Source organism: Streptomyces venezuelae, assembly GCF_008642335.1.
GTDB classification, from domain to species: Bacteria; Actinomycetota; Actinomycetes; order Streptomycetales; family Streptomycetaceae; genus Streptomyces; species Streptomyces venezuelae_F.
Window position 1 is genome coordinate 3,236,794 of sequence record NZ_CP029191.1, and the last position, 451,801, is coordinate 3,688,594.

400 protein-coding genes, 5 tRNA genes, 2 pseudogenes and 2 riboswitches (2 of these 409 running past the window's edge) are annotated in these 451,801 nt (G+C 71.6%); of the genes and pseudogenes, 193 read left to right on the top strand and 214 right to left on the bottom strand.

Features of this window, described 5'->3' with window-relative positions; all coding sequences use genetic code 11:
- Together DEJ49_RS14440 and DEJ49_RS14445 are read right to left on the bottom strand one after the other, a co-directional pair.
- Positions 1–91 carry the 5' portion of a Bax inhibitor-1/YccA family membrane protein gene (locus DEJ49_RS14440; RefSeq protein ID WP_150184492.1) on the bottom strand. It extends 842 nt beyond the left edge of the window, so the window shows 91 of its 933 coding nt (coding positions 1–91); its start codon is at positions 89–91; its stop codon lies off the left edge, out of view.
- A 215-nt stretch (positions 92–306) separates the two neighbouring features.
- Positions 307–389 (bottom strand) — tRNA-Leu (locus tag DEJ49_RS14445).
- Positions 390–823: 434 nt separating this feature from the next.
- On the opposite strand from DEJ49_RS14445, the gene DEJ49_RS14450 reads away from it, so the two are divergent.
- Together DEJ49_RS14450 and DEJ49_RS14455 are read left to right on the top strand one after the other, a co-directional pair.
- Positions 824–1,594 carry an ABC transporter ATP-binding protein gene (locus DEJ49_RS14450; protein ID WP_150184493.1) on the top strand — a complete coding sequence of 257 codons (771 nt, stop codon included), beginning with the start codon at positions 824–826 and terminating at the stop codon, positions 1,592–1,594.
- Positions 1,595–1,753: 159 nt separating this feature from the next.
- Positions 1,754–4,273, top strand: coding sequence for an ABC transporter permease (locus DEJ49_RS14455; protein ID WP_150184494.1), 2,520 nt, complete (start codon positions 1,754–1,756; stop codon positions 4,271–4,273).
- Positions 4,274–4,433: 160 nt separating this feature from the next.
- Here DEJ49_RS14455 and DEJ49_RS14460 read toward each other — a convergent pair whose 3' ends face one another.
- The 14 genes from DEJ49_RS14460 to DEJ49_RS14525 form a co-directional block, all read right to left on the bottom strand.
- On the bottom strand, positions 4,434–5,729 hold the full coding sequence (locus DEJ49_RS14460; RefSeq protein ID WP_150184495.1) for an SAM-dependent methyltransferase: 1,296 nt from the start codon (positions 5,727–5,729) through the stop codon (positions 4,434–4,436).
- Positions 5,730–5,919: 190 nt separating this feature from the next.
- Positions 5,920–7,323 (bottom strand): NAD(P)/FAD-dependent oxidoreductase, encoded by a 1,404-nt coding sequence (locus DEJ49_RS14465; RefSeq protein WP_150184496.1) that lies wholly within the window; start codon positions 7,321–7,323, stop codon positions 5,920–5,922.
- 397 nt (positions 7,324–7,720) lie between these two features.
- Positions 7,721–8,662, bottom strand: coding sequence for a Ppx/GppA phosphatase family protein (locus DEJ49_RS14470; RefSeq protein WP_150184497.1), 942 nt, complete (start codon positions 8,660–8,662; stop codon positions 7,721–7,723).
- Complete coding sequence (locus DEJ49_RS14475) at positions 8,659–9,192, bottom strand: DUF501 domain-containing protein (protein ID WP_150184498.1); 534 nt, start codon at positions 9,190–9,192, stop codon at positions 8,659–8,661. Before DEJ49_RS14475 ends, DEJ49_RS14470 begins: the two co-directional genes overlap by 4 nt.
- A gap of 22 nt (positions 9,193–9,214) precedes the next feature.
- Positions 9,215–9,694: an FtsB family cell division protein gene (locus DEJ49_RS14480; protein ID WP_150184499.1), complete on the bottom strand. Its 480-nt coding sequence runs from the start codon at positions 9,692–9,694 to the stop codon at positions 9,215–9,217.
- 104 nt (positions 9,695–9,798) lie between these two features.
- A complete protein-coding gene (gene eno, locus DEJ49_RS14485) occupies positions 9,799–11,079 on the bottom strand; it encodes a phosphopyruvate hydratase (RefSeq protein WP_150184500.1) in 1,281 nt (426 codons plus the stop codon).
- 332 nt (positions 11,080–11,411) lie between these two features.
- Entirely contained in the window at positions 11,412–12,128 is a 717-nt protein-coding gene (locus DEJ49_RS14490) for a transglycosylase family protein (RefSeq protein WP_150184501.1), read from the bottom strand.
- 4 nt (positions 12,129–12,132) lie between these two features.
- Positions 12,133–12,283: riboswitch (cyclic di-AMP (ydaO/yuaA leader) on the bottom strand.
- Between the two features lie 194 nt (positions 12,284–12,477).
- Entirely contained in the window at positions 12,478–13,518 is a 1,041-nt protein-coding gene (locus DEJ49_RS14495; RefSeq protein ID WP_150184502.1) for a transglycosylase family protein, read from the bottom strand.
- A gap of 138 nt (positions 13,519–13,656) precedes the next feature.
- Entirely contained in the window at positions 13,657–14,940 is a 1,284-nt protein-coding gene (locus DEJ49_RS14500) for a cytochrome P450 family protein (RefSeq protein ID WP_150184503.1), read from the bottom strand.
- A 267-nt stretch (positions 14,941–15,207) separates the two neighbouring features.
- Positions 15,208–16,206, bottom strand: a complete 999-nt coding sequence (locus DEJ49_RS14505; RefSeq protein ID WP_150184504.1) for a nucleoside triphosphate pyrophosphohydrolase — start codon at positions 16,204–16,206, stop codon at positions 15,208–15,210.
- A 33-nt stretch (positions 16,207–16,239) separates the two neighbouring features.
- Positions 16,240–16,914: a SurA N-terminal domain-containing protein gene (locus tag DEJ49_RS14510; RefSeq protein WP_150184505.1), complete on the bottom strand. Its 675-nt coding sequence runs from the start codon at positions 16,912–16,914 to the stop codon at positions 16,240–16,242.
- A gap of 160 nt (positions 16,915–17,074) precedes the next feature.
- Positions 17,075–18,595 (bottom strand): protein kinase domain-containing protein, encoded by a 1,521-nt coding sequence (locus DEJ49_RS14515; RefSeq protein WP_411757161.1) that lies wholly within the window; start codon positions 18,593–18,595, stop codon positions 17,075–17,077.
- Positions 18,596–18,597: 2 nt separating this feature from the next.
- Positions 18,598–19,158 carry a hypothetical protein gene (locus DEJ49_RS14520; protein ID WP_223833182.1) on the bottom strand — a complete coding sequence of 187 codons (561 nt, stop codon included), beginning with the start codon at positions 19,156–19,158 and terminating at the stop codon, positions 18,598–18,600.
- A 157-nt stretch (positions 19,159–19,315) separates the two neighbouring features.
- Positions 19,316–21,433, bottom strand: coding sequence for an N-6 DNA methylase (locus tag DEJ49_RS14525; protein WP_150184507.1), 2,118 nt, complete (start codon positions 21,431–21,433; stop codon positions 19,316–19,318).
- 186 nt (positions 21,434–21,619) lie between these two features.
- Here DEJ49_RS14525 and DEJ49_RS14530 point away from each other — a divergent pair, with 186 nt between their 5' ends.
- Positions 21,620–22,462, top strand: a complete 843-nt coding sequence (locus DEJ49_RS14530) for a hypothetical protein (RefSeq protein WP_223832834.1) — start codon at positions 21,620–21,622, stop codon at positions 22,460–22,462.
- An 11-nt stretch (positions 22,463–22,473) separates the two neighbouring features.
- On the opposite strand, the gene DEJ49_RS14535 is transcribed toward DEJ49_RS14530, so the two are convergent.
- The 3 genes from DEJ49_RS14535 to DEJ49_RS14545 all read right to left on the bottom strand — a co-directional run bounded on the left by DEJ49_RS14535 (position 22,474) and on the right by DEJ49_RS14545 (position 24,796).
- The gene (locus DEJ49_RS14535; protein ID WP_150184508.1) at positions 22,474–23,223 is read right to left on the bottom strand and encodes an N-acetyltransferase; all 750 of its coding nucleotides are present in this window, start codon (positions 23,221–23,223) and stop codon (positions 22,474–22,476) included.
- Between the two features lie 128 nt (positions 23,224–23,351).
- Entirely contained in the window at positions 23,352–24,092 is a 741-nt protein-coding gene (locus DEJ49_RS14540) for an HNH endonuclease family protein (protein ID WP_150184509.1), read from the bottom strand.
- Positions 24,089–24,796 (bottom strand): MOSC domain-containing protein, encoded by a 708-nt coding sequence (locus tag DEJ49_RS14545; protein ID WP_150184510.1) that lies wholly within the window; start codon positions 24,794–24,796, stop codon positions 24,089–24,091. Before DEJ49_RS14545 ends, DEJ49_RS14540 begins: the two co-directional genes overlap by 4 nt.
- 62 nt (positions 24,797–24,858) lie before the next feature.
- Between DEJ49_RS14545 and DEJ49_RS14550 the strand changes: the two genes are divergently transcribed.
- Positions 24,859–25,290, top strand: a complete 432-nt coding sequence (locus tag DEJ49_RS14550; RefSeq protein WP_150184511.1) for a hypothetical protein — start codon at positions 24,859–24,861, stop codon at positions 25,288–25,290.
- A 93-nt stretch (positions 25,291–25,383) separates the two neighbouring features.
- Positions 25,384–25,806, top strand: a complete 423-nt coding sequence (locus DEJ49_RS14555) for a nuclear transport factor 2 family protein (protein ID WP_150184512.1) — start codon at positions 25,384–25,386, stop codon at positions 25,804–25,806.
- A 3-nt stretch (positions 25,807–25,809) separates the two neighbouring features.
- Here the strand turns inward: DEJ49_RS14555 and mfd are convergent, their stop codons facing one another.
- Complete coding sequence (gene mfd / locus DEJ49_RS14560; RefSeq protein ID WP_150184513.1) at positions 25,810–29,340, bottom strand: transcription-repair coupling factor; 3,531 nt, start codon at positions 29,338–29,340, stop codon at positions 25,810–25,812.
- A gap of 302 nt (positions 29,341–29,642) precedes the next feature.
- Here mfd and DEJ49_RS14565 point away from each other — a divergent pair, with 302 nt between their 5' ends.
- The 3 genes from DEJ49_RS14565 (at position 29,643) to DEJ49_RS14575 (ending at position 32,138) form a co-directional block, all read left to right on the top strand.
- Positions 29,643–30,170, top strand: a complete 528-nt coding sequence (locus tag DEJ49_RS14565; RefSeq protein WP_150184514.1) for a SigE family RNA polymerase sigma factor — start codon at positions 29,643–29,645, stop codon at positions 30,168–30,170.
- Positions 30,167–30,583, top strand: a complete 417-nt coding sequence (locus tag DEJ49_RS14570) for a hypothetical protein (protein ID WP_150184515.1) — start codon at positions 30,167–30,169, stop codon at positions 30,581–30,583. The genes DEJ49_RS14565 and DEJ49_RS14570 overlap by 4 nt, the downstream gene beginning before the upstream one ends.
- Positions 30,584–30,680: 97 nt before the next feature.
- Positions 30,681–32,138: a DUF2079 domain-containing protein gene (locus DEJ49_RS14575; RefSeq protein WP_190329353.1), complete on the top strand. Its 1,458-nt coding sequence runs from the start codon at positions 30,681–30,683 to the stop codon at positions 32,136–32,138.
- A gap of 105 nt (positions 32,139–32,243) precedes the next feature.
- Here DEJ49_RS14575 and DEJ49_RS14580 read toward each other — a convergent pair whose 3' ends face one another.
- Positions 32,244–34,832, bottom strand: coding sequence for an ABC transporter permease (locus tag DEJ49_RS14580; RefSeq protein WP_150184516.1), 2,589 nt, complete (start codon positions 34,830–34,832; stop codon positions 32,244–32,246).
- Complete coding sequence (locus tag DEJ49_RS14585) at positions 34,829–35,617, bottom strand: ABC transporter ATP-binding protein (protein ID WP_150184517.1); 789 nt, start codon at positions 35,615–35,617, stop codon at positions 34,829–34,831. Before DEJ49_RS14585 ends, DEJ49_RS14580 begins: the two co-directional genes overlap by 4 nt.
- A gap of 419 nt (positions 35,618–36,036) precedes the next feature.
- Here DEJ49_RS14585 and DEJ49_RS14590 point away from each other — a divergent pair, with 419 nt between their 5' ends.
- From DEJ49_RS14590 to DEJ49_RS14610, 5 genes are all read left to right on the top strand, one after another.
- On the top strand, positions 36,037–37,599 hold the full coding sequence (locus DEJ49_RS14590) for an MFS transporter (protein ID WP_150188240.1): 1,563 nt from the start codon (positions 36,037–36,039) through the stop codon (positions 37,597–37,599).
- A 111-nt stretch (positions 37,600–37,710) separates the two neighbouring features.
- Positions 37,711–38,214, top strand: a complete 504-nt coding sequence (locus tag DEJ49_RS14595) for a DUF485 domain-containing protein (RefSeq protein ID WP_150184518.1) — start codon at positions 37,711–37,713, stop codon at positions 38,212–38,214.
- Positions 38,215–38,231: 17 nt separating this feature from the next.
- Positions 38,232–39,812: a cation acetate symporter gene (locus DEJ49_RS14600; RefSeq protein ID WP_150188241.1), complete on the top strand. Its 1,581-nt coding sequence runs from the start codon at positions 38,232–38,234 to the stop codon at positions 39,810–39,812.
- Positions 39,813–39,958: 146 nt separating this feature from the next.
- A complete protein-coding gene (locus DEJ49_RS14605; protein ID WP_150184519.1) occupies positions 39,959–41,893 on the top strand; it encodes a pre-toxin TG domain-containing protein in 1,935 nt (644 codons plus the stop codon).
- The gene (locus DEJ49_RS14610; RefSeq protein WP_150184520.1) at positions 41,883–42,218 is read left to right on the top strand and encodes a hypothetical protein; all 336 of its coding nucleotides are present in this window, start codon (positions 41,883–41,885) and stop codon (positions 42,216–42,218) included. Before DEJ49_RS14605 ends, DEJ49_RS14610 begins: the two co-directional genes overlap by 11 nt.
- Positions 42,219–42,374: 156 nt before the next feature.
- Here DEJ49_RS14610 and DEJ49_RS14615 read toward each other — a convergent pair whose 3' ends face one another.
- The 3 genes from DEJ49_RS14615 to DEJ49_RS14625 all read right to left on the bottom strand — a co-directional run bounded on the left by DEJ49_RS14615 (position 42,375) and on the right by DEJ49_RS14625 (position 47,549).
- On the bottom strand, positions 42,375–43,277 hold the full coding sequence (locus DEJ49_RS14615; RefSeq protein WP_150184521.1) for a cellulose-binding protein: 903 nt from the start codon (positions 43,275–43,277) through the stop codon (positions 42,375–42,377).
- Between the two features lie 236 nt (positions 43,278–43,513).
- A complete protein-coding gene (locus DEJ49_RS14620; protein ID WP_150184522.1) occupies positions 43,514–46,546 on the bottom strand; it encodes an SUKH-4 family immunity protein in 3,033 nt (1,010 codons plus the stop codon).
- A gap of 7 nt (positions 46,547–46,553) precedes the next feature.
- Positions 46,554–47,549 carry an SMI1/KNR4 family protein gene (locus DEJ49_RS14625; RefSeq protein WP_150184523.1) on the bottom strand — a complete coding sequence of 332 codons (996 nt, stop codon included), beginning with the start codon at positions 47,547–47,549 and terminating at the stop codon, positions 46,554–46,556.
- Positions 47,550–47,845: 296 nt separating this feature from the next.
- Between DEJ49_RS14625 and DEJ49_RS14630 the strand changes: the two genes are divergently transcribed.
- Positions 47,846–48,505 carry a YwqJ-related putative deaminase gene (locus DEJ49_RS14630; RefSeq protein WP_223832835.1) on the top strand — a complete coding sequence of 220 codons (660 nt, stop codon included), beginning with the start codon at positions 47,846–47,848 and terminating at the stop codon, positions 48,503–48,505.
- Positions 48,506–48,555: 50 nt separating this feature from the next.
- Positions 48,556–49,086: an SUKH-3 domain-containing protein gene (locus DEJ49_RS14635; RefSeq protein WP_150184524.1), complete on the top strand. Its 531-nt coding sequence runs from the start codon at positions 48,556–48,558 to the stop codon at positions 49,084–49,086.
- Between the two features lie 15 nt (positions 49,087–49,101).
- On the opposite strand, the gene DEJ49_RS14640 is transcribed toward DEJ49_RS14635, so the two are convergent.
- Positions 49,102–50,415 (bottom strand): sensor histidine kinase, encoded by a 1,314-nt coding sequence (locus DEJ49_RS14640; RefSeq protein WP_150184525.1) that lies wholly within the window; start codon positions 50,413–50,415, stop codon positions 49,102–49,104.
- Positions 50,416–50,598: 183 nt separating this feature from the next.
- Here DEJ49_RS14640 and DEJ49_RS14645 point away from each other — a divergent pair.
- The 5 genes from DEJ49_RS14645 to pth all read left to right on the top strand — a co-directional run bounded on the left by DEJ49_RS14645 (position 50,599) and on the right by pth (position 54,826).
- Positions 50,599–50,671 (top strand) — tRNA-Gln (locus tag DEJ49_RS14645).
- A 133-nt stretch (positions 50,672–50,804) separates the two neighbouring features.
- Positions 50,805–52,253: a bifunctional UDP-N-acetylglucosamine diphosphorylase/glucosamine-1-phosphate N-acetyltransferase GlmU gene (gene glmU / locus DEJ49_RS14650; protein ID WP_150184526.1), complete on the top strand. Its 1,449-nt coding sequence runs from the start codon at positions 50,805–50,807 to the stop codon at positions 52,251–52,253.
- Positions 52,254–52,366: 113 nt separating this feature from the next.
- Complete coding sequence (locus DEJ49_RS14655; protein WP_150168841.1) at positions 52,367–53,341, top strand: ribose-phosphate diphosphokinase; 975 nt, start codon at positions 52,367–52,369, stop codon at positions 53,339–53,341.
- A 180-nt stretch (positions 53,342–53,521) separates the two neighbouring features.
- Positions 53,522–54,112 (top strand): 50S ribosomal protein L25/general stress protein Ctc, encoded by a 591-nt coding sequence (locus DEJ49_RS14660; RefSeq protein WP_150184527.1) that lies wholly within the window; start codon positions 53,522–53,524, stop codon positions 54,110–54,112.
- A gap of 111 nt (positions 54,113–54,223) precedes the next feature.
- On the top strand, positions 54,224–54,826 hold the full coding sequence (gene pth / locus DEJ49_RS14665) for an aminoacyl-tRNA hydrolase (RefSeq protein ID WP_150184528.1): 603 nt from the start codon (positions 54,224–54,226) through the stop codon (positions 54,824–54,826).
- Between the two features lie 81 nt (positions 54,827–54,907).
- Here pth and ppc read toward each other — a convergent pair whose 3' ends face one another.
- Entirely contained in the window at positions 54,908–57,652 is a 2,745-nt protein-coding gene (ppc, locus tag DEJ49_RS14670; RefSeq protein WP_150184529.1) for a phosphoenolpyruvate carboxylase, read from the bottom strand.
- 282 nt (positions 57,653–57,934) lie between these two features.
- Here ppc and DEJ49_RS14675 point away from each other — a divergent pair, with 282 nt between their 5' ends.
- On the top strand, positions 57,935–59,011 hold the full coding sequence (locus tag DEJ49_RS14675) for an acyl-CoA desaturase (RefSeq protein ID WP_150184530.1): 1,077 nt from the start codon (positions 57,935–57,937) through the stop codon (positions 59,009–59,011).
- Entirely contained in the window at positions 59,008–59,694 is a 687-nt protein-coding gene (locus DEJ49_RS14680) for a TetR/AcrR family transcriptional regulator (protein WP_150184531.1), read from the top strand. Before DEJ49_RS14675 ends, DEJ49_RS14680 begins: the two co-directional genes overlap by 4 nt.
- A gap of 109 nt (positions 59,695–59,803) precedes the next feature.
- Here DEJ49_RS14680 and DEJ49_RS14685 read toward each other — a convergent pair whose 3' ends face one another.
- Together DEJ49_RS14685 and DEJ49_RS14690 are read right to left on the bottom strand one after the other, a co-directional pair.
- Entirely contained in the window at positions 59,804–60,049 is a 246-nt protein-coding gene (locus DEJ49_RS14685; RefSeq protein ID WP_150184532.1) for a hypothetical protein, read from the bottom strand.
- On the bottom strand, positions 60,049–60,873 hold the full coding sequence (locus DEJ49_RS14690; RefSeq protein ID WP_150184533.1) for a trans-aconitate 2-methyltransferase: 825 nt from the start codon (positions 60,871–60,873) through the stop codon (positions 60,049–60,051). The genes DEJ49_RS14685 and DEJ49_RS14690 overlap by 1 nt, the downstream gene beginning before the upstream one ends.
- A 138-nt stretch (positions 60,874–61,011) precedes the next feature.
- Here DEJ49_RS14690 and tamR point away from each other — a divergent pair, with 138 nt between their 5' ends.
- Positions 61,012–61,509, top strand: a complete 498-nt coding sequence (gene tamR, locus DEJ49_RS14695) for a MarR family transcriptional regulator TamR (RefSeq protein WP_150168851.1) — start codon at positions 61,012–61,014, stop codon at positions 61,507–61,509.
- Here the strand turns inward: tamR and DEJ49_RS14700 are convergent.
- The gene (locus DEJ49_RS14700) at positions 61,468–62,244 is read right to left on the bottom strand and encodes a LuxR C-terminal-related transcriptional regulator (RefSeq protein ID WP_150184534.1); all 777 of its coding nucleotides are present in this window, start codon (positions 62,242–62,244) and stop codon (positions 61,468–61,470) included. The two genes, tamR and DEJ49_RS14700, sit on opposite strands and share 42 nt — an antisense overlap.
- A gap of 265 nt (positions 62,245–62,509) precedes the next feature.
- Here DEJ49_RS14700 and DEJ49_RS14705 point away from each other — a divergent pair, with 265 nt between their 5' ends.
- Positions 62,510–62,965: a GNAT family N-acetyltransferase gene (locus tag DEJ49_RS14705; RefSeq protein WP_150175665.1), complete on the top strand. Its 456-nt coding sequence runs from the start codon at positions 62,510–62,512 to the stop codon at positions 62,963–62,965.
- A 21-nt stretch (positions 62,966–62,986) separates the two neighbouring features.
- Here DEJ49_RS14705 and DEJ49_RS14710 read toward each other — a convergent pair whose 3' ends face one another.
- From DEJ49_RS14710 to galT, 4 genes are all read right to left on the bottom strand, one after another.
- Positions 62,987–63,334, bottom strand: coding sequence for a DoxX family protein (locus DEJ49_RS14710; RefSeq protein WP_150184535.1), 348 nt, complete (start codon positions 63,332–63,334; stop codon positions 62,987–62,989).
- Positions 63,335–63,463: 129 nt separating this feature from the next.
- Complete coding sequence (galK, locus tag DEJ49_RS14715; protein ID WP_150184536.1) at positions 63,464–64,618, bottom strand: galactokinase; 1,155 nt, start codon at positions 64,616–64,618, stop codon at positions 63,464–63,466.
- A 30-nt stretch (positions 64,619–64,648) separates the two neighbouring features.
- Positions 64,649–65,602 carry a UDP-glucose 4-epimerase GalE gene (galE, locus tag DEJ49_RS14720; RefSeq protein ID WP_150184537.1) on the bottom strand — a complete coding sequence of 318 codons (954 nt, stop codon included), beginning with the start codon at positions 65,600–65,602 and terminating at the stop codon, positions 64,649–64,651.
- Positions 65,599–66,660, bottom strand: a complete 1,062-nt coding sequence (gene galT / locus DEJ49_RS14725) for a galactose-1-phosphate uridylyltransferase (RefSeq protein ID WP_150184538.1) — start codon at positions 66,658–66,660, stop codon at positions 65,599–65,601. The genes galE and galT overlap by 4 nt, the downstream gene beginning before the upstream one ends.
- 169 nt (positions 66,661–66,829) lie before the next feature.
- Between galT and DEJ49_RS14730 the strand changes: the two genes are divergently transcribed.
- Together DEJ49_RS14730 and DEJ49_RS14735 are read left to right on the top strand one after the other, a co-directional pair.
- Positions 66,830–68,518: a sodium:solute symporter family protein gene (locus tag DEJ49_RS14730; RefSeq protein ID WP_150184539.1), complete on the top strand. Its 1,689-nt coding sequence runs from the start codon at positions 66,830–66,832 to the stop codon at positions 68,516–68,518.
- A 22-nt stretch (positions 68,519–68,540) separates the two neighbouring features.
- Positions 68,541–68,837, top strand: a complete 297-nt coding sequence (locus DEJ49_RS14735) for a hypothetical protein (RefSeq protein WP_150184540.1) — start codon at positions 68,541–68,543, stop codon at positions 68,835–68,837.
- A gap of 51 nt (positions 68,838–68,888) precedes the next feature.
- On the opposite strand, the gene DEJ49_RS14740 is transcribed toward DEJ49_RS14735, so the two are convergent.
- From DEJ49_RS14740 to rsmI, 11 genes are all read right to left on the bottom strand, one after another.
- Entirely contained in the window at positions 68,889–69,629 is a 741-nt protein-coding gene (locus DEJ49_RS14740) for a helix-turn-helix transcriptional regulator (RefSeq protein ID WP_223832836.1), read from the bottom strand.
- 245 nt (positions 69,630–69,874) lie between these two features.
- Positions 69,875–71,785 (bottom strand): PQQ-binding-like beta-propeller repeat protein, encoded by a 1,911-nt coding sequence (locus tag DEJ49_RS14745; RefSeq protein ID WP_150184541.1) that lies wholly within the window; start codon positions 71,783–71,785, stop codon positions 69,875–69,877.
- 57 nt (positions 71,786–71,842) lie between these two features.
- Complete coding sequence (locus tag DEJ49_RS14750; RefSeq protein WP_150184542.1) at positions 71,843–73,597, bottom strand: PQQ-binding-like beta-propeller repeat protein; 1,755 nt, start codon at positions 73,595–73,597, stop codon at positions 71,843–71,845.
- 157 nt (positions 73,598–73,754) lie between these two features.
- A complete protein-coding gene (locus DEJ49_RS14755; RefSeq protein ID WP_150184543.1) occupies positions 73,755–75,575 on the bottom strand; it encodes an ABC-F family ATP-binding cassette domain-containing protein in 1,821 nt (606 codons plus the stop codon).
- Positions 75,576–75,650: 75 nt separating this feature from the next.
- Positions 75,651–76,520 (bottom strand): DUF4328 domain-containing protein, encoded by an 870-nt coding sequence (locus DEJ49_RS14760; protein WP_190329354.1) that lies wholly within the window; start codon positions 76,518–76,520, stop codon positions 75,651–75,653.
- 132 nt (positions 76,521–76,652) lie between these two features.
- Positions 76,653–77,540, bottom strand: coding sequence for a 4-(cytidine 5'-diphospho)-2-C-methyl-D-erythritol kinase (locus DEJ49_RS14765; protein ID WP_150184545.1), 888 nt, complete (start codon positions 77,538–77,540; stop codon positions 76,653–76,655).
- On the bottom strand, positions 77,537–78,403 hold the full coding sequence (rsmA, locus tag DEJ49_RS14770; RefSeq protein ID WP_150184546.1) for a 16S rRNA (adenine(1518)-N(6)/adenine(1519)-N(6))-dimethyltransferase RsmA: 867 nt from the start codon (positions 78,401–78,403) through the stop codon (positions 77,537–77,539). The genes DEJ49_RS14765 and rsmA overlap by 4 nt, the downstream gene beginning before the upstream one ends.
- 56 nt (positions 78,404–78,459) lie before the next feature.
- On the bottom strand, positions 78,460–79,878 hold the full coding sequence (locus tag DEJ49_RS14775) for a resuscitation-promoting factor (RefSeq protein ID WP_150184547.1): 1,419 nt from the start codon (positions 79,876–79,878) through the stop codon (positions 78,460–78,462).
- Positions 79,879–80,012: 134 nt separating this feature from the next.
- Positions 80,013–80,888: a TatD family hydrolase gene (locus DEJ49_RS14780; RefSeq protein WP_150184548.1), complete on the bottom strand. Its 876-nt coding sequence runs from the start codon at positions 80,886–80,888 to the stop codon at positions 80,013–80,015.
- A 77-nt stretch (positions 80,889–80,965) separates the two neighbouring features.
- Positions 80,966–81,403, bottom strand: a complete 438-nt coding sequence (locus DEJ49_RS14785) for a hypothetical protein (protein WP_150184549.1) — start codon at positions 81,401–81,403, stop codon at positions 80,966–80,968.
- 207 nt (positions 81,404–81,610) lie between these two features.
- Complete coding sequence (rsmI, locus tag DEJ49_RS14790; protein WP_263398801.1) at positions 81,611–82,474, bottom strand: 16S rRNA (cytidine(1402)-2'-O)-methyltransferase; 864 nt, start codon at positions 82,472–82,474, stop codon at positions 81,611–81,613.
- A gap of 95 nt (positions 82,475–82,569) precedes the next feature.
- On the opposite strand from rsmI, the gene DEJ49_RS14795 reads away from it, so the two are divergent.
- From DEJ49_RS14795 to DEJ49_RS14825, 7 genes are all read left to right on the top strand, one after another.
- The gene (locus tag DEJ49_RS14795; RefSeq protein ID WP_150184551.1) at positions 82,570–84,309 is read left to right on the top strand and encodes a dolichyl-phosphate-mannose--protein mannosyltransferase; all 1,740 of its coding nucleotides are present in this window, start codon (positions 82,570–82,572) and stop codon (positions 84,307–84,309) included.
- A gap of 81 nt (positions 84,310–84,390) precedes the next feature.
- Positions 84,391–84,846: a nuclear transport factor 2 family protein gene (locus tag DEJ49_RS14800; RefSeq protein ID WP_150184552.1), complete on the top strand. Its 456-nt coding sequence runs from the start codon at positions 84,391–84,393 to the stop codon at positions 84,844–84,846.
- A 130-nt stretch (positions 84,847–84,976) separates the two neighbouring features.
- Positions 84,977–86,605, top strand: a complete 1,629-nt coding sequence (locus tag DEJ49_RS14805; RefSeq protein WP_150184553.1) for a penicillin-binding transpeptidase domain-containing protein — start codon at positions 84,977–84,979, stop codon at positions 86,603–86,605.
- Positions 86,606–86,724: 119 nt separating this feature from the next.
- On the top strand, positions 86,725–88,449 hold the full coding sequence (locus DEJ49_RS14810) for a penicillin-binding transpeptidase domain-containing protein (RefSeq protein ID WP_411757162.1): 1,725 nt from the start codon (positions 86,725–86,727) through the stop codon (positions 88,447–88,449).
- A 123-nt stretch (positions 88,450–88,572) separates the two neighbouring features.
- Positions 88,573–89,079 carry a YbaK/EbsC family protein gene (locus DEJ49_RS14815; RefSeq protein WP_150184554.1) on the top strand — a complete coding sequence of 169 codons (507 nt, stop codon included), beginning with the start codon at positions 88,573–88,575 and terminating at the stop codon, positions 89,077–89,079.
- Complete coding sequence (locus tag DEJ49_RS14820; RefSeq protein ID WP_150184555.1) at positions 89,076–89,927, top strand: DMT family transporter; 852 nt, start codon at positions 89,076–89,078, stop codon at positions 89,925–89,927. Before DEJ49_RS14815 ends, DEJ49_RS14820 begins: the two co-directional genes overlap by 4 nt.
- A 67-nt stretch (positions 89,928–89,994) precedes the next feature.
- Positions 89,995–90,195: a DUF397 domain-containing protein gene (locus DEJ49_RS14825; RefSeq protein WP_150184556.1), complete on the top strand. Its 201-nt coding sequence runs from the start codon at positions 89,995–89,997 to the stop codon at positions 90,193–90,195.
- Between the two features lie 7 nt (positions 90,196–90,202).
- Here the strand turns inward: DEJ49_RS14825 and DEJ49_RS14830 are convergent, their stop codons facing one another.
- Together DEJ49_RS14830 and DEJ49_RS14835 are read right to left on the bottom strand one after the other, a co-directional pair.
- Positions 90,203–90,841 carry a permease prefix domain 1-containing protein gene (locus DEJ49_RS14830; protein ID WP_150184557.1) on the bottom strand — a complete coding sequence of 213 codons (639 nt, stop codon included), beginning with the start codon at positions 90,839–90,841 and terminating at the stop codon, positions 90,203–90,205.
- On the bottom strand, positions 90,838–91,200 hold the full coding sequence (locus DEJ49_RS14835) for a PadR family transcriptional regulator (RefSeq protein WP_150184558.1): 363 nt from the start codon (positions 91,198–91,200) through the stop codon (positions 90,838–90,840). Before DEJ49_RS14835 ends, DEJ49_RS14830 begins: the two co-directional genes overlap by 4 nt.
- A 109-nt stretch (positions 91,201–91,309) precedes the next feature.
- Here DEJ49_RS14835 and DEJ49_RS14840 point away from each other — a divergent pair, with 109 nt between their 5' ends.
- On the top strand, positions 91,310–91,822 hold the full coding sequence (locus DEJ49_RS14840) for a hypothetical protein (protein WP_150184559.1): 513 nt from the start codon (positions 91,310–91,312) through the stop codon (positions 91,820–91,822).
- 5 nt (positions 91,823–91,827) lie between these two features.
- Positions 91,828–92,097, top strand: coding sequence for a hypothetical protein (locus tag DEJ49_RS14845; RefSeq protein WP_150188244.1), 270 nt, complete (start codon positions 91,828–91,830; stop codon positions 92,095–92,097).
- 532 nt (positions 92,098–92,629) lie between these two features.
- Here the strand turns inward: DEJ49_RS14845 and DEJ49_RS14855 are convergent.
- Genes DEJ49_RS14855 through DEJ49_RS14870 form a run of 4 tightly spaced genes read right to left on the bottom strand, consistent with a single transcriptional unit; the run spans position 92,630 to position 96,501 of the window.
- Entirely contained in the window at positions 92,630–93,835 is a 1,206-nt protein-coding gene (locus DEJ49_RS14855) for a serine hydrolase domain-containing protein (protein ID WP_190329355.1), read from the bottom strand.
- A gap of 50 nt (positions 93,836–93,885) precedes the next feature.
- Positions 93,886–94,677, bottom strand: a complete 792-nt coding sequence (locus DEJ49_RS14860; RefSeq protein WP_150184560.1) for an energy-coupling factor ABC transporter ATP-binding protein — start codon at positions 94,675–94,677, stop codon at positions 93,886–93,888.
- Complete coding sequence (cbiQ, locus tag DEJ49_RS14865; RefSeq protein ID WP_150184561.1) at positions 94,665–95,426, bottom strand: cobalt ECF transporter T component CbiQ; 762 nt, start codon at positions 95,424–95,426, stop codon at positions 94,665–94,667. Before cbiQ ends, DEJ49_RS14860 begins: the two co-directional genes overlap by 13 nt.
- Position 95,427: 1 nt before the next feature.
- A complete protein-coding gene (locus DEJ49_RS14870; protein WP_150184562.1) occupies positions 95,428–96,501 on the bottom strand; it encodes an energy-coupling factor ABC transporter permease in 1,074 nt (357 codons plus the stop codon).
- 194 nt (positions 96,502–96,695) lie between these two features.
- Between DEJ49_RS14870 and DEJ49_RS14875 the strand changes: the two genes are divergently transcribed.
- Positions 96,696–97,040 carry an SsgA family sporulation/cell division regulator gene (locus DEJ49_RS14875; protein ID WP_150184563.1) on the top strand — a complete coding sequence of 115 codons (345 nt, stop codon included), beginning with the start codon at positions 96,696–96,698 and terminating at the stop codon, positions 97,038–97,040.
- Between the two features lie 30 nt (positions 97,041–97,070).
- On the opposite strand, the gene DEJ49_RS14880 is transcribed toward DEJ49_RS14875, so the two are convergent.
- Positions 97,071–99,311 (bottom strand): MMPL family transporter, encoded by a 2,241-nt coding sequence (locus DEJ49_RS14880; protein ID WP_150184564.1) that lies wholly within the window; start codon positions 99,309–99,311, stop codon positions 97,071–97,073.
- Positions 99,312–99,410: 99 nt separating this feature from the next.
- Positions 99,411–100,004: a TetR/AcrR family transcriptional regulator gene (locus DEJ49_RS14885; protein WP_223832838.1), complete on the bottom strand. Its 594-nt coding sequence runs from the start codon at positions 100,002–100,004 to the stop codon at positions 99,411–99,413.
- A gap of 202 nt (positions 100,005–100,206) precedes the next feature.
- Between DEJ49_RS14885 and DEJ49_RS14890 the strand changes: the two genes are divergently transcribed.
- Both DEJ49_RS14890 and DEJ49_RS14895 read left to right on the top strand, forming a co-directional pair.
- Positions 100,207–103,494 carry a S41 family peptidase gene (locus tag DEJ49_RS14890; protein WP_223832839.1) on the top strand — a complete coding sequence of 1,096 codons (3,288 nt, stop codon included), beginning with the start codon at positions 100,207–100,209 and terminating at the stop codon, positions 103,492–103,494.
- Positions 103,495–103,596: 102 nt separating this feature from the next.
- Positions 103,597–103,803, top strand: coding sequence for a hypothetical protein (locus tag DEJ49_RS14895; protein WP_150184566.1), 207 nt, complete (start codon positions 103,597–103,599; stop codon positions 103,801–103,803).
- A gap of 70 nt (positions 103,804–103,873) precedes the next feature.
- On the opposite strand, the gene DEJ49_RS14900 is transcribed toward DEJ49_RS14895, so the two are convergent.
- Genes DEJ49_RS14900 through DEJ49_RS14910 form a run of 3 tightly spaced genes read right to left on the bottom strand, consistent with a single transcriptional unit; the run spans position 103,874 to position 107,204 of the window.
- On the bottom strand, positions 103,874–104,752 hold the full coding sequence (locus DEJ49_RS14900; protein ID WP_150184567.1) for an SDR family oxidoreductase: 879 nt from the start codon (positions 104,750–104,752) through the stop codon (positions 103,874–103,876).
- Positions 104,749–105,678, bottom strand: coding sequence for an alpha/beta fold hydrolase (locus DEJ49_RS14905; protein WP_150184568.1), 930 nt, complete (start codon positions 105,676–105,678; stop codon positions 104,749–104,751). Before DEJ49_RS14905 ends, DEJ49_RS14900 begins: the two co-directional genes overlap by 4 nt.
- The gene (locus DEJ49_RS14910) at positions 105,675–107,204 is read right to left on the bottom strand and encodes a flavin-containing monooxygenase (RefSeq protein ID WP_150184569.1); all 1,530 of its coding nucleotides are present in this window, start codon (positions 107,202–107,204) and stop codon (positions 105,675–105,677) included. Before DEJ49_RS14910 ends, DEJ49_RS14905 begins: the two co-directional genes overlap by 4 nt.
- A 236-nt stretch (positions 107,205–107,440) precedes the next feature.
- Here DEJ49_RS14910 and DEJ49_RS14915 point away from each other — a divergent pair, with 236 nt between their 5' ends.
- Positions 107,441–108,067 (top strand): MerR family transcriptional regulator, encoded by a 627-nt coding sequence (locus DEJ49_RS14915; protein ID WP_150188247.1) that lies wholly within the window; start codon positions 107,441–107,443, stop codon positions 108,065–108,067.
- A gap of 11 nt (positions 108,068–108,078) precedes the next feature.
- Here DEJ49_RS14915 and DEJ49_RS14920 read toward each other — a convergent pair whose 3' ends face one another.
- Both DEJ49_RS14920 and DEJ49_RS14925 read right to left on the bottom strand, forming a co-directional pair.
- Positions 108,079–109,077 carry a DUF6528 family protein gene (locus DEJ49_RS14920; RefSeq protein ID WP_223832840.1) on the bottom strand — a complete coding sequence of 333 codons (999 nt, stop codon included), beginning with the start codon at positions 109,075–109,077 and terminating at the stop codon, positions 108,079–108,081.
- A 189-nt stretch (positions 109,078–109,266) separates the two neighbouring features.
- Entirely contained in the window at positions 109,267–110,058 is a 792-nt protein-coding gene (locus DEJ49_RS14925) for an exodeoxyribonuclease III (RefSeq protein WP_150184571.1), read from the bottom strand.
- 101 nt (positions 110,059–110,159) lie between these two features.
- On the opposite strand from DEJ49_RS14925, the gene DEJ49_RS14930 reads away from it, so the two are divergent.
- The gene (locus DEJ49_RS14930) at positions 110,160–110,693 is read left to right on the top strand and encodes a GNAT family N-acetyltransferase (protein WP_150184572.1); all 534 of its coding nucleotides are present in this window, start codon (positions 110,160–110,162) and stop codon (positions 110,691–110,693) included.
- 13 nt (positions 110,694–110,706) lie between these two features.
- On the opposite strand, the gene DEJ49_RS14935 is transcribed toward DEJ49_RS14930, so the two are convergent.
- The 9 genes from DEJ49_RS14935 to galU all read right to left on the bottom strand — a co-directional run bounded on the left by DEJ49_RS14935 (position 110,707) and on the right by galU (position 118,176).
- Entirely contained in the window at positions 110,707–111,918 is a 1,212-nt protein-coding gene (locus tag DEJ49_RS14935) for a sensor histidine kinase (RefSeq protein ID WP_150184573.1), read from the bottom strand.
- Between the two features lie 22 nt (positions 111,919–111,940).
- Complete coding sequence (locus DEJ49_RS14940) at positions 111,941–112,393, bottom strand: hypothetical protein (RefSeq protein ID WP_150184574.1); 453 nt, start codon at positions 112,391–112,393, stop codon at positions 111,941–111,943.
- A gap of 127 nt (positions 112,394–112,520) precedes the next feature.
- Positions 112,521–112,594: transfer RNA gene (locus DEJ49_RS14945), tRNA-Ala, on the bottom strand.
- 86 nt (positions 112,595–112,680) lie between these two features.
- Positions 112,681–113,886, bottom strand: a complete 1,206-nt coding sequence (gene glpR / locus DEJ49_RS14950; RefSeq protein WP_150184575.1) for a gephyrin-like molybdotransferase receptor GlpR — start codon at positions 113,884–113,886, stop codon at positions 112,681–112,683.
- A 247-nt stretch (positions 113,887–114,133) separates the two neighbouring features.
- Complete coding sequence (locus DEJ49_RS14955) at positions 114,134–114,694, bottom strand: GNAT family N-acetyltransferase (RefSeq protein ID WP_150184576.1); 561 nt, start codon at positions 114,692–114,694, stop codon at positions 114,134–114,136.
- Positions 114,695–114,753: 59 nt separating this feature from the next.
- Positions 114,754–115,296, bottom strand: a complete 543-nt coding sequence (locus DEJ49_RS14960) for a molybdenum cofactor biosynthesis protein B (protein WP_150184577.1) — start codon at positions 115,294–115,296, stop codon at positions 114,754–114,756.
- Positions 115,293–115,829 carry a cyclic pyranopterin monophosphate synthase MoaC gene (gene moaC / locus DEJ49_RS14965; RefSeq protein ID WP_150184578.1) on the bottom strand — a complete coding sequence of 179 codons (537 nt, stop codon included), beginning with the start codon at positions 115,827–115,829 and terminating at the stop codon, positions 115,293–115,295. The genes DEJ49_RS14960 and moaC overlap by 4 nt, the downstream gene beginning before the upstream one ends.
- Before the next feature lie 84 nt (positions 115,830–115,913).
- Positions 115,914–117,248 carry a gephyrin-like molybdotransferase Glp gene (glp, locus tag DEJ49_RS14970; RefSeq protein ID WP_150188248.1) on the bottom strand — a complete coding sequence of 445 codons (1,335 nt, stop codon included), beginning with the start codon at positions 117,246–117,248 and terminating at the stop codon, positions 115,914–115,916.
- Positions 117,249–117,264: 16 nt separating this feature from the next.
- On the bottom strand, positions 117,265–118,176 hold the full coding sequence (gene galU, locus DEJ49_RS14975; RefSeq protein WP_150184579.1) for a UTP--glucose-1-phosphate uridylyltransferase GalU: 912 nt from the start codon (positions 118,174–118,176) through the stop codon (positions 117,265–117,267).
- Between the two features lie 93 nt (positions 118,177–118,269).
- On the opposite strand from galU, the gene DEJ49_RS14980 reads away from it, so the two are divergent.
- The gene (locus DEJ49_RS14980) at positions 118,270–118,893 is read left to right on the top strand and encodes a 5-formyltetrahydrofolate cyclo-ligase (RefSeq protein WP_150184580.1); all 624 of its coding nucleotides are present in this window, start codon (positions 118,270–118,272) and stop codon (positions 118,891–118,893) included.
- Positions 118,894–118,964: 71 nt separating this feature from the next.
- Here DEJ49_RS14980 and DEJ49_RS14985 read toward each other — a convergent pair whose 3' ends face one another.
- The gene (locus DEJ49_RS14985; protein ID WP_150184581.1) at positions 118,965–121,829 is read right to left on the bottom strand and encodes a penicillin acylase family protein; all 2,865 of its coding nucleotides are present in this window, start codon (positions 121,827–121,829) and stop codon (positions 118,965–118,967) included.
- 268 nt (positions 121,830–122,097) lie between these two features.
- Between DEJ49_RS14985 and DEJ49_RS14990 the strand changes: the two genes are divergently transcribed.
- The 6 genes from DEJ49_RS14990 (at position 122,098) to mscL (ending at position 127,818) form a co-directional block, all read left to right on the top strand.
- Positions 122,098–123,597 (top strand): potassium/proton antiporter, encoded by a 1,500-nt coding sequence (locus DEJ49_RS14990; protein ID WP_150184582.1) that lies wholly within the window; start codon positions 122,098–122,100, stop codon positions 123,595–123,597.
- A 229-nt stretch (positions 123,598–123,826) separates the two neighbouring features.
- On the top strand, positions 123,827–125,098 hold the full coding sequence (locus DEJ49_RS14995) for an MFS transporter (protein ID WP_150184583.1): 1,272 nt from the start codon (positions 123,827–123,829) through the stop codon (positions 125,096–125,098).
- A 67-nt stretch (positions 125,099–125,165) separates the two neighbouring features.
- Positions 125,166–125,504 (top strand): FmdB family zinc ribbon protein, encoded by a 339-nt coding sequence (locus DEJ49_RS15000; protein WP_150184584.1) that lies wholly within the window; start codon positions 125,166–125,168, stop codon positions 125,502–125,504.
- Positions 125,505–125,622: 118 nt separating this feature from the next.
- Positions 125,623–126,480, top strand: a complete 858-nt coding sequence (locus tag DEJ49_RS15005; RefSeq protein ID WP_150184585.1) for an S-methyl-5'-thioadenosine phosphorylase — start codon at positions 125,623–125,625, stop codon at positions 126,478–126,480.
- Positions 126,481–126,729: 249 nt separating this feature from the next.
- Complete coding sequence (locus DEJ49_RS15010; RefSeq protein WP_223832841.1) at positions 126,730–127,194, top strand: RcpC/CpaB family pilus assembly protein; 465 nt, start codon at positions 126,730–126,732, stop codon at positions 127,192–127,194.
- Positions 127,195–127,329: 135 nt separating this feature from the next.
- Positions 127,330–127,818, top strand: a complete 489-nt coding sequence (mscL, locus tag DEJ49_RS15015; protein WP_150184587.1) for a large conductance mechanosensitive channel protein MscL — start codon at positions 127,330–127,332, stop codon at positions 127,816–127,818.
- A 22-nt stretch (positions 127,819–127,840) separates the two neighbouring features.
- On the opposite strand, the gene DEJ49_RS15020 is transcribed toward mscL, so the two are convergent.
- From DEJ49_RS15020 to nirB, 5 genes are all read right to left on the bottom strand, one after another.
- On the bottom strand, positions 127,841–128,056 hold the full coding sequence (locus DEJ49_RS15020; RefSeq protein WP_150184588.1) for a hypothetical protein: 216 nt from the start codon (positions 128,054–128,056) through the stop codon (positions 127,841–127,843).
- Positions 128,057–128,093: 37 nt separating this feature from the next.
- On the bottom strand, positions 128,094–128,915 hold the full coding sequence (pflA, locus tag DEJ49_RS15025) for a pyruvate formate-lyase-activating protein (RefSeq protein WP_150184589.1): 822 nt from the start codon (positions 128,913–128,915) through the stop codon (positions 128,094–128,096).
- Between the two features lie 132 nt (positions 128,916–129,047).
- On the bottom strand, positions 129,048–131,318 hold the full coding sequence (gene pflB, locus DEJ49_RS15030; protein ID WP_150184590.1) for a formate C-acetyltransferase: 2,271 nt from the start codon (positions 131,316–131,318) through the stop codon (positions 129,048–129,050).
- 252 nt (positions 131,319–131,570) lie between these two features.
- Positions 131,571–133,004: a NarK family nitrate/nitrite MFS transporter gene (locus DEJ49_RS15035; RefSeq protein WP_150184591.1), complete on the bottom strand. Its 1,434-nt coding sequence runs from the start codon at positions 133,002–133,004 to the stop codon at positions 131,571–131,573.
- A gap of 135 nt (positions 133,005–133,139) precedes the next feature.
- On the bottom strand, positions 133,140–135,920 hold the full coding sequence (gene nirB / locus DEJ49_RS15040; protein ID WP_150184592.1) for a nitrite reductase large subunit NirB: 2,781 nt from the start codon (positions 135,918–135,920) through the stop codon (positions 133,140–133,142).
- A 380-nt stretch (positions 135,921–136,300) separates the two neighbouring features.
- On the opposite strand from nirB, the gene DEJ49_RS15045 reads away from it, so the two are divergent.
- From DEJ49_RS15045 to DEJ49_RS15065, 5 genes are all read left to right on the top strand, one after another.
- Entirely contained in the window at positions 136,301–137,014 is a 714-nt protein-coding gene (locus DEJ49_RS15045) for a sirohydrochlorin chelatase (protein ID WP_190329356.1), read from the top strand.
- 32 nt (positions 137,015–137,046) lie between these two features.
- A complete protein-coding gene (locus tag DEJ49_RS15050; protein ID WP_150184594.1) occupies positions 137,047–138,291 on the top strand; it encodes a low temperature requirement protein A in 1,245 nt (414 codons plus the stop codon).
- Between the two features lie 25 nt (positions 138,292–138,316).
- Positions 138,317–139,390 carry a P1 family peptidase gene (locus DEJ49_RS15055; protein WP_150184595.1) on the top strand — a complete coding sequence of 358 codons (1,074 nt, stop codon included), beginning with the start codon at positions 138,317–138,319 and terminating at the stop codon, positions 139,388–139,390.
- A gap of 146 nt (positions 139,391–139,536) precedes the next feature.
- A complete protein-coding gene (locus DEJ49_RS15060) occupies positions 139,537–140,769 on the top strand; it encodes an Ig-like domain-containing protein (RefSeq protein WP_190329357.1) in 1,233 nt (410 codons plus the stop codon).
- Positions 140,770–140,954: 185 nt separating this feature from the next.
- Positions 140,955–141,731: a DUF6227 family protein gene (locus DEJ49_RS15065; protein WP_150184596.1), complete on the top strand. Its 777-nt coding sequence runs from the start codon at positions 140,955–140,957 to the stop codon at positions 141,729–141,731.
- Positions 141,732–141,748: 17 nt separating this feature from the next.
- On the opposite strand, the gene DEJ49_RS15070 is transcribed toward DEJ49_RS15065, so the two are convergent.
- The 5 genes from DEJ49_RS15070 to DEJ49_RS15090 all read right to left on the bottom strand — a co-directional run bounded on the left by DEJ49_RS15070 (position 141,749) and on the right by DEJ49_RS15090 (position 146,824).
- Entirely contained in the window at positions 141,749–142,039 is a 291-nt protein-coding gene (locus DEJ49_RS15070) for a hypothetical protein (RefSeq protein WP_150184597.1), read from the bottom strand.
- Between the two features lie 109 nt (positions 142,040–142,148).
- On the bottom strand, positions 142,149–144,197 hold the full coding sequence (locus tag DEJ49_RS15075) for a fructose-specific PTS transporter subunit EIIC (RefSeq protein WP_150184598.1): 2,049 nt from the start codon (positions 144,195–144,197) through the stop codon (positions 142,149–142,151).
- Between the two features lie 67 nt (positions 144,198–144,264).
- On the bottom strand, positions 144,265–145,212 hold the full coding sequence (gene pfkB / locus DEJ49_RS15080; protein WP_150188250.1) for a 1-phosphofructokinase: 948 nt from the start codon (positions 145,210–145,212) through the stop codon (positions 144,265–144,267).
- Positions 145,213–145,262: 50 nt separating this feature from the next.
- Complete coding sequence (locus DEJ49_RS15085; protein WP_150184599.1) at positions 145,263–146,024, bottom strand: DeoR/GlpR family DNA-binding transcription regulator; 762 nt, start codon at positions 146,022–146,024, stop codon at positions 145,263–145,265.
- A 170-nt stretch (positions 146,025–146,194) separates the two neighbouring features.
- Complete coding sequence (locus tag DEJ49_RS15090) at positions 146,195–146,824, bottom strand: TetR/AcrR family transcriptional regulator (RefSeq protein ID WP_150184600.1); 630 nt, start codon at positions 146,822–146,824, stop codon at positions 146,195–146,197.
- 145 nt (positions 146,825–146,969) lie between these two features.
- Here DEJ49_RS15090 and DEJ49_RS15095 point away from each other — a divergent pair, with 145 nt between their 5' ends.
- A complete protein-coding gene (locus DEJ49_RS15095) occupies positions 146,970–148,223 on the top strand; it encodes an extracellular solute-binding protein (RefSeq protein ID WP_223832844.1) in 1,254 nt (417 codons plus the stop codon).
- A 130-nt stretch (positions 148,224–148,353) separates the two neighbouring features.
- On the opposite strand, the gene DEJ49_RS15100 is transcribed toward DEJ49_RS15095, so the two are convergent.
- The gene (locus DEJ49_RS15100; protein ID WP_150184602.1) at positions 148,354–149,889 is read right to left on the bottom strand and encodes an MFS transporter; all 1,536 of its coding nucleotides are present in this window, start codon (positions 149,887–149,889) and stop codon (positions 148,354–148,356) included.
- A gap of 62 nt (positions 149,890–149,951) precedes the next feature.
- Here DEJ49_RS15100 and DEJ49_RS15105 point away from each other — a divergent pair, with 62 nt between their 5' ends.
- Positions 149,952–150,983 carry a helix-turn-helix transcriptional regulator gene (locus DEJ49_RS15105; RefSeq protein ID WP_150184603.1) on the top strand — a complete coding sequence of 344 codons (1,032 nt, stop codon included), beginning with the start codon at positions 149,952–149,954 and terminating at the stop codon, positions 150,981–150,983.
- Between the two features lie 129 nt (positions 150,984–151,112).
- Here the strand turns inward: DEJ49_RS15105 and DEJ49_RS15110 are convergent, their stop codons facing one another.
- The gene (locus DEJ49_RS15110) at positions 151,113–152,111 is read right to left on the bottom strand and encodes an RNA polymerase sigma factor RpoD/SigA (protein ID WP_150184604.1); all 999 of its coding nucleotides are present in this window, start codon (positions 152,109–152,111) and stop codon (positions 151,113–151,115) included.
- Between the two features lie 465 nt (positions 152,112–152,576).
- Here DEJ49_RS15110 and DEJ49_RS15115 point away from each other — a divergent pair, with 465 nt between their 5' ends.
- On the top strand, positions 152,577–153,608 hold the full coding sequence (locus tag DEJ49_RS15115) for a questin oxidase family protein (RefSeq protein WP_150184605.1): 1,032 nt from the start codon (positions 152,577–152,579) through the stop codon (positions 153,606–153,608).
- A 146-nt stretch (positions 153,609–153,754) separates the two neighbouring features.
- On the opposite strand, the gene DEJ49_RS15120 is transcribed toward DEJ49_RS15115, so the two are convergent.
- A complete protein-coding gene (locus DEJ49_RS15120; protein ID WP_190329358.1) occupies positions 153,755–154,525 on the bottom strand; it encodes a dioxygenase in 771 nt (256 codons plus the stop codon).
- Positions 154,526–154,663: 138 nt separating this feature from the next.
- Between DEJ49_RS15120 and DEJ49_RS15125 the strand changes: the two genes are divergently transcribed.
- Positions 154,664–155,179: a MarR family winged helix-turn-helix transcriptional regulator gene (locus DEJ49_RS15125; protein ID WP_150184606.1), complete on the top strand. Its 516-nt coding sequence runs from the start codon at positions 154,664–154,666 to the stop codon at positions 155,177–155,179.
- A gap of 28 nt (positions 155,180–155,207) precedes the next feature.
- Here the strand turns inward: DEJ49_RS15125 and DEJ49_RS15130 are convergent, their stop codons facing one another.
- A complete protein-coding gene (locus tag DEJ49_RS15130; protein WP_150184607.1) occupies positions 155,208–156,731 on the bottom strand; it encodes an MFS transporter in 1,524 nt (507 codons plus the stop codon).
- Between the two features lie 77 nt (positions 156,732–156,808).
- Positions 156,809–157,465 (bottom strand): TetR/AcrR family transcriptional regulator, encoded by a 657-nt coding sequence (locus DEJ49_RS15135; RefSeq protein WP_150184608.1) that lies wholly within the window; start codon positions 157,463–157,465, stop codon positions 156,809–156,811.
- 267 nt (positions 157,466–157,732) lie between these two features.
- Between DEJ49_RS15135 and DEJ49_RS15140 the strand changes: the two genes are divergently transcribed.
- Complete coding sequence (locus tag DEJ49_RS15140) at positions 157,733–159,016, top strand: M6 family metalloprotease domain-containing protein (protein WP_150184609.1); 1,284 nt, start codon at positions 157,733–157,735, stop codon at positions 159,014–159,016.
- 2 nt (positions 159,017–159,018) lie between these two features.
- Here the strand turns inward: DEJ49_RS15140 and rho are convergent, their stop codons facing one another.
- A complete protein-coding gene (gene rho, locus DEJ49_RS15145; protein WP_150184610.1) occupies positions 159,019–160,197 on the bottom strand; it encodes a transcription termination factor Rho in 1,179 nt (392 codons plus the stop codon).
- A 352-nt stretch (positions 160,198–160,549) separates the two neighbouring features.
- Here rho and DEJ49_RS15150 point away from each other — a divergent pair, with 352 nt between their 5' ends.
- The 4 genes from DEJ49_RS15150 to DEJ49_RS15165 all read left to right on the top strand — a co-directional run bounded on the left by DEJ49_RS15150 (position 160,550) and on the right by DEJ49_RS15165 (position 165,141).
- On the top strand, positions 160,550–161,353 hold the full coding sequence (locus tag DEJ49_RS15150; RefSeq protein ID WP_150184611.1) for a 2,3-dihydro-2,3-dihydroxybenzoate dehydrogenase: 804 nt from the start codon (positions 160,550–160,552) through the stop codon (positions 161,351–161,353).
- A gap of 186 nt (positions 161,354–161,539) precedes the next feature.
- Complete coding sequence (dhbC, locus tag DEJ49_RS15155) at positions 161,540–162,730, top strand: isochorismate synthase DhbC (protein WP_150188252.1); 1,191 nt, start codon at positions 161,540–161,542, stop codon at positions 162,728–162,730.
- Positions 162,727–164,439, top strand: coding sequence for a (2,3-dihydroxybenzoyl)adenylate synthase (locus DEJ49_RS15160; RefSeq protein ID WP_150184612.1), 1,713 nt, complete (start codon positions 162,727–162,729; stop codon positions 164,437–164,439). The genes dhbC and DEJ49_RS15160 overlap by 4 nt, the downstream gene beginning before the upstream one ends.
- Before the next feature lie 63 nt (positions 164,440–164,502).
- A complete protein-coding gene (locus DEJ49_RS15165; RefSeq protein ID WP_150184613.1) occupies positions 164,503–165,141 on the top strand; it encodes an isochorismatase family protein in 639 nt (212 codons plus the stop codon).
- On the opposite strand, the gene DEJ49_RS15170 is transcribed toward DEJ49_RS15165, so the two are convergent.
- Positions 165,138–165,605 (bottom strand): MarR family winged helix-turn-helix transcriptional regulator, encoded by a 468-nt coding sequence (locus DEJ49_RS15170; protein ID WP_150184614.1) that lies wholly within the window; start codon positions 165,603–165,605, stop codon positions 165,138–165,140. The two genes, DEJ49_RS15165 and DEJ49_RS15170, sit on opposite strands and share 4 nt — an antisense overlap.
- 116 nt (positions 165,606–165,721) lie before the next feature.
- On the opposite strand from DEJ49_RS15170, the gene DEJ49_RS15175 reads away from it, so the two are divergent.
- The 3 genes from DEJ49_RS15175 to DEJ49_RS15185 all read left to right on the top strand — a co-directional run bounded on the left by DEJ49_RS15175 (position 165,722) and on the right by DEJ49_RS15185 (position 166,967).
- Positions 165,722–166,138, top strand: a complete 417-nt coding sequence (locus DEJ49_RS15175) for an organic hydroperoxide resistance protein (RefSeq protein ID WP_150188253.1) — start codon at positions 165,722–165,724, stop codon at positions 166,136–166,138.
- 110 nt (positions 166,139–166,248) lie between these two features.
- On the top strand, positions 166,249–166,785 hold the full coding sequence (locus tag DEJ49_RS15180; protein WP_150184615.1) for a cupin domain-containing protein: 537 nt from the start codon (positions 166,249–166,251) through the stop codon (positions 166,783–166,785).
- A 109-nt stretch (positions 166,786–166,894) separates the two neighbouring features.
- Positions 166,895–166,967 (top strand) — tRNA-Arg (locus tag DEJ49_RS15185).
- Between the two features lie 847 nt (positions 166,968–167,814).
- Here DEJ49_RS15185 and DEJ49_RS15190 read toward each other — a convergent pair.
- The 4 genes from DEJ49_RS15190 to DEJ49_RS15205 form a co-directional block, all read right to left on the bottom strand.
- Positions 167,815–168,291, bottom strand: a complete 477-nt coding sequence (locus DEJ49_RS15190) for a hypothetical protein (RefSeq protein ID WP_150184616.1) — start codon at positions 168,289–168,291, stop codon at positions 167,815–167,817.
- Between the two features lie 286 nt (positions 168,292–168,577).
- On the bottom strand, positions 168,578–169,753 hold the full coding sequence (locus DEJ49_RS15195; protein WP_150184617.1) for a helix-turn-helix domain-containing protein: 1,176 nt from the start codon (positions 169,751–169,753) through the stop codon (positions 168,578–168,580).
- A 106-nt stretch (positions 169,754–169,859) separates the two neighbouring features.
- A complete protein-coding gene (locus DEJ49_RS15200) occupies positions 169,860–170,501 on the bottom strand; it encodes an HAD family hydrolase (RefSeq protein ID WP_150184618.1) in 642 nt (213 codons plus the stop codon).
- A gap of 651 nt (positions 170,502–171,152) precedes the next feature.
- Positions 171,153–172,367 carry a helix-turn-helix domain-containing protein gene (locus DEJ49_RS15205; RefSeq protein WP_150184619.1) on the bottom strand — a complete coding sequence of 405 codons (1,215 nt, stop codon included), beginning with the start codon at positions 172,365–172,367 and terminating at the stop codon, positions 171,153–171,155.
- Between the two features lie 206 nt (positions 172,368–172,573).
- Between DEJ49_RS15205 and DEJ49_RS15210 the strand changes: the two genes are divergently transcribed.
- From DEJ49_RS15210 to DEJ49_RS15220, 3 genes are read left to right on the top strand one after another with little or no spacing between them, the layout of a single operon-like run.
- Positions 172,574–173,266, top strand: coding sequence for a dual OB domain-containing protein (locus tag DEJ49_RS15210; protein WP_150184620.1), 693 nt, complete (start codon positions 172,574–172,576; stop codon positions 173,264–173,266).
- Positions 173,263–173,883, top strand: coding sequence for a DUF488 family protein (locus DEJ49_RS15215; protein WP_150184621.1), 621 nt, complete (start codon positions 173,263–173,265; stop codon positions 173,881–173,883). The genes DEJ49_RS15210 and DEJ49_RS15215 overlap by 4 nt, the downstream gene beginning before the upstream one ends.
- On the top strand, positions 173,880–174,317 hold the full coding sequence (locus DEJ49_RS15220; RefSeq protein WP_150184622.1) for a DUF488 family protein: 438 nt from the start codon (positions 173,880–173,882) through the stop codon (positions 174,315–174,317). Before DEJ49_RS15215 ends, DEJ49_RS15220 begins: the two co-directional genes overlap by 4 nt.
- 23 nt (positions 174,318–174,340) lie before the next feature.
- Here DEJ49_RS15220 and DEJ49_RS15225 read toward each other — a convergent pair whose 3' ends face one another.
- From DEJ49_RS15225 to DEJ49_RS15235, 3 genes are all read right to left on the bottom strand, one after another.
- Positions 174,341–174,958 (bottom strand): DUF4232 domain-containing protein, encoded by a 618-nt coding sequence (locus DEJ49_RS15225; protein WP_150184623.1) that lies wholly within the window; start codon positions 174,956–174,958, stop codon positions 174,341–174,343.
- 214 nt (positions 174,959–175,172) lie between these two features.
- Positions 175,173–175,658, bottom strand: coding sequence for a two-component system response regulator (locus DEJ49_RS15230; protein ID WP_150184624.1), 486 nt, complete (start codon positions 175,656–175,658; stop codon positions 175,173–175,175).
- 152 nt (positions 175,659–175,810) lie between these two features.
- Positions 175,811–176,527 (bottom strand): hypothetical protein, encoded by a 717-nt coding sequence (locus tag DEJ49_RS15235; RefSeq protein WP_150184625.1) that lies wholly within the window; start codon positions 176,525–176,527, stop codon positions 175,811–175,813.
- 339 nt (positions 176,528–176,866) lie between these two features.
- On the opposite strand from DEJ49_RS15235, the gene DEJ49_RS15240 reads away from it, so the two are divergent.
- Complete coding sequence (locus tag DEJ49_RS15240; protein WP_150184626.1) at positions 176,867–178,204, top strand: cytochrome P450; 1,338 nt, start codon at positions 176,867–176,869, stop codon at positions 178,202–178,204.
- A 16-nt stretch (positions 178,205–178,220) separates the two neighbouring features.
- Here the strand turns inward: DEJ49_RS15240 and DEJ49_RS15245 are convergent, their stop codons facing one another.
- Positions 178,221–178,667: a PPOX class F420-dependent oxidoreductase gene (locus DEJ49_RS15245; RefSeq protein WP_223832845.1), complete on the bottom strand. Its 447-nt coding sequence runs from the start codon at positions 178,665–178,667 to the stop codon at positions 178,221–178,223.
- 170 nt (positions 178,668–178,837) lie between these two features.
- Between DEJ49_RS15245 and DEJ49_RS15250 the strand changes: the two genes are divergently transcribed.
- The 8 genes from DEJ49_RS15250 (at position 178,838) to DEJ49_RS15285 (ending at position 191,234) form a co-directional block, all read left to right on the top strand.
- The gene (locus tag DEJ49_RS15250) at positions 178,838–180,145 is read left to right on the top strand and encodes an MFS transporter (protein WP_150184628.1); all 1,308 of its coding nucleotides are present in this window, start codon (positions 178,838–178,840) and stop codon (positions 180,143–180,145) included.
- A 157-nt stretch (positions 180,146–180,302) separates the two neighbouring features.
- The gene (gene snpA / locus DEJ49_RS15255) at positions 180,303–180,983 is read left to right on the top strand and encodes a snapalysin (RefSeq protein WP_150184629.1); all 681 of its coding nucleotides are present in this window, start codon (positions 180,303–180,305) and stop codon (positions 180,981–180,983) included.
- A gap of 108 nt (positions 180,984–181,091) precedes the next feature.
- The gene (locus tag DEJ49_RS15260; protein ID WP_150184630.1) at positions 181,092–182,978 is read left to right on the top strand and encodes a transglycosylase domain-containing protein; all 1,887 of its coding nucleotides are present in this window, start codon (positions 181,092–181,094) and stop codon (positions 182,976–182,978) included.
- A gap of 181 nt (positions 182,979–183,159) precedes the next feature.
- A complete protein-coding gene (locus DEJ49_RS15265; protein WP_190329360.1) occupies positions 183,160–184,917 on the top strand; it encodes a trypsin-like serine peptidase in 1,758 nt (585 codons plus the stop codon).
- A gap of 41 nt (positions 184,918–184,958) precedes the next feature.
- Entirely contained in the window at positions 184,959–187,358 is a 2,400-nt protein-coding gene (locus DEJ49_RS15270) for a tetratricopeptide repeat protein (protein WP_223832846.1), read from the top strand.
- The gene (locus tag DEJ49_RS15275; RefSeq protein ID WP_150184632.1) at positions 187,307–188,788 is read left to right on the top strand and encodes a VWA domain-containing protein; all 1,482 of its coding nucleotides are present in this window, start codon (positions 187,307–187,309) and stop codon (positions 188,786–188,788) included. Before DEJ49_RS15270 ends, DEJ49_RS15275 begins: the two co-directional genes overlap by 52 nt.
- Positions 188,785–189,963, top strand: a complete 1,179-nt coding sequence (locus DEJ49_RS15280; protein ID WP_223832847.1) for a hypothetical protein — start codon at positions 188,785–188,787, stop codon at positions 189,961–189,963. Before DEJ49_RS15275 ends, DEJ49_RS15280 begins: the two co-directional genes overlap by 4 nt.
- The gene (locus tag DEJ49_RS15285) at positions 189,960–191,234 is read left to right on the top strand and encodes an alpha-glucoside ABC transporter substrate-binding protein (RefSeq protein WP_150184633.1); all 1,275 of its coding nucleotides are present in this window, start codon (positions 189,960–189,962) and stop codon (positions 191,232–191,234) included. Before DEJ49_RS15280 ends, DEJ49_RS15285 begins: the two co-directional genes overlap by 4 nt.
- Positions 191,235–191,257: 23 nt before the next feature.
- Here DEJ49_RS15285 and DEJ49_RS15290 read toward each other — a convergent pair whose 3' ends face one another.
- Both DEJ49_RS15290 and DEJ49_RS36385 read right to left on the bottom strand, forming a co-directional pair.
- Positions 191,258–193,108 carry a DMT family transporter gene (locus DEJ49_RS15290; protein WP_150184634.1) on the bottom strand — a complete coding sequence of 617 codons (1,851 nt, stop codon included), beginning with the start codon at positions 193,106–193,108 and terminating at the stop codon, positions 191,258–191,260.
- 123 nt (positions 193,109–193,231) lie between these two features.
- Complete coding sequence (locus DEJ49_RS36385; RefSeq protein ID WP_223832848.1) at positions 193,232–194,800, bottom strand: D-alanyl-D-alanine carboxypeptidase; 1,569 nt, start codon at positions 194,798–194,800, stop codon at positions 193,232–193,234.
- Positions 194,801–195,086: 286 nt separating this feature from the next.
- Between DEJ49_RS36385 and DEJ49_RS36390 the strand changes: the two genes are divergently transcribed.
- The 4 genes from DEJ49_RS36390 (at position 195,087) to DEJ49_RS15310 (ending at position 199,043) form a co-directional block, all read left to right on the top strand.
- Positions 195,087–196,508 carry a hypothetical protein gene (locus tag DEJ49_RS36390; RefSeq protein ID WP_223832849.1) on the top strand — a complete coding sequence of 474 codons (1,422 nt, stop codon included), beginning with the start codon at positions 195,087–195,089 and terminating at the stop codon, positions 196,506–196,508.
- A 117-nt stretch (positions 196,509–196,625) separates the two neighbouring features.
- The gene (locus DEJ49_RS15300; protein WP_150169050.1) at positions 196,626–197,390 is read left to right on the top strand and encodes a GOLPH3/VPS74 family protein; all 765 of its coding nucleotides are present in this window, start codon (positions 196,626–196,628) and stop codon (positions 197,388–197,390) included.
- 395 nt (positions 197,391–197,785) lie between these two features.
- Positions 197,786–198,643 carry a helix-turn-helix domain-containing protein gene (locus DEJ49_RS15305; RefSeq protein ID WP_150169052.1) on the top strand — a complete coding sequence of 286 codons (858 nt, stop codon included), beginning with the start codon at positions 197,786–197,788 and terminating at the stop codon, positions 198,641–198,643.
- Positions 198,644–198,833: 190 nt separating this feature from the next.
- On the top strand, positions 198,834–199,043 hold the full coding sequence (locus tag DEJ49_RS15310; protein WP_150169054.1) for a DUF397 domain-containing protein: 210 nt from the start codon (positions 198,834–198,836) through the stop codon (positions 199,041–199,043).
- A 129-nt stretch (positions 199,044–199,172) separates the two neighbouring features.
- Here DEJ49_RS15310 and DEJ49_RS15315 read toward each other — a convergent pair whose 3' ends face one another.
- Complete coding sequence (locus tag DEJ49_RS15315; RefSeq protein ID WP_150184636.1) at positions 199,173–200,018, bottom strand: hypothetical protein; 846 nt, start codon at positions 200,016–200,018, stop codon at positions 199,173–199,175.
- A gap of 80 nt (positions 200,019–200,098) precedes the next feature.
- On the opposite strand from DEJ49_RS15315, the gene DEJ49_RS15320 reads away from it, so the two are divergent.
- Entirely contained in the window at positions 200,099–200,893 is a 795-nt protein-coding gene (locus DEJ49_RS15320) for an SDR family oxidoreductase (protein WP_150184637.1), read from the top strand.
- A gap of 244 nt (positions 200,894–201,137) precedes the next feature.
- Entirely contained in the window at positions 201,138–202,697 is a 1,560-nt protein-coding gene (locus DEJ49_RS15325; protein WP_150184638.1) for a sodium:solute symporter family protein, read from the top strand.
- Positions 202,698–202,981: 284 nt separating this feature from the next.
- On the opposite strand, the gene DEJ49_RS15330 is transcribed toward DEJ49_RS15325, so the two are convergent.
- Entirely contained in the window at positions 202,982–204,463 is a 1,482-nt protein-coding gene (locus DEJ49_RS15330) for an MFS transporter (protein WP_150184639.1), read from the bottom strand.
- Between the two features lie 139 nt (positions 204,464–204,602).
- Between DEJ49_RS15330 and DEJ49_RS15335 the strand changes: the two genes are divergently transcribed.
- Positions 204,603–205,061, top strand: a complete 459-nt coding sequence (locus DEJ49_RS15335) for a MarR family winged helix-turn-helix transcriptional regulator (RefSeq protein ID WP_223832850.1) — start codon at positions 204,603–204,605, stop codon at positions 205,059–205,061.
- A 27-nt stretch (positions 205,062–205,088) separates the two neighbouring features.
- Here the strand turns inward: DEJ49_RS15335 and DEJ49_RS15340 are convergent, their stop codons facing one another.
- Positions 205,089–206,207 carry an ADP-ribosylglycohydrolase family protein gene (locus tag DEJ49_RS15340; protein WP_150184640.1) on the bottom strand — a complete coding sequence of 373 codons (1,119 nt, stop codon included), beginning with the start codon at positions 206,205–206,207 and terminating at the stop codon, positions 205,089–205,091.
- A 259-nt stretch (positions 206,208–206,466) separates the two neighbouring features.
- Positions 206,467–208,995 carry a tetratricopeptide repeat protein gene (locus tag DEJ49_RS15345; protein WP_150184641.1) on the bottom strand — a complete coding sequence of 843 codons (2,529 nt, stop codon included), beginning with the start codon at positions 208,993–208,995 and terminating at the stop codon, positions 206,467–206,469.
- Positions 208,996–209,185: 190 nt separating this feature from the next.
- On the opposite strand from DEJ49_RS15345, the gene DEJ49_RS15350 reads away from it, so the two are divergent.
- Positions 209,186–210,595, top strand: coding sequence for an FG-GAP-like repeat-containing protein (locus tag DEJ49_RS15350; RefSeq protein ID WP_150184642.1), 1,410 nt, complete (start codon positions 209,186–209,188; stop codon positions 210,593–210,595).
- Positions 210,596–210,687: 92 nt separating this feature from the next.
- On the opposite strand, the gene DEJ49_RS15355 is transcribed toward DEJ49_RS15350, so the two are convergent.
- A complete protein-coding gene (locus tag DEJ49_RS15355) occupies positions 210,688–213,297 on the bottom strand; it encodes a bifunctional FO biosynthesis protein CofGH (RefSeq protein WP_150184643.1) in 2,610 nt (869 codons plus the stop codon).
- An 82-nt stretch (positions 213,298–213,379) separates the two neighbouring features.
- Positions 213,380–214,243 carry a TIGR03619 family F420-dependent LLM class oxidoreductase gene (locus DEJ49_RS15360; RefSeq protein ID WP_150184644.1) on the bottom strand — a complete coding sequence of 288 codons (864 nt, stop codon included), beginning with the start codon at positions 214,241–214,243 and terminating at the stop codon, positions 213,380–213,382.
- 103 nt (positions 214,244–214,346) lie between these two features.
- Here DEJ49_RS15360 and DEJ49_RS15365 point away from each other — a divergent pair, with 103 nt between their 5' ends.
- Together DEJ49_RS15365 and DEJ49_RS15370 are read left to right on the top strand one after the other, a co-directional pair.
- Positions 214,347–214,796 (top strand): ankyrin repeat domain-containing protein, encoded by a 450-nt coding sequence (locus DEJ49_RS15365; RefSeq protein ID WP_150184645.1) that lies wholly within the window; start codon positions 214,347–214,349, stop codon positions 214,794–214,796.
- 102 nt (positions 214,797–214,898) lie between these two features.
- Positions 214,899–216,440 (top strand): CehA/McbA family metallohydrolase, encoded by a 1,542-nt coding sequence (locus DEJ49_RS15370; protein WP_150184646.1) that lies wholly within the window; start codon positions 214,899–214,901, stop codon positions 216,438–216,440.
- Between the two features lie 45 nt (positions 216,441–216,485).
- On the opposite strand, the gene DEJ49_RS15375 is transcribed toward DEJ49_RS15370, so the two are convergent.
- From DEJ49_RS15375 to DEJ49_RS15400, 6 genes are all read right to left on the bottom strand, one after another.
- Positions 216,486–217,964: an aldehyde dehydrogenase family protein gene (locus DEJ49_RS15375; protein WP_150184647.1), complete on the bottom strand. Its 1,479-nt coding sequence runs from the start codon at positions 217,962–217,964 to the stop codon at positions 216,486–216,488.
- The gene (locus tag DEJ49_RS15380; protein ID WP_150184648.1) at positions 217,961–219,700 is read right to left on the bottom strand and encodes an N-acyl-D-amino-acid deacylase family protein; all 1,740 of its coding nucleotides are present in this window, start codon (positions 219,698–219,700) and stop codon (positions 217,961–217,963) included. The genes DEJ49_RS15375 and DEJ49_RS15380 overlap by 4 nt, the downstream gene beginning before the upstream one ends.
- A 243-nt stretch (positions 219,701–219,943) precedes the next feature.
- Entirely contained in the window at positions 219,944–221,071 is a 1,128-nt protein-coding gene (locus DEJ49_RS15385) for an LLM class flavin-dependent oxidoreductase (RefSeq protein WP_150184649.1), read from the bottom strand.
- 140 nt (positions 221,072–221,211) lie between these two features.
- Positions 221,212–221,997 (bottom strand): SDR family NAD(P)-dependent oxidoreductase, encoded by a 786-nt coding sequence (locus tag DEJ49_RS15390; protein WP_150184650.1) that lies wholly within the window; start codon positions 221,995–221,997, stop codon positions 221,212–221,214.
- An 8-nt stretch (positions 221,998–222,005) separates the two neighbouring features.
- On the bottom strand, positions 222,006–222,917 hold the full coding sequence (locus tag DEJ49_RS15395) for a TIGR03619 family F420-dependent LLM class oxidoreductase (RefSeq protein ID WP_150184651.1): 912 nt from the start codon (positions 222,915–222,917) through the stop codon (positions 222,006–222,008).
- Between the two features lie 776 nt (positions 222,918–223,693).
- A complete protein-coding gene (locus DEJ49_RS15400; RefSeq protein ID WP_150188257.1) occupies positions 223,694–224,923 on the bottom strand; it encodes an amidohydrolase family protein in 1,230 nt (409 codons plus the stop codon).
- Positions 224,924–225,224: 301 nt separating this feature from the next.
- Here DEJ49_RS15400 and DEJ49_RS15405 point away from each other — a divergent pair, with 301 nt between their 5' ends.
- The 3 genes and pseudogenes from DEJ49_RS15405 to DEJ49_RS15415 form a co-directional block, all read left to right on the top strand.
- A complete protein-coding gene (locus tag DEJ49_RS15405) occupies positions 225,225–228,203 on the top strand; it encodes an AfsR/SARP family transcriptional regulator (protein WP_150184652.1) in 2,979 nt (992 codons plus the stop codon).
- Positions 228,204–228,448: 245 nt separating this feature from the next.
- Positions 228,449–228,631 (top strand): sigma-like protein, encoded by a 183-nt coding sequence (locus DEJ49_RS15410; protein WP_150184653.1) that lies wholly within the window; start codon positions 228,449–228,451, stop codon positions 228,629–228,631.
- A gap of 822 nt (positions 228,632–229,453) precedes the next feature.
- Positions 229,454–229,828: pseudogene (locus tag DEJ49_RS15415) on the top strand (VOC family protein); the annotation flags it as partial.
- 36 nt (positions 229,829–229,864) lie between these two features.
- Here DEJ49_RS15415 and DEJ49_RS15420 read toward each other — a convergent pair.
- A complete protein-coding gene (locus DEJ49_RS15420) occupies positions 229,865–231,463 on the bottom strand; it encodes a FadD3 family acyl-CoA ligase (protein WP_150184655.1) in 1,599 nt (532 codons plus the stop codon).
- Positions 231,464–231,567: 104 nt separating this feature from the next.
- On the opposite strand from DEJ49_RS15420, the gene DEJ49_RS15425 reads away from it, so the two are divergent.
- The 3 genes from DEJ49_RS15425 to DEJ49_RS15435 all read left to right on the top strand — a co-directional run bounded on the left by DEJ49_RS15425 (position 231,568) and on the right by DEJ49_RS15435 (position 234,041).
- A complete protein-coding gene (locus tag DEJ49_RS15425) occupies positions 231,568–232,719 on the top strand; it encodes a lipid-transfer protein (RefSeq protein ID WP_150184656.1) in 1,152 nt (383 codons plus the stop codon).
- A 69-nt stretch (positions 232,720–232,788) separates the two neighbouring features.
- On the top strand, positions 232,789–233,244 hold the full coding sequence (locus DEJ49_RS15430) for a Zn-ribbon domain-containing OB-fold protein (RefSeq protein ID WP_150184657.1): 456 nt from the start codon (positions 232,789–232,791) through the stop codon (positions 233,242–233,244).
- Entirely contained in the window at positions 233,241–234,041 is an 801-nt protein-coding gene (locus tag DEJ49_RS15435) for an enoyl-CoA hydratase/isomerase family protein (RefSeq protein WP_150184658.1), read from the top strand. The genes DEJ49_RS15430 and DEJ49_RS15435 overlap by 4 nt, the downstream gene beginning before the upstream one ends.
- A gap of 18 nt (positions 234,042–234,059) precedes the next feature.
- Here DEJ49_RS15435 and DEJ49_RS15440 read toward each other — a convergent pair whose 3' ends face one another.
- A complete protein-coding gene (locus tag DEJ49_RS15440) occupies positions 234,060–236,459 on the bottom strand; it encodes a PQQ-binding-like beta-propeller repeat protein (RefSeq protein ID WP_150184659.1) in 2,400 nt (799 codons plus the stop codon).
- Between the two features lie 182 nt (positions 236,460–236,641).
- Positions 236,642–237,469, bottom strand: coding sequence for a VOC family protein (locus tag DEJ49_RS15445; RefSeq protein WP_150184660.1), 828 nt, complete (start codon positions 237,467–237,469; stop codon positions 236,642–236,644).
- A gap of 150 nt (positions 237,470–237,619) precedes the next feature.
- On the opposite strand from DEJ49_RS15445, the gene DEJ49_RS15450 reads away from it, so the two are divergent.
- Positions 237,620–238,267 carry a TetR family transcriptional regulator gene (locus DEJ49_RS15450; RefSeq protein ID WP_150184661.1) on the top strand — a complete coding sequence of 216 codons (648 nt, stop codon included), beginning with the start codon at positions 237,620–237,622 and terminating at the stop codon, positions 238,265–238,267.
- A gap of 91 nt (positions 238,268–238,358) precedes the next feature.
- Here the strand turns inward: DEJ49_RS15450 and DEJ49_RS15455 are convergent, their stop codons facing one another.
- Positions 238,359–238,838: a nitroreductase/quinone reductase family protein gene (locus tag DEJ49_RS15455; RefSeq protein ID WP_150184662.1), complete on the bottom strand. Its 480-nt coding sequence runs from the start codon at positions 238,836–238,838 to the stop codon at positions 238,359–238,361.
- Positions 238,838–240,073 (bottom strand): acyl-CoA dehydrogenase family protein, encoded by a 1,236-nt coding sequence (locus DEJ49_RS15460; RefSeq protein ID WP_150184663.1) that lies wholly within the window; start codon positions 240,071–240,073, stop codon positions 238,838–238,840. Before DEJ49_RS15460 ends, DEJ49_RS15455 begins: the two co-directional genes overlap by 1 nt.
- 152 nt (positions 240,074–240,225) lie before the next feature.
- Here DEJ49_RS15460 and DEJ49_RS15465 point away from each other — a divergent pair, with 152 nt between their 5' ends.
- Positions 240,226–241,431, top strand: coding sequence for a thiolase C-terminal domain-containing protein (locus DEJ49_RS15465; RefSeq protein WP_150184664.1), 1,206 nt, complete (start codon positions 240,226–240,228; stop codon positions 241,429–241,431).
- Here the strand turns inward: DEJ49_RS15465 and DEJ49_RS15470 are convergent.
- Together DEJ49_RS15470 and DEJ49_RS15475 are read right to left on the bottom strand one after the other, a co-directional pair.
- Positions 241,405–241,662, bottom strand: coding sequence for a DUF397 domain-containing protein (locus DEJ49_RS15470; RefSeq protein ID WP_150184665.1), 258 nt, complete (start codon positions 241,660–241,662; stop codon positions 241,405–241,407). The two genes, DEJ49_RS15465 and DEJ49_RS15470, sit on opposite strands and share 27 nt — an antisense overlap.
- On the bottom strand, positions 241,659–242,498 hold the full coding sequence (locus DEJ49_RS15475; RefSeq protein ID WP_223832851.1) for a helix-turn-helix transcriptional regulator: 840 nt from the start codon (positions 242,496–242,498) through the stop codon (positions 241,659–241,661). Before DEJ49_RS15475 ends, DEJ49_RS15470 begins: the two co-directional genes overlap by 4 nt.
- 89 nt (positions 242,499–242,587) lie before the next feature.
- Here DEJ49_RS15475 and DEJ49_RS15480 point away from each other — a divergent pair, with 89 nt between their 5' ends.
- Entirely contained in the window at positions 242,588–242,995 is a 408-nt protein-coding gene (locus tag DEJ49_RS15480; RefSeq protein WP_150184666.1) for a hypothetical protein, read from the top strand.
- A 52-nt stretch (positions 242,996–243,047) separates the two neighbouring features.
- Complete coding sequence (locus DEJ49_RS15485) at positions 243,048–243,734, top strand: pyridoxal 5'-phosphate synthase (RefSeq protein WP_150184667.1); 687 nt, start codon at positions 243,048–243,050, stop codon at positions 243,732–243,734.
- Here the strand turns inward: DEJ49_RS15485 and DEJ49_RS15490 are convergent.
- Both DEJ49_RS15490 and DEJ49_RS15495 read right to left on the bottom strand, forming a co-directional pair.
- Positions 243,712–244,632 (bottom strand): GNAT family N-acetyltransferase, encoded by a 921-nt coding sequence (locus DEJ49_RS15490; RefSeq protein WP_150184668.1) that lies wholly within the window; start codon positions 244,630–244,632, stop codon positions 243,712–243,714. The genes DEJ49_RS15485 and DEJ49_RS15490 overlap by 23 nt on opposite strands.
- A gap of 549 nt (positions 244,633–245,181) precedes the next feature.
- Positions 245,182–245,613 carry a Zn-ribbon domain-containing OB-fold protein gene (locus DEJ49_RS15495; protein ID WP_150184669.1) on the bottom strand — a complete coding sequence of 144 codons (432 nt, stop codon included), beginning with the start codon at positions 245,611–245,613 and terminating at the stop codon, positions 245,182–245,184.
- A gap of 241 nt (positions 245,614–245,854) precedes the next feature.
- Between DEJ49_RS15495 and DEJ49_RS15500 the strand changes: the two genes are divergently transcribed.
- From DEJ49_RS15500 to DEJ49_RS15515, 4 genes are all read left to right on the top strand, one after another.
- Positions 245,855–247,042, top strand: coding sequence for a flavin-containing monooxygenase (locus DEJ49_RS15500; RefSeq protein ID WP_150184670.1), 1,188 nt, complete (start codon positions 245,855–245,857; stop codon positions 247,040–247,042).
- 333 nt (positions 247,043–247,375) lie between these two features.
- On the top strand, positions 247,376–249,601 hold the full coding sequence (locus DEJ49_RS15505) for an acetate--CoA ligase family protein (protein ID WP_150184671.1): 2,226 nt from the start codon (positions 247,376–247,378) through the stop codon (positions 249,599–249,601).
- A 295-nt stretch (positions 249,602–249,896) separates the two neighbouring features.
- Positions 249,897–250,757, top strand: coding sequence for an enoyl-CoA hydratase/isomerase family protein (locus tag DEJ49_RS15510; RefSeq protein ID WP_150184672.1), 861 nt, complete (start codon positions 249,897–249,899; stop codon positions 250,755–250,757).
- Between the two features lie 77 nt (positions 250,758–250,834).
- Positions 250,835–251,446 (top strand): flavin reductase family protein, encoded by a 612-nt coding sequence (locus DEJ49_RS15515; RefSeq protein WP_223832852.1) that lies wholly within the window; start codon positions 250,835–250,837, stop codon positions 251,444–251,446.
- Here DEJ49_RS15515 and DEJ49_RS15520 read toward each other — a convergent pair.
- Positions 251,436–252,773 (bottom strand): MFS transporter, encoded by a 1,338-nt coding sequence (locus DEJ49_RS15520; RefSeq protein ID WP_411757163.1) that lies wholly within the window; start codon positions 252,771–252,773, stop codon positions 251,436–251,438. The two genes, DEJ49_RS15515 and DEJ49_RS15520, sit on opposite strands and share 11 nt — an antisense overlap.
- A gap of 82 nt (positions 252,774–252,855) precedes the next feature.
- On the opposite strand from DEJ49_RS15520, the gene DEJ49_RS15525 reads away from it, so the two are divergent.
- Positions 252,856–253,872, top strand: a complete 1,017-nt coding sequence (locus DEJ49_RS15525; RefSeq protein ID WP_150184673.1) for a GlxA family transcriptional regulator — start codon at positions 252,856–252,858, stop codon at positions 253,870–253,872.
- Here DEJ49_RS15525 and DEJ49_RS15530 read toward each other — a convergent pair.
- The 4 genes from DEJ49_RS15530 to DEJ49_RS15545 form a co-directional block, all read right to left on the bottom strand.
- On the bottom strand, positions 253,816–255,051 hold the full coding sequence (locus DEJ49_RS15530) for an MFS transporter (RefSeq protein WP_150184674.1): 1,236 nt from the start codon (positions 255,049–255,051) through the stop codon (positions 253,816–253,818). The genes DEJ49_RS15525 and DEJ49_RS15530 overlap by 57 nt on opposite strands.
- Before the next feature lie 84 nt (positions 255,052–255,135).
- On the bottom strand, positions 255,136–256,185 hold the full coding sequence (locus tag DEJ49_RS15535; RefSeq protein WP_150184675.1) for an alcohol dehydrogenase catalytic domain-containing protein: 1,050 nt from the start codon (positions 256,183–256,185) through the stop codon (positions 255,136–255,138).
- 10 nt (positions 256,186–256,195) lie between these two features.
- Complete coding sequence (locus tag DEJ49_RS15540; protein WP_150184676.1) at positions 256,196–257,521, bottom strand: acyl-CoA dehydrogenase family protein; 1,326 nt, start codon at positions 257,519–257,521, stop codon at positions 256,196–256,198.
- Positions 257,522–257,565: 44 nt separating this feature from the next.
- A complete protein-coding gene (locus DEJ49_RS15545; protein WP_150184677.1) occupies positions 257,566–258,477 on the bottom strand; it encodes an SDR family NAD(P)-dependent oxidoreductase in 912 nt (303 codons plus the stop codon).
- Positions 258,478–258,566: 89 nt separating this feature from the next.
- On the opposite strand from DEJ49_RS15545, the gene DEJ49_RS15550 reads away from it, so the two are divergent.
- Positions 258,567–259,523, top strand: a complete 957-nt coding sequence (locus tag DEJ49_RS15550) for a cyclase family protein (protein ID WP_150184678.1) — start codon at positions 258,567–258,569, stop codon at positions 259,521–259,523.
- 332 nt (positions 259,524–259,855) lie between these two features.
- Here DEJ49_RS15550 and DEJ49_RS36395 read toward each other — a convergent pair whose 3' ends face one another.
- The 3 genes from DEJ49_RS36395 to DEJ49_RS15570 all read right to left on the bottom strand — a co-directional run bounded on the left by DEJ49_RS36395 (position 259,856) and on the right by DEJ49_RS15570 (position 262,926).
- Entirely contained in the window at positions 259,856–260,482 is a 627-nt protein-coding gene (locus DEJ49_RS36395) for an ATP-binding protein (protein WP_223832853.1), read from the bottom strand.
- A 441-nt stretch (positions 260,483–260,923) separates the two neighbouring features.
- Positions 260,924–261,775 carry an acyl-CoA dehydrogenase family protein gene (locus DEJ49_RS15565; protein WP_150184679.1) on the bottom strand — a complete coding sequence of 284 codons (852 nt, stop codon included), beginning with the start codon at positions 261,773–261,775 and terminating at the stop codon, positions 260,924–260,926.
- Between the two features lie 8 nt (positions 261,776–261,783).
- Positions 261,784–262,926 carry an acyl-CoA dehydrogenase family protein gene (locus DEJ49_RS15570; RefSeq protein WP_150184680.1) on the bottom strand — a complete coding sequence of 381 codons (1,143 nt, stop codon included), beginning with the start codon at positions 262,924–262,926 and terminating at the stop codon, positions 261,784–261,786.
- Positions 262,927–263,104: 178 nt separating this feature from the next.
- On the opposite strand from DEJ49_RS15570, the gene DEJ49_RS15575 reads away from it, so the two are divergent.
- Entirely contained in the window at positions 263,105–264,685 is a 1,581-nt protein-coding gene (locus DEJ49_RS15575; RefSeq protein ID WP_150188262.1) for a class I adenylate-forming enzyme family protein, read from the top strand.
- On the opposite strand, the gene DEJ49_RS15580 is transcribed toward DEJ49_RS15575, so the two are convergent.
- Positions 264,669–265,181, bottom strand: coding sequence for an EF-hand domain-containing protein (locus DEJ49_RS15580; RefSeq protein WP_150184681.1), 513 nt, complete (start codon positions 265,179–265,181; stop codon positions 264,669–264,671). The two genes, DEJ49_RS15575 and DEJ49_RS15580, sit on opposite strands and share 17 nt — an antisense overlap.
- Before the next feature lie 95 nt (positions 265,182–265,276).
- Positions 265,277–265,651, bottom strand: a complete 375-nt coding sequence (locus DEJ49_RS15585; protein WP_150169152.1) for an STAS domain-containing protein — start codon at positions 265,649–265,651, stop codon at positions 265,277–265,279.
- 316 nt (positions 265,652–265,967) lie between these two features.
- Between DEJ49_RS15585 and DEJ49_RS15590 the strand changes: the two genes are divergently transcribed.
- Together DEJ49_RS15590 and DEJ49_RS15595 are read left to right on the top strand one after the other, a co-directional pair.
- Positions 265,968–266,567: a sigma-70 family RNA polymerase sigma factor gene (locus DEJ49_RS15590; protein ID WP_150184682.1), complete on the top strand. Its 600-nt coding sequence runs from the start codon at positions 265,968–265,970 to the stop codon at positions 266,565–266,567.
- Positions 266,564–267,850, top strand: coding sequence for a zf-HC2 domain-containing protein (locus DEJ49_RS15595; RefSeq protein ID WP_150184683.1), 1,287 nt, complete (start codon positions 266,564–266,566; stop codon positions 267,848–267,850). The genes DEJ49_RS15590 and DEJ49_RS15595 overlap by 4 nt, the downstream gene beginning before the upstream one ends.
- Positions 267,851–267,873: 23 nt before the next feature.
- Here the strand turns inward: DEJ49_RS15595 and purU are convergent, their stop codons facing one another.
- Positions 267,874–268,755, bottom strand: coding sequence for a formyltetrahydrofolate deformylase (purU, locus tag DEJ49_RS15600; protein ID WP_150184684.1), 882 nt, complete (start codon positions 268,753–268,755; stop codon positions 267,874–267,876).
- Positions 268,756–268,850: 95 nt separating this feature from the next.
- The gene (locus DEJ49_RS15605; RefSeq protein WP_150184685.1) at positions 268,851–269,351 is read right to left on the bottom strand and encodes an SCO4402 family protein; all 501 of its coding nucleotides are present in this window, start codon (positions 269,349–269,351) and stop codon (positions 268,851–268,853) included.
- A gap of 118 nt (positions 269,352–269,469) precedes the next feature.
- Here DEJ49_RS15605 and DEJ49_RS15610 point away from each other — a divergent pair, with 118 nt between their 5' ends.
- Complete coding sequence (locus DEJ49_RS15610; RefSeq protein ID WP_150184686.1) at positions 269,470–270,744, top strand: ABC transporter substrate-binding protein; 1,275 nt, start codon at positions 269,470–269,472, stop codon at positions 270,742–270,744.
- 12 nt (positions 270,745–270,756) lie between these two features.
- Here the strand turns inward: DEJ49_RS15610 and DEJ49_RS35950 are convergent, their stop codons facing one another.
- The gene (locus DEJ49_RS35950; RefSeq protein WP_190329362.1) at positions 270,757–273,438 is read right to left on the bottom strand and encodes a hypothetical protein; all 2,682 of its coding nucleotides are present in this window, start codon (positions 273,436–273,438) and stop codon (positions 270,757–270,759) included.
- Between the two features lie 139 nt (positions 273,439–273,577).
- The gene (locus DEJ49_RS15620; protein ID WP_150184687.1) at positions 273,578–274,966 is read right to left on the bottom strand and encodes a transcriptional regulator; all 1,389 of its coding nucleotides are present in this window, start codon (positions 274,964–274,966) and stop codon (positions 273,578–273,580) included.
- Positions 274,967–275,303: 337 nt separating this feature from the next.
- On the opposite strand from DEJ49_RS15620, the gene DEJ49_RS15625 reads away from it, so the two are divergent.
- The 4 genes from DEJ49_RS15625 to DEJ49_RS15640 all read left to right on the top strand — a co-directional run bounded on the left by DEJ49_RS15625 (position 275,304) and on the right by DEJ49_RS15640 (position 280,269).
- A complete protein-coding gene (locus tag DEJ49_RS15625; RefSeq protein ID WP_150184688.1) occupies positions 275,304–275,963 on the top strand; it encodes a bifunctional DNA primase/polymerase in 660 nt (219 codons plus the stop codon).
- 105 nt (positions 275,964–276,068) lie between these two features.
- Positions 276,069–276,869 carry an ABC transporter ATP-binding protein gene (locus DEJ49_RS15630; RefSeq protein ID WP_150184689.1) on the top strand — a complete coding sequence of 267 codons (801 nt, stop codon included), beginning with the start codon at positions 276,069–276,071 and terminating at the stop codon, positions 276,867–276,869.
- Positions 276,866–278,485 (top strand): transporter, encoded by a 1,620-nt coding sequence (locus DEJ49_RS15635; protein ID WP_150184690.1) that lies wholly within the window; start codon positions 276,866–276,868, stop codon positions 278,483–278,485. Before DEJ49_RS15630 ends, DEJ49_RS15635 begins: the two co-directional genes overlap by 4 nt.
- A 404-nt stretch (positions 278,486–278,889) precedes the next feature.
- On the top strand, positions 278,890–280,269 hold the full coding sequence (locus tag DEJ49_RS15640; protein WP_150184691.1) for a PAS domain-containing protein: 1,380 nt from the start codon (positions 278,890–278,892) through the stop codon (positions 280,267–280,269).
- A 73-nt stretch (positions 280,270–280,342) separates the two neighbouring features.
- On the opposite strand, the gene DEJ49_RS15645 is transcribed toward DEJ49_RS15640, so the two are convergent.
- From DEJ49_RS15645 to DEJ49_RS15660, 4 genes are read right to left on the bottom strand one after another with little or no spacing between them, the layout of a single operon-like run.
- The gene (locus tag DEJ49_RS15645) at positions 280,343–281,587 is read right to left on the bottom strand and encodes an ABC transporter permease (protein ID WP_411757164.1); all 1,245 of its coding nucleotides are present in this window, start codon (positions 281,585–281,587) and stop codon (positions 280,343–280,345) included.
- Positions 281,584–282,303, bottom strand: coding sequence for an ABC transporter ATP-binding protein (locus tag DEJ49_RS15650; protein ID WP_150184692.1), 720 nt, complete (start codon positions 282,301–282,303; stop codon positions 281,584–281,586). The genes DEJ49_RS15645 and DEJ49_RS15650 overlap by 4 nt, the downstream gene beginning before the upstream one ends.
- Positions 282,300–283,370 carry a peptidoglycan-binding protein gene (locus DEJ49_RS15655; RefSeq protein ID WP_223832854.1) on the bottom strand — a complete coding sequence of 357 codons (1,071 nt, stop codon included), beginning with the start codon at positions 283,368–283,370 and terminating at the stop codon, positions 282,300–282,302. The genes DEJ49_RS15650 and DEJ49_RS15655 overlap by 4 nt, the downstream gene beginning before the upstream one ends.
- The gene (locus DEJ49_RS15660; RefSeq protein ID WP_150184694.1) at positions 283,367–283,894 is read right to left on the bottom strand and encodes a hypothetical protein; all 528 of its coding nucleotides are present in this window, start codon (positions 283,892–283,894) and stop codon (positions 283,367–283,369) included. The genes DEJ49_RS15655 and DEJ49_RS15660 overlap by 4 nt, the downstream gene beginning before the upstream one ends.
- A gap of 137 nt (positions 283,895–284,031) precedes the next feature.
- Between DEJ49_RS15660 and DEJ49_RS15665 the strand changes: the two genes are divergently transcribed.
- The gene (locus DEJ49_RS15665; protein ID WP_150184695.1) at positions 284,032–284,697 is read left to right on the top strand and encodes a response regulator transcription factor; all 666 of its coding nucleotides are present in this window, start codon (positions 284,032–284,034) and stop codon (positions 284,695–284,697) included.
- Complete coding sequence (locus DEJ49_RS15670; RefSeq protein ID WP_150184696.1) at positions 284,694–285,911, top strand: sensor histidine kinase; 1,218 nt, start codon at positions 284,694–284,696, stop codon at positions 285,909–285,911. The genes DEJ49_RS15665 and DEJ49_RS15670 overlap by 4 nt, the downstream gene beginning before the upstream one ends.
- Here the strand turns inward: DEJ49_RS15670 and DEJ49_RS15675 are convergent.
- Positions 285,899–286,672, bottom strand: coding sequence for an SIS domain-containing protein (locus DEJ49_RS15675; RefSeq protein WP_150184697.1), 774 nt, complete (start codon positions 286,670–286,672; stop codon positions 285,899–285,901). The genes DEJ49_RS15670 and DEJ49_RS15675 overlap by 13 nt on opposite strands.
- Before the next feature lie 150 nt (positions 286,673–286,822).
- Between DEJ49_RS15675 and DEJ49_RS15680 the strand changes: the two genes are divergently transcribed.
- Together DEJ49_RS15680 and DEJ49_RS15685 are read left to right on the top strand one after the other, a co-directional pair.
- A complete protein-coding gene (locus DEJ49_RS15680; RefSeq protein ID WP_150169187.1) occupies positions 286,823–287,515 on the top strand; it encodes a metal-dependent transcriptional regulator in 693 nt (230 codons plus the stop codon).
- A gap of 490 nt (positions 287,516–288,005) precedes the next feature.
- Entirely contained in the window at positions 288,006–288,869 is an 864-nt protein-coding gene (locus DEJ49_RS15685) for an alpha/beta fold hydrolase (RefSeq protein WP_150184698.1), read from the top strand.
- Between the two features lie 111 nt (positions 288,870–288,980).
- Here the strand turns inward: DEJ49_RS15685 and pdxH are convergent, their stop codons facing one another.
- A complete protein-coding gene (gene pdxH, locus DEJ49_RS15690; RefSeq protein ID WP_223833186.1) occupies positions 288,981–289,616 on the bottom strand; it encodes a pyridoxamine 5'-phosphate oxidase in 636 nt (211 codons plus the stop codon).
- A 388-nt stretch (positions 289,617–290,004) separates the two neighbouring features.
- Between pdxH and DEJ49_RS15695 the strand changes: the two genes are divergently transcribed.
- Positions 290,005–291,111, top strand: a complete 1,107-nt coding sequence (locus DEJ49_RS15695) for a citrate synthase 2 (RefSeq protein WP_150184700.1) — start codon at positions 290,005–290,007, stop codon at positions 291,109–291,111.
- 186 nt (positions 291,112–291,297) lie between these two features.
- Here the strand turns inward: DEJ49_RS15695 and DEJ49_RS15700 are convergent, their stop codons facing one another.
- The 8 genes from DEJ49_RS15700 to DEJ49_RS15735 all read right to left on the bottom strand — a co-directional run bounded on the left by DEJ49_RS15700 (position 291,298) and on the right by DEJ49_RS15735 (position 301,354).
- Entirely contained in the window at positions 291,298–291,891 is a 594-nt protein-coding gene (locus DEJ49_RS15700) for a TetR/AcrR family transcriptional regulator (RefSeq protein ID WP_150184701.1), read from the bottom strand.
- Entirely contained in the window at positions 291,879–292,613 is a 735-nt protein-coding gene (locus DEJ49_RS15705) for an enoyl-CoA hydratase family protein (protein ID WP_150184702.1), read from the bottom strand. Before DEJ49_RS15705 ends, DEJ49_RS15700 begins: the two co-directional genes overlap by 13 nt.
- A gap of 24 nt (positions 292,614–292,637) precedes the next feature.
- Positions 292,638–293,819 carry an acyl-CoA dehydrogenase family protein gene (locus DEJ49_RS15710; protein ID WP_150184703.1) on the bottom strand — a complete coding sequence of 394 codons (1,182 nt, stop codon included), beginning with the start codon at positions 293,817–293,819 and terminating at the stop codon, positions 292,638–292,640.
- Positions 293,816–295,684, bottom strand: a complete 1,869-nt coding sequence (locus DEJ49_RS15715) for a biotin carboxylase N-terminal domain-containing protein (protein WP_150184704.1) — start codon at positions 295,682–295,684, stop codon at positions 293,816–293,818. The genes DEJ49_RS15710 and DEJ49_RS15715 overlap by 4 nt, the downstream gene beginning before the upstream one ends.
- Positions 295,685–295,697: 13 nt before the next feature.
- Positions 295,698–297,302 carry an acyl-CoA carboxylase subunit beta gene (locus DEJ49_RS15720; protein WP_150184705.1) on the bottom strand — a complete coding sequence of 535 codons (1,605 nt, stop codon included), beginning with the start codon at positions 297,300–297,302 and terminating at the stop codon, positions 295,698–295,700.
- A 37-nt stretch (positions 297,303–297,339) separates the two neighbouring features.
- Positions 297,340–299,022, bottom strand: a complete 1,683-nt coding sequence (locus DEJ49_RS15725) for an acyclic terpene utilization AtuA family protein (RefSeq protein WP_150184706.1) — start codon at positions 299,020–299,022, stop codon at positions 297,340–297,342.
- 367 nt (positions 299,023–299,389) lie between these two features.
- Positions 299,390–300,199: a TIGR03084 family metal-binding protein gene (locus tag DEJ49_RS15730; RefSeq protein ID WP_150184707.1), complete on the bottom strand. Its 810-nt coding sequence runs from the start codon at positions 300,197–300,199 to the stop codon at positions 299,390–299,392.
- Positions 300,200–300,277: 78 nt separating this feature from the next.
- Positions 300,278–301,354, bottom strand: coding sequence for an EamA family transporter (locus DEJ49_RS15735; protein WP_150184708.1), 1,077 nt, complete (start codon positions 301,352–301,354; stop codon positions 300,278–300,280).
- A gap of 224 nt (positions 301,355–301,578) precedes the next feature.
- On the opposite strand from DEJ49_RS15735, the gene DEJ49_RS15740 reads away from it, so the two are divergent.
- Positions 301,579–302,484 carry a LysR family transcriptional regulator gene (locus DEJ49_RS15740; RefSeq protein ID WP_150184709.1) on the top strand — a complete coding sequence of 302 codons (906 nt, stop codon included), beginning with the start codon at positions 301,579–301,581 and terminating at the stop codon, positions 302,482–302,484.
- A 17-nt stretch (positions 302,485–302,501) separates the two neighbouring features.
- Here the strand turns inward: DEJ49_RS15740 and DEJ49_RS15745 are convergent, their stop codons facing one another.
- The 3 genes from DEJ49_RS15745 to DEJ49_RS15755 form a co-directional block, all read right to left on the bottom strand.
- Positions 302,502–303,434: a C40 family peptidase gene (locus DEJ49_RS15745; RefSeq protein ID WP_150184710.1), complete on the bottom strand. Its 933-nt coding sequence runs from the start codon at positions 303,432–303,434 to the stop codon at positions 302,502–302,504.
- 44 nt (positions 303,435–303,478) lie between these two features.
- Positions 303,479–304,624, bottom strand: a complete 1,146-nt coding sequence (locus tag DEJ49_RS15750; protein WP_223832856.1) for an SPFH domain-containing protein — start codon at positions 304,622–304,624, stop codon at positions 303,479–303,481.
- A 108-nt stretch (positions 304,625–304,732) separates the two neighbouring features.
- On the bottom strand, positions 304,733–307,516 hold the full coding sequence (locus DEJ49_RS15755) for an FAD-binding and (Fe-S)-binding domain-containing protein (RefSeq protein ID WP_223833187.1): 2,784 nt from the start codon (positions 307,514–307,516) through the stop codon (positions 304,733–304,735).
- 473 nt (positions 307,517–307,989) lie between these two features.
- Here DEJ49_RS15755 and DEJ49_RS15760 point away from each other — a divergent pair, with 473 nt between their 5' ends.
- From DEJ49_RS15760 to serC, 7 genes are all read left to right on the top strand, one after another.
- Positions 307,990–309,570, top strand: a complete 1,581-nt coding sequence (locus DEJ49_RS15760; protein WP_150184712.1) for an ATP-binding protein — start codon at positions 307,990–307,992, stop codon at positions 309,568–309,570.
- A complete protein-coding gene (locus DEJ49_RS15765) occupies positions 309,567–310,064 on the top strand; it encodes a roadblock/LC7 domain-containing protein (protein ID WP_190329364.1) in 498 nt (165 codons plus the stop codon). The genes DEJ49_RS15760 and DEJ49_RS15765 overlap by 4 nt, the downstream gene beginning before the upstream one ends.
- Positions 310,061–310,417, top strand: a complete 357-nt coding sequence (locus DEJ49_RS15770; protein ID WP_150184713.1) for a DUF742 domain-containing protein — start codon at positions 310,061–310,063, stop codon at positions 310,415–310,417. The genes DEJ49_RS15765 and DEJ49_RS15770 overlap by 4 nt, the downstream gene beginning before the upstream one ends.
- Complete coding sequence (locus DEJ49_RS15775; RefSeq protein ID WP_150184714.1) at positions 310,398–311,057, top strand: GTP-binding protein; 660 nt, start codon at positions 310,398–310,400, stop codon at positions 311,055–311,057. Before DEJ49_RS15770 ends, DEJ49_RS15775 begins: the two co-directional genes overlap by 20 nt.
- A complete protein-coding gene (locus DEJ49_RS15780; RefSeq protein WP_223832857.1) occupies positions 311,054–312,322 on the top strand; it encodes a cytochrome P450 in 1,269 nt (422 codons plus the stop codon). Before DEJ49_RS15775 ends, DEJ49_RS15780 begins: the two co-directional genes overlap by 4 nt.
- On the top strand, positions 312,319–313,533 hold the full coding sequence (locus DEJ49_RS15785; RefSeq protein ID WP_150184715.1) for a cytochrome P450 family protein: 1,215 nt from the start codon (positions 312,319–312,321) through the stop codon (positions 313,531–313,533). Before DEJ49_RS15780 ends, DEJ49_RS15785 begins: the two co-directional genes overlap by 4 nt.
- 147 nt (positions 313,534–313,680) lie before the next feature.
- Complete coding sequence (serC, locus tag DEJ49_RS15790; RefSeq protein ID WP_150184716.1) at positions 313,681–314,799, top strand: phosphoserine transaminase; 1,119 nt, start codon at positions 313,681–313,683, stop codon at positions 314,797–314,799.
- 93 nt (positions 314,800–314,892) lie between these two features.
- On the opposite strand, the gene DEJ49_RS15795 is transcribed toward serC, so the two are convergent.
- Positions 314,893–315,729, bottom strand: coding sequence for an ABC transporter permease (locus DEJ49_RS15795; RefSeq protein ID WP_150184717.1), 837 nt, complete (start codon positions 315,727–315,729; stop codon positions 314,893–314,895).
- A complete protein-coding gene (locus tag DEJ49_RS15800) occupies positions 315,726–316,724 on the bottom strand; it encodes an ATP-binding cassette domain-containing protein (protein ID WP_150184718.1) in 999 nt (332 codons plus the stop codon). The genes DEJ49_RS15795 and DEJ49_RS15800 overlap by 4 nt, the downstream gene beginning before the upstream one ends.
- A 114-nt stretch (positions 316,725–316,838) precedes the next feature.
- Here DEJ49_RS15800 and DEJ49_RS15805 point away from each other — a divergent pair, with 114 nt between their 5' ends.
- Positions 316,839–317,606: a TetR/AcrR family transcriptional regulator gene (locus tag DEJ49_RS15805; RefSeq protein WP_150184719.1), complete on the top strand. Its 768-nt coding sequence runs from the start codon at positions 316,839–316,841 to the stop codon at positions 317,604–317,606.
- A gap of 20 nt (positions 317,607–317,626) precedes the next feature.
- Here DEJ49_RS15805 and DEJ49_RS15810 read toward each other — a convergent pair whose 3' ends face one another.
- Positions 317,627–318,640: a WD40 repeat domain-containing protein gene (locus tag DEJ49_RS15810; RefSeq protein WP_150184720.1), complete on the bottom strand. Its 1,014-nt coding sequence runs from the start codon at positions 318,638–318,640 to the stop codon at positions 317,627–317,629.
- Positions 318,641–318,741: 101 nt separating this feature from the next.
- Between DEJ49_RS15810 and DEJ49_RS15815 the strand changes: the two genes are divergently transcribed.
- A complete protein-coding gene (locus tag DEJ49_RS15815) occupies positions 318,742–319,473 on the top strand; it encodes an SGNH/GDSL hydrolase family protein (protein ID WP_150184721.1) in 732 nt (243 codons plus the stop codon).
- On the opposite strand, the gene DEJ49_RS15820 is transcribed toward DEJ49_RS15815, so the two are convergent.
- Together DEJ49_RS15820 and DEJ49_RS15825 are read right to left on the bottom strand one after the other, a co-directional pair.
- Positions 319,427–320,524, bottom strand: coding sequence for a hypothetical protein (locus tag DEJ49_RS15820; protein WP_150184722.1), 1,098 nt, complete (start codon positions 320,522–320,524; stop codon positions 319,427–319,429). The two genes, DEJ49_RS15815 and DEJ49_RS15820, sit on opposite strands and share 47 nt — an antisense overlap.
- A 62-nt stretch (positions 320,525–320,586) precedes the next feature.
- The gene (locus DEJ49_RS15825; RefSeq protein WP_150184723.1) at positions 320,587–321,096 is read right to left on the bottom strand and encodes a carboxymuconolactone decarboxylase family protein; all 510 of its coding nucleotides are present in this window, start codon (positions 321,094–321,096) and stop codon (positions 320,587–320,589) included.
- Between the two features lie 26 nt (positions 321,097–321,122).
- Here DEJ49_RS15825 and DEJ49_RS15830 point away from each other — a divergent pair, with 26 nt between their 5' ends.
- From DEJ49_RS15830 to DEJ49_RS15840, 3 genes are all read left to right on the top strand, one after another.
- Entirely contained in the window at positions 321,123–321,620 is a 498-nt protein-coding gene (locus DEJ49_RS15830) for a MarR family winged helix-turn-helix transcriptional regulator (RefSeq protein WP_150184724.1), read from the top strand.
- A gap of 79 nt (positions 321,621–321,699) precedes the next feature.
- Entirely contained in the window at positions 321,700–322,287 is a 588-nt protein-coding gene (locus DEJ49_RS15835; protein ID WP_150184725.1) for a Uma2 family endonuclease, read from the top strand.
- Between the two features lie 65 nt (positions 322,288–322,352).
- Entirely contained in the window at positions 322,353–323,345 is a 993-nt protein-coding gene (locus tag DEJ49_RS15840) for an aldo/keto reductase (RefSeq protein WP_150184726.1), read from the top strand.
- A gap of 221 nt (positions 323,346–323,566) precedes the next feature.
- Here the strand turns inward: DEJ49_RS15840 and thpR are convergent, their stop codons facing one another.
- Positions 323,567–324,157: an RNA 2',3'-cyclic phosphodiesterase gene (gene thpR / locus DEJ49_RS15845; RefSeq protein ID WP_150184727.1), complete on the bottom strand. Its 591-nt coding sequence runs from the start codon at positions 324,155–324,157 to the stop codon at positions 323,567–323,569.
- A gap of 22 nt (positions 324,158–324,179) precedes the next feature.
- Here thpR and DEJ49_RS15850 point away from each other — a divergent pair, with 22 nt between their 5' ends.
- A complete protein-coding gene (locus DEJ49_RS15850) occupies positions 324,180–324,704 on the top strand; it encodes a GNAT family N-acetyltransferase (protein WP_150184728.1) in 525 nt (174 codons plus the stop codon).
- Between the two features lie 30 nt (positions 324,705–324,734).
- Here DEJ49_RS15850 and DEJ49_RS15855 read toward each other — a convergent pair whose 3' ends face one another.
- Both DEJ49_RS15855 and DEJ49_RS15860 read right to left on the bottom strand, forming a co-directional pair.
- On the bottom strand, positions 324,735–326,081 hold the full coding sequence (locus DEJ49_RS15855; RefSeq protein ID WP_190329365.1) for an MFS transporter: 1,347 nt from the start codon (positions 326,079–326,081) through the stop codon (positions 324,735–324,737).
- An 85-nt stretch (positions 326,082–326,166) separates the two neighbouring features.
- Entirely contained in the window at positions 326,167–326,604 is a 438-nt protein-coding gene (locus tag DEJ49_RS15860; RefSeq protein ID WP_150184729.1) for a MarR family winged helix-turn-helix transcriptional regulator, read from the bottom strand.
- A gap of 143 nt (positions 326,605–326,747) precedes the next feature.
- Between DEJ49_RS15860 and DEJ49_RS15865 the strand changes: the two genes are divergently transcribed.
- Positions 326,748–326,930, top strand: coding sequence for a ribbon-helix-helix protein, CopG family (locus tag DEJ49_RS15865; RefSeq protein WP_079075028.1), 183 nt, complete (start codon positions 326,748–326,750; stop codon positions 326,928–326,930).
- Positions 326,931–326,969: 39 nt separating this feature from the next.
- On the opposite strand, the gene DEJ49_RS15870 is transcribed toward DEJ49_RS15865, so the two are convergent.
- Positions 326,970–328,424, bottom strand: a complete 1,455-nt coding sequence (locus DEJ49_RS15870) for an NCS2 family permease (protein WP_150184730.1) — start codon at positions 328,422–328,424, stop codon at positions 326,970–326,972.
- Between the two features lie 199 nt (positions 328,425–328,623).
- Here DEJ49_RS15870 and DEJ49_RS15875 point away from each other — a divergent pair, with 199 nt between their 5' ends.
- The gene (locus DEJ49_RS15875) at positions 328,624–328,881 is read left to right on the top strand and encodes a DUF2530 domain-containing protein (RefSeq protein ID WP_055568429.1); all 258 of its coding nucleotides are present in this window, start codon (positions 328,624–328,626) and stop codon (positions 328,879–328,881) included.
- Between the two features lie 95 nt (positions 328,882–328,976).
- A complete protein-coding gene (locus tag DEJ49_RS15880) occupies positions 328,977–331,379 on the top strand; it encodes a cation-translocating P-type ATPase (RefSeq protein ID WP_150184731.1) in 2,403 nt (800 codons plus the stop codon).
- Between the two features lie 18 nt (positions 331,380–331,397).
- Here DEJ49_RS15880 and DEJ49_RS15885 read toward each other — a convergent pair whose 3' ends face one another.
- From DEJ49_RS15885 to DEJ49_RS15895, 3 genes are all read right to left on the bottom strand, one after another.
- Complete coding sequence (locus DEJ49_RS15885; RefSeq protein WP_150184732.1) at positions 331,398–332,243, bottom strand: calcium-binding protein; 846 nt, start codon at positions 332,241–332,243, stop codon at positions 331,398–331,400.
- Between the two features lie 508 nt (positions 332,244–332,751).
- A complete protein-coding gene (locus DEJ49_RS15890) occupies positions 332,752–333,570 on the bottom strand; it encodes a hypothetical protein (protein WP_150184733.1) in 819 nt (272 codons plus the stop codon).
- 412 nt (positions 333,571–333,982) lie between these two features.
- Positions 333,983–337,189, bottom strand: coding sequence for a sacsin N-terminal ATP-binding-like domain-containing protein (locus DEJ49_RS15895; protein ID WP_150184734.1), 3,207 nt, complete (start codon positions 337,187–337,189; stop codon positions 333,983–333,985).
- Between the two features lie 161 nt (positions 337,190–337,350).
- Here DEJ49_RS15895 and DEJ49_RS15900 point away from each other — a divergent pair, with 161 nt between their 5' ends.
- Positions 337,351–337,827: a hypothetical protein gene (locus DEJ49_RS15900; protein WP_150184735.1), complete on the top strand. Its 477-nt coding sequence runs from the start codon at positions 337,351–337,353 to the stop codon at positions 337,825–337,827.
- A 23-nt stretch (positions 337,828–337,850) separates the two neighbouring features.
- Here DEJ49_RS15900 and DEJ49_RS15905 read toward each other — a convergent pair whose 3' ends face one another.
- Positions 337,851–338,789 carry a DUF3027 domain-containing protein gene (locus DEJ49_RS15905; RefSeq protein WP_150184736.1) on the bottom strand — a complete coding sequence of 313 codons (939 nt, stop codon included), beginning with the start codon at positions 338,787–338,789 and terminating at the stop codon, positions 337,851–337,853.
- 695 nt (positions 338,790–339,484) lie between these two features.
- Here DEJ49_RS15905 and DEJ49_RS15915 point away from each other — a divergent pair.
- The 4 genes from DEJ49_RS15915 to DEJ49_RS15930 all read left to right on the top strand — a co-directional run bounded on the left by DEJ49_RS15915 (position 339,485) and on the right by DEJ49_RS15930 (position 343,054).
- The gene (locus DEJ49_RS15915) at positions 339,485–340,882 is read left to right on the top strand and encodes an MFS transporter (protein WP_150188268.1); all 1,398 of its coding nucleotides are present in this window, start codon (positions 339,485–339,487) and stop codon (positions 340,880–340,882) included.
- Positions 340,883–340,958: 76 nt separating this feature from the next.
- The gene (locus tag DEJ49_RS15920) at positions 340,959–341,468 is read left to right on the top strand and encodes a DUF2771 domain-containing protein (RefSeq protein ID WP_150184737.1); all 510 of its coding nucleotides are present in this window, start codon (positions 340,959–340,961) and stop codon (positions 341,466–341,468) included.
- A gap of 37 nt (positions 341,469–341,505) precedes the next feature.
- Complete coding sequence (locus tag DEJ49_RS15925; protein WP_150184738.1) at positions 341,506–342,165, top strand: futalosine hydrolase; 660 nt, start codon at positions 341,506–341,508, stop codon at positions 342,163–342,165.
- On the top strand, positions 342,155–343,054 hold the full coding sequence (locus DEJ49_RS15930) for a 1,4-dihydroxy-6-naphthoate synthase (protein ID WP_150184739.1): 900 nt from the start codon (positions 342,155–342,157) through the stop codon (positions 343,052–343,054). The genes DEJ49_RS15925 and DEJ49_RS15930 overlap by 11 nt, the downstream gene beginning before the upstream one ends.
- 43 nt (positions 343,055–343,097) lie before the next feature.
- On the opposite strand, the gene DEJ49_RS36870 is transcribed toward DEJ49_RS15930, so the two are convergent.
- Positions 343,098–343,481, bottom strand: a complete 384-nt coding sequence (locus DEJ49_RS36870; protein WP_076685560.1) for a cold-shock protein — start codon at positions 343,479–343,481, stop codon at positions 343,098–343,100.
- Between the two features lie 194 nt (positions 343,482–343,675).
- Here DEJ49_RS36870 and DEJ49_RS15940 point away from each other — a divergent pair, with 194 nt between their 5' ends.
- A complete protein-coding gene (locus tag DEJ49_RS15940; protein WP_150184740.1) occupies positions 343,676–343,927 on the top strand; it encodes a hypothetical protein in 252 nt (83 codons plus the stop codon).
- Between the two features lie 27 nt (positions 343,928–343,954).
- Here the strand turns inward: DEJ49_RS15940 and DEJ49_RS15945 are convergent, their stop codons facing one another.
- On the bottom strand, positions 343,955–344,584 hold the full coding sequence (locus DEJ49_RS15945) for an HAD family hydrolase (protein ID WP_150184741.1): 630 nt from the start codon (positions 344,582–344,584) through the stop codon (positions 343,955–343,957).
- Positions 344,585–344,667: 83 nt separating this feature from the next.
- Here DEJ49_RS15945 and DEJ49_RS15950 point away from each other — a divergent pair, with 83 nt between their 5' ends.
- From DEJ49_RS15950 to DEJ49_RS15965, 4 genes are read left to right on the top strand one after another with little or no spacing between them, the layout of a single operon-like run.
- Entirely contained in the window at positions 344,668–345,702 is a 1,035-nt protein-coding gene (locus DEJ49_RS15950) for a FecCD family ABC transporter permease (protein WP_150184742.1), read from the top strand.
- Positions 345,699–346,769, top strand: a complete 1,071-nt coding sequence (locus DEJ49_RS15955; RefSeq protein ID WP_150184743.1) for a FecCD family ABC transporter permease — start codon at positions 345,699–345,701, stop codon at positions 346,767–346,769. The genes DEJ49_RS15950 and DEJ49_RS15955 overlap by 4 nt, the downstream gene beginning before the upstream one ends.
- Entirely contained in the window at positions 346,766–347,587 is an 822-nt protein-coding gene (locus DEJ49_RS15960) for an ABC transporter ATP-binding protein (RefSeq protein ID WP_150184744.1), read from the top strand. Before DEJ49_RS15955 ends, DEJ49_RS15960 begins: the two co-directional genes overlap by 4 nt.
- Before the next feature lie 36 nt (positions 347,588–347,623).
- Positions 347,624–348,604: an ABC transporter substrate-binding protein gene (locus tag DEJ49_RS15965; RefSeq protein WP_150184745.1), complete on the top strand. Its 981-nt coding sequence runs from the start codon at positions 347,624–347,626 to the stop codon at positions 348,602–348,604.
- 12 nt (positions 348,605–348,616) lie between these two features.
- Here DEJ49_RS15965 and DEJ49_RS15970 read toward each other — a convergent pair whose 3' ends face one another.
- Complete coding sequence (locus DEJ49_RS15970) at positions 348,617–349,696, bottom strand: HAAS signaling domain-containing protein (protein WP_150184746.1); 1,080 nt, start codon at positions 349,694–349,696, stop codon at positions 348,617–348,619.
- Positions 349,697–349,895: 199 nt separating this feature from the next.
- On the opposite strand from DEJ49_RS15970, the gene DEJ49_RS15975 reads away from it, so the two are divergent.
- Together DEJ49_RS15975 and DEJ49_RS15980 are read left to right on the top strand one after the other, a co-directional pair.
- Positions 349,896–350,084 (top strand): hypothetical protein, encoded by a 189-nt coding sequence (locus tag DEJ49_RS15975; protein ID WP_150184747.1) that lies wholly within the window; start codon positions 349,896–349,898, stop codon positions 350,082–350,084.
- A 118-nt stretch (positions 350,085–350,202) separates the two neighbouring features.
- Complete coding sequence (locus tag DEJ49_RS15980; RefSeq protein WP_223833188.1) at positions 350,203–351,351, top strand: glycosyltransferase 87 family protein; 1,149 nt, start codon at positions 350,203–350,205, stop codon at positions 351,349–351,351.
- Here the strand turns inward: DEJ49_RS15980 and DEJ49_RS15985 are convergent.
- Entirely contained in the window at positions 351,279–352,922 is a 1,644-nt protein-coding gene (locus DEJ49_RS15985; protein ID WP_150184748.1) for a DNA repair helicase XPB, read from the bottom strand. The genes DEJ49_RS15980 and DEJ49_RS15985 overlap by 73 nt on opposite strands.
- Positions 352,923–353,053: 131 nt before the next feature.
- On the opposite strand from DEJ49_RS15985, the gene DEJ49_RS15990 reads away from it, so the two are divergent.
- From DEJ49_RS15990 to DEJ49_RS16000, 3 genes are all read left to right on the top strand, one after another.
- Positions 353,054–353,809 carry a metallophosphoesterase family protein gene (locus DEJ49_RS15990; protein ID WP_150184749.1) on the top strand — a complete coding sequence of 252 codons (756 nt, stop codon included), beginning with the start codon at positions 353,054–353,056 and terminating at the stop codon, positions 353,807–353,809.
- 86 nt (positions 353,810–353,895) lie between these two features.
- Complete coding sequence (locus DEJ49_RS15995; RefSeq protein WP_150184750.1) at positions 353,896–356,616, top strand: helicase-associated domain-containing protein; 2,721 nt, start codon at positions 353,896–353,898, stop codon at positions 356,614–356,616.
- A 377-nt stretch (positions 356,617–356,993) separates the two neighbouring features.
- The gene (locus tag DEJ49_RS16000; RefSeq protein WP_223832858.1) at positions 356,994–359,090 is read left to right on the top strand and encodes a HelD family protein; all 2,097 of its coding nucleotides are present in this window, start codon (positions 356,994–356,996) and stop codon (positions 359,088–359,090) included.
- Between the two features lie 39 nt (positions 359,091–359,129).
- Here the strand turns inward: DEJ49_RS16000 and DEJ49_RS16005 are convergent, their stop codons facing one another.
- The 3 genes from DEJ49_RS16005 to DEJ49_RS16015 form a co-directional block, all read right to left on the bottom strand.
- Positions 359,130–359,702, bottom strand: a complete 573-nt coding sequence (locus DEJ49_RS16005) for a DUF2165 domain-containing protein (RefSeq protein WP_150184751.1) — start codon at positions 359,700–359,702, stop codon at positions 359,130–359,132.
- Between the two features lie 87 nt (positions 359,703–359,789).
- Positions 359,790–360,488, bottom strand: coding sequence for a copper homeostasis protein CutC (locus DEJ49_RS16010; protein ID WP_150184752.1), 699 nt, complete (start codon positions 360,486–360,488; stop codon positions 359,790–359,792).
- Between the two features lie 91 nt (positions 360,489–360,579).
- Positions 360,580–362,862, bottom strand: coding sequence for a heavy metal translocating P-type ATPase (locus DEJ49_RS16015; RefSeq protein WP_150184753.1), 2,283 nt, complete (start codon positions 362,860–362,862; stop codon positions 360,580–360,582).
- Between the two features lie 172 nt (positions 362,863–363,034).
- Between DEJ49_RS16015 and DEJ49_RS16020 the strand changes: the two genes are divergently transcribed.
- Complete coding sequence (locus DEJ49_RS16020) at positions 363,035–363,982, top strand: hypothetical protein (RefSeq protein WP_150184754.1); 948 nt, start codon at positions 363,035–363,037, stop codon at positions 363,980–363,982.
- 39 nt (positions 363,983–364,021) lie between these two features.
- Here the strand turns inward: DEJ49_RS16020 and DEJ49_RS16025 are convergent, their stop codons facing one another.
- Positions 364,022–364,699, bottom strand: a complete 678-nt coding sequence (locus DEJ49_RS16025; RefSeq protein ID WP_150184755.1) for a maleylpyruvate isomerase family mycothiol-dependent enzyme — start codon at positions 364,697–364,699, stop codon at positions 364,022–364,024.
- Positions 364,700–364,789: 90 nt separating this feature from the next.
- On the opposite strand from DEJ49_RS16025, the gene DEJ49_RS16030 reads away from it, so the two are divergent.
- The 4 genes from DEJ49_RS16030 to DEJ49_RS16045 are packed head-to-tail and all read left to right on the top strand — an operon-like array spanning position 364,790 to position 371,800.
- Positions 364,790–365,434 (top strand): hypothetical protein, encoded by a 645-nt coding sequence (locus DEJ49_RS16030; RefSeq protein WP_150184756.1) that lies wholly within the window; start codon positions 364,790–364,792, stop codon positions 365,432–365,434.
- A gap of 26 nt (positions 365,435–365,460) precedes the next feature.
- Complete coding sequence (locus tag DEJ49_RS16035; protein WP_223832859.1) at positions 365,461–366,618, top strand: GNAT family N-acetyltransferase; 1,158 nt, start codon at positions 365,461–365,463, stop codon at positions 366,616–366,618.
- Positions 366,619–366,678: 60 nt separating this feature from the next.
- Entirely contained in the window at positions 366,679–367,059 is a 381-nt protein-coding gene (locus DEJ49_RS16040; RefSeq protein ID WP_150184757.1) for a hypothetical protein, read from the top strand.
- Between the two features lie 10 nt (positions 367,060–367,069).
- Positions 367,070–371,800: a caspase family protein gene (locus DEJ49_RS16045; RefSeq protein WP_150184758.1), complete on the top strand. Its 4,731-nt coding sequence runs from the start codon at positions 367,070–367,072 to the stop codon at positions 371,798–371,800.
- Here the strand turns inward: DEJ49_RS16045 and DEJ49_RS16050 are convergent.
- Entirely contained in the window at positions 371,797–372,063 is a 267-nt protein-coding gene (locus DEJ49_RS16050; protein WP_150184759.1) for a DUF4031 domain-containing protein, read from the bottom strand. The two genes, DEJ49_RS16045 and DEJ49_RS16050, sit on opposite strands and share 4 nt — an antisense overlap.
- A 25-nt stretch (positions 372,064–372,088) precedes the next feature.
- Complete coding sequence (locus DEJ49_RS16055; protein ID WP_150169295.1) at positions 372,089–372,445, bottom strand: hypothetical protein; 357 nt, start codon at positions 372,443–372,445, stop codon at positions 372,089–372,091.
- Positions 372,446–372,556: 111 nt separating this feature from the next.
- On the opposite strand from DEJ49_RS16055, the gene DEJ49_RS16060 reads away from it, so the two are divergent.
- The 5 genes from DEJ49_RS16060 (at position 372,557) to DEJ49_RS16080 (ending at position 376,956) form a co-directional block, all read left to right on the top strand.
- Positions 372,557–373,483 (top strand): MurR/RpiR family transcriptional regulator, encoded by a 927-nt coding sequence (locus DEJ49_RS16060; RefSeq protein ID WP_150184760.1) that lies wholly within the window; start codon positions 372,557–372,559, stop codon positions 373,481–373,483.
- Between the two features lie 52 nt (positions 373,484–373,535).
- The gene (gene murQ, locus DEJ49_RS16065) at positions 373,536–374,507 is read left to right on the top strand and encodes an N-acetylmuramic acid 6-phosphate etherase (RefSeq protein ID WP_150184761.1); all 972 of its coding nucleotides are present in this window, start codon (positions 373,536–373,538) and stop codon (positions 374,505–374,507) included.
- Between the two features lie 54 nt (positions 374,508–374,561).
- The gene (locus DEJ49_RS16070) at positions 374,562–376,145 is read left to right on the top strand and encodes a PTS transporter subunit EIIC (RefSeq protein ID WP_150184762.1); all 1,584 of its coding nucleotides are present in this window, start codon (positions 374,562–374,564) and stop codon (positions 376,143–376,145) included.
- A gap of 101 nt (positions 376,146–376,246) precedes the next feature.
- Positions 376,247–376,624, top strand: coding sequence for a type II toxin-antitoxin system RelE/ParE family toxin (locus tag DEJ49_RS16075; protein WP_150184763.1), 378 nt, complete (start codon positions 376,247–376,249; stop codon positions 376,622–376,624).
- Entirely contained in the window at positions 376,621–376,956 is a 336-nt protein-coding gene (locus tag DEJ49_RS16080) for a helix-turn-helix domain-containing protein (RefSeq protein ID WP_150184764.1), read from the top strand. Before DEJ49_RS16075 ends, DEJ49_RS16080 begins: the two co-directional genes overlap by 4 nt.
- A gap of 45 nt (positions 376,957–377,001) precedes the next feature.
- On the opposite strand, the gene DEJ49_RS16085 is transcribed toward DEJ49_RS16080, so the two are convergent.
- Entirely contained in the window at positions 377,002–377,250 is a 249-nt protein-coding gene (locus DEJ49_RS16085) for a hypothetical protein (protein WP_150184765.1), read from the bottom strand.
- On the bottom strand, positions 377,250–377,462 hold the full coding sequence (locus tag DEJ49_RS16090) for a hypothetical protein (protein ID WP_150188272.1): 213 nt from the start codon (positions 377,460–377,462) through the stop codon (positions 377,250–377,252). The genes DEJ49_RS16085 and DEJ49_RS16090 overlap by 1 nt, the downstream gene beginning before the upstream one ends.
- A gap of 421 nt (positions 377,463–377,883) precedes the next feature.
- Between DEJ49_RS16090 and DEJ49_RS16095 the strand changes: the two genes are divergently transcribed.
- A complete protein-coding gene (locus DEJ49_RS16095) occupies positions 377,884–379,164 on the top strand; it encodes an esterase/lipase family protein (protein ID WP_150184766.1) in 1,281 nt (426 codons plus the stop codon).
- 94 nt (positions 379,165–379,258) lie between these two features.
- Here DEJ49_RS16095 and groL read toward each other — a convergent pair whose 3' ends face one another.
- The 4 genes from groL to thrC all read right to left on the bottom strand — a co-directional run bounded on the left by groL (position 379,259) and on the right by thrC (position 383,573).
- Positions 379,259–380,884, bottom strand: coding sequence for a chaperonin GroEL (gene groL / locus DEJ49_RS16100; RefSeq protein ID WP_150169309.1), 1,626 nt, complete (start codon positions 380,882–380,884; stop codon positions 379,259–379,261).
- A gap of 344 nt (positions 380,885–381,228) precedes the next feature.
- The gene (locus tag DEJ49_RS16105; RefSeq protein ID WP_005315736.1) at positions 381,229–381,432 is read right to left on the bottom strand and encodes a cold-shock protein; all 204 of its coding nucleotides are present in this window, start codon (positions 381,430–381,432) and stop codon (positions 381,229–381,231) included.
- Between the two features lie 419 nt (positions 381,433–381,851).
- The gene (locus tag DEJ49_RS16110) at positions 381,852–382,127 is read right to left on the bottom strand and encodes a MoaD/ThiS family protein (protein ID WP_150184767.1); all 276 of its coding nucleotides are present in this window, start codon (positions 382,125–382,127) and stop codon (positions 381,852–381,854) included.
- Positions 382,128–382,232: 105 nt separating this feature from the next.
- Complete coding sequence (gene thrC, locus DEJ49_RS16115) at positions 382,233–383,573, bottom strand: threonine synthase (protein WP_150184768.1); 1,341 nt, start codon at positions 383,571–383,573, stop codon at positions 382,233–382,235.
- A riboswitch (SAM riboswitch) is annotated at positions 383,567–383,714 on the bottom strand. Its footprint overlaps the gene before it by 7 nt.
- A 156-nt stretch (positions 383,715–383,870) precedes the next feature.
- Here thrC and DEJ49_RS16120 point away from each other — a divergent pair.
- From DEJ49_RS16120 to DEJ49_RS16130, 3 genes are all read left to right on the top strand, one after another.
- Entirely contained in the window at positions 383,871–384,815 is a 945-nt protein-coding gene (locus DEJ49_RS16120; RefSeq protein ID WP_150184769.1) for a glucosyl-3-phosphoglycerate synthase, read from the top strand.
- Positions 384,816–384,893: 78 nt separating this feature from the next.
- Positions 384,894–385,148, top strand: coding sequence for a hypothetical protein (locus DEJ49_RS16125; RefSeq protein WP_150184770.1), 255 nt, complete (start codon positions 384,894–384,896; stop codon positions 385,146–385,148).
- Positions 385,149–385,198: 50 nt separating this feature from the next.
- On the top strand, positions 385,199–386,605 hold the full coding sequence (locus tag DEJ49_RS16130; protein ID WP_150184771.1) for a trehalose-6-phosphate synthase: 1,407 nt from the start codon (positions 385,199–385,201) through the stop codon (positions 386,603–386,605).
- Between the two features lie 192 nt (positions 386,606–386,797).
- Here the strand turns inward: DEJ49_RS16130 and otsB are convergent, their stop codons facing one another.
- Genes otsB through DEJ49_RS16145 form a run of 3 tightly spaced genes read right to left on the bottom strand, consistent with a single transcriptional unit; the run spans position 386,798 to position 389,243 of the window.
- The gene (gene otsB / locus DEJ49_RS16135; RefSeq protein ID WP_150184772.1) at positions 386,798–387,688 is read right to left on the bottom strand and encodes a trehalose-phosphatase; all 891 of its coding nucleotides are present in this window, start codon (positions 387,686–387,688) and stop codon (positions 386,798–386,800) included.
- Between the two features lie 19 nt (positions 387,689–387,707).
- Complete coding sequence (locus DEJ49_RS16140) at positions 387,708–388,016, bottom strand: DUF3263 domain-containing protein (protein WP_150184773.1); 309 nt, start codon at positions 388,014–388,016, stop codon at positions 387,708–387,710.
- A gap of 9 nt (positions 388,017–388,025) precedes the next feature.
- A complete protein-coding gene (locus DEJ49_RS16145; RefSeq protein ID WP_150188273.1) occupies positions 388,026–389,243 on the bottom strand; it encodes an ABC transporter substrate-binding protein in 1,218 nt (405 codons plus the stop codon).
- 315 nt (positions 389,244–389,558) lie between these two features.
- Here DEJ49_RS16145 and DEJ49_RS16150 point away from each other — a divergent pair, with 315 nt between their 5' ends.
- From DEJ49_RS16150 to DEJ49_RS16170, 5 genes are all read left to right on the top strand, one after another.
- A complete protein-coding gene (locus DEJ49_RS16150) occupies positions 389,559–390,452 on the top strand; it encodes an SIS domain-containing protein (RefSeq protein WP_150184774.1) in 894 nt (297 codons plus the stop codon).
- A 148-nt stretch (positions 390,453–390,600) separates the two neighbouring features.
- A complete protein-coding gene (locus DEJ49_RS16155) occupies positions 390,601–391,599 on the top strand; it encodes an ROK family protein (protein ID WP_150184775.1) in 999 nt (332 codons plus the stop codon).
- A complete protein-coding gene (nagA, locus tag DEJ49_RS16160; protein WP_150184776.1) occupies positions 391,599–392,738 on the top strand; it encodes an N-acetylglucosamine-6-phosphate deacetylase in 1,140 nt (379 codons plus the stop codon). The genes DEJ49_RS16155 and nagA overlap by 1 nt, the downstream gene beginning before the upstream one ends.
- 130 nt (positions 392,739–392,868) lie before the next feature.
- Positions 392,869–393,804, top strand: a complete 936-nt coding sequence (locus DEJ49_RS16165; protein ID WP_150184777.1) for a 1-phosphofructokinase family hexose kinase — start codon at positions 392,869–392,871, stop codon at positions 393,802–393,804.
- Positions 393,805–393,838: 34 nt separating this feature from the next.
- Positions 393,839–394,687, top strand: coding sequence for a ketose-bisphosphate aldolase (locus tag DEJ49_RS16170; protein WP_150184778.1), 849 nt, complete (start codon positions 393,839–393,841; stop codon positions 394,685–394,687).
- A gap of 18 nt (positions 394,688–394,705) precedes the next feature.
- Here the strand turns inward: DEJ49_RS16170 and DEJ49_RS16175 are convergent, their stop codons facing one another.
- Together DEJ49_RS16175 and cdgB are read right to left on the bottom strand one after the other, a co-directional pair.
- On the bottom strand, positions 394,706–395,713 hold the full coding sequence (locus tag DEJ49_RS16175) for a carbohydrate-binding protein (RefSeq protein ID WP_150184779.1): 1,008 nt from the start codon (positions 395,711–395,713) through the stop codon (positions 394,706–394,708).
- Positions 395,714–395,800: 87 nt separating this feature from the next.
- The gene (gene cdgB / locus DEJ49_RS16180; RefSeq protein ID WP_150184780.1) at positions 395,801–397,441 is read right to left on the bottom strand and encodes a diguanylate cyclase CdgB; all 1,641 of its coding nucleotides are present in this window, start codon (positions 397,439–397,441) and stop codon (positions 395,801–395,803) included.
- Positions 397,442–397,920: 479 nt separating this feature from the next.
- On the opposite strand from cdgB, the gene DEJ49_RS16185 reads away from it, so the two are divergent.
- The gene (locus DEJ49_RS16185; RefSeq protein ID WP_399539122.1) at positions 397,921–398,439 is read left to right on the top strand and encodes a flavin reductase family protein; all 519 of its coding nucleotides are present in this window, start codon (positions 397,921–397,923) and stop codon (positions 398,437–398,439) included.
- A 170-nt stretch (positions 398,440–398,609) separates the two neighbouring features.
- Here DEJ49_RS16185 and arfB read toward each other — a convergent pair whose 3' ends face one another.
- On the bottom strand, positions 398,610–399,038 hold the full coding sequence (gene arfB, locus DEJ49_RS16190) for an alternative ribosome rescue aminoacyl-tRNA hydrolase ArfB (RefSeq protein ID WP_150184781.1): 429 nt from the start codon (positions 399,036–399,038) through the stop codon (positions 398,610–398,612).
- Positions 399,039–399,227: 189 nt separating this feature from the next.
- Here arfB and DEJ49_RS16195 point away from each other — a divergent pair, with 189 nt between their 5' ends.
- Positions 399,228–399,803: a TerD family protein gene (locus DEJ49_RS16195; RefSeq protein ID WP_125513572.1), complete on the top strand. Its 576-nt coding sequence runs from the start codon at positions 399,228–399,230 to the stop codon at positions 399,801–399,803.
- Between the two features lie 114 nt (positions 399,804–399,917).
- On the opposite strand, the gene DEJ49_RS16200 is transcribed toward DEJ49_RS16195, so the two are convergent.
- The 4 genes from DEJ49_RS16200 to DEJ49_RS16215 form a co-directional block, all read right to left on the bottom strand.
- Positions 399,918–401,075, bottom strand: a complete 1,158-nt coding sequence (locus DEJ49_RS16200; protein ID WP_150184782.1) for a methyltransferase domain-containing protein — start codon at positions 401,073–401,075, stop codon at positions 399,918–399,920.
- Between the two features lie 82 nt (positions 401,076–401,157).
- Positions 401,158–401,373 carry a DUF397 domain-containing protein gene (locus DEJ49_RS16205; protein ID WP_150184783.1) on the bottom strand — a complete coding sequence of 72 codons (216 nt, stop codon included), beginning with the start codon at positions 401,371–401,373 and terminating at the stop codon, positions 401,158–401,160.
- Positions 401,374–401,454: 81 nt separating this feature from the next.
- A complete protein-coding gene (locus DEJ49_RS16210; RefSeq protein WP_317850451.1) occupies positions 401,455–401,664 on the bottom strand; it encodes a DUF397 domain-containing protein in 210 nt (69 codons plus the stop codon).
- Entirely contained in the window at positions 401,661–402,515 is an 855-nt protein-coding gene (locus DEJ49_RS16215; protein WP_150184785.1) for a helix-turn-helix domain-containing protein, read from the bottom strand. Before DEJ49_RS16215 ends, DEJ49_RS16210 begins: the two co-directional genes overlap by 4 nt.
- Positions 402,516–402,737: 222 nt before the next feature.
- On the opposite strand from DEJ49_RS16215, the gene DEJ49_RS16220 reads away from it, so the two are divergent.
- The 4 genes from DEJ49_RS16220 to DEJ49_RS16235 all read left to right on the top strand — a co-directional run bounded on the left by DEJ49_RS16220 (position 402,738) and on the right by DEJ49_RS16235 (position 405,242).
- Positions 402,738–403,151 (top strand): ATP-binding protein, encoded by a 414-nt coding sequence (locus DEJ49_RS16220; protein WP_150184786.1) that lies wholly within the window; start codon positions 402,738–402,740, stop codon positions 403,149–403,151.
- 139 nt (positions 403,152–403,290) lie between these two features.
- Positions 403,291–403,665: a PadR family transcriptional regulator gene (locus DEJ49_RS16225; protein ID WP_150184787.1), complete on the top strand. Its 375-nt coding sequence runs from the start codon at positions 403,291–403,293 to the stop codon at positions 403,663–403,665.
- Positions 403,643–404,722, top strand: coding sequence for a hypothetical protein (locus tag DEJ49_RS16230; RefSeq protein WP_150184788.1), 1,080 nt, complete (start codon positions 403,643–403,645; stop codon positions 404,720–404,722). Before DEJ49_RS16225 ends, DEJ49_RS16230 begins: the two co-directional genes overlap by 23 nt.
- 10 nt (positions 404,723–404,732) lie before the next feature.
- Positions 404,733–405,242, top strand: a complete 510-nt coding sequence (locus tag DEJ49_RS16235) for a GNAT family N-acetyltransferase (RefSeq protein ID WP_150184789.1) — start codon at positions 404,733–404,735, stop codon at positions 405,240–405,242.
- Positions 405,243–405,259: 17 nt separating this feature from the next.
- Here DEJ49_RS16235 and DEJ49_RS16240 read toward each other — a convergent pair whose 3' ends face one another.
- From DEJ49_RS16240 to DEJ49_RS16255, 4 genes are all read right to left on the bottom strand, one after another.
- The gene (locus DEJ49_RS16240; protein ID WP_411757165.1) at positions 405,260–406,708 is read right to left on the bottom strand and encodes a M1 family metallopeptidase; all 1,449 of its coding nucleotides are present in this window, start codon (positions 406,706–406,708) and stop codon (positions 405,260–405,262) included.
- A gap of 62 nt (positions 406,709–406,770) precedes the next feature.
- Positions 406,771–407,937, bottom strand: coding sequence for a YncE family protein (locus DEJ49_RS16245; protein WP_150184790.1), 1,167 nt, complete (start codon positions 407,935–407,937; stop codon positions 406,771–406,773).
- Positions 407,934–408,536, bottom strand: a complete 603-nt coding sequence (locus tag DEJ49_RS16250; protein ID WP_150184791.1) for an ankyrin repeat domain-containing protein — start codon at positions 408,534–408,536, stop codon at positions 407,934–407,936. The genes DEJ49_RS16245 and DEJ49_RS16250 overlap by 4 nt, the downstream gene beginning before the upstream one ends.
- Positions 408,537–408,610: 74 nt before the next feature.
- Entirely contained in the window at positions 408,611–409,168 is a 558-nt protein-coding gene (locus tag DEJ49_RS16255; protein WP_150184792.1) for a GlcG/HbpS family heme-binding protein, read from the bottom strand.
- 266 nt (positions 409,169–409,434) lie between these two features.
- On the opposite strand from DEJ49_RS16255, the gene DEJ49_RS16260 reads away from it, so the two are divergent.
- Together DEJ49_RS16260 and DEJ49_RS16265 are read left to right on the top strand one after the other, a co-directional pair.
- Positions 409,435–410,649, top strand: coding sequence for a sensor histidine kinase (locus DEJ49_RS16260; protein WP_223832860.1), 1,215 nt, complete (start codon positions 409,435–409,437; stop codon positions 410,647–410,649).
- The gene (locus DEJ49_RS16265; protein WP_150184794.1) at positions 410,646–411,284 is read left to right on the top strand and encodes a response regulator; all 639 of its coding nucleotides are present in this window, start codon (positions 410,646–410,648) and stop codon (positions 411,282–411,284) included. Before DEJ49_RS16260 ends, DEJ49_RS16265 begins: the two co-directional genes overlap by 4 nt.
- Before the next feature lie 27 nt (positions 411,285–411,311).
- Here the strand turns inward: DEJ49_RS16265 and DEJ49_RS16270 are convergent, their stop codons facing one another.
- Positions 411,312–411,935 carry a Uma2 family endonuclease gene (locus DEJ49_RS16270; protein ID WP_411757166.1) on the bottom strand — a complete coding sequence of 208 codons (624 nt, stop codon included), beginning with the start codon at positions 411,933–411,935 and terminating at the stop codon, positions 411,312–411,314.
- Between the two features lie 154 nt (positions 411,936–412,089).
- On the opposite strand from DEJ49_RS16270, the gene DEJ49_RS16275 reads away from it, so the two are divergent.
- The gene (locus tag DEJ49_RS16275; protein WP_150184795.1) at positions 412,090–412,590 is read left to right on the top strand and encodes a hypothetical protein; all 501 of its coding nucleotides are present in this window, start codon (positions 412,090–412,092) and stop codon (positions 412,588–412,590) included.
- 42 nt (positions 412,591–412,632) lie between these two features.
- On the opposite strand, the gene DEJ49_RS16280 is transcribed toward DEJ49_RS16275, so the two are convergent.
- Positions 412,633–413,319 (bottom strand): pentapeptide repeat-containing protein, encoded by a 687-nt coding sequence (locus DEJ49_RS16280; RefSeq protein WP_150184796.1) that lies wholly within the window; start codon positions 413,317–413,319, stop codon positions 412,633–412,635.
- A gap of 139 nt (positions 413,320–413,458) precedes the next feature.
- Here DEJ49_RS16280 and DEJ49_RS16285 point away from each other — a divergent pair, with 139 nt between their 5' ends.
- The 3 genes from DEJ49_RS16285 (at position 413,459) to DEJ49_RS16295 (ending at position 417,047) form a co-directional block, all read left to right on the top strand.
- Positions 413,459–414,670, top strand: coding sequence for an NAD(P)-binding protein (locus DEJ49_RS16285; protein ID WP_150184797.1), 1,212 nt, complete (start codon positions 413,459–413,461; stop codon positions 414,668–414,670).
- A gap of 58 nt (positions 414,671–414,728) precedes the next feature.
- Entirely contained in the window at positions 414,729–415,745 is a 1,017-nt protein-coding gene (locus DEJ49_RS16290) for a zinc-binding dehydrogenase (RefSeq protein WP_150184798.1), read from the top strand.
- A 78-nt stretch (positions 415,746–415,823) separates the two neighbouring features.
- The gene (locus DEJ49_RS16295; protein ID WP_150188277.1) at positions 415,824–417,047 is read left to right on the top strand and encodes a GNAT family N-acetyltransferase; all 1,224 of its coding nucleotides are present in this window, start codon (positions 415,824–415,826) and stop codon (positions 417,045–417,047) included.
- Between the two features lie 7 nt (positions 417,048–417,054).
- On the opposite strand, the gene DEJ49_RS16300 is transcribed toward DEJ49_RS16295, so the two are convergent.
- The 3 genes from DEJ49_RS16300 to DEJ49_RS16310 all read right to left on the bottom strand — a co-directional run bounded on the left by DEJ49_RS16300 (position 417,055) and on the right by DEJ49_RS16310 (position 419,377).
- Positions 417,055–417,531: a GNAT family N-acetyltransferase gene (locus DEJ49_RS16300; protein ID WP_150184799.1), complete on the bottom strand. Its 477-nt coding sequence runs from the start codon at positions 417,529–417,531 to the stop codon at positions 417,055–417,057.
- Between the two features lie 93 nt (positions 417,532–417,624).
- Positions 417,625–418,512 (bottom strand): aminoglycoside phosphotransferase family protein, encoded by an 888-nt coding sequence (locus DEJ49_RS16305; RefSeq protein ID WP_150184800.1) that lies wholly within the window; start codon positions 418,510–418,512, stop codon positions 417,625–417,627.
- Between the two features lie 79 nt (positions 418,513–418,591).
- A complete protein-coding gene (locus DEJ49_RS16310) occupies positions 418,592–419,377 on the bottom strand; it encodes a DsbA family protein (protein WP_150184801.1) in 786 nt (261 codons plus the stop codon).
- A 195-nt stretch (positions 419,378–419,572) separates the two neighbouring features.
- Here DEJ49_RS16310 and DEJ49_RS16315 point away from each other — a divergent pair, with 195 nt between their 5' ends.
- Entirely contained in the window at positions 419,573–420,994 is a 1,422-nt protein-coding gene (locus DEJ49_RS16315; protein ID WP_150184802.1) for an NAD(P)/FAD-dependent oxidoreductase, read from the top strand.
- Between the two features lie 324 nt (positions 420,995–421,318).
- Here DEJ49_RS16315 and DEJ49_RS16320 read toward each other — a convergent pair whose 3' ends face one another.
- On the bottom strand, positions 421,319–421,507 hold the full coding sequence (locus DEJ49_RS16320) for a hypothetical protein (protein WP_150184803.1): 189 nt from the start codon (positions 421,505–421,507) through the stop codon (positions 421,319–421,321).
- Between the two features lie 75 nt (positions 421,508–421,582).
- Here DEJ49_RS16320 and DEJ49_RS36405 point away from each other — a divergent pair.
- A pseudogene (locus tag DEJ49_RS36405) lies at positions 421,583–421,751 on the top strand (DNA primase); the annotation flags it as partial.
- Positions 421,752–421,780: 29 nt separating this feature from the next.
- Here DEJ49_RS36405 and DEJ49_RS16330 read toward each other — a convergent pair.
- Positions 421,781–421,854 (bottom strand) — tRNA-Thr (locus DEJ49_RS16330).
- Positions 421,855–422,070: 216 nt separating this feature from the next.
- Here DEJ49_RS16330 and DEJ49_RS16335 point away from each other — a divergent pair.
- From DEJ49_RS16335 to DEJ49_RS16345, 3 genes are all read left to right on the top strand, one after another.
- On the top strand, positions 422,071–423,207 hold the full coding sequence (locus DEJ49_RS16335; RefSeq protein ID WP_150184804.1) for an ABC transporter ATP-binding protein: 1,137 nt from the start codon (positions 422,071–422,073) through the stop codon (positions 423,205–423,207).
- 248 nt (positions 423,208–423,455) lie between these two features.
- Complete coding sequence (locus DEJ49_RS16340) at positions 423,456–423,917, top strand: hypothetical protein (protein ID WP_150184805.1); 462 nt, start codon at positions 423,456–423,458, stop codon at positions 423,915–423,917.
- 36 nt (positions 423,918–423,953) lie between these two features.
- A complete protein-coding gene (locus DEJ49_RS16345; protein ID WP_150184806.1) occupies positions 423,954–424,673 on the top strand; it encodes an NDP-sugar synthase in 720 nt (239 codons plus the stop codon).
- A gap of 83 nt (positions 424,674–424,756) precedes the next feature.
- On the opposite strand, the gene DEJ49_RS16350 is transcribed toward DEJ49_RS16345, so the two are convergent.
- The 7 genes from DEJ49_RS16350 to DEJ49_RS16380 all read right to left on the bottom strand — a co-directional run bounded on the left by DEJ49_RS16350 (position 424,757) and on the right by DEJ49_RS16380 (position 431,622).
- Positions 424,757–426,433, bottom strand: coding sequence for a DoxX family membrane protein (locus tag DEJ49_RS16350; RefSeq protein WP_223832861.1), 1,677 nt, complete (start codon positions 426,431–426,433; stop codon positions 424,757–424,759).
- Between the two features lie 96 nt (positions 426,434–426,529).
- Complete coding sequence (rlmB, locus tag DEJ49_RS16355; RefSeq protein WP_150184807.1) at positions 426,530–427,480, bottom strand: 23S rRNA (guanosine(2251)-2'-O)-methyltransferase RlmB; 951 nt, start codon at positions 427,478–427,480, stop codon at positions 426,530–426,532.
- Between the two features lie 119 nt (positions 427,481–427,599).
- Positions 427,600–429,003: a cysteine--tRNA ligase gene (gene cysS, locus DEJ49_RS16360; RefSeq protein ID WP_150184808.1), complete on the bottom strand. Its 1,404-nt coding sequence runs from the start codon at positions 429,001–429,003 to the stop codon at positions 427,600–427,602.
- Positions 429,004–429,095: 92 nt separating this feature from the next.
- Positions 429,096–429,500, bottom strand: coding sequence for a PPOX class F420-dependent oxidoreductase (locus tag DEJ49_RS16365; RefSeq protein ID WP_150184809.1), 405 nt, complete (start codon positions 429,498–429,500; stop codon positions 429,096–429,098).
- 73 nt (positions 429,501–429,573) lie between these two features.
- Positions 429,574–430,086: a 2-C-methyl-D-erythritol 2,4-cyclodiphosphate synthase gene (ispF, locus tag DEJ49_RS16370; protein WP_150184810.1), complete on the bottom strand. Its 513-nt coding sequence runs from the start codon at positions 430,084–430,086 to the stop codon at positions 429,574–429,576.
- Positions 430,076–430,807: a 2-C-methyl-D-erythritol 4-phosphate cytidylyltransferase gene (gene ispD / locus DEJ49_RS16375; RefSeq protein WP_150184811.1), complete on the bottom strand. Its 732-nt coding sequence runs from the start codon at positions 430,805–430,807 to the stop codon at positions 430,076–430,078. Before ispD ends, ispF begins: the two co-directional genes overlap by 11 nt.
- Positions 430,808–431,139: 332 nt before the next feature.
- Positions 431,140–431,622, bottom strand: coding sequence for a CarD family transcriptional regulator (locus tag DEJ49_RS16380; RefSeq protein WP_003953493.1), 483 nt, complete (start codon positions 431,620–431,622; stop codon positions 431,140–431,142).
- Positions 431,623–432,308: 686 nt separating this feature from the next.
- On the opposite strand from DEJ49_RS16380, the gene DEJ49_RS16390 reads away from it, so the two are divergent.
- On the top strand, positions 432,309–433,055 hold the full coding sequence (locus DEJ49_RS16390; protein ID WP_150184812.1) for a copper chaperone PCu(A)C: 747 nt from the start codon (positions 432,309–432,311) through the stop codon (positions 433,053–433,055).
- 76 nt (positions 433,056–433,131) lie between these two features.
- Here DEJ49_RS16390 and DEJ49_RS16395 read toward each other — a convergent pair whose 3' ends face one another.
- Positions 433,132–433,812, bottom strand: a complete 681-nt coding sequence (locus DEJ49_RS16395) for a response regulator transcription factor (protein ID WP_030682312.1) — start codon at positions 433,810–433,812, stop codon at positions 433,132–433,134.
- Complete coding sequence (locus DEJ49_RS16400; protein WP_150184813.1) at positions 433,809–435,071, bottom strand: sensor histidine kinase; 1,263 nt, start codon at positions 435,069–435,071, stop codon at positions 433,809–433,811. The genes DEJ49_RS16395 and DEJ49_RS16400 overlap by 4 nt, the downstream gene beginning before the upstream one ends.
- 273 nt (positions 435,072–435,344) lie before the next feature.
- Here DEJ49_RS16400 and phoU point away from each other — a divergent pair, with 273 nt between their 5' ends.
- Positions 435,345–436,028: a phosphate signaling complex protein PhoU gene (gene phoU, locus DEJ49_RS16405; RefSeq protein WP_150169429.1), complete on the top strand. Its 684-nt coding sequence runs from the start codon at positions 435,345–435,347 to the stop codon at positions 436,026–436,028.
- An 87-nt stretch (positions 436,029–436,115) separates the two neighbouring features.
- Here phoU and DEJ49_RS16410 read toward each other — a convergent pair whose 3' ends face one another.
- Complete coding sequence (locus tag DEJ49_RS16410; RefSeq protein WP_150184814.1) at positions 436,116–436,295, bottom strand: hypothetical protein; 180 nt, start codon at positions 436,293–436,295, stop codon at positions 436,116–436,118.
- Between the two features lie 126 nt (positions 436,296–436,421).
- On the opposite strand from DEJ49_RS16410, the gene DEJ49_RS36410 reads away from it, so the two are divergent.
- Positions 436,422–437,486, top strand: coding sequence for a hypothetical protein (locus tag DEJ49_RS36410; protein ID WP_223832862.1), 1,065 nt, complete (start codon positions 436,422–436,424; stop codon positions 437,484–437,486).
- 195 nt (positions 437,487–437,681) lie between these two features.
- Positions 437,682–437,897 carry a hypothetical protein gene (locus DEJ49_RS16420; protein WP_150169433.1) on the top strand — a complete coding sequence of 72 codons (216 nt, stop codon included), beginning with the start codon at positions 437,682–437,684 and terminating at the stop codon, positions 437,895–437,897.
- Positions 437,898–437,918: 21 nt separating this feature from the next.
- On the opposite strand, the gene DEJ49_RS16425 is transcribed toward DEJ49_RS16420, so the two are convergent.
- A complete protein-coding gene (locus DEJ49_RS16425; RefSeq protein ID WP_150184815.1) occupies positions 437,919–438,677 on the bottom strand; it encodes a GntR family transcriptional regulator in 759 nt (252 codons plus the stop codon).
- 196 nt (positions 438,678–438,873) lie between these two features.
- Between DEJ49_RS16425 and DEJ49_RS16430 the strand changes: the two genes are divergently transcribed.
- Positions 438,874–439,311, top strand: coding sequence for an ATP-binding protein (locus DEJ49_RS16430; protein WP_150184816.1), 438 nt, complete (start codon positions 438,874–438,876; stop codon positions 439,309–439,311).
- A 102-nt stretch (positions 439,312–439,413) separates the two neighbouring features.
- Here the strand turns inward: DEJ49_RS16430 and DEJ49_RS16435 are convergent, their stop codons facing one another.
- Complete coding sequence (locus tag DEJ49_RS16435) at positions 439,414–440,175, bottom strand: phosphoglyceromutase (RefSeq protein WP_150184817.1); 762 nt, start codon at positions 440,173–440,175, stop codon at positions 439,414–439,416.
- A gap of 211 nt (positions 440,176–440,386) precedes the next feature.
- On the opposite strand from DEJ49_RS16435, the gene DEJ49_RS16440 reads away from it, so the two are divergent.
- Positions 440,387–441,730, top strand: a complete 1,344-nt coding sequence (locus DEJ49_RS16440) for an MDR family MFS transporter (RefSeq protein ID WP_150184818.1) — start codon at positions 440,387–440,389, stop codon at positions 441,728–441,730.
- Here DEJ49_RS16440 and DEJ49_RS16445 read toward each other — a convergent pair.
- Positions 441,669–443,366, bottom strand: coding sequence for a glycosyl hydrolase family 28-related protein (locus DEJ49_RS16445; RefSeq protein ID WP_150184819.1), 1,698 nt, complete (start codon positions 443,364–443,366; stop codon positions 441,669–441,671). The genes DEJ49_RS16440 and DEJ49_RS16445 overlap by 62 nt on opposite strands.
- A gap of 143 nt (positions 443,367–443,509) precedes the next feature.
- Positions 443,510–444,994 (bottom strand): erythromycin esterase family protein, encoded by a 1,485-nt coding sequence (locus tag DEJ49_RS16450; protein WP_190329366.1) that lies wholly within the window; start codon positions 444,992–444,994, stop codon positions 443,510–443,512.
- A 132-nt stretch (positions 444,995–445,126) separates the two neighbouring features.
- Between DEJ49_RS16450 and DEJ49_RS16455 the strand changes: the two genes are divergently transcribed.
- On the top strand, positions 445,127–445,714 hold the full coding sequence (locus tag DEJ49_RS16455; RefSeq protein WP_150184820.1) for a TetR/AcrR family transcriptional regulator: 588 nt from the start codon (positions 445,127–445,129) through the stop codon (positions 445,712–445,714).
- A 35-nt stretch (positions 445,715–445,749) separates the two neighbouring features.
- Here DEJ49_RS16455 and DEJ49_RS16460 read toward each other — a convergent pair whose 3' ends face one another.
- Both DEJ49_RS16460 and mshA read right to left on the bottom strand, forming a co-directional pair.
- Complete coding sequence (locus tag DEJ49_RS16460; RefSeq protein WP_150184821.1) at positions 445,750–446,280, bottom strand: YbjN domain-containing protein; 531 nt, start codon at positions 446,278–446,280, stop codon at positions 445,750–445,752.
- Positions 446,273–447,628: a D-inositol-3-phosphate glycosyltransferase gene (gene mshA / locus DEJ49_RS16465; RefSeq protein ID WP_150184822.1), complete on the bottom strand. Its 1,356-nt coding sequence runs from the start codon at positions 447,626–447,628 to the stop codon at positions 446,273–446,275. The genes DEJ49_RS16460 and mshA overlap by 8 nt, the downstream gene beginning before the upstream one ends.
- Before the next feature lie 181 nt (positions 447,629–447,809).
- On the opposite strand from mshA, the gene DEJ49_RS16470 reads away from it, so the two are divergent.
- The 3 genes from DEJ49_RS16470 to DEJ49_RS16480 all read left to right on the top strand — a co-directional run bounded on the left by DEJ49_RS16470 (position 447,810) and on the right by DEJ49_RS16480 (position 451,609).
- Positions 447,810–448,631 carry a class I SAM-dependent methyltransferase gene (locus DEJ49_RS16470; RefSeq protein WP_150184823.1) on the top strand — a complete coding sequence of 274 codons (822 nt, stop codon included), beginning with the start codon at positions 447,810–447,812 and terminating at the stop codon, positions 448,629–448,631.
- Positions 448,632–448,909: 278 nt separating this feature from the next.
- Positions 448,910–449,962, top strand: coding sequence for a C40 family peptidase (locus DEJ49_RS16475; RefSeq protein WP_150184824.1), 1,053 nt, complete (start codon positions 448,910–448,912; stop codon positions 449,960–449,962).
- Between the two features lie 276 nt (positions 449,963–450,238).
- Positions 450,239–451,609, top strand: coding sequence for a PP2C family protein-serine/threonine phosphatase (locus DEJ49_RS16480; RefSeq protein WP_150184825.1), 1,371 nt, complete (start codon positions 450,239–450,241; stop codon positions 451,607–451,609).
- Positions 451,610–451,655: 46 nt separating this feature from the next.
- On the opposite strand, the gene DEJ49_RS16485 is transcribed toward DEJ49_RS16480, so the two are convergent.
- On the bottom strand, positions 451,656–451,801 hold the 3' portion of the coding sequence (locus tag DEJ49_RS16485) for a DUF2516 family protein (RefSeq protein WP_190329367.1). 184 nt of this gene lie beyond the right edge of the window; the window shows 146 of its 330 coding nt (coding positions 185–330); its start codon lies off the right edge, out of view; it ends in the stop codon at positions 451,656–451,658.

Here is a 451,801-nt window from a genome sequence, read left to right on the forward strand (position 1 = left end):
GTCCCCCGGCCTGCGGCTGCTGGCCGAAGCCGGCGAAGCCGTTGTCGCGGCTGAACCCCCGTCGCGAGAAGACCGGGTTACTGCTCCTCATTTCACTCCTCCATGGCCACCGTGTGTGGCTTTGCCTCAAGAGTAATGCGTAGGCAAAGGGATGAGCCTAGTGCTTGGGGAGGATCTTTCCCTCACTGTGATGGAGAACGCGCACGAAGGGGCCACTGTTCCCGGATCGTGGCCGTTGCGCCGCGCGGGTGACCCCGGAGAGCGACGAGAGGTCGACGGTGAGGCACGGCGGGTGTGCGGCGGATGTGCCCGGAGCCGGACTCGAACCGGCACGCCCCCGAGGGGCAGCGAGGTTTAAGCTCGCCGTGTCTGCATTCCACCATCCGGGCAGGCCATGGGCTCCGCGTCGAGGCTTCGACCCTATCGGGAGGCATCCCCCGAACAGCGGAAGGGCAGCCCGATGTTGTCTTATTTTATTGACGTCTGAGGGTGCATCAGGACCTGACACGGTCCGTTGGTACATGCCGGAGGCCTTGTCGCGGGCCCGGCCGGTCCCGCGGCGCTGTGCACGGAATGACGGAATTTAGCCGCCCGGACGGTCCCGGTCCCGCTTTCACCCCGCTTCTCCGCCTTCTCCGCCTTCTCCCTCTCGCTCGCCTCCTCCCGGACTCAGGGATACGTGTCATCCCCAGGTATGACAGGCCGACCTCAAGTCCGACTGGAGAGGGCCCCGGGAACCGGAACAGCGGCTGACTACATGACGGTGATCGGACAGGACGATGGAATACGTCCCCACTCGTCGTCCCGACAGGAGCACCGTCCCGTGACCACCACCCCCTTCGCCACCCGCGCCACCGCTGTGGCAGCGCGCGCCACGGACCTGTCCAAGGTGTACGGACAGGGCGAGACCCAGGTGGTCGCCCTGGACCACGTCTCCGTCGACTTCGGGCAGGGCGAGTTCACCGCGATCATGGGTCCCTCGGGCTCCGGCAAGTCGACGCTGATGCACTGCGTCGCGGGCCTGGACAGCTTCAGCTCCGGCTCCGTGCGCATCGGCGAAACGGAACTGTCCACGCTCAAGGACAAGCAGCTCACCAAGCTCCGCCGGGACAAGATCGGCTTCATCTTCCAGGCGTTCAACCTGCTGCCGACGCTGACGGCGCTGGAGAACATCACGCTGCCGATGGACATCGCGGGCCGCAAGCCGGACAAGCGGTGGCTGGAGCAGGTCATCGAGATGGTCGGCCTCTCCGGGCGGCTCAGCCACCGGCCCACCGAGCTCTCCGGCGGCCAGCAGCAGCGCGTGGCCGTGGCCCGTGCGCTGGCCTCCCAGCCGGAGATCATCTTCGGTGACGAGCCGACCGGAAACCTCGACTCGCGCTCCGGCGCGGAGGTCCTCGGCTTCCTCCGCAACTCCGTGCGGGACCTCGGGCAGACGGTCGTGATGGTCACGCACGACCCGGTGGCGGCGTCGTACGCGGACCGCGTGATCTTCCTGGCGGACGGGCGGGTCGTCGACGAGATGCACCGGCCGACGGCGGACGGCGTCCTCGACCGGATGAAGCACTTCGACGCGAAGGGCCGAACGAGCTAGTGGCCGCTCGGCCTCGGGCGGTTCCTCCCTACCGCCGTCGGGGCCGGGCATGTCTCGGGGCCGCGGGCCCGCTGTGGCTTGTCGCGCAGTTCCCCGCGCCCCTGATCAGGCCCCTTCGGGGCTCTTCTCCCGCCTTCACCTCACCCAGGACTCACACCCATGTTCCGTACCGCACTGCGCAACGTGCTGGCGCACAAAGCGCGGCTGTTGATGACCGTGCTCGCCGTCATGCTCGGCGTCGCGTTCGTCTCCGGCACCCTCGTCTTCACCGACACCTTCGGCAACGCCTACAAGAACAAGTCAGCGAAGAGCTTCGACCACGTCTCCGTCGCCATCCAGCCCGACGGCGGCTCCTCCTCCGAGGACGGCGAGTCCAAGGGGCCCGCGCGCCTCACCGACGGCCTCCTGAGGAAGGCCGCGGCGCTGCCCGGCGCCGAGTCCGCGATCGGCTCGGTCAACGGCTTCACCGCGCTCGCCGACAAGGACGGCAAGCTGGTGGGCGGCGAGTGGGGCACCACCGGCTCCAACTTCTACCCGGGCAAGGACGGCAAGGACCCCCGGTACGCGTTCACGAAGGGCGCCGCCCCGAAGTCCGCCGCCGACATCGCCCTGGACTCCCGCACCGCGGAGCGCACCGGCTTCAAGGTCGGCGACACCGTCCGCTACTCCACCGACGGCCCCGTCCGCACCGCGAAGGTCTCCGGCATCTTCAACACCGACGACGGCAGCGTCGTCGCGGGCGGCAGCCTCGTCGTCCTCGACAACAAGACCGCGCTGAAGGCGCTGAACAAGTCCGAGTACGACGAGATCGACGTCAAGGCCGCCGCGGGCACCTCCGAGTCGGCGCTCAAGAGCTCCGTCGAGAAGATCCTGCCGAAGGACACGGACGCCGTCACCGGCGGTCAGCTCTCGGACGACCAGGAGCGGATGATCGAGCGGCAGACCAGCTCCATGAGCCAGGTCCTGCTGATCTTCGCCGGCATCGCGCTGTTCGTCGGCATCTTCATCATCGCCAACACCTTCACCATGCTGGTCGCCCAGCGCACCAAGGAGCTCGCGCTGATGCGCGCCGTCGGCGCCTCGCGCCGCCAGGTGACGCGGTCCGTCCTCGTCGAGGCGTTCCTCGTCGGCCTGGTCGCCGCCGTGGCCGGGTTCGGGCTGGGTCTCGGTGTCTCCGTGGGCCTGGAGGCCCTGATGAACTCCGGCGGCGCCTCGCTGCCCGACGGTCCCCTCGTCATCGCCCCGACGACCATCGTCGTGGCGCTCCTGATCGGCGTGGTCGTGACCATGCTGGCCGCCTGGCTGCCGGGCCGCCGCGCCGCGAAGATCCCGCCGGTCGCCGCGATGAACAGCGTCCACGCGACGCCCACGACGCGCGGTCTGGTCGTCCGCAACACCATCGGCTCGCTCATCGTGGCGTTCGGCATGGTCCTGCTGTTCATGGACGACAACTACGTGATGGCGGGCGGCGCGGGCATCATCCTCGTCGGCGTCATCGTCCTCACCCCGCTGCTGTCCCGGCCGTTCATCGCCGCCTCCGCGCCGCTCCTGAAGCCGTTCGGCGTCACCGGCAAGCTGTCGCGGCTCAACTCGGTGCGCAACCCGCGCCGTACGGCGTCCACCGCCTCGGCCCTGATGATCGGCCTCACCCTCATCACCGGCATGACGGTCATCGCGGTGTCCATGGGCAGCGCCATCAACAAGATGGCCGCGGGCTCCATGAAGGCCGACTACAGCGTCTCCATGGCGAACTTCCAGGAGCTCACCCCCGAGGTCCGCGAGAAGATCGACAAGCTCCCCGAGGTCGAGGCGAGCTCCCCGCTGCGCACCGCGTACGGCGAGGCGGACGGCAGCTACTCGGTCATCAACGGCGTCGACCCGAAGGCGTTCGGCAAGCTGGTCGGCCTCGACTTCACCAGCGGCTCGGTGGCCGACCTGAAGGCGGGCACCGCGCTGGTCGACACGGACACGGCGAAGGACAAGGGCCTCAAGGCCGGCGACACGTTCCCGCTGAAGTTCGACGAGGACGGCAAGACGGTCCGGCTGAAGGTCGCGGGTGTCTACGAGGGCAACGAGATGCTCAACGGCCTCTTCGCCCCGACCTCCGTCGTCGACCCGCACCTGACCAAGCTCGTCGACAAGCAGGTCCTGGTGAAGATGAAGGGCGGCGCCTCGGACCGCGCCGAGAACGCCATCGTCGACGCGCTGGGCGACAACCCGGCCATCACCGTCCAGGACAAGGAAGACGTCAGCAACGCGGTCGCGGGCAGCATCAACATGATCCTGAACATGCTGTACGGCCTCCTCGCGATGGCCGTCCTGATCGCGGTGCTCGGCGTCATCAACACGCTGGCCATGTCGGTGTTCGAGCGCAAGCACGAGATCGGCATGCTGCGGGCCATCGGCCTGGACCGCGCGAAGGTCAAGCAGATGGTGCGCCTGGAGTCGGTCGTGATCTCGCTGTTCGGCGCGGTGCTCGGCATCGGCCTCGGCCTCTTCATGGGCTGGGCCGTGGGCGGCAGCATCGCCGAGAAGGTCACCACGTACTCGATGGAGATCCCGGTCGGCCGGATCGCGATCTTCCTGGCGATCGCCGCGGTGGTCGGCGTGATGGCGGCGGTGTGGCCGGCGCGGAGCGCGGCGCGTCTGAACCCGCTGATGGCCATCAAGAGCGAGTAGCTGCGCGGGCTTGAGCGGTTACGTGAGTGGGCCCTGGACGTCGACGCGTCCAGGGCCCACTCACATGCCGTCCCGGGGGCTCCGCCCCCGCATCGCCGCTGCGCGGCTCGTCCTCAAGCGCCGGACGGGCTGGTGCTCACCCGGCGGGCTGGATCTCGGCTTACCGCCAGTCCCTCGCCCTCAACGGCATCCCCGATGCCCCGTTCTCCGGCGTCTTCACCGCCAGGACCTGGTTCACGCCGATGCGGTTGCGTTCGAAGGCGAGGGCGGAGGCCGCCATGTAGAGCCGCCAGATGCGGGCCCGGCCGGGTGAGGTGAGGCGCTGGCCCTCCGCCCAGTGCGCCTCCAGGTTCGCGACCCAGCGGCGCAGCGTGAGGGCGTAGTGCTCGCGGATGGCCTCGACGTCGCGGACCTCGAACCCGGCCCGCTCCAGGAGGCCGACCGTGGTACCCAGGGGCGCGAGCTCCCCGTCCGGGAAGACGTACGCGTCGATGAACTCGTCGACGGAGTAGGCCGATTCGTCGGCCTGCGGGCGCCGCGCGATCTGATGGTTCAGGAGCCGTCCGCCGGGCCGCAGGAGGGCGTGGAGGTCGTGCGCGTACTCCAAGTAGCGTTCGGCGCCGACGTGTTCGGCCATGCCGATGGAGCTGATGGCGTCATACGGTCCGTCACGTACGTCGCGGTAGTCCTGGACGCGGATCTCGATCCGGTCCGTCAGGCCCTCCTCGGCGATCCGCTTCCTGGCGTAGGCGGCCTGCTCCTGGGAGAGGGTGACGCCGACGACGCTCACGCCGTGCTCGCGCGCCGCGTGGACCGCCATGGAGCCCCAGCCGCAGCCGACGTCGAGCAGGCGCATGCCGGGCTTGAGGGCGAGCTTGCGGGAGATGAGTTCGAGCTTGTCGCGCTGGGCGTCCTCCAGGGTGCCGTCGGGCGACTCCCAGTAGGCGCACGAGTAGACCATCGACGGGCCGAGGACCAGCTCGTAGAAGTCGTTGCCGACGTCGTAGTGGTGGCTGATGGCGCGGCGGTCGCTGCCCTTGGTGTGGAGGTGGAGGCGGCCGGGTCTGCGCATCTCCTCCGGGGGCGGCGCGGGCGGCAGGAAGGGCGCGGAGAGAGCGACGAGGGAACGGGCCGCGGCGCGGAACTCCGGGTCGCGCAGGGACTGCCGCAGGCTCGCGGAGCTGTCGGCGCGCTCCCAGATGAACTCCGCCATGGCGTCGAGCGCTTCGTAGAGGTCCCCGTCGACGTCCAGGTCACCGGCCACCCAGGCGCGCGCGAGGCCCAGCTCCCCCGGCTTCCACAGGAGGTGGCGCAGGGCGCGGCGGCGGCGCACGACGAGGGCGGGGGTGTTCGGCGGGCCTGCCTCCGACCCGTCCCAGGCGCGGATACGGACCGGTAGCGGGGCTCCCATGAGCTGCTCGGCGAGGGTCTTGAGCCGCTGTGCGGCGTCCTGCATGGCGCACACCTCCGTGGATGGGTCCAACACCCACGTAAACACCAAAGGGGGCCGTGCGCAGTCCCGTTGCCGCGTCATGGAACGGCAAAATAGATGGAGATGACATCTATATCGTGCGGGTACGCCGAAGGGGGCCGCCCGCACCACGGATGGCAGGCGGCCCCCTTCGGGGTGGATCAGCGACGCGAGGTCAGGAGGCCTTCGCCCGCTCCTCGGTCTTCGCCGCGGGAGCCGGCTCGGCGGCGGCGGCCGGCTTCGGAGCCGGCTTGGCAGCCTCGTAGAACTCCTCGCGCGGCGTCTCCATGGCACCGAGCGAGACGACCTCGCGCTTGAGGAACATGCCCAGCGTCCAGTCCGCGAAGACGCGGATCTTGCGGTTGAACGTCGGCATCGCCATGCCGTGGTACGCGCGGTGCATGTACCAGGCGAGACGGCCCTTGAGCTTGATCTTCATCTTGCCCATGACGATCATCGCGACGCCCTTGTGCAGGCCGAGACCGGCGACCGCACCCTTGTTGGCGTGGCTGTACTCCTTCTGCGGGAAGCCCCGCATGCCGGAGATGACGTTGTCGCCGAGGACCTTGGCCTGACGCAGCGCGTGCTGGGCGTTCGGCGGGCACCAGGCGTTCTCGTTGCCGGCCTTGCGGCCGACGACGTCCGGGACCTGGGCGTTGTCGCCCGCGGCCCAGATGTAGTCGGTGCCCTGGACCTGGAGGGTCGTCTGGGTGTCGACGTGGCCGCGCGGGCCGAGGGGCAGACCGAAGCGGGACAGCGCCGGGTTCGGCTTGACGCCCGCGGTCCACACGATCGTGTTCGAGTCGACCTCGAGCCCGTTGTTCAGGACGACGTGGCCGTCCACGCAGGAGTCCATGCCGGTCTTGAGGTAGACCTCGACACCGCGGCCCTCGAGGTGCTCCTTGCCGTACTGGCCGAGCTTCGGGCCGACCTCGGGGAGGATCTTGTCGGCGACGTCGACCAGCACGAAGCGCATGTCCTCGCGCTTCACGTTGTTGTAGTACTTGGCCGCGTCGCGGGCCATGTCCTCGACCTCGCCGATGGTCTCCGCGCCCGCGAAGCCACCGCCGACGAAGACGAAGGTCAGCGCCTTGCGGCGGACCTCCTCGTCCGTCGTGGAGTCAGCCTTGTCGAGCTGCTCGAGGACGTGGTTGCGCAGGCCGATGGCCTCCTCGATGCCCTTCATGCCGATGCCCTGCTCGGCGAGGCCGGGGATCGGGAAGGTGCGGGAGACCGCGCCCATCGCGATGACGAGGTAGTCGAAAGGCAGCTCGTAGGCCTCGCCGACGAGCGGCGCGACCGTGGCGACCTTGCGGTCCTGGTCGATGGTGGTGACCCGGCCGGTGAGGACTTCCGCCCTCGGCAGTACGCGTCGCAGCGGCACGACGACGTGCCGCGGCGAGATGCTGCCTGCGGCGGCTTCGGGGAGGAAGGGCTGGTAGGTCATGTACGAACGGGGGTCGACGACCGTGACGGTCGCCTCTCCGAAGCGCATCTTCTTGAGAATGCGCCGAGCTGCGTACAGGCCTACGTACCCACCGCCTACTACGAGGATCCTGGGACGCTCCGTGGTGCTCATGCCATCGAGTATCCACCTGCCGGACGGGGGTCGCTCGTGCGCCCCTTCACAAGCATGCCAAGGGCCTCTGCTACACTTCGCCGCCCACGTGACCCAGGTCATGGTGTCCGTGGGGAACCACAGTGTCACGCGAGTCGTTGTGCACCCCTTGTGAGCTGCGCTCCGAGGCCGCGGTCCGGACGAACCAGGCCCTCGCGAAACACTCCCGTCACCTGCGTGAAGCGCCCCCGTCACGGGCTCAGGCCTTCGAAAAGCCCCCTTTAGGCGGTCCGCCACCGACGAACCTCGCCCATCAGGGCCGAATTCCTTGTGAAGAACTTCACGAACTTTCCCGACGGAGTGTCGTCGGGGAGCCTTCCGACCCCCCTCCCGACCGCTCAGACGCTACAGGACGCGCTCAGGCGATGGACCAGCCGATGCCGTCCAGGATGTCGTGCTCGCTCACCACGACCTCGCGGGCGCCCACCCTGTCCATGATCGCCAGCAGGACCAGGGCGCCCGACGCGATGACGTCGGCGCGGCCCGGGTGCATCACCGGGATCGCGGCGCGCTCGGCGTGCGTGGCGCGGGTCAGGCGGTCGACGATGGCGCTGACCTGCTGGTACGGGATGCGGGCGTGGTGGATCGCCTGCGAGTCGTAGGCGTCGAGGTCCAGGGCGATCGCGGCGACCGTGGTGACCGAGCCCGCGAGGCCCACCAGCGTGCGGGCCTCCTTCAGCGGGACCGTGCGTTCGGCGAGGTCCAGGGCGGCCTCGATGTCGGCGCGGATCGCGTCGAGCTGCTCGGGCGCGGGAGGGTCGGTGACCACGCCGTCGCGTACGAGGTGGCGCTCGGTCATGCGGACGCAGCCGACGTCGACCGAGCGGGCCGCCTCCACCCGGTCCGTGCCGACCACGAACTCCGTGGAGCCGCCGCCGATGTCCACCACCAGGTACGGCTTCGCGAGGTCGTCACGGCCCGTCAGTTCCTTGGTGGCGCCGGTGAAGGAGAACTCCGCCTCCTGGTCGCCGCTGATGACCTCCGGCTCGACGCCCAGGATGTCCAGGACGCCGCGCACGAATTCGTCGCGGTTCTCCGCGTCGCGGGACGCGGACGTGGCGACGAAGCGGATGCGCTCGGCGCCGTGCTCCTTGATGACCGCCGCGTACTCGCGGCAGGCCGCGAAGGTGCGGTCCAGGGCCTCCTGCGCGAGGCGGCCCGTCCTGTCCACGCCCTGGCCGAGCCGGACGATCGTCATCCGCCGGTCCAGGTCGACCAGTTCACCCGTGGCCGGGTCGGCGTCCGCCACCAGGAGGCGGATCGAGTTCGTGCCGCAGTCGATGGCGGCGACCCGGGTCACTCGGCGTCCTCGGCGGCGCACGGCGTGACGCAGGGGCCCTTGGCCCACCACTCGGGGAGCATCTCGATGGCCTCGTCGCCCAGCGGGTTCACGCCGGGGCCCGCGGCCAGGGAGTGGCCGACCAGGACGTGCAGGCACTTCACGCGGTCCGGCATGCCGCCCGCGCTCGGGAAGCCCTCCAGGACCTCGATGGCGTCACGGCGCGCGATGTAGTCCTCGTGCGCGGCGCGGTACTGCTTCGCCAGCTCCTCGTCCGTCTTCAGCCGCTCCGACATCTCCTTCATCACGCCGTTGGCCTCAAGCGTGCCGATCGCGGAGGCGGCCCGCGGGCACGTCAGGTAGTACGTCGTGGGGAACGGCGTCCCGTCCGGGAGGCGCGGCGCCGTCTCGACGACGTCCGGCTGTCCGCAGGGGCAGCGGTGCGCGATGGCCCGCAGGCCGCGCGGCGGGCGGCCGAGCTGCTGCTTGAAGGCCTCGACGTCGGCGTCGGTGGGCTCGGTGCGCTCAGTGGTCGGCGGGGGCGTTTCCATGCCTGTCTTTCGTGTCCTTGGGTCAGTTGTCGGGGCGGTCGGCCTTGTCGACGCCGTCCCAGACGTTCGAGTACCAGGGGCGCGTCGCCGCCCCCTGGTCCGTGCGGCGGCTCTTGCTCGCCTCGGGGTCGATCACCGTGAAACCGGTCTCGCCGGGCAGCACGTAGTGCAGGCGGTCCCGGACGCGCTGCTCCGCGTACGCGTCGTCCTGCCAGCGGGCCTTCTCGTCGCGCAGCTCCTCGACGTCGGCCCGGTGCTCGGCCTGCTGCCGGCGCAGGTCGTCGATCTCGGCGCGCTGCGACACGTACTGCCGCATCGGATACGCGAGGGCGACGACCAGGGAGCAGAGCACGAGCGCGAGGAGCGCGGCGCGGCCGGTGAGCCGGGAGCGGCGCGCCTGGCGCTTGGTCTGGGAGCGGTAGACGCGCTCGGCGGTCTGCTCGCCGAGCAGCCGCAGGCGGGTCGCGGTGGAGAACCGGTCCTTGGTCCCGGCCTTGGCCATGGTTCCGCCTCCCCAGAGCTGAGCAGCGCTTACACGTACGTACGTCCCCGCACACGGTACGGGACCGGATGCGGGGACGTACGTAACTACGTGGCGGCGAGAACTCAGCCCTTGAAACGCGGGAACGCGCTGCGGCCCGCGTAGACCGCCGCGTCGTCCAGGATCTCCTCGATGCGCAGGAGCTGGTTGTACTTGGCGACGCGCTCGGAGCGGGCCGGGGCGCCGGTCTTGATCTGGCCGCAGTTGGTGGCGACGGCGAGGTCGGCGATGGTGACGTCCTCGGTCTCGCCGGAGCGGTGCGACATCATGCACTTGAAGCCGCTGCGCTGGGCCATCTCGACGGCGTCCAGGGTCTCGGTCAGCGAACCGATCTGGTTGACCTTGACGAGCAGGGCGTTGGCCGAGTTCTCCTCGATGCCGCGGGCCAGGCGCTCGGGGTTGGTGACGAACAGGTCGTCGCCGACGAGCTGCACCTTGTCGCCGAGCTTCTCGGTGATGACGTTCCAGCCGGCCCAGTCGTCCTCGAACAGCGGGTCCTCGATGGAGACGAGCGGGTACGAGGCGACGAGCTCCTCGTAGTACTCGGTCATCTCGGCGGCCGAGCGGTCCTTGCCCTCGAAGGAGTACGTGCCGTCCTTGTAGAACTCGGACGCGGCGACGTCGAGGGCGAGCGCGATCTGCTCACCGGGGACGTAGCCGGCCTGCTTGATGGCCTCGAGGATGAGGTCGAGCGCGGCGCGGTTGGAGTCCAGGTTCGGGGCGAAGCCGCCCTCGTCGCCGAGGCCGGTCGACAGACCCTTGTCCTTCAGGACCTTCTTGAGGGTGTGGTAGACCTCGGTGCCCCAGCGCAGCGCCTCGGAGAAGGACTCCGCGCCGATCGGGGCGATCATGAATTCCTGGATGTCGACGTTCGAGTCGGCGTGCGACCCGCCGTTCAGGATGTTCATCATCGGGACGGGCAGCAGGTGCGCGTTCGGGCCGCCCAGGTAGCGGAACAGCGGCAGGTCGCTGGCCTCGGAGGCGGCGTGCGCGACGGCGAGGGAGACGCCGAGGATGGCGTTGGCGCCGAGCGAGCCCTTGTTGTCGGTGGCGTCCAGGTCGAACATGGCCTGGTCGATCAGGCGCTGCTCGGTGGCGTCGTAGCCGACGAGCTCCGGGCCGATCTGCTCGATGACGGCGAGGACGGCCTTCTCGACACCCTTGCCCATGTAACGGTTGGGGTCACCGTCGCGGAGTTCGATGGCCTCGAAGGCACCGGTGGAGGCACCGGACGGAACGGCGGCACGACCGGTGCTGCCGTCGTCGAGGCCGACCTCGACCTCGACCGTGGGGTTGCCTCGGGAGTCCAGGATTTCCCGGGCTACGACGACGTCGATGGACGGCACGAGCATCTCCTTCTGGGAGTGTGACGCGAATACGCGAGTGGACAGACCGCTTCGGCCCTGCGTCTCCTGAGCCTAACCGGCTCCGGGCCTTCGGCCAGCCGACCGCCCGTCCCCTGGGACGACACAAAGGCCGTATGGCGCGGAAACAGGGCGAAAGGCCATGTTCTCTACTCGCTAGTAGCGAACAAGGGGGGCCGGGAGCGGCGGACGGAACGGGTGCGGACATGGCCCCGCCCCGGTGCGTACGGGGGATACGCGCACCGGGGCGGGGAGCCCGTGGGGACGGGGGGTACGGCCGTGCGTCCGCCGAGGCACGGCCGTGACCGTTCGGGTCAGCTCAGGTGGAGCTGCTGGCCCGGGTAGATCATGTCGGCGTTGTCGATGATGTCGCCGTTGAGCTTGTAGACCTTCTGCCAGCCGCCCTTGACGTGCTTCGCCTCGGCGATCTTCGACAGGGTGTCGCCCGTCTTGACCTTGTACTCGCCGTCGCCCTTCTTGACCGTCTTGCCGGTCGGGGTCTCGACGGTCTTCTTCGACTCGGTCTGCGGCTGCGGCTTGGGCTGCGGCTTCGGCGCGGCCTGCTGATGCTGCGGGGCGGCCTGCTGCTGCGTCTGCTGCGGCTGCGGCTTGGTCTGCTGCTGCGGAGCCTGCTCCTGCGAGCCGCCGCTGCTCGGCGACGCGCCCGAGAGGCCGACGCCGCAGCTCGGCCAGGCGCCCTTGCCCTGGCCCGCGAGGACCTTCTCGGCGATCTCGATCTGCTGGGCCTTGGAGGCCTTGTCGGCGGTCGGCGCGTACTTCGTGCCGCCGTACGCGGACCACGTGGAGGCGGAGAACTGCACACCGCCGTAGTAGCCGTTGCCAGTGTTGATGGACCAGTTGCCACCGGACTCGCACTGCGCGACGGCGTCCCACTCGGAGGTGGTGGCGGCCGAGGCCGAACCGGCGGCCATCAGCGGGGCGGCCACGGCGGCACCGGTGACACCGGCGAGCGTGACGACACGAGTGGCCTTGGACGGACGACGGTGCTTGCCCTTGCTGGAAAACAGCATGCGTAGATCCCCTCACCGACGCCTGCGAGGTGAGCTGTCGGGTTCGGGCCGATGTGGTTGCCCGGCCGCACTCTCCCGAGTGCGGCTTCACCCCTAGCCGCGTGACGCGGCGCTTACCTTGGGTCCCCCGCTCCTGCCTACGGCGCTCAAAGCGACGACTGTTCCCGTCCGGCCGTTGGCAGGATTCGGCGTACCGACCGGCGGGGCCCACCAGTGGCGAGCGGTGACGACGGTAATCACGCGATCGCCGGAATTTCAAAGACGATCAGGGCTTCTGAGACCCATCTCTCACTCGCGCCAAACCAGACATACGGCGCGAAGCCCCCACCCGACTCTTCGTCAACTTCCGTTACTTTTCGCCCAGATCGAGGCTCTGACCGGGGAGGATGAGGTCCGGGTCCTTGCCGACGGTCTTCTTGTTCTCGGTGTAGAGCTCGTGCCATCCGCCGTCGACGCCGAGGTCGTCCGCGATGACCGAGAGGTTGTCCCCGGAGCGCACGGTGTACGTCCCGTCGGCGACTCCCCCGGAGCGCTTCTCGCCGCGCGAGGCGTGCCGTCCTGACCCGCCGTCCGCCCGGTCGCTCTCGTCCGCGCTGTCGCCGCGGTGGCGGCCCGACGCGGGATCGGCCGACTCATCGGGCGTGGGCGAAGTGGCGCCCTCGTCGCCGGACTTGCCGGAGTCACCCTTTTCGTCGGACTCGTCGTGATTCTTCTCTCGGGAGTCCTTGCCGGAGCCGGGCGTGTCGCTCGCGTCGTCGGAGGGCTCCTCCGGGTCGGCGGACGGATCCGCCGACCGGTCGGCGGAGTCGGAGGCGTCCTCGGACGGCTCGTCCGTGCCCTCACCCTTCTCCTGGCCCTTGTCCTCCCCCTTGCCCTTGTCCTTGCCCGCCCCCTTGCCCGCGGAGCCCTTGCCGTCCTTGTCCCCGCCGTCGGAGTCCTTGGAGTCCGACGGCTCGGTGGACCCGGTGGGCTTCGGCGTGATCGGGGCGCCCGGGTCCACGTCGGCCGCGGCGCCGTCCTGGGTGAGGCCGGCGATCGGGGCGCAGCTCGGCCACGCGGCGGTGCCCTTGGCGTCGAGGACCTGCTCGGCGACGGCGATCTGCTGGGAGCGGCTGGCCTGGTCGGCGCTCGGCGCGTAGTCGAGGCCGCCGTACGCCTCCCAGGTGTCCTGGGAGAGCTGGAGGCCGCCGTAGTAGCCGTTGCCCGGGTTGGCGCTCCACTCGCCGCCGCTCTCGCACTCGGCGAGCTTCTCCCACGTCGTGGTCTCGGCGGCGTTCGCGCTCGTGGCGCCGAGGAGTGGAATGGCGATGGCTGATCCGGTGACTCCTGCCGCGACGATGAGGGCCGGGGCTTGGCGGGGGCGTCGGTGACGACCATGGCCGGAGAGCATGCGGGTGCCTTTCACGAGACTGCAGCGACGGCTTGTGCGCGTGGGGCGCTCAAGTCGTCGTGAACGTAGCCGCAGTCGAACGCTTGTCACAAGTCGATGCAGCGGAGATCACGCGAACATCACAGTCGTGACGAGGCGTCAGCCGGCCGCCGTTGTCTGTGCGGTCGTGAACTTCACCGGCAGCGTGCGCAGTCCCCGCATGATCAGTCCGCCACGCCACCGCAAATCATCCGGTTCCGCCGCGAGTTGCAGGTCGGGGAGGCGCCGGAGCAGTGTCGCGAGGGCGGTCTGACCCTCCAGGCGGGCCAGCGGGGCGCCGAGGCAGTAGTGGATTCCGTGCCCGTATCCGAGGTGTTGGTTGTCGCGACGGGAAAGATCGAGCGTGTCGGGTTCCTCGAACCGGGCGGGGTCGCGGTCGGCGGCGGCGAGCACGACGAGGACGGGGTCGCCGGCGGCGATGTCCTGCCCGCCGATGGTCAGCGGCTCGGTCGCGAAGCGCCAGGTGGCGAGTTCGACGGGCCCGTCGAAGCGGAGGAGTTCCTCGACGCCGGTCTCCAGGAGCCCGGTGTCGCCCTCCGCCAGCGCCTTCTGGAGGCGGGCGCGCTGCTCGGGGTGGGTGAGGAGGGCGTACATGCCGTTGCCGATGAGGTTCACCGTGGTCTCGAACCCGGCGAAGAGAAGGATGAACGCCATGGCGGCGGCCTCGTTCTCGGTGAGGTGCTCGCCGTGGTCGGAGGCCTTGATGAGGCCGGAGATGAGGTCGTCGCCGGGTTCGAGGCGCTTGCGGTGGATGAGTTCGGCGAGGTAGCCGCGCATCTTCTTGACGGACCGGGCGACGCCGCCCCGCGGGCCGCCGCCGTGCCGGATCATCATGCCCGCCCAGTCGCGGAAGTCGTCCTGGTCCTCGCGCGGGACGCCGAGGAGGTCGCAGATGGCGTAAATGGGGAGGGGGAAGGCGAACTCGTGGATGAGGTCGGCGGAGCCTTCGTCAATGAACTTGTCGATGAGCTGGTCCGTCAGCTCCTGCACGCGCGGTGCGAATTCGGCTACGCGGCGGGGGGTGAAGGCCTTCGAGACGAGGCGGCGGAGGCGGGTGTGGTCCGGCGGGTCGATGTTGAGCAGGTGCGTCATGAGATTGGCGCTGCGTTCGCCCGGGATGCCGGTCTTGCGTTTTGCGTGCGCGGGCTCGTCGTGGTGGGCCGGGTTCTTGCTGAGACGTTGGTCCGCGAGGGCTTGGCGGGCGTCTGCGTAGCGGGTGACCAGCCAGGCGTCCACGCCGCTCGGGAGGCGCTGCTTGCGCACGGGGGCGTGCTCGCGCAGCCAGGCGTACGCGGGGTACGGGTCGGCGGCGAACTCCCACGTGAAGAGTTCCGGCTCCGGCGGTGGGGTGCCCCCGGGCGGGGCGGGCTGTTCGGCTTGCATGGGTTGACCGTATCCGGGTGCGGGCCGGTGGGGGCTTGTCGCGCAGTTCCCCGCGCCCCTGGGAAGCCTCCGCCGCCGGGACCGCATCCCTAGGGAACCTCCGCCATCCGCACCGCATCCCTAGGACTCCCCCGACCCAGACCGCGTCCCTTGGCCCAGCGATGCGGTCCCGGCGGCGGAGGTGCCCTAGGGGCGCGGGGAACTGCGCGAGCAACCGCGGCGGACCGGCAGCCGAGACGCGACCGGACCCCGCCCCGACCACGCCCGCTAGCGTGCCTCCGCCGTCAGGATCGCGTCCCTGTACGCCCGCGCCGCCGCCCTCAGGGCTGCCTCCGGGTCCGCGCCCTCCGACTCCGCGCGCAGCGCCAGGGTCAGGAGTTCGTAGCCGATGCCCTCTCCCGTGGGGAGCGGGACCTCCAAGGACGCCGTTCGTACGCGCGAGGCGAGCTTCGCCGCCAGGGCCAGGGACGGCTGGCCCAGGGGGATGCCCTCCGTCAGGGACGTGCGGCGCTTCTCCTCCGCCTTCGTGCGGAGCCAGTGCGCGCGTACCTCTTCAGGAGTCTGCGCCGAGTCGTCGCCGAACACGTGCGGGTGGCGGTGGATCAGTTTGTCCACGATGCCGGCCGCCACGTCGTCGATGGAGAAGGGGGTCTCCGGGTCCTCCTCGGCGATGCGTGCGTGGAAGACGACCTGGAGCAGGACGTCGCCGAGCTCCTCGCGGAGTTCCGCCCTGTCGCCCTCCTCGATCGCCTCGACGAGTTCGTACGCCTCCTCGATCGCGTACTTGGCGAGACCCTTGTGGGTCTGCCGGGAGGACCACGGGCATTCCTCGCGGATGCGGTCCATGACCTGGACCAGGTCCAGCAGGCGCGCGCCCGGCAGGTCGTACGAGGCAGGGAGGAGTTCCAGGTCCGGCATGGCGACCCGGCCCGTGCCCGCGAGCCGCGCCAGGCCGTCCGTCAGCGCCCTGTCCCCCTCGGCCGTGGCGACGACCAGCACCGTGCGCCCGCCCGCACACGCCTCGACCAGCTCCTGCGCGGTGGGCGCGGCCTGCTCCACCCGGATGCCCGCCTCCCGCAGGTACGGCAGCTGCGGGTGCGTCGCATCGGCGCACAGCACCTCGTCGGCGGCGTGCAGTGCCTGCCAGGCGGGCCAGGAGAGCAGACCGGGCGCCACCCGGTGGCTGGTGGTGAGCAGGATGACGCGGCCCACGGTCGCGTCACCGTCAGCGGAGTCGGCCGGGGGTGGGGTCTCGGTCTGGTTCACCCGAGGAACGTAACCCAGCGGGGGCGCGCGTTCTTACGCAGGCTGCTCCGGCGTACCCGAACCCGCCCCCGCCTGCGTGACCTGCCGCACCCACGGCGTCTTCGCGTCGGTGCGCTTGTTCTTGTCGACGTCCCACGTGCCGTACCGCGGGTTCAGGTCGATGTCGAGCTTCTTCGACGCGGCCGACAGCGCCTTCCAGAAGACCGCCTGGCCCTCCGGCGAGTTCATGTCCGCGCCCAGCTTCGCCGAGAGCTTCTGCGCCTCGATCTCCGTGCGCAGACTGTCGTCGAGGCGGGCCGGGGCGACGTTGTACTGCTGCAGCCAGCCCTCCTCCAGCGCCTTCCTGCCGCCCGACTGCTCTTCCATGCCGCTGCGCATGGACTGGATGTCGCGGCGCGTGACGGTCACCCCGGCGTCGGTGGCCGCCCGGTGCAGGACCTTGTCCAGGACCATCGTGTGCAGCGTGGCGCGGGTGAGGCCGCCGGACTTGGCGATGGCCTGCGCGTACTGCGCGTCGTCGGGGATGGCCGAACGCTGCGCGTCCCGCACCTCGTTCACCCGGCCCTCCAGCTGCGCGACAGTGATGCGGTCGCCGCCGACGACGGCCGCGGCGCCTGGGTGCGCGTCGCTGCCGCAGGCGGTCAGCAGAGGAGCCGCGGCGATCGCGGCCGCGGAGAGGATGAGCGCTGTGCGACGACGGCGGTGCAAGGAAGCCTCCCGAGGAGATTGTGCGGCGGTGCACAAAGTCTTGCGGTGATCGATGGTAGGGAGTGACCGGCTTATCGGCCAGCCATTCGACACCTATTCGACCAACGATTTCCCGGGAGTTGGGGCACCCTTCCACGGGGTCCACCCAGCCGTACGGGCGTCAGCCGCGCACTTGTCCGAGCCACTGCAGGGTCCGCATGATCTCCGCGGGGAACGGGTGCCCGGGACCGTGCAGCAGCTCCGCGTCGTGCAGCAGCCGCGCCAGCGTGTCGTGGGCGGCGGTCCGGTCGCCGAGGGCGAGGAGCAGATGGCCGATGCGGCGGCGGATCTCCAGGGACTGGCGGCGGTCGTCCGTCGCGTACTGGTTCTCGTAGTAAGGGAGCAGCGAGCGGTACTCGGCGAGCGCGGCCGCCGGTTCCCCGAGCTGTTCCAGGCACTGCGCGGCCTCGTACCGGAACTGGAGCGAGTGGGGGTCCGCCTGCCCGGACTCGGCGGCGCGCTCGTCGGCGAGGCGCCGCAGCTCGGGCAGGGCGCGGCGGTACTGGCCGTCGTCCATGAGCGTCGCCGCGTACTGCTTGCGCAGGGTGCGCACGACGGGTGAGTGCTCGCCGTGCTTGGCGGCGGCGGCCGGGAGGATCGCGCCGAGGATGTCGACGGCCTGGGTGATGCGGCCCTCGCCGAGGAGCCGCTTGACGTCGTCGACCGCGCGGGCGACGTCCTGCTGGGGCGCGGCGCCCGGCGGCTGCGCGGGCATGTCGGGTGCGGCCGCCGGCGTCGCGGCCCGGTCCGGCCACGGCGCGTGCGGGCGCAGGAAGGGGCGTGTGGGGTCGAGGGGGCGGCCGGAGGGGATGCCGCGGGCGGGAAGCAGCGGCGCCAGTTCCTCGTAGACCTCCTGGGCGCTGCCGTGGCGGTGCTGGGGGTCCTTGGCGAGCAGCCGCAGGACGAGGGCCTCCAGGGCTTCGGGCACTTCGGGGCGCAGGCGGCGCACCGGCAGCGGTGGTTCGTAGAGGTGGCGGTGGAGGACGCCGAGCGCGGTGGAGCCGGAGAACGGGACGTCGCCGCTGAGGAGTTCGTGCAGGAGCACGCCGAGCGCGTACAGGTCGGTGTACGGGCCGACGGCGCCGCCCATCGCCTGCTCCGGCGCCATATAGGCGGGGCTGCCGATCGGGGAGCCGGTGTGGGTGAGGCGGGTGGTGTCCGTGTCCAGCACGGAGGCGATGCCGAGGTCGAGGATGCTGACGGTGCCGTCCTGCTTGACCATGACGTTCCGCGGCTTGAGGTCGCGGTGCACGATCGGCACGGCGTGGACGGCGGAGAGCACGGCGCACAGCTGGGCGGCGACCGCGACGGCCCACTGCCAGGGGTAGGGGTCGTGCTCGGCGAGGTGGTCGCCGAGGTCCGCGCCGTCGACGTACTGCATGACGAGGTAGAGGTCCTCGCCCTCGCTGCCCGCGTCGTGCACGGTGACGAGGCCCGGGTGGTCGACCTGCGCGGTGACGCGGCACTCGCGCACGAACCGGCGGCGCAGCTCCTCGGCCTCGGCGCCCGCGACCCGGTCGGGCCGGAGCAGCTTCACGGCGACGCGGCGGTCGAGGCGCTGGTCGTACGCCGTCCAGACCTGGCCCATGCCGCCCTGGCCGATGAGGGTGGAGAGTTCGTAGCGCCCCGCGACGACACGCACGGTCAGCTGCCGCCTTCCTGCTTGCGCAGGTAGTCGCTCAGCTCGTCGAGCTCGGCACGGACCTGGTCGATGCGGACGGGCGCGGGGCGCGCGGGCGGGGGCGTGTGCGCGTGCGGCGGCGGGGTGGGGCCGAGCTGGGTGGGCTGGAGGTGGGCGGGGCCGGGCGGGCCCGGCGCGGGTGCGGGGGCCGGGGCCGTCTGCTGCGGGTAGCCGTACGAGGCCTGCGGCTGCTGCGGTACGTACCCCGTCGTGTACTGCTGCGGCTGGGGCTGCTGCCGGTACGGGCTGAAGTGCCGGATGTCCCCGTACAGGTAATAGGCGACGGCGGCCACCATCGTGCAGAGCATGACCACCATGCCCGCGCTGCCGGGCCCCTGGAACTCCTCCTCCCCCGGGTCGACGCCGACGAGGGCGAGGGCCAGGACGTCGAGCGCCGTCACGAGGCCGAAGAGGGCCCAGTTGTGGGCCTTGCGCGTCACGAGGGCGAGCCGCAGCATCGCGGCCCACGCCAACAGGCCGCACGTGAGCACCGTGAGCACCACGAACAGCACGCGCAGCGTCACATGCGTCCCCCTGGAAGGGGGGTGCGGATGCTGCGGCGCATAGCCCTGGCCGTGCATGGCTGCTCCTGTTGCCTGTTGAACGAACGGACGAGGGTTCGAGCGTATAGGCCGACCGCGACGACGGGTCCCGGGTTGTACCGAACCGTTGTCGTACTGGTCACGCGGCCCCGGGCGGAAGGGTTCCCTCCGTCAGTCCGTCGTGCATGCCGCGCACCAGCCGGTCGCCGAGCAGGGCCGCGCGGCGCACCGCGTCCTCGAACTCCGCGAGGCGGCGGAAGCGCTCGCTGTACGCGTGCTGACCGGCGAGCGGAAGCCGGGGCAGCTGGAGGCGGCGGACGTCGAGGCGGGCGGACGTCGACGCGTAACTGCTGGCCTGGCGGTGATTGGCGGTGCCGCGCAGGAACCCGGCGAGGAACCACGGGTCGAGCGCGGCGGGGTCCGGTCGCAGCAGGGCCAGGCCGCGGCCGAGGGCGGCGCCCGCGGTGGCCTCGTCGATCACGCGGGCGGCCGTGCCGCCGCCGAGGACGGGGACGACGACATCGCCCGGGGCGGTGCGCACGGGTTCGGCGTCGTCCGAAGTGCCGGTGTGGGCGGTGCCTTCATAGGTGTTGCCCGAGGGCGCGGCGCCCGTCAGTACGTCGTGGTCGGTGAGGACGGGCGTGCCGCCGGGTCCTTCGCCGGTGCCGGTGTACAGGGTGAGGGCGCCGGCGCGGGCCAGCTCGCCGACGGTGGTGAGCGGCGGCCTGGGGATGTCTTCGGTGTCGGCCGGGGTGAGGTCGTCCGGCGGGGGCGCGAGGTCGGCGGCCCGGCGCAGGGCCTCGCCCAGACCGTGCCGGACGGTCAGGAGCTCCGTGCCGTCCCCGGCCGCGGCGGGCGGCGGCAGATGGCGCGCGGGGGCGAGGTCGACCTCGTCGTCGAGGAGTTCGAGCACCGGGACGCTGCGGGCGGTGCCGGGCCGCTCGTCGAGCGTGCCGTGCCGTTCGACGTGCTCCCAGGCGTCGAGCACGGCGTCCTGCACGGCGGGCCACAGCTGCTTGTCGCGCCCGTCGGCGGCCACGACACCGGCCGTCTCCACGAGCAGCAGCTCGGGCGCGGGCCGCGCCGCCGGGCCCGGCTTGCGCAGCACCCAGATGTGCAGGGGCAGGTTGTACGGGGGCGCCGTGCCGGCGGGCAGCGCGATGACGGCACGCAAGGCACCGCGGCGCAGCAGGTCGGCGCGGATGCGGCGGCCGGAGCGGCGGGACGCGGCGGCGGGCGGCATGAGGAGGACGGCGGTGCCGCCGTCGACGAGCCGGGCCAACGCGTGCTGCACCCAGGCGAGTTCGGACTCGGAGCGGGCCGGGAAGCCGTACTCCCAGCGCGGGTCGTAGGCCAGTTCGTCGTGGCCCCAGTTGCGTTCGTTGAACGGCGGGTGGCAGAGCACGGCCTCCGCCTTGCGGTCGTCGTACGCGTCGGCGCGCAGGGTGTCGGCGGCCATGGTGCGCACGGTCGCGTCGGAGTGCAGGGCCAGGCGCAGCGCGGTGAGGGCGGCGAGCTCCGGGTTGCTGTCCTGGCCGTACAGGTACTGGTCGGGTCGCGGCGGTACGGCGCGCAGCAGGGCGCCGGTGCCGCAGGCGGGGTCGAGGACGGTGCGGGCGGGGATGCCGCTCCCGGCACCCCCGGCGGCGCTCCCGGCGATCCGCGCCATCAGCTCGGCGGGCCCCGACGGGGTGAGCGTGTACTGGCGGGGGTTGGCGTCGGTCTGCCGGCCGAGCAGGAACTCGTACGTCTGCCTGGCGCCCAGCTCGGACGCCAGCTCGGCGGCGCCGCGCAGCAGCGGGACGGACGGCAGGAGTTCGGCGGCCGCCGGAACCCGGACGGCACGCCGTCGCCGTACGCCGAACCGCATCGCGACCGTCTCGTCGAGCGCGTCCGGCAGGAGCTGCGCCATCCGCTCGTCGGAGACGGCGCTCACCGCGAGCCAGTCGGTGGGCCGGTCGCGGAGCAGGAGCAGGGCGCATCCGGTGTGCAGGAGGCCGGTCATGGGACCCGCGGGATGGCCCGCGAGCTGCTGCCAGAGGCGTTCGCGGAGGGGGACCTCGACGAGTTTTCCCTGGGCGCGCAGCCAGTGTTCGACCTGGGAGAGCGCGAAGGAGGGGCTGGTCTCGGTGCCGCCGACCGGTTTGGGGAAGTCGTCGTGCCTGCGGCGCCAGTTGCTGACGGCAGCGCGGCCGACTCCCGCGAGGCGGGCGATCCCTGCGGCGGTGACCTCGGTCGCGTCGTTCCGCGGCGTCATCTGGTGGCTCCCCTCGAACGCGCGGGGTCAGTCGCGCGGCGTCGAGCATACCCAGGGATCACGCGGGCGCGACCGCACGGACCGTTTCACGACCGTTAACTCAACTTCAACATACTCCCGTGTTGACTCGGTTCACAGGCACCTGGTCTCATGTTGCCCACCGAACGAGCTCCCTGGGGGATTTCCATGCGTCACCGTCATCACCGTCGTCACCAGCTGCGCCGCACCGCCGCCGTCGCGGCCGTCCTCGTCGCCGCGACCGTCGGCCTCACGGCCTGCGGCTCGGAGTCGGGCAAGGCGTCCGGGACCGGCAAGGCCTCCGAGGCCGGGAAGACGAAGAAGGACGAGCCGAAGGAGCCCTTCGCGGGCATGAGCGGCACCGAGATCGTGAACAAGGCGGTCAAGGCGACGAAGGGCGCCACGTCGCTCCGGCTCGTGGGCGACATCGACGACGACGAGACCGGCCGGATGAAGATGGACCTGGCCCTGGACACGTCGGGCAAGTGCGCGGGCACCATGTCGATGGCCGACGAGGGCTCGTTCGACCTGATCGTCCCCGGCACCGGCACGGTCTACATGAAGTACGACGAGAAGTTCCTGCGCTCGCAGAGCAAGGGCGAGCCCGCGGACCAGACGGCGGCGGCGGTCGAGATGCTCGCCGACCGCTGGTCGAAGACGAAGGCGTCGGGCGCGGACGCGAAGGACATCGCGGGGATGTGCGACCTCGACGACCTGCTCAAGGAGTTCGAGGGCGAGATCAACTCGAACGCCCGCAGGGGTGCGACGACGGAGCTCGACGGCACCCCCGCGATCAAGATCGACGCGCACGACGCCGAGGAGAAGTACACGATCTACGTCGCCACCGAGGGCAAGCCGTACCTGCTGAAGATCATCGACGCGGAGACATCGAAGGCGGCGGGGGCGAAGAAGGCCGGGCCCGAACACATCACGTTCAGCGAGTACGACAAGCCGGTGAAGACGACGCCGCCGGCGGGCAAGGTCATCGACCTGGACAAGCTGGGGGCGTGAGCGTACGGGAGTTACAGCGTGTGCCGCACCCACACGTTCGGCTCGACGTACACCCCGTACCCCCGATCCAGTTCACAGTGCACGGGCACCAGCGCCCCCGGCACCTCGACCGGCCCCTGCGTGTCGAACGGCAGTCCGGTCCACTCGCGCCACTGCGCGGTCGACCCGGACACGGTCATGGACGCGTGCGCGATCTTCTCGATCGTGCCGCCCGCCCGCACGTGCACGCGCAGCCACGGGTCGTGCGGCAGGCCGTCCTCGCGGGTGCGGTACGCGTACTCGTCGATCCGCGCCGCCGGTTCGAGGTGCTTGGCGTTGGGCCGCACGGGGGCGACGACCTCGGCGAAACCGTGGGCGCGGGCGTTGTCCCGCATGGCGTCGAGCATGATCCCGGAGAGCCCCTTGCCCCGAGCCGTCTCGTCGACGGTTATCTCGATGGCGCTCACGGTGTCGGCCCGCTTGCCGTGACGGAGGTCGGAGAAGGCCCACAGCAGGACCTGGTCCCAGCCGCCGTCGGGCAGTTCACCGGCGCCGCGGTCGCGGAGCGCGAACGGCACGCTGAAGGCACGGGCGACGACCTTGCCGGGGGCGTCCTCGTCGGTGGCGACCAGGACGTACTCCGGGAGTTCCTTCACGATCCGCCCGATCAGCGACCACCCGACGGGGTCGTGGAGGATGAACTCCGGCCAGTCCTCCGCCATGTTCCAGAGCGGGTCCGTGAGCTCGGGGCGCTCGGCGAGGGTCGTGATCTTGAGGTTCATGGGTCCGTACGGTACGGGGCTCGCTCGGCGGGGGGGTAGCGGGTTTTTCTCCGCGGGCCCGGTGGGGGCTGGGCGCGCCCCCGCGGCGGAGCCGCAGATCGATACAGCCCAGCGCCCCTGAGAACCCGTCAGCGGGCGTGGAAGCGGGAGGGGGCCTCCGTCGGGGCGTTACCGGCCGGGAGCTTTTCGTCCGGGCACGTGCTCAGCACCTTCTTCATCGCGTCGCGTTCCGCGCCCGTCACCCATACCCCGTACTTCTTCTTCACCGCGACCTGACCGGCCACGTACGTGCAGCGGTAGGACTTGTTCGGCGGGAGCCATGTCGCCGTGTCGCCGTCGCCCTTGCCGCGGTTGGGGCCCGCGTCGACGGCGAGGAGGTTCAGCGGGTCGTTGGCGAACGCTATGCGCTTGGCGGGCTCCCACCGGAACGCGCCCTTCTGCCAGGCGTCGGAGAGCGCCACGAGGTGGTCGATGTCGACCTGGCTGCGGCCGCGCCGGAACGTCACTTCCTTGCCGGTGTACGGGTCGGGCGCGAGCTTTCCGGACGCCACCCGGCAGTCCCCGCCCTGGTACGTCACGTCCTTGAGGTCCCGCTTCAGGATGTCGTCCCGGGTCGGGCAGCGGTTGGAGTCGGTGTCGGCCCACGCGGTGCCGAAGCGGCTCCGCTCGTAACCGGTCTTGGGCGCGCGGCCCTTGACGGTGAGCGTGTCGACGGCGGCGAGCGCGGACCCGGCCTTGACGTCTCCGGGTCCCGCGGCGCCGCCGTCCGCCCTGTCCTTGGTGCCGGTCTCGCAGCCGGTGAGGAGCGCGGGCACGGCGAGGAGGGCGAGCAGGGCCGAAGCGGTGCGTCGGGGCGTGCGGCGGGTCATCGGACCACCACCGTGTCGCCGAGAGCCAGCGGCGCGGGCGTCACCATGTCCGTGTGGATGCCGATGCACATGCCGCGGGCGGTGGTGAGCGTCTTCAGGACGCGGTTGTCCGCGGGGAGGCCGGGCTGGGCCTGGGTGACCATGACGCACCGTTTCACGCGCTTCCTGACGCGCAGGACCAAGGGTTCACGGCCCTCGCCGCCGCCGAGCGCGACCTCACGGCCCACCCAGTCCTCCTCGATCCACGGTTCGTCGGTCTCCACGACGATGTTCTTGCGCAGGCGTCGTACGTCGACGGGGTCGGAGTCGCCGAGGAGATCGCCGAGCGCGCGCAGGGAGGCGGTTCCGACGATCGAGACGGCGGAGACGTCCTTGTGGAGGTTGGGCCCCTCCTCGCGGACCAACTCGGCGCCCTCGCCGAAACGTTCCGGGATGCGCGGGTCGCCGGGGCGCAGCTCGGCGCCGTCCGGTGCGAGGACGACGGGGGTGCCGTCGGCGTCGTAGACCGCGCGGTGTTCGAGCATCCCGGGCGTGCGCCGGAACCGCTCGTGGTTCTTTCCGCTGGCCAGCTTGCCGTCGGGATACCGCAGGGCCCACCGCCGGTCGCCGATGACGCCGGCCGCGCCGAACTCCAGTCGGTCGTGCACATCGCCGAGCATCGACTTCACCGGGAACCGGTGCAGACCCACGACTTCGAACGTCACTGCGCTCTCCCCTCCCAGAAGATCATGAGAATATCTCCTGTTCCTTCCTGATCAGGAGATTCATGCTCAAGCGTCTGCCGCGGCTCACCCTGCCGCTGCTCACCGTCCTCGTCCTCGGTACCACGGGGTGCGGTACGTCCGACACCGACGCGTCCGACGCGTCACGCGCTCCGTCCGCGGGCACGACCGCCACGCCCTCCACGCCACCCTCCACGCCACCTTCCGCTCCGCCGAAGGGACGCGGGCTGAAGGGGCCGGCGGCCGAGTTCTTCCTCAAGACCCTGCGGGACAACTACCCGGACCTCGACCACATCGACGACGACGCGCTCGTCGCCGAGGGGGACGCGCTGTGCACGGTCCGGGGCGCGGCCATCGGCGAGCAGTTCAAGAAGTCGACGCGCCGTCTCGGCACGACGAAGGTGCAGACGTCCCGCATCATGGGCGCCGCCCACGGCCTGTGCCGCGACAAGGACGACCAGCTGTTCGACGACTGACGGTCACACGATTACCTCAGCGGTAATCGACCGTCCCCCTCTCCCCCGGCAGGATCGGACACATCAACCGAGAGCCGCCCCGAGGGGGACCCCATGACCGCCGAGACCGTCGCCACCCACACCCGCTCCGTCGTCCAGGACTTCCTGCGGGCCCGGCTCGCCGGGAACACCGAGCGGATGGTGGAGCTGTTCGCCGACGACGTGGACTGGCTGCTCGCCGAGAACCCCGTCGTCCCGTGGATCCGCCCCCGCTCCACCGGCGCCGAGTGCGCGGCCCAGTCCGCGGAACTGGCCGAGCACACGGTCGCCGAGGACGCCGCCGCCACGCTCGACACGTTCCTGGTGGACGGCACCGACGCCGTCCTCTTCGGCCACCTCAAGGGCACGGTGCGCGCCACCGGCAAGTCCTTCGAGGGCCCCTTCGCCCTCCGCCTCACGGTGGAGAACGGCCGGATCACCCGCCACCACCTCTACGAGAACAGCCTGTCGGTCGCGGCGGCGTGCACGCCGGCCTAGGGCCTAGGACCCCAGGATCGACGTGAGGAACTCCCCGACCCAGCCGAGCAGTTCCCGGCCGACCAGCGGCTTGCCGCCCACCTTTGCCGTCTTGGGGCGCGGGACCAGGATCTGGTTCGCGGTCGGCTTGATGACCGTTCCGGGGTAGAGGCGCTTCAGGCGGAGTTCCTGGGATTCGCGGAGGTCCACCGGGGCGAAGCGGATGTTGTTGCCCTGGAGGACGATCTCGCCCACCTCGCAGGCTCGGGCGAGCATGCGGAGGCCTGCGACCAGGAGCAGGTTCTCCACCGGCTCCGGGAGCTTGCCGTAGCGGTCGGTGAGTTCTTCGCGTACCGCCTTGATGTCCTCCTCCGTGTTCGCGGAGGCGATGGCACGATAGGCCTGGAGGCGCAGGCGCTCGCCGGGGGCGTAGTCATGGGGGACGTGCGCGTCGACCGGGAGCTCGATCTTGACCTCCAGGGGCGGCTCCTCCTCCACACCGCCCTCCAGGGACGCGCGGTAGTCGGCGACCGCCTCGCCGACCATGCGGACGTACAGGTCGAAGCCGACGCCGGCGATGTGGCCCGACTGCTCGCCGCCGAGCAGGTTGCCCGCGCCGCGGATCTCCAGGTCCTTCATCGCCACGTACATGCCCGCGCCCATCTCCGTGTGCTGGGCGATCGTGGCGAGGCGTTCGTGGGCCGTTTCGGTCAACGGCTTCTCCGGGGGGTACAAGAAGTACGCGTAGCCCCGTTCGCGGCCTCGGCCCACTCGGCCGCGCAGCTGGTGGAGCTGGGACAGGCCGAAGTTGTCCCCGCGCTCCACGATCAGCGTGTTCGCGTTGGAGATGTCGATGCCCGACTCGACGATCGTCGTCGAGACCAGCACGTCGAACTTCTTCTCCCAGAAGTCGACGACGACCTGCTCCAGTGCCTGTTCCGACATCTGGCCGTGGGCCGTCGCGATGCGTGCCTCGGGGACGATCTCGCGGAGCCTCGCCGCCGCGCGGTCGATCGATTCCACACGGTTGTGGATGTAGAAGACCTGGCCCTCGCGGAGCAGTTCGCGGCGGACCGCCGCGCCGATCTGCTTCTCCTCGTACGGGCCGACGAACGTCAGGACCGGGTGGCGCTCCTCGGGCGGCGTCGTGATCGTCGACATCTCGCGGATGCCGGTGACGGCCATTTCGAGCGTACGGGGGATCGGGGTCGCCGACATCGTCAGGACGTCGACGTTCGCGCGGAGCTTCTTCAGCTGCTCCTTGTGCTCGACGCCGAAGCGCTGCTCCTCGTCGACGATGACCAGGCCCAGGTCCTTGAACTTGGTCTCGGAGGAGAACAGGCGGTGCGTGCCGATGACGATGTCGACCGAGCCCTCGCGCAGCCCCTCCAGGGTCGCCTTCGACTCCGTCTCCGTCTGGAAGCGGCTCAGCGCCTTCACGCTGACCGGGAACTGCGAGTAGCGCTCGGAGAACGTGCCGAAGTGCTGCTGGACGAGGAGGGTCGTGGGGACCAGGACCGCCACCTGCTTGCCGTCCTGGACCGCCTTGAACGCCGCGCGGACCGCGATCTCCGTCTTTCCATAGCCGACGTCGCCGCAGATCAGGCGGTCCATCGGGACCGTCTTCTCCATGTCCTCCTTGACCTCGGCGATCGTCGTCAGCTGGTCGGGCGTCTCCGCGTACGGGAACGCGTCCTCCAGCTCGCGCTGCCAGGGCGTGTCGGGCGCGAAGGAGTGGCCGGGCGCCGCCATGCGCGCGGAGTACAGCTTGATGAGGTCCGCGGCGATCTCCTTGACCGCCTTCTTCGCCCGCGCCTTCGTCTTCGTCCAGTCGGCGCCGCCCAGGCGGTGGAGGGTCGGCGCCTCGCCGCCCACGTACTTGGTGATCTGCTCCAGCTGGTCCGTGGGGATGTAGAGGCGGTCGCCGGGCTGGCCGCGCTTGGCGGGCGCGTACTCCACCACGAGGTACTCGCGGGTCGCGCCCTGGACCGTGCGCTGCACCATCTCGATGTAGCGGCCCACGCCGTGCTGCTCGTGGACGATGTAGTCGCCGGACTCCAGCGTCAGCGGGTCGATCGTCTTGCGGCGGCGGGCCGGCATGCGCTGGCCGTCCTTGCCGGCCGCCTTCTGCCCGGACAGGTCGGTCTCGGTGAGGACCGCGAGCCGGAGGGCCGGGTCCACGAAGCCGTAGTCGATCGAGCCGCACGACACGTGCACCAGCGACGGCGTGAGCTCGCCCAGGTCGCCGTCGAGGCGGGCCGCGATGCCCTCGCCGCCGAGCACCTCGACGGTACGGGCCGCGGGGCCGTGGCCCTCGGTCACGTAGACGACGCGCCAGCCGTCCGCGAGCCAGCCCTTCGTATCCGCGAGGGCCTTCGCCGTGTCGCCCCGGTACGTCTCCGGGGCGTGCATGCCGAGCTTCAGCGTGTCATCGTCGAGCTCCTCGTCCGCGGCGAACGGGCTCACCGACCACCACATCATGTCGAGCTCGCGGGCGTGGTCCCGGACGTCCGCGATGCCCCACAGGGACGCCGCGCCCACGTCGATCGGCGCCTCGCCGCCGCCCGCCGTCGCCGCCCAGCTCGCCTGCAGGAACTCCTGCGACGTCGCCACCAGGTCCGCCGCGCGCGTCCGCACCCGCTCCGGGTCGCAGACCACGGCCATCGAGCCCTTCGGCAGGACGTCGACGAGCAGCTCCATGTCGTCCACGAGGACCGGCGCGAGGGACTCCATGCCCTCCACCGCGATGCCCTCGGCGATCTTCCCGAGCAGCTCGCCGAGCTCCGGGTGCTCCTCGGCGAGGACGGCCGCCTTCTCGCGCACCTCGTCCGTGAGCAGCAGCTCACGGCAGGGCGGCGCCCACAGACCGTGCTCGGCGACCTCCAGGGAACGCTGGTCGGCGACCTTGAAGTAGCGGATCTCCTCGACGTCGTCGCCCCAGAACTCCACGCGCAGCGGGTGCTCCTCGGTGGGCGGGAAGACATCGAGGATGCCGCCTCGTACGGCGAACTCGCCGCGCTTCTCCACCAGCTCCACGCGCGAGTACGCGGCCGCCGCGAGGGCCTCCACCGTCTCGTTCAGGTCCGTGGTCTGGCCACTGCGCAGCGCCACGGGCTCCAGGTCGCCGAGGCCCTTGACCTGCGGCTGGAGGACGGAGCGGACCGGCGCGACGACCACCGAGACCGGGCCGGTCTCCGGGTCGTCCGCGCTGGGGTGCGCGAGACGGCGCAGGACCGCGAGGCGGCGGCCTACGGTGTCGGAGCGCGGGGAGAGGCGCTCGTGCGGCAGCGTCTCCCACGACGGGTACTCCGCGACGCCGTCCGGCGGCAGGATCGTCCGCAGCGCCGCGGCGAGGTCCTCGGCCTCACGGCCGGTGGCCGTCACGGCCAGGACGGTGCGGCCGGACTCGCGGGCGAGCGCCGCCACGGCGAAGGGCCGGGCCGCGGGCGGGCCGACCAGGTCGACGTGCATGCGGTGGCCGTCGGTCGCGGCCTTGGCCGCTTCGGCGAGTGCCGAGTCCTTGACGACAGCGTCGAGCAGACCGTGCAGGCTCATTGAAGGCTTTCCGTCCAGTCCGGCGGTCCAGGTGACCGGAGCGCCGGAGTGAGTGGGCAACGCGAACCGCCCGGCACGTCGTACGGGCCGGGGGTCTCCAGCGTACGACTCCGCGCTGCTCGGCGCGGCCCGGTCGGGGCGGGCCGGGGTGTGGGCCGGGCGGGTGCGGGGGGCCGGGTGCCCGGTGGTCTCCCGCACAATGTCCGGAAACCGGCGCCCGAAAATTCCTTCCCCGCGGTGTAAACCGGCCGCGCCTCCCAGGCGTACTGCCATCGAGAACACCGCACGCACCAGGAGACCACTTGACCGACGAGGAGTTCGAGGCGTTCTACGCGCACTCCGTGAGACCACTGGTCGGACAGGTCTATCTGATGACGGGGGACCTCCACGAGGCACAGGACGTGGTCCAGGAGGCCTTCGTCCGCGCGTGGGCGCGCCGCGCCCGTCTGGAGCGGGACGCCGGGCCCGAGGCGTGGGTCAGGACCGTCGCCTGGCGGCTCGCCGTCAGCCGGTGGCGGCGGCGCGGGCGGGCCGCGGAGGCCTGGCGGCGCCACCACGGGGAACGGGCGGGCACGGCGCCCGCCCCGGAGCCGGGGACCGTCGCGCTCGTCGCCGCGCTGCGGCGGCTGTCCGAGCGGCAGCGGCGTGTGGCCGTTCTGCACTACGTGTGCGACCTGTCCGTGCAGCAGGTCGCGGCGGAGACCGGGATCGCGGCGGGGACCGTGAAGTCCCACCTGTCCCGGGCGAGGGCCGCGCTCGCGCCGCACCTCGACGACGCCGCGTTCGACGACGCGCCCACCTCGGGCCTCGACCTCGGAGGAGCACCGTGACCGAGCCCATGCCCCCGACGGGCGACGGCGAGCGCGACGGCCTCGCCGCCGCGCTGAAGCGGGCCGCCGCGGCGGGCGGGCGGGCCGCCTCGCCGGTCCCGGCCCACCAGGTGTCCGCGCGCGGGGCGCGGCGCCGGCGTCGGACGTACGCGGCGGGGGCGGCGCTCGCCGTGTGCCTCGTCTCGGGCGGGGCGGGGCTTGCCGCGGTGCAGCTGGGCCGTGGGGGTGAGCCGGTGGGGCCGGCGGTGCCGCCGAGTCCCACGAAGTCGGCGTCTCTCCCGGAGTCGTCCCTCGCCGAACGGTCGGCGTCGCCCTCGCGGACGCCGACGCGGGCACCGTCGACGGTGACGCCGTCGACCTCACTGCCGCCGCCCGGCTCGGCGACGGCGACGGCAACTCCTTCGGGGGGCTGAGTATCTTCGAACGCGCCGCCGCGACACGGGGCTCCGCCCCCATACCTCTCAGGAACCACGCCCCGTCCCACCCCGCTCTCCACCAGAAAGCCACCCCATGCCCGGAGCAAAAACCGATCTCCCCGTTCAGGAGCGTGCCGACGAGCTCATACCGGGGCGGGACCGGAGCCTCTCCGAGCCCGTCGTCGACGGGAAGAGACGGCTCTGGGACCGCGCCCCGTATCTGCTCGCCGCGGGACTGTTCCTCGCGTATGCCGTCGTGTCCGTGTGCCGGTACCGTCGGCTGGAGAGCCGCTCGTGGGATCTCGGGATCTTCGAGCAGGCCGTGCGCGCGTACGCGCACCTCAGCGTGCCGGTGGCCGACCTCAAGGGACCCGGCGCCAACATCCTCGGTGATCACTTCAGCCCCGTCACCGCCCTCCTCGCGCCCGCCTACCGGCTCTTCCCCTCGCCCCTCACGCTGCTCGTCGCGCAGGCGCTGCTCATCGCCGTCTCCGTCGTGCCCGTCACCCGGGCGGCGACCCGGATCCTGGGGCGCGGGTCGGGGCTCGCGGTCGGGGTCGCGTACGGGCTGTCGTGGGGGATCCAGCGCGCCGTCGACTTCGACTTCCACGAGATCTGCTTCGCGGTGCCGCTGATCGCCTTCTCCCTCGAAGCGCTGCTCCGGCAGCGGTGGCGGGCCTCGCTGGTCTGGGCGCTGCCGCTGGTCCTCGTCAAGGAGGACCTGGGGGTGACCCTCGCCGCGCTCGCCGTGGTCGTGGCGATCCGGTGCCGGCGTACGGACCCGAAGGCCCTGCGCTGGGCCCTCGGGGTCGCCGCGTTCGGCGCGGTCGCCACCCTCGTCACGCTCACGCTGGTCATTCCGGCCTTCAACTCGGTCGGCGGGTACGACTACTGGGACAAGGTGGAGGACGGGGGCGGCGCAGCCGGGGTCTTCGACGGATTCGGTACGAAGCTGCGTACCCTCGCCTGGCTGCTGATCCCCACCTCCGGGCTCCTCGCGCTGCGTTCGCCGCTGCTCCTGGTCGCGGTGCCGACGCTCGGCTGGCGGTTCGTCTCCGCCGACGACCATTACTGGGGCACGGACTGGCATTACAGCGCCGTCCTGATGCCGGTCGTCCTGCTCGCCCTCGTCGACGCCGTCGCCACCGCGCGCCGCAGCGAGAAGCCATGGCTGCGCCGGTACGCGGACCTGCTTCCCGCGTGCGTCGCCGCTGCCGCGCTCGCCCTCACCACGTCCCTGCCGCTGGGGGGCCTCACCGAAGGGGCGACGTACGAGAAGAGCGAGCAGGTCGTCGCCATCGAGAAGATGCTCGACCGTGTCCCGGACGGCGCCACCGTCGAGGCGAACATCGGGCCGATCACCCGGCTCACCTCCCGAACCCGCGTCTTCTGGACCGGCGACGCCGATCCCGTCGTGCCCCGGTACGTCGCGCTCGACGTGCGGTCCGGCTGGACGAAGGACCCGGTCGCGTACGCCAACGGCCTGCACCCGGGCGCCCGTTACGTGGCCGAGGACACCGCGTACGGGTACGTACTGCTGCGCCGGGAGTAAGAGCCTGTGTCATAACCCCGGACGGCGGCCGGCCCCGGCGGGCGTGTGTGACACGCGCCCGCCGGGGCCGGCTCCCCCGTTCCCCCGACTCCCCCGTCGGTGTGGCTATTCGGTGGCGATGGCGTTGAGGACGTTCATCCGGCCCGCCCGGAAGGCGGGGACCAGTGCCGCGAACAGGCCCACGAACGCCGACCCGATGAAGACCGCGATGATCGTCGGCCACGGGATCTCAAGCACCTTCAGGCCTTCGAGGGCCAGGAGCTTCTGGGCCGTCGCGCCCCAGCCCATGCCGAGCCCGAGGCCGAGCAGGGCGCCGAAGAGGGCGATGACCACGGACTCCATGCGGATCATGCGGCGCAGCTGGCGGCGCGAGAGGCCGATGGCCCGCATGAGGCCGATCTCGCGGGTGCGCTCCACCACCGAGAGGGCCAGGGTGTTCACGACACCGAGGATCGCGACGATGATCGCGAGGCCGAGCAGGCCGTAGACCATGTTCAGGAGCTGTCCGACCTGGTCCTTCAGGGTCTGCTTGAAGTCGGTCTGGTCCATCACCTTGTACTGCGGGTAGGCGTCGAGGGACTTCTTCAGGGAGGCGTACGCGGCCTCCTCCTGGCCCTTGGTGGCCGAGGCGAACATGATGTCGTTCTGCGGGACGCGGTCCGCGGGGACGTACTTCTCCATCGTCGTGATGTTGAGGTACATCGAGCCGCGGTCGACCGTCGTGTCGTCGTTCGTGATGGCCGCGAGCTTCAGCTTCGCCGTCCTGCCGTGCTCGAAGGCGATCTTCAGCTCGTCGCCGACCTTCAGGCCGTGCTTCTTGGCGAAGTCGTCGCCGACCGACATGGCGTCCTTGCCGTAGGCGGCGGAGAGTTTGCCCGCGGTGGTCTCGCGCCGCAGGTCCGTGGCGTAGGAGGGGTCGGCGGCGCTGAGGCCGACGCCGTCCACGGTCTTGCCCGACGGCGTGGTCATGTCCGCGTTGATCTGCTTGTAGCGGGTGATGTGGGCGATGTGGTCGGCCGTGCCGAGGGCCTGCGCGGCCTTCTCCGTGATGGAGATGCCGGGCTGCGTGGGCTGGACGATGAAGTCCGCGCCGACCGACTTGTCGAGCTCGTCGGTGGCCGAGGCGACCATCGAGGAGCCGACGACGGAGAGGCAGGCGACCAGCGCGAGGCCGATCATCAGGGCCGCGCCGGTGGCGCCGGTGCGGCGCGGGTTGCGCAGCGCGTTGCGCTCGGCCATCCGGCCGACGGGGCCGAACATCCGGAGCAGGACCGCGCTGATGACGCGGACCACGCCGGAGGCGAGCACGGGGCCGATGACGACGAAGCCGATGAGGGTGAGGACGACGCCGCCGCCGAGGAACAGCGAGCCGTCCTTGGCCTTGTCGGCCTGCGAGGCGGCCCACAGGGCGTAGCCGCCGGCGCCGGTGAGGACGAGGCCGATGACGGCGCGCAGCGCGCTCGCCCTGCCGTCGGCCGGGGTGCCCGCGTCGCGCAGGGCGGCCATCGGCGAGACCTTGCCGGCCCGTCGCGCGGGGAGGTAGGCGGCGAGAACGGTGACGACGATGCCGAGGACCAGGCCGACGACGGGGGTCGTCCAGTTGACGGTGAGGTCGCCGGTGGAGAGTTCCATGCCCATGCCGGACATGAGCTTCATGAGGCCGACGGCGAGTCCGATGCCCGCGCCGACGCCGAGGACCGAGCCGAACACGCCGAGCAGGAGGGCCTCGACGAGGACGGAGCGGTTGACCTGCTTGCGGCTGGAGCCGATGGCGCGCATCAGGCCGATCTCGCGGGTGCGCTGGGCGACCAGCATCGAGAAGGTGTTGATGATGAGGAAGATGCCGACGAGGAAGGCGATTCCGGCGAAGCCGAGCATCGCGTACTTCATGACGTCGAGGAAGCTGCCGACGGACTCGCGGTTGTCGTCCGCGGTCTCCTTCTGCGTCTTGATGTCGTACGCGGAGGTCTTGCCGTCGAAGACCGCGGCGACGTTCTTCTTCAGCTGGGTGTCGCTGACGCCCGCGGCGGCGGTGAGGTTGACGTGCGTGAACCTGCCCGTGGCGCCGAGGAGTTGACGCTGAGAGGTCTCTGTGTCGAAGTAGACGATCGCGGCGCCGGGGTTGGTGACCTTGAAGGTGGCGATGCCGGAGATCTTCGCGGTGAGGTCGCCGGTGGCGGCGATGGTGCGCAGTTCGTCGCCGAGCTTCAGGTCGTGCTTGTCGGCGGTGTCGGCGTCGATCATCATCTCGGTGGGGCCGCGCGGGGCGTGTCCTGAGGTGATGTCCATGGAACGCAGGTCGTTGTGCGTCCAGTTGCCGGCGATGGTCGGGCCGCCGTTGGTGGGGCCCATGTTCTTGTTCTTCGCGTTGACGACGGTCACGCTCTGGCTGCTGACCGCGCCCTCGGCCGCCTGCACGCCCTTGGCCCGCTTCGCCTGCTGGACGACGGAGGCGGGCATCGACTCGGGCTTGCCGCTGCGCGGGGTGTCGCCCGCGTCCTCGGCGGACTTGGGGGTGACGGTGACGTCGGCGGAGGTCGCCGCGAAGAGCTTGTCGAAGGTGGTGCTCATGGTGTCGGAGAAGACGAGCGTGCCGCACACGAACGCCACCGACAGGATCACGGCCACGGCGGAGAGCGCCATGCGGCCCTTGTGCGCGAAGAAGTTGCGCATCGAGGTCTTGAGGACGGTCATGACGTGCGGCCCCGCGCGTCGAAGGACTTCATGCGGTCGAGGACCTGGTCGGCCGTCGGGTGGTGCATCTCGTCGACGATCCGGCCGTCGGCGAGGTACAGGACGCGGTCCGCGTACGAGGCGGCCACCGGGTCGTGCGTCACCATCACGATGGTCTGCCCGAGGTCGGTCACCGAGCGGCGCAGGAAGCCGAGCACCTCCGCGCCTGCCCGGGAGTCGAGGTTTCCGGTCGGCTCGTCGCCGAAGATGATCTCGGGGCGCGAGGCGAGGGCGCGGGCCACGGCGACGCGCTGCTGCTGGCCGCCGGAGAGCTCGGTCGGGCGGTGCTTGAGGCGCCCCGCCAGGCCCACGGTCTCCACGACCTGGTCGAGCCAGGCACGGTCGGGCCTGCGGCCCGCGATGTCCATGGGGAGCGTGATGTTCTCGATGGCGTTCAGGGTCGGGAGCAGGTTGAACGCCTGGAAGATGAAGCCGATCCGGTCCCGGCGCAGCTTCGTCAGCTTCTTGTCCTTGAGGCCGGTGATCTCGGTCTCGTCGAGGTAGATCTGCCCGCTGCTGACGGTGTCGAGGCCCGCGAGGCAGTGCATCAGGGTGGACTTTCCGGAGCCCGACGGACCCATGATCGCGGTGAACTGACCGCGGGCGATGTCGACGTCGATGTGGTCGAGCGCGACGACGCGGGTCTCCCCGGAGCCGTACGCCTTCACGACCTGGCGCGCCCGTGCCGCCACGGCCGTACGCCCTCCAGTGCCCCCGTGCCTGGGTGTCGTTATAGCCGTTGTCACGGTAAGTCTCCTATGTCGGTGCTGCGACGAGCCGGGCGGATACACGGCGCGCTCTCGCGCTTCAGTCTGGTGTCACGACGGGCCCCGGCGCGCTGGTGCTCAGCGCAGTCTTTTCCGGGGGAAAACCCCACCCTCGCCGGTGCGGTCAGCCCTTCCGGCAGGACGGGCCGCGCCTTCCGGCGGGGTGGGTTTCACGAGCCGGCCCCGTGCCCGGCTCGTAAAGCAAATCTAAGGACCGCCGGGGTCCGCCTCATCCTCCGGCGGGACGAACGCTCCCCAGTCCGTTGTACGGAGGTACCCCTAGGGGATCTCCACCCGCCGGTGGAGTCCTTCTCAGGGTTCCTCCACCCGGTCGTCCACCCGGCCGTGCGCCCTGCCCCCGGGCTCCCCCGAGTGAGAAGGTGACCCGCAGCAACCGGATGCAGGGGGAAGGAAGTTCTGTGGGCACCCAGGACGCGATACGCACCCAGGATGCGGTACGCGGCCGGGGCGCGGTCGTCGCCGCGCTCATGCTGGCCATGGCGCTGGCCGCCGTCGACTCCACCATCGTGTCGACCGCCGTCCCGCAGATCGTGGGCGCGCTCGGCGGCTTCTCGATCTTCTCCTGGCTCTTCTCCGGCTACCTCCTCGCGGCCACCGTCACCCTGCCCGTCTACGGCAAGCTCTCCGACACCTTCGGCCGCAAGCCCGTCCTCATCGCGGGCTGCGTGCTGTTCCTCCTCGGTTCCGGACTCTGCGCCCTCGCCTGGAACATGGAGTCGCTGATCGCCTTCCGCGTCGTCCAGGGACTCGGCGGCGGCGCCGTCCAGGGCACCGTGCAGACCCTCGCCGCCGACCTCTACCCGCTCAAGGAACGCCCCAAGATCCAGGCCAAGTTGTCGACGGTGTGGGCCACTTCGGCGGTTGCCGGGCCCGCGCTCGGCGGGGCCATCACCTCGTACGCGGACTGGCGCTGGATCTTCCTCATCAACCTGCCCATAGGGGCCGTCGCCCTCTGGCTGATCGTGCGCCACCTGCACGAACCCGCGCGCGAGCCCGTCCCGCGCGGCCGCATCGACTGGCCCGGCGCGCTCGCCGTCTTCGCCTGCGGCGGCACCCTCCTGACCGCGCTCGTACAGGGCGGGGTCGCCTGGGACTGGGTGTCGGCGCCGTCGCTCGCGCTCTTCGGCGCCGGGCTCGCCCTCATCGGCGTCGTCGTCCTCGTCGAGCGCAGGGCCGAGGAGCCGATCATCCCCGGCTGGGTCTGGCGGCGGCGCACCATCGCCGCGGTGAACCTCGCCCTCGGCGCGCTCGGACTCCTGATGGTGGCGCCGACCGTCTTCCTGCCCACGTACGCGCAGTCCGTCCTCGGACTCGCCCCGGTGGCCGCCGGGTTCGTGCTCTCCGTGATGACGCTGAGCTGGCCGGTCTCCGCCGCGCTCAGCCAGCACGTGTACCGCAGGATCGGCTTCCGCAACACCGCGATCACCGGCATCTCCGGTGCCGCGCTGATCCTCTTCACGTTCCCGTTCCTGCCCTACCCCGGCACGGCGTGGCAGCCCGCGCTGCTCATGCTGCTGCTCGGCGCGGCCCTCGGGCTCTTCCAGCTGCCGCTCATCGTCGGCGTCCAGTCCAGCGTCGGCTGGGCCGAGCGCGGCACGGCGACCGCGTCCGTCCTGTTCTGCCGGCAGATCGGCCAGACACTGGGCGCCGCCCTCTTCGGCGCGGTCGCCAACGGAGTGCTCGCCGAGCGGCTCGACGGGGCCGGGTCGCTCGACTCGGTGGCCCGCATCCTGGACGACCCGCAGTCCGTGGCCGACCCCGAACCGCTGCGGCGCGCGGTCGACGCGGCGGTCGACTCGGTGTACCTGGGCGCGGGGTGTGCCGCGGTCGCCGCCCTGGCCGTCCTGCTCCTCCTGGCGCCCCGGCGCTTCCCCGTTCTCGACGAGAGGCAACTGAGCTCCCAGAAGGACCAGTTGTCACCCACACAACAGAGCGACTGACGAGTTCCACGAAAACCCCGCACACCGGCCCTACTTACGAGTAACGTCTCGGCTCCCCTCGCTCCCTGCGGTCCGCACCACCGGACCGGAAGCCGCGCAAGGAGAACCGGGATGACCCACGTTCCGTACGACGCGTACGACGCTCCCTTCCCTCACGAGCCGTACGCCCCGCAGGAGCCGTACACCCCGCACGCCCCGCAGACCCCACCGGCCCAACGCTTCGAGCAGCAGTCCCACCTCACCTACCCCTGGCAGCCCCCGCCACCCAAGGCGCCCCCGGCCCCCCGCCTCCCCCGCCACCCCGCTCCCGGCCGCCACAGCGACCTGCGCAAGCTGCGCGGCGCCTACCGGATCCAGCGCCGCGTCGCCACCCTCACCGCACTCGGCTACTTCACACTCTTCCTCGTCCTGTCCGCCCTCACGCCGTCCTTCATGACCGGCACCGTCTCCGGCGGCCTCACCACGGGGCTGCTCCTCGGCCTGTGCCAGCTCCCCGTCACCTGTCTCGCCCTCGTCCTGTTCGAGCGCACGGCCCGCCGCCGCCTCGACCCGCTCTCCGCACGCCTGCGCAGACAGCGCACATCGACCACCACGCACGACGGGGAGGCCCCGTGAGCGCGGAGGCGCAGACCATGTCCCTGGTGGCCTTCACCGTCGTGGCCACCCTCACCCTGCTGCTGTGCGTCATGACCGGACCCGACCGGGACGACCTCGACGAGTTCTACACCGGGTACGGCGCGCTCTCCCCGCTCCGCAACGGCCTCGCGATCGCGGGCGACTACATCTCGGCGGCCACCGTCCTCGGCACCGGCGGCGTGATCGCCCTGCTCGGATACGACGGCGTGGTCCTCGCCCTGAGCACGGCGCTCTCCCTGACGCTGCTGATGTTCCTGCTGGCCGAACCCCTGCGCAACGCGGGCCGGTTCACCATGGGCGACGTCGTGGCGCGCCGCATGCCGGGCCGTGCCGTCCGCATCGCCGCGTGCACGGCCACGATCGCGGCGCTGCTCCCGCTGATGGTGGTCCAGCTGGCGGGCGCCGGCGACCTGCTCGCCTTCATCCTCGGCTTCTCGAACGACGGCCTGAAGACCGGCTGCGTCGTCGCGCTCGGCGCCCTGATGATCAGCTACGCGGCGATCGGCGGGATGAAGGGCACCGCCCTCATCCAGATCCTGAAGATCGTGATGCTGCTCGGCTCCGGCGCGGTCGTCGCCGTCCTGATACTGCAGCGCTTCGACTGGAACCCGGGCGCCCTGCTCGCCGCCGCGCGCGACGGCAGCGGGGCGGGACCGGCGTACCTCCGCTCCGGGCTCCAGTTCGCGGACAGCCCCCACCCGCGCCTCGACATGATCAGTTCGGAGCTGACCGTGGTCCTCGGCGGCGCGGCGCTCCCGCACGTCACGATGCGGATGTACACGGCCCGCGACGCCCGCGAGATACGGCGCTCCATGTCCTGGGCCGTCTCGTCGGTCGCCCTCTTCGTCCTCGTCATCACCGTCGTGGGGTTCGGCGCGACGGCGCTGCTCGGCCGGGCGGCGATCGCGGCGGACGACCCACAGGGCAACACCGCCTATCTCCTCGGCTCCCGCGCGGCGTTCGGCGCCCACACCTCGGCCGCCGAGACGCTGCTCTTCACGACGGTCACCACGGCCCTGTTCCTGACGCTGCTCGCCTCGGTCGCCGGCATGATCCTCGCCTGCGCCAACTCCCTGGCGCACGACGTCTTCGCGCAGGGCCGCCGCGCCCCGTCACCGCGCCGCGAGATGACACTGGCCCGCGCGTCCGCCCTGGCCACAGGGGTCCCGGCGATCCTCCTCGCGGTCCTGGTCAAGGACCACAACCTCCAGCCCCTGGCCACCCTCTCGTTCTGCCTGGGCGCGTCCACCCTGGCGCCCGCCCTGGTCCACAGCCTCTTCTGGCGCCGCTACACACGGACGGGCCTGCTCTGGACGCTGCTCGGCGGCACGCTCGGCTCGCTGGCCCTGATGACCGGCACGAACCTGGTCTCCGGAAGCCCCGGCGCCCTGTTCCCGCACCATGACTTCACCTGGTTCCCGTTCACGACGACGGGCCTCGCCTCGATCCCGCTCGGCTTCCTCCTCGGCTGGCTCGGCAGCCGCTTCTCCGGGCGCGCGGAGGCGGAGGAACACCGCAGGCGGTACGAGGCGGTGGAGGGCTGGATCCTGGCGGGGGCTGCGCGGCGGGGGAAGTAGGGATTTGATGACGGAAAGTCAGACATTCCAGGATGTCGTGGTGCTACCGTACTCGCTGGTAACTATTTCTGGCGGGTACCCGTCAGAAATACAGCTCCGGGGGGTCACATCGTCATGGGCGTAGTGCCCCCATGACCTAGGAACGCATGCACCACAGAACCACCACCAGGCTCGTCACGACGGTGGCCGCCCTCTCCCTCTCGTTCACGTCGGCCGTCGCGGCGGGCGGCCCGGCGGCCGCCGCCGAGAAGAAGCCCGCGAGCCTCCTGGAGATCGCCGAACGCGTCTCCCACTACGCGCACTGCGACGATCTCGGACTCGTCGAGAAGGCCGGCTGTCTGAAGGAGTTCGGCCGCAAGGCGCTGATCGCGGGCGCGGGCACCGCCCTGTTCCTCTACGGAACGCAGTCGCTCATGAAGGACCACGGCGCCCGCTTCAAGACGCTCGACACGGAGCTGGAGGCGCTGGGCAAGCTGAAGCTCGCCGAGCTGAAGGACCCCTCGTCGACGTCCGACCCGAAGGAGCAGGAGGAGATCCTGACCCAGGCGGTCAAGACCGCCAAGGCCGCCGGGCCGCACCTGGTCAACCTCGCGAAGAACGTCGCCAAGGCCGACGAGATGATGGGCACGGCGAGCGACTCGCTCTACGCCCTCAGCATCCTCACCGTCGTCGTCGGCGACTACGGCTTCCCGCCGCCGCGGAAGGTCGAGCCCATCAAGGACACCACCGACTGGGGCAAGGAGCTCAGGGAGCTCAACGCGGCGTTCGACCAGATGAACAAGGGCTTCGCCCAGATGAACCGCGGCCTCAAGACGATGAACGAGGGCGTCGACGAGGTCAACAAGGGCCTCGCGAAGGCCAACAAGGGGATCTCCAAGGCCAACAAGGGCATGAAGGAGATGAACGACGGCATCGCCCAGGCCAACCGCGGCATGAAGACCGCGAACAAGCACGTCCCCGGCATCAAGAAGGGCGCCGAGCGGCTCAGCGAACTCCCCGACATCGACTTCGACTTCTCCCACGTCGGCGACTCCTGGGGCTCCGGCTCCTCCGGCCTCGACGAAGCCGAGCAGCAGCGCCGCATGTCCCTCTTCCTCGACCTGGTACCGGGCATCGGCGACGGCAAGGGCATCGTCGAGGCGCTGACCGGCAAGGACCTGGCCACCGGCAAGGAGCTCAGCGGAGCGGAGCGGGCGGCGGGCTCCCTCGCGGTCCTGCGCTGGCTGAAGGTCGGCGCGAAGGTGGGCGCCAAGGCGCTGACCGCCGACGACGTCCGCAAGGCCCGCAAGGGCGGGTCGACCGCCGTCGCGTGCGCGAGCAACAGCTTCCTGCCGGGCACGCCGGTGCTCATGGCCGACGGTTCCGCCGTCCCCATCGAGCAGGTACAAGAAGGCGACCAGGTCCTGGCCACCGAGCCCGGCACCGGCACGACCCAGGGTCAGCCCGTCACCGACCTCATCGTCGGCGACGGCGAGAAGAACCTCGTCAAGGTCGACGTGGACATCGACGGCGACAGCGGCAACCGCACGGCCTCGCTCACGGCGACGGACCTGCACCCCTTCTGGACCGGCGGCGACCTGGACCAGTGGACCAACGCGGCGGACCTCGCGCCCGGCATGACGCTGCGCACCGACGCGGGCGCGCCCGCCCGGGTCGACGCGGTCACGTCCTGGACGACGCCCTCCCAGGAGGTCCGCAACCTCACCGTCGCGGGCACGCACACGTACTACGTCCTCGCGGGCGACACCCCCGTCCTCGTCCACAACGCGGCCCCGTGCAAGATCATCACGTCGGCTATCGGCAAGGACTCCCAGCTGTCGAAGGCCGCCCAGCAGGCGGGCAGGAACCAGGCCGTCCAGCGCGACCTCGATGGCCTCTTCGAGCAGCTCTCCCGTGGAAACATGAACCCCGGGCTCGGCAGCAAGGCGCTGGCGGGCACCGACATCACGTACGCCCGCGGCCGGAACGGCGGACGCCTGTTCTTCCGGAACGTGGAGGGCGGCATCGAGATCGTCGGCAAGTCCGACAAGGGCAACGAGTCCAAGGTGATTGCGAGGCTGAAGCAGCTCTATGGAAAGTGACCCGCACCTGCTGGTCGAGGACGACCGGTTCACCGCCCTCTTCCTGCTGGGCGCGGACGACCGCGCCGAGGACGTCGAGAACGTCGACGCGGAACTCCGGCTGCCCGACGGCACGCGGTGGAGCGCCACGTTCATGACGCTCCGCGAGATCGCCGCGGTCATGGACCGCTGGCAGCGGACGGGCGAGGCGGCGGGCGGCGCGTTCTTCCAGTGCCCGGACCTGGTCGTGGTGCCGACGGGCGGGGTCGCCGCGATGATGACGGCGTTCCGCGCGATCGTGGCCGAGGGCGGCCCGGAGGGGATCCTGCCCCGACTGGAGGACTAGGACGGCCAGGCTGCTGCGTACGTGCCCCTTAAGGGGCGCGGGGAACTGCGCGACCAGCCACGGAAAAGCCGCAGACGCGTCTGCCGGGACCCCGGCACATGCGTCTGCGGCTCTTTGCTGGTCGCTCGCGCAGTTCCCCGCGCCCCTTATAGGGCCCTACGGGGTTTCCTCCGCGGGGGCCCGGCCCGTCAGCGTCGCCAGGCTGCTGCGTACGTGGTCCATGTGGGCCCGGACCTCGTCCCAGCGTTCGCCGTGTTCGCGGAGGATCCGTTCCGTCTCGCGGGTCACCCGCTCCTCGCAGAGGACCGCCTCCGCGACGATCTCCGCGGCCCGCGCCTCCGCGTCCTCCTGCCCGTGCCGCGCCGACTCCTCCGCCTGCGCGAAGGCCCGCTTGGCCTCGGAGAGTCTCGCCTCCGCCGCGGCCACCCGCTCCGCGTCCCGTGCGTCCGACGCCGCCTCGCGCTCGGCGGCCTCGCGCTCGGCCGCCTCCCACCGCTCGGCCTGCTCCTTCTCCTGCTCGGCGAGCAGCCCCTCGCACCGCTGCCGCATCTCACGCAGCGCCGCGAGCGCCTCGCCCCGCCACGCCTTCACGTCCTGCCGGGCGGAGATCCGGATCTCGTCGGCCGTCGCCCGGTCCGCCTGGAGCCGTCGCGCGGCCCGATCCTCCGCGTCGGCGCCGATCCGCTCGGCGTAGGCGCGCGCGGACTCCCGTACCTCCCGGGCCCACGCCTCCGCGTCCTCCGTGACCGCCTGCGCCTCGGCCGCCGCGCTCTCCCGTACCGCGGCGGCCTCCGCCTCGGCGAGGGCCAGGATCTGCCGGGCCCGCTCGCCGAGCGTCTCGTACGTCTGGGGCGCGAGCCGCGAGACCACGTCACGCAGGTGCTCCGCCTCCACCTCCATGTCCTTCGCGAGGACAGTGAGCCGGGCCGCGCGCTCCCACGCGCCGTCCCGCTCCTGGGAGAGGCCGGCGGCGTACGCCTCGACCTGCTCGGGACGGTAGCCGCGCCCCCGCACGGTGACGAAGCCGTAGGGCGACGACGATGCACCGCTGCTGCTCATCCTTGGATCCCCTCTCCGACGTACCGCACGCGTACAGCGCGATTGGCGCACATCTTGATGGATCAAGCGGAAGCGCTCATAACGCGACACTCCGCCCACTCCACCCGGTCAAGGATGCGTCAATTGGCGCCGGAAGTCGGAATCGGGGCGTCATTCCCGCCGCTCGCGCCCCGAATGGGCGAGGCGCCCGCCCCGTCGCCGGACCGGGCGCCTCGCCGTCGCGTGCGGGCCGCGCGCTACAGCAGCCCGTCCCACATCTGCTCGAGAAGCACCGACCACCAGCTCTCCGGCGACGCGAGCGCCGCGGGATCGAGCGCGGCCAGCTGGTTCTGGAAGTCGACGGTCCAGCGGCCCGCCTGCTCCTGGTTGAGCCCGAACCGCAGCCGCCACATCCGGCCGAGCAGCGCCATGCAGCGCGCGAACTCGGGCAGGCCCGTGTTCACGAACTGCGGCGGCACGGGGGCGCCGCCGGGTCCTGCCTCGACCGGCACCGCCACTATGTTCGCCGTGCCGTACTGCACGCATAGCGCGCGCCCGAAGTCGCTGCCCATCACCAGGTACGACCCCGCGTCCGACGCGGGCTGCACGCCCCGCTCCTGCGCGAGCTCGGCCAGTGTCGGCACGGGGCGGCCCGGCTGGGCCTGCGCCCAGAAGAACGGCCCGAAGTCGACGGGCAGGCCCGCCACGACGAGGGTGTGCGCCACGATGTCGGGCACGCCCTGGCGCGACACGGCGCGCTGGTCGAACCGGAAGATGCCGGGTCCGAAGGCCGCGGCCAGCTCCTGGGCGACGCCCTCCGGCGGGATCGGCGGGGCGGGCGGCATCTGCTGCAGCGGGGCACGCACGGGGGCGGGCCTCGCGGGGCCGTCCGCGACCTGGTGCAGCTCGCCCTGGTGGGCGAGGAGCTGCTGCATGCCCTGCCTGCGGGACGCGTGGTCCCTGCCGTACGGGGCGATCGACGTGATCCGCGCCTGCGGCCAGGTCTCGCGGATCATCCGCGCGCAGTACGCGCCGGGCAGCTCGCAGGACTCCAGCTCGGTGTGGAGCTCGAGCACCTGCTGCGGCGGCACGTTCATGCCGCGCAGCTCGTGCAGGATCTGCCACTCCGGGTGCGGCGTACCGGGCGCCGAGCGCCGGATGAGCTGCTGCTCGGACCCGTCGGCGGCGCGGTAGCGCAGCACGGCCTGGTAGCCGGGGCCGACAGTGGGCTGACCGGTGGGCTGCTGCGGATAGCCGTACGGCTGACCGCCGGGGGCACCGGGCATGCCGGGGGGTACGCCGGGTCCGGGTACGTGCTGGCCCGGGGCCGGGGGCGGAGGCATCCCGGGTGCGCCGGGACCCGGCATGCCGGGTGCGCCGGGGCCACCGACCGCGGGTCCGGCCAGCATGGTCGCGGCGTGGTGAACGCCGCCGCCGGGCGGGGCGGGGGGCTGGGGGGCGCCGGGGGCACCGGGCGGGCCGGGAGGCTGAGGCGCGCCGGGAGCACCGGGCGGACCAGGAGGCTGAGGGGCGCCGGGAGCACCGGGCGGACCAGGAGGCTGAGGCGCGCCGGGGGCGGCCGGGGCGCCGGGCGGCTTGATGCCGCCGCCCATGCTCGGGTCGGCCAGCATCGTGGCCGCGTGGTGGACCCCGCCGGGGGGCGTACCGGGGGCGCCGGGCGGGCCGGGCGGCTGGGGCGCGCCCGGAGGCGTACCCGGAGCGCCGGGTGCACCCGGCGGCTTGATGCCGCCGCCCATGCTGGGGTCGGCCAGCATCGTCGCGGCGTGGTGGACCCCGCCGGGAGGCGTACCCGGAGCCGCGGGGGGCGCGGGCGGCTTGGGTCCGTCAGGACCCAACGAGGAGACGAGCTGCGTCGGTACGTAGCCACCGGCAGGCGTACCGGGAGCGCCGGGCCCGGAGGGCGGCGGCGTGCTCGGCCCCGCCTTGTGGGTGGCGGCATCCGCGATGTCCCCGGCCGCGGGCGCGGCGGGCGGCTGCGGGTATCCGTACGCGGAGGCGTCGGGGGCGGGGGCACCCGGGGAGCCCTGAGCACCGGGCGCCGACGACCCGGCCGGCGGCTGCGACGCGTTGGACGACTGCGCGGCGGGCGCACCCGACGGCGCCTGCGGGGCGTTAGACGGCTGCACGCCAGACGCACCCGAGGGCGGCGGCAGAGGCACCGACGAACCCACCGGCGGCTGCGAGGCGGGCGCACCCGAGGGCGCCTGCGGGGCGTTCGGGGGCTGCACGCCAGGCGCACCCGACGGCGGCGGCAGCGGCGCCGGTGAACCGGCCGGGGGCTGCGGCGCGTCGGACGACTGCGCGCCAGGCGCGCCCACCGGCGGCTGCGGCGCGTTCGAGGGCTGCACGCCAGGCGCACCCGACGGCGGCGGCAGAGGCACCGACGAGCCGGACGGCGGCGGACCGGCGGGCGCACCCGAAGAAGCGGGGCCGCCCGGTGCCGGGTCGTCCAGCGCGGGCGCGATCGCCGTCGCCGGCAGCCCACTGCCCCCGTGCATCAGCGCGGTCTTGGCCTCCGGCGTGGTGGCCGGCGGCGGCGTCTCGGCGTCGTCCAGACCGGTCAGCGGCGGCGCGAACACCGTGGCGGGCAGCGGCACAGAATGGTCCTCGCCCGCATCGGCGTTGGTGTCCGTACCGGCCCACGGAGTCGCGTCCGCGGGCACGCCCGCCGACGTCGCGGGCAGACTGTCGTCGAACTCGGCCACGGGCTCGGGCATGCGCTCCGGCACGGCATCCTCGACCGGCCCCTCGGCCGCCGCGGGCCACGGCGTACCGCCCTCGGGCGCACCCGGAGCCTCGGACGCGGCAGCCGTTACGGGTGCCGCAGGCACGGAAGGGGCAGCCGGAGCCGCCGGAGCCTCTGGAGCAGCCGACTCCCCCCGCCGATCCGGAATGCCCAGCTTGTCCGCTGCTTCCTGGAGCCACTCCGGCGGCGTCAGCAGGAATGACGTCTGGTTGAGGTCGACCCGCTCGGGCGGGGCAACCACCGCGTCCTGCGGGGTCATGTCCGGCAGGCCGTACTCCTCCTCGTAGCGGCGGATCACCTCGCCCACCGCGAGGCTCGGCCAGAGCGTCGCCTCGCCACTGTCCCGTGCGATGACGAGCCGCTGCGAACCGCCGTCGGACACCGGACCGTTCTCCCGGTCCTCGGCCCACACCACGAATCCGAGTTCGAACTCCCGGACCCGCACCTCACGGTGCTGGTAGCCCGGCACGTCGCCGTTGATCCATTCCTCGGCGCGCTCCTGCGCCTGTGCGAAGGTCACCATCGTTACGTCACTCCCCAGCCGAGGACACGGGGACGGCGTGCGCGAAGCCGCCGTCCACCATCAGGTTCGCCACGGTCTCCAGCTCCGGCGGGTTGCCCGCGAGCCGGGACAGGAACGCGTCGAAGTCGTCGCCGCACGGCAGCAGCAGCTGCCGCACCCGCTCGGCGGGGGGCCACCCGGCCGCCTCCGAGACATCGCGCGCGTCGTCGTACGCGCAGAACCACACCGAGCCGATCCGGTCGCCCTTCACCTTCACGGCGAGCAGACCGCCCTGCACGAAAGCGACCCCCAGGTAGTCCTTGGTGAGGTGGTCGCGCAGGCATTTGTTCACGTACACCAGGTCGTTGACCGCGGCCTCGTCCCGCACCGTGAAGAACGGCTGGTCCACGAGGAGTCCGAGCTCCGCGTCGAGCGCGGCGCCGACCGGCGCGCAGCCGCCCGCGGCCTTCAGGAAGGAGCGGTAGGCGCCGGGCAGCCGGTAGCCGAGGTCCTCCTCGACGTTCTGGACCTGCTGTTCCGTCACCGCGACCGCGGACTTCGGCAGACCGAAGTGGGCGGGACGCGTCTCCTGGAGAGGTCGCGTGCCCCTCTTGTTCTGGTCCACCGTCGTCGTCGCGACGCCGCCGTGGTGCCGCAGCAGCGCCTTCACCTCGACGGGGACGAGCTCCAGGCGGCGGCTGTTCGGCACGTGGTGCCAGGTCCAGCCGTGCGGCGTCGCCACCGCCGGGATCGTGTCCCACAGGTCGTGGTCCGCCGCCGCCATCGCCGCGTTCGCCGACACGTAGTCCGTCAGGCGCAGTTCGTCGACGCCGAAGCCCTCCGGGGGCTCGGCGATCTCGGCGGCCGCGCGGGCGTACGCCGAGAAGTCCGGGTAACCGTGCTCGTCCACCCGCACGCCTCTGGGATGGCGAGCGGCACGGACCGGGTCCGGGAAGTGCACGACCTGCCCGGCGTAGGCCGCGTTCGGCGGCGCTGACTGCTGCCCCAGCCGACCTGTCGTCATGGCGGTTGCCCCCTGCGGCACTGTGGAAGGTTCTGGTTCTGTCTGCACGCGGCTGTGCGGTTTCTGGTCCGCGATGTCGATACAGCCTATGCGCAAGGACGGCACCGGTCACCGGGCCTCCGGTTCCATGACCACCAGCCACCGGACGGTCACGGTGTGACGAATCCCGGCGGAAAGCCAGGCGTGTCGCAGTGCCCCAGCTTCCGCACCACCCGCCCCATTTGGCAGGCTGTCCCCGCGACGCGGGGGCGTTGTACACGCGGTGACGGCCGCGAGCAGGGGGAGGGAAGAGCACGATGCAGACCGCACAGAGCAGCATGTCCGGCCGGACGCCGGCGACGACGACGGGCGCCACGACCGGCGACGGCACGGCCCCGGGCACCGTCCCGACAGCCACACAGGCCGCCCAGGCCGCGCACGCCGCGCAGGCCACTCACACCGCGCACGCCACTCACGCCGCGGCCGACCCACGCGTCGCCGGAGACCCGCGCGTCGGCTGGAGCGCCACCGCCGCCCACGCACCCATCCTGCGTCAGCGCCGCGACGGCATCCTGCCCACCGTCGCCGCCGCTCTCTCCGTACGCGGCCAGACCACCCTCACCTGCACCGCGGGCCGCGGCGAGGAGCCCCCCGCGCTCCACCCGCTCGTCCAGGACTTCCTCGACGCCCTCACCAGCGGGCAGCGCGAGCGCTTCACCGGCCGCTGCGCCGAGGCCATCCTCATCTCCCGGCACCTCACGGCGGCCGACGCGAGCCGCTCCAAGCGTGCCTCGCGCAAGCCCATGACCAACGGCGAGGCCCGCAAGGCGCTGAAACACGCCAAACTCACCACCCGCCGCATCCGTGAGGACGGCGACCCCCTGCACGGGCACTTCGCCCAGCCCTGCCGTTCCTGTACCGCGCTCACCGCCCACTTCGGTGTCCGCGTCGTCGACCCCACGGCCACCGAAGCCTGATCCGCCGCCCGGCCGACCGTTCCCACCACCCGAACGAGGGTTACCACCCCATGCACCCCGACCACCCCGCCACCGCCGCCGCACCCGGCACCGGCGGCAGCACCCGCTTCCCCGTCCCCGTCGACGCCGCCCTGCGCGCCGCCGGCTGGCGCCCCGGACACTGGGACATAAAGCAGGCAGAGATCTGGGCCGACGCCCTGCGCCGCCACACCTCGCCGGCCGGCCACCGGCACACCGTGTTCCCCGCGGCCGTCGAGGCGTGGGCCGAATTCGGCGGCCTGCACATCACCCCGCAGGGGCCCGGCCGTCAGATAGCGCCCGCCACCGTGCACCTCGACCCGATGTACGGCCTCCACCTGGCCCGCACCCTGGGCGATCTGGGCCGCGCGCTCGGCACGGAGGTCTGCCCCATCGGCGAGGAGCCGGACACGCAGGCGCTGCTCGCCATCGACACCGAGGGCCGCGTCTACAGCCTCGACCACAGCGGCGACTGGTTCCTCGGCGCCCACATCGACCAGGCCCTGGCCACGCTCATCACCGGTGCCCAGCCCACCCGCCTGTCGGCGGGCTCGGGGATATAGGACGACCGGACCCGGTCACGCCGCCGCGGGAAGGACCGCCGACACCCGGAAGCCGCCGCCGTCCGTCGGCCCCGAGACGAACACCCCGCCCAGGCCCATCACGCGCTCGCGCATGCCGACGAGGCCGTTGCCGCCGCTCGGCAGCCGCGCGTCGGACGAGGCGTCGGCCTCCGGCGGGGGTTCGTTCTCCACCTGCATCGCGATCTCCGCGCTGCGGTACGCCAGCCGTACGTGCGTCTTCGCGCCCGCCGCGTGCTTGTGGACGTTGGTCAGCGCCTCCTGCACCACGCGGTACGCCGTCTGCTCCACCTCCGCGGAGCAGTCGCGCGCCTCGCCCTCCACCGACAGGTCCACCGCCATGCCGGTGGCCCGTGACTGGCCCACCAGCTCTTCGAGCTCCGCGAGGCACGGGCCGTCCTCGTCGACCGCGCGGGAAGCCGCCGCGGCGGCCGCGAAGGCCACGGCGGCCAGCGGCGGCTCGGCGGGCCTCTCCGCCTTCGCCTTCGTGCCGTCGCCCGTGCGCAGCACCCCGAGCATCTCGCGGAGCTCGGTCAGCGCCTGGCGTCCCATGTCGCCGACGAGCGCGGCGTTCTTGACCGCCTTCTCGGGGTCCTTGCGCGCCACCGCCTGGAGGGCCGCGGCGTGCACGACCATCAGGCTGACGCGGTGCGCCACCACGTCGTGCATCTCGCGGGCGATCCGCGTCCGCTCCTCGTTCCTGGCCCACTCCGCGCGCTCCTCGGCGCGCTCGGCGAGGAGTTGCAGCTCCCGCTCCAGGCTGTCGGCGCGCTCGCGCATGCCCTCGACGAGGCGGCGGCGCGCTCCCACGTAGAGCCCGAGGAGGACCGGGGGCGCGGTCACGCCGATCGCGGCGGTCACGGCGAAGAAGGGGATGAACTCGCTGCCGATGGAGGGGCTGCCCTCGGCCATGTCCTGGTTGGCGCGCACCAGCGCGACGATGAGGGTGCCCGCCATCGACATGCCGGCCAGGGCGCCGATGATGCGGCGCGGCAGTTCCGAGGCGGCCAGGGTGTAGAGGCCGACGACGGTCAGCAGGACCCCCATCTGGGCGGGCGTGATGGCGATCGATATCAGGACGACCGCGATGGGCCAGCGCCGCCGGATCAGGAGCGCGGCCCCCGCCAGTACGCCGAAGCCGACACCCACCGGAACGGGCAGCCCCGCGTCCCGCGCGAAGGCCACTCCCTCCGCCCCGCACTCCGCCGCGGACAGCGCGGCGAGCCCCGCGTCCAGCGCGGCACCGCGCCACCGCTCCCACCACCACGGCCCGGTCATGGCCGTGGTGCGGTCGTCCCCCGTCGTGGTCATGTCCTCCAGCGTACGGGCGTTCCGCCCCGTTTTTCCGGTGAGTTTTCGGCACGGTGATCCAGCACACGGACGCGGCGAGGGCCGGTTGGAGATCTCCACCGTCGCGTCGGAGGGGGTCGGTACGGCATAGTGTTGCGTGCCGACTCGGCAACCTGACGCAATGTCCGGTTCGTTCGGCTTTGATCCCCCATGGTGTAATCAGGCAGCACTGCGGTTTTTGGTACCGTCTGTTCAGGTTCGAATCCTGATGGGGGAGCTGCACTCTTTCTCCGGGTCCTGACCGCCGAGGTCGGGACCCGCCCTCATTTCCACCGCACAACGCCCCGGTATCCTGCGGATGTCCTCCCACAGAGGAACCCCAACCCATCCGAAGCCGAAGGGCATCCCCCGTGAGCGCAACCTGCCCGGCAGCCGTCGTCGTCCTCGCAGCGGGTGAGGGCACCCGTATGAAGTCGGACCGGCCGAAGGTCCTGCACGACATCTGTGGACGTTCCCTCATCGGACACGTGCTCCACGCCGCCTCCGCGCTCTCGCCCGAGCAGCTCGTCACCGTCGTCGGTTTCCAGAGCGACCAGGTCCGCGAGCACCTCGGGGTCATCGCCCCGCAGGTCCGCACCGCCTACCAGGCCGAGCAGAACGGCACGGGGCACGCGGTCCGCATCGGCCTGGAGGAGCTCGGCGGCACGGTCGACGGCACCGTCGTGGTGGTCTGCGGCGACACTCCCCTGCTGACCGGCGCGACGCTGCAGAAGCTCGCCGCCGTGCACAGCGACGACGGCAACGCCGTGACCGTGCTGACCGCCGAGGTGCCGGACGCGACCGGCTACGGCCGCATCGTGCGTGACGGCGCCGACGGCTCCGTCACGGCGATCGTCGAGCACAAGGACGCCACCGAGGCGCAGCACGCGATCCGCGAGATCAACTCCGGGGTCTTCGCCTTCGACGGCCGGCTCCTGACCGAGGCGCTCGGCAAGGTCCGCACGGACAACAGCCAGGGCGAGGAGTACCTGACCGACGTACTCGGCATCCTGCGCGAGGCCGGGCACCGCGTCGGCGCCGCCGTGGCGGACGACCACGAGGAGATCGCGGGCATCAACAACCGCGTCCAACTGGCACAGGCCCGGCGCACGTTGAACGACCGGCTGCTGACCGAGGCGATGCTGGCCGGCGTGACGGTCGTGGACCCGGCGTCGACGTGGGTGGACGCGACGGTGACGTTCGAGCGCGACGCGATCATCCAGCCGGGCACGCAGCTGCACGGCGCCACGCATCTCGGCAAGGGCTGCGAGGTCGGCCCGAACACCCGCCTGAAGGACACCTCGGTGGGCGCGGGGGCGCGCGTCGACAACACCGTCGCGGACACCGCGGAGATCGGCGAGCAGGCGCTCGTCGGCCCGTTCGCGTATCTGCGCCCCGGCACCCGGCTTGGAGTCAAGTCAAAGGCGGGTACGTATGTGGAGATGAAGAACGCGACGATCGGCGACGGCTCCAAGGTGCCGCACCTGTCGTACGTGGGCGACGCGACGATCGGCGAGCACTCCAACATCGGCGCCGCGAGCGTCTTCGTGAACTACGACGGCCAGGCCAAGCACCACACCACGGTGGGGTCGCACGTCCGCACCGGCTCGGACAACATGTTTGTGGCTCCTGTCACGGTCGGGGACGGTGCGTACACCGCCGCGGGGTCCGTGATCACGAAGGACGTGCCGGCGGGTTCGCTGGCCGTCGCCCGGGGCCAGCAGCGGAATATCGAGGGCTGGGTGGCCCGAAAGCGTCCGGGGAGCGCGGCCGCGAAGGCGGCCGAGGCGGCGTCCCGGGAGCCGGCCGGCGAAAGCTGACCGGAAACAGGTGCGCCTGACACGGCGTACCGTGATAGTGCACATTCGGCCGACTCGACGCACCGGGACGCGTGAGTACGGCAGCGGGAAGAACTCTCTGAGGAGACAGTGCTGTGACCGGGATCAAGACGACCGGCGAGAAGAAGCTGATGCTCTTCTCCGGCCGCGCCCACCCCGAGTTGGCCGAGGAGGTCGCACACAAGCTGGGTGTCGGCATCGTGCCGACGAAGGCCTTCGATTTCGCCAACGGCGAGATCTACGTCCGCTACCAGGAGTCGGCGCGCGGCGCCGACTGCTTCCTGATCCAGAGCCACACCGCTCCGATCAACAAGTGGATCATGGAGCAGCTGATCATGATCGACGCGCTGAAGCGCGCGTCGGCCCGCTCCATCACCGTCATCGTGCCGTTCTACGGTTACGCGCGCCAGGACAAGAAGCACCGCGGGCGTGAACCGATCTCGGCGCGTCTGATCGCGGACCTCATGAAGACCGCGGGTGCCGACCGCATCCTCACGGTCGACCTGCACACCGACCAGATCCAGGGCTTCTTCGACGGCCCGGTCGACCACCTCTTCGCCCTGCCGATCCTCGCGGACTACGTGGGCGCGAAGGTCGACCGCTCGAAGCTGACCGTGGTCTCCCCCGACGCCGGCCGCGTGCGCGTCGCCGACCGCTGGTGCGACCGCCTCGGCGCGCCGCTCGCGATCGTGCACAAGCGCCGCGACAAGGACGTCGCGAACCAGGTCACCGTGCACGAGGTCGTCGGTGAGGTGAAGGGCCGCGTCTGCGTCCTGGTCGACGACATGATCGACACGGGCGGCACGATCTGCGCCGCCGCCGACGCCCTGTTCGCGCACGGCGCGGAGGACGTCATCGTCACGGCCACGCACGGCGTCCTCTCGGGCCCGGCCGCGGACCGCCTGAAGAACTCGAAGGTCAGCGAGTTCGTCTTCACGGACACGCTGCCCACGCCGAGCGAGCTGGAGCTCGACAAGATCACGGTGCTCTCCATCGCGCCGACGATCGCGAACGCGGTGCGCGAGGTCTTCGAGGACGGTTCGGTGACGAGCCTCTTCGACGAGCAGTAGAACGACCGCTAGAAGATCCTTTTGGTGCGGCCTCCGTCGCCGAGTAGACTGCTGAAGTTGCTCGGCGAGGGAGGCCGCACTTTTCTGTGTGGCTGTCCGTTATCGACGCGCTCTTCGTAGCAGGCCGTTCGTGGCCGGGTGACCGATTCTTTTCCGTCACTGCATATACGAGGAGTGCACATGTCCGAGGTGAAGATCACCGCCGAGACCCGTACCGAGTTCGGCAAGGGTGCGGCCCGCCGTCTGCGTCGCGCCGACAAGCTGCCCGCCGTCGTCTACGGCCACGGCTCGGAGCCGGTCCACATCGCCCTTCCGCACCACGACACCCTCATGGCGCTGAAGACCTCGAACGTCCTGATCAACCTGGACATCGACGGCCGCAGCGAGCTCGTCATCCCGAAGGCCGTCCAGCGCGACGCCCTCCGCATCGGCATCCTCGAGCACGTCGACCTGCTCATCGTGAAGCGCGGCGAGAAGGTCACCGTCGAGATCCCCGTCCACACCGAGGGCGACCTGGCGCCGGGCAACAACCTGCTCGAGCACGTCCTGAACACCCTCCCGGTCGAGGCCGAGGCCACCCACATCCCGGAGTCGGTCACCGTCTCCGTGGCGGGCCTGGACGCCGGCGCGTCGGTCCTCGCCAAGGACATCCCGCTGCCCTCCGGCACCACGCTGGCCGTCGAGGACGACACCGTCGTCCTCCAGGTCCTGGCCGCGCAGGCCGAGGAGGCCCCGGCCGAGTCCGAGGGCGACGAGGCCGCCGAGGCCTGAGCCTCCGCGACACACGTTCCACACGGCAGCCGCCGCTCCTCCACGGGGGGCGGCGGCTGCCGCGCGTGAGCCCACGAGGCTCCGAGCCAGTGATGCGCGTATGAAGGAGACATGCACGTGACGACCGACGCCAGCGCCCCCTGGCTGATCGCGGGCCTCGGCAATCCGGGCCCCGAGTACGCCATGAACCGGCACAACGTGGGCTTCATGGTGGCCGACCTGCTCGCGCAGCGCATCGGCGGCAAGTTCAAGCGGGCCGGCAAGGCGCAGGCGCAGGTGGTCGAGGGCCGGATCGGGGCGCCGGGCCCCGCGAACCGCCGCGTCATCCTGGTCAAGCCCATGTCGTACATGAACGTCTCGGGCGGCCCCGTCACCGCGCTCCGCGACTTCTACAAGGTCCCCACGGCGAACATCGTCGCGGTCCACGACGAGCTGGACATCGACTACGGCACGCTGCGCCTGAAGCTGGGCGGCGGCGACAACGGCCACAACGGCCTGAAGTCGATGACCAAGGCGATGGGCCCCGACTACCACCGCGTCCGCTTCGGCATCGGCCGCCCGCCGGGCCGCATGCAGGTCGCGGACTTCGTCCTCAAGGACTTCTCCTCGACGGAACGCAAGGAACTCGACTACTTCGTGGACCGCGCGGCCGACGCGGTGGAGTCCCTGATCACGGACGGCCTGGAACGCGCGCAGAGCACGTACAACTCCTGAGGCGCTCCGGAGCCCCTCGTACGCGGACGGCCCCACCCGAGCCTGTGCTCGGACGGGGCCGTCGGCGTCTGCAGGGGCAGGTCAGCCGGTGTTGCGGAGGCCCGCCGCCACGCCGTTCACCGTGAGCAGCAGGGCCCGGCCCAGGAGCGGGTCCGGGTCGGTGCCCGCGGCGGCCTCGTCGCGCTGGCGCTTGAGCAGGGCCACCTGGAGGTAGGAGATCGGGTCCAGGTAGGCGTCGCGGATCGCGAAGGTCTGCTGGAGCGCCGGGTGGGAGTCGAGGAGTTCGTTCCCGCCCGTGATGCGCAGGACCTCGCGGACGGTCAGCTCGTGCTCCTCCTCGATCATGTCGAAGACGTGCTTGAGCTCATCGGGCACGAGCGTGTCCACGTAGTGCCTGGCGATCCGCAGGTCCGTCTTAGCGAGGGTCATCTCGACGTTGGAGATGAAGTTGCGGAAGAAGTGCCAGTGCTCGTGCATCTCGTCGAGGACCGTGTCCAGGCCCGCCTCGCGCAGCGCCTTGAGGCCCGAGCCGACACCGAACCAGCCGGGCACGATCTGCCGGGACTGGGTCCAGCCGAAGACCCACGGGATGGCGCGCAGGCCGTCGAGCGAGACGCCCGAGCCGGGGCGTCGCGAGGGCCGGGAGCCGAGGTGCAGGTCGGCGAGCTGGTCGACGGGGGTCGACGCGAGGAAGTAGTTCGGCAGGTCCGGGTCCTCGACCAGCTTGCGGTACGCGGAGTGCGCGGCGTCCGAGACGACGTCCATCGCGGCGTCCCAGCGGGCGAGAGCCTCGTCGGACTGGCGCGGGGCGGTGTGCAGGGCGGAGGCCTGCAGCGTCGCCGCGACGGTCAGTTCGAGGTTCTCGCGGGCCAGTGACGGCACGAGGTACTTGTCGGAGATGACCTCGCCCTGCTCGGTCACCTTGATCTCGCCCTCCAGCGTGCCCCACGGCTGCGCGAGGATCGCGTCGTGCGAGGGGCCGCCGCCGCGGCCGACGGTGCCGCCGCGGCCGTGGAAGAGGCGCAGGCGCACGCCGTAGCGGTGGGCGACGTCACGGAGCCTGCGCTGGGCGCGGTGGATCTCCCACTGGGACGTGGTGATGCCGCCGAACTTGGAGGAGTCCGAGTAGCCGAGCATGACCTCCTGGACGTCGCCGCGCAGGGCGACCAGGCGGCGGTACGACGGGTCGGCGAGCATCTCGTCGAGGATCACGTCGGCGGCGCGCAGCTCGTCGGTCGTCTCCAGGAGCGGCACGATGCCGATCTTCGCCCAGCCCGCGTGCAGGTCGATGAGGCCCGCCTCGCGCGCGAGGACCGCCGCGGCGAACACGTCGTCCGCGCCCTGGCACATCGAGATGATGTACGACTCGATGACCTCCGGGCCGAAGACCTCCAGGGCCTTCTTGACGGTGAGGAAGACACCGAGGGTCTTCTCGCCCGCCGCGTCGACCGGCGCCGGGGACGGGCCGAGGGGACGCCGGGACCTGAGCTCCTTGGCGAGCAGCTTCTGGCGGTACTCGCGCGGCATGTCCGCGTACCGCCAGGACTCCTCGCCGAGCCGGTCGAAGAGCTGGCCGAGCGCGTGGTGGTGGGCGTCCGCGTGCTCGCGTACGTCCATCGTGGCGAGCTGGAGACCGAAGGCAGCGAGGGTGCGGATGGTGCGGTTCATCCGGCCGTCGGCGAACAGGGCGCCCTTGTGCTCGCGCAGCGAGGTCTGGATGAGCGTGAGGTCGTGCAGGAGCTCGGCGGTGCCGAGGTAGTCGCGGCCCTCCTCGTGCGCGGTGCCCCTGGCCAGGCGCTGCTTGGTGTTCTCCAGCTTCTGCCGGATGCAGGTGGCCTTGAGGCGGTAGGGCTCCTCCGCGTTGAGGCGCTTGTAGCGGGGGCTGATCTCGGGCAGCCGCTCCAGGTCGCTCTGGAGGGAGGTCTTCAGCTCCTCGGTCGCTCCCGTGTAGCGGATGGAGTTGGAGAGGAAGCCGCGCAGCTCGTCGATCATGTCGAGCGCGTCGTTGATCCCGTGCTCGTGCTGGAGGATCAGGACGTCCCAGGTGACGGCGGGCGTCACGTTCGGGTTGCCGTCGCGGTCGCCGCCGATCCAGGTGCCGAAGCTGAGGGGGCGGGTGCCCTCGGGCAGCTCGACGCCGACGCGCTCCAGCTCGGCGGTGAGGTCCTCCAGGACGTCGCCGACGGCGCCCGCGTGCAGCTCGTCGAGGTAGTAGATGGCGTTGCGGGCCTCGTCGGCGGGCTCGGGGCGCACCACGCGGAGCTCGTCGGTCTGCCACACCAGGTCGATGTTCTCGGCGAGCCGCACGTCGTGGCGGCGCCGGTCGGACTCGATGACCGGCGTCTCCAGGAGCTCGGCGACACGGCGGAGCTTGTTGAGCACGGAGCGGCGGGCCGCCTCTGTGGGGTGCGCGGTGAAGACGGGGCGCACGTTGAGGTGCTGCACCGTCTGGCGCAGGTGCTCCGGGTCGGCGTCCTTGAGCCGGTCCGCGGTGCGCGCGAGGAGCCCGCCCTCGGCGGCACGCTTGGCGCGCAGCTCGCGCCCGCGGTGGACCTGCTCGGTCACGTTCGCCAGATGGAAGTACGTGGAGAAGGCGCGGACCAGCTTGGCCGCGGTCTCCAGTTCCGTACCACCGAGGAGGGTGGCGGCGGCCTCGCCGTCCTCGCGCGTCAGGCGGCGGACCTTTTCGACCAGGTCGAGGAGCTCGGGGCCCTCCTGGCGTACGAGGGTCTCGCCGAGCAGGTCGCCGAGGCGGCGGATGTCGGCGCGCAGCTCGGTGCTGGCGGTGCTGGTGGCCTGCTGGCCCTGGTCGTCGGCACTGCTCACAGGTGCGGCTCCTTGCAGTGTTGAAGCGCTTCAAGACTGGGAGAGGTCCCCGATGGGGATACCGGGGGGAGATACAGAGCGGACCGCGCTGTCCGACCGTCTCCAAGGATAGGTGTCACATCGGGCACAGAGCTCGCGGCCTCTTGCCGCGAGGCTCCGCACTGCCATACTTACGTCGCCGTAGGTTACGGAACCGTAGGAAACGCGGTATCGCAGCCGTTGCGGGAACCGTGCCCGCGCACCGCTCCCACCCCGACCCTCGACCCCACAGGGGACGTGCCCATGACGACAACCTCCGATGCGTACTCCGAGGCCGATGTGATCGACGACGCTCCAGACGCTCCACGGGCGGACGCGAGCTCCCCCAACTCCACCGCCACTGCCACGGCCACCGCCGTCGCGACGCCGTCGGCGACGCTGGGCGGCGAGCAGAAGCGCTCGCTCGAACAGATCGCGCTGCTGCTCTTCATCACCGTCCCCTTCCTCGCCCTGGTCGCGGCGGTGCCGCTGGCCTGGGGCTGGGGCGTGAGCTGGCTGGACCTCGGCCTGCTCGTCCTCATGTACTACCTGGGGTGCCACGGCATCACCATCGGCTTCCACCGCTACTTCACGCACGGCTCCTTCAAGGCCAAGCGGCCGCTGCGCATCGCGCTGGCCGTCGCGGGCTCCATGGCGGTCGAGGGACCCCTCGTCCGCTGGGTGGCCGACCACCGCAAGCACCACAAGTTCTCCGACGCGGAGGGCGACCCGCACTCCCCGTGGCGCTTCGGCGAGACGGTTCCCGCGCTGATGAAGGGCCTGTGGTGGGCGCACATCGGATGGATGTTCGACGAGGAGCAGACGTCGCAGGAGAAGTACGCGCCGGACCTGATCAAGGACCCGGCGATCCGCCGGATCTCGCGCCAGTTCCTGTTCTGGACGATCGTCTCCCTCGCCATCCCGCCGGTGGTCGGGGGCCTGGTCACGATGTCGTGGTGGGGCGCGTTCACGGCGTTCTTCTGGGGTTCGCTGGTCCGCGTCGCGCTGCTGCACCACGTCACGTGGTCCATCAACTCGATCTGCCACGCGGTGGGCAAGCGCCCCTTCAAGTCCCGTGACCGCTCGGGCAACGTGTGGTGGCTCGCGGTGCTGTCCTGCGGCGAGTCCTGGCACAACCTCCACCACGCCGACCCGACGTCGGCGCGGCACGGGGTGATGCGGGGCCAGGTCGACTCGTCGGCACGGATCATCCGCTGGTGCGAGCAGCTCGGCTGGGCGTACGACGTGCGGTGGCCGTCGCAGTCGCGCATCGACTCGCGCCGCAAGCCGGAGGGTGCGGTCGAGTCCCGGCGCGGGGCCGCCGCGTCCGACGCGGCATGATTGACGACGTGGCGACCGACTCCAGCAATTCCATCCCTGCCGGCAAAGAGAAGCAGCCCCGGCGTACCCGCCGGACCCGTATGACGGGTGCCGAGCGGCGGGAACAGCTGCTGGACATCGGCCGCACCCTGTTCGCCGCCAAGGGCTTCGAGGGCACGTCCGTGGAGGAGATCGCCGCGAAGGCGGGGGTCTCCAAGCCGGTCGTGTACGAGCACTTCGGCGGCAAGGAGGGGCTGTACGCGGTCGTGGTGGACCGCGAGATGCGGCAGCTCCTGGACATGGTGACGGGCGCGCTCACCGCGGGACACCCGCGGGAACTCCTCGAACAGGCCGCGTTCGCCCTGCTGGACTACATCGAGACGTACACGGACGGCTTCCGCATCCTGGTCCGCGACTCCCCGGTGGCCCAGTCCACCGGCACCTTCGCCTCCCTCATCTCCGACATCGCCACGCAGGTCGAGGACATCCTCGGCCAGGAGTTCAAGGGCCGCGGCTTCGACCAGAAACTCGCTCCGCTGTACGCGCAGGCGCTGGTCGGCATGGTCGCGCTGACGGGGCAGTGGTGGCTGGACGCGCGCAAGCCGAAGAAGGCCGAGGTGGCGGCGCACCTGGTCAATCTGGCGTGGCACGGGTTGGACGGCCTGGAGCCCAAGCCGCGCCTGATAGGCCACCGCAAGAGCTGACCTCCGGGGCCGGCGTCCGTCCGGGCGCCCCACACCGCACCCTGCCCCGCCGCTCCGCGGCGGCCTCTCCCACCCACCCACCCGTTCACCTCGCACCGCCAAGTGCCCGTCAGCCGAGCTCGCACTCCAGGAACTCCAGCCGGTTCCCCACCGGGTCCTCCGAGTAGAAGCGGTCCGGCTCGATGCCCAGGTGGAGGCGGACGTCGCCCGTCTCGAACCAGCAGCCGCCGCGTGCCGCCGGAACCGGCGGCTTCGGGACCTCCGTCATGCCGAGCACGTCGACGTAGTACGCGCGCAGCGCCGGCTCGCTGCCCGGCGGGGCCGCCAGCTGGACGTGGTCGATCGCCGCGAGCATCAGCGGTCCCCCCTCCGCGCCACCGCGAACACCCTGCGGAACGGGAACACCGTGCCGTGAGGTGTGGGTGGGTAGGCCTCGCGGAGGAGGGTGCCGTACTCCTTCAGGAACTTCTCCGTCGCCGCCGCGTCGTCCGACAGGGCCGTCAGGACCGGGCGCAGGCCCGTGCCCTTCACCCAGTCCAGGACCGGGTCCTCGCCCGCGAGGAGGTGCTGGTACGTCGTCTCCCACGCGTCGACCTCGCAGCCGAGGTCCGCGAGCCGTGCCAGGTACGCGCCCGGCGAGAGCACCGCGTCCGCGTGGCGCAGGACGTCGCCGAGGCGGTCGCGCCAGCGGGGGGACGCGGCGAGGTCGCGCATCAGGACGTGGCTCGGCGCGTCGAAGTTGCCCGGCACCTGGAAGGCGAACGTTCCGCCGGGTGTGAGCGCCTCGATCCACGCCGGGAAGGAGGCGGTGTGGCCCGGCACCCATTGCAGGGTCGCGTTGGAGAGGATCAGGTCGTATGTGCCGGGGGCCGGGGTCCAGGCTGCGGCGTCCGTCCACTCGAAGTCCAGGCGGCCGCCGCCCTCCGTGGGGCCCGCCAGTTCCGCCGCCCTCGCCAGCATCGCCGCCGAGTTGTCGAAGCCCGTGACGTGCGCGGTGGGCCAGCGGGCCGTGAGGAGCCGGGTGACGTTGCCGGGGCCGCAGCCGAGGTCGGCGATGCGGGGCGGGCGCCCGGACGCGGGGAGTTCCGGGACGCGGGCCAGCAGGTCGGCGAAGGGGCGGGAGCGGTGGTCGGCGTGGCGGAGGTACTGGTGGGGGTCCCAGGTGGCGGCGGCAGACATGGGGGGCTCGGTAGGCATGGGGGGCTCGGCAGGCATGGGCGTGGGCCTCCTCGGTTACGGGGGTCTGGCCTCATCCTGAACCCGAGGTATCTTGACGTCAAGAGACTTCACGTCGACAGACCCCCTACACTGATCGTCATGGAGGACGAGGTCGATCGGCTGGTCGCAGCGTGGCGCCGGGAGCGCCCTGACCTCGACGTGGAACCACTCGAGGTGCTCAGCCGCGTGAGCAGGCTCGCGCGGCACCTGGACCGCGCCCGCAGGCTCGCCTTCTCGGAGCACAACCTGGAGCCGTGGGAGTTCGACGTCCTGACGTCGCTGCGGCGCGCGGGCGCGCCCTACCAGCTCTCCCCCGGGCAGCTGCTCACCCAGACCCTGGTGACCTCGGGCACCATGACGAACCGCATCGACCGCCTCGCGAAGAAGGGCCTCGTCGAGCGTCTGCCCGATCCGAGCGACCGGCGCGGCGTCCTCGTACGCCTGACCGCCGAGGGCCGGGACCGCGCGGACCAGGCCCTAGCCGGACTGCTCGAACAGGAGCGGGCGATCCTCGCGGAGCTCTCCCGCGCCCAGCGCGCCGAACTGGCCGCGCTGCTACGCCAGCTGACCGCCCCGTTCGACAACATCCCCGGCTAGGTCGGCGGGTCCCACGCCCGCGCGCCGGGCGAGCGCCACGGCGGCGAGGGTGGAGTGGACGCCCAGCTTCCCCAGCACGTTCTGCATGTGCGTCCGCACCGTGTGCGGGGAGAGGAAGAGCCGCTCGGCGACCGCCTTGCGGCCGAGCCCCGCCACCATGCAGCGCAGCACCTCCCGCTCACGCGGGGTCAGCGACTCCACGAGCCGCTCGGACTCGGTGCGGTGCTTGCGGGCCGCGGTCAGCTCGCGCAGGACGCCGGTGAGCAGGGCGGGCGGCAGGTGGGTCTCGTCGCGGAGCACGCCGCGTATGACCGTCAGGAGACGGGACAGCGAGCAGTCCTTGGCGACCCAGCCCGACGCGCCCGCCTGGAGGGCGAGCGCCGCGCGGCGCGGGTCGTCCTTCTCGGCGAGCACGACCGTGCGCACGGCGGGCTGGCCCGAACGGACACCCGCGACCAACGAGATGCCGTCGACGAGCCCGTCGGCGTTGCCGTCCTGCACGGAGACCGCGGGCCGCGTGCCCTGAAGTGCGCTCGCGGTGCTGCCGAGGTCGGCGTCGACGAGCAGCACGTCGTATCTGCGGCCTTCGGTGACCGCGCGCTCCAGGCAGCGCAGCGCGGCGGGGCCGCTGCCGGCCGCGGACACGTCGACGTCCGGTTCGGCCGCGAGCGCCGCGGCCAGCGACTCGGCGAAGATGCGGTGGTCGTCGACGACCAGGACTCGAATGCGAACCACAGAAACCCCCTTCCCCACGCTCCCTGCCGGAAGCGGGGGATACCCCATCATCGGAGAACGCCTGGTGCGGGTACGGCGCACGGAGCGGAGGCTTGACGCGGTCGCACGGCCGCCGCCGCGCTGTCACCGCCACCCCCACGCCGGGCGCCGTACCCGACTGTCTCGCCCCCTGATCAGTGCCGGCCCCCACCGGCACTGCCCTTCAGAGTAGGGCCGGACGCCGGGAGCGGAAGGTGATTTGCAGAACTGGTTGGCCAGCGCGTTTATGGTGAGCCTTATGTTTCGTATTGAGACGGGAGTCGACAAGGAGCGGCTCGGTCTGCTTCGCTCGCGGCTGAGCGAGACGAACACGGCGGCGTCACCGGAGCTCAGAGCCCTGCGCGGGACGCGTGAGGACCAGGAAGTCCCGCTGGCCGTATGGGCGTTGGACGGGCGGGGCGGCCTCGCGGCGGGCCTCGCAGCGCACACGTGGGCGCGCTGGCTGCACGTGAACCACCTCTGGGTCGACGACCGGCACCGCGGGGCGGGGCTCGGTTCGCGCCTTCTGGCCGAGGCGGAGCGGGTGGCCCGCGAGGAGCGCGGGTGCGTCAACTCCCGTGTGGAGACCTGGGACTTCCAGGCTCCCGGCTTCTACCGGAACCAGGGGTACGAGCTGGTGAGCGTGATCCCCGACTACCCCGAGGGCGTCAAGGAGTTCACGCTCACCAAGCGGCTCGGCTGAGAGCACCGGTGACGACGGGTCTCAGGCCGCGAGGCCCAGGGCCAGGGCGCCGATCACCGGCGCCGCGTACATCAGCGGGAACGGGATGTGCGTGTACCAGCGCGCCCGCACCACGGTGACGACGGCACCGGCGAAGTACAGCACCAGGGCGATGCCCGCGACGGCCCCGACGACGGGCACGAACAGGCCCGCGACCAGGCCCAGCGCGCCCGCGGCCTTGGCGGTGCCGAGCCAGGGCAGCCACGCCATGGGGATGCCGTAGTCGGCGATGGGCTTCACGACCCACTCGGCGCGCAGGAAGACGGAGACGGCGGAGAAGGCCACCATCGCGGCGGCGACCAGCGTGACGACTGCACAGGTTGTGGACATGGCGGGTGCTCCTCATCGGGCGGTGGCTTTTTCACTGCCCTGACGGAACCGGCCACGGGAGTGTGACCGGTCCACGGCACCTGTTCCGAAAAACTTTTCCGGCGGCTCCCTCGGCGCCCTTTCGCCCGCTCAGGCCTCCCGCCGCGCCCCCGCCGACGCCTCCGCGGGGAACACGCGCGGCGCCGTGAAGCCCGCCGTGGCGAAGGCCTCCAGGACCGACTTCGTCACCGTGTCCTCGTCCGCCGACTCCACCAGGACGACCGCGGAGCCGCCGAAGCCGCCGCCGGTCATCCGGGCGCCGAGCGCGCCCGCAGCGTTCGCGGAGGTGACGACCAGGTCCAGCTCGGGGCAGGAGATGCGCAGGTCGTCGCGGAGCGAGGCGTGCCCTTCGGTGAGGACGGGGCCGGTCGCGCGGACGTCGCCGGAGTCGAGGAGGCCGATGACCCGCTCGACGCGGTGGTTGTCCGAGACGATGTGGCGGACATAGCGGCGGATCCTGTCGTCCGTCAACTGGGCCAGCGCCGCCGGGAGTTCGTCGTACGCGATGTCCCGCAGGTGCGGGACGCCGAGGACGCGCGCGCCCTCCTCGCAGCCGGCCCGCCGCTCCGCGTACGCCCCGTCGCCCAGCTCGTGCTTGACGCGGGTGTCGACGACGAGCAGCCGCAGGCCGTGCGCGGCGAGGTCGAAGGGGACCTGCCGTATCGCCAGGTCGCGGCAGTCCAGGTGCAGGGCGTGGCCCTCCGTGGCGCACGCGGACGCCATCTGGTCCATGACGCCGCACGGCACGCCGACGAAGGCGTTCTCGGCGCGCTGGGCGAGGACCGCGAGGCGCGGCCGGTCCAGGCCGAGTCCGTAGAGGTCGTTCATGGCGAGTGCCGTGACGACCTCCAGGGCGGCCGACGAAGAGAGGCCCGCCCCGGTCGGCACGGTCGAGGCGAGGTGGATGTCGGCGCCGCCGGAGACGTCGTGTCCCGCGTCCCGCAGCGCCCACACGACACCGGCGGGGTAGGCGGCCCAGCCGCCCTGCCCGTACTTCGAGAGGGGTTCGAGGGCGTCGACGCGGAGTTCGGCGACGGGGGCGTCGATGTCCGCGGAGTGCAGCCGCAGCACGCCGTCGGTGCGGCGCGCCACCGCCGCCACCGCGGTGTGCGGCAGCGCGAGCGGCATGACGAAGCCCTCGTTGAAGTCCGTGTACTCGCCGATCAGGTTGACCCGGCCGGGCGCCGACCAGACGCCCTCCGGCTCGTACCCGTACAGCTCGGCGAACTTCCCCGCTACGTCCATCAGTTACCCCTCGATCCCGGTCAGGTCAGGTCAGCGCTGGGCGAACGCCCAGGCGTCGGCGACGATGCCCGCGAGGTCCGCGCGGGACGGATTCCAGCCGAGCCGCTCGCGCGCGGTGGCCGCGGACGCGACGAGGACCGCCGGGTCGCCGCCCCGGCGCGGGGCCACGACCTCGGGGATCGGGTGCCCGGTCACCTTGCGGACGGTCTCGATGACCTCGCGCACGGAGAAGCCGTTGCCGTTGCCGAGGTTGCAGATGAGGTGCTCGCCGTGGGTGGCGGCCGCGACGGCGAGGAGGTGGGCCTCGGCGAGGTCGGCGACGTGGATGTAGTCGCGGACGCAGGTCCCGTCGGGGGTCGGGTAGTCGTCGCCGAAGACGCTGATCGCCTCGCGCCTGCCCTGCGCGACCTGGAGGACGAGCGGGATGAGGTGCGACTCCGGGTCGTGGCGCTCACCACAGTCGCCGTACGCGCCCGCGACGTTGAAGTAGCGCAGCGAGACGGCGGCCAGGCCGTGCGCGGCCGCCTCCCCGGTGATCATGTGGTCGACGGCGAGCTTCGAGGCGCCGTAGGGCGAGGTGGGGGCGGTGGGGTCGGTCTCCGTGATGGGGGTGTTCACGGGCTCGCCGTACGTCGCGGCCGTGGAGGAGAAGACGAGCCTGCGCACGTCGGCGTCGCGCATGGCGGCGAGCAGGGCCATGGTGCCGCCGACGTTGTTGTCCCAGTACTTCTCGGGCTTCACGACGGACTCGCCGACCTGCGAGAAGGCGGCGAAGTGGAGTACGGCGTCGTAGGAGGAGTCCAGCCACTTGGCGGCATCGCGGATGTCGCCCTCGATGAACGAGGCACCGGCGGGGACGCCTTCGCGGAAGCCGGTCGAGAGGTTGTCGAGGACGGTCACCTCGTGCCCGGCCTCGAGCAGATGCTGGGCCACCACGCTCCCGACATAGCCCGCGCCACCGGTGACCAGGTACTTACCGCTCATGAACTCGCTACCTCTCGCAGTCGCTGGGCCGCGGCTTCCGGCGGCACGTCGTTGATGAACACGCTCATACCGGATTCGGAACCCGCGAGGAACTTCAGCTTGCCCGAAGTGCGGCGAATCGTGAAAAGTTCGAGATGGAGGGCGAAGTCGTCCCGGTTGATCCCGTCATGTCCCTCCAGCGCCCCGAAGGGCGCCTGGTGCCAGGCGGCGATGTAGGGGGTGGGGTTCTCGTCCGCGCCGAAGATCCGGTCGAAGCGCCTCAGGAGTTCCAGATAGACCTGTGGGAACTCCGCGCGCGCCGCCTCGTCGAGCGCGAGCAGGTCGGGCACCCGGCGCTTGGGGTAGAGGTGGACCTCGTAGGGCCAGTGCGCCGCGTACGGCACGAACGCGATCCAGTGTTCGCCCTCCAGGACGACCCGCTCCCCCTTGCTCTCCCTGGCGACGACGTCGTCGAAGAGGTTGCCGCCGCCCGTCGACTCCTTGAACGCGGCGAGCGAGCGCAGCATCAGGTTCGTGCGCGGGGTGACGAAGGGGTACGCGTAGATCTGCCCGTGCGGATGGCCGAGGGTCACGCCGATCTCGGCGCCGCGGTTCTCGAAGCAGAACACCTGCTCGACGGAGGGCAGGTGGGAGAGCTCGGCGGTCCGGTCGGTCCACGCCTCCAGGACGAGCGCGGCCTGCCCGGGGGCGAGGTCCGCGAAGGACGCGTCGTGGTCGGAGGTGAAGCAGACGACCTCGCAGCGGCCCGCGTCGCCCGCGAGCGAGGGGAAGCGGTTCTCGAAGACCACGACGTCGTACGCCGCGTCGGGGATCTCGCTGAGCCGGTCCCCGGCGGACGGGCACAGGGGGCACTCGTCGGCGGGCGGGTGGTAGGTGCGCCCCTGTCGGTGCGAGGCGATGGCCACGGAGTCGCCGAGCAGAGGGTCCTCGCGGACCTCCGACGTGGTGGCGACGGGCGCGAGCGGGCGCCGGTCGACGGCGTCGCGCACGGTGTCGTCGCGCACGTCGTAGTAGATGAGCTCACGACCGTCGGCGAGACGGGTCGAGGTCTTCTTCACGTCCGGGGCTCCTCATCACCCACCCAACAGAACCGAACATAACAAACCACAAGCCAACAGCAACGTCAACGATCACAATCAAACAAAGAACACCAACAGAACTGTTCAGTTATTGAAGCGGGAGGCGTAGGTTCCCGTCTGATCCGTTCGCGCAACGAAGCGAGTTCACATGCAGTCCCCCACCACGACAACCCTGGCCGAGGGGCTTCGGCTGCCCACCAACGGCCTCGACTACGCGATCCTGGCGATCTACTTCGCCGTGGTCCTCGGCATCGGCTTCGCCGCCCGGCGCTCCGTGAAGACCAGTCTCGACTTCTTCCTCTCGGGCCGCTCCCTGCCCGCGTGGGTCACCGGTCTCGCCTTCGTCGCCGCGAACCTGGGCGCCACCGAGATCCTGGGCATGGCCGCCACCGGCGCGCAGTACGGCGTCGCGGTCGTCCACTGGTACTGGATCGGCGCCATCCCGGCCATGGTCTTCCTCGGCCTGGTCATGATGCCGTTCTACTACCGCAGCAAGGTCCGCTCCGTCCCCGAGTTCCTGCTCCAGCGTTTCGACAAGTCGGCGCACCTGCTCAGCTCGGCGCTCTTCGCCTTCGCGGCGATCCTCATCGCGGGCGTGAACCTCTACGCCCTCTCGATCGTCGTCGAGGCGCTCCTCGGCTGGCCGCAGTGGGTGGCGATCGTCGTCGCGGGACTCTTCGTCCTCGCGTACATCACGATCGGCGGCCTCTCCTCGGCCATCTACAACGAAGTCCTGCAGTTCTTCGTGATCCTCGCCGCGCTGATCCCGATCTGCGTCATCGGCCTGAAGAAGGTCGGCGGCTGGGACGGTCTCACCGGATCCATCGAGAAGCAGCACGGCGAGAACTTCATGACCGCCTGGGGCGGCACCGGCATCGGTGACGCCAACCCGCTCGGCGCCAACTGGCTGACGATCATCCTCGGCCTCGGCTTCGTGCTCTCCTTCGGCTACTGGACGACCAACTTCGCCGAGGTCCAGCGCGCCCTCTCCGCGAAGAACCTCAGCGCCGCCCAGCGCACCCCGCTGATCGCCGCCTTCCCGAAGATCTTCATCGTCTTCCTGGTGATGATCCCGGGTCTGGTCGCCGCCGTCCTCGTCCCGAAGATCGGCACGGCCGGCTCCGACCTGACGTACAACGACGCGATCCCCTATCTGATGCAGGAGCTGCTGCCCAACGGCGTCCTCGGCATCGCGGTCACCGGTCTGCTCGCCGCGTTCATGGCGGGTATGGCGGCGAACGTCTCGTCCTTCAACACCGTGTTCACGTACGACATCTGGGCGAAGTACGTGATCAAGGACCGCGAGGACGGCTACTACCTCAAGTTCGGGCGGCTCATCACCGCGATCGGCGTGCTCGCCTCGATCGGCACGGCGTTCATCGCCTCGTCGTTCTCGAACATCATGGGGTACCTGCAGACCCTCTTCTCCTTCTTCAACGTCCCGATGTTCGTCGTCTTCATCATCGGCATGTTCTGGAAGCGGGCCTCGATGAAGTCCGGCGTGTGGGGCCTCGTCGCGGGCACCGGCGCCGCGATGGTCAACTACTTCTGGATCTACAAGCAGGGCGTCATCGACATCCCGACCGACCAGGGCGCGAATTTCGTCTCGGCGATCGTCGGCTTCGTCGCCGGTGCCGTCGTGATGGTCGTGGTCACGCTCTTCACCGCGCCCAAGCCGGAGGCCGAGCTGGCGGGCCTGGTCTACGGAACGGCCTCGCCGGGCCTGGAGGACGAGGGCACGGAGGAGGGCGACGACGCCTGGTACCGCAAGCCCGCGCTGCTCGGCTGGGGCGCCATCGTGCTCGCCGCGGCCTGCTACCTGCCGTACTCGCTCTAGACCGATCGGAGGACCGAACACCATGTCCGAGCCGCACAACTCCGCGCTGCACGACGAAGTCTCCGAGCTGGAGCGCAAGTCCGCGACGGCCGCACGCCTCTTCGACATCCGGCGCATCATCGGCGGCCTGTTCGTCGTCTACGGAATCATCGTGACGATCGCCGGGATCACCGCGTCCGACGCCGACCTGAAGAAGGCCGAGGACATCAACATCAACCTGTGGACGGGCCTCGGGATGCTCGCCCTCGGGCTCTTCTTCCTGGGCTGGCTCTGGCTGCGCCCGACGGCCGCGCCCGCCGGCGAACCGGCGGACGACTGACGTTCTGCCGACTGCCCGTACGACGAGTTCATACAGCGACGGGGCCCGAGTTCACCGCGGTGGCTCGGGCCCCGTCGTCATGTCCGCGCCCTCCGCGGCGCCGGCATGGTGCGCGTACGCCGACGCGGGACGCTCGGCGCGCTCCAGCAGACCCGTGCGCGCCGCGAGCGCGGCGGCCTCCAGACGCGACCCGACACCCAGCTTCATCAGGACCCGCTGCACATGGGTGCGCGCGGTGCTCGGGGCTATCCCCATGCCCGCGGCGATCAGCCGGGTGTCCTCGCCGTCGGCGACCCGCACCAGGACCTCGACCTCGCGGGGCGTGAGCATCTGCAGCAGCCGCTGACCCTCGTCGTCGGGCTGCGCGGCCGGATTGAGCAGTTCGCTGAACGCGCCCTGCAACAGCTGGGGCGCGACGGCGGCCTCCCCGGCGCGCGCCTTCATGATGGCGCGCTCCACCCCTTCGATGCGCTCGTCATGGCGTACGTAACCGGAGGCGCCGGAGGCGAAGGCCGCGGCGATCCCGCGCGGGCTCGGCACCGGGCCGAGCACCACCACCGCGACCTGCGGACGGTCCCGCTTGATCTTCACGACCGGGTCGAACATGCCCGGTTCGGCCGGTGTGGCCGTCCCCAGGAGGCAGACCTCCGGGGCCCTGCTGATGACCAGTTCCGCGGCGCCCGCGGCGGGCGCGGCGGCGGCGAGCACGCGGTGCCCGCGCAGTTTCAGTGCCGAGGCGAGGGCCTCGGCGAGCAGTCGGTGATCGTCGACCACCATGAGCCGCACACCCATAGCAACCCCCCAGTTCCCCGCGGGCCCCCCGACCCTTCATCCCCCGGAAGCTACACGCTTGTTCGACGTTACGCGCCCCCTACCGGCCAGAAGCGGCCCGGAATGCCGAAATCCGTGCCATTCGGGGGGCGTTGGCGAGACGCGGATGGTACGCGAACGGCGGCGGGCGCCCCCCGTGGTGCGTGGGGGCGCCCGCCGCCGTCGGTGGCGCCGTCGCTGTTCGACTGCTTCGCGCCGAAGCGGCCTTACTTGGCCACGAAGCCGAGTGCCACGTACTCCTTGTCGTCCTTCGAGTAGGGCTTGCTCAGCAGCTTCTTGCCGAGGAACAAGTGCCCGTTCGCGTAGAGGAGTTCGTTGGACTTCGGGACCATGCCGCTGATCGCCTCGGTGACCGCCTCGGAGTTCGGGGTCTCCAGGAGCTTGGTCTCCTTCATCGTCTTGCCGTCGAGGGAGACGACCTGGGCGCCCTGCTTGTAGCCGTGCGCCTTGTACGCGAGGACGTTGCCGCCGTCCATGCGGATCGGGAAGATCTCGCCGTTGTCGCCGGCGACCGCACGGTCACTGGTGGGCTTGCCGGTGGCCAGCGAGAAGGACACGATCTCGTTGGTGCGGTTGTAGCTCTCGCCACTGCCGTCGTGCTGGCGCGTCGGGACGTACAGCCGGTCGTTGCCGACCGCGATCGCCTTGCAGTCGTTGACCATGTTCACGCCGCAGTCGTGCTCGTACTTCCCGTCCGGCAGCGAGATCTTCGCGCGCAGCTTGCCGTTGCTGCCCAGCGAGAAGACGTCCGTGACACCGGAGGCCGTGATCTTCGTGGTGTCCTGGCCGAAGACGACCGGGTTCGTCGAGATGATCTTGGCGTTGTCGATGCCGGGGGCGATCGGGTACGTCCACTTGTCGTCGCCGGTCTTCGGGTCGAGGAGCTGGACCTTCAGCGTCTCGTCGCCGTACGTGCCGCACTCGCGGATCGCGACGAGCTGGTCACCGCCCGCGTACCCGACGTCCTTGCACTTGCCGACCTTCGGCTTCCACAGGGAGGTGCCCTTGACGTCCCAGGCGGCGCCGCCGCTGGAGGTGCCCGAGCCCGCGGCGATCGTGGTGCCCGAGATGGTGACTTCCTTGAACGTCGCCTTCACGCCGTTGCTCTCGGCGCTCTCGGTCCAGAGCTTCTTACCGGACTTCAGGTCGACCGCGGAGACGTTGGTGCACTGCTGGTAGTCGCCCTTCTTGTTCCGCTTGGCCTCTTCGGTGACGACCGCGGCGATGCCGTCGTCGGTGACCTCGGGCGACATCGCGCACATCATGCCGGAGAGCGGGATCGACCACTTCTCCTTGCCGGTGTCCGGGTCGTAGCCGTTCAGCTCGTTGACGCCCGCCTTGACGTAGGTGTCGTCGGTGAGGACGGATCCGGTGGCGTTCCAGATCTGGTCCTTCGGGATCTCGGGCTGCGGGAGCTGCATGGCCACCTTGGCCGCGGGGTCGCCCGGGGCCTTCTCCTTGGCCGGGCCCTGATCGGGCAGCGCGCCGCCGCCCTCCTTGCCCTTCTCGCCCTTGCCGCCCTTGCCGTCCTTGCCGCCCGACTCCTGCGCGGTGCTCTTGGAGTCGTCGTCCTTCGTCGAGGCGTAGAAGACGCCGCCGCCGACGATCAGCGCGATCGCGGCGACCGCCGCGATGATGATCGTCGTCTGGCCGCTGATCTTCTTGCCGCCGCCGGAGCCGGAGCCGCCGGGCTGCGGCTGCATCGGCATGGTGGGCGGCTGCTGGTAGCCGTGCTGGTACTGCGGCTGCGCGGGCTGCGTCGGATAGCCGTAGCCCTGCGGGACCTGGGGCTGCGCGGGCTGCGTCGGGTAGGCGTAGCTCTGCGGGGCCTGGGGCGGCTGCGGTGCCTGCGGCGCCTGGGGGTACCCGTAGGTGGGCTGGCCCGCCGGGGGTGCGGGAGGGGCCGGGGGCGCCGCCGGGGGCGCCGCGGGCGGCGGGGTCTGCGGCGGCTGGCCGGGGGGCGCGGGCGGGGCCGCGGGCGGCGGGGTCTGCGGGTAGCCGTACGACGGCTCGGGGGCCTTGCCGAAGCCTCCGGGCGGAGGGTCCTGCGGGGCGCCGAAGCCGCCCTGCGGGGGCTCGTTCGGGGGCTGCTGGGGTGGCTGGGGCGGCTGGGTCATGACGGGTCTATTCCTTGGGGACGAGAGCGGTCGAGCGGATGACTGGGTGGGGGCGCGTCACTTGCCGTAGGCGAGCATGAGCTTCGCCTGGCCGGACGTGCGCATGATGTTGGTCGTCGAGATGTAGAAGCGACCGTCCACGTAGTCGACGTCCTTCGAGTAGAAGCCGCTCTCGATCTGCGAGGTGCCCTTCGGGTGCCGCAGAAGGGTCTTGGGCGTGTGCGAGCCCGACGTCGCGATGGAGACGACACGGCCACCGGAGTCGTACGACGGTTTGACGTACGCGATCAGTGAGCCGTCCTCGACCTTCAGCGGCAGCATCGTTTCGTCCAGCGGCGACTTGACGCGCCAGGCCTCCTTGCCGGTGGCCAGGCTGAACGCGACGACCTGGTTGGCGCCGCTCTTCTCATCGGACGGCAGGTACAGGTACGTGTCGTCCGTCGTCACGCCCAGGCAGCCGTCCAGCTTGCGGTTGAGGATCGCCGTGTCGCACTCGGGCGCGAAGTTGTCGTCGGTGACGACCTCGGAACGCGTCTCGTCGCTGTTCTCCTTCAGCACCGAGATGTTCCACTTCTTCTTGTCCTCATTGGTGAGGTACACGACCGTGGGACTGCCCGAGTAGACCTTGCCGATGCGCCAGCCCTTGGGGAACTTCTTGGTCCACAGCGCACGCCCGGTCTTCGGGTCGAGCTGCTGGAGCTCGTCGTGCTCGGTGGGCGTGCTCGCGCCGCAGGACAGAGCCATGAGGAGCTTCTCGCCGCCGGCGAAGCCGTTGGGGAAGCAGGTGCCCTCGTCCTTCTTCTTCGCGACGTAGAGCTTCTTGCCGTCGCTCATCCGCAGCGCCGTGCCGGACTGGTCGCGGCCGACCATCAGCACGTCGCCGACGAGGACCAGGTTGCTGGAGAGGGCCGAGTCGAACAGGCCCTCCTTCTTGACCGGGTGGCCCCAGCCCTTGTCCCCGGTCTTCAGGTCGATGACCTGGATCTGGTTGCACTCGGCACCGCTCTGCGAGCCGTCCTTGTACGCGACGACGATCTTGCCGTCGTCGGTGGCCGTCTCGGTCGCGGCGCAGAGCTTCTCCGGGAAGGTGATGGCCTTCCAGGCGGTCCTGCCGGTCTTCACGTTGTACGCGAGGAGCTGCTTGTACGCGGCCTTGACCACGGTGTCGCCCTGGATCCACATGCCCGGGGCGTCGCCGCCGGAGCCGGGCACCTTGGGCGCCTCCTTGTACCAGAGGACCTTCGCCTCGCCGGCCTGGCGGCCCTCGTTGAGGTCTTCCTTGCCCTCGTGGCCGTCACCGCTGCCGTTGCCCGGGTTGGCCGGCGCGGACGCGGTGGGCTTCGGGTCCTTGTTCTTCGCCTCGGGCTTCTTCTCGCCGCCGTCGTCACCGCTGACGACGGCGTAGGTGACACCGCCGGCGACGAGCAGCGCGGCCACCGCGGCGGCGACGATCACGACGAGCTTGTTGCGCTTGCCCTTGCCGTCGCCGGGCGGGGTGCCGGGCGCGCCGGGTCCCGCGAACTGCGGCTGCGTCGGCAGCTGCGCGTACCCGTACTGTGGCTGATTTCCATACGGTCCCGGCTGCTGCGGCTGACCGTATGGGCCGGGCTGCTGCGGCTGGCCGTACGGCCCCGGCTGCGTCGGCTGGTTGTACGGGCCCGGCTGCTGCGGGTAGCCGTAACCCGGCTGCGGCGGCTGTCCCGGTACCTGGCCCGGCGGCTGCGGCGGCTGGTTGGGCGGCTGTTGCGGCTGGCCAGGCGGCTGCGGAGCTCCGAAGCCGCCGGACGGCGGCTGGTTGGGCGGCTGAGTCATCAGCGCTCCCCCCTTCACTGATTTTTCGGCACGCCAAATGGTGCTGAGGGCAGCCTTTCTATCACCCTGCCCCCGTACCACACGGGTCCGGTCCTGTCCCTGTTCCCAAGGGAGGACCGGCCTGTAATGCACCCGTTATGCGAGCTGCACGAGAGCTCTACGCGTCCTCCGCAAGCTCCAACCAGCGCATTTCCAACTCGTCCCGCTCATCGATCAGTTCACGGAGCTCGGCGTCCAGTTTCGCCACCTTTTCGAAGTCCGTGGCGTTATCGGCGATTTGAGCGTGGAGCTTGGCCTCCTTCTGGGAGACCTTGTCCAGCTGCCGCTCGATCTTCTGGAGCTCCTTCTTGGCGGCACGGGCCTCCGCGGAGGAGACGGTCTTCGTCCCGGCGTCCTGCGCCGCGGCGGGCGCGGCCGCGGGGGCCGACGGCGTCGCGGCCGCCGCCATCCGCTGCCTGCGCTCCAGGTACTCGTCGATGCCGCGCGGCAGCATCCGCATCGTGGCGTCACCGAGGAGCGCGAACACCTTGTCCGTCGTCCGCTCGACGAAGAACCGGTCGTGGGAGATCACGACCATGGAGCCCGGCCAGCCGTCGAGCACGTCCTCCAGCTGCGTCAGGGTCTCGATGTCGAGGTCGTTGGTCGGCTCGTCGAGGAAGAGGACGTTCGGCTCGTCCATGAGGAGGCGCAGCAGCTGCAGCCTGCGCCGCTCACCGCCGGAGAGGTCGCCGACCGGCGTCCACTGCTTCTCCTTGTTGAACCCGAACGTCTCGCAGAGCTGCCCCGCGGTCATCTCGCGGCCCTTGCCGAGGTCGACGCGCTCGCGCACCTGCTGCACGGCTTCGAGGACCCGCAGCGTCGGCTTCAGCTCGGCGACCTCCTGCGAGAGGTAGGCCAGCTTCACCGTCCTGCCGACGACGATCTTCCCGTCCGCGGGCTGCACGTCGCCTTCGCTGCGGGCGGCGTCGGCCATGGCGCGCAGCAGCGATGTCTTGCCCGCGCCGTTCACCCCGACCAGGCCGATGCGGTCGCCGGGGCCGAGCTGCCAGGTGAGGTGCTTGAGCAGCAGCTTGGGTCCGGCCTGGACGGACACGTCCTCCAGGTCGAACACGGTCTTGCCGAGCCGCGTCGTCGCGAACTTCATCAGCTCGCTGGTGTCGCGCGGCGGCGGCACGTCCGCGATCAGTTCGTTCGCCGCCTCGATGCGGAACTTCGGCTTGCTGGTGCGGGCCGGGGCGCCGCGCCGCAGCCACGCCAGCTCCTTGCGCATCAGGTTCTGCCGCTTGGTCTCCTCGGTGGCGGCGATGCGCTCACGCTCGGCGCGCGCGAACACGTAGTCCGAGTACCCGCCCTCGTACTCGAAGACGGAGCCCTTCTGCACGTCCCACATGCGGGTGCACACCTGGTCCAGGAACCAGCGGTCGTGCGTCACGCACACGAGCGCCGAGCGCCGCGTCCGCAGATGCTGGGCCAGCCACGAGATGCCCTCGACGTCGAGGTGGTTGGTCGGCTCGTCGAGCACGATCAGGTCCTGCTCGGCGATGAGCAGCTTCGCCAGCGCGATGCGTCGCCGCTCGCCGCCGGAGAGCGGCCCGATGACGGTGTCGAGCCCCTGCGGGAACCCGGGCAGGTCGAGCCCGCCGAACAGCCCGGTCAGCACGTCCCTGATCTTGGCGCTGCCCGCCCACTCGTGGTCGGCGAGGTCACCGATGACCTCGTGCCGGACGGTGGCGGCCGGGTCGAGGGAGTCGTGCTGCGTCAGCACGCCGAGGCGCAGCCCGCCGTTGTGCGTGACGCGGCCGGTGTCCGCCTCCTCCAGCTTGGCGAGCATCCGGATCAGGGTGGTCTTCCCGTCGCCGTTGCGCCCCACGACGCCGATCCTGTCCCCCTCGGACACGCCGAGTGAGACGCCGTCGAGCAGGGCACGGGTGCCGTACACCTTGCTGACTGCCTCGACATTGACCAGATTGACGGCCATTTCACTCCTGACAGGGGGGACGATCGACTTATCAGCGTAGTCGCCCGCGCGGGTGGTCCTTCGCCCGCGAACCGCTCACCAGTGCCGGGGGCCCGTGGGCGGCGGTGGCGGCATCCGCATTCCCGGGTAGGCGAAGCCGAGGCGGAGGTCCTGCATGGTGGTGATCGTCCGGATCATCACGATGCCGCAGATGCCGGCGGCTATCAGCGCGGCGTCCGAGAGCATGAACATCAGCACGGCCGTGCGGCCCTGCCCCCTGTCGCCGTCGTCGGCGGCGATGAGCAGCAGCCAGCCGAGCGCGCTCAGCGCGCTGGACGCGACCCAGGTCGCCCACCACGCGGTGACGGCGCCCTGCCCGGGACGGGCGTAGGGCGCGGGGTGGCCGTACGCCGTGTACGCCGTCGGCCGCGCGCCGCCCGAGGGGTCGCTGACCGCGATGATGTCGTCGGTGATCTGCTTCGGTATCCACCAGTTGGCGAACGGTATGAACCACGCGCCGATGGCCATGCCCGGCGACTGGCGGTGCCGTCCCGGGGCGAAGACCTCCGCGTTGGTCCGCACGCGGTTGAACCACGTCAGGAAGACGGGGATCGCCGCGAGGAATCCGATGCCGAGCAGCGCCATGGCGAAGCCCCAGAAGTCCCCGATGTCGTCGTCCCGGTAGAACCCGTACCAGGAGCGCCCCAGAGCGTCGTACAGATCGAAGTCCGCGACCAGCCGCAGCAGCGCGAGCGTCGAGACACCGCCGAGCAGCACCATGGCCGCCGTACCGATCCCGGCGACCGGGGCGGGCCGGGGCGGGATCGGGACGTAGTAGCGGGGATAGGGGACGGGGGGCGGCCCGGGTGGCCCGGACGGGAAAGCTGGCGGTGCGCCCATGCCCGGCGGAGGCGGCGGCGGGGGCGGGCCCGAAGGCTTCGGCGTATCCGATGGCGTGTGTGACATGGCTCCCCCGATTCGTTCCGCCCGCCCGTCCCCAGGGCGTCGAGAAATCAGGTTACGGCGATCACTCGGCCCGTGCCCGACCCTGTGGACAACTCAGCGGAGACCCGCGTACCAAGCGCGGAGACAGGCGTTCTAAAGCAGCGTCGCGCCCGGCGCCGGCGACTGCGCGACCCGTGCCGTCCTGCACGTACCCGACGCCACCAGCGCGTCCGCCACCCGCACCGCGGACTCATGGTCCCGTGCGAGGAACGCCGTCGTCGGCCCCGACCCGGAGACCAGCGCGGCGAGCGCGCCCGCCGCCGTGCCCGCGGCGAGGGTGTCGCGCAGCGAGGGGAAGAGGGAGAGGGCGGCGGGCTGCAGGTCGTTGGTGACCGTCGCGGCGAGCGCGTCGACGTCGCCGTCGCGCAGGGCGGCGAGCAGGGCGGGCGAGGCCTCGGGGGCGGGCGCGTCCGGGGTGAGCCGGTCGAACTCGCGGTACACGGAGGGCGTGGAGAGGCCTCCGTCGGCGACGGCGAAGACCCAGAAGAAGGTGCCTCCGACGTCCAGGAGTTCCAGCTTCTCGCCGCGCCCGGTGCCGAGCGCGGCGCCGCCGACCAGGCTGAACGGCACGTCGCTGCCCAACTCGGCGCAGATGTCGTTGAGTTCGCCGTAGGTCGCCTCGGTCCCCCACAGCGCGTCGCACGCCACGAGCGCGCCCGCGGCGTCCGCGCTGCCGCCCGCCATGCCGCCGGCGACGGGGATGTCCTTGGCGATGTGCAGGTGCACGTCGGGCGCGATGCCGTGCCGCGCGGCGAGGAGTTCCGCGGCGCGGGCGGCCAGGTTCGTGCGGTCCAGGGGGACCTGGTCCGCGCCGGGGCCCTCGCAGGTCACCCGCAGCTCGTCGGCGGGGGTGACGGTGACCTCGTCGTAGAGGCCGACGGCGAGGAAGACGTTGGCGAGGTCGTGGAAGCCGTCGGGGCGTGCGGCGCCGACCGCCAGCTGGACGTTGACCTTCGCGGGGACCCGTACCGTCACGCTCACGCGCCGGCCTCCTTGTGCTCGGCGATCCGCGCGAACTCCTCGACGGTCAGGGCCTCGCCGCGCGCCTGCGGCGAGACTCCGGCGGCGACCAGCGCGGCCTCCGCGGCGGCGGCGGAGCCGGCCCATCCGGCGAGGGCGGCCCGCAACGTCTTCCTGCGCTGCGCGAACGCGGCGTCGACGACGGCGAAGACCTCGCGCTTGGAGGCACTGGTCTTGATCGGTTCGGCGCGGCGCACCAGCGACACGAGTCCGGAGTCGACGTTGGGCGCGGGCCAGAAGACGTTGCGGCCGATGGACCCGGCGCGCTTCACCTCCGCGTACCAGTTGGCCTTCACGGACGGCACGCCGTAGACGCGCGAGCCCGGCCCTGCGGCGAGCCGGTCGGCGACCTCGGCCTGCACCATCACGAGGGTGCGCTCGATGGTCGGGAAGGTGTCGAGCATGTGGAGCAGGACGGGCACGGCCACGTTGTACGGGAGGTTCGCGACGAGCGCGGTGGGCGCGGGGCCCGGCAGCTCGCTGACGAGCATCGCGTCGCTGTGCACGAGCCCGAAGGACGCGATCTTCTCCGGGAGGCGGGCCTGCACGGTGGCGGGCAGCGCCTCGGCGAGCACGTCGTCGATCTCCACGGCGGTGACGTGGGCGGCGGTCTCCAGGAGCGCGAGGGTCAGCGACCCGAGGCCGGGCCCGACCTCGACGACGACGTCGTCCGGGCGGACCTCCGCGGTGCGGACGATGCGCCGTACGGTGTTGGCGTCGATGACGAAGTTCTGGCCGCGCTGCTTGGTCGGGCGTACGCCCAGGGCAGCGGCCAGCTCGCGGATGTCGGCGGGGCCGAGGAGGGCGCCTTGCTCAGTGCTCACCGCACCAGGTTAAGGGGCCCCGGCCCCCTGCCCGGCCCGCGGCCGCCGCGCCCGCCCTACAGCCTGCTGCCGCAGTGGGGCCAGGGGCTCGCGCCTCGCTGTACGTAGAGCTTCTTCGCCCGGAACGTCTGTTCCGCCGCGGGGGCGTCCTGGGGGCGGCCCGAGCCGCCGAGGCCCTGCCAGGTCCGCGTGTCGAACTGGTACAGGCCGCCGTACGTCCCCGACGGGTCCACCGCGCCGGGCCGTCCGCCCGACTCGCAGTGCGCGAGCCCGCCCCAGTTGAGGTCGTCCGCCCCGGCCACCGACATCGGCATCTGCTTCGTGCCGACCTTGATCACCCGCTTCCGCGGCTCCCGCACCACCTCGGAAGCGACCCGCTTCGGCTTCTGCTTGACGCCGTTGACCGTGCGCACCGTGTACGTGACCCGTCTGACACCCGTCTGCCCCGCGTGCGCCACGACCTCCGTGCCCCGGAAGAGCGTCGGGTCCTCGGTCCGCTCCACGTCGAACGGGATCTGCTCCTCCCGGACCTCCCGCGTGCCCGTGATCCGCATGACCGTCACCGTCTGGCCGTCGCGCGGGAAGCTGTCGGGATCGACCGACGTCGTGTCCTGGCCGCGCAGGGTCACCCCGGACTCGGCGACCGCTTCCCGTACCGTCGCCGCGTTCGTGCGGATCGTCCGCTCCCGGCCGTCCGCCATGATCGTGACGGTGCGTTCCGTGCGGACGTCGAGGGCGAGGCCGTCGCGCCCGATGCGGCTGCTGCGCGACGCCGACAGGTGCGCGCCCTCCGCGCGCACCCCGAGCTGCCGCAGCGCCCCGTCCACCGTGCGCGCCGTGGTCCACACCCGGCGGCGCTCCCCGTCGAGGGTGAGGTGGACGGGCCGGCCGTAGCGGACGGCGATCTCGTCGCCGCTGGCCAGGGCCGTGGTCGACGCGGGCGCGACGATGTCGTGGTCGCCGACGTCCACGCCCTCGTCGGCGAGGAGTTCACCGACGTCGTCCGCGAAGGTGTGCAGGGTGCGGGGCTTGCCGTCGACGATGAGCTGCACGGCCTTGTCGTTGGCGACGAACGCGGACGTGCCGCCGGCGAGGAACGCGACGACGAGAGCCTGCGGGACGAGCCGCCGCATCGCATCGGGCCCGGCCCCGATACCGGCTACGGCTCCGGTGCGTTCAGGAGCTCGCGAGGTCCGTTCAGGAGCTCGCGCGGACTTCCTGCCCCGCCCGCCCCGCCGCATCGCGGCCCGCCCGGGAGCGGGCACCACGGGCTGGGGCGCCACGGTCTCGGGCGCCACGGGCTCGGGCTCGTACGTGCGTTCCGGTGCGAGCGGCGCGCCGTCCAGCGTCTCCTCGTACGCCACCTGGTAGGAGTACGACGTCTCCTGCCACACCTCGTAGGCGGGCTCGTACGACGGCGGGCCGTACTGCGGCGCGTACGTCGTCTCGTACGTCTCGTACTGCGAGTTGCTCACGATGACGCTCCAGGGGTCCGTACCGGGGCGGACAGAACCTAGCGGAGCTCTCGTCACTCTCCAAAGCAGGGCCGCTACGCTGTGTCGCCGCGTTGACCTGAGCTGCCCCTGCCGGAGGCGCGGACCGTTATCGGTCAGTAAGCAAACGCGCGTGCCGTGTTCGCCGAGACCGCCGTGGCCATGGCGTCCTCGTCGATACCGCGGATTTCGGCCATGGCGCGCACCGTGACCGGAATGAGATACGGGGCGTTGGGCCGTCCGCGGTACGGGGCGGGCGTCAGGAACGGCGCGTCGGTCTCCACGAGGACCAGGTCGAGCGGGGCGACGGCCAGCGCGTCGCGCAGCCCCTGCGCGTTCTTGAAGGTGACGTTGCCCGCGAAGGACATGAAGTAGCCGTGCTCGGCGCAGATACGGGCCATGTCGGCGTCGCCGGAGTAGCAGTGGAAGACGGTGCGCTCGGGGGCGCCCTCCTCCTTCAGAACGCGTAGCACGTCCTCGTGGGCCTCGCGATCGTGGATGACCAGCGCCTTGCCGTGCCGCTTGGCGATCTCGATGTGCGCGCGGAACGAACGCTCCTGGGCCGCCATGCCCTCGGGGCCCGTGCGGAAGTAGTCGAGGCCGGTCTCGCCGACGCCGAGCACGTGCGGCAGGGCGGCGAGCCGGTCGATCTCGGCGAGCGCCTCGTCGAGTGCGCTGTCACCGCCGGGTTCGCGGGCGCCCTGCCGGGACCAGCCGTCGGGGTCGCCGAGGACGATGCGGGGCGCTTCGTTCGGGTGGAGGGCGACGGTGGCGTGCACGCTGTCGTGCGCGGCGGCGGTCTCGGCCGCCCACCGCGAACCACGTACGTCGCAGCCCACCTGGACCACCGTCGTCACGCCGACCGACGCGGCCTTGGCGAGACCCTCCTCCACGGTGCCCGACTGCATGTCGAGGTGGGTGTGGGAGTCGGCGACCGCCACCCGGAGCGGTTCGGGCAGGGGCGGCGGTACGTCGGCGTTCTTCGAAGGCATGCCTCGATCCTACGAAGAAGAGCAGCCGGCCGGATGGGCCCCTTCTTACAGAAGAGCCACGCCGGTCCGGACCGGGCCTACTGCGCCCTACGGTGCTGGAAAGGGTGCAGCAGGTCGGACAGGTGCCAGTGGTGGCGTTCCGCGCCGTCACCCTCGCCGGCCCCGGCGGCGCCCGGCTCGACCGCGTCCACAGGACCCGCCGGCTTCCCAACACCCTTGGCCGTCCCCGCGTGCTGCCGCCGCATCATGTCGAGCACGGAGGACACCTGGCCGGCACGCATGATCCGCACGACGTGGCCGCCGCAGTTCAGGCACGTGGGCCGGGTCAGCGGCGACGGCACGCGCGCGCCCTCCGCCTTGTACAGCACGAACTCCTGCCCCTTGGCGTCCACGTGGTGCTCTATCTCGTAGGACTGCTCCCAGCCGTGCCCGCACCGCATGCAGGCGAAGGCGTACGACTCGTGAACGACATTCAGCGCCGTGGTGGGGTGGCCGGTGTCTGCGATCTCACTCATGCCAGCTGCTCCTCTTGCCCGAGGGACAAGCACTCCCGGCGTCGGGGAAGGCCCCGGCCGGAAGCGTGGGGACGGGTGCGTCCCTTCAACCAGTGGACGCCTTTCCGGGAGCGAGCGCATCAGACCTGTCGAGCATTGGAGCCGTTTTGGCCATTCCTTAGGAAAGGGGCCCGAAAAGAGCCTGGTGCGCGGCCCGCGCTTTGCTTTTCACGATAGTCCTTTGCCAGCCGATGGGCTGCCGCGATCCGCATTCTTTGCCGCGACGACGGCATCGAACACCTCGCGTTTGGGAAGGCCCGCTTCAGCGGCCACCGCGGCGATCGCCTCCTTGCGTCGCTCCCCCGCCTCCTCGCGCACCCGCACCCTGCGCACCAGCTCGTCCGGACCGAGTTCCGCCGCGCTCTTCTCGGGCGCGCCTTCGACGACGACGGTGATCTCGCCCCGTACGCCGTCGGCCGCCCACTCGGCGAGTTCCTTCAGCGAACCGCGCTTGACCTCTTCGTACGTCTTGGTCAGCTCGCGGCAGACCGCGGCCCTGCGCTCCTCGCCGAACGCCTCGGCCATCGCGGCGAGCGTGTCGTCGATGCGGTGCGGCGCCTCGAAGTACACGAGCGTCCTGCGGTCCTCCGCGACCTCCTTGAGGCGCGAGAGCCGCTCGCCGGCCTTGCGCGGCAGGAAGCCCTCGAAGCAGAAGCGGTCCACGGGCAGCCCGGAGAGGGCGAGTGCGGTGAGCACGGCCGACGGGCCGGGCACGGCGGTGACCCGCACGTCCCGCTCGACGGCGGCCGCGACCAGGCGGTAGCCGGGGTCGGAGACGGACGGCATGCCCGCGTCCGTCACGAGCAGCACGCGCGCGCCGCCCACCAGCGCCTCGACCAGCTCGGGCGTGCGCGCGGTCTCGTTGCCCTCGAAGTACGAGACGACCCGCCCGCCGACCTGCACGCCGAGCGCCTGGGTGAGCCTGCGCAGGCGCCGCGTGTCCTCGGCGGCGACGACATCGGCCGACTCCAGTTCGGCGGCGAGCCGCGGCGGCGCGTCGGCGACGTCGCCGATGGGCGTGCCTGCCAACACAAGGGTTCCGGGGGAATCAGCGCTTCCTGTCACTCTTCCATCCTCGCAGGGCCCACGGACGGGACTCGCACAGTCTGGTTCCCTACGATGGCGCGGTGACCAGTACCGCGTCTTCCCCGGACACCCGCGAGGGCCAGGCGGCCGAGGAGCAGCAGCCTCCGTGGCAGCGGCGGCTGCGCCGATTCGGCCATGTGGAGCGGCCGAGGCAGGACGTGAGGGCGCGTCTCGTACCCGCGTACACCCGGCCGAGTCCCCGCCTGTGGATGACGCTCGGCCTGTCGAAGAGGGCCGCGGACCTGGTGGGGCGGTGGTCCGGCTGGGTCGGTCCGCTGCTGATCACGCTCGTCGCCGGGGTGGCCCGCTTCTGGAACCTGGGCAATCCGAAGGCCGTGATATTCGACGAGACGTACTACGCGAAGGACGCGTGGGCGCTCATCCACCGCGGCTTCGAGGTCAACTGGCCCGAGAAGGTCAACGGCGACGTCCTGAAGCAGGGCGGCGACATCGCGATCCCGCACGACGCGTCGTACGTGGTGCATCCGCCCGTCGGCAAGTACGTGATCGGCGTCGGCGAATGGATGTTCGGCTTCGACCCGTTCGGCTGGCGCTTCATGACGGCGGTGCTCGGCACGCTGTCGGTGCTGATGCTGTGCCGGATCGGACGGCGGCTCTTCCGCTCGACGTTCCTCGGGTGTCTCGCGGGCGCGCTGCTCGCGGCGGACGGCCTGCACTTCGTGATGAGCCGCACGGCGCTGCTCGACCAGGTCCTGATGTTCTTCGTGCTCGCCGCGTTCGGGTGCTTCCTGATCGACAGGGACAAGGCGCGGGCGCGGCTCGCGGCCGCCCTGCCGGTGGACGAGGACGGGCGGGTGCGCCCCGACGCGCACGTCGCGCAGACGCTGCGGCTGGGGTGGCGGCCGTGGCGGTGGGCGGCCGGGCTCTGCCTGGGGCTCGCGTTCGGCACGAAGTGGAACGGCCTGTACGTCATGGTCTTCTTCTGCCTGATGACCGTCTTCTGGGACGTGGGCGCGCGCCGGGTGGCCGGTGCGCGCCGGCCCCACCTCGCGGTGCTGCGGCGGGACGTGCTCCCGGCGTTCGTGTCGACGGTGCCGGTGGCGCTCGCCACGTACGTGATCTCGTGGCTCGGCTGGATCCTGTCGCCGACGGACGGCACCGGCGGCTACTACCGCAACTGGGCGGCGACGGCGGGCAAGGGCGGCCACTGGACGTGGCTGCCGGACTGGGTGCGCAGCCTCTGGCACTACGAGCACGCGGTGTACGAGTTCCACGTGGGCCTCTCCTCGCCGCACACCTACCAGTCCAACCCGTGGAGCTGGATCGTCGACGGCAGGCCCGTCTCGTACTTCTACGAGTCGCCGCTGCCCGGCAAGGACGGCTGCCCGCCGGACACCACGGAGAAGTGCGCCCGCGAGGTCCTCGCGCTCGGCACACCGCTGCTGTGGTGGGCGGCGGCCTTCGCGCTCCTCTACGTCCTGTGGCGGTGGGCGTTCCGCCGCGACTGGCGGGCGGGCGCGATCCTGTGCGGCGTCGTGGCGGGCTATCTGCCCTGGTTCTTCTACCAGGAGCGGACGATCTTCTACTTCTACGCGGTCGTCTTCGTGCCGTTCCTGTGCCTCGCGGTGGCGATGACGATCGGCGCGATCCTCGGCCCGCCGGGGTCCAGTGAGCGCCGCCGGGTCGTGGGCGCCGCGGCCTCGGGCGTCCTCGTCCTGCTCATCCTCTGGAACTTCATCTACTTCTGGCCGATCTACACGGGCACGGCGATCCCGATCGATTCGTGGCGATCGAGGATGTGGCTCGACACGTGGGTCTAGCGGCGTGATCCTCGGGCGGGCCGAGGGTCATGTCGGAAAACGGCCAGCTCCCGTGAAGTCGCGCCGCCTAAGGTCGCGGGCATGTCGGAGCAGAGCCGCTCGGTACAGAGCCGCACCCTCGTCAAGAACGCCTGGAAGGCCTTCGCCGGCCACGACGCCGAGCGCATCGCGGCCGTCTTCACCGAGGACGCGGAGTGGCTCGCACCCCCGGAGAACGCCACCGCCGTCGCGCTGGAGGGGCCAGGTCATCTGGTCGGCAGGGACGCGATCGTGCGGTTTCTGGCCGTCGACTTCCCTCGCTTCTTCGTGCGCGACGTCGCCGTCACCTTCCACGGGTTCTACGCCGACGGCGACCGGGTGACCGTCGAGGAGACCATGACGGCGACCCTGGCCAACGGCAACCATTACGCCAACGACTACTGCTTCGTCTTCGAGCTCCAGGATGGGCTGATTCACCGGGTGCGCGAATACATGGACACGGCCCGCGCGCACCGCATGGTTTTCGGCGGAGCTCCGAACACCCGCGATCAGGTGTAGTACGCACCTAGGACACCTTCGGATAACGACAGCCCCGTACCTCACTCCCGCCCCCACGGGCCCCTTAGTGTTCAGGGCGAATGACCTTCCCGGATATGTCCGGGAAGGCTCCTGGGGAGGGGGGCGCATCGTGCGCAGAGGTGCAAAGGCCGCGTTGGTCGGTGGGGTCTTCGCCGTCATGGTGGGGGGCGCCGGGTACGGCGCGTACAACTTGGTGAGCGACGTGAACGGGGACGACGGTTCGCCGCGGTCGGAGGCGGCCGAGGTGAAGACGGGGCCGCCGTCGGACGGCGAGGTCCGTGAGACGGCCCGCAAGTTCCTGGAGGCGTGGGCCAAGGGCGACGCCAGGCAGGCCGCGGCGTACACGAACAACTTCGCGGCGGCCGAGGAGTCGCTGACCGGCTTCCGCGAGGACGCGCACCTGACGAAGGCGAAGCTCGTCCCGAAGCAGGCGTCCGGCGCCCGCGTGCCGTTCTCCGTCTCGACAACGGTGTCGTACAAGGGAAAGAGCAAGCCCTTCGCGTACGACTCGCAGCTCACCGTCGTCCGCGGCAAGACCACCGGGCGCGCGCTCGTCGACTGGTCGGAAGCCGTCATCCACCCTTCCCTGGAGAAGGGCGACACCCTCGTGACGGGCGAGTCGGCCACCCCGCCCATCCAGGCCGTGGACCGCGCGGGCACCGTCCTGCGCAAGAAGGACTACCCCTCGCTCGGCCCGATCCTGGACAAGCTGCGCGACACGTACGGCGAAAGCGCGGGCGGAAAGCCCGGCGTGGAGCTGTACGTCCAGCACGCGGACGACGACGCGGGCGCCCGTTCCCTGGTCAGCCTCGCGCCCGGCAAACCCGGCAAGCTGCACACGACGCTCAGCGCGGGCGTCCAGAAGGCCGCGGAGCAGGCGGTGCTGCGCAGCGACGACTCGTCCGTGGTCGCGCTGAAGCCGAGCACCGGTGAGGTCCTCGCGGTCGCCAACAACCGCAAGGACGGGTTCAACGCGGCGTTCCTCGGCAAGGTCCCGCCCGGCTCGACGATGAAGATCGTCTCGGCGGCGATGCTCATCGACAAGGGCGTGACGAAGGCGAGCGGCCCCGCGCCCTGCCCGGCCTCCGCGACCTGGCAGAGCCAGACGTTCAACAACCTCAAGGGCATGACGCCCAACGAGTCCGCGACGTTCTCGGAGGACTTCGCGCGCTCCTGCAACACGGCGTTCGTGAAGCTCATCGACGAGGACGGCATATCGGACGCGTCCCTCACCGAGGAGGCACGGAACAACTTCGGCCTGGGCCAGGACTGGAAGGTCGGCGTCCCGTCGTTCGACGGCTCCGTCCCCGAGTCCCCCGGGCCCAACCGCGCGTCCAACGCCATCGGCCAGGGCGAGGTCACGATGAACCCGCTGAACATGGCCTCGGTCACGGCGACGGCGATGACGGGCACCTTCCGGCAGCCCGTGATCGTGCCGGCCTCGCTCGACGACCGCCAACTGGCCACTGCTCAGGGCCTGCGCGCGTCCACCGTCCAGCAGCTGCGCCAGATGATGAACCGCACGGCGGTCAGCGGCACCGGCGCACGCGCCATGGCCGGGCTCGGCACCGACATCGGCGCGAAGACCGGCTCGGCCGAGATCGGCGGCCAGGAGGTGTCGGACAGCTGGTTCACGGGGTACCGGGGCGATGTCGCGGCGGCCGCGCTCGCACAGCGGGGCGGGCACGGCGGCGACTCGGCGGGGCCGATCGTGGCGGCGGTGCTGGGCGCAGGGTAATCGGTGCGCGGGTCCGTCGCCCGGCCGGGCGGCGAACTGGTCAAGGGCTTCTCCGTACGCCTCTAAGGTGGCCTTCAGGCTCTGGGGAGCCGGGGGTTCCGGGGAACTGCGGAGGGTTTGTGGGCAAGCGAAGGCGCGCCACCGGGCGCAAGAACGTCGGCGGCGGTGGCCGTGTCGGGAACAGGAGAGCGCACCCGGGTGTGCTCGGCGGGGCCGCGGCCGTGGTCGTGTGCGGCGTGGGGGCCGCCGCGTTCGCGCTGTCCGGCGGCTCGGGTTCCGGGGACGGCTCGACCGTCGACGAGAAGCCGGTGGCGTCGGGCCCGCCGAAGCCGGCCGAAGTCCGGTCCACCGCACAGGCGTTCCTCACCGCGTGGGCGAAGGGCGACGCGACCCGGGCGGCAGCACTGACGGACGACCCCTCGGCGGCGAAGAAGGCCCTGACGTCCTACCGCAAGGACGCCCACCTCACGAAGCCCCGCCTGACGCCGGGCAAGCGCGCGGGCACCGACGTACCGTTCAAGGCCGCGGCCACGGTCTCGTACGAGGGAAAGACCAAGGCCCTCTCGTACGAGTCCGAACTCACGGTCGTCCGCCGGAAGAGCGACGGCGAGACGCTGGTCGGCTGGGAGCCCTCGGTGGTCCACCCGGACCTGAAGGAGGGCGACCGGCTGGTCACGGGTGAGGCGGGCGACCCGCCGATCAAGGCGGTGGACCGGGACGGCGCGGAGCTGACGGCGGCGAAGTACCCGTCGCTGGGCACGGTCGTCGACGGGCTGCGCGAGAAGTACGGGAAGAAGGCGGGCGGCAAGGCGGGCGTCGAACTGCGGGTGATCCGCGCGGAGAAGGCGGAGGCGAAGCAGGGCGGGGCCGGTGAGGACGACTCCAAGGCAACGCCCGACAAGACGCTCCTCACGCTCTCCCCCGGCACGCCGGGAACGCTGAAGACGACGTTCAGTGGCTCGCTCCAGTCGGCCGCCGAACGCGAGACGGCGAAGCGGAAGCGCGCCTCCGTCGTGGTCGTCAAGCCCAGCACCGGCGAGATCCTGGCCGCGGCCAACTCCGAACCGGCGGGCTTCAACACGGCGTTCCAGGGCTCGATCGCGCCCGGCTCCACGATGAAGGTCATCAGCTCGTCGCTGCTCCTGGAGAAAAAGCTCGCCGGAGTCGACAAGAAGCACCCCTGCCCCAAGTACGAGACGTACGGCGGCTGGAAGTTCCAGAACGACGACAAGTTCCAGATCAAGGGCGGTACGTTCCGGGCGAGCTTCGCGCGGTCCTGCAACACGGCTTTCATCAGCCAGGCCAAGAAGCTGGAGAACGACTCCCTCACCAAGCAGGCCCAGGAAGTCTTCGGACTCGGCCGCGACAACTGGTCGATCGGCGTCTCGTCCTTCGACGGCGCGGTACCGGTCCAGAGCGACGCGCAGATGGCGGCCTCGCTCATCGGGCAGGGTGGGGTGCGGATGAATCCGTTGAACATGGCGTCGGTGGCGGCAACGGTGAAATCGGGCGAGTTCAAGCAGCCCTACCTGGTCTCGCCCGACGTGGACGACCGCGAGCTGGCGACGGCGCCGCGCAAGATGTCGGGCTCGACGGCCGCGGCGCTGCGGGACCTGATGCACTACACCGCGGTCGCGGGCACGGCGGTCAAGCCCATGTCGGGCCTCGGCTCCGACATGGGCGCGAAGACGGGTTCGGCGGAGGTCGACGGCCAGAAGAAGCCCAACGGCTGGTTCACGGCGTACCGGGGCGACCTGGCGTCGGCGGCGGTCGTGCAGGAGGGCGGGCATGGCGGGGACTCGGCGGGGCCGGTGGTTCGGGCGATGCTGCGGGCGGGGGGCTGAGGGGGGCGGGACGAGGGCCGGGACGGGGACTGGGGCGACTCGGGGTGCGCAGGTAGTGACGGCCTGTCCGCTATGCGGATACGTGGTCGCGTGCCCCGTACACAGACCGCTAGCGTGCCGGGCATGAGCGCTACACCACCCGAAGCATCCGAAGCCCACCCCCGTTTCGCCGAGGCCCTCCGTCAGCTGGGCCTCGGCGATCTGCTTCCCCGGGTCCGCCGCTTCCCGGAGCAGACGCGCACCGCGCAGGAGGCCGCCGCGGCCATCGGCTGCGACCTGAGCCAGATCTGCAAGTCGCTGATCTTCGCGGCGGACGGGGTCCCCGTGCTGGTCCTCATGGACGGCGCGTCGCGGGTGGACCTGGACCTCGTACGACGCGAACTCGGCGCGGAGAAGGTGACCCGGGCGAAGGCGGACGTGGTGCGCGAGACGACCGGTTACGCGATCGGGGGCGTACCGCCCTTCGGCCACGTCACACGGACCCGCGTCCTCGCCGACCGGTCCCTCCTCGCCCACGACGAGGTGTGGGCGGCGGCCGGCACGCCCTACGCGGTCTTCCCGATGGCACCCGAGACGCTGATCGCCCACGCGGGCGGCACGCTGGTGGACGTGCGCGAGACCGCCGCGTGACCCCGCTGGTCGCGGCGGCCGTCCTGCTCGCCGCCGTCACGCACGCGTGCTGGAACGCGATAGCCCACCACATCACCGACAAGCTGGTCGGCTTCACGCTCATATCGGGGGGCGGCACGCTGATCGGCCTGCTCCTCGCCCCCTTCGTCCCGATCCCGGACGCGGAGGCGTGGCCCTATCTGGTCCTCTCCGCGGCGATCCACGTCGGCTACTACGCCCTGCTGATGAAGTCGTTCAAGCTCGGCGACTTCGGCCAGGCGTATCCGATCGCGCGCGGCACGGCGCCGCTGGTCGTCACCGTCCTCGCGGCGGTCTTCGCGGGCGAGATCCCGGACGGCTGGCAGGCGGCGGGCGTCGCGGTCTCGTGCGCGGGCCTGACGGGCCTCGCCCTGTGGGGCATCCGGGGCTCGGGCCGCCGCCCCGACTGGGCGGCGATCGGCGCGGCGCTCGCGACGGGCGTCTCGATCGCGGCGTACACGGTGGTGGACGGCCTGGGCGTACGCGCCTCCGGCTCCTCCATGGGCTACATCGCGTGGCTGATGATCCTGGAGGGCATCGCGGTCCCGCTCTACGCGGCGTACCGCTGGCGCGGCGAGTTCGTCCCGCGCCTGCGCCCGTTCGCCCTGGTCGGCCTCGCGGGCGCGGCCCTCTCCGTCTCGGCATACGGCCTGGTCCTGTGGGCCCAGACGCGAGCGGACCTGGCCCCGATCTCCGCGCTGCGCGAGTCCTCGATCATCGTGGGCGCGGCGATAGGCGCGCTCTTCTTCAAGGAACGGTTCGGGGCGCCAAGGTTGGTGGCGGCGGGGTTGATGGTGGCGGGGATCGGGTTGATGTTGCATGCGGGGTAGCGGCGGCTCGTACGAGACATGCGCTCGCATCGGATGGCCACCCTCGGCCGGAGGTGGGTGAGGCACCATGCGCCACCCCGATGTCATCACCGGGTTCCGAAAGTCGTCGCACTCGGACCAGCTGGGCGATTGCCTGGAGATCGCGCGCACCGGGTCCGGAGGCCATGCCGTACGTGACAGCAAGAACTCCGCGGGGCCTTCCCTTACCGTCGGTGGTGCGGCGTGGAGCTGCTTCGTCGACGAGATCAAAGGCGCCTACGCCAGGTAGCTCTGGGTCAGCCGACTGCCGGTTGTGCTGAGTTCAGGCCCGCACAGCGGCGGCATGCCCTCACCGATGTCGCCACTACCGCGTGTGACGCCGCCGCCAGGGCGCCTGCCGCTGTCAGCAGGGGCCAGTTCGTGGCGAGGGCCGCCGCGACGGTCAGGGAGAGGGTCGCCACCGCCATGGCCGCGCTGGCCGTCGTGCCAAACCACGCGACAGTCAGCGGCAGGCGGTGAGGGGTGGGCAGGCGGCGGGCAAGGGTGCCCGTGACCGCCAGCGTCGCCGCCGCCAGTAGGGCCGCCAGCGTGGCGATCAGGGTCAGGTGTGCTGCCAGTTGCTGCCAGAGCAGTTCGCCCCGCGCCAGGTACCAGCACGCCAGCAGCAACGGGGCCGTCAGCGTGATCGTCCGGGCCGTGTGTCGCGCCTGGGCGATGGTCAGTTCGTGCTGGCAGGCGGGGGCGAGGTCCGCGACGGTCCCGAACTCCCGTACCGCCAGGCGGGCGGCTTCCGACTCGTCCGCTCCCGCGTCGGCGTACGCGGCCGCCGTGTCCATGAGCCCGTCGTGCATCTCCTCGATGAGGCGGGACTTGGCGCGCTCAGGACCGCGCAGGGCCGCCGTCAGCGCGGCGACGTGGTCGTCGATGGCGCTCATGTGGCGAGACCGGGCTGTGCGCCGCCGGCGGTCTGGGGGCCGGGGTTCAGGACCGCGCCGATCGCCGCGGTGAACTCACTCCACGCAGCCCGCTCCCCGGCGAGCGTCGCGCGTCCGGCGTCGGTCAGCTCGTATGCCCTGCGGCGCCGCTCACCGCCCGCCGCCTCCCAGCTACTGCTGAGCAGACCGAGGCGCTCCAGGCGGTTCAGCGCCGGGTAGATCGTTCCCGTACGCAGCTCCAGCGCGCCGCCGCTGCGACGCTGCACCGCGGTGATGATCGCGTACCCGTGCAACGGGCCCGGCTCCAGCACGGCAAGGAGCAATCCGTCGAGGTGCCCGCGCACCGCATCCGCCTTCATGGGTAGGCAGCCTACACAAGGGGTGTGTTGGCGGTGTATGTATTGGCAGCCAACATGTTTGCGTTGGCTGCCAACACATTCGTGCCGTTCCGATCCTCGGGGGTCCGTCATGACCAAGTTCCTGCTGTCCGTGCACGTCCTCGCCGCGATCCTCGCGGTGGGGTCCATCACGGTCGCCGCGTCGATGTTCCCGCGCTATGCGTTGCGGGCCCTGGGCTGTGACGGGGACGGTGGCGGTCGTGGTGACGGTGACGGGGAGCGGACAGATGATCGGGCCCCCGGCATCGCCGCGCTCCTGCACCGCGTCTGCCGCGCCTACGCCGTCGCAGGTCTCGCCGTCCCCGTCTTCGGCATCGCCACGGCCGTCCAGCTCGACGTCCTCACCGACGCCTGGCTGATCGCCTCACTCATCCTGACGACGATCGCGGCGGGGTTGCTCGCGCTGGTGATCCTGCCGAGGCAGCGGGCTCTGCTGGACAGGGCGACGGATCTGTCCGACCCGGCCGACGGGGCGCGGCGCGCGGCGGCCCGCCTCGCCATGCTGACCGGCATCTTCAACGTCCTCTGGGCCACGGTCACCGTCCTGATGATCGTCCGCCCCGGCTCCACGACGGGGGCGTGATCGCCATGCGTACGCTCCGCATCGCGGCGGTGGTCGAGGCCGCGTCCCTGGCGCTCCTCCTGGCCAACCTGCTCACGATCCACGCCCGCCCACTGTCGGGCCTGCTGGGCCCACTGCACGGCACGGCGTACCTGGTCGTCATAGCGTCCACGTGGATGCTGCCGTCCGCGTCGACTGCGGGTGCGCGATGGCGGGCGCTCGTCCCGGGTGTCGGGGGGCTGCTGGTCCTACGCGGGGTCGAGGTGCGGACGGATTCCTCCGATCACGCCTCGTGATGCGCCGACGAGCGACGAGGGTGAAGGCCAACCATGCCAACGGCGCGACGACGCCGGACGCGAGATGGGTGGCGGGGGTGGTGGGCGGGGTGGGGCGGCTGCTCGGTGGTGCCGGGGGATGGGGGGGGCTACGCCCGGCCGGTCCGCTGACCGGGGGCGGGGTGGTCGGGCGGGGCGTCGGCGGCTGGGCCGTGGGGCCTGGGCGGTGATCTGGCCCGGGGCTATTCCGGGCCGCCGTTGAGGGCGGGCGGGTGGGGAGCTGGCCCGGACGCGCCAGGGGGGCGGGGCGCAGGTGCGGGTGCGGCCCCTGCGCGCAGCGGGGCGTTAGGGCCGACCGTGGCAGTCTCACAGGGCGAAGGCGGGTGCCGGCGCAGGTGTCGGGGCGGGTGGGTGGGGAGCTGGCGGGGACGCGCTAGGGGGGCGGGGCGCAGGTGCGGGTGCGGCCCCCGCGCGCAGCGGGGCATCAGGGCAGACCGTGGCAGCAAGGCCCGGCGCGCGAACATCGACGCCCGCAGGACGGCGTGCCGGACGGTTACAGAGACTCCCGCAGCGCCCGCACCAACGCCTGCGCCCGCGGGTCCGCCGTAACCCCCTTGTTCATGCCGTTCGTGACGTAGCCGAACGCCACGCCCGACTCCGGGTCGGCGAAGCCAAGGGCGCCGCCGCGCCCCGGGTGGCCGAAGGACCCGGCGCCGAGGAGCGGCGACGCCGCCCCGTGGAGCATGTAGCCGAGGCCGAAGCGCGTGTTGACGACCAGGACCCGGTCGGGGCCCGCCGACGCCTCCCCCCGCGCCAGCTCGACCGTGGCGGGAGTGAACAAGCGCCCGCCGCCGCCCTCCACCTCTCCGACCAGCCCCGCGTAAAAGCGCGCCAGCCCGTCCGCCGTCGCGACACCGTTGGACGCGGGCAGCGCCGCCGCCCGGTACCCGGAGTCGTTCTCGTCCGGCGAGGGGTCGATCGCCCCGAACGCCCGCCGCGTCAGCGACTCCGCGTCCGCATACGCCTCCGCCACGTTCCGCTTCGGCCGCATCCGGAGCCCGCCCGGCCCCGCCGGAGCCTCGATACGGCCAAGGCGACCGGCCCGCCCCGCCTCCGCTTCCGACGCCGGCAGCCCGAGCCACAGGTCGAGCCCCAGCGGCCCCGCGATCTCGTCCGCGATCCACTCCCCCACAGGGCGGCCCGTCACGCGCCGCACCAGCTCGCCCACGAGCCAGCTGTACGTCTGCGCGTGGTAGCCGTGGTCCTCGCCGGGCTCCCAGAAGGGGGCCTGCGCCGCGACCACCGCGGCGCCGAGGTCCGGGTCGAGCGCCTCGGCGGGCGTCAGCGGACGGTCCAGGGCGGGGACACCGGCGCGGTGCGCGAGAACGTGACGTACGAGAACATGCTCCTTGCCGCGCGCCTTGAACTCCGGCCAGTACGAGCCGACCGGCGCGTCCAGGTCCAGTTCCCCCCGCTGGTGCAGGAGGAGCGGCACGGCCGCCGCCACGCCCTTCGTCGCCGAGCGCACGATCTGAGCCGTACCCCGCTCCCAGGGCGCGCCCCCGGCCCCGGCGTCCCCATCGACGTCCTTCATGCCGCCCCACAGGTCCACCACCCGGCGCCCGTCCCGGTACACGGTCACCGCCGCGCCCCGCTCCCCGCGCTCGGCGAAGTTGCGTACGAACGCGTCCCGCACCGGCTCGTACCCGGCGGCCACGGTGCCGTGCACCCCACCCATCACATCCACAACGCCATCCATGACAAGGCCATCCATGACAAGGCCAACAGCAACCAACCACCGTCGATTCCCTAGCCCCCGACCCTCACCGTCTTAGGATCGAAGCCAAAAGGCAGCTCCAAGCGATGGGCGCCCATCAGGTCCGCGTCGGAGAGCAGCTCGCCCGTCGGGCCGTCCGCCGCGATGACGCCGTCACTGAGGATCAGGGCGCGCGGGCACAGCTCCAAGGCGTACGGCAGGTCGTGCGTGACCATCAGGACCGTCACGTCCAGCGACCGCAGGATGTCCGCGAGCTCGCGGCGCGAGGCCGGGTCGAGGTTGGAGGACGGCTCGTCCAGGACGAGGATCTCCGGCTCCATCGCGAGCACCGTCGCCACCGCGACCCTGCGCCGCTGCCCGAAGGAGAGGTGGTGCGGCGGGCGGTCCGCGAACTCCGCCATGCCCACCTGCCCCAGCGCCTTGTGCACCCGCGCCTCCAGCTCGGGCCCCCGCAGGCCCGCCGCCGCGGGCCCGAACGCCACGTCCTCCCGCACGGTCGGCATGAACAGCTGGTCGTCCGGGTCCTGGAAGACGATGCCGACGCGGCGCCTGATCTCCGCCATGTGCTTCTTGCCGACGGGCAGCCCGGCGACCGTCACCGTGCCCGCGCCGCCGGTCAGGATGCCGTTGAGGTGCAGGACGAGCGTCGTCTTGCCCGCGCCGTTCGGCCCGAGCAGCGCGACGCGCTCGCCGCGCCCCACGGTGAAGTCGACGCCGAAGAGGGCCTGGTGCCCGTCCGGATAGGCGAAGGCGAGGCCCGAGACCTCAAGAGACGCGGGGACCTTCGAAGAGGCCGCACCAGGCACATCAGTCACAGGATCCATCCCAACAGGCATACGACAAGAGCGGTCAGGGGAAGGGTCAGCGCGTACGTCCACTGGGCGCGGGACGCCGTGATGTCGTCGATGACCGGCATCGACCCGGCGTAGCCACGGCTGACCATGGCCAGATGTACCCGCTCCCCCCTCTCGTACGAGCGGATGAAGAGCGCGCCCGCCGACTTGGCGAGGACGCCCCACTGCCGTACGCCCCGCGCCGCGAACCCGCGCGACTCGCGGGCGATCTTCATGCGGCGCATCTCGTCCGTGATCACGTCGCCGTACCGGATCATGAACGAGGCGATCTGGACGAGCAGCGGCGGCAGCTTCAGCCGCTGGAGTCCGAGCAGCAGCTCGCGCAGCTCCGTCGTCGCGGCGAGCAGCACCGACGCGGCGACGCCCAGCGTTCCCTTGGCCAGGACGTTCCAGGCGCCCCAGAGTCCGTTGACGCTCAGGGAGAGGCCGAGGACGTCGACGCGTTCGCCCTGCGCGACGAACGGGAGCAGCACCGCGAACGCCACGAACGGGATCTCGATGAGGAGCCGCTTCAGCAGGAAGCCCGCGGGGACACGGGCGACGTACGCGACCACGCCGAGCAGCACCGCGTACAGCCCGAAGGCCCACATCGCCTCGCGGGGCGTGGAGACCACGACGATCACGAAGCAGAGGACCGCCGCGAGCTTGGTGTGCGGAGGCAGCGCGTGCACCGGTGAGCGGCCCTGCCGGTAGAGCCGGTGGGCGTGGCCCGCACCCATGTCAGACCTTCTCGGAGGTGACGTCCTCCGGCACGGCGGCCGGCGATGTGTCGTTCGTACGGCGGCGGCGCAGGCCCCAGAAGACCGCCGAGCCCGCGACGACCGTGACGCCCACGCCGATCACGCCCGCGAGGCCGCCGGAGAGGCGGGCGTCGGTGACGTCCTTGACGCCGTAGTCGGCGAGCGGGGAGTCCGCGGAGGCGTGCTCCTCGGTCTTCTTGTCGATGCCCTTGTCGTGGGCGACCTTCTCCAGGCCGTCCGGGTCGGCCGACGCGTAGAAGCTGACGAAGCCCGCGAGGACGAGGGAGGCGACGATGCCCGCGATCCAGACCGGGCGGGTGGACCGGGGGGAGCGGGCGGCGACGGGCGCGGGCTCGGCGGCCGGCGCGTCCACCAGCTCTCCGGCGACGCGCAGTTTCAGCCGCTGGGTGAGGCCCCGCGCTCCGTACACCAGGTCCGGCCGCACGGCGATGACCGCGCCGACCGTGAGCGCGGTGATGGCGGCCTCGCCGATGCCGATGAGGACGTGGACGCCGACCATCGCGGTGGCGACCTTGCCGATGGAGACGTCGGTCGTGCCGCCGAGGGCGTAGATGAGGGTGAAGGCGACCGCGGCGGCGGGCACGGAGAGCAGAGCGGCCACGAAGGAGGCCGCCGTGATCGAGCGGCGGCCGCGGGGCAGCACCTTCACCAGGCCGCGGAAGACGAGGTAGGCGACGACGGTCGTGACGATCGCCATGTCGGAGATGTTCACGCCGAGCGCGGTCAGACCGCCGTCCGCGAAGAGCACGCCCTGCATGAGCAGGACGACGGAGACGCAGAGCACCCCGGTGAAGGGTCCGACGAGGATCGCCGCGAGCGCACCGCCGAGGAGGTGGCCGCTGGTGCCCGCCGCGACGGGGAAGTTCAGCATCTGCACGGCGAAGATGAAGGCGGCGACGAGACCGGCGAGCGGCGCGGTGCGCTCGTCGAGCTCGCGGCGGGCGCCCTTGAGGCTGACGGCGACGGCGCCTGCCGCGACGACCCCGGCGGCCGCCGAGACCGGGACGTTGATGAACCCGTCGGGGACATGCATGCGCGCGCTCCTGGGCAGGGGCCCTGGGCAGGGCGGACGGCTCGTGAACCGTTCAATGATAGTGCTCTGTTGCAAACGGCTTGCAAGAGCGCGTCGGTCCCGATTCGACTACGCCGACCGCCGGTCCCACCTGCGGCGAATTGTCGTACATATGGGACATTGGTGGGGAAGTGCCAAGGATGAGGAGTTCAGCGATGTCCGCAGTCGAGCAGTACGCACGCGCCCACCTCGTCACGGACTCCTCCGAGGGCCACCGCGCCGTCCCCGTCATCCTCCACTACGACGCGGAGGCCGACCCGCAGGCGGTGCGGATCGGCCTCCCCGGCTCCCCTCATCGGGTCTTCTCCCGGCAGCTCCTGGAGCGGGGCCTCCGGGCGCCCGTGACCTCGGGCAACGTTCACGTATGGCCGTGCGGGCGGGTCCAGACGGTCGTGGAGTTCCACGAGGCGGACGGGGTGACGGTCGTGCAGTTCGACGCGTCGGCGCTGATCCGCTTCCTGCGCCGCACCCACGCGGCCGTCACCCCGATCACCCACTAGGACGTACGCGGGCCCCACGACCCACGCGGGTCAGACGCGCGCCGGCTCCCTGTCGGCCGCCGCGTCCGCGTCCCTCTCGGCCGCCGTGCGCAGGCCCTCTCCCTCGACGTCGACGTTCGGCAGCGCGCGGTCCAGCCACTTGGGCAGCCACCACGCCTTCTTGCCGAGCAGCGCGAGGACCGCGGGCACCAGCGCCATACGGACCACGAAGGCGTCGAAGAAGACGGCGATGGCCAGGCCGAAGCCGATCATCTTCACCATCTGCTCGGACGAGCCGATGAAGCCCGCGAAGACCGCGATCATGATGACGGCCGCCGCCGAGACCACCCGCGCGCCGTGCCGGAATCCGGTCACGATCGCCTGTCCCGGCCGCTCGCCGTGGACGTACGCCTCCCGCATGCGGGTCACGAGGAAGACCTCGTAGTCCATCGCGAGGCCGAAGACCACGCCCACCATGAAGATCGGCATCATCGACATGATCGGGCCGGTCTGCTCGACGCCGAAGAGCGAGCCGAGCCAGCCCCACTGGAAGACCGCGACGACCGCGCCGAGGGCCGCGAGGACCGAGAGCAGGAAGCCGAGGGCCGCCTTGAGCGGGACCAGGATCGAGCGGAAGACGACGATCAGGAGCAGGAACGCGAGGCCCACGACCAGCGCCAGGTAGGGCAGCAGGGCGTCGTTCAGCTTCTGCGAGACGTCGATGTTCATGGCCGTGGTGCCGGTGACCATGATCTCGGCGCCCGAGTCCGACTTGATCTGCGCACCGGTGTCACGGATCGAGTGGACGAGGTCCTCGGTCTCCAGGCCACTGGGCTTGGAGGACGGGACGACGCTGATGATCGCGGTGTTCTTCTCCTTGTTGAACATCGGCGGGGCGACGGTCAGGACGTCGTCGAGCTTGGAGATCGTCCTGGTGATCTCACCGGCCGCCGCCTTCGGGTCGTCGGCGCCCTCCAGGTCGCCGACCACCATCAGGGGCCCGTTGAAGCCGGGGCCGAAGCCCTCCGAGACCAGGTCGTACGCCTTGCGCTGGGTCGTGGACGTCGGCTGCGCGCCGTCGTCCGGCAGGCCGAGCTCCAGCTTCGAGACCGGGATGGCCGCGGCGCCGAGGCCCACGATGCCGACGAGCAGCACGGCGATGGGGCGGCGGACCACGAAGCGGGCCCAGCGGGTGCCCATGTTCTGCTTCGGCTCACCGGCCTCGGCGGACTCACGGCCCTTACGGGCCTTGCCGCCCCCGAACAGCTTGCTCTTCTCGCCCGCGGGCAGCACCCGCCTGCCCGCGTACCCGAGCAGCGCCGGGATGAGGGTGAGCGCGATGAGGACGGCGATGACGACCGTGCCGGCCGCGGCGAAGCCCATCTTGGTGAGCATCGGGATGTTGACGACGGCGAGGCCGACCAGCGCGATGACGACGGTGAGTCCGGCGAAGACGACCGCGGAGCCCGCGGTGCCGACGGCCCGTCCCGCCGCTTCCTCGCGGTCCCGCCCCTCGGCGAGTTCGCCGCGGTAGCGCGAGACGATGAAGAGCGCGTAGTCGATGCCGACCGCGAGGCCGATCATCATGGCGAGCGTCGACGTGGTGGTGCCGAGGTCGAGCGCGTCGGCGAGCGCGGTGATCGACGAGACGCCGATGCCCACACCGATCAGCGCGGTGATCAGCGGCAGTCCGGCCGCGATGAGCGAGCCGAAGGTGATGACGAGGACGACCGCCGCGACCGCGATGCCGATGATCTCGGTGGAGCCGGTCTCGGGCATGGCCTGCAGCGCGTCGCCGCCGACCTCGACCGTGAGCCCCGACTCTCGCGCCTTGTCGGTGGTCTTCTCCAGCGCGTCGCGGTCGTCGTCGGTCAGCTCCATCGAGGTGACCTTGTACGAGACGGAGGCGTACGCCGTGGAGCCGTCCTTGCTGACCGTCTTGGTCGCGAAGGGGCTGTCCGCGCGGGCCACCTGGTCCGAGCCCGCCTTGACGGCGGCGACGGTCTTCTCGATCTCGGCCTTGTTGGCCTTGTCGGTGACCTTCTCGCCGTCCGGCGCCTTGAAGACGACGCGGGCGCTGGCTCCGTCGGCGCTGGCCTCGGGGGCCCTCTTCTCCAGCAGGTCGAAGGCCTTCTGGGCCTCCGTGCCGGGTATGGAGAAGCTGCTGGAGGCGGCGGTGGGCGCGGACGCCGCGCCGACCCCGGCGAGCGTCAGGAGCGCCACCCATATGAGGGCGACGAAATGGCGTCGCCTGAAGGCGAGTTTGCCGAGTTTGTAGAGGAAAGTGGCCACGGGGGCGTACTCCCGGTCAGGTCGTGTGGTCCGGATTGGGCAGGGGAGAGCAGCCCGACGACGTGAGCGGTGCGCGTCAGGAACAGGGGGTGTTGCGGGTCAGATGCCGAGGGCGGGGAGGATCACGGCATCGATGTACGACGCGAGGAACTCGCGGTCGACCGGGCGGTCCTCGATGAGGTCCCGGGCGACGAAACCGCCGACCATCATGTGGACGACGTACTCCAGCGCCGGATTGTCCGCGGCGACCTCGCCGCGCTCCACGGCCCTGCGCAGCAGGTCGTTCAGGCCCGTCAGCTCCGGCTCGATGAGCAGGTTCCGCAGCGCCTGGTGGAGTTCGGGGTTGTCGTGGATGGCATGGAAGAGGCCCCGCATCAGCGCGGCGTCCTTCTCCATCTGGCAGTCGTCCGAGCGGGACACCATCTCGTACAGGTCGCCGCGCAGCGACCCGGTGTCGATGTCCGCGAGGGACGCCGGCTTGTTGTGCCGCAGCGCCTTGGCGATCAGCTCCGGCTTGCTCCCCCACTGGCGGTAGAGGGTCGCCTTGCTGGACCGGGTGCGGGCGGCCACGGCGTCCATGGTGAGGGCGTCGTAACCGACCTCGCGGAGCAGGTCGAGCACGGCCTCGTACAGCTCGGTCTCGCGCTCGGGCGTGATCCTGGTGCGCCGCGTCGGTGTCACGGTCTCCGCCACGATCCTCACCTCCTGCTCGCCACTCGGTACTCGTCACACGGAACGAAACGGTTTCGTACGCCATGACTGTACGCCTCACGCCGAGCGAAACGAAACCGTTTCGTACGTGTGCTGCGTCACCTCGCCGAGTACCCGGGGCACGCACCGCCATTCACCCCCGGCACAAGTTGCCGCCGCCCTCCGAGCGGAAAAGCATGGTGAGGTGACCGACGAGCGCGACGACCTCCAGGACGACCACGCCTACCTGCGTTTTCCGCACCTCAGCGGCGATCGCCTCTGCTTCGCGGCCGAGGACGACCTGTGGGTGGCGCCCCTCTCCTCCGCGGGCTCACCCGCCGACCGGGCCTGGCGGCTCACCGTCGACCGTACGAAGGTGGGCCACCCCCGGTTCTCGCCGGACGGCCGCCACATCGCGTACACGACCTGGCGCAGCCTCGACCCGGAGATCCACCTCGCACCCGTGGACGGCGGACCCGCGCGGCGCCTCACGTACTGGGGCAGCACCGACACCCGGGTCTGCGGCTGGTCCCCCGACGGCGACATCCTCGCCGTCTCCTCGCACGGCCAGCCCTTCTCGTACTTCTGCTGGGCCTACAGCGTGCCCACCGACGGCTCCCCCGGCGGCAAGCTGCCCTGGGGCCCGGTCTGGGACATCGCGATCACCGACTCGCTCGCCGACGGCGACAGCGAGCGCAAGACCCTCCTCCTGACGGGCAAACCGCCGCACGAACCCGCGGCCTGGAAGCGGTACCGGGGCGGCGCGACCGGCCGCCTGTGGGTGCACGGCGAGCAGATCCTCGCCGACCTCGACGGGCACCTCGACTCCCCCATGTTCGTCGCGGGCCGCATCGCGTTCCTCTCCGACCACGAGGGCGTCGGCAACCTCTACTCCTGCCTGCCCGACGGCTCCGACTTGCGCCGCCACACCGACCACGACACGTTCTACGCCCGCCACGCGTCCAGTGACGGCACCCGCGTCGTCTACCAGTGCGCGGGCGACGTCTGGCTGGTCGACGGCCTCGCGGCGGACTCCGTGCCCCGCAGGCTCGACGTGCGGCTCGGCGGGCCGCGCGCCGGGCGGCGGATCTACCAGGTGCCGGCCGCCCAGCACGTCGACGCGCTCTCCGTGGACACGACGGGCCGGGCCAGTGCCGTCGTCGTCCGCGGCTCCCTCTACTGGCTCACCCACCGCGACGGCCCGGCCCGCACCATCCACGACACCCCCGGCGTGCGCGTCCGGCTGCCCGAGATGCTCGGCAAGGGCGGCCAGGTCGCCTACGTCACCGACGCCGACGGCGAGGACGCCGTCGAGATCGCCTACCTGCCCCGGGCCAGCGGCGCCCGCGACCCGCGCAGGCTGGCGAGCGGGCAGCTCGGCCGCGTCCAGGAAATGGTGGCCGACCGCGACGGCGAGCGCCTGGCCATCGCCTCCAACGACGGCCGCCTGCTCCTCATCGACGTCACGGAGGAGTCCGACGGCGAGGTCACCGAGCTGATCCGCTCCATCAACGGACCCGTCCGCGACCTGGCCTTCTCCCCCGACGGCTGCTGGCTGACCTGGTCGCACCCCGGCATCGGCCGCTCCCTGCGCCAGATCAAACTGGCCCGTATCGCGGGCCCCGGCATGCGCGCGATCGTCGACGTGACCAACGGCCGCTTCGAGGACGAGAACCCCGTCTTCACCCGCGACGGCCGCTACCTCGCCTTCCTCTCCTGGCGCGGCTTCGACCCGGTCTACGACGTGCACACCGGCGACCTGTCCTTCCCGCTCGGCTGCCGCCCCTATCTCGTACCGCTGTCGTCGGCGACCCCGTCCCCGTTCGCCCTGCTGCCCGACGGGCGGCCCGCCGCGGGCGGCCTCGACCCGGCCGAGGGCAGCGGGGGCGACGGCACCACCATCGTGGAGATCGAGGGCCTGGAGTCACGGGTCACGCCGTTCCCCGTCTCCGCGTCGAAGTACTCGGCGCTGCATCCCGTCAGCGGCGGTGGCCTGGTCTGGCTGCGCTGGCCGATCTCGGGCGCGCTCGGCGAGACCTTCGTGAACCCCGCCGACATGTCAGGACGCCCCACCCTCGAGTACTTCAACATCACCAAGGCCAAGAAGTCCCAGCTCGTCGACCACCTCGACTGGTTCGCGCCCAGCGGCGACGGGTCGCGGCTCGTGGTCGTCGACGAGGGCGACCTGAGCGCCGTGCCCTCCACCGAGGTCGGCGACGTCGACACGACCGTCTGGATCGACCTGCGCCGCATCCTGCACGAGGTCGACCCGGCCGCCGAGTGGCGCCAGGCCTACGAGGAGGCGGGCCGGATCATCCGCGCCTACTTCTGGGACCCCGGGATGTCCGGCATCGACTGGGACGGCGTGCTCGCGCAGTACCGGCCGCTGGTCGAACGGGTCGCGTCCCCGGACGAGTTCGCCGACCTGCTCCGCGAGGTCCTCGGCGAACTGGGCACCTCCCACGCGTACGTCTCCCCCGCCCGCCGCAACGAGGGCCCGCCCCACTACCAGCGCGCCATGGGCCTCCTCGGCGCCAACCTCGTGCGCAGGGACGACGGCTGGATGGTCAAGCGGATCCTGCCCGGCGACTCCTCCGACTCCAAGGCGCGCTCCCCGCTCGCCGGCGCGGGCATCCGGGAGGGCGCGGTCCTCACCCACATCGACGGCCGCCCGGTCGACCCGGTCACCGGCCCCTACCCCCTGCTCTCGGCGGCGGGCGGCACCACGGTCGAGCTGACCTTCGAACCCGAGGGCGAGGGGCGGGCCCGCCGGGTCGCGATCGTCCCCCTCATCAACGAACGCCCCCTGCGCTACCAGGACTGGGTCGCCAAACGCCGCGACGTCGTACGGGAGTTGAGCGGCGGCAAGTGCGGCTACCTGCACATCCCCGACATGGGCGGCTCGGGCTGGGCGCAGTTCAACCGGGACCTGCGCCTGGAGGTGTCGCGGCCCGCGCTCATCGTGGACGTGCGCGGCAACGCGGGCGGCCACATCAGCGAGCTCGTCATCGAGAAGCTGACGCGCAGGATCCTCGGCTGGGACCTGACACGCAACGCCCAGCCGGTGTCGTACGCCTCGAACTCGCCCCGGGGGCCCGTGGTCGCGCTCGCCGACGAAGCCACCTCCTCCGACGGCGACATGATCACGGCGGCCTTCAAGCTGCTCGGGCTCGGGCCCGTCGTGGGGCAGCGCACATGGGGCGGTGTGGTCGGCATGACCGGGCGGCACACGCTCGGCGACGGCACGGTGATCACGGTGCCGATGAACGCGGGCTGGTTCGACGCGTACGGCTGGGGCGTGGAGAACCACGGCGTCAGCCCCGACCTCGACATCCTGCGCACCCCGCTGGACTGGGCGGAGGGGCGGCACGCGCAGCTCGACGACGCGGTGCAGCTCGCGCTGGACCTCCTGGAGCAGAACCCGGCGGCCTCGCCCCCGGACCACTCGGACGTGCCCGACCGACGCCGTCCGCCGCTGCCGCCCCGGCCGTGAAGCCCCGTACGCAGGGCCCCACATGATCGAAATGCGTGAAATGTCCGGTCGTGTAAATCTGGTCGAGGCCCCATCCCCCTCACCCAGAAACGGGAGAATCGCATGGGCATCAAGGACCAGTTCCAGGACAAGGCTCAGGACCTCGCCAACAAGGCCAAGGGCTCCATGGGCGAGAAGGGCGACCAGGCGCGCGACCGCGCCTCGCAGGCCCGTGACGAGGCGAGTGAGCGGTCCTCGCAGGCTCCGGACCAGGCCCGGGAGGCCGCGCAGGAGCAGCAGGACAAGTTCGACCGGGACTACGACGCCTGACGTGTAGCTCGTGCGAAGGAGGCCCCCGGGACGCCGGGGGCCTCTGCCGTTCCCGCTGCCGCCCGCCGGATCAACTCACCGCGCGCGCCTGCTCGTCCGCCGAACCGCCCGCCCCGACGAGCCCCGTCGACACGCTGCCGAGCCGCGGCTCGAACCGCTTCATCTCGCGCTGGCCGACCGACCCGATCACCGCGGGCAGATAGCCGCGGATGCCCTGCATGCCCCGCAGCCACCACTGCGCGTACACATGGCTGGAGCGGCGCTCGATGCCCGCCGCGATCCGGTCCACGGCGGGACCCAGCGGATACGTCTTGTTGGACGGCCACGGCAGCCGCTGCCGCAACTCCCGCATCACGTCGTCCTGGTCGGCGCCCCGCACCATGTCCGTGTCGGTCCAGGACAGATAGCCGACGCCGACCTTCACGCCCTTGTAGCCGACCTCGGCCCGCAGCGCGTGCGCGTACGCCTCCACGCCCGACTTCGACGCGCAGTACGCCGTCATCATCGGGGCCGGAGTGATCGCGGCGAGCGACGCGATCTGCAGCAGATAGCCGCGGCTCTCCATCAGGACGGGCAGGAAGGCCCGTCCCGTCACCGCGCTGCCGATGAGGTTGACCTCGATGACGCGGCGCCACGCGTCCGGGTCGGACTCCACGAACGGGCCGCCGCTGGCCACGCCCGCGTTGGCGACGACGATGTCGACCTTGCCGAAGTGCTGCTTGACCTCCTGCGCGACCTGCGCCATCGCCGTGTGGTCGGTGACGTCGGCGTGCCAGTGCGCGGACTCGGTGTGCAGCCGCTCCGACACTTTCTTCAGCTCGTCCGGCTCCAGGCCGACGAGGGCGACCTTCGCGCCGCGCGCCGACAGCTTGCGCGCGAGCAGTTCACCGACTCCGCGCGCCGCTCCCGTGACGACCGCGACCTGTCCTTCGAGGCTGACCCTGCTCATGCGCCCTCCTTGACCTGTACGTACGTTCCGACGATCTCCCTGATCCGTCCGGTGACGGCCTCGGGCGCCTCGATGGGTGTCATGTGTCCGATCCCGGGGAGCTCGGTGAGCCCCAGGCACTCCGGCAGGGCGGCGGCGATGCGCCGCGCGTGCACGACGGGAGTGAGGCGGTCGGACGTCCCGGCGATCACGGCCGTAGGCGTCTGCAACGCGCCGACCTCGACGTCCAGTTGCAGCGCGTCGAGGACGCTCGACCAGCCGTGGCGCACGTCCCGGGGGCAGGCGTGCACGATCCGCGCGCAGGCCTCGACCTTCTCGGGCCCGGCGCCGGGGCCCATCGTCGCGTACTTGAGGATCCGCTTGGCCACGGGCGTGACGGGCCCGAGCGGAGCACGCGAGCCGAGCACGGAGCGCGTGATCCGGGTCCGCGCCCGCCCGGCCCGCAGCAGCGGCACGACCAGCGACTCGGCGACCAGCGCCGAACTCCCCGTGCTGCACAGCAGGACGGCCGCGGCGTGCTCCCGCACCCCGGCGCGGCCGCCCGCGGCCATGATCGTCATGCCACCCATGGAGTGCCCCACGAGCACGGCCTTCTCGCCCGGCGCGAGCGTCGCCGCGAGCACCGCTTCGAGGTCGTCGGCGAGGGCCCGCGTGCTGTACCCGTCGGCGGCCGAGGGAGCCACGCTGCGCCCGTGCCCCCGCTGGTCGTACGCGATGACGCGGTGGTCGGTACAGAGGTCACGTATCTGCGCGGCCCAGAACGCCGTCGAGCAGGTCCACCCGTGGGCGAGCACCACGGCGGGTGCTCCTTCGGGGCCGTGCACCTCGACGTGGACGCGGGCGCCGTCCGCGGAGACGGCGGTGACCTCGCGGGCGGCGACGGGCGGGGCGTAGGGGCCGCTCGTCACGTGGGTCAGTCGGCTCATGCCCCGGCCTCGACCTTCTTGGCCTTGCGGGAGCCCGGTGCCGCGGGCTGCGGCTTCGGGGGCCGCACCACCTCGTACTCGGAGAGGTCGACGCGCCGCGTCGCCGCCCTGAACTCGGTGGTCGTACCGGGCCAGACGGTCGTGTTGACACCGTTCTCGTCGAGGTACCAGCTGTTGCAGCCGCCGGTGTTCCACACGGTCCGCTTCATCCGCTCCTGGACGCGGTGGTTCCAGGCGCTGACGGAGTCGGGCCGCGCGGCGAGGGCGGCGCGGCCCCCGAGGACGTCGAGCTGGCGCAGGTAGTCGGCCATGTAGTTCAGCTGCGACTCGATCATCAGGATCATGGAGGAGTTCCCGAGCCCGGTGTTCGGGCCGATGATCGTCATCCAGTTGGGGAAGCCGGCCGCGGTCGCGCCGCGCAGCGCGTTCATGCCGCCCTTCCAGCTCTCCATGAGGGTCTGGCCCTCGTCGCCCACCACGCGCTCGGCGATCGGCATGTCCGTGACGTGGAAGCCGGTGCCGAAGATGATCGCGTCGACCTCGGTCTCCGTGCCGTCCGCGGCGACGACGGTGTTGCCGCGGACCTCGCTCAAACCGCTGGCGACGACGTCGACATTGGGCTGCGCGAGCGCCGGGTAGTACGTGTTGGAGAGCAGGATGCGCTTGCAGCCGATGCGGTACGTCGGCGTCAGCTTGGCCCGCAGCGCCGGGTCCTTGATGGCCCGGTGCATGTTCCGCTTGGCGATCTGCTCGACCATGCCGAGCTCGTTGGGCCGCTTGGTGAACGCCTGGACCTGCAGCTCGCGGATGCCCCACAGGAGGCCGCGCCTGGCCTGCGTGGTGAACGGGAGCTGCTTGTGCAGCCAGCGCTCGGCGCCGGTGATGGCGCGGTCGGCGCGCGGCATCACCCACGGGGGCGTGCGCTGGAAGAGGGTGAGCTTGCCGACCTTCTGCTGGATCTCGGGCACGATCTGGATGGCGGAGGCGCCGGTTCCGATCATGGCGACGCGCTTGCCGCCGAGGTCGTAGTCGTGGTCCCAGCGGGCCGAGTGGAAGACCTTGCCGGGGAACGTGTCGAGGCCGGGAATGTCCGGGGTCTTGGGGTCGGAGAGCGGCCCGGTGGCGGAGACGACGACGTCGGCGCTGTAGGTGCCGTTGCTGGTCTCGATCACCCAGTGCAGCTGCTCGGCGTCCCAGGTCATCAGCTTCACCTCGGTGTCGAGGCGCAGATGGGGGCGGAGCCGGAAGGTGTCGGCGACGTGCTCCAGGTACGCGCGGATGTGCTCCTGGCCGGAGAAGGTGCGGGGCCAGTCCGGGTTGGGCGCGAAGGAGAACGAGTACAGGTGCGAGGGCACGTCGCAGGCGCAGCCCGGGTAGCTGTTGTCGCGCCAGGTGCCGCCCACGGCGCCGGCGCGCTCCAGTACGACGAAGTCGGTGATGCCCTCGCGGCGCAGCCGCACGGCGGCACCGAGGCCGCCGAAGCCGGATCCGATCACCGCCACCCGTACGTGCTCGTGCTCTGTCATTCCGCCGCCTCCCGGAAGTACCTGAACCCTGCCAGTGTCTACTGGCGCAATTGGGAGAGTAGGGCAGTCGCGTACTCATGGGTAGGGGTTCGGCGGGGGAAAGTTACCGGCGGTATCGCCGTCAGGCGCCCGGATAGGCTTCCCGTGTGGCAGACGAACGAGAAGTCGGAGCCGGGCACACGGCCCCCGGCGGCGCGGGCGGGGGCACGCCGGACGGCGGCGTACGCGAGTTCCGTATGGAGGCGCTGGCCGAGGAGGCCGGCATCACCGTGCGCACCGTGCGCTTCTACCGCGAGCGCGGCCTGATCCCGCCGCCCCGCCGCGAGGGCCGCATCGCCTGGTACGACGAGCACCACCTGGCCAGACTCCGCACGATCGCCGCCCTCCTGGAGCGCGGCCACACCCTGAACGGCATCGCCGAGCTCGCCGACGCCTTCGACAAGGGCCGCGACGTCGGCGAGCTCCTCGGCCTCGGCGAGCCGACCGAGGAGCAGCCGGTCCGCCTCACGCCCGAGGAGCTCGCCGACCACTTCGCGGGCGAGGTCACCCCCGAGAACCTCGTCGCGGCCCTGGACCTCGGCTACCTCGGCACGGACGGCGACGAGCTCGTCCACATCAGCCGCCGCCTGCTCGACGCGTCATCCACCCTCGTGCGCAAGGGGGTTCCGCTGGCCGCCGTCCTGGAGGCGGGCCAGCGCGTACGCGAACACGCCGACGCGCTCGCGGAGTTGTTCATCACCGTCATGCGCACCCACACGCCCGACACGGCGGACGTCGACATCGACCAGCTGCGTCCGCTCGCCAAGAGCGTGGTGGAGGCGGAGCTGTCGATGGCGCTGGACCGCCGCCTCAAGGAATCCTGACCTGACCGGACTCAGGCAGGCAGCCACCAACGCGCCTTGTAGATGCCGCCGTCGACCAGCTTGTAGGCGGACTCCGGGCGGTGCACGCTCACCGTCGTGGTCCACCAGGTCTCCCCGAGACCGGGCTCCGGGACGGTGGTCAGGACCTGCCCGGTCCGCGGATCGTCGCCGACGGCCTTCACGGACTTCCGGGAGATCTCCGCGGCCCCGGCGAAGTCCCGTACGAAGGTTCGGGACTTGATCTCGTACTGAAAGACGGCCGCGTTGGTCGTCACCCACAGCCGCCCCGGCCGCCCGGCGACGGGGGACAGGTCGTGCCCCCCGGGGGTCTTCCCCGGCGTGCCGACCGGCAGCCCGACCGCGTACGTCCGCTCCAGCGTCGGCCGCGCGGCCGTCCCGCCCACCTCGTACGTCACCAGCTCGTCGTCACCGAGCGCCCAGAGCACGCCCCGCACCCCGTCCCAGTGCAGCCCGTGCGCCCCCTTCAGCTCAGCCTCCGCGTACCGCGTGGCCCGCGGCCCCTGCGACGCCGCGTACAGCCGCACCCGCGCGCCCGTGCTGCACGCGACGGCCACGTTCCCGTCGGGCAGGATCTCGGCGCTGTGCGGGTTGAACAGGTCGTCGCCGGGCCCGATGGCCGTGCCCCAATACCGCCTCCCGGTCGGATGGTGGACGACGGCCACGAATCCGAACGACGCCGTCGTCAGGACGTACGTGTGCCGCCGGTGCAGCCGCGCCTTCGCCTCGCACGGGTAGACCCAGCTCACGTCGGGCAGCAGGTCCTTGTAGCGGGGGTCGCCGACGGGCGAGAACTCCCAGCGGACGACGGACGGGTCGGCGGCCGGGTCCCAGACGCGGCGCCGCGGGTCGAGCACGAGGAGCCGCTTGGACGCCTGCTCCGTCAGCAGTACGGGCGGCGTACCGACGGGAACCCCGCCGTCGCCGCCCGCCGCGTACGCGCGCGTGGCGGGCAGCACCGCCGCGATCCCGGCGCCGGCCGCACCCAGCACGACGGCACGTCTGGAAGGCCTCTCAGGTCTGGGCACGGTCGGCATGAAGTCCCCCTGACAGCTCGGCAGTTGGTCATGTACGCGACGCATGTACGCGACCGAAATCTGCCATGCCGCCCGGCCCCGGGACAGCCTTCTACCGGACTTTGTGACCGTGTCCCGGCGTCAGACACCCACCTGGCGTAGCCCCTACAGGTCGTAGACCACCGTGACGGGCGCGTGGTCGCTCCACCGCTCCCCGTGGCTCGCGGCGCGCTCCACGTACGCCTTCAGCGCGCGCTCGGCGAGCCCCGCCGTCGCGACCTGGTAGTCGATGCGCCAGCCCGTGTCGTTGTCGAAGGCGCGCCCGCGGTAGGACCACCACGAGTAGGGGCCCTCGACGTTCGGGTGCTGCGCCCGCACGACGTCCTCGTACTCCGCGAAGACCTCGTCCATCCAGGCGCGCTCCTCCGGCAGGAACCCGGAGTTCTTCTTGTTGCCCTTCCAGTTCTTGAGGTCGGCCTCTTTGTGGGCGATGTTCCAGTCGCCGCAGACGACGACGTGGCGCCCGTCGGCGGCGGCGCGCACCTTGAGCTCCTTCAGATAGGCGAGGAACTCGTCCATGAAGCGGACCTTCTCGTCCTGCCGCTCGGTGCCGACCTCGCCCGAGGGCAGGTACAGGCTGGCCACGGTGACGCCCGGCAGATCCGCCTCGACGTACCGGCCGCTGCCGTCGAACTCCTGCGACCCGAAGCCGACCCGCACCCGGTCCGGCTCACGGCGCGTGTACAGCGAGACACCGGCGCGCCCCTTGGCGGCGGCGGGCGCGTGCACGACGTGCCAGCCCTCGGGGGCCCGCACCTCGTCGGGCAGCTGGTGCTCCTCGGCGCGCACCTCCTGGAGGCACACCACATCGGCCGAGGTGTCGGCGAGCCACTCGACGAAGCCCTTCTTGGCGGCGGCGCGCAGCCCGTTCACATTCACGCTGGTCACAGTGAGCATCCCGGCACGATACCGGCCCTTACCGGCACACTGGTCCGGCACCGCCGTCACCACACCCACCACACCCACCACCGGGAACGCATAGAAGTACGATGGAGCGCATGACTATCCAGACGAACCCCGCCGCCACCGTCACCCCCGCCGGGATACACCTGCGCACCGTCACGTTCGCGCACCCCGACGCGGTCCGGCTCAACGACCTCGTCCAGCTCGAGTACGCGGAGCGCTACGGCGACGAGGGGGACGTCACACCCCTCGACCCGACCATGTTCGAGCCGCCACGCGGCCGCTACTTCATCGCGTACGACGAGCAGGGCACCGCACTGGCGACGGGCGGCTGGCGCGGCATGGACGGGACCACCGGGCGCGACGAGAACTACCGGGACGGCGACGCCGAACTGAAGCGGATGTTCGTCACCGCGGAGGCCCGCGGGCTCGGCCTCGCCCGCCGGATACTCGCGGCCCTTGAGGCCGACGCGAAGGCGGCGGGCCGGGTCCGCATGGTCCTGGAGACGGGCACGAAGCAGCCCGAGGCGATAGCCCTCTACACCTCCAGCGGCTACACCCCCGCCGCGGAGAAGTTCGGCCTCTACCGCTTCGACGACCTGAGCCGCTGCTACGAGAAGTTCCTGTAACCCGGCCCCGGCGCTACGCCCTCACGGCCGACCGCAGATCGAGCACGGCCTCGGCCCCGCCCCCCGCCGGATTGCCGAACCGCAGCCCCGCCCCGAGGACCTGCGCCTGCCCCTGCGCGATGGTCAGCCCGAGCCCGAGGCCCACGCCCTTCTCCCCGCACCCGCTCCGGAACCGCTGCGGCCCACCGGACAGCAGGGACTCCGGAAAGCCGCCCCCGGAGTCCCGCACCCGCACCACCCCGCCGTCGACCTCGACCGTCACCGGCGCCGCCCCGTGCCGCAGCGCATTACTGACGAGGTTGGCGACGATCCGCTCCACGCGCCGCGGATCCGTCACGACGCGCACGTCCCGCACGACGGAGACGGTCACACCGTCCGCACCCGCGGCCCCGGCGGCCGCCGACCTGCGCACGAGCGCTCCGAGCTCGCCGGGTTCGGCCGCGACCCGCTCCCCCGCCCCGTCGAGCCGCGCCACCTCGATGACGTCGTCGACGAGCTCCCGCAGCCGCCCCGCGGACTCCTGGACGAGTTCGGAGGGGCGCCCCGGCGGCAGCAGCCCGGCCGCCGTCACCATGCCGGCCACCGGGGTGCGCAGCTCGTGCGCGATGTTCGCCGTCACCTCGCGCTCGGCCTGCAGCCGGGCCGCGAGCGCGTCGGCCATGGTGTTCACGGCGGACGCCAACTGAGTGATCTCGTCCTTGCCGCGCAGCGGCAGCCGCGCCGTCAGATCGCCCTCCGCGATGCGCTGCGCCGCCCCGGCCTTGGTCCTGAGCCGCCGTCCGAGCCTGGTGGCGACGAGCAGCCCGGCGGCACAGGCGAGCGCGGTCCCGAACCCGCCCGAGATCCACAGCACCCGGTCCAGGTCCCGTACGGTCTCCGCCTCCCTGTCGTAGGGCCGCTTCAGCGCGATGACCTCCTTGCCGTACTTGGTGGCCGCCCACAGCTGCGGAATGCGCCCGGTCCGGTCCAGATAGACGCCCCACCGCCCGTTCGCCACGGCCCCGGCGAGCGGCCCCGGCAGGTCGACGGGGTCGATGAGCGTACGGTCCCCGTCGACCCCGGCCGCGTGGTCCTGCACGGCGGTCTGCAGCCGGTCCCCGATCTGGCTGCGCGCACCCGCGTACTGCGCCTCGACGGTGCGGTGGTGGACGAGCAGCCCCATCACGACGGACACCAGCGCGGCGGTGCCCGCGATGGCGATACCGATCTTGGTACGAAGTCCCATGCCGTTCCCGTTCCCCGCACCCTCAGACGTCCGGGATCGACAGCCGGATCCCCTGGAACTGCACGTTCACCGCCGCCGCGGGAAGGCTCTCCGGCTTCTTCGGTTCGACGGTCGCCCGCCGGTAGTACGCCATCCGCTCCTGCTGTTCGAGCCCGCTGAGCGTCAGCGTCGCGTCGTACGGATCGTCGGAGCACCTGGACCTGCACCAGGGCCCGCCGAGCTTCCCGGTGGCCCGCGCGGTCGGCCCGCCCCAGTCCCGCCAGCTCAACTGCGAGACCACGACGTACTCGGTGAGCTGAGCCGACGTCGGCTGCTGCAACGCGACACCGGCCGCGTCCGCGATGTAGACGGGCCCCGCCACCCGCGAAGGCTGCAACGCGGGCCCCTCCACATACAGCCCCCGAGGCTCGGCGACACACCCGCCAAGGGCCAGCACGGCAGCGAACGCGACGGAAACCCGCAAAGGGGACAGCATGGATCAAATGTATCCAGCGAGACGCACATCACACGTGGAGAGCAACCACACGTGGTGAACCGGGGGCGGTGGCGGCAACGCAAAGATCCCGCCCAGTTCGATGAACTGGACGGGATCTCATGTGCAGTGGACCTGTGGGGATTTGAACCCCAGACCCCCTCGATGCGAACGAGGTGCGCTACCAGACTGCGCCACAGGCCCTTGCAACGAGTGAAACTCTAGCATCCCGATCGGGGTGCTTGGAAATCCGTTCCTGGCTGGTCAGCCCAGGGGGACCCCTCGATCCCTCACTCGTTCGCCGCGCGCGGCCGGTCGCCGTCCTCGTACTGGTCGAAGAGCGGCGTGCGGCCGCGCTCGCGGGCCCGCCGCGCGGACGCCGCCCGGCGCTTGTCGCTGCGGCCGCCGGCGGCGTCGGAGCCGTCGGCCGCGTCGATGTCGCCGCGACCCGCCTCGCGTTCGGCCGCGGGCTCGGCGGTCGGTTCCGCCGTGCTGGAGCGGGCCGCGCTCCACGCGTCGGGCGCGCCCAGGTCGACGCTGCCGGTGGCGCGCGGGGCGACGGGCGCGGTCACGTACGTCGGCAGCGGGACCGGGACCGGGTCCCAGCTGTCGCCGCGCCCGGGGCCGCGCTGCCGCTCGCGCTGCTGGTCGACCCACTCGGCGTGGTCGGTCTGCTCGACGAGGGCGCGGCGGTCCGCGGCGAGCGCCGAGAGACCGGTCTCCGTCTCGGACGCCGGGCCCTCCTCCGCCGTCTCGTCGGCCGTCGGCTCCGCCGGCCTGCGCCGGGGCTGCCGCTCGCGGAGCCGCTGCGCCGCGACCTCGGCCCTGCGCCGGTCCATCGTGTACGTGAAGCGGCGCCGTTCCTGGCCGCGCAGATAGACGATGTACGCGCTCAGGAGCACGGCGGGCACGGCGGGCGCCCACAGGAAGGCGAGCCCGCCGACCGCGGCGACGATCGTGCCGATGGTGAAGGCGAGGAAGAGGAGGACCGTCGTACGGCGGCGGCGGGCGAGCACCTTGGTGCGCCGGGCACGCGCGGCGGCCTCGGCCGACGCGGCGCGCTGCGCGGGTGTCTCGCGGGACGGCGCGCCGGTCGCGGGCGCGGGTTCACGCCTCCGCTGCCGTACGGGCTCCCGCTCGCGCACGGGTGCGCGCTCACGTTCGGGTTCTCGCGCGGGTTCTCGCTCCCGCTCCCGTCCGGGATCCCGTTCGAGCCCGCGCTCGGTCAGGGGCGCGACGAAGGACCGGACGTCCACCGAGCCGGTGATGCCGTCCGGATCGTCGTGCGACTCCCCTTCCTCGGGCGAGCGCGCTTGCAGGTCCTTGGCGTATCGGCGCTCCATCCCCGCCCGTCCGGACAGCAGCCGGATGGCGGTGCTGAAGCGTTCCGTCGGACGGGCTTCGTTCAGCTCGTCCTGCCTACGGAGCCACATCGGCACCAAGTAGGCGGCCCAGGCCCCGACGATGACTGCGTAGATGAGGCCGCTGCTGCTCACGCTCACACGGTAGAGGGGTTTGTGTGAGGCCATCTGCCAATTGCGCCGGTGTGTCGCACGATCTGGCTGATATCTCGAACTTTTTTTGTGACTGGTGCGATCAACCGGCCGCCGAGAGCGGGAAATTAATGCCTGAGACAAGTCTCATACGCGCCTCAGACGGTCGTTCGGAGTTCAATTTCGAACACTTATTTCATTTCCCGGGGTCGAGAACCGGCCGAGGCGGTGCACAGGTCCGGACCAGCCCCTACGCCGTCCTGCGAGGTCGCGCCTCGTGCCAGCGGCGCACCAGACCCTCCGGCACCTCTTCGGCCGTGAGTGCGAAGACGAGGTGATCGCGCCACGCTCCGTCAATGTGCAGATACCGCGGGCGAAGACCCTCCTCGCGGAATCCGAGTTTCTCCACGACCCGTCGGCTCGGTGTGTTCTCGGGGCGAATACAGACCTCGATACGGTGCAGCCCGACCGAACGGAAGCAGTGGTCCACGGCGAGCGCGACGGCGGTCGGCATGACCCCGCGACCCGCGACGGACCGGTCGACCCAGTAGCCGACGTGGCCCGAGCACATCGAGCCCCAGGTGATCCCGGCGACCGTCAGCTGTCCGACGAGGCGGCCCTGGTACTCGACGACGAAGGGCAGCATCCGGCCCGCGTTGGCCTCGGCGCGCAGATGGCGGACCATCTGCCGGTAGGTGGGGCGGTGCACGATCGGGCCGCTCGGGGTGGGCGGCGGAATCGTGGCCTCCCAGGGGCGCAGCCAGTCCCGGTTGCGCCGGTTGACCTCGCGCCAGGCCCGCTGGTCGCGCATCTTTATGGGACGGAGGGCGATGTCGCCGTCCGTCAGCTCGACGGGCCAGGAGGAGCCGTTCAGCTCGCACCCCCCGGCGGGCCGGGATGGTCGCCGCCGCGCAGCTGGTCGACGGCGTGCTTCAGAAGCGGCTCCAGGACGGCGAGACCGTCGCGTACGCCTCCGGTGGAGCCCGGCAGGTTCACGATGAGCGTTCCGCGCGCGACCCCGGCCAGTCCCCGCGAGAGGACGGCCGTGGGGACCTTCTCCCTGCCGTACGCCCGGATCGCCTCGCCGATGCCCGGCACCTCGTGGTCGATGACGCGGCGGGTGGCCTCGGGGGTGCGGTCGGTGGGCGAGATGCCGGTGCCGCCGGTGGTCAGGATGACGTCGTAGCCGGCCTCGGCGCCCGCGCGCAGGGCCTCTTCGACGGGGTCGCCGTCGGGGACGACCTGCGGTCCGTCGACGGCGAAGCCGAGCGCGGTCAGGCCCTCGGCGAGGATCGGGCCGCCCTTGTCGGCGTAGACCCCGGCGGCGGCACGGTTGGAGGCGGTCACGACGAGCGCGCTGTACGGCGCGGGCAGCGCGCCGCCGGCCGACGTGTCGAGATCCTGACCGCTCATGCCTGCTCCCCGGACGGCTCGTCGTCGCGCTGCCAGTGCCCGGACTTGCCGCCGGTCTTCTCCTCGACCCGTACGTCCGTGATGACCGCGCCCTTGTCGACGGCCTTGACCATGTCGACGACGGTGAGGGCGGCGACGCTCACCGCGGTGAGGGCCTCCATCTCGACGCCCGTACGGTCGGTCGTCTTCACGGTGGCGAGGATCTCCACGGCGTCGTCCGCCACGGAGAGGTCGAGCTTCACTCCGGAGACGGCCAGCGGGTGGCAGAGCGGGATCAGGTCCGGGGTGCGCTTGGCCCCCATGATCCCCGCGATCCGCGCGGTCGCCAGGGCGTCTCCCTTGGGCACGCCCTCGCCGCGCAGCAGCTCGATCACGCGCGGGGAGACCAGGACGCGGCCGCTGGCGCGGGCGGTGCGCGCCGTGACGTCCTTGGCGGACACGTCGACCATGCGGGCGGCGCCCGCTTCGTCGATGTGGGTCAGTCGCTGCTGCTCAGGGGCTCCGGGGGTGTTCCCCCGGGAAATCGCGGTCATGTGCTTGGCGCTCCCGGTCCGGGCCCCGCGCGGTGCGGCGCGCGGGCCTGTTGTGCGCGACACGGTACCGCGCGGGCGGCCTTCTCAGCCGAGCAGGACCACCTCGACGTCCGCTGCGGGCTCGACGGAAGTGGTGTCCTCAGGGATGACGATCAGCGCGTCCGCGTGCGCGAGGGCGGCGATCAGATGCGATCCCGAGCCCCCGACGGGTGTCACGCGGCCCGCCTCGGCGTCGTACTTCCCGCGGAGGAACTGCCGGCGTCCCTCGGGGGAGGACAGGGGCTTGTCCGAGAGGAGCTGCGCGCGCGTGGTGGTCCTGTGCACCTCGGGCAGGCCCATGAGGGTGCGGATCGCGGGGCGCACGAAGAGCTCGAAGGAGACGTACGAGGAGACCGGGTTGCCCGGCAGCGCGAGCAGCGGTGTGTGGTCGGGGCCGATGGAGCCGAAGCCCTGGGGCTTGCCGGGCTGCATGGCGATCTTCCGGAACTCGACGCCGCTGCCCGCCCCGATGCCGTCCTCGGCGTCGGGGTCTCCGATGGCGGACAGGGCTTCCTTCACGACGTCGTACGCCCCCACGCTGACGCCGCCCGTGGTGACGATGAGGTCGGCGCGGATCAGCTGGTCCTCGATGGTGGAGCGCAGCGTCTCGGCGTCGTCGGCGACGGCACCCACGCGGTAGGCGATGGCTCCGGCGTCGCGGGCCGCGGCGGTGAGGGCGAAGCTGTTGGAGTCGTAGATCTGGCCGTCCACCAACTGTTCGCCCGGCTGGATCAGTTCGCTGCCGGTGGACATGACGACCACGCGCGGGCGGGGGCGCACCTTCACCGTGCCGCGGCCGATCGCGGCCAGCAGGGCGATCTGCGGGGGGCCGAGGACGGCGCCCGCGGCCAGCGCGCGGTCGCCCGCCTGGACGTCGCTGCCGCGTGCCCGCACATGCGCGCGTGCCGCGGCGGGTCGGTGCACGCGGACCTCGCCCGACGCGCCCTCAGGGGCGGCGCTGTGGGCGCGCATTCCGGAGACGGGGCCCTCGCCGAGGCCTCCGTCGGTCCACTCCACGGGGACGACGGCCTCGGCGCCCGGCGGCAGCGGGGCGCCGGTCATGATGCGGGCGGCCTCGCCGGGGCCGACGGTGGGCTGTGCGCCCGCGCCCGCGGCCACGTCGCCGACGACCGTGAGGACGGCGGGGAACTCCTCGCTCGCGCCCGCGACGTCGGCGACCCGTACCGCGTACCCGTCCATGGAGCTGTTGTCGAAGGGCGGCAGCGAGACGGGCACCGTCACGTCCTCGACCAGGACGCAGCCCTGCGCGTCCAGGAGTTGGAGCTCGATGGGTTCGAGCGGGCGGACGGCTTCGAGGATGTCGTCCAGATGCTCCTCCACCGACCAGAACGTGTTCTGGCCGGTGGGCGGTGTCGTCATGCTGCTGCTCAAAGTGCTACATCTCCTCGGTGACGTAACTGCGAAGCCAGGACTGGAAGTCCGGTCCCAGATCTTCACGTTCGCACGCGAGTCTGACAATGGCACGCAGATAGTCGCCGCGGTCGCCGGTGTCATAGCGGCGGCCCGTGAAGACGACGCCGTGCACCGGGCCGCCGACCTTCTCGTCCGCCGCGAGCTGCTGCAGGGCGTCGGTGAGCTGGATCTCGCCGCCGCGGCCCGGCTCGGTCTTGCGCAGTATGCCGAAGACGGCGGGGTCGAGTACGTAGCGCCCGATGATCGCGTAGTTCGACGGGGCGTCGGCGACGTCGGGCTTCTCGACCAGGTCGGTGACCTTGACGACGTCGCCGTCCTCGGTGGCGTCGACGGCGGCGCAGCCGTAGAGGTGGATCTGCTCGGGGGCGACCTCCATGAGGGCGATGACGCTGCCGCCGTGCCTCTCCTGGATCTCGACCATGCGGGCGAGCAGGGGGTCGCGCGGATCGATCAGGTCGTCGCCGAGGAGCACGGCGAACGGCTCGTTGCCGACATGCGGAGCGGCGCACAGGACGGCGTGACCGAGCCCCCTGGGGTCGCCCTGGCGGACGTAGTGCATCGTCGCGAGGTCGCTGGACTCCTGGACCTTGGCGAGGCGTGCTTCGTCGCCCTTCTTCAGGAGGGCCGACTCCAGTTCGTAGTTGCGGTCGAAGTGGTCCTCCAGCGGGCGCTTGTTGCGGCCCGTGATCATGAGGACGTCGTCGAGACCCGCGGAGACGGCCTCCTCGACCACGTACTGGATCGCCGGCTTGTCGACGACCGGCAGCATCTCCTTCGGCGTGGCCTTGGTGGCCGGCAGGAAGCGCGTGCCGAGACCTGCGGCAGGGATGACCGCCTTGGTGATCCGGCCGTGGGGGGGGTGAGACTCAGTCATGCCGTCACCATATCCGGTGCGTATGTGTGGAATCTGTGGGTCCGGCTTATTCGTCGGCATATGCGCCGACCAGGAAGGAATTGTGAGATCCCCATGAACGGAACCAGCGGTACCGAGGCCGACGGACAGCCAACCAAGCGCTCGTTGCGACGAGGCTTCCTCACGGTGAGAAGCGGGTTGACTGAGGATGACGCGCGGAAGGCGGCCGCGGTTCTCGCCGACCGCGCGCTCGACCTGCCGGAGCTCGCCGACGCGCGGACCGTCGCCGCGTACGTGTCCGTGGGCGGCGAACCCGGCACCGGTCCCCTGCTCGACGCCCTCCACGCGCGCGGGACCCGCGTCCTGCTGCCGGTACTGCTCCCGGACAACGACCTGGACTGGGGCGCGTACGACGGGGCCCGCTCCCTGACCCGCGTACAACATCCCGGGAAGATGGCCCTCTTGGAGCCGTCAGGGCCGCGCCTCGGGCCGGACGCCGTCCTGGAGGCGGACGCCGTGCTGCTCCCCGGCCTCGCCGTGGACGCGCGCGGGATGCGGCTCGGGCGGGGCGGCGGATCGTACGACCGCGTCCTCACGCGGCTGGAGCGCGCGGCCGCCGATCCCGCGCTCGTGGTGCTCCTGTACGACTCCGAAGTCGTCGCGCACCTCCCCGACGAGGAGCACGACCGGCCGGTGCACGCCGTCGTGTCGCCGTCGGGGGCACGACGGTTCTGCTGAGCACCGGTATTGCCGAAAGGGCCCTCCACGCGTGCGTGGAGGGCCCTTTCAGGATGTGCCGTACCCGGTCCTCAGGGGCGCAGGACCAGCTTGTCGCTCGTGCTGCCCTCGACCGCCTTGTCCGAGAACGCCCACGGCAGCAGCTCGCCCTTGGTCCACTTCTCCGTCTGGTCGGTGTAGTGGTCGTTGTAGGCGTGTCCCGACGCGCCGGTGAGGTTGATCCACTTGGACTTGTCGAGGTCCTTCAGGTTCACCACCATGCGCATGGAGGGCACCCAGAGCACTCCGTAGCCGCCCGCCGCGTTCCAGCCGGTCGCGTTGACCGCCGCCTCGCCGCCGCCGAGGTTCCACGGGCCGCGGTTCAGGACCCACTGCAGCCAGCCGGGACCCTCGGTTCCGAGCGTCTGGTTCTTCAGCTCGAGCCGGTGCAGACGGCCCCAGCTCCAGCTGTCGACGTCCTTGCCGAGCTTGGCCGTCAGGTCCCAGCGCGCGTCCTCCAGGGCCCGCGCGAACAGCTGGTCGCGGGTCTTGGTCTCCTCGTCGGTGCGGGTCGCCGGCGACTTCCACCAGGCGTTGGTCTCGTCGTCGATGATCTTGCGGATCACCTCGTAGTAGCGGTCGCCGCCGTCCGGCTGGGCCGAGTCGGCGTCGCGCTCACCGCACTCACGGACCTTCTTGCCCTCGTCGGCCGGGCCGGTGTTGCCGGCCGGCTCGACGGTCAGGCACTGGCCCTTGACGCGCAGCTCCTTGGGGAGCTTGTTGCCGATGGCCAGCTTGAGGATGTTGCGCCAGACCGAGTTGAAGTACGCGGCGGCCGCGGAGTCGGCGTCCTGGGTGTAGTCCCAGCCCTCCAGGAGCTTCTGCGCCTCGCGGACGTACTTGTCCTTGACGTCGATCTTCAGCAGCCTCGGCACGAGCAGCTTGGCGATCTCGCTGCTGTTGTCCATCTGCATGAGGCGCATGTCCTCGGTGGAGACCTTGCCGCCGTTCTTGATCTTCGACTGGATGAGGTCGTCGATCCGCTGGCTGCGCGCTCCGTAGCCCCAGTCCGAGGTGAGCTTGTACGGGTAGTCGGCCTTGTCGCGGTCGTCGATCACGGCCTGGTTGGCGGTGACGATGTAGCCGCGCTTCGGGTTGTACTCGTAGGGCAGCGCGTCCTGCGGGATGTAGCCGGTCCAGCGGTACGCACGGTCCCAGCCCGGCGCGGGGAGCGAACCGTCGCCCTTGCCGCGCTTGGGGATCCGGCCGGGCGCCTGGTAGCCGATGTTGCCGTCGGTGTCGGCGTAGATCAGGTTCTGGGACGGCACTTCAAAAGAAGCGGCCGCCTTGCGGAACTCCGTGAAGTTCTTGGCCTTGTTCAGCTCGAAGACGGCGTCCATGGACTTGCCCGGGTTCAGCGCGGTCCAGCGCAGCGCCACTCCGTAGCCGTCGCCCCGGTCGGGGGCCGCGGTGTCCACGCCGGCCTTCTTGCCGACCTTCACCAGCTCGTCGTCGCGGTCGGAGATCAGCGGTCCGTTGTTGGTCTCGCGGACCGTGATCTTCTTGTCCTTGCCGCCGGCGACCTTGATGGTCTCCTCGCGGGAGACGAAGGGCTTCACCTTGCCGTCGTACTGGTAGCCGTCCCCGGTGAACTTCTCCAGGTACAGGTCCGTGACGTCGGCGCCGAGGTTCGTCATGCCCCAGGCGATGTCCTTGTTGTGGCCGATGACCACGCCCGGCATGCCGGAGAACGTGTAGCCCGAGACGTCGTACTGGCATTTCTCGGAGACCGACCGGCAGTGCAGGCCCATCTGGTACCAGACGGAGGGCAGCTGCGGCGCCAGGTGCGGGTCGTTCGCGAGGAGCGGCTTGCCGGTGATGGTGTGCTTGCCGGAGACGACCCAGGAGTTCGAGCCGATGCCGTTGCCGTTCGGGCCCAGGATGTCCGGGACCTCTTCCAGGGCGCCGGAGACGCCGTTGAGCTGCGACTGCAGCGTGTTGGGGGCCTGGGTGCCGCCCGCGAGGCCCGTACCGGCCGCGCCGCCGGTGCTCGTGCCTGTGCCTGTGCCGGTCCCGGTGCCACCGGTGCCTGTGCCGCCGGTTCCGGTGCCGCCGGTTCCGGTGCCGGTTCCGGACGTACCCGTGCCGGTGCCCGAGCCCGTGCCCGTGGGCTCGGCGTCGGGGTCGTACTTCCCGGTGACGCTGCTGTAGGCGCCCTCCCGCACGACGGGCTTGTTCCGCTTGTACGGGTATTCGGGGTACAGGTCCTTGATCTGCGACGGACCGAGGCGGCTCGTCATCAGCGAGCGGTCGATCTCGTCCTGCATGTTGCCGCGCAGGTCCCAGGCCATGGCCTTGAGCCACGCCACGGAGTCGACGGGGGTCCACTCCTGCGGCTTGTAGTCGTTCTCGAAGCCGAGCGCCGCGTACTCGACGGAGATGTCCTTGCCGTCCTTGCCGGCGAGGTAGGCGTTGACTCCCTTGGCGTACGCCTGGAGGTACTTCTTCGTCTCCGGCGAGAGCTTGGAGTCGTACTCCTTCTTCGCCACCCGGTGCCAGCCGAGCGTGCGCAGGAACTCATCGGTCTTGACCTGGCTCTTCCCGAACATCTCGGAGAGCCGCCCGGAGGTCATATGACGGCGGACGTCCATCTCCCAGAAGCGGTCCTGTGCCTGGACGAAGCCCTGGGCCATGAAGAGATCCGCGTCCGACTCGGCGTAGATCTGCGGGATTCCGTTCCCGTCGCGCTTCACGTCGACGGGCCCCGCGAGCCCGTCGAGCTTGATCGTTCCCTTGGTCTGTGGGAAGGAGGCGCGCACGGTGCTGACGCTCCAGTACGCGCCGAAGCCGATGCCTCCGACGATGGCCAGGACCAGGACGATCACGACGAGTCGGGCTCGGCGCCCCTTCTTCTTGCCGGACTTATGACCGGAAGAGGCGTTGGTGTTGGAGGGCATCGCTGTCCTTGCTGTCCTTACGCGAGCGGCAGGGCGGGCTGTGCTGTCGACTTGGGCGGCTCTGGGAGCGCAGGAGCAACCATAGGCGCAGGGCGTTGGCGCTCCGGACGCGGAGTCAGGAACCAGGCCCCTATGAGATCGAATAGTCATTCGACGGCGTCAAGAAAGCGTTAACAATTAGGTAAGGTAACGAAGTACTCCTACGTAGTACTCGACTGCACAGAGGACTCCTACGTAGTACGCGGTTTCACGGAGGAAGGAACGGCCCCTGACTGTCCACCACCTCAACCAGCTCCTGCTCGTCTGCTCGCTCGTTCTGCTCGTCGCCGTCGCGGCGGTCCGCATCTCGTCGCGCAGCGGGCTCCCCAGCCTCCTGCTCTACCTGGGCATCGGCATCGCCATGGGCCAGGACGGCATCGGCGACGTCCACTTCGACAACGCCGAACTGACGCAGGTCATCGGCTATGCCGCCCTGGTCGTGATCCTCGCGGAGGGCGGCCTCGGGACGAAGTGGAAAGAGATCAAACCCGCGTTGCCCGCGGCGGCCGTGCTGTCGACCGTCGGCGTCGCGGTGAGCGTCGGCATCACCGCGGCGGGCGCCCACTACCTCGTGGGTCTGGAGTGGCGGCAGGCGCTGATCATCGGCGCGGTGGTCTCGTCCACGGACGCGGCCGCGGTCTTCTCGGTGCTGCGCAAGGTGCCGCTTCCCTCGCGCGTGACGGGTGTCCTGGAAGCGGAGTCGGGGTTCAACGACGCCCCTGTGGTGATCCTCGTCGTGGCGTTCTCCACGGCGGGGCCGGTGGACGACTGGTACGTACTGCTCGGCGAGATCGCCCTGGAGCTGGCGATCGGCGCCGCGATAGGCCTCGCCGTCGGCTGGCTCGGCGCCTACGGCCTGCGGCACGTGGCGCTGCCCGCGTCCGGCCTGTACCCCATCGCCGTCATGGCCATCGCCGTCGCCGCGTACGCCGCGGGCGCCATGGCACACGGCAGCGGATTCCTCGCGGTCTACCTCGCCTCGATGGTGCTCGGCAACGCCAGGCTGCCGCACTGGCCGGCCACCCGCGGCTTCGCCGAAGGCCTCGGCTGGCTCGCCCAGATCGGCATGTTCGTCCTGCTCGGCCTGCTGGTCACCCCGCACGACCTGCTCGACGACACCTGGCCCGCGATCGTCATCGGCCTGGTCCTGACGGTGGTCGCACGCCCCCTGGAAGTCATCCTCAGCCTGCTGCCGTTCCGCGTGCCCTGGCCGGAGAAGGCCCTGCTGTCCTGGGCCGGACTGCGCGGCGCCGTGCCCATCATCCTGGCGACGATCCCCATGGTGAACGGCGTCGAGGACAGCCAGCGCATCTTCAACATCGTCTTCGTCCTGGTCGTCGTCTACACCCTCATCCAGGGCCCCACGCTGCCCTGGCTGGCCAGGAAACTGCGTCTGGGCGACTCCTCGGAGGCCGCCGACCTCGGCATCGAGTCGGCGCCCCTTGAGCGGCTCCAGGGCCATCTGCTGTCGGTGGCCATCCCCGGCGAATCGCGCATGCACGGCGTCGAGGTGGCCGAGCTGCGGCTGCCCACGGGGTCCGCGGTCACGCTCGTCGTCCGCGACGGCGAATCGTTCGTGCCGCTGCCGACGACGGTCCTGCGGCGCGGCGACGAGCTCCTGGTGGTGGCGACCGACCCGGTGCGGGACGCCGCCGAGAAGCGGCTGCGCGCGGTCGGCCACGGCGGAAAGCTGGCCAGCTGGCTGGGAACCGACGGAGAAAAGCACTAATCGTAGGTGGCGGGGGTCTCATCGGCTGTAATCACAGGTGCCAATGGGACTCCCCCCTGTACGATAAAGGCACCTGATCGAACCAACTCTGCCTGAAGCAGAGCTGGCGCGACCGTATGGCGGTCGAGGCGCCCTCGCAGTGGCGCCCGGCATCTACCGCAGTTCCGCGCAAGAGGACAGCTCTCGGCGCCCCCGCACGGGCGCTACCAGGCGGCAGAAAGGCACGGCCGTGGCATCCACGGTCACCGAATCCCGCCCGGGCTACGGACAGCTCCTGCGCACCCCTCGCGCCTGGACGTTCCTGCTCCCCGGCTTCGCGGCGCGACAGCCGTTCGCGATGCTGACGATCTCCATCGTCCTGCTGGTGCAGCACACCACCGGCTCGTACGGTGCCGCGGGCGCCGTCTCGGCCGCCACCGGCGTCTCCATGGCGCTGTTCGCCCCCTTCAGCGGCAAGCTCGCCGACCGGTTCGGCCAGCGCGCCGTGCTGCTGCCCGGCGTCCTGGTCCACTCCGCCTCCGTCGTCGCCCTGACGGTGCTCGCGCTCTCCGACGCGCCCCTGTGGACGCTGTTCGTGGCCGCCGTGCCCGCGGGCGCCTCCACGCCGCAGATCGGCCCCATGGTGCGCGCCCGCTGGGGCGTCATGCTCCAGGACACCCCCCTGGCCACCACGGCGGCCGCCTTCGAGTCGGTCACCGACGAGCTGACCTTCGTCCTCGGCCCGCTCCTCGCGACCGCGCTGTGCACCACCATCGACCCCTCCGCCGGACTCCTCACCGAGGCCGGACTCACACTGGTCGGTGGCCTCCTGTTCGCCGCGCAGAAGAGCACCCAGCCCCAGCCCTCCTCGCTGAACGACGAGCACGCACGCGTGGAGCATGTCTCCGCGCTGCGCGTCCCCGGAGTGCGGGTCCTCATCGTCACGTTCCTCGGCATCGGCGCCGTCTTCGGCGGCATGCAGGTCTCGCTGGCCGCGTTCACCGAGTCGATCGGCGAGCCCGGTCTGAACGGTGTCCTGTACGGCACCTTCGCGGCGGGCAACATGCTCTCCGGCGTCGTCTGCGGCGCCATCGCCTGGAAGGTCTCCCCGCAGCGGCGCCTCCTGGTCGGCTACACGGCGCTGACCCTGATGGCCTCCGGCCTGTGGGCGGCGCACTCCGTGCTGCTTCTCGCCGGGCTCGGCCTGCTGGTCGGCATCTGCATCGCGCCCGCCCTGATCACCGGCTACACCCTGGTCGACAAGCTGGTCGCGCCGACCGGCCGCACGGAGGCCTTCACCTGGCTGACCGGCGCGGTCGCGCTCGGCCAGGCGGCCGCCGTGACGGTCGCGGGACAGCTGGAGGACCGCTTCTGGGACGGGGCCGGATTCCTGGTCCCGCTGGGCGGCACGGCACTGGCTCTCGCGGTCCTCGTGACCCTTCGCTCGCGGCTCGTCCCCAAGGCCCCGGGGCGCACGGTGGCGCGTGGCGTCGGTCACCGCGTGCCGGTGACGGTGGACTGATCCCGCGGAATACGTCACTATGGACCGTCGTTAGCACTCATCGAGTGAGAGTGCCAGGAGGAAGCAAGTGCCGACGTACCAGTACCAGTGCACCGAGTGCGGCGAGGGCCTCGAGGCGGTGCAGAAGTTCACCGATGACGCCCTGACGGTATGCCCCAACTGCGACGGACGCCTCAAGAAGGTGTTCTCGGCGGTCGGCATCGTCTTCAAGGGCTCCGGGTTCTACCGCAACGACAGCCGCGGCTCGTCGTCGAGCAGCACGCCGGCGAATGCCTCGTCGAAGTCGGGTTCCGGCTCGTCGTCCTCCTCGTCCACGTCGGACTCGAAGGCCGCTTCGTCCTCCTCGTCCTCGGACTCGAAGTCGTCCGGCTCCTCGGCGTCCACGTCGTCGAGCTCGGCCGCGTAGGACCTCCCACAGACCGTTCCGCCCGACCCCGCCGTCCACGTGACGGTGGGGTCGTCGGCGTGTGCGGGAGCGGCTCTCAGGCATGGGCCGCGCCGAGCAGTCCGGCTACTGTCGGGCCATGGTGAACACGGCGAACGCCGAGCGGGCCCAGATCGGCGTCATAGGCGGCTCCGGCTTCTACTCCTTCCTCGACGACGTGACCGAGGTCCAGGTCGACACCCCCTACGGAGCCCCGAGCGACTCCCTCTTCCTCGGTGAGATCGCGGGACGCCGGGTCGCCTTCCTGCCCCGGCACGGCCGCGGCCACCATCTGCCGCCGCACCGCATCAACTACCGCGCCAACCTCTGGGCGCTGCGCTCCGTGGGCGTGCGCCAGGTTCTCGGACCGTGCGCGGTCGGCGGCCTGCGGGCGGAGTACGGACCGGGCACGCTGCTCGTCCCCGACCAGCTCGTGGACCGCACGCAGACGCGCGCCCAGACGTACTTCGACGGGGTCCCGCTCCCCGACGGCAGCGTGCCGAACGTCGTCCACGTCTCGCTCGCCGACCCCTACTGCCCGGTGGGCCGCGACACGGCCGTGCGGGCCGCCCGCGCCCGTGGCTGGGAGCCGGTCGACGGCGGGACGCTCGTCGTGGTCGAGGGGCCGCGCTTCTCGACCCGGGCGGAGTCGCGCTGGTACGCGGCGCAGGGCTGGTCGGTGGTGGGCATGACCGGCCATCCCGAGGCGGCGCTCGCCCGCGAACTGGAGCTCTGCTACACGTCCTTGGCGCTGGTCACGGATCTGGACGCGGGCGCCGAGACCGGCGAGGGCGTCTCGCACGACGAGGTCCTGCGGGTCTTCGCCGCCAACGTGGACCGGATGCGGGGCGTGCTGTTCGACGCGGTGGCGGGGCTGCCGGAGGGGGACGGGAGCGGCCGTGGGTGTCTCTGCGCGGGAGCGTTGGGCGGGGCGGACACGGGGATCCGGCTGCCGTGAACAGGCGCGTGAACAGGCGCGTGAACCGGCGGAAGTCCACGTTCGCGTGAGGGAGTTGTCCACAACCGGCGGGTAGTCCACCGGGCTCAGCGAGGATCGGCGCGGACCTGCATCGTGAGAGCGGAAGCCGAGCTCTTCGCATCGCAGGCGGTGGTTGTCGTGACGCACGTCCCTCCTCAGACCCGACCGGAACATCACACGCAAGATCACGCACGTCCCGAGGGCCGCCGGGTCCCTCCCTTCCCGCCCGTGCGGGTGCGCGGCGGATGGCCGCGGCTCGACCGGCTGCTGCGGCACAGACGGCGGGTGCTGGCCGTGGGTCTCGCGATGACCGCGGCGGCCCTCGCGGGCACGGTCCCGCGTGCGGCGGCTCCGGGGGAGACTCCCGCGCCGCACCGGGTCGCGGCCGCTCCCGCGCCCGCGGCCGATCGTTCCGCGGCCAAGGTGACCGCTCCCGTGCGCATCGCGGACGCGGACACCGTGCGCCTGCTGCGTCCCGGCGACCGGGTCGACGTGATCGCCGCAGGCGGATCGCCCTCGGCCGGAGCCGAGCCGCGCACGGTGGCGTCGGGAGCGCGGGTGACCGCCGTGCCCGAACCCGGGGAAGGCCCCGCCGAGGCCGGCGCGTTGGTGGTGCTGTCCGTCCCGAGGGACGCGGCGGCACGGCTGGCCGGGGCCGGTGCGAGCGGGCCGCTGGCGGTGGCCTTCCGATGAACCGGAACGTTCACGATCGCACTGGATGCCGGTCAAGTCGCTGGTTCGTGCGTCTCAATTGGACAGGTCGGCCCGGGGCTCACGTAGGTTGCGAAGTTGTTTGTCCAGCAACCCGCACATGCAACGAAAGGCCTCGTGGTGAGCGAGAAGAAGGAACCGGGCATCTGGGAGGGCTTCAAGGCCTTCCTGATGCGCGGCAATGTCGTCGACCTGGCGGTCGCGGTGGTCATCGGAGCCGCCTTCACGAACATCGTGAACTCGGTGGTGAAGGGCGTCATCAACCCGCTCGTCGGCGCCTTCGGCACGAAGGACCTCGATCACTACCGCTCGTGCCTGAAGGCTCCCTGCGAGACGAACGCGGCGGGCGAGGTCGTCAAGGGCATCCCGATCATGTGGGGCCCCGTGCTCAGCGCGGTCCTCAGCTTCGTGATCACCGCGGCCGTCGTGTACTTCCTGATGGTGCTGCCCATGGCCAAGTACCTGGCGCGGGTGGCGGCCAAGAGGGCCGAGCGGGAGGGCACGAAGGAGGTCATCGAGGTCTCCGAGCTGGAGGTGCTCAAGGAGATCCGCGACGAGCTGGTGGCGCAGCGCGGCTCGCGCGGCTCGGGGCCGCGCAAGGAGTAGCCGCGCACGCGGCGGCCGGGCTTCAGATGTGGTGGGGCGGCTTCTCGTCGAGGAAGCGCGCGAGGTCGGCCGCGCTGTCGCCGCGGGTGTCGGCCCGCTCGCCCCACCCACGGTCCGTGTCGTCCGATGACTGCTGCGCCAGCGGGTCGTCGAAGACCAGCGCGTTCTTCGCCTTGGCCGTCGGCTGGGGGGCCGGCTCGTCCGGATCTCGCGGTTCGGGGGCGGGGGCGGTACTCATGCCTCCAGGGTACGTCGCGCCGGGCCGCCCCCTCGATTCATACGGCCTTGAGGCCCTGAGCCGCGAAGATCTCCTTGGCTGCGGCCACCTGCTCCGGGGTGGGCGAGGGGGTGCCGCGCAGGGTGAAGTCCTTGCCGAGCGCGTCCCACTTCGCCTCCCCCAGCTTGTGGAAGGGCAGCACGTCGACGCGCGAGATGTTGCCGAGCGCGGCGGCGAAGCGGGCGACGCCCTCGATGTTCGCCGGGTCGTCGGTGAGGCCGGGGACGAGGACGAAGCGCACCCAGGTCTCCTGGCCGAGGTCGGCGAGGCGGCGGGCGAAGTCCAGGGTGGGCTGCAGGGGGCGGCCGGTGACCTCACGGTATGTCCCGGGGTCCCAGGACTTGATGTCGAGCAGGACCAGGTCGACGTCGCGGAGCAGGGCGTCGGTGGCGCGTGCGCCGAGGAAACCGGACGTGTCGAGCGCGGTGTGCAGGCCCAGCTCGTGCTTGAGGCGGTGGAGCAGCTCGCCGGTGAAGACGGGCTGCAGCAGGGGCTCGCCGCCGCTGACGGTGGCCCCGCCCCCGGCCGCGGATATGAACTTCGTGTACTTGGCGGCTTCCGCGATCACGGCGTCCGCGGTGGTGCGCCTGCCGTCCCGCATCCGCCAGGTGTCGGGGTTGTGGCAGTACAGACAGCTGAGGGGGCAGCCTGCGAGGAACGTGACGAAGCGCGACCCCGGTCCGTCGACGCCGGTGGACAGGTCCCAGGAGTGGATCGAGCCGGTGACGGGGCGGTGGGTGGCGGCCGCGGCGGGGGTGACCGCGTCGTCGTCGGTGGTGCGGGGGCGTACGGGGATGTCGGTTCCGAGCAGGACAGCCATGGCGTGACTCCTGGGCTACTGGCAGGAAGCGGAGTGCGCGGCGCCCGGGGCCGGGGTGAGGGCCGGGCCCCGGGGCCGCGGTTCGGGGGCGGCTCCTCGGAGGGAGCCGTTGGCTCGGGGAGAGCCGGTGGCTCAGAGGGAGCCGTGGAAGGTGCGGTTGATGACGTCGAGCTGCTGGTCGCGGGTGAGCCGGATGAAGTTGACCGCGTATCCGGAGACCCGGATGGTCAGCTGCGGGTAGTTCTCCGGGTGCTCCATGGCGTCCTCCAGGGTCGCCTTGTTCAGCACGTTGACGTTCATGTGGAAGCCGTCGCTCGCCATGAAGCCGTCCAGGACTCCGGCCAGGTTCGCGACCCGCTCCTCGGGGGTGCGGCCGAGCGCGTCCGGGGTGATGGTGTTGGTCAGCGAGATGCCGTCCTCGGCGTCGTCGTAGGGCAGCTTGGCGACCGACATCGCCGAGGCGATGTAGCCGTGCTCGTCGCGGCCGTTCATCGGGTTGGCGCCCGGGGCGAACGGCTCGCCGGCGCGGCGGCCGTCGGGGGTGTTGCCGGTCTTCTTGCCGTAGACGACGTTCGAGGTGATGGTCAGCACCGACTGGGTGTGCACCGCGCCGCGGTAGGTGGGGTGCTTGCGGACCTTCTGCATGAAGTCGTGCACGATGCGCCGCGCGATGTCGTCGGCACGGTCGTCGTTGTTGCCGTAGGCCGGGTAGTCGCCCTCGATCTCGTAGTCGACGGCGAGGCCCGTCTCGTCGCGGACCACCTTGACCTTGGCGTGCTTGATCGCCGAGAGCGAGTCGGCGGCCACCGAGAGGCCCGCGATGCCGCACGCCATGGTGCGCAGGATCTCCTGGTCGTGCAGCGCCATCTCGATGCGCTCGTAGGCGTACTTGTCGTGCATGTAGTGGATGACGTTGAGCGCGTGGACGTACGTCTTGGCCAGCCAGTCGAGCATGGCGTCGTACTGCTTCACGACGGTCGCGTAGTCCAGGTACTCGCCCTCGATGGGCGTGAACCCCTGCACGACGGTCTTGCCGGACTTCTCGTCGCGGCCGCCGTTGATCGCGTAGAGGAGCGCCTTGGCGACGTTGACGCGGGCGCCGAAGAACTGCATCTGCTTGCCGACGGCCATCGCGGAGACGCAGCAGGCGATCGCGGTGTCGTCGCCGTACTTGGGGCGCATCAGCTCGTCGGACTCGAACTGGATGGCCGAGGTGTCGATGGCGACCCGGGAGGCGAACTCCTTGAAGCCCTGGGGCAGTCGCTGCGACCAGAAGACCGTGAGGTTCGGCTCGGGGGCGGGGCCGAGGTTGTAGAGGGTCTGCAGGGCGCGGAAGGTGGTGCGCGAGACGAGCGGGCGGCCGTCCTCGCCGATGCCGGCCATCGACCAGGTGACCCAGGTGGGGTCGCCGGAGAAGCCCTCGTTGTACTCGGGGGTGCGCAGGAAGCGGACGATGCGGAGCTTGATGACGAAGTCGTCGATGAGCTCCTGTGCCTCTTCCTCGGTGATGCGGCCCGCTTCGATGTCGCGCTGCAGGTAGATGTCGAGGAAGTTGTCGATGCGGCCGATCGACATGGCCGCGCCGTTCTGCTCCTTCACGGCGGCGAGGTAGGCGAAGTACAGCCACTGGACGGCCTCGCGGCCGGTGGTGGCGGGCTTCGCGATGTCGTGGCCGTACGACATCGCCATGGCCTTGAGTTCGTTGAGCGCCTTGATCTGCTCGGAGACCTCCTCGCGGCCGCGGATGACGTCCTCGGTCGCCCACTCCTCGCCGAGTGCGGCCTTGTCGGCCTCCTTGGCGGCGATGAGGTGGTCGACTCCGTAGAGGGCGACGCGGCGGTAGTCGCCGATGATGCGGCCGCGGCCGTAGGCGTCGGGCAGTCCGGTGATGATGCCGGACGAGCGACAGGCGCGGATCTCGGGCGTGTAGGCGTCGAAGACGCCTTCGTTGTGGGTCTTGCGCAGGTGCGTGTAAATGTCCCGGACCTCGGGGTCGGCCTCGTAGCCGTAGGCGTTGAGGGCGCCCTCGACCATGCGCCAGCCGCCGTTGGGCATGATCGCGCGGCGGAGCGGTGCGTCGGTCTGCAGGCCGACGATCAAATCCTTGTGGTCGGCGGCGGTGCCGTCGACGTAGCCCGGGCCGAAGGCGTCGATGCGGGAGGGGGTCTTCACGTCGACGTCGTAGATGCCGCGCTCGATCTCCGTGGGGAATATCGAGAGGAGCTTCTGCCAGACCCCGGTGGTGCGTTCGGTCGGACCGGCCAGGAAGGATCCGTCGCCTTCGTACGGGGTGTAGTTCTGCTGCACGAAGTCGCGGACGTCGATGGCGTCCCGCCACAGCCCGCCCTTGAAGCCGTCCCAGGCCCCGCCGTTCACAGTCGTTTCCGCAGGAGTGGCAGTCATGACCCGCACCTTCCGTGTCGCTTCTTCGGTACACCTCCATTCCACTCCTGTGCGATCGATCAAAGGGTCGGCAATGGTCCTCGATCAGGGACCGATGGTCCCCGTTTCCGCCGAGCGGAAGCCCGCACACCGCCCCTGACCTGCGGCTTCCGGTGGGACTTTGGACCCAAGTTCGCTTGTGAATGCATTCACAAGAAATTCCCGGCCGCTCCGTGGTACGGAATGACCGGGAAAAGGGGGTGGAGGGAGGCGTCAGCTCGGCGACTCGGCGCCCTTGCGGGCGTAGAACCACCAGGCGACCGCGATGCAGCTGACGTAGAAGGCCACGAAGCCCCACATCGCGCTGGTGACCGCGAAGTTGGCGAACATCGCCGGGATGAAGAAGAACCCGTACGCCGCGATGGCGGACGTGAAGCCGGTGACGGCGCCCGCCTCCATCTCCGCCTGCTTCAGCGCCTTCGCGTACTCGGGCGTGCCCTCGGACAGGCCTTTCAGGTGCTGGTTGCGGAAGATCACCGGGATCTGCCGGAACGTGGAACCGTTGCCGATGCCCGAGAAGAAGAACGCGATCAGGAAGCAGGCGAAGAAGCCCCAGAAGTTGCCGTCGTCGCCGCCGGAGGGCAGGAAGTTGATGACGCCGATGATCGAGAGCGCCATGCCGACGAACGAGATGATCGTGACCCTCGCGCCACCGATCTTGTCGGCGATCCAGCCGCCGGCCCAGCGGGCGAGCGCACCCACGGCCGGGCCCATCCAGGCGTACGTGGCCGCGGAGTAGGCCGCGTCGATCGGGGTGAACGTGGTCTTGATGAGCATCGGCAGGGCGGCGGCGAAGCCGATGAAGGAACCGAACGTACCGACGTAGAGCCAGGTCATCAGCCAGTTGTGCTTGCGCTTGAAGATGATCTTCTGCTGGCTGAAGGGGGTCGACGCGACCTTGAGGTCGTTCTGGCCGAACCAGGCGACGACGGCCAGGATCACCAGGACGGGCACCCACAGGAACGCCGCGTTCTGCAGCCAGACCGCCGTGCCGTCGGCCTTGTGCTGGGCCGAGCCGACCGCGACGACCGAGCTGGTGATGACGATCGGGGTGAGCAGCTGGACGACGGAGACACCGAGGTTGCCGAGGCCGCCGTTGATGCCGGTCGCGTTGCCCTTGTCCTTCTTCGGGAAGAAGAAGCCGATGTTGGCGAGCGACGAGGCGAAGTTGGCGCCGCCGATTCCGCAGAGGGCCGCGATGGCGATCATCACGCCGTACGAGGTGTCGGGGTTCTGGACCGCGATGCCGAGCCAGATCAGCGGGACGACCAGGACGACGGTGGACAGTGCGGTGAAGCGGCGCTGGCCGATCATCGGGCCGAGGAAGGTGTAGAAGATCCGGGCCGTGCCGCCCGTCAGGCCCGGGACCGCCGTCAGCCAGAACAGCTGGGAGGTGGAGAAACCGAAGCCGACATCCTTGAGGTTGGTCGCCGTCACCGACCACACCTGCCAGACCACGAACGCCACCAGCAGGGCGGGGACCGCGATCCACAGGTTGCGGGCGGCGACCTTCTTGCCGGTGGACTTCCAGAAGAGTTCGTTCTCCGGCTCCCAGTCGGTGATGGTCTTGCCGGGCCGGTACTGGCCGGGGTCGTACGACGTGGCCGTGGGCGCGGTGGGCGCTTTTTGGGCGGCAGGCGATCTCATGTTGGTTTCCAGTTCGCTCAGGGTCCCGACCTTGCTTCGGGGCCTGACGTATCCACCTTCTGGCGCGCGGACGGTCGGGAGCAGAGGCGGAGGACACCTACCGACCGGGCCGAAGTCCGGGAAAGCGGGGGGCCTTCAGACCTCGTGGACCGGCAGCTCGTGAACCGGCAGCTCGTGGACAGGCAGCCGGACCGACGGGTCGTCCAGGCACTCCCCGGTCCGCAGGTCGAACTCCTGCTTGTACATCGGGGATGCCACGACGGTGCGGCCGCCGCGGGTGCCGAGGATGCCGTGGGCGATGACGTCGGCCCCGGAGAACGGGTCGCGGTTGCCGACGGCGTACACCCGTCCTTCGCCGTCCTTGAACAGCGCGGCCTCGGTGCCGTCGGGCAGCACCGCCGCCCGGCCGCGGCCCGGCTCCAGGAACTCGGGCGACGGCTGCGCGAGGTGCTGCTCGAAGCGGGCAAGCGCCTGCGGATCCCCGAGGACCGCCTGCCACTCGTCGCGGTAGGCCGCCGCGTGGCGGTCCATCTGGGCCTCGAGGTCGCCGCAGATGCCGAGCGAGTCGTCGATCAGGACGGCCTTCAGGTGGTCGAGGCCGCCGATGCGCTCGAACCACGGGGCTGTGCGCTCCAGGCGCTCGGCGGTGCGCAGGTAGTACATGAGGAAGCGGTCGACGATGCGCAGGAGTTCGGTGGTCGACAGGTCGGCGGCGAGGAGGTCGGCGTGGCGCGGCCGGGCGCCGCCGTTGCCGCCGACGTAGAGGTTCCAGCCGTTGGCCGTGGCGATGACGCCGATGTCCTTGCCGCGGGCCTCGGCGCACTCGCGCAGGCAGCCGGAGACGCCACCCTTGATCTTGTGCGGGGTGCGCAGGCCGCGGTAGCGCAGCTCCAGGTCGATCGCGAGCCGCACGGAGTCGCCCTGCCCGAACCGGCAGAACTTGGCGCCGACGCAGGACTTCACCGTGCGCAGGGACTTGCCGTAGGCGTGGCCGGACTCCAGGCCGACGGCGACGAGACGGCGCCAGATGGCCGGGAGCTGGTCGGCGCGTGCGCCGAAGAGGTCGATGCGCTGACCTCCGGTGATCTTCGTGTAGAGGTCGTAGTCGCGGGCGACCTCGCCGATCGCGATGAGCTGGGCGGAGGTGATCTCGCCGCCGGGGATGCGCGGGACGACGGAGTAGGTGCCGTCCTTCTGGAGGTTGGCGAGGAAGACGTCGTTGGAGTCCTGGAGTGCGGCCTGCTCGCCGTCCAGGACGTGGCCGAGACCCAGTTCGGGGGCGAGGGTGCCGAGGACGTTCCCGACGACGGGCTTGCAGACGGCACAGCCCTCGCCGCCCAGGCCGTGCTTGCGCAGCAACTCGCCGAAGGACCGGATGCGTTCGGTGCGGACCGTCTCGTAGATCTCGGCGCGGGTCAGCGCGAAGTGTTCGCACAGCCCTTTCGTCCGCTCGACCCCGGAGGCGGCGAGCTCCGCGTCGAGCACGGACTGCAGGGTGGAGAGGCAGCCGCCGCAACCGGTGCCGGCCTTGGTGCACCGCTTGATGCCGCCGATGTCGGTGAGGGAGTTCTCGGCGACGGCGGTGCGGACGGCTCCCTTGGTGACGTTGTGGCAGCTGCAGACGACGGCGTCGTCGGGCAGGGTGTCGGCGCCGGGAGGTTCGACGCCGGTGGCGGGCAGGACGTACGCCTCGGGAGGTGCGGGCAGGGCGCGGCCCGCGTGTGGCACCAGGGTGCCGTAGGCCTCGGCGTCGCCGACGAGGATGCCGCCGAGCAGCTGTCCCTCCGGCCCGAGCAGCAGCTTCTTGTAGACGCCCTCGCGGGTGTCGGAGAAGACGACGGAGACGGCGCCGCCCTCCGCTCCCTCGGGGGCGAACGGGTCGCCGAAGGAGGCGACGTCGGCGCCCATCAGCTTCAGCTTGGTGGAGGTGTCGGCTCCGGTGAAGACGGCGGTGCCGTCCCCCGCGAGGGCGTCGGCCGCCGCCTCGGCCATCTGGTAACCGGGGGCGACCAGGCCGTAGACGCGGCCGTCGGCGCCCTGGGCGCACTCGCCGATCGCGTAGACGCGGGGGTCGGTGGTGCGGCAGTGCTCGTCGACGACAATGCCGCCCCGGTCCCCCACGACGAGACCCGCCTCACGGGCGAGGCGGTCCCGGGGACGTACGCCGGCGGAGAAGACGACGACATCGGCGTCGAGGGTGCGGCCGTCACTCAGGCAGAGCGCGCGCGCGGCTCCTGCCTCGTCGATGTCGACCCGGCTCGCCCCGACGCCGGTGTGCACGGCCACGCCCATCGACTCGATGGTGGCCCGCAGGGCCGCGGCGCCTCCGTCGTCGACCTGGAGCGGCATGAGGCGGGGTGCGAACTCGACGACGTGGGTGCGGAGTCCGAGCGTGCGCAGGGCACCCGCGGCCTCCAGGCCGAGGAGTCCGCCGCCGATGACGACGCCGGTGGTCCGGTTCTCCGCGGAGGCGTACGCGGTGAGGGCCTCGACGTCGTACAGGGTGCGGTAGGTGAAGCAGCCGGTCGCGTCGGCGCCCTGGATGGGCGGCACGAAGGGATAGGAGCCGGTGGCGATGACCAGGACGTCGTAGGGGACGGTGGCGCCGGAGGTCGTGGTGACCGTGCGGGCCGCGGTGTCGATGTGCTCGGCGGGATCGCCGAGCCGCAGGTCGATGCCGTGGCGGGCGAGGAACCCGGTGTCGCACAGGGCGAGATCCGCGTCCGTGGCGCCGGTGAAGGCGGACGAGAGGTGGACCCGGTCGTACGCGGGCCTGTCCTCCTCGGCGAGCACGGTCACCCGCCAGCCGGGGCCGTCCGGGATCGCGGGGTCGGCGAGGGCGCCACGCTCCGCGAGTGTCTCCAGGAAACGGTGCCCCACCATTCCGTGGCCGATGAGCACCAGGTTCTGGGTCATGGGAGTCACACTCCGTCGCGCAGAGGGAATCCCCTGCCGGACGGGCCCGGGGAGGGGATCTTCCCTCCGACGGTAGGCCGGGGACGGGACGGCTCCGTACCGCCAAGGTCCCGACCGGTTGGGCCCAACGACCCCTGTGGAAGGGGCTTTTGGCGGCCCCGGCCCGACGGGTGCGGGCATAGCGTCGTGGGCGACGGGCTGCCTCCCGACCACCACCGCAGCCCGGCGCGATGCGGTTTCCGGGGCGGGAGTGCGGCGACACCACTGTCCCGCCCCGGGCCTGCTCGCCGTGGTCCTGAGTTCTCCGGCTCCGGGTGGGGTGGACAGTGCGACCCGAGACAGAGCGGTACGGGACGGTTCGGCCTCGCACCGCGCCCCAAGTGGCACGACCGCTGGTGCTCGCCGTGCACGGCAGTTCCGTGCCCGGTGCCGCGTCCACCCTGGAGCGGCTCCGCGACCGGGTGGAGGAGCTCGGCGGGGTGCGGCCCGCCCTCGGGCACCTCGACCACCAGACCCCGTCCCTCGCCGAAGCGCTGCGGGACGGCGCCGTCGTCGTGCCCCTCCTCCTCGGCGACGGATACCACCGCACGGTCGACATCCCCGCCGTCGTCCGCGGGCACGAAGGGCGCTGCGTGCTCACCGACGGGCTCAGCGGCGAGGGTGCCGTCGCGCTCGCGCTGCGCGACCGGCTGTACGAGGCGGAGCGGCGCGCCGGCGTGCGGGCCGACGCCGTGGTCCTCGCGGCCGCGGGCTCGTCGCGGCCCGGGGGCAACGGTGGGGCGCGGGTCGCCGTCCGGCAGCTGCGTCAGCTGTTGTGCGGGGTGCCGGTGTGCGGGGCGTACTGCTCGTCGGCCGGGCCCACCGTTCCGGAGGCGGTGGGGCGGCTGCGGGGCGCGGGGTACCGGACGGTGGCGGTGGCCGCGCATCTGCTGGCGCCGGGGCGGTTCGCGACGGCGCTCGCCGGGGCCGGGGCCGACGCGGTGGCCGATCCGGTCGCCGATCATCCCGAGATCGCGAGGCTGGTCCTGCGCCGGTACGCGAGCGCCTTGCATCGCCCGGGTGGCCCTGTCGTGCGGTACGGCGCCGCAGCCTGATTCGGCGTACGCCCTCTGTTGTCCTGGAGGGCATGACAAGCACACCCGCCTCACCTGCCGCACCAGAACCATCCGGACCAGCTTCCTCAGCCACTTCCCCCTCATCCGGCTCCCCCTTCCCCGAGCCATTGCGACCGCTCCTGGCCCGGGGGCGCGACGAGGAGCATCGCGCCGCGACTCCGCTGGAGCTCTTCTTCGACCTGTGCTTCGTCGTGGCGGTCGCCCAGGCCGGTGCCGAGCTGGTGCATGCCGTCGCCGAGGGGCACGCGGGCGAGGGCGTCCTCAACTACGCGATGGTCTTCTTCGCGATGTTCTGGGCGTGGGTGAACTTCTCCTGGTTCGCTTCGGCGTACGACAACGACGACGCGCTGTACCGCGTGGTGACGCTGATCCAGATCGCCGGTGTGCTGGTCTTCGCCGCCGGGGTGTCGCGGGCCTTCGAGGAGCACGACTTCCTCCTCGTCTGGCTCGGCTACCTGATCATGCGGATCGCCCTCACCTCGCAGTGGCTGCGGGTCGCGCGTGCGGCGACGGGCGCCGAGCGCGGGACGGCCCTGCGGTACGCGGCGGGCGTGCTGATCTGTCAGGTCGGCTGGTCGGGGCTGCTGTTCCTGCCGGAAGGCGGCAGGCCCTGGCTGTTCCTGGTGATGGCGGTCGCGGAGATGTGCGTGCCGGTGATCGCGGAGCGCGCGTACACGACGGCCTGGCACCCGCATCACATCTCGGAGCGGTACGGCCTGTTCACCATCATCGTGCTCGGCGAGACCATCGCGGCGGCGACCGTCGCGGTGAAGTCGGGCATCGAGGAGAACGACGCGCTGGACGAGTTGCTGCCGATCGCGGCGGGCGGCCTCCTCATCGTGTTCGCCGCGTGGTGGATCTACTTCGTCGTGCCCATCCACGGCCGTCTGCGGAGCAACCGTCAGGCGTTCCTGTGGGGATACGGCCACTACGTGATCCTGGGCGCGGCCGCGGCGATCGGGGCCGGGATCGAGGTGGCGGTCGAACAGGCCGTCGGCAAGGCGCACATCTCGACGGTGGCGGCGTCCGCCGCGGTGACCGTGCCGACGGCGCTCTATCTGATCACGGTGTGGGCGCTGCACTCCCGTTACTACAAGGTGGGGTTGGCGCAGCAACTGGTGCTGCCGGTCAGTGCGTTGGCGGTGCTCGCGAGTACGTTCGCGGGCCGCTGGGCGGTGCTGGTGGCGGGGCTCGTCACCGCGGCGACCGTCGCGACAGGCGTGACGCTCACCACCCGGATGGCGCGGCGCTCGTGAGGACGGGGCGTGGTACGCCTGCTTCATGACATCTGCTTCCGCCGGCCCGGCCGGAGCCGCGTTCCGGCCGCTGTCCGACTCCCTCACCGATGTCGCCGGCCTGCGGGTCGGCCACGCCACGCGGACCGGCGGCGGCCGGCTCACCGGCACCACCGTGGTCCTCGCCCCCGAGGGCGGGGCCGTCGCCGCCGTGGACGTGCGCGGCGGCGGACCCGGTACGCGCGAGACGGACGCCCTCGACCCGCGCAATCTGGTGCAGCGCGTCGAGGCGGTCGTCCTGACGGGCGGCAGTGCGTACGGGCTCGACTCCGCGTCCGGTGTCGTGGCGTGGCTGGAGGAGCGGGGGCGGGGTGTGAGGGTGGGCCCCGACCCGGCCCATGTCGTGCCGGTCGTCCCGGCCGCGTGCGTCTTCGACCTGGGCCGGGGCGGCGACTTCGGGGCCCGCCCCGACGCGGCGACGGGCCGGGCCGCCGTCGAGGACGCCGCGCGCACGGAGCCGTTCACTCCGGTCGTGGAGGGCAACGTCGGGGCGGGCACAGGTGCGCTGGTCGGCAGGGTCAAGGGCGGTGTCGGCAGCGCGAGCGTGCGTCTGGACTCGGGGATCACGGTCGCCGCGCTGGCCGTGGCGAACGCGGCGGGGTCGGCGGTGGATCCGGGGACGGGAGTGTTGTACGGGCAGTACTTCAGGGGGCGGCGGGTCGGCTACCCCGCGCCCGAGGTGCACGAGGAGGCGACGCGGCGGCTCGCCGAGACCGCCGTCCACAACGGGCCGCCGCCGCTGAACACGACCCTCGCCGTGGTCGCCACGGACGCCGGACTCACCAAGGCGCAGGCGCAGAAGCTGGCGGGCACGTCGCACGACGGCATGGCGCGCGCGGTGCGGCCCGTCCACCTCCTCAACGACGGCGACACGGTGTTCGCCCTCGCGACCGGGGACCGGGCCCTGGCCGCCGGCAACCCGCTCGCCCTCAACGAGATCCTGGCGGCGGGCGCGGACCTGGTGACGGAGGCGATCACACGGGCGATGCTGGCGGCGGACTCGGTGAAGACGCCGGGCGGGACCTTCCCCTCGTACGTCGACCTGTACGGCAAGCAGTAGGACTGCGGAACAATAGGTGCAAGCTGCCCAAATAGCCGCATTGGGCGGCGCGTTGGGCTCTTCGAATGTGCTCACACTCACACCGTCGGTTCGCAACCGTTCCGGGCACAGGCCGCTCTTAACTCGTACTGAGTCAGAACACGTACTTGGAGCAGCCCGTGACAAGGTCGGTCATAGTCAACCCCCGGCGCCGTGCCCTGCTGGCCGCCACCGCGCTCGCCGCCGTGGGCGCGCTGACCCTCACGGCCTGCGGTGGCGACGCCGATGCCAACGACGACAAGAAGGGCGGCAACTCGGCTGCCGCCAAGGGCGCCGACATCACCATCTCGTCCAAGGACGGCGCCACCGACGCCTCGATCAACGCCACCGGCGTCAAGGTCAAGAACGGCAAGCTGACCGACGTGAAGATGACGTCGGTGACGTCCGGCGCGGCGGTCGAGGGCACCATCTCCGGCGACGGCACCTCGTGGAAGCCGAAGGCGCAGCTGGAGCGCGGCACGAAGTACAAGGTGACGGCGAACGCCAAGGACGCCAAGGGCAACGCGGCGACCGAGAACGCCACGTTCACCACGGTCTCCTCCGCCAACAGCTTCATCGGCACCTACGCGCCCGACGGTGGCGCCAAGGTCGGCGTCGGCATGCCGGTCTCCTTCAACTTCGACAAGGCGATCACGGAGAAGAAGGACGTCCAGTCGCACATCACGGTGACGTCCGACAGCGGCCAGAAGGTCGTCGGCCACTGGTTCGGCAACCAGCGCCTGGACTTCCGTCCCGAGGACTACTGGAAGGCCGGCTCCAAGGTCACCATGAAGATCAACCTGGACGGCGTGAAGGGCGCGGACGGCGTCACCGGCGTACAGAACAAGACGGTCACCTTCACCGTCGGCCGCGCGCAGGTCTCCACGGTCGACGTGCAGGCCAAGAAGATGACGGTCGAGCGGGACGGCAAGGTCATCAAGACCGTCCCGATCTCCGCGGGCAGCCCGTCGAACCCGACGTACAACGGGAAGATGGTCATCTCGGAGAAGTTCACCCAGACCCGGATGAACGGTGACACGGTCGGCTTCGGTGGCGAGTACGACATCAAGGACGTGCCGCACGCCATGCGGCTGTCCACGTCGGGCACCTTCATCCACGGCAACTACTGGGGCTCGCCCTCGATCTTCGGCAGCGCCAACACCAGCCACGGCTGCGTCGGTCTCCAGGACGCGCGCGGCGCGGGTGACCCCAACACGCAGGGTGCCTGGTTCTTCAACAACTCCATGATCGGCGACATCGTGACGGTCAAGGGCTCCCCCGACAAGACCATCGCCCCGGACAACGGCCTCAACGGCTGGAACATGTCCTGGAGCGAGTGGACCGCGGGCAGCGCGAGCTGACGCACGGGCAGCGTCGACCGACGCGCCAACTGAGCGAGCCACGCGGGAACTTCCCGCGTGGCTCGCGCGTTTTCCGATTCCCGGGCTTTGTGCTCACGCGTTTTCCGGTTCCCGGGCATGATGTCCGACCCAGGGGCTACGGTATGCACTCACCAGGTGACATGTAGCAACGCCGGGAGAAAGCCTTGAGCGTTCCGTACGACACCGCGTACGAGCCACCCGAGTCGCCCGAGCCCCACTCTCCGGAGGAGCATCTCGAGCGACTCCTCGGCCGCGCAATGAACTCCTTCGACCTGCCGGACGAGGTGCTCGTCCGGCTCGGCACCGCGCTCGCCCACGACAGCGCGCTGCACTCCGCGCACCACAGCTCAGGGCTGCACCGCGAGACGTTCAGACACACCTGGCTGCTCGCCGACGCGTCCGTGCTCACGCTCTGGGAGCTCGTCCACAACACGGAGCCGGGAAGCGCCCCGACGCACGAGCTCTACGCCGACGAGGAGGAGGCGGGCGTCGCCACGTCGCGCCTGCCGCTGCCGCCCGACCCGCCCTCGTGCGGCCGGCCCGTGCTCGTCGAGCTCCCGCCCGACCCCGAGCCCCGGCACGTGTATGTTCCCGACGACTCCGCGGACCACGCGCGCCGGCTCCTGCGCCGCGCGGAGAACCCGGACGGCGACCGGCCCGGCAAGAGCGTCGCGCGGCTGCTCCGTGCCGCGTTCGCGCACCAGATCACCCAGGCGTTCGGGCGTCCGCAGCTCGCCGGTGAGGTGCGCATGTGCTTCTCGCTCTACGAGCACGCGTTCCTGCTCTTCGACGGCGGCGAGACCAGCCTCTGGGAGGTCGAGCACACGCTCACACCCGACGGGCGGCACATGTGCGAGGTGTACGACACCGAGGAGGCCGCCCGCGCCGCGATGGAGCGCAGGGCCCGCGCATGGGCCCGGGAACGCCGAGCACGCAGCTAGGCGCCCGGAGCCGGGAGTTACGAACGACTCTCGCCGAACTGGCGTACGAGAACGGCGAACGCGGCGCGCTCGTCCGCCGTGAGCTCCACGGTCTCCGTGCGCGGCGGGCCCTGCTGGGCGGGCAGCGCGCGGAGCGCCGGTGCCTGGCCCCATGCCTCGGCTTCGAAGGGCCCCTCGAAGCGGCCGGCGAAACGGTCCTCGAATCGGTCCCTGCGCATCATCCGCACCAGGCCCACGGCCCAGACGACGGTCGCCACGGCGAGAACGGCCACGCCTATCTGCTGAACGATCGAGACATCCTGGAGCATGCGGCCCAGTAGACAACAGGGGTGGGGCCTTACGACAGGGGGTAATAGGACTTAGGTCCCGAAGTGACGCAAGTCGCACACTCCGGGACCCGTTGCCCCGCACGGACGCTCAGACCGTCGCCGGTGTCCGCTTCTCCGCCGGCACCGTCTCATCGGCCGCCGGGCCCGAAGGCGTCGTCTTCCGTGCCCCCTTGAGCAGGATGACCACGGCCGTCGACACACCGACACCCGCGGCGATCGCCACCAGGTAGAGGAAGGGCTGGCCGATCAGCGGGACCACGAAGACACCGCCGTGCGGGGCGCGCAGCGTGCAGCCGAACGCCATCGACAGGGCGCCGGTGACCGCGCCGCCCGCCATCGACGCGGGGATGACGCGCAGCGGGTCTGCGGCGGCGAACGGGATCGCGCCCTCCGTGATGAAGGAGGCGCCGAGGAACCACGCCGCCTTGCCGTTCTCGCGCTCGGTCTTGGTGAAGAGACGGCCGCGGACCGTCGTGGCGAGCGCCATCGCGAGCGGCGGGACCATGCCGGCCGCCATCGCCGCGGCCATGACCTTGAGGCTGCCGTCGGTCGGGTGGGCGAGGCCGCCGACCGCGAAGGCGTAGGCCACCTTGTTCAGCGGGCCGCCGAGGTCGAAGCACATCATCAGGCCGAGGATGACGCCCAGGATGACCGCGTTGGCCCCGGACAGGCCCTCCAGCCAGTCGGTCAGCGCGCTCTGCAGCGAGGCGATGGGCTTGCCGACGACCAGGAACATCAGGAAGCCGACCACCGCCGACGAGATCAGCGGGATCACCACGACCGGCATGATGCCGCGCAGCACGGCGGGGATGCGGACCCGTTGGATGCCCATGACGACGGCGCCCGCGAGCAGACCCGCGGCGAGACCGCCGAGGAAGCCGGCGTCGATGGTGACGGCCACCGAACCGCCGACGAAGCCGGGGACCAGGCCCGGGCGGTCGGCCATGCCGTACGCGATGTAGCCCGCGAGGACCGGGACGAGGAAGGCGAAGGCGAGCCCGCCGATCTGGAAGAGCAGCGCGGCCCAGCTGGTGTGGTCCGTCCAGATGAAGTGCTCGGCGACCGACGGCGCCTTGTCGATCTTCCAGCCGCCGATGGCGAACCCGAGGGCGATGAGCAGGCCGCCCGCGGCGACGAACGGCACCATGTAACTGACGCCGGACATGAGCCACTTGCGGAGCTTGGTGCCGTAGCCGTCGCCGCTGTCACCGGCGTTGTCGACGGGCGTGGGGCCCGCCGGGGCGGTCGTCTCGCCGCGCTCGGCCTTCTCCCGTACCTCGGCGAGGAGTTCCGCGGGACGGTTGATGCCCGCCTTCACGCCCACGTCGACGGTGGGCTTCCCGGCGAACCGGTCCTTGTCGCGTACGGGGACGTCGTGCGCGAACACGACGCCGTCCGCGGCGGCGATCACCGCGGGGTCGAGCCGGGTGAAGCCCGCCGAGCCCTGCGTCTCGACGGCGATCTCCACGCCCGCCTCGCGCGCGGCGTTCTCCAGCGACTCGGCGGCCATGTAGGTGTGGGCGATGCCGGTGGGGCAGGAGGTGACGGCGACGATGCGGAAGGGCTCGTCGGAGCCGCTGCCGGAACCGTTGCCCACGGGTGCGGCGGGGGCTTCGGGGGCGGCGACGGCTTCGGGGCCGGAGGCGGCTCCGGGAGCGGCGGGGGCTTCGGGAGCGACGGGGGCTTCGGCGTCCTCGCCGCTGATCAGCGCCGCCGCCTCCGCCGCCGTCGGCGCCGACCGCAGCGCTCCCGTGAACTCCGCGTCCATCAGCTGCCGGGCCAGCGACGACAGGATCGTCAGGTGGGCGTCGTCCGCGCCCGCCGGGGCCGCGATCAGGAAGATCAGGTCGGCGGGGCCGTCCGGCGCGCCGAAGTCGATGCCGCGTGCCGAGCGGCCGAACGCGAGGGTCGGCTCGGTGACGTGGGCGCTGCGGCAGTGCGGGATGCCGATGCCGCCGTCCAGGCCGGTCGGCATCTGTGCCTCGCGGGCCGCCACGTCGGCCAGGAACCCGTCGAGGTCGGTCACCCGGCCGAGGGCCACCATCCGTTCGGCGAGCGCGCGGGACGCCGCTTCCTTGGTGTCGGCGGACCGGTCGAGATCGAGGTCGACCAGATCCGCGGTGATCATCTCGCTCATCGCGGGCTCCTTTGCACGCGTATCGCCCGGTGGGCGGGGGCTGTTGAGGGGACGGCGGCAGGAGGGTTCATGCGGCGGGCTCCGTCAGTACGCGGGTCAGCGGGATCTCCGCCGTCACCGCGACGGCGTCCGGCGCCAGGTCCGCCGGGGTCGGCATCGCGCTGCCGGGGAGCTGGACCGCGGCCGCGCCGTGGGCGACGGCGGAGGCCAGGGCGCGGGGTCCCGAGCCGCCGGCGATGAGGAAGCCGGCGAGGGAGGAGTCGCCGGCCCCGACGTTGCTGCGTACGGCGGCGACGGGGGCGCTCGCGAAGTACGAGCCGGACGCGTCGACGAGAAGCTGGCCGTCGGCGCCGAGGCTGGCGAGGACCGCGCGGGCGCCCGCCTTCCGCAGCTCTTCGGCGGCCTCGACCGCGTCACCGACCGTGGTGAGGGGGCGACCGACCGCTTCGGCGAGCTCCTCGACGTTGGGCTTGACGACGTCGGGGCGTTCGGCGAGCGCGGCGAGCAGCGCGGGTCCCGACGTGTCCAGGGCGATCCGGGCGCCGGCCGCGTGCGCGCGGGCCACGAGCTCCGCGTACCAGGACGGCTTCAGGCCGCGCGGCAGGCTTCCGCAGCAGGCGATCCAGTCGGCGCCCCGCGACCGCTCGCCGACAGTGGTGAGCAGCAGTTCCCGTTCCGTGTCGGAGAGTTCGGGGCCGGGCGCGTTGATCTTCGTGAGCGTGCCGTCGGGTTCCGCGACCGCGATGTTGGACCGCGTCTGCCCGGCCACCGGTACGGGGGCGGCCTCGATGCCCTGCTCGTCGAGTAGTTGGGCGACGAGTGCGCCGGGCGCGCCGCCGAGCGGCAGTACGGCGACGGTCCGCACGCCCGCCGCCGCGACGGCCCGCGACACGTTGACGCCCTTGCCTCCCGGGTCCACGCGCTCGCCGGTGGCGCGGACGACCTCGCCGCGGTCGAGCGCCGGCACTTCGTAGGTGCGGTCGAGGGAGGGGTTGGGGGTGACGGTGAGGATCATGCGCGTACCGGCTGCTTCCTTGCTCGTGCGCGGAGCGACTGCTTCCTTGCTCATGCGCGTACTACTTCCGTGCCGCCGCGTTCGATCGCTGCGGCGTCGTCGTCGGTCAGGCCGGTGTCGGTGATCAGCAGGTCCACGTCGGCCAGGTCCCCGAAGCGCGCGAAGTGCTCCTGGCCGTGCTTGGCGGAGTCCGCGAGCAGCACGACCCGGCGGGCCGCCGCGATGGCCGCCCGCTTCACGGCCGCCTCGGCGAGGTCGGGGGTGGTGAGCCCGGCCTCGGCGGAGTAGCCGTTGGCGGCGAGGAAGAGGACGTCGGCGCGGATCTCGCCGTACGCCCGCAGGGCCCACGCGTCGACGGCCGCGCGCGTACGCTGCCGGACCCTGCCGCCGATGAGGTGGAGCTGGATGCCGGGGTGGTCGGCGAGGCGGGCGGCCGTGGGCAGACCGTGGGTGACGACGGTGAGCGTCGACTCCAGCGGGAGCGCCGCCGCGAGCCGCGCGACGGTCGACCCGGCGTCGAGGACGACGCTGCCCTCGGCGGGCAGTTCGGCGAGGGCGGCGCGGGCGATGCGGTCCTTCTCGTCGGCGGCGGTGCCCTCGCGCTCGGCGAGGTCCGGCTCGAAGTCGAGGCGCCCCGCCGGTATGGCACCGCCGTGCACGCGGCGCACGAGTCCTGCGCGGTCGAGGGCCTTCAGGTCTCGTCGGATGGTCTCCGCGGTGACCTGGAACTCCTCGGCGAGGGACAGCACGTCGACGCGGCCGCCGTCGCGCGCGAGCCGCAGGATCTCCTGCTGTCGCTCCGGTGCGTACATGTCCGTTTGCCTCCGCCGCATGCCCGAGCCTGTGGTTTCACCACGAGAGTACGGCCGGGTTTCCGGAAAGTAAACAGAGTCGGGCGCGACCCGGACACAAACGGACTTCGGTCACCGCGCGAGGTTGCTTTGGGCCCGCGCCGCCACGGGCCTACGACCCCGCCACAGACCTACGGCCAGGGAAACGCGTCCAGCGCGGCGAGGCAGCGCTCGGCGAGCGCGGCCGGACCGTCGCTTCCCGAGGAGTCCCCCGCCCAGGTCTCCACCCCCACCCGGACCGCCGCGCTCGCGACCGCCGCCGCGAGCCGCAGATCGAGGGAGTGCGCGGCGTCCGCCCGCTCCCCCAGCCCCGCCCGCTCCCCCAGCACCGCCAGCAGCGTCTGCTCCGACGCGTGGCACGCGTCCGCCCACACCGCCCGCAGCGCCGCGCTCTCCACCGCCATGCGCAGCAACGACCGCACCCAGTCCAGGGACTCCATGGCCCCCGCGGTCTCCGCCCCGAGCGCCTCCCTGACCGCGTGCCGCAGCGCGTCCGGAACGGACAGCTCCGCCGGTGCCGCACGCACCGCCTCCGCCCACTGCTGCGCGCCCGCCGTGAAGAGCGGTGCGACGGACTCCTCCTTGGTCGGGAAGTAGCGGTAGAACGTGCGCGGCGCGACGCCCGCCGCCCGCGCGATGTCCTCGGCGCGGGTGGCCCGCAGCCCGTCCGCCACGAAGAGCGCCGCCGCGGTACGGGCGATGTCCAGGCGGGTCTCGTTCTTGCGTCGCTCCGTGAGCGAAACGGGAGGCATGTCAGGCATGCCAGGCAGGTTATGCCAGCACCCCGACACGGGCTCATCGGCACTTACTGCCCGTATGGCAGAATCTGCCACCGCCAGAGGCGCATCGACGAGGCTGCTCGCCGTCGTCGGATGCGCGCGGACAAGCAGAAGGTGGCAATCAGCGGTGCGTCGTCGGCAGTTCCTTCTCCACACGGCCGGTCTCACCGGCGCCACCGCGCTCGGCGCCGCCGGCCTCAGCGCCTGTTCCGCGGAGACCGACACCCCGCTCAAGCTCCTCGTCGCCAGCTACGACAAGAGCGTGGGCTCCTCCATCGGCGACCAGTGGGGCAGCCTCATCGGCGCCTTCAAGAAGGCCCATCCCGGCATCGGCGTCGACCTCGAACGCGTCCCCTTCGCCAAGCTCGACCAGACCCTGGCCCGGCGCGTGAAGGACGGCGACGCCCCCGACATCGCCCAGTCCAACCTCTTCGCGCCCTACGCCGAGGACGGCAAGCTGTACGGCGCGTCCGACCTGTTCGACGTGCGCACCGAGGGCGACTTCATCCGCTCGTACGCGGAGGCGGGTATGGTCGACCGCGTCCAGTACGGCCTGCCGTTCCTGGCCAGCACCCCGCGGCTCTTCTACAACAAGGCGCTGTTCAAGCAGGCCCGTGTCAAAGCGCCTCGCTCCTGGGCCGAACTGCGCGACGCGGCCGTGGCGTTGAAGGCGATCGGCGTGCCCACGCCGTACGGCCTGCAGCTCGGCCCCGAGGCCGCCGAGGACGAGATCCTGGCCTGGCTCCTCGCGGACGGCGGCGGCTACGCGGGCCTCACCGGCTACGACTTCGCCAACCCCAGCAACATCGACACCCTCACCTGGCTGCGCGACAACCTCGTCACGCGCGGGCTCGCGGGCGCCGACCCGAAGTCGCTGACGAGGACGGACGCGTATGCCCAGTTCCTGCGCGGGAAGATCGGCATGCTCATCGCCCACCCGGTCCTGATGGGCGCGGCGGACCAGGCCAAGTTCCCCTACGGGCACGCCCCGTTCCCCCGGAAGCTGGGCGGCGCCGCGCCGCCCGTCGGGCTCAACGACTGGCTGATGGCGTTCAAGCAGAACGGGCGGCGGGAGCAGTGCGGGACGTTCCTGAGCTACCTGTACGGGCGCAAGTCCGCCCTCGCGTACGGCGGGAGTCAGTCCGCTCTGCCCGTGACGAGCTCCGCGTCGGACGCGCTGCGGAAGGATCCGAAGCAGCGGCCGATGTGGGACTTCATCGATCAGATGCCGGAGGCGCAGTTCCAGCCTACGAATCTCGGGTCTTGGCCCGAGGTTCGTGGCGCGGTGCGTCGCCGGATCGGCGAGGGAGTGGTCAAGGGCGGTAGCCCCAAGGAGGTCCTGGAAGGCCTTGACGCGGTGGCGGCGCAGGCGGAGCTTTAGCGCTCCGCTGGTCGGTCGGTTCTTCACTGCGGGCCGGTTGTGGCTGGGCGCGCCCCGCGGCGGAGCCGCAGATCGTCACGGCCCCGCGCCCCTGGAGCTACCCGGCGCGGGGAAACCGTACGACCACCCCTCACTGCGTCAGCACGGGCTCCTTCCCCAAAGCGTCCACGGTCACCGCACCGTCGTCCCCGCCGCCGCCCTCGACATGCTGCTTCGGCTTTGCCGGGAGGGCGAACATCACCAGGAAGATGACGGCGAGCACGGCCGCCACCCACCACAGCGCGTTCTGGAAGCCGTCCACGAACTCCGCCGGAATCCGGTCGGGCCCGACGTGTTCGTCGATGACTCCGAAGAAGACCACCGACACGAGGCCGAGGCCGAGCGCCGTGCCCATCTGCTGCACGGTGTTGATGAGTCCGGAGGCCGAACCCGCGTGCTCCTGCGGGACGTCCGAGAGGACCGCGTCCGTGAGCGGGGCCACGATCAGGCCCATGCCGACGCCCATCACGACCAGCGGGAGCGCCATCTGCCAGGGCGCGATGTCCGTCCCGTACCGGCCGGCCTCCCAGATGTAGATCAGGACGCCCGCGGCCATCGCCACGGCGCCGGTCTGCAGCACCTTGCGGCCGAAGCGGGGCACGAGCTTCTGCACGGAGATACCGGCCGCCGCCGAGACGGCGATCGAGAACGGCACGCCCGTCAGACCGGCGCGCAGCGCGCTCCAGCCGAGGCCGATCTGCATGTAGAGCGTCCAGACGAGGAAGAAGATGCCCAGTGTGATGCCGAAGACCGTCTGCACCGCGATGCCCGCGGCGAAGCTCTTCACCTTGAACAGGGACAGCTCGACGAGCGGCGAACCGTCCTTCGCGGCCTTCCTCTTCTCGTACGCGACGAGTGCGCCGAAGACGGCGAGGGACCCGGCCATCATCACGTAGCCCCAGGTGGGCCAGCCGAGCTCGCGGCCGCGGGTGAGCGGATAGAGCAGCATCAGCAGACCGGCGGTGACCAGGACGACGCCGACGAGGTCCAGCTTGAGGGCGCGCGGCGCCTTGGACTCGCTGATGAACTTCCGGCCGAGGATGACGCCCGCGATGCCGACCGGCAGGTTGATGAGGAAGATCGGCCGCCACTCGAGGCCGAAGATGTTCCACTCGGTGAGCAGCGCGCCGAGCAGCGGTCCGGAGACCGCGCCGAGCCCGACGATCATGCCGAAGAGGCCGAAGACCTTGCCGCGCTCGTGGGCCGGGAAGGTCGCGTGCACGATCGACAGCACCTGCGGCACCATCAGCGCGGCCATGCCGCCCTGGAGGATGCGCGACGCGACCAGCATCTCCGGGTTCGCCGCGAAGCCGCAGAGCGCGGAGGCGACGGTGAACCCGGTGATGCCTATGAGGAAGATCCGCTTGCGGCCGTGGATGTCGCCGAGCCGCCCGCCGGTGACGAGGCCGGCGGCGAAGGCGAGCGAGTAGCCCGCGGTGATCCACTGGATCTGGCTGAACGAGGCGCCCGCGTCACGCTGGATCGACGGGATGGCGATGTTGACGATCGTGACGTCGACGAGGTCCATGAAGGCGGCCGTCATCACGATGGCCAGGGCGAACCAACGCCGCCGGTCGCCGGCGGCCGCCGGTGTCCCGGGAGCGGAAGTGGTGCTGGGTGAAGTCATGCGGCAAGGCTAGAGGCCATATAGGTCAGGTCGTGTCCTAGTTCTCCGGCATCCTGGTCGGTATGACGACGGATGCGGCGGACGACGGTACGAGGACGGCGAAACTGGGCGCGGCTTCCGGTGTCGGTACCGGCACCGACACTCCAGCCCGGCTCTTTCAACTGCTCTCCCTTCTGCAGACGCCCCGTGAGTGGCCCGGTGCCGAGCTCTCCGAGCGGCTCGGCGTCAGTCGGCGCACGGTGCGGCGGGACATCGACCGGCTGCGCGACCTCGGCTATCCGGTGCGGGCGAGCCAGGGCGCGGCCGGCGGCTACCGTCTGGTCGCGGGCAAAGCCATGCCGCCGCTGGTCCTGGACGACGAGGAGGCGGTGGCCATCGCGGTCGGGCTGCGGGCCGGGGCGGGGCATGCGGTGGAGGGCGTGGAGGAGGCGTCGGTGCGGGCGCTCACCAAACTGGAGCAGGTGCTTCCGGGGCGGCTGCGGCACCGGGTCTCCGCGCTGCAGATCGCGACGACGCCGCTGACCAGCGGGGACGGGGCGAGCATCGCGCCGGAGACGCTGACGGTGATGGCGTCGGCCGCGGCAGGGCACGAGCGGCTGCGGTTCGCCTACCGCGCCGGGGACGGCACGGAGTCCCGGCGGCTCACCGAGCCGTACCGGCTGGTGTCGACTGGGCGCCGCTGGTACCTCGTGGCGTACGACATCGACCGCGAGGACTGGCGGACCTTCCGCGTCGACCGGGTCTCCGAGCCGTTCGCGACGGGCGCGCGGTTCGTGCCGCGGGAGCTGCCGCGGGGGGACGCGGCGACGTTCATCCGCGAGTCGATGTGGCGCGGACGTCAGCGCACGTACGAAGTGGACGTCGCCTTCGCGGCGCCCGCCGACTTCGTCACCGCACGGCTGCCCTCGGCACTGGGCCCCGTCCAGCCGGTGGACGAGCACAGCTGCCGCCTGCGCTGCGAGGCCTCGGACTCCGTGGAGTGGCTGGCGGTCCGGCTGGCGGTCATGGACTGCGACTTCAGCGTGCGGGGCCCGCGGGAACTGGTGGAGTGCGTGAGAGAGATGGGCGCACGCCTGACCCGATCAGCAAGCTGACCCGATCCACGATGTGCCCCGGCCCGTGACCCGCTCGCACGGGATCGCAAGGGCGGGTGGGTGGGGAAAACGCGCGAAGCGCGACGGCCCGAGCCCACGGCGCCGAGTGATCCCCCAAAGGCCGGCCGCCTAGGCCGCCGCGTCGAACCCCGTGTCCCGCGCCAGCTTCTTCAGTTCGAGCAGCGCGTGCTTCTCGATCTGGCGGATCCGCTCACGCGTGAGCCCGTGCTCCTTGCCGACCTCCGTCAGCGTGCGCTCACGGCCGTCGTCGATGCCGTACCGCATCTTGATGATGGACGCCGTGCGCTGGTCCAGGCGGCCGATGAGGCCGTCGAGCTCCTCGCTGCGGAGCAGCGAGAGGACGGACTGCTCGGGCGAGACGGCGGACGTGTCCTCCAGGAGGTCGCCGAACTGCGTGTCGCCCTCGTCGTCCACGCCCATGTTCAGCGAGACGGGGTCGCGCGCCCAGTCCAGGACGTCCGTGACGCGCTCGGGCGTCGAGGACAGCTCCGCGGCGATCTCCGCGGGCTCCGGGTCGCGGCCGTTCTCACGGTTGAACTCGCGCTGCACACGGCGGATCCGGCCCAGCTCCTCCACCAGGTGGACGGGGAGGCGGATGGTGCGGGACTGGTCGGCTATGGAGCGGGTGATGGCCTGGCGGATCCACCACGTGGCGTACGTGGAGAACTTGAAGCCCTTGGCGTAGTCGAACTTCTCGACCGCGCGGACCAGGCCCGCGTTGCCCTCCTGGATCAGGTCGAGGAGGGGGAGGCCGCTGCGCGGATAGCGGCGGGCGACCGCGACGACCAGGCGGAGGTTCGAGCGGATGAAGACGTCCTTGGCGCGCTCACCGTCGGCGACGAGGGCTTCGAGCTCCTCGCGGTCCGCGGTGACCTTGCTGTCCTCGACCTCTCCGTCCAGGATCTTCTGGGCATAGACGCCCGCCTCGATGACCTGGGAGAGCTCCACTTCCTTGGCGGCGTCCAGCAGCGGCGTACGCGCGATCTCGTCGAGGTACATGCCGACCAGGTCGCGGTCGGCGATCTCCCCGCCTACGGCGCGAACACTGCGTGCCGCGTCGGTCTCGCCGGAGGCGGACTTACGACGGGCGACGGCACGGGTTGCCATGCGTGCTCCCTTGCGATGGTTGTCCTGGTCGGCCCACTCGTGGGGCCTCTGTGGTGGATGGCACACCCTCGGGTGCCCTGCATCCGATGGAAACAACGACTGGAATCCGGACAGAATTCCCAAGCCGCGCATCTTTTTTCTTGACGGTGCAGTACCCTGTGGCGCCGCACGGGCGCCCTGGTGCCTCGGAGGGCTCGGAGATGCAGGTCAGGCCGGGCTTCGAGGGCCGGTTCCTGCCGGAAGAGCGCGGCGCCATTGGCTGCTCTTCCCTCGTGAAGACGGTCCGCGCACCCTGTTGGTTGCTCAGGGCGCTCGAGTCCGGTCCTCCGCTCTCCGCCCTGATCGTGTGCTCCGTTACGCGCCGAGTACTCATGTCCAGTCGAACCGAGTCGTCATGTCCTCGGCCCCGGGACCTAGGGCCCGAGACCGTTACCCGACGCCGGGGCGGCGGCCTACCGTCCCCCCATGGATCACAGGAGCGACACCTCAGGCGTCCTCGACGAGGCCCTGGAGCGGCTGCACGCCACCGGGCCCGAACGGCTCGGCCGGCTCACCAACCACGCCCCGATGGCCGTCGAGGCGCTCGCCGCGCGCGGGCAGGCCGCCGCCGTCCACCGGTGGCTCGATCTCTACGCCCCGAAACTGGAGGAGTTTCCCGCCCCCGTGGAGCCGGTCACCGAGGTGAACTGGGCCGCGGCACTGGGTGACCCGCGCCGCGCCGCCGACTGGATCGCGTACTTCGAGCGGCAGATCGCGGAGCGGCCCTGGCGCGATGTGCTCGCGCAGTGGTGGCCCCGGCTGCTGCCCGGTCTGTACGGCGGCTCGACGCACCCCGTGATCCGGGTGGGCCATGCCGTGCGCACGCTGGAGGAGGGCGGCACGGACGCGGGGCCCCGCCTCGCGGAGCTCGCCCACGGCCTCGGCTACTGGGCTGCCCGCCACCGCCCTCTCGTCGGCGTGGCCGTACTGCCCGGCGTCCACGGCACCGCCGCCGACGGCCTGGACGCGGTGCCGCCCATCGCGGACCGCGCGGACGGCGGTTTCCCCGCGCGGCTCGCCCGGGTCGAGGGGATCCCGGCGTGGGCGGCCGCCGTGGACGACCCGGAGGAGGCCCGGCGCAGGCTGGCCGAGCTCGTGCGGGCGGCCACGCACCGGTACGCGACGCACGGCCACGGCGAGGAGACGATGCTGGTGCACGCGGCGACCGCGCCCAACGCCGTGCTGCGCGCGCTGCCCGCGCTCCCCCGCGCCCTGTGGGTGCCGAGCCTGCGGGCGGCGTGGACGGCGTCGGCCGCCGTCACCGCGATGTACGCGCCGGATGAGCCGGTGGCGTACGAGCCGGTCGGGGACCTCGATGCCGAGGAGGTCTTTGCGCGGGCGCTCGCGCATGGGGACGAACACGTGATCAAGTTCGCGGACACGGCGTTGGACGTCGGTGATCAGCGGGCGCTGGGGGCGGTTCTGCGGGCGGTTGAGCTGAGCGTGCCGCTCGGCTGAGACGGGCTTCGTCCGCGGGCCCGCCGTGGCTGGTCGCGCAGTTCCCCGCGCCCCTGGCTGCGACACCGGGCCGTAGTCCAGAAGTACCGTCGCAGGGGCCCGCGCCCCTGGAGAACGCCCCTTCGGGGCTACTGCCCCCTCCCCCCTCAGCCGAACTGCACCGACCTCTTCGCCAGTCCCATCCAGAAGCCGTCGATCACGCTCCGCTGTCCCCTCAGATCGCCCGTCGCGTCCGCCGCGCCCAGCGTCACGAACAGCGGCGCGAAGTGCTCCGTGCGCGGGTGGGCGAGCTGTCCCGCCGGGGACTTGTGCCCGAAGTCGAGCAGCGCGTCCACGTCGCCCGCCTCCAGCGCCTCGTGCCCCCACGCGTCGAACTCCGCCGACCAGGACGGGACGCCGCCCTGCCGCAGCGCGGCGAGGTTGTGCGTGAAGAAGCCGCTGCCGACGATCAGGACACCCTCGTCGCGCAGCGGCGCCAGCTTGCGGCCGATGTCCATGAGGCGGCGCGGGTCGAGGGTCGGCAGGGAGATCTGAAGCACGGGGATGTCGGCGTCCGGGTACATCTCCACGAGCGGGACGTACGCGCCGTGGTCGAGCCCGCGGTCCGGCACGTCCTGGACGGGCGTGCCGGAGGCGTGCAGCAGTTTCCGTACGGAGGCGGCGAGTTCGGGGGCGCCGGGCGCGGCGTACGTCACCTGGTAGTAGTGCTCGGGGAAGCCCCAGAAGTCGTACACGAGGGGCAGTGTCTCGGTGGCGGACAGGGCGAGCGGGGCCTCCTCCCAGTGCGCGGAGACCATGAGGATCACCTTCGGGCGCGGCAGCCCCGCGGACCAGGCGGCGAGCTCGCCGGGCCAGACGGGGTCGTCGGCGAGCGGCGGTGCGCCGTGGCTGAGATACAGGGCGGGCATGCGGGACATCGCGCACCTCCGGCGAGCGGACCGAACAGTCACTTGATTACTTGAAACCTATGGTTACTTGAAACCTCAAGCTTTACGGTCGACATCGTACGACTGGTTTGTTCAAAATTCAAGGAACAACCTCGTACAGTGGGGTACATGGATACGGCAGCGACCCCTCCCCCGGCCGGCGAGCCGCGCTGGCTGGACGGCGAAGAGCAGCGCGTCTGGCGGGCCTACCTTCAGGCGACGACCCTTCTCGACGATTTCCTCGACCGTCAGTTGCAGCGCGACGCGGGCATGCCCCACATGTACTACGGCCTATTGGTCCAGTTGTCCGACGCCCCGCGGCGGCGGCTCCGGATGACCGAGCTGGCCAAGAAGATGAAGATCACCCGGTCCCGTCTCTCGCACGCCATAGCGCGCCTGGAGAAGAGCGGCTGGGTGCGCCGCGAGGACTGTCCGTCCGACAAGCGCGGGCAGCTGGCGATCCTGACCGACGACGGGTTCGAGGTGCTCCGCAGAACCGCTCCCGGCCATGTCACCGCCGTCCGCCAGGCCCTCTTCGACCGGCTCACCCCGGAACAGCAGAAGGCCCTCGGCGAGATCATGCAGATCGTCGCCGAGGGACTTCAGCCCGAGGAGGCCGGGGCGGACCTCCCCTGGCTCCGCTAGGTGCCGTCGGTGCCGCGTCGGGCCCGGGTCAGTGGGCCATCACCGGGATCTTGACCTCGTCCTCGGCACCGTCCGACGAGTCGGCGGAAGCCGACGTGCCGCCCTGGTGGCCGGTGGTGATGAACGTGGCCGCGATCAGCGCGGAGGCCACCAGGATCCCGACCGCCCACCAGATGGCGCTGGTGTACCCCTCGACCATGGCCTGCGCCTGGAGGAGCTTCGGGTTGGTGGCGCCCGCCGCGTGGTCCGTGAGGTACGCGGTGGTCGCCGAGGCGGCGATGGTGTTCAGGAGGGCCGTGCCGATGGCGCCGCCCACCTGCTGCGAGGTGTTGACCATCGCGGAGGCGACACCGGCGTCACGGGCCTCGACGCCGTGCGTGGCCAGGGACATGGCGGGCATGAACGCCGTACCCATGCCGAGGCCCAGCATCAGCTGCGCGGGCAGGATCAGACCGGCGTACGAGGTGCCGATCTCCAGCTGCGTCAGGAGCAGCATGCCGACCGCCGCGAGCAGGAAGCCCGGGGCCATGAGCAGCCGCGGCGGGACGCGGGTCATCAGGCGGGCACCGATCTGCGTGGAGCCCGTGATCATGCCGACGATCATCGGCAGGAAGGCGAAGCCGGTCTTGACCGGCGAGTAGCCCTTCACGATCTGCAGGTAGTACGTGAGGAACAGGAACAGGCCGAACATCGCGATGACCGCGAGGCCGAGCGACAGGTAGACACCGCCGCGGTTGCGCTCGGTCAGGACGCGCAGCGGCAGCAGCGGCGACTTGACCTTGGCCTCGGTGAGGACGAACGCGGCGAGCAGCACGACGGAGGCGACGAACATCGTCACGGTCACGGCGTCGGACCAGCCGTCGGACTCGGCGCGGGTGAAGCCGTAGACGAGCGCGACCAGACCGAGGGTGGACAGGACCACGCCGGGGATGTCGAGCGGCGAGCGGTTGCGGCCGCCGGCCGGCTCACGGATGACGAAGTACGCGCCGAGGGCGGCGATCACCGCGAACGGGATGTTCACGAAGAAGGTCCAGCGCCAGTTCAGGTACTCAGTGAGGAAGCCGCCGAGGATCAGGCCGACGGCGCCGCCGCCACCGGCGATCGCGCCGTAGATGCCGAAGGCCTTGGCGCGCTCCTTGGCGTCGGTGAACATCACCGCGAGCAGCGAGAGGGCGGCGGGCGCGAGCAGCGCGCCGAACACACCCTGGAGGGCGCGGGCGCCCAGCATCATGGCCTCACCCGTCGCGGCGCCGCCGAGCGCGGAGGCCGCGGCGAAGCCGACCAGGCCGGTCACGAAGGTGCGCTTGCGGCCCCACAGGTCGGCGATGCGGCCGCCGAAGAGCAGCAGACCGCCGAAGGCGAGCGCGTAGGCCGTGATGACCCACTGGCGGTTGCCGTCGGATATGCCGAGGTCCTGCTGCGCGGAGGGCAGCGCGATGTTCACGATGGTCGCGTCGAGGACGACCATCAGCTGGGCGAGCGCGATGAAGACGAGCGCCTTCCAGCGGTTGGCGTCGGGCCCGGTGTCGGGCCTGAGGGCTGTTTGAGACATGGGAGTAGCCACCTAGCGGTACGGAGTGGTGAAAAAGGTACGAAAAGTAATGGGCGAAAAGCGCGGGGCGGTGCGGGTCAGTGCTGCCGGAGGTCCTCCAGCGTCGCCGCCGCCCCCGGAAGCTCGGACCGGGCGGGCGCCATCAGGCCGTCCAGGAACAGCTGCAGATGGCGGTGGATGAAGCGGTCCATGTTCGGGCAGGCCGTGCCCGGCAGCGGCCGGGTGAGCTGGGAGAGGGCGACCATCAGGTCACCGACGGCGATGTCGGTGCGCAGCTGGCCGGCCTCGCGGGCCCGCTCCATGAGGCCTTCGATGGACTGCTCCAACCGCTCGCGCGAGTCGAGCAGGTCGGGGTGGAAGGGGTCGAAGTCGGCCGACAGCATCGGGCACATGGCCCCGATGCGCTCCTCGGCCGCGGCATGCACGAAGGTGCGCAGCGCGGCGAACGAGGCGCTCGCGTCGGCGTTCGCCACGGCGATGCCCTGCTCGGCGTGGGCCGCGACGCGGTCCGTCACATAGAGGACGACCTGCCGCACGAGCTCGGCGCGGTCGGCGAAGTGACGGTAGACCGTGGCGTTGCCGACACCGGCCCTGCGCGCGACCTCGTCGAGGGGTACGTCCGGTCCGTACTCCACGAACATCTCGCGTGCGGCGGCGACGATCCGCTCCCGGTTGCGCAGGGCGTCGGCCCGCGGCCGCGGGACTCGGCGCTGCGGGGCGGTGGCGGTGTCCACGGCTGCTCCTCGTGTGTCGGTCGGGGAAGATGGTGCGCGATGTGGGGAGTGACTCCCCGTTTCACGCGGACACAGTGCTAAACGGGGAGGGAGTCCCCGGATATTTCCCGCACCCCGACTTAATCCATGTGAGCCGGGTCACACCTGTCTCGGGCAGGAATCCCACGATCGGTCGCACCCAACGAGCGTCCTCGCACCCTCCGGCGGAGGGTGATCGAACAGGGTGCAGCCATGACCGGCGGCTGCCGCGGAGCGGAAGGCCCATGCATGCAGCAGCCGACCTGGCGCCGGATACGCCCCGCCCGCCGGGGCGTCGCCCTCGGATCCGTCGCCGCGCTCGCCCTCGCGGTCACCACGTCGGCGAGCACCGGACGCCTGATGGAGGGCGCGCGGAGCGCGGCGGGGCCGGTGGCCCTGGCCCGCGGCACCACCCTCGGCCCCTGCATGATCAGCGGCACGATGGGCGTACAGATGACGGAGGGCGTGCCCACACCGCCCGGCTACTCCCGCTCCACCGGCACCGTCCGGGCCCTGAACCTGATGGTCGACTTCTCGGACGCGCCCGGCCAGGGCAGCGCGATGGACCGTCTCGCGGAGTTCTTCCCGCAGACCTCGGAGTGGTTCCGCACCAGTTCGTACGGTCGCCTCGACTACCGCCCCGAGTCCCCCCTGCCGGACTGGCTGCGGATGCCGAAGTCGTTCAAGGAGTACGGGATAGAGCGCGGCGCCCCCTTCGATCCCGGCTACCGCACGCTGGTCGAGGACATCGTGGCGGCCGCCGACCCCGACGTGGACTTCCGTGCGTACGACCTCGTGAACATCCTGATCACCCCGAACGCGGGCCCCTCGGCCCTCGACACCGTCCTGTCGGTGACTTTCGCGGGCAACCACGAGGCGCCGGTCGCGGACGGCGTCCCCGTCTCCAACGCGTCCTTCGTCTACAGCCGCCAGGACGACGGCTCGGGCAGCTACCGGGAGACGGGCTACCGCGTCCTGCCGCACGAGAACGGCCACGTCTTCGGCCTGCCCGACCTGTACACGCAGGACGGCGGCGGGGCGGTCGGCCACTGGGACATCATGAGCGAGGACTGGGGCGCCAACAACGACCTGCTGGCCTGGCACAAGTGGAAGCTGGGCTGGCTCGACGACGACCAGGTGGGTTGCGCGGCGGGCTCCGGCACGACCGAGCACACCCTGTCCCCGCTGGCCCACCCGGGCGGCACGAAACTGGCGTTCGCCCCGCTCGGCGAGAAGACGGGGTACGCGATCGAGGCCCGCGCCCCCGGCGGCAACGACGAGGCGGTCTGCAAGCCGGGCGTCCTGGTCTACCGCGTGGACGCGGAGGTCGACACCGGCCACGGCCCGGTCACGGTCTCCGACGCGACCCCCGACAGCGGCGGCTGCACGCGCCGCCCCAACGTCCACGCGGAGCTCTCCGACGCGACGTACGGCGTCGGCGAGACCTTCACCGACCGCAAGACGGGGGTGCGGGTCACGGTGGCCGGGGTGACGGACGACGGCGACTACCGCGTGCACGTCACGCGGCCGTAGCGTCACGCGGCCGTGGCGGTGTCGTCGCGGGGCAGGGACCCGGGCACGGTCTGCCGCACCTGCCGCAGGAAGGCGGCGTTGCTGGGCGTCTTGCGGATCCGGTCGAGCAGCGCCTCGAAGGAGTTCTGCCCGTGCAGGGCGCGCCGGAGCCCGCGTACGGCAGTCAACTCGGCGTCACCGACGAGCAGTTCCTCTCTCCGCGTGCCGGAAGGGGTGATGTCGATGGCGGGGAAGACGCGCCGGTCGGAGAGGGTGCGGTCGAGGCGGAGCTCCATGTTGCCGGTGCTCTTGAGCTCCTCGAAGTAGTAGTCGTCGGCGCGCGACCCGGTGTCCACGAGCACGGTGGCCAGCATCGTCAGGGAGCCGCCTTCCTCGGCGAGGCGCGCGGCGCCGAAGAGCCGCTTCGGCCCGTGCACGGCCGCCGCGTCGACACCGCCGCTGAGGGTGCGGCCGCTGCCGGTCGCCGCGTTGTTGTACGCGCGGCACAGCCGCGTCAGCGAGTCGAAGAGCATGACGACGTCCCGCCCGTCCTCGACCATGCGCTTGGCGCGCTCGACGGCGAGTTCGGCGAGGGCGATGTGTTCCTTGGCGGGCCGGTCGAAGGTCGAGGCGAGCACCTCGCCGCGGACCGAGCGCCGCATGTCGGTGACCTCCTCGGGCCGCTCGTCGAGCAGGACGACCATGAGGTGGCACTCGGGATGGTTGCGGGCGACCGCCGCGGCGATCTGCTGCAGCAGCACGGTCTTGCCGGTCTTCGGCGGGGCGACGATCAGTCCGCGCTGCCCCTTGCCGACGGGCGCGACGAGGTCGACGAGCCGTCCGGCGACGGGCCCGCCCTCGGTCTCCAGGCGGAGCCGTTCGCGCGGGTGCAGCGGCGTGAGCTCCCGGAACCGCGGCCTGCCGCGCAGGGCCTCGGTGACGCGTCCGTTGACGCGCTCGACGCCAGCGAGCACGCGGGGCTTCCCGCAGACGCCCTCGACGAAGTCGCCGGAGCGCAAGCCGAGTCGGCGGACGAGCGCGGCGGGCACCTGCACGTCGCCGTCGCCCGGCAGGCAGCCGGCGCCCCGGAGGAACCCGCGCCCTTCTCGGACGATGTCGAGAACTCCCGCGCAGGAGTGGTCAGTTGCGGATACAGCCGCAGTGACGGTGAGGGGAGGCTGTTCGATGGTTGTGGCAGTCATGATGAGGGTCCTTTCGCGACATGCGAAGAAGAGGGCCCGGCGGGACGGCAGTGGTCACGTCGCGCACGTCGGGCGGAGAGAAAGCTGCCGAGCGAGAGTCCGGTCGGCAGTACGGAGAAAGAAGCGGGTCGCGCAGAGAAGGCGACCTGAGACGGTACGGGCGCCCAGGACGGGGCGTACACACGTACCTCTCGGAAGGTAGCACAGGGACGACCGGCCGGGACAGGCCCTGAGTCGACACACGATTCGGCACGATCCGACACCCGAGGCGACTTCCGACCCTGTAAACCTCCCCCCAGGGGTTTTACGTTAGGTTAGCCTTACCTAACGAGTTGGGGGAGGTCTCTCACACATGCGCTCACACATGCCCGAGGGCGAGTTCGCCGGGCGTACCGCTCTGGTGACCGGCGCGGGCCAGGGCATCGGCGCCGCGGTGGCCGCCGCGCTCGCCGCCCGCGGCGCGCACGTCGTCGCCACGGACCGCGACGCGCACGGCGTCGACGAACTGGCGGCCGCCTCGCGAGGCCTCTCCGGCACGGTCACGCCCCGCGTCATGGACGTCACCGACGTCGCCGCGGTGACGTCGGTCATCGACGGCATCGTCCGCGACCACGGCGCACTCGACCTCCTCGTGAACGTCGCGGGCATCCTGCGCGGCTCCGCCGTCGCCGAACTGACCGACGCCGACTGGGCCGACACCTTCGCCGTGAACGCCACCGGCGTCTTCCACACGTCCCGCGCCGCCGCCTCCCACATGACGGCGCGGGGCTCCGGCTGCATCGTCACGGTCGGCTCCAACGCGGCCGGTATCCCGCGTACCGGCATGGCCGCGTACGCCGCGTCGAAGGCGGCGGCCGCCGCGTTCACCAAGTGCCTCGGCCTGGAGATCGCCCGCAGCGGCGTGCGCTGCAACGTCGTGGCGCCCGGCACCACGGACACGGCCATGCAGCGCGCGCTCTGGCCCGACGGCACGGCGGCACAGGCGCCGGCGGGGGTGCTCGACGGCAACCTGGAGACGTACCGCACCGGCATCCCCCTCGGCCGTATCGCCACGCCCCACGACATCGCCGACGCGGTGGTCTTCCTCGCCTCGGACCGCGCCCGCCACATCACGCTGCAGGAGCTGTACGTGGACGGCGGCGCGACGCTGCGCTGATCACCGCGCTGCGCGAGAACCCCACCGCGAGGCTGCGCTGATCACGCCGCTGCGCCAGAGCCCAGCCCCACCCCCGCGCACACACCACCCGAGCCCCGCCCGAGAATTGGAGCCACTGTGTCGACGGCACCCGAGGTCGCCACGCACGACGAGCACGCCCCGCACTCCACCCCCGCCCCGCACGCCATCCCCGCCCCGCTCGTCACGACCGCCGAGCAGGCCAACCCCGTCGTCGGAGCGGCGACTTCGCTCCTGGCCGCCTACACCCGGGGCGACCGGTTCCTCGCGACGCCCACCCGCACCCTGCTCGCCGAGGGTGTGCACGCGCATGTCCCGCACGACGACCGGCCGTTGCCGCAGCGCGTCGCCGCCACCCTGGCCGACGCCCGAGGCACCGGGACCGGTGAGCCGTACGTCGTCGGCGCCGTCCCCTTCGACCCCACCGCGCCCGCCGCACTCGCCGTCCCCGCGGCCCTGCGCACCGCGCCCCCGCTGGCCGCGGACCCGCTGATCGCGCTGCCCGTAGAGACGGCGGACGCCACCGGCTGGCGCATCCGTCCGGTGCCCTCCCCCGAGGAGTACGGCGCGGGCGTCGCCGCCGCCGTCGACCGCATGTGGCGCGGCGACTTCAGCAAGGTCGTCCTCGCCCGCACCCTCGAACTCACCGCGCCCGCCCCGCTGGACCTCCCCGCGATGCTCCAGCGCCTCGCCCGCCGCGACCCCTCCGGCTACACCTTCGCGCTGCCGACGGCGCCGGGCCGCACCCTCATCGGCGCGAGCCCCGAGCTGCTCGTCTCGCGCCACGGCAACCAGGTCGTGGCGAACCCCCTCGCCGGCTCGACGCCGCGCAGCGACGACCTCGCCGAGGACGTACGCCGCGCCGCCGCACTCCTGGAATCGGCCAAGGACCTGCACGAGCACTCCGTCGTGGTGGACGGCGTGCACCAGGCGCTGGCCTCCTTCTGCACGGACCTGACCGTCCCGGCCCGCCCCACCCTCGTCCGCACCGCGACCATGTGGCATCTGTCCACGACGGTGACCGGCACCCTCACCTCCTCCGACACCTCGGCCCTCGAACTGGCCTGCGCCCTGCACCCCACCCCCGCGGTGTGCGGCACGCCCACGGCGACCGCGCGGGAGGCGATCCGCGAGACGGAACCGTTCGACCGCGGATTCTTCACCGGCGTGGTCGGCTGGGGCGACGCGAACGGCGACGGCGAGTGGGTCGTGACGATCCGCTGCGCCGAGGCGGAGGAGCGCAGCCTGCGGCTCTACGCGGGCGCGGGCGTCGTCGCCGCGTCGGACCCGGCGGCGGAGACCGCGGAGACGGGCGCGAAGTTCCGTACGTTCCTGGACGCGGTGGGGGCGGAGCTGTGAGCCTTTCACTCGGGTCACTCGGGTCACTCGGGGAGGACGCGCCCACCTGGCCGCGGGAGTTCGCGGAGCGCTACCGCGCGGCGGGTTGGTGGCGGGGCGAGACGTTCGGCGGGATGCTGCGCGAGAGAGCCGCCGCGCACCCGGACCGCGTGGCGATCGTGGACCCGGGCGGCGCCGGTGCGGCGGCGCGCCGCTGGACGTACGGGGAACTGGACCGCAGGGCCGACCGCCTGGCCGCGGGCCTGCTGGCGCGCGGGATCGGCAAGGGCGACAAGGTGGTCGTCCAGCTCCCCAACATCGCCGAGTTCTTCGAGACGATCTTCGCGCTGTTCCGCATCGGCGCGCTCCCGGTCTTCGCGCTGCCCGCGCACCGCGAGACGGAGATCCGCTACTTCTGCGAGTTCACCGAGGCCGCCGCGTACGTCATCCCGCAGCAGGTCGGCGGCTTCGACTACCGCGGACTCGCGGCGAAGCTGGTCGACGAGATCCCGACGCTGCGGCACGTGTTCGTGGCGGAGGGCGACGCGGGCCCGTTCGAGGCGCTGTCGGACGTGGCGACGGACGTGGCCCCGGACATGGCGACGGAGCCGACTACGCAGCTACCGGCTGCACCCGCCCCCTCCGACCTGGCGTTCCTCCAGCTCTCCGGCGGCAGTACGGGCGTGCCGAAACTGATCCCGCGCACCCACGACGACTACATCTACTCCCTGCGCGGCTCGAACGAGCTGTGCGCGGTGGACGAGGACAGCGTCTACCTGGTCGCCCTCCCCGCGGCCCACAACTTCCCGCTCTCCTCCCCCGGTTCGCTGGGCGCGCTGTACGCGGGCGCGCGCGTCGTCCTGTGCCCGCAGCCCAGTCCGGAGGCCGCCTTCCCCCTCATCGAGTCCGAGGGCGTCACCATCACGGGCCTCGTCCCGCCGCTCGCCCTGCTCTGGACGGAGGCGGCGCCGGCCACCGCGTACGACCTGAGCAGCCTGGACGTACTCCTGGTCGGCGGCGCGAAATTCAGCGAGGAGGCGGCGCGCCGGGTGAAGCCGGCGCTCGGCTGCACGTTGCAGCAGGTCTTCGGCATGGCAGAGGGGCTGGTCAACTACACACGCCTGGACGACGACCCGGAGACGATCGTCACGACCCAGGGCCGCCCGATCTCCCCGGACGACGAGATCCGCGTCGTCGACGACGAGGACAACGACCTGCCGTTCGGCGAGACGGGCCACCTGCTGACGCGCGGCCCGTACACGATCCGCGGCTACTGGCGGGCCCCCGAGCACAACGCCCGCTCCTTCACCGCCGACGGCTTCTACCGCACGGGCGACGTGGTGCGCCTGACCGCGACCGGCCACCTCGTCGTGGAGGGCAGGGCGAAGGACCAGATCAACCGGGGCGGCGAGAAGGTCGCGGCCGAGGAGGTCGAGAACCACATCCTCGCCCACCCGTCCGTGCACGACGCGAACGTGGTCGCCGAGCCGGACGCGTACCTGGGCGAGCGGACCTGCGCGTACGTGATCCTGCGCGCGGACGCGGAGCCGATGCGCCCGGCCGCGATCAGGAAGTTCGTACGGGAGAGGGGACTCGCCTCGTACAAGGTGCCCGACCGCGTCGAGTTCGTGGAGGTCTTCCCGCAGACGGGCGTAGGAAAGATCTCGAAGAAGGCGCTGCGGGAAACGGCGCAGCGGGAAACGGCGCTGAGGGAACCGGCGTCGTCCTGACAGTCCCGCCCCATGCCCCGCACCTAGCACCCCAACCCCACCCCTGAACGGAACGTCCGCACCATGGCCCTCCCCGCCATCACCCCCTACCCGATGCCGACACCCGACGAGCTGCCCGCGAACCGCGTCGACTGGCAGGTCGACCCGTCCCGCGCCGTGCTGCTCGTCCACGACCTGCAGAACTACTTCCTCTCGGCGTACGACCGCACGGCACCCCCCGTCCCGGAACTCCTGTCACACGTAACCGAGTTGAAGAGACGGGCCGCCCGTTTCGCCATCCCGGTGGTGCACACCGCACAGCCGGGCGGCCAGTCCCCCGCCGAGCGCGGCCTCCAGCAGGACTTCTGGGGCCCGGGTCTGCCCGACGACGCGGAGGCGGCGGCGATCGCGCCGGAGATCGGCCCGGCACCGGCCGAGACGGTCCTCACCAAGTGGAAGTACAGCGCTTTCGTCCGCACGGACCTCCTGGAGCGCCTACGCGAACAGGGCCGCGACCAACTGATCATCACCGGCATCTACGCCCACATCGGCGTCCTGATGACGGCGTGCGACGCGTGGATGCAGGACATCCAGGCGTTCGTGGTGGCCGACGCGGTGGCGGACTTCTCGGCGGACGACCACGCGATGGCGCTGCGGTGGGCGGCGGGGAAGTGCGCGGTGGTGACGACGACGGAGGAGGTGTTCGCCGCCGACGTCCACTAGGACGCCGTCTTCTTGGCACCCTGGCCCGAATGGGCGTCGAGGGCGGCCGTGAGCTGATCGAGCCGCGTGCGCAGGTCCCGGACATCATCGAGGGAGAGCTCGGTGGAGTCGGCGAGGGCGCGGGGCACGGCGACGGCCTTCTCGCGCAGCGCACGCCCCGCCTCCGTGAGCCGCACCGTGACGGAGCGCTCGTCCTCGGCGCTCCGCCGCCGCTCGACGTGCCCGGCCGCTTCGAGCCGCTTGAGCAGCGGCGAGAGGGTGCCCGAGTCGAGCCGCAGCCGCTCACCGATCTTCTTGACGGCCAGCTCGTCGTGCTCCCACAGGACGAGCATGACCAGGTACTGCGGGTAGGTCAGGCCGAGGTCCTTGAGCAGGGTCCGGTAGACCGCGTTGAAGGCGCGGGCGGCGGCGTGCAGCGAGAAGCAGATCTGCTGATCGAGCCGGAGAAGGTCCTCGTCGTCCATGACGCAAGGCTACAGCGCACCACCACTTGGACAATTAAGTTGTGCACAACTAAATAGCGTGCAACACTCACCCTCGTAGGCCAGCCAGCCACAACGATGAGAACGGGATGATCCCCATGGACGCGCTGTACACCGCAGTAGCCACCGCCAACGGCCGCGAGGGCCGGGCCGTCAGCTCCGACGGCAAGCTCGACCTGCCGCTCGGCTTCCCGAAGGCGCTGGGCGGCAACGACCAGGGCACGAACCCGGAGCAGCTCTTCGCGGCCGGGTATGCCGCGTGCTTCGCGAGCGCGATGGGCAGCATCGCGCGCCAGGAGAAGATCGACGTGTCGGACGTGTCGGTGACGGCGGAGGTCAGCATCGGCAAGGACGAGACGGACGGCGGCTTCGGCCTCTCGGTGGTCATGCGGGCGGAACTCCCGGACCACCTGCAGGGCGCGCCGGGCGAGGAGCTGCTGCGCAAGACGCACGCGTTCTGCCCGTACTCGAAGGCGACGCGAGGCAACATCCAGGTGGACCTGGTGATCGAGTAGCGCGCGCTTGCGGCGGACCCGAGCAAGCCTTGAGGTAAGGGTCATACCCTGACTGCGATCACTACATTTCCGCACTGCTCGCGCACACTGCCACGCAAGGAGTCGATCGCATGAGTGACCTCATCCGCCTGCCGGGCGAGGGCCGCAAGCTGGTCACGAAAGCGCAGGAAGTGACCTTCAAGGCCACCGGGGCACAGGGCTCGTCGTCGTCGATCTTCGAGGTGGTGGTCCCGCCCGGTTTCGACACGGGCGGCCACTACCACGAGGAGGCGGAGGAATTCTTCTACATCCTGGAGGGCGAGCTGGAACTCCTCGCCTTCGAGCCGGCGGAACGTACGGACGACTGGCTGGACTGGGAGTCCGCCGACGGCGACAGGGTGGTCCGCGCCCCGGCGGGCAGCAGCATGTTCGTCCCGCCCAACACGCCCCACGCGTTCCGCAACGCCACGGACAGCCCGGTCCGGATGCTGTTCCAGAGCAACCCTTCGCCGGAGCACGAGGCGTACTTCGAGGAGATAGCGGAGATCTGGTCGGCGGGCGGCGACTCGGTGGACCCGGAGGCGGTACGCCGCATGCGCACCCGCTACGACGTCAAACAGATCACCCCGATGCGCTTCGCCCCACCGCCGACGACCCCCGTCGCCTGACGCCACACGAAGGCCGTCGCCCCCCACGAGCAACCCCGGGGGGCCGACGGCCGCACCCTCATCCGCTACCCTGTCCAGGGACCGCTCCCAGCGGTCCACGCAGGACCCCGCCTTCGTAGCTCAGGGGATAGAGCACCGCTCTCCTAAAGCGGGTGTCGCAGGTTCGAATCCTGCCGGGGGCACGGTTTTGGTCAGGGCAAAGGCCCCGGTATCCGCAGGTCAAGCGGTTGCCGGGGCCTTTCTCATGCCCTCCGCGTGCACTTTGACTTCGGTCTCGCGCACTCTGACTACAGTCTTGCTACGCGAGCGCGGCCCCTAAATGGCCCCTAAACGATCACCGCGTTTGCGCAGGTCGCGCGGGCCGTGAACGTAGACCGCCCCCCATGTGCGGCATGGGGGGCGGCCGCCAGCAGTAGGCGACCCCGGCCAGGGCATGCACCTCCCGACCTGGTACCGCCCGCCCCCAGGGCCCGGGGATGGGGACGGGCGGCCGGCGGCGTGGGGCCGTCCATAGACCCGCCGCCGTCACCCGTACCGCCGTCCTCCAAGAGCGGCACGGGAGCCTGGTGACCACCCGCTAGGTCGGGCTGGTCCTCTGCCGGGCCTCGGCCCGAGCCGCCTGCAGCGCGGGACTCTCCGGCTGCACCGGGCAGCGGCACGGGCAGTCCTGCACGGCGCCGATGACCAGATCGCCGCCCCCGCGGATGCTGACCCACGTCGTGAGCTCGCAAGCGTGGGGCCACTCGGGGCGTACCCGCCAGCAGGCGCAGCAGGCACGGCGTGCACGGCACCGGCACAGGCTTGATCGGGTTCGTCGGGGTGTCGGTCACCGGCGCGCCTCCTCGCCGGGCGTGGGAGGCTCTGGCCCCTGCAGCACGGTGTGCACCGCGCGTAGAGCCCGACGCATCCGTTCCCCGTCTTCGCACTCCTCAGTGCGGCAGGCGAAGCAACCGAGCTGGTGCTTCCGGAGCATCCCGTCCACGATCTGCGAGGCCGCCTCCGGGCTGAAGACCCAGACGGTTGGCACACTCACCGGGCACCCGCCCGTCGCGGGTCGCGGGCCATGTGGATGAGCGCGGCGACGGACGGAACGGCACACAGGTCGCCGACGATGCGGGGCCGCACAGCCCAGTACAGGCCAGTCGGACCGGTGAGGTCGGCGGCCGGGACGGACAGGAACTGCCCGGTGCCCAGCATCGGAGCCTCGCGGTATTCCTGCATCCACGTATGTGTGTTGCTGGGCTCGACCAGCGCGTAGTACTGGTTCTGCGGCCGGTTGTGGATGACCGGTCCGTCGAGCAGTTCGGCGAACATCCTGGTCACGACATCCTGGTCGTCAGTCCCGGCTGCGACATGGACGAGGTGCCCGGGCAGGTACACCGAGTTGAACCGCTTCCCCAGCGGTAACAGAGCGATGCCCGTTTCCGCCCACTCCTTGTGCGCCTGCTCCGGCGCTGCCTGAGCGCGCGCCAGCCAGTCGAAGGCACCGAGGCCGTCTCTCGTCATCAGGACGCCCCCACGCAGCCGCATGTCCTTTTAGTCCACACCTGGCCGGTCTCGTCGCGCACCGTCCCGCTGGGCACGAGGACGCGTGAGGCTGCCCCGCAATCCCAGCACGCCGGCCCGTGCAGGCGAGCGATGCTCACCTCGGCCACGGAGACGTCGGTCTCCTCGATCGTGTCACTCATCTGGTAGCCCCTGCTCTGTCAGGTCGATGCACAGATCATGGGCGCCCGGGGGCGGGGCCAGGGATACAGGCTGTATCCCCTCGGATTCGCTCAACCGGGTTGCGTCAGACGGCGCCGACCCAGACGGCGAACTGGTGGAGAGACTCCTCGTCAGTACGCTTCAGCCGCTCCAGCGTCGCCACGGTCTCTCGTGCCCACGGGTGCTCGCGCGTGTGCTGAGGAGCGATTGAGCGCGCCACCTTCAGCGACTCGAACGCGTCATCCATCCGACCGCCCCACATCTGTGCACGAGCCAGCTCGATCCAGAAGCCTGACCGCCGCTCAGCCGGAATGTTCGCGGACGGCGTCCACTTCCGGGCCACCGCGAACGCTTGGCCGACGTGGTCCTGGCCCAGGCCCACGGCGACGGATAGCTCGTGAATACGCACAGACTCCGGGCCAAACGCCGTGCCCCGGTAGATGCCCTCCCGGATGCTGGCGCTAAGGCGGCGGGCCTCGGCGAGGTGGGTCTCCGCGGTGGCGGCGTCGCCGTCCCGTCCGGCGATGACGGCGGCGCGCATGTGCAGCGCGCCGCTGGCGGCCGCCGTGCTCTCGTCAGTGACGGCCGGGGCCCCGTCAATGGCGGTCTCCAGTGCGCGCGTACCTGCGGTGTGAGCGCGGGCTGTGAAGAACGTTTCGGTCCGGACGTAGGCAACGGACGTGCCGACGAGCGGGTCCTCCGTGTACGGGGCGGCCCACCGCATCAACTCGATCAGCCGAGCCGACAGGTCGCGGGCACCGTACTTGTAGGCGACAGCGTCCGCCGAGCGGGCCGTCGCCACCAGCAGGCCGGCGGCTTCCCGTTGGTCGCTCGCGGCGTGGAAGACGGCGAGCGCGTCGGCGAGGAGGCCGGCGGCGTGCTGCGCGATCCGGCCGTACTGAGCTGCGAGGCGCCAGTTCACGGCTTCGCTGACGGCCACATGCAGCTCGGCGGCAGTTCGCTGGGCCGGGATGATCGACACGTCGTAGGTGGCCAGCGCCGCGGAGATGCGGGGCAGTGCCGCGTGCACGCGGGTCTCTGTGCCGGTGAACGTCGACAGCAGCCGGGTCGGGTCGACGCCGAGTGCGACCGCGATCGATTCGAGCGCGGCGTCGCTGGGCTGCCGCTTGCCCTGCTCGATGGCCTTGATCATGGGCAGGGACAGATAGGACTCACGCGCGAGCTGAGACTGGAACATGCGTTTCGTCTTGCGCAGGACAGCGATCCGCTTACCCAGCCCGCTTTCATCAAGTGCGGGCATGCTGCCTCCAGTTCGAGGTGTTCTCTTCGAACCGTACCCGCGTGATCACGCTTAGGTACGCGAACGGCCGCCTTCCATCAGGAGGAGGGGCCGTTTCGTCCGCCGTTCAGGCGCTGAGAGCGGCGACAAGGTCCGTAAGCGAGTCGATCCGGTAGTCCGCGGTCGCCGCGACCTGCGGATCGTCAGCCCACAGGTAGCCCCATGGGCCACGGCGTAGATGCGCGGCGCGCAGACCAGCGCGAGCGGCTGGCAGCGTGTCGTTCTGCGGATGGTCGCCGACGTACAGAACCTCTTCAGCGGGGACGCCCGCCTCGGTGACGAGCCGCTCGAAGAACTCCGGGGCGGGCTTGGCCACGCCCCACTCTCCTGAGGTCGCGATCAGGTCCGCAGGCAGGTCGAGAGCCCGTAGCAGGCCGGCGGCCTTCGTGGTCTGGTTGCCCGCGATGATGACGCGAAACCCCGCCTGCCGGAGCGCGGCGAGTGCAGGCCTGACGTCCTCGTACACGTCTCTCTCGTCGAGCTGCTCACCGCAGCCTGCCGCCTCACGGGCCTGGTACTCGGCAGTCAGGTCAGCGTGGGGCCGGATGAGGCGCAGTGCCTCGGCATTGTCCTTTCCCTGCGCGACGACGGCGCCGACCAGCGCTGAGACGGTGTGGCGTGGGATGCCAAGCCAGTCGGCCCACGAGGTCCAGTAGCGGTCGTCACGGACGAGGGTCTCGCCTACGTCGAATGCGATGGTGCGGATCATCCGGCGACCCTAGTGCGTTCTGCTTGAACGGACCTTGACTGGTGCGTCACCGCGGTGTGCATGTGAGCCGATGATGCCTGCGACGACGCCCCATGTGCCGGCCATCTGCCACGCTCCCGTCGCGCAGGGTGGGGGATGGAGTGCTCCGGCAGGGTCGCCTAGGAGAGGATCAACCTCACGTGGCTGATGGCGTACCAGGCGGCGATGACCAGGCCCCGCGGGTACTCGCCGGTGAGGCCACCTCACAGGAATGCCGCACACCCGGATCACCTGGTCGATACGCCCGGTCCTCTTCCTGCCCCTCGCCCACAGGAAAGCCTCCGAACTCCCAGCCTGTACATACGACTTCAAGCCTCAGTGGCCAGACTGAGTTACAACTTTCTCTACTGGTTCAAGGTGGCTCGCTCCGCTCCCCGCGCGCGTCCTGACTCCCCGGGCCGCCGCTCCTGTCTCCGCCCCGGTCCACCTAGCCGCGCGACAAGAGCTGGCGGCCAACTGACCTCAGAGGACGGGTACATCGCGGCTGGGGCGGTCGGTTCCATGGCTCCAGGCAGCCACTTCGGGGCGAGCCTCTAGGAATCGGGTCGCTACGCAACGTGACAGGGATGTGGCGTCCTACTTTTGCGACGCCGATCGGCGACCAGGCGGCGTCTATGCGGCCACACCCAGGAACTCGGCCAACGGGCTTAGCCCCGCCGGGTGGTTGGGGAGTGACCACAGGTCACGCACGATGGCTACGGCCAGCGTGTGGTGTTGCATCCAGGTCGGAGCCACCCGGCGCAGCGATTCCAGGGACTTCACGGCCTCTGCCGCGTTCCCGAGATCCGTATGGGCTCGGGCGACATCCAGGAGCAGCCACGTCCGCCAGGACGGAGGCGTGTCCTTGCTCAGCCGCATCCCCGCGGCCAGCCCCAGGGCTTCCTCGGGACGGCCGTACTGAACGGCCAGCCGGACGCGCTCAATACGCACGGACGACGGGCTGAACACGCTGACCATGCGGCTGTCGCCGCCCTCCGGCAGCTTGGCCACGCGCGCGGTTTCGTTCTCGGCCTGTGCCATCAACGCTGCCGCCCGCTCATAGTCGTTGCTGCGCGCGGCCGACGTGGCGGCGGACATGGTGAGCGCACCCCAGACCTTCAAGCCGTCGGCAGTGCCCGTGTGCCGACTCTCCTTGATGTCGTCCGCCGCGTGCAGGGCAATGCTCAGGGCGTCTCCGAGACGACCCTGCCGCTGGTAGGTCCACGCAACGGAGTTGACGATCATGGGGCGCAGCAAGGCGTCGGACGATCGCCCCGCGGCGTCTATGGCGCGCTCCAGGCTGATGAGCGCGAGGTCCGTCTTCCCCATGCGTACGGCGACGTGCCCGGCGAGTTGGAGGGCCTTGCCCAGTGCCGCGTAACCGGCGTCACGGTCGTCGTCGTTGCTCGACGCCGCGGCCGTCCGCGCATCCGCGATCAGGTCCGGCAGTGCCTTCATCACCGTGTCGAACTCGGCAGAGTGGTACTGGGTCCATCCTTCCGCGATCCGCTCGCGCAGAGCGTGCAGCGAGAAGCCGGGCTCCGGCGGCTTCGGCTCCGGGCCCCACAACGCCGGCATGATGGCGCGGCGCACCGCCACGAAGCGCGGCCCGTCGTTCTCTCCTGTCGCGGAGACGGCTGGAGGATCCCCGAGGAGCGTCGTCAGTTCCACGCCGAGGCCGTTCGCCAGGGCGTGCAGAGTCGGCAGGCGCGCCGAGTGCTTACGCCGTTGCTCGAGCTGCCGGATCACATCGACGGATACGTCGGAGCGCTCGGCCAGGTCCTCTTGGGTCAGGGAGGCCAGGCGGCGCAGACGTCGCAGAGTTCGCCCAAGGTCGTCGTTTGCCACGCCGTCACGGTACGCCGAACCTACGGTCGAGGATGGCTTGGCCATGCCCTCGGCCCCTGCCCCTCATACGGCCAAGTCACCGCCTCCGCAGTGCTGATGAAGCCTGTACCGGACTGGATCAGTAGCTGCGATACTGACCCGGCGCTGGACCGAGCCCGGAAGGGCCGTCGTGTTGTCGGGCATGGTCACAATTCCCAGGGGGGCAAGTGGCGGTTGTCAAAGAGTTGATCTGCTTGGCTAATTCTCGGAAACACCTTGGGCGGTGTATCGCCGGAATAGACGTCGAGTCGAACGCTTGGGTGCGGCCTGTCAGCAGTCGACAGACTCACGAGGTCTCGGCCGCGGAAAGGCAGTACCGGGACGGCACGGAGCCGCAGATACTCGACGTCGTGTCCTTGCGGCTTCTCAGGCCGAAAAGGTTCGGGTTCCAGACCGAGAACTGGATCCTCGACCCCAGTAGCCAGTGGGTGAAGAAGGGGCGGATCGGGTGGGGCGCGCTGTGCCGTCTGGAGCAGAAGACCAAGCGCTTATGGATAAACAGCGAGGACAGCAGCAGAAAGGGGAAGAACGACCGGGTCGCGGTGGAGCAAGAGTTCGTGCTGGTGAACTCGCTCAAGTTGATTCGGGTCGGCTCCGTCACCATTGAGGTGGATCGACCCTATGACGTGAACAAGGAACTTGAAGTGCGGGCCAAGTTCCGCCATGAGGGATCCACGTACATTCTCAAGGTGACCGACGCCGTGTACGAGGAGCGGTTTCGGGCACTGGGCGTGGGAAGTTACGAGTTGTCCGAGTCTTTCCTGACCGTGAGCCTGGGCGAAGAGTTTAAGGGCCACTTCTATAAGATGGTGGCGGCCATAATCGAGCGTCGCACGACAGAACCGGGCAGCGACAGATGAGCTCCGACATGCTGATGACCATCGGGCACTCCAACCACGATCTCGACACGTTGGTCGGTTTGCTGCGGCAGAACGGCGTCACCGCCGTCGCGGACGTCCGGTCCGTCCCCGCCAGCCAGTTCGCTCCGCATTTCAACCGGAAGTCCCTTGAGCCCGCGCTGCAGGCGACAGGCATCAAGTACGTCTTCCTCGGCGAGGAGCTCGGCGCGCGCACGGACGACATGAGCTGTTATGTGGACGGGCGGGTGCAGTACGGGCGACTCGCTCAGACCCGCAAGTTCCGGGAAGGCATCGAGCGCCTGGCCAAGGGCGCGGTGACCGAGCGGATCGCCATCATGTGCACCGAGGGCGAACCCTTGAACTGCCACCGCACCGTGCTCGTTTCGCGGGTGCTCGCGGAGGGCGGTGCGGTCGTTCAGCACATTCACGGTGACGGGCGGGTGGAGAGTCACGACTCGGCGATGGAACGGCTCATGGCCAAGTTCGGGCTCGCGGAGCCGGAGTTGTTCCGCACGCCGGACGAGCGTCTCGACGAGGCGCTGAGCCGTCAGGAAGAGCGCATCGCGTACGTCAGACAGGACTCACCTGACGACACCGACCGGACGGCGGACGTATGAAGATCTACACGATCGGCTTCACGAAAAAGCCCGCGGAGAAGTTCTTCGGCCTGCTGAAGACGTCCGGCGCCTCGACCCTCGTCGACGTCCGGCTCAACAACGTCTCGCAGCTGTCGGGCTTCGCCAAGCGCGACGACCTCAAGTACTTCCTCGGCGAGCTCTGCGGAATGGCGTACGTTCATCGGCCCGACCTGGCGCCGACGCAGCCCATCCTGGACGATCTCAAGAAGCACGGTTCCGGCTGGGCGGCCTACGAGGAGAAGTTCCTGGGCCTTATGGCACAGCGGAGCGTGTCGGAGACCGTCCCTCAGGAATTGATCACCAATGCGGTTCTGCTCTGCAGCGAGCATGAACCGCACGAGTGTCATCGTCGACTGGTCGCGGAGTATCTGGCGGAGCGGTGGGGCGGCGCGACGATTGAGCACCTGGTCTGACGCCGGCGCCCGGCGTACGCAGGCTAGTTGACGTTGTGCGTGGGGTAGACCTGCACGTCGGCGGCGATGCCCTTGATCGCGCCGGCGCCCGCGGGCCACTTCAGGGTCACGGTGTGGGTCTCGTTGGGGGGCGTCACCAGGATGTGGGTGGGGTCGGACATGCTTTCGCCGCTGTGGTCGATGTCGTAGGCCAGGTTGGCGACGGCGGCCTGACCGGGCTTCAAGGTCGTGACCCGCGGCTGGGCCTGACCGCGCTGGGTGGAGCTGGAGGTGCCGTCGGCGTCCTTGATGTCGACGCCCGGGAAGCCCGTCGCCGAGCAGGTCTTCGAGCCACGGTTGACCATGGTGATGTCGATGCGGCCGGTGTTCTCGTCCGGCGCGGCGTCCCGCGCGTCGATCGCCAGGTCCGCGGTCCTGCAGAACGTGATCCTGGCGCCGGCCTTCTGCGCGTTGCCCGCCGCCTCGGCCTTGATGTCCTCGCCGGAACCGCCCTTCGAGGCGGCGGAAGAGGAGGACGAGTTCGAGGCCGCGGAGCCCTTGGAGGACGTGCCCGAGCCGGAGTCCTGGCCCCCGCAGGCGGTGAGCGAGAGGGCTGCGGCGACGGTGACGGCGGCGAGAGCGGTGAGGCGGGTCTTCTTCATGGTGTCCCCCGGGGGAGTAGCGGCTGTCCGTGCGGTCTGAACTATTTGTAGCTCGCACGGAGTTACAGCCGGTCTCCCACGACGTCTTCGTTCCGTCACGGCCGCTGCCCGCATGGCCCTCGCGCTGCCCTTAACGGCCCTCTCGGGGTCACCTCCGGCCGCTCAAGGGGGCCGTAGGGCGTAGCCGGAGCCGGAGCAGGCCGGAGCGCGAGAGTCACGCCTCGTCTCTAGCGGTGTCGTTCAGGGGTGTGGACGTGATGATGCCCGACTTCAGTTGGGCCCTTAAGTCCTCTATCTCCCTCTGCATCGACCTGAGCTGACCGTACGTCTCGAAGAGGTAGCGCGCTTTCGTGCGGAGGGTGAGGGGGTCGATCGGTTTCAGGGCCACGTCCGCCACGCCCAGGCGGAACGCCGCCGCCGAGATCTCCCTGCTGACGTCGAAGCCCGTCAGGAGGACGATCGGTATGGCGCGGGTCTGTTCCAGGCGGCGGACGTAGCGGACCACGTCCAGGCCGCTCACGCCCGGCATGCGGACGTCCAGGAGGATCAGGCCCACGTTCCCGCGGAGGATCACGCGCAGGGCGTCGTCGCCGTTGGAGGCGCTCACCAAGGGGTAGCCGAGCGGGGCCAGCGCACTCTCCAGCGCGAACAGGGTGTCCTTGTGGTCGTCTACGACCAGGATCACTGAGTTGTTCAGCATGGACGCAGGCCCCCTCTGTCAGTAACCACGCTAAACCGACACCTGGGCGTGTAATCCCCGTGTCACCACACGGGCCATAACTATGCTCATGACCGCAGTATCTTCAGCAACGGAGAAAAATGCGCCCCCCTTCCGGCACACAACTCCCTTGCTCAGGTACGGATACGGACCCCGTGGCGCGTCCGCATGCGGTGGAGCTCCCACAGGGCCACCGCCGTCACGGACACCGGACCGCCGAGAATCGCGCTCCACTGTGCCAGTGGCGGACCGTGCGGCAGCCCGCCGTCCAGTGCCACGCTGCAGAGCATCAGCTCCCAGACGAGTACGACGGTGAGTGCCGCCGGGAGCGCCGCGTGCACGTTCGCCGTGTTGAAGGCGTACCGCGCCGCGTACGCCGAGGCGAAGGCCAGGAACGGGAGCAGCCAGATCAGGCCGATCAGGAGGGCGAGCGCCACCAAGCCGTTCAGGAGCGTGCCGTAGTTCTGCTTGAGGAGCAGGGCGCTGCCCGCAAGGATCAGGGCGACGCCGATCAGGATTCCCACGTACCAGGCCACCGCCTTCAGCGGTGCGCCCAGGCGGGAGCGGAGGACGTGCCGCTGGTCGGCGGGTGCGTAACGGATGAACGCCAGCACCACCAGCGGACCCGTGAGAATCAGGAGGAGTGGCGCCAGGATCAGCTTCACCACGCCGTCGTTGGCCACGCCGCTCCAGCCGTCGTCCGCCCCGTACGTGTAGATCAGGTACAGGGTCGCCGTCGCGCCCGCGATCGCGCGCCACAGCTGGACCCGCGTCACCAGGCTGTCCTCCACCCGGCCCGCGCCCGGCCTGTTGAACAGCGCCTCCGCCCTGCGGCGGGCGGAACGGATCACCGGGATCAGCGGGGAGACGAAGAGGAAACCCCAGAGCGTCCGGCGGCGCCGGGGAGGCTGGGGCTGAGGGTAGGGGTATGGCGGTGGTGGGGGCTGGGGTGTGTACGGGGGCTGGGGATACGTGGGTGGTGCGTAGGGGGACGGCGTCCCGCCTCCCTGTGGCCGGCCGTTCGTCGGGTCCCAGCCCTGGTATCCCCCGTGTGCCACTTGTCTTCCTCATCTTTCCGGTTCCGAGCTTCCCTGGACCGCCCTGATGCTTCTGAGCGCGCGCAGTTTACTGGCCTGAAAGATGTTCGCCGGAGTACGACGGACTACGGAGGTATCGCCGTGCGGAAACCCATGCCGATTCCAGGTCCCGCGTTACGTGACGACGGTGGCGTCGGGGCCATCTCGGACGCGGGTGGCCTGCATCTCTACCAGCTCTGGCTGCACGCCGAGTACGGCGGCGTCGTGCGGTTCCAGTTGCCGGGGGCCGGAGTCGCCGTGTCCGTCTCCGATCCGCTGGTGCTGGAGCAGACCGCTCGCGTCGACGAGCGGCCCGCTTCCCTCTTCGCGTTCCTCGAACCCTTCTGCCAAGCCGGGAACCTCCAGGTCATCGGGGCCGAGGAGCATGCGCCCTGGCGGCGCGTGCTGTTGGAGACACTCGCCGGACGGCCCTCCCACGAACGGCACTTCGGGGAGTTCGTCTCTCTGGTGGAGGGGCTCGCCGAGCGGTGGGGTGGTGCCGGTGCTGGTGCCGGTGCCGGTGCCGGTGCTGGTGCGGGCCAACCAGCCGTTCTTCTTCAGAAGGAACTGACCGCGCTCTCTCTGCGCATGATCTGCGCCTACGCCCTGGGTGGCGCCGGCAGTGACGCCGTCGACGCCGAGAAGGTCGTCGACGCCTTCGAAGTCGTGCTCAGCGAGGACGACGGTACGACGCGGGCCTCCCTCGCCCTCGACTACCTGCGTTCCACCGTCGACCGCGTCATCGCCGCACGGGAGGAGAGCGGCCAGGGCGCCGACCGGAGCGACCTCATCCGCGCCCTCCTCGCCGCCGGCACCTCCCCCGCCCGCATCCGCGACACCGTCATGGTGATCATGCTCGCCGCCCACCACACCACAGGCGTCGCCGTCTCCTGGACCCTGCACCTGCTGGGGCGCCACCCCGAGGTCGCCGAGCGTGTCGCCGCCGAACTCGACCGCGTCCTCGGCGACCGGTCGGCGCCCGACTACGGCGACCTGCGCGAGCTCACGTACCTGGACATGGTCCTGAAGGAATCCATGCGGCTCTATCCGCCCGGGCCCTACGGAGCCCGCGAGACCGCCGAGGACATGGTGCTCGACGGCGCCGACGGCACGTACGAGGTCCCCGCAGGCACCACCGTCTTCTATCCCTTCTGGGCCGTGCACATGAACCCCGACCACTGGCCCGAGCCCGAGAAGTTCCGGCCCGAGCGGTTCACCCCGGAGGCCGTGGCGGGGCGGTCGCGGTTCGCCTACGTTCCCTTCGGGCTCGGGCCGCGCAGCTGCGAGGGTGCCGGGCTCGCCATGGTCGAGGCCCAGTTGACGCTGGCCGTGCTGCTCAAGCGGTTCAGGTTCCGGCCCGTGGAGGGGCACGAGGTGACGCCCGTCGAACGGTTCGTGCTGTGGGCCGCCGACGACATCCCGATGGTCGTCACCCCGCGCGACGGCGCGTGAGAACGGCCCTCAGACCTCAGTGAAGGTCTTCGCCGTACACGCGGTCCACCGTCATCGTCATCAGCACCCTGCGGTCGGCCACCATCACCGCCCGGTACTCGTCCCAGTCCGGGTGCTCACCCGCCGCCAGGCGGTAGTAGCGCACCAGGGCCTCCACCTCGGGGCCCTCGGGGTCGGTGCCCGGGCCCGTCAGGGTCGCCGTGCCCTCGACGGTCGCCCACGAGCGGCCGTCGGGGCCGGTGACCTCCAGCGTGGCGCGCGGGTCCCTGCGCAGGTTCGCCGTCTTGGCGCGGCCCTCGGTCATCGATACGTGGACGACGTCCGCCTCGGTGTCGTAGAAGGGCATGACGGGCGAGAGCTGGGGGCGGCCGTCCTTCTTGATCGTGGCGAGTACGCCGAGACGGGATGCCGCGAGCAGCGTGCGGGGGTCGTAGGCGGATCCGGGGGCGCGGGTTTCGGACACGGGACCTCTCCGAGGGTGGGGTCGGGCCGCGGTTCCGCGGCCCCTCCTCATCAGCAAGCCGTACCCGGTCCCAGTAATTCCCCCGCGGGGGCGCCGCGTTGTGCGGACGCCACCGCCACCTATGCTGCGCGCCAAGCCGCACACAGCACCGCCAGGAGACCCGGGGGACCATGACCACGAACGACATCGGCACCGGCACCGGCACCGCAGCCGAAGGCAGCACCCACACCCCCTCCCCCCTCCGCCTCCCCGCCTTCCGCCGCTTCGTCCTCGCCCAGCTCGTCTCCGCGACCGGATCCGCGATGGCGCCCCTCGCCCTCGCCTACGCGGTGATCGGCGCGGGCGGCGGTGCCGGTGCGCTCGGGCTCGTGCTGGCCACCAGCACCGTGCCGACCGTCGCCTTCCTGCTCGTCGGCGGTGTCCTCGCCGACCGGCTGTCCCGGAGCCGGCTGCTGTTCCTCGGCAATCTGCTCGCCGCCGCCGGGCAGGGCGCCCTCGCTCTCGTGGTCGCCGCCGGGCACGCGAGCACCGGAACCATCGCGGCCTGCGGGTTCGTGTCCGGCGTGGCGATCGCCTTCACGACGCCCGCCGCGCAGGGCGTGGTCACCCGGCTCGTACCGGCGCACCAGCTCCAGCAGGCCAACGCCCTGCTCCGGCTGCCCACCAACGCCGTCAAGGTCGTCGGACCCGTGGCCGGAGGTCTCGTCGTCGCCGTGAGCGGGCCCGCCTGGGCGCTCGGCTTCGACGCGCTGACGTTCGGCGTCGCGGCCCTGCTGTTGCTGGGACTGCGGCTCGGTGCGCCCGTCGCCAAGGGCAGTGCTCTCGCCGATCTGCGGGAGGGCTGGTCCGGCTTCTGGTCGCGGACGTGGCTGTGGACGTACACGGCCGCCGGGACCGTGCTCGTCGCCGCCTGGCTCGCGGGCTACCAGCTGCTCGGGCCCGTCGTCACCGAGCAGGAGTACGACGGGGCCCGCACGTGGGGGTTGGTCCAGGGCGCTTTCTCGTCGGGGCTCCTCGCCGGGACCGTGGTGTGTCTGCGGTGGAAGCCGGAGCGGCTGCTCGTCGTCGCGGTCAGCGCGAGCTCCGGGCTCGCGCTGCCCCTCGCGGCGCTCGCGCTGGGGCTGCCGCTGCCCTGGCTGCTGCTGTCCGCCGTGCTGGCCGGCATCACGCTGGACGTCGCGGGCGTCACCTGGGTCACCGCATTTCAACAGAACGTGCCCGACGCGGAGTTGGGGCGGATGAGCTCGTTCAACCAGGTCGGTGAGCGGCTCGCCGTTCCGCTCGGGTACCTCGTCGTCGCGCTCGTCTCGTCCGCGTTCGCGGACCGGTCCGTCCTCGCCGTCTGTACGGGGATCATCGTCGCCGCCACGCTCCTGAACCTGTGCGTCCGGGACGTCCGCAGAATCAGGCGGGCGCCGTCGCGCAACGGCGGAACGCGGCTCGAAACACGTAACCGCGAACGTACGCCGAACAGTTGATGCTTTGACGTTATCGCCGAATGACATCGGTACGAACACGCCCCGTTCCCCGAATACTCGTCCCCGACCGGAAGCCGCACCCGCAGGCCTCCGGTCCCGGCGGCCCGGACATCCCGGGCGTACCGGCTACCGGCCTTTCCCCGGAAGGGACACCCCCATGAACAGATCCCGCATCAGCCTCCTCGCCGCCCTCGGCTCGGCCGCGCTCGTCGCCTCGCTGGCCGCCGCGCCGTCCGCGCTCGCGGCCCCGGCCGCCGAGACGGTCAAGCCCTCGTCGACGTACGCCACGTCGTCGTACGTGGGCTCCGCGGAGGAGCAGGCCGCCAACAAGAAGTTCTTCGACGCCGTCATGAAGTCGGCGCTGAAGAAGCAGGCGGCGAAGCCCGGCATCCAGGTCGTGACCGTCACCTACAACACCAGCCGGGCGCCCAGTTTCCGCAGCCAGATAGCCCAGAGCACGCAGATCTGGAACTCCTCGGTCAGCAACGTGAAGCTGCAGGAGACCAGCTCGACCGGTAACTTCCAGTACCGCGAGGGCAATGACTCGCGTGGCTCGTACGCCTCCACGGACGGGCACGGCCGCGGGTACATCTTCCTGGACTACCGGCAGAACCAGCAGTACAACTCGACGCGTGTGACGGCGCACGAGACGGGTCACGTGCTCGGTCTTCCCGACCACTACTCGGGTCCCTGCAGCGAGCTGATGTCCGGCGGCGGTCCCGGCACGTCCTGCACCAACGCGTACCCGAACGCGCAGGAGCGGTCCCGGGTCAACCAGCTCTGGGCGAACGGCCTCACCGCCTTCAAGGACAAGGGTGCGCTGACCAAGGTCCGCTGATCCTCGTCGGCCGCGCGCGGTCTCCCCACCGCGCGCACGAGCGGACTGTTACGTACCGCTAACGGCTCCCGGGCCAACCCGGCCGCGTGCGGCGCGCTCTCCTCCGGCATGGGTACACATGCTCAGCGGAAGAAGCCGCGTCGCCGCGGCCGGCGACGGATCGTGGACTACCCGCGCGTCGGAAGGAGCGGCGTCCGGCGCTGGCTCCCGTCGTGGCGCCAGCTCCTCGGCGCGGTGGGGTTCCTCTTCACCTCCGTGGCCATCCTCTTCGTCTGCGTGTACGTCAGCGTGGACATCCCCGACGAGAACGCGGCGGCCCGCCGCGAGGCCAACGTCTACTACTGGTCCGACGGATCGCAGATGGTCAGCACCGGCGAGATCAACCGGCAGAACGTCGAGCTGAACCAGATCGCGCCGTCCGCCGTCGACGCGGTGATCGCCGCCGAGAACGAGACCTTCTACGACGACGCCGGGGTCTCCCTCAAGGGTCTGGCCCGCGCCACCGTGAACATGGCACGCGGCCGTGAGACGCAGGGCGGCTCCACCATCACCCAGCAGTACGTGAAGAACACCTACCTCTCGCAGGACCAGACGGTCACGCGGAAGGTCAAGGAGTTCGTCATCGCCCTGAAGGTGGACCGCAAGAAGAGCAAGGGCGAGATCCTCAAGGGGTATCTCAACACCAGCTGGTTCGGGCGGGGCGCCAACGGGATCGAGGCCGCGGCCCGCGCCTACTACGGCATCCCCGCGAAGGAGCTGAACCCCAGCCAGGGCGCGCTGCTCGCCGCCATGCTGAAGGGCGCCGACCTGTACGACCCGGCGGTCAGCGCCGCCAACCACGAGCGGGCGCGGCAGCGCTGGGCGTGGATCCTGGACCGGCAGGTCGCGGTCGGGCTGATGACGAAGAAGGAGCGGGCGAAGTACCGGACGTTTCCCGAGCCCCGGAGCCGGTCGCGCTCCACCAGCCTCGGCGGCCAGACCGGCTATCTCGTCGACGTCGCCAACCGGTACCTCAAGCAGCAGACCGGGCTGACCGACGAGGAGCTCGCGCGCGGCGGATACAAGATCCACACCACGTTCGACAGGACCAAGGTGCGCGGCCTGGAGCAGGCGGTGCGGCGCGTCGTCGCCCGCGACCTCGACCCCAGGAAGCGGGCGGCCGACCGGCACGTGCAGGTCGGCGCGGCGTCCGTGCGGCCCTCCGACGGGGCGCTCGTCGCGCTCTACGGCGGGCCCGACGCCACCACGCACTTCACCAACAACGCCGACACGTCGGGCGTCCCCGTGGGCTCGGCGTTCAAGCCGTTCGTGCTGGCGGCGGCGCTGCAGTACGGGGTGTCGGAGCAGAACGTCGCGGCCGACAGCCACTACGCGGCGGACGGGGTCCTGCGCCGGGCAGACGGCGAGCCCCACCCGGACCGGCCGACGCTGCGCGAGGCGCTCGTCTCCGGCGGCAACGCCACGTACGTACGCCTCGGCAAGGACGTCGGGCAGGACACGGTGCGCAGGACCGCGGTCGCGGCCGGGCTGCTGCGGCAGAGCATGGCCCGCCTGGAGCCGACGTTCTCGATCGGCACGTCGACACCGAGCGCGATCCGCATGGCCGCCGCGTACGGGACGTTCGCCAACGACGGCGTCCAGCGCGACCCGTACTCGGTCACGAAGGTCGTCAAGGACGGTGAGCCGCTGTCCGGCCTCGCGCCTCCCTCCTCGCGGCGCGCGCTCGACCCGCAGGTGGCCCAGGAGGTCGCCGACGCCCTGCGCACGGCGGGAAAGCGCATGGGGGTGGACGTCGCGGCGGGGCGCACGGGCGATCAGGACCGCCTCAGGTCGGCCTGGTTCGCGGGCTTCTCGAAGGACCTGTCGACGGCGGTGACGCTGTTCCGGCTGCGGCCCGGCGAGCCGCAGCTGCTGCCCCTGTCGGGGGTGGCGGGGAAGAAGTCGGAGCGCGGCAACGTGCTGCCGCCGCGGATCTGGCGGGAGTACGAGGGGTAGGCCCCGGCACGGGCGATACCGGTGGGGCCGGTGCGCCCTGCGCGCTCCCCCGCGCTCCCTGTGTGCGCGGTCCTCCCCCTGCCTCACCTTGCAGCCCAGGCGCCTTTGGCCGCGCCCGCACCTATCCTGGGGAAACATGGAGGGGGACGCGGCAACCGCGGACGGGGGACCCGACTCACCCATGGATCATGCGAGTTGGCGGGTACGCCTGCGGCGCTGGGCGGCTTCGGGCAGCGGTGACGTGCTGGGCGCCGGCGTGCTGTTCGGCACCGACCGCGTGCTCACCTGCGCCCATGTGATCCGCGACCCGGCGACCGGACAGCGCCCCGACCGCGTCCAGGTCGAGTTCCCGCTGCTCCAGGGCCTCACCCGCACCCCGCACCGCACCGCCACCGTCGCCGCGGGCCACTGGGTGCCGCCCTTCGGCAAGGCCCAGGGCGACCTCGCCGTCCTCGTCCTGGACGACCCCGCGCCCCTCCCCTCGCCGGTCGCGCTGCACCGCACCCTCGACTACCGGGGCGCCACGGTCCTCGTCGACGGGTTCCCCGAGTACCAGTCGGGCGGGCAGTGGCTCACCGGCGTCTGCCGGGGGCCCGGCGGGGAGGGCGACGAGCGGGTACAGATCGACCTCACCGGGGCGGGGGACGGGTCCGGGCAGCGGCTGCGGGGCGGGTTCAGCGGCGCGGGCGTACGGGAAGAGGGCAGCGACCGGCTGCTCGGCATCCTGGCGCAGGCCGACGAACGGGGCGAGCACGGGTACATGATCCCGGCGGCCACCGTCGCCAAGTACTTCCGCCGCTTCGCCGAGCGGTACGTGACCGGGCCGCACGCCATCCCCGGCCACCGCGTCGTCTCTGCGGACGCCGCCCGCACCGCCCGCCCGCACGGCCTGCAGCGCACCGTCACGCGCTGGCTGAACGGGGACGCGGACGCCTGGGACACCGAGGTCCTCTTCATCGCCGAGGACGACGACCGGGCACGCCAGGCGCTGTACGTCGTCCTGAACATGGCCGACCGCGAACAGTCCCCGCAGCTGGCGGTGCGGCCCGTCGGGCCCGGCGCCGACGCGCCCCCCGACGGCGGCGACTCGCTCCTGTCCCGCGCCGGCATCGCGCCCCGCGTCGGCAGCATCGGCCTCGTCCTCGACCTGGAGGGCGCCGCCCTGGAGGACCCCGACCAGCCGGAGCTCCGTGAGGCCCTCGCCGTCCTGCGGCACGAGCTGCGGCACGCCGCCGGACAACGGACGACACCGCGAAGGCGCCCCGCCGTCGCCGTGCTCTACGCCGACCGGTCCGCCACCGAACCGGCCGCCGCGGCCAAGGCACTCGGCGAACTGGCGGCCTCCGGCGCCCGGCTGCTGCTCGTGGTGCGCTCCAGCACGCACGGATTCACGTACGCCCTCGCGGAGAAACTGCTGCCCGCCGAGCGTGCCGCGCAGTGGCTGCAGCGCATCGGCGCCCGCGTCGACGCCCTCGCCGACACCGAACGCAGCGCGCGGCGCCTCTTCCACCGCGTCGAACCCCATGTCGTCGACCCGCCGGTCGCCACCGGGTACGCGGCGCGGGCCGCCCTGTGGACCGTCCAGCTCAGCAACGAGCTGCGCCCGCTGACGGGCCGGGGCGGGCCGCGCCTCCTGGAGAAGCTGTCGTACGCCGAACAGGCCGTGGACACCTACCTGCTGCGGGCCGAGCGGGCCGAGAGCGAGCTGCGCGCGGTACTCGACGAGCATCTGCGGCTGCGCGGGCTGCTCCGCGACCACCTGGCGCGGCTCGCCCGGCGCGGTCTCGCCGAGCACCCGGACGCGGTCGGGCCCTACCGCGCGGCGCAGCAGCTCCTGCTGGCCGGGCCCTGCCCGCTGGCCGACGCCGAGCGTGCGGTGACGGCGTTCGCGCGCGTGGTGCGGCGGCTCGCGGACGCCGACCCGGGGGGTGACGTGTGAAGGCCGTCAAGTCCTGCCCACACCCGGGGTGTTCGGGCACCGTGACGCCGACCGGGTACTGCCTGGCCAGCGGTGAGCGCGTCGACCCCGCGACCGGGTTGCACTCGGCCGTGGACACGGGACACGCGACAGCGTCCACGTCCGTGTCCGAGCCGGAGTCGGCACCGAGGCCCCCCGCATCGGCGTCGCGCCCCGCCGCGACCTCCGGCGGCGAGTCGTCCTCCCAGCACTGGATCGTCGACCTGGGCGTCACCGCCGACCCGCCGCGCCCGGCCCGTGTCGACCTGCCCCCGGAGCACCCCGACCCCACCGTCCTGCCCGAGATCACGCTCCTGGACCGGGCCGACAACGCGGGCGGCCCCGTGGCCCTCAGCGGGCTGCCCCTGCCGCCCGGCACCCTGCTCGCCGGGCAGTACCGCCTCGTGCGGCCCCTCGGGTACGGCGGGATGGGCGAGGTATGCCTCGCCCACGACACCAAGGTCGACGACCGCGCGGTCGCCGTGAAGATGCTGCACGCCGAGCTCGCCACGGAGTCGTACAGCCTCCTGGAGGGCGAGCGCAGGGAGCTGGTCGAGCTCAACCACGACGGGTTCATCCGGGTGTTCAACTACGGGCACCACGACGGGGTCGGGGACTTCCTCGTCCTCCAGTACGTCGACGGGCTCAACCTCGAAGAGGTGCGGGCCCGCGCCCACGAGCACCCCGAGGAGTTCGGCGGCGACCGCTTCCTGGAGTTTGTCCTCGCGTACGGCGTGCGGATCCTGGCCGCGCTCGCGCACCTGCACGCCCCCGAGCGCGGCAAGGTGTACGGCGACCTGAAGCCGCCCAACGTCATGCACGATGGCTCCACCACCAAGCTCGTCGACGTCGGCAGCGTGCGCCGCGCGGGCGCCCCCGGCCTCACCACCGCCCTCTACCGCGCGCCCAGCGTCGGCCCGCACGGCGAGTCCGCCCCGCAGGACGACCTGTTCAGCCTCGGCGAGACGCTGCGCACGCTGTGCGGGCTCGGGGCCACCCGCCACGACCTTGCGGACCTGGCGGCGCTCGCCCCGCTCGACGACGCCACCGGGGACCACCGCGGACTCGGCCTCGTCTCCCTCGCCAGGGCCCTGCGCCGCGCCACCCGCACCGCACGCGCCGGACGCTTCGCCACGGCCCGCGAGATGGACGAGCAGCTCCGCGGCGTCTTCCGCGAGCTGCGGTCCCTGCGCACCGGCGCCGAGACGTTCGAGCCGTCACCGCTCTTCCTCCAGTCCGCGTACGCCCTCGACGGCGGGCTCGGCGCCGCCCCCGAGGTCCGGCACTGGGCCGCCCCGCGGGCCGCCCCGCACCACCCCGCTCCCGGCCCCTCCGAGGTGGCCCGGCGGCTCCCCGTGCCGCGCCCGGACCCGGACGACGACCACCACGGCGAGCTCAGCAGGCTCAGCGACGACGACCCCGAGGCGCTGCTCCAGCACACCGGCGACTGGCGGGACTCCCCCGAGGTGCACCTGCTGCGGTGCAGACTGCGGCTGCGGGTGGCGCTGCGGACCGAGGGCGGGGATCTCGGCGCGGAGGGCGTCGACCTCACCGGCGCCGAGACCGCGCTCGCCCTGGCCGAGGACGCCATAGGGCCCGCGAACGGGCCGCACGACTGGCGGCTCGACTGGCACCGGGGGCTGCTCGCCCTGGCCCGCTCCCGGGTGCCGGAGGCCCGCGGCCGCTTCGACCGGGTGTACGCGGCGATCCCCGGCGAGTACGCGCCGAAGCTGGCCCTCGGCTACTGCGCGGAACGCCTCGGGCGGCTGCACGAGGCCCTCACCTTCTACGAGGCCGTGCGGCTGCGGAACCCCTCGCTGGGCAGCGCGGCGTTCGGCGCCGTCCGGGCGCGGCTCGCCCTCGGCGGCCCCGATGCCCTCACCGACGCCATCGCCGCCCTCGACGCCGTCCCGCAGCACTCACGGCACCGCACCGCCGCCCGCACGGCCGCCGTGCGCATCCGCGTCGACCACGCGCGGGACGCCGAAGGCCTGGGCGCGGCGGTGCGCGCGCTGGCCCAGCTCTTCTCCGCGCACGGCCTGACCGACGAACCATCCCGCGTACGGATGAAGGCGGAGGTGTGGGGCGCGGCGCACCGGCTCCTCGGTGCGGAGGACGGCGCGGGCGGTGCGATCACCGGGGACCAGCTGCGCGCCGTCGCCGCGCACGCCGATCCGCTGCTCGAATTCCCCGCCGACGTACGGGCGTTGCGCACCGACCTGTCCCGCTTCTACCGGGTCCTGGCCCACCAGGCCGCCCGGGACGCGCCCACGCCGGACGACGGCATACCGCTCGCCGAGATCCTCCTCGACCGCGCCTACGCGGTCCGCCCCTTCGGCTTCCTGCACGCACGATTCGGCAAGGACTTCCCATGGCTGGGCAAGAAGATCAGGAACCGGCCGCCTCGGTCGGCCTGGAAGTGAGCCAGGTCGTCGAGCTGCCCCGCCCCCGTACTCCGGGCGGGGCGGACACGGCCCGCATGTACGCCGTCCTCACCGTGACGGTCCGCAGGACGGGCACCGCGCACGCGCCGCCCGCCGCCACCGAGCGCGACCCAGCGGCCGGAACCACGACGGGTACGGCCGGGGCCCGGCTCGCGGAAGTGCTGCTCATCGACCACTCCTCCTCGATGGTGATGCCGCCGAGCCGTCTCGCCGCCGCCCGCGCCGCCGCCGTCGGCGCCCTGGCCCGCATCCCCGACGGGTCGCTGTTCGCCCTGGTCGCCGGGGGCGATCGGACCGCCATGATCTACCCGAGGCGGCCGGGGCTCGCCGTCGCGCATGCCGAGTCGCGGGCCGCCGCCGAGGCCGCCCTGCACGACTGCACCCCGGGCGGCGGCACCGCGATGGGCACCTGGCTGGAGCGGGCCCGGCAGCTCTTCCGGGAGCTGCCGGCCTCGGGCGACGGCGGCTGGGTGCGGCACGCGCTGCTCCTCACCGACGGCAAGAACGAACCCGGGTACGAGACGCGGGCCGAGCTGCAGGAGCGCGTCGAGCGGTGCGCGCGGGCCTTCGCCTGCGACGTCGTGGGCATCGGCGACGCGTGGGAGACCGACGAACTCCTGCTCATCGCGCGGGCACTGGGCGGGCGCACGCGGGCCGTCGCGGATCTGACGCGGCTCCCTGACGAGCTGGCCTCGCTCACCGGGCAGGCCGCCGGACGCGACGTCACGGGCCTGCGGCTGCGCCTCTACCACCGTGCCGGGGTGCGCCCGCACTCCTTCGAGCAGGTCCACCCCACGCGGGTCGCGCTCCGGCCCGACCGCGTCGACCTGTCGGGCGTCGGGACGGGCGCGGGCGGCCCCGTCGAGGAGTACGACCTCGGCCCGTGCGGCGAGGAGACCCGTGCCTATCTGCTCTGCGTCGGTGCGCCCTACGACCCCGCCAAGATGGGCAAGGAACTCCTCCTCACGGAGGTCGAGCTGGACGCGGAGAGCCCGGCGGCGCTGCGGCTGCCCGCGCCGCAGCCCGTGCTGGTGCGCTGGACCGACGACCCCGACCTGTACAGCCGCCTCGACCCGCAGGTCGCCCACTACCGGCAGGAGGAGGAGCTGCACCGCACCTTCGAGGAGGCCTGCGCGGAGCTGAAGCTCGGCAGGCGCGCGGCCGCCGAGGCGCTGCTCGGCACCGCGTGGCGCCTCGCCGCCGAGACGGGTGACACCGCCATGCAGGAGCATCTGCGCCGCCTCGTCCGCGTCCGCGACCCGGCGGCCGGACGGGTCGAACTCCGTGACCGCATCGCGAAGTTCGACGTGGAGGCCGCCCGCATCCAGACCAGCACGACCGTCCTGCCCGGCGTCCATCTGCCCGGCCCCCGGCCTCCCGGCCCCCGGCCACCCGGAGCGGCCCGGTGACGGCCTTGTGGCGCGCCGTCCCGCCGCTCGCCGCCGACGCGCTGCGCGCCCTGCGCCGGTACGCGTGGCCGGTGCCGCTCGCCGAACGCCCGCGCAACCGCTCGTACCTGCGGGACCGGCTCGTCGCGCTGCCGCTGCTCACCGTCGTCGCGGCCGTCACGTTCGGCTGGGCGTACGCCGACGTCCGCGAGGACTCGGCGACGCTGCGGGACAGCTTCCTGCCCGCGCTCGTCGGGCTCGCCGAGGCCGAGACGTCCCTGCGCATCGCCGACCACGAGGCCGCCAAGAGCCTCGCGGCCGGGGAGGCCGTGCAGCTCAGCGGGTTGAGCAAGCGGTACACGACGCGCACCACACGCGCCGTGCAGCACCTCAACCAGGTGGCCCGCAGCGGCGCCCTGACCACCGTCGAGCGCCAGGAGCTCGACGTGGTCTCCGGGCTCGTCGTCGACTACGGCACCTGGATCACCTTCGCGCAGAACAACGTCGCCGACCCCACGCTGCGGGACGCCGGACTCTCGTACGCGCGCAGCATGCTCTGCTCGACGCCCGGGCCCGCGCCCGGCGGGAAGGCCGACGCGGACGGCTATCCGGCCTGCCGTCCCGCCACCGGTTCGCGCTCCGACGCGACCGCCGTCGTCGACCGCATCTCCTCCCTTGAGGACCGGCTGCGCGACCGGCTCGCGGACCGGGCGGCGCCGGGCGGCCGCGTCCTGGCCGCGGGGTCCCTGTCGGTGCTCGCCCTGGTGCTGCTCGCGTTCGGGCACTGGCGCACCCAGGTGTTCCTCCACCACCGCCTGCACCTGTACGTCAGCATCCCGCTCCTCGTCGCCGCCCTGCCGCTGCTCGCCGTGCCGTTCCTGACGGCCGACGCCGCCCTCGCCCACCGGGCGCAGCAGCGCGTGGTGTCCACGGCGGCCGAGATGGCCGAGCGGACGACCCCGGCGATCGAGTCGACCGTCGACGAGGACCCGTTCGGCGAGCGCCACCCGCTCCTGATCCGGTCCCTGGACGAACACGCGGGCCACGACCTGTCCGCGGGCCGCCTCTCCTCGCTGGACGGGGTCGCACCGTGGGTGGCGCCCGCCGGCCTTCTCAGCGCGGGCGTCACCGCGGTCACGCTCCACGCCTACCGCCGCGAGTACGTCCTCATCTCCCGCCCAGGAGCCACCCCATGAGCCCCCGCACGAGCCGCCGCGCGAGGCCGCGCACCGCGTTCCGCGCCTTCCTGGCGACCTGCCTGCTGGCCGTCACCGCGGGGGCCTGCGGGAGCGAGCGGCCCGAGACCCTCGTCGTGCTCGGCCCCTGGACGGGCCCTGAGGGCAAGGCCTTCGAGGCGATGCTGCACCGCCTCGACGACGGCACCGGCAAGTCGTACACCTACCAGGGCACGCGTTCGCTGCGGGAGACGCTCGGCGCGCAGCTGGAGGCGGGCGACCCGCCCGACGTGGCGATCCTCAACAGCATCGGCGAACTCGTGGAGCACGCCCGCGCCGGACACCTCACCCCGCTCGACCGCGCCGCCACCGCCCGCGCGTATCCGCCGTGGGCGCCCCGCCTCGACGTGGACGGCGGACGCCGCACGTACTGGGTGCCGCTGAAGGTCGACCTGAAGAGCCTGGTGTGGAGCAAGGAGGGCAGCTCCGCCGGCCGCCCCAGGTGGTGCGTGGGTCTCGCCTCGCAGGCCACGTCCGGGTGGCCCGGCACCGACTGGATCGAGGACATCCTCCTCCACCAGGCGGGCCCCGCCACGTACACGCGGTGGGCCACCGGGGAGGTCCGCTGGCGCGACCCGCGGGTCCGCAAGGCGTGGACGACCTGGGCCGAGCTGCTCGGCAAGCGCACGGAGGCGTCGATCGACCGGTCCCTGACGACGCCGTACGTGGGTCCGCGCGGCCTCCTCGACTCCCAGGAGCCCCGCTGCACGCACGAGCACCAGAGCGCCTTCATCCGGTACGTGTACGCGCACGACCGGGTCCGCGTCGACCCGGCGGCGGGCTACCTCGGCGGGCGGCCCGAGCACGACGGCGCGTACGAGGTGGCGGGCGACATGGCCGCCGTGTTCAGCGACGACCCGGCGGCGCGCGCCCTCGTCGACCGCCTCTCCGGCAAGCGGGCCCGCACGCTCTGGCGGGCCCGGGCCGCGGACGGGCTGCAGCCGTTCTTCCCCGACGCGACCGACCCGCAGCCGACCGATCCGACGGGCCGGCGCATCGCGGGCATCCTGACCGCGAAGGCGCGGACGCTCTGTTTCGACGCGTCGGACGTGATGCCGCCGGGCGTGCGCGACGCGTTCCACCGGGCCGTCCTGCAGTACTTCGGCGACCCGACGGTGAAGCGCCTCGACAGACTCCTCGCCCAACTGGACACCGTGCGCACCGAAGCCGCGAAGGACGCGGCCCCCGGACACATGCCGGAGTCGGAGGTCTGCGCCCCGCCCGGCGGCTGAGCGCCTGCCCCCCCCCGCCCGCGTCAGCGGCCGAGCTCCTCCGGGCAGGGCGTGCCGCGGGGAATCTGGTAGGGCGAGCCGAGCCGGTAGGTGCCCGCCTTCGGGGCGAGCAGTTCGACCCACTTGTCGCCCGCCCGGTCCTCGCGCGCCTCGGACAGACAGCCGTTGAGGTTCTCGTACACCTTGGGCCGCTTCTCGTTCAGCTCGCGCTGCCGCTTCGAGGCCTCGGTCTCCTGCGGCGCCTTCACGCCCTTGCCGTGCTCGTCGACGATGCTCAGCCACGGCGAGTACGGAATGCGGATCAGGACGCGGCCCGGCTTGTCGACGCGCAGCGTCATCTCGCCCTGCTCGGCGCGCGTCACGACGGCGTTCGGCTCGGCGAGCGGACGCGGGTCGGTGACCTCGTACAGCTGCCAGTTGTCGTCGACCCACACCTTCTTCAGGTACGGCAGGCCGTCCGTGATGAGCTGCGCCTCACGCTTGCCGCCGTCGCCGTCGGGCTCGCCCTTGGGGAGCGCCACGTAATGCACGGACCAGCGCTGCAGCCACTCGTGGTAGTTCGCCGAGTTCAGGGTGTCGTCGTAGAAGAGCGGGTTGCGCTCCATGTCGGCCTGCCGGTTCCAGCCCCGCGCGAGCTGTACGTACGCGGGGAGCGCGGACGCCTCGCGGTGGCTGCGGGCCGGCACGACTTCCAGGCGGCCCTTCGCGGCGCCCTTCTCCTTCAGCTCGTTGACCAGCGGCGCGACCTCACGCGTCCAGGAGGCGTCGGAGCGGGTGTGCACGATGTCGTCGACGGCCTTGTAGCCGATCCACCCGGTGAAGCCGACGAACGCCACGATGATCACGTACCAGGTACGGGACTTCGGGACCGCGTACGGCAGCGCGGCGATCAGCGCGACGCCCGCGAAGGACATCGCGAGACGCGAGATGTTGGAGCCGATCTGCGAGCTGATCAGCCAGACGCCGAGCACGAACGCCGCGTACACGGCGGTGGTGATCCGTACCGTCTTCCACTGCTTCGGCACGACAAAGTAGACGATGATCGAGGCGATCAGCGGCAGCGACGCCGAGCCGAACGACATCGGCTGCGTGCCGGAGAACGGGAAGAGCCACGCGGAGAGGCCCACGACGATGGCGGGCGCGATGCCCAGCGCGTACGCGCCCGGGTACCGCTTGCTGAGGAACAGCGCGACGGCGACGAGCCCGACGAAGAGGCCCGCGACCGGGCTGCCCATCGTCGCGAGCGCCGCGAACGGGGCGGCGACCAGGGCCTTCGCCCACCGCTTGTAGCGCCAGCGGTGCGGCCAGCAGAAGACGGCGGCGACGGCCGCGAGCGCGAACATCTGGCCGAGGCCGTAGGTCACGCGGCCCGACACCGCGTTGGCGAGCAGCGCGAAGACGCCCGCGGCGACCGGCCACAGCAGCCGGCCCTTCACCGCGCGGCTGCGCATGAGGATCATGGTGAGCAGCGCCGCCGAGACGGTGCCCGCGATCATCATCGTGGTCCGCACACCGAGCACCGACATCAGATACGGCGAGATCACGCTGTACGACACCGGGTGCATGCCGCCGTACCAGCCGAGGTTGTACGCCGACGCCGGGTGCCGTCCGACGAACTCGGCCCAGGCGTCCTGCGCCGCCAGGTCGCCGCCGCTGTTGGCGAAGACGAGGAACCAGACGACGTGCAGCACGGCGGCGACCGCCGTCGTGATCGTCACCGGGTGGCGCAGGAAGCGCTTCTGCCACGGTTGCGCGGGCCCGCCCTCGGGCGTGCTGCGCTGGGCCGGCAGCTTGACCCGCCCACCGGTGCGGGGGCCGTCGCCCGTGTCAGGTGCGGCGGCGTCGTCGGCGCGCGTCGGCTCCGCTGTTGCCACTGGAGGCTCTCCCCGTGTCGTCCATTGTTCCGGAGTACCCCGGGTCCCCGAGCTTGTGACGCTAGCACGCACGCGCGAGGGGAGACCCGTCCCGGGCCTCCCCTCGCGGGCTCGGCGCGGGGCTCAGCCGACCCGGGTCAGCTTGGCGCCGAAGCCCGGTTCGCTGAGGTCCTTCTGCAGTGCCACAGGCACCTCGACGGCATCACCCTTGCCGTCGCCGACGTGCAGCACACCGACCTCGGTGCCCGCCTTGGCCGTGTTCGGAATGGTCTTGCCCTTCATCTCGTCGAGCTCCAGCTTGACGGTCAGGCCGGACCAGCCGACGGCGGAGACGTCCTTGGTGGCGACGACCGGGGTCGTCCCGCCGAGACCGTCGTCGACCTGCCCGACGACGTCGCCCTTCTTCACGATCGTCTTGGCCTTCAGCGCGTCCTGCCCGGCCGCGATCAGGTTCTTGGTGACGTCGGTGACCTTGTCGATGTTGGCGACGCCGTTGCTGCCGTACTGGCCGAGGGCGGCGCCGATGATCGTCTGCGTCTCGCCGCCGACCTTCTTCTCCGCGGCGAAGAGGATGTTGCCGCCGGCGGCGGTGGTGGTGCCGGTCTTGATGCCGATGGCGACGGTCGGGACGAGCTTGAAGAAGTTCGTCTGCTTCTCGTTGTTGAGGTCCATGTAGCTCGGCTGGCGGGAGATCTCGTTGAAGACGGGGTTCTCCATGGCCGCGCGGCCCAGCTTCACCAGGTCCTCGGCGGTCGACACGGTCGTCTTGTCCAGGCCGCTGGGGTCCGTGTAGTGGGTGTTCTTCATCCCCAGCTCCTTGGCGGTCTTGTTCATCTTCTCGACGAACGCGTCCTCGGAGCCGCTCTTGGTGTCCCAGCGGGCGAGCAGCTTGGCGATGTTGTTCGCCGACGGCAGCATGACCGCCTGCAGCGCCTCGTACTCGGTGATCTTCTGGCCCTCGGTGACCTTGACGACCGACTCGTTGGCCGGCTTGCCGGTCTCGTAGTGCTTCTGCGCCGCGGCGTCGACGGGGATCTTCGGGCCCTCCTTGCCCTTCTCCAGCGGGTGGTCCCGCAGGATCAGGTAGACCGTCATGACCTTGGCGATGCTCGCGATCGGCACGGGCTTCTGCTCACCCGACGTACCGAACGTGCCGATGCCGTTGACGTCCATCGCGGCCTGGCCGTCGGCCGGCCACGGCACGTCCGGCTTGCCGCCCTCGAACTTCACGGTCTCCTGCGCGGTGAGCTGCAGGGTGGGCGTCGGGAGCGGCCGCACGACCTGTACGACTGCAAACACCACCAACAGAAGCAGCACCAGCGGCGTCCAGATCTTCACCCTCCGCACGGCGGTGCGGACCGGAGTCTCCGGCGGCGGCGGGGTGTTGGTCAGCTCGGCGAGCAGATCGATCGGCGGCTTCGGCGGCAGCGGCTGCTGGGTGGTGGGCTCGACGGGCGGGGGGACGGCGGGGCCCGCGGGGGCGGCCTTGGCCTGCGACACCTTGGTCGCAGACCCCTTGGGCTCCGCCGCGGAGGCGCCCTTCGGCCCCGCCTTGGGCCCCGCCTCGGGCCCCGCCTTCGGCTCGTCGAGCGGCTTCAGCGCGACGAACTTGCTGGTCCGCTCGGCATCGGCCTCGGGCTTCGGGGCGCCCTTCTTTGCAGTTCCCTTTGCGGCGTCGCCCAGCTTGAGCATGGTGGTGGGCTGATCGACGCCCTTGCCCCCGGCCTCCGGAACCTTCGGCGCCTTGAAGACGGCGGTGGCCTGGTCGACACCGCTGGACTTGGCGTCAGCGGCATCGGCCTCGGCCGGATCGTCCTCGGCAACGGCGTCGAGCTCAGGAGCAGGATCGGACTCGGGCTCAGCATCAGCCTTCGAGGCAGCGGCGGGCCACGAGACGGGGGCGGGCGTGGAACCCGGGGCGGACGTGGAACCCGGGGCGGACGTGGAACCCGGGGCGGACGTGGAACCCGGGGCAGACGTGGAACCCGGGGCAGACGCCGAACTCGGAGCGGGCGTCGAACCGGGCGCGGACGCCGAGCCCGGGGCGGGCGTCGAACCGGGGGCGGACGTCGAACCCGGGGCAGACGCCGAACCGGGGGCAGACGCCGAGCCCGGGGCAGGCGTCGAACCCGGGGCGGGGCTCGATGCGGGCTCGGCCTTCGAGCCGGGCACGGGCTTCGACGCAGCCTCGGGGCTGGAGGCAGACTCGGCCTTCGAGCCGGGTGCGGGCGTCGTGCCGGTTGCGGGCCTCGACGCAGGCTCGGCCTTCGAGCCGGGCGCGCCCTGCGAGCCGGGCTCGGCCTTCGAGCCGGGCGCGCCCTGCGAGCCGGGCTCGGCCTTCGACGCAGGCTCGGCCTGCGATGCGGCTTCGGGCCTCGACTCGGGCCCAGCCTTCAACGCGGGCTCGCCCTGCGACCGGGGCTCGTGCCTCGACGCGGTCTCCCCCTTCGATGCGCCCTCGGGCCACGAGGCCGGCTCGGGCTTCGAACCGGGCTCGGCCTTCGACGCGGCCGCAGGCTTCGACGTGGACTCGGACCTCGACATGGACTCGGACCTCGACGTGGGCTCGACCTTCGACGCAGGCTCGGGGCTCGACGCGGCCGCAGGCTTCGACGCGGCCGCAGGCTTCGACGTGGACTCGGACCTCGCAGCGGGCTCGCCCGTCGACGCAGGCTCGGGGATCGACGCGGCCGCAGGCTTCGACGTGGACTCGGGCCTCGACGCAGGCTCAGGCCTCGGCGCGGCCGCAGGCTTTGACGCGGCCTCCGGGTTCGGGTCCGCCTCGGACTCGGCTTCGGGCTTCGCCGACCCGCTCGGCTCCGGCTTCGCAGAAGCCGGGGGCCCGGCGGCGGTCGCACCGGCCGTGTCCGACACCTCAGCCGTGTCCGATCCTTCGGGCTTGTCCGGCGTTTCCGAATGCGTCTCGCCGGAGCTCTCCTCCGCCGACTTCGGCGCGGAGTCAGCCGGCGACTCCGCGTCGTCGTCCGACGTGGCGACCCACGCCGCCACCGCGTTGCGCAGCCGCGCGTCCCCGCCGGCCTCGCTCTTGGGAGCGTCGTCCGGCTCGGCGGAACCGGCCGCCGACTCGGCGACGTCCTTCGTCGAGAAGACGGCGGTTGCCCGGTCCTCCGGGACCTCCCCCCGCACCTGCGGCGTCTCGCGCGTGATCGCGAGACGCGGGTCGCGTTCCTCCGGCGCCGGCCCGGAGGTCTCCTCCGGGGTCGGGTTCCCCGACGACTTCCGCTGCTTCGATCTGTCGGGGGTCTCGCCCGCCACCGATGCCTCCTCGTACGCCATGCCGTTTGCCGATACTGATGCTTGCCGTGTGCTGACCGTGCGCCAAATCCGGCCGGACAACCACTGTCCGAACCGTGTACCAGTGTCCTGTGTGAGGGCTTAACCCCCGTGGTAGACGAGAACGACATACCTACTGGTTCCCGTACATCCCGACCACGCGCTCTCGACAGACCAATGTGAGAGGGGTCACCCTGTCATTCATCCACGCGGGGAGGCATGGATGGGCAGGAGCCGCAGAACAATTCCGGAGGAGCTTCTGCTGCTCGCTTTGGACCCGGCCACGGGTACCACAGCGCAGCCGCAGTCGCTCGACCTCGGTCTGGCCGGAGCACAGCTAGTGGAGCTGGCGCTGGCCGGACGGATAGCCCCAGACGGGGATCGTATCGCCGTGGTGATGCCACGGCCGACCGGAGATCCGACTCTGGACTCCGCACTGGAACTGCTGCGCAGGCGCGGCAGCCCGGTTCGGGCCGTCCACTGGATCGGCGGGCCCAGGCTTGGGCTCCGCCAGACGTATCTCTCGCACCTGGAGCGGTGCGGCATGGTGCATGCCGTCGCCGGTCAGATGTGCGGGGTACTGCCGACGACTCGCTACCAAGCGACGGACACGGCCATCAGCCGGGAGATCAGGTCCCGGCTCGATTCGGCGATCCGCACCGGTGTACCGCCGGACCCGCGGACCGCCGCGCTCGCCGCCCTGGCCCACGCGGTCGGTCTCGGCAAGCATCTGTACCCCGGGAACGAGGGGCGTTCATCGCGCTCCCGGCTCCGGGACCTGATCAGGCACGACCCCATGGGCGGCCTCGTGGCGCACGCCGTGATGGACGTCCAGAACGGCGTGGCGGCCCAGCCGCGACGCAGCGCCGCTCCCGCGGGTCCCACAGGACCGGGCGGCGGCAGGCAGCCGGCGAGGGCGACAGCGGACCCCGGCGGGGTGCCGATGCAGCCACGCCGCGGATCCATGGCACGCGCCGTCGCCCACTGAGCACGCACACACGCACACCGCTCGCACCGGGCACGGCCGGCACCAGCATCAGCACCAAGCGCCGAGCACAAGGCGCCAGGCATCAAGCACCCAGCACCAAGCACCAGCTCGTGAACGCGCACCATCACCGCGCGACCGCGCACCACCGTCGCGCGACCGCTCAGCACCACCGCACCAGCGCCGCGCCGCAGTCCCCAGACCCGGTTCGGGAGCCGCTGGGCCGCGTGGGGCGTGGAATCGGACCGTCCGGACGACGGCACCCGGTTCCACCGCCCCGCGCGGCCGCCTCACGTTCGCACATCCGCTGTTTCCCAGCGGTGCCGGCCAGGTTGGTGGCACTCTGCTGAGCAGTAGATACGCAAAGTAGAGGAATGCAAGCCGGAGGTGCACGTCCCGTGGCGTCCAATGTCAATCCCACCGTCAGGCGGCGCCGGTTGGGCCAGGAGCTCCGCCGGCTCCGCGAGCTCAAGGGCATGACGGCCGAGGAGGTCGCCGAGCGACTGCTCGTCTCGCAGTCGAAGATCAGCCGCCTGGAGAACGGCCGGCGCTCGATCAGCCAGCGCGACGTCCGCGACCTGTGCGGCGTCTACGAGGTCGAGGACCACCGCGTCGTCGACTCGCTCATGCAGATGGCCAAGGACTCGCGCCAGCAGGGCTGGTGGCACTCCTTCGGCGACATCCCCTACAGCGTGTACATCGGCCTGGAGACGGACGCCGCCTCCTTGCGCGTGTACGACCCGCAGGTCGTCCCCGGTCTCCTGCAGACCCGGGCGTACGCGGAAGCGCTGATCACCGGCGCGCTCCCGGAGACCACGCCGACGGACATCGAGAAGCGCGTCCAGGTGCGCATGCGCAGACAGGACCGCATCTCGGCCCCGGACATGCCGCTGCGCCTGTGGACCGTGCTCGACGAGTCCGCGCTGCGCCGCGTCGTCGGCTCCCGGCATCTGATGCGCGACCAGCTGGAGCACCTCGTCGAGCAGTCCCAGCTGCCGCACGTGACGGTCCAGGTGATCCCCTTCGAGATGGGCGCGCACCCGGGCCTCAACGGGCAGTACGCGATCCTGGAGTTCCCCGACGCGGCCGATTCCAGCGTGGTCTACATCGAGGGCGTCACCAGCGACCTGTACCTGGAGAAGGCGAACGACGTGCAGCAGTACAGCGTCATGTACGAACACCTGCGGGCGCAGGCGCTGAACGTCGAGCAGTCGCGGCAGCTGATCGCGGACATCGCGAAGGACTACGCCCGCTGAGCGAGAGCCCCTGAGCGGCGGCTCCTGAGCGAAAGCGCCGCACGGTACACCCTTGTCACGCCGCCGCGTAAGCCCTCACTGGAATATGCCATCCGGTTGAGTGAACGATCCCTTCACGCCACGATGTTGGCGAGTAGCGTCATTCACGCCATCGAGCAGCAACTCATCGACTGGATAGACCGGAGCGGACATGGCGATTCAGCAGGGTACTTCGCACACGTGGGTCAAGTCTTCCTATTCGACCGGCAACGGCGCGTGCGTCGAGGTCAAATCACCGGTGCGGCACGGGATTTCCGTGCGCGACTCGAAGGTCGTGGAGGGCCCGGTCCTCGCCTTCCCCGCCGAGTCGTGGAACGCGTTCGTCAGTGAGGTGGGCAGGGGGGCCGCCGACCTCGCGTGAGAACGCAGCGCACACCGGAAGAGGCACGACCGCAGCAGAACAACCGCATAGGCAGCATCTTCATGAGCCCTCTCGACTGGCCCGCCGTCCCGGCCGAGGGGGCTCGGCCGTGCCCGGTCCGTACCGGCGTCACCTGAGGGCGTCGACGTACAGGTCCGTCCCCGGCACCGTGGGGATGAAGGGCGCCACCAGTTCCACCCGCCCGAGCCCCGACTCCGCGACCGCCTCGTCGCGCCCGGTGAAGTACGCCGCCCAGCAGTCCCGCGGGTCCTCCTGGAGGAACCACAGCAGTGTCAGCCGGGTGTCCACGCCCTCGACCTGTTTCACGTACGTCATCCGGTCCCCCGGCAGCGGCGTCGGCCGGAAGAGCGTGACCATGGCGGCGGGCGACCCCGCGAGCGCCCGCGGCAGGTGCCGGGCCCGCAGCCATTCGAGGAGTTCGGCGCGCTGCCCCGCCCCCTCGGCGTCGACGACTTCCAGGACCAGTCCCTTGTACGGGTGGTCGAGGGCGTGGAAGTCGCGGGGGCCCGCGGCGCCGTCGCGGTAGACGGTCGCCTCGTGGTCCTGGAAGGCGGTGAAGACGTGGGTGCGGGCCTGGTGGACGCGGCCGTCGCGGTTGAGGCGCTTGTTGATGCCGACGGTCCACTTCATGTGGTCGTCGTAGCGCCCCTCCGTCACCCAGTACGTGGAGAGGTAGCACCCCGCGGTGACCGGCTCGGCGATCGCGGACTTGTCGGGGTAGCGCAGGAGCTGGAGGTCGCGGGTGGCCACCCAGCGGCGCCCCGCGTACATCCAGGGCATGGCCATCGCGCCCGCGTAGTAGTGGTCGTCCTCGTACCAGCGGTTGTACGCGAACTCGTGCCCCGGGTGCGGCTCGACCATGGTGATCAGGGCGTGGCCCGGATGGACCCCGTAGGGGCCGACGGCGGCCAGCTCGGCGTAGACGTCGCTCCGGGTGTCCGGGTCATCACTCACGTCTCTCCCCTTCCTTCCTCCGATGCTCGCCCATACTCTGACGCCCCGTCAGCAAAACTGCCAGAGCCGGGAGGCGCCCCATGCAGTCGTCGCTCCTCGAGGGAAAGACCGTCGTCGTCTCGGGCGTCGGCGCCGGGCTCGGCCACCAGGTCGCGGCGGCGGTGGTGCGCGACGGCGGCCACGTCGTGCTCGGGGCGCGCACGGAGGCGAACCTCGCCAAGACGGCCGCCGAGATCGACCCCGAGGGCGCCCGCGCCGCCTACAAGGTCACGGACATCACGGACGAGCGCCAATGCGAGGCCCTCGCGGAGCTTGCGGTGGAACGCTTCGGCGGGATCGACGCGGTCGTCCATGTCGCCGCCTGGGACAGCCACTTCGGCGGCCTGGAGGACGCGGACTTCGCCACCTGGGAGCAGGTCATCAACGTCAATCTCCTCGGCACCCTGCGCATGACGCGCGCCTGCCTGCCGGCGCTCAGGGAGCGGACCGGCGGCTCGGTGGTGTTCATCGGCACGCAGTCGGCGATCGCGGCGCCCTCACAGGTGCGGCAGGCGGCGTACGGCGCGTCGAAGGGCGCGCTGACCTCGGCGATGTACTCGCTGGCGCACGAGCTCGGCCCGGACCGCATCCGGGTCAACACCGTGCTGCCGGGCTGGATGTGGGGCCCGCCGGTCGAGGCGTACGTCCAGTTCACCGCGCACACCGAGGGCGTACCGGAGGACGAGGTCCTGGACCGCCTCGCGGCGCGCATGGCGCTGCCGGACCTGGCCACGGACGGGGACGTGGCGGACGCGGTGGTGTTCCTCGCGTCGGACCGGGCGCGGTCGATCACGGGTCAGTCGCTGCTGGTCAACGCGGGGGAGATCATGCGGTAGCCGGGGCGGCGGGGACGCGCGAGGGCCGTACGGGAGGCAACTTCCGTACGGCTTTCGTGCGTTCGGGGGCAGATGCGGTGCGGTCATGTACGTGAACGAAGGTCAGCTCGACGAACGATTTTACTTGCTCTTGACTCAGCGACAGGTTGTCGTCGACTGGCGCCCGAACCCACGATGAGCGGGCACTTCTGGGCCGCTCTCGTCCCCATCGGCCCGTTCACCAGGCGGACCCCTGGAGGGCCATATGAACAGTCTCGACTGGGCGGTGCTCATCGGCCACTTCGGCGTGATGGTCGCCATCGGCGTGTGGTCCCACAAGCGGGTCGACAACGTCAGCGACTTCTTCACGGCCGGCGGGAAGATGCCGTGGTGGCTGTCCGGCATCTCGCACCACATGTCGGGCTACAGCGCGGTGATGTTCACCGGGTACGCGGGCATCGCGTACACCTACGGCGTGACGTCCTTCGTCACCTGGTCCTTCCCCATCGCGCTCGGCATCGCCATCGGCGCCCGGCTCTTCGCGCCCCGGATCAACCGGCTGCGCTCACGCCTGCACGTGGCCTCGCCGCTGGAGTACCTGAAGAACCGCTACAACCTGCCGACCCAGCAGGCACTCGCCTGGTCGGGCATGCTCCTGAAGATCGTGGACGTGGGCGCCAAGTGGGCGGCGATCGCGACGCTCTTGTCCGTCTTCACCGGCGTCTCCCTCAATCAGGGCATCCTCGTCACCGGCGTCATCACGGCGATCTACTGCACGATCGGCGGGCTCTGGGCCGACGCGCTGACGGAGCTCGGCCAGTTCATCATCCAGCTCCTCGCGGGCATCGCGATGTTCGTGGCGGTCGTCGCCGAGCTCGGGCCGCACGGCGGGTTCTTCGGCGTCTGGGACGAGCCCGAGCTCGCGGGCCACGGCAAGCCGCTGGTCGGCCCCTACGGCACGGTCTTCCTGCTCGCGTTCCTGTTCATCAAGCTCTTCGAGTACAACGGCGGCATGCTCAACCAGGCGCAGCGCTACATGGCGACCGCCAACGCGAAGGAGGCGGCGCGCTCCGCGAGACTCTCCGCGATCCTGTGGCTGGTCTGGCCCGTCGTCCTCTTCTTCCCCATGTGGATGTCGCCGCTGCTGGTCGACGCGGAGAAGCCGGACGGTTCGGACGCGTACGCGCTGATGACGGAACAACTGCTTCCGCACGGCCTGTTGGGCCTGGTCATCGTCGGCTTCTTCTCGCACACCATGGCCATGTGCTCGTCCGACGCCAACGCGATCGCGGCGGTCTTCACGCGGGACGTGGCGCCCGCGTTCTCCGCGAAGGCGCGGGCCTGGACGGAGCGCAAGGGTCTCATCGCGGCCCGCCTCACCACGGTGGTCTTCCTCGGCCTGTCCATGGCGGTGGCCACGCAGGTCAACTCCCCCACGTTCAAGGACATCATCACGGTCGTCATCAAGTGGGTGGCCGGCCTGATGGGACCGATCGCGATCCCGATGATGCTGGGCCTGCTGCGCACGTTCCGGAAGTCCGGTCCGACGGCGGCGCTCACCAGTTGGGCGGCGGGCCTTTTCGCCTTCTACCTGGTCAACTACCCGATCGACGAGGCGGTGTCGGGCGGGGTCGCCCTCGAGTACCAGGTGTCGATCCCGCTGGCCGTCTCCCTCGTCCTCTACGTCGTCATCGGCTACGTGAAGCCGGAGGACACGCCGGAGCGGGATGCTCTCATCGAGCGGATCAATACGGACGGCGACGCGTCCGGTGCGGCGGTCGTGCCTGCGCCTTCGCAGCCGCGGGGGGATGCGGTGGCCCCGTAGGGGGCGGGCGGACTGCGTCCCGTCAGGGGCGCGGGGAACTGCGCGCTCAGCACGCGAAAAGCCGCAGCCGCGTCTGCGGGGATCCCGGCAGACGCGACTGCGGCTTGTTTCCTGGTTGCTCGCGCAGTTCCCCGCGCCCCTGAAGCGGCTCCGCCGCTCAGGTGGCCTTAGGGGCGCGGGGAACTGCGCGGCCAGCCACAGAAAAGCCGCAGACGCGTCTGCCGGGATCCCGGCAAGCGCGGCTGCGGCTTGTTTTCGGTTGCTCGCGCAGTTCCCCGCGCCCCTTACGGGGCTCCCACCCGCTCCGGTACGGGCGCCGGGGCCGTCGAGGGCTTCGGAGCGTGGTGGGGCCTGAGGCCCAGGAGGGCCACGGTCACCACCAGGGCGAACGCGGCGCCCGCGATGGCGAAGCTCAGGGTGAACTGGCTCTCCTGGGGGAGGGCCGGCATACCCGCGGGAAGCGCAATCGTCTTCGACGCGAGCAGTGACGTGATCATCGCGCTGGCGACCGCGCTGCCCACGGAGCGGGAGATGGAGTTGATGCCGTTGGCGATGCCCGTCTGGTGGGCGGGCACGCTGGCGACGATGAGCGCGGGCATCGACGCGTACCCGAAGCTGATCGCGAGACCGATGACCATGCCCGCACCGATGACGGACGCACTCGTGTCGTGCGCCAGGGTCAGCCACGCGAAGCCGGCCACGCCGAACGCGGCGCCGACCGCGAGCGTGACGCGCGCGCCGATCCGGCGGACCAGGATCCCACCGAACTGGGCGGCGAGCAGCGAGACGATCGTCGTGGGCAGCAGGTAGACGACGGAGGCGCCGAGCACCGACGCGCCGAACCCGTACCCGGCGATGTCCTCGGGCATCTGCACGAGGTACGAGACGCCGATGAACTGGGCGAACATCGCGAAGCCGAGGAGCAGTCCGGCCAGGTTGGTGAAGAGGACGGGGCGGTGGGCGAACATCTTCATGTCGACCATCGGCTCCTTGACCTTCAGTTCGGTCAGGACCCACACGCCTGCCATGACCACGGCGCCCGCGAAGGAGCCGAGGGTGCGGCCCGAGGTCCAGCCCCACTCGTGGCCCTGCGAGATCGGCAGGAGCAGCAGGACGAGGAGCAGCGCGAGCGTGCCCGCGCCGAGCCAGTCGGTGCGGCCGCCGGTCTTGGAGCGGGAGGCGGGGACGGCGAACACGACGCCGACGAGGGCGGCCACGGCGAGTACGACCGCCAGCCAGAACACGCGGTGGTAGTCCGGGTCCGAGCCCTGGGTCAGCAGGCCCGCGCCCACGAGGGCGAGGCCGCTGCCGAACGCGAGCGTGCCGCTGACCAGTGCCATCGCGCCGTGGAGCTTGGCGGGCCTGATCTCCTCGCGGAGCACGGAGAGCGCGAGCGGGAAGATCGCGGTGGCGGCACCCTGCATGATCCGGCCGACGATCAGCCAGGTCAGGGAGGTCGTCGTCGCGGCAAGCACCGAGCCCGCGATCATCACGAGCAGCACGCCGATCAGCGTGGGCTTCTTGCCGTGCTGGTCGCCGAAGCGGCCGAGCAGCGGGGTGAAGACGGCCGCGGAGAGCAGCGTGGCGGTGGTCACCCAGCTGACGCCCGCGGTCGTGGCGTCCAGGTCCTTCTGGATGATCGACAGGATCGGCACGACCAGGGTCTGCATCATCGAGACGACCATGGCGGCGAGCCCGAGGACCAGGACGACGGCGGTCTGTCCGGTGGGTTTCGGCGGGGCCGCGTGCGGCTGTGCGTAGGACACGGTGGTTTCTTCTCCAGCTGCTCAACTGCCTGAGGCCCCGATGCTTGAAGACCTCGATACTTGAGTACTTCAAGTAACTCGACAGACGGTAAGCCTCAATATTTGAGATCGTCAAGTTTTATGGCGTAAGGTGGCTCACATGTCTGGATCACCGAGCGGCCCGAGCGGCGACAAGGCCCGGCTCATGGAGCTCCTCGCGGTGTCGCTCCGTGCGTACTACGCGGACTTCACGGAGGCCTCGGCGGCCGAGAACCTCACCGCGAGCCAGGGCAAGACGCTGAGCGTGCTGCGTCAGGGCCCCGCCGCGATGCGGGCCCTCGCCCGGTCGCTGTCCTGCGACGCCTCCAACATCACCGGGATCATCGACCGCCTGGAGAAGCGCGGCCTGGTCCACCGGGAGCCGAGCCCCACCGACCGCCGCGTCAAGAACGTCGTGCTCACCCCCGAGGGCGAGCGGGCCATCGACGCGATCCGCGCCAACATGCACGCCACGATGGCCGGTCTGGACGCCCTGGACGACGCCGAGCGCGCCACCCTCCACGACCTCCTGAGCCGCACGTTCGAGGCGGCGTCGGCCGCTGCGACCGCCCAGGCCTAGGGCGACACAGGCCCTGGGAGCCGTCGGTCACGCCCGCGGGTAGCGGGCCAGCCAGCCCGGCGACGAGAGCGCGGGGCCGTGCAGCGCGGGTCCCTGCGTCATCTCCATGGCGAAGTCGTCCGCCAGTTCCAGGATCGTGGGGCGGCCCTCCAGCTCGGTCAGCCACCCCGGCGGCAGCGCGGTCTCCCCGTGCAGCGCGCCGAGCAGCGCCCCGCACAGCGCGCCGCAGGCCGCCGACGCCCCGCCGTGGTTCACGGCGAGCCGCAGCCCGTGCCGGAGGTCCTCGCCCACGAGGGCGCAGTACACGGCCCCGGCCAGGACCCCCTCGGCCGTGCCGTCCCCGATCAACTCCTCCACGCGCGTGGGCGTGGGCATGCCCTGCCGCACGGCGCCCAGCGCGTGCCGGAGCGCCTCCGCGACGGGCTGGTGCCCCGGGCGCGTGGCGAGCAGGGCCAGGCACCGCTGGATCGCGCCGTCCAGGGACTCCCCGCGGGCCAGGCCGTGCACGATGACCGTGTGGGCGCCCGCCGCGAGATGGGCGGTGGGATGGCCGTGCGTCTGGACGGCGCACTCGACGGCCAACTGCAGGACGAGCTGCGGCTCCCAGCCGACGAGGAGACCGAACGGCGCGGATCTGACGGCGGCCTCCGCGCCGCGCTCGTCGGGGTTCTTGGGAGCGTCGAGGGTGCCCATCACCGCGTCGCCGAGCCCCGTCAGGCAGGCGCGGGACGGGTTCCGCCGCGCGTACAGCCACTCCTCGCGGGCCAGCCAGCCGTCCTCCTCGCGCCGCTCGTCCGGGCCCCAGTCGCTCTGCGTCGCGGCCCAGCGGCGGTAGGCGCGGTGCAGGTCGGTCGGCGGGTGCCAGGCGCCGGTGTCGCGGCGCACCTGGGCGCGTATGAGCCCGTCGACGGTGAAGAGGGTGAGCTGGGTGCCCGCGGTGACGGCGCCGCGGCGGCCGTGGGCGGGGGCGGGCTCGGTGAGGCCCTCGGCGCCGTGGGCCTCACGAATCGCGTCGAGCGTGAGCCCGTCGACGGGCGCGCCCAGCGCGTCGCCCACGGCGGCCCCGAGGAGCGTGCCGCGGACCCGGCTCCGGAAGTCCTGCTGCTCGGCGCGGCCCCAGACACCGGTGGCTGCTGCGGTACCCACGCGGGCCTCCCTCGGTGCGGTGACGTGCCGTGACGTGCCTCGTCGCACCCCGACCGGTTGCGACTTCGCAGCACTGTAATCGACCGGGAACGATCGGTTCAGGCCCGAAGAGGTATGCGAAGAGTCGCCCTTGAGGTCGCATTTGAACGACGTTCACGTGAGCTTCGCGGTAGCTACGGAATTGTCGGTTCCGGGACGTGTGTCACGGCCGTCGCCGCGTACTGGTCGGCGCGTACGTCGCCGTGTACGTCGCCGCGCACTAGGGGCTGGTTTCCGCCCCCAGCATCCGCTCCCGCTGCTCCCGCGCCCACCCGTACCCGGGGTCGATCCGCAGCGCCTCGTCCAGGGACGCGACGGCCTCCGCCACGCGTTCCAGGGCCTCCAGGGAGAGGGCCCTGCTGCCCCACGCCCAGGTGAGGTCCGGGTCCAGGGTCAGGGCCGTGTCGTACGCGGCGATCGCCTCCTCGTGGCGGCACGCGAAGCGCAGGATGTCACCGCGGTCGCTGTACGCACCCGGCGCGTCCGGTGCCAGTTCGTGGGCGCGGTCGAGGTCGGCGAGGGCGCCCGGCAGATCGTCGAGGGCCTGGCGCACGCGTGCCCTGCGCAGCAGTGCCCACGGGTAGTCGGGCCACAGGTCGAGCGCGCGGTCCAGGTCGTCCAGGGCCTCGCGGGGGCGGCCGAGCACGAACTTGGCCTGGCCGCGGCTGCCCAGCGTCAGCGGCTCCCGCGGATCGATGGCGTGCGCGCGGTCGAGCCAGGGCAGCGCCTCGTCGGGGCGGCCCATGCGCCGGTACGTCTCGCCGCGCTGGCGCGCCACCCACTCCGCGCCGGGCGCCGCCTCGTCGGCCGCGGCCAGGTGGCGCAGGGCCGCGTCGAAGTCGCCGAGGGCCCTGCGGGTGACGGCGAGACCGTGGTGGCCCCACGGGTCGCCGGGGTCGATGGCGAGGGCCCGCTCGTGGTCTTCCAGGGCCTCGTCCAGCCGGCCGAGGTGGAAGAGGCGCAGGCCGTGCTGGTTGTGTGCGGCCACCCGGTCCGCGTCGTCGAATCCGGCGCGGGCCAGGAGGAGTTCCAACACGCGCAAGGCGCCGAGCGTCTCGTCGGCGAGCGCGTCGCGCAGGTCGTCGGACCAGACCCGCAGATGGTCCGCGCCCGTGTCCTCGGCGGCGTCCGTCACCACCCGCGCCCATTCGCGGGCCACCGCCGTGTCGAAGCGGCAGGCCTCGATGCCCTCGCGCAGGACGCCCGGGAGCGCGGCACGCGGGCCCGCGCACAGGGAGTGGTACAGCTCGTCGACGCGCAGGGCACGCCACTCCGGGCGCATCCAGGGGCGGCCCGGCGCGTCACGCAGCTCCTCGTCCAGCGCCGCGCGGCGCCGCGCGTACAGCTCGGCCAGGCGGGTGTGGCCCGCGCTCCACAGGGCGGGCGCGGTGTTGCGGCGCAGGCGCAGCATGGGGGCGCGCACGACGTCGTGGTAGCGGGCGGTGCCCCTGCGGTCGGGCCGGACGAACGGCATGGCGCGCAGCCACGCGTACAGCTCCGCGGGGCCGTCGCCCGTGCCGTCACCGCCCCCACCGGAGGCGCCCCGGTCCACGCCGCCCCGGGCCGAGTCACCCACACCGCCACCGCCCCGGCCCGAACCGCCCCCGCTCGGGCCACCCCCGCCCGAGGCGCCCCGGCCCCCGCCGTCCCCGCCCACCGCCGCCCGCACGATCTCCTCGTCGAGGCGTCTGGGCAGTGCGCAGTCCAGGGCGGCCGCACGCCTGGCCGGGTCCTGTTCGCCCCGCAGGAAGCGTTCCACGGCGGTGGCGCTGGGGTCGCCGACGTCGTCCGGTGCCGTGGGTCCCGTCTCGGCGAGCGTGGAGACGAGCACGGGCAGTCGGCCCGAGAGCCGCAGGACCTCCGCGACCACCGGCTCCTCGGTGACGCCCTTGGCCGCGAGCAGGCCGCGCGCCTCGCTCTCCGTGAAGGGCCGCAGCGGCAGTTCGGCGGCGAAGTCCGCGGCGCCCTCCCAGCGGTCGGGGTCGAGGGGGCGCTGTCCCGCGGTGACCACGACGGTGTTGGCCGGAAAATCGCCGTAGCGGTCGGTCGTCATCACGTCGTGCAGCCAGCGGTCGAGGAACGGCGCGGTCCGCTCGTACGCGTCGAGGAACAGCACGAGCCACGGCGCGGCGTCGGCGGCCCCGGCCAGCTCGTCCAGGAGCACGGGCGTCAGCGCGCGCTCGGGTTCCAGGGCGAGGCGGGCGTCCTCGGGGGTGCGGAAGCGGGCCCGGAGCCGTTCGGCGCGCAGGGCGACCCGTTCGGCGTCGACGACTCCGGAGAACGCGCCGACGAAGGGCACCATGCCGAGCCCGACGACGCCCGCGCGGGCCAGCGCCACGCTTCCCGCCGACGGAGTGTCGGGTTCCGGTGCGCGGGCCGCGGCGGCGACGGCCTCGTGGAGGCGCTGGCGGTGCGCGGCGAGGGCGCGGTCAAGGGACTTCAGGGCGCGGCCCTGCTGCGCGTACTGCGCCGCGATCTCGCCGAGCGCCTCGGGGAGGTCCGGGACGCCGTCGTCCACGTGGGCGACAAGTGCCCCGCGTTCCGCGGCGAGTTGTCCCATCTCGCGTACGAGCGAGGTCTTGCCGACGCCTGCCGGGCCGTGCACGTGGAAGAGGAAGCGGTGCCGGTCGTCCTCGGGTGACAGCTCGAAGTTCGCTCTGAAGACCCGTAGTTCGTCACGGCGGCCGACGAAGGCCGCGCGACGTCTGCGCCGGATGAGCTCCTGCATCGACACTTTCGCCCGCGCCATCGGTCCCTCCCCGTCCCGTGAGCCCCCAGTCTGGCGTACCGAATCGGACAGAAAGAAGCCGATATCCGGTGAACGGGAACCGAGTTCGGACATAAGTGCGTGTGCACCACAGAAGTCTCTGCGGTGTACAACCTTCCCCGCGGAACGATCGTCTTCCTTCACGACCACACAAATTCCCACAGGAGGAACAGTGCGCCGCAGTCTCATCACCGCCGTCGCAGTCGCCTCGCTCGCGGCCCCTCTCGCCCTGGCCACCGCCGGTACGGCGGCGGCCGCACCCATCCCGCCCAAGGCCCCGGTCACCGACTTCAACCACGACGGGTACGCCGACCTCGCCATATCGGCCCCGGGCAACTACAACAACGAAGAGCCCGGCAGCGTCTCCGTCGTGTACGGCTCGGCGAACGGCCCCGACAAGGCCCACGCCGTCACCATCAGCCGTGAGACGGCCGGCGTACCCGGCACCGCCGCGGACGGCGGGCACTTCGGCAACACGACCGCCGCCGCCGACCTGGACGGCGACGGCTACACCGACCTCGTCGTCAACGGCGGCAAGAAGGCCGTCGTCCTGTGGGGCTCCGCCCAGGGCCTCAGCGGCCAGGGCAGCGTCGAGCTGGACTCGAACGGCGCGCACGTCACCGCGGGTGACTTCAACGGCGACGGCAAGCGGGACCTGGTCACGGCCGAGTACCCGGAGCCCGAGGACCCGATGGACAACGACGACGCGGGCATGACCATCGCGTACGGCCCGTTCCAGAAGGACGGCAAGGCCGCGAGCACCCAACAGGTCGTCACCAGCCAGACCTTCGGCCCCGGCGACTTCGTCACGGGCGACGTGACCGGCGACGGCATCGACGACATCGTCAGCAGCCACGGCTTCGAGGAGATGGCTTACAAGAGCCAGCTGTGGAAGGGCGGCAAGGACGGGGTGGCCACCACCTCGCAGAAGCTCGCGCCCTCCCTCGGTGGCGCCATCGCGGACGTCGACGGCGACGGCTACGGCGACTTCGTCACCCGCGACATCGGCACCAACTTCGAGGACATGCCGTACCAGAAGGGCACCGTCCTCGTCCGCTACGGCTCGGCGTCCGGCCTCTCGGACCGCTCCGCGAAGATCACCCAGGACAGCGCGGGCGTCCCCGGCGTCGGTGAGGACGGCGACGAGTTCGGCTCCTCCATCAGCGCGGGCGACGTGAACGGCGACGGCCTCGCCGACATCGCCGTCGGCGTCCCGGGCGAGGACATCGAGACGACCGCCGACGCCGGCAGCGTCGTCATCCTCAAGGGTGCCCGCACCGGCCTCTCCGGCACGGGCGCGCAGGCCTTCGACCAGTCGAAGCCGGGCATCCCGGGCGCCTCCGAGAAGGGCGACAAGTTCGGCGCGACCGTCCTGCTCTCGGACACCAACAAGGACGGCAAGGCCGACCTGACGGTGGGCGCGCCCGCCGAGGACGGCACCAAGGCCGACACCGGCGCCGTCTGGCACCTGCGCGGCTCCGCGAGCGGCACCACCACCACCGGCATCGACTCGTTCGGCCCCGCCGCGGTCGGCTCCCCGGACAAGGCGGGCGTGAGCTTCGGCGCGTTCCTGGCGCGCTGACGTACTGACGTACCGATACACCGATACACCGATACACCTCATGACTTCGGCACCCGGCGGCGGCCGGGTGCCGAAGGCGTGTCGGTCCCTCCTCAGTCCACCAGCGGCAGCAGTTCCGGCAGATGTCCGTCCGATGCCGCGGCCGCCCGCTGCCGCTCCTCGGGCACCTCGCCGTACAGCGTCGTGCGCGGCTTCGCGGGGCGCCCGGCGGCCTCCGCGATGGCGACGAGGTCCTCGACGGACCGGTACGAGCCGTAACTGGAGCCCGCCATCCGGGAGATGGTCTCCTCCATCAGCGTCCCGCCCAGGTCGTTCGCGCCGGACCTGAGCATCTCGGCGGCGCCCTCCTGGCCGAGCTTCACCCAGCTCGTCTGGATGTTGGGGATGTACGGGTGGAGCAGGACGCGCGCCATCGCCGTGACGGCCCGGTTGTCGCGGGTGGTCGGTCCCGGCCGGGCGATGCCGGCCAGGTAGACGGGCGCGTTGGTGTGGATGAACGGCAGCGTCACGAACTCCGTGAACCCGCCGACGTCGTGGGACAGTGCGGACTGCTGGACGGCGGCCAGCGTCCGGAAGTGGCCGAGCCAGTGCCGCGGCTGGTCCACGTGTCCGTACATCATCGTCGAGCTCGACCGGATGCCGAGCTCGTGCGCGGTCTTGATCACCTCGATCCAGGTGGCCGTCGGCAGCTTGCCCTTGGTGAGGATCCACCGCACCTCGTCGTCGAGGATCTCGGCGGCCGTTCCCGGGATGGAGTCGAGCCCCGCCTCCTTCGCGGCGGTGAGCCACTCGCGGATCGAGAGGCCGGTCCGCGTCGCTCCGTTGACGACCTCCATCGGCGAGAACGCGTGCACGTGCATGCCCGGCACGCGCTCCTTCACCGCCCGCGCGATGTCGAAGTAGGCGCTGCCCGGCAGGTCGGGGTGGATGCCGCCCTGCATGCACACCTCGACGGCACCGACGTCCCAGGCCTGGGCGGCGCGGTCGGCGACCTGGTCCAGGGAGAGGGTGTAGGCGTCCGCGTCGGTCCTGCGCTGCGCGAAGGCGCAGAAGCGGCAGCCGGTGTAGCAGACGTTGGTGAAGTTGATGTTGCGGGTGACGATGTACGTGACGTCGTCGCCGTTGACCGTCTTGCGGATGTCGTCCGCGACGGCGCAGAGCGCGTCGAGCGCGGGCCCGTCGGCGTGCAGCAGCGCGAGCGCCTCGTCGTCGGTGAGCTTCGTCGGGTCGTCGGCGGCCTGCTTGAGTGCCGCGCGTACGTCGCCGTCGATGCGGGACGGCACCATGCCGGGCGCCGCCTGCTCGCGCAGGGCCTCCCAGTCGCCGTACACCTCGTCGAAGTCGTCACGCCGGTCCGAGGTGCGCCCGGTGGTGTCGATGGTCGCGTGCAGGTCGGTGCGGCCGGAGGAGGCCACGTACCCCTCGTCGGGCTCCTGCCAGGGGTGGCCCTCGACCACCGCGTCCGGGCGGGCGAGGCCGGTCTCCGGGTCGGCGAGGGCCCGCAGGTGCGGCAGGAGCCGCGGGTCGAGCCACGGCTCGCCGCGCAGCACGAACTCCGGATAGACGCAGAGTCGTTCGGCGAGTCGGAACCCGGCCGCCGCCGACCGCTCGGCCAGCTCCTCCACCTGCGGCCACGGCTTCTCGGGGTTGACGTGGTCGATGGTGACCGGCGAGACGCCGCCCCAGTCGTCGATGCCCGCCCCGATGAGCCGCTCGTACTCGCCCGCGATGAGGTTCGGCGGCGCCTGGATGTTCCCCGCGGGGCCCATGATGTGCCGGGCGACGGCGATCGTGGCGACCAGGTCGTCGATCTCCGCGTCGGGCATGCCGCGCATCGCCGTGTCCGGCTTGGCGCGGAAGTTCTGGATGATCAGCTCCTGGATGCCGTGGTATGAGCGCGCCACGCGGCGCAGCGCGAACAGCGAGTCGGCCCGCTCCTCGTACGTCTCGCCGATCCCGATCAGCAGCCCGCTCGTGAACGGCACCGACGAACGCCCGGCGTCCTCAAGGACCCGCAACCGGACGGCGGGCTCCTTGTCGGGCGAGCCGTAGTGCGGCTGCCCCGGCTCGCTCCACAGCCGCTCCGACGTCGTCTCCAGCATCATGCCCATGCTGGGCGCGACGGGCTTGAGCCGCTGGAAGTCCGTCCACGTCATGACGCCCGGGTTGAGGTGCGGCAGGAGGCCCGTCTCCTCCAGGATGCGGATCGAGATGGCGCGGACGTACGCGATGGTGTCGTCGTACCCCTCCGCCTCCAGCCACTCCCGCGCCTCGGGCCAGCGGTCCCCCGGCTTGTCGCCGAGCGTGATCAGGGCTTCCTTGCAGCCCATCGCGGCGCCGCGCCGCGCGATGTCCAGGACCTCGTCCGGGGACATGAACATGCCGTGGCCGTCCCGGCGCAGCTTGCCCGGCACGGTCGCGAAGGTGCAGTAGTGGCACTTGTCCCGGCAGAGGCGGGTGAGCGGGATGAACACGCTCTTCGAGTACGTGATGACGCCGGGGCGGCCCGCCGCCGCCAGGCCCGCGTCGCGCACCCGGGCCGCGGACGCGGTGAGGTCGTCGAGATCCTCGCCGCGCGCCTGCAGCAGGACCGCGGCCTCGCTCACGTCGAGCGCGACGCCGTCCCTGGCTCTCCTGAGCGCGCGGCGCATGGCGTTCGCGGTGGGTCGTCCGGCCTCTGGGGGCTGCGCGCTGTTGGTCATGTCCCCGAGCATACGAGCGAGTACACCTGCCTCTTACAGATAGTTCCGCGTGGTCTGTCACCCGGGGAATGAAGGGCGCTCGTCACGGCGTGACGTACCGCCCGAGTCCGTCGAGCGCCGCGCACACCTCCGCCTCCCCGGCGGGCGGCAGCTGCACGATCACCTCGTCGACGCCCAGCTCCTCGTAGTACGCGAGCTTGCCCGGCACCGGCGCGACGGCCGTCACCGCGACATACAGGTCCTGTGCCCCGCGCCCGGCGTCGGCCCACGCCGCCCTGAGCACCGGCAGCGCCTCGCGCAGGCCGCTGCCCCCGACGGGCATCCAGCCGTCCGCGTACTCCGCGACGTGCGCGAAGAGACCGGGCCCCGCCGCGCCGCCGATGAGCGTGCGCGGACCGAACAGCGGCCCCCTCGCCGGCCGTTTCCGCGGCGCCCGCGCGGGCTTCGGATGGACCTCGCTCGCCCGTACGCCGCCGAACTCCCCCTCGTACTCCTGCGGCCGGTCCGCCCACAGCGCCCGCATGACCGCCATCCGTTCCCGCACGACCGCCCGGCGCCGCGGCCACGACACGCCGTGGTCCTCCGCCTCCTCGCGGTTCCAGCCGAAGCCGATGCCGAGGGTGACGCGGCCGCCGGAGAGGTGGTCGAGGGTCGCTATCTGCTTCGCGAGGTCGATGGGGTCGTGCTGGGCGACCAGGGCGATGTTCGTGCCGAGGGTCAGACGTTCGGTGACGGCGGCGGCCTGGGCGAGGGCGACGAACGGGCTGAGCATGCGGGCGCACTCGGGCGGCAGGTCGCCGCCCGGGTAGGGGGATTCGCGGGGCACCGGGATGTGCGTGTGCTCGGGGAGGTAGAGCCCGGCGAAGCCGCGCCGCTCCAGTTCGCGGGCCAGGCTCACCGGAGTGATCGTCTCGTCGGTCATGTAGAGCGTGGCGGAGATGCGCACGTTTCCTCCGAGCGTGTCCGGGAGTGTCGGTCGGTCCGGAGCCCTCTTCCTATCCCCGTAAACGCGGTTGGTCCATGGCCACGCGCTCATTAACCTGACGCCGGTGAACAGACGGAAGCAGAAGAAGCTCACCCACCGCCTGGTGTGGGCGGCGGCGGTCGGCGACACCCACACGGTCCGCACCGTGCTCCGGACCGGGATCGACCCGGAGCTGCCCGAGGCCGACGGCACGACCGCCCTGTACGCCGCGTCGGTGCACGGCGCGGCCTCCACGGTGCGGGCGCTGCTGCGGGCGGGCGCGCTGCCCGACACGGAGAGCCGTGGCCTCACCGACGGCACTCCCCTGTGCGGGGCCGCCGCCTGGGGGCACGTCGCCACGGTCCGCGAACTCCTCGCCCACGGCGCCGACCCGAACCTCCGCGAGGACCAGGGCACGGGACGTACGCCACTGCGGTGGGCGCGCGACGGGGCGGGCGGGCCGCACCCGGAGACGGAGGCGGTACTGGTCGCGGCGGGGGCGGTGGAGCACCCGCACTCCGGCAACCGGGCGTAAAACTGCCAACCGCCTTCCCTTGCCGCGCAGTTCACGGCTCAATACCAGGGTTGCACGCACCACCCACGTCACCGTCGACACGACACCCTGGGGAGCCGCAGCATGTGCGAGGACGTACACCACCCGATCGGCCCGAACCGGCGCGGACTGTTCGTGACGGGCGCCGCCGCCGCGATTACGTTGGGCACCGTGAGCTTCGCGAGCGGCGCCGAGCGGCGCGCCCCCGCCGGGGGCCGGAAGCCGGGCGGCACGGAGACGAGAACGGTGCGCGGGACGCTGCCCACCGGCTCGCCCGACTTCGTGTACCTGCCCATCGAAGTGCCGGACGGGGTACGCGAGTTCCGCGCCTCCTACACCTACGAGAAGCCGACCGTGCCGCCCGGCACCCAGGGCAACGCCCTCGACATCGGCGTCTTCGACGAGCGCGGCACGGAGCTCGGCGGCAAGGGCTTCCGCGGCTGGTCCGGCGGCGCCCGCACCGAGTTCTTCATCCGCGCCGACGAGGCGACGCCGGGCTACATCCCGGGCCGCGTCCGCGAGGGCACCTGGTACATCGCACTCGGCCCGTACACGGTCGCCCCCGAGGGTCTCCCCTACGAGGTGACGGTCACCCTCACCTACGGGGCACCCGGTAAAATCCCGAAGCCGGTCTACCCGCCCGAGCGCGCCAAGGGCCGCGGGCGCGCCTGGTACCGCGGCGACTGCCACCTGCACTCCGTCCACTCCGACGGCAGGCGCACCCCCGCCGAGATCGCCGCGCTGGCCCGGGAGGCGGGCCTCGACTTCATCAACAGCTCGGAGCACAACACGCACTCCGCGCACCCCCACTGGGCCGACCTCGCGGGCGACGACCTCCTGATCATGCTCGGTGAGGAGGTGACGACCCGCAACGGCCACGTCGTCGCCCTCGGCGTGGACCCCGGCACGTTCATCGACTGGCGCTACCGCGCCCGCGACAACCGCTTCGGGAAGTACGCGCGGAAGGTCAGGGACGCGGGCGGCCTCGTCGTCCCGGCCCACCCGCACGCCACCTGCGTCGGCTGCAACTGGAAGTTCGGCTTCGGCGACGCGGACGTCATCGAGGCGTGGAACGGCGCGTACACGCCGGACGACGAGATCGCCCTCGCCGACTGGGACAGCCGGCTCGTCGCCTCGGTGCGCGGCGGCCGCCCGTGGATTCCGGCCATGGGCAACAGCGACGCGCACCGCGACCCGGACCGCATCGGCGGCCCGCAGACCGTCGTCCTCGCCGACGACCTGACGCGCGAGGCCATCCAGGACGGCATCCGCCGCGGCCGCTCCTACATCGCCGAGTCCAAGGCCGTGGAGCTCGCCTTCTCGGCGGCGGGCGGCAGGGGCAGGCACGCGGGCATCGGCGGCCGCCTCGACATCGGCCGCGACGACCCCGTCACGGTCCGCCTCGACGTGAAGGGCGCCCCGGGCTGCACGGTCCGCTTCGTCACCGACCAGGGCGTCCTGCACACGAGCCCCGCGCTGCCGGAGTCGGGCACGGGGACGGTGGAGTGGCGCACGACGGCGTCGTACGCCGCCTACGTGCGGGCGGAGGTACGCCACGCGCCCGTGACCCCCGGCCTGCCGGGCCCGCTGACGGCGTTCACGAACCCGATCTTCCTGGGCCGGTAGCGGTCCTCTCCGCCCCTGCCGGGGTGGAGAAGGGCCCCGCCTTTCTCACCCCGGCCACACCAGGGACTGCAGTTCGCTGTACGCGTGCAGGGCGTACGAGCCGACGTCCCGTCCCACCCCGCTCTTCTTGAAGCCGCCGAACGGCGCCTCCATGTTCCGGGCGATCGTGTTGACGCCGACACCGCCCGCCCTCAGCCGCCGGGCGACGCGGAAGGCGCGGGCGACGTCGCCCGACCACACGTAATCGATCAGGCCGTAGTCGCTGGCGTCGGCGAGGGCGATCGCCGTCTCCTCGGCGTCCTCGGGCCCGTCCGCGTCGAAGGGGACCACGACCACCACGGGCCCGAAGATCTCCTCGCGGACCACCCGCATGTCGTGGGTGCAGTCGGCGAGGAGGGTCGGCGCGACGTAGAAGCCCTTGTCGAACGCCGGCCGTTCCCCGCCCGCGACGACCCGCGCGCCCTCCTTCCGCCCGTCCTCCACGTACGCCTCGATGCGGTCGCGGTGGGCGGCGGAGATCACGGGCCCGACGATGGTGCCGGGCGCGACCGGGTCGCCGACTTTCAAGTACCCGATATAAGCGGCGAGTCTGCTGACGAGCTCCTCGTACACGCCCCGCTGGACGATGACGCGGGTCGGCGCCGTGCAGATCTGCCCGCTGTAGAAGGAGAACGTCGTGCCGATGCCCGCCACCGCGGCGTCCAGGTCGGCGTCGTCGAGGACGATCGCCGCGCCCTTCCCGCCCAGCTCCATCAGCTGCCGCTTCATGTCGCGGCCGCACACCTCGCCGATGCGCTGCCCGACGGCCGTGGAGCCGGTGAAGCTCACCATGTCGACGTCGGGAGAGGCGACGGCCGCCTCGCCCACGGCGGAGTCCGTGCCGGAGACGACGTTCACGACGCCGGGCGGCACACCGGCTTCCTCCAGCGCGGCCGCCATCCCGTACACGGACAGCGGGTCCTGCGGGGCGGGCTTCACGACGACGGTGTTGCCCATCGCGAGGGCGGGCGCGATCTTGCCCGCCGGGTTGGCCCAGGGGTTGTTGTACGAGGTGATGCAGGTGACGACGCCGACGGGCCTGCGCACGGCGAGCGCCCCCACGACACCGGCCTTGCCCATGGGTCCCGCCTCATGGATCTGCGGCGGGAGCGCGGCCTCGACCGGCTCCAGCGCCCCCTTCGCGTACCGCTCGAAGCGCGCCACGGCCACCGCGACCTGCATGCCGCGTGCCGTCGCGGTCGTGGCGCCGCTCTCGGCCTGCGCGAGCTCGGCGTGGGCGGCGAAGTCGCGCCGCAGGACGGCGGCGGCACGGGACAGGATCCCGGCACGCTCCTCGGGCGTCGTGCGCGACCAGCCCGCGAACGCCTCGCGGGCGGCCGAAGCCGCCGCGCGGACCTGCGCGCCACTGGCCTCGGGCGCGAGCCCGACGACGCCTTCGGTGGCGGGGTTGACGACTTCGTAGTGCCCGCGCTCGGGCTCGACCCATTCCCCTCCGATGAACAACCGCCGCGCGTCGGCGCTCACTTGGTGCTCACCGTCCGGGTGTCGCGCCCGGACCGAAGGATCTTCCCGGGCACGGCCCCGGTGACCACGTCGTCACGAATGGCCTCGACACCGTTGACCCAGACCGCGTCGATGCCGATCGCCTGGGAGTCGAGCCGGGGGCTGTCGCCCGGCAGGTCGTGGACGAGGGTGGCCTTGCCCGCGTCGATGCGCTCGGGGTCGAAGAGGACGAGGTCGGCGTGGTACCCCTCGGCGATCCGCCCCCGCTCGCGCAGCCCGAACAGCTGGGCCGGATCGTCGGTCAGCATCTTCACGGCCTGCTCGAGCCCGACGAGCTTCCGCCCGCGCAGACAGTCCCCGATGAACCGGGTCGTGTACGGGGCTCCGCACATGCGGTCCAGATGCGCGCCGGCGTCCGAGCCGCCCAGCATGACGTCCTCGTGCTGCCAGGTCTCGGCGCGCAGCGCCCACGAGTCCGGGTCGTTGTCGGTGGGCATGGGCCACAGCACGGTGCGCATGTCGTCGTTGGCGCAGATCTCCACGATGCAGTGGAAGGGTTCCTGCCCGCGCTCGGCCGCGATGTCACCGACGACGCGCCCGGTGAGCCCTTGGTTGGCGGCGGAGTACGTGTCCCCGATGACGTACCGGTCGAACCGCGCGAGCCGCCGGAACACTCCGGCCTCCTTGCTCGCGGCCCGCCGCAGCATCTCCTCGCGTACGGCGGGGTCGCGCAGCGCGGCGATCCGCTCGGGCACGGGCAGCCCCAGGACGTCACCCCAGCCGGGGATCAGATTCAGGGCGCAGAACGTGCCGAGGGACATGTTCATGGGCGTGAGGATCGGCATGGTGAGCGCGACGATGCGGCCGCCCGCCTTGCGGGCGCGCTCACTGGGCACGAGCTGGCGGGGCACCCGCTCGGGCACGGCGGCGTCGATGGTGAGCACGTTCCAGTTGAGCGGCCGCCCGGCTGCGGCACTCATGTCGACGAGGAGGTCTACCTCGTCATCGCTGAACTGATCGAGGCACCCGGCGACGATGGCCTCGATCTGCGTCCCCTCGTGCTCGCCGACGGCACGGCTGAGCGCGAGCAGCTCATCAGGCCTGGCGTGCCGCGAGGCGACGGGCTGCCCGTCGCCGTCCGAGTGGGTGGACGACTGGGTGGTGGAAAGCCCCCACGCCCCGGCGTCCATCGCCTCGTGCAGGAGACGCAACATGGCGTCCAACTGCTCACTGGACGGCTGCCCGCCGACGGCGTCCTCACCCATGACGTACCGCCGCAGCGCGCAGTGCCCCACCATGAACCCCGCGTTCACGGCGACGCGCCCCTCCAGGGCGTCGAGATACTCCCCGAAGGAACTCCACGACCAGGGCGCGCCCTCCTCGAGCGCCACGAGCGACATCCCCTCCACCTTGGACATCATCCGCCGCGTGTAGTCGGCGTCGCCGGGCCGGTCGGGATGGAGCGGAGCGAGCGTGAACCCACAGTTGCCGCCCGCGACGGTGGTCACGCCGTGATTGAGGGACGGCGTCGCGTACGGGTCCCAGAACAGCTGCGCGTCGTAGTGCGTATGCGGATCGACGAACCCCGGCGCGAGCACGCGCCCTCGCGCCTCCTCACTGCTCCGCGCCTCCTCGGCGACGGTGCCGGGCTCGGCGACGACGGCGATGCGCCCGTCCCGTATCCCGACATCGGCGACGCGTCCGGGCGCACCGGTCCCGTCGACGACGGTCGCACCCTTGATGAGATGGTCGAGCATGACGGGACGGCCCCTTTCGAGGGTAAGAGGGTTCGGGGGTGAAATATCCAGCCCGTCCGGCGTTCGAGGACGAGCCCGAAGGGCGATTCCAGCCCGTCCGGCGTTTGAGGACGAGCCCGAAGGGCGATGGACGGGGGCCCGGGGGGCCCGCCCCCGCGACGGCACCCCGTGACACCCGCAGCCGTCCGCCAGGACCCCGGCTTCCCGTCCGGGAGGGGGAAGCCGGGGTGGCTCAGAGGCGGTTCACTCTCCCGCCGCCAGGCGAAACCGCGTCGTCCGGTGGACCGGATCCGTGTCGATCTTCGGGATCACGTGCTCACCGATCAGCCGGATCGTGTTCTTCGTGTCCTCGGGCGAGATCCCGATCGGCAGCCCGAAGCTGAGCTGGTCCGCCCCGGCCTGCTCCCAGCGCTTGCACTGCGTGAGCACCTCGTCCGGGTCGCCGCAGATCATCAGCTCCTCGGCGATGAGCAGCTCGATGAGCTCCTCCGTGTACTCGGGCAGCAGCTCGGGCCACTCGGGAATGCCCTCGGGCCGCGGGAACGTGTCGTGGTAGCGGAAGAGAAGCGACTGCAGGTAGTTCAGACCGCCGCTGACCGCGATCTCGACCGCCTTCTTGTGCGTCTCCGCGCAGATCGCCGTCGACGTCACCATGACGTTGTCGTTGACGAAGTCCCCGATCGCCTGCGCCTCCTTGACCGCCGTCTTGTACGACTCGACGACCCACTCCATGTCGGAGACCTTCTGCACGCTGAAGCCGAGGACCCCGAGCCCCTTCTTCCCTGCCATGGCGTACGAGGACGGGGACCCGGCGGCGTACCACATCGCGGGGTGCGACTTCCCGTACGGCTTCGGGAGGATCTTGCGCGGGGGCAGCGACCAGTGCTTGCCCTGGAACCCCACGTACTCGTCCTGCAGCCACATCTTGGGGAACTCGGCGATGGTCTCTTCCCAGATCTCCTTGGTGTGGTTCATGTCCGTGATGCCCGGCATGAAGCCGAGGATCTCGTGCGAACCGGCACCGCGCCCCGTGCCGAACTCGAACCGTCCCCGGGAGAGATGGTCGAGCATCGTCACCTTCTCCGCCACCTTCACGGGGTGGTTGACGGGTGCGAGCGGGTTGAAGATGCCCGAGCCGAGGTGGATGCGGTCGGTGGCATGGGCGAGGTAGCCGAGGTAGACGTCGTTGGCGGAGAGGTGCGAGTACTCCTCCAGGAAGTGGTGCTCGGACGCCCAGGCGTACTTGAACCCGGACTTGTCCGCCTCGATGACGTACTCGGTCTCCTCGATGAGCGCCTTGTGCTCCGCTTCGGGGTCGACCTTGGCCCGCTGGGCGGGCACGTATCCCTGAACAAAGAGACCGAATTCCAAGGGAGGTTCACCGTCCTCGTGAGGTCTGACGGTTTCTGACGCTCCGTCAGATTGCGATGGGGTCGACTGTTCCACCGCCCCGCCGGAGCGTCAATAGCTGACGCAACGTCAGGTGGCGTACGTGGTGTGTTCGGGGCAGGTCACACCACGCTGACCCCGGCCAGCCAGCCCCCGTCGATGACGAACGGCTGCCCCGTGATGTACGCCGAGTCGTCCCCGGTCAGGAACAGCGCCAGTGCGGCCACCTCCTGCGGCCGGCCGATCCGCCCGAGCGGCACGAGCTTCCTGTACAGCTCCGCGACCGCCTCGTCCGCGGCGCGTGGGTCGGCGTCCGGGTCGAGCTGCGCGGGGTTGGTCATGGGGGTGTCCACGGCCCCGGGGCACACCGCGTTCACGCGGATGTTCCGTCCCGCGAGCTCCAGCGCGGCGACGCGGGTGAGGCCGAGGATGGCGTGCTTCGTCGCCGCGTACGCGCCCACGTACGCCATGCCCGTCAGGGCCGTGTAGGAGGCGGTGTTCACGATCGTGCCGCCGCCGGCCGCGGCGATCTCGGGCGCGACCGTCCGAATGCCGAGGAAGCAGCCGATCTGGTTGACGCGGATGATCTGCTCGAACTCTTCGAGGGGGGTGCTGAGCAATTCGTTGAAGCGCAGGATTCCCGCGTTGTTGACGAGGCCGTCGACTGTGCCGAAGGCGTTCTTGGCGGCGGCCAGCGCCGCGCGCCAGTCGTCTTCGACGCCGACGTCGAGGTGTACGTACGCCGCGGACTCCTCCCCCAGCTCCTTCGCCAAGGCCTCGCCCTGCTCGTCCAGCACGTCGGCTACGACGACGCGGGCGCCCTCCGCCACGAAGAGGCGCGCCTCCTGCTCGCCCTGTCCACGCGCGGCGCCGGTCACGATGACGACGCGGCCGTCCAGCTTGCCCATGGGGACTCCTACGGTTGATTGAGGTGCGGGGCGACGTCGGTGGCGAAGGCCGCCATCTGGTCGGTGAGTTCGGTACGGCTGCGGCTGCGGAAGCGCACCTGGATCTGGTCGACGCCCATCGCGGCGTAGGCGCGGAGGGACTCGGCGAGGGCGTCGGGCTCTCCGCTGAGCGTGCGGCGGCCGACGGGCCATCGGGGCTTTCCGACGTACAGCGGCTCGGTGATGGCGCCGATGGTGAAGGGCCCGGCGATCCCGGCCTCCTCGCGCAGACTCTTGATCCTCGCGATCTGCGCGGGCAGCTTGTCGCGCGGGTCGCCCTGGGGCAGCCACCCGTCGGCGCGGGTCGCTGCGCGGCGTACGGCGGCGGGGGACGAGCCGCCCACCCAGAGGGGTACGCGGGTCTGGGCGGGTCGCGGCAGCTGCCCCAAGTCCTTGAAGGCGAAGGTCTCCCCGGAGTACTCGGGGTACTCCTCGGGCCCCAGGGCCGCCCTCAGGGCGTCGATCGTCTCGTCGAGGAGGGGCCCGCGCCGAGCGAAGTCGACGCCGAGCGCCTCGAACTCCTCCTGTACGTGCCCCGCCCCCACTCCGAGGATCAGCCTTCCTCCGCTGAGGTGGTCGAGGGTGGCGTACTGCTTGGCGGAGAGGAGGGGGTGACGGAGGCCGACGATGGCGACGTGGCTCATCAGGCGGACGTTCTCGGTGACTGCGGCGAGGTGGGCGAGGGTGGCGACGGGGTCGTACCAGACGGTGCTCATGGCTTCGGCGAGGTGGCGGGGGATGGCGATGTGGTCGCAGGTGGCGATGTAGGCGAAGCCGGTGCGGTCGGCGACGCGGGCGAGCTCGACGAGGTCGGCGGCTCCGGCTCCCGCTTCCCACCCCTCCGCATACATGGAACTCTGCGACTGAACGGGCAACTGCATCCCGTACTCCACGACCTCACCACTCACACCCCACCCACTCTCCCGCCAGCAACCTGACGAGCCGTCACCTACCGGAACGGACCACATGCTCGTACCTGACGCCCCGTCAGGCAAGGGTTCTGGCGGGTCGCCTTGACCGGTACGCCTACGGTCTGCCGGTGGGTCGGAGCGGCGGACGAACCGCCTTGGCCGGTACGCCTACGGTCCGCCGGCGGGGCGGAGCGGCGGACGAACCGCCTTGGCCGGTACGCCTACGGTCCGCCGGTGGGGCGGAGCGGCGGACGAACCGCCGTGGCCGGTACGCCTACGGTCCGTCGGTGGGCGCGGGGCCGCGGGGGTATGTGCGTACTCGCCATCCCTGCGCCGCGCCAGACGCCCCTGCACGCCCCGGTTCGCTCGGTGCTCCGTGCGCACATACCCCCACGTCCCCTCCGGCGCGCTTGCGGCTGCGGCCCCGTGGGGGCAGGACGCGACCACCCCCACCCGATGGATCGCCGGGGCGCCGCCCACCCGCCCCTACCCCCGCCGAACGTCGCGGGGCAAACGGGTGGGTGGGTGGGGAACATCCGCCGCGAAGCGGCGGGGGCGGTGCCCCTACCCGAGCAGGGCGGTGCGGGGTGAACGGGTGGGTGGGTGGGGACCATCCGCCGCGAAGCGGCGGGATCGGTGCCCCTACCCGCACGGGGCGTCGCGGGGTGAACGGGTGGGTGGGTGGGGATCATCCGCCGCGGAGCGGCGGGGGCGGTGCTCCTGCCCGGGCGGGGCGGTGCCGGGGGCTACGCGCCGGGCCAGAGGCCTGCTTCCGTGAGGCCCAAAAGAGCAACCGCATTGCCCCGCACGATGCGCTCCACCACCTCCCGCGACAGGTGGGACATCTGGGACTCCCCGACCTCCCGGGACTTGGGCCACGTCGAGTCGGAGTGCGGGTAGTCCGTCTCGTACAGGACGTTCCCGACTCCGATCGAGTCGAGGTTCCGCAGTCCGAACGCGTCGTCGAAGAAGCAGCCGAAGACGTGTTCGGAGAAGAGCTCGGAGGGCGGGCGCGTCACCTTGTCCGCCACCCCGCCCCACCCCCGGTTCTCCTCCCACACCACGTCCGCCCGCTCCAGGATGTAGGGGATCCAGCCGATCTGGCCCTCCGCGTACATGACCTTCAGGTTCGGGAAGCGTTCGAACTTGCCGCTCATCAGCCAGTCGACCATCGAGAAGCAGCAGTTGGCGAACGTGATCGTGGACCCGACGGCGGGCGGCGCGTCCGCCGAGGTCGACGGCATCTTGCTGGAGGAGCCGATGTGCATGGCGACGACCGTGCCGGTCTCGTCGCAGGCGCGCAGGAAGGGATCCCACGCGTCGGTGTGGATGGAGGGAAGGCCGAGGTGAGGCGGGATTTCGGAGAAGGCGACCGCTCGTACGCCCCGTGCCGCGTTGCGCCGTACCTCCGCGGCGGCGAGCTCCGCGTCCCAGAGCGGAATAAGAGTGAGCGGTATGAGACGGCCGGCCGCCTCCGGCCCGCACCACTCCTCCACCATCCAGTCGTTGTACGCGCGGACCGACAGGAGCGCGAGCTCCCGGTCCTTGGCCTCCGTGAACGTCTGCCCGCAGAACCGCGGGAACGTGGGGAAGCAGAGCGCGGACTGGACGTGGTTGACGTCCATGTCCGCGAGGCGGTCCGGCACGCTGAACGACCCCGGCCGCATCTGCTCGTACGTGATGACCTCGAGTTTGATCTCGTCCCTGGAGTAGCCGACCGACGTGTCGAGGCGGGTCAGAGGGCGGTGCAGGTCCTCGTAGATCCACCAGTCGCCGATGGGGCCTTCTTCCCCCTTCTCCCCCATGACCGGGGCGAACTTTCCGCCCAGGAAGGACATCGACCGCAAGGGGGCGCGCACGATCCGGGGGCCGCGGTCCTGGTACTTCGACGGGAGCCGGTCCCGCCAGACGTGTGGAGGCTCGACCGTGTGGTCGTCCACCGAGATGATCTTCGGGAAGGTCTCCGGGCTCTCCATGGTCTCCATACGGCCACGGTAGCGCCGATCTGACGACCCGTCAGCTAGTCGGACGCGGATCGGCTGCGGGCGGCTGCGGAGGCCTGCGGACGGCTGCGGGCGGCAAAGCGATGCGGAATGTCGTGCGAGGACCCTGTGAGAGCCGTCTCCCACGGCTGACGCATCCGCCATGAACAAGGCAAACTGGCGGGGAGCAAGAACCACGCACGACGGAAAGGGCCGCACGGCGGCTTGGGCACCACCGCGGGCGGGCAGGTCCGCGACCGGCAGGATTGGGAACGGCAGGGCGGCAGGGGGAGCGATGGTCGATGTACCGCGAGTACCGGAGCAGCGGCGTCCGGCCTCGGGGAACACCCCCGAGGGGCGGACCGAGGGGCATCCCCCCGAGGTACCGGCGTCGCGCTTCAGCGTGCTCGGACCGGTGCGCGCGTGGCTCGGCCCGGACCAGCTCAACACCGGTTCGCCCCAGCAGAGGGCGCTGCTCGCGGCCCTGCTGCTGCGGGACGGCCGTACGGCCACGGCCTCGGAGCTGATCGACGCCCTGTGGGGCGAGGAGCCGCCGTCGCAGGCCCTGGCGGCGGTGCGTACGTACGCGTCCCGGCTCCGCAAGGTGCTGCCTCCGGGCGTCCTCGTCAGCGAGTCCGGGGGGTACGCGGTCCAGGTCGCCGACGGCGCACTCGACCTCGCCGTGGCGGAGGACCTGTGGTCGGCGGCGGAGAAGGCCCGCGGCGCGGGTGATCTCTGCCAGGCGCGGACGCTGGTGAACAAGGCGCTCGGCCTCTGGGACGGCGAACCCCTCGCCAACGTCCCGGGTCCGTACGCGGACACGCAGCGCACCCGCCTCGACGAGTGGCGCCTCCAGCTCCTGGAGACCCGCCTGGACATGGACCTGGAACAGGGCTGCCACGCGGAGGCCGTCTCGGAGCTGACGGCTCTGACCGCGGCGCACCCGCTGCGGGAGCGGCTGCGCGAGCTGCTGATGCTGGCGCTCTACCGCAGCGGGCGCCAGGCGGAGGCCCTCGCGGTCTACGCGGACACGCGCCGTCTGCTCGCCGACGAGCTCGGCGTCGACCCGAGGCCCGGCCTCAAGGAGCTCCAGCAGCGCATCCTCCAGGCCGACCCCGGCCTCGCGGAGCCGTCCACGCCCGCGCAGGAACCGGCGACGACGGTGGTGCGCCCCGCGCAGCTCCCGGCGACGGTCCCCGACTTCACGGGCCGCGCGTCCTTCGTCGACGAACTCAGCGACATCCTGTCGACCGCCGAGGGCCGCGTGATGGCGGTCTCCGCGCTCGCGGGCATCGGCGGCGTCGGCAAGACGACCCTCGCGGTGCATGTCGCTCATGTGGCGCGCGCCCACTTCCCCGACGGCCAGCTGTACGTGGACCTCCAGGGCGCGGGCGCACGCGTCGCCGAGCCGGAGACGGTCCTCGGCGCGTTCCTGCGCGCCCTCGGCACGGCCGACTCGGCGATCCCGGACTCCCTGGAGGAGCGGGCCGCGCTGTACCGGTCGGTCCTCGACGGCCGCCGGGTCCTCGTCCTCCTCGACAACGCGCGCGACGCGGCGCAGGTCCGGCCGCTGCTGCCCGGCATGGAGGGCTGCGCGGCGCTGGTCACGAGCCGTGTCCGCATGGTCGACCTGGCGGGCGCGCACCTCGTGGACCTGGACGTGATGTCCCCCGAGGAGGCGCTGCTCCTCTTCACCCGCATCGTCGGCGAGGAGCGGGTCACCGCGGAGCGGGAGGCGGCGCTCGACGTGGTGGCGGCGTGCGGGTTCCTGCCGCTCGCCATCCGCATCGCGGCGTCCCGGCTCGCGGCGCGCCGCACGTGGACGGTCTCCACGCTCGCGGCGAAGCTGGCGGACGAGCGGCGGCGTCTGGACGAGCTCCAGGCGGGCGACCTCGCGGTCAAGGCGACGTTCGAACTCGGCTACGGCCAGCTGGAGCCGGCCCAGGCCCGCGCCTTCCGCCTCCTCGGCCTGGCGGACGGCCCCGACCTGTCCCTCGCGGCGGCCGCGGCGGTCCTGGACCTCCCCCTGGACGAGACCGAGGACGTCCTGGAGTCCCTGGTCGACACGTCCCTGGTCGAATCCGCGGCACCGGGCCGCTACCGCTACCACGATCTCGTACGCCTCTACGCCCGCGCCTGCGCCGAACGCGACGAACAGCCCCCCGGCGAGCGGGACGCGGCGATGTCCCGCCTCCTCGACTTCTACCTGGCCTCCGCGGCCCGGGTCTACGCGATCGAACGCCCCGGCGACCGCACGGTGGACCACCTGGAGCCCACGGAACACGCGGGCCAGGACTTCACCGACGACACGAAGGCCCTGGACTGGCTGCACTCCGAGGCGGCGTGCATCCTGGCGTGCGTGCAGCAGTCGCTGGGGGCGGGGATGCTGCGGCGGGCGGTCTCGCTGCTGCTGGCCTCCAAGGACCTCGCCGAGTCCGGCGCCAGCTCGCTGCGGTACGAGTCGGTCACCTGCGCGGCGCGCGACGCGGCGGCCGCGCTGGGCGACTCCCTCGCCGAGGGACAGGCCCGGGTCGCCCTCGCCCAAGTCCTCAGCAAGGTCGGCCACTTCGACAGGGCGTCGGAGGAACTGGCCCGCGGCGTGGAGCTCGGCTCCGTGTCCAAGGATCCGTGGACCATAAGCAACGCGTTGAACGAGCAGGGCATCATCGCGTACTGCGTCAACCAGCAGGCCGCGAGCGAGGCCTATCTGCACAAGGCCGTCGAGGCGTTCCGCGCGGACGCCAACCGGGCCGGCGAGGCCAGCGCCCTGTGCAATCTGTCGCGCGTGCTCGCCGCGAACGGCCGGACGCCGCAGGCCATCGACCTCGCCCGGCAGGGCATGTCCATCTACGACGACCTGGGCTACAACTTCCGGCTCGCCAACGCCCGGAGCGCGCTGGGCATCGCCCTCAGCGACGCCGGTCAGCACACGGAGGCGCTGGTCGAACTCAACGAAGCCCTGCGGGTGTTCGCCGAGGTCCGCCAGCGCCTGTGGGAGGGGACGACGCACTTCCGCATCGCCCAGGTGCACCTCTCGGCCCGCCGCCCGGCCCAGGCGGCGCAACATGCGGAGCAGGCGCTCAGCACCGGCTGTGTCGGAGGGGACTGGATGCGTGCAAACGCTCTGACCCTTTTGGGCAGGTCTCTCGACACCATCGGGCAGGTCGACCGTGCGCGCGCCTGCTGGCGTGAGGCCCTCACCATCTACGAGGCTTCAAGGGCCCCCGAAGCCGAAGAGGTCAGGGCGCTCCTCGCCCCGGTGGCCGCGGCCTAGGTCTGGGCCGGAAGTTCCGCCCACCCCCGCCGGCCCGGCCGGCCCCGCCCGTAGGCGTTCATCGAACGTTTATGGGCGGCTGCCACTCTCTACTCACGATCCGTCGCGTCGGGGGGCAGACGGGTCGCTTGGGGCCCCACAGATAGGGTGAGCGGCCCAAGAACGCCCGTTCGGCGACCCTCGGGGGAGTTGCCGAACGGGCGTTCTGCCCCAGCGAACCGTCAGAACTCAGGAGGTTGTCCGCCATGAGCGACGCCACGAGGAACCAGAACATCACCACCATGGGTGACGGCCACATTCCCGCGCCGCCGAAGGACGGCGGCGCCACCACGCAGGGCGACGGGCACATCCCCGCGCCTCCCAAGGACGGCGGCGCCACCACGCAGGGCGACGGGCACATCCCCGCCCCTCCCGCCAAGGACGCCTAAAGACTTTTTTCCCGACGGGGGTCGGCCGCGGCGGCGCGGAGGGGGAGCCGTCGCGGCCGACGCATGTCCGGTCGGACACGGGGCACAGGCCAGGCAGATGGCGCCGCGCCCGAACGATCAGCGGAATCGAACATTCAGCCGCACCCCTCGCTAGGGTCACGTGGCGTTGGATGTCCGCCTCTTCAGAGGAGCAGGAATGACACGTACCAAGAAGGTCTTCGTCGCTTTGGCCTTAGCTGCCGCCACGGCTGGTGCAGCAGCGTCTCCGGCACTCGCCGACAGCCACATACCGGCTCCGCCGCGGGACGGTCACACCGCCTCCGTCCAGGGCGACAGCCACATCCCCTCGCCGCCGGGGAACTGACGGACGGCCGCCGCCGAGGCGTGGGGCGCCGGTGTCGGCGGCGGCCGCGGTGTGCGCGCCGGCGTCGCGGCTCCCCTCCACGTACCGGTGCGCACACGCGCCCCCACGGCACCGGGGCACGCGGGAGTGAGCCCCGGTTGGACAGGCCGCAAGGGCGTGGGCCGGGGCTGTGCGAGGTCGGCGGTACGGCCCCGGCCGCGGGTCACTGGGACGACCCTGCTGGTCCGGGGTCTCGGGACCGAAGAGCGATGGACACGACGAGCGATGGTCACTCGCGAGGAGCGCCACCGCAGGGTCTCCTCCCTTGTGAGGCTAGGCCCGCCCCGCCCCCGACGGAACCCACGGCACCGCACCAGGGTTCCTGCGGCAACCGACGTAGGGAAGAGCTCCCTTGTGCGACGGACCCGGCCGCGAATATCCGTGGACACGCCCGCCCCGCGCAGCGAATAGTGCCGCCCATGACTTCTCTCGTGCGTCACCTCACGTTCGATGCCCACGACGCCTACCGCCAGGGGGCCTTCTGGGCCGAGGTCCTCGGCGGACGCCTCTCCGACGACGACTCTCCCGGCGACCCGGAGGCCCTGGTGGAGGCCGACGGCATCGCCCTGCTCTTCGTGACCGTGCCGGACGCCAAGTCCGTCAAGAACCGGCTGCACGTCGACCTCCAGCCGCAGGACCGCACCCGCGACGAGGAGGTCGAGCGGCTCCTCGCGCTCGGCGCGAAGCTGCACGAGGACCACCGCAGGCCGAACGGCCGCGGCTGGGTCACCCTCACCGACCTGGAGGGCAACGAGTTCTGCGTGGAGTGCGGAGCCGCCGAGCGCGAGGCCCTGATCGCCGCCGGCGCCAGCTAGCCGCGGCCCTGCCCCTCAGCTCCCCCTCAGCTCCCCCTTCACCACCTTCCCGCTCGCGTTCCTCGGCAGCTCCGTCACGAACTCGACGGTCCTCGGCACCTTGTAGTTCGCCATCTCACGCCGCGCCCACGCGATCAGGTCGTCCGCCGTGACCACGGATCCGGGGCGCCGCACCACGTACGCCTTGCCGACCTCGCCGAGCCTCGGGTCGGGCACCCCGATCACCGCGACGTCGGCGACGGCCGGGTGCACGCCGAGGAGCTGCTCTATCTCGGCGGGGTAGGCGTTGAACCCGCCGACGATGAACATGTCCTTGATGCGGTCCGTGATGCGGAGGTTGCCCGCCGTGTCGAGGACGCCGACGTCGCCCGTCCGCAGCCAGCCGTCGGGCGTCAGGCACCGTGCCGTCTCCTCCGGGTCCTCGAAGTAGCCCCGCATGACGTGGTGGCCGCGGACGAGCACTTCGCCGGGGTGGCCCGGCGGGAGCGGTTCGCCGCCGGGGGCCGCCACCCGTACCTCCGTGTCGGGGATGGCCCGGCCCGACGTCGCCGCGATGACGTCGACCGGGTCGCCCCGTCGGCACATCGTGACGATGCCGCTCGCCTCCGAAAGGCCGTACGCCGTGAGGACGGTGGCGATGCGCAGCTCCGCCCGCAGCCGTTCCACGAGCTGCAGCGGCACCACCGCCGCGCCGGTCACGACGAGCCGCAGCGCGGAGAGGTCGTGCTGGTCGCGGGACGGGTGGTCGAGGATCGACTGGTGCAGGGTGGGCGGGCCCGGCAGGACGGAGATGCGTTCGGCGGCGACGTTGGCGAGGACCGTGTCCACGTTGAAGACCGGCTGCGGCACCATCGTCGCGCCCCGCATCAGGCACGCGATGATCCCCGCCTTGTAGCCGAAGGTGTGGAAGAACGGGTTCACGATCAGATAGCGGTCGCCCTCGCGCAACCCGGCCAGGTCGCTCCATATGTCGTAGCAGCGCAGGGTCTGGGCGTGGGTGATGACGGCGCCCTTGGGGCGGCCGGTCGTGCCCGAGGTGAAGACGATGTCGGAGGGCGCGGAGCCCTCGACGGACGCCGCGCGCGTACGGACCGCGTCCGCCGACACCCTGTCGCCGCTCGCCAGGAAGTCCTTCCAGGTGCGGAAGTCCTGCGGCGCGTCGTCGGCGAGCACGACGACCTGCTCCAGGTGCGGCAGCCCCGGCAGCGGTCCTTCGCCCGGCCCGTCGGCGGCGGCGCGGCGCAGCGAGGCGACGTACGACGTACCGAGGAACGTGCCCGTGACGAAGAGGACCTTGGCGCGGCTGCGGGCGAGGACGTACGCCGCCTCCGTGCCCTTGAAGCGGGTGTTGAGGGGGACGAGGACCGCGCCCGCGCCGACGGCGCCGAGCGCGGAGACGATCCAGTCGAGGGTGTTCGGCGCCCAGACGGCGACGCGGTCGCCGGGCTCGACGCCGTTGGCCATGCAGGCGGCCGCCGCGTGCTCGACGCGCTCGCCCAGTTCCGCGTACGAGATGCGGGTGCGGCCCTCGACGACCGCCTCCCGCGTGCCGTACCGCTCGGCGGCCGCCCGTACGAGTCCCGGGATGCTGCCCCACTCCAGGTCGCCGCGCATCGCATGCACCTCTCCCGCTAGCTGACTAACCGTCAGATTAGCTGTAGCCTGACGCGCTGTCAGCAGTGGTGACATGCTCGCGACCGGCGGAGGTGCCGTTGTCCATGGCTTCACTCAAGGACGCCACAGCGATAGTGGGAATCGGCCAGACGCCGTTCGCGAAACAACTCCGGTCGACCGAGAAGGAGTTGGCGTGCCGGGCGATCGTCGCCGCGCTCGACGACGCCGGCATCGCGCCGTCCGAGGTCGACGCCTTCGCCTCGTACACGATGGAGGAGACCGACGAGGTCGAGGTCGCCAAGGCCGTCGGCGCGGGTGACGTCACCTTCTTCAGCAAGGTCGGCTACGGCGGCGGCGGTTCCTGCGCCACGGTCGGCCACCTCGCGTCCGCCATCGCCACCGGGCAGGCGAGCGTCGGCATCGCCTGGCGCTCCCGCAAACGCGGCAGCGGCCCGCGCCCCTGGAAGAACACCACGGTCCAACTCCCCACCCCGGCACAGTGGACGCGCCCCTTCGGCCTGCTCCGCCCCGCCGACGAGATCGCGATGCTCGCCCGCCGCCACATGCACGAGTACGGCACGACCCGCGACCACCTCTTCAACGTCGCCCTCGCCTGCCGCAACCGCGCCAACCAGAACCCGGCCGCGATGATGTACGAGCGTCCGCTGACCCGCGACATGTATATGACGTCCCGCTGGATCAGCGAACCGCTCTGCCTCTTCGACAACTGCCTGGAGACGGACGGCGCGCTGGCCTGCGTGATCGTCTCCGCCGAGCGGGCGCGCGACTGCCGCCGGAAGCCGGTGTACGTCCACTCCGTCGCGCAGGGGCTGCCCGCCCAGCACCACGGCATGGTCAACTACTGGACGGACGACCCGCTCTCGGGCCCCGCATGGACGGCGGCCCGACACCTGTGGAAACAGGCGGACTTCGGCCCGCAGGACGTCGACGTCGCCCAGATCTACGACGCGTTCACCCCGCTCATCCCGCTCTCCCTGGAGGGGTACGGCTTCTGCGACCGCGGCGAGGGCGGCGCGTTCACGGAGGGCGGCGCCCTGGAGAGCGGCGGCCGCCTCCCCATCAACACGGGCGGCGGCGGCCTCAGCGAGGCCTACGTCCACGGCTTCAACCTCATCAACGAGGGCGTGAAGCAGCTGCGTGGCACGAGCACGGCCCAGGTCCCGAACGCGACGACCTGCCTGGTGACGGCGGGCGAAGGCGTCCCGACCTCAGCGCTGCTCCTGAGGGCCCCGTAGGGGACCTTCAGGGGCGCGGGGAACTGCGCGACCAGCCACAACGAGCCCGCACTCGCGAGAGAAGAGACCATGGCAGACGCGACGGCAAAAACGGAACCCCTCCTGACGCCCACGCAGGACGAAGACGGCGCCCCCTTCTGGGAGTACGCCGCCGCAGGCGAGCTACGGATACAAGCCTGCACCGCCTGCGGCGCCCTCCGTTTCCCCCCAAGACCCTGCTGCCCCCACTGCCAGTCCTTCGACAGCAATTGGCGCCGCATGAGCGGCAGAGGCCGCATCTGGTCGTACGTCTTCCCCCACCCCCCGCTCCTCCCCGCCTACGCCGAACAGGCCCCCTACAACGCGATCATCGTCGAGCTCGCCGAAGCCCCGAGGATCCGCCTCGTCGGCAACCTCGTCGCCGCGCCCGACGCTCCCCTGAACTCGATCCCCCCGGAACGCCTCCGCATCGGCGCGAAGGTCCAGGTCGTCTTCGCCGAGGTCGCCGGAACCGTGGTCCCGCGCTGGGTCCTGGAGCGCCCATGACCACCCCGGCCGGGGCCGCGCCCGGCGCCCTGCGCACGGCCGTCGACAAGGACACGGGCGTCGCCGTCCTGACCCTGGACCGCCCGGAGCGCCACAACGCGATCGACGTACGGACGGCGGACGAACTGTCCGCGACCTGGCGCCGCTACCGGTTCGACGACACGGTACGGGCCGTCGTCGTGACCGGCGCGGGCGCGAAGGCGTTCTGCACCGGCATCGACCGGGACGCGGACGTCCCGCAGCCCGCCTCCCCGTACACGATCGACGACCCGCTCATCGCGATCGGACCGAAGGCCAACGACCTGTGGAAGCCGGTGATCGCCGCCGTCAACGGCATGGCGTGCGGCGGCGCCTTCTATCTCATCGGGGAGTCCGAGTTCGTCGTGGCGGACGAGCACGCCACGTTCTTCGACCCGCACACCACGTACGGGATGGTCAGCGCGTACGAGACGATCCACATGGCGCAGCGCATGCCGTTCGGCGAGATCGCGAGGATGGCGCTGATGGGCACGGCCGAACGGGTCTCGGCCCGGCGCGCGTACGAGACGGGCCTGGTCTCCGAGCTGACGCCGTCCGGCGGCGCGGTCGCCGCGGCCGTCCGCGCCGCCGAGACCATCGCCTCGTACCCCACGGAGGCCGTGCAGGGCACGGTGCGGGCCGTCTGGTCGGCGAAGGAGGCCGCCCGCACGCAGGCCCTGGCGCACGCGCCCCACCTGATCGCCCTGGGCAACCTGCCGCGGGACCGCCAGGCGGAGCTGTTCACGCACCGCAGGAGCGGCGACTTCCGTACGAGGTGAAAGCCCGCACGAGACGGGTTAGGCCCTCGGCGACGTCCCCGTCCCCCGCTCCGCGTCCAGCGCGTACACGCACCGGTCCTTGCTGCACGCGTACACCACACCGTCCCGCACCACGGGCGCCCCGGTGATCTCGCCGCCTGTGGCGAGCTTCCAGCGGAGGCGGCCGTCGTCCGCCTTCAGGGTGTACAGGAGGTGGTCCGTGGAGCCGAAGTGGATGCGCCGGTCGGCGACGACGGGTGTGCCGACGACCTCGCCGCCCGCCTGGAACCGCCACTTCGGCGTGCCCGTGACCGCGTCGAGGGTGTAGAGCCCCTTGCCGCTGCCCACGTGGACGTGGCCGTCGGCGACGAGGACGGGCTCGATGGAGGAGCGGGACTCCGTGGCGATGCGCCAGCGGTCGCGGCCGTCCGTCGCGTCGAGGGCGTACACCGTGCCGAGGTAGTCGGCGAGGTACACGCCGCCGCCCGTCACGGCGGGACCGGGCGCGAACGCGGGCGGGCAGAGGAAGGCGGCGGGCGCCTCGAAGTGCCAGCGGACATGGCCGCCCGCGACGTCGATCGCGAGGACGCGGCTGCCCGCGGCCACGTACACGTACCCGTCCTGCGCCTGGGTGAGCCGCACCGGTACGCCTCCGCAGGAGGCCGCGTCGCCCACGGGGTACGACCAGCGTTCCTCGCCGGTGCGTGCCTCCAGGGCGCGGAGCCGGGCGTCCTTCCAGACGTAGACCGTGCCGTCGAAGACGCGGGGTCCGGCCTCCGGCGTCTCGAAGTCGGTCTGCGCGCCGGTGATCTCCCAGAGCTTCTCGCCGTTGACAGCCTCCCAGGCCTGGACGCCGCCGCCCCGGGTGCCGGTGACGACGGTGCCGCGGTCGGCCTGGAGCGAATACACCCAGGCGTCGGTCGGCAGGCGCCACAGGTCGGAGCCGTCGGCGCCGTCGAGTGCGTAGAGGGTGGGGCCGTCGGACGCGTGGATGCGGCCGTCGGCCACCGCCATGGACCAGGCGACGTCGCGCGTCTTGAAGCTGCGCCGGCCGGTGCTGACGTCCAGGGCGTGGACCTCGAAGGACGTGACGTAGACGAGGTTGCCCGCGACGGCGGGGGTGCCCCACACGTCGTTGGACATGCGGAACCGCCAGGGCCGCCAGCCGGCTCCCGCGTCGGGGGCCTGGGCGGGCGCGGGCACCGGGGCGGCGGCCGGGGCCGCGCCGTTGCCCGCGGCGCGGTGGGCGGACGAGCGGGACCAGGATCCCGCGAGCCCGGGGTCGGCGGGCACGGCGGCGGCGCGCGCGCCGGCGACCCGCGGCCCGGGGCCGATCGGCACCTTCGCCCCGGCGAGCCGCACGGGCCCTGCGTCGGGCGTGACCGCGAGGGGGTGGGACGGCTGGTGCGGCGGCCTCGCCGGGGGCGGCGGCGCGGTGGCGGGCACCGCGGACACGGCGGGGGCCGCGCCCCTGCCACCGCCACCGCCGCCACCGCCGCTGCGGCCCGCACCCGCGGGGACACGGGCGGGCGGACGGCCGCCCCTGCGCGCCTCGATGAGCGCGACGGCCCGCTCCGGCAGCCAGGCGGACGCCGTGCCGCTGTCGTCGTTGTCGCCGCTCTCGGAGGCGAAGAGGTGCGGTGCGAGCTGGGACTGGAGGTCGCCGGGGGTGGGCCGGAGCGAGGCATCCATCTGCATGCAGGACTCGATGAGGGGCCGCAGCTCGGCGGGGAGCCCTTCGAGGTCGGGGCCTTCCCGGAGCAGCATGAACACCGTCTCGACGGGGTTGGCGCCGTGGAACGGCGCGTGCCCGGTGGCGGCGAAGACGAGGGTGGAGCCGAGCGAGAAGACGTCGCTGGCGCCGGTGACGCTGCGCGAGTCCTTCGCCTGCTCGGGCGACATGTACGCGGGCGTGCCGACGGCGACGTTCGTCATGGTCAGCCGGGTGTTGGAGACGCCGGACGCGATGCCGAAGTCGATGACGCGCGGCCCGTCCTCGACGACGAGGACGTTGGACGGCTTGAGGTCACGGTGGACGAGCCCGGCGCCGTGGATGGACTCCAGGGCCTCGGCCACGCCTGCCGCCAGCCAGCGCACCGCCTGGGTGGGCAGCGGCCCGTGTTCATTCACTATTTCTTCAAGGGAGGGCGCGGGGACGTACGCGGTGGCGAGCCAGGGCACGGCGGCCCGCGGATCGGCGTCCACCACGGCCGCCGTATAGAAACCGGACACGGCGCGGGCCGCCTCGACCTCGCGCGTGAAGCGGACACGGAACAGCTGGTCCTCGGCGAGCTCGGTCCGCACCGTCTTGATCGCCACGCGCCGTCCCGACGCGGAGCGCGCGAGATAGACCAGGCCCATGCCACCGGCGCCCAGCCTGCCGAGGACCTCGAACGGGCCGATCCGCCTCGGATCGTGCTGCGTCAGCTGATCCACCACTTGCCCTGCCACCTCCCCGTACGCGGCCGCCGAAGAAGACAGCCCCGTGCAGCGTCTCACCACCGAGCCGCTACGGCGGCACGCACCCTGATTCTTCCTGTCCGAGGCGGCGGTGGCGAACCCGGGGCGGGATCGGGGTGTCTACGGACAAAACCCCGCCTCCGGGCCTCCGGGACGGCCGCTCAGCCCTGAAGGACCGCGAACGTCGCCCCTTGATTGTCCGTGAACACCGCGATCCGACCGTACGGGGTGTCGGCCGGCGGGGTCCGGACGCGCCCGCCGAGGCGGGTCACCGCGGCGGCGCTCGCGTCGGCGTCGGCCACGTTGAAGTAGACGAGGAAGTGTGCGGGCATCCGCGCGGGGACGTACCGGTCGGAGACGGGGACGGCCGGGGAGAGCCCGGCCAGGAGGCTGCGGCCGCCGATCGCCGTGTCGGGTCCTGGCTCGGTGCCCGCGGGCGACCAGATGCGGAAGTCCTCGCCGTCGAGGTCCAGGTCGAGGCCGCCGTATCCGAAGACGTGCTCGTAGAACGGGTCGACCAGGTCCTTGTCCCGGGAGTACACCTCGGTCCAGCAGTACGAGCCGGGCTTCCCCTGCTTTCCGAAGCCCTGGTGCGTCCCGGCCTGCCAGAGCCCGAAGACGGCGCCCTCGGGGTCGGCGGCCAGGCCCATGGAGCCGAAGGGCCCCACCGGCATGACGTCCGTGATCATCGAGCCGCCCGCGCGCCTGATCCGCTCGGCGAGCGCGGCGGCGTCCGGGCTTGCCAGGTACACCGTCCATACGGTGGGCATGCGGCCGTCGGACTTGGGGGCGAGCGCGGCGACGGGCAGGCCGTCGCTGTACGCCTGGGTGTAGTGCCCGTACTCCGGTCCGGAACCGGTGTCGAAAGTCCACCCGAAGAGCTCACCGTAGAACCGCTTGCCGCCCTCCACGTCGGGCAGCATGGCGTCGGCCCAGCAGGGCACGCCCTCCGCGTATCCGCCCCCTGTGTTCCGCTCCGCGTAGTCCATGAAAGTCAAGCTAATGGCCCGGCCCGGACCCCGCAGCGCAGAAATTCGAACGCTTGGCTCATTCTCGTGGGGTGCGCCCCGCTCACGCGCACCGACCCCATTTGCACTCGGCCGAATCGCGCTCCGATCACCCCTCGGTAAGCTGACGGCATGACAGGACAGGTACGTACCGTCGACGGCCGCGTGGCCGGTCGGCGCGGTCAGGCGACGCGTCAGAAGCTGCTCGACTGCCTCAGCGAGATGCTCAGCTCCTCGCCCTACCGGGACGTCAAAGTCATCGACGTGGCCCGGAAGGCGGGGACTTCACCCGCGACCTTCTACCAGTACTTCCCGGATGTCGAAGGCGCCGTTCTGGAGATCGCGGAACAAATGGCCGCGGAGGGCGCCGAGTTGACCCAGCTCCTCGACGGGCGCTCGTGGGTCGGCAAGGCGGGGTGGCAGACCTCCCAGGACCTGGTGGAGGGCTTCCTCGACTTCTGGCGCAAGAACGACGCGATCCTCCGGGTCGTCGACCTGGGCGCCGCCGAGGGCGACAAGCGCTTCTACAAAATCAGGATGAAGATCCTCAACTCGGTCAACAACTCCCTTGCCGACACGGTCAAGGAGCTCCAGACCAAGGGCAAGGTCGACAAGGACATCAGCCCGACGGCGATGGCGGGCTCCCTGGTCGCGATGCTCGCGGCGGTCGCCTCCCACCAGCGGGGCTTCCAGACGTGGGGCGTGAAGCAGGCCGAACTCAAGCCGAACCTGGCGATGTTGGTGCATCTGGGCGTAACGGGAAAGAAGCCGACGAAGTAGCCCAAAGGGCTCCCTCCCGAGCCCCTTCCCGGTCCTGTCAGCCCGACGGCGGATCACCTCGGTGATCCGCCGTTGTGGTCGGGACCCGCGTTCAACCCCTGCGTTCCAGCCGGAACAGCCGTATCTCCCGCTCCACCCGCGCCTGGTACGCGGCGTACGGCGGCCAGAACCTCAGCGCCGCCTCCCAGACCTCGGCCCGCTCCGCACCCGACAGGAGCCGCGCCCGCACCGGCACGTCGGCGCCCCGCCAGCTCACCTCGGCATCGGGGTCGGCCAGCAGATTGGCGGTCCACGCGGGATGTCCGGGCCGCCCGAAGTTCGACCCGACGAGCACCCAGCTCTTCCCGCCCTCCTCCGGCATGCAGGCCAGCGGCGTCCGTCTCGCGAGACCGCTCTTCGCGCCACGCGCGGTCAGGATGACGCCGGGCAGCATCCGCGCGCTGAGCAGCACCTTGCCCCGGGTCAGCCGGTGCACGGTCCGGTCCATGGCGGGAATGAAGTGCGGCGCGACCTTGGCGAAGGCGCGGGTGGACGACACCTTCTGCACGAGCCGCAGCCCGGCCCCCGCCATCAGACGACCTCTTCGACTTCGGCTTCGGCTTCGACTTGGGTGGGCTCGAAGAGACCGGCCCGCTCCGCCGCCCGTGCCCGCAGCCGGTGCACGGGCCCGAAGAGGAGTTCGTCGCCGGACGCCCGCTTGAAGTACAGGTGCGCCTCGTGCTCCCAGGTGAAGCCGATGCCGCCGTGCAGCTGCACCGCCTCGGACGCGGCCGTCCGCAGCGCGTCGAGCCCCTGCGCGAGCGCGAGCCCGCCGGCCCGCTCGGCGCCCTGCCCGCCGAACCCGGCGGCCTCCGCGCCCGCGGCCCACGCCGCGTAGTAGGCGGCGGACCGCGCCGCCTGCACCTGTACGTACACGTCGGCGAGCCGGTGCTTCACCGCCTGGAAGGACCCGATCGCCCGCCCGAACTGCTCGCGCTGCTGCACGTACTCGACGGTGCGCTCCAGAGCGCGTTCGGCCGACCCGACGGCCTCGGCGGCGACGACGGTGGCCGCGACGTCCCCGACGGCGGCGAGCGCGGCGGGCACGTCGGCGTCCTCGGTGCCCAACAACTCGGCCTCGACGTCGCGCAGTTCGACGCGGGCCTGTGTACGGGTCTCGTCGAGGGAGGTCTGCCGCGCCCGCACCATGCCGGGCGCTCCCTCCCGTACGAGGAAGAGGAGCGTACGGGACCGGGCGAAGCCACCCGCGTGCGCGGCGACCACGAGCAGCCCCGCGCTGTGCCCGTCGATGACCTGCTCGGCCTGCCCGTACAGCCGCCACGCCCCGTCGGCGGGCCGCGCCTGCACGCCGCCCGCGCGTCCGCCGCCCGCCCAGTCGCCGCTGTTGTCCCCGACGAGTCCGAGGGCCGTGGCGAGCGCGGTGCCGGGGACGGCGAGGGCGGCGGTCAGCTCACCCGCGGCGATGCGGGGCAGGTGGGCGGCGCGCTGCTCGGCGGTGCCGAGGGCGAGGATCAGCGGGGCGGCGAGCACGGCGGTGGCGAGGAGCTGGGTCGGCGCGAGGGCGCGCCCCAGTTCCTCGACGCCGAGGGCGAGCTCCGCGGCCGTGCAGCCCACGCCGCCGCAGGCCTCGGGCAGAGCGAGTCCGGGCAGCCCGAGCTGTTCGGCGAGGGCGGTCCACAGGGCGGTGTCGTGACCGTCCGGCGTGCGCACGGCCGCCCTGACCTCGTCGGGCCCGCACCGCTTGGAGATCACTTCGCGAAGGGTGCGGCGGATCTCGCCCTGCTCCGCGCTGAAGGCGGCGTCCATCGGCAGGCTCCTCCCCGGGGCCCCGGGCACGGCGGCCCGGGTTCCAGATCTGACGGGCCGTCATGTTAGGGCGGTGGCGCCGATATGCACAGAGTGTGGACGGCGACGGGACCCCTCTTCCCGAGGCGGGAATCTGATGTACCGTCAGATTTATGTCTGCTGCCACCCGTTCCGACTCTGGTTCCGGCTCCCGCTCCCGCTCCGGCCGCAAGGTCGCCGTCGTCGGTGTCGCCCTCTCGGACTGCGGCCGCGTCGACGAGGCGACGCCGTACGCGCTGCACGCCCAGGCGGCGCGCCGCGCACTCGCCGACTCCGGCCTGTCCCGCGACGCCATCGACGGCGTCGCGTCGGCGGGCCTCGGCACGCTGGCGCCCGTGGAGGTCGCCGAGTATTTAGGCCTGCGGCCCCGCTGGGTGGACTCGACCTCGGTCGGCGGCGCCACGTGGGAGGTCATGGCCGCGCACGCGACGGACGCGATAGCGGCGGGCCACGCCGACGCCGTGCTCCTCGTCTACGGCTCGACGGCCCGCGCCGACATCAAAGCGAAGCGCCGTACGTCGAATCTGTCGTTCGGCGCTCGCGGCCCGCTCCAGTTCGAGGTCCCGTACGGGCACTCCCTGATCGCCAAGTACGCGATGGCCGCGCGCCGCCACATGCACGAGTACGGCACGACACTCGAACAGCTCGCCTCCGTCGCCGTCCAGGCACGGGCGAACGCGGCGACCAACCCGGACGCGATGTTCCGCACCCCGATCACGGTCGACGAGGTCCTGGACGGACCGATGATCGCCGACCCCTTCACGAAGCTGCACTGCTGCATACGTTCCGACGGCGGCTGCGCGGTGCTGCTCGCCGCCGAGGAGTACGTGGCGGACTGCGCGTCCGAGCCGGTGTGGGTGCTCGGCGCGGGCGAGCACGTCTCACACACGACGATGTCCGAGTGGGACGACTTCACGGTCTCCCCGGCGGCGGTCAGCGGCCGCCTCGCCTTCGAGCGGGCGGGGGTCACGCCGGACGACATCGACGTGGCCGAGATCTATGACGCCTTCACGTACATGACCCTGGTGACCCTGGAAGACCTCGGCTTCTGCGAGAAGGGCGAGGGGGGTCCCTTCGTGGAGAAGGGCCGCCTGCTCCGGGACGGCGGCCTGCCGACGAACACGGACGGCGGCGGCCTCTCCGCACAGCACCCCGGCATGCGTGGCCTGTTCCTGCTGGTCGAGGCGGTACGTCAGCTCAGGGGGCAGGCGGGCGACGGCCAGGTCCGCCGCCCTGACGGCACCCTGCCTGAGCTGGCGGTGGCGTCAGGGACGGGCGGGTGGTTCTGCTCGTCAGGGACGGTCGTACTCGGGCGCTGACCGGAGGAACGTCTCCCACGCGGTGGGCGTGACCGTGAAGGTGGGGCCGCCGTCGTGGGCGGTCTTGGAGTCGCGGATGTGGATGGCGTGGGGGCAGGTGGCCACCTCTACGCACTCGCCGCCCTCGTTGCCGCTGTAGCTCGACTTGCGCCAGGTGTAGGCGACTTCGACGCAAGTGCCGCCTTCGTTACTGCTGTAACTGCTTTTGAACCACGCCAGCTCGGCGTTCATAGCTGTCCCGCCATTCTCTCGATCAGTTCCGCAGACGCCCAAGGCGTGAGTGCCTGTGCCCGCAAGGCGCCGAAGCGGTCGATGAGTTGATTGACCTCTTGTGGCTTCGAGATCAACCTACCGCTGATCTGACCTTCGTCGTAGGCGAAGTTACGGCCTTCGGCGGTGCTGAGCAGATAGGTTGCCCCTTGCAGCCCCGCGTGCTCGCGCGTCTCTGTCGGCATGACCTGCACCCTCAGGTGGTGCATCGCGCGCACACATTCCAGCACGTGCAGCATCTGCTCCCGCAGCACCTCTCGGCCGCCGATGAGGCGCTTGAGTACTGACTCCTCGATGACATACCCGATCATGGGCGGCGGGGTATGACTCAACACTGCCTGCCGCTCCAGCCGCGCCGCCACGTTCTTCTCGATCTCGGCCTCGGTCAGCTGCGGCACCCGCTCCTCATACAACGCACGGATGTAGTCCTCGGTCTGCAACAGCCCCGGGAACACCATGGTCTCGTACCCACTGATACTGGCCGCCGTCTTCTGGAGCCGCACCCACCCCACAAACGTAGGCGGATACTTCTCCTCCTCCATCAGCGGAATGCACGCCTTCAGCGCGCCCCGCGCGTCCAGCACCGAGTCCGCGTCGTCCAAGTACGTGGACGTCGGGATGCGCTCGGCCCGCTCGTACGCGCCCGCCAGGGACTCCGACACCAGGAGCCGTCCGGCGACATCCTTACGGGACATCCCGGACCGCTCGCGGAAGTTCTTGAGCAGGCCCCCCACCAGCCGTCGAGCCGGGGACGGGACAGCCGTGCCCGTCCGTTCGGTCGTCGCCTTCTCACCCATCACCACAACGCCACCGCCCTCTCCACGCCCTGCCGATGTGTTCCCTGCGCCTCTGGTCACGCTACGCAGTCACCCCGACCCTCGTAGTCATGACGAGCGAACACACCCCTGATTGGGTACCGGCGTCCGGCCTCCAACTTCGTCTCACCGGCGTGCACTTCGACGCCATCCGGGTCAGAGGCGTACGCGGGGAGGCCGTCGTGTACCACCTCGGCACGCTCACGGAGGGCTACCCCGGCCCCGTCATCCGCGAGCTGTCCGGAGGCCGCTGGAACTACTTCCTGCTCGCGCCGGGGACGAGCAAGGACTTCGACTGGCCACCGGGGGCGACCTGTTTCGGGCCCGCCGCACGGGACCAGTACGTCGGCGTTCCGGCGGTGTACGGCAACACCTTTCCCCTGAGCTGGCGGTGCGGGCCGCCCCGGGAGGGGGTGTTCGTGGACGGTGAGCTGCTGCACGGCGTACTGATGGCGCAGCTCGTAGGAGAACCGGAGTGAACGAGATACCGGAGTGAGCGGAACGGTCGGCGGCCCGCGCCACAATCGACGCATGACTTCACCCGCGCCCCAGCAGGACACCTTCCGTACGCTGCTCCGGTCGCAGAAGGTCTGGGACACCGAGCTCCCCGCCTTCGACGCGGCACGCGACCCGGCGCTCGCCCCGGCCGAGCCGCTGCCCCTCTTCCACGCGTGGTTCGCGGAGGCGGTGGCCGCCGGGCAGCCCGAGCCGCACACCATGCAGCTGGCGACGGTCGCGGAGGACGGCGGTCCCGACGTACGGACCGTGATGCTGCACGACGCGGACGGGCACGGCTGGCACTTCGCCACGCACGCGAGCAGCACGAAGGGCCGCCAGCTCGCGGCCCGCCCGGAGGCCGCCCTGCACTTCTACTGGGCGGCTCAGGGCCGACAGATCCGGGTCAGGGGCCGGGTCACGACGGCACCGCACGCCGAGAGCCTCGCCGACCTGCACGCCCGGTCGACCGGCGCGCTGGCGGCGGCGCTGGTGGGGCGGCAGAGCGAGATCCTCCCCTCGTACGGGGAGTTGGAGCGGTCATCCGCCGCCGCCTGGGAGCGCGCGCGGGCGGAGCCGGACGCGGACGCGCCGACGTGGACGCTGTACGTCCTGGACCCCGTGGAGGCGGAGTTCTTCCAGGGCGACGCCCAACGCCGTCACGTACGGCTGCGGTACCGGAAGAGCGGCGACGGCTGGGTCAAGGAGTTGCTGTGGCCGTGAAGTCCCACTGGGCGAAGTCTCCGACCGGTCGGTAGCCGAGGCGCTGGTAGAGGCGGTTGCTCGTCGGGTTGGCCAGGTCCGTGAAGAGCAGGACCTCCGCCGCGCCGGCGTCGAGCGCGGCACGGGTCACGGCGGCGGTGGCGGCGCCTCCGTATCCGCGGCCGCGCAGGTCGGCGGGGGTGTAGACGGGGGCGACGCGGACCTGTCCCGCCACTCGCCGGGTGGCGCCGGCCATGGCGACGGGGGTGCCGTCGGGCGTCTCCCAGAGGATGACGCCTCCGTAGGCGATACGGGAGTCGGCCCACGCGTGCGGCGCCATCGCGGGGCGTTCACCGGCGGCCCGGCCGAACTCCTCGTACCAGCGCGCCAGCAGGTCCCGGTCCGCCGCCGTGGCGACGCGAGCGCGGCCGGGCGGGGCGGGCTCGGGCGGGGTGAGGGTGCCGAGCCGGTAGAGCCGCTGGCGCGTGCCGAGGGCGACGGATGCCCCGGTGCGCTTCGCCCAGGCCTCGGCGAATGCCTCCGCCGTGGCGCGCTCGGAGGCGACGCCGGGAAGGTCCGGGTGGGCCTCGGCGAGCTGCCGGGCGAGGACTTCGGCGGCCCCGGGGACAACGGGACTGACGGACACGCGGTGCGGAGGGGTCCGCAAGAAGGCCCCGCGGACGGTGCCGTCGGCATCGGCATACGTACCGAAGAGGGGCACCCCGTCGCCATACACCCGAAGCCCACGCTCCCTCAGGGTCTCCGTGACACTGAGCAGCACGGTGTGCAGGGCGGGCTCGGAGTGCAGGAACACACGGCCACGATCGAGGAACAGGTCGAGATCACCGGTCAGCCGCCAGCCCGGGGACACCGCGGGCACCGGTGTCCGGGAGGAGGCGGGAGGATTCTCTGAAGTCATGGACCATGCTCTCGCGAAGCCCCGCGCGACCGCCTCCGAATTAGCGGGGGGTCTCTCTACGAACGCTCCGCGTTCACGAGGCACGCAAAAGGGGCACTTCCCAGAGAAATGCCCCTCAAGCTTCAGGTGAGACGGATCTCTACCAGTGGCTGCACGAAGTCTGACTCTCACACTTCACGACGCGCGACTCGCCGGAGCCCTTCTCCCACGGAAGTCGACTGGGCCCGAATGCCAAAGTAACAATCGACGCGACAACAAAGGTGACGACAACGGGCCGCCAGCCGCGCGCAGCCTTACCAGCGGTCGCTCTGAACCTCATGTGTTTTCTTCCTGTGGTAACTCAAGACGCGCGGACGCGCCGCTGTAGAAGCCGCCCATCTCGCACGGGCAGCCAGCGGAATGATCATAATGCCCGCTAGGCGACATAATGCGACATGTATCCCGGACACAGTCATGCCGGGCCCGGAGGCCAACGGCCCTCTCACGGGACCGGGAAGAACACAACGGGCGCGGGACGTACGGCCCGGTCGGCGAGACGCGACCGGACACTCAGCTCACACCCTCGCCCTCGCCCTCGCCCACCGGCTGGAACACCGGGATCGCCACCCCGCCCGCTTCCTCCCGGAACATCACGCCCAGCGGCATCCCGATTCGCAGCGCCCCCGCCTCGCAGTCGACGACCTCCGTCATCATGCGAGGCCCCTCGGCGAGGTCGACGACCGCGGCGACATACGGCACGCGCTCCCCGAAGGGCGGCAGGTCGTTCCGGTGCACCACCGACCACGTGTACAGCGTGGCCCGCCCGCTCGCCCGCTCCCAGGAGACGTCCTCGCTCCAGCAGTGCGGGCAGAACTCGCGCGGATAGTGGTGGGCCGCCCCGCACGCCCCGCAGCGGCGGATCAGCAACCGCCCCTCCGCGGCCGCGTCCCAGTAGGGCCGGGTGAAGGCGTCGACTTCAGGAAGATCGAAGCGCGTACCCATATGAGGAGTCCCATCGCGGAGGGGGAAAGAGAACCGGCCAAAGCCGCACCCGGCGCCATCCGGCCGCCGACGCACGTGTTCTGACGGTACGTCAGTTCAGCGTACGTGCCACCAAGTACGCAAGAGCCGCACACCGCCCCGCACGCGCGCCCCACACCTCCCCCCACATCCGTGATCAATTCGCAATCGCTTTCGGACTTGACCGTCACCCATCAAGTAATCACGCGGTTACTCTCCAGTCATGGCCGACTCGACCCCTCCGCTTACGCTCGCGCAGGACCGCCCCGTGTACGTCATCGGTGGCGGGCCCGGCGGTCTCGCCGCCGCGGCTGCGCTGCGCGCACGCGGCGTCCGCGCGGTCGTCCTGGAGAAGGCCGACCACGTCGGCGCCTCCTGGCGCGGCCACTACGACCGCCTGCACCTGCACACGACGCGCCGCCTCTCCGCCCTGCCGGGACTCCCCATCCCCCGGTCGTTCGGCCGCTGGGTGTCGCGCGACAACGTGATCCGCTACCTGGAGAAGTACGCCGAGCACCACCAGCTCGACGTCGTCACCGGCGTCGAGGTGACCGGCCTGGAACGCGCCGACGACGGCACCGGCTGGCTCCTGCGCGCCACCGGCGGCCGCGAACTCCTGGGCAGCGCGGTGGTCATCGCCACCGGCTACAACCACACCCCCCACCTCCCGGACTGGCCCGGCCGCGACACCTACACCGGCGAACTCCTGCACGCCGCCGACTACCGCAACGCCCACCCCTACACCGGCAAGGACGTCCTCGTCGTCGGCGTCGGCAACACCGGCGCCGAGATCGCCGTCGACCTCGCCGAGGGCGGCGCCTCCCGGGTCCGTCTCGCGGTGCGCACCGCCCCGCACATCGTGCGCCGCTCCACACTGGGCTGGCCCGCCCAGCGCACCGGCATCCTGTGCCGCAGACTGCCGGTCGCCCTCGTGGACAGCCTCGCCCGGCCCCTCGCCCGCGTCGGCGTACCCGACCTGACCTCCCGGGGACTGCCCCGCCCCGACACCGGCCTGTACTCACGCGCCAGGCAGGGCTCGATCCCGGTGCAGGACGTCGGTCTGATCGATGCCGTCCGCAAGGGGCGGGTCGAGCCGGTCGCGGCCGTCGAGTCGTTCGAGGACGGCAAGGTCGCCCTCGCCGACGGCACGAGGATCGCCCCGGACGCCGTCATCGCGGCGACCGGCTACCGGCGCGCCCTCGAAGGCCTCGTCGGCGACCTCGGCATCCTCGACACCCGCGGCCGCCCGACCTGCCACGGCCGCCGCACCCCGAAGCACTCCCCCGGCCTGTACTTCACCGGCTTCACCAACCCCATCAGCGGCATGCTCCGCGAACTGTCCCGCGACGCCGAGAAGATAGCGAAGGCGATAGCCCACCGACCCGGGGAAGGCCGCCCGAAGGGCGCCTGACAGGGGCGCGGGGAACTGCGCGCCCAGCCCAACCCGGCCCGCACCCGAGAAGCACCCCCCGCCCCCCAAGCCCCCCCCCAAGCCCCCCCCAAGCACCCCGCCACCAACGGGGCCCGCGGCCGGTTCGCGACCTTGGCACCAGGCGGATTCTGCGCTTCCGTGGACGGGGCACGCGAGCACACGAGCACACGAGTACGCCTACCCCGCCCTGCCCGTCGCCCCCGGGCCAGCCTTTACGTGCAGCACCATTCCTGACGCAGCGTCAGTTCAGTAATCTGACTATGCGTCAGTTGGAGCCTCAGGTAGTGCTGTCACACAGGAGCGGGCGGACCGATGCTTGGATCGACTCACGGCACCTTCACCACCGACCCCCGCCGCGCCCATGTCGTGGCCTGCGGCGAACTCCCTCCCAACGCCGTCCACGGCAGAGCCGTCACGGCGGACGACCTGGACGTCAGCGGCCGGCCGCTGTACTCCGGCGTACCCGACCTCGACCGCTTCTTCCGCCCCGCCTCCGTCGCCGTCGTCGGCGCGTCGGACGCCGAGGGGCGCCCCAACACCGGCATCACGCGGCAGCTCATCGCCTGGGCCGAACGCGTCGGCGCGCGTCTGCACCCCGTGCACCCCACCCGACGGTCGGTCTTCGGCCTCACCTGCTTCCCTTCCGTCGCCGACCTGCCCGAACAGGTCGACCTGGCCGTCCTCCTCGTCGCCGACCCGCTCCCCGTCATCGAGCAGCTCGCCGAGGAGAAGGTACGGTTCGCCGTCGCCTTCGCCTCCGGGTTCGCCGAGACCGGCGAGGAGGGCGCGGCCGCCCAGGAACGGCTCGCGGCCGCCGTCCAGCGCTCCGGCCTCAGGCTGCTCGGACCCAACACCAACCTCAACGCCTTCGAGGAGTTCCGCGAGGACCTCGAAGGACCCGCCATCGCGCTCATCACCCAGTCCGGCCACCAGGGACGCCCCGTCTTCACCATGCAGGAGCTCGGCGTGCGCCTCTCGCACTGGGCGCCCACCGGCAACGAAGCCGACCTGGAGACCGCCGATTTCATCTCCTACTTCGCCGAGCGCCCCGAGGTCGGCGCCATCGCCTGCTACGTCGAGGGCCTCAAGGACGGCCGCGCCTTCCTGCTCGCCGCCGACCGGGCGGCCCGGCGCGGGGTGCCCGTCGTCGCCGTGAAGGTCGGCCGCACCGAGACCGGCGCCCGCATGGCCGCCTCACACACCGGCAAACTGACCGGCGCCGACACCGTGGTGGACGCGGCGATGCGGCAGTTCGGCGTGATCCGCGTCGACGGGCTCGACGAGCTGCAGGACACCGCCGCCTGCCTCGCGCGGGCCCGCAAGCCGAAGGCGGACGGCGTCGTCGTGTATTCGATCTCGGGCGGCACGGGCGCGCACTTCTCGGACCTGGCGGCCGAGGCCGGCCTCTCCCTGCCCACACTCTCCGCCGCCAAGCAGGCGGAGCTCCACCAGTGGATACCCGAGTACCTGAACGTCGCCAACCCCGTCGACAACGGCGGGCACCCCGTCGGCGACTGGCGCGGCCGGAAGATCATCGACGCGATCCTGGACGACCCGGAGGTGGGGGTGCTGATCTGCCCCATCACCGGCCCCTTTCCTCCCATGAGCGACAAGCTCGCGCAGGACCTGGTGGACGCGGCGGAGCAGACGGACAAACTGGTGTGCGTGGTGTGGGGCTCGCCGGTCGGCACCGAGGACGCGTACCGCACGACGCTCCTCGGCTCCTCGCGCGTCGCGACCTTCCGCACCTTCGCCAACTGCATCACGGCGGTGCGCGCCCATCTGGACCACCACCGCTTCACGGCCCACTACCGCTCCCCCTTCGACGAGGCGCCGCGCACGCCTTCCCCGTCCTTCCGCAAGGCCCAGGCCCTGATGCGGCCGGGCCAGCAGCTCAGCGAGCACGCGGCGAAGCAGCTGCTGCGCGCGTACGGGATCAGGGTGCCGCGCGAACAGCTGGTGACCAGCGCGGCGGCGGCCGTCAGGGCGGCCGGACTCGTCGGCTACCCCGTCGTCATGAAGGCGTCGGGGGCGCAGCTCGCGCACAAGACCGAGCTGGGGCTTGTGAAGATCGGCCTGACCTCGGCGAGCCAGGTGCGGGACGCCTACCGCGAGCTCACGGACATCGCCCGCTACGAAGGCGTCGACCTCGACGGCATCCTCGTCTGCCAGATGGTCGAGCGGGGCGTCGAGATGGTCGTCGGCGTCACGCACGATCCGCTGTTCGGACCGACGGTGACGGTCGGGCTCGGCGGCGTACTCGTGGAGGTGCTGCGGGACGCGGCCGTGCGGGTGCCGCCCTTCGGTGAGGACCAGGCGAAGGCGATGCTGTCGGAGCTGCGCGGGCGGGCGCTGCTCGACGGGGTCAGGGGCGCGGCGCCCGCGGACCTCGACGCGCTCGTCGAGGTCGTGCTGCGGGTGCAGCGCATGGCCCTGGAACTCGGCGACGACATCGCGGAGTTGGACATCAATCCGCTGATGGTGCTGCCGCGGGGCCAGGGAGCGGTGGCCCTCGACGCCCTCGCGGTCTGCCGCTAGCCCACGCCGACCGCCTGGCTCCGCCCCACAACCACCGCCCACCACCGGCCCGCCCTCGCCGGACGCTGCCGCCGCCCCGCCTCCGTCGACCCACACCCGCCCACCCACGCCGGACGCCGCCGCCGGTCCGCCTTCACCGACCCACGCCCGCCCCCGGGCCCATGCCTCGCACGACGGCCGGAACCGGGTGCGGGCCCGCGCTCCACGCATCCGCCCGGCCCAGGCACGGACCCGGACTCCCCGCGTCCGCACCCACGCCCACACCCGCCCCCGCACAGACCGGAGCCCTTCCCCCATGACCGCCGCCTCCCCCGAATCCACACCCGACCCCACGTCCGCCACCGCACCCGCCCCCCGCGAGCACCCCCTCGACTCATTGATACGGCACAGCACTGACAACGGCGTCTCGTGGATCACGCTCGACCGCCCCGAAGCCATGAACGCCCTCACCTGGGACCAGCGCGAACGCGTCATCGCGTTGCTCGGCGACGCCTCCGGCGACCCCGGCGTGCGGACCGTGGTGATCACCGCGACCGGCAAGGGATTCTGCGCGGGCGCCGACCTGCGCGGCGCCCCCGTCACCGCCGAGCGCGTGCCCGGTGACGTCGCCCGCACCATCAAGCAGGGCGCCCAGCGGCTCGTATCGGCGGTCCTCGACTGCGAGAAGCCGGTGATCGCCGCGGTGAACGGCACCGCGGCGGGCATCGGCGCGCACCTCGCGTTCGCCTGCGACCTGGTCATCGCCGCCGAACACGCACGGTTCATCGAGGTGTTCGTGCGCCGCGGTCTCGTGCCGGACGGCGGCGGCGCGTATCTGCTGCCTCGGCTGATCGGGCCGCAGCGGGCCAAGGAGCTGATGTTCTTCGGCGACGCGGTGTCGGCCGCCGACGCGGAACGCATGGGCCTCGTCAACCGCGTCGTACTGGCCGATGAGCTGGAGAAGACGGCACGGGAGTGGGCGGAACGTCTCGCGGCCGGGCCGACCCGCGCCCTCGCCCTGACGAAGCAGCTGGTCAACGCGTCCTTGGAGACGGACAGGGCGGCGGCCTTCGCCGCGGAGGCCGCCGCACAGGAGATCAACATGACGACGGCGGACGCGAGGGAAGGCGTGGCGAGCTTCGTGGAACGCCGCACACCCACGTACCGGGGCCGCTGACGCCGCGCGGAAGACGCCACGGCGTTTCGGCCAGGCCCTTCCCATCTGACGGCCCGTCAGCTTCAATGAACGATGTGATGGGACACGCAGGGATGGCGGCCACCGCTGTTCGATACCTCAGGTCGGTCGGGGCCTTCACGACGGCGCCCGTCGAGGCTCTACCGCGCCCTCAGCTGCGGGCGGTCGGTGACGACGAGCGGGCGCCGCTCGACAGGGGCGAGTTCCGGCGTGTGCTCGGCAACTTCGCGACGGGCGTCACCGTGATCACTTCTCCGGCCGACGAGGACGGCGGGCCCGCGGGCTTCGCCTGCCAGTCCTTCGCCTCGCTCTCCCTGGACCCGCCCCTGGTCTCCTTCATGGTGGCGCGTACGTCGACGACGTGGCCGCGCATCGCGCGCGCGGGCGTCTTCTGCGTCAACATCCTCGGCGCCGACCAGGGCGACCTGTGCCGCGGCTTCGCGGTGAGCGGCGCCGACAAGTTCGCCGGGGTGGCGTACGACGCGGCGCCGGTCTCCGGATCGCCGCGCCTCGCCGGGGCGCCCGCCTGGGTCGACTGCACGATCCAGGCCGTGCACCCCGGTGGCGACCACCTCATCGTCGTCGGCCGCGTGGACGCCCTCGGCGCGACCGCGGAGGACGCCGACCCGCTCCTCTTCCACCGGGGGACGTTCGGCCGCTTCACCCGCTGACGGCGGCCGCCACCGGTACCGTCCGGGCCCGCCGGATCACAAGCACCATCAGCGCCGCCGCCGCGCACAGCGCCCCGGAGGCGTACCAGATCACGTCGTACGAGCCGAAGACGTCCCGCGCAACACCGCCGAGGAACGCGACGAGACCCGCGCCCACCTGGTGCGAGGCGAGCACCCAGCCGAAGACGATCGCGCTGTCGTCGCCGTACTGCTCGCGGCAGAGCGCCAGGGTGGGCGGGACGGTGGCGACCCAGTCCAGGCCGTAGAAGACGATGAAGAAGATCATCGGCGGCCGTACGTCCGGCGCGAGCAGCATCGGCAGGAAGAGCAGGGAGACGCCGCGCAGCGCGTAGTACACGGCGAGCAGGCGCCGCGAGTCGAAGCGGTCGGTGAACCAGCCCGACGCGACGGTCCCGACGATGTCGAAGATCCCGATGACGGCGAGCAGGGACGCGGCGGCCCGCACGCCCATGCCGTGGTCGTGGGCCGCGGGCACGAAGTGCGTCTGGATGAGCCCGTTCGTCGAGGCGCCGCAGATGGCGAAGGACCCGGCGAGCAGCCAGAAGGGCCCGGTGCGGACGGCCTTGAGCAGCACGGTGACGGCGCGCCGGGCCGCACCCGGGACGGGCGCCGGCTTCGGCACGAACTCCTCCGCCCCATACGGCTTCAGGCCGACATCGGCCGGATGGTCCCGCAGCAGCAGCCAGACGAAGGGCACGACCGCGAGGGCGGCGAGCGCGACCGTCACGGCGGCGGGCCGCCACTCGTACGTCTCCACGATCCAGGAGAGCAGCGGCAGGAAGATCAACTGACCTGACGCGGACGCCGCGGTGAGGATGCCGCTGACGAGCCCGCGCCGCTCGGTGAACCACCGGTTGGTGACGGTGGCCGCGAAGGCGAGCGCCATCGAACCCGACCCGAGCCCGACGAGCAGCCCCCAGCACAGCAGCAGCTGCCACGCGGAGTTCATCCACACGGTGAGCCCGGAGCCGAAGGCGATCACGACCAGCGCGACCGCGACGACCTTGCGGATGCCGAAACGGTCCATGAGCGCGGCGGCGAACGGCGCGGTCAGACCGTACAGCGCGAGGTTGACGGAGACGGCGAGGCCCACGGTGCCGCGCGACCAGCCGAAGTCCTCCTTCAGCGGGTCGAAGAGGAGTCCGGGCAGCGAACGGAAGGCGGCGGCGCCGATGATCGTCACGAAGGTGACGGCGGCGACGAACCAGGCGCGGTGGATACGGGCCGTACGGCGCTTGGGCGCGCCCTGCGGGGTGGAGCTGCCGTGCCCGGCATCCCGCGCGGGCGTCTCGGTTGTCTGGGTCACGTCATGAGTCACGTCACAAGGATCGAAAATCGGCCCCACCGGAACGAGTGGCCCGAGGGACAGCATTCGCTAGGATCGGGCCATGGCCGACACAGCCGCCACCACACCCGCACCCGCCCCCGTCCGGCGCCACCGCGTCGTCGTCCTCGCCCTGGACGGCGTGATCCCCTTCGAACTGGGCATCCCGCAGCGCATCTTCAAGGGGGCGCGCACGCCGGAGGGGCGACGGTTGTACGAGGTGGTGACCTGCTCGGTCCGTCCGCCGGGCCCCGTCCGCACGGACGCCGACTTCGCGATCGTCGTCGAGCACGGACCCGAGGCGCTGGCCCTGGCCGACACGGTTGTGATCCCGGCGTCGTACGAGCTGGGCCCGGTGTACGAGGAGGGCCGCCTCACCGCCGAACTGACCGCCGCCCTCGCCCACATCAGGCCGGGCACCCGCTTGATGGCCATCTGCACGGGCGGGTACATCCTGGCCGCCGCCGGCCTCCTGGACGGCCGCCCCGCCACCACGCACTGGTCGTCCGCCGACCATTTCCAGCAGCTCTTCCCGCGCGTCGAGGTCGACGCGGACGTGCTGTTCATCGATGACGGCGACGTCCTCACGTCGGCGGGCGTGGCCGCGGGCATCGACCTGTGTCTGCATGTCGTACGCCGCGACCACGGCACCGCCGTCGCCAACGAAGTGGCCCGCCGTACCGTCGTACCGCCGCACCGGGACGGCGGGCAGGCCCAGTACATCCACCGCCCGGTGCCCGAACCGCAGCTGGCCACGACGCGCACGGCACGCGCGTGGGCGCTCGGCCGCCTCGACCGGCCGCTGCAGCTGCGCGACATGGCGGCACAGGAGTCGATGTCGGTCCGCACGTTCACGCGGCGGTTCCGTGAGGAGGTCGGCGTCAGTCCCGGTCAGTGGCTGACGCAGCAGCGCGTGGAGCGGGCGCGGCACCTCCTCGAGTCGACGGACCTCTCCGTCGACCAGGTGGCGGCGGACGCGGGCTTCGGGACGGCGCAGTCGATGCGGCAGCACCTTCAGGCGGCGCTAGGGGTCACGCCGACGGCCTACCGCCGAACGTTCCGCGCGGCCCCCGCCCACTGACCCGGTGTCGTCCTCCACCGCTGCGGCAGGCTTCACTTCCCCCGCCACCCCCACCAGCGTGAGGACGATCCCCAGTCCGACGCCCGCCAGGATCGCCGTGGACGGCGACACGACGCTGAGCAGGCCACCGGCGAGGGACCCGCTGGCGGCGTAACCGGCGCCGACGGCCGCGTACATCACCGAGTAGCCCGCGGCGAGCGCGCTGGGCGGCAGCGCCTCGCGCAGCGCCAGGTTCCTGGTCAGCATCACGCCGGCCTGCAGCACGCCGGCGACCGCGAGCGCGACGAACAGCCAGGGCACGCCGGGCAGGAGGGCGACGAGGGCGAGACACCCCGAGACGCCGAACATCAACACCATGCTCTGTGTACGCAGCCGCCCCGGCCAGCGCCGCAGCCCGTACACGAACGATCCGACCGCCGATCCGACGGCGAGCGCCACCAGCAGCGGACCCGCCCAGCCGACGTCGATGCCGCGCTGCTCCAGCAGGGCGGGCAACACGAGTTCGGCGAGCGCCAGCATCGACAGGCTCGCCGCGCCCGTCACGAACAGGGGCCAGGCACGGGCGAGGATCCGCACCATGGACTCACCGCCGCGGTCGTCGGCGTCCGCGCGCCATCCGGCGGGCAGCATCCAGAGCCCCGCGACGGAGCCGACCATCAGGAGACCGGCCAGGAGCAGGGGCAGCACCGGGGACACGCCGAGGGCGAGCCCCGTGACGGCGGCGGGCGCGACCGCCCAGATGGCGAACGTCAGCATCGACTCGACGGCCAGCGCCTGGGCGGCGGCCGCCTCCGGCACGATGCTCGTCAGCAGGGTGCGCAGGGCGCCCGGGGCGGCGGCGGGGGCGGCGCCGGCGACGAAGGCGCAGGCTCCGAGGGCGAGGGGGTGGGCGCCGTGCAGTACGCCGAGCCCCGCGAAGGCGAGCCCGCCGACCCCCAGCCCCACGGCCATCTCGGCGCGGGCCCGCTCCGCCCGGATCCGCATCCCCAGCACGGGCGCGCCGACGATCTCCCCCACGACGTACGCGGCGGCCAGCGCGGCCCCGAGGACATACCCACCGGGCCGCTCCCGAACAAGAAACACCAACGCGAGCGGCGCACCCGCGACGGGCATCCGCGCCCCCACGGCGACGACCCCCCACCGCACCACGCCCCACGACCTGACCGCCGAATACCCCACCCCACGAACCTACCGACCCACCCACCCGGGATGCCCCCGCTTTTCCGCGCGGAGAGGGCGGAGGGACCCCCCAGGACCCGGCTCTCAGAACGTCAGAACCCCCCGCGCCACCCTCCCCGCCTCCGCGTCCCCCACCGCCACCTCGAAGTCCTCCACCGGATACGTCGCCGTCACCAGCTCGTCCAGGAGCAAGCGCCCCTCCCGGTACAGGTCCGCGTACAGCGCGAAATCACGCTGCGGCCGCGAACTCCCGTACCGGCACCCCAGAATCGACTTGTCCAAGAACATCGACGCCACCACGAACGACGCCTCAGCCGTCGCCCCCGGCATCCCCAGCAGCACCGCCTGCCCGTGCCGGTCCAGGAGATCCACCGCTTCCCGTACCAACTCCACCCGTCCCACGCACTCGAATGCGTGGTCCGCCCCCTGAGGCAGCACCTCCCGCACCCCGTCCGTCGACCCGAAGAAGTGCGTCGCCCCGAAGCGCCTCGCCGCCGCTTCCTTCTCCGGATTCGCGTCGACCGCGACGATCACCCGTGCCCCCGCGATCCGCGCCCCCTGCAACACATTGAGCCCGATCCCACCCGTACCGATCACCACCACCGAGTCCCCCCGGTCGACCTTCGCCCGGTTCAGCGCCGCGCCCACCCCCGTCACCACGGCGCACCCGATCAGCGCCGCGGACGTCAGCGGAATGTCGTCCGGGATCCGCACCGCCTGCACGCCCTTCACGATCGTGCGCTCCGCGAAGGACGAGTTCGCCGCGAACTGGTACACCGGCTTGCCGCCCCGTGTGAACGGCTGGTCCGGCGTCCCGATCGCCTTCCGGCACATGGTCGGCCGCCCCCGATGGCACTCCCCGCACGCGCCACAGTTCGCGATCGTGGACAGCGCCACGTGATCCCCCGGCGCCACATGCACGACCCCCGCCCCCACCGCCTCGACGACCCCCGCGCCCTCGTGCCCCAGCACCACCGGCGGCGGAAACGGAATGGTCCCGTCGATCACCGACAGATCGCTGTGGCACAGCCCGGCCGCCGCCACCGCGACCAGCACCTCGCCCGGCCCCGGATCACGTATCTCCAGGTCGTCGACGACCTCGACCCGCGCCCCGTCGAAGACAACGCCCCTCATCCCGTACCCCTCACCGAGGCCCCCTGGCCTCTCTCGGCAGACCGAGCACCCGCTCGGCGATGATGTTCCGCTGCACTTCGTCCGAGCCGCCGTACACGGTGTCGGCGCGACTGAACAGGAACAGCCTTTGCAGCGCGTCGAGTTCGTACGGCGCGTCCGCACGCCAGTCCTCCGGCCCGACCGCCGCCGACGCCCCCCGCACGGCCATCGCCAGCTCCCCGAGCCGCTGATGCCACCGCCCCCACAGCAACTTGGCCACACTGGGCGCGCCGACAACCGAGCCGCCACCCGCGCCCGCCCCCACCCCCGCACTCCCCAACGTCCGCAACGCGTTCCACCGCATCACCCGCAGCTCCCCCCACTGCCGCACCAGCCGATCCCGCACCACCGGGTCGTCGACCGCCCCGCCCGTCACGGCCTCCCGTACGACCGCCGCCAGCTCCTCCGCGAAGCCGATCTGCTGCACCAGCGTGGACACGCCCCGCTCGAAGCCGAGGAGCCCCATGGCGACCCGCCAGCCGTTGCCGACGCCGCCCACCACATGGGCCGCACGCGCGCGTGCACCGTCGAAGAAGACCTCGTTGAACTCACTGGTCCCGGTCAGCTGCCGAATGGGCCGGACCTCGATCCGCCCCGGCTGATCCATGGGAACGAGCAGAAACGACAACCCCTCATGGGGCCGCGCCCCGTCGCCGCTCCCCGTCCGCGCCAGCACAAAACACCAGTCCGCCTCATGCGCCAACGATGTCCAGATCTTCTGCCCGGTCACCCGGAAGTCGCCCGCCCCGTCCCGCTCGGCCCGCGTCCGCACCCCCGCGAGATCCGACCCGGCCCCGGGCTCGCTGTACCCCTGGCACCACAGCGTCTCGCCGCGCGCGATGGGCGGCAGGAACTCGTCCCGCTGCTCCCGGCTCCCGTACGCGAGGAGCGTGGGCGCGAGCAGGTTCTCGCCGATGTGCCCGTACCGTCCGGGCGCCCGCACGCGCGCGTACTCCTCGGCCCAGACCACCTGCTGGGTCAACGTGGCCCGCCGATTCCCGTACACACCGACACCGGCACCGGCATCGACACCGGCATTCACACCCGCACCCGACCCCGCACCCGCACCGGAGTCCGACCCCGCACCCGAGCCCGCCCCCACATCCCACCCGAGCCCGATCCACCCCCCACGCCCCAACTCCCGCTCCCACGCCCGCCGCAGCGCACCCCCCTCGTGCTCGCTCCCGGGCCCGCCCCTCCCCACCGCGGCGGCGAACTCCCCGGTGAGGTGCTCCGCGAGCCACGCGCGCGCCTCCGCGCGGAACGCCTCGTCCTCGACCCCGAACCCGAACTCCATCAGCCCCCCCCCAATCGGCCTGCCCCACCCACTCCCCCACTCCCCTACGCGTTCGGCCGCTCCCTCCCCGCCGCCGCCTTCGCCATCGCCTCCAGCTGCGCCAGCAACGGCATCGGGTCGGTGCCGACCGTCCCGGGCAGGAAGTCCGCGATCTTCTCGGGGGTCCAGGCCCCCTCCGCGTACCCCGCACGCAGCTCGCGCGGCTGTGCCCAGACCGCGATCTTGGGGCCGGCGATCGTGTAGACCTGGCCGGTGATGTTCTCCTCGCGCGCCCGGTCGCTGAGCAGGTACGTGACGAGCGCGGCGACATCCTCCGGCTCGCCGATCTCCTTGAGCTCCATCGGCACGTTCGCCGACATCCGCGTACGGGCGACGGGCGCCACCGCGTTCGCGGTCACCCCGTACTTGTGCAGCCCCAGCGCCGCACTCCGCACCAGCGAGATGATCCCGCCCTTCGCCGCGCTGTAGTTGGCCTGCGCGACCGAGCCCTGGTGGTTGCCGCTGGTGAAGCCGATCAGCGTGCCGGAGCCCTGCTTGCGCATCACCGCGGACGCCGCACGGAACACCGTGAACGTGCCCTTGAGGTGCGTGGCGACCACGGGGTCCCACTCCTCCTCGGACATGTTGAACAGCATCCGCTCGCGCAGGATCCCGGCGACGCACACGACCCCGTCCACACGCCCGTACTCGGCGAGCGCGACGTCGACGACGCGCTGTCCGCCCGCCATCGTCGAGATGTCGTCCGCGACGGCGACGGCCTCGCCGCCCGCGGCGTGGATCTCCTTGACGACGGCGTCCGCTATCTCACTGGCCGGCTCGGCGCCCTCCATGGAGACGCCGTAGTCGTTGACGACGACCTTCGCCCCCTCGGCCGCCGCGGCGAGCGCGACGGCCCTGCCGATGCCGCGTCCCGCGCCGGTCACGGCGACCACCTTGCCTGCCAAGAAGTTCCCCACGTCCGGCCCCTTCCCGAGGTTTCTGACGGACCGTTAGATTTTATGACCCGCCAGATACCGGAAGACAACCCCCGCGGAGGCACCAGCCCATGCCAGCGCCCGACGCGACACCCCCAGCCGCCTCGCTCCCGCCCGAGTTCCACGACATCGCCAAGCGCGTCTCGAACTGGGGCCGTTGGGGGACCGGGGACGAGATCGGAACCCTCAACCTCATCACCGACGACGTCGTGCGCGCCGCGTCCGCCGAGGTCCGCACCGGCCGCCGCGTCCCGCTCGCGCTGCCGCTGAAGGAGGACGGCGTGCAGACCGGGCTGATCCCGGGGCGCGTGAACCCCCTGCACACCATGGTGCAGATCAACCAGGAGCTCTTCGGGCCCGGCACGGTCGCCACCAGCGACGACGCCGTGACGATGGGGCTGCAGACGGCGACCCACTGGGACGCCCTCACGCACGCGTCACACTCGGGGAAGATCTACAACGGCCGCCCCGCGGACACCATCACGGCCCACGAGGGCGCACGCTTCAGCGGCATCGACAAGGCCCGCCACATCGTCTCGCGCGGCGTCCTCCTGGACGTGGCCCGCGCCAAGGGGCTCGACCGGCTGCCGGGCGACCACGCCGTCACGCCCGAAGACCTCGACGAGGCAGCGGAGTTCGGGCGTGTCACGGTCCGCGCGGGCGACATCGCGCTGGTGCGCACGGGCCAGATGCAGGTCTATCTGGCGGGCGACAAACACGCGTACGGTTACCCGTCCCCCGGCCTCTCGATCCGTACGCCCGAGTGGTTCCACGCGCGGGACGTCGCCGCGGTCGCGAACGACACGCTGACCTTCGAGATCTTCCCGCCGGAGATCGAGAACCTGTGGCTGCCCGTGCACGCGCTCCACCTCGTCGAGATGGGAATGATCCAGGGCCAGAACTGGAATCTGGAAAACTTGTCCACAGCCTGTGCAGAAGTTTCCCGCTACACGTTCCTGCTGTGCGCGATGCCGGAACCGTTCACCGGCGGTACGGGCACCCCGGTGGCGCCGGTCGCCGTTCTGTGACGTCCGGAATCGCGAGACGCGAAAGACCGGAACCGCGGAAGGCGGCGCGTCGGATGTCGCCCCCAGTACGCCTCCGCGCACGCCGCCGTCCGGCTTTGAAAGGGCGACTCACATTGCGCCAAGGACCCGCGGCACTGCGGCGGCCGGCCCTCGACGTCCCCTCACGGCGAATCGCTGCCCACAAGCGTGATCAATCGGACACGCCACGTCAACACCGTGTCGGGGATTAATGAACTACGCCCCTTTTGCCCCACCAGCGCACGGGAGCGCGCACAGCAGCACAGGACGGCGCACGCGGGCTCTCGACCCTGACGCGGGGAACTCCACCGACGTCACACCGCTTCGTAGACGCTGTCCACGTCCCCGAAGGCGACCCGGCTGCGGACCGCCCTCTCGTACGCGGCCCCGTCGCACGCGGTCACCCCGAGGGGTGTCGTCACGTCGCACGCCATCGGCCCGTGGGCCGACGGAGCCCAGGCCCGCTCGCAGGCCTGGGCGTCGTACGCCTGCCCGTCATGCGTCGTGCCCTCGAACTCCACCGCCGCGACGCCGGGCTCGCACCGGTCGACCTCGCACCAGATGCTCTTGCCCGCACCCTCGGGCTGCCAGCCCCAGCGGTCGGCGAGCCCGTCGACCAGCTCCAGGCCGCGGCCGTTGGTGTCGTCGCCGTCCGCGTGCCGCTGGGCGGGCGGACGGGCGCTCCGGTCGGCCACCTCGACCCTGACCGTCCCCGGCGCGTCGGCGAGGACGCGCGGGAGCAGCATGCGCAGCACGGCCGGACAGCCGGTGTGCACAACGGCGTTGGTGACGAGTTCCGAGATCAGCAGGATCAGCGTCTCGGCGACCGGCTCATCGGCCTCTATCCCGGAGCCCGCGAGCCTGGACCGCGCCCATCGTCTGGCCCGCCCCACCTCCGCGGGGTCGGCCCCGACCTCCAGCTGAACTTGAAGCACCTGCACCGCTCACACCATCCGAACCGGCGGACACATCGCCTCGCGACTCCACAGGGTCACCGAACGTGATCCCCTTGGGAGACAGCATGATTGACGTTCAGTCACCCCAACAAGCGCTTCGGGCATATTCCAGCGCGAAGGAGTACGCGTACTGCATACTGTGCGACGCGCACCGCGGGGGGTCGAACAGGCGGGGGCCGTGCCCCGCCCTGCGCTGCGAGCGGTGCGCATCGCCGCGTCCGGCGCCACCACATGGGCAACACCGGCATGGTTCGGCCTCAGGACCACTCGCATCTCACACAAGGTACCCGAGCCGGACACCGACTCCGTGCCGTGACGAGTCACGCGTAGGACACAACCCGATATCGACGCTGAGTAGTCCCCGTCCGGAGGCCTCGAAGCCGCGAAACAACAGACAAATTACTCGATATCGGACAGACCAATTTCTCAGGGCGCCTCCGTGAGCGCCTCGGCGAGCTCCTCCTCCGCGGCCCGCGCCGACCGTCCGAGCTCGGCCCGCACCCAGGCCCGCTTGAGGTGCAGGTGGACCTCCGACTCCCAGGTGAAACCCATCCCGCCGTGCACCTGGAGGCAGTCCCGCGCGTTGCGGACGGCCGCGTCGTCGGCCAGCAGCTTGGCGGCGGACACCTCCAGGCGGTCCCCGGTGACGGCGGCCGCGTACACGGCGCCGCGGGCGAGCTCGGCGCGTACGAGCATCTGTGCGCAGAGGTGCTTCACCGCCTGGAACGCGCCGATCGGACGCCCGAACTGCTCCCGCTGCCGTGCGTATTGGACGGCCGTCTCGCAGGTGTGTGCGGCGCTGCCGAGCTGTTCCGCCGCGTAGAGGAGCGCGCCGCGGTCGAGGCCGCCCGCGTCGGGGACGCGGTGCAGCGGCGTCAGCGGGTCGACGGAACGGAGGGGGACGGCTCCGGACGTGTCGCCCTGGACCACGTCCGCCTCCTCCAGCCACGGCACCAGCGCGCCGTCGACGGCGGTCACCACGGCCTCTCCCGTCGCCGCGCCCGGTACGTCGCCCGCCGCCAGGAACGTCGCCACGGCGGGCCCGGGCAGCAGGACCCGGCCCGCCTCCTCGAAGACCAACACGGCCTCCGGCAGCCCCAGTCCGACGCCGCCCTCCGCCTCGGGCAGGGCCAGGGAGAAGAAGCCGGCGTCCCCCAGCTCGCGCCAGAGCGCGCGGTCGATCCGGTCCGTGGCGTCCCGCAGCGAGAACCGGCCCTCCAGGAGCCGCCTCATCCCGGCCTTCAACGCCTGCTGGTCGTCGTCGAGTTGGAAATCCATACGGACCCTCACCGGCCCTTCGGGAGGCCGAGGATGCGCTCGGCTACGATGTTCTGCTGGATCTGCGAGGTGCCCGCGGCGATCGTGTACGAGAGCGAGGAGAGGCGGTCGAGCGTCCACTCGTGGGCGAGGTCGAGGGCGCCCGTGCCGAGCACCTCGGCGGCGGCGTCGTACAGCTCCTGTCGAGCGTGCGAGTAGCGCAGCTTGAAGACGGAGCCGCCGACCCCGGGGACGCCGCCGGTGCGCTGCGCCTCGCTCACGTTCCACTGCGTGAGCCGCCACAGCGCCGAGAACTCGGCGTTCAGCCGCCCGAGCCTGCGCCGCAGCGCCGGGTCGTCCCAGCGGCCGTTGTCGCGGGCCTCGCGGGCCAGCTCGCCGAGGACGCGCCGGCAGGCCACCACCTCGCCCACGAAGGCGGTGCCCCGCTCGTACGAGAGGGTCACCATCGTCACGCGCCAGCCGTCGTTCTCCTCGCCGACCCGGTTCGCCACCGGGACGCGCACGTCGTCGAGGAACATCTCGGCGAACTCCGTGGAGCCCGCGAGCGTGCGCAGCGGCCGCACGGTGATGCCGGGGGCGTCCATCGGCATCGCGAGCCAGGTGATGCCGCGGTGCTTCGGCACGGACTCGCTGACCGGCGTCGTGCGCACCAGGAGCTCGCACCAGTCGGCGACCTCCGCGTGAGAGGTCCAGATCTTGGAGCCGCTCACCACGTAGTGGTCGCCGTCCCGCCACGCGCGCGTGCGCAGCGACGCGAGGTCGGATCCGGCGTCGGGTTCGCTGAAGCCCTGGCACCACACCTCGTCGCCGCGCAGGACGGGCGGCAGCCAGCGATCCCGCTGTTCCGGCGTGCCCTCGGAGGCGATGGTCGGGCCCGCGTGGAGCAGGCCCACGAAATTGGCCCCTACGTAGGGGGCGCCCGCCTTTTCCGTCTCCTCCAGGAAGATGAGGCGCTGCGTGGGCGAGGCGTCCCAGTGGACCTCTCCGTAGCCCGCGTCGTACAGGAGGCGCTGCCACGCGGTGTCGTAGGCGCGCCGTCCCGGCCAGTCCTGGGGTGAGGGCTTCGCGGGGAGTTCGGGCAGCACGAGCGAGAGCCAGTCGCGCAGCCCGGCCCGGAAGGCTTCCTCCTCGTCGGTGTACGTGAGGTCCATGCGGTACGTCCCTCCGGCCTCGGGTGCCACGACCGACGGCTGACCTGATGGGCCGTCAGGCGGCAGGCTAGCCCCGCACCCCTGGACCGACAAGGCGGCGGGGCTTACGCTCTCGGCACCATCTGACGCTTCGTCAGTTCACGGTGTGGGGCCGGGAGGGGATCGCATGAGGACCTCGGTGAACGAGACCGCGTACGCGCTGGGCGAGTCCCGCACCCTCTGGGAACTGATCGCCCGCCGCGCCGACCTCACCCCCGACAGGCCCGTCCTCGTGCAGGCCACCGCCGAGCCCTCCGGGGACCGCACGCTCACCTTCGGTGAACTGCGGGACCGCGCCGAGCGCGTCGCCGCCGGGCTCTACGAGAGGGGCGTACGGCCCGGCACGGTCGTCGCCTGGCAGCTGCCCACCCGCATCGAGACCGCCCTGCTGTCCTTCGCGCTGGCCCGCATAGGCGCCGTCCAGTCGCCCCTGATCCCCTTCCTGCGGGACCGCGAAGTCGGCTACGCGCTCCGGGAGTCCAAGGCGGAGTTCTTCGCCGTACCGGGCGTCTGGCGCGGTTTCGACCACACGGAGATGGCCCACAGGCTCACCGCGGGGGGTGAGCGCGCGGTCGAGGTCTTCGAGGCGTACGCGTCGCTGCCCGAGGCCGACCCCGCCGTACTGCCCCCGCCGCCCTCCGACGGCACCGCGGTGCGCTGGATCTACTGGACCTCGGGGACCACCTCCGACCCCAAGGGCGTCCTGCACACCGACCGTTCGCTGATCGCGGGCGGCTCGTGCCTGGCCCACGCCCTGCACCTGAAGGAGTCGGACGTCGGGTCGATGGCGTTCCCCTTCGCCCACATCGCGGGCCCCGACTACACCGTGATGCTGCTGCTCTACGGCTTCCCCGCCGTCATGTTCGAGCACTTCGCGCTCCCCGCGTCACTCGACGGCTACCGGCGGCACGGCGTGACCGTGGCGGGCGGCTCGACCGCGTTCTACTCGATGTTCCTCACCGAGCAGCGCCAACTGCCCGAAGGGCAGAAGGTCATCCCCACGCTGCGCCTCCTCGCGGGCGGCGGGGCGCCCAAGCCGCCTGAGGTCTACCACGCGGTGGTGCGCGAGATGGGCTGCCAACTGACGCATGGGTACGGCATGACGGAGGTGCCGATGATCACGATGGGCGCCCCCGACGACACCGCGGAGAATCTCGCGACGACGGAAGGGCTGCCCCCCGAGGGCATGGAGATCCGCATCACGGACGCGGACGGCAACGAGCTGCCGCCCGACACGGACGGCGAGGTGCGGCTGCGCGGGGAAGCCGTGTGCCGGGGCTATCTGGACCCGGCGCAGAGCGCGGACGTCTTCGACGCCGACGGGTTCCTGATCACCGGAGACCTCGGCCACCTCAGGAAGAGCGGCCATCTCGTCCTCACCGGACGGGCGAAGGACATCATCATCCGCAAGGGGGAGAACATCTCCGCGAAGGAGATCGAGGATCTGCTCCACCGGCACCCGGCCGTCGGCGAGGCGGCCGTGATCGGCCTGCCCGACGCCGAACGCGGGGAGCGCGTCTGCGCGGTCGTCGAACAGCGCGCGGGCACCGGCACGTTGACGCTGGAGGCCGTCACCTCGTACCTGCGCGGGGAAGGCCTCTCCACCTACAAGCTGCCGGAACAGCTGGAGCTGGTCGAGGCGCTTCCCCGCAACGAGACGCTGCGCAAGGTCCTCAAGTACAAGCTGAGGGAGCGCTTCTCCGCTACTCGGGAACGGTGAAGTACTGCGCGAAGGCCGAGACGACCTCCTGCTCCGAGACGCGGCCGTCGCCGTCCGCGTCCAGAGCGGCGGCCACCGCGCTCGCGACGTCCTCGGGCACGCCCAGCGCCCTCAGCGCGCGCCCGGCCTCGGCCGGGGCCACCGTGCCGTCCGCGCGGGCGCCCGCGACGCCGATCGCGGCGTGCAGGAACGGCCGCGCGATCTCCGCGAACCGCTCGGGGTTGTCGCGCAGCCGCTTCACCGCGCCGCCCACGAACTCGTCGCGGGTGATGCGCTGGTCGCCGTCACGGTCCGCGATCCCCGCCATGCCCTGCCAGAACGCCTCGGCACCGATGTAGAGGGCCTGCCCCTTCTCGGACCGCGCCGTGGCGTCGAACTCCGCGCACAGGGCGGCTGCCGCCGTGCTGAAGTCCTCACGGGAGATGTAGCCGTTGCCATCCTGGTCGAAGGTGGCGAACCGGGCCGCGATCCTACGCTCGTACTCGGCACTGTCCATGATTCTCGGGCCGCCTCACTTCCGCGGTTGGGTACGTGTTCAGGGGCTGTTCCCCCGGCTGTGAGCGTACGTGCTGACGCCGGTCGGCCGGAGCCCTACGCGGAGAGTGGGGTCGCGCCGTCGTCCAGGGCCGCGGGGACGTCGGGGAAGACCTCGAAGAGGCGGCGTACGCCCAGCGCCGCGAGGACGCGGTTGACGTGGGAGCCGTCCTCGGCGCCCTTCGCGGGCAGTATCAGCCGCAGCCTGCCCTGGAAGGAGCGGATGAGGCGGCGCGTGGCGATCAGCACGCCGACGCCGCTGGAGTCGCAGAACAGCACTTCGGAGAGGTCGAGGACGATGCGGCGGCGGCCGTCGGCGACAGCGTCGTGCACGCGCTGACGCAGGACGGGCGAGGTCAGCAGGTCCATCTCGCCGGAAACGCACAGCACGGCCCAGCCCTCCTGCTCGCCCACGGTCACCTTGAGCGTCACGCGCCACGCCTCTCGCTCGCCGTTGCCTGCTCCGCGCCCGCGGAGTGATTGCGGAGTGGTCGCAGAGTGATCCGGAAGCAGTCCTTACGTTTCGTTCTGCTTCAGCTGCCCCACCTGCCTCCCATGAAACACCAGCAGGCCACCGTCAATATCATCCGGCCTCCGGCGAAGTGCGCGCTTTGCCGCAAACAGGAGTGCGTTGTCAGCGGCGCCGACTACATTCGAGGAAGGGCGGAAACCCGAAGTACCGTTCGAGTAGGCAGCACAAGCAGGCAGGCAGCAGAAGCAGCACGGGGCAAGCGCACGAGGGGGCCGCATGCCGAAGGACGCGCCGCGGCGCTGGGACCGCCGCATGCAGCAGCGGCTCGCGCACGGGGAGGCCGCCGCGCTGGGCGAGTTGTACGACAGATTCGCCTCGCTCGTGCACGGCCTGGCCCACCGCGTCCTCGGCGACGAGAGCGCCGCCGACCGCATCACCCGCGAAGTCTTCGGCCACGTCTGGGAGAACCCCGACGCGTACGACCCGCGACAGGGCCCGCTCCGCTCCTGGATCGCCACCCTCACCCACCAGCGCGCCGTCCACCGGCTCCGCCAGACCGAGTCCGCCGCGCTCGCCCGCGGCGGCGAGGGCACCACGGAGGACCTGGAGCGCAAGGTCCGCCGCGCCTCGGCGGCCGCCCGCGCGGACTACATCGTGACGGCCATGCCCACCCCGCTGCGCGCCGCCCTCGAACTGGCCTACTTCCAGCGCCGCGACTACCGCCAGACCGCCGCCGACCTCGGCGTCACCGAGGACGAGGCCCGCCGTAGACTCCGCCTCGGCCTGCAGCTCCTCTCCACGGCCAACGACACCGGCGCCACGCCCGCCGCCGACCGCACCCACGACACGTCGCCCGGCCCCGGAGCCACGCTGTGACCGGGACCGACCGCCCCGGGCCGCACGAAGAGCGGCCCGACCGCCACCGGCACGCCGGCCCCTCGGACCGCTCGGACCACGCGGACGGCACCGCGCCGCGCATACCGCTGCCGCGCGCCTCCGTCGAGGACACCGGAAACGCCCTGCCCGACCCGCCACCGGCACCCGAGCCGCTCGTCCTGGAGCACCGCGTCCTGAAATCCCTGCTCGGCGCCTGGGCGCTCGCCGCCTGCTCCGCGGAGGAGGCCACCGCCGTCGAGGAGCACCTGGGCGACTGCGGCCCGTGCGCGGAGGAAGCGCTCCGGCTGCGCGACGCCGTCGGCCTGCTCCACCCCGAGGAGAGCCTCGACCTCGACCCCGGTCTGCGCACCCGCGTCCTGGAGAGCTGCCTCGGCCGCCGCCCGCCACGCATCCCGGTGCCGGAGTGGGCCGTTCCGTACGACGCGGAGTGGCACGCGCCGGTGCGCCTGCGCTGGTTCGACGACGAAGGGCCGGTCAGCAGGAAGACGACCGTCGCCGGAGTCATCTCGCACCTGCTGGCGGTCGACGGCATGGTCGGGCTCGCCCTCGGCCTCGACGACCCGCTCGGCACCGAGGTCAGAGTCCCGCGGGACCCCGCCCACCGCACGGAGGCGCACTGGCGGGCGTCGCACTTCCCGCCCACCCGCGCGGTGCGCACCCCGTGGCGCGAGCAGACGCACGAACTGATCCGCACCGTGTCCTTCGCGGGCGGTGGCTCGGGCCGCCTCCCGGTGCCGTACGGAACGGTGCCCGTCCCGGGCGCCGACGGACCCGGGTCCGAACAGCAGCAGGCCGTCGAGCTGCCGCTGCGGGACTCGATGGTGGACCGCGCCTTCGAGTGCTGGATCCACGCGGGTGACATCGCCCACGCGGTCGACTACCCGTACGCACCGCCCGCGCCCCGGCACCTCCACCGCATGATCGACCTCGCCGCGCGGCTGCTCCCCGGCACGCTCGCCGAGCGCCGCCGCTCCGGGCTCGCCACCCCGCCGCGCCGCCTGGTCGCGGCGGGCGCGCCGGGCCGCAGCCTGCGCCTGGAGATCGAGGGGCTCGGCGGCGGCGAGTGGCTCATCCCGCTCGACTCCCCCGCGGCCACCGGCTCGCGGGAGCACGAGGTGGCGCACGTGGCGCTGGACGGCGTCGAGTTCTGCCGGCTCGCCGCGGGCCACGTGTCGCCGGAGGAGGCGGCCGCGGGCCAGGACGGCGACCGCGAGGCGATCCGCGACGTACTGTTCGCGGCGGCGTCGCTGAGCCGGATGTGAAGCCCGGGCGGTGACCCGGGTATTCAGGCGAAGACGACCGTGCGGCGGCCGTTCAGGAGGATCCGGCGCTCCGCGTGCCACTTCACGGCCCGCGCCAGCGCCTGGCACTCCACGTCACGGCCGATCGCGACCAGCTGGTCGGGGGTGACGCCGTGGCCGACCCGCTCGACCTCCTGCTCGATGATCGGGCCCTCGTCGAGGTCGGCGGTCACGTAGTGCGCGGTCGCACCGATGAGCTTCACGCCGCGGGCGTGCGCCTGGTGGTACGGCTTCGCGCCCTTGAAGCTCGGCAGGAACGAGTGGTGGATGTTGATGATCCGCCCGCTGAGCTCCTTGCACAGGTCGTCCGAGAGGACCTGCATGTAGCGGGCGAGGACGACGAGCTCCACGTCCAGCGAGCGCACGAGTTCGAGCAGCCGCGCCTCGGCCTCGGGCTTGTTCTCCTTCGTCACCGGGATGTGATGGAAGGGGATGTCGTACGAGGCGACGAGCTCGGCGAAGTCCTTGTGGTTGGAGACGACCGCGGCGATCTCCACGGGCAGCGCGCCGATCCGGGAGCGGAACAGCAGGTCGTTCAGGCAGTGCCCGAACTTCGACACCAGCAGGACCACGCGCATCCTGTCCTCGGCGCGGTGGATCTGCCAGTCCATCTGGAAGGAGTCGCCGATCGCGGCGAAGCTCGCCCGCAGCTTCTCGACGGTGACCGGCGCCTCGGCCGAGAAGTGGACGCGCATGAAGAACAGTCCGGTGTCGTGGTCGCCGAACTGCTGGCTGTCCTCGATGTTGCAGCCGGTCATGAAGAGGTAGCTCGACACGGCGTGCACGATGCCCTGCTTGTCGGGGCACGAAAGGGTGAGGACGTACTGCTCAGCGGGGGCGGCGGGCGCGGTGGACTGCTCGTTCATGCGGCCAAGGTTCCCACAGCGGACACCGCCGACGGCAATCGTCCCGGCAGACGGACGTGCCGTCGCGCGGACGCGCCGTGGGGCGGACGGTGCCGTCAGGCCGACCGGGTCATGATCCGCAGCACCTCAAGGGTCTGCGGCGGTACGTCCGGGTCCTCGCCGTCACCGGCGGCGAGCCGCACGTGCGCGTCGCGGGCCGCGCGGACGGCCTCGGGCCACCCCGGGTGGTCCAGGTAGACGGAGACCAGCGCGTCGGGTCCCACCTCGTGCATGATCCGCAGCACCCGCAGCACGGCCGTGTCGACGAGCGCCGCCTCCTGCGGGTCCCGGAAGATCGTCCCGACGTATTTCTCAGCGGACCAGTTGTCCAACCACGTGTCCTCGACCAGCCGGTACACGGCGTCGGTCACGTCCCCGTACTCCTCGCGCCCCGCGAGCCAGCACTCCCGCTGGAAGTCGGGGTCGGAGAGCATGTGCAGCGCCGAGCGCACGTTGCTGCGCCAGCGCCACCACGGCATGTCGTTGGTCGGCATGCCGCCCATGGTGCTGGAGCGACGGCCGCGACGGGAAGACTTCTCCGAATCTTGCACGGTCATGGATCGTACGTTCCCACTCCACGCACGCGAACCGGACCCCGCCCGTTCACTTTCATGTCACTGTCCGTTGAAGACGAGTCACTCCACGGTTGGCCGCACAACGGAATCGTGCAGGGACATGACCGGCTGGCGACGCACCTTCCTCCCCCGCCCCTCCCGAACCGCTGCGATCTCGGCGGCCGCCGTGGCGGCGTGTGCGTCGCTGATATCCGGCTGCGGGGTCATCCCTGGAACCACGGGGGGTTCCGGGGACGGCCCCATCACCGTGATGACCTGGGCCCCCGAGAAGACCAAGGCCACCAACAAGCCCGGTGTCCCCGCCATGGCGCAGGCCTACGCCCGCTGGGTCAACGCCCACGGCGGCCTCGGCGGCCGCGAGCTCAAGGTCCTCACCTGCAACGACCACAACGACTCCGTCGGTGCCGCCGAGTGCGCGCGGCAGGCCGTCGACAACGACGTGGTGGCGGTCGTCGGCGCGTACAGCCAGCACGGCCGGTCCTTCCTCGGCCCGCTCGAAGTCGCGGGCATCCCCTACATCGGCGGGTACGGCGTCACCGACGACGAGTTCAGCAGCCCCCTTTCGTACCCCGTCAACGGCGGCGAACCGGCCCTCCTCGCGGGCAACGGCCGACAGCTCGCCGCCCGCTGCGACCGGGTCTCCCTCGTCCGCCCCGACACCCTCGCCGGGGACGAGCTCCCCAAGCTGCTCAACCAGGGTCTCGCCGACGGCCACCACAAGCCCGTCTCCGACATCCGCGCCCCCGAGGACGGCACCGATCTCACACCGCAGGCCGAGCGGGCGCTGAAGGACGCGGGGGCGGACAACGGGTGCGTGACGGCGGCGCTCGGGGCGCGCACGGACACGTTCTACGACTCGTTCCGGCGCACCAAGGACGACTATCCGCCGGTCCGCATCTCGTCCGTGCTCGGCAGCGTCGACCAGTCCCTGATCGACCGCACCGGCGGCGCGAGCGGCCCCTACGAAGGGGCGTACGTCACCGGCTGGTACCCGGCGGCGGGCGACGCGCGGTGGGACCGGATGCGGGACGTCATCCGCGAGCAGGCGTTCGGCGACAACCGCGTCGACCCCTCCGACGCGGGCGTCCAGACGACGTGGATCGCGTACACCGTCCTGAAGCAGGCCGTCGAGTCGCTCGACGGCGGCGAGGTGTCGGCCCGCACGCTGCGCCGCGCCCTCGACGGCGGCCTCCGCGTCGAGACGGGCGGCCTTACCCCGCCGCTGAGCTGGCGCTTCGAGGACCTCCTCGCCGCCAGCGAGTTCCCCCGCCTGATCAACTCGGGCGTCACGTTCCAGACGGTGCGCGACGGGCGGCTCGTCCCGGCGCGCGAGGGCTTCGTGAACGTCGAGAAGACGCTGGAACAGACGGCGTAACCGTCCGCTCCTCTACAGCTGGGTCTTGTTGCGCTCGGTGAGGCCGTACTTCCGGGCGATGGCGTTCCAGTGGTTGGCGGCCTGCTCCTTGGCGGTGGTCGCCGCGCCGCTCTCGCGGTTGCCGGCCCCGGTCTGCGGGGTGTTGCGGGCGTGGCCCTTGTGGCAGCCCTTCTTGCCCGCGACCTGGTCCGCCCAGGCGGCGTAGTGGTTGTCGGCCGCGGCGGAGGCCTTCCACGCCTTGTTGAGGGAGGCCGTCAGCTGGTCGTTGGCGGGCAGCTTGTCGACCTTCAGACCGGCGAGCCGGGTGACGAGGCCGTTGCGCTGCTTGGCCGCGGCGCGCAGGTCCTTGGCCGACTGGCTCAGGTTCTGGCACTTGCCCACGTTGCGTACGGCGGCGATGACCGAGTCGCGGCTGTTGTTGCTGTCGGCGAGCAGCTTGTCCAGGGCGACGGCCTGCTCCTTGGCGGGGTCGGCGCTCGGCGAGGGCCGCTCGTCGGGCTCGCCGGAGGCGGAGACAGGCTGCCCGTCGTCACTCTTGTCGTCCTCGCCGCCACCGGCGCTGAGGAGGGCGCCCGCGCCGATGCCGAGGAGGGCGATGCCGACGCCGACGGCGGCGATCAGCGGCACCTTCGATCCGGTGCGGCTGCGCCGTCCCCCGCCGCCGTGGCCGCCGCCCGCGGGCTCCGGGGCGGGTACGGGCGCCGGGCCCTGGGCCTGGACGCGCGGCATCTGCTGCGTGGACGCGGGCCCTTCCGCCTCCGGCTCGGTACGGAAGAGACTGTCGAACTCGGCGGGCGGCTGCCGGTCGCCGGGGGCGCCGGGCCGAATGCCGTAGGGCGCGCCGGCGGGCTCGGGAGGTGTGGCCGGCCCTGCGGGGCCTGCCGGGACGGGCGCGATGAACTGAGTGGGATCGCTGTCGGACCCCCCACCCGCCGACCCGCCGGCCCGCCCCAGGAACTGCGTGGCATCGCCGGCGGAAGCCTCGGGCGGCAACGCACCGGGTCCCACGGGAGGTATGTACTGCGTGACCCCCTCGTCGGCGGCGCCCACATCGCGGCCCACCGGAGGTATGTACTGCGTGACTCCCTCATCGGCGGCGCCCGCGTTCGCGCCCACGGGGGGTATGAACTGCGTGGCATCACTGTCGGCTGTAGCGCCGGGCGCGGCGACAGGCGGCAACGGCGCACTCCGCCCCGCCGACGCGACGGGCGGCAACGGCTGGGGCTGCGCGGCGGGGGGCAGGGGGGCGGCGTGGGCACCCTGGGCCCGCTGGGGTGCGGCAGGGGTCTGCGGCGCGGCGTGTGCGCCGTGTCTGGGCTGCGAGGAGGGGGGCTGCGGCTGCTCGGGGCGGGGGGCGGCATGGGCGCCGTGCGCCGCCTGCGCCCCATGCGCGCCCTGTCCCTGCGGCCCGGCGTGGGCGCCCCCGTGCCGGGGCTGACGCGCGTCTTGCCCGTAGGCACCGGATTGGCCCGGCGAGGTGCCGGGACCTGCCTGGGGGTAGCCGTATCCGGGCTGGACACCGCCAGGCTGCTGAACGCCGTGCCCCGCCTGCGGGTAGCCGTAGCCCGGCTCGGAGGCGCTGGGCCCGCCGGGCTGCTGAACGCCGTGGCCCGACTGCTGACCACCGGTGCCGGGGTGCGGGGCACCGGGGCCCGACTGCGGATAGCCGTAACCGGGCTGGGGGACGCCGGAACCACCGGGCTGCTGAACGCCGTGGCCCGACTGCTGACCACCGGTGCCGGGGTGCGGGGCACCGGGCCCCGACTGCGGATAGCCGTATCCGGGCTGGGGGGCGCCGGAACCACCGGACTGCTGAACGCCGTGGCCCGACTGCTGACCACCGGTGCCGGGGTGCGGGGCGCCGGGCCCCGACTGCGGATAGCCGTATCCGGGCTCGGAGGCGTGGGGGCCGGGGTAAGGGGCGCCGGAGCCGGGCTGCCGGCCGTCGGCACCGTGCCGGGCGTCAGCGCCCCGCTGCGGGGAACCGTGTCCGGGCTGAGCGGCGCCGCCGGGGCCCGGCTGCGGGTTGCCATAGCTCCGCTGCCGGTCGCCGGGGCCGTCGCCCGGCCCCGACTGCGGATAGCCGTAGCCCGGCTGCGAAGCACCAGGACCGGGCTGCTGGCCGCCCCCACCGGAGAGCTGGGCTCCAGCACCCGGCTGCGGGGAGCCGTACTCGGGTTGCGGGGCGCCGTAACCGGGCTGCTGACCACCGGGGCCGGCAGCCTGCGCGGCACCCGGCCCCGACTGCGGGTAGCCGTAGCCCGGCTGTGCAGCACCAGGGCCGGGCTGGTGGACGCCCGTGCCGGAGGGCTGGGATCCGGCGCTCGGCTGCGGGGAGCCGTATCCGGGCTGCGGGGTGCCGTACCCCGGCTGCCGACCGGCGGTGTGCGCGGCACCCGGGCCCGACTGCGGGTAGCCGTAGCCCGGCTGGGGTGTGGGATGGGCGTTGTGGCCCTGTGAGGGGGCGTACGACGCGGGGTCGGTTTCCGGGGGGAGGGGCTGGGCCTGGGGCGGCGTCGACGTTTCGGGACCCCACGGGTCGCCCCACGGCGTGCCGCCGGCCGGGGCGGTGTGCCGGCCCGCGGTGCCGGGGAACAGCGGCTCGCTGCCGTCCGCGGGCAGCACGACGCCCTCGTGGGCGGGCCGCTGCTGCGGATCGGAAGAAGCAGCGCCCTGACCGCTCTGCTGCGTCACCGGGACTCCTACACCTGGGGGGACCTACGGAACCGTCGGGTCACGCTACCGGGTCGCCACATCCCTCTGCCACGCAGCTCAGAACGCCGCCCTCCGCGCAGTGACGGCAGTAACAAAACCTCCCTGTCAGACGCTGTTCTCAGGCAGCCTGGACGTCCAGGCGCGCTCCGAACTCGCGCACCACCGGCTCCTCCCGGTAGGGGTGGAGCCGGTCCTGGAAGTCCTCCAGGTACTCCGCACCGCGGTTCGACCGCAGCGTGCCGAGGAGTTCGACCGCCTTGAGGCCCGTGTGGCAGGCCTGTTCCACCTCGCGCCGCTGCACCTGTGCCGTGGCCAGCAGGACCAGGCCGATGGCCCGGCGGCGGGCCCGCGTCTCGGGGTGGCCGTCCAGGGATTCCTGCGCGCTGCGCGCCGCCGCGTCCGCCTGCCCCAAGTCCCGGTGACAATGCGCCATTTCATCGGCCAGATATGCGTGGTCGAAGTGGCGGATCCACGTCGGGTCGTCGCCGGAGTCCTCCGTGGCGGACGCCCTGTCCATCGCCTCCACCGCCCGCCCCGCCACGACCTGCGTGGCCCGCGCGTCCCCGAGCAGCGCGTGTCCGCGCGCCTCCGCGGCGTAGAACATCGCCTCCGCGCGGGGCGTGACCCTCCCGCGTGTCCCCTCCTGCGCGGCCCGCGCCAACTGCGCGATCTCGCGCGGGTTCCCGAGCTGCGCGGCGAGGTGACTCATCGACGCCGCCAGTACGTACCCTCCGTACCCCCGGTCGCCCGCCGCCTGGGCCAGCCGGAGCGCCTGGATGTAGTAGCGCTGGGCGAGGCCCGGCTGCCCCGTGTCGACGGCCATGTATCCGGCGAGCTCCGTCAACCGGGCGACCGCGGCGAAGAGTTCACGCCCGACCGCCTCCCGGTAGGAGCCCGCGAGCAGCCCGGAGACCACGGAGTTGAGGTAGTGCACGACGACCGGCCGCACATGGCCGCTGCCGAACTGGTGGTCCAGCCGGGTCAGCGCCTCCGTCATCGCCTTGACCGCCGCCACGTCCGCCATCCCGACACGCGGCCCCGCGGACCTGCCGACCTGCGGGTCCGGCGAGGAGATCAGCCAGTCGCGGCTGGGCTCGACGAGCGCGGACGCGGCCACGGACGACCCAGAGAGGAAGTCGCGGCGGCCCACGTCGCTGCGCCACAGCTCGCAGACCTGCTCGATGGCGCCGAGGACGGTCGGCGAGAACTGCAGGCCGACGCCGGAGGCGAGGTTCTTGCCGTTCGCCATGCCGATCTCGTCGATGGTGACGGTCCGGCCCAGCTTGCGGCCGAGCGCCTCCGCGATGATGCCGGGCGCCCGCCCGCGCGGCTGCTGCCCGCGCAGCCAGCGGGCGACGGACGTCTTGTCGTAGCGCAGGTCGAGGCCGTGCTCCGCGCCACACATGTTGACCCTGCGGGCCAGACCGGCGTTGGAACAGCCGGCTTCCTGAATGAGCGCCTGCAGCCGTTCATTGGGCTGTCGCGCGACGAGTGGCCTGGCGGCCATGGCGTACCCCCTGTGTGCACCGTGGACCATCGGAACGGGCGGCCGCCGTGGACCGCCTCAGGGTGATCAATGCCCTTGGGACGAGGCGAAGATGCGCCACAAAAGAAGCAAAAGAACGCATAAAGAACTACAAGTGCAAAACTGTACGGTCTCGAGGCGTGCTCCCCTTGCCCGAGGCGCTCTCCGACTGCCCGAGACCTGGCTACCCGCCCCCGGCAGCCAATCCCCACGCGCGCCCCCGCCCATGCACCCATGCGCCCCGCTCGCAGGATCGATGCTCCTCCCCCGCCCTCGCGTGCGCCCGTAACCCGAGGTGGCACCGGGAGTTGAGAACTCCGTGGAAGAGACCATCGGAGTCACGTCAGCCGCGCAGATCCCGAAGCAGCGCGGAGAAGCCTTGCTCGACACGGCCGTGCGGTACGCGGAGGAGCGTCACTGGGACGTGTTCCCCGGGACCTGGCTCGAGTCCGTCGAGGGCGTCGAGCAGTGCTCGTGCGGGGAGGCCGCGTGCGACGCGCCCGGCGCACACCCCGCCCGCGAGGACTGGGCGACCCAGGCCACCGGCAGCGCGACCGTGGCCCGGCGGCTCTGGCAGAAGCAGCCCAAGGCGTCGATCCTGCTCCCCACCGGGCGCACGTTCGACGCGATCGACGTGCCCGAGACCGCCGGCTTCCTCGCGCTCGCCCGCATGGAGCGGATGGAGCTCACCCTCGGCCCCGTGACCTGCACGCCCGACCGCCGCATGCAGTTCTTCGTGCTGCCCGGCGCCACGGCCAAGGTCCCCGACCTGGTACGCAAGCTGGGCTGGCCGCCGGCCGCCATCGACCTGGTCGCGCTCGGCGAGGGGACGTACGTCGCCGGGCCCCCGACCCGCTTCGGCGCCATCGGTGCCGTCCAGTGGGCCTGCCGCCCCACCGTCGCCAACCGCTGGCTGCCGGACGCCGAGGAGATCATCTCCCCGCTGGCCTACGCGTGCGGCAGGGAAGCGCGCCGCTGACGGGCAGGCACCGAGAGCCGCCGACCTTCCCTGGAGCCGCCGTCGACGTATCGTGCGGACACGGCGGACACCACGGACACGGCGGGCTCAGTGGAGGGCGGCACGGTGACGGAAGCGGCGACGGACGCGGGAACGGAAACGTCGGCGGTACGGATCCGGGGGCTCTGGAAGCGGTTCGGCGAGCAGGTCGCCGTCGCCGGGATCGACCTGTCGCTGCCCGCGGGCCGGTTCATCGGCCTGGTCGGACCCAACGGCGCGGGCAAGACCACGACCCTCTCCATGGTCACCGGCCTCCTCCGGCCCGACCAGGGCACCGTCGAGGTCGTCGGTCACGACGTGTGGCGCGACCCCGTCGAGGTGAAGGCCCGCATCGGCGTACTCCCCGAGGGCCTGCGCCTCTTCGAGCGGCTCTCGGGGCGCGAACTCCTCGCGTACACCGGGAGACTGCGCGGACTGCCCGGCGCCGAGGTCGACAAACGCGCCACCCAGCTCCTCGACGTACTCGACCTCGCGGGCGCCCAGCACAAACTCGTCGTCGACTACTCGACCGGCATGCGCAAGAAGATCGGCCTCGCCGCCGCGCTGCTGCACAACCCCGAAGTCCTCTTCCTCGACGAGCCGTTCGAGGGCGTCGATCCCGTCTCCGCACAGACGATCCGCGGCGTCCTGGAGCGGTACACCGCGTCCGGCGCCACCGTCGTCTTCTCCTCGCACGTCATGGAGCTCGTCGAATCCCTCTGCGACTGGGTCGCCGTCATGGCCGCGGGACGCATCCGCGCGCACGGACCACTCGCCGAGGTGCGGGGCGCGGCGCCCTCGCTGCAGCAGGCGTTCCTCGAACTCGTCGGCGCGCACGGCCGCACCGCGGGAACCGACCTCGACTGGCTGGGCGGCGGCCCCCGATGAGCACGGCCGACACCACGAGGGCGCGCACGTCCCCGGCGCTCGCGCCCGTCCTCATCCGCCTGAAACTCTCCCTCCTGCGCAACGGCCTGCGGCAGTCCACGGGCCGCCGCGCCGCCTACATCGCGTCCGTCACCGTCGCGCTCCTCTTCGCCGCGCTGCAGCTCCTCGGGCTCGTCGCGCTGCGCGGCAACGCGCACGCCGCGACGGTCTGCGTCCTGCTCGTCGGAGTGCTCGCGCTCGGCTGGGCGGTCATGCCGCTGTTCTTCCCGAGCGGCGACGAGACGCTCGACCCGACGCGCCTGGTGATGCTGCCGCTGCGGCCACAACCGCTCGTACGGGCGCTGCTCGCCGCATCCCTCGTGGGCATCGGCCCGCTGTTCACGCTCTGTCTCGCGGCGGGCGCCGCGGTGGCCCTGGCGCACGGCGCCGCGGCGGCGGTCACCGCTGTCCTCGCGGTCGTCCTCACCCTGCTCGTCTGCGTGGCGCTGGCGCGCGCGGTCGCCGCCGCCAACATCCGCCTCCTCACCAGCCGCAAGGGACGCGACCTCGCCGTCCTCAGCGGCCTTGTGATCGCGGTCGGCGCGCAGGTCGTCAACTTCGGCGCGCAGAAGCTCGGTTCGTCGGGCCTGTCCACGCTCGACCCGGCGGCGGACGTCGTGCGCTGGCTCCCGCCGTCCGCGGCGCTCGGCGCGGTCGACTCGGTCAGCAGGGGAGCGTACGCCACGGCAGCGGCCCAACTGCTTCTGACCGCGGCGGCCCTCCTCGCCCTCCTCACCCTCTGGCAGCGCAGCCTGACCCGGCTGATGACGGCACCGGACGGCTCCACGCTCGCGGCCGCCCAGCCGGACAAGGGCACGTCCCGCACGTCGGGCGCCCTCGGCGGGCTGCTGCCCGCGGGCCGCACCGGCACGGTCATGGAACGCAGCCTCCGCTACGTCTGGCGCGATCCGAAGACCAAGGCCGCCTGGGTCACGTCCCTCGCCATCGGCCTGATCGTGCCGCTCTTCAACGCCCTGCAGGGCACCGGCTCCGTCTACTTCGCGTGCTTCGCGGCGGGCATGCTCGGCGTCCTCATGTACAACCAGTTCGGGCAGGACACGTCGGCGTTCTGGATGGTGGCGATGACGATCTCCTCGCCCCGTGACGCGTACGTGGAGCTGCGCGGCCGGGCCCTCGCGCTGCTCCTGATCACCCTCCCGTACGCCGCGCTGGTCACCGTCCTGACGACCGCGATGCTCGGCGACTGGCCGGCGCTGCCGGAGGTGCTCGGCCTCTCCTTCGCGCTGCTCGGCGCGATGCTGGCCACGGGCGCGTGGTCGTCGGCCCGCTTCCCGTACTCGATCCCGCAGGAGGGCTACAAGAACGTCGCCCCCGGCCAGGCGGGCCTCGCCTGGATCTCCATCGTCGGCGGCATGGTCGCGGCGGCGCTGCTGTGCGCGCCCTTCCTGACCCTCACGATCTGGCTGCACGCCTCAAGCGCGACGTCCTGGACGTGGCTGCTGCTGCCGCTCGGCGCGGCCTACGGGGCGACGATCACGGAGCTGGGCCTGCGGCTCGCGGCGCCGCGGCTGGCGAGGCGGTTGCCGGAGATCCTCACGGCGGTGAGCAGGGGTTGACGCAGGCGACCCGCGAGCCTGGGTCCCTGCCGCCCGGGGCGGAGGGAGCCGGCCGGACGTACCGGCGGCTCGCGGGTCGGGTGACTGCTTTGGGTTTGGGCCGGCTGCACGCTCGTCACTCGTGCCGGCCGGGCACCGCACTGGGTGTGGTGGCAGGCCGCTAGCCCGCAGCCACCTCTCGCGTCCGCAATGAAATCACTGCCGGATCACCTCCTTTCTTCGAGTGATACACACCTTAGGAAGCGGCGTCGCGCGGCTCAACCGGTTTTTCGGGTAGGCGGACTGGCGGACGCACAACGATTTCTCTCCAACTTCCGGGAAGTTCCTGTGGGCTGCGTCACGTTCCAGTTGAATGATCTGACATGCGGTACGGGCAGATCGCGCAGGCCTGTAGGGGGTGCCACGTGAGTGCTTCGCGGCGGAGCGGAACCACTGACGAACTTGGTCCTGAAGAACCCGAGCCCGGAGGCGCCGAGCTGCTCGCGGCGCTCCTCGACGGAATGGACGCCGCGCTCTGCGCCTTCGACGCCGACGGTGTGGTGACGCACTGGAACCGCGAGGCCGAGCGGATCCTCGGGTGGACGGCGGCGGAGGCCGTGGGGCGACACGGGTTCACGGGGTGGGCCGTGCGGCCCGCCGACGCCGGGGACGTCGAGGAGCGGCTGCTGTCCGCGATGGACGCGCCGGGCCGGCAGGTGCACGAGTTCGCTCTGGTGACCAAGGACGGCGGACGGGTCCTGGTGCGCATGCAGTCGGCGTCCGTGCGGGGCGGGGACGGCAAGTCGTCGGGGGTGTACTGCGCCTTCAGCGAGGTCCACGCGCAGATCGACCTGGAGCGGTCCATCGCGCTGAGCGAGGCGCTGTTCGAGACGGCGTCGTGGGGCGTGGTCCTGGTCGACGCGGATCTGCGGCCCGCCGTCGTCAACGAACACGCGGCCCGCGCCTTCGGAGTGGGCCGCAGCGCCGTGCTCGGGCGGCCGCTCGCCGATCTGCTCGGGCAGGGCGTCGAGGAGCTCGAGAGCGCCCTGACGCACGTCCTCGCCGAGGGGACGCCGCCCGCGCCCGCGGAGATGTGGGTGACGGTGCGGGCCGCCGCGGGCGGCGATGACGACGGGGAGGCACGCCGGTGCTGGCGCAGCGGCTTCCTCCGCCTCGCCTCGCCGCTCGCCGAGGAGCCCGTGCCGCTGGGCGTCGGCTGGCTGTTCCTCGACGTCACGGAGGCCAAGCAGGCGGAGCAGGAGGCGTCGCAGCTGCGGTTCCGGTCCCAGCAGCTGCACCGGGCGGCGCGGGCCACCGCGGAGTGCGAGGACCCGACGGAGGCGGCGACGGTCCAGCTGGACTTCGCGCTCGCGGGCTTCGCTGACCACGCCCTGGTCGATGTGCTGGCGGGCGAGAACCCGGTACGTCTGGTCCGTACGGCGGCGACGCCCGCGGGACCGCCGGGACCCTGCCGCCCCGTCGCCACGGCGGGCATCCCCGTCCGCTACCCCGAGGGGCATCCCGCGCCGCAGAGCGTGGAGCGGGTCGGGTCCGTGCGGGCCAGCGCGGGGGTGGGGGCGTCGGAGGACCGGGTGCGGGAGTGGGCGGCGGCCCGGCAGTGGCCCGAGGACTCCGTCCACGCCCTGTGCGTCGTCCTGCGGAGCAGGGGCCGGACGTTGGGCGTCGTGACGTTTCTGCGGGGGGCGGGGCGGGGGATGTTCGACCGCTCCGACGCGGCGTACGCGGAGAGCGTCGCGTCCCGCGTCGCCGTATCCCTCGACCTGGCCCAGATCCTCTCCCCCTAGAGGCGGGGGGGGTGGGGAGCCCCTCATCCACAAACGGACAACAGGCGAACCCCACCAAAGGCGCCCCGCCAGATCACGTCGCATGGAGTGCCAGCGTCGGGGACAAGCGGGCCGCCCGGACCGCCGGATACAGGCCCGCAACCGTGCCGATCGCCAGCGTCGCCGCGAAGCCGCCCGCCATGGCCCAGGGCGGGACCACCCACGGGAGGTCGCCCGAGAGGGCGTACGCCGCCGTCGCGGCCGCTCCCAGCGCCACCCCCGCCGCACCGCCCAGACCCGACAGCATCAGGGACTCCGTCACGAACTGGACGCGGATCTGGCCCCGCGTCGCGCCCAGGGAGCGGCGCAGGCCTATCTCGTAGCGGCGTTCCAGGACCGAGATGATCATCGTGTTGGCGACGCCGACCCCTCCTACCAGCAGGGCTATTCCGCCCAGGCCCAGGAGGAGAGTGGAGAACGCTCCCTCCGTCGCCGCCTTCGCCTGCAGCGCCGCCGACGGATCCGTGACCTGGACGTTGCGCGGGTTCTCCGGGTCGATGGACGCCGCGAGGAGCTTGCGGACGCTGTTGACCGTGGCGTCGGTGGAGCGTTCGTACACCGACGTCGGGTGCCCGTCGAAGCCGAGGTACTTCTTCGACGCGTCCCAGCCCGTCAGCGCCGACCGCTCGATGTCGGGTGCGAGCGGCAGCGGGTCGAGGATGCCGATCACCGTGAAGTAGCGGTCGTCGAGCCAGACCTGCCGGCCGGGCGCGACGATGCCCAGACGTTTCGCCGCCACATGGCCGAGTACCACCGACGGATAGCGGCTGTTCGCCGCGTTGAACCAGCTGCCGTGGGCCATCCGGCCCCGCAACACCTTCAGCAGCCCTTCCGTGGACGCCCGCACCGAGATGCCGCCGGTCTCGTCCTTCGGGATCTTCTCGCTGCGCCGGACGGTGCGTTCGAGGTCGCCCGTCGCGCCCACGGACTCGACCCCGTCGATCCGTCCGGCCCGCCCCGCCGCGTCGCGCGGCAGCGTCACCTTCTCGCCGGAGAACATCGCCTCCCCCGGCGACGCCACCAGCATGTTCGTGCCCAGCGCGTCCAGTTCCCGCATGAGTTGGGCCTTGGAGGAAGACGAGATGCCCACCACCGCCACCATCGTCGCGATGCCGATCGCGATGCCCAGCGCGGACAGGACCACCCTCACCGGTCGGCTGCGCAGGCCCGCCGAGCCCACGTGCAGGACGTCGCGGGGGCCGAGACGCGCCGCCCGCAGGACACGGCGCCCGCGCGGCCGTGCACCGTCACGCGCCCGCTCACCGTTGCGCGCCCTCACGCCACGACCTCCGCGCCCCGCGTGTCCGCGACGACCTGTCCGTCCCTGATGCGTACCTGCCGCGGCAGGCGTTCGGCGATCTCCGTGTCGTGGGTGATGACGGCGATGGTCGCGCCCTCCGCGTTCAGGTCGTGCAGCAGGGCCATGACGGCCTCGCCGGATTCAGAGTCGAGCGCACCGGTGGGTTCGTCGGCGAGGAGCAGGTCGGGTTCGCCGACGACCGCGCGGGCGATGGCGACGCGCTGTTTCTGGCCGCCGGAGAGTTCGTGCGGGCGGTGTCTCATGCGGTCGGCGAGGCCCACGCGTTCCAGGGCGTACGCCGCCCTGCGGCGCCGTTCCGCACGCGGGAGCCCGGAGTAGAGCAGGCCCTCGGCGACGTTGTCGCGGGCGCTGACGCCGGGGACCAGGTGGAACGCCTGGAAGACGAAGCCGATGTGCCGGGCGCGCAGGGCGGACAGGCTGCGGTCGGTGAGCGCCGCGATGTCGTGGCCGGCGATGGCGACGGAGCCCGCCGTGGGGCGGTCCAGCGTGCCGACGATGTGCAGGAGCGTCGACTTGCCCGAGCCGGACGGGCCGACGATGGCGAGGAGCTCACCGGCGCCGACGGTCAGGTCGACCCCGCGGAGGGCGGCGACCCCGCCCGGGTACTCCTTGGTGACGCCGGCCAGTTCCACGACGGCGGAAGCGGGCCCCGGAGATACGAAGTGGTCGTTCATGCCTTCGGCACCCCGACCTTCGCACCCTCCCGCAGCCCCCCGCCGCTCACCTCGACCCTGCCCTGCCCGAACATGCCGAGCTCGACCTTCACGTCGCGGGTGCGGCCGCCCTCGACGACCTGGACGCCGAAGCCGCCGCCGGGCAGCGCGAGGAGGGCGTTGACGGGGACGGAGAGGACGTTCTTCCGGGTCTCGCCGGTGAGGTTCACGGTGACCGGCGACTGGTCGAAGCCGTCGACCTCGCCGGGGTCGTCGAAGGTGACGGTGACGGGGATCTTGGGGGTCTTGTCGCTCGGGTCGTCGCCGGGCTTGGCGGTCCTGCCGACGGCGGAGACCTTGCCGTCGGCCGTGGCGCCGTCCGGGAGCGTCACGGTGACCTTCGTGCCCTTCTTCGCCGAGTCGCCCTCCGCGACATCGAGCTGGATGCGTACGACGCGTTCGGAGCCGGTCGTCGAGAGGACGGGCCTGCCGGGCGCGACCTGGTCGCCTACGGTCGAACCCGCGGACTTCACGCGGACCGCCGACGGCTGGAAGGAGATCTGGTCGGGGCCGACGCGGCCGGTCTGCTTGCGGTCGTGGGCCTTCTGCCACCGCTTGACCGCGGCCGCGGTGCCGTCGGTGTACGTGCCGTCGACGGCGAGCCCGGCGCCGTGGCCGAGGGCGACGAGGTTCTCTTCGAGCTGGCGGACGTCGTTGCCCTTGTCGCCGCTCTTCAGGGTGCGGTACATGGGCTCGGTGCCGTACATGAGGCGGACGGGCGTGCCGTTGACCTCGTAGAGGCGTCCGTCGCGCCCGATGGTCGAGCCGTTGTCGGGGGCCCAGGTCAGCGTGCCCGTCGTACCGGCGTTGATCTTGCGTTCCTTGGCGTAGCCGAGGGTGCCGTCGACCTGTGTGCCGCTGCTGAGGTCGCCGCGCTCGACGGACGCGGTGGCCGGCGGCAGGCCCGCCCCGCGGTGGTCGGCGGTCTCCTTGCCGCCCGCGTCGGCGAGCGCGCTGACGGCGATGCCGCCGCCGGTGACGGCGAGGAGGGCGACGACGGTGGCGACGACGGCGGTACGGCGCCTCACTTGACGATGCCCTTGCACGCCTCGGCGGCCTTCTCCATCTTCTTGGCCTCGGCGCCCTTGGGCATGGGCTGGGCCTGCATCGCGCCGCCGTCGAACTTCGGGTCGGGCATGTTGAACCCGTTCTCGCGCATGCACTGGGCGTACTTGAGCATCTTGTCCTTGTCGGCCTGCGAGGGCCCCTTGCCCGACCGGCCGCCGCCCGCGCCGCACTTCTTCAGGGCGGCCTCCATCTTCTCCTTGCTCATGTCGCCGCCGATGGTGATGCCGCTGACGTCCTCGTCGGATTTGGGCTCGGCCACCTTGAGGCCCTGCTTGCGCAGGCACTCGCGCTCCTTGAACGCCTTGTCGGCGTCGGCGCCCTTGCCGCCGTCGGCGCTGTCCGACGACGAGCCGGACGCGGAGTCCGAGCCGGAACCGTCGGAACAGGCGGCGGCGAAGAGCGCGAGCGCGGCGAGGGTGGACGCGAACGCGACCGAGCGGGTACGCGGCAGAAGAGCGGGACGGGTCGTGCGGGCGGTCCTCATGGAACTTCCCCTTCACATGTGGCGTGACTGACGTGTGGCGTGACTGACGCGCACAGGCTGGCGGGGAGCCGCGTTTCGTTTCTCTCAACGGAGACGCTTACACCGGCGAAAGGTCACTCTCGGGTACACAGGGCGACATGCGCGTACTGCTGGTGGAGGACGAGGAATTCCTGGCCGAGATGATCGCCGACGGGCTGCGCCGCGACGCGCTCGCCGTCGACGTCGCCGCCGACGGCCTCACCGCGCTGCGAAAACTGCAGCTCGGCGAGTACGACGTGCTGATCCTCGACCGCGACCTGCCGGGCGTGCACGGCGACGAGGTGTGCCGCCGCGTCGTCGAGCAGCGGCTCCTGACACGGGTCCTGATGCTGACGGCGGCGGGCACGGTGCGTGACCGCGTGGCGGGTCTGGGGCTCGGCGCGGACGACTATCTGACCAAGCCGTTCGCGTACGACGAACTGCTCGCGCGCGTGCTCGCCCTCGGCCGCCGCGCCCGGCCCGCGCTGCCGCCGGTGATCGAACGGTCCGGTCTCGTCCTGGACACCGCGCGCCGCCAGGCCAGCCGGGACGGGCGGCATCTGACGCTGTCCCGCAAGGAGTTCGCGGTCCTGGAGGCGCTGCTCCGGGCGGACGGCGCGGTGGTCAGCGGCGAGGACCTGATCGAACAGGTCTGGGAGGAGGACACCAGCTACCGCACCAACGCGGTCCGCGTCACCCTCTCCAAGCTCCGCGCGAAGCTCGGCGAGCCGCCGGTCGTGGAGACGGTGCCGGGGGCCGGGTACCGGATCGCGGGGCGCGGATGAGCAGCGAGCGGGCCCGGCTGACCGCCCTCTACGGAGGGCTGCTCGTGCTGGCGGGAGCGCTGCTCACGGGGCTCGTCTATCTGCTCGTGCAGCAGGGGCTGTATACGTCGATCAGTTCGGCCGTGACCACGGCGGTGCCGCGCGACCCGACGCCGCCGTGGCGGCATGCCAGTCCGCTGCCGGTGGCGTCCGCGGTGCCCGCCCAGCGCCTCCAGGGCACGGTCCCGGACGTCGACAGGAGCGGCCTCGCCGTGACGAGGATCAGCGATCTCGCGGGCGAGGCGGCGCTCAGCCGGCTCCTGACGGTCTCGGTGATCGTCTTCACCGTGTACGCCGTCCTGTCGATCGCCCTCGCCTGGTGGATGGCGGGCCGGGTCCTGCGCCCGGTCGGGGTGATCACCAACATCGCGCGGCGGCTCTCCGGCGCGAACCTGCACGAGCGGATCGCGCTGGACGCGCCCCCGGGCGAGCTGAAGCACCTCGCGGACACCTTCGACGAGATGCTGGACCGCATAGAGCGCCTCGTCGGCGCGCAGCAGCGGTTCGCGGCCAACGCGGCGCACGAGCTGCGCACACCCCTTGCAGTGCAGCGGGCGGCCGCCGAGATCGGTCTCGCCGGTGACCCGGACCCGGAACGCGTGGCGAGAATCCGTACGAAACTCATCTCCGTCGCCGACGACAGCGAGCACCTCGTCGAGGGGCTGCTGCTGCTCGCCGACTCCGAGCAGGGCCTGGAGCGGCGCGAGCCCGTCGCGGTGGACGTCCTGGCGCACGCCGTCGCGGACGGTCTCGCCGAGGAGGCGGCGGGGCGCGGCGTCACGGTGTCGGTGCGGACGGAGCCGCTGACGGTGACCGGCGACGGGGTGCTCCTGGACCGGCTGGTGCACAACCTGGTGGCGAACGCGGTGCGCTACAACGCCCCCGAGGGCCGGGTGCGCGTCGCCGTCGGCGCCGACGGCACGCTGGAGGTCGCCAACACGGGCCCGGAGGTCCCGCCGGACACCGTCCCGCACCTCTTCGAACCCTTCCGGCGCCTGCACGAGCGGACGCACGCGCGGGGCGAGGGGGCGGGCCTCGGCCTGTCGATCGTGTCGGCGATCGCGCGGGCGCACGAGGCGGAGGTGACGGCGGAGGCGAACGCCGAGGGCGGCGGCCTGACGGTGCGGGTGGCCTTCGCGCCCGCCCCGGTCCCGCGAGGCACTCAGTGCCGGTAGAAGATGCGGTCCCCGTACTCCTGGAATACGCGCCCGTTCCAGTCGTGTCCGCCGTCCACGTTCCCGGACCGCAGCACGGGCGGCTGGATGCCGCGCTCGGCGAGCTTCTCGATCGCCGCGGCCGTCATGGCCTGCATCAGGGCGTTGGTGACGACGCTCGACGCGGGCCCGAACGGGGCGTCGACCCCGTCGAGGGAGAGCTCCGCGTCGCCGACGCCGACCTTCGAGTCGACGATCACGTCGCAGTGGTCCTTCAGGAAGGTGCCGGAGACGTGCCGGGAGCGGGTCTCCGTCGCGTACGCCACCGACGTCACTCCGATGACCTTCAGGCCGAGCGCGCGGGCGTTCATCGCCATCTCCACGGGCAGCGAGTTCCGCCCCGAGAGCGAGATGATCACGAGTACGTCGCCGGGGCGGGCCGGCGACGAGTCGAGGACCGCGCCCGCGAGACCGTCGACGCGCTCCAGGGCGGAGCCCAGCGTGGCGGGCATCACGTCCACGCCGACCACTCCGGGGACGGCGAGCAGGTTGATGAGGCCGAGGCCGCCCGCGCGGTAGACGACGTCCTGGGCGGCCAGCGAGGAGTGCCCGGCGCCGAAGGCGAAGAGCCGTCCGCCGGACTCGACGGCATCGGCGAGCAGTGTGCCCGCGGCGGCCACGCTGCCGGACTCCTCGTCGCGCACCTTCTGGAGCAGTCCGATGGCGGCGTCGAAATACCGGCCCGCCGTCTTGCTCACGCCGCTCTGGATGCTCTCGCTCATTCGCCTCACGTTGCGGTCTGGACCAGCGCCCTGTCAACACCGTCGCAGGCCGGTACCGGGCGGGAATTCCACCGGCGCGGCACGGTTGTCAGTGGTATGCGTCAGAATTGAGGGCAGGGCCAGCGCACGAGCGAATTCTGAGGGGCACCCATGTCGGGGCTGATTGACACCACTGAGATGTATTTGCGCACCATCCTCGAGCTGGAGGAGGAAGGTGTGGTCCCCATGCGCGCCCGGATCGCGGAGCGGCTGGACCAGAGCGGACCGACCGTGAGCCAGACCGTGGCGCGCATGGAGCGCGACGGCCTGGTGGCCGTCGCGAGCGACCGTCACCTGGAGCTCACCGAGGAGGGCCGCAGGCTCGCCACGCGCGTGATGCGCAAGCACCGCCTGGCGGAGTGCCTGCTCGTCGACGTGATCGGGCTCGAATGGGAGCAGGTGCACGCCGAGGCCTGCCGCTGGGAGCACGTGATGAGCGAGGCCGTGGAGCGCCGCGTCCTGGAGCTCCTGCGCCACCCCACCGAGTCTCCGTACGGCAACCCGATCCCGGGCCTGGAGGAGCTGGGCGAGAAGGACGGCGCGGACCCGTTCCTGGACGAGGGCATGGTCTCCCTGTCGGAGCTCGACCCGGGTTCCGAGGGCAAGACCGTCGTGGTGCGCCGCATCGGCGAGCCGATCCAGACGGACGCCCAGCTGATGTACACGCTGCGGCGGGCCGGTGTGCAGCCGGGTTCCGTGGTGAGCGTGACGGAGTCCGCGGGCGGCGTCCTGGTGGGCAGCAGCGGCGAGGCCGCCGAGCTCACCGCGGAGACCGCGTCGCACGTCTTCGTCGCCAAGCGCTGAAAGGCCGGTCGCCGTCAGTCAACTCCCGTTGCCGCAGGGGTGGTTGACAGGACTCCGCGAGCTGCGCCGGATCCCGCGGAATCGAAGATTCAGTGCGCGGAATCGCAGCGGCCGAGCGTTTTGCGTGCCAGGCTGTCGCGAGAGGCATATGACCTGAGGGCTCGGAGGGGGCTGGAGGATGTGCCCGTCTGGTGAGCGCGAGCAAGGCGAGGGCCCCGGCGCTCAAGAGCGCCGGGGCCTGTCCTCCCCTGTGCTGACCCGGAGCCCCGAGCTCTCAGGGTCATTCCCCACGGGCCGGTTTCCCCGAGCGGCCCGCCTCCCGCTTCAGATCTCCCCTCGGCCACGACGGTCAATCCTTGAGTGTGGTCACCCGAACGAGGGGTGTTATCGGCGAACCGGCCGCTTTCGAAAACAGGTTCGATAGCGTGCGGGGGTGTGGAGCAGTACCAGGCGTGAAACCCGGGCGGAACCAAGGGGGGTGCCAGGAATCATGGTGCGGCGCATCGACGTGACGGGCGCGGGTGGCGTACGCCTCGCCGCCTGGGAGTACGCCGACCCTCCCAAACTCAGGGAGGCCGACGCGGCACCCGGAGGGGTGCTGTTACTGCACGGCCTGATGGGCCGCGCCTCCCACTGGACGGGCACGGCCCGCTGGCTCGCCGAGCGGCACCGCGCGGTCGCCCTCGACCAGCGCGGCCACGGCAGGAGCGAGAAGCCCGCCGACGGCCCCTACACCCGCGATGCCTACGTGGACGACGCCGAAGCCGCCCTCGTCCAGCTCGACCTCGCGCCCGCCGTCCTCATCGGCCACTCCATGGGCGCCCTCACCGCCTGGCAGCTCGCCGCGCGCCGCCCCGACCTCGTCCGGGGCCTCATCATCTGCGACATGCGGGCCTCCGCACTCGGCGCCGCCTCCCAGCGGGAGTGGGAGGACTGGTTCAAGTCCTGGCCCGTGCCGTTCGCGACGCTCGCCGACGTACGCAAGTGGTTCGGCGAGGACGACCCCTGGGTGGAGCGGCCCAACCCCGCGCGCGGGGAGTTCTTCGCCGAGGTGATGACGGAGGGCCCCGACGGCTGGCGGCCCGTCTTCGACCGCGCCCAGATGCTCAGCTCACGTGAGACATGGGTGCACGACGCGCACTGGGAGGAGCTGATCCAGGTCCGCTGCCCGGCGCTCGTCGTGCGCGGCCAGGACGGCGAGCTCGGCCGCGCGGAATCCCAGGAGATGGTGCGGGTGCTGCCCCGCGGGGAGTACGCGGAGGTCGCCGACGCGGGGCATCTCGTGCACTACGACCAGCCGGAGGCGTGGCGGGCCGCCGTCGAACCGTTTCTGGACGGGGTCCTTTCGCGGTGAATCGTTGCCCCGTGTGTGGGGCGCCGTTCGATCGTGGCCTTCGGCCTACTCGTCCTCAATCGCCGGACGGGCTATAAGCCTCACCCGTGCCGGGCGGGCGAAGGCCCAGGCTCACGGGCTCAGGCGTTCCACCCGCCAGGCCTCGTCGCCCTCGGCCCGTACGTAGCGCAGGCGGTCGTGGAGGCGGTCCGGTCTGCCCTGCCAGAACTCCACCGCGTCGGGGCGGACGCGGTAGCCGCCCCAGTGCGGGGGGACCGGGACCTGTTCGCCCTCGGGGTAGCGGGCGGCGAGGTCGGCGTAGGCGCGGTCGAGTTCGGTGCGCGAGGCGAGGACCGAGGACTGGGCGCTGGCCCAGGCGCCGAGCTGGGAGCCGTGCGGGCGGGTACGGAAGTAGGCAACCGTCTCCGCGCGGGCGACGCGCTCCGCCGTGCCCGTGACGATCACCTGGCGGGCCACCGCGTGCCAGGGGAAGAGCAGCGAGACGTACGGGTTGGCGTCGAGCTCGCGGGCCTTGCGGGACCCGTAGTTGGTGAAGAAGACGAAGCCCCGCTCGTCGAAGCCCTTCAGGAGCACCGTTCGCGAGCTGGGCCGGCCCGCCGGGTCCGCCGTGGAGACGACCATGGCGTTCGGTTCGTGGACGACGTCCGTGTCGCGCGCCGCCTCCTTGAACCAGAGCGCGAACTGGTCCATGGGCGCGGCGGGCAGCTCCGTTTCGGAGAGCCCGCCGGTGGCGTACTGCTCCCGCATGTCGGCCGGTTCCGGGAGGGAGGCGCTGGACTCGGTCACGCGGTCATCTGTCACGCGGTCATCTTGCCGTATTTGCCACGGCCGCAGGAGCGCCCGAGGGGGCGCACCGGCCCACGGGGAGGTGACGTGTGGCACTGAGTGCCGCATTCCATCGCCAAAGGTGGGGGCAACAGATATCGTCCTGCTGCCGCATCGGTTGGGTGACCACCAGCCGCACGGGGCATACCGGGAAGACCGTTCCGGACCGCGAGTCGCCGGATCCGCCGCACCTCGACGGACACGACCGTGGAACCGGGCCGGAAACGCCCACTTTTGACACATGGTCATGAGCTGATCGCAACCCATCTCTCGCCACCATCATGTCGAACCCATCACGAGGAGCCGCCTGATGTCCGACTTCGTACCTGGCCTTGAAGGAGTCGTCGCGTTCGAGACGGAGATCGCCGAACCCGACAAGGAAGGCGGCGCGCTCCGCTACCGGGGCGTCGACATCGAGGACCTGGTCGGCCACGTCTCCTTCGGGAACGTGTGGGGCCTGCTCGTCGACGGTGCGTTCAACCCCGGCCTGCCGCCCGCCGAACCCTTCCCGATCCCCGTGCACTCCGGTGACATCCGCGTCGACGTGCAGTCCGCCCTCGCCATGCTCGCCCCCGTCTGGGGCCTGCGGCCGCTGCTCGACATCAGCGAGGAGCGCGCCCGCGAGGACCTGGCGCGGGCCGCCGTCATGGCGCTCTCGTACGTCGCCCAGTCGGCCCGCGGGCAGGGCCTGCCGATGGTCCCGCAGCGGGAGATCGACAAGGCGGAGACGGTCGTCGAGCGGTTCATGAAGCGGTGGCGCGGCGAGCCGGACCCCAAGCACGTCCAGGCCGTCGACGCGTACTGGACGTCGGCCGCCGAGCACGGCATGAACGCGTCCACGTTCACCGCCCGCGTCATCGCCTCCACCGGCGCGGACGTGGCGGCGGCGCTGAGCGGGGCGGTCGGCGCGATGTCCGGACCGCTGCACGGCGGCGCGCCCTCGCGGGTCCTCGGCATGATCGAGGAGATCGAGCGCACGGGTGACGCGGTGGCGTACGTGAAGCAGGCGCTGGACAAGGGTGAGCGGCTGATGGGCTTCGGGCACCGGGTGTACCGGGCGGAGGATCCGCGGGCGCGGGTGCTGCGGCGTACGGCGCGTGAGCTGGGTGCGCCCCGCTTCGAGGTCGCGGAGGCACTGGAGAAGGCGGCGCTCGACGAGCTGCACGCCCGTCGGCCCGACCGGGTCCTCGCCACGAACGTGGAGTTCTGGGCGGCGATCGTCCTCGACTTCGCGGAGGTGCCGGCGCATATGTTCACGTCGATGTTCACGTGTGCGCGGACTGCGGGGTGGTCGGCGCACATTCTTGAGCAGAAGCGGACGGGGCGGCTTGTGCGGCCCTCCGCGCGGTACATCGGGCCCGGGGCGCGGAATCCTCGCGAGATCGACGGGTACGGGGACATCGCGGGCCGAGGCTGAGGCTGAGACCGGGCCTCCGGCGGTTTTCTCCCCGACCCCGCCCCTTCCCGTAACCAGGGGGCTCCGCCCCCTGGACCCCCGCTCCTCAAACGCCGGAGGGGCTGGGATTTCCAGCCCCTCCGGCGTTTGAGGAGCGGGGTCTGGGGCGGAGCCCCAGTTTCCGGAAGGGGCGGGGTCGGGGAGACTTTAGGTCTGTAGCGCCGTCTCCACCAGGACCGTCCACTGCGCCACCACCCGTTCCCGCCGCGCCCCGTCGTCCGTGAGCAGGTTCGCGAGGCCCAGGCCGCGGGCCATGTCCAGGAGGCCCTGGATGGTTTCGCGGACGCCGGGGCGTGACTCGTCCGCGCCGAGGAGGGACACCGCTATGCGGTGCGTCTCGCGGCCCACGCGGGACTCCAGTTCCGTCACCCGCGCCCCGAGCGCCGGCTCGTTCGACGCGGCCACCCACAGGTGGAGCGCCGCACGGAAGAGCGGACCGGTGTAGAGGTCGACGAGGGCGGCGACGACCGAGGCCCTGTCCTGCGACGGCAGGGCGCGCAGAGCCGTGGAGCGCTGCTCGGCGACGTACTCCACGGCCGCCGTGAACAGGTCCTCCCGCGTGGGGAAGTGGTGCTGCGCCGCGCCCCGCGACACCCCCGCCCGCTCGGCGACCACGGAGACCGTGGAGCCCGCCCAGCCGTGCTCGGCGAGGCAGGACACCGCGGCCTCCAGGAGTTTCTGCCGGGTCGCGCGGCTGCGGTCCTGCTTGGGGGCCCGGTCGGCGGCGGTCACAGCACCCATGGGCGCTCCCGTCGTTCGAGGAACGCCGTCATGCCCTCGCGCGCCTCGGCGGAGCCGAAGAGCCGCGCGGACAGGGCCGTGAGGGCGTCCGATTGGTCGTCGAATGCGTCGAGCACCCTAGCCGTGAGCAGCTTCTTCGTCTCGGCCAGGGCTCCCGGCGCCGCCCCGCGGAGGCCTTCGAGGAGGGGTGCGAGGGCGGCGTCCGCGTCCGGGCCCGCCACCGTGACCAGGCCGATCCGGGCCGCTTCCGCCGCGTCGAAGCGCTCGCCGGTGAGGTAGTAGCGGGCGACCGCGCTCGGGTCGATGCGGGGCAGGAGCGGGAGGGAGATGACGGCGGGGGCCACCCCTATGTGCACCTCCGTGAACGCGAAGGACGAAGCCGGTCCCGCCGCCGCCAGGTCGCACGCGCCGAGCAGCCCGAGCCCGCCCGCCCGCACATGGCCGTCCACCCGTGCGACCACCGGTTTGGGCAGCGAGACGATCTGCCGGAGCAGCGCGACGAACGCCGCCGGGTCCGGCGGCGCCTTCAGGTCGGCGCCCGCGCAGAACGTCGTCCCCGTGTGGGTGAGGAGGACGGCGCGCGTCGCGCTGTCCTCGCCGAGGTCGGCCAGCGCTTCGGCGAGGGCTTTGACGACCTCCGCCGAGAGCGCGTTGCGGCGCTCGGGCGCGCTCAGGGTGACGGTCGTGATGCCACGGGCCGGCGAAGAGACGGTGAGACTCACGGATCGGGGCTCCTCAGGAGGACTTCAGTAGGACTTCGGCAGGCCCAGCGTCTGGTGCGAGACGTAGTTGAGGATCATTTCCCGGCTCACCGGGGCGATCCGTGCCACGCGGGACGCGACGATCAGCGACGCGAGCCCGAACTCCTTGGTCAGGCCGTTGCCGCCCAGCGTGTGCACGGACTGGTCGACGGCCTTCACGCACGCGTCGGCGGCGGCGAGCTTCGCCATGTTGGCGGCTTCGCCCGCGCCGACGTCGTCGCCCTCGTCGTAGAGCCTGGCGGCCTTCTGCATCATCAGGCGGGCGAGTTCGATCTCCACGTGGGACTGGGCGAGGGGGTGTGCGATGGCCTGGTGGGCGCCGATCGGGGACTTCCACACGCTGCGTTCCTTCGCGTACTCGACGGCGCGGGACAGCGCGTACCGGCTCATGCCGAGCGCGAACGCGGCCGTCATGATGCGCTCGGGGTTGAGCCCCGCGAAGAGCTGGAGCAGGCCCGCGTCTTCATCGCCGACGAGTGCGTCCGCCGGGAGCCGTACGTCGTCGAGGGTCAGCTCGAACTGCTTCTCGGCCGCCTGGAGTTCCATGTCGATCTGCCGCCGCTCGAAGCCCGGGGCGTCGCGCGGGACGATGAACAGGCACGGCTTGAGGTTGCCCGTGCGCGCGTCGGACGTACGGCCCACGATGAGCGTCGCGTCGGCGATGTCGACGCCGGAGATGAAGACCTTGCGGCCGGTGAGCAGCCAGTCGCCGGAGTCCGGGTCGCGGCGCGCGGTGGTGGTGATGCGGTGCGAGTTGGAGCCCGCGTCGGGCTCGGTGATCCCGAACGCCATGGTGCGGGTGCCGTCGGCGAGCCCCGGCAGCCAGGTGCGCTTCTGCTCCGCGGTGCCGAAGCGGGCGATGACCGTGCCGCAGATCGCGGGCGAGACGACCATCATGAGGAGGGGGCAGCCCGCCGCCCCCAGCTCCTCAAGGACTATGGAGAGTTCCGCGATGCCGCCGCCCCCTCCCCCGTACTCCTCGGGCAGGTTCACGCCCAGGTAGCCGAGCTTTGCGGCGTCCGCCCACAGCTCGTCGGGGTGACCGCCGCTGCCTGCGACCTTGGCGAGGTAGTCGCGGCCGTACCGGCGTCCGAGCGCGGCGACGGCGGCGCGCAGGGCCTGGTGCTCCTCGGTTTCGAGGACGGTGCTGCGAGCGGTGGCACTCATGACGACTCTCCCTCTTGGACTACGGCGAGCAGCGCGCCGACCTCGACCTGGCGGCCGGGCACGGCGTGCAGGGCGGTGAGCGTTCCTGAGGCGGGGGCGCAGATGCGGTGCTCCATCTTCATCGCCTCCAGCCAGACGAGCGGCTGCCCGGCGGTGACCCGCCGCCCCTCGGTGATGCCGTCCGCGACGCGTACGACCGTGCCGGGCATGGGGGCGAGCAGGGAGCCGGGTGCGCGGCGGGTGGTGGGTTCGGGGAGCAGGGGCAGTGCGGTGAGGGCGGTGTCCCCGGCGGGTGTGCCGACGTGCACGCGGTCGCCGTAGCGGCTGACCGTGAACCTTCGCCGTACGCCCGCGACTTCGAGGACGACGAGCTCCGGACTCACCTCGACGACGGTCACGCCGTCGGCGGCCGGGCCCTGCCGGGTGTGGTGGTAGCGGACCTCGTGCTCGGCGCCGTCGGGCTCGGTGCGGTACCGCTTGAGGTGGGGCTGCGAGCTGAGGTTGCGCCAGCCGCCGAACCGGGACCGTCCGTGCGCGTCGGCGAGCGCGGCGGCCAGCGGGGCGTGCGGGTCGGGGGCGGGGGCCGTGAGGGTGTCGGCGTGCCGGTCGTAGAAGCCGGTGTCCATACGGGCCGCGGCGAACTCGGGGTGCCGCAGGGAGCGTACGAGCAGGTCGCGGTTGGTGACGGGGCCGTGGATCGCGGCGCGTTCCAGGGCGCCCGCCAGTTTGCGTACGGCCTCGGCGCGGGTCGGGGCGTACGCGACGGCCTTGGCGAGCATCGCGTCGTAGTGCACGCCGACGGTGTCGCCGGCCGCGTAGCCGCTGTCGAGGCGGACGGCGCCGGGGACGTCGACGCGGTGCAGGGTGCCGGTCTGCGGGGCCCAGTCGGCGGCGGGGTCCTCGGCGTAGAGCCGGGCCTCGACGGCGTGGCCGTGGGCGGTCGGCGGGTCCTTCTCCAGGGCGTCACCCTCGGCGATCCGGATCTGCAGCGCGACGAGGTCGAGCCCGAACACGGCCTCCGTCACCGGGTGTTCGACCTGGAGGCGGGTGTTCATCTCCAGGAAGTGCGCGCGTCCGCCCGCCACCAGGAACTCGACGGTGCCCGCGCCCCGGTAGTCGGTGACGCGCGCGGCGCGCACGGCCTGCGCGTGCAGTTCGTCGACGAGCGAGGGGGCGAGCCCCGGGGCCGGGGACTCCTCGATGACCTTCTGGTGTCTGCGCTGGAGGCTGCAGTCACGGGTGCCGAGCGGCCACACGGTGCCGTGCGCGTCGGCCATGATCTGCACCTCGACGTGCCGTCCGCCCTCGACGTACGGCTCGACGAACACCTCGCCGTCCCCGAAGGCACTGGCGGCCTCGGAACGCGCGGCCTCCAGTTCCCTCTTCAGAGCAGGCAGTTCACGTACGACCCGCATGCCGCGCCCGCCGCCCCCTGCCGCCGCCTTCACCAGGACCGGCAGGTCGGCCTCGGTGACGTCGCCGAGCGGCGCGATGCCCATCAGCTCCTTGGCGCGCGTCTTGGACGCCATCGCCTCGATCGCCTCGGGCGGCGGCCCGATCCAGACGAGCCCGGCGTCCAGGACGGCGCGCGCGAAACCGGCGTTCTCGGAGAGGAAGCCGTAGCCGGGGTGGATCGCGTCGGCGCCCGCGGCCTGCGCGGCCTTCACGACGAGGTCGCCGCGGAGATACGTGTCGGCGGGCGCCGCGCCCGGCAGCCGTACCGCGTGGTCCGCCTCCCGTACGTGCAGCGCGTCCGCGTCGGCGTCGGAGTACACGGCGACCGTGGCGATGCCGAGCTCCCGGCAGGTGCGGAAGACGCGGCAGGCGATCTCGCCCCGGTTGGCCACCAACAGGGTGGAAATCATGGGGGTTTTCTCCTCACATCCGGAAGACGCCGAAGCCGCCGCGGGCGCCCTCGTAGGGCGCGGTGTGGATCGCGGAGAGGCAGAGACCGAGGACGGTGCGGGTGTCGCGCGGGTCGATGACCCCGTCGTCGTACAGCCGCCCCGACAGGAACATCGGCAGCGACTCGGCCTCGATCTGCTGCTCGACCATGGCGCGCAGCCCGGCGTCCGCCTCGTCGTCGTAGGGCTCCCCCTTGGCGGCGGCCGAGGCGCGGGCGACGATCGACAGGACGCCCGCGAGCTGCTGCGGGCCCATGACGGCGGACTTGGCGCTGGGCCAGGCGAAGAGGAAGCGGGGGTCGTAGGCGCGGCCGCACATGCCGTAGTGCCCGGCGCCGTAGCTGGCGCCCATGAGGACGGACAGGTGCGGCACGCGCGAGTTGCTGACCGCGTTGATCATCATCGCGCCGTGCTTGATGATGCCGCCCTGCTCGTACTCCTTGCCGACCATGTAGCCGGTGGTGTTGTGCAGGAAGAGCAGCGGGATGTCGCGCTGGTTGGCCAGCTGGATGAACTGGGCGGCCTTCTGCGACTCCTCGCTGAACAGCACGCCCTGCGCGTTGGCGAGGATACCGACCGGATAGCCGTGCAGGGCGGCCCATCCGGTGACGAGCGAGCTTCCGTACAGCGGCTTGAACTCGTCGAAGTCGGAGCCGTCGACGATGCGGGCGATGACCTCGCGCGGATCGAAGGGCTTCTTCAGGTCGCCGGGGACGATGCCGAGGAGTTCCTCCTCGTCGTACTTGGGTGCCGCGACGGACACCGGGTCCGGATCGGCGTACGCCTTGCGCCAGTTGAGGCGCGACACGACGCGGCGGGCCTGGCGCAGCGCGTCGCGCTCGTCCTCGGCGAGGTGGTCGGCGAGGCCGGAGGTGCGGGCGTGCATCTCGGCGCCGCCGAGCGACTCGTCGTCGCTCTCCTCGCCGGTCGCCATCTTCACCAGGGGCGGGCCGCCGAGGAAGACCTTCGCGCGCTCCTTGACCATGATCACGTGGTCGCTCATGCCGGGTACGTAGGCGCCGCCCGCGGTGGAGTTGCCGAAGACGACGGCGATGGTCGGGATGCCGGCGGCCGAGGACTGCGTGAGGTGTTTGAAGAGCGCCCCGCCCGGGATGAAGATCTCCTTCTGGGAGGGGAGATCCGCGCCCCCGGACTCCACGAGGTGGATGGACGGGAGCCGGTTGGCGTGCCCGATCTCGTGCGCCCGGAAGGCCTTCTTCAGCGTCCACGGGTTGGAGGCGCCGCCCCGGACGGTCGGATCATTGGCGGTGATCAGACACTCCACACCCTCGACGACACCGATTCCGGTGACCATGGAGGCACCCACGGGGTAGTCGCTGCCCCAGGCGGCAAGCGGCGACAGCTCCAGGAACGGGGTGTCCGGGTCGAGGAGCAGTTCGATGCGCTCCCGGGCGAGCAGCTTGCCGCGCTTGCGGTGCCGGGCGACGTACTTCTCGCCGCCGCCCGCGAGCGCCTTGGCCTGCTCGGTGCCGAGCTCCGCGAGCCGGTCCAGCATGGCCCTGCGGTGCTCGGCGTACTCGGCGCTCGCGGGGTCGAGCGCGGAGGCGAGGACGGTCACAGCGATACCTCCCGCGTCAGCAGCGGTGCCTCCGGTGTCACAGCAGTACCTCCGGTATGTCGAGGTGGCGGGCGCGCAGCCATTCGCCGAGGCCCTTGGCCTGCGGGTCGAACCGGGCCTGTGCGGCCACGCCCTCGCCGAGCAGTCCCTCGACGACGAAGTTCAGGGCGCGCAGGTTGGGCAGGTCGTGGCGGACGACCCGCAGTCCGGCCGCCTCCGGGAGGAGTTCGCGCAGCCGCTCGACGGTGAGCTCGTGGGCGAGCCACCGCCAGGCGTCGTCGGACCGCACCCATACGCCGACGTTGGCGTCGCCGCCCTTGTCGCCGCTGCGGGCGCCGGCGACGAGGCCGAGGGGGGCGCGGCGGGTGGGGCCGGCGGGGAGGGGCGGGGGCAGGGCCGGGGTGTGCGGGTCTTCGAGTACGCGGGTGTGGGCGCCGGACGGGATGGTGCGACGTTCCCCGTCGGGCAGGACGGCGGTGTGCTCGACGGTGTCGCGCTCGACGTACGCGGCCTCGAAGACGCCGTACGGGGAGCCCTTGCCGGGCGGGGCCGTGACGTGGAAGCCGGGATAGCTGGCGAGGGCGAGTTCGACGGCGGCGCCGCTGAGGGTGCGGCCGACGGTGTCGGCGTCGGCGTCGCGCACGACGAGCCGCAGCAGGGCGCTGGCGCACTCCTCGGTGGGGGCGTCGGGCCTGTCGGTGCGGACGAGTTCCCACCGCACGTCGGCGGGGCGGGACTTGGCGCGGTCGAGGGCGTCCTCGATCTGGGCGCGGACGAGGGCGGCCTTGGCCTCGATGTCGAGTCCGGTGAGAACGAACACGACTTCGTTGCGGAAGCCGCCGAGCCGGTTGAGCCCGACCTTGAGGGTCGGGGGCGGTGCCTCACCGCGTACGCCGTCGACGCGGACCCGGTCGGGCCCTTCCTGGGTGAGGGCGACGGTGTCGAGGCGAGCGGTCACGTCCGGGCCCGCGTACCGGGCGCCCTGCGTCTCGTAGAGGAGCTGCGCGGTGACCGTGCCGACGTCGACGAAGCCGCCGGTGCGGTCGTGCTTGGTGATGACGCAGGAGCCGTCGGCGTGGATCTCGGCGAGGGGGTAGCCGGGACGCCGCAGAAGCTCCACCGTGCGCTTAGCCCCATGCATCGCCCCGTGCATCGCCCCTTGCATCGCCCCTTGCTCGGCGAAGAAGGCGTAATTGCCGCCGGTGGCCTGTGAGCCGCACTCCAGGACGTGCCCGGCGACGACGGCGCCCGCGAGCCGGTCGTACTCCGTCGGCCCCCATCCGAAGTGCGCGGCGGCGGGCCCGGTGACGAGGGCGGCGTCGGTGACGCGGCCGGTGAGGACGATGTCGGCGCCCGCGTCGAGACACGCGGCGATGCCGGCGCCGCCGAGGTAGGCGTTGGCGGTGAGGGCGTGGGGGAAGCGGTCGCGGAGGTCGTCGCCCTCGACGTGCGCGACCCGCACGTCGATCCCCAGCCGCCCGGCGAGCTCCCGCACGGCGTCGGCGAGGCCCGCCGGGTTGAGCCCGCCCGCGTTGGCGACGATGCGGACGCCACGCTCCCGGGCGAGCCCGAGGCACTCCTCCAGCTGCCGCAGGAAGGTCTTGGCGTACCCGCGACCGGGGTCCTTGAGCCGGTCGCGCCCGAGGATGAGCATGGTGAGCTCGGCGAGATAGTCCCCGGTGAGCACGTCGAGCTCCCCACCGGCAAGCATCTCGCGCATGGCATCGAACCGATCCCCGTAAAAACCGGAGGCGTTGCCGATACGGAGGGGTCGGGGGCGGGGGTCCCGGGTCACTGTCCACCTCCCGTCTCCGGAAGCCCGGCGACGGCATGCAGGCCGAGGCGGAGCCGCTGGCCGCGGCCGGGGGGTCCGACTCGCCTGCGGCTGGCCAAGCGGACTCGGGCACGGCCGGGAACACCGACTCGGGCACGGCCAGGGAAGCCGACTCGGGCACCGCCCGGGAGCCCGACTCCGGACCGGCCGGGCAGGCCGGCTCGGCTGCGGGTGGGGGATCCGGATCCGGGCCGGCCGGGCGAGGTGGCTTCGGAGTGGGCGGGCAGGTCTGTGTCGGGTTGGGAGGCGCGGGTCATCGGGGGACTCCCGGGCCGTTCGGCTTCGCTTGGCGGCCGGCGCCCGGTGGGCCCGCGAAGGCCTGGGCGATGTCCAGCCAGCGGGTCGCGTCGGGGCCCTCCGCCCGTACCGCCAGGTCCGAGCGGTGGGCGCGTTGGGTGACCAGGAGGCAGAAGTCGAGGCCGGGGCCCGTCACTCGTTGGGGGGCGTCCTCGGGGCCGTACGTCCAGAGTTCGCCCGTCACCGGCGACGTCAGCTCGACCCGGAACTCCTCGTCCGGGACGCTCAGTCCCCGTACCGCGAAGGCGAAGTCACGTGCCCGCACCCCGATCCGCGCCACGTGCCGCAGCCGGTCCGTCGGCGTGCGCGTCACACCGAGCGCGTCCGCCACGTCCTGGCCGTGCGCCCACGTCTCCATGAGCCGCGCCGTCGCCATGGACGGGACGGCCATCGGCGGCCCGTACCAGGGCAGACGCGTGCCCGCCGGGGCCTCCCCCAGGGCCCGCCACAGGTCGCCGCGACCCGCCCGCCAGCGGGCGAGCAGTTCGGCGGGCGGCAGCGCCGCCCCCTCCGCCGCGCCCTCGTCCACGAACGAGCCGGGCGCCGCGGCCGCCTTCTCGGCCTCGACGGCGAACGCGTCCGCGTCCGTGGCGGCGAGCAGAGCCGCCCGGTCCGTCCAGGTGAGGTGCGCGATCTGGTGGGCGATCGTCCAGCCGGGGGCGGGGGTGGGGAGGGACCAGCCCTCCTGGCTCAACTCCGTCACCAGACCGTCCAACTCCTCGGTCTCGGTGCGCAGATCGTCGAGCACGGGCAAGGCATTGGACACGGAACGCTCCCATCAGGGCACGGTGCGGTGTGCCTGGGAGCATGGCAGCGGACGTAGAAACAAGCAAGCGTGCTTGCATTAGTTTCCGGACGGCTCCGGGGCGGGGGTGCGCTCCGGAGCAGGAGTGCGCTCCGCGGAGGGGGTGCCCTCCGTGTCGACCGCCGCCGCCGGGCCCGCCGCGATCTCCGTCACCGGGTCCTCGCCTCCGCGAGCTCCGCCGGTACCGCGATCCCCCCGCTTCCCGCCCCGCCCCACCTGCGTCCGCACCGCGCCCATGCTCGCCGCGATGACCAGCGCGATCGCCAGCGCCTCCGCGAGGGACAGCGCCTGGCTCAGGACCAGGAATCCGGCGACCGACGCGATGGCCGGTTCCAGGCTCATCAGGATCGCGAACGTGTGCGCGGGCAGCCGCCGCAGCGCGAGGAGTTCGAGGGTGTACGGCAGTACGGACGACATCACCGCGACCGCCGCGCCGAGCGCCAGCGTGCCCGGCTCGATCAGCTTCGGCCCGGCCACCGTGATCCCGAGCGGCAGGAAGAGCACCGCCGCGACGACCATCGCGAGGGCCAGGCCGTCGGCCTGCGGGAAGCGCCGCCCGGTGCGCGCGCTGAACAGGATGTACGCCGCCCACATCGCACCGGCGCCGAGCGCGTAGGCGATACCGACCGGGTCGAGGCCGTCGAAGCCGCCCCCGCCGCCGAGCAGGAAGACACCGCACAGGGCGAGCCCGGCCCAGATCAGGTTCACCGCGCGGCGCGAGGCGAAGACGGAGAGGGCGAGCGGGCCGAGGACTTCGAGGGTGACGGCGGGGCCCATCGGGATACGGGCGACGGACTGGTAGAAGAGTCCGTTCATGCCGGCCATGGCCACGCCGAACGCGACGACCGTGCCCCAGTCCGCCCGCGCGTACCCCCGCACCTTCGGCCGGCAGACCACGACGAGCACGAGCGCGGCGAACAGGAGCCGCAGCGCCACGATGCCGACCGCGCCCACCCTCGGCATCACGCTCACGGCGATCGCGCCGCCGAACTGCACGGAGATCCCGCCCGCGAGGACGAGCCCGACGGGGCCGAGCGCGCCGAGGCGGCCGCGGACGCCCGTCGTCCCCCCAGGGGTCGCGGCGGGTGGTGCCTGGTCGCTGCGGGAGACGTTCACGGGCGAGCCTTTCCAAATACGGGGGGGCGGTGTGCGTGCGCGGGCGGCGACGGGCGGCGCGCGGCGCGGTTTAGTTTCATGGACTTCATCGTCCAAAGCAGTGCACTAAGACAGGATTGTGAGGGTCCCACGCTGCTGTACGCAACCCACGTCCACATATCGAAGCTACGGCGCCCCACACAGCTTGTGAAATGCCGATTGCGCTCCCGTTATGCTCCGCGGACATGACCCGTCCGACGCCCGCCGCCGCCAGGAACACCGTCGAACTGCGCCACCTGCGCTGTTTCCTCGCCGTCGCCGAGGAAGGCAGCGTCACCCGCGCCGCCGCGCTCCTCCGCGTCACCCAGCCCGCCGTGTCCCGCACGCTCGCCGCCCTGGAGGACGCGCTCGGCTCACGTCTGGTGGACCGCTCCACGCACCACCTGCGGCTCACCCCCGCGGGCCGCGCCTTCCGCGACAAGGCAGCCGTCGCCGTCGCCGCCTTCGAGGACGCCCTCGACGCGGGCCGCTCGGCGCACCGCCCGCTGCGGCTCGGGCACGCGTGGTCGGCGGCGGGCCCGTACACGACGCCCCTCCTGCGCCGCTGGCGCGACACGCACCCCGACGTCCCCCTGGAACTGCTCCGCATCGACGACCGCACGGCGGGCCTCGCCCGCGGCGCGGTGGACGCCGCGCTGCTCCGCGGGCACGTGGACACTCCCGGCCTGGTCACGGAGCTGCTCCGCACGGAGGCGCGGGTGGCCGCCGTCCCCGCGGACAGCCCCCTGGCCACCAGCGCCCGCCTGCGCCTCGCCGACCTGACGGACCACACGATCGCCCTCAACACGGTGTCCGGCACCACCACGGCGGACCTGTGGCCGACCGACGCGCGCCCCACCGCGACGATCACCGTCGCCAACACGGACGACTGGCTGGCGGCGATCGCCGCGTCCCGCGCGGTCGGCGTGACCACGACGGCGACGGCGGACCTGCACCCGCACCCCGGCGTCGTATACGTCCCCCTGCCGGACGCCCCGCACGTCCCCGTGCTCCTCGCCCGCCGCGACGGCCCGCCCGGCCACCCGGCCCTGCGCGACCTGTGCGCCCTGGTCCGCGAGGTCACGGGCCGTGACCCCCGGCACGGTCACTGAGGCCCGTCCCGCCGGCTTCAGCGCACCCGCCCGTAGAGGTTCGGGGCATACCAGCTGAAGGACGAGACCCGCACGTTCTTGCCGGGCCGCGGCGCCTCCAGGTACTGGCCGTCGCCGAGGTAGATCGCCACGTGGTGGACGCCGGACGCGCTGCCGTCGCCGCTCCAGAACACGAGGTCGCCGCGGCGCAGCTGCCCTCGCGAGATCGGCCGCGTGGCGCGGTACTGGGCGTCGGCGACGCGGGGCAGGGCGATACCCGCCTGCCGGTACGCCGCCATCACCAGGCCCGAGCAGTCCCACCCGTGCGGGCCGTTGCCGCCCCATACGTAGGGGTCGCCGAGGTGGCGCATGGCGTACGAGATCGCGGCCTCGGTGCCGTGGCGGCGGGGGGTGCCGGGGTTGCTGGAGGGGTTGGTGGAGGGACGGGTCGAGGGCCGGGGCGAGGTGCCGGGTGCGGTGGTGGTGCCCGTACGCCCCACGTACCGCGCGTACTTGTAGTGGTGGCTGGTCCAGTACCAGTGGCCGCCCTTCCGGTACCAGTAGACGCGGTCGGTGGCGTCCCAGCCCTGGTGGCCGCGGAAGACGGGCTCGCGGGCGGACGCGGACCTGCGCTTGCCGGTACCGGCGGACGTGCTCTTCCCCTTCGTGACCGCGGCGCCCTTCCCGCCGCGCGCCACGTACTTGTCGTAGTGCGACGTCCAGCGCCACCAGCCGGTCGCGTCCTTGTACCAGTACTTGGCGCCGTCCCAGCCCGCACGGCTCGGGGCGGGTTCCGCCGACGCCGTCCCGGAGGCGGCGCCGACCAGGACGGCCGCGCCGACGGCGGCCACCACGGCACCGCGCACGGTGCCGCAGCGCTGCTGCCCGGCACGGTCCGGGCCGGCCGCGGCCGAGCAGTGCCCGCAGGTGCAGTCGGCGGGGGCGGCTTCGGTGAATCGGGGAGCCTGCACGTGAAAACCCTCTCGTTCCGTTCGGTTCCTGCCGTTCGTTCCGGTCAGTGCGTGTCGACGGCGCTCCCCCGCGCCGTGTAGAAGGCCACGGTCAAGTCCTTGACCAGGGCCTTCCGTTCGTAGTCGTCGAGTGCGACAAGTCCTCGGTCGGTGAGTCTGCGGACGGTGTCGTCCACGGCGTCGAGGACCGACGTCAGCACGCTGTCCCGGTGCCTGGCGTCGATCGCGGCGATCTGGCGGCGCTGCATGGCCGCGGCCACTTCCGGGGCGTACTCCACGCGCGTGGGCCGGGCGGAGAACACCTCGATGCCGACGGCCCTGCACTCCGCGGCCAGCGCCCTGGTGAGCGCGTCGCCGACGGCCTCGGTGTCCCGCAGGGTCGGTGCGCCGCCGTGGTCGTCGGCGGGGTCCCCGTACGAGTCCGCGGGCAGCCGCGACGCTACGCGCGCGGTCACCGCCTCGACCTGTTCCGCCAGGTAGGCGGTGTGGTGGTCGACCGTGAGGAGTGCCCGCGCCGTGTCCTTGACCTGCCACACCACCAGGACGACGACCCGCAGCTCCGCGCCCTGCGCGTCGACGGCGGGCATCGGATCGCTCCGCCAGTGCCGCAGCCGTACGTCGACGCGTCGGCGCAGCATCAGGGGGCTGATCCAGACGAGTCCGGTCCGCCGCACGCTGCCCCGGTACCGTCCGAAGAGCGACAGGACCCACGCACTGCCGACCCTCCCCCGGGTGAGCCCGCCGAGCGCGAAGAGCGCGACGGTCCAGCAGCCGCAGACGGCCGCCCACCGCGCCGCGTCGAACCCGTGCCGCGGCCGCGAGGGTTCGGGCACGTGCAGGAACTCCGTGACCCGCCCCGGCACGAACCCGCTGTCCCAGGCCAGCCACCCCGCCCCCGCGAGCGCGAGCAGGGCCACGGACACGGCCCACCAACCGGAGCAGGCGGGCCCCCGCCGTTCGACGACGTCCCGGTCGGGGCGGGGCGGCGCGCCGGCAGGCGGCCGCGCGCTCTCCGGCACGTCATGCGGAGCCTTGGACGGCTCCCGCGGCTCCGGCGGTATCGGCGGTATCGGCGACTTCAACGGCTTGGGCAGCTCGGCCGTGTCCCCACGGAAGAGGAGATCCATGGGTATGGAGTCGCGCCGGTTGCGCACGGCGAGCTCGCGGGGAGCCTTCGGTTCTTCCGGCACGGTGGCACACCTGACTTCTCGCGGGCGCAGCGGAGCTGACGCCTCGGCAGATGATCATGAACCATCTCGATCCTGCCGCAACCGGACATCGCCCCGGGCCCGCAAAGGTCACCTGTCGCCGGGACCTTGGTCCCTGCCGGCCGAGGCGCCGCCCACGGGCCCCGCGCCCCTCGCCGCGATGCCCTCCGCGAGGACCTCCGCCAGGTGCCGTCCCCGTACCCCCGCCAGCTGCTCCAGCTGGGTCCGGCAGGAGAAGCCGTCGGCCAGGACCACCGCGTCCCCGCCCGCCTCCGCCACCGAGGGCAGCAGCTGCTCCTCGGCACAGGCCTTGGACACCTCGTAGTGACCGCGCTCGAAACCGAAGTTCCCCGCGAGGCCGCAGCAGCCGCCGCTCAGCTCGCCCGTCAGGCCCGCCTTCGTCCGCAGGCGCCGTTCCGCCGCGTCGCCGAGGACCGCGTGCTGGTGGCAGTGGGTCTGGCCGACGGTCGCGCGGCCGATGTACGGGGGCCGCCACCGCGGGGCCAGCTCCTCGACGGCCTGGGCGAACGTGCGGACCGACGCGGCGAGGCGGCCCGCGCGCGGGTCGTCGCCGAGCAGTTCGGCCAGGTCGGTCCGGAGGGCGGCGGCGCAGCTCGGCTCCAGGACGACGACCGGCGTACCGGCGTCCAGGAGCGGCTCCATGCGGTCCAGGGTGCCGCGCAGCACCGCGCGGGCCCGGTCGAGCTGGCCCGTCGACACGTATGTCAGTCCGCAGCACACGCCCTTCGGCGGCAGCGCGACGGTGAGCCCGGCGTCCTCGAATACCGCCACGGCGGCCCGCCCCACCGACGGCGCGAGGTGGTCGGTGAAGGTGTCGGGCCAGAGGACGACGTCAGGGCGCCCCACCGGTACGCCCGTCGCCTTCCGCACCCGCCTCTCCCACCACCTCCGAAACGTCCGCGACGCCACCTGCGGCACGTCCCGCTCCGCGGCGATCCCGCCGACCCGCTTGCCGAGCGCGGCCAGCGGACGGGCCCGGGCCAGGGCGTTGACGAGGCCGGCCGTGCGGGTCGCCGCGACGGCCCGCAGCCAGCGCGGCAGGCGGCCCATCGTGTAGTGGGCGGCGGGCCTGCGGCGGCCTTCGTAGTGGTGGTGCAGGAACTCCGCCTTGTACGTGGCCATGTCGACGCCCACCGGGCAGTCCGAGCGGCAGCCCTTGCAGGACAGGCAGAGGTCGAGGGCGTCCTTGACCTCCGTCGAGCGCCACCCGTCCGTGACCACCTCACCGGCGAGCATCTCGTGCAGCAGCCGGGCGCGCCCGCGCGTGGAGTGCTCCTCCTCGCCGGTGACGCGAAAGGACGGACACATGACGGCGGAGGGCGAACCCGGCGCCGAGGTCCGGCACTTGGCGACCCCCACACAGCGCCTGACCGCCGCCGAGAAGTCGCCGCCGTCGTGCGGGTAGCCGAAGGCGACGTCGACGGGTTCGCGGGGCAGGGGTGCGAAACGGAGGTCGGCGTCGAGGGGCGCGGGACGTACGAGCATGCCGGGGTTGAGCAGGCCCGCCGGGTCCCAGACGTCCTTCACCCGCTCGAAGAGGGCGACGAGAGCGGGACCGTACATCTTCGGCAGGAGCTCGGCGCGCGCCTGCCCGTCGCCGTGTTCGCCGGAGAGCGAGCCGCCGTGCGCGACGACGAGTTCCGCGAGGTCTTCGGAGAAGGCACGGAAGCGGGCGATGCCCTCGCGGCCGAGGAGGTCGAAGTCGATGCGGACGTGGATGCAGCCGTCCCCGAAGTGCCCGTACGGGGTGCCGCGCAGGTCGTGGTCGGCGAGCAGCGCCCTGAAGTCCCGCAAATAAGCCCCCAGCCTGGCAGGAGGCACCGCACAGTCCTCCCAGCCGGGCCACGCCTCGCTGCCGTCGGCCATCCGGGTGGCCGTGCCACTGGCGTCCTCGCGCACCCGCCACAGCGCCCGCTGTCCCGCCGGTTCGTCGACGACCTGGGCGTCCAGCGCGTCGGCGGCCCGCACGATCGTCCCGGCACGCGCGCGAGCCTCGGCGGGACTCTCGCCGCCGGTCTCCACGAAGAGCCAGGCACCGCCCTTCGGCAGACCGCTCTTCCGCGAGGTCTCGCGCACGAGGTCGGCGGCCATGCCCTCGACGGTGAGGGGCCCGTACGGGAGGAGCCCTGCCGCGGCTTCGGCCGCCGCGCTCTCGTCGGCGTACCCGAGTACGGCGAGTGCCCGCGCGCGGGGCGCTTCGACCAGGCGTACGTCGGCTTCGGTGAGGACGCCGAGCGTGCCCTCGGATCCGCAGAAGGCGCGGGCGAGGTCCGCGCCGTTCTCGGGGAGCAGCGCGTCCAGGGCGTATCCGGAGATGCGGCGCGGCAGTTCGGGATAGCCGGTGCGCAGCAGGGCGAGGTCCCCGTCGACGAGGGGGCGCAGGCCTTCGGGTGCGCCGTCCCAGCCGCGGGCGAGGCGGCGGCGGGCGCCGGTGCCGTCGAGGACGGTGAGGGCCGCGACGTTGTCGGCGGTGGTGCCCCAGGCGACCGAGTGCGAGCCGCAGGAGTTGTTGCCGATCATGCCGCCGAGGGTGCAGCGGCTGTGCGTGGACGGATCGGGACCGAAGGTGAGGCCGTGCGGCGTGGCCGCCGCGCGGAGGTCGTCCAGGACGACGCCCGGCTGGACGACGGCGGTCCGTGCCTCCGGGTCGAGGGAGACGATGCGGTTCATGTGCCGGGTGAAGTCGAGGACGACGCCGACGCCCGTGGCCTGCCCGGCGATCGAGGTCCCCGCGCCGCGCGGCACCACGGGAACGCCGTGCTCACGGCAGACGGCGAGGACGGCGGCCACGTCGTCGGCGTCGCGCGGGGCGACGACGGCGGTGGGGACGCGGCGGTAGTTGGAGGCGTCCATGGTGTGCAGGGCACGCGCGGTGACGGAGGAATCCACGTCACCGCGGACGACGGCCCGCAGGTCTGCGGCGAGGCCATCCCCGCCGGCGAGGCCCGGCCCCGGCCGCTGACGCCCCGTCGGCTCCGCGTCCACTCTCCCCTCCCGCTCAACCCGACCACGCCCCACACCGGCGAGGCCGCCACCGAGGTCACCGTCGCTGCCGCCGTCGAGATCGCTCATGCCGTCCAGGATGCCCCCGCGCACCCCCCAACACCCCCCAACACCCCCCAGCACCCCCCAGCACCCCCCAGCACCCCTCACCAACCCCTCACCCCCCCACCCACTGAACACCCCGCCCGACCCCACCCCACCTGGCCCCGCCCCACCCGTTTTTTCACGATCCGGACGGGAAGATTCCCACCCCGGTCATTAACTCTCCTATAGTGATCTCGACTTGAGCAGAGTGTGTCGCTTCCGATCGAGGACCCCGATTGATGACCGCGCCAACCCCCCTAGCGCGCCCCGGGACGGAGCAACCTCCGCTGCGTCCGTCCGTGTTCGTCCTGCTGGCCAGTGCCCTGGTCACCGCGGCGCTCACCGGAGCCGCCGTCGCCCTCGCACCCACTTCCATACAGACCCCCCTGGCCTGGGGCGCGGGCGCCGCGTCCCTGGCGCTCACCGCATCGGTGACAGTGGCCTTCCACTCCACCCGCACCACCGCCCTGCTGCGCCGCCGCCTGGCCGCCGCCCACCAGGACGCCACACGCCTGATCCACGAACAGGCCGCCCGCACCGAGGAGTTCCACCGCGAGCGCACCGCCCTCACGGAGCACTTCGTCCGTGAGCGCAACGAGCTGACGGTGCGCGCCCGCGCCGCCGAGTCCGAGCGCGCCGCCGCCCTCGCCGCCAGCGCCAACGCCGCGGGCCGCATGCAGGCCCTGGCCACCGGCATGCTCGCCGACCTCCGCGAGATGGAGGGCAGGCACGCCGACGAGGACGTCCTCACCGACCTCCTCCACCTCGACCACAGGACCGCGCAGGCCGGCCGCATCGCCGACTCCGTGGCCGTCCTCACCGGCGCCCGCTCGGGCCGCCGCTGGGCCCGCCCCATCGTCATGGAGTCGATCCTGCGCGGCGCGATGGGCCGCATCGGCGGCTACCAGCGCGTGCGCGTCCACTCGGCCAGCGAGGTCGCCGTGGCGGGCCACGCCGCCGAGGGCGTCATGCACGCCCTCGCCGAACTCCTCGACAACGCTGCCAACTTCTCGCCGCCCACCTCCGAAGTGCACGTCTACATCGAGGAAGTCGCGGCCGGCGTCATCATCTCCGTAGAGGACAGCGGCCTGGTGATGGGCCCCGTGCAGCAGCGCCGGGCCGAACAGGCGGTCTCCGGCGAGACCAAGGGCCTCGCCGGTCTCTCCGGCACGCGACTCGGTCTCGCGGTGGTCGGCAGGCTGGCCCGCAAGCACGGCCTGACGGTGTCGTTCCGCCCCTCGGCGAGAGGCGGCACGGGCGTACTCCTCCTGATCCCCCAGGAGTTGCTCACCCGCCCCTCGGAGACGACAACGGCCCCGCCCCCGGTCCCGGCATCCCTGACGGCAGCGTCGTCCACGACGACAGCGGCACTCCCACCGGCCGCCACCACCGCGTCGCCCGCACCCGCGAACGCACGGGAGGGGACGCGGGGGGATGTGCGCACGGAGCACCGAGCGGACCCGGGCGTCCAGGAACTTCCGACGCGGCGCAGGGATGGCGAGTACGCACATCCCCCCGTGGCCCCGTCCCCACGGACGGACCCCGGGCGCACGGCCGAAGCCACCCCCGACGCCCCCCTCCCCAAGCGCCCCCGAGGCCGCACCCTCGCCGCGGCGGAACGCGCCCGCGCGGACAGCGACACGGGAGAGACCCGGCGCCCCCGCGCCGCCACCGCCGCGGACACCGCGGCCCGCTTCAGCAGCTTCCGCCAGGCAGTCCGCACCACGCCCACGGACCCTTCGGCCCCGTCCGAAGACCTGGACGTGAGCCCGGACGCCACCGCAACCCCCTCGCACCCGGAAGGCGACACCCCCCGATGACCAACGGCACCACCGGCACCACTGGCACCACCGACACCACCACTGGCACCACCCCCGCCGCCACCCCCGGCACCACCACCGACGCCAAGCTCACCTGGCTCCTGCAAGGCCTCCTGGAGCGCACCCCCGGCGCACGCCACGCCCTGGTGCTCTCCCGTGACGGCCTGAAGCTCTGCCGCACCCCCGAACTCTCCGTCGACCAGGCCGACCAGCTCGCCGCGATAGCCGCCGGCATCCAGTCCCTGTCGCACGGCGCCTCCGCCGAGTTCGGCGACGGCAGCGGCGGGGTCCGCTCGGCGATGGCCGAGTTCTACGGCGGCATCCTCTTCATCGTCGAGGCCGGCGAGGGCGCGCACCTCGCGGTCATCGCCGCCGAGGACGCCGACGCGGGACTCGTCGGCCACACCATGGCCGAGCTCGTGGAGCAGCTCGGCGAGCACCTGCGCGCCGCGCCCCGCGCCGACGGCGGCCCCCACACGCTGCCCGCCTCATGAGCCGCCCCGGCCGGGACGACTCCCCCGACCGGCTGTACACCCTCACCGGAGGACGCAGCCGGTCGGCGCCCGACGCCCCCTTCGACCTGGTGACCCTCGTCGTCGCCGAGTCCGGCCCGGTGCCGGGCATGCAGTCCGAACACGCCGCGATCCTGCGCCTGTGCCACCTGCCGACCGCCACGGTGGAGATCGCCGCAGAGCTCGGCCTGCCGGTGAGCATCACCCGCATCCTGCTGTCCGACCTGCTCGACGCGGGCCGGATCAGCGCCCGCCACCCGCGCGCGGCCGCCGACCACAGCCTTCCCGACCCCGACATCCTGGAGCAGGTGCTCGTTGGACTCCGCAACCTCTGAACGCAGCGCTACCGGCACCACTCGACCCGGCACCACTCGAACCGAGCTGACCGCGACCGCCGACAACGGTCTGAAGATCGTCGTGGTCGGCGGCTTCGGCGTCGGCAAGACGACGCTGGTCCGCTCCGTCAGCGAGATCCGTCCCCTCAACACCGAGGAGACGATGACGCAGGCCGGTCGGGGCATCGACGAGACGGGCGGCCTCGAAGGCCTCGCCGGCAAGACGTCCACGACCGTCGCCTTCGACTTCGGCCGCATCACGCTCGACGCGCACAACATCCTCTACCTGTTCGGCGCCCCCGGCCAGGAACGCTTCTGGTTCCTGTGGGACCGCCTCTTCTCCGGCACGCTCGGCGCGGTCGTCCTCGTCGACACCCGCCGCCTGGAGGACTCCTGGTACGCGATCGACCGCCTGGAGCACCACGGCACGCCGTTCATCGTGGCCCGCAACGACTTCGGCAACGGCGCGCACACCGCGGAGCAGCTGCGCGAGGCGCTCGACCTCGACCCGGGCGTGCCGCTCGTCGACTGCGACGCCCGCTCGCGCGAGTCCAGCAAGAACGTGCTGATCACGCTCGTCGAACACCTCCAGTCGCTGTACGCAGCCCAGCGCAACGCCCTTCAGGAGACCCCCCAGTGACCTGCCCCGTGACCGGCGCCGGTGCCGGCGCCGCGCCCGTACCGCTCTCCGGACCGCGGTTCGCCACCGAACCCACCCAGCTGTACCGGGAGATGCGCCGCGACCACGGCCCCGTCGCCCCTGTCCTGCTCGACGGCGACATACCGGCCTGGCTGGTCCTCGGCTACCGCGAACTGCACCAGGTCACCGCCGACCCGGTCCTCTACAGCCGCGACTCCGAGCTGTGGAACCAGTGGCCGAACATCCCCGCCGACTGGCCGCTGCTCCCGATGATCGGCCACAAGCAGCCGTCGATCCTCTACACCGTCGGCGAGCGGCACACCCGGCGGGCCGCGATGATCGCGCACGCACTCGAAGCGGTGGACCCCTTCGAACTCAAGGCACACGCCGAGCAGTTCGCCGACGAGCTCATCGACCGCTTCTGCGGCAAGGGCACCACGGACATCGTCGCCGAGTACGCGATGCTGCTCCCGGTCCGCGTCCTCGCCCGCATCTACGGCTTCTCCGACGAGCAGGGCCCCGGCCTCGTCACCGCCATGAACGACATGATCGACGGCCGCGAGCGGGCCCTGGCGGGCGCGCAGCACCTGGGCGAGTCGATGGCGCGGCTCATCGCCGACAAGCACGTGCGGCCGGGCGCGGACGTCGCCTCGTACATGCTGGAGACGCAGGCGGCCGACGGCGCCGACGGGTTCACGGATGAGGAGATCGCCCAGGACCTGATGGTGATGATGGCGGCGGGCCACCAGCCGACCGCCGACTGGATCGGCAACTCGCTGCGCCTGATGCTCACCGACGACCGGTTCGCCGCGTCCCTGTTCGGCGGCCGGCACAGCGTCGCGGAGGCCATGAACGAGGTCCTGTGGGAGGACACCCCGACGCAGAACGTCGCCGGGCGCTGGGCGTCGCGCGACACGCAGCTGGGCGGCCGCCGCATCAACTCCGGCGACCTGCTGCTCCTCGGCCTGGCCGCGGCCAACGCCGACCCGCAGGTCCGCACCGACGGCTCCGCGCTGACCGGCGGCAACAGCGCCCACTTCTCGTTCGGCCACGGAGAGCACCGCTGCCCCTTCCCGGCGCAGGAGGTCGCCGAGGTCATCGCGCGGACCGGCATCGAGGTCATCCTCGACCGGCTGCCCGACCTCGACCTCGCCGTACCGGCCGACGCCCTGAGCCGCCGCCCTTCGCCCTGGCTGCGCGGCCTGACCGATCTTCCGGTGAGCTTCACCCCGACCCCGACCTCAGCCTTTGGAGACCCCAGATGACGCGTATCGCCCTGGATCCGTTCGTCACCGACCTCGACGGCGAGAGCGCACGGCTGCGCGCGGCGGGCCCGCTCGCCGAGGCGGAGCTGCCGGGCGGCGTACCGGTGTGGGCGGTCACGCACCACGCGGAGGCCCGGCAACTCCTCACCGACAAGCGCCTGGTGAAGGACATCGAGGTCTGGGGCGCGTGGCAGCGCGGCGAGATACCCGCCGACTGGCCACTGATCGGCCTCGCCAACCCCGGCCGCTCCATGCTGACGGTCGACGGCGAGGAGCACCGCAGGATGCGCACGCTGGTGGCGCAGGCGCTGACGCCGCGGCGCGTGGAGCGGATGCGCGACCGCATCGCGGAACTGACGGCGACGCTCCTCGACAAACTCCCCGAGGGCCCGGACCCCGTCGACCTGAAGGCGGAGTTCGCGTACCCCCTCCCCATGTACGTCATCAGTGACCTGATGGGCATCGACGAGGCGGACCACCCGCGCCTGAAGGTCCTCTTCGACAAGTTCTTCTCGACGCAGACGCCTCCGGAGGAGGTCGTGGCGACGCTCGGTGAGCTCGCCGAGATGATGGGCAAGGTCGTCGCGGCGCGCCGCGCGGAGCCCGGCGACGACCTCACCAGCGCGCTGATCCTGGCCTCCGAGGACGGCGACCACCTCACGGACGCGGAGATCCTCTCCACGCTCCAGCTGATGGTCGCGGCCGGCCACGAGACGACGATCTCCCTGATCGTCAACGCGGTGGTGAACCTCTCCGCCCACCCCGACCAACTCGCTCTGGTCCTCTCCGGCGAGGTCGGCTGGGACGCGGTCATCGAGGAGACCCTGCGCTACGCGACCCCCACCTCGCACGTCCTGATCCGCTTCGCCGCGGAGGACGTCCCCGTCGGGGACAAGGTGATCGCCAAGGGTGACGCGCTGATCGTCTCGTACGGCGCGATAGGCCGCGACGAGCGGGCCCACGGTCCCACGGCGGACTCGTTCGACATCACGCGCACGTCGCCGACCCGCCACATCTCGTTCGGCCACGGCCCGCACGTGTGCCCCGGCGCGGCGCTCTCCCGCCTGGAGGCGGGCGTGGCCCTCCCGGCCCTCTACACCCGCTACCCGAACCTGACCCTGGCGGTCCCGCGCGAGGCACTCCGCAACAAGCCGGTGGTGACCCAGAACGATTTGTACGACCTGCCGGTGCAACTGGGAGCAAAAGCTTGAGCCCCTCCGGCACTGGTTCCAGCCCCTCCGGCGTTTGAGGAGCGGGGTCCGGGGCGGAGCCCCGAGTCGTCCACGCCGGGTGGGGGGCACGATCTCAGTCGACGGACACCACCGGAACCCCGCGCCCTGAGCCGCTAGGCTCCAACCGTGGCTGAGATCCAGATTCCCGCTGACATGAAGCCCGCCGACGGCCGTTTCGGCGCGGGCCCCTCCAAGGTGCGTACGGAGGCGCTGGACGCCCTGGCCGCCACCGGCACCTCCCTCCTCGGTACCTCCCACCGGCAGGCCCCGGTCAAGAACCTGGTCGGCCGCGTGCGCGAGGGCATCGCCGATCTCTTCTCCCTCCCCGAGGGGTACGAGGTGATCCTCGGCAACGGCGGCTCCACCGCGTTCTGGGACGTGGCGACGCACGGCCTGATCGAGAACAAGTCGCAGCACCTCAACTTCGGCGAGTTCTCCTCGAAGTTCGCGAAGGCGTCGAAGCTCGCCCCGTGGCTTGCCGAGCCGACCGTGATCACGAGCGACCCGGGCACGCACCCGGACCCGAAGGCGGAGGCGGGCGTCGACGTCTACGCCTTCACGCACAACGAGACGTCGACCGGCGTCGCCGCCCCGATCAAGCGGGTCGAGGGCGCCGACGCCGGCTCCCTCGTCCTCGTGGACGCCACGTCCGGCGCGGGCGGCCTGCCGGTCGACATCGCCGAGACGGACGTCTACTACTTCGCCCCGCAGAAGTCCTTCGCCTCCGACGGCGGCCTGTGGCTGGCCGCGTTCTCCCCGGCGGCGATCGAGCGCGCCGAGCGGATCCACGCGTCGGGCCGGCACGTCCCGGAGTTCTTCTCGCTGCCCACGGCGATCGACAACTCCCGCAAGAACCAGACGTACAACACCCCGGCGCTCGCCACGCTCTTCCTGCTCGCCGAGCAGCTGGACTGGATGAACTCGCAGGGCGGCCTGGAGTTCACGACGGGCCGCACGGCCGCGTCGTCGCGCACGCTGTACGGCTGGGCCGAGGAGTCCAAGTACGCGACGCCGTTCGTCACGGACCCGGCGAAGCGGTCGCAGGTCATCGGCACGATCGACTTCTCGGACGAGATCGACGCCGGCGCTGTCGCGAAGACGTTGCGGGCGAATGGGGTCGTCGACACGGAGCCGTACCGGAAGCTGGGCCGCAACCAGTTGCGCGTGGCGATGTTCCCGGCGATCGATCCTGCGGATGTCGAGGCGCTGACCAAGTGCATCGACTTCATCATCGAGCGACTTTGAGACGCCGCTGCGCGACCGGCCGCAGGTTCGTCGTGGCTGGTCGCGCAGTTCCCCGCGCCCCTAAAAACGGGGCGCGCCCCAAGCCTCAGCGGCTCAGCGGCTCAGGCTCCTGAACCTGCGTACCGCCAGTGGCAGGAACACCAGCGAGATCACCACCGGCCACACCACCGCCATCAGCAGCGCGTGCTGTTCGACCCAGCTCGTGCCGCCCGCGCCGGGGTTGCCGAAGAGTTCGCGCGTGGCCGTGCCCGTCGACGAGACGGGGTTCCACGCGGCGACCGGGGCCAGCCAGTCCGGCATCAGGGACGGCGCCACGAAGACGCTGGAGATCATCGTGAGCGGGAACGCCACCGCGTAGAGGCCGCCCGCCGCCTCCGGGGTGGGAACCACCAGGCCCAGGTACACGCCCACCCAGATCAGGCTGAAGCGCAGGAACAGCAGCAGGCCGAAGGCGAGCAGCGTGTCGACGGTGCCCGCGCTGGAGCGCCAGCCGATGGCGAGTGCCGTCAGCGCGAGGATGGTCAGCTCGGCGCAGGCCACGATGAGGTCGGCGAGGCCGCGGCCCGACGCGACCGCCGAGGGGGCCATCGGCATCGAGCGGAACCGGTCGATGACGCCCTTCGTCGAGTCGGTGACGACGCCCATCGCGGTGTTCATGAAGCCGAACGCCATGGTCATCACGAACATGCCGGGCATCAGGAACTGTTTGTAGTCACCGTCCTCGCCGCCGCCGGGCACCTTCATCGCCTCGCCGAAGACGAAGCCGTACAGCAGCACGCTGATGATGGGGAAGCCGAGCTGCCAGGCGATGGTGACGGGCTGGCGCAGGAAGTGCGTCAGGTAGCGGCGGGTGACGTTCCAGCAGTCGGACAGGGCCCAGAAGAGGCGCCCGTGCGGGGCGGCCTGGACCGGTGCGAGGGTGACGCTCATGCCGCGACCTCCTGCTTGGTCTTCTCGGTCGTCGTCGCGGACGTCTGGCCGGTGAGCCGCAGGAACACGTCGTCGAGGCTGGGCCTGCGCAGGCCGATGTCCTCGACCGCGACGCCCTCGTCCCGCAGGGTCCGCGCCACCTCCGTCAGGGCGGCGACGCGGTCCGTCACCGCGCCCTGCACGCGGCGCTCCACGTCGACGGCGAGCGGTTCGCCGTCGCAGACGCGGGAGACGGCCCGCAGGGCCGCGGGCAGGTCGGCGTGGTCGCGTACGACGACGTCGAGGTGGCTGCCGCCCACCGTGTTCTTCAGGCCGTCGGGAGTGTCGTCCGCGATGGCGCGGCCCCGGTCGATGACGGTGATGCGGGAGGCGAGCCGGTCGGCCTCCTCCAGGTACTGGGTGGTGAGCAGCACGGTCGTCCCGTCCGCCACCAACCCCCGGACCGCGTCCCACACTTCGAGGCGGCTGCGCGGGTCGAGGCCGGTGGTCGGCTCGTCGAGGAAGAGGACGGCGGGCGCGAGGATCATCGACGCGGCGAGGTCGAGCCTGCGCCGCATGCCGCCGCTGTACTGACCCGCGCCCTTCTCCGCCGCGTCCTCCAAGTGGAACTGCTCCAGGAGTTCCTGGGCGCGCCGTGCCGCGCGCCGGGCGCCGAGGTGGAAGAGGCGGCCGAACATCTCCAGGTTCTGCCGGCCGGTGAGGATCTCGTCGACCGCCGCGTACTGACCGGTGAGGCCGATACGGCCGCGGACCAGCGCGGACTCGCGCACCACGTCGGCGCCCGCGACCTCGGCGCGGCCGCCGTCGAGCCGGACGAGCGTGGAGAGGATGCGCACGGCGGTGGTCTTGCCCGCGCCGTTGGGTCCGAGGAGCCCGTGCACCGTGCCCTGTTCGACGTGCAGGTCGAAGCCGTCCAGCGCGCGTTTCTCCCCGTAGCGCTTCTCAAGTCCCTCGGCCCGCACCGCGAAGCCGTTCCCGTTGATCGGGTCCTTCATCGACTGCCCCTTCCCACACCCTCTGGGTACGCCGTACTCAATTGAGGGTACACCGTACCCAGTTCTGCGGGTACACCGTACCCAGTTTCTGGGTCTGCGATTAGGCTGAGCGCCATGACGAGCACGAACGGCGGCGACGACCGGCGCACCGGCAGCGACATCACCCGCAGCCTGGAGCTGCTCTGGGGCGAGGGCGGTCGCCCGGCCCGCGGCCCCAAGCCGGGCCTCACGCTGGACCGGATCGTCACCGAGGCGGTGCGGCTCGCGGACGCCGAGGGACTCGCGGCCGTCAGCATGCGGCGCCTGTCCACGGAGCTCGGCACCGGCACGATGTCCCTGTACCGGTACGTCCCCGGCAAGGGCGACCTCGTCGACCTGATGCTGGACCGCGTCAACACGCCGCCGGAGGAGGACGAGCCGTTCACCGGCGGGTGGCGCGAGGGCGTCGAGGCGTTCGCGCGCGAGACCCTCGTCCTCTACCGCCGCCACCCCTGGCTGCTCCACGTCAACCAGGCCCGCCCGGTCCTCGGCCCCGGCGCCGTCGGCGGCCTCGACCGCGTGCTGTCGCGCATCAAGCCGATGGGCCTGACCGACCCCGAGCTGGTCGGGGTGATCGTCATGACCGAGGGGTACGTCACCGGGGTCGCCCGCACCCAGGTGCACGAGATGGAAGCCGTGACCAGGAGCGGCCTGTCGGAGCAGGACTTCTGGGCGGCGCAGGCGCCGACCCTCGAACGCATCATGAAGAGCGGCCGCTACCCGACCCTCGCCGGCCTCACCGACGACTCGTTCGGCCCGGACTTCGACCACTTCGAGTTCGGCCTGCAGCGCCTCCTGGACGGCCTGGACGCCCTGGTGGCCCGGCGCCGCGCCGAGGCCTGAGGGCGCCTGCTCCCGTACGACTACCTGCGGCCGCCCCCGCGCCGCCCCAGCCGCCTCCACCCGAACACGGCGAGCAGCACCGCCCCGACGACGATCACCCCCGTCTTCAGGCCCCCCTCGGCCCCGGAGCTCCCGCCCCCGTCGTCGGACCCCGCGCCACCGGACGACCCGCCGGAGCCGTCCCCCGACCCGCCGCCCGGCGCCTCCACGGGCTTGACCTCGCTCCGCTCTCCCTCGGTGCCGTACATGAGGGTCGTCCCGTCGAGCGTGTACGTCACCGACTCGCCCTGCCGCTGCAGCGGCACGCTCAGCCTGCCCTTGCGCTGCGGCTTCTGTCCGGCGCCCTTCCACGCGTACCAGACGCCGCCGAAGTACCCGCGCAGCGCCAGCTGTTCGCCGTCGGGCGAGAACGCGCCGTCGGTCACCCACAGGTCGATCTCGGAGATCCGCCGGAAGACGTTCGTGCCGGACGCGGACATCCGCTCCGGGCCCTCGTAGAGACCGCCGCCGTCCTCGTTCTTGCTCACGATGTAGACGCGGCCGGTCTTCGGGTGCACCATCAGCGCCTCCGCGTCCCGCGCACCGTCCGCGTACTTCACGACGTACTGCGTGGCGCGGACCGTCTGGTCCTTCAGGGTCTTCGGCTCGGGCAGCTTGTAGACCCAGACGTTGGACCAGGTGCCGTTGAGGTTGTCGCCGATGTCGCCGACGTAGATGTTGCCGTCGCCGCCGACCGAGATCGCCTCGACGTCGCGCGGCTTGCCCACGCCGGTCATGGTGATCGTGGCGACGGTCTTCCCCGTCCTCGAGTCGACCGCGTACAGGAAGGCGCCCTTGTCCTGGTCGTTGTGCGTCCAGTAGACGCCGGGGTGGGCGCGGGACGCGGCGAGGCCGCTGGACTCGACGATGCGCGGGTCCTCGATCGTGAACCCGTCGTGGCCGTCGGCCGCGGCGGGCACGGCCGCGGCCACGGTGAGGACCAACGCGGCGCCGACACCGGCGAGGACAGACGGAAAAGACCGAAGCGAACGCATGGGCCAAGAGTGCCATCCGGCCACGTTCGCCCTCCGTCCGGCCCGAGAGCGTGCGCAGCCTCACATCGCAGCAGGCCGCCCTCATCCGCGATGATGAGCGGATGCTCAGGTTCATGTTCGTCGGCGACTCGATGACCATCGGAAGCGCCGGGGAACACACCTGGCGCCACCGGATGTGGCAGCACCTGCGCGGCACCCTCGGCCCCGGGGGCTTCGCCGTGACCGGCCCGCGCACCACGCTCTACGACAAGGCGGCGGGAGAGCCGGTCTCCCACGACCACCACCCCGCCGCGTCCCCGGACTTCCCCCGCAACCACCTCGCGGGCTGGGGCGAGGGCTGGCTGCACATGGCCCCGCAGATCGCGGGCGCGCTCGACCGTGACCCCGCCGACGTCCTGCTCGTCTCCCTCGGCCTCATCGACCTCGGCTTCTACACGAACGCGGAGCAGACCGCGGACAACGTCCGCGCCTTCGTCACGGCGGCCCGCTCGGCGAACCCGCACGTCCGCATGGTCCTGCTCCCCGTCATCCCGAACATCCGCGCCGCGTCGGACGCCCCCTTCGCCGCCGAGGTCGCCCGCTTCAACGAACTCCTGGCGAAGGCGGCAGCGGACCTGGACACGCCCCGCTCCCCGCTCCTCCTGGCCTCGCCCCCGCCCACGTACGACATCCACGCCGACACGTACGACGGCACGCACCCGAACGCGAGCGGCGAGCACAAACTCGCGGCGGCCTTCGCGGACGCGATGTCCCAGGCCTGGGGCATCGGCGCCCCCTACGACACCCTCAGCCCGACTGGGCGCTCCGGGCCCGTTCGGACATCAACCGGGTGACGAACTGCAGGTCGCCGCTGTCGTAGTGGCGGCTCTCCGTGTCCTTGCCGCTGACGAAGGTGAGCACGGTGCCGGTGCGGACCATCGTGTGGTTCGTGGTCTCGGTGACGTACCCCTCGCCGCGGCTCTCGGACAGGGAGAACGCGATGAGTTCGTCGCCGACCGCCGGCATCGTCATCCGCCGCGCCCCCTCCTCGGCGGCCTCCCGGCTCCGCGCGCGGAAGGCGGCGGAGGCCTTGTCCGCACTCGGGTACGCGAGGACCCGGAACCGGGTGTCCATGCCGTAGCTCGGCAGGTACTCGGCCTCGCCCTCGTACGTCGAGCCGTCGTCCTGCGAGGAGACGTCCGCGCTGGGCGGACTGCTCATCGTCCAGCCCGACGCCAGATCGGTCGTGCCGGGGAGGACCTGCTTGACCGCGTCGGCGTCGGCGAGCGGCTCGGGCTCCCAGTCCCCGCCGCCGTCCCCCGCCTCCACGCCGGACGCGGCCACCCCGCCCTTGCCCGGCGAGTCGTCGCCGCCGAAGGCCTGCGTACCGCCGTACACGGCGAGGACCACGAGGGCGGCGAGGACGGCCAGGCATGCGACGAACGCCGTACGCCCGCCCGGGGTGTTGTTGAAGGTCACGGGCCCCAGCGACAGCGTGCTGCCGCGCACCTTCGCGCCGCCGTCGATGACGATGCCGCCCGTGTACTGCCGCGGAGACCCGGGCGGTTCCCGCGGCGGCTCGGACGGTGTCGGCGGGCCGGGCGGCGGTGGCGGCTCGGACGGCGGCGGGCCCGCGAGCGCCTGTGCCAGGGCCTGGGCGAGTCCGGCGGCGAACTCCGGGTCCGCGGCGACCCGTTCCCGCAAGGCCTCCGTCAGCGCGGCGAGCGCCGCCGGGTCCTGCGGCCGCTCGTCCACGACGGCGAGCGCGGCCTGCCCGGACGGGCTGGCCCCGACGCGCCGCCGCACGAGGTCGGACACGCTCTGCCCCACCTCGGCCCCCACGGCCCCCGCCGCCCCACCGGCGAACCCGGCCACCACGCGCACCGCTTCAGCAACGACGTCCATGGGCTCATTGTGAGTCAAGTCGCTTGTATTGCAATGGAGTTGACGTACGACGCACGGTGCGGTCAGGCCGCCCGCGTCAGCCGGTTCGCGAGCGTCGACATCGTGTACGCGCCGATTCCGAGGACGACTTCGAGGGCGTTGCGCTCGGTGTGACCGTGGGCGAGGAACGCCTTGAGGTCGTCGTCAGGGACGCCACCCGCCGTCGCGAGCACGGCGAGCGTGAACCGCCGTACGGCCTCCAGGCGATCGTCGTCCAGGGGGCGCTGCTCGCGCAGGGCGGCCACCAGCTCCGGCCCCGCACCGAGCTTGCGCAGCTTGCCGGTGTGCAGGGTGACGCAGATGTGGCAGTCGTTGCGGACGGCGACGGTCATGATGACGACCTCGCGGGCGACGGGGTCGAGGGTCGTCCGGTCGAAGGCGGCGGACATCTGCAGGAATCCGTTGAGGAGTTCGGGTGACCCGGCGAGCCGCGCGACGGCGTCCGGCACTTGCCCCCCGAAGGCGGCGGCGGTGCGTTCCATCGCGGGGCGGGAGTCGGGCGGTGCGGTTTCCGGTGTGTGCGCGGTGAACATGCGTACAGCCCCCTAAAATCGACAACATGGTTGACGACAAGAAGGTAAACCAGGTTGTCGAAGCAGGCAAGGGCTACGAGCTGCCCCTCCTCCTCTTCGCCGGATTCCGCACCCTCATCGACCGCCTGCACGCCGAACTGGCCCGCCAGGGCCACCCCGACATCCGCCCCGCCCACGGCTTCGCCATGCAGGCCGTCGGGCCGGACGGCGCCACCGCCAGCGAGGTCGGCCGCCGCCTCGGCGTCTCCAAGCAGGCGGCGGGCAAGACCGTCGACCGTCTGATCGCCCTCGGCTACGCGGCCCGCACCGACGACCCCGCCGACGCCCGCCGCAAACTCGTCCGCCTCACCCCGCACGGCATCGACGCCCTCCGCCGCTCGGCGGCCGTCTTCGACGAGCTGCGGGCGGAGTGGGCGGCGGCCCTGGGCGCGGACCACCTCACCGACCTGGAGTCGTCCCTGCGCACGGTCGTACCGCCGGACGCGTTCCGCCTCGACGCGGCGGGCTGGCTGGGCGGCTCGTGACCGGACGTGACCTTGTCACCGTGCGTATCGTTGTACTGCGCGGCCGCACTCACCGGGGAGGCCGGGGAGGAGCGCCACGATGACCGTTGTGGACGACAGGACCGAGATGGCCGACACCGACAACGAGCGCACTCTCGACGCGATGTTCGCGGCGCTTGAGCAGGGGCCCTTCCTCGATGGATACAAGATCGACATCGTCGGGGGAGCCGTCCATATGACGCCACAGCGGTCCAACCACTGGGACATCATCTTCGGTCTACTGGAGCAGCTCAGGTCCAAGTACGAACGTCGCCGCCTGCTGTCCGACGTACGCATCGACTACCCCGGGGCGCTCAACGCCTTCTGCAGTGACGTGGCACTGGTCGCCGAAGGGGCCGAGCGCACCAAGCAGGGTGGCTTCCTGTGCAAGGACGTCGAGTTCGTCGCCGAAGTGATCTCCAGGAGTACCGGCGAGAACGACTACGGCCCCCAGAAGACCGGCTACGCAACGGCCGAGGTCGGCGTCTACTTGGTCGTCGACCCCTATCAGGGCAAATGTCATGTCTATACCCAGCCCAAGCTGGGCGATTACCGGGTCGAGACGAAAGTGGACTTCGGCGAGGAGATCGACCTGACCCACACCTTCCTCGACCTCACCATCGACACCTCGGACTTCTCCCGCGACTGACCCGGCCCCCGCCCCGCCGCAACCCCCTTGCCTGGAGCCCACTCCACCCCGTTGGCTTGATCCCCATGAAGTACACGCAGCTGGGACGCACAGGGCTCAAGGTCAGCCGGCTCACGCTCGGGACCATGAACTTCGGGCCGCTCACCAACGAACCCGACAGCCACACGCTCATGGACGCCGCGCTCGACGCGGGCGTCAACTTCTTCGACACCGCCAACACCTACGGCCAGAGCGCCGGCAAGGGCCGCACCGAGGAGATCCTCGGCACCTGGTTCACGCAGGGAGGCGGCCGCCGCGACAAGGTCGTACTGGCCACCAAGGTGTACGGCAGCATGGCCCCGCACGGGGAGGAGACCTGGCCCAACCAGGACCGGCTCTCCGCGCTCAGCATCCGCCGCGCCGTCGATGCCAGCCTCAAGCGGCTGCAGACCGACCACATCGATCTCTACCAGTTCCATCACATCGACCGGCAGACACCGTTCGAGGAGATCTGGCAGGCCGTCGACGTCCTCGTCGGGCAGGGCAAGATCCTCTACGCGGGCTCCTCCAACTTCCCCGGCTACAAGATCGCCCAGGCCAACGAGACCGCCCGGCGCCTCGGCGGCTACGGCCTCGTCAGCGAGCAGTGCCTCTACAACCTCGCCTCCCGCGACGCCGAGATGGAGGTCATCCCGGCCGCCCAGGACTACGGCCTCGGCGTCATCCCCTGGTCGCCGCTGCACGGCGGGCTGCTCGGGGGCGTGCTCAAGAAGGAGGGCGAGGGGTCGCGCCGCACCGGTGGCAGGTCCGCCGCCGAGCTCGCGAAGCCGGAGGTCAGGGCACGCGTCCAGGCGTACGAGGACCTGCTCGACAAGCACGGTCTGGAACCCGGCGAGGTCGCGCTCGCGTGGCTGCTGACCCGGCCCGGCGTCACCGCGCCGATCGTCGGCCCCCGCACGGCCGAGCAGCTCGCATCCGCACTGCGCGCGGTCGAGCTCGAACTGTCCGGCGAGGTCCTCGACGCGCTGGACGAGATCTTCCCCGGCCCCGGCCCGTCACCGGAGTCCTTCGCCTGGTGAGGACGGAGTGAAGGTGCCTCCCTCGGGGATCCCCGGGGATCCCTCGGAGATCCCTCGGAGATCCCTCGGAGATCCCTCGGAGATCTCCCGGAGAGGCACGGCGTGGCGGCGCGCGCGTCGGCTAACCGCCGACCGCGGCCGCCACCGCCACCACGACGAACATCAGCACGAGCACACCGGCCATGATCCGGTTCCTGGTTTTCGGGTCCACGCAGACGAGGTTAACCGGCGCCGCCGGACTCCCCCGCGCCGCCTCCCAGTACCCAGCGCCCGACCACCTCGTACCGGGGCCGCTCCCCCGCCACCCCGCTCCTCGGCAGATTGCTGCGTACGAGGGTCAGCTCCCGGACCGTCCACGGGGTGCCCTCGAAGGAGCCGAGCGCGTCCGCGTACGGGGCGAGATCGCCCTCGCCGCGGGTGCGTGCCAGCGTCAGGTGCGGGCGGTAGTGCCGGTGCTCCTCCATCGTCACGCCCGCCTTGCGCGCCGCCGCGTCCGCCCGCGCGGCGAGCAGCCTCAGCGCCGCCACGTCCCCCGCGGCGCCCGCCCAGAGCGCCCGGCCCCCGAAGTGGCCGCCGCCGCGCAGGGCGAGCGGGAACGGCGGCGTGCGGTGCGCGGCACGCTCCAGGCGGGCCATGACGTCCGGCACCGTCGCGCCGTCGACCTCGGCCATGAAGGCGAGGGTGAAGTGCCAGTTGTCGCGGGCCGTCCAGCGCAGCCCGTCGGCGCCCGGCAGCTCCTTCAACGCGCGCGTCGCGGCGGCGAGTTCGGTGGTCGCGGAGTCCGGCGGGAGGACCGCGGCGAAGAGTCTCATGGGGTGACGCTAACCTCCCCGCATGAGTGACCCGATAGAGATCAGGCAGGGCGGGGCCGACGACGTTCCCGCCGTCCTCGCGCTCTTCGACGGGGCCGTGGAGTGGCTCGTGTCGCAGGGCCGTACCGGACAGTGGGGCACCAAGCCCTGGTCGGAGAACCCGAAGGCCGTCGCCCTCGTCGAGAAGTACCTGACGACGGGCGAACCGTGGATCGCGGAGATCGGCGGCGAGGTGGCGGGCACGGTGACGCTCACCGACGGGCCCGGCGGCGACATCATCCCGCCGGCCGACGAGCCCGAGCGGTACATCCACCTGCTCGCCGCCGACCGCCGCCGCTTCGCGGGCCGCGGGGTGGGCCGCGCCCTGCTCGCGCACGCCGTCGAGGAAACCCGCGGACAGGGCGTCCGGCTGTTGCGGGTCGACTGCTACCGGGGCGAGGACCGCGCCCTCGTCGCGTACTACGAGAGCAACGGCTTCACCGCCACCGAGCCGTTCACGGGCCCGGACGGCAGCTGGCCCGGCCAGGTGCTCGCACAGCACGTCTGACCGGGCCCTGTACCCGCACACACCGGGCGGTTACGCCGCCGTAGCGAGCTCCCGCTCCCTCGGCACGAACCGCACGTGCTGCCGGCCGCGGCGGAGGTCCACCTTCAGCCGCAGGTTGGCGGCGCGGGCCAGCGCCAGGCCGACACCGACTGCGGCGAGGGCGCAGACGAGACCGCCGACGGCCATGCTGATCCGGACGCCGTACGCGTCGGCGAGCCAGCCGAAGAGCGGGCCGCCGAGCGGCGTGCCGCCGGTGAAGACCATCATGAACAGCGACATGACGCGGCCCCGCATCTCCGGGTCCGTGGCCATCTGGACCGAGGAGTTGGCGGTGACGTTCACCGTCAGGCCGAGGATGCCGATCGGCACGATCAGCGCGACGAACATCCACAGCTCGGGCGCGAACGCGGCCACGATCTGCAGCACACCGAAGGCGGTGGCCGCCCCGGCGAGGAGCCGCAGCCGCGACGTGCCGCGCCGGGCCGCGAGCAGCGCACCGGCCAGCGAGCCGATCGCCATGAGGGTGTTGAACAGCCCGTACATCCCCACGCCGCCGTGGAAGATGTCGTCCGCGAAGGCGCTCAGCCAGATCGGGAAGTTGAAGCCGAAGGTGCCGATGAAGCCGACGAGGACGATCGGCCAGATCAGCTCGGGGTTCTTCGACACGTAGTTCAGGCCCTCCCGCAGCTGCCCCTTGCCGCGCGGCTTGCGCGGGGTGTGGTGCAGCTCGGCGGTGCGCATCAGCATGAGGCCGGTGAGCGGCGCGAGGAAGGACAGACCGTTGGCGAGGAACGCCCAGCCGGGTCCCACGGCGGCGGTCAGCGCGCTCGCCACGGCGGGGCCGATGAGGCGGGCGGACTGGAAGTTGGCGGAGTTCAGCGAGACGGCGTTGCGGACCTGGTCGGGTCCGACCATCTCGGACACGAAGGACTGCCGCGTCGGGTTGTCGACGACGGTGACGAGGCCGGTGAAGAAGGCCGCGAAGTAGACGTGCCAGACCTGGACGTGGCCGCTGAGCGTCAGCGCCGCGAGGAAGAGCCCGCTGAGGCTCATCGCGCCCTGCGTGAGGAAGAGCAGGTTGCGCTTGGCGAAGCGGTCGGCGATCACGCCGCCGTACAGGCCGAGGAGCAGCATCGGCAGGAACTGCATGGCCGTGGTGATACCGACGGCCGCGGAGGATCCGGTGAGGCTCAGCACCAGCCAGTCCTGGGTGATGCGGGCCATCCAGGTGCCGGTGTTCGAGACGACCGCGCCGGTCGCGAAGAGCCGGTAGTTGCGGATCCTCAGCGAGCTGAACATCGAGGTCTTGTGGGGGCGGGCGGGCTTGTCGAGGGCGGTTGGTGCGGGGGCGGAGTCTGCTCCGGATCCCGTACTCAAAGCGGGTTCGCCTCCTTGGCGTACGTACGGCTCCCGCGGGCGGCGGGAGTGCCCGCGGGGTGCCGCGGGACTGGGGACGAGCCCCCTACAGGTGCGCGAGCTTCTCCAGCACGGGAGCGGCGGCGCGGAGCCGCGCCCACTCGTCTTCGTCGAGGTCCTCCGCCAGACCGGCGAGCCAGGCGTTCCGCTTGCGGCGGCTCTCTTCGAGCATGGCCTCGGCGGTCTCGGTCTGGGTCACCACCTTCTGGCGGCGGTCCTCGGGGTGCGGCTCAAGCCGGACCAGGCCCTTGGCCTCCAGCAGCGCCACGATACGGGTCATCGACGGCGGCTGCACGTGCTCCTTGCGGGCGAGCTCGCCCGGGGTGGCGGAGCCGCAGCGGGCGAGGGTGCCGAGCACCGACATCTCGGTGGGGCTCAGCGACTCGTCGACCCGCTGGTGCTTGAGTCGACGGGACAGGCGCATCACAGCGGAGCGCAAGGCGTTCACGGCGACGGCATCGTCACCATGGGAGAGGTCCGGCATGTTTGTTAGCGTAACTCATTACCCTAGCTAAAGACCACCTGGATTCCCAGAAGTACGAGACTGAACCATTTCGTCACCCGAACGAGTGAGGTGACTTCGGAAAGTGACGCGCCGGACTCGCGCGGCCGAGGACCCTGTCAGGCATGGGATCGCCAGTGCTCAGCCTGCGCATAGACGGTGAGCTGCTCGACCGGCTCCGACAGCACGCGGCCAAAAGAGGAATGAGCGTCCAGGACTATGTGGTCCGGACGCTCATTCGGGACGACTTCGACGAGCGCTTCAAGGCGTCCGTCGAGGAGACAGAGAAGTTCTACGGGGCCGCGTGAGACGCACGGCCTCGTGACCCGCTACAGCCGCTACAGCCGCTACGTCAGGTTCAGCGCCGGCATCAGGTAGTAGAAGGCGAACACCGCCGACACCGCGTACATCGCGACCGGCACCTCGCGGCCCCGCCCGGACGCGAGCCGCAGCACCGTGAAGGTGATGAAGCCCACGCCGATGCCGTTCGTGATCGAGTACGTGAACGGCATCATCAGCATCGTCACGAACGCGGGAATGGCGATCGTGTAGTCCGCCCAGTCGATCTGCCCGATGGACCCGGACAGGATCAGGAAGCCGACCGCGAGCAGCGCGGGCGTGGCCGCCTGGGACGGGACCATCGTGGCGAGCGGCGTGAGGAAGAGCGCGACGGCGAAGAGGCCGCCGGTGACGACGTTCGCGAAGCCCGTGCGGGCGCCCTCGCCGACGCCCGCCGTGGACTCCACGAAGCAGGTGGTGGCGGAGGCGGAGGAGGCGCCGCCCGCGGCGACGGCGATGCCGTCGACGAAGAGGACCTTGTTGATGCCGGGCATGTTGCCGTTGGCGTCGGTGAGCTTGGCCTCGTCGCCGATGCCCATGATCGTGCCCATCGCGTCGAAGAAGCACGACAGCAGCACGGTGAAGACGAAGAGGATGCCGGTCAGGACGCCGACCTTCTCGAAGCCGCCGAACAGGCTGATCTGGCCGACGAGCCCGAAGTCCGGTGCCGAGACGGGGTTGCCGGGCCACTCCGGGCTGGTCAGGCCCCAGGACTGGCCCTTGAGCCCGGCGACGGCGTGGATGATCATCGCGACGACCGTCATGACGACGATGCTGAGCAGGATCGCGCCCGGCACCTTGCGCACGAGGAGCACGAGGGTGAGCAGCACGCCGAGCACGAAGACGAGGACGGGCCAGCCGTTGAGGTGCCCGTCGCCGCCGAGCTGGAGCGGGACAGTGGTGTGCGCGGCGTCCGGGATGCGCGAGACGAAGCCCGCGTCGACGAGGCCGATCAGCATGATGAACAGGCCGATGCCGATCGCGATGCCCTTGCGCAGCCCCAGCGGCACGGCGCTCATCACGCGCTCCCGAAGACCGGTGGCGACGAGCAGCATCACGACGAAGCCCGCGAGGACGACCATGCCCATGGCGTCGGGCCACGACATGCGGGGCGCGAGCTGGAGGGCGACGACGGTGTTGACGCCGAGTCCGGCGGCCAGCGCGATGGGCACGTTGCCGATGACGCCCATGAGGAGCGTGGTGAAGGCGGCGGTCAGCACGGTCGCGGTGACGAGCTGCTTGTTGTCGAGCTGGTGCCCGTACATGTCCTTCGCGCTGCCGAGGATGATCGGGTTCAGCACGACGATGTAAGCCATCGCGAAGAAGGTGGCGAAGCCGCCGCGGACTTCCCTGGCGAGGGTCGAGCCGCGCTCGGTGATCTTGAAGTATTTGTCGATGCCGCCCTGCGGGGGCTGCGGCTGCGGCGTTTTGGCGTCGACCGGGGCGCTGGCCGAGGGAGACATGCGTGACCTCATGAGCTCAGAGAAGGGGAAGATCGTTAACAGCGAATCTTGAGTGCTTTGTTTCTTCATACGAAAGCAATCGGCCATTAACGAGCCGTTTCAGTATGAATACATGAAGCCGAAATCGCTATCTCCGCGCGTAGACCCCTCCAGGGCAACGCGTGCACGAGCCGACGGACCCGCCTCGTAAGCTGTACCCATGGCGAAGTGGACCCCCAAGCACGAGGCGCCGGAGCCCCTGGAGGGCCCCGTGGTCTCCACCATCACCGGTGGCACGATCCTCTGGTTCGTCCTCTTCCTCGTCCAGCTGCCGTTCTACGGCTGGTTCGACGACCGCGACGCGACGTGGTGGGTGTGGACCTGCCTGGCCGGCGCGGGCCTCGGCCTCATCGGCATCTGGTACGTACGCAAGCGCGACGCCGCGATCAAGAGGTCGAAGGTCACACAGCCCCAGTAGTCCGTACAACCAGGGGACGGCACGCGTCCTACCCTGGTCGGATCTTTGGGGCATTCAAGGGGTGAAGCCGCAAGACCCCCCTTACCGTCGAATGCATGACGCATATCGACGCGGGCGCCGAGCTCGACCCGGTCCACCCGGTGCCACCCCCCAAGGGGCGGGCCACCGGCCTGACCTCCGCGGAAGTGGCCGAGCGGGTCGCGCGCGGCGAGGTCAACGACGTACCGGTACGGAGTTCGCGCTCCCTGGGCGAGATCGTCCGGGCCAACGTCTTCACCCGCTTCAACGCGATCATCGGCGTGCTCTGGGTGATCATGCTGTTCGTCGCGCCGATCCAGGACAGCCTCTTCGGCTTCGTGATCGTCGCGAACACCGGCATCGGCATCATCCAGGAGTGGCGCGCCAAGAAGACGCTGGACAGCCTGGCCGTCATCGGCGAGGCCAAACCCACCGTGCGCCGCGACGGACAGGCCGCCGAGATCTCCGCCTCCGAGATCGTCCTCGGCGACCTCGTGGAGCTCGGCCCCGGCGACAAGATCCCCGTCGACGGCGAGGCCGTCGAGACCGACAGCCTCGAAGTCGACGAGTCGCTGCTCACGGGTGAGGCCGACCCCGTCATCAAGAAACCCGGCGACAAGATGATGTCGGGCTCGTTCGTGGTCGCGGGCGGCGGCGCGTTCAAGGCCACCAAGGTCGGCCGCGAGGCCTACGCGGCCCAGCTCGCCGAGGAGGCGAGCCGCTTCACCCTCGTCCACTCCGAACTGCGCACCGGCATCTCCACGATCCTCAAGTACGTGACGTGGCTGATGGTGCCGACCTCCATCGGCCTGGTCATCTCCCAGCTCGTCGTCAAGGACGACAACTTCAAGGAGTCCATCGCCTACACGGTCGGCGGGATCGTCCCCATGATCCCGGAGGGGCTCGTCCTCCTCACCTCCGTGGCCTTCGCGATCGGCGTCATCCGGCTCGGCCGCAAACAGTGCCTGGTGCAGGAGCTCCCCGCCATCGAGGGCCTCGCCCGCGTCGACACGGTCTGCCTCGACAAGACCGGCACCCTCACCGAGGGCGGCATGGACGTCACCGAGCTGCGCCCGCTGGACGGCGCCGACGAGACGTACGTACGCAAGGTCCTCGGCGCCCTCGGCGAGTCCGACCCGCGCCCCAACGCCTCACTCCAGGCGATCATCGACGCCTACCCCGACAGCGAGGAGTGGCGCTGCACGGAGTCGCTGCCCTTTTCCTCCGCCCGCAAGTACAGCGGCGCCTCCTTCAGCGAGGGCGACGGCACCACGTCGACGTGGCTCCTCGGCGCCCCGGACGTGCTCCTGCCCGACGGTGACGCCTCGCTCGCCGAGATCGAGGACCTCAACGAGCAGGGCCTGCGCGTGCTGCTCCTCGCCCGCGCGGACAAGGACCTGGACGCCCCCGACGTGGCATCCGGCACCAAAGCCACCGCCCTCGTCGTCCTGGAACAGCGGCTGCGGCCAGACGCCGCCGACACCCTGCGCTACTTCGAGGAGCAGGACGTCTCCGCGAAGGTCATCTCCGGCGACAACGCCGTCTCGGTGAGCGCCGTCGCGGGCAAGCTCGGCCTGCCCGGCGCCGAGAACACCGTGGACGCGCGCAAGCTGCCCGCCGAGCGGGACGAGATGGGGCAGGCCCTCGACGACAACTCCGTCTTCGGCCGCGTCACCCCGCAGCAGAAGCGCGACATGGTCGGCGCCCTCCAGTCCCGCGGCCACACCGTCGCGATGACGGGCGACGGCGTGAACGACGTCCTGGCCCTCAAGGACGCCGACATCGGCGTCTCGATGGGCTCGGGCTCCGAGGCGACCCGAGCGGTCGCGCAGATCGTGCTCCTCAACAACAGCTTCGCGACGCTGCCGTCCGTCGTCGCCGAGGGCCGCCGCGTCATCGGCAACATCACGCGCGTCGCCACGCTGTTCCTGGTGAAGACCGTCTACTCGGTGATCATCGCGCTGCTCGTCGTCTGCTCGCAGGTCGAGTACATCTTCCTGCCCCGCCACCTGACGCTGCTCTCCACGCTGACGATCGGCGTCCCGGCCTTCTTCCTCGCCCTGGCCCCCAACAAGGAGCGCGCGAAGCCGCACTTCGTCCGCAGGGTCATGCGGTACGCGATTCCGGGCGGCGTCGTCGCGGGTGTCGCCACGTTCGTGACGTATCTGCTGGCCCGGCACCACTACGACGGCGCGGGTGCGCGGGAAGCCGAGACCAGCGCGGCCACGCTGGCGCTGTTCCTGATCGCCATGTGGGTCCTCGCCATCATCGCCCGCCCCTACACGTGGTGGCGGATCGGCCTGATCGGCGCGATGGGTCTCGGCTTCCTGCTCGTGCTGACCGTGCCCTGGCTCCAGGACTTCTTCCAGCTGAAGCTGGTGGGCACGACGATGCCGTGGGCGGCGGTCGCGATCGCGGCGGTGGCCTCACTGGTCATCGAGGTCGTCTACCGCTGGGTGGACCGCCGCTTTCCGGCGTAGGGGGTGGTGCGGCGGCTGCTACTGGACGTCGACGAAGTCGGCGGTCGACGTCACCGACGGGGTCGTCGACGTACCGGCGAAGACGTAACGGAAGTAGCCGTCGGCCGACGCCTTCACCGTGGTCTTCAGGTTGCCCTTGGTGTCGGACTTGACCGTCTTGAGGGTGGTGTAGCTGCTGGCACCCTTCTTCTTGTACTGGAGCTTGACGTCCTGCTTGGTGTAACCGGCGTACTTCGACGTCTCCCAGTTGGCTCGGGTGAGGGCGCCGGTGACCGTCAGGGTCTTGCCCTTCTTGATGGGCTCAGGGGAAGCGTTGGTCGTGAGGCGGGCGGCGCGCTGGACGCGGAGGTCCGTCTTGGCTCCCTCAACGGTGGCCTCGCCCATGCCGCCGGTGCCCACGGTGGCGAAGGCCTTCCAGCCGCCGCCGGCTGCGTCGTTCGAGAAGAGGTCCACCTTCGGGTCGGCGACGACCGTGACGGTGCAGGTCGAGGTGGTCGCGTTCACGACCACGCACTTGCCCTCGAAGTTATCGGGCGAGATGACGCCGTCGGCGTGGTCCTTGTCGGGACCGTGCCAGAGAAAGGCACTGCCCGCGACGATGCCCTCCGGGTCCGTCGCGGTGACGGCGACGGTGAACTTCTTCTTTTCGGTCGTGCCCAGCACGACGTCCTTGCCACCATTGACGGTGATCTTGGTGATCTTGGTGTCGCCGGCGTTGGCGCCGTTGCTGACCTTGGCGGCCTTGGCGACGGAGACGGCGAGCTTCGGGGTGCTAGGGCCGTCGACGGCCGTCGCGGCCGGAACGGCGAGTGCGGAAAGGGCCAGGGTGCCGGACAGTGCGGCCACGGTGGCACGGATGCGCATGTGTTTCCCCAGGTGGAGAAGGGCACCCGCGGAGCGCGAGGCGCGTCACGCGGGTACCGAGTGATCTAGGAGTCTGTTGACTCGGAAGATCAGACTCTCGACAGGGGTGGCTGGTTGTACGCGATGTGAAGAAAATATGACCGCGTTCCGGAATACCACATTCCCCCCACTGACACGGAGGCATCTCGCGGCGGCCACGAAGTCCCTGGCAGCCGCCGTCCCCCAATGGATGGAACTTCCACCACTGAGCAATGCCCTCTTCCTTGATACGAAAGAGGGCATTGACGATGGGTGACAAGACGTGCACATCACTCGGTCAGGAAGAGTTCCCGTTACGAGTGCGCCGGTATCGCAGAACAACCAGGACGATGAGAATTACCTGAGCAATCCCCCAAATGCCCAGTTCGACCGTACCGAATCCAGTCCCGAGAGCGAACAGCAGGATATAGAAAACTGCGAGAATCGCAACTACCTGCAATATTAGAGACTTCACCAGGAATCCCGTGTGTTAGGCACCAGAGCCAGCGATCTTCGTCCTGCCGGTTCCGTAAACCTTCACCTTGGCCCAAGGATAGACGGTGGCGTACTCTCCGTACACGGGAACCTTCAAGTAAACTTTCCGCTTCATCTTAGACGTAGCGGAGGAAGCTGGAACCTTCGACTTAACGTTCGTGACCATCAAATCGGTGTCGACCCCGGACTGTTCATGACTAAAGTCGTCGTAACGCTGACCCCAGGCACGCACCTTGCCGCCCTTGTAATTGAATCTCGCATACGTGTGATACTTGAATATCACGTTATGGAAATAGCTTCGATGGGTGTAAGTGATATGTGTCATCTTCCACCTGCCGCCCGAGACGCGAGCGGCTGACATCCCAGCCCCGCTTGCCGGCTCTTTAGCTCTGCTCGCCGCAAGGGCGTCGGGGTCGACCTCCGTCTCTTCCGGCGTTTCTTGCTCCTCGGCAGGATTACTTTCCTGGGCCCCAGCAGGAGGCTCGATTGCCGCAAGTTCAGCCGCACTGAGCGGCTTACCGGTGACAGGAGATACGGCCTGGCCGTCCTCGGTGATCACCGCTTCCTCAGTCAGCACTTGCATTTGACGAGGATCGGAAACCTCCTTCGCCTGCTCAGGAAATTCTTTCTGCAAGGCATCGAGAAGGTTGTAGTGACGCTTGACTACGGCTTCATTTTCCTCATCAAGATTACTACCCGTCACCGAGATAGCCTTCAGCAATGAAGCAAGACGCGCTTTCTTTACCGGGTCAACGGCCGGCCCGTCGTCCGCAATAGCCGGAGTAAGCGTCACCAAAAGTGCGACGGAAGCCATTGCCGCACCTATGATCGACTTCCGCCCATGACGCATTGAACGCATTGTCCCCCCTATGAAACTTTATTTCGGGTGGTCATCTCCCGAAACCCCGAATGGACCATAAGGCAATGATCGTGGAGTTGCAACTGGCATCAACAACTCGGTCCCGCCGCCAGGTCGGGCTTGAAGGGGAAAACTAGACTGTCGTCGAACGCGTGGATTGTACACACAGGAGTCTGACAGGCATCTCAGGTGTCTATTTCACGCCACGATGGTCAGGCCTTGCCGAAGCAGGAGAACCCGACGTGCCACGGACACGCGCTGCCCGCCTGCACCAAGTCATCCCCGAGAGGAAAAATGGTCGGTTGAGTCAGTTGACCGGCCTGCAGAAGAGACGGAGACATGGTGCGGCACGTGGCAAGACGTGCGCTCAGTCGAACCAGCGGTCCCGCGCCAGTTCCTCCGTGCGGGACGGGTCCTCCAGGAGGGCCGCCACCTCGAAGCGGCGCGGCCACTGGCCCGCCGCCCAGGCCAGGCCCGCCGCGACGCCCTCAAGCGTCGCCGCGTGCACCGCGCCGTCCGGCGTGCGGCGCCAGTCCAGCTCCACGCCCCCGGCGACCAGCTCGTCGTACTCGACGTACGTCTCCGGGGTCCCGTCGCCCAGCAGGATCCGCACCGGCTCGGGAACGTCGTGCTCGACGCCCTCCCCCGACGGCTCCACGGCCGCCGTCTCGCTGAGCCGCCGCACCTGGAACAGCTCCGCCAGGTCCGCCGCCCGGCGCGGCTGCACCGGAAGCAGCGGCACCCCGCCCGCCAGCGGCAGCAGGTCGGGCGCGTCGGCGACCACCGCGTCCGCCGCGTCGACCACCACGACCTCACCGTCCACCACCGCACGCAGCTCGTCCGGGAGCGTGACCTGCTCCGGGTCGAGGTCGGCCAGCGCCCCGTACAGCGCGTGGAGCTGAGCCGCCGAAACGGTCCGCTCCGGGTCCGCGAGCCGGTCGAGCAGCTCGGCCGCGCCGCCCGGCTCCGCCAGCAGGGCGCTCACCGACGTCCGCACACCCAGCGCCCGAAGGACCTGCTCGTCCTCGAACCCGGACGCGTCCGCCGCGTCGTACAGCCCGACGAGCAGCGGATCGCCGCCCTCCGCACGCAGCCCGGCGGGCCTGCGGCCGCCGAGGACCGGGTGCCCGCGCAGCCACCACGCCGTGTACGAACGGACCGTCTCCGTCGTCCCGTCCGGCAGCAGCACCCGCAACGGCTGCGTCAGCGCGTCCCGCAGCGGCGGACGCGACAGCATCGCCAGGGCCTGCGGCCAGCAGTCGTCGTCGACCAGGTCGAGGTCCCGCACGGCGACGATCTCGGTCGCCACGGGCGGCACCGGCGTGTCGGGCAGCCGGTCGAGGACGTCCTCGCACCACACGTCCACGGCGTCCAGCAGACCCGCGTCGTCCGGCTCGGGGAAGTCCCCGTCGCGGGGCTCCAGTTCATCGGGGTCGAGGACGACGTCCGTGGCGCGTACGAGCGCGAACCCGGCGAGCACACCGCACGCGGCGAGCGGCTGCTCGCCCCACCGGTCGGCCAGCTCCTGGTCGGCGAGCGCCAGTTCGTCGTCGCGCATGACCTGCGCGAAGTCGCTGCCGGGCAGCACGAGTTCACCGGCGGGGGCGAGCTCGCCGTCCTCGTCGGGCAGCGCGAGCGCGGCCAGCCACGGCTCGTCGCCGGGCGCGAGGTTCGCGTCCCGTACGAGCGCGAGCACGACGTCCGCCACCTCCTCGGCGTCCAGCGCCTCCTCGTCCCACGTGTCGTCGTCGAGCGAGGCGGCCACGGCGGCACGGACCTGCGGCGTCGTGAGGACGGCGCGGGGTGTGGCGGGCAGCGCGCCCAGCTTCTCCAACAAGGGGTGAGCGGCGTCCGGGTGGGCGATCTTCAGGCCGAGCCGGGCGAGGACGGCGGGGTCCGTGTCAGCACCGAGCCCGCCGTCGACAGGGGTGGGAAGGAGCACCTGACGGGGCCCGATGGTCGTGCGCGCGGCACGCCCGCCGGAGTCCCCCGCGCCGTCCTCGTACCCGTGCTGCGCGGGCGTCGGGCCGCCCGCCAGCGGCACCGGAAGCCCCGAGAGCCGGTCCGGGTCGACCCCGGCGAGCGTGTCGTACAGCCGCCGCCACCAGCCGGGCTCCCGCTCCAGACCCGCGAGCCGGTCCACCGCCTCCGTCAGCGCGATCCGCGCCACGCCCAGCGTGCGCAGTTCGGCGCGGCGCTCCAGACCCGCGGGCAGCAGGCACGGCAGCACCTCGGCGAGGACGCGGACCGTCTCGGCACCGGCGCCCTCGACGACCTCGGCGTCCCGCGGACGCAGCGCCTCGGGCAGCTCGGCCTCGTCGCCCTCCGCACGGGGAAGGGCCGGGGGCAGGAAGGCGGCACGGGGCAGCCGGTCCAGGATGCCCTGGCGCAGCGCGCCGTCCAGCTCGCTCCTGCCGAGCGGCCCCGGCACGAGCGAGATGATGCCCTCGGTGACCGGCCGCCAGTCGGCGAGCAGTTCGACGTACGCGTCCGCGGCCCGCTCCACCAGGAAGTCGGTGAGCGGCCCCGGAGCGGCGTGCCGCCGCGCGGTGTCCAGCGGGAACGAGGCGATGAGCAGCGCCGGTACGCCCAGCGGCTCGTCGCTCGGCGTCGGCGCGTGCACGACGGGGCTGGTGACCGGCCGCTCCGGGGCGCCGTCGGCACCCGTGGGCACGGCCCATGTCACCGACCAGTGCGGGCGCAGCCGCTCCTCGACGGGCCGGTCCTTGAGGAGCCCGGCCTCGATCGGCCCCTGCCTGCTGACGGTGCGCCAGCGGGTCGTGCCGTCGCGGCTGTCCTCGATGACGGTGTACGGGGCCTCGGTGCGGCGGCGCAGTGTGCGCGTCGTCCCGTCCGGGGTCTCGACGCAGACCTCCGCGAGCCCCGGCAGGGCGAGGAGCAGCGCGTCGTCGACGCCGTCGAGCAGGCGCGCCACGAGGTCCTCGGCGGCGGCGTCGCGCAGCGGCAGGATGACGACGGTGTCGTAGCCGTCGGGGGCGGAGCCCTCGGCGGCGAAGGGGAGGCGGAGCAGCGGCACGTGGCCGTCGCGGCGCCGCACCTCGTCCCCGAGCCCCGGGCTGAACCGGGAGGTCTCGGCGGCCAGCGCCCGCGCCTCGGACAGCGACCAGCGGACGCCGCCGGTGCGGCCGACGACGGCGGGCTCGTCGGAGACGGCGAGCACGGCGGCGAAGCCGACGCCGAAGCGGCCGACGGAGCCGGCGGCGGTGCCGGCCTCCTCGGGCGCCCGCTTCGCGGAGGCGCGGAGGGTGGAGAGGGACTCGACGCCCGTGGCGTCGAGGGGGGCGCCGCTGTTGGCCGCGGCGAGGACCCCGCCGCGCAGCGTCAACGCGAGCCGCCCGGGGACGCCCGCGCGGGCGGCGGCGTCCGAGGCGTTCTGCGCGAGCTCGACGACGAGGCGGTCGCGGTAGCCGCCGAGGGCGAGGTCCTCCTCGGCGTTGGCGTCCTCACGGAAACGGGCCGGGGCCGCCGCCCATGCGTCGAGTACTCCGCGGCGGAGGCGGGCGGTGCCGAAGGGATCCGTACCCTCGGCCGCCGGCCGCACGGTCTTGCTCACGGTCGACTGTCTCCTCTGGGGGAAGGGGTGTTGCGGGTCGGGCTGGGCTGGGCGACGTGCTTGCGGGCGAACGCTACCGCGTCCGGGGAGGGGGACCGGGGCGCGGACGGCCCCGGCGAAACCCGCTGTCGACGGGCCCATCAGGTGAGATAGAAAGCGATATGGACACCGCTCAACTCGAACAGCAGCTGGAAGAGACGTTCGACCACGCCGTCGTGCACCACGGCTACGCCAACTACATGCGCGACTACGAGCTCATCATCTACGCGACGGCCGACCCCCGCACCGGCGTGCCCCCGGCCTACCTGCGCCACCTCTTCCAGTACTGCGTCGAGGCCCGCTGCGAGACGTCCGTACTCCCCGAGACCTGGCAGAGATCGCTGGACGACCGTCTCCTGGACCACGAGAACGCCGACCCGGATCTCGGCGGGTACGTCTGGGGCGTGAAGTGCCACGCGATGTACCCGGGAGCGACGCTGGTCCGGGACTCGAAGGCGGCCGAGCGCTGGTCGAAGGAGATCGGGATCGACTTCCACGAGGTGCGCATCGAGACCAACGCGCACGACCTGACCCTGGTCTTCTCCGACCTGGAGGTCAGCGAGGTCCCGGTGGGTTACGCGCCGTTCGTGACGGACTAGCGGGCGGCGGGCTTCTCCGCCCGCTAGGAGTGGCCGAGATCCTCGCCGGGGCCCTCCGCCATGACGGAGCCGGAGTCGGCGCCGGGGCGCAGCGGCAGCACGTCGATACGGGTCTCGTCGAGGACGGGCGGCGCCGGACGCGGCGGCTTCGGCATGACCGCGGCCTCCGAGTGGCCGCCGCAGCCGTACGACAGCGACACGACATGCCCGTCGGCGGGCCCGAACTCATTGCCGCAGATACCGAACGCCTGCCCGAGCGAGCCGCCGATCCGCACGAGGAACCCACAGCTGACGCACGCCGCGGGCGCGGCCTGCGCCATCGGGGTCTTCGCGCCGTACGCCTCGTCCCAGCGGTCCGCCGCGACATGCAGCCCGTACCGCGAAAGGACCCTCGCCCTGCGCATGCCGAGCTCCTCGGCGACCGCGGCGATGGAGCCGCGGGCGGGCGGGACGGGCAGCTCGGCGGGCGGCCCCGCCGTCACCTCGGCGTCCTCCGCCTCGACGAGCTCGGCCATCTCCTGCGACACGATGGAGTTCGGCGGCGGCTCCTCCTCGCCGGAGTACCCGGGCTCGAGCCGCAGGTCCTCCGCGTCGGTCGGCAGCAGGTCGCCGGGACCCATGTCGCCGGGCCGGAGCCGCTCGCTCCACGGCACCCACTCGGGGGCGAGGAGCGCGTCGGGGCCCGGCAGCAGCACGGTCTCGTCGAGGGTGACGACCTTCGCCCGCGAGGCGCGGGCCACGGTCACGGCCCAGCGCCAGCCCCGGTAGCCGAATTCCTTGCACTCGAACAAGTGCGTGACGACGCGGTCGCCCTCGACGACGACCTCGACATGCTCACCGACCACACCGGGCGCGGCGGCCTCCTCGGCCGCGGCACGTGCCAGGCCCACCGCCTCGGCGCAGAGGCGGTCGGGGGTACGCGGGGTGCGCGGGGTACGGCTTCGCGTTGTCGCTGCGCTCACAAGTATCGCTTCTCTCCTACGCCGTCTCACGAGTGCGCCCCCTTCACGCGGGGGTGCGGACGGAGCGGACCAGAGGGCCGCGTCAACGTCCGCGCCCGACGTTCCGGGGCGCACCTACGTCATCCATTCTGCGGGATGACCGAGAGGCGCGCGGCCAAGAACAACCGCTGCAGGCGCGCTACGCACGCTACCTTCTCCTGGCCCCTGGGCCTACACCGACGTACGCCACCGGGCCCCGAGCCGCCTCCGCACCCCACGCCCATACCCCGCCCGGCGCCCCACCGACACCCCCCAAAACCCCCGGCAGGGCCTCCCCGCACGGCGGCACCCGACACGCGGCACCCGGCACCACATCCCTCCCCCGTCGCCGCTCCGCGGCGTTTCCCCCACCCACCCACCCAACGGCGCGAGGCAAACGGGTGGACGGGCGGGGCCCCTGCCTTCGCCTAACGGCGCGGGGTAAACGGGTGGGCGGGCGGGGCCCCTGCCTTCGCCTATCGGTGCGGGGTAAACGGGTGGGTGGGTGGGAAACCCGCCGCGGAGCGGCGAAGCACTCCCACCCGGCGGTGCGGGGCGAGCAACACCTACCCCCCGCCGCGGAGCGGCGGAGAGGGAGCGCCACGGGCTCACAGCCAGGATCCGTACTAGTACAGGCAACAACAGGGCACTATGACGACGTGGCCCCCACCAGGTCGATGTCCGCAGGAACAGAAACCGTCTCGCCGGGCCCGGCGAGACGGACCGCCCGCGCGCTCGGCCGCGCACTCCACTTCCCCTTCACCGGCACCGCCCGCGGCATCCGCAAGGCCACGCACGCCCACGGAGCGGGCGAGTCGGGCCTCGGCAAGCTGATCGAGCTGCACGCCGTGAACGGCGCCGGCGACGTCATGATCACCGTCGCGCTCGCCTCGACCGTGTTCTTCTCCGTGCCGACGGACGAGGCCCGCGGCCGCGTCGCGCTGTACCTGGCGATCACGATGGCGCCGTTCACACTCCTCGCCCCCGTCATCGGCCCGCTCCTGGACCGCCTGCCGCACGGCCGCCGCGCCGCGATGGCGGGCGCGATGCTCGCGCGGGCACTGCTCGCGCTGGTCCTTTCGGGCGCGGTCGTGTCGGGCAGCGTGGAGCTGTACCCGGCGGCGCTGGGCGTGCTGGTCGCATCGAAGGCGTACGGGGTGGTGAGAAGCGCGGTCGTGCCACGCCTTCTGCCGCCGGGGTTCTCCCTGGTCAAGGCGAATTCACGGGTGACACTCGGTGGGCTGCTCGCCACGGCCGTCGCGGCGCCGATGGGGGCCGGGCTACAGGCGGTCGGGCCGCGATGGCCGCTGTTCGGCGCGTTCGTGATCTTCGTCTCGGGGATGTTCCTGTCGTTCTCGCTGCCGCGCAAGGTCGACTCGTCGAAGGGCGAGAGCAAGGCGCTGCTGGCCGCGGACGAGGAGCACCTGCATCTGCACGCCCGCGCGGAGGCGGCGTCCGACACGTCCCGCAAACGGCGCCTCGGCCTGCGTACGGTCGGCCCCGCCGTCACCCACGCCCTGGCCGCGAACGCGTCGCTGCGCTGTCTGTCCGGCTTCCTCATCTTCTTCCTGGCGTTCCTGCTGCGGGAGCATCCGCTCGCGGGGCAGAGCGCGGCGGTGTCGCTCGGCATCGTGGGCGTGTCGGCGGGCGCGGGCAACGCGCTGGGCACGGCCGTCGGCGCCTGGCTGAAGTCGCGGGCCCCGGAACTGATCATCGTGACGGTCGTCGGGGTGGTGCTCGGCGTGGCGATCACGTCCGCGCTGTTCTTCGGTGCGGTGGGCGTCGCGTGTCTCGGCGCGTGCGCGGGCTTCGCGCAGGCGCTCTCCAAACTGTCGCTGGACGCGCTGCTGCAGCGGGACGTCCCGGAGCAGATCCGCACGTCGGCGTTCGCCCGTTCCGAGACGTTGCTCCAGATGGCCTGGGTGGTCGGCGGCGGCATCGGTATCGCGCTGCCGCTGATCGGAACCCTGGGGCTCTCGGTGGCCGCGGGGATCGTCGCGGTGGGCTGGCTGTCGACCGTACGAGGCCTGCTCGCATCGTCCCGCCGAACGGGCCCCCGCCCCCGGGTCCTCTGACCCCGCCCCACCGCGAACGGCACGCCCATGCCCCCCGCGTAACAGCACCCCCCGGCACGCCCGATAGCCTTCGGCCATGACCTCCCTGCTCCGCGGCGGAGCCGCGAATGTGAACAGCGCGGCGCGCCGCCGCCGCACCGCGGCCGCTCTTGGCGCCGTCTCCGCCGGACTCCTCGTCCTCTCGGCCTGTGACAAGCCGACGCCGCTCGCCACCGTCACCGTCGGCAGCGACTCGGTGAACACCGAGGCCTCCTGCTACAACGACGGCAAGGAGCTGGAGGAGGCACAGATCAAGTCCTGCCTCCAGGACAAGGACGTGAAGTCCGTGAAGATCGACCCGGACGAGAAGGTCCGCTTCGGTGTCGACCCGGAGGTGGCCGAGAAGGGCTGGACGCTGCTGATGAACGGTCAGCCGCTGACCGAGGCCAGCAAGAAGACGTACGTCGTCATCCCGGGCAGCGTCTTCTTCAACCAGCAGTACGGCGGCGGCGGCAAGAAGTCGACCGTCAGCCTCCTCGAGGGCGGCAAGGGCTCGGCGTCCAAGGCGACGGGCTTGTGGTCGTTCAAGTTCGAGAAGGACTCCTGACCTGACCCCGCACGCCGCGCCCGCCCCGCGCGTCCTCGTGGCCACCGCCGTCCCCGCCGAGCGGGACGCGGTGGCCGGAGCACTGACGGAGACGGCGACCGGGGCGTCTGCCGACGTCCTCGCCGTCGGCGTCGGCCCCGCCGCCGCGGCGGCCGGCACGGCGACCGCGCTCGCCCGCGCCGCCGCCGAGGGGCGGCCCTACACCCTCGTCGTGTCGGCCGGCATCGGCGGCGGCTTCCAGCCGGACGCCCCCGTCGGCTCCCTCGTCGTCGCCGACGAGATCACCGTCGCCGACCTGGGCGCCGAGACCCCGGAAGGGTTCGCGCCCGTCACCGAGCTGGGCTTCGGCGCCGTCACCCACCGTCCGCCGGCCTCCCTCGTACGGGAGCTGGCCGACGTCTCCGGTGCCGCGACCGGCACCGTCCTCACCGTCTCCACCGTGACCGGCTCCGCCGAGCGCGCCGCCGCCCTGCGGCTGCGGCACCCCCGCGCGCTGGCCGAGGCGATGGAGGGGTTCGGCGTCGCCGAGGCCGCCGTACTGCACGGCCTGCCCGTCCTCGAGATCCGCGCCGTCTCCAATCCCGTCGGCCCGCGCGACCGCGCCGCCTGGCGGATCGGCGACGCGCTGTCCGCGCTGAGCGACGCGTTCGGGAAGTTCGCGCCGGTACTGAGGAGTTGCACCACACATGACCGATAGCCCCGCCGGCGCCGAGACCCCCGCCGCCCCCCTGCGCATCGCGTACTCGCCCTGCCCCAACGACACGTTCGTCTTCGACGCGTGGGCGCACGGCCGGGTGCCCGGCGCGCCCGCCCTCGACGTCACGTTCGCCGACATCGACATCACGAACGGCATCGCGGAGCGCGCCGCGTCCGCCTCCGAGACGTCCGACCTGGACGTCCTGAAGGTGTCGTACGCCGTGCTCCCGTACGTCCTCGACGCGTACGCGCTGCTGCCCTGCGGCGGCGCGCTCGGGCGTGGCTGCGGGCCGCTCGTCCTGACGCGCGAGCCGGGCGTCGACCTGACCGGCAGGACCGTCGCCGTGCCGAGCGAGAAGTCGACGGCATATCTGCTCTTCCGCCTCTGGGCCGCGGACACGCTGTCCGGCGGCGGTGTCGGCGAGATCGTGGTGCTGCCCTTCGACCAGATCATGCCCGCGGTGCGCGACGGCAGGGTCGACGCGGGCCTGGTCATCCACGAGGCGCGCTTCACGTACCAGAACTACGGTCTGCACTGCCTCGCCGACATGGGCGAGCACTGGGAGTCCACCACGGGGCTGCCGATCCCGCTCGGCGCGATCATCGCGAAGCGGTCGCTGGGCGCGGAGCGGCTGCGCGCCCTCGCCGACGCGGCCCGCACCTCGGTGCGGATGGCGTGGGACGACCCGGAGGCGTCGCGCCCGTACGTCCTGGAGCACGCCCAGGAGATGGACCCGGCCGTGGCGGACCAGCACATCGGGTTGTACGTGAACGAGTTCACCGCCGACCTCGGCGAGAGCGGCTACGCGGCGGTCCGCGGGCTGCTGACCCGCGCCGCGGCCGAGGGACTCGTGCCGCCCCTCGGCCCGGACGCTCTGTCGTTTCCCTAGCGGATCTTGAGCCGCCGCCGGGGAACACGGGCGCTGCCCCGCTCTACACGTCCAGCTGGTCCGCCACCGCCCGCAGCAGGCCCGCGATCTTCGCGCCGGACGCCTTGTCGGGGTAGCGGCCCTTTTCCAGCATGGGTGTGATGTTCTCGAGCAGGGTCGTCAAATCCTGGACGATCGACGCCAGTTCATCGGGTTTCCGTCGCTGCGCGGCCGCGACCGATGGCGTGGGGTCGAGAATCGCCACGGAAAGGGCCTGGTCACCGCGTTGTCCCGCGACCACGCCGAATTCGACGCGCTGGCCTGGCTTGAGTGTGTCGACGCCGGCGGGCAGTACTGAGGAATGCACGAAGACGTCGCCGCCGTCGTCGCGGGAGAGAAAGCCGAAGCCCTTCTCGCTGTTGAACCACTTGACCTTGCCGGTAGGCACGTGAAGTCCTCGTCCTCGTACTCGTCGTACTCGTCTGTGCCGGGCCCGCCCGCCTGGGAACGACGGGGCGAAAACGGCTCTGGATAGCACTACAGCGGGTCGCCCGACCCGCCAGGAACCAAGACTATTGGTCCGTGGGCCGGTGACAAGACGTCCCTGGATTCTTCCTTCGGGCTGGGAACTACCCTGGTCGGGTGCGTGACAAAACCCAAGCGAATTCCACCGGGCCGGGCGACGGAATGGTCCGGACCGGAGCAATCGTCTTCTTCGTCGGAGCCGTGGCCACACTGGTCACGGTGGCCCCGCTGTTCCTGGGCACCGATCCCTTTCCGTCCATCGCGTACGCGGTGTGCATGCTGATGGGCATCGGCTTCCTCATCGCCGGGGCCGGGGTGCTGCGTGGCATCGCCTTCCAGCGTCGGCAGGCCAGGTCCGGCACCGGCTGACGTCGCCCGGCACCGGCTCGTCCCGCGCTAGCCGACGGCGTTCCCCGCCACCTGCGCATCGAGCCACGCCGGGAACTCCGCGAGGCCGCCGAGGACGACGTCGGCGCCCGCCGCGCGCAGTTCCGCTGCGTCGCACGGTCCGGTCGCCACCGCCACGGAGAGCGCGCCCGCCGTACGCGCGCCGCGTACATCGCCGGTGTGGTCCCCGACGTACACCGTCGCGCCGTGCTCGCGCAGCGCCTCGGCCTTCGCCTCCGCCCACAGCCAGCCGATGACCGCGTCGGCGTCGATGCCGAGGTGCGCCAGGTGCAGCTTCGCGTTGGGCTCGTGCTTGGCGGTCACCACGATCGCGCGGCCGCCGTGCGCGTGCACCGCGGCGATGGCCTCACGGGCGCCCGCCATCGCGAGGGTCGGCTCGATGGCGTGTGTGGTGTAGATCTCGCGGTAGAGGTCGGCCGTCTCCGCGATCTCCTCCTCGGGGAACCAGTTCCGCAGCTCCTGCTCCAGCGGCGGGCCGAGCCGCGTGACCGCCAGGTCGGCGTCGATGTACGTCCCCGTCCTCGCGGTGAGCGCCTGATAGGCGGCCTTGATGCCGGGCCGGGAGTCGATCAGGGTCATGTCGAGGTCGAAGCCGACGGTCAGGGTGTGTGCAGTCATGCGCCCCATTGTGCCGAGGGCGGCGACCCGGCCCGCCCCTACACTTAGCCCACCCTTACCTCCCGGTGAAACGAGCCCAGCCGATGTCTGTGCCCGGCCAACCGCCTGCGCCTGTCCGACTGTCTGTGCCCGTCCGACGCGTCACCGTCCTCACGGCGGCCGTCGTGGCCCTGCTCCTCGCCATCCTGCTCAGCCTCGCCGTCGGGGCCCGCGCCATCGCGCCGTCCGCCGTCTTCGACGCGCTGCTGCACGGCGGGCACGGCGACGCCGCCGAGGTCATACGCGAGATGCGGGTCCCCCGCACCGTGACCGGCGTGCTCGTCGGCGCCTCCCTCGCGCTGGCCGGCACCGTCCTGCAGGGCATCACCCGCAACCCCATCGCCGACCCCGGCATCCTCGGCATCAGCCAGGGCGCCTCCGTCGCCGTGGTCCTCGCCATCGCCTACGCCGGAGTGCACACCCTCACCGGCTACGTCTGGTGGGCGTTCGTGGGCGCCGGGCTCGCGTCCGTCGCCGTCCACGCCATCGCGTCCGGCGGCCGGGGCGGCGCGACGCCCGTGAAACTCGCGCTCGGCGGCGCCGCCGTCAACGCACTGCTCGTCTCCGTCACCACCGGCGTCCTCACCACCAAGGCGTCCGCGCTCGACGAGTTCCGGTTCTGGCAGGTCGGCTCGCTCTCCGGCCGCGACGCCGACATCGTCGGCCGGATCTGGCCGTTCCTGCTCGTGGGTCTCCTGCTCGTCCTCGCGGTCGCCCGCGGCCTGGACGCGCTCGCGCTGGGCGAGGACGTCGCGAAGGGCATCGGCCAGAACGTCGCCGCGGTACGGATCGTCGGCGGGCTCGGCGCGACCGTCCTCACCGCCGCGGGCGTGGCCGCCGCGGGCCCCCTCGCGTTCATCGGCCTCGCCGTCCCGCACATCGCCCGCGCGCTCATCGGCGGCGACCACCGCTGGGTGCTGCCGCTCGCCGCCCTCATCGGGCCCGTGATGCTGCTGGTCTCCGACACCGTCGGGCGCATCGTCTTCCCGCCGAGCGAGGTGCCCGCCGGGGTGATGACCGCGCTCATCGGGGTGCCGTTCCTCGTGACGCTCGTCCGCAGGAAGGCGGTGGCCGCGTGAGTACGGTCGCGTCGGCCCGGGTCCGGCCCGCCGGGTACGCGGTGCTGCGGGTGCGCCGCGCCGCCTTCCTCGTGCATCGGAGGGCCACCGCGGTCGGGGCCGTGCTCACCGTGCTGCTCGCGGCGGGCTGTCTCGCGTACCTCTGTGTCGGAGAGTCCTTCGTCCACCCCGTCGAGGCCCTGAAGGTCGTCCTCGGGCAGCCCTCCCCCGACGAGCTGGTCGTCGGCACGCTCCGCGAACCCCGCATGGTGGTGGGCCTGTTGGTCGGCGCCGCGTTCGGGGTGGCGGGCGCGCTCATCCAGACCGTCGCCCGCAACCCCCTCGCCAGCCCCGACATCATCGGCATCAGCCACGGCGCGAGCGCGCTGACCGTCGGCGCGCTGACCCTCGGCGTCACCTCGTACACCGTCCTGCCCTACCTGTCCGTGCTCGGCGGGATCACCGCGGCCGCCCTCGTGTACGTCTTCGCGTGGCGCGGCGGACTGCACGCCGCCCGCTTCGTCCTCATCGGCATCGGCTTCGCCGTCGCCCTGCGCTCCGTGACGACGCTGTTCATGACCAAGGGCGACTACCTCGTCGCCCAGCAGGCGCAGATCTGGATGACGGGCTCCCTCAACGGCCGCGGCTGGGCCGAGGCGAACCCGCTCGCCCTGACCCTGCTCGTCCTGCTGCCCTTCGTCCTGTGGGCGGCCCGCGCCCAGCGCGCGGTCGGCCTGGACGACGACACGACGACGGCCCTCGGGACGCGCCTCGGCCACGTACGCCTCGGGCTCGTCCTCCTCGGCGTCGTCCTCGCCTCGGTGGCGACCGGCGCCGCGGGCCCCGTGGACTTCGTGGCGCTCCTCGCCCCGCAGACCGCCCGCAGGCTGACCCGCACCGCGCAGCTCCCCCTGCTGTGCTCGGCGCTGCTCGGCGCCCTCATCGTCGTCCTCGCCGACCTCCTCGCCCGGCGGCTCTTCTCCCCCACCGAGCTGCCCGTCGGCGTCCTCACCGCGGCCGTCGGAGCGCCCTGTCTGATCTGGCTCATCGTCCGCAGCCGAACCGTCCGCCCTGGAGGCACGCCGTGACCGCCGCCCGACTGACGGCCCGCGAACTGACCCTCGCCTACGAGGACCGCACGGTCGTCGAGAACCTCGACCTCACCGTCCCCGACGGAAAGGTCACCGTGATCGTCGGCCCCAACGCCTGCGGCAAGTCCACGACCCTGCGGGCCCTCGGCCGGCTTCTCAAGCCGCGGAGCGGCGCCGTCCTCCTCGACGGCGCGTCCCTCGCCACGCTCCCCACCAAGAAGATCGCCCAGCAGATCGGGCTGCTCCCGCAGACACCCGTCGCACCCGAGGCGATCACCGTCGCCGACCTCGTGGCGCGCGGCCGCCAGCCGCACCAGCGCTGGTGGCAGCAGTGGTCGGACGCGGACGAGAAGGCGGTGACGGAGGCGATGGAACGCACCGACGTCGTCCCGCTCGCCGAGCGGCCCGTCGACGAGCTGTCGGGCGGCCAGCGCCAGCGCGTGTGGATCGCGATGGCCCTCGCCCAGGACACCGGCCTGCTCCTCCTCGACGAGCCGACCACCTACCTCGACATCTCCCACCAGGTCGAAGTCCTCGACCTGGTACGCCAGTTGAACCACGAACGCGGCCGCACGGTCGTGGTCGTCCTGCACGACCTGAACCAGGCCGCGCGCTACGCCGACCACCTCGTCGCCATGAAGGACGGCGAGGTCGTCGCGGAGGGCGCGCCCGGCAAGACCGTCACCGAAGAGCTCGTGCGCGAGGTCTTCGGCCTGGAGTGCGTGGTGGTCCCCGACCCCGTGACCGGCTCCCCGCTGGTCGTCCCCGGGGCGCCGTGGACGGCGACCGCAGCCCTCCCCTCCCATCCCGCCTGACCCCTCCCGCCTGACCCCATGAAAGGCGTCCCCACCATGCCCCGTCTCCGCTCCCCCCTCCGCCGCCGCGCGCTCCGCACCGGCTCCCTCGCCCTCACCGGCGCGCTCGCGCTGGCCGCCTGCGGCTCGTCCGACTCCGACGGCACCGCGGCGGGCTCCGGCGAGACCCACACCGTCAAGACGGCCATGGGCGACGTGAACGTGCCCGTGGACCCGCGCCGCGTCGTCGTCCTCGACACCGCCGAACTGGACTCCGCGATCACCCTCGGCGTGAAACCGGTCGGCTCCACACACGTCGAGGCGTCGTCCGGGTTCCCCGGTTACCTGCCGAAGGACGAGGTCAGCGGCATCAAGGACGTCGGCGAGATGATGACGCCCAACATGGAGGCCATCGCCGCCCTGAAGCCCGACCTCATCCTGACGTCGAAGATCCGGCACGCCGCCAAGTACGACCAGCTCAAGGCGATCGCGCCGACCGTCATGACGGAGACGACCGGCTACCCCTGGAAGGAGAACTTCCAGGTGCACGCCGACGCACTCGGCAGGCGGGCCGAGGCGAAGAAGGTCGTCGCCGACTACCGCGCCCACACGCGGAAGGTCACCAAGGCCATCGGCGGCCCCGCCAAGGCCGAGCAGACGAAGGTCAACGTCCTGCGCTTCATCGAGGGCGCCGACATCCGCCTCTACGGCGACCGGAGCTACATCGCCACCCTCCTCAAGGACGTCGGCCTCGGCCGCGCCCCGATCTCCGCGAAGGCCAAGGACGGCTTCTCCTACGACCTCTCCCCCGAGAAGATCGACCTCGCGGACACGGACGTCATCTTCCGCTCCACGTACGGCGATCCGAAGAAGTCCAAGGAGACGCAGACCGTGGGCAGCGGCCTGTGGAAGAACATGAGGGCGGTGAAGTCCGGCAACGTCCACACCGTCGACGACGAGCTGTGGATCCAGGGCATCGGCTACACCGCGGCGGACCGGATCCTGGCCGAGATGCAGGCCGACCTCACGGAGAAGTAGGGACCCGTCCGCTCAGGGCCGTTGCCGCTGCGACCTCCACAGCAGGAACAGCGCGGAGGCGACGGCCGCCCCCCGCACCACCCACGGCCAGGTGTCGGCGATGGCGTCGCTCATGTGCCCGTCCCTGATCGGGTCGCCCCAGCGCCCGTCGCCGCGCCCCCACAACCAGGTGATCCCCGCGGCCACCGCGAGGGTCGGCAGCCCGATCACGGCGAACTTCACCTCGGCGCGGGTGAGCCTGCGGGAGGCGTAGGCGATGAGCCAGCCGACGCCGAGGACCACGAGGTTGCCGAGGACCGCGCCGACGGCGAGGAGCGCGGCGGCGAGCAGGAGCAGCGGGTTGCTGAACGTCGGCCCCGTGCCGACGGCGGCCCGCGGCAGCCGCCACCGGCGCCGGCCCGGCTCCTCGACGGCTTCCTCGTACGCGGCCTCCTCCGCGCCCTCTTCCTCCTCCTCTGCCTCCTCCTCGGCCTCGCGCGCCTTCTTGGCGCCCGCCTTGGCCGGGGGCTTGAGGAGTTCGGGGATCTCGATGCCACCGACGAAGCCGGGGACGCTGTCGGCGTGCCCGAACGGGCTGCTGTCCACGCGCCACCAGTCGGGCTGCGCGTCGCTGGGCCCCAGTTCGTCGATGCCCGCGAGGTGGGGTGGCGCGGCGCCCTCGAAGAGGTCGGGCGGGCGGCGTGGGTCGGGGATCCGCGACGCGTCGGGGGGCTCGGGGGCGGCCGGAGCCTCCGGGGTCCTCTTCGTGGTGCGGCGGGGCTTCGGTACGCGGAGGGCGCGCGGTTTCGCCGGTGCGTCGCCGGGCGCGGCCTCGGGGGCCCGGCCCGGCGTGTGTCCCGGTACGTCGCTCTGTACGTCCCCGGAGGCGCCGCCCGCCGCCTCCACGACCTCTTCCGGGGTGCCGAGGCGGGCGAGGATGCGGCGGACGGACGCGGGGCTGTCGCCGGTGGCCCCTTCCCTGCCCCGGTCGATCCGATTCCGCAGGTCGGCGACCAGCCGCATCCGGTCGCCGGACGGCAACTGCCGCTGCTGGGCCAGGTCTCCGACCCGGCTCAGATAGTCGTAGACCAGCTGATCGCTCTCGATCCCCACGAAGTCCCCTCCGGGGCGGCTGCTTTGACGCGCCGCTGTTGTACCACCCAGCGCTCTCGACGGTACCTTCTCCGGAGACCCTAGGGGTCGGCCTCCGTCTCAAGGTGTAGGGGCTCCGCCACAGGTTGCACCCCAGGCCGAGGGGCGGGTTGCACCGCAGGCCGATGTGCGGGGGACGCGCGGAAACCATCATGGACACATGAGCGCAACCACCTTCACCCCCGCGTCCGCCCAGTCGTCCGCCGACCCCGGCGCCGTGCCGCACGGCGCCCCGCACCCGCGCGGCATCGGCGGTGCCCTGCGCGCCGCCAAGGTCCTCGTGAGCGCCGCGTTCGGCGTCGTCGTACTCGGCGAGTTCGCCGAGGAAGCGGGCGTACGACCCCGCTGACGTCCCGACGGCCGGGGCACGCCCGCCCGTTCTCCGCCGCCCACCGATCTCGGTCCACTAAAGTCACGCCGTGAAAGCACGGATCGTGACGACTCGTTCACTCCCCGCAGCCTGCGCGCTGCTCGCGGTCTCCCTGACCGCTCTCGCCGCTCTCTGCGCCGTCCAGCACGTCCCGATGGCCGACACCCTGGTCTACCGTGCCGAGGGCGCCGCCGTCGCCAACGGCAGCGACCTGTACGGGTTCACCGTCACCGAGTGGGAACTGCCCGCCACCTACCCGCCGTTCGCCGCGATCCTCTTCGTACCGACGACCTGGCTCCCCCTGGGCGCCCTGAAGACCGTCTTCCTGATCGGCAACGTCGCCCTCCTTCTCCTCCTGGTCCGCCTCTCCTGCGAGCTGGCCGGCCTCCGCGTCCGCGCGCCGGTCCTCTGCGCCGCGACCGCCCTCGCCCTGTGGCTCGAACCCGTCTTCCAGACCGTCCTGTTCGGCCAGATCAACCTCGCGCTCGCCTGCCTGGTCCTGTGGGACCTGACCCGGCCGCCGGGCGCCGTCGGCAAGGGGTTCGCGGTCGGTGTCGCGGCCGGGATCAAGCTGACGCCCGCCGTGTTCGTCATCTACCTGCTGCTGCGGGGGCGCGTGCGCGAGGCGGCCGTCGCGTGCGCCGGGTTCGTCGGCACCGTGCTGCTCGGCGCGCTGGTGCTCCCCGCGGCGAGTGTCGACTTCTGGACGCGGCGGGTCTTCGAGACAGGCCGGGTCGGCAAGGCGTGGATCGTCGACAACCAGTCGCTGCAGGGCCTGATCGCGCGGCTCCTGCACGACGCGGAGCCGGGCGCGGCCTGGGCCGTCCCGGCGGCGGTGACGGCCGTCGTCGGCCTCTGGCTGGTCCGCCGCGCGCCCGACGAACCGCGCGCGCTGCTCCTGGCCGCGTGCACGGCGCTGCTGGTCTCCCCGATCAGCTGGTCGCACCACTGGGTGTGGTGCGTACCGCTCCTGGCCGTCCTGATCGCGCGGGGCCGCCCGCGCCTGGCGGCGACGGTGGCGGCCCTCTTCACGGCCCGTACGTTCTGGCTGCTCCCGCACGAGGGCGCCCTGGACCTCCACCTGCCGTGGTGGCAGCAGGTGTTGGCGTCCCCGTACGCACTGCTCGCACTGGCGGTCTGGCCGGTGCTCGGACGCACGGATCCGTGTGTCCCTCAGCCCCCGGCCAGCAGCTCGTCCGCGTCCACGATGCGGTACGCGTACCCCTGCTCGGCGAGGAACCGCTGACGGTGGGCGGCGAAGTCCTGGTCGATGGTGTCGCGCGCGACGACGGAGTAGAAGCGCGCCTCGTGCCCATCGGCCTTGGGCCGCAGCACGCGCCCGAGCCGCTGCGCCTCCTCCTGCCGCGACCCGAACGTGCCGGACACCTGGATGGCGACGGTCGCCTCGGGCAGGTCGATGGAGAAGTTGGCGACCTTGGAGACGACGAGGACGGAGATCTCGCCCTCGCGGAACGCGTCGAAGAGCTTCTCGCGCTGCGCGTTGGTCGTCTCGCCCTTGATGACGGGCGCGTCGAGGTGTTCGCCGAGCTCGTCGAGCTGGTCGATGTACTGCCCGATGACGAGCGTCTGCTCGCCCGCGTGCTTCTTGACCAGCGCCTCCGTCACCTTGCGCTTGGTGGCGGTGGTGGCGCAGAAGCGGTACTTCTCCTCGGCCTCCGCCGTGGCGTACGCGAGCCGCTCGCTGTCGGTGAGGTTGACGCGCACCTCGACGCAGTCGGCGGGCGCGATGTAGCCCTGCGCCTCGATCTCCTTCCACGGCGCGTCGAACCGCTTGGGCCCGATGAGCGAGAACACGTCGGACTCGCGCCCGTCCTCGCGCACGAGGGTCGCGGTCAGCCCGAGACGGCGCCGTGCCTGGAGGTCGGCGGTGAACTTGAAGACCGGCGCGGGCAGCAGGTGCACCTCGTCGTAGATGACGAGGCCCCAGTCGCGCGAGTCGAAGAGTTCGAGGTGCGGGTAGATGCCCTTCCGCTTCGTCGTGAGCACCTGGTACGTGGCGATCGTGACGGGCCGGATCTCCTTGCGCGTCCCGCTGTACTCGCCGATCTCGTCCTCCGTCAGGGAGGTCCGCTTCACCAGTTCGTGCTTCCACTGGCGGGCGGAGACCGTGTTGGTGACGAGGATGAGCGTGGTGGCCTTGGCCTGCGCCATGGCCCCGGCACCGACGAGGGTCTTCCCCGCACCGCAGGGCAGGACGACGACACCGCTGCCGCCGTGCCAGAAGCCCTCGACGGCCTGCTGCTGGTAGGGGCGGAGCGACCAGCCCGCCTCGTCCAGGTCGATCTTGTGCGCCTCGCCGTCGACGTAACCGGCGAGGTCCTCGGCGGGCCAGCCCAGCTTCAGCAGCGTCTGCTTGATCTGGCCGCGCTCGGAGGGGTGCACGGCGACGGTGTCCGGGTCGAGACGGGCGCCGACGAGCGGCTGGACCTTCTTCGACCGCAGGATCTCCTCCAGGACCGGCCGGTCGGTGGTGGTGAGGACGAGACCGTGGGTGGGGTGCTTGGAGAGCGTGAGGCGTCCGTACCGCGCCATCGTCTCGGCGACGTCGACGAGCAGCGCGTGCGGCACGGGGTACCGCGAGAACTCCACGAGCGCGTCGACGACCTGCTCCGCGTCGTGCCCGGCGGCCCGCGCGTTCCACAGCCCGAGCGGGGTGACCCGGTAGGTGTGGATGTGCTCGGGCGCGCGCTCCAGCTCCGCGAACGGCGCGATGGCACGACGGCAGGCCTCCGCCTGCTCGTGGTCGACCTCGAGCAGGAGAGTCTTGTCCGACTGGACGATGAGGGGACCGTTCACGCGAGCGCCCTTTCCGTAGGCCAAACGTCCAGTGTGCCGCACCGGCGGCGGTACGCGGGGAGCGCGCGGGCGGTACGCGGGGAGCGAAAGCGGCTGTACCGGGACGCGGCCGCCGCCCCATATTGGTGATCATGCTGACCCGAGTGGCCGTCCTCTCCGACATCCATGGCGTCCTGCCCGCCCTCGAAGCCGTCCTCGCGGAACCCGAGGTGCGGGCGGCGGACCGGGTGGTGCTGACCGGTGACATCACGGCGGGACCACAGCCCGCCGAAGTCCTCGACCTGCTCGCGGGGCTCGGCGACCGCGCCGTCCTCATCAGCGGCAACGCCGACCGCGAGCTGCTCGAATACCGCCGCGGCGACCGCGACACCATCCCCGACCCCATCGGCCCCTGGGCGGCCGACCAGCTCCGCGCGGACCACCTCGACCTCCTCGCGCGGCTCCCGAAGTCGGCGCGCCTCACCCTCGCCGGCCTCGGCGACGTCCTGTTCTGCCACGCCACGCCCCGCGACGACGAGGAGATCGTCCTCGTCGACTCCCGCCCCGAACGGTGGGCGGAGGTCCTCGACGGCGTCGACCCCGCCGTGCGCACGGTGGTGTGCGGCCACACCCACATGCCGTTCGTCCGCCTCGCCCACGGCCGCACGGTCGTCAACCCCGGCAGCGTCGGCATGCCCTACGGCCGCGCGGGCGCCCACTGGGCGCTCCTGGGCCCCGGCATCGACCTGCGCACGACCCCGTACGACATCGACGCGGCCGTCACCCGCCTGACCCGCGAGTGCGCCTACCCCGGCATCGCGGAGTGGGCGGACCACTACCTGCAGGCCCGCGACAGCGACGCGGAGGCGCTCGCGGTGTTCGGACCGCTGGACGGACGGCGGGGGTAGGACGCGTGGGGGCAGGACGCATGGGGGCGGGCTCGCACGGGCGTCAGCACACCGGGGACACGGCCCGACCCGCTAACGTGAACCGGATGAGCCCCGACGAGCCGCAGACCACGGACAGCGCCGACGCGAGCGTCACCGCGCGGGTCACCGCACCGCCGCGTGCGGCGGACGTGCCGCGATCCCTCGCCGAAGCGCTCCGGTCGCGTGGGGACGACGCGCTCGCCGACCTGCTGCGGGCCCGCCCCGACCTCCTCAACCCCGTGCCGAACGACCTCACCCAGCTCGCCACCCGCGCCGGGACCCGGGCGTCCGTGGTACGTGCGCTGGAGCGGCTCGACCGGTTCGCGCAGCAGGTCGCCGAGGCGCTCGCCGTGGCGTCGGAGCCCGCCTCGTACGACGAGGTGCGCAGGCTGCTCGCGGGCGACGACGGGGACGCCGCCGTCGAGGCCGCCCTGCCGCGCGCCCTCGCCACGCTCCACGAGCAGGCGCTGGTGTGGGGGCCCGACGACCGCCTGCGTCTGGTGCGCACGGCCCGCGAACTCCTCGCCCCCACCCCGCAGCACCCGTCCCCGACCGGTCTCGGCCCCACCGTCGCCGAGGCCACGGCCGGGATGTCGCCGACCCGCATCCAGGACATCGTCACGGCGGCGGGCCTGCCGACGACGCACGACCCGGTGTCGGCCGTGCGCTCGCTGACCGCGCTTTTCACAGACCGTACGCGGATGTCGGCGCTGCTCGACGAGGCGCCCGCGGAGTCCGTCGAGGTGCTGTCCCGGCTCGTGTGGGGCCCTCCCTACGGCCAGGTCACCGCCGACCCGGCACGCCACCTGCGCTGGCTCCTCGACCGCGGCCTGCTCCTCCCCACCGCGCCCGGCACGGTCGTGCTGCCCCGCGAGGCGGCCCTGCACCTGCGCGCGGGCCGCGCCCACCGCACGCCCGAGCCGGTGCCGCCGCCCGTCGAGGCGGCCCGCGAATACCGTCCACAGGTTGTGGACGCGGCCGCCGCCGGCCAGGCGTACACCGCGCTCGCCACCGTCGAGGAACTCCTCAAGGACTGGGACGAGGGCGGCCCCGCGGTGCTGCGCGCGGGCGGTCTCAGCGTCCGCGACCTGAAGCGGACCGCGGTCGCCCTCGACACGTCCGAGCCGCTCGCCGCGTTCTGGGTCGAACTGGCCTACGCGGCGGGGCTGCTCGCCTCCGACGGCGAGGCCGACGAGCGGTACGCCGCGACGCCCGCGTACGACACGTGGCAGGAGCTGCCCGCGGCCGAGCGGTGGTCGGCGCTCGCCACGGCGTGGCTCGCGGCCACGCGCACGGCGGGGCTCGTGGGCGGCCGCGACGGCAAGGACCGCACGCTGTCCGCGCTCGGCCCGCACCTGGACCGGTCGACGGCCCCCGAGGTACGGCACCGGGTGCTCGCGCTCGCCGCCGCGCTGCCCGAGGGCACGGCGCCCACCCCCGACTCCCTCCTGTCCCGCCTCCGCTGGGAGCGCCCCTCCGCCTCCCGCGGCCGCCCCGGCCAGGACGGCACGCCGACCCCGTCCGACGCCCCGCCCCCACAGGACCTCCGCTCCCGCATCGCCCAGTGGACGCTGAACGAGGCGGAGTTGCTGGGGGTGACGGGGAGGGGGGCGCTCTCCTCGCATGGGCGGGCGCTGCTGTCCGGGTTCGCGGCGGGTTCCGTGACCGGGGCGGGCTCCGGGGCCGGGGCCGGTGCGGGTTCCGGGTTCGGCGCGGGCTCCGGGGCCGAGGCCGGCTCAGGTGCCCGGTCCGGCGCGGGTTCCGGGTCCGGCGCGGGCTCCGTCTCGGGTTACGGGTTCGGCGCCGGGAGCTTGGTCGCCGACGCGACCGCCGAGCGGGATCTCGCCGCCGCCCATGCCGCGCGGCTTCTCGCGCCCCTCCTTCCCGAGCCCCTCGACCACGTCCTGCTCCAGGCCGACCTCACCGCCGTGGCCCCCGGCCCGTTGGAGCGGCCGCTCGGCGACGCGCTCGCCGTCCTCGCCGACGTGGAGTCCAAGGGCGGCGCCACGGTCTACCGCTTCACGCCCGGTTCCGTACGCCGCGCCCTCGACGCCGGGCAGTCCGCGTCCGACCTGCACGCCTTCCTCGCCGCGCACTCCCGTACGCCCGTCCCGCAGCCCCTCGCCTACCTCATCGACGACGTGGCGCGGAAACACGGCCACCTGCGGATCGGCGCCGCCTCCGCGTACGTCCGCTGCGACGACGAGGCCCTCCTCAACGAGATCCTCGCCGACAAGCGCGCCCAGAGCCTGCGGCTGCGCCGCCTCGCGCCCACCGTGCTCGCCGCCCAGGCGGACCCCGGCACGCTCCTCGACGGGCTGCGCGCGATGGGGTTCGCGCCGGCGGCGGAGAGCGCGGAGGGCGACGTCCTGATCACCCGCGCGCATGCCCACCGCACGCCTCCCCGTTCCGCCCCCGAGCCGGTGCCGGACGGGCCGCCGCTGCCCGGCGACACGCTCATCGGGGCGGCCGTGCGGGCGATCCGGGCGGGGGACCTGGCGTCGACGGCGCCGCGCAAGGAGACGCCGACGTCCGCGTCGCCGTCGGACGGCCGACTCCCCCGGACCACGGCCGCGGAGACCCTCGCCACGATGCAGGCGGCGGTCCTCACGGGGGAGGCGCTGTGGATCGGTTACGTGAACGCGGAGGGGACGGCGAGTCAGCGGGTCATCGCGCCGGTTCGGGTCGAGGGCGGGTTCGTGACGGCGTACGACCACACGGCGGATGAGGTCCGTACGTATCCCTTGCACAGGGTCACGGGGGTGGCGGAACTCGCGGACGACTGAACGGGATCGGGCGTCCCGCCTTGCGGGTGCGGGTCCGTGGTGGTCGCTCGCGCAGTTCCCCGCGCCCCTGCCCCCGAAAACCCCCCGCGCCGCGGCAGGACAGCCCGCCTTCCCGGTGCGGGCCCGTCGTGGTCGCTCGCGCAGTTCCCCGCGCCCCTAAAAGGCACCCCGCACCGCAGCGTGCCGGCCCACCCTGCGCGACCAGCCACGACGAAGCCGCGCCCGGACGTCCGCCCCGGCTAATTCGTTGGCCCCCGCAGGTACCCGCCGCCTAGGATGCCTCCTTCCCGCCTCCCCCGCGGAGCGCCGTCGACCGGACGGAAACCGGTCGGCCACAGGTCCGCACAACCACCACGCGAAACCGCCGGAGGCACCCCGTGCACGTCCAAGACGGCCAGCAGGACCAGGACGGCCGCCCCGACCCCCTCTCCAGGGAGCGCCGGCACCTCGCCGCCTCCCGCGCCGCCCTCCGCGCCATGCGCGAGGACGCCGAGGCCCTCGACATCCGTGACGTCACCGCCAACTGGGTGAACGCCGCGGTCCTGTCGCGGCAGCTGGAGGAGCGGATCAAGTCCCTTGCCGATCTCGCGCACACCCCGCTGTTCTTCGGGCGGCTCGACTACCTGCACGCCCCCGGCGCCGAACAGGCCGAGGGCGCCGAGGGGGAGCAGTTCTACATCGGGCGGCGGCACGTGCACGACGCCGACGGGGACCCGATGGTCATCGACTGGCGCGCACCCGTCTCGCAGCCGTTCTACCGCGCCTCGAAGAAGGACCCGATGGACATCGCGCTGCGGCGCCGCTTCGGGTACACGGGCGGCGACCTCACCGCGTACGAGGACGAGCACCTCAGCGACCCGGCCGAGGCCGAGCGGACCAGCGAGCTGCTCCAGCGGGAGATCGAGCGGCCGCGCGTCGGACCGATGCGGGACATCGTCGCCACCATCCAGCCGGAGCAGGACGAGATCGTCCGGAGCGGGCTGGGAGGGAGCGTGTGCGTGCAAGGGGGCCCCGGGACCGGGAAGACCGCCGTCGGGCTGCACCGGGTCGCCTATCTGCTGTACGCCCACCGCGAGCGCCTCGCCCGCACCGGCACCCTCGTCATCGGGCCCAACGCCTCCTTCCTGCACTACATCGAGCAGGTGCTGCCCGCCCTCGGCGAGCTGGAGGTCAAGCAGGCCACCGTCGACGACCTCGTCGCCCACGTGGAGGTGCGCGGCACGGACGACGCCGCGGCCGCCCTCGTCAAGGGCGACGCCCGCATGGCCGAGGTGCTGCGCAACGCCGTGCGCTCGCACGTCACCCTGCCCACGGAGCCCGTCGTGGTCGTGCGCGGTTCGCGCAGGTGGCGGATTCCGTCGTACGAGTTGGAGGAGATCGTCCGCGAGCTGCTCGCGCGGGACATTCGGTATGGCGCCGCGCGCGAGGCCCTGCCGCAGCGCATCGCGCACGCCGTGCTCGTCCGCATGGAACAGGCGGGCGAGGCGCCGGACGACCGCGTGCAGGACGCCGTGGCCCGCAACGCCGCGGTGAAGGCGGCCGTGAAGGCGGTGTGGCCGGCCGTCGAGCCCGCGAAGCTCGTGCTGCGGCTGCTGTCCGACGCCGAGTTCCTCGCCGCGCACGCGGAGGGGGTGCTGAGTGCCGGGGAGCAGAAGGCCATCCTCTGGACCAAGCCCGCCCGGAGCGTGAAGTCCGCCAAGTGGTCCGCCGCGGACGCCGTCCTCATCGACGAGGCCGCCGACCTCGTCGCCCGCACCCACTCCCTGGGCCACGTGGTGCTCGACGAGGCGCAGGACCTGTCACCGATGCAGTACCGCGCGGTGGGCCGCCGCTGCACGACCGGCTCGGCGACCGTGCTGGGCGACCTCGCGCAGGGCACCACCCCGTGGGCGACCCGGAGTTGGGACGAGGCGCTGGCGCACCTCGGCAAGGACGGCGCCGTGGTGGAGGAGCTGACGGCCGGTTTCCGCGTACCGCGCGAGGTCATCGCGTACGCCTCGCGGCTGCTGCCGGACATCGCGCCCGGACTCACGGCGGTCGACTCGGTGCGCGAGTCGCCGGGGTCGCTCGCGGTGCGCCGGGTGACAACCACCACGGACGACGCCCTCGATGCCGGGCGTCTCGACGCCGAGTGTGTCGACGCCTGCGTCGAGTCGCTGCGGCAGGAGGGTTCCGTCGGTCTCATCGCCGCCGACGCGCGCGTTCCCGCCCTCGCCGACGCGCTGACAGCGGCCGGGATCACGTATCTCGACCCCGGTCAGGAGACGACGCCCGACACCCGGCTCACGCTCGTGCCCGCGTCCCTCGCGAAGGGTCTGGAGTACGACTACGTGGTGCTCGACGAGCCGTCGGCCGTCGTGGCCGGTGAGCCCGACGAGCGCACGGGCCTGCGCCGTCTGTACGTGGCGCTGACCCGTGCCGTGTCGGGCCTGATCGTCGTCCACGCGGACGACCTGCCGGAGCAGTTGGCATAGAGCCGGTTGGCTTGGAGCCGGTTGGCTTGGAGCCAGCCCTTAAGGTCTGCCCTTGGGGTCTCCGGCCTCCTCGCGGCCGCCCGTCGCCGCCGGCAAGTGCGTGACGATCAGCACGATGCCCGCGAACGTGATCATGCGGATGGCCGCGTCGAGCCCGTTCCAGGCGTCCGACTGCCACATGGCGAACCATTCGCCGCCGATCCCGATGAAGCCGACTCCGAAGAGGAGCAGGATCATCAGCAGGCCTATGCTGCCGGTCAGTTGGGCGCGCCGAAGCCTCTCGGGCCGCCGCAGGGCCCGCGCCCACAGGACCGTCGCCGTGCCGAGGATCAGCGCGGCGAGGGTCTCCCAGGCGATGATCGCGACGTACGCCGCGTCCTGGAGCGCGGTGGACTCCACCGCGCGCCACTTCAGCCCGTTGTCCTTGAAGGTCGTGTCCATCGCGAGGACATGGCGTACGAACTGCTGGTTGGTCTCGAAGTCGGTGATGTTCCCGAACGCGACGAGCGCGATGTAGAGCGCGATCGTTCCGGTGAGCAGTGTCGCGGCCACGGGCAGCGTTCCGGCGGCGAGCGCCCGCTCCGCGGGACGCGTGTTCTCTGGTGTCGGCATGAAGTCCCCTCAGTGTCGACCCAGTTCTATCGCGTCCCGCGGAGGAACGATCACGCGGGAAAGCGGAACGACCACACGGGGGAACGCTCAGCCGTCGAGCGCGGCCCGCCACTGGGCGACGGCGGCGGCGCAGACGGGTGCCGACCAGCCGTCAGGGCGTGCGGCCCCGCCGATGTGGAACGCGTCGACACCGGCGGCCCGCAGCTTCGGCAGGTGGTCGAGGCGCAGGCCGCCGCCGATGAGGAGCTGCGGTTCGTACCCGGGTTCGCCGCGCCGGGCCGCCTCGGCGAGCAGCGTCGGCAGGCCGTCGTCGACGCCGTCGGCGGAGCCCGCCGTGAGGTAGGTGTCCAGGCCGGGCAGGTCGGCGAGCTGCTTGCGCAGGGCGTCGCGGTCGGCGGCGCGGTCGATGGCCCGGTGGAAGGTCCAGCGGCACCCGTCGAGGGCGTCCACCAGCGCTTCGACGGCGGGCATGTCGGCGCCGCCCGCCTCGTCGAGGAAGCCGAGCACGAATTCCTCGGCGCCCTCGTCGCGGAGTTCGCGGGTGCGGCGCAGCAGCGCGTCCACGTCGTCCGCGTCGCCCGCGGCGAATCCGTCGGTCAGCCGGAGCATGACGCGCAGCGAGATGTCGACGGCGGAGCGGATGCCGGCGAAGGTCTCGCGGGACGGGGTGAGGCCGTCCGCGGCCATGTCGGTCACCAGCTCGAGGCGGTCAGCTCCGCCGGCCTGGGCGGCGACGGCGTCCTCGGCGTCGAGGGCGATCACCTCCAGGACTGCACGCTTGCTCATGGATGTCTCTTCCTTCTGCTCGCTGCTCACGATCCCGGGCACATAGGTCTAGTCCAATTAACAGCCTACGCGCAGAACACCCCCGCGCGTGTCAGGACAGCGGCTTGAAGCCCCGCAGCCGCAAGCTGTTCCCGACCACGAAGACCGACGAGAACGCCATCGCCGCGCCCGCGATCATCGGGTTGAGCAGCCCCGCGGCGGCCAGCGGCAGCGCGCCGACGTTGTAGGCGAACGCCCAGAACAGGTTCGACCTGATCGTGCCGAGGGTGCGACGCGACAGCCTGATCGCGTCGGCCGCCGCCCGCAGATCACCCCGTACGAGCGTCAGGTCGCCCGCCTCGATCGCCGCGTCCGTGCCCGTCCCCATGGCGAGCCCCAGATCCGCCTGGGCCAGCGCGGCCGCGTCGTTGACGCCGTCGCCGACCATCGCCACGCTGCGCCCCTCCGCCTGCAGCCGCTTCACCACGTCGACCTTGTCCTGCGGCATGACCTCGGCGATCACGTCCCGCGGAGCGATGCCGACCTCGGCGGCGACCGACGCGGCGACCGCCTTGTTGTCGCCGGTCAGCAGGATCGGGGTGAGACCGAGCGCACGCAGCCGCTCGATGGCCTCGGCACTGGTGTCCTTCACCGCGTCGGCGACCTCGAGGACCGCCCGCGCCTCGCCGTCCCAGGCGACCGCGATGGCGGTACGTCCCGCCGCCTCGGCCTCGGACTTGGCGCGCGCCAGCTCGGCGGGCAGCCTGATCTCCCACTCGGCGAGCAGCTGCTCCCGGCCGACGAGGACCGCGTGGCCCTCGACGACGCCCTGCACGCCGAGCCCGGCGACGTTGGCGAAGTCCTCGGGGGCGGGCAGCTCGCCCACCTCGGCGGCGGCACCGGCGGCGACGGCCTGGGCGATGGGGTGCTCGGAGGCGTGCTCCAGGGCACCGGCCAGCCGCAGGACGTCGGAGGCGGTGGTGCCGGGGGCGGTGTGGGTGGCGAGGAGCGTCATCCGGCCGGTCGTGACGGTGCCGGTCTTGTCGAGGACGATCGTGTCGACCTTGCGGGTGGACTCCAGGACCTCCGGGCCCTTGATGAGGATGCCGAGCTGCGCGCCGCGGCCGGTGCCGACCATGAGGGCGGTCGGCGTGGCGAGGCCGAGGGCGCACGGGCAGGCGATGATCAGGACGGCGACCGCGGCGGTGAAGGCGGCGGTGAGTCCGGCACCGTTGCCGAGCCAGAACCCGAGGGTGGCGAGCGCCAGGCCGATGACGACCGGCACGAACACCGCGGAGATCCGGTCGGCGAGGCGCTGGGCCGCGGCCTTGCCGTTCTGCGCGTCCTCGACGAGCTTGGCCATGCGGGCGAGCTGCGTGTCGGCGCCGACCCGGGTGGCCTCGACGACGAGTCGTCCGCCGACGTTGAGGGTGGCCCCGGTGACCGCGTCGTCCACGCCCACTTCCACGGGCACGGACTCGCCGGTGAGCATGGCGGCGTCCACCGCCGAGGTCCCCTCGACGACCCTGCCGTCCGTGGCGATCTTCTCGCCGGGCCGCACCAGGAACCGCTCGCCGACCTTCAGCTCGCCCACGGGGACCGTCTCCTCGCGCCCGCCCTCCCGGAGCACGGTGACGTCCTTGGCCCCGAGCTGGAGCAGCGCCTTGAGCGCGGCGCCGGCCTTCCGCTTCGACCGGGCCTCGAAGTAGCGCCCGGCGAGGATGAACGCGGTGACTCCGGCCGCGGCCTCCAGGTAGATGTTCCCGGCGCCGTCGCTCCGGGCGATGGTCAGCTCGAAGGGGTGCGTCATGCCGGGCGTGCCCGCGGTGCCGAAGAACAGCGCCCACAGGGACCAGAGGAACGCCGCCGACGTGCCGACGGAGATCAGTGTGTCCATCGTCGCCGCGCCGTGCCGCGCGTTGGTGAACGCCGCCTTGTGGAAGGGCCAGGCCGCGTACGTCACGACGGGCGCGGCGAGCGTGAGCGACAGCCACTGCCAGTACTCGAACTGAAGCGCGGGGGCCATCGCCATCGCGATGACCGGTACGGAGAGGAGGACGGCGGTGGTGAGGCGCTGGCGCAGGGGCCGCAGTGCGTCGTCGGCGGCCCGCTCGTCGCCGTCGCCGTCGCCACCGTCGGCGGGGCCCGCGTCGGCGCGTACAGGGGCGGGCTCCTGCGCGGTGTAGCCGGTCGCTTCGACGGTGGCGATCAGGTCCCGCACGGAGACGTCGTCGCCGCGGTAGGTGACCTTCGCCTTCTCGGTGGCGTAGTTGACGGTCGCCTCGACGCCGTCCATGCGGTTGAGCTTCTTCTCGATGCGGGCGGCGCAGGAGGCGCAGGTCATGCCACCGATGGCGAGTTCGACGGCTGCGGCACCGGGGGTGGTGGTGGCCATGTCGTGGGCTCCTGTACGAGGTGGACGCCGATACCCCGGCCGGGTATCGCTGATGAGATCCATGTATACCCCTGGGGGGTACCGAACGCAAGGGCGGGCAACCGCTTGACTTGATACCCCTAGGGGGTATCTTCGAGACTACCCACCGCACCCCGCCCCCGGAGGAGCCGTCATGAACACCGGCCTGAAGATCACCGCATTCGCCGCCGCCGTCGCCGCGACCTTCGGCACCGCGTACGGCGTGGGCACGGGCATCGACCCGGTCACGGACAGGGACAAGACGCCGACGGCCCGGCACGGGGAACACGAGAGCGAGCAGCCGGAGGGGGAAGGGGGCAAGGCCGGGCACACCCCCGGCGGCCTGCAGATCTCCGACCGCGGCTACACGCTCGAACTCGCGGAGACCCGTCTCACGGCGGACAAGAAGCAGCCGCTCCGCTTCACCGTCGTCGAGGACGCGACGGGCCGGAACGTCACCGCGTACGCGAAGGAGCACGACAAGGAGCTGCACCTCATCGTCGCCTCACGCGACCTGACGACCTACCGCCACCTCCACCCGACGCGCGCGGCGGACGGCACCTGGTCGACCGACGTCCGGCTCCCCGAGGCGGGTGGCTACCGCGTCTTCGCCGACTTCCGCCCCAAGGGCGCGAAGGAGGGCCTGACGCTGGGCGCGGACCTCGGCGTGGCGGGAGCGTACGAGCCGCGGGAACTGCCCGCGCACAGCACGACCACGAAGGTCGACGGCTACGACGTCACGCTGAAGGGCGAGCTCAAGACGGGCGCGGGCGGCGACCTCACGCTGAGCGTGGCGAAGAACGGCAGGCCGGTGACCGACCTGCAGCCCTACCTGGGGGCGTACGGCCACTTGGTGGCGCTGCGCTCGGGCGACCTCGCCCACCTCCACGTCCACCCGAACGGCACGCCCGGCGACGGGAAGACGGAGCCGGGCCCGGGTATCTCGTTCGGCACGGCGGCACCGAGCAAGGGCGCGTACCGCCTGTTCCTGGACTTCAAGCACGGGGGCAAGGTGCGTACGGCGGCGTTCACGGTGTACGCGGGCGGGGCGGCGGAGAAGGGGGACGGGGCGGCGGAGGAGGGCGGCGGCCACGAACACTGACGATGCGGCCGACACCCCACGCGTACCCCCGGATCCCCCTCAGCCGAACAGCGAAAGCTCCTTCTCCGTGGCGCCCGCGAGCTCGTACCGCGTACCGGCCAGCGGGCGTCCCGCGCACAGCCGGATCAGCGTCGGGGCGTCCCCGATGTAGCGGGCCGGCGGCCGCTTGCCGTCGGCGACGCCGAGGGTCAGCGGCTCGTCCCTGCCGTCGATGTCCGCGTGCAGCGGCAGCGGCGACGCGGCATGCGCCGACCTGCTGAACTGTTCGAGCAGCGCCAGCGCGTCGGCGAGCCCGTCACCCCCGTACGCGCCGGGCTTCCCCCACGCCTCGCGTACGTCACCCGCGTGCACCCACTCGCCCAGCGCGACGCCGTCGAGGTACCCCTTGGCGGCGGCGAGGACGGGCCCGGCCTCCGTCATGGCGTGCTCCAGCTCGTCCACGACGCGGGAGTGGGACCAGTCGGCGCGCTCGGCGATGTCGCGTTCGTTGCACTCGGGCGAGAACACGCCCTCCTCGAAGCGGCCCTCCACGACGCGCGTCAGCGCCGAACTGCAGTGCGCGACGACATGCCGCACGGTCCAGCCCGGACAGCAGGTGCGGATCGCGTACGCCTCGTCGGGCGCGGCACGCAACAGCGGTATGAGGGCGTCGCGTTCGGAGCGCAGGAGGCGTCCCGCGCGCTCGGGGTCGTATGTCTTCTCGTCGTTGACGGTCATGGCGGCAGCCAACCGCGTACGGGCTCCCATGGCAACGGCGAAGGGCGACGGCGCGACCGTACGCCGGACCCCCGGGCTAGGGTCGGCCCCATGGCCGACGACAAGGACCTCCACGCCCGCTGGGCCGCGACCCTGCTCCGCGCGAGCGGAGGCGCGTCCGGCGTCGACCCCGCCCCCTACGCGGAGCGCCTCCTCGCCCGCTGGGCCGAGCCGCAGCGCCGCTACCACACCACCGACCACCTGGCGGCGGTCCTGGACCACATCGACGTCCTGGAAGAGCACGCGGAGAACCCCGAACTCGTACGCCTGGCAGCGTGGTTCCACGACGCGGTGTACGCGCCCGACCGCTCCGAGAACGAGGAGCGCTCGGCCCGCCTCGCCGAACGGGCGCTGCCCGAGGCGGGCCTGACGGAGGAGCGGACGGCGGAGGTCGCCCGCCTGGTCCGGCTCACCGTCACGCACGACCCCGCGGAGGGTGACAGCAACGGCGAGACGCTGTGCGACGCCGACCTGGCGATCCTCGCCGCGCCCTCGGACACGTACGCGGCGTACGCGGCGGCGGTCCGCGAGGAGTACGCGTTCGTGCCGGACGAGGCGTTCCGGCAGGGCAGGGCGGAGGTCCTGCGCGGGCTCATGGCCCTGCCCCGCCTCTTCCGCACCCCGTACGGGACGTCGAACTGGGAGAGCCCGGCGCGCGAGAACCTGGCGACGGAACTAAAACTCCTGTCGCCCTGACCACACCCCTACGTACTCTCTCCCCCATGTTGCACATGGGTGGGGACCAGATCGACGAGGCCGTCGCGCACACGGCCGCGGTGCTGCGCGCGGCGGCGGACCGCGACTGGGGCGCGAAGGCGGGCGGGGTCGACTGGAGCTGTCTGAAGACGTCCGAACACATCGCGGGCGTCCTCGCCGCGTACGCGTGCCAGCTGACCGGCCGCGCCACCGACGGCTGGGTGCCCTTCGACACCTTCCTCGACGAGGGCACGGGCCCCGAGGGGGCGATCCACGCGATCGAGGCGGCCGCGGGCCTGCTGTCGGCGGTGGTCCGTACGACACCGCGCGGTGTCCGCGCCTACCACTCCTATCCGTCGGGCGGCGCGGACGCGTCGGGGTTCGCGGCGATGGGCGTGACGGAGCTGCTGCTCCACACGTACGACATCGCGCACGCGCTGGGCGTCGACGCGGAGCCGCCCGTCTCCCTCGCCGAGGCGGTCCTGTCCCACCTCTTCCCGCACGTCCCGCCGACGCCCGCGGGCGGCACGCCCTGGACGACGCTGCTGTGGGCCACGGGCCGCGGCGACCTGCCGGACCGCGCCCGCGTCACGCAGTGGCGCTGGCACAACCCCTACGCCCTGCCCGCGGGCGAGCTCTCCCTCCGCGAGCTCACCCCCGCGGCCGCGGCGGACCTCGCCGAGGGCGGCACGGGCGGACTCACGTGGCTCGGCGGCGCGCCCTTCGGGGGTACGCGGGCGGCCTCGGGCGCCACGTTCAACAAGTACGTCGCCGGGGTGCACCGGCCCGGATGGGGCGTATACGCCCTGGTCCGCACCGCGGACGAGGTGGCCGTCGGCGGCATGGGCTTCCACGGGCCGCCGGACGACGAGGGCTGCGTGGAGGTCGGCTACGACCTGGTGGAACCGGCGCGCGGCAACGGCTACGCGACGGTGGCCCTCCGGGCGCTCTCCGCCTGGGCCCTCACCCACCCCGAGGTCACCTCCCTGCTCGCCCTCACGACCCCCGAGAACGTGGCGTCGCAGAAGGTGGCCACGGGGGCGGGGTACGTCCGCCTGCCGGATCGGACACCGCACCGGGCGTACGGCCTGCACCGGAAGGCCCCGAGCCGCGTCATCACGACCTCCTCCGCACGCTCCACCGGCCCCGCCGAGGGTGTCACCAAAAGCCCCTCCTGGAACTAAAGTTGACGGACCCCGGCGATCAGGGAGGTCCCGGGGTTCACGGACCAGGGGTGGGGCAGCATGACGACCGCGAACGACGACGCGACGGACCGGATCGAGGCCCGGATCGAAGGCCGGTCGCTGGCCTTCTGGGTGGAGGCGACCGACGAGGACACGGACCTCGAAGGACCCGGCGCCGACTCCAAGGGTCTCTTCAGCCGGGACGGCGACGCCGTCCTGCGCTCCGTGCCCCTCGGCCCGCTCCGCAAGAACCTCGCCGAGACGGTCGACGCGCTGCAGCAGGTCTTCAAGGAGGTCGCGGACCGGGACGACACGCTCGCCTTCGCGGAGGCGCAGCTGTCGTTCCAGGTGACCGCGAGCGGCTCCATCCAGCTCATCGGCACCGGGCAGGTACAGGGGACCAGGGGTCTGACCCTGACGTTCAAGCGCCCGACGGCCTGAGCGCACGACGGTGGCGCACAAGGCCCTGCTGATCGGAGCGAGCGACTACGACGAGCCGCTCCTCGACAGCCTGCCGTTCATCCAGGACGACCTGGCGCGGCTGCGGGACGTCCTCACCGACCGCGGCTTCCGGTCGGCGGAGATCGTCGAGAGCAAGCGGGGCATCATCCCCAGCGTCGTCCACGCCCAGGCCCGCGCGTTCCTGCGGGACGCGCGGCCGGACGACACGCTGTGGATCGTGCTCAGCGGACACGGATTCCACTTCGAGGGCCAGGACTACCTGGTCCCCGAGGACGCGACCTACGCCGTCGAGCCGTTCTCCGACGCGTGCGTCGAGATCGACTGGCGCAAGGAGTTGGGGGAGTCCCCCGCGAGCCACGTCGTCTTCCTCATCGACGCCTGCCGTGAGGGCGTGCAACGGGACGCCAAGGCGGGTCCGCCCGGCATGCAGAGCTGGACCCGCCGGGCGATCGCCGCGTCGCTGCGCCGCAAGGTGGCGTACGTATACGGATGCTCGGCGACGCAGAAGGCGCTGTTCGTCCGGGAGTCGGAGGTCGCCGCGCCCGGCTCCGACACCGGCATCGCGCCCGGCGAGTCCTTCAGCCTCTTCACGCGGGCCGTCGGCGACGCGATCGAGCAGAACCCGCACGCGATGCGGCTGCAGGAGTTCTTCCAGGAAGTCCAGACCCGCGTCACCGCCCTGCACCGCGCCTATAAGCGGCCGTCCCGCGCCCCGCAGCAGATCAGCGTGGTCTCCGAACTGCCGCCCGGCGAGCAGGACTTCCCCCTCCTCCCCGGCCCCGACCGGCACACCGAGGCCCACCCGTGGATCCGGTCGACCGCCCAGCACCCCGTGTGGCAGCGCACGCGCCCCGGCCCGGCGCGGGACACCCTGCACGAGCTCTGCGGCACCCTCGCGACGGGTCTCGCCGCCGCGTACGAGAAGGCGGCGACCGCGCTCCACGCCGACCCGTGGCACGACTCCGAACTGGCCCTGCGCACCCACGACAGGCTCGGCTTCCTGACGCACCGGCTCCCGGACGGCGTGGAACTGTCCCCGTCCGAGGCCGCGCTCGCCGTCCTCCTCCCCCTGGTCGAGCAGACCTTCTGGGCGCAGGAGGCGGAACGGCGCCGCGACGTCCTGTCCGACGACGCGAAGGGGCCGGCCCCGGACCGGGACCGCTTCCGCAAGTTCGCCCAGGGCTTCCCGCGCATCAAGCGCAGGCTGCGCGCCCTGGAGCAGGCCAAGGTGACGGACGGCTCGGTGGATCGGATCCGCTGGTGGCTGTACCACCGCTGGCTGATCCAGCAGCCGGAGGTGTACGCGGCGGAGTCCCTGAAACTGCTGGTCGGCGCCCCCGCGAACGGCTCCGACCACCCCCGCTGGGTGACCGACTCCCTCTCCGAGAAGCGCCTGATGCGGTTCCTCCAGGAGCATCGCGCGGCCCCCTTCGCCACCTCACGGGGTGACGCCCTGCACGACAGCGACACGGTCGCCGCGAGCGCGCCCGACGAGCACGAGGTGCGCGAGCCGCTGGTCGCGGCGCTCACGAAGGCGGCGTACGCGATGGCGGTGGACCCCGTCGACCTCCCCGAGATCGTCGTGGAACACCTCGGGATCTCGGACAGCGTGAACCTGGACGAACTCCGCGCCACGGTCCGGGGTTCGGACTGGCGCACGTCGGGCACGGGCCGCTCCCTCAACGCGGTGTGCGGCCACCCGGCGGTGCAGATCGCCCTGCGCGAGCACGCGTCGCGCGTGGACGGCCTGCTCCGCGACATCAACAAGGCGAACAACCCGACGCTCGCGCCCCTGTCGACGCTGCCGCCCTACGCGGACGGCTCCCGCGTCCGCCTCGGCGGCAACACCCCCGAACAGCTCTCCGACGGCATCCGCTTCCAGCTGGCGGAGGACCGGGTCCAGGAACTCCTGATGGGCGAGGAGCTGTACGGCGAACGGGACTTGGCGGTCCGCGAGGTCTACCAGAACGCGCTGGACGCGGTCCGTTACGCCGACCGCCGCCGGGAGTACCTGCGGCGCACCGGCCGCCCGACCGCGCCCTGGGAAGGCCGGATCGACTTCGTCCAGGGCGTGGGCGACGACGGCCGCCCCTACCTGGAGTGCCGCGACAACGGCATCGGCATGAGCGTACGAGAACTCCGCGACGTCTTCTCCCAGGGCGGCGCCCGCTTCGTGGACCTCCCCGAGTACATCGAGGAGCAGGCGGCCTGGGCGGAACTCCCCGACCCGAAGATCGAACTGCACCCCAACTCCCGTTTCGGCATCGGGGTCCTCAGCTACTTCATGCTGGCCGACGAAATCGTCGTACGCACCTGCCGCCTCGGCAAGGACGGCCGCCCCGGCCGCCTGCTCCAGGTCTCGATCGCGGGCCCCGGCAACCTGTTCCGGGTGGAGGACCTGGGGCCGGGGGTGGAGTGCGGGACGACGGTGCGACTGCTGCTGACCCAGTACCGGCGACCGACCTCATGTGTGGACGTCTTGCAGCAGGTGCTCTGGGTCGCCCCCTACCGGACGACGGCCGAGCACGGGGCGCGTCGCCATGTGTGGGCCCCGGGCGAGGCGTCCTTGACGGGGGTGGAACTCGTCCAGACGTCGCACCTCCAGAGTGTGCCGATGAGCAAGCGCAGCAGCACCCTCCTGCCCTCGTCGGACCCGGACCTGTGGTGGGTGGACGGACGCGGGTGGCTCCTGGCGGACGGGCTGTGGGCCTCGACACGCGCCTTGGGCGAACCGCACGGCTTCGTGCTCAATCTGTACGGAGAGTGGCAGCCCGAACTGAGCGTCAACCGGTCGAGCATCCAGGATTACGACTGGGAGCGCGTCAAGGAGCGGATCAGCGCGGCCGCGCCCAGCCTCTTCACCGGACGGCAGTCCCTGGCGACGGTGTCGTGGCTCGCCCGCTTGTGCGGCATGTCCGTCGACCTGGCCGACTGTGTCGGCGCCCATGCGCGGGAGGCGGACGTTCCCTGGGAGCCGGGCGAAGGGGTCGTCCTGCCGTACAGCAAGGTGGGCTTCTTCCTCCCTGATCAGGCGCTGCTCCCGCTGGTGACCGGCGACTTCCCCGCGGAGGCCAACGGGCACACAGCCTCGTACCTGTGCAACATCCCCTCACCCGTGCTGCGTTGGCGCCTCCTGACGCTGTACCGGGCAGGGCTCGGAGAGCCTCTCGCGGCCGGGGCTCCGGACTCGCCGGATCCGTGCGCCCGCCCGTCGGATCTCGCGCTGCTGAACACACACGGCAGATTCACGCGGTGGGACAAGGACCTGGCCGTCTGGCAGCACGGCCACAGCGGTCTGGGGACGCAGCCCTCACCGGCCCTGGTCCGGACCGGCGCCCCCAGCCTCAAGCTGCTCTTCCCCTGGTGCGACCCCGACAGGACGCTGACCGTCACGGACATCTTCAAGCGGGTCATGCACACCGAACTGTCCGCCGCGGACGTGGCCGGCCGGCTCACCGAACTCGGCTACCGCGTGGCGCCCTTGCACGCCTGGTCCACGGTCGTCCCCGACGACCTCCCCCTCTTGCTCACCGGTTCCTTCGGAACGTGGCTCGAACCGGGGGCACCCCTCACCGCCGCGCAGGTCTGCGTCAGCGCGGCGCGCGCCGAATGCTCCACCCCGCAGGCGGCCCAGCGGCTTCGGGAACTGGGATTCGACGTGCCGGCCGACGTCCCCGTGCGGGAAACCTGGACCGAGGAGGACCGGGTGGTGATCCAGAACCTCTGGCAGGTGAGCCCCGACCCCGCGCCCTCCGGCCTGGCAGCGGAAGTATCGCCGGGACAACTCACGAGCGTGGCCCACGAGTCCGGCTACTCCCTTCACCAGGCGGCCGAGCTGCTGAGAGCACTCGGCTTCACCGTCGAGACGCCGGACACCGAGCTGTCCGACGACGACCGGGCGATCATGGAGTACGAGGGGGCCCAGCCCTGGCCGTACCGGCCCGTGCCCTGGGCGTACGTGATGGCCGTCGCCCGCCGGTTCGGTTCACCCGAAAGCACGGCGGAACGGCTGCGCGAGCTCGGTTTCGAGGTAGGCGCCCCGCGAGCCGTCGACGAGCAACTGTCCAAGAAGGACATGGAGTTCCTCGGTTCAGTGGTGGGGCACGACCCGGAGGAGCCGCTGTCCCTGTCCGAGCTCGCGGAGGTGGCGGAGGAGTCCGGTGTGTCGCTGGCCGAGGCAGCGGCCCGGCTGACGTCCTTGGGATACGTGTGCGAGCCCGCTCAGGCGCTGCTCTCGGCGCTGCGGCTCCAGGACGTGCACATCGTGCGCTTCGGGTTCATGGTGCCCGACCCCGAGAGGCACGGTCCCATACGCCCCGCGGACCAGTACGCCGCTGCCCTGCACACGGGTCAGTACGGTCCGGAGATCGACGACATGAGGGAGGCGCTGCGCCTCCTCGGCTACGAGCTCGGCCCTGACACCGAAGCCTGGGGCAGAGAACGCAACGCGGAGTGGGACCTGACCCGCTCCCTCGAACGCGAGACCCCGGACCTCACGCTCGGGAGCTGGAACCACGTCCCCCTCACCCTCACCACGCTGGTGACCGTCGCCGCCCGCCTCTCCCTCCCCTTCCACGACGTGGCCCGCAAAGCCACCGCCCTGGGCCTGCGCCACGAAGCGGAAGGCTGGTTCGCCCCGGAACCGGGGGAACCGGGGGAACCGGGGGAGCCGGGGGAACCGGGGGAACCGGAGGAGCCGGGGCACACCCCACCCCGCTAAGCCGGCCGCCCCTTAGGCCTCCGCAACCCCGCCCCCGTAAGCCTCCGCACCAGTTCCTTCGAGCCGATCTCCACCGCGCCCGCCCGCACCGCGTCCGCGTACCGCTCCGCGGGCACGTCGTAGTGGTCGCGTTCGAAGGCGCGCGGCGGGCACCCCACCGACGCCGCGAACGCGTGCAGCTCCTCGAAGGAGACGTCGCTGACCAGGTGGGACCACATGCGGCCGTGCCCCGGCCACGTGGGCGGGTCTATGTAGACGGTCACGTCGGACTCCCCACCGGGTAGACGGTCACGTCAGGCCCCCCACCGGCGCCACCACCACACCCGCCTTGCCGCACACCCAGTGCGGGTCGGGCCCGAGCTCCGGTTCCACGTCCAGCGCGTGCGGGTCGCCCGAGCCGCAGACCGGGCACAGCGGCCACCGCCCGTACCGCTCCAGGAGCGCGTCCTGGACGTCCTGGGCGACGAGACCGGCGACGTACTCGATGCCCTCCGGCCACTGCTCGACCCACCAGCGGCGGTGCGCCACCGATTCCTCGACGAGCGAGACGACCTCGGCCTGGGCGACCTCGCGGGCCACCAGGTCGGCGAGGACAAGGGCGCGAGCGGCGTGCAACGCCTGCTCCAGGGGGTCGATCGTGTCCATGCAGTCCATTGTCGCCCCGTACGCGACCCGACGGAAAAGGACCGAGGTCCCGGGCGAGGTCGGGACCTCAGGGGTCTTGACCGGCCACCAGTCCGAAAATATCTTTCAGATGTGACCCATGATGTGAAGGAAATTTTCGCGGACGCCGCGCCCCCCGCCCCCGCCGCCCTCGCGGCCAAGGTGCGGACCCTCGCGCCGTCGATGACCCGCTCCATGCAGCGGGTCGCCGAGGCCGTCGCCGGCGACCCCGCGGGATGCGCCGCCCTCACGGTCACCGGACTCGCCGAGCTCACCGGCACCAGCGAGGCGACCGTCGTGCGCACCGCCCGCCTCCTCGGCTACCCCGGCTACCGCGACCTGCGCCTCGCCCTGGCCGGCCTCGCAGCCCAGCAGCAGTCGGGCCGCGCCCCCGCCGTCACCGCGGACATCGCCGTCGACGACCCGATCGCGGACGTCGTCGCGAAGCTGGCCTACGACGAGCAGCAGACCCTCGCCGACACCGCCGCCGGACTGGACACCGTGCAGCTCGGCGCCGCCGTCGCCGCGCTCGCCACCGCCCGCCGCGTGGAGATCTACGGCGTCGCCGCATCGGGCCTCGTCGCCCAGGACCTCGCCCAGAAGCTGCTCCGCATCGGGCACATCGCGCACGCGCACTCCGACCCGCACCTCGCCGTCACCAACGCCGTGACGCTGCGCGCCAAGGACGTGGCGATCGCGATCACCCACTCCGGTTCGACGGGCGACGTCATCGAACCCCTCCGCGTCGCCTTCGAGCACGGCGCGACGACGATCGCGATCACCGGACAGCCCGGCGCGGCCGTCTCCCAGTACGCCGATCACATACTGACCACCTCCACGGCCCGCGAGAGCGAGCTCCGCCCCGCCGCGATGTCGTCCCGTACGAGCCAGCTCCTCGTCGTGGACTGCCTGTTCGTGGGCGTGGCGCAGCGGACGTACGAGACGGCGGCGCCCGCGCTCGCCGCGTCCTACGAAGCGCTCGCCCACCGCCACCGCCCCCGCAGCGGCGGCAACCGCTGACCCCTTTCCCCGACCAGCCCCCCGCACCGGACACGAAAGAGCCGCAGACGCCATGACCTCGACCACCGACGCGACCGGCACGAGCGAGCCGCGCGACACCTACGGAGAACTCCGCGCCCAGCTGGCCACCCTCACCACCGAGGCCTTCCGGCCCGAGCTCTCCGACATCGACCGGCTGCCCACCGAGGAGATCGCGAAGATCATGAACGGTGAGGACGCCTCCGTGGCCACCGCCGTCGCCGCCCAGCTCCCCGCCATCGCCGCCGCCATCGACGGCACCGCGGAGCGCATGGCCCGCGGCGGCCGGCTGATCTACGCGGGCGCGGGCACGGCCGGACGCCTCGGCGTACTCGACGCGTCCGAGTGCCCGCCCACGTTCAACACCGACCCGAGCGAGGTCGTCGGACTCATCGCGGGCGGACCGAGCGCCATGGTCAAGGCGGTCGAGGGCGCGGAGGACAGCAAGGAGCTCGCCGCCGACGACCTGGAGGACCTGAACCTCACCGAGGACGACGTCGTCGTGGGCATCTCCGCGTCGGGCCGGACCCCCTACGCGATCGGCGCCGTCGAGTACGCCCGCTCCCGCTACGGCGCGCTCACCATCGGCCTCTCCTGCAACGCGGACAGCGCGCTCGCCGCGGCGGCCGAGCACGGCATCGAGGTCGTCGTGGGCCCCGAACTCCTCACCGGCTCGACCCGCCTCAAGGCGGGCACGGCCCAGAAGCTCGTCCTCAACATGCTGTCGACGATCACGATGATCCGCCTCGGCAAGACGTACGGAAACCTGATGGTGGACGTGCGCGCGTCCAACGAGAAGCTGCGGGCCCGCTCCCGCCGCATCGTCGCCCTCGCCACCGGCGCCTCCGACGAGGAGATCGAGGCGGCCCTCGCCGCGACCGACGGGGAGGTGAAGAACGCCATCCTCACCATCCTCGGCCAGGTCGACGGCCCCACCGCCGCCGAACTCCTCGCCACGTCCGACGGCCACCTCCGAGCGGCCCTGGACAACTCCCGTAAGAGCTGAGCCACGAGTCGAAGCACCGCCGCTCCACCGCACGCACAGCAAGGCACAAGCACCATGGCACCTGACAAGAACCGCGCCACCGCCGCCGCGATCCTCCCGCTCGTCGGCGGTGCCCGGAACATCACGTCCGTCGCCCACTGCATGACCCGGCTCCGCCTGGGCCTGGCCGACCGTTCGCTCGTCGACGACGACGCGCTGAAGTCTCTGCCAGCCGTGATGGGCGTGGTCGAGGACGACACGTACCAGATCGTGCTGGGTCCGGGCACGGTCGCCCGGGTCACGCCGGAGCTGGAGGCGTTGGTGGCGGCGGAGAGCACACAGCCGCTCCCGGCCCCGCCCCCGGCCCAGGCCGCACCCCAGCCACCTTCCGCCCAGCCCGATCACACCGACCACGCCGACCGCGCTTCGACCGCCTCCGAGCTGGCCGCCCAGGGCGCGGCGCTGAAAGCAGCCCGCAAAGCGAAGAACGCCACCCCCTTCAAACTGTTCCTGCGCCGGATCGCGAACATCTTCGTGCCGCTGATCCCCGCCCTGATCGGCTGCGGCATCATCGCCGGCTTCAACGGCCTCCTGGTCAACCTGGAGTGGCTGCCGTCGATCACGCCCGCGCTGGCCGCCATAGCCTCCGGCTTCATGGCGCTGATCGCGGTGTTCGTCGGCTACAACACGGCGAAGGAGTTCGGTGGTACGCCGATCCTGGGCGGCGCGGTCGCGGCGATCATCGTGTACGCGGGCGTCGCGGACATCAGCGCCTTCGGACAGAAGCTCTCACCCGGCCAGGGCGGCGTCCTCGGCGCACTGGGCGCGGCGGTCCTCGCCACGTACGTCGAGAAGTGGTGCAGGAGGTGGGTCCCGGAGGCGGTGGACGTCCTGGTCACGCCCACCCTGACGGTCCTCGTCTCCGGCCTCGTCACGATCTTCGGCCTGATGTTCCTCGCGGGCGAGGTGTCCACCGGCATCGGTACGGCGGCGGACTGGCTCCTGGACAACACGGGCGCGTTCGCGGGCCTCGTCCTCGGCGGCCTCTTCCTCCCCCTGGTCATGCTGGGCCTGCACCAGGCCCTCATCCCCATCCACACGACCCTCATCGAACAGCAGGGCTTCACCGTCCTGCTGCCCATCCTGGCGATGGCGGGCGCGGGCCAGGTGGGCTGCGCGATCGCGGTGTACAAGCGCCTGCGGCACAACACGTCCATCCGTACGACGATCAAGTCGGCGCTCCCCGCGGGCTTCCTCGGCGTGGGCGAACCCCTCATCTACGGCGTCTCGCTCCCCCTCGGCCGCCCGTTCGTCACGGCGTGCGTGGGCGGGGCGGCGGGCGGCGCGTTCATCGGGTTCTTCTCGATGCTCGGCGACAAGGTCGGCTCGACGGCGATCGGCCCGTCCGGCTGGGCCCTCTTCCCGCTCCTCGACGGCAACGAGAACCTCGGCCTGACGGTGGCGATCTACGCCGGCGGCCTCCTGGTCGGCTACCTGGTGGGCTTCCTCGCCACCTACTTCTTCGGCTTCAGCAAGCAGATGCTGATCGACCTGAACGCAGACGTCGACGCGGGCGAGTCCCCCACGGCCCGCGCAGAAGCGGAACCGAACCCGCCGATGAGCACGGACGGCTCGGCGAAGGCGCCGGCGGGGGTCTGACACCACCCCTGTCCGACACCACCCCGGGCACCCGTCACACGATCCGGCGAACCGGCCCGCCGAACGCTAATATGTCGCAGACGACATATTACGGTCCCTGCATGGACGCCCCCTACAACATGGAGCTCGAGCCAGAAGTCCGCGCCTGGCTCGAGCTCCTCACCGATCGGCACTACCGAAAGGTCGAGGAGTACGCGGACCTGCTCGCGAGCCTGGGCACGGCCACTCCCATGCCTTTCGCGCGCCCCCTGCGCGAGGGGGTGTACGAGCTCCGGCCGACGCTGAACGGGCAGGACGCGCGAATCACGTACTGGTTCACGGCCGACCGCCGCATCGTGTTGCTCACGGTCTTCCACAAGACCCGGATACTGGAAAGGGAGCAAGTCGATCGTGCGGTACGGGTTCGCAAAGTGTGCGAGAGCGAGCACGGCCCAGCCCATCGGACATACGACCGAGCCGAGGACGGAGACACGAAGTGAGCCATACCCGGTGGAAGCTGGCCCGCGAGAGGAAGCTCCTCGAAGGCCACGTGGAGGCGCCCGAGGCGGCGGCCGAGCGCGCCGAGATCCGCCTCGCGATGACCTTCGCCAAGGCTGTCTACGATCGCCGCACCGAACTCGGCCTCACCCAGGCGGAAGTTGCCGAGCGCGCAGGCCTGACCCAGGCCAAGATCTCGCGCATCGAAGGCGCGGACGCAGTCCCGACCCTGCCCCTTCTGCGCCGCATCGCCATGGCCATGAACGCCTCCCTGAACATCGCCCTCGACGCGGACCACGAAGAGGTCAGGTTCATCGGTCACCCAGCGGCCTGACTCAGCGACGGAAGTCGTAGACCCACAGCTTCCGGTGATCCGCACTCACCGCGGCCGCGCCTGGACCTGCCGGTTCAGTTCCCGTACCCGTTCCCGCAGCACCTCCCCCGGGTCCGCCGCGCCCACCGCGTCCGGCGGGCAGTCCCACTCCCGCCCTCCGCCCAGCGGCCGCAGCTGCACGAGCCCTCCCTCGCACCCCATGACCTGGCCGACGCTCCCGTCCCGATAGTCGACGGCGTACGTCCCCGCCTCGGGCACACAAGGGTCCTCCTCCACCCCTGCCTCCGCCCCCATCACCGCTTCTCCCCTTCCAGCACCGCGGCGAGCCGCAGCGCCGTGTCGAGGTTGCACCGCCCCAGCTCCACGAGCGGCAGCCCCTCGCTCGCCAAGCTCAGCGGGTCCACCCGCAGCGACGGCAACGTGACCCCGGCCTCCGCAAGGCCTACCTTCAACTGCCGTACGGCTTCCTCGGCCGCCCGCACCCGTTCCTCCGCCGTCAGCGCCATGACCACTGCCTCTCACACTGAGTGTTGCTGTTCCATCACCCAGCGTGTCCGCAACTGCGCAACCTTAAAAGCCTTGGCAACCCAACATCCCTCCGTGTCCAGAAGTGAACATCACCTCGGCCGCCCCCCTCGTCGTCTTCGCGACATACTTTCCCCGCCGGGAGGCCACCCGAGGCTCCGCGCCCCGCCCCCACATGGCCGACGCGCCACCGCTCCGCCGCCACCCCCGCCCCGTACCGCCCGGTCACCCACCACCGGCAGCCTCAACCCCTCCCCCACCCCGCCCCGGAACGGCCGAACGCGTGCTGGCCGAAAGGCCGCTGAGGCCCCGCGCCCGATCACGCCCCGTGCCGATGATGGCACCCCACGTCATCGAAGCGGCACGACCGGACACGACCGGACACGACCGGAGGGGACCCTCATGACCGACTCCAACGAGCCCACTCAGCCCGACCTGGAGCAGCTGGACGAGCGCGAGGTCGCCGAGGCGATCGGCGCCGCCGCCCGCATCACCCTGGCCCCCGGCCCGAGGGAAGCCCGGGAGGCCCCCGCCGAGGCGCCCGCGCCCGACGACGAGTGGGCGCTGCCCGGCGGCACCGCCTGGGTGTACCTCGCCGACCCCACCAAGGGGCTGACCCGGCCCGTCCTCATCGCCGACGGGTTCAACAGCGGGCCCAGCGAGCTGAACTTCTCGTGGGAGATATTGGAACGCGGGCCGTACGCGTTCCTGAGCGAGCTGCGCAACCGCGGCCGTGACGTCGTCCTGCTCGGCTTCGACGAGCGCAGCGCGTCCATCCTCGACAACGCCGAGGTCGTACGGGGCGCCATCCTGGAGGCCATCGCGCGCCGCGCGGGCGACCACCCGCTGACCGTCGGCGGTTTCAGCATGGGCGGCCTCGTCTCGCGGTACGCGCTGGCGAAGATGGAGCACGAGGGCGGGCAGGCGAACGACCACCAGACCGCGCTGTACTTCTCGTACGACAGCCCGCACCGCGGCGCGTGGATCCCGATCGCGCTGCAGGCGTTCGCGCACTACATCCGCAGCCTCAACGCCGCCTTCTCGAACCAGATGAACAGCCCGGCCGCACGGCAGCTGCTGTGGCAGCACATCAGCGAGTGGGGTGACACCCCGGAGACGGACAAGGAGCGCGGCACGTTCCTGGCCGAGCTGGAGCGGGTCGGCGGGTGGCCGTCGCGGCCGAAGAAGATCGGCGTCGCGAACGGGGTGCGGATCGGGGAGAGCAACGGGATACGGCCGGGGGAGCAGGCGTTTCACGGGAAAGGGCTGGCGATCACCGGCACGCGGCTCTACACGCAGTCCGCGGGCGAGGACGAACTCGTCGCGCAGTTGCGGGTCGTGACGCTGCGGCGGCCGCACGTCAACACATCCGGGCTGCCCGAGATCGACGGCGCCCCGGGCGGCACCCTGGAAGGCTTCGGCATCCTCGCCGACGAGCTGAACAAGATCCCGGCCCTCATCGGCCTCCGCTCCGAGGCGGACATCCGCGAACACTGCTTCGTGCCGACGGTCAGCGCGATCGCCCTGCGCGACATCGACACGCACGAGAAGCTGTACGAGCCGGTGACGGCCGCGGCGGAGTCCGAGAGCGAACTCGACGAGTTCCTCTGCGCCTCCCGGAACGAGCCGCACACCCTGGTCACCGAGGAGCTGTGCGGCTGGATCCTGGAGCGTCTGCCGTAGGGCATCCGGCACGAGAAACGCCCGAGGGCGGCACCCCTTCCTGAGAAGGAGTGCCGCCCTCGGTACGTCAGGACAGTGATCAACCAGAGGTCGATCAGAAGTCCATGTCACCGCCCGGCATGCCACCCGGAGCGGCGGCAGCGCCGGCCTTCTCGGGCTTGTCGGCGATGACGGCCTCGGTGGTGAGGAACAGCGCGGCGATGGACGCGGCGTTCTGCAGGGCAGAGCGCGTGACCTTCGCCGGGTCGAGGATGCCCTCGGCGATCATGTCCACGTACTCACCGGTCGCGGCGTTGAGACCGTGACCGACGGTGAGGTTGCGGACCTTCTCCACGACGACGCCACCCTCGAGACCACCGTTGACGGCGATCTGCTTGAGCGGGGCCTCCAGGGCGAGCTTCACGGCGTTGGCGCCGGTCGCCTCGTCACCGTCGAGCTCGAGCTTCTCGAAGACCGCGGAGGCCTGGAGGAGAGCGACGCCACCACCGGCGACGATGCCCTCTTCGACGGCCGCCTTCGCGTTGCGGACGGCGTCCTCGATGCGGTGCTTGCGCTCCTTGAGCTCGACCTCGGTCGCGGCACCGGCCTTGATGACGGCCACGCCGCCCGCGAGCTTCGCCAGGCGCTCCTGGAGCTTCTCGCGGTCGTAGTCCGAGTCGCTGTTCTCGATCTCGGCGCGGATCTGGTTGACGCGGCCCTGGACCTGGTCGCTGTCACCGGCACCGTCGACGATGGTCGTCTCGTCCTTGGTGATGACGACCTTGCGGGCGCGGCCGAGCAGGTCGAGACCGGCGTTCTCCAGCTTGAGGCCGACCTCCTCGGAGATGACGGTGCCACCGGTGAGGATGGCGATGTCGCCGAGCATGGCCTTGCGGCGGTCACCGAAGCCCGGGGCCTTGACGGCGACGGACTTGAAGGTGCCACGGATCTTGTTGACGACCAGGGTCGACAGGGCCTCGCCCTCGACGTCCTCGGCGATGATCAGCAGCGGCTTGCCGGACTGCATGACCTTCTCGAGGAGCGGAAGGAGGTCCTTCACGTTCGAGATCTTCGAGTTGACGATCAGGATGTACGGGTCGTCGAGCGACGCCTCCATACGCTCCATGTCGGTGGCGAAGTACGCCGAGATGTAGCCCTTGTCGAAGCGCATGCCCTCGGTGAGCTCGAGCTCGAGACCGAAGGTCTGCGACTCCTCGACGGTGATGACGCCTTCCTTGCCGACCTTGTCCATCGCCTCGGCGATGAGCTCGCCGATCTGCGTGTCGGCGGCGGAGATGGAGGCCGTGGAAGCGATCTGCTCCTTGGTCTCGACATCCTTGGCCTGCTCGAGCAGGGCGCCGGAGACGGCCTCGACGGCCTTCTCGATGCCGCGCTTCAGAGCCATCGGGTTGGCACCGGCGGCCACGTTGCGCAGACCCTCGCGCACCAGGGCCTGGGCCAGGACGGTCGCGGTCGTCGTGCCGTCACCGGCGACGTCGTCCGTCTTCTTCGCGACCTCCTTGACCAGCTCGGCGCCGATCTTCTCGTACGGGTCCTCGAGCTCGATCTCCTTGGCGATGGACACACCATCGTTGGTGATCGTGGGGGCGCCCCACTTCTTCTCGAGGACGACGTTGCGACCCTTGGGGCCCAGGGTCACCTTGACGGCGTCGGCGAGCTGGTTCATGCCGCGCTCGAGGCCGCGCCGTGCCTCCTCGTCGAACGCGATGATCTTGGCCATGTGAAGTGGTCCTCCCGGACGGGGTGGAAACGCAAAAACGGATCGTGCTGGCGCCCGCGACGGACGGCCTGCTGCCTTGTGGTTCCTTGCCCCACCCGGCCTGCGGACCTCACCGACCCGATCCAAGTTCTGTCACTCTCACTCGTAGAGTGCTAAGCCCAATGATTAGCACTCGACCCCTGCGAGTGCAAGCGCCTCTCACGGATCCCGGGGAGGATCCCGGGGGTGACCCCGAGCCCGGCTCCGGACCTACCCCGGCCCGGCCCGGCACACACGAGGGGCCCGTACCCCTGTCGGGATACGAGCCCCTCGCGATGCTTGCTTCGGTGGTCGGTCGCGCCGAGCTAGACGGCGAGCTTGACCATGTCCGCCTGCGGACCCTTCTGGCCCTGCGAGATCTCGAACTCGACTCGCTGACCTTCTTCAAGGGTGCGGTAACCGTCCATCTGGATCGCGCTGTAGTGGACGAAAACATCCGCACCACCGTCGACCGCGATGAAGCCGTACCCCTTCTCCGCGTTGAACCACTTGACGGTGCCCTGAGCCATGCCTAACTCCCCTATTACTGGCCCTTGCACAGGACCGCACTTCGCGGACCCGGGTCAGACCTCACCCCCCACTGGTAGGGGTGTGCGCCGGAACGCGTCGACCGCCGCTGAATGTATCTGTCCAACTGCCGTCTGCAACAGGTCAATCGGACGAGAATTCTGGGCACGCCCGATCGGGAATATACGGAGATTCCGTCCGGATCCAGGGCAAGTCAGGCCAGGCAAAAGCCGCAAAAGGTTCAAATGGGCAGTGCTCTTTGGCTACTTCTTGTCGGCTCGAGGCCGACTTCGTATATGCGCTCGGCACGGGCGGCGGAGCGCGCTTCCCAAACTGTACCGCGCTCAACCATGCAGAATTGCCCCCTCCGTTTCTCTCGCGGAGGGGGCAATTCAGATAACGCAGGGTGCTTGCGAAAAGATCAGCCGCCGGCGACGGCGGGAATGATCGAGACGCCCGCGCCGTCCGGAGTGGCCGTCTCCAGACCCTGCTCGAACCGGACGTCGTCGTCGTTCACGTACACGTTGACGAAGCGGCGCAGCTTGCCCTGGTCGTCCAGGACGCGGGCGGCGATGCCGGTGTGGTTCTTCTCCAGGTCGGCGATGACCTCCCCGAGGTTCGCCCCCTCGGCGACGACCTCGGCCTTGCCGCCGGTGTAGGTACGAAGAATGGTGGGGATCCGAACGTTGACGCTCATACTTTTCACCTCAGATGTATGGGGGGCGCCCCGAAGGGGCGCGGGGAACTGCGCGAGGACGGACCACGACCCGCGGTCGACAGCGGACCGCGGGCCCTACGGCGACTAGTCGGCCAGACCCGCAGAGCGGAACGCCTCAAGGCTCGGCTTGATCGTGGCGGTCGCCTGAGACCTCTCGGCGACCGCGTCGAGGGTCTTCAGACCGTCCCCCGTGTTCAGCACCACCGTGGTGAGGGCAGGGTCGATGAGCCCGGCTTCGACCAGCTTCTTGGTGACGCCGACGGTCACACCACCGGCTGTCTCCGCGAAGATTCCCTCACTCCGAGCGAGCAGCTCGATCGCGTCCACGACCTGCTCGTCGTTGACGTCCTCCACCGCACCCCCCGTACGCCGCGCGATGTCCAGCACGTAAGGACCGTCGGCCGGGTTGCCGATCGCCAGCGACTTGGCGATCGTGTTCGGCTTCTGCGGACGGACCACGTCGTGGCCCGCCTTGAACGCCGCCGACACCGGCGAGCACCCCTCCGCCTGCGCGCCGAAGATCTTGTAGGGCTTGTCCTCGACGAGACCGAGGGCGATGAGCTCCTTCAGCCCCTTGTCGATCTTCGTGAGCTGCGATCCGGACGCGATCGGGATGACCAGCTGGTCGGGGATGACCCAGCCGAGCTGCTCGCAGATCTCGTACGCGAGGGTCTTGGAGCCCTCGCCGTAGTACGGCCGCAGGTTGACGTTGACGAAGCCCCAGCCCTCGCCCAGCGGGTCGCCGATGAGCTCGGAGCAGAAGCGGTTCACGTCGTCGTAGTTGCCCTCGATGCCGACGAGCTCACCGCCGTAGACCGCGGCCATGACGACCTTGCCCTGCTCCAGGTCGTGCGGGATGAACACGCAGGACCGGAAGCCGGCGCGGGCCGCCGCGGCGCCCACCGCGCCCGCGAGGTTGCCCGTGGAGGAGCAGGACAGCGTGGTGAAGCCGAAGGCGCGCGCCGCTTCGAGGGCCTGCGCGACGACGCGGTCCTTGAAGGAGTGCGTGGGGTTGCCGGAGTCGTCCTTGACGAACAACTTGCCCTGTTGGACGCCGATTTCCTTCGCGAGGTTGTCGGCCTTGACGAGCTTGGTCCAGCCCGGGTTCAGGTTCGGCTTGTCGGCCACGTCGGCGGGGACGGGCAGGAGCGGGGCGTAGCGCCAGATGTTGGCGGGGCCGGCCTCGATCTGCTCGCGCAGGGCTTCCGGGTCGTCGAGGGGCAGGTCGTACGCGACTTCGAGGGGGCCGAAACACTCGACGCAGGCGAAGATCGGGCCGAGCGGGAACGTGGTGCCGCACTCACGGCAGGAGAGGCCGGATGCGGGCCCGAGGTCTACGGAAGAGCCCGAAGCGGTGGCGCTTTCGGAGGTGCTTTCGGTGGCGACAGTCTGCACAGCCATGGAGGCGAGGCCCTTTCTCCTCATCTTCCTCGCGACGCATCTCGCCGCGAGACGGAATTGGCACCTTCGCTAGCCGGGAGCCTCGCTGCGCTTGACTGCGCGAGACCGACTGGGTGGTTGCCGGGGCTTCAACGGGCCGTATCCCTCTGCCCCTCTGGATGAGCGGTATTCGATTATGGGTTTCGATTGTCGTAGGCGAACGCGGTGGTGACCCCGACATGCGATGGCCACCGGCGTTGTTCAAGACTGTAACCGAAGCCCCGGACCCTTGAGATAGTCGTCCGAACCGCGAGATGGATCACATATGGGAGGACCACGACCGTGCTGGAAGAGGTCGAGCACTGGCTGAGCAGGCGTTCCTGGTCCGTCGCCGACCGCCCGCGGGACCTGCTGGCCGCCGCCAAACGGGCGGGCGGCGCGTCGGTGAGCGTCGTGCTGCCCGCGCTCGACGAGGAGGGGACGGTCGGTGAGATCGTCGCCGAGATCCGCGCCGAGCTGATGGAGAGGGTTCCGCTGGTCGACGAGTTGCTCGTCGTCGACTCCGGCTCCACGGACCGTACGGCGGAGGTCGCCGCCGCCGCGGGCGCCAAGGTCGTCCACCGCGACGCGATCCTGCCGCGCCTGCCGGCCGTCGCGGGCAAGGGCGAGGTGCTGTGGCGCTCGCTGCTGGCGACGAGCGGCGACATCGTGGCGTTCGTCGACGCGGACCTGAAGGAGTTCTCGGCGGACTTCGTCTCGGGGATAGTCGGTCCGCTGCTCACCGACCCGGACGTGGCGTTCGTGAAGGCGATGTACGACCGCCCGCTCGCGGGGGCGGACGGGCAGGGCGGCCGGGTGACGGAGCTGATGGCGCGGCCGCTCCTGAACATGCACTGGCCGCGGCTCGCCGGGTTCGTGCAGCCGCTGGGCGGCGAGTACGCGGCGCGCAGGTCGCTCCTCGAGCGGCTGCCGTTCCCCGTCGGGTACGGCGTGGAGCTCGGGCTGCTCGTCGACGCGCTGCACACCGTGGGCCTGGACGCGCTGGCGCAGGTCGACGTGGGGGTGCGCAGGCACCGGCACCAGGACGGGCAGGCGCTCGGGCGGATGGCGGCGGCGATCTACCGGACGGCGCAGGTGCGGCTGGCGCGCGGTCATCTCGTACGTCCCGAGCTCACGCAGTTCGTCCGCGGCACACACGGCTTCGAGCCGCGGACCCATCCGGTGGACACGGAGGAGCGGCCGCCGATGGCCGATATCTCCGAGTATGCGCATCGCCGCGTGGCGTAGCGACCGGATATCAGCAGCTTTGCCTACATTGCCCTTATGTGGGTTACAAGGGTCAGCTGTAGCTGGGCGGAAGACGTCTTGCGAGTCCTGCGGAGGGCGGCCGGACTGGCGCTCGCCACCGCCGCGGTCGCCACCGTGGTCGCCGCCGGGTTCCTCCCCGCGGCGCCCGCCGCCACGGCCGCCTCCCACAAGGAGACCCGGCAGGCCCGGTCCGGTCCTGCCGAGCTCGCCGACACGGGCAGTTCCCGGACCCTGCTCCTCGGCGGGGCCGCGGCCGCGCTCTGCGGGCTGGGCGTACTGGTGATCGTCGCGGCACGCAGACGTCGCGACTGACCCGGCCGCCGTACGTTTGAGGGTTTACGGGACGGGCTACGTTTTGCCACATGGTCTCCGAGTCCGCATCGTCAGCAGCGCAGGTCCTCGTCGCGTCCAACCGCGGCCCCGTCTCGTACACCGTCGGAGAGGACGGTGAGCTGAGCGCGAAGCGCGGTGGCGGCGGTCTCGTCTCGGGACTCAGCGCGATCGGCGACGAGGCAGACGCCCTCTGGGTGTGCGCGGCGCTCGGCGAGGGCGACCGCGAGGCCGTGCGGCGCGGCGTCGGGGAACCCGGCGTGCGGATGCTGGACATCGACGCGCGCGTCCACGCGGACGCGTACAACGGCATCGCGAACTCGGTGCTGTGGTTCGTCCACCACATGCTCTACCAGACGCCCCTGGAGCCGGCCTTCGGCCCGGAGTTCCGCGCGCAGTGGGCGGCGTACGAGACGTACAACCGGGCGTTCGCCGAGGCACTGGCCCGCGAGGCTGCCCCGGGGGCGGCCGTCCTGGTCCAGGACTACCACCTGACACTGGTCCCCGGCATGCTGCGCGAGCTCCGCGACGACCTGCGCATCGGCCACTTCTCGCACACCCCGTGGGCACCCGCCGACTACTTCCGGATGCTGCCGGACGACGTCGCCGAACAGGTGCTGCGCGGCATGCTCGGCGCGGACCGGCTCGGGTTCCTCACCGGACGGTGGGCCGACGCGTTCACCGACTCCTGCGTGCGGGTCGTGGGCGGTACGTCGGGCACCCGCATCGGGGTGCACGGGCTCGGCGCCGACGCGGACTTCCTGCGGGAGCGGTCGCGGCGGGACGACGTCGAGGAGCGGATGCGGGCGCTGCGGGAGCAGGCGGGCGAGCAGGACGGCGAGCCCCGCAAGCTGATCGTGCGGGTGGACCGCACCGAGCTGTCCAAGAACATCGTGCGCGGCCTCCTCGCCTACCGGGAACTCCTCGAGACCCGCCCCGAATGGCGCGAGCGCGTCGTGCACGTCGCCTTCGCCTACCCGTCCCGGCAGGACCTCGCGGTCTACCGCGACTACACGGAAGAGGTCTCCCGGGTCGCCGCGGAGATCAACTCCACGTACGGGACGGACGGCTGGACCCCGGTGGTCCTGCACGTCAAGGACGACTTCGCGCGCTCGCTCGCCGCCTACCGCATGGCGGACGTGGCGCTGGTCAACCCCATCCGCGACGGCATGAACCTCGTCGCCAAGGAGGTCCCCGTCGTCTCCGACGACGGCTGCGCGCTGGTCCTGTCGCGGGAGGCGGGCGCCCACGAGGAGCTCGGCGAGGACGCGATCTCCGTGAACCCGTACGACGTGACGGCGACGGCCGACGCGCTGCACACGGCGCTGCTCATGCCCCGGGAGGAGCGCGCCGAGCGCACGAAGCGCCTCGCCGCGGCGGCGACCGCGCTGCCGCCCGCACAGTGGTTCCTGGACCAGCTGCGGGCGCTCACCGGCTGACGCCGGACGGTCCAAGGGCGGCGCGGTTCTTCCGTCTGCGGCCCGGTGGGGGCTGGTCGCGCAGTTCCCCGCGCCCCCAAGTCGTCCACCCCAGCGGTGCCGGACGATGTGGGCCACCCAGGGGCGCGGGAAACTGCGCGGCCAGCCCACGACAGCCCGCGGTCGCGCACCGGCGGTCGAGGTGAACGCGTCTCAGCGCAGTTGCGCGCCGATCCACGACAGCAGCCGCACCACACCCGCGGGTCCGTCCACCACCAGGTCCGCCCGGTCCGCAAGCTCCGCGACCTCCGAGCTGCCGCTGCACACGAGCAGCCCCGCCACCCCGTCCGAGCGGAGCTTCTCCACGGCGCCGAAGGCGGGCAGGTCGCCGAGGTCGTCGCCCGCGTACAGGACGGACTCGGCGCCGACCTCCCGCAGGTACTCGGCGAGGGCCACGCCCTTGTCCATGCCCGGCGGGCGCAGCTCAAGGACGAGTCGGCCGGGCTCGACGATCAGGCCGTGCCGGTCCGCCAGCTCGCCGAGCGGCTCCCGCAGCGCGTCGAAGGCGGCCTGCGGGTCCTCCGCACGGCGCGTGTGCACCGCGACGGCCCGCCCCTTCTCCTCTATCCACGTGCCGCGCCACGCGCCGATCCCGTCCAGGAACCCGGGGAGCTCGGCGCGCACGGCGGCGACCCCGGGGTGCGGCTCGGCGGCGCGCACGGTGCCGGTGACGGCGTCCCAGCGCTCGGCGCCGTAGTGCCCGAGGACGACGAGGTGATCGAGGCCCGGCACGCCCGCGAAGCCTCCGTAGCGCACGGCGACGCCCGCCGGGCGGCCCGTGACCACGGCCGCCGACCGCAGCCGCGGCGCGAGCGCGGCGAGCACGCGCGCCGCGTCGGGGTGGGCACGCGCCTGCTCCGGGTCGGCGACGATCGGGGCGAGCGTGCCGTCGAAGTCGAGCGCCACGACCGCGCGCTCGGGCCGGGCGAGGATCGCGGCGAGGCCGTCGCGCCCGGCGGGCGTCACGGGCTCGGGCGGTCCGGACGCACCGGCCGGTCCGGAAGGCTCGGGCAGGTCCGACTGTGAGTACGTAGGGTCACCCATGGGCCCGACCTTAGCCGCGTCAGCGCTCGTCGCGCCGGGACTCCCGCACCCGGCGCAGCCGATTGACCGTAATCGGGTCGTGGGCGAGCGCGCGGGTGTCGTCGAGCAGGGCGTTCAGGATCTGGTAGTAGCGCACCGGCACCATCCCGAGTTCCTCGCGGATGGCACGTTCCTTGGCTCCGGGACCGGGCCACGGCCGCCGTTCGAGGGCTAGGACGGCGCGGTCGCGGGCGGAGAGGGCGTCCGGGAAGTCCTCGCCGCCGTCCGGCTCATCCGTGCCGCCGTCCGGCTCGTCCGGCTCGGGTCCATCAGGCTCGTGAACGGTCATGCCGGCACGCTACTCGGCGTTCTCCTTGGTCATCGCACGGCTCTGGATCCGGCTGAGCACCGACTTCGGGTTGCCGCCCTCGCCGACGGTCTTGCCGATGTCCTTCTTGATGTCCGCGGAGACCTGCGCCCACGACGTCTTGCCCACCGGGTACAGCTCGGAGGTCGGGAGCTCGTCGAGGAACTTGCCGAGCGCCGTGTGCCCGCGGTCCGCGGCCATCGCCTCGGACGCGGAGGTCGTCACCGGCAGGATGTCGTACTCGTTCGAGAAGTCGAGGACGTTCTTCTTGCTGTACGCGTAGTCCAGGAACTTGCCGGCCTCCTTGCGGTGACCGTTCTGCTTGAACGCCATCATCCAGTCGGCGACACCCATCGTGGCCTGCGCCTTGCCGTTGATGCCGGGCGCCGGCACCATGCCGAACTTGACGCCCTTCTTGGCGGCCATCTTCATGAGCGTCGGGTGGCCGTTGAGCATGCCGACCTCGCCGCGCGAGAACGCCGCGAACGCCTCCGCGCGGTTCATCTCTGCGGGCGCCGTCGGACCCGTCAGGCCCTTGCCGACGAGCTCGTCCCGCAGCCAGGCGAACGTCTTGGCGTTCTGCGGGGAGTCGATGGCGTACGAGCCGACGTTGTCGGTGTAACCGCCGCCGCCGCTGAGCATCCACATCAGCGTCTCGGCGGGCGCCTCCTCGGGGCCGAGCGGCAGCGCGTACGGGATCTTCACGCCGCGCGCCTTCAGGGCCTTCGCGTCGGCCTGCAGCTCGCTCCAGCTCTGCGGCGGCGTGAGGTTCGCGTCCTTGAAGAGCTTGGTGTTGTAGAAGAGCAGGCGGGTCGAGGAGGCGAACGGCATGCCGTACTGGATGCGGTTGACCTCGCCGGCGCGCGACAGGGGCGCGAGGAAGTCGGCCTGGGTGGCGATGGAGAGGAGCTCGTCGGCCTCGTAGAGCTTGCCCTGCGCGGCGTAGTCGGCGTACGCGCCGATCTGCGCCAGGTCGGGGGCGTCGCCCTTCTTGACCATCTCCTTGACCTCGCGGTCCACGTCGTTCCAGGAGTGGACGGTGACGTCGACCTTGATGCCGGGGTTCTCCTTCTCGAACCCCTCGACGACCCTGTCCCAGTACTTCTTGGAGCTGTTCGCCGCGGAGTCGCCGTAATCGGCGGCCACCAGCTTGAGGGTGACGTCGCCGGAGTCACCGGGACCGCCGCAGCCGGCGAGCACGCCCGCCATGCCCAGTGCGGCCACCGCCGCGGTCAGACCTGTCACGCGCCGCTGCACAGCTGTCCCACCCTCATTGCTTTGCTTCTACGTTCGCACCTTGCCGAACTGCGATTTTCTCCCGAGTCCGGACACAAGGTCTACACCACCCGAGTCTCACTTGTGCAACGGCGTCCATCGGCCCCCGAGCGTTGCGGGGCGCGCCGGGCGACTGCTATGCACATCAGGTCTCCGACCGTTCACGACGGCACGTCGCACTTCTTCCACTCCCCCCACTTCCGCACTTCCGCACTTCCGCACTTCCGCACTGACGAGGAGCCTTGGCGCATGTCGCGTACCGCAGAAGAAATAGCCACCCAGCCCGCCTGCTGGCGCCGGGCGGTGGAAGCGGCCGCCGCCTTCGACGATCTGCCGAAACCCGGTGAGCGGGTCGCCGTCACCGGCTGCGGGACGTCCTGGTTCATGGCCATCGCCTACGCGACGCTGCGCGAGGCGGCGGGCCTCGGCGAGACGGACGCGTTCGCCTCCTCGGAGTTCCCGGCGGGCCGTACGTACGACCGCGTCGTGGCGATCACCCGCTCCGGCACGACGACGGAGGTCCTCGACCTCCTGAACCGTCTCAAGGGCACGGTCCCGACGCTCGCGCTCACCGCCGACCCGAAGACGCCGGTCATGGACGCGGCGGACTCGGTCGCCGTCCTGGACTGGGCGGACGAGGAATCGGTCGTCCAGACCCGCTTCGCCACGACGGCCTTCGCCTTCCTGCGCGCCGGCCTCGGCCACATCCCCGGCCTGAAGACGGTCCAGGAAGCGGCGGTGGACGCGGAACTCGCGGTGACGGAGCCGCTGCCGCCGACGGTGGTCGGCGCGGAACAGTGGACGTTCCTGGGCCGAGGCTGGACCTACGGTCTCGCACTCGAAGCCGCCCTGAAGATGCGGGAGGCGGCGGGCGCCTGGACGGAGTCCTACCCGGCGATGGAGTACCGCCACGGTCCCATCTCCATCACCGGCCCGGGCCGGGTGGCCTGGATGTTCGGCATGCTCCCGGACGGCCTCGCGGAGGACGTGGCCCGCGTCGGCGGCGACCTGGTGGCCCGCCAGGAGGTCGACCCCCTGGCCGACCTCATCCGCGCCCAGCGCCTGGCGGTGGCATTGGCAGAATCCCGCGGCCAGGACCCGGACCACCCCCGCAACCTGACGCGCAGCGTGATCCTGAGCTGAGTCCGGTGATCCTGGGCTGAGTCCGGCGGGCGTCCGCAGCAGTGCGGGCGCCTCCCCCCGGCCAGACCCACCCCCAGAAAGGACTCCGCCCCGCACGGGACCCAGAAGTGGACTAGACCTCTCACGGGCAACGCGCGAGACTGTTCCCGTGAGACACGTCATCGCCCTCGATGTGGGCGGCACCGGAATGAAGGCCGCCCTGATAGGGGCGGACGGCACCCTGCTGCACGAGGCCCGCCGCCCCACCGGCCGCGCCCGCGGCGCCGACGCGGTCGTGGAGTCGATCCTCGACTTCGCCGCGGCCCTCCGCGCCCACGGCATCGCCCACTACGGCGAGCCCGCGACAGCGGCAGGAGTGGCCGTCCCCGGCATCGTCGACGCCGACCGCGGCATCGCCGTGTACGCGGCCAACCTCGGCTGGAGCGACGTCCCCCTCCGGGACCTCCTCAGCGCCCGCCTGGAAGGCATCCCCGTGGCCCTGGGCCACGACGTCCGCACGGGCGGCCTCGCCGAGGGCCGCATCGGCGCCGGCAAGGGCGCCGACCGCTTCCTGTTCGTGCCCCTCGGCACCGGCATCGCGGGCGCCATCGGCATCGGCGGCGCCATCGAACCCGGCGCCCACGGCTCGGCCGGCGAGATCGGCCACATCGTCGTACGCCCCGGCGGCCCGCCCTGCGGCTGCGGCCAGCGCGGCTGCCTGGAGCGCCTCGCCTCCGCGTCCGCGGTCAGCAAGGCGTGGGCCGAGGCGAGCGGCGACCCGGAGGCGGACGCCGCGGACTGCGCGAAGGCCGTGGAGTCCGGCGACCCGCGGGCCCAGGAGGTCTGGCGCAACGCGGTCGACGCCCTGGCCGACGGCCTGCTCACCGCCCTCACCCTGCTGGACCCGCAGACCCTGATCATCGGTGGCGGCCTGGCCGAGGCGGGGGAAACGTTGTTCACGCCGCTGCGGGCCGCCGTCGCGGCGCGCGTCGTCCAGTTCCAGACGCTTCCGGAGATCGTCCCCGCGGCCCTCGGCGACACGGCGGGGTGCCTCGGCGCGGGCCTGCTGGCCTGGGACCTGGTGGACAAGCAAGAGTCGGACCGCACCGCCCCCACCAACACCACCCCCACCAACACCACCACCCACCCCACGGAGGTACCCACCTGATGGCCACTAGCAAGGTTCTCGCCGGTGCACAGGTGGTACTGCCCACCGGGACCCTCACCAACGGCCGAGTGATCGTCGACGGTGCGCGCATCACGGGGAGCGCTCCCGCGGACGCCGAAACCCTCGACCTCACCGGCCACTGGCTGGTCCCCGGCTTCGTGGACATCCACAACCACGGCGGCGGCGGCGCCTCCTTCACCTCGGGCACCGTCGAGGACGTCCTCAAGGGCATCCACACTCACCGCCTGCACGGCACCACCACCGTCGTCGCCTCGACGGTCACCGGCGAGATGGACTTCCTGGCCCAGCGCGCCGGGCTGCTCTCGGAACTCGCCGAGCAGGGCGACCTCGCCGGCATCCACTTCGAGGGCCCCTTCATCTCCCCGTGCCGCAAGGGCGCCCACAGCGAGGGCCTGCTCCGCCACCCCGACCCCGCGGACGTCCGCAAGCTCCTCGACGCCGCGCGCGGCCAGGCCAGGATGGTCACGCTCGCCACCGAGCTGCCGGGCGGCATCGACTCCGTACGTCTCCTCGCCGAGCACGGCGTCATCGCGGCGATCGGCCACACGGACGCGACGTACGAGCAGACCGTCGAGGCGATCGACGCGGGCGCCACCGTCGCCACGCACCTGTTCAACGCCATGCCGGGTCTCGGCCACCGCGCCCCGGGCCCGATCGCCGCGCTCCTGGAGGACGAGCGGATCACCGTCGAGCTCATCAACGACGGCACCCACCTCCACCCGGCCGCCTTCGAGCTGGCCTTCCACCACGCGGGCACGGACCGCGTCGCACTGATCACCGACGCGATGGACGCGGCCGGCTTCGGCGACGGCCGGTACATGCTCGGCCCGCTGGAGGTCGAGGTGAAGGACAGCGTCGCGCGGCTCGTCGAGGGTGGCTCGATCGCGGGCTCGACCCTGACCCAGGACCGCGCGTTCAAGCGCTCGGTGACCGTCGACGGGCTGTCCGTCGAGGACACCGTCCGCGCCATCTCCGCGAATCCGGCGAAGCTCCTCGGCCAGTACGACAAGGTGGGCTCCCTGGAGCCCGGCAAGGACGCGGACCTGGTGGTCCTGGACGCGGCCTTCGACGTCAAGGGCGTCATGCGCAAGGGTGAATGGGTGGTTGAACCCCTTTAACCGACAACCCCACCCGAACCCCACCTGAACACAAGGCGGTTGGCCCTCACCTCTGGGCCAACCGCCTTCTGTTTGGCATGATCAGAGCCCTGGGAACGTCGAACGAACAGGCACTTCGGGGGTGGTACGAGTGATCCTCACCGTCACGTTGAACGCCGCGCTCGACATCACCTACCGCGTCCCCGCACTCACCCCGCACGCCTCGCACCGCATCACCGAGGTGACCGAACGCCCCGGCGGCAAGGGCCTGAACGTCGCCCGCGTGCTCGCCGCCCTCGGCCACGACGTCACCGTCACCGGCTTCGCGGGCGGCGACACCGGCCGTACGCTGCGCGACCGCCTCGCCGCCGAGCCGCGCGTCACGGACGCCCTCGCGCCGGTCGCGGGCGCCACCCGCCGCACGATCGCCGTCGTCGACGCGGCGACCGGCGACACCACCCAGCTCAACGAGCCGGGCCCGGCCGTCGCCCCCGCCGAGTGGGCCGCTTTCCTCGACTCCTACGAGGAGTTGGTGCGCCGCGACGGCCTGGCCGCGGTCGCCCTCTGCGGCAGCCTGCCCCCCGGCGTCCCCGTCGGCGCGTACGCCCTGCTCATACGGTCCGCGCGCGCCGCCCGCGTCCCCGTCCTGCTCGACACGAGCGGGGAGCCGCTGCGCCGGGGCGTCGCCGCCCGCCCGGACATCGTCAAGCCCAACGCCGACGAACTCGCCGAGCTCACCGGCTCCCACGAGCCCGACCGCGCCACCCGCGACGCCCGCCGCAGGGGCGCCCACGCCGTGGTCGCCTCCCTCGGCGCCGACGGCCTCCTCGCGGTCACCGCCGACGGCGGCTGGCGCGCCCGCCCCCCGGAGCGGGTCCGCGGCAACCCGACCGGCGCCGGTGACTCGGCGGTCGCCGGCCTCCTCTCCGGCCTCGCCGAACACCTTCCGTGGCCGGACCGCCTGGCCCGCGCCGTGGCCCTGTCGGCGGCGACGGTGGTGGCGCCGGTGGCGGGTGAGTTCGACCCCTCCACGTACAAAGATCTGCTGCCTCGTGTCGCGGTGACCGGGCAGGTCACCGCGGCCTGAACCTCCGCACCGCCTAGAGCAATTGGGGAGAACCGTGCCACTGGTCAGCACCGGCGAGCTCGTCTCGGGGGCCCGCGCCGCGGGTCACGGCGTCGCCGCGTTCAACGTCATCACGCTGGAGCACGCGGAGGCGGTCGCGCTGGGCGCGGAGCGGGCGGGAACCCCCGCGATCCTGCAGATATCCGAGAACGCGGTGAAGTTCCACGGCGGCCGCCTCTCCGCGATCGCGGCGGCGACGGCGGCGGTGGCCCGCGCGTCGTCCGCCCCGCTCTCCCTCCACCTCGACCACGTCATGGACGTCGAGCTGCTGCGCGCCGCGCACCCCGAGGGTTTCAGCTCGGTGATGTTCGACGCGTCGAAGCTGCCGTACGGCGAGAACGTGAAGGCGACGGCGGACGCGGTCCGTTGGGGGCACGAGCGCGGCATCTGGATCGAGGCGGAGCTCGGCGAGGTGGGCGGCAAGGAGGGTGAGGCGCCGCTGGACGCGCACGCGCCGGGTGTGCGGACTGATCCGGCGGAGGCGGCCGCGTACGTCGCGGAGACGGGCGTGGACGCCCTCGCGGTGGCGGTGGGCTCCTCGCACGCGATGACGGAGCGCACGGCGTCCCTGGACCACGAGTTGATCGCCGCCCTCGCGACAGCCGTGCCCGTCCCCCTCGTCCTGCACGGCTCAAGCGGCGTACCGGACGACGAGATCCGGCGGGCGATCGCGTCCGGCATGGTGAAGATCAACGTGGGCACGGCCCTCAACACGGCGTTCACGGGCGAGGTCCGCGCCTACCTCGGTGCCCACGAGACGGGCGTCGACCCCCGCAAATACCTCGCCCCGGCTCGCGAGGCGATGGCCGGGACGGTGGCGGGGTTCCTGGGGCTGCTGAAGTAGCCCCAGGAGGGTGGGGGCTCAGCCGGCGCTGCCGGGCTCCTTGAGCCACATCTGGTCGATGTTCGCGCCCGTCGTCCCGCACAGGTCGCTCTGGGTGCAGGAGAGCGTGACCGTGTTGGTGCCCTTGGTGAGCTGGACGAGCGCCCAGGTGTGCGTCCAGCCCTTCTCCCAGTCGCCTTCCTTGGCGTGGGAGAAGTTCTCCATGTTCAGCGGGCGGGTCTGCTTGTTGCCGTTGACGAGGATCGTGGCGTTGGAGTCCTTGCCGGGGACGCCGTAGTTGACCCACAGCTTGTACGAACCGGCCTTCGGAATCCCGTCGACCGTCCACGTGATCTGCGCGCCGACCTTGTCGAACCCGGCGACGTACACCCCGCCGCCCGCCTTGGCGCCCTTCACGTCGGACGCCGTGGTCGTGCCGCCCTCCAGCTTGAGGGCCTTCGCGTCCGTCTTCGGGAGCTCCGCCTTCTTCTCGGGCTTCTTGGTCGGCTTCTCGCTGGGCTTGACGCTCTCGGCCTGCGACGGCGTGCTGGAGGCGCCCGCGTCGGCGTCCTTGTCGTCGTCGTTGCCGGTGATCAGCGCGGCGCCGATGCCGAGCGCGACGACGGCGACGACGGCGACCGCCGCGATGAGCAGGCCCTTGGTGTTCGGGCCGCGGCCACGGCCGCCGCCGCCCGCGGGCGCGTACTGCGGCGACGTGACGGGCGCGCCGCCGGGCTGCGCCTCGGGGGCGGTGTAGTGGGCGTTGGGCTGCCCGTAGCCCTGCTGGGGCTGCTGGGCCTGCTGGTGCGGGACCTGCTGGCCGTATGCCTGCTGGCCGCCGTAGGTCTGCTGCCCGTACGCCGGGCGCCGGTCGCCGACCGCGCGGACCTGGTTGTACGAGGATCGGGGACCGGGGTACCCGTAGCCGCCCCCGCCGCCGGGCGGGGTCGCTCCGGCGGCCTGTCCGTCCTCGTACAGGTAGCCGAACGGATCGTCGTCGCCCTGCGGAGCGCTCGGCGTGTTCTCGCCGTTGTTGCCGGGCGTCATTCCCTGGTCACTCCCTCACATCGCTGACGCGGGGAGCCTACCCGGTCCCGTGGCGGGCAAGGGGTGGCGTCGGCCTCATCCAGGGCGTTATCCGGCCCGCCTGTGCTGTTTGGCACGGGACCGTTTCTCCACGTACATCCGCTGGTCAGCGGAGTGCAACACTTCGTCAGCCGACATCCCGCAGTGGGCCCATCCGATACCGAAACTTGCCCCTACGCGGACCGCTCTTCCGTCGACGCGGATCGGCGGGATGATCGCGTTCCGCAGCCGGACGGCGAGGTCCTGTGCGTCGGCGCGGCCGAGTCCGTCGGCGAGGACGACGAACTCGTCGCCACCGAGCCGCGCCACGGTGTCGCCGTCCCGCACCCCGCTGGTGAGGCGGCGTGCGACCTCGATGAGGACGGCGTCGCCGGTGTGGTGCCCGAAGCGGTCGTTGATGGACTTGAAGCCGTCGAGATCGCAGAAAAGAACCGCGAGCCCCTTCGTGCCGTCGTCCACGTCATCGTCCCCGCCCTCGGGAGCGACGGTGTGGACATGATGATCGAAGCCCTCTTCCTGCTGGTGGTGGGAGGCGTGCCCGAAGTCGAAGCCGTGTTCGTAGGCCGCGTCGAGGGAGTCCACCGCGCTGGGCTGGCCCGCGTGGGGCCTGCGACAGAGCCGGGCGCTGAGGCGGGCGCGGAGTTCGGCGGAGTTGGGCAGTCCGGTGAGGGAGTCGTGGCTGGCCCGGTGGGCGAGCTGCAGCTCACGGCGTTTGCGGTCCTCGATGTCCTCGACGTGGGTGAGGAGGAAGCGGGGCCCGTCGGCGGCGTCGGCGACGACGGAGTTGCGCAGCGACACCCACACGTACGTCCCGTCGCGCCGCGCGAGCCGCAGTTCGGCGCGGCCGCCCTCGGCGCTGGTGCGCAGCAGCGTCCCGATGTCCTCGGGGTGGACGAGGTCGGAGAACGAGTAGCGCCGCATGGCGGACGCGGGTCGCCCGAGGAGGCGGCACAGCGCGTCGTTGGTGCGCAGGATCCGCCCGTGCTGATCGCCGCCCATCTCGGCGATGGCCATGCCGGAGGGCGCGTACTCGAAGGCCTGCCGGAACGACTCCTCGCTGGCCCGCAGTGCCTGCTGTTCCCGCTCCAGGCGGACGAGGGCGCGCTGCATGTTGGCTCGGAGGCGGGCGTTGCTGATCGCGATGGCGGCCTGGAACGCGTACATCTGGAGGGCTTCGCGGCCCCAGGCGCCGGGCCTGCGGCCGTTGCGGGGCCGGTCCACGGAGATCACGCCGAGGAGTTCGCCGCCGGCGGCGCCGGTCGCGTACATGGGCGCGAAGAGGCGGTCCGAGGGGTGCCACTCGTCCTCGAAGCGGGGCTCGGGCCCTTCGGTGTACCACTGCGGAACGTCATCGTCGTCGAGGACCCAGCCCTCGGTGTACGAGATGAAGCGCAGCGCTCCCCAGGCCTCGCCCATGGCGAGGCGGCGCTCCCAGGCGTCGCGGGAGCCGACGCGGCCGGTGATGAGGGCCTCGGCGGAGGGGTTGCCCGCGAAGGCGGCGACGACGAGGTCGCCGTCCGGGCGCACGAGATTGACGCATGCCAATTCATAGCCAAGGCCGTTGACGACGCCGTCGGCGACGGTCTGCAGCGTGTCCGCCAGGCTTCGGGCCGTATTCAGCTCCGCTACCACCTGGTGCAGCTGCCGCAGGGTCGCAAGACGGACGTACGGCTCCGACTCGGTCTCCATGCTCGTTCTCCCCGAGACCTCGACAGCAACTCCAGGATGCGCGGCGCCCGCAGTGTTCTTCGGTGTGGACCTCTGTTGGCGGTCGGTCTTCCGTGACCTTGACCTTGTGCCTTTGTGCCCTCAGTGTCTTTCACTGTCGTCCAGTGTCTGATTGCCACCGTCACTGAATCACAGCGAGCATCGCACTCGGTACATAGGGTCAACAAAATATGGGTCCTGTGACTCAAGTCACAGGTGGGGGGCCGCCGTTGGTCCAGTCCCTTGGACTAGTCCACCGTGGCCGTGGCACTGCGTGCCACGGGTCACGCGCGCGTGGCGGGCGCCCGGTCCGTCGTCGGTCCTAGGACCCCTCTGGGCCCTCAGCCCGATGTTTTGGTTGCCGCCCACGGGCTAGCTTCGACGATGTGGCTCACGTACTGAAGACTCTCCCGGCCCCGCCTGCCCCACGTTCCCCGTCATCGGATGGGCATGCTGATGGGGTGAGCAACGACGAGTTCCGCGCGGCGATGTCCCGGCTGGCGGCGGGCGTGGTCCTGGTGACGGCGCGCGAGCCCGGCCTGGACCCGGACGACCCGACCGCCCCGATGGGCGAGGACGTGGGCATGACGGCCACGGCCTTCCTCTCGGTCTCCCTCGACCCGCCCCTGGTCATGGTCAGCCTGCGCGAGGGCTCCCGGATGGACGACCTGCTGGCCGAGCAGCCGCTGTGGGCGGTGTCGGTGCTCGCCGAGAGCCAGCGCCACATCGCGGGCCGTTTCGCGATGAAGGGCCGCATCAGCGACCGCCTCCTCTTCGAGGACATCCCCTACGTACGGGGCGCGGCGTCCGGCGCCCCGATGGTGGGCGGCGCGCTGGCGACGCTGGAGTGCCGCACGGAGCAGACGGTGGCGGCGGGCGACCACACGCTGGTGATCGGCCGCGTGCTGACTGCGTCGGTGCCGAGCGGTGAGGGCGGCCCCCTCACCTACTTCCGCGGCCGCTACCGCGCCCTGGGCTAGCGCCGTCGCGGGGCGCGCCCCGTAGGGGCGCGGGGAACTGCGCGACAAGCCACGACAAAGCCGCAGACGCGTCTGCATGGTGCTTCGGCAGACGCGTCTGCGGCTTTTCCTGGGTTGCTCGCGCAGTTCCCCGCGCCCCTGACGGGGCGGGCCCCCCGCGACGGGGAACGTCAGCCCCAGCCCCGCCCGGAGCGCCCCCGCTTGGTCTCACCGCGCTGCTTCTTGTTGCGGAGACGCCGCTCGTTGATGCCGCGAGGAACCTTCGTCGCGCGCCGCGGCTTGGGGGGCGGCGCGGTCGCCTCGGCGAGGAGAGACGCGAGCCGGGTAGCGGCCATCTCCCGGTTCCGCCACTGTGACCGATGCTCACTCGCGCGTACGGCGATGACGCCGTCGACGAGCCGCGGGCCGAGCCGTTCGAGGGCGCGCCGCTTCCACACCTCGGGCAGCGCGTCCGTGTTCGCGAGGTCGAACCGCAGCTCGACCTGGGAGTCGCTCGTGTTCACGTGCTGCCCGCCCGGCCCTGACGACCGCGAGAAACGCCACATGAGCTCGGCCTCGGGCAGGGAGACGGAGCCGCGGATGACATGGGGACCGGACATGCCTCCATGGTCCCGCGTCTGTCGGGCTCACGTCACACCCTTTTCGCGCGCGACGTCTTCGGGACACGGGTAAAGAAAGTAAAGCGAGGCGGAACCCTGGGGACCCTGGTCCGCGTTGTTAGGGGTGACGGTAGCTTCGTCCCCAGTACGAAGCCCGTACGTATGCAACGAGGGAAGGGACTCCCAACAATGGCAGTAAGCCTGTCCAAGGGTGGCAACGTCTCGCTCACCAAGGAGGCTCCGGGCCTGACCGCCGTCACCGTGGGCCTCGGCTGGGACGTCCGCACCACCACTGGCACCGACTTCGACCTGGACGCCTCCGCGATCGCGGTGAACACCCAGGGCAAGGTCTTCTCGGACCAGCACTTCGTCTTCTTCAACAACAAGGCGACGCCGGACCAGACCATCGTCCACACCGGTGACAACGTCACGGGCCAGGGCGAGGGCGACGACGAGCAGATCAACGTGAACCTCGAGGGCCTCCCGGCCGACATCGAGAAGATCGTCTTCCCGGTCTCGATCTACGACGCCGAGAACCGCTCGCAGAACTTCGGCCAGGTGCGGAACGCCTTCATCCGCATCATCAACCAGGCCGGCGGCACGGAGATCGCGCGCTACGACCTCTCCGAGGACGCGGCCACCGAGACCGCGATGGTCTTCGGCGAGCTGTACCGCAACGGCGCGGAGTGGAAGTTCCGCGCGGTCGGCCAGGGCTACGCGTCGGGCCTGGTCGGCATCGCCCAGGACTTCGGCGTGAACGTCTGAGTCGACGCCTGACGGTGAGAAGGGCCCCGGCAGCACGGTTCTGTGCTGCCGGGGCCCTTCGGCGTCCGCACCCCACGGCACCCGACCGACCGGCGCGGTGTCAGGCGGTCGGTGTCAGACGGGAAAGCGCCATGACTCGTCGGGCGTCAGCAGGTGGCTGCCCTCGGGGGAGAGTTCCGCGCGCATCGAGTGCAGAGGGAACCTGCCGTTCTCCTCCCACCTCCTGCGAACACGTTCCAGCGCGTCCCAGAGCCGGCGAGGGCCGCCCTGGTGCACCACGGGCGACGTCCCGTCCTCGGCTCGGGCCCACGAGCCGTCCGCAGCGAGCAGCCAGACCACGCGCCGGCCGTCGTCCGGATACGTTGCCGCGCGGGTCTCGACCCCGGGTGTGTCCAGCTCGAACAGCCACCGGAGCGGCCATTCCTGCCACAGGTCGGGAATTACCCCTTCGGGAGCCCGTACGTCCTCGCCTTCGCGTACTCGGGCGGTCACGAACACGTCGTCCAGCTTCCCCGGGTAGTCCGCCCCGCGCCGGGCCTCCATGAACGTCGCAGGATCGGGCTGGACCGTGCCCCGCGCGATTCCGTCCGTGCCCATGTCCGCTGTGATCAGCAGGGCGGTGTGGGCAACGGTCGTGACGACTCGTCCCCCGGGGCGGAGCGCGCGGAGCCATGACGCTGGAACGGGCCGCACGGACACGGTCGCCATGATCCGGTCGTACTCGGTGTCGGGGAGTTCCTCCGTCGCGTCGACGGTTGCCAGCCGCGGGGTTCGCCCGAACTCGGCGAGACGCGTACGGGCAGCCTCGACCAGGTACGGATCCACGTCCACGCTCGTCACGTACTCGTCGCCGAAGCGCCGCGCGAACAGACCGGCGGAGTACCCGGAACCGGTACCCACATCCAGCACACGTTGCCCCGGCTTCACATCGAGCCGATGGGCCATGGACACGATGAGTCCCGGCAGGGTGCTGGACGACGTGGGGTCGCCCTTCCCGTGCTCGCCAGGGGCCGCGTGGTCGGCGTGTGTGGGACCGACGCGGGTCACGAGCGTCTCGTCCGTGTAAGCGGCGCGCAGCAGCTCGGCGGAGCTCTCGGGCGAGCTCACCAACGCCCATTCCTGCGCGATGCTGTCCGGAATTCGCTGCCACCAGCGCGGGACGAGCTTGTGACGGGGGGTGTTGCTGACGGCTTCATGCCATCCGGGTGCGTCCGCGGTCACCTTGTCGGCGAGAGCACGAGCGGCGTCGGTCCATGCGGGCGCTCCGGTCATGCGCCCACTCCTTGCAGTGCGTCGGCTATGGCTTGCACAGGCTCTGATCAGGGCCGAACTGAGCGCTGCCTCCTGATGTGGCTCAGCAACCACCCTCGGCGCGGCGGGACTTCTGCCAGCGGACCAAGGCGTTCAGGCGCGCCGGCGTGGTGGCTATCACCGTGTCCGGATCGTCGCTCTCGCGGAGGAGGAGGCGTTCCTCGTCGCGGGCGAGTTCGACGCAGTCCTCGGCGTCGATGCCCGAGAAGGACGACTTCTGCCACTGGATCTGCCGGGGCGGCTGGGTGACGTTGTTCATGGTTCCTTCTTCGTGTCGTGGACGAGTTGACGGGGGCGCTGCGCCTTCGAGGCCGGGCTGAGCACGACCTTCCGACCGAGCTCAGCGACTGCCGCCCGGGCGACGGGACTTCTGCCAGCGGACCAAGGCGTTCAGGCGCGCCGGCGTGGTGGCTATCACCGTGTCCGGGTCGTCGCTCTCGCGGAGGAGGAGGTGCCCGTTGACTCTGGCCAGTTCGACACAGTTCGGACCCTCCACACCTGAGAAAGACGACTTCTGCCACTGCGTGTCAGGCATGTCGGGGCCTCTCATAGCTCTCGTACGATGCGGCGGATGAGATGGCGGGACTCCATCTCGGACAACGAGGACTGCTCGGCCGAGCCCAGAAGCCTTCTGTATCTCGCGAGTTCAGCAGCGGCACCGATGAAGAGGCCGCCCACGGGGCTGTCCAGCTGCGCCGTATCCAACTGCGGCACAACGCCTCCCGCGTACAGCAGCGGGCTGCTCACCTCGATGAAGTGCTCGTTGGTGAACGGGATGACGCGGACCGTCACCGTCGGCCACTCCGAAGCCTCCAGCAAGTACTCCAGCTGCCCTTTGGCGACCTCTCGGCCGCCGAAGCGCATACGCAACGCCGCCTCGTGCACGATCGCGCTGAACGGCGGCGGATCGTCCCGTTCGAAGATCCTCCGGCGCCTCAGCCGGAATTCCACGCGTACGTCGACTTCCGCGGCGGGCAGCGTGGAAGCGCGGCTGCCGTGCAGCGCTCGCACGTACTCCTCGGTCTGGAGAACACCGGGCACGTTCAGCGTCTGAACGCTGCGCAGACCCGTCGCATGGTGCTCCAACTCCGCGATGTTCAGGAAATCAGGTGGCAGCACACCCCGGTACTCGTCCCACCAGCCCTGCCCGCGCGACTCCCCCGCGATGACGCAGAGCGCGTCGACCAGCTTCGCGTCGTCGCACGAGTAGAACGCCGCGAGGCGCCGGATCCGCTCCTCGCTGACCCCGATGCGACCCGACTCCATGTGGCTGATCTTCGCCTGATCGGTGGAGAGCAGACCCGCGGCTTCACGCGCCGTCCTGCCCGCCAGCTCCCTCAACTTCCGCAGTTCGGCGCCCAGTCTGACCTGTCGAGCGGTGGGGTTTTCTCTCAGCGGCATCGTCACGTTCCCTTCGGGTCCGAGTCTGCCGTGTCGCGATGAGCCGGTCCACTCACTCGGGTGAACCCCACGGGACAACCTTGCCCCTGGGCAAGGTTGTCCCTACTTTCGTGTCAACCGCACGGCCCGCCAGTGAACCCGCAGAGCAGTCACCCACCTTCGGGTGGCCAAGCCACGGTGGCCCGCCGCGCACCAGACCATCCCGCAACGGGAGTTGACCCGATGGACGACCGACCGAACAGAACTCCGCAGACCTACCGCCTCACCACCCCCAACACCCCCCTCTCCCCCAAGATCTGCCGCGACACCGTCGCGATGCTGCTCACCGCCAACGGCCACCGGCCCGACCTCACCGACACCGCCCGCACCCTCGTCTCCGAGATCGTGACCAACGCCGTGACGCACACCGGCTCACCGACCATCGACCTGGAGACCGTCGTCCTGTGCGACGGCGTGCGCGTCGCCGTGTACGACGATCACGCCGCCGCCGAACCGCTCGCCGCGCTCGACGTCTCCCGGGACAGCGAGCACGGGCGCGGATTGCTGCTCGTGCAGGCCCTTGCCGACGACTGGGGTGTGGGGCCCGCGGCTCGTCCTCGCGGCGCGGGCAAGAACGTCTGGTTCGAGCTTCGGTGAGACGGCGGCCTTCGGTGAGACGGCGGCGGAACGGGGTTTTACAGGACCCCGACTATTCTGGATACTGTAATAGTCCGCGAAACCGAAGACACGGCCCGCACGGACCGAAGACACGACCACACGCCGAAGAGAGGAACCCGTGGCCGCCGCCCCACCCACCGCCTGGACCCGCGCCGCGCTCCCGCTCTGTCTGCTCGGCATCCTGGACGGCGAGCCGAAGAGCTACGGGTACGCGCTGCTCAGCCGGCTCGGCGACGCGGGGCTCGACGGCGTGAAGCCCGCGACCCTCTACCCCGCCCTCACGCGCCTCGAAGAAGAAGGCGCCGTCGAGGTCGAGTGGGGGGCGGGCGACGGCGGACCAGGGCGGAAGTACTACCGGATCACCGAGGAGGGGCGAGTGAGGCTGCGGCGCGACCAAGCCGCATGGGGGGACTTCTCCCGTACCGTCGCCTCGCTCCTGCCGGCCGAGGCCGAGGCCGAGGGGGAAGCACGTGAGCAAGTCAGCGGCGCCTGAGATCAGTTGGGCGCGCAAGGAGGACGAGGAGTGGGCCGACACCGTGCAGGTGCGGCTCGCGTTCGACGAGGAGGTGCCGGTCGGGTTCGCCGAGGAAGTGCTCGTCGAGGCCCGCCAACTCGTCGAAGAGGCCGGGCAGCCCGCCCGCGAGGTGTTCGGGGACCCGGCCGCGTACGCCCGCAGCGTCGCCGCCGAGCGGGTCAGCGAGACGTACCGGGCCGGGATCGACACGCGTGGGATGCGGCCCGCCGAACGGCTCGGCGCCGCGCTCGGCTCCATGGGGTTCCTCGTGTTCGCCGTCTTCGGGCTCGTCTGGATCCAGGACGGCCTGTGGGTCGGCGTGAACTGGGCCTCGGTCGCGACCTTCACGGGGATCGGCGTGGGCGTCTCGGCGGGATGCGTCGCATTCGTCGCCCGTGCCGCCGGGCTGTTCCGGGGCATGTGGTGGTTCCTGGCCGGCGCGGCGGCCGCATTCGCGGGCGCCGTCACTCTCGCCGGCACGCTCTCCGACGAGCGCCTCTTCCGCGTGCCCGCGCCGGTCCTCATGCTGGCCGGCGTCCCGCTGGCCGTCGCCGCTTTCCTGCTCCCGGAGGAGAGGATCAACCGTTGGTTCACGCCCGCCCGTCCGGCGGGCGGCCTGGACGACGAGCAGTGGCTGGCCCGCCTGGACGGGCTGCTGCGCGGGCGGCACGGCATGAAGGCCGCCGAGGCCCGCGCCCACGTGGAGGAAGTCCGCCAGCACCTCGCCGCGGCCACCGGGGACACGCGCGCCGAGCACGCTTTCGGTGACGTCGAGATCTACGCCCTGCGCCTCTCCGAGGGCCCGCGCAGGCAGCAGCGCATCACGCGCCAGAAGCTTTACGGCGCCCTCGCCTCGTCCGTGCTCTTCGGCGTCCTCACCGTCGACAGCCTGCTCGACCCGCACGACCGCTCCTCCGGCTGGGTCGCCTGTTACGTGGGGGCGTTCGGCTGCGCGGCATGGGGTGCGGTCAGCGAATGGCGCACCCTGCGCAAACAGCGCGCGGCCCTCGCGGACCCCGCGGCCCGCAAGCCATAACCTGCCCCGCATGATCCTCGAACCGCTCGTCGCCGTCGACGGCGCACTGCCCGGCCACCTCCTCACCGAGGTGACCGGGCTCTACGCGTCGAACCACGCGTTCTTCGCGCTCAGCGGCGACTTCCCCGATCCCGACGACATCCGCGTCGAACAGGTCGCGAAGGCCCTCGCCGACGAGCTCGCGCACCCGGACGCCGAAGTGCTGCTCGCGCGCTCGCGCGGCCGTCTCGTCGGCGTCGTCCTCACCCTCGCCCGCCATCCGGACCCGACCGATCCCGACCCGTGGATCGGGCTCCTCATGGTCGACGCAAGCTTGCATCGCACCGGGGTGGGGCGGGAGTTGGCGGCGCTCGTCGAGGAGCGGTTCCGGGCGGCGGGGCGTGACGCCGTGCGCCTCGCGGTCCTGGAGAACAACCCGAAGGCACTCCGCTTCTGGACCGCGCTCGGCTACCTCGTCATCGGGCACCGCGAGGACCGCGCGCGGCACCGCCCGTGCGCGGTCCTGCGCAAGGCTCTGTGAACCGATGACACCCGCCCTCAGGGGCTGTCCGGCTTTCCGTCCCCGTACAGCCAGTCGCCCCAGATCCTGCTGACCTTCTCGCGCGCCTCGTCGCCGCCCGCGTTCCGTTCGACGTACTCCGTGAAGTCCTTGGTGTCCGCGTTCTTGTGCCGGTACGTCTTCGTCCAGCCCTGCACGATGTCGTAGAACGCGTCGTCGCCGACGGCCCGGCGGATCTTGTGGATGACCATGGCGGCCCGGTCGTACACGGGCGGGTCGGAGATGCTCGCGGCGTCCGTGGGCCGCGCGGGCGGGAACGCCCAGATCGCCTCGTTGTCCGCCTTGTCCTCGTAGTAGTCGCCCTTGTAGAGCGCGTCGAAGGTCTTCTGGGCGCTGTCCCCGTCGTGGTCCTCGTCGTACAGCCACGTCGCGTACGTCGCGAAGCCCTCGTTGAGCCACATGTCCTGCCACGACTTGGGCGTGACGGAGTTGCCGAACCACTGGTGGGCCAGCTCGTGGACGAGGAGGTCGGTGCTGGGGGCACCGGGGAAGACGGGGCGGTTCTGGGTCTCAAGCGCGTAGCCCGCGTCGTCCTCGCGGTCCACGATCGCGCCGGTGGAGGAGAAGGGGTAGGGGCCGAAGTTGTACTCGGACCACTCGATGACGTCCGGGATCTTCGCGAGGACCTTCTTGCTCGCCTTCGCCTGCGAGGGGTCGACGGCCGTGATGACCGGCAGCCCGTCCTTCGTCGTCGACGTCTCCATCTCGTACGCGCCGATGGCCACGGTCGCCAGGTAGCTCGCCATGGGTTCGGCGCTGTGCCAGGCGAACGTGGTGCGGCCGTTCTTCGTCGACTCGCGCGTCAACTCGCCGTTGGATACGGCCTTCAGGCCCTTGGGGACGGTGACCTGTATGTCGTACGAGGCCTTGTCGCTCGGGTGGTGGTTGCCGGGGAACCACGCCATCGACCCGGCCGGTTCGCCGAGCGCGAGCGCGCCGTCGTCCGTCTTCAGCCAGCCCTCTTCGGCGCCGTCGTCGTCGGTGATGGTCTCCGGGGTGCCGGAGTAGCGGACCACCGCGCGGAACGTCTCGCCCCGGTCGAGCTCGTCGGCCGGGCGGACCCGCAGCTCATGGCCGGCGCGCTGGAAGCGGGCGGCCTTGCCCTCGACGGTGATGCCGGAGACGTCGAGGCCCTTGAGGTCGAGGTTGAAGGAGCTGAGGTTCTTGGTGGCGCGGGCGGTGATCTCGGCGGTCCCGGTGAGGTGCCTGGAGTCGGGGTCGTAGCCGAGGGTCAGGCCGTAGTGCGCGACGTCGTAACCGCCGTTGCCCAGCCTGGGGAAGTACGGGTCGCGCACGCCGTCGCGGCCCGGCGTGCCGTCGACGCCCGCCCCGCTGCAGCCACCGATGGTCGCGAGCAGGGCGAGGGCACAGGTGAGGGTGGCGGCTCGGGCGGTGGCGGCTCGGGCGGCCGTGGATCGCAGTTGCACGCCGGTGATCTTATGCGGCAAATGTTCGGAGCGGGGCGGTATGAACTCGGTGGCGGGCCCCGTCAGAGCACCGCGATGCCCAACGGCCGCTCCCCCGCCGGGAGTCGGCGCACCGACCCGTCCGCAGTGTCGACGACGGAGATGCCGTTCCAGTAGCCGTCGCGGGTGAAGCCGCCCGTGACATACGCGGTACGGCCGTCCTCGGACACGGCGACGTCCTCGTGCGGCCCGTCCAGCGGGATCACCCGCTCCTTGCCGTCCTTCGTCCGCACCGTCAGCGACGGCCCTTCGTCGGCGTCCGGGTCGATGGGCCCGGTGCCGACCGCGTACAGCGTGCCGTCGTCCGTCACCGTCACGCCGTGCTGGTGCGTGTTGGCGGTCATCTTCTCGACGTCGTACTCGCCGGTGCGCAGATCGAGTACGACGAGCTTCTCGCCCTCGAAGGGCAGCAGCAGCTTCCCGTCGGCGGGCCGCACGGCCGTGTAGTGCGGCTTCAGCCAGGAGCCGAGGCCGCCTTCCGTGCCGTAGGGGGCGACTTCTATGCGGCGCGGCTTCGACTTCGGCCTCGACTTCTTCGACTTCGGCGAGTCCGCGCGTACGACGGTCACGTCGAACGAATCGTGGTCGGTCGCGTAGATCTCGCGGCCGTCCTTCGACACGTCGACGTCGAAGGGCCGCCGCCCGACGGGCACGGTGTCGGTGACCTCGCGCTCGTCCGCGTCGATGATCTCCAGGACCCCGTTGCCGTCGGGCACGTTGACGCCCACGTAGACGTGCCTGCCGTCGGGCGCGAGGGCGATGCCCATGCCGCCGCCGCGGTACTCGCCGGTCGTGACGGGCCCTGTCTCCGTCGCGTACGGGATGCGGTCGACGCGCTTGCGTACGGCGGTGTCGACGACGGCCACGCCCTCGGCGGTCGCCACCCAGGCACGGCCGTCCTCGCCGACGGCAAGCCCGTAGGGCGCCTTCCCGACCTGCACGGAGTCGATGGGGCCCTTGTCCGGGTCGACGAAGGTGACCGTGTCCGACCCGAAGTCGGCCACGAGGAGGGTGCCTTCGGGGGTCTTGGTGGTGGTGGGGAGGGTGGTGGCGGGGCGTGCGGGGCCGGGGGCGGTCGACGACGCGGGGCCGTCATCGCCCGTGCCGCAGCCCGCCAGGACCGCCCCCGCCAGTACGGCCGACGTGGCGGTGAGGACGACCGACCGGGCCGCCGCCGCACGCCGCTTCACGCCGCGCCCCGCAGCAGCCGCGCGATGCCGTCGAAGCCGCGCCGTTCCGCGTGCGCGAGCGGCGTGACGCCGTCCCGGTCCGTGAGGTCCGGCGTCGCGCCCGCGGCGAGGAGCAGCTCGACGATCTCCTGGTGCGCGCGGCCGCCGTCGCCGAGGATCACGGCCTCCAGGAGGGCGGTCCAGCCGAGGTCGTTGACGTGGTCGACGTCGATGTCGGTGACGCGCAGCACTTCCCGTACGTACGCGACATGCCCGCGCTCCGACGCGGGGATCACGGAGATCCCGCCGAAGCGGTTGCGCAGCGTCAGGTCGGGCCCGGCGGGCAGCAGCACATGCAGCATGGCGACGCTGCCCGTCACGCCGGTGACCAGCCAGGGGCTGTCGGAACGGTGGTCCTGCGCGTCGACGTCCGCGCCGGCCGCGACGAGCACGCGGGCCGCCTCGACGTGGTCGCCGAGCGCGGCGAGCAGCAGCGGGCTGCGCAGCTCGGTGTCGCGCGCCTCGACGCGGGCGCCCTCGGCGAGGGCGGCGGTCACTTCGGCGGCGTTCCCGGCCCGCGCGGCGTCGAGCAGCCGCCGGTCGGCAGCGGTGGTGTTCATGGCGGATCTCCTCGTCGTGCGGGCCCCCGCGCGGACGGGCGCGGGGGCCGGGAACAGCCTGTACTGCATGGGGCTCAGCGGTTGAGAGCGGCCACGCCCGCCTTCGCGAACTTCTCGTCCAGGTCGCCGCTCGGGGCGCCCGCGACACCGATGCCCGCGACGGGCGCGCCCTTGGCGGTGACCGGCGCGCCGCCCGCGAGGAACAGGGTGCCGGGGATGTCCTTCAGGTTCGGGGCCTGCTCCAGGCGCTTGGTCAGCTCGGAGGTGGGCGCGTTCCAGGACACGGCGGTGTACGCCTTCTTCACGGCGGACTCGGGGGACTGCGGGCCCGCGCCGTCGCCGCGCAGCTCGACGATGGTGTTGCCGTTGCGGTCGACGACGGCGACGGAGACGCGCTGGTTCTCCTTCTTCGCGGCGTCGAGGGTGGCCTGCGCGGCCTTGGTGGCGGCGGCGACCGTGAGGTGCGTGGACTGCGTCAGGTTCTTGTTGCCGGCGTCGGCGGTGACGGCGGCCTTGGAGGCGGCGTCGGGGGTGCCCGCGGTGGCGGAGACGGCGCCGAAGGTACCGGCGCCGAGGACGGCGGCGGTGGCGGCGACGGTGAGGACGCGGGTGCGGCGGGAGAGCTTCTGCATCGGGGGCTCCTGGGTGGTCGGCTCGTGGGGCGTTCGAGGGGTTCTTGCCTCTGCCCTCAATGCTGTGGCGGCACCCGGGCCCCACCCCTCCACGTACCGGCTCTGTGCGACGCGCGACTCGGCCGACACCAGGGTCAACCGATCGGTTGACCCCTGCGGGGTCCCGGTGGGCCACAATGAGGGTGTTTGCCCAGTTCAGGATGGCCGTACGGGATGGCCGTACGAGAAGGCCGTACGAGATGCCCGTACGAGAAGGAGGCCCCGCCATGGGACAGCACACGCCGGGCCTCGACCCCCGCGCCCCCGACCCCGACGCCCGCTGGCTCGCGGCCGTCATGCACACCGCGTTCTTCCTGCTCCTCGGGTCGTCGCTGGCGCGTTTCCTGATGCGGCACCCCGGCGAGCCCCGCACCCCGTGGATCATCGCGCTCTCGGTCTCCCTCGCGCTGCTCTACGTGCTCGGCCCCACCGTCGGCGCCCGCCCCACCGCGCCGCGCCGCCTGATCTGGCTGAGCCTGGTCGTGGCCGTCTGGGTCGTCATCGTCATACTCGCGCCGAGCTTCGCGTGGTGCGCGGTGCCGCTCTTCTACACCGGGCTCCGTACGCTGCCGCCGCGCGCCGCCCTCCTCCTGGTGGCCGTCCTGACCGCGTTCGTGGTCGTCGCGCAGCTGAAGCTCGCGGGCGCCTTCGACCCGATACTGCTGTTCGCGCCGCCCGCGTGGGCGGCCGTCGCCGCGGCCGTGTTCCTGTACATGCAGCGGCAGGCCGCCCGCCAGCGCGAACTGATCGACGACCTGATCCGCACGCGCCGCGAACTGGCCGCGACCGAGCGCCGCGAGGGCACACTCGCCGAGCGCCAGCGACTGTCCATGGAGATCCACGACACCCTCGCGCAGGGCCTCTCCAGCCAGCAGATGCTGCTGCAGGCCGCCGACCGCGTCTGGGACACGGACCCGGCGAAGGCGCGCACGCACGTCCGCACCGCGGAGTCGATCACCGAGCACGGTCTCGCGGAGGCCCGCCGCTTCGTGCAGGACCTGGCGCCGGCGGACCTCGCGGACGGCGGCGGTCTCCCCCAGGCGCTGCGGGCGCTCGCGGAGCGCGAGTCGGACGCGGGGCTCACCGTCCGCTTCCACGCGGAGGGCACCGCGCCGCCGCTGCCCGACCGGGTCAGCTCGGCGCTGCTGCGCATCGCGCAGGGCGCGCTGGCGAACGTACGCGAGCACGCGGACGCGTCCACGGCCGCGCTGACCCTGACGTTCCTCGACGACCAGGTGGTCCTGGACGTCGCGGACGACGGCAAGGGCTTCACGCCACCGACCGTTACTCGCGGTGCCGCTGCGGGTGTACGCGGACACGGCCTCCCCGCGATCCGCGCGCGGGCCCATCAGCTCGGCGGCACACTGACCATCGAGTCGGCGCCCGGCGAGGGCGCGGTCCTGTCCGTATCGATCCCGCTGACCCCACTGGAGGCACAGTGACCGTCCCCGCCCCCGTCCGCCTGCTGGTCTGCGACGACCACGTCGTCGTACGCGCGGGCCTGCTCGCCCTGCTCGGCAGCGCGCCGGACATCGAGGTGGTCGGCGAGGCGGGCACGGGCGAGGAGGCGGTGGCGCTGGCCGCGAAGCTGACGCCGGACGTCGTCCTGATGGACCTGCAGCTGGGCGAGGGCATCGACGGCGTGGAGGCCACCCGCCGCATCACGTCGTCGCCACCCCCGACCCCCCACGTCCTGGTCCTGACGACCTACGACACGGACGCGGACATCACCCGCGCCATCGAGGCGGGCGCGACGGGCTACCTGCTCAAGGCGGAGCGCCCCGAGGAACTCTTCTCCGCGATCCAGGCGGCCTCCCAGGGCCGCACCGCGCTCTCTCCTCCGGTCGCGTCCCGCGTCATGGCCCGCATGCGCGCCCCCCGGCCCACACTCACCGACCGCGAACGCGACATCCTCGGCCAGCTCTCCCAGGGCCTCGGCAACCGCGAGATCGCCCGGGCCCTCTTCATCAGCGAGGCCACGGTGAAAACCCACCTGGGCCGCATCTACGACAAGCTCGGCGTGGACACGCGGGCGGGCGCGGTAGCGGTGGCGAAGGAACAACGCCTACTGCCGTGAGGCCGTTGCGCGCAGCCCTGAGGCGGTTCAGAACTCGCTGGTGTCGAGCTCGAAGCCGAGGGGTTCCGGGAGGGGGACGACCTTGGAGAGCTTGAAGATCTCCTGGTGCTCGTACTCCTCGCCGGCGGGCTCCGTGTAGAGCACGGCGTTCCCCGCCTCGCGGTCGATGAGCAGGTAGACGGGGATGCCGGCGCGGGCGTAACCGAGGATCTTCTTGTGACGGTCGTTGTCGCCGGTGGACCGGGAGGTGACTTCCGCTACGAGGAGGACGGCGGCGGGGTCGTGGTACTTGTCCTCGTTGGCGAAGCTGCCCTTGGGGGCCAGCACCAGGTCCGGCATGACCTGGCCGGTCGACGAGGCGCCCGGCACGTAGAGACCGATACTCGTGTAGCGCCCCAAATCCTTGCGGTGGTCACGCACCTGCCCGTTGATTTCGGACACGTATTCCTCATGCTCTCCACTGCCCGGTGACGTCACGTGGATCTCCCCCTCGATCAACTCCACGCGCCACCCTTCGGGGGAGAACGCGTCGAACCAGACGAAGGCTTCTTCCACCGGCATGTCAGGTACCCGGTCCATGACCAGGCTCATCAGTGACCCGAGGTCGAAGCCGTCACCGGGCTCGCACTCCGGAAGAGGCATCGCTGCCATGACAGAACCTCCTTCGTTCAAGGCGACACTGTCAGCACGGGCCGCACGGATCCGGGCAACCCAATCCGTTCACTCGAACGCGCGATCGCTAACGTTTCTGCAGGTCAGCGCCCTGACGCCAGCCCACCCGCCCCGACCATGACACCATCGACCCGTGCTCGACATCGGCTACGCCCTCTCCCGCCGCTTCCCCGACCCCGCCCAGCTGGACTACAGCCGCGCGGACGTCCACACGCTGCGTCACGACCTGTTCTGCGGGGACGTGTATCTCGCGGACACCAAGGCGGACCGGGAGCTGTCCACAGCCTGGGGGTGGGTTCCCGTGCTGGACTTCGCGTGGGCGCTGTGCGACATCGTCGAGACCCTCGACAAGGACCCGATGGGCAGCCGCGCCTCCCGCCCCCAGTACGCGGAGCTCGACTTCACGGAGTCGACGGACCGCATGCTGTTCGCCCGCCGTTTCGGCTGGGTGGACATCGAGGCGGACTGGATGGACCCGGACGAGGCGCCGCTGACCTTCTCGCACACCGAGCTCCGCCGCGAGGCGCGCGACTTCCTGCACGATCTGGTCGCCGACCTGACGGACCTCCACGACTCCCTCGCGGACAACCCCGCGATCTGGTCACTCCTTTCGCGCTTCCCCCGCACTCAGTAGCCCGCGAGACAGTAGAGACAGCAGCCCGCGAGGGAGCCGCCGCTACTCCCCCGGTCCTGCCACCCGCACCCCCACCTGCGCCGCGAACGCCGGGGCCAGTTCCATCAGCTGGGACGGGCTGATCACCGCACCGGCGAGACGCTCGATGCCCCGCGCGATGTCCAGCTCCGCCGCGTCCCGCAGGTCCACGTCCGTCATCCGCGCCCCCGTGAAGTCGGCGCCCCGCACCACGCAGTCCCGGAACTCCACCCGCTCCAGCGACGCCTGCCCGAAGTCCGGCTCCACCAGCACGCACCCCTCGAACACGACGTCCCGCAGCCGCGCCTTCCGCAGGTTCACGTAGTCGATCTTGCCGCCGCGCACCACGACCCGCTCCAGCACACCCCCGTGCAACTGCACGCCCCCGAGCCGCGCGTCGACGACCTCGACGTCCCGCAGCGACGCCTCGGCGAGATCCGTCCCCACCCCGCGCGGCTCCGTCAGCACGGAGTCCACGAACCGCGCCCTGACCAGCCGCGTCTCGTCGACCGCACACCCCGTCACCGCGCAGTCCATGAACAGGGCCCCGCCGCCGTCCTGACCGCCGAGGTCGAGCTCCTTGAACTCCACCCCGTCGTAGTCCCCGTCGGGCCGCAGCTCCCCTCCGTCGAACGGCCGGAGCGGAGGCAGCCGCACCTCGGCCCGTCGAACCGCCTCGACCACCCGTACCGGTTTCGTCCTCCGCACCATTCCCCCATCGTGCACCCCACCACTGACAACGCCCGCGGACCACCCGAGAACCCGGCCCACGGCCCGATGTCACATCCCGGCCACCCCCATACGTCCAAGAGATGAAGTCCACGCACCCGGCCCGAGGGAGCCCACCCCCATGCCCACGTCCACACCCACGCCCCCCACCAGGCCAAGCCTCAGGCTCACCGTCGTCGGCGGCGGCCTCGCCGGCCTCACCGCGGCCATCAGCGCCGCCGAGGCGGGCGCCCGCGTCACCCTCCGCGAGGCCCACCACACCCTCGGCGGCCGCGCCCGCACCTCCGAAGGCACGTACAAGACGAACGAGGGCCCCCACGCCCTCTACAGCGGCGGCCCCCTGTGGACCTGGCTCAAGCAGCGCGACCTGATCAGGCCGCTCGCCCCGCTCCCGCCCCTCGAAGGCGCCCGCCTGCGCCTGCTCCACGGAGGCGCGCTGCGCCGCACCCCGCCCCTCGCCATGCTCAAGCTCCTGCGCCGCAGGACCGAACAGGCACCGGTGGACCGCGACTTCATGTCCTGGGCCACGGAAGAGGTCGGCGAGGAGGGCGCACGCGCGGCCGCGCACTACGTCGCCGTCGCCACCTTCCACCACGACCCCGGCTCGCTCTCCGCCCGCTTCGTGCACGAGCGGCTGCGCCGCACCACCAAGCTGCCCCCGCAGGCGCACTACCCGCGCGGCGGCTGGGGTTCGGTCGTCGACCGCATGGCCGCGCTGGCCTGGAACATGGGCGTACGCACGGAGACGCTCGACCGGGTGGACACGCTCGACGACGCGTCCCAGGACGGTCCGGTCATCGTCGCGACCTCCCTCGACGCGGCCCACCGGCTCCTCGGCGACGCGTCCCTGCGCTGGGAGAGCGGCCGCACGGCACTCGTCGACGTGGCGTTCCGTTCCCGGAGGGGCGACCTGTTCGTCGTCTCCGACCTGGACAGGACGGGCTGGGTGGAGCGTTTCACCGCCCAGGACCGTACGCTCGCCCCCGCCGGGGAGCAGCTCGTACAGGCGCAGATCCCCCTCTCCCCCGACGAGACCAAGGCCGACGGCGTGGCGCACGCGGAGCACCTGCTCGACCTCGGCTTCCCGGGCTGGCGCGAGCGCCTGACGTGGCGCCGCGCCTCGGTCGCCAACGGTCGTACGGGCGCGGTGGACCGCCCCGGCACGACCTGGAGGGACCGTCCGGCGATCGACCGCGGGGACGGTGTCTACGTAGTGGGCGATCAGGTCGCGGCACCGGGGTTGCTGTCCGAGGTGTCGTTCAACAGCGCGGTGGAGGCGGTGTCGCTGGCCCTCACGAAGTCGGCGCTTGACCTCAAGTCCACTTCAGGTTGAAGGCTGAGGGCCACACGGACACACCCGGGCACACGGACACGCCCTTTAGGAGCCCCTCATGCGCGCCATCCGCCTCCACGCCTTCGGCCCCGCCGAGAACCTCGTCCTCGACGACATACCGGACCCCGAACCCGCGAAGGGCCAGGTCCGGATCACCGTGGCGGCGGCCGGCGTGCACCTCCTGGACACCGCGATCCGCGAGGGCATCCAGGGCCCGCTCCCCGAACTCCCCGCCCTGCCCACCGTCCCCGGCCGCGAGATCGCCGGCGTCGTCGACGCACTCGGCGACGACGTCCCCGCCCACTGGCTGGGCAAGCACGTCGTCGCCCACATCGGCTTCGCCCCCGGGGGCTACGCCGAGCGCGTCGTCACCGAGGCGTCCCGCCTCCACGGAGTACCGGACGGCCTCGACTCCGCGGAGGCGGTCGCCCTGATCGGCACGGGGCGTACGACGATGGGCATCCTGCAGTTCGCCACACTGACACCTGACTCCGTGGCCGTGATCCCCGCCGCAGCGGGCGGCATCGGCACGCTCCTCACGAAGTACGCGAAGCACCGCGGCGCCACCGTGATCGGCCTGGCGGGCGGCCCCGAGAAGAGGGCCCGCGTCCGCGCGAACGGCGCCGACCTCGCCGTGGACTACACCGACCCGAAGTGGCCCGAGAAGGTCCGCACGTACCTCACGGAGCGGCTCGACGGCCGCGCGGCCACCGTCGTCTTCGACGGCGTGGGCGGCGACGCGGGCCGGCACGCGGTGGACCTGCTGGGCCCCGGCGGCACGCACATCGTCTTCGGCTGGTCCGGAAAAGGGCCGCACGACGGTGAGCCGCTCACGTTCACCGAGGAGGAGCTCGCCGCGCGCGGCATCACGCAGCTCAACGTGCTCGGCCCGGCGATGATGCGGAAGGCGGGCGGCGACAACCCCGTCCGCACCCTTGAGCTGGCCGCCCTGAGCTCCGCGTCGCTGGGCCACTTCACCCCGGCCGTGCAGCGCTTCCCCCTCGCGGAGGCGGCCGCCGCACACCGCGCCCTGGAGTCCCGCGCCACGATGGGCAAGGTCGTCCTGATCCCTTGATCCCCTGATGACGGGATGCGCGCCGGAAAAATCCGGATGCCCGCACGGCATACGGGAACTACCGTCCGTTATATGGGTATGCAATCCGTCCAGTTCCGCGAGATCCCCGAGGCGGGGATCGACCGCGCGCTCTCGCTCTCCTACCTCGTCTTCCACGAGAACCCGGAGGACGAGAAGCGCAAGCACCACCACGACCTGCTGCGCGGCTGCACCCGCATCGGTGCGTACGAGGGCGACGAACTCGTCGGCCTGGTCGCGGCGTTCCCCTTCACCGTGTCCGTGCCGGGCGGCGAACTGCCCTGCCCCTGCCTGACGTTCGTCTCCGTGGCCCCGACGCACCGGCGGCGCGGCGTGCTCTCCGGCATGCTCGCGGAGCTGTTCGCGCGGGCCTCGGCGGACGGCGCCCCGATCGCGGCCCTGTGGGCGTCGGAGGACGCGATCTACGGAAGGTTCGGCTTCGGCCCCGCCACGCACGGCCACACCGTGGAGATCGACTCCCGGCGCCCGCTCGCCCTGCGCATCGCGCCGGACGAGCGGCCGCTGCGCCTGATCGACCCGTCCGACGCGCCCGACGTGCTCGGGGAGTACTACGACCGCACGCGCGCCGACCGCGCCGGACGCATCGCCCGCACCGAGGCGTGGTGGCGCGAGGAGTGGCTGGTGACGGAGGACGAGGAGGACGACGAGTTGTCGCCGCCGCGCGTGGTCGTCCTCGGCGCCCCTGACGACGCTGTCGCCGGGTACGCGATCTACCGCACCAGGACCCGCGACGACGCCCCCGGTCTCGTACGCCTCGACGAACTGGAGGCGGACACGCCGGCCGTCGCGGCCGCCCTCTGGCGCTACCTCGCGTCGATCGACCTGACAGGCCTCGTCCGCGCGTGGGGGCGCCCGGTGGACGACCCGCTGCACCTCTTCTCCGCCGACCGCGACCAGGTGCGCGTGACCGGCGAGTTCCCGGCGCTGTGGGTCCGTCTCGTCGACGTGCGCGGGGCACTGGAGGCCCGCTCGTGGGCGGCCCCGGTGGACGTCGTCCTCGACGTCCGCGACGACCGCCTCCCGGCCAACGAGGGCCGCCACCGCCTGACGGCGTCCCCCGAGGGGTGTACGTACGAGAGGACGGACGACCCCGCGGACCTCACCCTCGACGTGCGCGACCTGGCGGCCTGCTACCTGGGCGGTACGAAGACGGACGCCCTGATCCGCGCGGGCCTCGCCACGGAGCACACACCGGGCACGGCAGCGGTGCTGGACGCGGCCCTGCGCACGGCGCTGCTGCCGCACACGGTGGACGAGTTCTAGACCCGTTCTAGGAGCGGCCGAGCGCGTCCAGCGCGCCGTCGGTCAGCCGGTACACGGTCCACTCGTCCTGGGGCAGCGCCCCCAGCGACCGGTAGAAGTTGATCGACGGCTCGTTCCAGTCGAGGACGGACCATTCGAGGCGCTCGTAACCGCGCTCCACACAGATCCGTGCGAGCTCGGTGAGGAGCGCCTTGCCGTGCCCGCCGCCGCGCGCCTCGGGACGTACGTACAGGTCCTCCAGGTAGATCCCGTGCACACCGCGCCACGTCGAGAAGTTGAGGAACCACAGCGCGAACCCGACGACGTCGCCGGACGCGTCGTCCTCGGCGATGTGGGCGAAGGCGGCGGGGCGCTCCCCGAAGAGCGCCTCGCGCAGCTGTTCCTCGGTGGCCTTGGCCTCGTCGGGCACCTTCTCGTACGCGGCGAGGTCACGGACCAGGGCGTGGATGACGGGGACGTCGGCGGGAGTGGCGGTACGAATCATGGAGGCAGCAAGCCACGCGTGCCGCGCCGAGTCAACGCCGTCTCACCTTCCGACATCCGCCGACACCTGCCGAGCGTCCCGTGGCGCCCGGCCTCACCGGCCCAGTAGCCGCCGCGCGATCTCCATGTCGTCGGCCACCATCGGCCGCCCGTCCTCGGCCTCCCACAGCGCGTTCTGCAGGACCCGCCCGAGCGTCCAGGCGCGTGCCCGCTCACGGTCGAGGGCAAGGACCTCCGTCATCGCGTCGAACCGCCACAGCACGTCGTCCGCGTCGAACTTGTTGTCGAGGGCGGGCCAGAGGTCGAAGCCCGGGTCGCCCGCGAGCGGCTTCGGGTCGATGGCGAGCCACGGCTCGCGGTCGCCGGCGAGGACGTTCTCGAAGTGCAGGTCCCAGTGCAGCATCCGGTCGCCGGGCTCCCCCATGACCTCGCGCACCGCGCCCCCGCACCGCTCGACGAGGGCCCGCTCGGCCGGGTCGGCGATCGCCTTCAGCGCCTGCGGCAGGGCGTCGATCATCTCGGCGGCGATGTCGCCGAGCCCGCGCATGCCTTCGGGGGCGGGCGTCGCGGTGAGCCGGGCGAGGAGTTCGGCGAGGACGAGGACGGCCTTGCGGGTGTCGGCCATCGTCGACAGCATCCGCCCGGAGTCGAGGCGTTCGAGCAGCATCGTGCCAGTGGCGGCGTCGTGGTCGAGGAGCCTCACCGCCCCGTCGCCGTCCCACACCCGCAGCGCGACCGGCTCGCCCTCGGTCTCCTCGTCCAGGAGCTGGAACTTGACCGCGGCGGGCGTGCCGTCCGCGCGCACGACGGGCAGCACGAGCGCCGCCATGCCGTGCATCGGCTCGCCGTCGACGGTCAGGTCCCAGCGCTCCACGAACTCCCGTACGCGCGCGGGGAGCGCGGCGATGAAGGCACGCCCCGGCTCTCCCGCGTACAGGTGCTGCGACTCGACCAGGCCGTCCGGAATGCGAATGTCGATCACGTCCGGGACGATACCGACGCACCGGCACCACCGCACGGGAATTTTCCGGCGCGCGCCGACCCCGCGCCGTGGCCGCGTGCTAGGAAATCCCCTTCGCCTTCAGCTCCTTGGCGAACGCGCCCTGCTCGTACAGCGCGTCGCCGTCCGCCTTCTTCCCGTCGACGAAGACGGTGGGCGTGCCCGTGATGCCGTCGGCGCTGAAGGACTCCATCGCCTCGCCGACCCACTTCTTGTACGTCCCGTTGGTGACCGCCTTGTCGAAGGCGTCGCCGCGCAGCCCGTCGACCTTGTCGGCGATCTTCAGGAGGAACGCGGGCGTGTAGGCGTCGTCCGACTCCTCCTCGGCCTGGTTGGCGAAGACGGCGGCGTGGTACTGCGGGAACTTGCCCGCCTCCACGGAGGCCCGCAGCGCGTTCGCCGCGTTCACCGAGCCGCCGCCGCCGAGGTTCTTGTCGAGGAACGAGGCGATCGTGTACTCGACCTTGACCTTGCCGTCGGCCACCGGCTTCACCAGCGCCTGTGCCCCGCCGTCCTCGAACTTCTTGCAGAACGGGCAGCGCGGGTCCTCGTAGATCTTGACCGTATGCTTGGCCTTCGGATCGCCGACGGTGATCACGCCGCCCTTCACGGAGGCAGGCACGTCGGCGAGTTGCGCACTGGCGGGGGCGGGGGCCTTGGCCTCCGGAGCACCGGCGGCCGGGGACTTCTCCCCGGCCGACGCGGCGGGCTTCTCGCTGACGCGCTCGCCGCCCTTGGCGTCGTCGTCGCCGGGGCCGCAGGCGGACGCGGCCACCCCGATCAGCGCCGCTGTCGCCACCGCGGCGGCGACGCGCGCTGCCTTGCGCCCGGCCTTGTGTACGGCCATGAAAAGCCCTCCATCACATTCGTCACGTACCGCTCAAAGTATCGGAATCTACCCCGAGGGCCGTCGGCCGAACGACCCGCCCCCAGGGACTTACGGCCCTCCGCGCGAGACCACCGAAGCAACCGAAACGCCCGGGACGAACGCCGCGCACCGCCCCCCTCCCCACCACCCCCACCTGCGCAGTAACGTCCGCCCATGAGCAGCGCGAACAACACGCACCACGGGCCCGGCACGGTCAACGGCGGCATATCGTTCTGGTACGCGGACCACGGACTGCCCACCGCCCGCGAGCCCCTGACGTCCGACGCCACCGCGGACGTCTGCATCGTCGGCGGCGGCTACACCGGCCTGTGGACGGCGTACTACCTGAAGAAGGCCGCGCCCTTCCTCCGCGTCACCGTCCTGGAGCAGAAGTTCTGCGGCTACGGCGCGAGCGGACGCAACGGCGGCTGGCTCTACAACGGCATCGCGGGCCGCGACCGCTACGCGAAACTGCACGGCCATGAAGCGGCGGTCCGCCTCCAGCGAGCCATGAACGAAACCGTCACCGAAGTGATCCGGGTGGCCGCCGAGGAGTCGATCGACGCGGACATCCACCACGGCGGCGTACTCGAAATCGCCCACACACCCGCCCAGTTGACCCGCCTCAAAGCCTTCCACGCCGCAGAACTGTCGTACGGCGAGAAGGACCGCACCCTGCACGGCGCCCGCGAGACGGCCGAGCGGGTACGCGTGGCCGGCGCCGTCGGCTCGACGTGGACCCCGCACGGCGCACGCCTGCACCCGGTGAAACTCGTCCAGGGCCTGGCCGCGACGGTGGAGGCCCTCGGCGTCACCATCCACGAGTCGACCCCGGTCACGGAGATCAAGCCCAAACACGCGACGACCCCATACGGCACGGTCCGCGCCCCCTACATCCTGCGCTGCACGGAGGGCTTCACGGCATCCCTGAAGGGCCAACGCCGCACCTGGCTCCCCATGAACTCCTCAATGATCGCCACAGAACCCCTCACTGCCACCCAATGGAAATCCATCGGCTGGGAAGGCAAGGAAACCCTCGGCGACATGGCACACGCATACATGTACGCCCAACGCACCGCCGACGGCCGCATCGCACTCGGCGGCCGAGGCGTCCCATACCGCTACGCCTCCAAGACGGACAACGACGGCCGCACCCAACCCGCGACGATCACAGCCCTGCACGAGATCCTGACCCGCTTCTTCCCCCAACTGGCCGGCGTCGGCATCGCCCACGCCTGGTCCGGCGTCCTCGGCGTCCCCCGCGACTGGTGCGCCACGGTCACCCTGGACCGCGCCACGGGCCTCGGCTGGGCGGGCGGCTACGTCGGCTCGGGCGTAGCCACCACCAACCTGGCCGCCCGCACCCTCCGCGACCTGATCCAACAGGACTCGGGCCAAGCGGGCCCCACCGACCTGACCACCCTCCCCTGGGTCAACCACAAGGTCCGCCGCTGGGAACCGGAGCCACTCCGCTGGCTCGGCGTCCACGCGATGTACGCCACGTACAACGCAGCCGACCGCCGCGAACAAACCACCCACACGACGGACTCCTCCCGCCTGGCCCAGTGGGCGGACAGGGTGGCGGGCCGCCACTGAACGCCTGGCAGTACCTCGGCCGGCACTGCTGCTGGTGCGACGCTCCGATCCGGCAGGGGGCAAGGTCCGCCGGCCGCGCCGAAGGGCGCCTAGGTGCGCACGACTTGTCCATCGAGGTGTACGAGTGCGGGCCACACTGCCCGAAGCGCCCGGTCGGAGCCAGACTCGAAGACGGCGCTGCGGCTCATCATCCTCGCCGCCGTCATCTTCGGCGGATGGGTCGCCGCCCAGATCTTCGGCGGCGGTTCGCGCGGCGGCATCACGGTCAACGCCCGCAAGGCCGTGATCAGGCGCAATCACTTCCACGGCCGAGCCCGCCGGCGGTCACGATCGCTCTCGCTGGACCCAACCGGTGACGAGACCCACGACCAGCGGCACCAGCGCCCACAGCGAGGCCTCCAGGGCCGCCCGGGACCACGGCAGCCCGTCGATCCAGTGCTTCACCCCCATGAAGACCACGACCCCCACCCCGTAGGCGGCAACCACCACCCCGGCCCTGTACCAATCCGTCATGGTCCCGCGCCTACTCCCACTCGCCCGCCTTACGAGGCCCACCCGTCCTCTACAGACCTGATGGAGGTCACCAGCATGACGCAACCCACCGATGCTCGGGGAGAGCGCCTGCAGACCGCTCTTCCCCTCGCAATCTCCGGGACGCCGGTCCTGCCATTGCGAGCCGGTAAGACACCGTTCGGCAACTGCCGCAGCTGCGCAGATAACGCGTGCGGCAGCCGACCGAACATGAAAACCCCAGGTCAGAATCGATCTGCCCTGGGGTTCCACAAGAGCCCCCTGTCGGATTCGAACCGACGACCTACGCATTACAAGTGCGTTGCTCTGGCCATCTGAGCTAAGGAGGCACACCGCACGCCCGGCGCAGGCCGCACGTGCCCGTGCAGTGTAACCAACACCGCCCCCACCCCCGTCGAAAATTTCCTCGAAGGTCACAGCACCGCGACTACTGACAGACGACTGACCCCCGGGGTACGGTCACGAGCAGTTCACTCAGGTGGACTACACCACTCCCTCTACTCGGATCGTCCGGCACGTTCCTGCCGGTGAAGGGGGCCCTCACCATGGCCACTGTTACGTTCGACAAGGCGACCCGGATCTACCCGGGTGGCGAGAAGCCCGCCGTCGACGGGCTCGACATCGAGATCGAGGACGGCGAGTTCCTCGTCCTCGTCGGTCCCTCCGGCTGCGGCAAGTCCACCTCGCTCCGCATGCTCGCGGGGCTCGAGGACGTGAACGCCGGCGCCATCCGCATCGGTGACCGCGACGTCACGCACCTGCCGCCGAAGGACCGGGACATCGCCATGGTGTTCCAGAACTACGCGCTGTACCCGCACATGACCGTCGCCGACAACATGGGCTTCGCCCTGAAGATCGCCGGCGTGAACAAGGCGGAGATCCGGCAGAAGGTCGAGGACGCCGCCAAGATCCTCGACCTCACCGAGTACCTCGGGCGCAAGCCGAAGGCCCTCTCCGGTGGTCAGCGTCAGCGTGTCGCCATGGGTCGCGCCATCGTGCGTGAGCCGCAGGTCTTCCTCATGGACGAGCCGCTCTCGAACCTCGACGCCAAGCTCCGCGTCTCCACGCGTACGCAGATCGCCAGTCTGCAGCGCCGGCTCGGCATCACCACCGTGTACGTCACGCACGACCAGGTCGAGGCCATGACCATGGGCGACCGGGTGGCCGTGCTCAAGGACGGGCTGCTCCAGCAGGTCGACTCGCCGCGCAACATGTACGACCGCCCCGCCAACCTCTTCGTCGCCGGTTTCATCGGCTCCCCCGCCATGAACCTCGTCGAGGTCCCGATCACCGACGGTGGCGTGAAGTTCGGGAACAGTGTCGTGCCCGTCAATCGGGAGGCGCTGAGCGCTGCCGCCGACCGTGGTGACCGCACCGTCACCGTCGGCGTCCGGCCCGAGCACTTCGACATCGTCGAGCAGAACGGCGGCGCCGCCAAGTCCCTCTCCAAGGAGACCGAGGACGCCCCGGCCGGCCTCGCCGTCTCCGTGAACGTCGTCGAGGAGCTCGGCGCCGACGGCTACGTCTACGGCACCGCCGAGGTCGGCGGCGAGCAGAAGGACCTCGTCGTCCGCGTCAACGGCCGCCAGGTCCCGGACAAGGGCGCGCAGCTGCACGTCGTGCCCCGTCCGGGTGAGACCCACGTGTTCTCCACCTCCACGGGCGAGCGCCTCAGCGACTGACGACCCGGACAGGGACGGGGCCACGGACCAGCCCCAACTGCTCACAGGGCCCCGCACCACGCGTGCGGGGCCCTTCGCGTACGCCCGTCCGGCCCGCCCCGACCCCCACCCCGTTGTCGACAAATACCCCGGCACATCGGTCATTTCGGCGGAGCCGCGTCAACACCGCTCCACCGGAAACCTCTTCCCTGTCGCTCGACCGAGTGACTAAATGTCGCCAAATCATCACCTAGCGCTACGCTCCTCGCGTGACGCACTCCGCCAACTACACCCAGAAGCCGCGCCGAGCCCACCGGGGCCCCGCCCGCCGCATCGGCCGCACGCTCGCTCTCGTCCTGCCCGTGATGCTGGTGCTTTCCGGGACCCTCGCGGTCACCAGCGTCAACTGGTCGGGGAACGCCTCGGACTCGATGCTCACCGCATCCGCCGACAACCTCTCCAAGCCCGCCAAGTCCCGCGCCCCGCAGGACATCCTGCGCGACCGGCTCCTCCTGGAACTCCAGGAGAAGAACCCGGGCGTGGCGCTCACGCACCTCCAGCAGGAGGTGAACCGCCACCCGTCGCTCGCCCGGCACTGTGTCGCGCTGGCCCGCGCGCTCGGCCGTGCCGCCGTGCGGGTCTACGGCCCGACACGCGCCCAGTCGTACGCCAGGCCCGTCTGCGACACCTCCTTCGCCACGGGCGTGGCCGCGGCCCATCAGAAGGGCTGAGCGGACCGCCGAGTACCGCCGCGTAGGGTTTCCGGCATGACCACGCTGAAGCCCACGCAGGCTGTCGTCCTGGCCGGTGGCCAGGGCTCCCGGCTCCGCCCGTACACCGACGACCGGCCCAAGCCGATGGTCGAGATCCCCGGCACGGGGACCCCGATCATCGGCCATCAACTCGCCTGGCTCGCCGAGGAAGGCGTGACGGACGCCGTCGTCTCCTGCGGCCACCTCGCCGAGGTGCTCCAGGAGTGGCTGGACTCCGCCGACCTGCCGCTGAACGTGACCACGGTCGTCGAGAAGGAGCCCCTGGGCCGCGGCGGCGGCCTCAAGTACGCCGCCCGGCACCTGCCGCACACGGACCAGCCCTGGTACGCGACGAACGGCGACATCTGGACCCGCTTCTCGCTCCGCGACATGGCGGCCTTCCACGCCGAGCGCGACGCCACCGCGACCCTCGCCCTGGCCCGCCCCCGCATCCCGTGGGGCGCCGTCGAGACCGACGCGTTCGGCCACATCACGGACTTCGTCGAGGCACCGCCGTCCCCGTACCTCATCAACGCGGGCGTGTACGTCTTCGCGGCCGAGTTCACCTCGCTCCTGCCGGACCTCGGCGACCACGAGCGCACCACGTTCCCGCGGCTCGCCCGCGCCAAGCGCCTCGCGGGCTTCCCGCTGCCGCAGGGCGCCTACTGGCGCGCGATCGACACCGCGAAGGACCTCACCGAGGCCGCCAAGGAGCTCGCCGCGCAGGGCCGTTGAGCCTTTCCCGTTCCGGGGTACGTGGATGGGCCCCGCACACGTGGTGTGCGGGGCCCATCGGCGTACGTACGTAACGGGCGTCCTCAGCGGCCGAGCACACCGCCCAGCAGACCACCCGGCTGCTCGCCGCCCGAACCGCCGGACGAGCCGCCGGACGAACCGGCACCGCCCTGACCGCCGCCCGCGCCACCGCTGGACGAGGGCCCCGCGGTCGTGCCGGCGGCCGGCTGCTGCTGCGGCGTCGACTGCTGCGGCGGCGCCTGGCCCGCCGTGCTGCTGCCCTGCGTCTGGCTGGGCCGGCCGCCCGAACCGACCGTGCCGGTCTCGCGGGCCGTGCCCGGCGCCGTAGCGCCCTGCGTGGGGCTCGCGGAGTCGCGGCCGCGCGTCGGGGAGCTCGACGACGCGGACGGGCTCTGGGACCGCTGCTTCTGCCGCTTCTTCGCCGGGTCCTGGGGAAGCGCGGAGCCCGGCAGTTCGTTGCGCGGGGCCTCGCCGGGGCCCGGCACGGTGACCCGGTCCGCGTCCCGCACCGCGCCGCCCAGCATCGAGCCGATGAGCAGCGTCAGACCGATGACGACCGCGCCGATCAGACCGCCGCGCCGCAGCACGCGCCGCCGCAGGTCCCAGATGTCGGAGCGCGGGCCGAGCGTGCGCCACGCCTCACCGGCGAGGCGTCCGTCGATGGAGTAGACGGGCGCGCCCGCGATGATCAGCGGCGACCACGCGGCGAGGTAGATGATGTCGGGCGCGTCGTATGCGGGAACGGTCTTCCAGCTGACGGTGACGATGAGCGCCGCCGAGAGGAGCACACCGACCGAGGCGGCGACCCGCTGCCAGAGTCCGAGGACCGTCAGGACGCCGACGACGACCTGGAGGAAGGCGATGCACAGGCCGGCGCCCACGGGGTGCTGGAGGGCGAAGTCGCGCAGTGGCTCGGCGAGCGCCCAGGGGTGCAGCGAGTTCAGCCACTTGACCATGGAGCCGCGCTGGCCGCCGTCGAAGTAGACGGGGTCGCAGAGCTTGCCCATGCCGGCGTAGATGGAGATGAACCCGAGGAAGACGCGCATCGGGAGGAGCACGACGCCGAGGTTCATGCGGCGGCCCGGGTAGTAGGCGTGCCGGACGGGGTCCGAGCCGTGCCTGCGTGCCCGCTCGGTGCCGCCCTCCTCGTCGTAAGCGTCGTCGTCGGCGTCTTCGTAACCGTCGTCGCCGTACTCCTGCTCGAACCGCTCGTCGTAGTCGCTGCCGGGCAGCCGCATGTGCGGCAGCATCCGGGTGCCGGGTTCGGGGGTGCGCGGGCCGATGACGGCGGGCGTCTCGACGGTCTCCGGTCCGTCGTCGACGCCGACGCGGGGGATGACCTGAGTGGCGCCCGCGTCCTCCGCGCTGTTGTAGGGACCGGCCTCCTCGGCCGAACGGCGCACGCCGCCGCCGCGCACGGCCTGCAGCAGTCTGATGGCGCCCGTGTCGTCCGGGGCGGACTTCCCGCTCCAGACGACGGGCGCGCGGCGTTTGGCGGCCGCACCGGCCGCGCCGGCGGCGGGCATCCGTGCCGTCCCGTCGGGCATGCCCAAGTGCCGTGAGATACGCGGGGATTGAGTGCGCCCAGCGGCGGGAAGCTGCACGCGGAAACTCGCGTGATTGACGATGACCTGCGCCGGGTCGCTCGGCACCTTCACCATGCTCAGCGCGGGAGCATCGTCAAAACCTGACGAGCTTCCCCCAGTGGGAGTGCGGGGTGTTCTGGTGTCCACACTCATCTAACCGAGTGATGTGTGTTTAGGACACTGCCTTGACCATGGAGAAATGTCCGGACCGCGTCAAAAGATCAACGCGGCCCGGACATCCACGGGGAATCAGGCGCGTCGCCGCGCCGCCTCGTAGAGCACGACGCCCGCCGCGACACCGGCGTTCAGGGACTCCGCGCCACCCGGCATCGGGATGCGCACGCGGAAGTCGCACGTCTCGCCGACGAGGCGCGAGAGGCCCTTGCCCTCGCTGCCGACGACGATGACGACGGGTCCGGACAGCGCCTCCAGGTCACCGACCTCGTGCTCGCCGTCGGCGGCGAGGCCGACCACGGCGACGCCCGCCTTCTTGTACTGCTCCAGGGCGCGCGTCAGGTTCGTGGCGCGGGCGACCGGCGTCCGCGCGGCGGTGCCGGCGGACGTCTTCCACGCGCCGGCCGTCATACCGGCGGCGCGCCGCTCGGGCACGAGCACGCCGTGGCCGCCGAACGCGCAGACGGAGCGGACGACCGCGCCGAGGTTGCGCGGGTCCGTCACGCCGTCGAGGGCGACGATCAGCGGGTCCCGGCCCTCGTCGAACGCGGCGGCGACGAGGTCCTCGGGGTGCGCGTACTCGTACGGCGGGACCTGGAGCACGAGGCCCTGGTGGTTGAGGCCGTTCGTCATGCGGTCCAGCTCCGGGCGGGGGGCCTCCATGAGGTGGATGCCGCCGCGCTCGGCCGCGAGCTGCAGGGCCTCGCGGACCCGCTCGTCGTTGTCGATGAACTGCTGGACGTAGAGCGTGGAGGCGGGCACGCCGTCGCGCAGCGCCTCGAAGACCGGGTTGCGGCCGACGACCATCTCGGAGGTGCCCTTGCCGCCGCGCCCCTTGAGCGTGGCGGGACGGCGTCCGCCCGCGGCCTTCTTGGCCTTGGCGTTGGCGATGCGGTTCTTCACGTGCCCCTTGCGCGCCTCGGCGGGCGGCGTCGGGCCCTTGCCCTCCAGGCCGCGGCGCCGATTGCCGCCGCTGCCGACCTGCGCGCCCTTCTTGCCGGACATGCGGCGGTTGTTAGCGGCCATGACCTACCTGTCTGTCGTGATGCGTGGGCGCGTACGTGCGTACGCGCACGGGTGTACGTCTATGAAGTGTGCCGCCCGGACGGCCGAGAGGCACATCCGGGCGGCACATCGGCTGTGGCCTAGCGCGGGCCGAGCGTCCAGCGGGGGCCGGTCGGGCTGTCCTCGATGACGAGGCCCGACTGGTTGAGCTGGTCGCGGATCGCGTCGGCGGTGCCCCAGTCCTTGCGGGACCGGGCGGCCTCGCGCTGGTCGAGGACGAGGCGGACCAGGGTGTCGACCGCTCCGTGCAGGTCTTCGCCGCGGTCGGTCTCGCCGCCGGCCCAGTGCGGGTCGAGCGGGTCGAGGCCGAGGACGCCGAGCATGGCCCGCACCTCGGCGAGGCGCGCGACGGCGGCTTCCTTGTCGTCGGCGGCCAGGGCGCTGTTGCCCTGCCGGACCGTGGTGTGGACGATGGCGAGCGCCTGCGGGACGCCCATGTCGTCGTCCATGGCGTCGGCGAACGCGGGCGGGACCTGGGCGGCGGGCTCGACGACGCCGCCCGCCTTCTCCACGACGCGCTGCACGAAGCCCTCGATGCGGGCGAACGCGGACTCGGCCTCGCGCAGGGCCTCCTCGCTGTACTCGATCATCGAGCGGTAGTGCGGGGTGCCGAGGTAGTAGCGGAGCACGATGGGTCGCCACTGCTTGACCATCTCGCTCACGAGCACCGAGTTGCCCAGCGACTTGGACATCTTCTCGCCGCTCATCGTGACCCAGCCGTTGTGCACCCAGTAGCGCGCGAAGGTGTCACCGAAGGCCTTGGCCTGCGCGATCTCGTTCTCGTGGTGCGGAAAGATCAGATCGATCCCGCCGCCGTGAATGTCGAATTCACGACCCAGGTACTTGTGCGCCATCGCGGAGCACTCCAGGTGCCAGCCGGGCCGGCCGCGCCCCCAAGGGGTCTCCCAGCTGGGCTCCCCCTCCTTGGCGGCCTTCCACATGGCGAAGTCGCGCGGGTCGCGCTTGCCGGTCTCGCCCTCGCCCGAGGGCTGGCGCAGATCGTCCAGGTCCTGGTTGGACAGCTCCAGGTAACCGGGGAAGGACCGCACGTCGAAGTAGACGTTGCCGTCGGCCTCGTAGGCGTGCCCGCGCTCGATGAGCCCGCGCATCATCTCGACCATCTCGGTGACGTGGCCGGTGGCGCGGGGCTCGTAGGTGGGCGGCAGGCAGCCGAGCGCGTCGTAACCGCTGTTGAACGCGCGCTCGTTCTCGTACCCGATGGCCCACCAGGGCCGGCCCTGCTCGCCCGACTTCCGGATGATCTTGTCATCGATGTCGGTCACGTTCCTGATGAACGTCACGTCGAAGCCGCGGTACGCGAACCAGCGGCGCATGATGTCGAAGTTCAGGCCGGACCGGATGTGCCCGATGTGCGGGGCGGCCTGCACCGTGGCACCACAGAGGTAGATCGAGACGCAGCCGTCATTGAGGGGGCTGAAGTCACGGATCTGCCGGGCGCTGGTGTCGTACAGGCGAATCGTCACCACTCCAGGGTAGTGGGCGCGGGACAGTGCCCCACGCCCCCTGGCCCCACCGTGCACGGACTGTGACGTGAGGCCCGTCCTCAGGGTCACCCTCAGATGCTGCCGACGACCTTCCGCGCGCTCACGCGGACCACGACCCGCTGCGTGTCGTCCTTCGAGCCCGGGTTGAAGTCCGCGTACTTCTTGCCCGTGTACTTCATCGACAGCTCGTCGATGAGCTCCTGCCCGCCCTCCGTCGTCATCTCCGCCGTCCCACGGATCTCCGCGTACGTGTACGGCGCGTCGAAGGGCTGCACCAGCACCGTCACCCGCGGATCCCGCCGCAGATTCTTTTCCTTGCGCCGGCCCACCGTCGTCGAGAACAACACATCGTCCCCATCACGCTTCACCCAGACCGGGGACACCTGAGGACTCCCGTCGGGCTGAATCGTGGCGACGTTGATGAAGACCGGCGTGTCGAGGAGGTCTTTCAGGGCGTCGGAGAGTTGGGCGGACATGGCTCACTCCTTCGTGGGGGCGTACGGGGGTTTCGTCTGTACGAGGCATACGAATACCCCATTGCCCGCCCTACTACGACGTACGTACGACCAACGCGGTGGCGATCGCCGCCAGGCCGTCGCCGCGGCCAGGGAAGCCGAGGCCGTCGGTGGTGGCGCCGGAGACGGAGACCGGGGCGCCCGCCGCCTCGGAGAGGACCTTCTGGGCCTCGTCCCTGCGCTTGCCGATCTTCGGGCGGTCGCCGATGACCTGGACGGCGACGTTGCCGATGGTGAAACCGGCGTCCCTGACGATGCGGCCGGCCTCGGTGAGCAGGGTCAGACCGGAGGCGCCGGACCACTCGGGGCGGCCGGTGCCGAAGTGGGCGCCGAGGTCGCCGAGGCCCGCCGCGGAGAACAGCGCGTTGCACGCGGCGTGCGCGACGACGTCGGCGTCCGAGTGCCCGGCGAGGCCGGGGCCCTGGTCCTCCCACTTCAGGCCCGCGCACCACAGCTCGCGGCCCTCTTCGAAGGCGTGGATGTCGGTGCCGATGCCGACCTGCGGCAGGAGGGCCCGCACCCGTGCCTCGTCGGTCTCAGAAGCCATCGTTCGCCCTCCTCCGGGCCAGGACCGCCTCGGCGAGCACCAGGTCCAGGGGGCGCGTCACCTTGAACGCCTCCTCGTGGCCCGGCACGCACACGACCGGCAGCCCCAGCTGCTCGACCATGCCGGCGTCGTCCGTGACCTGTCCGGTGACGGACTCGTGGGCGCGGACGAGCGTCGCGCGGTCGAAGCCCTGCGGGGTCTGCACGGCGCGCAGCCGGGCCCGCTCGGGCGTCGCGACGACGGGTTCGGGCGCGCCCTGCTCCGCCGCGGGCTCGACCTGCTTGACCGTGTCGGCGAGCGGGAGCGCGGGGACGACGGCGGGGGCCCCGTCGCGTACGGCCTCGATGACGCCGTCGACCGTGTCGACCGGCACCAGCGGCCGGGCCGCGTCGTGCACGAGCACGATGTCGAAGCCGGGCGGCAGCGCGTCCAGACCGGCGCGCACGGACTCCTGACGGCTCTCCCCGCCGGGCACGACGAGGAAGTCGGTGCGCTCGGGCAGCGCGTGGTCGTCGAGGAGGGTCTTGACCCCGGCGGCGCCGTCCGGGGGCGCGACCACGACGACGAGGGAGACCGCGCGGGACTCCGCCATGGCCCGCACGGCATGGATCAGCATCGGGGTGCCGTTCAGCGCGCGAAGCGCTTTGGGGGCGCCCGGGCCGAGGCGCACGCCCCGCCCAGCCGCGGGAATGACCACCGCGGTACGGGATTCGCTAGACATCGGTTCCGTTCAGGTTTGTGTGCTCGGCCGACGTGGGTATGGCCACACCGTGCCGGGCGGGACGGACGCCTTGACCGGACCCTTCCGTGACATTCGGTCGAGTCAGCCGCAAGAGCCCGGCACGCCAGCAACGGCCCTTCGGGGTCGCCCCACCACATCGGCCCTGGTACGAAACAGCCCGGGTACGAAACAGTCCGGGCGGGAAAACAGCCTGGGTACGAACATGCCGCAGCGCCCGGCGACTCCGTGAAGGGTCAGCGGGCACCGCGGCATTGCTGCGCCTGGTCGACGCGGGAGCTCCGAGGCATGTCCTGCGCCTCGGGCCGTCCGCGTCAGGACGCGAGGACCTCGTCCAGCAGGGCCTCGGCCTTGTCCTCGTTCGTGTTCTCCGCGAGGGCGAGCTCGCTCACCAGGATCTGGCGGGCCTTGGCGAGCATGCGCTTCTCACCGGCCGACAGTCCACGCTCGCGCTCCCGACGCCACAGGTCACGGACGACTTCCGCGACCTTGATGACATCGCCGGAGGCGAGCTTCTCGAGATTTGCCTTGTAGCGGCGCGACCAGTTCGTGGGCTCTTCTGCGTACGGCGCGCGCAGTACTTCGAAGACCCGGTCGAGGCCGTCCTGCCCGACCACATCACGCACGCCGACGAACTCCGCATTGTCCGCTGGCACACGCACCGTCAGGTCGCCCTGGGCGACCTTCAGCACCAAGTAGGTCTTGTCCACGCCTTTGATCTGGCGAGTTTCGATGGCCTCGATCAGCGCGGCCCCGTGATGGGGATAGACCACGGTGTCGCCAACCTTGAACGTCATGTGACAGGTACCCCTTCCGTGGCTATCCATCCTAACACGAGAACCGCCTCTTCTGAATGGCGTTTTCGCAGGTCAGGGCATATCTCGGGGCTTGACAACAGCAACAAGAACGTGCTGCGGAGGGCCTCCGGAACGGGGTATTCGCAGGTCGGAGCCGCTGTTCGGCGAGCCGGAAACGCCCCCGTCGCGCGCCCCCCGAGGGCGCTCGAAGAGGCCGAACGTCCCGGTTTGCGAGGTTCCAAGCGGTGAACTTTCGATACTCCGTTCGGCGGTCGGAGAGATGTGCTGAGTGACGTCCGACGCGATTCCCGAATTGATCAAGTGGCCAGGTGATCAATTCTGCGGACCAGTCTCCGTACACCCCTCCGTACGCCCCTCCGTACCCCCATGCATTCCTTACGGAAAATCCGCGGGCGTGACAGTCGGGCACTTGACCGGGCTAATGCGAAAGGTGGCCGGGGAGGCATTGCGGGGCGGGGGTGCGCGGACGCTTCGGCGGGCGACCGGGGCGCCCTGTGCGACGGCCGCCCCGGGTGCGCCCGCGTGGTCCCGTGCACTAAGGGGCGGGTCGGGTGCGGCGGCCGGGGAACGGCTCGGTAATCTAAGCGCGCTGACACACCCTTAGGACGGCTTTACGGCCGCCCGCCCCGTCCTGTACCGCCCACGTTCAAGGAGTTGCCGCCGCCGTGAGCCGCAGCCTTCGACGCGGCGCCCTCGCCGCCACCGCCCTCGCGTTCTCGCTCGCCTCGCTCACCGCGTGCGCCGCAGGCAACAACGCACAGACGATGGAGGTCAAGCCGGACAACGCCGCGACCTCCGTCGGCGACATCAAGATCCAGAACGCCATGGTCATCACGCAGCCGGACCTGGAGTCGACGGGTCCCGCCGTGGTCGCCGCGACGATCTTCAACGCCGGTGACAAGGCCCAGACCCTGAACTCCATCACGGTCGACGGCACCGACAAGAAGGCCAAGCTGACGCGCGGCAAGGACGACAAGGACTCCAAGCCGAACGGTCCGCTGACCATTCCGGCCGGCGGCTCCATCGTCATCGGCGGCAAGGACAACGCCTCGGCGGTCCTGTCCGGCAGCCGCGAGGCGGTCAAGGACGGCAACGCGCAGCCCATCACCTTCTCCTTCAGCTCGACCGGCGACGTGAAGATGGAAGCGTTCGTCGTGCCGGCCGACAGCTACTTCTCCAAGTGGGGCCCGAGCGCGCTCCCGCAGTCCCCGGACGGGAAGCCGTCCAGGCCCGCGAAGTCCGGCAAGCCGCAGGAGCCGTCCACGGACGCCTCCGGGTCCGCCACGGACCCGTCCGGCAAGCCCTCGGGCAAGCCGTCGGACAAGCCGTCCTCGGACACCGCGAACCACGACGCGGGCGCGGACACGGACACGGGTGCGGAGAACGGCACCGGGACCGGCGCCGAGCACTGATCCACGTACGAAGAAGGGCGGGACCTCATCGAGGTCCCGCCCTTCTTCGTGCCGCGTGGACCGCGGCTGCCACTGTTTACGGCTCGAACTTGTAGCCCAGGCCGCGGACCGTCACCAGGTAGCGCGGCGCCCCCGGGTCCGGCTCGATCTTGGCGCGCAGGCGCTTCACGTGGACGTCGAGGGTCTTGGTGTCCCCCACGTAGTCCGCGCCCCAGACGCGGTCGATGAGCTGCATGCGGGTCAGTACGCGGCCCGCGTTGCGCAGCAGCATCTCCAGGAGGTCGAACTCCTTCAGGGGCAGGTCGACCTTGGAGCCGGAGACGGTGACCACGTGGCGGTCGACGTCCATCCGGACCGGGCCGGCCTCCAGCGCCTGGGGCGTGACCTCCTCCGGCTCGCCGCGGCGGCGCAGCACCGCGCGGATGCGGGCGACCAGCTCGCGGGAGGAGAAGGGCTTCGTTACGTAGTCATCGGCTCCTATCTCCAGACCGACGACCTTGTCGATCTCGCTGTCCTTGGCGGTCACCATGATCACCGGGACGTTGGAGCGGCTGCGCAGCTGGCGGCAGACCTCGGTGCCGGGCAGGCCCGGCAGCATCAGGTCGAGCAGGACGAGGTCGGCGCCGTTGCGCTCGAATTCGTCGAGGCCGTCCGGGCCCGTCGCCGCGATGGCGACTTCGAAGCCCTCCTTGCGGAGCATGTAGGACAGGGCGTCGCTGAAGGATTCCTCGTCCTCGACGACGAGCACTCGGGTCACGGAAGGACCTCCGGGGCAGGAATGGGTTCGTACGTGGTGGTCGCAGCGGTCTCGTCCGGGGTGGGCTCGTCGTCGAGTCCGCCGCCGTGACCTGATCCGCGGTCGCGGTGCGCGGCCGCCTCGGGCAGCCGCAGGGTGAACGTGGAGCCCTGACCCTCCGAGCTCCACACGGTGACCTCCCCGCCGTGCGAGGCGGCCACGTGCTTGACGATGGCGAGACCGAGGCCGGTGCCGCCGGTGGCCCGGGAGCGGGCCGGGTCGACGCGGTAGAAGCGCTCGAAGATGCGCTCCTTGTCCTTGTCGGAGATGCCGATGCCCTGGTCGGTGACGGCGACCTCGATCAGGTCGCCGCCGGGTGCCGCGACCCGGCGGGCGGCGATGCCCACGCGGGTGCGGGCGGGCGAGTAGTTCACGGCGTTCTCGACGAGGTTGCCGAGGGCCGCGGCGAGCTGGCCGCGGTTGCCCCATATCTGAAGGTCGGCGGTGCCGCCCGAGGCCATGGTGATCTGCTTGTGGGAGGCCTGGTGGCGGCTGCGGTCGATCGCCTCCGCCACCAGTTCGTCGACACGGACGGGTTCGGCGTCCTCCAGGGGATCGTCGTTCTGCACCCGGGAGAGGTCGATGAGCTCCTGCACGAGGCTGGTCAGGCGGGTCGCCTCGATCTGCATGCGGCCCGCGAAGCGCTCGACGGCCTCCGGGTCGTCCGAGGCGTCCATGACGGCTTCGGAGAGCAGGGAGAGCGCCCCGACCGGGGTCTTCAGCTCGTGGCTCACGTTCGCGACGAAGTCGCGCCGTACCGCCTCGATGCGGCGGGCCTCGGTGAGATCCTCCACGAGGAGCAGCACGAGCCGCGAGCCCAGCGGCGCCACCCGCGCGGAGACCGCGAGGGCCTCGCCGCGGCCGGTGCCGCGGCGCGGCAGGTCCAGTTCGACCTGGCGTATCTCGCCGTCGCGGCGGGTGTCCCTGGCCATCTGCAGCATCGGCTCGACGGCGAGCTTCCCGCCGCGTACGAGTCCGAGTGCGTACGCCGCCGAGCTCGCCTTGACCACGCTGTCGGCCTCGTCGAGGACGACGGCGGAGGAGCGGAGCACGGAGAGCACCGTGTCCACGCCGGGTGGCAGTACGGGATCGGTGTGCAGGGAGGTCCGGGTGGGGCGTTTCTGGTCGCGCTCGCTCCATCGGAACGCCAGCATGGCGATGACACCGGTGCACACCCCGGCGATCGCTGCCGCTGCGGCGACCGCCGCGTTCACGTCCATGCCTCAAGGTTATGCGCCGAGTAAGAGCCGGTCACAGCCGTACGGGTGCCCGCTCGAACACTCGTCGCCCAGAGTTCACCGTGGAGACGGTGCCGGTTCACTTCTCCCCGGCGGCCGGAGGCACAGGTGATCAAGGATGCGGCCGTGCGTCGCCCACAGTTCACCTTGATGACGGTGGCGATTCACGTGGGGTGCCGGAAACGGACGCGTCCGGGCCGCACCGTGGGAGCGTAGGGGCCAGCCCCCTGAGACGTACGAGAGAGGGACAGCCACATGCGGGACGCGTACCACGAGGAACTTGACTCGATCGGCGACAGCCTGGTCGAGATGGCCCGCCTCGTCGGGTCCGCGATCGGGCGCGCCACGACGGCCATGCTCGACGCGGACCTGAAGATGGCGGAGAGCGTGATCGCCGCCGACCAGAAGGTCGACGATCTGCAGCACGACCTTGAGGCGCGCGCGATAGCCCTGCTGGCGCGCCAGCAGCCGGTCGCCACCGATCTGCGCATCGTGGTCACCTCGCTGCGCATGAGCGCCGACCTGGAGCGCTCGGGCGACCTGGCCCAGCACGTCGCGAAGCTCGCGAGGCTCCGTTTCCCCGACTCGGCGGTGCCGCGGGACCTGCACGCCACGATCCTGGAGATGGGCCAGCTCGCGCAGCGCCTGATGGCGAAGGCGGCGGAGGTCATCATCACCAAGGACGTCGACCTGGCGCTCCAGCTGGAGCAGGACGACGACGAGATGGACCAGCTGCACCGCACGCTGTTCCAGCACCTGATGGACGACCGCTGGAAGCACGGCATCGAGACGGCGGTCGACGTGACGCTCCTCGGCCGCTACTACGAGCGCTTCGCGGACCACGCGGTGTCGGTGGCGAAGCGGGTGGTGTACCTGGTGACGGGCGAGCACGCGGACGAGATACAGCCGGCGGGGCAGGCGCCGGTGGAGGGCGCGTAGGTAGTTTCTCTGCCGTATGTGCCCCGCGTGACGTCAGGTTGTCGCGCGGGGCACAGCTTTGTCCGTCGGGTGGGCCCGGCGCAGCGGTCAGCCGCAACCGCCGCCGCACTGGCAGGAACCGCCCGACTGGCAGCCGCAGCTGCAGCCCGGGCCGCATCCGCAGGAGCTCAGCGGGATCTCGATCTCGGGAACGTACTCGCGCGTGGGGGACTCGGCCATGGTCTCCTCCTCGTAGGCGTACGACGTACTGCCTGTTGCCCATTCCATGCCCACGGGGGCGGGGCGCATCAACGGCGCACATGCGCGCGTGCACGTGGGGATCTTCGCGCGGGCACGGAGGGATCTTTGCGGGAACTGGCGTGCGACGGGACCGTTCCGCGCGAACATCCATCCATGCCCAAGAAGAAACAGCGGAGCAGGAAGAGCCAGAAGTCGAGCGGCCGTGGCAGACGCCCGGCACCCGCGTCTCGCGAGAAGGCGATCCTGCTCTGCCACGACATGGCGGTGTACGAGAACTTCGAACGCTGCGCCCGCCGCGTCTTCGAGGTCCTGCGGAACGCGGAAGCCCGGATGCCCGGCAAGCCCCGTCACCTCTCCCTGACGGTGCAGGGCCACCGCAACGACGTCGGCGGCTACGACCGCGACGCCATCGAGATCATCCGGGACTTCTCGATGGGGTACCTGCTCCCCTACCTGACCGAGCTGACGACGCCGTTCCACAGACTGGCGAACCCTGACGGCCAGCGGAACGACGTACCGGACGAACTGCAGATCGCCTACCCCGAGGAGCCCGGGTCGTCCGATTCGGGCTTCTGGTACGACGTGAACCTCCTCCCCCTGCGCCCGCGCGGGACGACGGAGAACGCGAGGAAGACGCCGCCGAAGCTGGCGGCGATAGCCGACTACCTGGGGATGGATCCGGCGTGCCTGATCTGCTGGGGCACGCCGGTGGACCGCGCCCACGCGGTCCCCGCTTCGCTGGGCGGCTCGATGGACGTCCGCAACTTCGCCCTGCTCTGCCCGGACCACCACAGGCAGGCCCCCGACATCGCCGACGCGGAGGCGTTCTGGGCGTGGGTGGACTACGCGGAGATCAGGGACTCGGGCAGCAAGTGGAACGGAGCGGCGCCGGAGGTCCAGGAGTGGGTGCGCGCGCACGGCGGCAGGACGGAGCCGAAGGACCGCGGGGACATGGAGTTCATGGCCGCCGTACGGTTCGAGCTCCAGCATCTGTACGGCTGGGCCGACGCGGACTTCGAGCACATGTCCTGGGACCTCCTCCAGGAGTACCACCAGGTCCTGGAGGCGGCGACGGGCAAGCACTTCGGCGTGGAGAAAAAGGTCGCCACGCACGCGTGGGCGTATCACATCGCGAGGCGCCGCCTGGCGAAGCGCAGGGGCGAGACGGGCCCGATGCCGTCCGACCACCCGTGGACGGGAATCTGGCCGGTCCCTTGATCGTCGTGCCTTGATCGGCTTACGGACCGATCGAGGTTCAACCCAGTCCGACCTGCGAACCGCTTGAGCTGCGCATCGATTCGGCCCCCGGGGAGCACATTGTTGCCAACGACAGGTAATCGGGCGGCCACGGCGCGGAGTTCTGGGTTACACAGGAAGGCCGGGACGTTACTTCACGTGCAGGGGGCCTGGCCGATGGTGCTGACGATCAACGTAGCGGTGCTCCTGGCCGTCATCCTCTTCTTCCTGCTGCGCCGCAAGGTGCAGGCCAGGAGCCGGGGCGACCAGATGGTGACGGTGGCGCTCGCGGTGGCGTTCGGTGTCGTGGTCGCCCCGACGGACTTCGGCCAGAGCATCCTGAACGCGGTGGGCCAACTCGCGGAGGGCATCACGGATTCTGGGTCGCCGTGAGGGTCTCGGTGAGCGGTTAGGTCAGGCGTCGAAGTCGTACTCCAAGACGTACGAGGCGGCGTCCAACGTCATTTCGTTGACCTCGACGGGGCGGCCTTCGGCCGTGAAGGCCGTGCGGCAGATGAGGATCACAGGAGTGCCCTCCGACATGCTCAGGCGCGCCACCTCATCCTTCGACGGCATGCGTGAGCGGACCTCTTCGCGGAAGTGCACCGGCTTGTGGCCGAGATCGGCGAGTCTGGCGTACGTTCCGCCCTCGCCGGTGTCCTCGCGGGTGATCGCGGATCCGGCGACCAGGGGCATGGGCAGGTAGCTCGTCGCGAGCAGGACGGGCTTGCCGTCCAGGACGAAACGCCGGCGCCTCACGCACACCGGTTCGTCGGCGGCCAACTCCAAGACTGATCGAATGTGTTCGGGCGCGGTCTGTTCGGACACGGTGACCTGGTCCACCTCGAGAGAGCGGTTCTCGAGGTCCGCCGACCAGATGGAGCGGCCGTTGCCCCACTGCTGCTCGGCCAGCCGCTGGATCCCTCGACGCCGCAGCGGGCGAAAGCTGCGGACGAACACACCGGCACCCTTACGGGCCTCAGCGATTCCCTCGTCCCGAAGGACGCCCAGGGCCTGGCGTGCCGTCATACGGGCGACGCCGTGGGTGGCCATGAGGTCGTTCTCACCCGGCAGTCGATCACCAGGACCGTACTGGCCCGCGTGGATCGCCTCGCGCAAAGTGTCGGCGATTCGCTGGTACTTGGGCCGAGGGCCGTCTTCGGTGTGGGCCATCCCGCAGGTCTCCTCCCGCTCATCTCTAGACACCTTAGGCCACAGGTTGGACGTTCGTTCGCTGCGAGTAGTCACCGGCGGCAGTCGCCCGACTCTTCCCGCGTTTTCGATTGACGTCTCTAGAGATGTAGGCCAGAGTGATCTGTATAGAGAGGTCGAGCTGCCAGGCCTCGGGAGCGAGAGGCGCGGGACGCTGATGACCTACACGATCGACCGCAATCCCTGCGAAGAGTCGCCACGTCTCGGCGCGATGACCTTGCACCGCGTCGCGGAGTCCGTTCCTCGGGCGCGGCGCTGGTTCCGGAAGTTCATCGCTCCCTACAACCCCGCCTGCTCCGTCGACGACTGCGTCCTGATGATCTCGGAGCTCGTGACCAACGCCGTCGTACACGGCAGGTCGGACGAGCCCTGGGTCGTCCGGGTGGAGTGGTTCCGCGAGGGTGGGTCCCTCCGGGTTAATGTGCACAATCCGGGACTCCCGGAGAACGTACGACTCAGGCACCCGGACGCCGGCGACGCGCACGGCCGCGGGCTGCTCCTCGTCGGCTCCGTCGCCGACTCCTGGCACGCCGGAGCCAGCCGCTTCGGCGGAACGGTGGTCTCTTTCCGGATGGCCGACGCTTGGCCGTCCTGAGGGCGCGCCGGCCCGGCAGCTACGGCCTTGGGGCGGCCCGCTCACATACGTAAGCCCCCTGCCTGGAGACAACCAAAGGCAGGGGGCTTACCTACGTCAGGGTTACTTCTTCTTGCCCTGGTTCTTGACCGCCTCGATCGCCGCCTTCGCGGCCTCCGGGTCGAGGTAGGTGCCGCCCGGGTTCAGGGGCTTGAAGTCGGCGTCCAGCTCGTAGGAGAGGGGGATGCCCGTGGGGATGTTCAGGCCCGCGATGTCCGCGTCGGAGATGCCGTCCAGGTGCTTGACCAGGGCGCGGAGGCTGTTGCCGTGGGCCGCGACCAGGACCGTCTTGCCGGTGAGGAGGTCGGGGACGATGCCGTCGAACCAGTACGGGAGCATGCGGACGACGACGTCCTTCAGGCACTCCGTCTGGGGGCGCAGCTCCGGGGGGAGCGTCGCGTAGCGCGGGTCCGAGAACTGGGAGTACTCCGCGTCGCGGTCCAGCGCCGGCGGCGGCGTGTCGTACGAGCGGCGCCACAGCATGAACTGCTCCTCGCCGAACTCGGCGAGCGTCTGGGCCTTGTCCTTGCCCTGGAGGGCGCCGTAGTGGCGCTCGTTCAGGCGCCAGGAGCGGTGGACCGGGATCCAGTGGCGGTCAGCCGATTCGAGGGCCAGCTGCGCGGTGCGGATCGCGCGCTTCTGGAGCGACGTGTGGACCACGTCGGGGAGCAGGCCGGCGTCCTTGAGCAGCTCACCGCCGCGGACCGCCTCCTTCTCGCCCTTCTCGTTGAGGTTGACGTCCACCCAGCCGGTGAACAGGTTCTTCGCGTTCCATTCGCTCTCGCCGTGGCGGAGGAGGATCAGCTTGTACGGTGCGTCGGCCATGCCTCTGAGCGTAATCGAACCTCCGGGCGCCTCGCGCGCGCGGACAGGGGGTGGACCGGAGGGACGTACGGGGGCCGCGACAGTTGACGAGGGTCGTCAATTGAGTGGCGGGGCCAGGCAGGCGGCTCGTAATTTGTGCCTGCCGTCGTTGCCGCTTACACGACTCATACCTCAGCCGCCTCAGCCGCCTGCATCATCCCGGGGGACCTCCATGCCGTACGCCGCCACAGGACGAATGAGACGCGCCGTCACCGAGAGCGTCTCCGGGTTGCCCCGGGCCTTCTGGTGGCTGTGGGTCAGCACCCTGGTCAACCGGCTCGGTGCCTTCGTCGCCACGTTCATGGCGCTGTATCTGACTCTCGAGCGGGGGTACTCCGCCTCGTACGCCGGGCTCGTCGCCGCGCTGCACGGGCTCGGCGGGGTCGTGTCGTCGCTCGGTGCGGGGGTGATGACCGACCGGCTGGGGCGGCGGCCCACGCTGCTGATCGCGCAGGCCTCCACGGCCGTCTCCGTGGCGGTCCTCGGGTTCATGGAGCACCCCGTCGCCATCGCGGGCGTCGCTTTCGTCGTCGGCATGGCGAGCAACGCGTCGCGGCCCGCCGTGCAGGCGATGATGGCGGACATCGTTCGGCCCGAGGATCGGGTGCGGGCCTTCTCGCTGAATTACTGGGCCATCAATCTCGGGTTCGCGGTCTCTTCCGCGGGTGCCGGGTTCATCGCTTCTTACAGCTATCGCGCCGGGTTTCTGATCGAGGCCGCCATGACCATGGTCTGCGCGATCGTCGTCTTCGCGAAGCTGCCGGAGTCGCGGCCCGTGCAGACGGAGGTGGAGAAGGCCGCGGAGCCCGTGGTGGGGCTCGGGACCGTCCTGCGGGACGGGCGGTTCATGGGTGTGGTCGGGCTGAGCTTCCTCGTCGCGCTGATCTTCCAGCAGGGGTCCGTGGGGCTGCCCGTCGCGATGGGCGAGGCGGGGTTCACCCCGGCCGACTACGGGCTCGCGATCGCCGTGAACGGTGTGCTGATCGTGGTGATGCAGATTCCCGTCACCCGCTTCATCGAGCACCGCGACCCGCGCCGGCTGCTCGTGATCTCCTCGGTCGTCGCCGGGTACGGCTTCGGGCTCACCGCGTTCGCCGGGTCGCTCGGTGTCTTCGCGCTGACGGTCTGCGTGTGGACGCTCGCCGAGATCGTCAACGCGCCGACCCAGACGGGTCTCGTCGTACGCCTGTCTCCTGTTCATGGACGTGGGCGGTACCAGGGCATGTACACGATGTCCTGGTCCGTCGCCGCGCTCGTCGCCCCGCTGATGTCCGGCTTCATGATCGACCGGTTCGGCGCGGAGTGGCTGTGGGGGACGTGCGCGGTGCTCGGGACGGTGGCCGCGCTGGGGTACTGGGGACTCATGCGAGGGCTGCCCGAGGAGGAGCCGGGGGAAGTGGCCCCGGGTGGGGTCGCTCCGGGTGGCGTGGCCGACGCGCCCGGGGCCGTCGAGGTCACCGCAGCGGCAGAGTCCGTTGCGCCTCGTACAGATTCCGTGGCCGCACCACGCCCGTAGTGCCGTACAGCTCCAGCCTGGACCCGAGATCGCCCGTGAAGTCGGGGGTGTCGATCTGGTCGAACTCGTGGACCGTGTTGAGGCCGACCGTCGCGCTGAGCGGCGCGAGTCCGTCGATCTTCATCAGGCCCGCGCGTTCGTTGGTGACGCGGATGTTCCAGTGCGTGAAGCGGGCTCCGAAGAGGGGGCCCGCGCTCGCGTCGCCGCCGTGCCGGCCGTTGTTCTCGACGGTGATGTCCGTACGTACGTTCGCGAAGGGCATCCCGCGGTGACTGTCGAACGTGCCCATCTCCATGTGGCCGCGCGACCAGACGTTGTGGGAGGAAAGTCCTTCTACGTTGATGCCGTGCAGTTGGGTGCCGGGCGGCGCGGGGGTCGTGCGGGCGTCGATACGGAAGTCCTCGACGAGGTTGTCGTGCGAGCCCTCCCGGCAGAAGTACGGGTGGTGGGAGCCGCGGCCCGTCACGCGCGTGCGGCGCAGGGTGCAGGCGGAGGCCGCGACCAGCCCGAAGCCGTTGTCGACGTGGCGTACGACGACGTCCTCGGCCCAGCAGTCGTACGCGCACTGGAACGTGACGCCGTTGAAGCCCTTGTCGAGGAGGTGCGGGGACTGCGGGGTCTCGACGGCCTCCAGGGTGAGGCCTTCGACCCCGGAGTTCGTGAGGGCGGTGACGTGGGTGGTCAGCCGCGGGTCCCACTCCGGGCGTACGTCCAGGGGGAGCGGTCGCTCGAACGTGACCCGGCGCTTTCCGGGGTCGACGGCGGCGATCCGTACGGGCCACTCGTAGGGGACGTACGACGTGAGCTTCGTCTTGTCGTCCCAGGTGTACGCCTTCGCGCCCGCGCCGTCGCCCGCCATGTGCGCCAGAAGGGTGTGCTCCGGGTCGTCCGAGAGGCGGAGGAGCACGAGGTCGCCCTTGCGGAGGCGGGACGCGTCGGCGACGGTCACGGACCAGGAGCCGCGGTGGGCGGGGCGGACGGTGGTGAGGGTTTCCCACGTGTCGCGCTCATTGCCGGTCCAGCCTTCGAAGGGCCAGTTCTTCGCTGCGATGGCGGCGGTGAGTGACGTCCAACGGGATTGCGGGCAGAGCCAGATGAGGCCGCCCGCCCAGGACCAGCTGGACTTGTCGCCGCCGTAACGGGAGCCATAGGGGCCGATCAGGTCGGTGAGGCTCCTGGTGGCGAGGAGGGTGGTGCGGGCGCTGCCCGCGCCGCGCAGGGTGACGTTGTCGTGGGCCAGGTGGATGAGGCCGTCGATGCGGTAGGTGCCGGGGCGCAGCACTACGGTGCCGCCGCCTTGTCGGCCCGCTTCGGCGAGGGCTCGGTTGATCGCGGGAGCGGCGTCCGTCTTGCCGTCCGGGGGGACGTCTATGTGGTGGACACGGGTGTGGCGGGGGAAGGGGTGGCGGCCCGTGCGGAAGCCGGCTCGGCCTATGTAGGGGATCTGGGGGTGGGTGTAGGGGGTCGCGGTGAACTCCCGCCAGAGGGTGGGGGTTTGGGGGCGGGGAACGGCGTTGGCCGGGGTTGGGGCGACGGCGCCGGCCGCGGCGGTGGCCGCGACGGCGATCGCGGCGCCCAGCAGGGCTCGTCTGGTGGGGCTGGGGTGCGCGTCTTCAGGGGTTCGTTCTTGCTCCATGGGTGGCGCCGCCTTCCATCAGCCATACGTATGCACATACGTGAACTTCGTTCATGTCCGCGATGGCGGGAGCTTGCCACGGCGGCGGTCCGGACGGAAGGGGTGGGCCTCGGGAAGGAGTGGCCTCGCGGAAGAGACGGGCGTCAGCGGAGGTGGCCCGGCCGCACCCGGTGCAGGTGGATCAAGATGTCGTAGGAGCGGGCCAGCGCCGTGCGGGGCGTGTCGTCATCGGAGTTCGCACCGCCGTGCGGGGCCGAGCCGTCATCCGGGTTCGCGCCGTCGTCCGGGTTCGCGCCGCCGTCCGGGTTCGCGCCGCCGTCCGGCTTCGGGCTCGGCCAGTAGAGGCCGTACGAGCGGGTGGGCCGGGCCGTGTCCAGCCAGGTGCGCGCGGGCTCCCGCGCGGTGCGCAGGTCCAGGGCGTAGTCCTCGTACCGCACCCGGTCCAGCGTGTGTTCGTTGTGCCCGGCGGGCGCGGGCGGCACGTCGTACGTGCGCGGCACCTGTGCGGTGAAGTCGGGCAGCGCGTTGATGCTGCCGCGGTCGAACGTCAGCCCGACGCTGACGTACTGCGCGCCGAGCCTCTCGCGCAGCACCGCCCCCGTGGGCTCGGGGAACTCCCGCGGATCGTCACTGACGTAGGCGACGTGCCCGTTGTTGGAGGCGAGCAGGATCTTGCCGCCCGTGCGGTCGAGCCACCAGGCCGTGTTGTCGGCCATGACCCGGTCGCGGTACCGCATCCGCTCGGGGAACCGATCGTCGGGGAAGGCGTACCCGGTGAAGCTCTGCGCGACGGCGGTGGCGTTCTGCACGGCCCAGTCGTACGCCCGCGTGGCCTGCGTCGTCCGCTCTGTCCGCCCCGGACGCCCGGTGGCCGCCGCCTTCGGGCGCCCCTCGTCCCGCAGCAGCGCGAGCACCCGCACCGCCCGGTCGCGGTCGGCCTCCCGCGAGGCGATGTCCTTGCCCAGCTGCCGGCCCATCCAGGCCCCGGCCTGCGTACCGGCGGCGGGCCGCAGTTCCGCGTACAGGGACTCGACGCGCCGGGCCAGCTCGGGGCGGTACGCGGCCACGTACTCCCGGACCTGGTCGAACGCCTCCGCACCCGGATAGCCGAGGTCGTTGCCGACGAAGCGGAGTCTCGGGCGGTCGGGGTGGCTGAGGTTGTAGTGGCGCATCCAGCGGACGAGGTCCAGGTACTCCTCCGTGTTCCAGAAGACGTACTGCCCCTGGAACTCGTCGCGCATGATCCGCGCCGGGTCGCCGACACCGTGCACGACGTACTGGTCGAGGCGCAGCCCGGTGCTCCAACTCGCCTCCAGGGCGAAGGTGGTGAACCCGCGGGTCGCCACCAGCTTCTTGAAGACGCGCTGCTTGAGGGTGAAGAACTCGTGGCCGCTGTGGCTGGCCTCGCCCAGGCCCACGACGCGGGCGTCGCCGGTCATCCGGACGAGGGCGTCGAGGTCGCCGAGCGGGCGGGCGTGCCGCTGAAGTGCGCGTACCGGGGCCCCGTCATCAGCGACGGCCGAATCCGTGGCCGAAGCGGTGGACACAGGGAGCAGCACCCCTGCGGTGAGCGTCGCCCCGGCGAGGCGGAGGACATGGCGGCGGCGCATACGGGTGGCGAAGTGCATGGCAGGACAGCTCCCTCAGGGGGTGACCGATGCGGACGGCATGAGCCTGCCAGGGATTGGGCAAACGCGCAAGACAGTTGTATAGATCGTGCGTCTCAGACGTACGCGCGGCTTCCGGTAACCTCCGCCACCATGGGAAACCGCGAAGACCTCCTGGCCGGCGCCCGGCACTGCCTGGAGGAGAAGGGCTGGGCACGGATCACCGTGCGCGACATCGCCGCCGCGTCGAACGTGAGCATGGCGGCCATCGGCTACCACTTCGGCTCGCGCGAAGCCCTGCTCACCGCCGCGCTGATCGAAGCGATCGACGAGTGGGGGACGCGCCTCGGCCGCACCCTGTCCGCGTACGGCACGGCGGACGCGAGCGAGGCCGAGCGTTACGAAGCGCTGTGGGCCGCGGTCATCCGGTCGTTCACCGACGACCGCACGCTGTGGCTCGCCACCCTGGAAGCCCTCGTCCAGGCGGAACACTCGGACGATCTGCGCCGCTATCTGTCGGGCGGCCAGATCGAGGGCCGACGGGGCCTCGCCGCCCTGTTGCTCGGCAGGCCCGAGGACGAGATCGACGACGCGACCGCGCGCACGCTGGGCGCGGCTCAACTGGCGCTGTTCACCGGCCTGATGACCCAGTGGCTGACCGACCCGGACCAGGCTCCGCGCGCGCCCGAGGTCGTCACCGGCCTGCGCGCGCTCGGCGGGATCGTGGGCCCGCGGGCGTAGAGCCGCGTCAGCTCGGCTGGGGCAGTGCGGCTGAGTCAGCTCGGCTGGGTCAGATGCTTGAACGCTTCGAGGTTTCGTGTCGACTCGCCGCGCGAGACCCGCCACTCGTACTCCTTGCGGATCGCCGACGCGAAGCCGAGCTCCAGGAGCGTGTTGAAGGAGTCGTCCGAGGCGGAGAGGACCGAGCCGAGGAGGCGGTCGAGTTCGGCGGGGGTGACCGCGGCGAGCGGCAGCTTGCCCGCGAGGTAGATGTCGCCGAGGGAGTCGATCGCGTAACTGACGCCGTAGAGGCGGAGGTTCCGCTCCAGGAGCCAGCGGTGCACCGCCTCGTGGTTCTCGTCGGGGTGACGGATCACGAAGGCGTTCAGGGAGAGGGAGTGGTTGCCGACCCGCAGGGACAGGGTCGTGGAGAGCTTCCGGGTGCCGGGGAGCTTCACGACGTACGAACCGGGCTCGGGGGACTCCCATTCGAGCTCGGCGTCGTTCAGCGTTCCCTCGATGACCGACGCGGTGTCCGTGGCGGTACCCGTATCCGTCGTCCCCGTCTGCTCCACCCGCTCAACCATGGTGCGAGCGTACGTGACGGCGCGCGCTGCGGAAGTCGTGCATCGCCGCGGTGTAGACGTCCGCCGTCGCGGACGCGGCCGTGTCCCATCCGAAGGACTGCGCGTGCGCGGTGGCGGCCGCGCCCATGCGCTCCACGAGCTGGGGATGGTCGGCGAAATCGCGGAGCACGCGCGCGTAGAGGGCCGGTTCGTGGCCGGGGACGAGGAATCCGGTGACCTCGTCGCGTACGGCGACGGGCAGCCCGCCCACCGCCGCGGCGAGGACCGGCGTGCCCGCCGCCTGCGCCTCGATGGCGACGAGTCCGAAGGACTCGCTGTAGGAGGGCATCACCAGGACCGAGGCCGCGCGGAACCAGTCCGCCAGCTGCTCCTGCCCGACGGGCGGCTGGAAGCGGACGACGTCCGCGATCCCGAGCTTCGCGGCCAGCTTCTGCAGCCCTTCGGGCTTCGCGAGGCCGCTGCCGCTCGGGCCGCCGACTATGGGGACGACGATGTTCGAACGCAGCGCCGGACGCTCGTCCAGCAGGACGGCGACGGCGCGCAGAAGCAGGTCGGGGGCCTTCAGGGGCTGGATGCGGCCCGCGAAGAGCGGTACGAGGGCGTTCTGCGGCAGACCGAGCCGGTGCCGTGCGGCGGCGCGGCCGTCGGCGGGACGGAACCGTTCGAGGTTGACGCCGGGGTGGACGACGGCGACCTTTCCGGGCTCGGCTTCGTAGTGACGTACGAGCTCGTCGGCCTCTTCGGCGGTGTTCGCGATGAGGCGGTCGGCGGCCCGGACGATCTGCGTCTCGCCGATGACGCGGGCGGCGGGTTCGGGGGTGTCACCGGCGGCGAGCGCCGCGTTCTTGACCTTCGCCATGGTGTGCATGGCGTGGACGAGGGGGACGCCCCAGCGTTCGGCGGCCAGCCAGCCGACGTGGCCGGAGAGCCAGTAGTGGGAGTGGACCAGGTCGTAGTAGCCGGGCCGGTGGCCCGCCCAGGCCTGCATGACGCCGTGCGTGAAGGCGCAGAGCTGGGCCGGCAGCTCTTCCTTGGCGAGGCCTTCGTAGGGGCCCGCGTCGACGTGGCGCACGAGGACGCCGGGCGCGAGCTCCACGGTGGGCTGGAGCCCTCCGGTGGTGGCGCGCGTGAAGATCTCGACCTCGATGTTGATCGCCGCGAGGCGCTTGGCGAGCTCGACGATGTAGACGTTCATGCCGCCCGCGTCGCCCGTGCCGGGCTGGTGGAGGGGCGAGGTGTGCACGCTCAGCATCGCCACGCGGCGCGGCCGCCGCTGGGAGCCGGGAATACGGAGTCTCGGGGGTGCCGCCTGGGAGCGACGCCCGAGCCTGGACACGTACTGGCTCACGGGGCGGTCCTCCTTGCGTACGTGCATGGCTACGGGCAGAGCTTTGGGCACAGCTTTTGGGAGGGCGTACGTTCCTCCAGAGGGAGAACACCGGAGCCCGCTGCTCCATTTCCACCCTGTCCGTTTTTACCAAAGCATTACGCGGCGCCCCTCGACCGTCATCCCCGCATACCCTTTCCCCATGGCCCCACGCACCTCTTCCCGCCCCGTGGGAACGGTGACGCGCGGGACCACGAACCCGAACCGGCTGCGCCGCATGGACCGCTGGATCGCGGCCGTCCACGGCGCCGCGCTGCGCCGCTCCGCGGATCCCGTCGCCGTCGACCTCGGCTACGGCGCCTCCCCCTGGACGGCCGTCGAGCTGCTCCTGAGGCTGCGTACCGTCGCTCCACGCGCGCGTGTCGTCGGCATCGAGATCGACCCGGCGCGCGTCGCGGCCGCCGCGCCCTACGCGCGCGAGGGGCTCACCTTCCGGCACGGCGGGTTCGAGGTGCCACTGCCGCCGCCGAACGGCTCCGGGAATGGCTCCGGCCCGGACCTGATCCGGGCCGCGAACGTGCTGCGGCAGTACGACGAGGACCAGGTCGCCGCCGTCTGGGAGCGGCTGTGCGGCCGCCTCTCCCCCGGCGGGCTGCTGGTCGAGGGCACCTGCGACGAGATCGGGCGCCGGCACGTGTGGGTCGCGCTCGGGCCCGAAGGTCCGCGCACGGTGACCTTCGCGACGCGGCTCGGCTCCCTGGAACAGCCCTCCGACCTCGCCGAACGGCTGCCGAAGGCGCTGATCCACCGGAACGTGCCGGGCGAGCCGGTCCACGCGTTCCTGTGCGACTTCGACCGGGCCTGGGCGGCCGCGGCGCCCTATGCCTCGTACGGGGCGCGGCAGCGGTGGATCCGGGCGGTGCGGGATCTGACCGTCGACTGGCCGGTTCTTGACGGCACGTCACGGTGGCGGCAGGGCGAAGTGACGCTGCGGTGGGAGGCGTTGGCGCCGCGGTCGGGGTGAGCCTGCGCTTTGCGGGTCCTGGCGTCGGGGTGAGCCTGCGCCTTGCGGGCCTTGGCGTCGGGGTGAACCCCGAGGTCGCTCCGGGGTGACCCGGACGCCACCCGGAGATGCCCGGGTGAGCACGGCGGACGGGAACGAACGCCGCGTGCGGTACGTCACATGAGGCAGGTGGGGATCGGAGTTGCTGTCGGGCTCTGTCGTATCGAGCGCTGACATGGCACTATCCCGATGTCGAACGGAAGTTACTGACGGTAAATCAGCTTTGGGGGTGGCGGGGCGTGACTGGGAAGCGATACCCGACGGCGGCGGCCGTGGCGCTGGTCTGCGCGGCGACGGTGCTGGCCGCACCGGGGACGGCCTTTGCGAGCCCGGACCCGAGCCCGACACCCCGCACGGACAAATCCCTCGAGCAGGTCCGCAAGGAGATCGACGACCTCTACCACGACGCGGGCGTGGCCACGGATGCGTACAACGCGGCCGAGGAGAAGGCCGAGAAGCAGTCCGAGCAGATCGTGGAGCTGGCCAAGGACATCGCCAAGGGCCAGGCGAAGCTCAAGAAGCTGAAGGCCCGCGCGGGCGCCGCGGCCCGCGCGCAGTACCGAGCGGGCGGCATGCCCTCCGAGGCCAGGCTGATGCTCAGCGACGACCCGGGCCAGTTCCTGGACGGCGCGGGACGCATGCGGGAGGGCGAGAAGGCCACCAAGGGCATGCTGACGGAGTTGGAGAGAACGCAGGACGATCTGCGGATCTACGCCAAGGACGCCACCGCGCGCTGGACGAAGCTGGAAGCCAACCGCAAGTCGAAGGCCGCCGCGAAGAAGAAGATAAAGAGGAAGATCGCGGCCGCCGAGAAGCTCGAGTCGACGCTGGAGAAGGAGGAGCGGGAGCGGCTGCGCAAGCTGGAGGAGGAGGCCGCCCGCAAGAAGCAGTCGGCGTGGGTGAGTTCGGGTGCCCTGAAGGACGTCGACGGCAAGGCGTCCACCCGGGGTGAGAAGGCCGTCGAGTTCGCCACCGCCCAGATCGGCAAGCCGTACGTGTGGGGCGCCGAGGGACCGGGGTCGTACGACTGCTCCGGGCTCACCTCCCAGGCCTGGGCCGCCGCGGGGAAGGGCATTCCGCGGACGTCGCAGGAGCAGTGGAAGCAGCTGCCGCGCGTCGACATCAAGAACATGCGCCCCGGTGACCTGATCATCTACCACGCGGACGCGAGCCACGTCGGGATGTATCTGGGCGACGGCGCGATCGTGCACGCGCCGCGGCCCGGCCGGAACGTGACGATCGCGGGGGCGGGTTCGATGCGGATACTCGGGGTCGTACGCCCCGACAAGTAGCGGCCGGTCCTTCCCTCGCGAGACCCACCCTCCGCCGCCCCTCCCTCCCGTGTGACCCAGCGCACGCCGCGAGGGCTCTCTCAACCCTCGCGGCGTGATGTTCGTCATCCCCCGCGGGACCGTGCCGTGCCCAATTGCGTTCCTGGATGCGGCATATGACGGTGGCTGTTTGCCGTGTGGCATTCCAATTGAGGCACGGCTACCGCTATGGTCCCCGTCGGTACCGCGTCGACCTGCGCGGCACCATGCCCTCGGGGGGAGGGAAGGAACCAGACGATGCCCGTACCCATACCGCGGCAGAGAGCGATACCGGCCGCGGAAGGCGGTCAGGCTCATGCGGCGCCCCCGCACGACACGACGGCGCCGACCCGGGAAGCTCCCGGCCACCACCCCGGCCCCAACGGCAGCGGCAACGGCTCCGGCCTCACCCTGCTGGTGATCGAGGACGACCCGGCGGGATCCCTCAGCGTGCCCGAGCTCCTCGACTCCGCGGGCAAGCCCATCCGTATCCGTACCGCCCGCAACCTCACCGAGGCCGAGCGGCTGCTCACGGACGACGTGCACTGCATCCTGCTCGACCTGGCCCTGCCCGCCCCCGGCACCAGCGCCGGGACCGGTCCCGGCCCCTCCCCCGGCGCAGGCACCGCTACCGCCGAGGGCGACGAGGACGAGCTCGTCGCCCTCAAGCACGTGCTGCGGCTCGCGCCCCGGCACGCCGTCCTCGCGCTCACCGCGAACGACGACTCCGAGCGCGGCGCCGAGGCCGTGCGCGTCGGCGCACAGGACTACCTGTTCCGGGACGAGCTGGACGGCCGGCTGCTGAGCCGCGCCATCCGGTACGCGGTCGAGCGCAAGCGCGCCGACGCCGCGCAGCGCCAGCTGACCGAGTCGCGGCTGCGCGCGCAGGAGAACGCCCGCCTGGAGCGCGGTCTGCTGCCGACGCCACTCCTGGAGGGCTCACCGCTGCGCTTCGCCGCCCGCTACCGTCCCGGCCGCTCCCGCGCGCTGCTCGGCGGCGACTTCTACGACACCGTGCGCACACCCGACGGCGCCGTACACGTCATGATCGGCGACGTCTGCGGCCACGGCCCCGACGAGGCGGCGCTCGGCGTGGAGCTGCGCATCGCCTGGCGCGCCCTGACCTTCGCGGGTCTGTGCGGCGACGAGCTGCTCTCCACGCTCCAGAAGGTCCTGGAGCACGAGCGCCCGGACGACGAGATCTTCGCGACCCTCTGCACGGTCGACATCGCCCCGGACGGGCGCAGGGCGGGTCTCTGCCTCGCCGGGCACCCGGCGCCGCTGATCGCACGCGAGGGACGGCTCGCCGAGTTGCTTCCGTACGAGGACGGGGGCCCCGCCCTGGGCCTCCTGCCGCGCGCCCGCTGGCCGCGCCGCCAGGTGGAGCTGGGCGGCAAGTGGAGCCTGATGCTCTACACGGACGGCCTGATCGAGGGCCGCATCGGCCGGGGGAACCAGCGGCTGGGCCAGGACGGCATGGTGGACATGGTCCGCCGCCAGATCGCGGCGGGGCTCCAGGGCGACGAGCTGCTGGAGGCGGCGGTGAACGAGGCCCGCGACCTCAACGGCGGGGACCTGACGGACGACGTGGCGGTACTGCTCCTGGACCGGACGCCCGGCGCGCGCTGAGCACGCCCCGGGGGGCACGGGCGGTGGTCTACCGACCGCCGGTGGTCTACCGACCGCCGTTGTACGGCCCGTAGGGCCCGTCGCTGCTGGAGCCGCCGCGGCGGCCGCCGCCCGAGATCTGCCGGATCGCGGGGCGCACGTCGACCATGTAGACGATGGTGGCGACGAGCCCGATGATCGGCAGGAACGACA

What these genes read in the sequence shown, in the direction of transcription:
- DEJ49_RS14455 (WP_150184494.1), top strand. Translation starts at nt 1,754, where the DNA reads ATGTTCCGTACCGCACTGCGCAACGTGCTGGCGCACAAAGCGCGGCTG.
- DEJ49_RS14460 (WP_150184495.1), bottom strand. Translation starts at nt 5,729, where the DNA reads ATGCAGGACGCCGCACAGCGGCTCAAGACCCTCGCCGAGCAGCTCATG.
- DEJ49_RS14465 (WP_150184496.1), bottom strand. Translation starts at nt 7,323, where the DNA reads ATGAGCACCACGGAGCGTCCCAGGATCCTCGTAGTAGGCGGTGGGTAC.
- DEJ49_RS14475 (WP_150184498.1), bottom strand. Translation starts at nt 9,192, where the DNA reads ATGGAAACGCCCCCGCCGACCACTGAGCGCACCGAGCCCACCGACGCC.
- DEJ49_RS14480 (WP_150184499.1), bottom strand. Translation starts at nt 9,694, where the DNA reads ATGGCCAAGGCCGGGACCAAGGACCGGTTCTCCACCGCGACCCGCCTG.
- DEJ49_RS14490 (WP_150184501.1), bottom strand. Translation starts at nt 12,128, where the DNA reads ATGCTGTTTTCCAGCAAGGGCAAGCACCGTCGTCCGTCCAAGGCCACT.
- DEJ49_RS14495 (WP_150184502.1), bottom strand. Translation starts at nt 13,518, where the DNA reads ATGCTCTCCGGCCATGGTCGTCACCGACGCCCCCGCCAAGCCCCGGCC.
- DEJ49_RS14500 (WP_150184503.1), bottom strand. Translation starts at nt 14,940, where the DNA reads ATGCAAGCCGAACAGCCCGCCCCGCCCGGGGGCACCCCACCGCCGGAG.
- DEJ49_RS14525 (WP_150184507.1), bottom strand. Translation starts at nt 21,433, where the DNA reads ATGACGCCGCGGAACGACGCGACCGAGGTCACCGCCGCAGGGATCGCC.
- DEJ49_RS14530 (WP_223832834.1), top strand. Translation starts at nt 21,620, where the DNA reads ATGCGTCACCGTCATCACCGTCGTCACCAGCTGCGCCGCACCGCCGCC.
- DEJ49_RS14535 (WP_150184508.1), bottom strand. Translation starts at nt 23,223, where the DNA reads ATGAACCTCAAGATCACGACCCTCGCCGAGCGCCCCGAGCTCACGGAC.
- DEJ49_RS14540 (WP_150184509.1), bottom strand. Translation starts at nt 24,092, where the DNA reads ATGACCCGCCGCACGCCCCGACGCACCGCTTCGGCCCTGCTCGCCCTC.
- DEJ49_RS14550 (WP_150184511.1), top strand. Translation starts at nt 24,859, where the DNA reads ATGCTCAAGCGTCTGCCGCGGCTCACCCTGCCGCTGCTCACCGTCCTC.
- DEJ49_RS14555 (WP_150184512.1), top strand. Translation starts at nt 25,384, where the DNA reads ATGACCGCCGAGACCGTCGCCACCCACACCCGCTCCGTCGTCCAGGAC.
- mfd (WP_150184513.1), bottom strand. Translation starts at nt 29,340, where the DNA reads ATGAGCCTGCACGGTCTGCTCGACGCTGTCGTCAAGGACTCGGCACTC.
- DEJ49_RS14575 (WP_190329353.1), top strand. Translation starts at nt 30,681, where the DNA reads ATGCCCGGAGCAAAAACCGATCTCCCCGTTCAGGAGCGTGCCGACGAG.
- DEJ49_RS14580 (WP_150184516.1), bottom strand. Translation starts at nt 34,832, where the DNA reads ATGACCGTCCTCAAGACCTCGATGCGCAACTTCTTCGCGCACAAGGGC.
- DEJ49_RS14590 (WP_150188240.1), top strand. Translation starts at nt 36,037, where the DNA reads ATGCAGGGGGAAGGAAGTTCTGTGGGCACCCAGGACGCGATACGCACC.
- DEJ49_RS14595 (WP_150184518.1), top strand. Translation starts at nt 37,711, where the DNA reads ATGACCCACGTTCCGTACGACGCGTACGACGCTCCCTTCCCTCACGAG.
- DEJ49_RS14600 (WP_150188241.1), top strand. Translation starts at nt 38,232, where the DNA reads ATGTCCCTGGTGGCCTTCACCGTCGTGGCCACCCTCACCCTGCTGCTG.
- DEJ49_RS14605 (WP_150184519.1), top strand. Translation starts at nt 39,959, where the DNA reads ATGCACCACAGAACCACCACCAGGCTCGTCACGACGGTGGCCGCCCTC.
- DEJ49_RS14610 (WP_150184520.1), top strand. Translation starts at nt 41,883, where the DNA reads ATGGAAAGTGACCCGCACCTGCTGGTCGAGGACGACCGGTTCACCGCC.
- DEJ49_RS14615 (WP_150184521.1), bottom strand. Translation starts at nt 43,277, where the DNA reads ATGAGCAGCAGCGGTGCATCGTCGTCGCCCTACGGCTTCGTCACCGTG.
- DEJ49_RS14620 (WP_150184522.1), bottom strand. Translation starts at nt 46,546, where the DNA reads ATGGTGACCTTCGCACAGGCGCAGGAGCGCGCCGAGGAATGGATCAAC.
- DEJ49_RS14625 (WP_150184523.1), bottom strand. Translation starts at nt 47,549, where the DNA reads ATGACGACAGGTCGGCTGGGGCAGCAGTCAGCGCCGCCGAACGCGGCC.
- DEJ49_RS14630 (WP_223832835.1), top strand. Translation starts at nt 47,846, where the DNA reads ATGCAGACCGCACAGAGCAGCATGTCCGGCCGGACGCCGGCGACGACG.
- DEJ49_RS14635 (WP_150184524.1), top strand. Translation starts at nt 48,556, where the DNA reads ATGCACCCCGACCACCCCGCCACCGCCGCCGCACCCGGCACCGGCGGC.
- DEJ49_RS14640 (WP_150184525.1), bottom strand. Translation starts at nt 50,415, where the DNA reads ATGACCACGACGGGGGACGACCGCACCACGGCCATGACCGGGCCGTGG.
- DEJ49_RS14660 (WP_150184527.1), top strand. Translation starts at nt 53,522, where the DNA reads ATGTCCGAGGTGAAGATCACCGCCGAGACCCGTACCGAGTTCGGCAAG.
- pth (WP_150184528.1), top strand. Translation starts at nt 54,224, where the DNA reads ATGCACGTGACGACCGACGCCAGCGCCCCCTGGCTGATCGCGGGCCTC.
- DEJ49_RS14675 (WP_150184530.1), top strand. Translation starts at nt 57,935, where the DNA reads ATGACGACAACCTCCGATGCGTACTCCGAGGCCGATGTGATCGACGAC.
- DEJ49_RS14680 (WP_150184531.1), top strand. Translation starts at nt 59,008, where the DNA reads ATGATTGACGACGTGGCGACCGACTCCAGCAATTCCATCCCTGCCGGC.
- DEJ49_RS14685 (WP_150184532.1), bottom strand. Translation starts at nt 60,049, where the DNA reads ATGCTCGCGGCGATCGACCACGTCCAGCTGGCGGCCCCGCCGGGCAGC.
- DEJ49_RS14690 (WP_150184533.1), bottom strand. Translation starts at nt 60,873, where the DNA reads ATGTCTGCCGCCGCCACCTGGGACCCCCACCAGTACCTCCGCCACGCC.
- tamR (WP_150168851.1), top strand. Translation starts at nt 61,012, where the DNA reads ATGGAGGACGAGGTCGATCGGCTGGTCGCAGCGTGGCGCCGGGAGCGC.
- DEJ49_RS14705 (WP_150175665.1), top strand. Translation starts at nt 62,510, where the DNA reads ATGGTGAGCCTTATGTTTCGTATTGAGACGGGAGTCGACAAGGAGCGG.
- DEJ49_RS14710 (WP_150184535.1), bottom strand. Translation starts at nt 63,334, where the DNA reads ATGTCCACAACCTGTGCAGTCGTCACGCTGGTCGCCGCCGCGATGGTG.
- galK (WP_150184536.1), bottom strand. Translation starts at nt 64,618, where the DNA reads ATGGACGTAGCGGGGAAGTTCGCCGAGCTGTACGGGTACGAGCCGGAG.
- galE (WP_150184537.1), bottom strand. Translation starts at nt 65,602, where the DNA reads ATGAGCGGTAAGTACCTGGTCACCGGTGGCGCGGGCTATGTCGGGAGC.
- DEJ49_RS14730 (WP_150184539.1), top strand. Translation starts at nt 66,830, where the DNA reads ATGCAGTCCCCCACCACGACAACCCTGGCCGAGGGGCTTCGGCTGCCC.
- DEJ49_RS14735 (WP_150184540.1), top strand. Translation starts at nt 68,541, where the DNA reads ATGTCCGAGCCGCACAACTCCGCGCTGCACGACGAAGTCTCCGAGCTG.
- DEJ49_RS14740 (WP_223832836.1), bottom strand. Translation starts at nt 69,629, where the DNA reads ATGGGTGTGCGGCTCATGGTGGTCGACGATCACCGACTGCTCGCCGAG.
- DEJ49_RS14745 (WP_150184541.1), bottom strand. Translation starts at nt 71,785, where the DNA reads ATGACCCAGCCGCCCCAGCCACCCCAGCAGCCCCCGAACGAGCCCCCG.
- DEJ49_RS14750 (WP_150184542.1), bottom strand. Translation starts at nt 73,597, where the DNA reads ATGACTCAGCCGCCCAACCAGCCGCCGTCCGGCGGCTTCGGAGCTCCG.
- DEJ49_RS14755 (WP_150184543.1), bottom strand. Translation starts at nt 75,575, where the DNA reads ATGGCCGTCAATCTGGTCAATGTCGAGGCAGTCAGCAAGGTGTACGGC.
- DEJ49_RS14760 (WP_190329354.1), bottom strand. Translation starts at nt 76,520, where the DNA reads ATGTCACACACGCCATCGGATACGCCGAAGCCTTCGGGCCCGCCCCCG.
- DEJ49_RS14780 (WP_150184548.1), bottom strand. Translation starts at nt 80,888, where the DNA reads ATGCCTTCGAAGAACGCCGACGTACCGCCGCCCCTGCCCGAACCGCTC.
- DEJ49_RS14785 (WP_150184549.1), bottom strand. Translation starts at nt 81,403, where the DNA reads ATGAGTGAGATCGCAGACACCGGCCACCCCACCACGGCGCTGAATGTC.
- DEJ49_RS14800 (WP_150184552.1), top strand. Translation starts at nt 84,391, where the DNA reads ATGTCGGAGCAGAGCCGCTCGGTACAGAGCCGCACCCTCGTCAAGAAC.
- DEJ49_RS14815 (WP_150184554.1), top strand. Translation starts at nt 88,573, where the DNA reads ATGAGCGCTACACCACCCGAAGCATCCGAAGCCCACCCCCGTTTCGCC.
- DEJ49_RS14825 (WP_150184556.1), top strand. Translation starts at nt 89,995, where the DNA reads ATGCGCCACCCCGATGTCATCACCGGGTTCCGAAAGTCGTCGCACTCG.
- DEJ49_RS14830 (WP_150184557.1), bottom strand. Translation starts at nt 90,841, where the DNA reads ATGAGCGCCATCGACGACCACGTCGCCGCGCTGACGGCGGCCCTGCGC.
- DEJ49_RS14835 (WP_150184558.1), bottom strand. Translation starts at nt 91,200, where the DNA reads ATGAAGGCGGATGCGGTGCGCGGGCACCTCGACGGATTGCTCCTTGCC.
- DEJ49_RS14840 (WP_150184559.1), top strand. Translation starts at nt 91,310, where the DNA reads ATGACCAAGTTCCTGCTGTCCGTGCACGTCCTCGCCGCGATCCTCGCG.
- DEJ49_RS14845 (WP_150188244.1), top strand. Translation starts at nt 91,828, where the DNA reads ATGCGTACGCTCCGCATCGCGGCGGTGGTCGAGGCCGCGTCCCTGGCG.
- DEJ49_RS14855 (WP_190329355.1), bottom strand. Translation starts at nt 93,835, where the DNA reads ATGGATGGCGTTGTGGATGTGATGGGTGGGGTGCACGGCACCGTGGCC.
- DEJ49_RS14860 (WP_150184560.1), bottom strand. Translation starts at nt 94,677, where the DNA reads ATGGATCCTGTGACTGATGTGCCTGGTGCGGCCTCTTCGAAGGTCCCC.
- cbiQ (WP_150184561.1), bottom strand. Translation starts at nt 95,426, where the DNA reads ATGGGTGCGGGCCACGCCCACCGGCTCTACCGGCAGGGCCGCTCACCG.
- DEJ49_RS14870 (WP_150184562.1), bottom strand. Translation starts at nt 96,501, where the DNA reads ATGCATGTCCCCGACGGGTTCATCAACGTCCCGGTCTCGGCGGCCGCC.
- DEJ49_RS14875 (WP_150184563.1), top strand. Translation starts at nt 96,696, where the DNA reads ATGTCCGCAGTCGAGCAGTACGCACGCGCCCACCTCGTCACGGACTCC.
- DEJ49_RS14895 (WP_150184566.1), top strand. Translation starts at nt 103,597, where the DNA reads ATGGGCATCAAGGACCAGTTCCAGGACAAGGCTCAGGACCTCGCCAAC.
- DEJ49_RS14900 (WP_150184567.1), bottom strand. Translation starts at nt 104,752, where the DNA reads ATGAGCAGGGTCAGCCTCGAAGGACAGGTCGCGGTCGTCACGGGAGCG.
- DEJ49_RS14905 (WP_150184568.1), bottom strand. Translation starts at nt 105,678, where the DNA reads ATGAGCCGACTGACCCACGTGACGAGCGGCCCCTACGCCCCGCCCGTC.
- DEJ49_RS14910 (WP_150184569.1), bottom strand. Translation starts at nt 107,204, where the DNA reads ATGACAGAGCACGAGCACGTACGGGTGGCGGTGATCGGATCCGGCTTC.
- DEJ49_RS14915 (WP_150188247.1), top strand. Translation starts at nt 107,441, where the DNA reads ATGGAGGCGCTGGCCGAGGAGGCCGGCATCACCGTGCGCACCGTGCGC.
- DEJ49_RS14925 (WP_150184571.1), bottom strand. Translation starts at nt 110,058, where the DNA reads ATGCTCACTGTGACCAGCGTGAATGTGAACGGGCTGCGCGCCGCCGCC.
- DEJ49_RS14930 (WP_150184572.1), top strand. Translation starts at nt 110,160, where the DNA reads ATGACTATCCAGACGAACCCCGCCGCCACCGTCACCCCCGCCGGGATA.
- DEJ49_RS14935 (WP_150184573.1), bottom strand. Translation starts at nt 111,918, where the DNA reads ATGGGACTTCGTACCAAGATCGGTATCGCCATCGCGGGCACCGCCGCG.
- DEJ49_RS14940 (WP_150184574.1), bottom strand. Translation starts at nt 112,393, where the DNA reads ATGCTGTCCCCTTTGCGGGTTTCCGTCGCGTTCGCTGCCGTGCTGGCC.
- DEJ49_RS14955 (WP_150184576.1), bottom strand. Translation starts at nt 114,694, where the DNA reads ATGCGCGACCAGCGGGCCTGGCGCGAGGTCAACCGGCGCAACCGGGAC.
- DEJ49_RS14960 (WP_150184577.1), bottom strand. Translation starts at nt 115,296, where the DNA reads ATGAGCGGTCAGGATCTCGACACGTCGGCCGGCGGCGCGCTGCCCGCG.
- moaC (WP_150184578.1), bottom strand. Translation starts at nt 115,829, where the DNA reads ATGACCGCGATTTCCCGGGGGAACACCCCCGGAGCCCCTGAGCAGCAG.
- glp (WP_150188248.1), bottom strand. Translation starts at nt 117,248, where the DNA reads ATGACGACACCGCCCACCGGCCAGAACACGTTCTGGTCGGTGGAGGAG.
- galU (WP_150184579.1), bottom strand. Translation starts at nt 118,176, where the DNA reads ATGACTGAGTCTCACCCCCCCCACGGCCGGATCACCAAGGCGGTCATC.
- DEJ49_RS14980 (WP_150184580.1), top strand. Translation starts at nt 118,270, where the DNA reads ATGAACGGAACCAGCGGTACCGAGGCCGACGGACAGCCAACCAAGCGC.
- DEJ49_RS14985 (WP_150184581.1), bottom strand. Translation starts at nt 121,829, where the DNA reads ATGCCCTCCAACACCAACGCCTCTTCCGGTCATAAGTCCGGCAAGAAG.
- DEJ49_RS15005 (WP_150184585.1), top strand. Translation starts at nt 125,623, where the DNA reads ATGGTGAACACGGCGAACGCCGAGCGGGCCCAGATCGGCGTCATAGGC.
- DEJ49_RS15020 (WP_150184588.1), bottom strand. Translation starts at nt 128,056, where the DNA reads ATGAGTACCGCCCCCGCCCCCGAACCGCGAGATCCGGACGAGCCGGCC.
- pflA (WP_150184589.1), bottom strand. Translation starts at nt 128,915, where the DNA reads ATGGCTGTCCTGCTCGGAACCGACATCCCCGTACGCCCCCGCACCACC.
- pflB (WP_150184590.1), bottom strand. Translation starts at nt 131,318, where the DNA reads ATGACTGCCACTCCTGCGGAAACGACTGTGAACGGCGGGGCCTGGGAC.
- DEJ49_RS15035 (WP_150184591.1), bottom strand. Translation starts at nt 133,004, where the DNA reads ATGAGATCGCCTGCCGCCCAAAAAGCGCCCACCGCGCCCACGGCCACG.
- nirB (WP_150184592.1), bottom strand. Translation starts at nt 135,920, where the DNA reads ATGACCCAGAACCTGGTGCTCATCGGCCACGGAATGGTGGGGCACCGT.
- DEJ49_RS15050 (WP_150184594.1), top strand. Translation starts at nt 137,047, where the DNA reads ATGACAAGCACACCCGCCTCACCTGCCGCACCAGAACCATCCGGACCA.
- DEJ49_RS15055 (WP_150184595.1), top strand. Translation starts at nt 138,317, where the DNA reads ATGACATCTGCTTCCGCCGGCCCGGCCGGAGCCGCGTTCCGGCCGCTG.
- DEJ49_RS15070 (WP_150184597.1), bottom strand. Translation starts at nt 142,039, where the DNA reads ATGCTCCAGGATGTCTCGATCGTTCAGCAGATAGGCGTGGCCGTTCTC.
- DEJ49_RS15075 (WP_150184598.1), bottom strand. Translation starts at nt 144,197, where the DNA reads ATGAGCGAGATGATCACCGCGGATCTGGTCGACCTCGATCTCGACCGG.
- pfkB (WP_150188250.1), bottom strand. Translation starts at nt 145,212, where the DNA reads ATGATCCTCACCGTCACCCCCAACCCCTCCCTCGACCGCACCTACGAA.
- DEJ49_RS15085 (WP_150184599.1), bottom strand. Translation starts at nt 146,024, where the DNA reads ATGTACGCACCGGAGCGACAGCAGGAGATCCTGCGGCTCGCGCGCGAC.
- DEJ49_RS15090 (WP_150184600.1), bottom strand. Translation starts at nt 146,824, where the DNA reads ATGCCTGACATGCCTCCCGTTTCGCTCACGGAGCGACGCAAGAACGAG.
- DEJ49_RS15100 (WP_150184602.1), bottom strand. Translation starts at nt 149,889, where the DNA reads ATGACTTCACCCAGCACCACTTCCGCTCCCGGGACACCGGCGGCCGCC.
- DEJ49_RS15105 (WP_150184603.1), top strand. Translation starts at nt 149,952, where the DNA reads ATGACGACGGATGCGGCGGACGACGGTACGAGGACGGCGAAACTGGGC.
- DEJ49_RS15110 (WP_150184604.1), bottom strand. Translation starts at nt 152,111, where the DNA reads ATGGCAACCCGTGCCGTCGCCCGTCGTAAGTCCGCCTCCGGCGAGACC.
- DEJ49_RS15115 (WP_150184605.1), top strand. Translation starts at nt 152,577, where the DNA reads ATGGATCACAGGAGCGACACCTCAGGCGTCCTCGACGAGGCCCTGGAG.
- DEJ49_RS15120 (WP_190329358.1), bottom strand. Translation starts at nt 154,525, where the DNA reads ATGTCCCGCATGCCCGCCCTGTATCTCAGCCACGGCGCACCGCCGCTC.
- DEJ49_RS15125 (WP_150184606.1), top strand. Translation starts at nt 154,664, where the DNA reads ATGGATACGGCAGCGACCCCTCCCCCGGCCGGCGAGCCGCGCTGGCTG.
- DEJ49_RS15130 (WP_150184607.1), bottom strand. Translation starts at nt 156,731, where the DNA reads ATGTCTCAAACAGCCCTCAGGCCCGACACCGGGCCCGACGCCAACCGC.
- DEJ49_RS15140 (WP_150184609.1), top strand. Translation starts at nt 157,733, where the DNA reads ATGCAGCAGCCGACCTGGCGCCGGATACGCCCCGCCCGCCGGGGCGTC.
- rho (WP_150184610.1), bottom strand. Translation starts at nt 160,197, where the DNA reads ATGACTGCCACAACCATCGAACAGCCTCCCCTCACCGTCACTGCGGCT.
- DEJ49_RS15150 (WP_150184611.1), top strand. Translation starts at nt 160,550, where the DNA reads ATGCGCTCACACATGCCCGAGGGCGAGTTCGCCGGGCGTACCGCTCTG.
- DEJ49_RS15165 (WP_150184613.1), top strand. Translation starts at nt 164,503, where the DNA reads ATGGCCCTCCCCGCCATCACCCCCTACCCGATGCCGACACCCGACGAG.
- DEJ49_RS15170 (WP_150184614.1), bottom strand. Translation starts at nt 165,605, where the DNA reads ATGGACGACGAGGACCTTCTCCGGCTCGATCAGCAGATCTGCTTCTCG.
- DEJ49_RS15175 (WP_150188253.1), top strand. Translation starts at nt 165,722, where the DNA reads ATGGACGCGCTGTACACCGCAGTAGCCACCGCCAACGGCCGCGAGGGC.
- DEJ49_RS15180 (WP_150184615.1), top strand. Translation starts at nt 166,249, where the DNA reads ATGAGTGACCTCATCCGCCTGCCGGGCGAGGGCCGCAAGCTGGTCACG.
- DEJ49_RS15190 (WP_150184616.1), bottom strand. Translation starts at nt 168,291, where the DNA reads ATGACGAGAGACGGCCTCGGTGCCTTCGACTGGCTGGCGCGCGCTCAG.
- DEJ49_RS15195 (WP_150184617.1), bottom strand. Translation starts at nt 169,753, where the DNA reads ATGCCCGCACTTGATGAAAGCGGGCTGGGTAAGCGGATCGCTGTCCTG.
- DEJ49_RS15200 (WP_150184618.1), bottom strand. Translation starts at nt 170,501, where the DNA reads ATGATCCGCACCATCGCATTCGACGTAGGCGAGACCCTCGTCCGTGAC.
- DEJ49_RS15215 (WP_150184621.1), top strand. Translation starts at nt 173,263, where the DNA reads ATGAGCTCCGACATGCTGATGACCATCGGGCACTCCAACCACGATCTC.
- DEJ49_RS15220 (WP_150184622.1), top strand. Translation starts at nt 173,880, where the DNA reads ATGAAGATCTACACGATCGGCTTCACGAAAAAGCCCGCGGAGAAGTTC.
- DEJ49_RS15225 (WP_150184623.1), bottom strand. Translation starts at nt 174,958, where the DNA reads ATGAAGAAGACCCGCCTCACCGCTCTCGCCGCCGTCACCGTCGCCGCA.
- DEJ49_RS15230 (WP_150184624.1), bottom strand. Translation starts at nt 175,658, where the DNA reads ATGCTGAACAACTCAGTGATCCTGGTCGTAGACGACCACAAGGACACC.
- DEJ49_RS15240 (WP_150184626.1), top strand. Translation starts at nt 176,867, where the DNA reads ATGCCGATTCCAGGTCCCGCGTTACGTGACGACGGTGGCGTCGGGGCC.
- DEJ49_RS15250 (WP_150184628.1), top strand. Translation starts at nt 178,838, where the DNA reads ATGACCACGAACGACATCGGCACCGGCACCGGCACCGCAGCCGAAGGC.
- snpA (WP_150184629.1), top strand. Translation starts at nt 180,303, where the DNA reads ATGAACAGATCCCGCATCAGCCTCCTCGCCGCCCTCGGCTCGGCCGCG.
- DEJ49_RS15260 (WP_150184630.1), top strand. Translation starts at nt 181,092, where the DNA reads ATGGGTACACATGCTCAGCGGAAGAAGCCGCGTCGCCGCGGCCGGCGA.
- DEJ49_RS15265 (WP_190329360.1), top strand. Translation starts at nt 183,160, where the DNA reads ATGGATCATGCGAGTTGGCGGGTACGCCTGCGGCGCTGGGCGGCTTCG.
- DEJ49_RS15275 (WP_150184632.1), top strand. Translation starts at nt 187,307, where the DNA reads ATGGCTGGGCAAGAAGATCAGGAACCGGCCGCCTCGGTCGGCCTGGAA.
- DEJ49_RS15285 (WP_150184633.1), top strand. Translation starts at nt 189,960, where the DNA reads ATGAGCCCCCGCACGAGCCGCCGCGCGAGGCCGCGCACCGCGTTCCGC.
- DEJ49_RS36385 (WP_223832848.1), bottom strand. Translation starts at nt 194,800, where the DNA reads ATGCTCAAGCTGGGCGACGCCGCAAAGGGAACTGCAAAGAAGGGCGCC.
- DEJ49_RS15300 (WP_150169050.1), top strand. Translation starts at nt 196,626, where the DNA reads ATGGGCAGGAGCCGCAGAACAATTCCGGAGGAGCTTCTGCTGCTCGCT.
- DEJ49_RS15310 (WP_150169054.1), top strand. Translation starts at nt 198,834, where the DNA reads ATGGCGATTCAGCAGGGTACTTCGCACACGTGGGTCAAGTCTTCCTAT.
- DEJ49_RS15320 (WP_150184637.1), top strand. Translation starts at nt 200,099, where the DNA reads ATGCAGTCGTCGCTCCTCGAGGGAAAGACCGTCGTCGTCTCGGGCGTC.
- DEJ49_RS15325 (WP_150184638.1), top strand. Translation starts at nt 201,138, where the DNA reads ATGAACAGTCTCGACTGGGCGGTGCTCATCGGCCACTTCGGCGTGATG.
- DEJ49_RS15335 (WP_223832850.1), top strand. Translation starts at nt 204,603, where the DNA reads ATGTCTGGATCACCGAGCGGCCCGAGCGGCGACAAGGCCCGGCTCATG.
- DEJ49_RS15345 (WP_150184641.1), bottom strand. Translation starts at nt 208,995, where the DNA reads ATGGCGCGGGCGAAAGTGTCGATGCAGGAGCTCATCCGGCGCAGACGT.
- DEJ49_RS15355 (WP_150184643.1), bottom strand. Translation starts at nt 213,297, where the DNA reads ATGACCAACAGCGCGCAGCCCCCAGAGGCCGGACGACCCACCGCGAAC.
- DEJ49_RS15370 (WP_150184646.1), top strand. Translation starts at nt 214,899, where the DNA reads ATGTGCGAGGACGTACACCACCCGATCGGCCCGAACCGGCGCGGACTG.
- DEJ49_RS15380 (WP_150184648.1), bottom strand. Translation starts at nt 219,700, where the DNA reads ATGCTCGACCATCTCATCAAGGGTGCGACCGTCGTCGACGGGACCGGT.
- DEJ49_RS15390 (WP_150184650.1), bottom strand. Translation starts at nt 221,997, where the DNA reads ATGGGCAAGCTGGACGGCCGCGTCGTCATCGTGACCGGCGCCGCGCGT.
- DEJ49_RS15395 (WP_150184651.1), bottom strand. Translation starts at nt 222,917, where the DNA reads ATGCAGTTGCCCGTTCAGTCGCAGAGTTCCATGTATGCGGAGGGGTGG.
- DEJ49_RS15400 (WP_150188257.1), bottom strand. Translation starts at nt 224,923, where the DNA reads ATGGAGAGCCCGGAGACCTTCCCGAAGATCATCTCGGTGGACGACCAC.
- DEJ49_RS15405 (WP_150184652.1), top strand. Translation starts at nt 225,225, where the DNA reads ATGGTCGATGTACCGCGAGTACCGGAGCAGCGGCGTCCGGCCTCGGGG.
- DEJ49_RS15410 (WP_150184653.1), top strand. Translation starts at nt 228,449, where the DNA reads ATGAGCGACGCCACGAGGAACCAGAACATCACCACCATGGGTGACGGC.
- DEJ49_RS15420 (WP_150184655.1), bottom strand. Translation starts at nt 231,463, where the DNA reads ATGCGCGGCGACCTGGAGTGGGGCAGCATCCCGGGACTCGTACGGGCG.
- DEJ49_RS15425 (WP_150184656.1), top strand. Translation starts at nt 231,568, where the DNA reads ATGGCTTCACTCAAGGACGCCACAGCGATAGTGGGAATCGGCCAGACG.
- DEJ49_RS15430 (WP_150184657.1), top strand. Translation starts at nt 232,789, where the DNA reads ATGGCAGACGCGACGGCAAAAACGGAACCCCTCCTGACGCCCACGCAG.
- DEJ49_RS15435 (WP_150184658.1), top strand. Translation starts at nt 233,241, where the DNA reads ATGACCACCCCGGCCGGGGCCGCGCCCGGCGCCCTGCGCACGGCCGTC.
- DEJ49_RS15445 (WP_150184660.1), bottom strand. Translation starts at nt 237,469, where the DNA reads ATGGACTACGCGGAGCGGAACACAGGGGGCGGATACGCGGAGGGCGTG.
- DEJ49_RS15450 (WP_150184661.1), top strand. Translation starts at nt 237,620, where the DNA reads ATGACAGGACAGGTACGTACCGTCGACGGCCGCGTGGCCGGTCGGCGC.
- DEJ49_RS15455 (WP_150184662.1), bottom strand. Translation starts at nt 238,838, where the DNA reads ATGGCGGGGGCCGGGCTGCGGCTCGTGCAGAAGGTGTCGTCCACCCGC.
- DEJ49_RS15460 (WP_150184663.1), bottom strand. Translation starts at nt 240,073, where the DNA reads ATGGACGCCGCCTTCAGCGCGGAGCAGGGCGAGATCCGCCGCACCCTT.
- DEJ49_RS15465 (WP_150184664.1), top strand. Translation starts at nt 240,226, where the DNA reads ATGTCTGCTGCCACCCGTTCCGACTCTGGTTCCGGCTCCCGCTCCCGC.
- DEJ49_RS15470 (WP_150184665.1), bottom strand. Translation starts at nt 241,662, where the DNA reads ATGAACGCCGAGCTGGCGTGGTTCAAAAGCAGTTACAGCAGTAACGAA.
- DEJ49_RS15475 (WP_223832851.1), bottom strand. Translation starts at nt 242,498, where the DNA reads ATGGGTGAGAAGGCGACGACCGAACGGACGGGCACGGCTGTCCCGTCC.
- DEJ49_RS15480 (WP_150184666.1), top strand. Translation starts at nt 242,588, where the DNA reads ATGACGAGCGAACACACCCCTGATTGGGTACCGGCGTCCGGCCTCCAA.
- DEJ49_RS15485 (WP_150184667.1), top strand. Translation starts at nt 243,048, where the DNA reads ATGACTTCACCCGCGCCCCAGCAGGACACCTTCCGTACGCTGCTCCGG.
- DEJ49_RS15490 (WP_150184668.1), bottom strand. Translation starts at nt 244,632, where the DNA reads ATGACTTCAGAGAATCCTCCCGCCTCCTCCCGGACACCGGTGCCCGCG.
- DEJ49_RS15495 (WP_150184669.1), bottom strand. Translation starts at nt 245,613, where the DNA reads ATGGGTACGCGCTTCGATCTTCCTGAAGTCGACGCCTTCACCCGGCCC.
- DEJ49_RS15500 (WP_150184670.1), top strand. Translation starts at nt 245,855, where the DNA reads ATGGCCGACTCGACCCCTCCGCTTACGCTCGCGCAGGACCGCCCCGTG.
- DEJ49_RS15505 (WP_150184671.1), top strand. Translation starts at nt 247,376, where the DNA reads ATGCTTGGATCGACTCACGGCACCTTCACCACCGACCCCCGCCGCGCC.
- DEJ49_RS15510 (WP_150184672.1), top strand. Translation starts at nt 249,897, where the DNA reads ATGACCGCCGCCTCCCCCGAATCCACACCCGACCCCACGTCCGCCACC.
- DEJ49_RS15515 (WP_223832852.1), top strand. Translation starts at nt 250,835, where the DNA reads ATGGGACACGCAGGGATGGCGGCCACCGCTGTTCGATACCTCAGGTCG.
- DEJ49_RS15525 (WP_150184673.1), top strand. Translation starts at nt 252,856, where the DNA reads ATGGCCGACACAGCCGCCACCACACCCGCACCCGCCCCCGTCCGGCGC.
- DEJ49_RS15535 (WP_150184675.1), bottom strand. Translation starts at nt 256,185, where the DNA reads ATGAGGGGCGTTGTCTTCGACGGGGCGCGGGTCGAGGTCGTCGACGAC.
- DEJ49_RS15540 (WP_150184676.1), bottom strand. Translation starts at nt 257,521, where the DNA reads ATGGAGTTCGGGTTCGGGGTCGAGGACGAGGCGTTCCGCGCGGAGGCG.
- DEJ49_RS15550 (WP_150184678.1), top strand. Translation starts at nt 258,567, where the DNA reads ATGCCAGCGCCCGACGCGACACCCCCAGCCGCCTCGCTCCCGCCCGAG.
- DEJ49_RS15565 (WP_150184679.1), bottom strand. Translation starts at nt 261,775, where the DNA reads ATGGATTTCCAACTCGACGACGACCAGCAGGCGTTGAAGGCCGGGATG.
- DEJ49_RS15570 (WP_150184680.1), bottom strand. Translation starts at nt 262,926, where the DNA reads ATGGACCTCACGTACACCGACGAGGAGGAAGCCTTCCGGGCCGGGCTG.
- DEJ49_RS15580 (WP_150184681.1), bottom strand. Translation starts at nt 265,181, where the DNA reads ATGGACAGTGCCGAGTACGAGCGTAGGATCGCGGCCCGGTTCGCCACC.
- DEJ49_RS15590 (WP_150184682.1), top strand. Translation starts at nt 265,968, where the DNA reads ATGCCGAAGGACGCGCCGCGGCGCTGGGACCGCCGCATGCAGCAGCGG.
- purU (WP_150184684.1), bottom strand. Translation starts at nt 268,755, where the DNA reads ATGAACGAGCAGTCCACCGCGCCCGCCGCCCCCGCTGAGCAGTACGTC.
- DEJ49_RS15605 (WP_150184685.1), bottom strand. Translation starts at nt 269,351, where the DNA reads ATGACCGTGCAAGATTCGGAGAAGTCTTCCCGTCGCGGCCGTCGCTCC.
- DEJ49_RS15610 (WP_150184686.1), top strand. Translation starts at nt 269,470, where the DNA reads ATGACCGGCTGGCGACGCACCTTCCTCCCCCGCCCCTCCCGAACCGCT.
- DEJ49_RS15620 (WP_150184687.1), bottom strand. Translation starts at nt 274,966, where the DNA reads ATGGCCGCCAGGCCACTCGTCGCGCGACAGCCCAATGAACGGCTGCAG.
- DEJ49_RS15635 (WP_150184690.1), top strand. Translation starts at nt 276,866, where the DNA reads ATGAGCACGGCCGACACCACGAGGGCGCGCACGTCCCCGGCGCTCGCG.
- DEJ49_RS15650 (WP_150184692.1), bottom strand. Translation starts at nt 282,303, where the DNA reads ATGAACGACCACTTCGTATCTCCGGGGCCCGCTTCCGCCGTCGTGGAA.
- DEJ49_RS15660 (WP_150184694.1), bottom strand. Translation starts at nt 283,894, where the DNA reads ATGAGGACCGCCCGCACGACCCGTCCCGCTCTTCTGCCGCGTACCCGC.
- DEJ49_RS15665 (WP_150184695.1), top strand. Translation starts at nt 284,032, where the DNA reads ATGCGCGTACTGCTGGTGGAGGACGAGGAATTCCTGGCCGAGATGATC.
- DEJ49_RS15670 (WP_150184696.1), top strand. Translation starts at nt 284,694, where the DNA reads ATGAGCAGCGAGCGGGCCCGGCTGACCGCCCTCTACGGAGGGCTGCTC.
- DEJ49_RS15675 (WP_150184697.1), bottom strand. Translation starts at nt 286,672, where the DNA reads ATGAGCGAGAGCATCCAGAGCGGCGTGAGCAAGACGGCGGGCCGGTAT.
- DEJ49_RS15680 (WP_150169187.1), top strand. Translation starts at nt 286,823, where the DNA reads ATGTCGGGGCTGATTGACACCACTGAGATGTATTTGCGCACCATCCTC.
- DEJ49_RS15685 (WP_150184698.1), top strand. Translation starts at nt 288,006, where the DNA reads ATGGTGCGGCGCATCGACGTGACGGGCGCGGGTGGCGTACGCCTCGCC.
- pdxH (WP_223833186.1), bottom strand. Translation starts at nt 289,616, where the DNA reads ATGCGGGAGCAGTACGCCACCGGCGGGCTCTCCGAAACGGAGCTGCCC.
- DEJ49_RS15695 (WP_150184700.1), top strand. Translation starts at nt 290,005, where the DNA reads ATGTCCGACTTCGTACCTGGCCTTGAAGGAGTCGTCGCGTTCGAGACG.
- DEJ49_RS15700 (WP_150184701.1), bottom strand. Translation starts at nt 291,891, where the DNA reads ATGGGTGCTGTGACCGCCGCCGACCGGGCCCCCAAGCAGGACCGCAGC.
- DEJ49_RS15710 (WP_150184703.1), bottom strand. Translation starts at nt 293,819, where the DNA reads ATGAGTGCCACCGCTCGCAGCACCGTCCTCGAAACCGAGGAGCACCAG.
- DEJ49_RS15715 (WP_150184704.1), bottom strand. Translation starts at nt 295,684, where the DNA reads ATGATTTCCACCCTGTTGGTGGCCAACCGGGGCGAGATCGCCTGCCGC.
- DEJ49_RS15725 (WP_150184706.1), bottom strand. Translation starts at nt 299,022, where the DNA reads ATGCGCGAGATGCTTGCCGGTGGGGAGCTCGACGTGCTCACCGGGGAC.
- DEJ49_RS15740 (WP_150184709.1), top strand. Translation starts at nt 301,579, where the DNA reads ATGACCCGTCCGACGCCCGCCGCCGCCAGGAACACCGTCGAACTGCGC.
- DEJ49_RS15755 (WP_223833187.1), bottom strand. Translation starts at nt 307,516, where the DNA reads ATGGACGCCTCCAACTACCGCCGCGTCCCCACCGCCGTCGTCGCCCCG.
- DEJ49_RS15760 (WP_150184712.1), top strand. Translation starts at nt 307,990, where the DNA reads ATGACCGCGCCAACCCCCCTAGCGCGCCCCGGGACGGAGCAACCTCCG.
- DEJ49_RS15765 (WP_190329364.1), top strand. Translation starts at nt 309,567, where the DNA reads ATGACCAACGGCACCACCGGCACCACTGGCACCACCGACACCACCACT.
- DEJ49_RS15770 (WP_150184713.1), top strand. Translation starts at nt 310,061, where the DNA reads ATGAGCCGCCCCGGCCGGGACGACTCCCCCGACCGGCTGTACACCCTC.
- DEJ49_RS15785 (WP_150184715.1), top strand. Translation starts at nt 312,319, where the DNA reads ATGACGCGTATCGCCCTGGATCCGTTCGTCACCGACCTCGACGGCGAG.
- DEJ49_RS15795 (WP_150184717.1), bottom strand. Translation starts at nt 315,729, where the DNA reads ATGAGCGTCACCCTCGCACCGGTCCAGGCCGCCCCGCACGGGCGCCTC.
- DEJ49_RS15800 (WP_150184718.1), bottom strand. Translation starts at nt 316,724, where the DNA reads ATGAAGGACCCGATCAACGGGAACGGCTTCGCGGTGCGGGCCGAGGGA.
- DEJ49_RS15805 (WP_150184719.1), top strand. Translation starts at nt 316,839, where the DNA reads ATGACGAGCACGAACGGCGGCGACGACCGGCGCACCGGCAGCGACATC.
- DEJ49_RS15810 (WP_150184720.1), bottom strand. Translation starts at nt 318,640, where the DNA reads ATGCGTTCGCTTCGGTCTTTTCCGTCTGTCCTCGCCGGTGTCGGCGCC.
- DEJ49_RS15815 (WP_150184721.1), top strand. Translation starts at nt 318,742, where the DNA reads ATGCTCAGGTTCATGTTCGTCGGCGACTCGATGACCATCGGAAGCGCC.
- DEJ49_RS15820 (WP_150184722.1), bottom strand. Translation starts at nt 320,524, where the DNA reads ATGGACGTCGTTGCTGAAGCGGTGCGCGTGGTGGCCGGGTTCGCCGGT.
- DEJ49_RS15825 (WP_150184723.1), bottom strand. Translation starts at nt 321,096, where the DNA reads ATGTTCACCGCGCACACACCGGAAACCGCACCGCCCGACTCCCGCCCC.
- DEJ49_RS15830 (WP_150184724.1), top strand. Translation starts at nt 321,123, where the DNA reads ATGGTTGACGACAAGAAGGTAAACCAGGTTGTCGAAGCAGGCAAGGGC.
- DEJ49_RS15835 (WP_150184725.1), top strand. Translation starts at nt 321,700, where the DNA reads ATGACCGTTGTGGACGACAGGACCGAGATGGCCGACACCGACAACGAG.
- DEJ49_RS15840 (WP_150184726.1), top strand. Translation starts at nt 322,353, where the DNA reads ATGAAGTACACGCAGCTGGGACGCACAGGGCTCAAGGTCAGCCGGCTC.
- thpR (WP_150184727.1), bottom strand. Translation starts at nt 324,157, where the DNA reads ATGAGACTCTTCGCCGCGGTCCTCCCGCCGGACTCCGCGACCACCGAA.
- DEJ49_RS15850 (WP_150184728.1), top strand. Translation starts at nt 324,180, where the DNA reads ATGAGTGACCCGATAGAGATCAGGCAGGGCGGGGCCGACGACGTTCCC.
- DEJ49_RS15860 (WP_150184729.1), bottom strand. Translation starts at nt 326,604, where the DNA reads ATGCCGGACCTCTCCCATGGTGACGATGCCGTCGCCGTGAACGCCTTG.
- DEJ49_RS15865 (WP_079075028.1), top strand. Translation starts at nt 326,748, where the DNA reads ATGGGATCGCCAGTGCTCAGCCTGCGCATAGACGGTGAGCTGCTCGAC.
- DEJ49_RS15870 (WP_150184730.1), bottom strand. Translation starts at nt 328,424, where the DNA reads ATGTCTCCCTCGGCCAGCGCCCCGGTCGACGCCAAAACGCCGCAGCCG.
- DEJ49_RS15875 (WP_055568429.1), top strand. Translation starts at nt 328,624, where the DNA reads ATGGCGAAGTGGACCCCCAAGCACGAGGCGCCGGAGCCCCTGGAGGGC.
- DEJ49_RS15880 (WP_150184731.1), top strand. Translation starts at nt 328,977, where the DNA reads ATGACGCATATCGACGCGGGCGCCGAGCTCGACCCGGTCCACCCGGTG.
- DEJ49_RS15885 (WP_150184732.1), bottom strand. Translation starts at nt 332,243, where the DNA reads ATGCGCATCCGTGCCACCGTGGCCGCACTGTCCGGCACCCTGGCCCTT.
- DEJ49_RS15890 (WP_150184733.1), bottom strand. Translation starts at nt 333,570, where the DNA reads ATGGCTTCCGTCGCACTTTTGGTGACGCTTACTCCGGCTATTGCGGAC.
- DEJ49_RS15900 (WP_150184735.1), top strand. Translation starts at nt 337,351, where the DNA reads ATGGACACCGCTCAACTCGAACAGCAGCTGGAAGAGACGTTCGACCAC.
- DEJ49_RS15915 (WP_150188268.1), top strand. Translation starts at nt 339,485, where the DNA reads ATGTCCGCAGGAACAGAAACCGTCTCGCCGGGCCCGGCGAGACGGACC.
- DEJ49_RS15920 (WP_150184737.1), top strand. Translation starts at nt 340,959, where the DNA reads ATGACCTCCCTGCTCCGCGGCGGAGCCGCGAATGTGAACAGCGCGGCG.
- DEJ49_RS15930 (WP_150184739.1), top strand. Translation starts at nt 342,155, where the DNA reads ATGACCGATAGCCCCGCCGGCGCCGAGACCCCCGCCGCCCCCCTGCGC.
- DEJ49_RS15945 (WP_150184741.1), bottom strand. Translation starts at nt 344,584, where the DNA reads ATGACTGCACACACCCTGACCGTCGGCTTCGACCTCGACATGACCCTG.
- DEJ49_RS15950 (WP_150184742.1), top strand. Translation starts at nt 344,668, where the DNA reads ATGTCTGTGCCCGGCCAACCGCCTGCGCCTGTCCGACTGTCTGTGCCC.
- DEJ49_RS15965 (WP_150184745.1), top strand. Translation starts at nt 347,624, where the DNA reads ATGCCCCGTCTCCGCTCCCCCCTCCGCCGCCGCGCGCTCCGCACCGGC.
- DEJ49_RS15975 (WP_150184747.1), top strand. Translation starts at nt 349,896, where the DNA reads ATGAGCGCAACCACCTTCACCCCCGCGTCCGCCCAGTCGTCCGCCGAC.
- DEJ49_RS15990 (WP_150184749.1), top strand. Translation starts at nt 353,054, where the DNA reads ATGCTGACCCGAGTGGCCGTCCTCTCCGACATCCATGGCGTCCTGCCC.
- DEJ49_RS15995 (WP_150184750.1), top strand. Translation starts at nt 353,896, where the DNA reads ATGAGCCCCGACGAGCCGCAGACCACGGACAGCGCCGACGCGAGCGTC.
- DEJ49_RS16005 (WP_150184751.1), bottom strand. Translation starts at nt 359,702, where the DNA reads ATGCCGACACCAGAGAACACGCGTCCCGCGGAGCGGGCGCTCGCCGCC.
- DEJ49_RS16010 (WP_150184752.1), bottom strand. Translation starts at nt 360,488, where the DNA reads ATGAGCAAGCGTGCAGTCCTGGAGGTGATCGCCCTCGACGCCGAGGAC.
- DEJ49_RS16015 (WP_150184753.1), bottom strand. Translation starts at nt 362,862, where the DNA reads ATGGCCACCACCACCCCCGGTGCCGCAGCCGTCGAACTCGCCATCGGT.
- DEJ49_RS16020 (WP_150184754.1), top strand. Translation starts at nt 363,035, where the DNA reads ATGAACACCGGCCTGAAGATCACCGCATTCGCCGCCGCCGTCGCCGCG.
- DEJ49_RS16025 (WP_150184755.1), bottom strand. Translation starts at nt 364,699, where the DNA reads ATGACCGTCAACGACGAGAAGACATACGACCCCGAGCGCGCGGGACGC.
- DEJ49_RS16030 (WP_150184756.1), top strand. Translation starts at nt 364,790, where the DNA reads ATGGCCGACGACAAGGACCTCCACGCCCGCTGGGCCGCGACCCTGCTC.
- DEJ49_RS16035 (WP_223832859.1), top strand. Translation starts at nt 365,461, where the DNA reads ATGTTGCACATGGGTGGGGACCAGATCGACGAGGCCGTCGCGCACACG.
- DEJ49_RS16040 (WP_150184757.1), top strand. Translation starts at nt 366,679, where the DNA reads ATGACGACCGCGAACGACGACGCGACGGACCGGATCGAGGCCCGGATC.
- DEJ49_RS16055 (WP_150169295.1), bottom strand. Translation starts at nt 372,445, where the DNA reads ATGGACACGATCGACCCCCTGGAGCAGGCGTTGCACGCCGCTCGCGCC.
- murQ (WP_150184761.1), top strand. Translation starts at nt 373,536, where the DNA reads ATGACCTCGACCACCGACGCGACCGGCACGAGCGAGCCGCGCGACACC.
- DEJ49_RS16070 (WP_150184762.1), top strand. Translation starts at nt 374,562, where the DNA reads ATGGCACCTGACAAGAACCGCGCCACCGCCGCCGCGATCCTCCCGCTC.
- DEJ49_RS16075 (WP_150184763.1), top strand. Translation starts at nt 376,247, where the DNA reads ATGGACGCCCCCTACAACATGGAGCTCGAGCCAGAAGTCCGCGCCTGG.
- DEJ49_RS16085 (WP_150184765.1), bottom strand. Translation starts at nt 377,250, where the DNA reads ATGGGGGCGGAGGCAGGGGTGGAGGAGGACCCTTGTGTGCCCGAGGCG.
- DEJ49_RS16090 (WP_150188272.1), bottom strand. Translation starts at nt 377,462, where the DNA reads ATGGCGCTGACGGCGGAGGAACGGGTGCGGGCGGCCGAGGAAGCCGTA.
- DEJ49_RS16095 (WP_150184766.1), top strand. Translation starts at nt 377,884, where the DNA reads ATGACCGACTCCAACGAGCCCACTCAGCCCGACCTGGAGCAGCTGGAC.
- groL (WP_150169309.1), bottom strand. Translation starts at nt 380,884, where the DNA reads ATGGCCAAGATCATCGCGTTCGACGAGGAGGCACGGCGCGGCCTCGAG.
- DEJ49_RS16105 (WP_005315736.1), bottom strand. Translation starts at nt 381,432, where the DNA reads ATGGCTCAGGGCACCGTCAAGTGGTTCAACGCGGAGAAGGGGTACGGC.
- DEJ49_RS16110 (WP_150184767.1), bottom strand. Translation starts at nt 382,127, where the DNA reads ATGAGCGTCAACGTTCGGATCCCCACCATTCTTCGTACCTACACCGGC.
- thrC (WP_150184768.1), bottom strand. Translation starts at nt 383,573, where the DNA reads ATGAGGAGAAAGGGCCTCGCCTCCATGGCTGTGCAGACTGTCGCCACC.
- DEJ49_RS16130 (WP_150184771.1), top strand. Translation starts at nt 385,199, where the DNA reads ATGGTCTCCGAGTCCGCATCGTCAGCAGCGCAGGTCCTCGTCGCGTCC.
- otsB (WP_150184772.1), bottom strand. Translation starts at nt 387,688, where the DNA reads ATGGGTGACCCTACGTACTCACAGTCGGACCTGCCCGAGCCTTCCGGA.
- DEJ49_RS16140 (WP_150184773.1), bottom strand. Translation starts at nt 388,016, where the DNA reads ATGACCGTTCACGAGCCTGATGGACCCGAGCCGGACGAGCCGGACGGC.
- DEJ49_RS16145 (WP_150188273.1), bottom strand. Translation starts at nt 389,243, where the DNA reads ATGGCGGGCGTGCTCGCCGGCTGCGGCGGTCCCGGTGACTCCGGCGAC.
- DEJ49_RS16150 (WP_150184774.1), top strand. Translation starts at nt 389,559, where the DNA reads ATGTCGCGTACCGCAGAAGAAATAGCCACCCAGCCCGCCTGCTGGCGC.
- nagA (WP_150184776.1), top strand. Translation starts at nt 391,599, where the DNA reads ATGGCCACTAGCAAGGTTCTCGCCGGTGCACAGGTGGTACTGCCCACC.
- DEJ49_RS16175 (WP_150184779.1), bottom strand. Translation starts at nt 395,713, where the DNA reads ATGACGCCCGGCAACAACGGCGAGAACACGCCGAGCGCTCCGCAGGGC.
- cdgB (WP_150184780.1), bottom strand. Translation starts at nt 397,441, where the DNA reads ATGGAGACCGAGTCGGAGCCGTACGTCCGTCTTGCGACCCTGCGGCAG.
- arfB (WP_150184781.1), bottom strand. Translation starts at nt 399,038, where the DNA reads ATGTCCGGTCCCCATGTCATCCGCGGCTCCGTCTCCCTGCCCGAGGCC.
- DEJ49_RS16195 (WP_125513572.1), top strand. Translation starts at nt 399,228, where the DNA reads ATGGCAGTAAGCCTGTCCAAGGGTGGCAACGTCTCGCTCACCAAGGAG.
- DEJ49_RS16200 (WP_150184782.1), bottom strand. Translation starts at nt 401,075, where the DNA reads ATGACCGGAGCGCCCGCATGGACCGACGCCGCTCGTGCTCTCGCCGAC.
- DEJ49_RS16205 (WP_150184783.1), bottom strand. Translation starts at nt 401,373, where the DNA reads ATGAACAACGTCACCCAGCCGCCCCGGCAGATCCAGTGGCAGAAGTCG.
- DEJ49_RS16210 (WP_317850451.1), bottom strand. Translation starts at nt 401,664, where the DNA reads ATGAGAGGCCCCGACATGCCTGACACGCAGTGGCAGAAGTCGTCTTTC.
- DEJ49_RS16215 (WP_150184785.1), bottom strand. Translation starts at nt 402,515, where the DNA reads ATGCCGCTGAGAGAAAACCCCACCGCTCGACAGGTCAGACTGGGCGCC.
- DEJ49_RS16220 (WP_150184786.1), top strand. Translation starts at nt 402,738, where the DNA reads ATGGACGACCGACCGAACAGAACTCCGCAGACCTACCGCCTCACCACC.
- DEJ49_RS16235 (WP_150184789.1), top strand. Translation starts at nt 404,733, where the DNA reads ATGATCCTCGAACCGCTCGTCGCCGTCGACGGCGCACTGCCCGGCCAC.
- DEJ49_RS16250 (WP_150184791.1), bottom strand. Translation starts at nt 408,536, where the DNA reads ATGAACACCACCGCTGCCGACCGGCGGCTGCTCGACGCCGCGCGGGCC.
- DEJ49_RS16255 (WP_150184792.1), bottom strand. Translation starts at nt 409,168, where the DNA reads ATGCAGAAGCTCTCCCGCCGCACCCGCGTCCTCACCGTCGCCGCCACC.
- DEJ49_RS16260 (WP_223832860.1), top strand. Translation starts at nt 409,435, where the DNA reads ATGGGACAGCACACGCCGGGCCTCGACCCCCGCGCCCCCGACCCCGAC.
- DEJ49_RS16270 (WP_411757166.1), bottom strand. Translation starts at nt 411,935, where the DNA reads ATGGCAGCGATGCCTCTTCCGGAGTGCGAGCCCGGTGACGGCTTCGAC.
- DEJ49_RS16280 (WP_150184796.1), bottom strand. Translation starts at nt 413,319, where the DNA reads ATGGTGCGGAGGACGAAACCGGTACGGGTGGTCGAGGCGGTTCGACGG.
- DEJ49_RS16285 (WP_150184797.1), top strand. Translation starts at nt 413,459, where the DNA reads ATGCCCACGTCCACACCCACGCCCCCCACCAGGCCAAGCCTCAGGCTC.
- DEJ49_RS16290 (WP_150184798.1), top strand. Translation starts at nt 414,729, where the DNA reads ATGCGCGCCATCCGCCTCCACGCCTTCGGCCCCGCCGAGAACCTCGTC.
- DEJ49_RS16295 (WP_150188277.1), top strand. Translation starts at nt 415,824, where the DNA reads ATGCAATCCGTCCAGTTCCGCGAGATCCCCGAGGCGGGGATCGACCGC.
- DEJ49_RS16300 (WP_150184799.1), bottom strand. Translation starts at nt 417,531, where the DNA reads ATGATTCGTACCGCCACTCCCGCCGACGTCCCCGTCATCCACGCCCTG.
- DEJ49_RS16310 (WP_150184801.1), bottom strand. Translation starts at nt 419,377, where the DNA reads ATGGCCGTACACAAGGCCGGGCGCAAGGCAGCGCGCGTCGCCGCCGCG.
- DEJ49_RS16315 (WP_150184802.1), top strand. Translation starts at nt 419,573, where the DNA reads ATGAGCAGCGCGAACAACACGCACCACGGGCCCGGCACGGTCAACGGC.
- DEJ49_RS16320 (WP_150184803.1), bottom strand. Translation starts at nt 421,507, where the DNA reads ATGACGGATTGGTACAGGGCCGGGGTGGTGGTTGCCGCCTACGGGGTG.
- DEJ49_RS16335 (WP_150184804.1), top strand. Translation starts at nt 422,071, where the DNA reads ATGGCCACTGTTACGTTCGACAAGGCGACCCGGATCTACCCGGGTGGC.
- DEJ49_RS16345 (WP_150184806.1), top strand. Translation starts at nt 423,954, where the DNA reads ATGACCACGCTGAAGCCCACGCAGGCTGTCGTCCTGGCCGGTGGCCAG.
- DEJ49_RS16350 (WP_223832861.1), bottom strand. Translation starts at nt 426,433, where the DNA reads ATGAGTGTGGACACCAGAACACCCCGCACTCCCACTGGGGGAAGCTCG.
- rlmB (WP_150184807.1), bottom strand. Translation starts at nt 427,480, where the DNA reads ATGGCCGCTAACAACCGCCGCATGTCCGGCAAGAAGGGCGCGCAGGTC.
- DEJ49_RS16365 (WP_150184809.1), bottom strand. Translation starts at nt 429,500, where the DNA reads ATGTCCGCCCAACTCTCCGACGCCCTGAAAGACCTCCTCGACACGCCG.
- ispF (WP_150184810.1), bottom strand. Translation starts at nt 430,086, where the DNA reads ATGGCTTCTGAGACCGACGAGGCACGGGTGCGGGCCCTCCTGCCGCAG.
- ispD (WP_150184811.1), bottom strand. Translation starts at nt 430,807, where the DNA reads ATGTCTAGCGAATCCCGTACCGCGGTGGTCATTCCCGCGGCTGGGCGG.
- DEJ49_RS16380 (WP_003953493.1), bottom strand. Translation starts at nt 431,622, where the DNA reads ATGACGTTCAAGGTTGGCGACACCGTGGTCTATCCCCATCACGGGGCC.
- DEJ49_RS16400 (WP_150184813.1), bottom strand. Translation starts at nt 435,071, where the DNA reads ATGGACGTGAACGCGGCGGTCGCCGCAGCGGCAGCGATCGCCGGGGTG.
- phoU (WP_150169429.1), top strand. Translation starts at nt 435,345, where the DNA reads ATGCGGGACGCGTACCACGAGGAACTTGACTCGATCGGCGACAGCCTG.
- DEJ49_RS16410 (WP_150184814.1), bottom strand. Translation starts at nt 436,295, where the DNA reads ATGGAATGGGCAACAGGCAGTACGTCGTACGCCTACGAGGAGGAGACC.
- DEJ49_RS36410 (WP_223832862.1), top strand. Translation starts at nt 436,422, where the DNA reads ATGCCCAAGAAGAAACAGCGGAGCAGGAAGAGCCAGAAGTCGAGCGGC.
- DEJ49_RS16420 (WP_150169433.1), top strand. Translation starts at nt 437,682, where the DNA reads ATGGTGCTGACGATCAACGTAGCGGTGCTCCTGGCCGTCATCCTCTTC.
- DEJ49_RS16425 (WP_150184815.1), bottom strand. Translation starts at nt 438,677, where the DNA reads ATGGCCCACACCGAAGACGGCCCTCGGCCCAAGTACCAGCGAATCGCC.
- DEJ49_RS16430 (WP_150184816.1), top strand. Translation starts at nt 438,874, where the DNA reads ATGACCTACACGATCGACCGCAATCCCTGCGAAGAGTCGCCACGTCTC.
- DEJ49_RS16435 (WP_150184817.1), bottom strand. Translation starts at nt 440,175, where the DNA reads ATGGCCGACGCACCGTACAAGCTGATCCTCCTCCGCCACGGCGAGAGC.
- DEJ49_RS16440 (WP_150184818.1), top strand. Translation starts at nt 440,387, where the DNA reads ATGCCGTACGCCGCCACAGGACGAATGAGACGCGCCGTCACCGAGAGC.
- DEJ49_RS16445 (WP_150184819.1), bottom strand. Translation starts at nt 443,366, where the DNA reads ATGGAGCAAGAACGAACCCCTGAAGACGCGCACCCCAGCCCCACCAGA.
- DEJ49_RS16450 (WP_190329366.1), bottom strand. Translation starts at nt 444,994, where the DNA reads ATGCACTTCGCCACCCGTATGCGCCGCCGCCATGTCCTCCGCCTCGCC.
- DEJ49_RS16455 (WP_150184820.1), top strand. Translation starts at nt 445,127, where the DNA reads ATGGGAAACCGCGAAGACCTCCTGGCCGGCGCCCGGCACTGCCTGGAG.
- DEJ49_RS16460 (WP_150184821.1), bottom strand. Translation starts at nt 446,280, where the DNA reads ATGGTTGAGCGGGTGGAGCAGACGGGGACGACGGATACGGGTACCGCC.
- DEJ49_RS16470 (WP_150184823.1), top strand. Translation starts at nt 447,810, where the DNA reads ATGGCCCCACGCACCTCTTCCCGCCCCGTGGGAACGGTGACGCGCGGG.
- DEJ49_RS16480 (WP_150184825.1), top strand. Translation starts at nt 450,239, where the DNA reads ATGCCCGTACCCATACCGCGGCAGAGAGCGATACCGGCCGCGGAAGGC.